At 65.4% G+C, this 333,307-nt stretch carries 340 protein-coding genes, 2 tRNA genes and 1 pseudogene (1 of these 343 running past the window's edge); 172 read left to right on the forward strand and 171 right to left on the reverse strand.

Annotated features, from left to right (window positions below; translation table 11 throughout):
• The 5 genes from C8J45_RS07840 to nadA all read left to right on the forward strand — a co-directional run.
• Positions 1-130, forward strand: partial view of a BolA/IbaG family iron-sulfur metabolism protein gene (locus C8J45_RS07840; RefSeq protein WP_107962717.1) — the 3' portion only. Its footprint begins 101 nt before the window's first position; 130 of the gene's 231 nt are visible here — the last part of the coding sequence; its start codon lies beyond the left edge, outside the window; its stop codon occupies positions 128-130.
• Between the two features lie 11 nt (positions 131-141).
• Complete coding sequence (gene grxD, locus C8J45_RS07845; protein WP_056057434.1) at positions 142-465, forward strand: Grx4 family monothiol glutaredoxin; 324 nt, start codon at positions 142-144, stop codon at positions 463-465.
• 253 nt (positions 466-718) lie between these two features.
• Positions 719-1,576 (forward strand): MBL fold metallo-hydrolase, encoded by an 858-nt coding sequence (locus tag C8J45_RS07850; RefSeq protein WP_107962718.1) that lies wholly within the window; start codon positions 719-721, stop codon positions 1,574-1,576.
• A complete protein-coding gene (locus tag C8J45_RS07855) occupies positions 1,558-2,283 on the forward strand; it encodes a DUF4230 domain-containing protein (RefSeq protein ID WP_107962719.1) in 726 nt (241 codons plus the stop codon). Before C8J45_RS07850 ends, C8J45_RS07855 begins: the two co-directional genes overlap by 19 nt.
• Before the next feature lie 15 nt (positions 2,284-2,298).
• Positions 2,299-3,282 (forward strand): quinolinate synthase NadA, encoded by a 984-nt coding sequence (gene nadA / locus C8J45_RS07860; protein WP_107962720.1) that lies wholly within the window; start codon positions 2,299-2,301, stop codon positions 3,280-3,282.
• Positions 3,283-3,319: 37 nt separating this feature from the next.
• Here nadA and C8J45_RS19145 read toward each other — a convergent pair whose 3' ends face one another.
• A complete protein-coding gene (locus C8J45_RS19145; protein ID WP_181321153.1) occupies positions 3,320-3,469 on the reverse strand; it encodes a hypothetical protein in 150 nt (49 codons plus the stop codon).
• A gap of 166 nt (positions 3,470-3,635) precedes the next feature.
• On the opposite strand from C8J45_RS19145, the gene nadC reads away from it, so the two are divergent.
• From nadC to C8J45_RS07875, 3 genes are all read left to right on the forward strand, one after another.
• Complete coding sequence (gene nadC / locus C8J45_RS07865) at positions 3,636-4,484, forward strand: carboxylating nicotinate-nucleotide diphosphorylase (RefSeq protein ID WP_107962721.1); 849 nt, start codon at positions 3,636-3,638, stop codon at positions 4,482-4,484.
• A gap of 61 nt (positions 4,485-4,545) precedes the next feature.
• Positions 4,546-5,007 (forward strand): hypothetical protein, encoded by a 462-nt coding sequence (locus C8J45_RS07870; protein ID WP_107962722.1) that lies wholly within the window; start codon positions 4,546-4,548, stop codon positions 5,005-5,007.
• Complete coding sequence (locus tag C8J45_RS07875) at positions 4,997-5,710, forward strand: ribonuclease T (RefSeq protein WP_107962723.1); 714 nt, start codon at positions 4,997-4,999, stop codon at positions 5,708-5,710. Before C8J45_RS07870 ends, C8J45_RS07875 begins: the two co-directional genes overlap by 11 nt.
• A gap of 195 nt (positions 5,711-5,905) precedes the next feature.
• On the opposite strand, the gene C8J45_RS07880 is transcribed toward C8J45_RS07875, so the two are convergent.
• Positions 5,906-6,103: a hypothetical protein gene (locus C8J45_RS07880; RefSeq protein WP_146168590.1), complete on the reverse strand. Its 198-nt coding sequence runs from the start codon at positions 6,101-6,103 to the stop codon at positions 5,906-5,908.
• Positions 6,104-6,235: 132 nt separating this feature from the next.
• Between C8J45_RS07880 and C8J45_RS07885 the strand changes: the two genes are divergently transcribed.
• The 3 genes from C8J45_RS07885 to C8J45_RS07895 all read left to right on the forward strand — a co-directional run bounded on the left by C8J45_RS07885 (position 6,236) and on the right by C8J45_RS07895 (position 13,424).
• Positions 6,236-8,230: an autotransporter assembly complex family protein gene (locus C8J45_RS07885; protein WP_181321154.1), complete on the forward strand. Its 1,995-nt coding sequence runs from the start codon at positions 6,236-6,238 to the stop codon at positions 8,228-8,230.
• A 74-nt stretch (positions 8,231-8,304) separates the two neighbouring features.
• Positions 8,305-12,384: a translocation/assembly module TamB gene (locus C8J45_RS07890; RefSeq protein ID WP_107962988.1), complete on the forward strand. Its 4,080-nt coding sequence runs from the start codon at positions 8,305-8,307 to the stop codon at positions 12,382-12,384.
• A gap of 38 nt (positions 12,385-12,422) precedes the next feature.
• Positions 12,423-13,424 (forward strand): glycoside hydrolase family 3 N-terminal domain-containing protein, encoded by a 1,002-nt coding sequence (locus C8J45_RS07895; RefSeq protein WP_107962726.1) that lies wholly within the window; start codon positions 12,423-12,425, stop codon positions 13,422-13,424.
• 343 nt (positions 13,425-13,767) lie between these two features.
• On the opposite strand, the gene map (C8J45_RS07900) is transcribed toward C8J45_RS07895, so the two are convergent.
• Both map (C8J45_RS07900) and C8J45_RS07905 read right to left on the reverse strand, forming a co-directional pair.
• Positions 13,768-14,541 (reverse strand): type I methionyl aminopeptidase, encoded by a 774-nt coding sequence (gene map / locus C8J45_RS07900; protein ID WP_107962727.1) that lies wholly within the window; start codon positions 14,539-14,541, stop codon positions 13,768-13,770.
• A gap of 1 nt (position 14,542) precedes the next feature.
• Positions 14,543-14,749, reverse strand: coding sequence for a ParD-like family protein (locus C8J45_RS07905; RefSeq protein WP_107962728.1), 207 nt, complete (start codon positions 14,747-14,749; stop codon positions 14,543-14,545).
• 106 nt (positions 14,750-14,855) lie between these two features.
• Between C8J45_RS07905 and C8J45_RS07910 the strand changes: the two genes are divergently transcribed.
• The 5 genes from C8J45_RS07910 to tatC are packed head-to-tail and all read left to right on the forward strand — an operon-like array spanning position 14,856 to position 17,853.
• The gene (locus C8J45_RS07910; protein ID WP_107962729.1) at positions 14,856-15,578 is read left to right on the forward strand and encodes a ScpA family protein; all 723 of its coding nucleotides are present in this window, start codon (positions 14,856-14,858) and stop codon (positions 15,576-15,578) included.
• Entirely contained in the window at positions 15,575-16,177 is a 603-nt protein-coding gene (gene scpB, locus C8J45_RS07915; RefSeq protein WP_107962730.1) for an SMC-Scp complex subunit ScpB, read from the forward strand. The genes C8J45_RS07910 and scpB overlap by 4 nt, the downstream gene beginning before the upstream one ends.
• 35 nt (positions 16,178-16,212) lie before the next feature.
• Positions 16,213-16,458, forward strand: a complete 246-nt coding sequence (locus C8J45_RS07920) for a Sec-independent protein translocase subunit TatA (protein WP_056055794.1) — start codon at positions 16,213-16,215, stop codon at positions 16,456-16,458.
• A 38-nt stretch (positions 16,459-16,496) separates the two neighbouring features.
• Complete coding sequence (tatB, locus tag C8J45_RS07925) at positions 16,497-17,012, forward strand: Sec-independent protein translocase protein TatB (RefSeq protein ID WP_107962731.1); 516 nt, start codon at positions 16,497-16,499, stop codon at positions 17,010-17,012.
• Between the two features lie 58 nt (positions 17,013-17,070).
• Positions 17,071-17,853: a twin-arginine translocase subunit TatC gene (gene tatC / locus C8J45_RS07930; RefSeq protein WP_107962732.1), complete on the forward strand. Its 783-nt coding sequence runs from the start codon at positions 17,071-17,073 to the stop codon at positions 17,851-17,853.
• A gap of 60 nt (positions 17,854-17,913) precedes the next feature.
• On the opposite strand, the gene C8J45_RS07935 is transcribed toward tatC, so the two are convergent.
• The 3 genes from C8J45_RS07935 to C8J45_RS19150 all read right to left on the reverse strand — a co-directional run bounded on the left by C8J45_RS07935 (position 17,914) and on the right by C8J45_RS19150 (position 20,160).
• The gene (locus C8J45_RS07935) at positions 17,914-18,048 is read right to left on the reverse strand and encodes an entericidin A/B family lipoprotein (RefSeq protein ID WP_197978278.1); all 135 of its coding nucleotides are present in this window, start codon (positions 18,046-18,048) and stop codon (positions 17,914-17,916) included.
• A gap of 355 nt (positions 18,049-18,403) precedes the next feature.
• A complete protein-coding gene (locus C8J45_RS07940; protein ID WP_107962734.1) occupies positions 18,404-19,963 on the reverse strand; it encodes a sensor histidine kinase in 1,560 nt (519 codons plus the stop codon).
• Positions 19,964-20,070: 107 nt separating this feature from the next.
• A complete protein-coding gene (locus C8J45_RS19150; RefSeq protein WP_162233433.1) occupies positions 20,071-20,160 on the reverse strand; it encodes a NepR family anti-sigma factor in 90 nt (29 codons plus the stop codon).
• A 386-nt stretch (positions 20,161-20,546) separates the two neighbouring features.
• Here C8J45_RS19150 and C8J45_RS07945 point away from each other — a divergent pair, with 386 nt between their 5' ends.
• From C8J45_RS07945 to C8J45_RS07950, 3 genes are all read left to right on the forward strand, one after another.
• Entirely contained in the window at positions 20,547-21,350 is an 804-nt protein-coding gene (locus tag C8J45_RS07945; protein WP_107962735.1) for a response regulator, read from the forward strand.
• A gap of 112 nt (positions 21,351-21,462) precedes the next feature.
• Entirely contained in the window at positions 21,463-21,600 is a 138-nt protein-coding gene (locus tag C8J45_RS19155) for a hypothetical protein (RefSeq protein ID WP_181321155.1), read from the forward strand.
• A gap of 96 nt (positions 21,601-21,696) precedes the next feature.
• The gene (locus C8J45_RS07950; protein WP_107962736.1) at positions 21,697-22,350 is read left to right on the forward strand and encodes a sigma-70 family RNA polymerase sigma factor; all 654 of its coding nucleotides are present in this window, start codon (positions 21,697-21,699) and stop codon (positions 22,348-22,350) included.
• 55 nt (positions 22,351-22,405) lie between these two features.
• Here the strand turns inward: C8J45_RS07950 and C8J45_RS07955 are convergent, their stop codons facing one another.
• Positions 22,406-22,588: a hypothetical protein gene (locus C8J45_RS07955; RefSeq protein ID WP_107962737.1), complete on the reverse strand. Its 183-nt coding sequence runs from the start codon at positions 22,586-22,588 to the stop codon at positions 22,406-22,408.
• Between the two features lie 75 nt (positions 22,589-22,663).
• On the opposite strand from C8J45_RS07955, the gene C8J45_RS07960 reads away from it, so the two are divergent.
• From C8J45_RS07960 to C8J45_RS07985, 6 genes are all read left to right on the forward strand, one after another.
• Positions 22,664-25,372, forward strand: coding sequence for a bifunctional [glutamine synthetase] adenylyltransferase/[glutamine synthetase]-adenylyl-L-tyrosine phosphorylase (locus C8J45_RS07960; RefSeq protein ID WP_258191362.1), 2,709 nt, complete (start codon positions 22,664-22,666; stop codon positions 25,370-25,372).
• Complete coding sequence (locus C8J45_RS07965) at positions 25,365-25,817, forward strand: peroxiredoxin (RefSeq protein WP_107962738.1); 453 nt, start codon at positions 25,365-25,367, stop codon at positions 25,815-25,817. The genes C8J45_RS07960 and C8J45_RS07965 overlap by 8 nt, the downstream gene beginning before the upstream one ends.
• 236 nt (positions 25,818-26,053) lie before the next feature.
• Positions 26,054-27,232, forward strand: a complete 1,179-nt coding sequence (locus C8J45_RS07970) for a M23 family metallopeptidase (protein ID WP_107962739.1) — start codon at positions 26,054-26,056, stop codon at positions 27,230-27,232.
• Between the two features lie 140 nt (positions 27,233-27,372).
• A complete protein-coding gene (gene erpA, locus C8J45_RS07975) occupies positions 27,373-27,711 on the forward strand; it encodes an iron-sulfur cluster insertion protein ErpA (protein ID WP_107962740.1) in 339 nt (112 codons plus the stop codon).
• 7 nt (positions 27,712-27,718) lie between these two features.
• On the forward strand, positions 27,719-28,489 hold the full coding sequence (gene xth / locus C8J45_RS07980) for an exodeoxyribonuclease III (protein ID WP_107962741.1): 771 nt from the start codon (positions 27,719-27,721) through the stop codon (positions 28,487-28,489).
• Positions 28,486-29,280 (forward strand): transporter, encoded by a 795-nt coding sequence (locus tag C8J45_RS07985; protein ID WP_107962742.1) that lies wholly within the window; start codon positions 28,486-28,488, stop codon positions 29,278-29,280. The genes xth and C8J45_RS07985 overlap by 4 nt, the downstream gene beginning before the upstream one ends.
• Before the next feature lie 73 nt (positions 29,281-29,353).
• Here C8J45_RS07985 and C8J45_RS07990 read toward each other — a convergent pair whose 3' ends face one another.
• Entirely contained in the window at positions 29,354-30,505 is a 1,152-nt protein-coding gene (locus C8J45_RS07990; RefSeq protein ID WP_107962743.1) for an N-acetyltransferase, read from the reverse strand.
• 177 nt (positions 30,506-30,682) lie between these two features.
• Between C8J45_RS07990 and C8J45_RS07995 the strand changes: the two genes are divergently transcribed.
• A complete protein-coding gene (locus C8J45_RS07995; protein WP_107962744.1) occupies positions 30,683-31,804 on the forward strand; it encodes a fatty acid desaturase in 1,122 nt (373 codons plus the stop codon).
• A gap of 31 nt (positions 31,805-31,835) precedes the next feature.
• Here C8J45_RS07995 and C8J45_RS08000 read toward each other — a convergent pair whose 3' ends face one another.
• The 7 genes from C8J45_RS08000 to C8J45_RS08030 all read right to left on the reverse strand — a co-directional run bounded on the left by C8J45_RS08000 (position 31,836) and on the right by C8J45_RS08030 (position 36,795).
• Positions 31,836-32,585, reverse strand: a complete 750-nt coding sequence (locus C8J45_RS08000; RefSeq protein WP_107962745.1) for a tetratricopeptide repeat protein — start codon at positions 32,583-32,585, stop codon at positions 31,836-31,838.
• Positions 32,582-33,349, reverse strand: a complete 768-nt coding sequence (locus C8J45_RS08005) for an alpha/beta hydrolase (protein WP_107962746.1) — start codon at positions 33,347-33,349, stop codon at positions 32,582-32,584. The genes C8J45_RS08000 and C8J45_RS08005 overlap by 4 nt, the downstream gene beginning before the upstream one ends.
• Positions 33,350-33,369: 20 nt before the next feature.
• A complete protein-coding gene (locus C8J45_RS08010) occupies positions 33,370-34,299 on the reverse strand; it encodes an alpha/beta fold hydrolase (protein WP_107962747.1) in 930 nt (309 codons plus the stop codon).
• Between the two features lies 1 nt (position 34,300).
• Entirely contained in the window at positions 34,301-34,504 is a 204-nt protein-coding gene (locus C8J45_RS08015) for a helix-turn-helix transcriptional regulator (protein ID WP_107962748.1), read from the reverse strand.
• On the reverse strand, positions 34,501-34,905 hold the full coding sequence (locus tag C8J45_RS08020) for a hypothetical protein (RefSeq protein ID WP_107962749.1): 405 nt from the start codon (positions 34,903-34,905) through the stop codon (positions 34,501-34,503). The genes C8J45_RS08015 and C8J45_RS08020 overlap by 4 nt, the downstream gene beginning before the upstream one ends.
• Positions 34,906-35,117: 212 nt before the next feature.
• Entirely contained in the window at positions 35,118-35,372 is a 255-nt protein-coding gene (locus C8J45_RS08025) for a DUF6356 family protein (protein WP_107962750.1), read from the reverse strand.
• 25 nt (positions 35,373-35,397) lie between these two features.
• Positions 35,398-36,795: a glutamate ligase domain-containing protein gene (locus tag C8J45_RS08030; protein ID WP_107962751.1), complete on the reverse strand. Its 1,398-nt coding sequence runs from the start codon at positions 36,793-36,795 to the stop codon at positions 35,398-35,400.
• A gap of 52 nt (positions 36,796-36,847) precedes the next feature.
• On the opposite strand from C8J45_RS08030, the gene C8J45_RS08035 reads away from it, so the two are divergent.
• The 4 genes from C8J45_RS08035 to C8J45_RS08050 all read left to right on the forward strand — a co-directional run bounded on the left by C8J45_RS08035 (position 36,848) and on the right by C8J45_RS08050 (position 43,866).
• Entirely contained in the window at positions 36,848-37,663 is an 816-nt protein-coding gene (locus C8J45_RS08035) for an LD-carboxypeptidase (protein ID WP_107962752.1), read from the forward strand.
• Positions 37,664-37,738: 75 nt separating this feature from the next.
• Positions 37,739-39,730, forward strand: a complete 1,992-nt coding sequence (gene thrS, locus C8J45_RS08040; protein ID WP_107962753.1) for a threonine--tRNA ligase — start codon at positions 37,739-37,741, stop codon at positions 39,728-39,730.
• A gap of 98 nt (positions 39,731-39,828) precedes the next feature.
• Positions 39,829-40,359, forward strand: a complete 531-nt coding sequence (infC, locus tag C8J45_RS08045) for a translation initiation factor IF-3 (protein ID WP_031396176.1) — start codon at positions 39,829-39,831, stop codon at positions 40,357-40,359.
• Between the two features lie 555 nt (positions 40,360-40,914).
• Positions 40,915-43,866 (forward strand): TonB-dependent receptor, encoded by a 2,952-nt coding sequence (locus tag C8J45_RS08050; protein ID WP_107962990.1) that lies wholly within the window; start codon positions 40,915-40,917, stop codon positions 43,864-43,866.
• A gap of 173 nt (positions 43,867-44,039) precedes the next feature.
• On the opposite strand, the gene C8J45_RS08055 is transcribed toward C8J45_RS08050, so the two are convergent.
• Complete coding sequence (locus C8J45_RS08055; protein ID WP_107962754.1) at positions 44,040-46,787, reverse strand: [protein-PII] uridylyltransferase; 2,748 nt, start codon at positions 46,785-46,787, stop codon at positions 44,040-44,042.
• Positions 46,788-46,878: 91 nt separating this feature from the next.
• Here C8J45_RS08055 and C8J45_RS08060 point away from each other — a divergent pair, with 91 nt between their 5' ends.
• Complete coding sequence (locus C8J45_RS08060) at positions 46,879-48,168, forward strand: homoserine dehydrogenase (protein ID WP_107962755.1); 1,290 nt, start codon at positions 46,879-46,881, stop codon at positions 48,166-48,168.
• A gap of 182 nt (positions 48,169-48,350) precedes the next feature.
• Here C8J45_RS08060 and C8J45_RS08065 read toward each other — a convergent pair whose 3' ends face one another.
• The 4 genes from C8J45_RS08065 to C8J45_RS08080 form a co-directional block, all read right to left on the reverse strand.
• Positions 48,351-48,779 (reverse strand): hypothetical protein, encoded by a 429-nt coding sequence (locus tag C8J45_RS08065; RefSeq protein ID WP_107962756.1) that lies wholly within the window; start codon positions 48,777-48,779, stop codon positions 48,351-48,353.
• A 10-nt stretch (positions 48,780-48,789) separates the two neighbouring features.
• Positions 48,790-49,125, reverse strand: coding sequence for a hypothetical protein (locus C8J45_RS08070; protein ID WP_107962757.1), 336 nt, complete (start codon positions 49,123-49,125; stop codon positions 48,790-48,792).
• Between the two features lie 55 nt (positions 49,126-49,180).
• Positions 49,181-49,612 carry a CoA-binding protein gene (locus tag C8J45_RS08075; RefSeq protein ID WP_107962758.1) on the reverse strand — a complete coding sequence of 144 codons (432 nt, stop codon included), beginning with the start codon at positions 49,610-49,612 and terminating at the stop codon, positions 49,181-49,183.
• 98 nt (positions 49,613-49,710) lie between these two features.
• A complete protein-coding gene (locus tag C8J45_RS08080) occupies positions 49,711-50,661 on the reverse strand; it encodes an Mrp/NBP35 family ATP-binding protein (protein WP_107962759.1) in 951 nt (316 codons plus the stop codon).
• Between the two features lie 70 nt (positions 50,662-50,731).
• On the opposite strand from C8J45_RS08080, the gene hflK reads away from it, so the two are divergent.
• The 5 genes from hflK (at position 50,732) to C8J45_RS08105 (ending at position 57,558) form a co-directional block, all read left to right on the forward strand.
• Entirely contained in the window at positions 50,732-51,865 is a 1,134-nt protein-coding gene (hflK, locus tag C8J45_RS08085) for a protease modulator HflK (RefSeq protein WP_107962760.1), read from the forward strand.
• The gene (hflC, locus tag C8J45_RS08090) at positions 51,862-52,728 is read left to right on the forward strand and encodes a protease modulator HflC (protein ID WP_258191363.1); all 867 of its coding nucleotides are present in this window, start codon (positions 51,862-51,864) and stop codon (positions 52,726-52,728) included. Before hflK ends, hflC begins: the two co-directional genes overlap by 4 nt.
• 102 nt (positions 52,729-52,830) lie before the next feature.
• Complete coding sequence (locus C8J45_RS08095) at positions 52,831-54,387, forward strand: Do family serine endopeptidase (protein ID WP_107962761.1); 1,557 nt, start codon at positions 52,831-52,833, stop codon at positions 54,385-54,387.
• 111 nt (positions 54,388-54,498) lie between these two features.
• The gene (locus C8J45_RS08100) at positions 54,499-56,142 is read left to right on the forward strand and encodes a helicase HerA-like domain-containing protein (RefSeq protein WP_107962762.1); all 1,644 of its coding nucleotides are present in this window, start codon (positions 54,499-54,501) and stop codon (positions 56,140-56,142) included.
• A gap of 171 nt (positions 56,143-56,313) precedes the next feature.
• A complete protein-coding gene (locus C8J45_RS08105; RefSeq protein WP_107962763.1) occupies positions 56,314-57,558 on the forward strand; it encodes a M20 family metallopeptidase in 1,245 nt (414 codons plus the stop codon).
• 187 nt (positions 57,559-57,745) lie between these two features.
• Here the strand turns inward: C8J45_RS08105 and C8J45_RS08110 are convergent, their stop codons facing one another.
• The 3 genes from C8J45_RS08110 to C8J45_RS08120 form a co-directional block, all read right to left on the reverse strand.
• Complete coding sequence (locus tag C8J45_RS08110; RefSeq protein ID WP_107962991.1) at positions 57,746-58,858, reverse strand: serine hydrolase; 1,113 nt, start codon at positions 58,856-58,858, stop codon at positions 57,746-57,748.
• A 118-nt stretch (positions 58,859-58,976) separates the two neighbouring features.
• Positions 58,977-60,554 (reverse strand): L-aspartate oxidase, encoded by a 1,578-nt coding sequence (gene nadB, locus C8J45_RS08115; protein WP_107962764.1) that lies wholly within the window; start codon positions 60,552-60,554, stop codon positions 58,977-58,979.
• Positions 60,551-61,489 (reverse strand): ABC transporter ATP-binding protein, encoded by a 939-nt coding sequence (locus tag C8J45_RS08120; protein ID WP_107962765.1) that lies wholly within the window; start codon positions 61,487-61,489, stop codon positions 60,551-60,553. Before C8J45_RS08120 ends, nadB begins: the two co-directional genes overlap by 4 nt.
• A gap of 277 nt (positions 61,490-61,766) precedes the next feature.
• Between C8J45_RS08120 and C8J45_RS08125 the strand changes: the two genes are divergently transcribed.
• Together C8J45_RS08125 and tldD are read left to right on the forward strand one after the other, a co-directional pair.
• Positions 61,767-62,000, forward strand: a complete 234-nt coding sequence (locus C8J45_RS08125) for a zinc-finger domain-containing protein (protein WP_056057581.1) — start codon at positions 61,767-61,769, stop codon at positions 61,998-62,000.
• An 18-nt stretch (positions 62,001-62,018) separates the two neighbouring features.
• Complete coding sequence (gene tldD, locus C8J45_RS08130) at positions 62,019-63,446, forward strand: metalloprotease TldD (RefSeq protein ID WP_107962766.1); 1,428 nt, start codon at positions 62,019-62,021, stop codon at positions 63,444-63,446.
• On the opposite strand, the gene C8J45_RS08135 is transcribed toward tldD, so the two are convergent.
• Positions 63,443-63,739, reverse strand: a complete 297-nt coding sequence (locus tag C8J45_RS08135) for a CcdB family protein (protein ID WP_107962767.1) — start codon at positions 63,737-63,739, stop codon at positions 63,443-63,445. The genes tldD and C8J45_RS08135 overlap by 4 nt on opposite strands.
• Positions 63,740-63,985, reverse strand: a complete 246-nt coding sequence (locus C8J45_RS08140; protein WP_107962768.1) for a type II toxin-antitoxin system CcdA family antitoxin — start codon at positions 63,983-63,985, stop codon at positions 63,740-63,742.
• A gap of 49 nt (positions 63,986-64,034) precedes the next feature.
• Here C8J45_RS08140 and C8J45_RS08145 point away from each other — a divergent pair, with 49 nt between their 5' ends.
• Together C8J45_RS08145 and C8J45_RS08150 are read left to right on the forward strand one after the other, a co-directional pair.
• Positions 64,035-64,595 (forward strand): pyridoxamine 5'-phosphate oxidase family protein, encoded by a 561-nt coding sequence (locus C8J45_RS08145; RefSeq protein ID WP_107962769.1) that lies wholly within the window; start codon positions 64,035-64,037, stop codon positions 64,593-64,595.
• A complete protein-coding gene (locus C8J45_RS08150; protein ID WP_107962770.1) occupies positions 64,592-64,789 on the forward strand; it encodes a DUF2007 domain-containing protein in 198 nt (65 codons plus the stop codon). The genes C8J45_RS08145 and C8J45_RS08150 overlap by 4 nt, the downstream gene beginning before the upstream one ends.
• A 203-nt stretch (positions 64,790-64,992) precedes the next feature.
• Here the strand turns inward: C8J45_RS08150 and C8J45_RS08155 are convergent, their stop codons facing one another.
• The 15 genes from C8J45_RS08155 to C8J45_RS08225 form a co-directional block, all read right to left on the reverse strand.
• Positions 64,993-66,321: a sorbosone dehydrogenase family protein gene (locus C8J45_RS08155; protein WP_107962771.1), complete on the reverse strand. Its 1,329-nt coding sequence runs from the start codon at positions 66,319-66,321 to the stop codon at positions 64,993-64,995.
• Positions 66,322-66,400: 79 nt separating this feature from the next.
• Positions 66,401-67,300: a hemolysin family protein gene (locus C8J45_RS08160; RefSeq protein ID WP_107962772.1), complete on the reverse strand. Its 900-nt coding sequence runs from the start codon at positions 67,298-67,300 to the stop codon at positions 66,401-66,403.
• Between the two features lie 8 nt (positions 67,301-67,308).
• Positions 67,309-67,818 carry an rRNA maturation RNase YbeY gene (ybeY, locus tag C8J45_RS08165; RefSeq protein WP_107962773.1) on the reverse strand — a complete coding sequence of 170 codons (510 nt, stop codon included), beginning with the start codon at positions 67,816-67,818 and terminating at the stop codon, positions 67,309-67,311.
• 9 nt (positions 67,819-67,827) lie between these two features.
• Positions 67,828-68,223, reverse strand: a complete 396-nt coding sequence (locus tag C8J45_RS08170) for a type II toxin-antitoxin system VapC family toxin (protein WP_107962774.1) — start codon at positions 68,221-68,223, stop codon at positions 67,828-67,830.
• Positions 68,220-68,477, reverse strand: coding sequence for a type II toxin-antitoxin system VapB family antitoxin (locus C8J45_RS08175; RefSeq protein ID WP_107962992.1), 258 nt, complete (start codon positions 68,475-68,477; stop codon positions 68,220-68,222). Before C8J45_RS08175 ends, C8J45_RS08170 begins: the two co-directional genes overlap by 4 nt.
• A 48-nt stretch (positions 68,478-68,525) precedes the next feature.
• Positions 68,526-69,530 carry a PhoH family protein gene (locus C8J45_RS08180; RefSeq protein ID WP_093398834.1) on the reverse strand — a complete coding sequence of 335 codons (1,005 nt, stop codon included), beginning with the start codon at positions 69,528-69,530 and terminating at the stop codon, positions 68,526-68,528.
• A 383-nt stretch (positions 69,531-69,913) separates the two neighbouring features.
• A complete protein-coding gene (gene miaB / locus C8J45_RS08185; RefSeq protein WP_107962775.1) occupies positions 69,914-71,230 on the reverse strand; it encodes a tRNA (N6-isopentenyl adenosine(37)-C2)-methylthiotransferase MiaB in 1,317 nt (438 codons plus the stop codon).
• A 297-nt stretch (positions 71,231-71,527) separates the two neighbouring features.
• Positions 71,528-72,214 carry a 1-acyl-sn-glycerol-3-phosphate acyltransferase gene (locus C8J45_RS08190; RefSeq protein ID WP_258191364.1) on the reverse strand — a complete coding sequence of 229 codons (687 nt, stop codon included), beginning with the start codon at positions 72,212-72,214 and terminating at the stop codon, positions 71,528-71,530.
• 31 nt (positions 72,215-72,245) lie between these two features.
• Complete coding sequence (locus tag C8J45_RS08195; RefSeq protein WP_056047123.1) at positions 72,246-72,668, reverse strand: Fur family transcriptional regulator; 423 nt, start codon at positions 72,666-72,668, stop codon at positions 72,246-72,248.
• Positions 72,669-72,742: 74 nt separating this feature from the next.
• Positions 72,743-73,231 carry a GNAT family N-acetyltransferase gene (locus tag C8J45_RS08200; RefSeq protein WP_056489215.1) on the reverse strand — a complete coding sequence of 163 codons (489 nt, stop codon included), beginning with the start codon at positions 73,229-73,231 and terminating at the stop codon, positions 72,743-72,745.
• The gene (gene tsaB / locus C8J45_RS08205; protein ID WP_107962776.1) at positions 73,231-73,848 is read right to left on the reverse strand and encodes a tRNA (adenosine(37)-N6)-threonylcarbamoyltransferase complex dimerization subunit type 1 TsaB; all 618 of its coding nucleotides are present in this window, start codon (positions 73,846-73,848) and stop codon (positions 73,231-73,233) included. Before tsaB ends, C8J45_RS08200 begins: the two co-directional genes overlap by 1 nt.
• Before the next feature lie 119 nt (positions 73,849-73,967).
• Complete coding sequence (locus tag C8J45_RS08210; protein WP_056057630.1) at positions 73,968-74,561, reverse strand: malonic semialdehyde reductase; 594 nt, start codon at positions 74,559-74,561, stop codon at positions 73,968-73,970.
• Positions 74,561-75,133: a NifU family protein gene (locus tag C8J45_RS08215; RefSeq protein WP_107962994.1), complete on the reverse strand. Its 573-nt coding sequence runs from the start codon at positions 75,131-75,133 to the stop codon at positions 74,561-74,563. Before C8J45_RS08215 ends, C8J45_RS08210 begins: the two co-directional genes overlap by 1 nt.
• A 152-nt stretch (positions 75,134-75,285) precedes the next feature.
• Positions 75,286-76,311 (reverse strand): patatin-like phospholipase family protein, encoded by a 1,026-nt coding sequence (locus tag C8J45_RS08220; protein WP_181321156.1) that lies wholly within the window; start codon positions 76,309-76,311, stop codon positions 75,286-75,288.
• A gap of 98 nt (positions 76,312-76,409) precedes the next feature.
• A complete protein-coding gene (locus C8J45_RS08225) occupies positions 76,410-77,285 on the reverse strand; it encodes an aspartyl/asparaginyl beta-hydroxylase domain-containing protein (RefSeq protein ID WP_258191365.1) in 876 nt (291 codons plus the stop codon).
• Positions 77,286-77,432: 147 nt separating this feature from the next.
• On the opposite strand from C8J45_RS08225, the gene C8J45_RS08230 reads away from it, so the two are divergent.
• Positions 77,433-80,345 carry a pitrilysin family protein gene (locus C8J45_RS08230; RefSeq protein WP_107962778.1) on the forward strand — a complete coding sequence of 971 codons (2,913 nt, stop codon included), beginning with the start codon at positions 77,433-77,435 and terminating at the stop codon, positions 80,343-80,345.
• Positions 80,346-80,499: 154 nt separating this feature from the next.
• On the opposite strand, the gene C8J45_RS08235 is transcribed toward C8J45_RS08230, so the two are convergent.
• From C8J45_RS08235 to C8J45_RS08245, 3 genes are all read right to left on the reverse strand, one after another.
• Positions 80,500-82,284, reverse strand: a complete 1,785-nt coding sequence (locus C8J45_RS08235; RefSeq protein WP_107962779.1) for a long-chain fatty acid--CoA ligase — start codon at positions 82,282-82,284, stop codon at positions 80,500-80,502.
• A 163-nt stretch (positions 82,285-82,447) separates the two neighbouring features.
• Positions 82,448-84,187 carry a gamma-glutamyltransferase gene (gene ggt / locus C8J45_RS08240; protein ID WP_181321157.1) on the reverse strand — a complete coding sequence of 580 codons (1,740 nt, stop codon included), beginning with the start codon at positions 84,185-84,187 and terminating at the stop codon, positions 82,448-82,450.
• Between the two features lie 186 nt (positions 84,188-84,373).
• Positions 84,374-85,435, reverse strand: coding sequence for a quinone-dependent dihydroorotate dehydrogenase (locus C8J45_RS08245; RefSeq protein WP_107962780.1), 1,062 nt, complete (start codon positions 85,433-85,435; stop codon positions 84,374-84,376).
• A 304-nt stretch (positions 85,436-85,739) separates the two neighbouring features.
• On the opposite strand from C8J45_RS08245, the gene C8J45_RS08250 reads away from it, so the two are divergent.
• From C8J45_RS08250 to mtnP, 9 genes are all read left to right on the forward strand, one after another.
• The gene (locus tag C8J45_RS08250; RefSeq protein WP_107962781.1) at positions 85,740-86,183 is read left to right on the forward strand and encodes an SUF system Fe-S cluster assembly regulator; all 444 of its coding nucleotides are present in this window, start codon (positions 85,740-85,742) and stop codon (positions 86,181-86,183) included.
• A gap of 124 nt (positions 86,184-86,307) precedes the next feature.
• Complete coding sequence (gene sufB / locus C8J45_RS08255; protein ID WP_060523826.1) at positions 86,308-87,798, forward strand: Fe-S cluster assembly protein SufB; 1,491 nt, start codon at positions 86,308-86,310, stop codon at positions 87,796-87,798.
• 99 nt (positions 87,799-87,897) lie between these two features.
• Positions 87,898-88,641: a Fe-S cluster assembly ATPase SufC gene (gene sufC, locus C8J45_RS08260; RefSeq protein ID WP_056057662.1), complete on the forward strand. Its 744-nt coding sequence runs from the start codon at positions 87,898-87,900 to the stop codon at positions 88,639-88,641.
• Positions 88,642-88,643: 2 nt separating this feature from the next.
• Positions 88,644-89,717: a SufD family Fe-S cluster assembly protein gene (locus C8J45_RS08265; protein ID WP_107962782.1), complete on the forward strand. Its 1,074-nt coding sequence runs from the start codon at positions 88,644-88,646 to the stop codon at positions 89,715-89,717.
• Positions 89,714-90,928 carry a cysteine desulfurase gene (locus tag C8J45_RS08270; protein ID WP_107962783.1) on the forward strand — a complete coding sequence of 405 codons (1,215 nt, stop codon included), beginning with the start codon at positions 89,714-89,716 and terminating at the stop codon, positions 90,926-90,928. The genes C8J45_RS08265 and C8J45_RS08270 overlap by 4 nt, the downstream gene beginning before the upstream one ends.
• Positions 90,925-91,386, forward strand: coding sequence for an SUF system Fe-S cluster assembly protein (locus C8J45_RS08275; protein WP_056057670.1), 462 nt, complete (start codon positions 90,925-90,927; stop codon positions 91,384-91,386). Before C8J45_RS08270 ends, C8J45_RS08275 begins: the two co-directional genes overlap by 4 nt.
• A 112-nt stretch (positions 91,387-91,498) precedes the next feature.
• A complete protein-coding gene (locus tag C8J45_RS08280) occupies positions 91,499-91,852 on the forward strand; it encodes an iron-sulfur cluster assembly accessory protein (protein ID WP_107962784.1) in 354 nt (117 codons plus the stop codon).
• A gap of 304 nt (positions 91,853-92,156) precedes the next feature.
• Complete coding sequence (locus tag C8J45_RS08285; RefSeq protein WP_374956435.1) at positions 92,157-93,548, forward strand: amino acid permease; 1,392 nt, start codon at positions 92,157-92,159, stop codon at positions 93,546-93,548.
• On the forward strand, positions 93,545-94,417 hold the full coding sequence (mtnP, locus tag C8J45_RS08290) for an S-methyl-5'-thioadenosine phosphorylase (protein WP_107962786.1): 873 nt from the start codon (positions 93,545-93,547) through the stop codon (positions 94,415-94,417). The genes C8J45_RS08285 and mtnP overlap by 4 nt, the downstream gene beginning before the upstream one ends.
• Before the next feature lie 558 nt (positions 94,418-94,975).
• On the opposite strand, the gene acnA is transcribed toward mtnP, so the two are convergent.
• The 3 genes from acnA to C8J45_RS19160 form a co-directional block, all read right to left on the reverse strand.
• The gene (gene acnA / locus C8J45_RS08295) at positions 94,976-97,660 is read right to left on the reverse strand and encodes an aconitate hydratase AcnA (RefSeq protein WP_056051495.1); all 2,685 of its coding nucleotides are present in this window, start codon (positions 97,658-97,660) and stop codon (positions 94,976-94,978) included.
• A gap of 244 nt (positions 97,661-97,904) precedes the next feature.
• The gene (locus tag C8J45_RS08300) at positions 97,905-98,270 is read right to left on the reverse strand and encodes a hypothetical protein (protein ID WP_107962787.1); all 366 of its coding nucleotides are present in this window, start codon (positions 98,268-98,270) and stop codon (positions 97,905-97,907) included.
• A 119-nt stretch (positions 98,271-98,389) separates the two neighbouring features.
• On the reverse strand, positions 98,390-98,662 hold the full coding sequence (locus tag C8J45_RS19160; protein WP_107962788.1) for a hypothetical protein: 273 nt from the start codon (positions 98,660-98,662) through the stop codon (positions 98,390-98,392).
• A gap of 180 nt (positions 98,663-98,842) precedes the next feature.
• Here C8J45_RS19160 and C8J45_RS08310 point away from each other — a divergent pair, with 180 nt between their 5' ends.
• The 6 genes from C8J45_RS08310 (at position 98,843) to C8J45_RS08340 (ending at position 108,035) form a co-directional block, all read left to right on the forward strand.
• The gene (locus tag C8J45_RS08310) at positions 98,843-102,367 is read left to right on the forward strand and encodes an autotransporter outer membrane beta-barrel domain-containing protein (protein WP_107962789.1); all 3,525 of its coding nucleotides are present in this window, start codon (positions 98,843-98,845) and stop codon (positions 102,365-102,367) included.
• A gap of 404 nt (positions 102,368-102,771) precedes the next feature.
• Positions 102,772-103,242 carry a MarR family winged helix-turn-helix transcriptional regulator gene (locus tag C8J45_RS08320; protein ID WP_107962790.1) on the forward strand — a complete coding sequence of 157 codons (471 nt, stop codon included), beginning with the start codon at positions 102,772-102,774 and terminating at the stop codon, positions 103,240-103,242.
• A complete protein-coding gene (locus C8J45_RS08325; protein ID WP_107962791.1) occupies positions 103,239-104,648 on the forward strand; it encodes an efflux transporter outer membrane subunit in 1,410 nt (469 codons plus the stop codon). Before C8J45_RS08320 ends, C8J45_RS08325 begins: the two co-directional genes overlap by 4 nt.
• Entirely contained in the window at positions 104,645-105,808 is a 1,164-nt protein-coding gene (locus C8J45_RS08330) for an efflux RND transporter periplasmic adaptor subunit (RefSeq protein WP_107962792.1), read from the forward strand. The genes C8J45_RS08325 and C8J45_RS08330 overlap by 4 nt, the downstream gene beginning before the upstream one ends.
• Positions 105,809-106,082: 274 nt before the next feature.
• Positions 106,083-107,627, forward strand: coding sequence for a DHA2 family efflux MFS transporter permease subunit (locus tag C8J45_RS08335; RefSeq protein ID WP_107962793.1), 1,545 nt, complete (start codon positions 106,083-106,085; stop codon positions 107,625-107,627).
• A gap of 132 nt (positions 107,628-107,759) precedes the next feature.
• The gene (locus C8J45_RS08340) at positions 107,760-108,035 is read left to right on the forward strand and encodes a hypothetical protein (protein ID WP_107962794.1); all 276 of its coding nucleotides are present in this window, start codon (positions 107,760-107,762) and stop codon (positions 108,033-108,035) included.
• Here C8J45_RS08340 and C8J45_RS08345 read toward each other — a convergent pair.
• On the reverse strand, positions 108,028-109,080 hold the full coding sequence (locus C8J45_RS08345; protein WP_107962795.1) for a lactonase family protein: 1,053 nt from the start codon (positions 109,078-109,080) through the stop codon (positions 108,028-108,030). The two genes, C8J45_RS08340 and C8J45_RS08345, sit on opposite strands and share 8 nt — an antisense overlap.
• Before the next feature lie 57 nt (positions 109,081-109,137).
• A complete protein-coding gene (locus C8J45_RS19165) occupies positions 109,138-109,284 on the reverse strand; it encodes a hypothetical protein (protein ID WP_181321158.1) in 147 nt (48 codons plus the stop codon).
• A gap of 132 nt (positions 109,285-109,416) precedes the next feature.
• Between C8J45_RS19165 and C8J45_RS08350 the strand changes: the two genes are divergently transcribed.
• Positions 109,417-109,674: a hypothetical protein gene (locus tag C8J45_RS08350; protein WP_107962997.1), complete on the forward strand. Its 258-nt coding sequence runs from the start codon at positions 109,417-109,419 to the stop codon at positions 109,672-109,674.
• Between the two features lie 22 nt (positions 109,675-109,696).
• Here C8J45_RS08350 and C8J45_RS08355 read toward each other — a convergent pair whose 3' ends face one another.
• The 7 genes from C8J45_RS08355 to C8J45_RS08385 form a co-directional block, all read right to left on the reverse strand.
• Positions 109,697-109,969: a hypothetical protein gene (locus C8J45_RS08355; RefSeq protein WP_146168591.1), complete on the reverse strand. Its 273-nt coding sequence runs from the start codon at positions 109,967-109,969 to the stop codon at positions 109,697-109,699.
• A gap of 83 nt (positions 109,970-110,052) precedes the next feature.
• Complete coding sequence (locus C8J45_RS08360; RefSeq protein ID WP_107962998.1) at positions 110,053-111,462, reverse strand: efflux transporter outer membrane subunit; 1,410 nt, start codon at positions 111,460-111,462, stop codon at positions 110,053-110,055.
• Between the two features lie 10 nt (positions 111,463-111,472).
• Positions 111,473-114,649 (reverse strand): efflux RND transporter permease subunit, encoded by a 3,177-nt coding sequence (locus C8J45_RS08365; RefSeq protein ID WP_107962797.1) that lies wholly within the window; start codon positions 114,647-114,649, stop codon positions 111,473-111,475.
• 135 nt (positions 114,650-114,784) lie between these two features.
• Complete coding sequence (locus tag C8J45_RS08370; RefSeq protein ID WP_374956436.1) at positions 114,785-116,062, reverse strand: efflux RND transporter periplasmic adaptor subunit; 1,278 nt, start codon at positions 116,060-116,062, stop codon at positions 114,785-114,787.
• Positions 116,059-116,457, reverse strand: coding sequence for a hypothetical protein (locus C8J45_RS08375; protein WP_107953860.1), 399 nt, complete (start codon positions 116,455-116,457; stop codon positions 116,059-116,061). The genes C8J45_RS08370 and C8J45_RS08375 overlap by 4 nt, the downstream gene beginning before the upstream one ends.
• A 315-nt stretch (positions 116,458-116,772) precedes the next feature.
• A complete protein-coding gene (locus tag C8J45_RS08380) occupies positions 116,773-117,387 on the reverse strand; it encodes a TetR/AcrR family transcriptional regulator (RefSeq protein WP_107962798.1) in 615 nt (204 codons plus the stop codon).
• 64 nt (positions 117,388-117,451) lie between these two features.
• Positions 117,452-118,753, reverse strand: coding sequence for a UDP-glucose/GDP-mannose dehydrogenase family protein (locus C8J45_RS08385; protein WP_107962799.1), 1,302 nt, complete (start codon positions 118,751-118,753; stop codon positions 117,452-117,454).
• A gap of 161 nt (positions 118,754-118,914) precedes the next feature.
• On the opposite strand from C8J45_RS08385, the gene C8J45_RS08390 reads away from it, so the two are divergent.
• Together C8J45_RS08390 and C8J45_RS08395 are read left to right on the forward strand one after the other, a co-directional pair.
• Complete coding sequence (locus C8J45_RS08390) at positions 118,915-119,415, forward strand: hypothetical protein (RefSeq protein ID WP_107962800.1); 501 nt, start codon at positions 118,915-118,917, stop codon at positions 119,413-119,415.
• Positions 119,416-119,488: 73 nt separating this feature from the next.
• Positions 119,489-119,935 carry a phasin family protein gene (locus tag C8J45_RS08395; RefSeq protein ID WP_258191366.1) on the forward strand — a complete coding sequence of 149 codons (447 nt, stop codon included), beginning with the start codon at positions 119,489-119,491 and terminating at the stop codon, positions 119,933-119,935.
• Positions 119,936-120,053: 118 nt separating this feature from the next.
• Here the strand turns inward: C8J45_RS08395 and C8J45_RS08400 are convergent, their stop codons facing one another.
• Positions 120,054-121,052 carry an inorganic phosphate transporter gene (locus C8J45_RS08400; protein WP_107962801.1) on the reverse strand — a complete coding sequence of 333 codons (999 nt, stop codon included), beginning with the start codon at positions 121,050-121,052 and terminating at the stop codon, positions 120,054-120,056.
• A gap of 156 nt (positions 121,053-121,208) precedes the next feature.
• The gene (locus tag C8J45_RS08405; RefSeq protein WP_107962802.1) at positions 121,209-122,327 is read right to left on the reverse strand and encodes a DUF47 family protein; all 1,119 of its coding nucleotides are present in this window, start codon (positions 122,325-122,327) and stop codon (positions 121,209-121,211) included.
• Between the two features lie 195 nt (positions 122,328-122,522).
• On the opposite strand from C8J45_RS08405, the gene C8J45_RS19170 reads away from it, so the two are divergent.
• Positions 122,523-122,687: a hypothetical protein gene (locus C8J45_RS19170; RefSeq protein WP_181321159.1), complete on the forward strand. Its 165-nt coding sequence runs from the start codon at positions 122,523-122,525 to the stop codon at positions 122,685-122,687.
• A 40-nt stretch (positions 122,688-122,727) separates the two neighbouring features.
• Here C8J45_RS19170 and C8J45_RS08410 read toward each other — a convergent pair whose 3' ends face one another.
• Positions 122,728-124,053 carry an MFS transporter gene (locus C8J45_RS08410; RefSeq protein WP_107962803.1) on the reverse strand — a complete coding sequence of 442 codons (1,326 nt, stop codon included), beginning with the start codon at positions 124,051-124,053 and terminating at the stop codon, positions 122,728-122,730.
• Between the two features lie 114 nt (positions 124,054-124,167).
• Between C8J45_RS08410 and pgsA the strand changes: the two genes are divergently transcribed.
• From pgsA to C8J45_RS08425, 3 genes are read left to right on the forward strand one after another with little or no spacing between them, the layout of a single operon-like run.
• On the forward strand, positions 124,168-124,719 hold the full coding sequence (gene pgsA, locus C8J45_RS08415; protein WP_056489286.1) for a CDP-diacylglycerol--glycerol-3-phosphate 3-phosphatidyltransferase: 552 nt from the start codon (positions 124,168-124,170) through the stop codon (positions 124,717-124,719).
• Between the two features lie 2 nt (positions 124,720-124,721).
• Positions 124,722-124,979 carry a molybdopterin converting factor subunit 1 gene (gene moaD / locus C8J45_RS08420; RefSeq protein WP_056489288.1) on the forward strand — a complete coding sequence of 86 codons (258 nt, stop codon included), beginning with the start codon at positions 124,722-124,724 and terminating at the stop codon, positions 124,977-124,979.
• On the forward strand, positions 124,976-125,425 hold the full coding sequence (locus C8J45_RS08425) for a molybdenum cofactor biosynthesis protein MoaE (RefSeq protein WP_107962804.1): 450 nt from the start codon (positions 124,976-124,978) through the stop codon (positions 125,423-125,425). The genes moaD and C8J45_RS08425 overlap by 4 nt, the downstream gene beginning before the upstream one ends.
• Positions 125,426-125,493: 68 nt before the next feature.
• Here the strand turns inward: C8J45_RS08425 and C8J45_RS08430 are convergent, their stop codons facing one another.
• The 3 genes from C8J45_RS08430 to C8J45_RS08440 form a co-directional block, all read right to left on the reverse strand.
• Positions 125,494-126,105, reverse strand: a complete 612-nt coding sequence (locus C8J45_RS08430) for a fasciclin domain-containing protein (RefSeq protein ID WP_107962805.1) — start codon at positions 126,103-126,105, stop codon at positions 125,494-125,496.
• A 135-nt stretch (positions 126,106-126,240) separates the two neighbouring features.
• Positions 126,241-126,873, reverse strand: coding sequence for a fasciclin domain-containing protein (locus C8J45_RS08435; RefSeq protein WP_107963001.1), 633 nt, complete (start codon positions 126,871-126,873; stop codon positions 126,241-126,243).
• Between the two features lie 90 nt (positions 126,874-126,963).
• Entirely contained in the window at positions 126,964-127,866 is a 903-nt protein-coding gene (locus C8J45_RS08440) for a hydrogen peroxide-inducible genes activator (RefSeq protein ID WP_056051404.1), read from the reverse strand.
• A gap of 148 nt (positions 127,867-128,014) precedes the next feature.
• Here C8J45_RS08440 and C8J45_RS08445 point away from each other — a divergent pair, with 148 nt between their 5' ends.
• Together C8J45_RS08445 and C8J45_RS08450 are read left to right on the forward strand one after the other, a co-directional pair.
• Positions 128,015-128,560 (forward strand): peroxiredoxin, encoded by a 546-nt coding sequence (locus tag C8J45_RS08445; RefSeq protein WP_055879693.1) that lies wholly within the window; start codon positions 128,015-128,017, stop codon positions 128,558-128,560.
• Positions 128,561-128,688: 128 nt separating this feature from the next.
• Positions 128,689-129,207, forward strand: coding sequence for a carboxymuconolactone decarboxylase family protein (locus C8J45_RS08450; protein ID WP_056057750.1), 519 nt, complete (start codon positions 128,689-128,691; stop codon positions 129,205-129,207).
• A 116-nt stretch (positions 129,208-129,323) separates the two neighbouring features.
• On the opposite strand, the gene C8J45_RS08455 is transcribed toward C8J45_RS08450, so the two are convergent.
• Positions 129,324-130,091, reverse strand: coding sequence for a sulfite exporter TauE/SafE family protein (locus C8J45_RS08455; RefSeq protein ID WP_056052944.1), 768 nt, complete (start codon positions 130,089-130,091; stop codon positions 129,324-129,326).
• A 161-nt stretch (positions 130,092-130,252) separates the two neighbouring features.
• On the opposite strand from C8J45_RS08455, the gene epsC reads away from it, so the two are divergent.
• Positions 130,253-130,945 (forward strand): serine O-acetyltransferase EpsC, encoded by a 693-nt coding sequence (epsC, locus tag C8J45_RS08460; RefSeq protein ID WP_056057758.1) that lies wholly within the window; start codon positions 130,253-130,255, stop codon positions 130,943-130,945.
• A gap of 13 nt (positions 130,946-130,958) precedes the next feature.
• Positions 130,959-131,297 (forward strand): DUF2794 domain-containing protein, encoded by a 339-nt coding sequence (locus C8J45_RS08465; protein WP_056051400.1) that lies wholly within the window; start codon positions 130,959-130,961, stop codon positions 131,295-131,297.
• A gap of 146 nt (positions 131,298-131,443) precedes the next feature.
• Here C8J45_RS08465 and pncB read toward each other — a convergent pair whose 3' ends face one another.
• Positions 131,444-132,748 (reverse strand): nicotinate phosphoribosyltransferase, encoded by a 1,305-nt coding sequence (gene pncB / locus C8J45_RS08470; protein WP_107962806.1) that lies wholly within the window; start codon positions 132,746-132,748, stop codon positions 131,444-131,446.
• Positions 132,749-132,829: 81 nt separating this feature from the next.
• Between pncB and C8J45_RS08475 the strand changes: the two genes are divergently transcribed.
• Positions 132,830-133,417: an isochorismatase family protein gene (locus tag C8J45_RS08475; protein WP_107962807.1), complete on the forward strand. Its 588-nt coding sequence runs from the start codon at positions 132,830-132,832 to the stop codon at positions 133,415-133,417.
• Positions 133,418-133,473: 56 nt separating this feature from the next.
• On the opposite strand, the gene C8J45_RS08480 is transcribed toward C8J45_RS08475, so the two are convergent.
• Positions 133,474-134,769, reverse strand: coding sequence for a glycoside hydrolase family 130 protein (locus C8J45_RS08480; RefSeq protein WP_107962808.1), 1,296 nt, complete (start codon positions 134,767-134,769; stop codon positions 133,474-133,476).
• A gap of 183 nt (positions 134,770-134,952) precedes the next feature.
• On the opposite strand from C8J45_RS08480, the gene C8J45_RS18895 reads away from it, so the two are divergent.
• Both C8J45_RS18895 and C8J45_RS08490 read left to right on the forward strand, forming a co-directional pair.
• Positions 134,953-135,144, forward strand: coding sequence for a hypothetical protein (locus C8J45_RS18895; protein WP_146168592.1), 192 nt, complete (start codon positions 134,953-134,955; stop codon positions 135,142-135,144).
• Positions 135,145-135,178: 34 nt separating this feature from the next.
• Complete coding sequence (locus C8J45_RS08490; RefSeq protein ID WP_146168593.1) at positions 135,179-135,694, forward strand: Spy/CpxP family protein refolding chaperone; 516 nt, start codon at positions 135,179-135,181, stop codon at positions 135,692-135,694.
• 4 nt (positions 135,695-135,698) lie between these two features.
• Here C8J45_RS08490 and C8J45_RS08495 read toward each other — a convergent pair whose 3' ends face one another.
• From C8J45_RS08495 to C8J45_RS08510, 4 genes are all read right to left on the reverse strand, one after another.
• Entirely contained in the window at positions 135,699-136,463 is a 765-nt protein-coding gene (locus C8J45_RS08495; protein WP_107962811.1) for a calcium-binding protein, read from the reverse strand.
• Positions 136,464-136,530: 67 nt separating this feature from the next.
• Positions 136,531-137,865 carry a HAMP domain-containing sensor histidine kinase gene (locus tag C8J45_RS08500; RefSeq protein WP_258191367.1) on the reverse strand — a complete coding sequence of 445 codons (1,335 nt, stop codon included), beginning with the start codon at positions 137,863-137,865 and terminating at the stop codon, positions 136,531-136,533.
• Positions 137,862-138,584 carry a response regulator gene (locus C8J45_RS08505; protein ID WP_181321160.1) on the reverse strand — a complete coding sequence of 241 codons (723 nt, stop codon included), beginning with the start codon at positions 138,582-138,584 and terminating at the stop codon, positions 137,862-137,864. Before C8J45_RS08505 ends, C8J45_RS08500 begins: the two co-directional genes overlap by 4 nt.
• Positions 138,585-138,663: 79 nt before the next feature.
• Positions 138,664-139,569, reverse strand: coding sequence for a LysR family transcriptional regulator (locus C8J45_RS08510; protein ID WP_107962813.1), 906 nt, complete (start codon positions 139,567-139,569; stop codon positions 138,664-138,666).
• Between the two features lie 94 nt (positions 139,570-139,663).
• On the opposite strand from C8J45_RS08510, the gene C8J45_RS08515 reads away from it, so the two are divergent.
• Both C8J45_RS08515 and C8J45_RS08520 read left to right on the forward strand, forming a co-directional pair.
• Positions 139,664-140,557: an aldo/keto reductase family oxidoreductase gene (locus tag C8J45_RS08515; RefSeq protein ID WP_107963003.1), complete on the forward strand. Its 894-nt coding sequence runs from the start codon at positions 139,664-139,666 to the stop codon at positions 140,555-140,557.
• 39 nt (positions 140,558-140,596) lie between these two features.
• Positions 140,597-140,854 carry a hypothetical protein gene (locus C8J45_RS08520; protein ID WP_107962814.1) on the forward strand — a complete coding sequence of 86 codons (258 nt, stop codon included), beginning with the start codon at positions 140,597-140,599 and terminating at the stop codon, positions 140,852-140,854.
• 13 nt (positions 140,855-140,867) lie between these two features.
• Here C8J45_RS08520 and C8J45_RS08525 read toward each other — a convergent pair whose 3' ends face one another.
• The 3 genes from C8J45_RS08525 to cysD are packed head-to-tail and all read right to left on the reverse strand — an operon-like array spanning position 140,868 to position 144,456.
• Entirely contained in the window at positions 140,868-141,617 is a 750-nt protein-coding gene (locus C8J45_RS08525) for a 3'(2'),5'-bisphosphate nucleotidase CysQ (RefSeq protein ID WP_107962815.1), read from the reverse strand.
• Entirely contained in the window at positions 141,614-143,551 is a 1,938-nt protein-coding gene (gene cysN / locus C8J45_RS08530; protein WP_107962816.1) for a sulfate adenylyltransferase subunit CysN, read from the reverse strand. Before cysN ends, C8J45_RS08525 begins: the two co-directional genes overlap by 4 nt.
• A complete protein-coding gene (cysD, locus tag C8J45_RS08535; protein ID WP_107962817.1) occupies positions 143,551-144,456 on the reverse strand; it encodes a sulfate adenylyltransferase subunit CysD in 906 nt (301 codons plus the stop codon). Before cysD ends, cysN begins: the two co-directional genes overlap by 1 nt.
• A 231-nt stretch (positions 144,457-144,687) precedes the next feature.
• Between cysD and C8J45_RS08540 the strand changes: the two genes are divergently transcribed.
• Positions 144,688-145,551 (forward strand): CoA ester lyase, encoded by an 864-nt coding sequence (locus C8J45_RS08540; protein ID WP_258191368.1) that lies wholly within the window; start codon positions 144,688-144,690, stop codon positions 145,549-145,551.
• A 10-nt stretch (positions 145,552-145,561) separates the two neighbouring features.
• Here the strand turns inward: C8J45_RS08540 and C8J45_RS08545 are convergent, their stop codons facing one another.
• Entirely contained in the window at positions 145,562-146,620 is a 1,059-nt protein-coding gene (locus C8J45_RS08545; RefSeq protein ID WP_107962819.1) for a CaiB/BaiF CoA-transferase family protein, read from the reverse strand.
• Positions 146,621-146,735: 115 nt separating this feature from the next.
• Positions 146,736-147,926 carry an acetyl-CoA C-acyltransferase gene (locus tag C8J45_RS08550; RefSeq protein ID WP_107962820.1) on the reverse strand — a complete coding sequence of 397 codons (1,191 nt, stop codon included), beginning with the start codon at positions 147,924-147,926 and terminating at the stop codon, positions 146,736-146,738.
• A 170-nt stretch (positions 147,927-148,096) separates the two neighbouring features.
• Between C8J45_RS08550 and C8J45_RS08555 the strand changes: the two genes are divergently transcribed.
• The 5 genes from C8J45_RS08555 to C8J45_RS08570 all read left to right on the forward strand — a co-directional run bounded on the left by C8J45_RS08555 (position 148,097) and on the right by C8J45_RS08570 (position 151,766).
• Entirely contained in the window at positions 148,097-148,738 is a 642-nt protein-coding gene (locus C8J45_RS08555) for a TetR/AcrR family transcriptional regulator (RefSeq protein WP_107962821.1), read from the forward strand.
• Positions 148,739-148,911: 173 nt separating this feature from the next.
• Positions 148,912-149,043, forward strand: a complete 132-nt coding sequence (locus C8J45_RS19575) for a hypothetical protein (protein WP_258191369.1) — start codon at positions 148,912-148,914, stop codon at positions 149,041-149,043.
• Entirely contained in the window at positions 149,040-150,239 is a 1,200-nt protein-coding gene (locus tag C8J45_RS08560) for an acyl-CoA dehydrogenase family protein (protein ID WP_107962822.1), read from the forward strand. The genes C8J45_RS19575 and C8J45_RS08560 overlap by 4 nt, the downstream gene beginning before the upstream one ends.
• Complete coding sequence (locus C8J45_RS08565; RefSeq protein ID WP_107962823.1) at positions 150,236-150,499, forward strand: hypothetical protein; 264 nt, start codon at positions 150,236-150,238, stop codon at positions 150,497-150,499. The genes C8J45_RS08560 and C8J45_RS08565 overlap by 4 nt, the downstream gene beginning before the upstream one ends.
• Positions 150,492-151,766, forward strand: coding sequence for an NAD(P)/FAD-dependent oxidoreductase (locus C8J45_RS08570; RefSeq protein ID WP_107962824.1), 1,275 nt, complete (start codon positions 150,492-150,494; stop codon positions 151,764-151,766). Before C8J45_RS08565 ends, C8J45_RS08570 begins: the two co-directional genes overlap by 8 nt.
• Here C8J45_RS08570 and C8J45_RS08575 read toward each other — a convergent pair.
• Genes C8J45_RS08575 through C8J45_RS08585 form a run of 3 tightly spaced genes read right to left on the reverse strand, consistent with a single transcriptional unit; the run spans position 151,761 to position 156,196 of the window.
• Positions 151,761-152,780, reverse strand: coding sequence for a family 43 glycosylhydrolase (locus C8J45_RS08575; RefSeq protein WP_258191370.1), 1,020 nt, complete (start codon positions 152,778-152,780; stop codon positions 151,761-151,763). The two genes, C8J45_RS08570 and C8J45_RS08575, sit on opposite strands and share 6 nt — an antisense overlap.
• Entirely contained in the window at positions 152,777-153,325 is a 549-nt protein-coding gene (locus C8J45_RS08580; protein ID WP_107962825.1) for a hypothetical protein, read from the reverse strand. The genes C8J45_RS08575 and C8J45_RS08580 overlap by 4 nt, the downstream gene beginning before the upstream one ends.
• Before the next feature lie 30 nt (positions 153,326-153,355).
• Entirely contained in the window at positions 153,356-156,196 is a 2,841-nt protein-coding gene (locus tag C8J45_RS08585; protein ID WP_107962826.1) for a TonB-dependent receptor, read from the reverse strand.
• A 333-nt stretch (positions 156,197-156,529) separates the two neighbouring features.
• Here C8J45_RS08585 and C8J45_RS08590 point away from each other — a divergent pair, with 333 nt between their 5' ends.
• On the forward strand, positions 156,530-157,696 hold the full coding sequence (locus tag C8J45_RS08590; protein ID WP_107962827.1) for a cellulase family glycosylhydrolase: 1,167 nt from the start codon (positions 156,530-156,532) through the stop codon (positions 157,694-157,696).
• Between the two features lie 48 nt (positions 157,697-157,744).
• On the opposite strand, the gene C8J45_RS08595 is transcribed toward C8J45_RS08590, so the two are convergent.
• Positions 157,745-159,547 (reverse strand): IlvD/Edd family dehydratase, encoded by a 1,803-nt coding sequence (locus C8J45_RS08595; RefSeq protein WP_308811340.1) that lies wholly within the window; start codon positions 159,545-159,547, stop codon positions 157,745-157,747.
• Positions 159,548-159,596: 49 nt separating this feature from the next.
• Entirely contained in the window at positions 159,597-160,742 is a 1,146-nt protein-coding gene (locus C8J45_RS08600; RefSeq protein WP_107962828.1) for an aldose epimerase family protein, read from the reverse strand.
• A 155-nt stretch (positions 160,743-160,897) separates the two neighbouring features.
• Between C8J45_RS08600 and C8J45_RS08605 the strand changes: the two genes are divergently transcribed.
• Entirely contained in the window at positions 160,898-162,208 is a 1,311-nt protein-coding gene (locus tag C8J45_RS08605; protein WP_107963006.1) for a sugar MFS transporter, read from the forward strand.
• A 65-nt stretch (positions 162,209-162,273) separates the two neighbouring features.
• Here the strand turns inward: C8J45_RS08605 and C8J45_RS08610 are convergent, their stop codons facing one another.
• Positions 162,274-163,059, reverse strand: coding sequence for a FadR/GntR family transcriptional regulator (locus C8J45_RS08610; RefSeq protein ID WP_107962829.1), 786 nt, complete (start codon positions 163,057-163,059; stop codon positions 162,274-162,276).
• 108 nt (positions 163,060-163,167) lie between these two features.
• Here C8J45_RS08610 and C8J45_RS08615 point away from each other — a divergent pair, with 108 nt between their 5' ends.
• From C8J45_RS08615 to C8J45_RS08655, 9 genes and pseudogenes are all read left to right on the forward strand, one after another.
• Complete coding sequence (locus tag C8J45_RS08615) at positions 163,168-164,718, forward strand: aldehyde dehydrogenase (NADP(+)) (protein WP_107962830.1); 1,551 nt, start codon at positions 163,168-163,170, stop codon at positions 164,716-164,718.
• 56 nt (positions 164,719-164,774) lie between these two features.
• A complete protein-coding gene (gene araD1 / locus C8J45_RS08620; RefSeq protein ID WP_107962831.1) occupies positions 164,775-165,767 on the forward strand; it encodes an AraD1 family protein in 993 nt (330 codons plus the stop codon).
• A gap of 2 nt (positions 165,768-165,769) precedes the next feature.
• A complete protein-coding gene (locus C8J45_RS08625; protein WP_107962832.1) occupies positions 165,770-166,696 on the forward strand; it encodes a Gfo/Idh/MocA family protein in 927 nt (308 codons plus the stop codon).
• 7 nt (positions 166,697-166,703) lie between these two features.
• On the forward strand, positions 166,704-168,290 hold the full coding sequence (locus C8J45_RS08630) for an alpha-N-arabinofuranosidase (RefSeq protein ID WP_107962833.1): 1,587 nt from the start codon (positions 166,704-166,706) through the stop codon (positions 168,288-168,290).
• A gap of 51 nt (positions 168,291-168,341) precedes the next feature.
• Positions 168,342-169,376 (forward strand): arabinan endo-1,5-alpha-L-arabinosidase, encoded by a 1,035-nt coding sequence (locus C8J45_RS08635; RefSeq protein ID WP_107962834.1) that lies wholly within the window; start codon positions 168,342-168,344, stop codon positions 169,374-169,376.
• A pseudogene (locus C8J45_RS08640) lies at positions 169,373-170,407 on the forward strand (family 43 glycosylhydrolase); the annotation flags it as partial. The gene C8J45_RS08635 and the pseudogene C8J45_RS08640, both read left to right, overlap by 4 nt.
• Before the next feature lie 2 nt (positions 170,408-170,409).
• Entirely contained in the window at positions 170,410-171,753 is a 1,344-nt protein-coding gene (locus tag C8J45_RS08645) for a glycoside hydrolase family 27 protein (protein ID WP_107962836.1), read from the forward strand.
• Between the two features lie 121 nt (positions 171,754-171,874).
• On the forward strand, positions 171,875-174,811 hold the full coding sequence (locus C8J45_RS08650; protein ID WP_374956437.1) for a TonB-dependent receptor: 2,937 nt from the start codon (positions 171,875-171,877) through the stop codon (positions 174,809-174,811).
• 37 nt (positions 174,812-174,848) lie between these two features.
• A complete protein-coding gene (locus C8J45_RS08655; RefSeq protein ID WP_258191372.1) occupies positions 174,849-176,879 on the forward strand; it encodes a discoidin domain-containing protein in 2,031 nt (676 codons plus the stop codon).
• A gap of 13 nt (positions 176,880-176,892) precedes the next feature.
• Here the strand turns inward: C8J45_RS08655 and C8J45_RS08660 are convergent, their stop codons facing one another.
• The 6 genes from C8J45_RS08660 to C8J45_RS08685 all read right to left on the reverse strand — a co-directional run bounded on the left by C8J45_RS08660 (position 176,893) and on the right by C8J45_RS08685 (position 182,380).
• Entirely contained in the window at positions 176,893-178,143 is a 1,251-nt protein-coding gene (locus C8J45_RS08660) for an arsenic transporter (RefSeq protein WP_107962838.1), read from the reverse strand.
• Between the two features lie 172 nt (positions 178,144-178,315).
• On the reverse strand, positions 178,316-179,566 hold the full coding sequence (locus C8J45_RS08665) for an MFS transporter (RefSeq protein WP_107962839.1): 1,251 nt from the start codon (positions 179,564-179,566) through the stop codon (positions 178,316-178,318).
• Between the two features lie 179 nt (positions 179,567-179,745).
• Positions 179,746-180,189: a nuclear transport factor 2 family protein gene (locus C8J45_RS08670; RefSeq protein WP_219907362.1), complete on the reverse strand. Its 444-nt coding sequence runs from the start codon at positions 180,187-180,189 to the stop codon at positions 179,746-179,748.
• Positions 180,186-180,788 carry an NADPH-dependent F420 reductase gene (locus C8J45_RS08675; protein WP_107963009.1) on the reverse strand — a complete coding sequence of 201 codons (603 nt, stop codon included), beginning with the start codon at positions 180,786-180,788 and terminating at the stop codon, positions 180,186-180,188. The genes C8J45_RS08670 and C8J45_RS08675 overlap by 4 nt, the downstream gene beginning before the upstream one ends.
• A 26-nt stretch (positions 180,789-180,814) precedes the next feature.
• Positions 180,815-181,582, reverse strand: coding sequence for an SDR family NAD(P)-dependent oxidoreductase (locus C8J45_RS08680; RefSeq protein ID WP_107962840.1), 768 nt, complete (start codon positions 181,580-181,582; stop codon positions 180,815-180,817).
• A gap of 63 nt (positions 181,583-181,645) precedes the next feature.
• Positions 181,646-182,380 (reverse strand): SDR family NAD(P)-dependent oxidoreductase, encoded by a 735-nt coding sequence (locus C8J45_RS08685; RefSeq protein ID WP_107963010.1) that lies wholly within the window; start codon positions 182,378-182,380, stop codon positions 181,646-181,648.
• Positions 182,381-182,585: 205 nt separating this feature from the next.
• Here C8J45_RS08685 and C8J45_RS08690 point away from each other — a divergent pair, with 205 nt between their 5' ends.
• Positions 182,586-183,491, forward strand: coding sequence for a LysR family transcriptional regulator (locus C8J45_RS08690; protein WP_107963011.1), 906 nt, complete (start codon positions 182,586-182,588; stop codon positions 183,489-183,491).
• A gap of 117 nt (positions 183,492-183,608) precedes the next feature.
• Here C8J45_RS08690 and C8J45_RS08695 read toward each other — a convergent pair.
• The 3 genes from C8J45_RS08695 to C8J45_RS08705 all read right to left on the reverse strand — a co-directional run bounded on the left by C8J45_RS08695 (position 183,609) and on the right by C8J45_RS08705 (position 185,901).
• Positions 183,609-183,684: transfer RNA gene (locus C8J45_RS08695), tRNA-Thr, on the reverse strand.
• Between the two features lie 32 nt (positions 183,685-183,716).
• On the reverse strand, positions 183,717-184,589 hold the full coding sequence (locus C8J45_RS08700; protein WP_107962841.1) for a hypothetical protein: 873 nt from the start codon (positions 184,587-184,589) through the stop codon (positions 183,717-183,719).
• Entirely contained in the window at positions 184,582-185,901 is a 1,320-nt protein-coding gene (locus tag C8J45_RS08705) for a replication-associated recombination protein A (RefSeq protein ID WP_107962842.1), read from the reverse strand. The genes C8J45_RS08700 and C8J45_RS08705 overlap by 8 nt, the downstream gene beginning before the upstream one ends.
• A gap of 286 nt (positions 185,902-186,187) precedes the next feature.
• On the opposite strand from C8J45_RS08705, the gene C8J45_RS08710 reads away from it, so the two are divergent.
• Both C8J45_RS08710 and C8J45_RS08715 read left to right on the forward strand, forming a co-directional pair.
• A complete protein-coding gene (locus C8J45_RS08710) occupies positions 186,188-186,772 on the forward strand; it encodes a PadR family transcriptional regulator (protein ID WP_107962843.1) in 585 nt (194 codons plus the stop codon).
• Positions 186,769-187,059, forward strand: a complete 291-nt coding sequence (locus C8J45_RS08715) for a DUF2218 domain-containing protein (RefSeq protein WP_107962844.1) — start codon at positions 186,769-186,771, stop codon at positions 187,057-187,059. Before C8J45_RS08710 ends, C8J45_RS08715 begins: the two co-directional genes overlap by 4 nt.
• A gap of 155 nt (positions 187,060-187,214) precedes the next feature.
• Here the strand turns inward: C8J45_RS08715 and C8J45_RS08720 are convergent, their stop codons facing one another.
• Positions 187,215-188,366 carry a glycosyltransferase family 1 protein gene (locus C8J45_RS08720; RefSeq protein WP_107962845.1) on the reverse strand — a complete coding sequence of 384 codons (1,152 nt, stop codon included), beginning with the start codon at positions 188,364-188,366 and terminating at the stop codon, positions 187,215-187,217.
• 103 nt (positions 188,367-188,469) lie between these two features.
• Between C8J45_RS08720 and radA the strand changes: the two genes are divergently transcribed.
• From radA to C8J45_RS08745, 5 genes are all read left to right on the forward strand, one after another.
• Positions 188,470-189,840: a DNA repair protein RadA gene (gene radA / locus C8J45_RS08725; RefSeq protein WP_093399340.1), complete on the forward strand. Its 1,371-nt coding sequence runs from the start codon at positions 188,470-188,472 to the stop codon at positions 189,838-189,840.
• A gap of 190 nt (positions 189,841-190,030) precedes the next feature.
• Positions 190,031-190,597 (forward strand): CvpA family protein, encoded by a 567-nt coding sequence (locus tag C8J45_RS08730; protein WP_107962846.1) that lies wholly within the window; start codon positions 190,031-190,033, stop codon positions 190,595-190,597.
• Positions 190,594-191,025 carry an iron-sulfur cluster assembly scaffold protein gene (locus C8J45_RS08735; protein ID WP_107962847.1) on the forward strand — a complete coding sequence of 144 codons (432 nt, stop codon included), beginning with the start codon at positions 190,594-190,596 and terminating at the stop codon, positions 191,023-191,025. Before C8J45_RS08730 ends, C8J45_RS08735 begins: the two co-directional genes overlap by 4 nt.
• On the forward strand, positions 191,025-192,788 hold the full coding sequence (locus tag C8J45_RS08740) for a cation:proton antiporter (protein ID WP_107962848.1): 1,764 nt from the start codon (positions 191,025-191,027) through the stop codon (positions 192,786-192,788). The genes C8J45_RS08735 and C8J45_RS08740 overlap by 1 nt, the downstream gene beginning before the upstream one ends.
• Entirely contained in the window at positions 192,785-193,114 is a 330-nt protein-coding gene (locus C8J45_RS08745) for a DUF423 domain-containing protein (protein WP_107962849.1), read from the forward strand. The genes C8J45_RS08740 and C8J45_RS08745 overlap by 4 nt, the downstream gene beginning before the upstream one ends.
• Before the next feature lie 55 nt (positions 193,115-193,169).
• Here C8J45_RS08745 and C8J45_RS08750 read toward each other — a convergent pair whose 3' ends face one another.
• From C8J45_RS08750 to C8J45_RS08760, 3 genes are read right to left on the reverse strand one after another with little or no spacing between them, the layout of a single operon-like run.
• On the reverse strand, positions 193,170-193,310 hold the full coding sequence (locus C8J45_RS08750; RefSeq protein WP_082444318.1) for a DUF2256 domain-containing protein: 141 nt from the start codon (positions 193,308-193,310) through the stop codon (positions 193,170-193,172).
• Positions 193,310-194,410, reverse strand: a complete 1,101-nt coding sequence (gene aroB, locus C8J45_RS08755; protein WP_107962850.1) for a 3-dehydroquinate synthase — start codon at positions 194,408-194,410, stop codon at positions 193,310-193,312. Before aroB ends, C8J45_RS08750 begins: the two co-directional genes overlap by 1 nt.
• Entirely contained in the window at positions 194,407-194,970 is a 564-nt protein-coding gene (locus C8J45_RS08760) for a shikimate kinase (RefSeq protein ID WP_056062416.1), read from the reverse strand. Before C8J45_RS08760 ends, aroB begins: the two co-directional genes overlap by 4 nt.
• Positions 194,971-195,072: 102 nt before the next feature.
• Here C8J45_RS08760 and C8J45_RS19580 point away from each other — a divergent pair, with 102 nt between their 5' ends.
• The 4 genes from C8J45_RS19580 to C8J45_RS08775 are packed head-to-tail and all read left to right on the forward strand — an operon-like array spanning position 195,073 to position 198,907.
• A complete protein-coding gene (locus tag C8J45_RS19580) occupies positions 195,073-195,207 on the forward strand; it encodes a hypothetical protein (RefSeq protein ID WP_258191373.1) in 135 nt (44 codons plus the stop codon).
• Positions 195,191-197,032 carry a hypothetical protein gene (locus tag C8J45_RS08765; RefSeq protein ID WP_107962851.1) on the forward strand — a complete coding sequence of 614 codons (1,842 nt, stop codon included), beginning with the start codon at positions 195,191-195,193 and terminating at the stop codon, positions 197,030-197,032. The genes C8J45_RS19580 and C8J45_RS08765 overlap by 17 nt, the downstream gene beginning before the upstream one ends.
• Positions 197,029-197,928, forward strand: coding sequence for a tyrosine-type recombinase/integrase (locus C8J45_RS08770; RefSeq protein WP_258191374.1), 900 nt, complete (start codon positions 197,029-197,031; stop codon positions 197,926-197,928). Before C8J45_RS08765 ends, C8J45_RS08770 begins: the two co-directional genes overlap by 4 nt.
• Positions 197,929-197,959: 31 nt before the next feature.
• The gene (locus C8J45_RS08775; protein ID WP_107962852.1) at positions 197,960-198,907 is read left to right on the forward strand and encodes an acetyl-CoA carboxylase carboxyltransferase subunit alpha; all 948 of its coding nucleotides are present in this window, start codon (positions 197,960-197,962) and stop codon (positions 198,905-198,907) included.
• A gap of 66 nt (positions 198,908-198,973) precedes the next feature.
• On the opposite strand, the gene C8J45_RS08780 is transcribed toward C8J45_RS08775, so the two are convergent.
• Both C8J45_RS08780 and C8J45_RS08785 read right to left on the reverse strand, forming a co-directional pair.
• Entirely contained in the window at positions 198,974-199,144 is a 171-nt protein-coding gene (locus tag C8J45_RS08780) for a Flp family type IVb pilin (protein WP_107963013.1), read from the reverse strand.
• Positions 199,145-199,272: 128 nt separating this feature from the next.
• Complete coding sequence (locus tag C8J45_RS08785) at positions 199,273-199,455, reverse strand: Flp family type IVb pilin (protein WP_107962853.1); 183 nt, start codon at positions 199,453-199,455, stop codon at positions 199,273-199,275.
• Between the two features lie 52 nt (positions 199,456-199,507).
• Here C8J45_RS08785 and C8J45_RS08790 point away from each other — a divergent pair, with 52 nt between their 5' ends.
• Together C8J45_RS08790 and C8J45_RS08795 are read left to right on the forward strand one after the other, a co-directional pair.
• On the forward strand, positions 199,508-199,948 hold the full coding sequence (locus C8J45_RS08790; protein ID WP_107962854.1) for a (deoxy)nucleoside triphosphate pyrophosphohydrolase: 441 nt from the start codon (positions 199,508-199,510) through the stop codon (positions 199,946-199,948).
• Positions 199,949-200,544: 596 nt separating this feature from the next.
• On the forward strand, positions 200,545-201,435 hold the full coding sequence (locus C8J45_RS08795) for an AbiJ-NTD4 domain-containing protein (protein ID WP_146168594.1): 891 nt from the start codon (positions 200,545-200,547) through the stop codon (positions 201,433-201,435).
• A 47-nt stretch (positions 201,436-201,482) separates the two neighbouring features.
• Here C8J45_RS08795 and C8J45_RS08800 read toward each other — a convergent pair whose 3' ends face one another.
• A complete protein-coding gene (locus tag C8J45_RS08800; protein WP_146168595.1) occupies positions 201,483-202,562 on the reverse strand; it encodes an STM4504/CBY_0614 family protein in 1,080 nt (359 codons plus the stop codon).
• A gap of 102 nt (positions 202,563-202,664) precedes the next feature.
• On the opposite strand from C8J45_RS08800, the gene C8J45_RS08805 reads away from it, so the two are divergent.
• The 3 genes from C8J45_RS08805 to C8J45_RS08815 all read left to right on the forward strand — a co-directional run bounded on the left by C8J45_RS08805 (position 202,665) and on the right by C8J45_RS08815 (position 204,487).
• The gene (locus tag C8J45_RS08805; RefSeq protein WP_146168596.1) at positions 202,665-203,819 is read left to right on the forward strand and encodes a DUF6236 family protein; all 1,155 of its coding nucleotides are present in this window, start codon (positions 202,665-202,667) and stop codon (positions 203,817-203,819) included.
• 175 nt (positions 203,820-203,994) lie between these two features.
• A complete protein-coding gene (locus C8J45_RS19175) occupies positions 203,995-204,171 on the forward strand; it encodes a hypothetical protein (RefSeq protein WP_181321161.1) in 177 nt (58 codons plus the stop codon).
• 85 nt (positions 204,172-204,256) lie between these two features.
• Positions 204,257-204,487, forward strand: a complete 231-nt coding sequence (locus C8J45_RS08815; RefSeq protein WP_107962859.1) for a helix-turn-helix domain-containing protein — start codon at positions 204,257-204,259, stop codon at positions 204,485-204,487.
• Here the strand turns inward: C8J45_RS08815 and C8J45_RS08820 are convergent.
• The gene (locus C8J45_RS08820; protein ID WP_107962860.1) at positions 204,465-205,061 is read right to left on the reverse strand and encodes a hypothetical protein; all 597 of its coding nucleotides are present in this window, start codon (positions 205,059-205,061) and stop codon (positions 204,465-204,467) included. The genes C8J45_RS08815 and C8J45_RS08820 overlap by 23 nt on opposite strands.
• Positions 205,058-205,312: a hypothetical protein gene (locus tag C8J45_RS08825; RefSeq protein WP_146168597.1), complete on the reverse strand. Its 255-nt coding sequence runs from the start codon at positions 205,310-205,312 to the stop codon at positions 205,058-205,060. Before C8J45_RS08825 ends, C8J45_RS08820 begins: the two co-directional genes overlap by 4 nt.
• Before the next feature lie 98 nt (positions 205,313-205,410).
• On the opposite strand from C8J45_RS08825, the gene C8J45_RS08830 reads away from it, so the two are divergent.
• Positions 205,411-206,028, forward strand: a complete 618-nt coding sequence (locus tag C8J45_RS08830; protein WP_181321162.1) for a hypothetical protein — start codon at positions 205,411-205,413, stop codon at positions 206,026-206,028.
• Positions 206,029-206,132: 104 nt separating this feature from the next.
• Here C8J45_RS08830 and C8J45_RS08835 read toward each other — a convergent pair whose 3' ends face one another.
• On the reverse strand, positions 206,133-206,465 hold the full coding sequence (locus C8J45_RS08835) for a hypothetical protein (RefSeq protein WP_107962863.1): 333 nt from the start codon (positions 206,463-206,465) through the stop codon (positions 206,133-206,135).
• Here C8J45_RS08835 and C8J45_RS08840 point away from each other — a divergent pair.
• From C8J45_RS08840 to C8J45_RS08850, 3 genes are all read left to right on the forward strand, one after another.
• The gene (locus tag C8J45_RS08840) at positions 206,464-206,685 is read left to right on the forward strand and encodes a hypothetical protein (protein ID WP_146168598.1); all 222 of its coding nucleotides are present in this window, start codon (positions 206,464-206,466) and stop codon (positions 206,683-206,685) included. The genes C8J45_RS08835 and C8J45_RS08840 overlap by 2 nt on opposite strands.
• On the forward strand, positions 206,685-207,344 hold the full coding sequence (locus C8J45_RS08845; protein ID WP_107962865.1) for an SOS response-associated peptidase family protein: 660 nt from the start codon (positions 206,685-206,687) through the stop codon (positions 207,342-207,344). The genes C8J45_RS08840 and C8J45_RS08845 overlap by 1 nt, the downstream gene beginning before the upstream one ends.
• A 183-nt stretch (positions 207,345-207,527) precedes the next feature.
• Positions 207,528-210,611, forward strand: a complete 3,084-nt coding sequence (locus tag C8J45_RS08850) for a TonB-dependent siderophore receptor (protein WP_107962866.1) — start codon at positions 207,528-207,530, stop codon at positions 210,609-210,611.
• A 17-nt stretch (positions 210,612-210,628) separates the two neighbouring features.
• Here the strand turns inward: C8J45_RS08850 and C8J45_RS08855 are convergent, their stop codons facing one another.
• From C8J45_RS08855 to C8J45_RS08865, 3 genes are read right to left on the reverse strand one after another with little or no spacing between them, the layout of a single operon-like run.
• Positions 210,629-211,897, reverse strand: coding sequence for a Y-family DNA polymerase (locus C8J45_RS08855; protein ID WP_107962867.1), 1,269 nt, complete (start codon positions 211,895-211,897; stop codon positions 210,629-210,631).
• The gene (locus tag C8J45_RS08860; protein ID WP_107962868.1) at positions 211,894-212,370 is read right to left on the reverse strand and encodes a LexA family transcriptional regulator; all 477 of its coding nucleotides are present in this window, start codon (positions 212,368-212,370) and stop codon (positions 211,894-211,896) included. Before C8J45_RS08860 ends, C8J45_RS08855 begins: the two co-directional genes overlap by 4 nt.
• A gap of 3 nt (positions 212,371-212,373) precedes the next feature.
• Entirely contained in the window at positions 212,374-212,622 is a 249-nt protein-coding gene (locus C8J45_RS08865) for a hypothetical protein (protein WP_308811342.1), read from the reverse strand.
• A gap of 90 nt (positions 212,623-212,712) precedes the next feature.
• Between C8J45_RS08865 and C8J45_RS08870 the strand changes: the two genes are divergently transcribed.
• The 3 genes from C8J45_RS08870 to C8J45_RS08880 all read left to right on the forward strand — a co-directional run bounded on the left by C8J45_RS08870 (position 212,713) and on the right by C8J45_RS08880 (position 214,562).
• Entirely contained in the window at positions 212,713-212,949 is a 237-nt protein-coding gene (locus tag C8J45_RS08870) for a YozE family protein (RefSeq protein ID WP_107962869.1), read from the forward strand.
• 136 nt (positions 212,950-213,085) lie between these two features.
• Positions 213,086-213,337: a hypothetical protein gene (locus C8J45_RS08875; RefSeq protein ID WP_146168599.1), complete on the forward strand. Its 252-nt coding sequence runs from the start codon at positions 213,086-213,088 to the stop codon at positions 213,335-213,337.
• A complete protein-coding gene (locus tag C8J45_RS08880) occupies positions 213,327-214,562 on the forward strand; it encodes a site-specific integrase (RefSeq protein WP_107962871.1) in 1,236 nt (411 codons plus the stop codon). The genes C8J45_RS08875 and C8J45_RS08880 overlap by 11 nt, the downstream gene beginning before the upstream one ends.
• 4 nt (positions 214,563-214,566) lie before the next feature.
• On the opposite strand, the gene C8J45_RS08885 is transcribed toward C8J45_RS08880, so the two are convergent.
• The 23 genes from C8J45_RS08885 to C8J45_RS08985 all read right to left on the reverse strand — a co-directional run bounded on the left by C8J45_RS08885 (position 214,567) and on the right by C8J45_RS08985 (position 224,856).
• Positions 214,567-214,640: transfer RNA gene (locus C8J45_RS08885), tRNA-Cys, on the reverse strand.
• A 76-nt stretch (positions 214,641-214,716) separates the two neighbouring features.
• Positions 214,717-215,757 carry a tyrosine-type recombinase/integrase gene (locus tag C8J45_RS08890; protein ID WP_107962872.1) on the reverse strand — a complete coding sequence of 347 codons (1,041 nt, stop codon included), beginning with the start codon at positions 215,755-215,757 and terminating at the stop codon, positions 214,717-214,719.
• Positions 215,744-216,025 (reverse strand): DNA-binding protein, encoded by a 282-nt coding sequence (locus tag C8J45_RS19180; RefSeq protein WP_181321163.1) that lies wholly within the window; start codon positions 216,023-216,025, stop codon positions 215,744-215,746. Before C8J45_RS19180 ends, C8J45_RS08890 begins: the two co-directional genes overlap by 14 nt.
• A gap of 285 nt (positions 216,026-216,310) precedes the next feature.
• A complete protein-coding gene (locus C8J45_RS19185) occupies positions 216,311-216,448 on the reverse strand; it encodes a hypothetical protein (RefSeq protein WP_181321164.1) in 138 nt (45 codons plus the stop codon).
• A complete protein-coding gene (locus C8J45_RS18900) occupies positions 216,445-216,648 on the reverse strand; it encodes a hypothetical protein (protein ID WP_146168600.1) in 204 nt (67 codons plus the stop codon). The genes C8J45_RS19185 and C8J45_RS18900 overlap by 4 nt, the downstream gene beginning before the upstream one ends.
• Positions 216,645-217,142: a hypothetical protein gene (locus tag C8J45_RS08905; protein ID WP_107962874.1), complete on the reverse strand. Its 498-nt coding sequence runs from the start codon at positions 217,140-217,142 to the stop codon at positions 216,645-216,647. Before C8J45_RS08905 ends, C8J45_RS18900 begins: the two co-directional genes overlap by 4 nt.
• 147 nt (positions 217,143-217,289) lie before the next feature.
• Positions 217,290-218,192 (reverse strand): hypothetical protein, encoded by a 903-nt coding sequence (locus C8J45_RS08910; RefSeq protein WP_107962875.1) that lies wholly within the window; start codon positions 218,190-218,192, stop codon positions 217,290-217,292.
• Positions 218,189-218,629: a hypothetical protein gene (locus C8J45_RS08915; RefSeq protein ID WP_107962876.1), complete on the reverse strand. Its 441-nt coding sequence runs from the start codon at positions 218,627-218,629 to the stop codon at positions 218,189-218,191. Before C8J45_RS08915 ends, C8J45_RS08910 begins: the two co-directional genes overlap by 4 nt.
• Entirely contained in the window at positions 218,626-219,012 is a 387-nt protein-coding gene (locus C8J45_RS08920) for a hypothetical protein (RefSeq protein ID WP_107962877.1), read from the reverse strand. The genes C8J45_RS08915 and C8J45_RS08920 overlap by 4 nt, the downstream gene beginning before the upstream one ends.
• Complete coding sequence (locus tag C8J45_RS08925) at positions 219,012-219,683, reverse strand: ERF family protein (RefSeq protein WP_107962878.1); 672 nt, start codon at positions 219,681-219,683, stop codon at positions 219,012-219,014. The genes C8J45_RS08920 and C8J45_RS08925 overlap by 1 nt, the downstream gene beginning before the upstream one ends.
• Complete coding sequence (locus C8J45_RS19190; RefSeq protein WP_181321165.1) at positions 219,680-219,820, reverse strand: hypothetical protein; 141 nt, start codon at positions 219,818-219,820, stop codon at positions 219,680-219,682. The genes C8J45_RS08925 and C8J45_RS19190 overlap by 4 nt, the downstream gene beginning before the upstream one ends.
• Positions 219,820-220,611, reverse strand: coding sequence for a hypothetical protein (locus C8J45_RS08930; RefSeq protein ID WP_107962879.1), 792 nt, complete (start codon positions 220,609-220,611; stop codon positions 219,820-219,822). The genes C8J45_RS19190 and C8J45_RS08930 overlap by 1 nt, the downstream gene beginning before the upstream one ends.
• 16 nt (positions 220,612-220,627) lie before the next feature.
• Positions 220,628-220,852 carry a hypothetical protein gene (locus tag C8J45_RS08935; protein WP_107962880.1) on the reverse strand — a complete coding sequence of 75 codons (225 nt, stop codon included), beginning with the start codon at positions 220,850-220,852 and terminating at the stop codon, positions 220,628-220,630.
• Positions 220,849-221,190, reverse strand: coding sequence for a hypothetical protein (locus C8J45_RS08940; RefSeq protein WP_107962881.1), 342 nt, complete (start codon positions 221,188-221,190; stop codon positions 220,849-220,851). Before C8J45_RS08940 ends, C8J45_RS08935 begins: the two co-directional genes overlap by 4 nt.
• The gene (locus C8J45_RS08945) at positions 221,174-221,668 is read right to left on the reverse strand and encodes an HNH endonuclease (RefSeq protein ID WP_107962882.1); all 495 of its coding nucleotides are present in this window, start codon (positions 221,666-221,668) and stop codon (positions 221,174-221,176) included. The genes C8J45_RS08940 and C8J45_RS08945 overlap by 17 nt, the downstream gene beginning before the upstream one ends.
• Positions 221,662-221,880, reverse strand: coding sequence for a hypothetical protein (locus tag C8J45_RS08950; RefSeq protein WP_107962883.1), 219 nt, complete (start codon positions 221,878-221,880; stop codon positions 221,662-221,664). Before C8J45_RS08950 ends, C8J45_RS08945 begins: the two co-directional genes overlap by 7 nt.
• Before the next feature lie 220 nt (positions 221,881-222,100).
• Entirely contained in the window at positions 222,101-222,430 is a 330-nt protein-coding gene (locus tag C8J45_RS08960) for a hypothetical protein (RefSeq protein ID WP_107962885.1), read from the reverse strand.
• Positions 222,427-222,801, reverse strand: a complete 375-nt coding sequence (locus C8J45_RS08965; protein ID WP_107962886.1) for a hypothetical protein — start codon at positions 222,799-222,801, stop codon at positions 222,427-222,429. Before C8J45_RS08965 ends, C8J45_RS08960 begins: the two co-directional genes overlap by 4 nt.
• Entirely contained in the window at positions 222,798-222,932 is a 135-nt protein-coding gene (locus C8J45_RS19585; RefSeq protein ID WP_258191375.1) for a hypothetical protein, read from the reverse strand. The genes C8J45_RS08965 and C8J45_RS19585 overlap by 4 nt, the downstream gene beginning before the upstream one ends.
• 104 nt (positions 222,933-223,036) lie before the next feature.
• A complete protein-coding gene (locus tag C8J45_RS08970; protein ID WP_146168601.1) occupies positions 223,037-223,369 on the reverse strand; it encodes a hypothetical protein in 333 nt (110 codons plus the stop codon).
• Between the two features lie 235 nt (positions 223,370-223,604).
• The gene (locus C8J45_RS19195; RefSeq protein ID WP_181321166.1) at positions 223,605-223,763 is read right to left on the reverse strand and encodes a hypothetical protein; all 159 of its coding nucleotides are present in this window, start codon (positions 223,761-223,763) and stop codon (positions 223,605-223,607) included.
• A gap of 130 nt (positions 223,764-223,893) precedes the next feature.
• Positions 223,894-224,262 carry a hypothetical protein gene (locus C8J45_RS08980; RefSeq protein WP_107962889.1) on the reverse strand — a complete coding sequence of 123 codons (369 nt, stop codon included), beginning with the start codon at positions 224,260-224,262 and terminating at the stop codon, positions 223,894-223,896.
• 141 nt (positions 224,263-224,403) lie between these two features.
• Positions 224,404-224,856 (reverse strand): helix-turn-helix domain-containing protein, encoded by a 453-nt coding sequence (locus C8J45_RS08985; RefSeq protein WP_181321167.1) that lies wholly within the window; start codon positions 224,854-224,856, stop codon positions 224,404-224,406.
• 72 nt (positions 224,857-224,928) lie between these two features.
• On the opposite strand from C8J45_RS08985, the gene C8J45_RS19200 reads away from it, so the two are divergent.
• The 14 genes from C8J45_RS19200 to C8J45_RS19210 all read left to right on the forward strand — a co-directional run bounded on the left by C8J45_RS19200 (position 224,929) and on the right by C8J45_RS19210 (position 230,104).
• Positions 224,929-225,150, forward strand: a complete 222-nt coding sequence (locus C8J45_RS19200) for a hypothetical protein (protein WP_181321168.1) — start codon at positions 224,929-224,931, stop codon at positions 225,148-225,150.
• Complete coding sequence (locus C8J45_RS08990) at positions 225,147-225,629, forward strand: GIY-YIG nuclease family protein (RefSeq protein ID WP_107962891.1); 483 nt, start codon at positions 225,147-225,149, stop codon at positions 225,627-225,629. Before C8J45_RS19200 ends, C8J45_RS08990 begins: the two co-directional genes overlap by 4 nt.
• On the forward strand, positions 225,626-225,817 hold the full coding sequence (locus tag C8J45_RS08995) for a hypothetical protein (RefSeq protein ID WP_107962892.1): 192 nt from the start codon (positions 225,626-225,628) through the stop codon (positions 225,815-225,817). Before C8J45_RS08990 ends, C8J45_RS08995 begins: the two co-directional genes overlap by 4 nt.
• A gap of 3 nt (positions 225,818-225,820) precedes the next feature.
• Positions 225,821-226,294 (forward strand): hypothetical protein, encoded by a 474-nt coding sequence (locus C8J45_RS09000; RefSeq protein ID WP_107962893.1) that lies wholly within the window; start codon positions 225,821-225,823, stop codon positions 226,292-226,294.
• On the forward strand, positions 226,291-226,557 hold the full coding sequence (locus tag C8J45_RS09005) for a DUF6378 domain-containing protein (RefSeq protein ID WP_107962894.1): 267 nt from the start codon (positions 226,291-226,293) through the stop codon (positions 226,555-226,557). The genes C8J45_RS09000 and C8J45_RS09005 overlap by 4 nt, the downstream gene beginning before the upstream one ends.
• A complete protein-coding gene (locus C8J45_RS19205; RefSeq protein ID WP_181321169.1) occupies positions 226,554-226,727 on the forward strand; it encodes a hypothetical protein in 174 nt (57 codons plus the stop codon). Before C8J45_RS09005 ends, C8J45_RS19205 begins: the two co-directional genes overlap by 4 nt.
• Positions 226,728-226,878: 151 nt before the next feature.
• Positions 226,879-227,319 carry a hypothetical protein gene (locus C8J45_RS09010; protein WP_107962895.1) on the forward strand — a complete coding sequence of 147 codons (441 nt, stop codon included), beginning with the start codon at positions 226,879-226,881 and terminating at the stop codon, positions 227,317-227,319.
• A gap of 43 nt (positions 227,320-227,362) precedes the next feature.
• Positions 227,363-227,620, forward strand: a complete 258-nt coding sequence (locus C8J45_RS09015; RefSeq protein WP_181321178.1) for a DUF2312 domain-containing protein — start codon at positions 227,363-227,365, stop codon at positions 227,618-227,620.
• A 2-nt stretch (positions 227,621-227,622) separates the two neighbouring features.
• On the forward strand, positions 227,623-227,961 hold the full coding sequence (locus tag C8J45_RS09020) for a hypothetical protein (RefSeq protein ID WP_107962897.1): 339 nt from the start codon (positions 227,623-227,625) through the stop codon (positions 227,959-227,961).
• Positions 227,958-228,365, forward strand: coding sequence for a GIY-YIG nuclease family protein (locus tag C8J45_RS09025; protein ID WP_107962898.1), 408 nt, complete (start codon positions 227,958-227,960; stop codon positions 228,363-228,365). Before C8J45_RS09020 ends, C8J45_RS09025 begins: the two co-directional genes overlap by 4 nt.
• A complete protein-coding gene (locus C8J45_RS09030) occupies positions 228,362-229,102 on the forward strand; it encodes a helix-turn-helix domain-containing protein (protein ID WP_107962899.1) in 741 nt (246 codons plus the stop codon). Before C8J45_RS09025 ends, C8J45_RS09030 begins: the two co-directional genes overlap by 4 nt.
• A complete protein-coding gene (locus C8J45_RS09035; RefSeq protein ID WP_107962900.1) occupies positions 229,099-229,683 on the forward strand; it encodes a glucosaminidase domain-containing protein in 585 nt (194 codons plus the stop codon). The genes C8J45_RS09030 and C8J45_RS09035 overlap by 4 nt, the downstream gene beginning before the upstream one ends.
• Positions 229,680-229,940, forward strand: coding sequence for a hypothetical protein (locus C8J45_RS09040; RefSeq protein WP_107962901.1), 261 nt, complete (start codon positions 229,680-229,682; stop codon positions 229,938-229,940). The genes C8J45_RS09035 and C8J45_RS09040 overlap by 4 nt, the downstream gene beginning before the upstream one ends.
• Complete coding sequence (locus C8J45_RS19210) at positions 229,937-230,104, forward strand: hypothetical protein (protein WP_181321170.1); 168 nt, start codon at positions 229,937-229,939, stop codon at positions 230,102-230,104. Before C8J45_RS09040 ends, C8J45_RS19210 begins: the two co-directional genes overlap by 4 nt.
• A 623-nt stretch (positions 230,105-230,727) precedes the next feature.
• Here the strand turns inward: C8J45_RS19210 and C8J45_RS09050 are convergent.
• The 6 genes from C8J45_RS09050 to C8J45_RS09075 all read right to left on the reverse strand — a co-directional run bounded on the left by C8J45_RS09050 (position 230,728) and on the right by C8J45_RS09075 (position 233,290).
• Entirely contained in the window at positions 230,728-231,024 is a 297-nt protein-coding gene (locus tag C8J45_RS09050; RefSeq protein ID WP_107962903.1) for a hypothetical protein, read from the reverse strand.
• Positions 231,025-231,355: 331 nt separating this feature from the next.
• Positions 231,356-231,643, reverse strand: a complete 288-nt coding sequence (locus C8J45_RS09055) for a hypothetical protein (protein ID WP_146168602.1) — start codon at positions 231,641-231,643, stop codon at positions 231,356-231,358.
• Positions 231,644-231,670: 27 nt separating this feature from the next.
• Entirely contained in the window at positions 231,671-231,880 is a 210-nt protein-coding gene (locus C8J45_RS09060) for a hypothetical protein (protein WP_107962905.1), read from the reverse strand.
• Positions 231,881-232,040: 160 nt separating this feature from the next.
• On the reverse strand, positions 232,041-232,466 hold the full coding sequence (locus C8J45_RS19735) for a Lar family restriction alleviation protein (protein ID WP_107962906.1): 426 nt from the start codon (positions 232,464-232,466) through the stop codon (positions 232,041-232,043).
• Between the two features lie 36 nt (positions 232,467-232,502).
• Positions 232,503-232,994 carry a hypothetical protein gene (locus tag C8J45_RS09070; RefSeq protein WP_107962907.1) on the reverse strand — a complete coding sequence of 164 codons (492 nt, stop codon included), beginning with the start codon at positions 232,992-232,994 and terminating at the stop codon, positions 232,503-232,505.
• Entirely contained in the window at positions 232,991-233,290 is a 300-nt protein-coding gene (locus C8J45_RS09075) for a hypothetical protein (RefSeq protein WP_107962908.1), read from the reverse strand. The genes C8J45_RS09070 and C8J45_RS09075 overlap by 4 nt, the downstream gene beginning before the upstream one ends.
• A gap of 120 nt (positions 233,291-233,410) precedes the next feature.
• Between C8J45_RS09075 and C8J45_RS09080 the strand changes: the two genes are divergently transcribed.
• The 7 genes from C8J45_RS09080 to C8J45_RS09110 all read left to right on the forward strand — a co-directional run bounded on the left by C8J45_RS09080 (position 233,411) and on the right by C8J45_RS09110 (position 242,981).
• Entirely contained in the window at positions 233,411-233,644 is a 234-nt protein-coding gene (locus C8J45_RS09080) for a hypothetical protein (protein ID WP_107962909.1), read from the forward strand.
• Positions 233,645-233,997: 353 nt separating this feature from the next.
• Complete coding sequence (locus C8J45_RS09085) at positions 233,998-235,017, forward strand: hypothetical protein (RefSeq protein ID WP_107962910.1); 1,020 nt, start codon at positions 233,998-234,000, stop codon at positions 235,015-235,017.
• Between the two features lie 241 nt (positions 235,018-235,258).
• The gene (locus C8J45_RS09090) at positions 235,259-235,972 is read left to right on the forward strand and encodes a protein-L-isoaspartate O-methyltransferase (RefSeq protein ID WP_107962911.1); all 714 of its coding nucleotides are present in this window, start codon (positions 235,259-235,261) and stop codon (positions 235,970-235,972) included.
• A gap of 8 nt (positions 235,973-235,980) precedes the next feature.
• Positions 235,981-237,516 (forward strand): TolC family outer membrane protein, encoded by a 1,536-nt coding sequence (locus tag C8J45_RS09095; protein ID WP_107962912.1) that lies wholly within the window; start codon positions 235,981-235,983, stop codon positions 237,514-237,516.
• Positions 237,517-237,551: 35 nt separating this feature from the next.
• Entirely contained in the window at positions 237,552-238,139 is a 588-nt protein-coding gene (locus tag C8J45_RS09100) for a DUF2497 domain-containing protein (protein ID WP_107963015.1), read from the forward strand.
• Between the two features lie 66 nt (positions 238,140-238,205).
• A complete protein-coding gene (locus C8J45_RS09105; protein ID WP_107962913.1) occupies positions 238,206-240,998 on the forward strand; it encodes a valine--tRNA ligase in 2,793 nt (930 codons plus the stop codon).
• A 474-nt stretch (positions 240,999-241,472) separates the two neighbouring features.
• Positions 241,473-242,981 (forward strand): MATE family efflux transporter, encoded by a 1,509-nt coding sequence (locus tag C8J45_RS09110; RefSeq protein ID WP_107962914.1) that lies wholly within the window; start codon positions 241,473-241,475, stop codon positions 242,979-242,981.
• 154 nt (positions 242,982-243,135) lie between these two features.
• Here C8J45_RS09110 and C8J45_RS09115 read toward each other — a convergent pair whose 3' ends face one another.
• The 4 genes from C8J45_RS09115 to C8J45_RS09130 all read right to left on the reverse strand — a co-directional run bounded on the left by C8J45_RS09115 (position 243,136) and on the right by C8J45_RS09130 (position 247,064).
• Positions 243,136-243,900 (reverse strand): NYN domain-containing protein, encoded by a 765-nt coding sequence (locus C8J45_RS09115; RefSeq protein ID WP_107962915.1) that lies wholly within the window; start codon positions 243,898-243,900, stop codon positions 243,136-243,138.
• Between the two features lie 10 nt (positions 243,901-243,910).
• The gene (locus C8J45_RS09120; protein WP_107962916.1) at positions 243,911-244,291 is read right to left on the reverse strand and encodes a DoxX family protein; all 381 of its coding nucleotides are present in this window, start codon (positions 244,289-244,291) and stop codon (positions 243,911-243,913) included.
• A 231-nt stretch (positions 244,292-244,522) separates the two neighbouring features.
• On the reverse strand, positions 244,523-244,999 hold the full coding sequence (gene greB / locus C8J45_RS09125) for a transcription elongation factor GreB (RefSeq protein WP_107962917.1): 477 nt from the start codon (positions 244,997-244,999) through the stop codon (positions 244,523-244,525).
• 79 nt (positions 245,000-245,078) lie between these two features.
• Positions 245,079-247,064, reverse strand: a complete 1,986-nt coding sequence (locus C8J45_RS09130) for a transglycosylase SLT domain-containing protein (RefSeq protein ID WP_374956438.1) — start codon at positions 247,062-247,064, stop codon at positions 245,079-245,081.
• Positions 247,065-247,166: 102 nt separating this feature from the next.
• Between C8J45_RS09130 and dapA the strand changes: the two genes are divergently transcribed.
• The 11 genes from dapA to C8J45_RS09185 all read left to right on the forward strand — a co-directional run bounded on the left by dapA (position 247,167) and on the right by C8J45_RS09185 (position 261,836).
• Positions 247,167-248,051, forward strand: coding sequence for a 4-hydroxy-tetrahydrodipicolinate synthase (gene dapA / locus C8J45_RS09135; RefSeq protein WP_107963016.1), 885 nt, complete (start codon positions 247,167-247,169; stop codon positions 248,049-248,051).
• 159 nt (positions 248,052-248,210) lie between these two features.
• On the forward strand, positions 248,211-248,693 hold the full coding sequence (smpB, locus tag C8J45_RS09140) for an SsrA-binding protein SmpB (protein ID WP_055879372.1): 483 nt from the start codon (positions 248,211-248,213) through the stop codon (positions 248,691-248,693).
• A 78-nt stretch (positions 248,694-248,771) separates the two neighbouring features.
• Positions 248,772-249,257: a DUF2062 domain-containing protein gene (locus tag C8J45_RS09145; RefSeq protein WP_107963017.1), complete on the forward strand. Its 486-nt coding sequence runs from the start codon at positions 248,772-248,774 to the stop codon at positions 249,255-249,257.
• Positions 249,258-249,350: 93 nt separating this feature from the next.
• On the forward strand, positions 249,351-251,417 hold the full coding sequence (locus tag C8J45_RS09150; RefSeq protein WP_107962919.1) for a M13 family metallopeptidase: 2,067 nt from the start codon (positions 249,351-249,353) through the stop codon (positions 251,415-251,417).
• A gap of 120 nt (positions 251,418-251,537) precedes the next feature.
• Positions 251,538-253,583: a M13 family metallopeptidase gene (locus C8J45_RS09155; RefSeq protein WP_107962920.1), complete on the forward strand. Its 2,046-nt coding sequence runs from the start codon at positions 251,538-251,540 to the stop codon at positions 253,581-253,583.
• A 338-nt stretch (positions 253,584-253,921) separates the two neighbouring features.
• The gene (locus C8J45_RS09160) at positions 253,922-256,303 is read left to right on the forward strand and encodes a response regulator (protein ID WP_107963018.1); all 2,382 of its coding nucleotides are present in this window, start codon (positions 253,922-253,924) and stop codon (positions 256,301-256,303) included.
• Positions 256,304-256,362: 59 nt separating this feature from the next.
• Positions 256,363-256,713 carry a response regulator gene (locus tag C8J45_RS09165; protein WP_107962921.1) on the forward strand — a complete coding sequence of 117 codons (351 nt, stop codon included), beginning with the start codon at positions 256,363-256,365 and terminating at the stop codon, positions 256,711-256,713.
• Between the two features lie 327 nt (positions 256,714-257,040).
• Positions 257,041-258,762 carry a dihydroxy-acid dehydratase gene (gene ilvD, locus C8J45_RS09170; RefSeq protein ID WP_107962922.1) on the forward strand — a complete coding sequence of 574 codons (1,722 nt, stop codon included), beginning with the start codon at positions 257,041-257,043 and terminating at the stop codon, positions 258,760-258,762.
• Positions 258,743-259,150 carry a hypothetical protein gene (locus C8J45_RS09175; protein ID WP_107962923.1) on the forward strand — a complete coding sequence of 136 codons (408 nt, stop codon included), beginning with the start codon at positions 258,743-258,745 and terminating at the stop codon, positions 259,148-259,150. The genes ilvD and C8J45_RS09175 overlap by 20 nt, the downstream gene beginning before the upstream one ends.
• Complete coding sequence (locus C8J45_RS09180) at positions 259,147-260,631, forward strand: NAD(P)H-hydrate dehydratase (protein ID WP_107962924.1); 1,485 nt, start codon at positions 259,147-259,149, stop codon at positions 260,629-260,631. The genes C8J45_RS09175 and C8J45_RS09180 overlap by 4 nt, the downstream gene beginning before the upstream one ends.
• A complete protein-coding gene (locus C8J45_RS09185; protein WP_107962925.1) occupies positions 260,628-261,836 on the forward strand; it encodes a class I SAM-dependent RNA methyltransferase in 1,209 nt (402 codons plus the stop codon). The genes C8J45_RS09180 and C8J45_RS09185 overlap by 4 nt, the downstream gene beginning before the upstream one ends.
• 72 nt (positions 261,837-261,908) lie before the next feature.
• On the opposite strand, the gene truA is transcribed toward C8J45_RS09185, so the two are convergent.
• Together truA and fmt are read right to left on the reverse strand one after the other, a co-directional pair.
• The gene (gene truA, locus C8J45_RS09190; RefSeq protein ID WP_107962926.1) at positions 261,909-262,649 is read right to left on the reverse strand and encodes a tRNA pseudouridine(38-40) synthase TruA; all 741 of its coding nucleotides are present in this window, start codon (positions 262,647-262,649) and stop codon (positions 261,909-261,911) included.
• Positions 262,646-263,572: a methionyl-tRNA formyltransferase gene (gene fmt / locus C8J45_RS09195; protein ID WP_107962927.1), complete on the reverse strand. Its 927-nt coding sequence runs from the start codon at positions 263,570-263,572 to the stop codon at positions 262,646-262,648. The genes truA and fmt overlap by 4 nt, the downstream gene beginning before the upstream one ends.
• Positions 263,573-263,624: 52 nt before the next feature.
• On the opposite strand from fmt, the gene recR reads away from it, so the two are divergent.
• The 3 genes from recR (at position 263,625) to rmuC (ending at position 266,681) form a co-directional block, all read left to right on the forward strand.
• Positions 263,625-264,221 (forward strand): recombination mediator RecR, encoded by a 597-nt coding sequence (recR, locus tag C8J45_RS09200; protein ID WP_056052820.1) that lies wholly within the window; start codon positions 263,625-263,627, stop codon positions 264,219-264,221.
• Between the two features lie 46 nt (positions 264,222-264,267).
• Positions 264,268-264,792 carry a peptide deformylase gene (gene def, locus C8J45_RS09205; RefSeq protein WP_107962928.1) on the forward strand — a complete coding sequence of 175 codons (525 nt, stop codon included), beginning with the start codon at positions 264,268-264,270 and terminating at the stop codon, positions 264,790-264,792.
• Between the two features lie 437 nt (positions 264,793-265,229).
• Positions 265,230-266,681: a DNA recombination protein RmuC gene (gene rmuC, locus C8J45_RS09210; RefSeq protein WP_107962929.1), complete on the forward strand. Its 1,452-nt coding sequence runs from the start codon at positions 265,230-265,232 to the stop codon at positions 266,679-266,681.
• 397 nt (positions 266,682-267,078) lie between these two features.
• Here the strand turns inward: rmuC and rplI are convergent, their stop codons facing one another.
• From rplI to C8J45_RS09230, 4 genes are all read right to left on the reverse strand, one after another.
• Positions 267,079-267,675: a 50S ribosomal protein L9 gene (gene rplI, locus C8J45_RS09215; protein ID WP_056050886.1), complete on the reverse strand. Its 597-nt coding sequence runs from the start codon at positions 267,673-267,675 to the stop codon at positions 267,079-267,081.
• Positions 267,676-267,686: 11 nt separating this feature from the next.
• A complete protein-coding gene (gene rpsR / locus C8J45_RS09220) occupies positions 267,687-267,911 on the reverse strand; it encodes a 30S ribosomal protein S18 (RefSeq protein ID WP_031393978.1) in 225 nt (74 codons plus the stop codon).
• A 2-nt stretch (positions 267,912-267,913) separates the two neighbouring features.
• On the reverse strand, positions 267,914-268,348 hold the full coding sequence (gene rpsF, locus C8J45_RS09225; protein WP_056050884.1) for a 30S ribosomal protein S6: 435 nt from the start codon (positions 268,346-268,348) through the stop codon (positions 267,914-267,916).
• 157 nt (positions 268,349-268,505) lie between these two features.
• Positions 268,506-268,865, reverse strand: coding sequence for an RcnB family protein (locus C8J45_RS09230; RefSeq protein ID WP_107963019.1), 360 nt, complete (start codon positions 268,863-268,865; stop codon positions 268,506-268,508).
• Positions 268,866-269,065: 200 nt separating this feature from the next.
• On the opposite strand from C8J45_RS09230, the gene fabD reads away from it, so the two are divergent.
• From fabD to mltG, 6 genes are all read left to right on the forward strand, one after another.
• Positions 269,066-270,025: an ACP S-malonyltransferase gene (fabD, locus tag C8J45_RS09235; RefSeq protein WP_107962930.1), complete on the forward strand. Its 960-nt coding sequence runs from the start codon at positions 269,066-269,068 to the stop codon at positions 270,023-270,025.
• A gap of 33 nt (positions 270,026-270,058) precedes the next feature.
• A complete protein-coding gene (locus C8J45_RS09240; protein ID WP_107962931.1) occupies positions 270,059-270,487 on the forward strand; it encodes a GxxExxY protein in 429 nt (142 codons plus the stop codon).
• Between the two features lie 3 nt (positions 270,488-270,490).
• Positions 270,491-271,228 (forward strand): 3-oxoacyl-[acyl-carrier-protein] reductase, encoded by a 738-nt coding sequence (gene fabG / locus C8J45_RS09245; RefSeq protein WP_107962932.1) that lies wholly within the window; start codon positions 270,491-270,493, stop codon positions 271,226-271,228.
• 77 nt (positions 271,229-271,305) lie between these two features.
• Complete coding sequence (locus C8J45_RS09250) at positions 271,306-271,542, forward strand: acyl carrier protein (protein WP_031393971.1); 237 nt, start codon at positions 271,306-271,308, stop codon at positions 271,540-271,542.
• 121 nt (positions 271,543-271,663) lie between these two features.
• Positions 271,664-272,926, forward strand: a complete 1,263-nt coding sequence (fabF, locus tag C8J45_RS09255; protein ID WP_107962933.1) for a beta-ketoacyl-ACP synthase II — start codon at positions 271,664-271,666, stop codon at positions 272,924-272,926.
• Between the two features lie 109 nt (positions 272,927-273,035).
• Positions 273,036-274,004 carry an endolytic transglycosylase MltG gene (gene mltG, locus C8J45_RS09260; RefSeq protein WP_107962934.1) on the forward strand — a complete coding sequence of 323 codons (969 nt, stop codon included), beginning with the start codon at positions 273,036-273,038 and terminating at the stop codon, positions 274,002-274,004.
• A gap of 159 nt (positions 274,005-274,163) precedes the next feature.
• Here the strand turns inward: mltG and eda are convergent, their stop codons facing one another.
• From eda to C8J45_RS09300, 8 genes are all read right to left on the reverse strand, one after another.
• Positions 274,164-274,772, reverse strand: coding sequence for a bifunctional 4-hydroxy-2-oxoglutarate aldolase/2-dehydro-3-deoxy-phosphogluconate aldolase (eda, locus tag C8J45_RS09265; protein WP_107962935.1), 609 nt, complete (start codon positions 274,770-274,772; stop codon positions 274,164-274,166).
• Positions 274,769-275,737 (reverse strand): glucokinase, encoded by a 969-nt coding sequence (gene glk, locus C8J45_RS09270; protein WP_056486103.1) that lies wholly within the window; start codon positions 275,735-275,737, stop codon positions 274,769-274,771. Before glk ends, eda begins: the two co-directional genes overlap by 4 nt.
• Positions 275,738-275,884: 147 nt before the next feature.
• Complete coding sequence (gene edd / locus C8J45_RS09275) at positions 275,885-277,699, reverse strand: phosphogluconate dehydratase (protein ID WP_107962936.1); 1,815 nt, start codon at positions 277,697-277,699, stop codon at positions 275,885-275,887.
• Positions 277,700-277,701: 2 nt separating this feature from the next.
• Positions 277,702-278,406 carry a 6-phosphogluconolactonase gene (gene pgl / locus C8J45_RS09280; RefSeq protein ID WP_107962937.1) on the reverse strand — a complete coding sequence of 235 codons (705 nt, stop codon included), beginning with the start codon at positions 278,404-278,406 and terminating at the stop codon, positions 277,702-277,704.
• A 171-nt stretch (positions 278,407-278,577) separates the two neighbouring features.
• Positions 278,578-280,041: a glucose-6-phosphate dehydrogenase gene (zwf, locus tag C8J45_RS09285; protein ID WP_107962938.1), complete on the reverse strand. Its 1,464-nt coding sequence runs from the start codon at positions 280,039-280,041 to the stop codon at positions 278,578-278,580.
• Positions 280,042-280,086: 45 nt separating this feature from the next.
• On the reverse strand, positions 280,087-281,010 hold the full coding sequence (gene argC, locus C8J45_RS09290; RefSeq protein WP_107962939.1) for an N-acetyl-gamma-glutamyl-phosphate reductase: 924 nt from the start codon (positions 281,008-281,010) through the stop codon (positions 280,087-280,089).
• Complete coding sequence (locus C8J45_RS09295) at positions 281,007-281,210, reverse strand: hypothetical protein (RefSeq protein ID WP_258191377.1); 204 nt, start codon at positions 281,208-281,210, stop codon at positions 281,007-281,009. The genes argC and C8J45_RS09295 overlap by 4 nt, the downstream gene beginning before the upstream one ends.
• Before the next feature lie 142 nt (positions 281,211-281,352).
• Complete coding sequence (locus tag C8J45_RS09300; RefSeq protein WP_056050858.1) at positions 281,353-281,685, reverse strand: MarR family transcriptional regulator; 333 nt, start codon at positions 281,683-281,685, stop codon at positions 281,353-281,355.
• 246 nt (positions 281,686-281,931) lie between these two features.
• Here C8J45_RS09300 and secG point away from each other — a divergent pair, with 246 nt between their 5' ends.
• The 3 genes from secG (at position 281,932) to C8J45_RS09315 (ending at position 286,823) form a co-directional block, all read left to right on the forward strand.
• The gene (secG, locus tag C8J45_RS09305; protein WP_107962940.1) at positions 281,932-282,327 is read left to right on the forward strand and encodes a preprotein translocase subunit SecG; all 396 of its coding nucleotides are present in this window, start codon (positions 281,932-281,934) and stop codon (positions 282,325-282,327) included.
• Between the two features lie 85 nt (positions 282,328-282,412).
• Positions 282,413-284,047, forward strand: a complete 1,635-nt coding sequence (locus C8J45_RS09310) for a CTP synthase (protein ID WP_107962941.1) — start codon at positions 282,413-282,415, stop codon at positions 284,045-284,047.
• 298 nt (positions 284,048-284,345) lie between these two features.
• Positions 284,346-286,823: a TonB-dependent receptor gene (locus C8J45_RS09315; protein ID WP_107962942.1), complete on the forward strand. Its 2,478-nt coding sequence runs from the start codon at positions 284,346-284,348 to the stop codon at positions 286,821-286,823.
• Between the two features lie 407 nt (positions 286,824-287,230).
• On the opposite strand, the gene C8J45_RS19220 is transcribed toward C8J45_RS09315, so the two are convergent.
• Positions 287,231-287,488: a hypothetical protein gene (locus C8J45_RS19220; RefSeq protein ID WP_181321172.1), complete on the reverse strand. Its 258-nt coding sequence runs from the start codon at positions 287,486-287,488 to the stop codon at positions 287,231-287,233.
• An 83-nt stretch (positions 287,489-287,571) separates the two neighbouring features.
• Here C8J45_RS19220 and panB point away from each other — a divergent pair, with 83 nt between their 5' ends.
• From panB to C8J45_RS09350, 6 genes are all read left to right on the forward strand, one after another.
• On the forward strand, positions 287,572-288,432 hold the full coding sequence (gene panB / locus C8J45_RS09325; protein WP_107962943.1) for a 3-methyl-2-oxobutanoate hydroxymethyltransferase: 861 nt from the start codon (positions 287,572-287,574) through the stop codon (positions 288,430-288,432).
• A gap of 72 nt (positions 288,433-288,504) precedes the next feature.
• Positions 288,505-289,245: a tetratricopeptide repeat protein gene (locus tag C8J45_RS09330; protein WP_107962944.1), complete on the forward strand. Its 741-nt coding sequence runs from the start codon at positions 288,505-288,507 to the stop codon at positions 289,243-289,245.
• Positions 289,242-290,564, forward strand: coding sequence for a PQQ-binding-like beta-propeller repeat protein (locus C8J45_RS09335; protein WP_107962945.1), 1,323 nt, complete (start codon positions 289,242-289,244; stop codon positions 290,562-290,564). The genes C8J45_RS09330 and C8J45_RS09335 overlap by 4 nt, the downstream gene beginning before the upstream one ends.
• Positions 290,565-290,757: 193 nt before the next feature.
• Positions 290,758-292,149 carry a ribosome biogenesis GTPase Der gene (gene der, locus C8J45_RS09340; protein ID WP_107962946.1) on the forward strand — a complete coding sequence of 464 codons (1,392 nt, stop codon included), beginning with the start codon at positions 290,758-290,760 and terminating at the stop codon, positions 292,147-292,149.
• A gap of 7 nt (positions 292,150-292,156) precedes the next feature.
• Complete coding sequence (locus C8J45_RS09345) at positions 292,157-292,375, forward strand: sulfurtransferase TusA family protein (RefSeq protein WP_107962947.1); 219 nt, start codon at positions 292,157-292,159, stop codon at positions 292,373-292,375.
• A gap of 82 nt (positions 292,376-292,457) precedes the next feature.
• The gene (locus C8J45_RS09350; protein ID WP_107962948.1) at positions 292,458-292,898 is read left to right on the forward strand and encodes an Hpt domain-containing protein; all 441 of its coding nucleotides are present in this window, start codon (positions 292,458-292,460) and stop codon (positions 292,896-292,898) included.
• An 85-nt stretch (positions 292,899-292,983) separates the two neighbouring features.
• On the opposite strand, the gene bfr is transcribed toward C8J45_RS09350, so the two are convergent.
• From bfr to map (C8J45_RS09380), 6 genes are all read right to left on the reverse strand, one after another.
• Positions 292,984-293,499: a bacterioferritin gene (gene bfr, locus C8J45_RS09355; protein WP_093399561.1), complete on the reverse strand. Its 516-nt coding sequence runs from the start codon at positions 293,497-293,499 to the stop codon at positions 292,984-292,986.
• A 103-nt stretch (positions 293,500-293,602) separates the two neighbouring features.
• Positions 293,603-293,773 (reverse strand): bacterioferritin-associated ferredoxin, encoded by a 171-nt coding sequence (locus C8J45_RS19590; RefSeq protein WP_082441433.1) that lies wholly within the window; start codon positions 293,771-293,773, stop codon positions 293,603-293,605.
• Between the two features lie 75 nt (positions 293,774-293,848).
• Positions 293,849-295,105: a DUF418 domain-containing protein gene (locus C8J45_RS09365; RefSeq protein WP_107962949.1), complete on the reverse strand. Its 1,257-nt coding sequence runs from the start codon at positions 295,103-295,105 to the stop codon at positions 293,849-293,851.
• A gap of 940 nt (positions 295,106-296,045) precedes the next feature.
• A complete protein-coding gene (gene purL / locus C8J45_RS09370) occupies positions 296,046-298,274 on the reverse strand; it encodes a phosphoribosylformylglycinamidine synthase subunit PurL (protein WP_107962950.1) in 2,229 nt (742 codons plus the stop codon).
• Between the two features lie 81 nt (positions 298,275-298,355).
• Positions 298,356-298,631 carry a BrnA antitoxin family protein gene (locus tag C8J45_RS09375; protein WP_107962951.1) on the reverse strand — a complete coding sequence of 92 codons (276 nt, stop codon included), beginning with the start codon at positions 298,629-298,631 and terminating at the stop codon, positions 298,356-298,358.
• 250 nt (positions 298,632-298,881) lie between these two features.
• Positions 298,882-299,709 carry a type I methionyl aminopeptidase gene (gene map, locus C8J45_RS09380; protein ID WP_107962952.1) on the reverse strand — a complete coding sequence of 276 codons (828 nt, stop codon included), beginning with the start codon at positions 299,707-299,709 and terminating at the stop codon, positions 298,882-298,884.
• Between the two features lie 51 nt (positions 299,710-299,760).
• On the opposite strand from map (C8J45_RS09380), the gene C8J45_RS09385 reads away from it, so the two are divergent.
• Complete coding sequence (locus tag C8J45_RS09385; protein WP_107962953.1) at positions 299,761-300,519, forward strand: molybdopterin-binding protein; 759 nt, start codon at positions 299,761-299,763, stop codon at positions 300,517-300,519.
• 6 nt (positions 300,520-300,525) lie between these two features.
• On the opposite strand, the gene C8J45_RS09390 is transcribed toward C8J45_RS09385, so the two are convergent.
• Both C8J45_RS09390 and C8J45_RS09395 read right to left on the reverse strand, forming a co-directional pair.
• Positions 300,526-300,939, reverse strand: coding sequence for an HIRAN domain-containing protein (locus C8J45_RS09390; protein ID WP_107962954.1), 414 nt, complete (start codon positions 300,937-300,939; stop codon positions 300,526-300,528).
• Positions 300,940-301,010: 71 nt separating this feature from the next.
• Complete coding sequence (locus C8J45_RS09395; protein ID WP_258191378.1) at positions 301,011-303,533, reverse strand: TonB-dependent receptor domain-containing protein; 2,523 nt, start codon at positions 303,531-303,533, stop codon at positions 301,011-301,013.
• Between the two features lie 390 nt (positions 303,534-303,923).
• On the opposite strand from C8J45_RS09395, the gene C8J45_RS09400 reads away from it, so the two are divergent.
• Positions 303,924-305,975, forward strand: coding sequence for a M13 family metallopeptidase (locus C8J45_RS09400; RefSeq protein ID WP_181321173.1), 2,052 nt, complete (start codon positions 303,924-303,926; stop codon positions 305,973-305,975).
• Positions 305,976-306,193: 218 nt separating this feature from the next.
• Here C8J45_RS09400 and C8J45_RS09405 read toward each other — a convergent pair whose 3' ends face one another.
• Positions 306,194-306,805, reverse strand: a complete 612-nt coding sequence (locus tag C8J45_RS09405; RefSeq protein ID WP_107962955.1) for a hypothetical protein — start codon at positions 306,803-306,805, stop codon at positions 306,194-306,196.
• 291 nt (positions 306,806-307,096) lie between these two features.
• On the opposite strand from C8J45_RS09405, the gene C8J45_RS09410 reads away from it, so the two are divergent.
• Both C8J45_RS09410 and C8J45_RS09415 read left to right on the forward strand, forming a co-directional pair.
• The gene (locus tag C8J45_RS09410) at positions 307,097-310,087 is read left to right on the forward strand and encodes a TonB-dependent receptor domain-containing protein (RefSeq protein WP_107962956.1); all 2,991 of its coding nucleotides are present in this window, start codon (positions 307,097-307,099) and stop codon (positions 310,085-310,087) included.
• Between the two features lie 437 nt (positions 310,088-310,524).
• A complete protein-coding gene (locus tag C8J45_RS09415; protein ID WP_107962957.1) occupies positions 310,525-311,778 on the forward strand; it encodes an aspartyl/asparaginyl beta-hydroxylase domain-containing protein in 1,254 nt (417 codons plus the stop codon).
• 31 nt (positions 311,779-311,809) lie between these two features.
• Here the strand turns inward: C8J45_RS09415 and C8J45_RS09420 are convergent, their stop codons facing one another.
• Complete coding sequence (locus C8J45_RS09420; protein ID WP_107962958.1) at positions 311,810-313,309, reverse strand: sulfotransferase; 1,500 nt, start codon at positions 313,307-313,309, stop codon at positions 311,810-311,812.
• Positions 313,310-313,700: 391 nt separating this feature from the next.
• On the opposite strand from C8J45_RS09420, the gene C8J45_RS09425 reads away from it, so the two are divergent.
• Positions 313,701-313,952 carry a hypothetical protein gene (locus C8J45_RS09425; RefSeq protein ID WP_107962959.1) on the forward strand — a complete coding sequence of 84 codons (252 nt, stop codon included), beginning with the start codon at positions 313,701-313,703 and terminating at the stop codon, positions 313,950-313,952.
• Between the two features lie 152 nt (positions 313,953-314,104).
• Here the strand turns inward: C8J45_RS09425 and C8J45_RS09430 are convergent, their stop codons facing one another.
• The 4 genes from C8J45_RS09430 to C8J45_RS09440 form a co-directional block, all read right to left on the reverse strand.
• Entirely contained in the window at positions 314,105-314,326 is a 222-nt protein-coding gene (locus C8J45_RS09430) for a hypothetical protein (RefSeq protein ID WP_146168603.1), read from the reverse strand.
• Positions 314,327-314,394: 68 nt separating this feature from the next.
• Positions 314,395-314,571 carry a hypothetical protein gene (locus tag C8J45_RS19225; RefSeq protein WP_181321175.1) on the reverse strand — a complete coding sequence of 59 codons (177 nt, stop codon included), beginning with the start codon at positions 314,569-314,571 and terminating at the stop codon, positions 314,395-314,397.
• Between the two features lie 118 nt (positions 314,572-314,689).
• Complete coding sequence (locus C8J45_RS09435; RefSeq protein WP_146168604.1) at positions 314,690-314,989, reverse strand: hypothetical protein; 300 nt, start codon at positions 314,987-314,989, stop codon at positions 314,690-314,692.
• Positions 314,990-315,160: 171 nt separating this feature from the next.
• Positions 315,161-316,375 carry an MFS transporter gene (locus C8J45_RS09440; protein ID WP_107962962.1) on the reverse strand — a complete coding sequence of 405 codons (1,215 nt, stop codon included), beginning with the start codon at positions 316,373-316,375 and terminating at the stop codon, positions 315,161-315,163.
• 557 nt (positions 316,376-316,932) lie between these two features.
• Between C8J45_RS09440 and C8J45_RS09445 the strand changes: the two genes are divergently transcribed.
• The 4 genes from C8J45_RS09445 to C8J45_RS09460 all read left to right on the forward strand — a co-directional run bounded on the left by C8J45_RS09445 (position 316,933) and on the right by C8J45_RS09460 (position 323,130).
• Positions 316,933-317,487, forward strand: coding sequence for an RNA polymerase sigma factor (locus C8J45_RS09445; protein WP_258191379.1), 555 nt, complete (start codon positions 316,933-316,935; stop codon positions 317,485-317,487).
• A complete protein-coding gene (locus C8J45_RS09450) occupies positions 317,471-318,415 on the forward strand; it encodes a FecR domain-containing protein (RefSeq protein WP_107962963.1) in 945 nt (314 codons plus the stop codon). Before C8J45_RS09445 ends, C8J45_RS09450 begins: the two co-directional genes overlap by 17 nt.
• A 75-nt stretch (positions 318,416-318,490) precedes the next feature.
• Entirely contained in the window at positions 318,491-321,472 is a 2,982-nt protein-coding gene (locus C8J45_RS09455) for a TonB-dependent receptor (RefSeq protein WP_107962964.1), read from the forward strand.
• 11 nt (positions 321,473-321,483) lie between these two features.
• Positions 321,484-323,130 (forward strand): FAD-dependent oxidoreductase, encoded by a 1,647-nt coding sequence (locus tag C8J45_RS09460; protein WP_181321176.1) that lies wholly within the window; start codon positions 321,484-321,486, stop codon positions 323,128-323,130.
• Between the two features lie 113 nt (positions 323,131-323,243).
• Here the strand turns inward: C8J45_RS09460 and cobA are convergent, their stop codons facing one another.
• The 7 genes from cobA to C8J45_RS09495 all read right to left on the reverse strand — a co-directional run bounded on the left by cobA (position 323,244) and on the right by C8J45_RS09495 (position 333,080).
• Positions 323,244-324,035 carry a uroporphyrinogen-III C-methyltransferase gene (gene cobA, locus C8J45_RS09465; protein WP_107962966.1) on the reverse strand — a complete coding sequence of 264 codons (792 nt, stop codon included), beginning with the start codon at positions 324,033-324,035 and terminating at the stop codon, positions 323,244-323,246.
• Positions 324,025-326,667, reverse strand: a complete 2,643-nt coding sequence (locus tag C8J45_RS09470) for a nitrate reductase (protein WP_107962967.1) — start codon at positions 326,665-326,667, stop codon at positions 324,025-324,027. Before C8J45_RS09470 ends, cobA begins: the two co-directional genes overlap by 11 nt.
• Positions 326,668-326,735: 68 nt before the next feature.
• Complete coding sequence (gene nirD / locus C8J45_RS09475) at positions 326,736-327,074, reverse strand: nitrite reductase small subunit NirD (protein ID WP_175518279.1); 339 nt, start codon at positions 327,072-327,074, stop codon at positions 326,736-326,738.
• Positions 327,071-329,572, reverse strand: a complete 2,502-nt coding sequence (gene nirB, locus C8J45_RS09480; RefSeq protein WP_107962968.1) for a nitrite reductase large subunit NirB — start codon at positions 329,570-329,572, stop codon at positions 327,071-327,073. Before nirB ends, nirD begins: the two co-directional genes overlap by 4 nt.
• A complete protein-coding gene (locus tag C8J45_RS09485) occupies positions 329,572-330,993 on the reverse strand; it encodes an MFS transporter (protein WP_107963024.1) in 1,422 nt (473 codons plus the stop codon). The genes nirB and C8J45_RS09485 overlap by 1 nt, the downstream gene beginning before the upstream one ends.
• 294 nt (positions 330,994-331,287) lie before the next feature.
• Positions 331,288-332,502: a CmpA/NrtA family ABC transporter substrate-binding protein gene (locus tag C8J45_RS09490; protein ID WP_107962969.1), complete on the reverse strand. Its 1,215-nt coding sequence runs from the start codon at positions 332,500-332,502 to the stop codon at positions 331,288-331,290.
• On the reverse strand, positions 332,502-333,080 hold the full coding sequence (locus C8J45_RS09495) for an ANTAR domain-containing response regulator (RefSeq protein WP_107962970.1): 579 nt from the start codon (positions 333,078-333,080) through the stop codon (positions 332,502-332,504). Before C8J45_RS09495 ends, C8J45_RS09490 begins: the two co-directional genes overlap by 1 nt.
• Positions 333,081-333,307 lie beyond the last annotated feature (227 nt).

Raw genomic sequence — 333,307 nt, forward strand, 5'->3', positions numbered from 1 at the left:
TGCGAAAGTCACCGCCGCGAGCTTTGTTGGCATGAGCCGCGTGAAGCAGCATCAGGCGGTCTACGCGGCACTGGGCGGCCGCATGGGCGGCGTCCTCCATGCACTTCAGCTTACCACCGCAATTTCCTGAGGACCGAAGACATGACCGACGATTCCAACGCCCGCATCGACGCTCTGGTAAAAGCCAGCCCGGTCGTCCTCTTCATGAAGGGCAGCCCGCTGTTCCCGCAGTGCGGCTTTTCCAGCCGTGCGATCGCGATCCTGAACCACCTCGAAGTCGAGTTCGAGAGCGTCGACGTGTTGCAGGACCAGGGCATCCGCCAGGGCATCAAGAGCTATTCGGATTGGCCGACCATCCCGCAGCTCTATGTCGATGGCGAATTCGTCGGCGGCTCGGACATCATGATGGAGATGTACGAGAGCGGCGAACTGGCGCAGCTGTTCGAGACGCAGAAGGCGAACTGACCCGAGAGGCACCGGGGAGGGTGGATCGACGCGAGACCGGACGGTAGCGGTCGATCCACCCTGCATGAGCGCGAAGGCGCTCGGTGACAGCGCAGACTTTGCATTGCGCGTGCCAGAACCGTCGCATCACGGCGTTGCGCGCCTCTCGATAGTTAATCGGGAGCGCCGCCCTGTCGGGATTGTAAAGAATGGCGACGGTCCCTCCAAGAATGTGAGCCTTGCCATCGCCGCACCGAGCCGCCATCTCGCGTCCATGGCTGAGCATCCGACCGGTATCCCGATCCAGCTCGAGCCGCTCGTCATCCGCGTGCTCGCGCCCAATCCGTCGCCGTACACCTACACCGGTACGCAGACGCATATCGTCGGCGCGACCGATCTTGCCGTGATCGATCCAGGCCCCGACGATCCCGCGCACATCGACGCATTGCTGCGCGCGATCGATGGCCGCCCGGTCAAGGCGATCGTCGTCACGCATCATCACCGCGATCACAGCCCTGCCACGCGTCCGCTCCAGTCGCTCATCGGCGCCCCGATCGTCGGCGCTGCGCCGTTCGACCTCGCCGACGCGGCCGCGCGAGCAGACGCGTCGTTCGATGCCACCTACGCACCCGATCGCGTTCTTGGCGAGGGCGACAGCGTGACCGGTCAAGGCTGGACGCTGGAGGTGATCGCGACGCCCGGCCACACCTCGAACCATCTCGCCTTCGCGCTGCCCGAGACGAAGGCGCTGTTCTCCGGCGATCACGTCATGGGCTGGTCGACGACGATCGTCTCGCCGCCCGACGGCAATATGACGGCGTACATGGCCAGCCTCGAAAAGCTGATGGGGCGCGACGACCGCATCTATTATCCCGGCCACGGCGGGGCGATCGACAAGCCGCAACGGCTCGTCCGCGGCATGCTCGGCCACCGCAAGCAACGCGAAGGGCAGATCCTCCGCCTGCTCCGCGAGGGCGCGCGGCCGATCCCGGCGATGGTCGAGCGCATGTATGTCGGTCTCGGCCCACAACTCGTGCCCGCCGCCGAACGATCGGTGTTGGCGCATCTGTACGATCTGCAAACCCGCGGACTGGTTATCGAGGAAGGCGAGACATGGCGAACGACAGCGTGACCGAACCCGTGCGCAAGAGCGGCGTGGCCCCGTTCCTGGCCAAGGCCGTCGGCGTTGTCTTGATTCTCGTCCTCGCAGGGCTGCTCGTGCTCTGGGGTGTGCAGCGCTACGTCAGCGACCGCCTCACGCCCGATCCGACGACGATCGCCAGCGCCAGCCTCGAAGGACTGCGCGAGCAGAACCGCCTGTCGGCGTTCGCCGCGCGCTACGTCGCGGTCGTCACTTCGAAACAGTCGCAGCTCGGCTTCACCACCGAGAAGACGCTGATCATGCCCGGCATGGTCCGGTACGAAGTCGACATGGCCAAGCTGACTCAGTCGGATGTCGCGTGGGATGGCACTTCGAAGACGCTGTCCGTGCGCCTTCCCGCCGTCGAAGTTGATGGCCCGCAGGTCGATCTCAACGCGGTCCGCGAATATGGTTCGGGCGGCGTGCTGACCACGTTCACCGATGCCGAAAAGCGCCTCGACGCCGCCAATCGCCGTGCGGGCCAGATCGAACTGATCCGCCAGGCGCGCGAACCCGCGATGATCAAGCTCGCGCGCGACGCCACCCGTCGTGCGGTCGAACGCAGTTTCGCGATGCCGCTGCGGGCTGCCGGGATCGACGCGACCGTCGCGGTCCGCTTCGCCGACGAGCCGACCGCGAATACCGAACGCTGGGACACCTCGCGCTCGCTGCAGGACGTGCTAGGGAACGCACGTTAAACTCGGGATACGACCATGGAATTGAAGCAGAACTTCGCCGGTATCGACATACGCGCCGAGATCGAGCGCCTCCGCAAGGAGAAGAACGCCGTCATCCTCGCGCATTATTATCAGAAGCCGGAGCTTCAGGATCTGGCCGATTTCGTCGGCGACAGTCTCGACCTGTCGCGCAAGGCCGCGGCCACCGATGCCGACGTGATCGCCTTCTGCGGCGTGCGGTTCATGGCCGAGACCGCCAAGATCCTGTCGCCCGACAAGATCGTCGTGCTCCCCGACATGGACGCCGGGTGCAGCCTCGAGGACAGCTGCCCGCCCGAGCAGTTCGCGGCCTTCCGCGCCGAGCACCCCGATCACATCGCGCTGACGTACATCAACTGCTCGACCGAGGTTAAGGCGCTCTCCGACATCATCGTGACGTCGTCGTCGGCGGACACGATCCTCGCGCAGATCCCGCCCGAGCAGAAGATCATCTTCGGCCCCGATCGCAATCTCGGCGGCTATCTCGCGCGGAAGACCGGCCGCGACATGCTGCTCTGGCCGGGCGTGTGCATCGTCCACGAGGCGTTCAGCGAGACCGAGCTGATGAAGCTCAAGGCGCAGCATCCCGGCGCGCCCGTTGTGGCGCATCCCGAGTGCCCGCCGATCATCCTCGACCACGCCGATTATGTCGGCTCGACACGCGGCATCCTCGATTATGCGCTGGCGATGCCCGGCGACACGCTGATCGTCGCGACCGAGCCGCACATCATCCACCAGATGGAAAAGGCGCTCCCAAACAAGCGTTTCATCGGTGCGCCCGGCGCGGACGGCAACTGCAACTGCAATATCTGTCCGTACATGGCGCTCAATACGCTCGAAAAGCTGTACGTCGCGCTACGCGATCTGTCGCCGCGGATCGAGATCGAGGAGGGGCTTCGGCTCCAGGCGAAGAAAAGTCTCGACCGCATGCTGTCGATGGCATCGAATACCGTCGGGAAGGGTGATCTCGGGCCGAAGTGACGCTGCGGGGCTGGTCTACCGCCAGCCCCCGTAGAGCTCAGGCGGCGGGAACATCCGCGCCGAGATGCGCCAGTGCCTGGTCGATGTGGATCGCAGCGATCGGCAGCTGGAGTGCATCGGCGAGGATCAGCGCCTCGTCGAGCAGGGCGTTCAGGCGTGCGGTATCGGTCATCGTCTTGGCAGGCATGGAAATTTCCTTGGGTATCGATCAGGCAACTCGCGTCGGGCGGTAAGGTTCCGACGTTTTCAAAATATTTCGATCGGCTGTCGGCATCGTAAATTCGCTGTCCCCCAGCGCCGTTTTTTGGCACCCGCCCCGGCATGACCTACCCGCGATTTCTGGGAGACTTCAGGTGAACGCAGCCTTGCCCAAATCCTTCGACATCAACGCGTTCGTAGCCGCGACGCTCGCCGAGGATCTCGGGACGATCGGCGACATCACGTCCGCCGCCGTCATCCCGGCCGATGCGCGGTTTACCGGCGTGATGGACAGTCGCGACCCGATCGTCGTCGCGGGGCTCGATCTCGCCGAGGCGTTCTTCCGCGCGCTAGATCCCGACGTGACGATCGAACGGCTCGTCAACGACGGCGATCGGGTTCCCGCGGGCACCGAACTCCTGCGGCTCGAGGGGGCCGGGCGGGCGCTGCTCACCGCCGAGCGGTCCGCGCTCAACACCGTCCAGCATCTCTCGGGTATCGCGACGATGACCCGGACCTATGTCGACGCGATCGCCGGCACCGGCGCGATCCTGCTCGACACGCGGAAAACGATTCCCGGCCTGCGCGTGCTGGAGAAATACGCGACCCGCATGGGCGGCGCGCAGAATCACCGCATGGGGCTGTGGGATGCGGCGATGATCAAGGACAATCACGTCGCGGTGGCCGGCGGCGTTGCCGAGGCCGTCCGGCGCGCCAGGGCTGCGGGGATCGCGCACATCATCGTCGAGGTCGACCGCATCGACCAGATCGAGCCCGCGCTCGCCGCCGGCGCGACGCACCTGCTGCTCGACAACATGCCGCCCGCGATCTTGCGCGAGGCGGTGACGCTCGTCGCCGGCCGCGTGCCGACCGAGGCGTCGGGCGGCGTCAATCTCGACACGATCCGCGCGATCGCCGAGACAGGCGTGACCTATGTCTCGGTCGGTCGCTTGACGCAGTCGGCACCCGCGGCGGATATAGGCCTCGACTTCGCAACCGCCTGACGACCGCGCCGATCGCGGCGTGCACCGGGGCGGGACACAGACAAGGCAGGGAACGACAAGCATGATCAGGCCGATATCCATCGTGCGCTACGAAAGGCTGTATCTCGCCTCGTTCGTGCTCGGATTGATCGGTTCCGCGATGAACTGGCCGCAGCGGGTCGCGCTGGTCGCGGCCAATCCGGTCCTCGCGCAGGTCAGCTGGATCCTGCCGACGTTCCAGGTCATCGGCATCGCGGTCACACTGCTGCTCTGGTATTTCACCGCGCGCTCGCCGAGCGTGGCCGCGAAATGGGTCGTCGTCGTGCTTGCGGTGCTGTCGATCGTCGGCGTCGGCCTGTCGTTGGCAACCGTGGCGCGCGGGGAGACGACGATCGGCACGACCTCGATCGTCTCGTTCGCGGCCGACGCGCTCTCCGTCGTCGCCGCGCTCCATCTGTCCAAGGCGGACGCCAAGCTCTGGTTCGGCGAACTGCCCGACGCCGACGAGCCGGACACTTTCGAGGATATGTCGCATGAACGCTAAGCTGATCCTCGCCGCCGCGGCGCTGGCCTTGCCGGGCGTCGTCCAGGCACAGGCCTATCAATGCTCGACCCCGTCCACGGTCGAGCGGGTCCGCCCCGATCTCCCGTCGGAGAGCCAGCCGCGGCGTGACATTCCGATCGGCAGCTACACGCTCGCGATCACCTGGGCGCCGCAATATTGCCGCTACAATGGCGACCGCGCATCGTCCGGGTTCCAGTGCGGTTCGGGCAATCGCTTCGGCTTCACGCTGCACGGTCTGTGGCCCGATGGCGTCGCCAAGGACTGGCCGCAATATTGCCGTGCGGCGGAGTTCGTGCCGCCCCCGGTGATCCGTGCGCATCTCTGCACCACGCCGTCCGCGCAGCTGCTCCAGCACGAATGGGCCAAGCACGGCACCTGCATGCCCGGCTATCGTCCCGCCAAGTATTTCAACCAGTCGGCCGGGCTGTACGGCAAGCTCCGCTATCCGGACATGAACGCACTGTCGCGCACGCCACTGACCGCAGGCCGGTTCGCGGCAGCAATGGCGGGCGCGAACCCCGGCCTGAAGCCCGACATGATGCGCGTCACCGCAACCAAGCAGGGCTGGCTCGACGAGGTCTGGATCTGCCTCGACCGACGCTTCCGCTACCGCCGCTGCCCCGTGCATCAGGGGGGGCTAAGCCCGAGCGCGCCGCTCCAGATCTGGCGTGGGAGTCGGTAATCCTCCCGGAGAATTTCGAAACTCCCCCGTTCGTGCTGAGTAGCGACCGAGTAGCTCCGCAAGGAGCGTATCGAGGGCGCGTATCGAAGCATGGGTTCCGAGCGCCAACCCATCCTTCGATACGCCGTCTCGATACGCTGCAAGAACAGCTACTCGACGGCTACTCAGGACGAACGGAAATGCGGCGCGATGCCGCTACCGCCGGTCCCTCAACCAGACCAGCACCGCCGCCAGCACGCCAATCCCGGTCCCCACCAGAAACCCCGGCGTAGCCTGCCCGATCGCAAACCCCACCCCGGCGCCGCCCAGCATGCCGAGCGCGACGAGGAACCCGCCCGCAGCGCTCGGGTCCTTGTGGGGGGGCAGGGTGTCGCGGGAAGTCGGGTCGGTCATCGCCATGTCCTGCCACGCGCCGCCGCCGGATGCCACCCACACGCCAAGCGCGATCCGGCGCCCGGACGAAACGTGGCGGAAATACGGCGTTAGATACTGTTCCGCAACGACAAGCCCGGCTAGGAGCCGGACATGGTGTTCCGCGTCGGGCGAGCCGGGCCGGCCGCCGCCTTTTTCGTTCTGACGACAGCGGGTGCCCTACCGTGCGCGGGCATACGTGCCGCAGGAGCACAAACCGCGCCTGTGCCGACGCAGGCTCCAGCCAGCCCGACCGCCGACACGCCGATGTCGCTCGACCCCAACTCACCGCTCGCTCCGTTGCCGGACATCGGCGTCGCCTGGCCCGATCTCGCGACGTCGCCGATGGACCCGGCCGCCACGGTCGCCGCGGTCGATGCCAATACCGAGAGCCGCTACGCCTGGCGGATCGATGGCATAGACGGGATCAACGACGCACTGCTCCGCCAACGCTTCGCCGCACTGTCGACGCTCGACGCGAACGATCACCAGGCTGCCAACGCCGCGCAACTCGATCGCCGCGCGCGCGAAGATGCCGACCTGCTCAACAGCCTGCTCCGCGCGCAAGGCTATTACGACTCCAACGTCGTCACGCGCGTCGAACCGGGCGCAAAGCCGATGGTCGTGCTCGCGGCCACCCCGGGCACGCTCTACACATTCAAGGGCGTGACCATCGACGGCATCGCCGCGGCAGGCGACAAGGCGCCCGGCCTCGCGACCGCGTTCGGCATCAAGCCCGAAGATCCGGTCAACTCGGATGCGATCGTCGCGGGGCAGGCGAACCTCACCACGCAGATCGGCCGCGAAGGCTTCCCGTTCGCCAAGGTCGGCGATCCGGCGATCGTCGTCGATCACGCGACCCGCACCGCGACGCTCGACCTGTCCGTCCAACCCGGCGGCGCGCGCAAGTTCGGCAAGGTCGTCGCACTCCCCGGCAACCGCGTGTTCGGCGCGGACCATGTCGCGGAGATCGCGCGCTTCTCGCCCGGCGATCTGTACGACGCGACCAAGCTCGACGATCTCCGCCGCGCGCTGATCCAGACCAGCCTCGTGTCCGCGGTGGATCTCAAGCCGGTGCAGGGGGCCACGCCCGACACCGTCGATGTCGCCGTGAAACTCGATCGCGCACCGCCGCATACCGTAGCGGGCGAACTCGGCTACGGCACCGGCGAAGGCGCGCGCGCGGAACTCAGCTGGACGCACCGCAACCTGTTCCCGCCCGAAGGCGCGCTGACGCTGCGCGGCGTGCTCGGGACGCAGGAACAGCTCGGCTCGGTCGTCTTCCGCCGCAACAATTTCAAGGCGCGAGACCGGGTGCTGACGCTCCAGGCGTCGGCCGCGCATACCAACCGCAACGCCTATGACGCGAAGACCTATTCGCTGGCCGGCACGCTGGAGCGCCAGACCAACATCTTCTTCCAGAAGACCTGGACCTGGTCGCTCGGCGCCGAACTCGTCGCATCGGACGAGCGCGACGTGATCCTCTCGACCGGCGACCCACGCCGCCGCACCTTCTTCATCGGCGCGTTGCCGACCAGCCTCAATTACGACGGCTCGGACGATCTGCTCAACCCGACCAAGGGCTTCCGTCTCGGCGGCCGCCTTAGCCCCGAAGTGTCGCTGCAAGGCTCGGTATTCGGCTACACGCGCACGCAGTTCGACGGCAGCGTGTACCAGCCGTTCGGCAGTCGGGTCGTTCTCGCCGCGCGCACCCGGCTCGGCACCATAGTAGGCGCCCCCCGCGATCAGGTCGCGCCATCACGGCGCTTCTACGCCGGCGGCGGCGCGTCGGTGCGCGGTTACGGCTATCAGTCGATCGGCCCGCGTGATCCCAACAACGATCCGATCGGCGGCCGCAGCCTCACCGAATTCTCGATCGAGGCGCGTGTCCGCGTCCTCGGCAGCTTCGGGATCGTGCCGTTTCTCGACGCAGGCAATATCTACACCTCGCCGCTGCCGAAATTCACCGGGCTGCAATACGGCACCGGGATCGGCGTGCGCTATTACTCGAACTTTGGCCCGATCCGCCTCGACGTCGGCACGCCGATCAATCCGCAGCCCGGCGACAGCCGCATCGCCGTCTACGTCTCACTGGGGCAGGCGTTTTGACCGAAGAGGTCACTCTTCCGGAACGCCGCCCAAAGCGCCCGATCGCCTGGTGGCGCTGGATCGTTAGCGCGGTCATGGCGCTGCTGGCGATCGTCGGCGCGGCGTTGCTGATCGTCGACACCGACATCGGCCACCGTTTCGTCGCGGACCGGATCGCGGCGATCAAGACCGCGAACGGCCTGCGCTTCACGGTCGGTCGGATCGACGGCTCGCTATACGGCGACACCCGCCTGACCGATCTCCGCGTGTACGATCTCGAAGGGCTGGTCTTCCAGGCGCCCAACGTCACGCTCGATTGGTCCCCGTTCGACTGGTTCTCGAACCGCCTAGAGATACGCCGCCTGATCGTCGATCGCGCGATCCTGACGCACACCCCGCGCACCCGGCCCTCGAAGACGCGCGGCCCGATCCTGCCCGACTTCGACATCCACATCGGCAAGCTTTCGGTCGGTCGCCTCACGCTGGCGAAGCGCGTACTCGGGACCCAAAGGATCGGGACGCTCGAAGGCCGCGCCGACATCCGCTCCGGCCGTGCACTCGTCGACCTCAAGGCACGGGTCGCTGGCAGCGATGACCTGAAGCTCCGGATCGATGCCGAGCCCGCCCGCGACCGCTTCGACCTCGACGTCGCCGCGAAGGGGGCCGCGGGCGGCGTGCTCGCGCGGATGGCGAAGGCGAGGGGCCCGGTCGCGCTCGCGGTCACCGGCGACGGCAGCTGGGCGAAGTGGAATGGCCGCGCGAACGGCATCGTCGGCACGACCCGCGTCGTCGATCTCGCGCTCGCGCAGGTCGCCGGGCGCTATACGCTGTCGGGCACGCTCTCGCCGTCGTCGCTGCTGAAGGGCCGGCTGCAAAAGCTGACGGCGCCGCGTATCCTCGTCAACGGCAGCGCTGGGTTCGCCAACCGCCGCCTCGACGGCCAGCTCTCGCTGCGTACGCCCGCGCTGGCGATCGACACGACCGGCATCATCGATCTCGCCGCCAACGCCTACCGCGACGTGCGGATCAAGGCACGACTGCTCCGGCCGCCCGCGCTGTTCGCCAACATGACCGGCAACATGGTCGAATTGCGCGCGATCCTCGACGGCCCGTTCGCGACCGCGGCGTTCGACTATCGTCTCGACGCCAGCCGGTTCGCATTCGACCAGACCGGGTTCGAGAACGCGCACGCCGCCGGCAAGGGGCGGCTGTCCGCTGCGCCAGTGACGGTACCGATCCGCTTCACCGCCGCGCGCGTCACCGGAGTCGGCACGGTGGCGGGCGGGATCCTGCGCAACCTGTCGGTCGACGGACTGCTCCGCGTGACGCCGACGCTGCTCACCGGCGACGCGCTCAAGCTCCGTTCCGACAAGCTCACCGGCAGCATCAATCTCGCGGTCGACCTGCGCAACGGCCAGTTCGAGGTCGGCATCAACGGCGGGCTCGGCCGCTATCTGATCCCCGGCCTCGGCATCGTCGACGTCAAGTCCACGCTGCGCGTCGTCCCCGGCCCGAACCGCAAGGGCACGCGCGTGATCGGCCAGGGCAGCGCGCAGATGGTGCGGCTCGACAACGCCTTCTTCCGCAGCCTCGCAGGCGGGTTGCCGCGGATCACCACCAACCTCGAACGCACCACCGACGGCGTGCTGCACTTCACCAACCTAGTCCTCACCGCGCCGCAGATCCGGCTGACCGGCAACGGCTATCGTCGGCGCGACGGGACCTTCCACTTCGAGGGCGGCGGGCGCCAGCAGACTTACGGCCCGGTGACGCTGAAACTCGACGGCCAGATCGAGAAGCCGACGCTCGACCTCGTCTTCGCCAGCCCTAACGCGACGCTCGGCCTGTCGAACGTCCGCGCGCATCTCGATCCGACGCCGCAGGGGTTTGCCTTCACTGCGGCGGGCGGATCGCGGCTCGGGCCGTTCACCACCAACGGTGCCATCCTGTTGCCGCCGGGCGCGGGCGCGACGATCGCGATCGCCGCGCTGAACGTCGCAGGGACGCGGGCGAGCGGGAACATCGCGGTCGTCGATGGCGGCTTCAACGGCGCGCTCGCGGTTGCCGGCGGCGGCATCTCGGGTGAACTCCTGTTCCGCCCGGTCGGCCAGATTCAGCGCGTCGAAGGGCATCTCGCCGCAAAGGCCGCGACGCTCGACGGCATCGCGCTGCGCCAGGGCAAGCTCGATTTCGTCACGTTGCTCGATCCCGCCGGCACCTCGATCGAGGCGACCGCGACCGGCCTCGGCCTGCGTCGCGGCACGTTCAGCCTCGCGCGGTTCAACGGTTCCGCGTCGCTGCGCGGTGGCGTCGGCACAATCAAGGCATCGATCGCCGGCTCCCGCGGCCGCGCGTTCGATATCCAGAGCGTCACGCAGGTGACCGCCACGAGCTACGCGATCTCCGCGCAAGGCACGCTCGACGGCCGCCCGCTTAAACTGCTCACGCCGGCGGTTTTGACCCAGGAAGACGATGGCTGGCACCTCGCGCCGACCAAGCTCAGCTTCTCGGGCGGCGAGGCCCAGGTCGGCGGCCGCTTCACTGCCGCCAGCACCGCGATCGACGCCAGCCTGACGCGCATGCCGCTCGCGATCCTCGACATCGCCTATCCCGGGCTCGGTCTGAGCGGCAGCGCCTCGGGCAGCTTCACGATCGCGACCGCCAATGGTGTAGCCCCGACCGGCAAGGCGAACGTGACGATCCGTGGCCTCAGCCGTGCCGGCCTCGTCCTCTCGTCGCGCCCGATCGACGTCGGCGTCGCGGCGGTGCTCTCCCCCGACAAGCTCGGCTTGCGCGCGGTGATCGCGTCCGCCGGCAAGACGATCGGCCGCGCCCAGGCCCAACTCGCGCCGCTGGGGCAGGGGGACCTGGCCTCGCGGATCAGCAACGCCCGCCTGTTCGGACAACTCCGCTACAGCGGTCCGGCCGACACGCTCTGGCGGCTTACCGGCGTCGAGCTGTTCGACCTGTCCGGCCCGGTCGCGATCGGCGCGGACGTCGTCGGCACGCTCGCCAACCCGACCTTGCGCGGCGTCGTCCAGGCCAACGGTGCGCGGATCGAAAGCGCGACCACCGGCACCGTCCTAACCAACGTCCAGGCGACCGGCCGGTTCGGCGGTTCGCGGCTCGTGATCGACCGGTTCGGTGCGGACGCGGGCAAGGGCGGGCGCGTCACCGGCACCGGCCAGTTCGAATTCGCCGCCGCGGCCGGGATCGGCCTCGACCTCGCGCTTCAGGCCGATAAGGCGGTGATGATCAACCGCGATGACATCGGTGCGACCGTCACCGGGCCGCTGACGTTCAAGTCGAACGGCTCGGGCGGCACGATCGCCGGCGACGTCATACTCGACAAGAGCCGCTATCGCCTCGGCCAGGCCACCGCGGCCAGCGCCGTCCCCCAGCTCAACATCCGCGAGATCAATCTGCCCGACGGCGGCGAGGAAGTCGCGACGCCGACCAAGCCCTGGACGCTGGCGATTAAGGCGCGCGCGCCGAACCAGGTGATGGTCAGCGGCCTCGGCCTCACCAGCGAATGGTCCGCCAACCTCCAGATCGCCGGCCAGCCCGAGAACCCGGCGATCACCGGCCGCGCGACGCTGATCCGCGGCGACTACGAGTTCGCCGGGCGGCAGTTCGAGTTGGCGCGCGGCGTGATCCGCTTCGACGGGCAGGTGCCGGCGAACCCGGCTTTGGATATCGAGGCGAACGCGGACTCGACGGGCCTCAGCGCATCGATCCGCGTTACCGGCTACGCGCTCAAACCCGAGATCGGCTTCACCAGCACGCCAGCCTTGCCCGAGGACGAGCTCCTCTCGCGGCTGCTGTTCGGCACCTCGATTACCAACCTATCCGCGCCCGAAGCGTTGCAGCTCGCGGCGGCAGTCGCGGCATTGCAGGGCGGAGGCAGTGGCTTGAACCCGATCAACGCGGTGCGCCGCGCGGCCGGGCTCGATCGCCTCCGCATCCTCCCCGCCGATCCGCAGACCGGGCAGGGCACCTCGATCGCCGCCGGCAAATACGTCACCCGGCGCCTGTATGCGGAGATCGTCACCGACGGTCAGGGCTATTCCGCCACGCAGGTCGAGTTCCAGGTCACCCGCTGGCTGTCGCTGCTGTCGAGCATCTCCACGCTCGGCCGCCAGAGCGCCAACGTCCGCGTGTCGAAGGATTATTGAAGGATGATCCTTCCGCGGTGCTGGGATAGAGACGAGGCATGAAGCCCGTCATCTTCGGCCTGTCCGGCCCCGTCCTCACCCCCGCCGAACACGCGTTCTTTGCCGAGTGCGAACCCGCCGGCTACATCCTGTTCAAGCGCAACATCGTCGATCGACCACAGGTCCGCGCGCTGACGGACTCTCTCCGCGCGCTGGCCGGACGCCAGGACCTGGCGATCCTGATCGACCAGGAGGGCGGACGCGTCGCCAGAATGGGGCCGCCGGAATGGCCGGCATTCCCCGCTGGCCCGGTATTCGACGCAGCCTACGAACGCGCGCCAATGACCGCGATCCAGGCGGCATGCGCCAACGCGCAGGCACTCGGCGTGATGCTCAGCGAGGTCGGGATCACCGTCGACTGCCTGCCGCTGCTCGACGTGTCGCAGCCGGACACTACGGAGGCCGTCGCCTCGCGGACGTTCGGCTCCGACCCCATGCGCGTCGCAGCCCTCGGCCGCGCGACGCTCGAAGGGCTGGCCGAAGGCGGCGTGGTCGGTGTCGTCAAGCACATGCCCGGCCACGGCCGCGCGAAGGTCGATACGCACCACCACCTCCCCACCGTCACCGCGACCGATGCAGACCTCGAGATCGACCTCGAACCCTTCCGCACGCTCAACCAGGCGCCGATGGGCATGACCTCGCATATCGTCTTCGACGCGTGGGACGCCGACCGCCCCGCGACGCTGTCGTCGATCGTGATCGACGAGATCATCCGTCGACGGATCGGCTTCGACGGCCTGCTGATGACCGACGACATCGACATGAAGGCGCTATCCGGCACCGCCGGCGACAAGGCGGCGGGCGCGATCGCCGCCGGGTGCGATCTGGTGCTCGACTGCTGGGCGCGGATGGACGAGATGGTCGAGATCGCCGGGCGGCTTGGGGAAATCTCTGATGCCTCGCGCGCGAGGCTCGATCGGGCGATGGCGTCGGTCAGCCCAGCCAAGGGTGACTTTGCTGACCTGATCGCGACGCGGGACGCGCTCTTGGCGCGCGCCTGACTCTAGCCCATCACCCCCCCCCCGGCGGAGGCCGGGGCCCAGTTGGAAAAATCGCAGTAACGGGGCGCCGTCCTCAATCATCGACGTCCCCCAACTGGGCCCCGGCCTTCGCCGGGGTGGTGGGTTCTGTGGAAAGCACACCATCCGTTCGTCCTGAGTAGCGGCTGACCTTGGCGAAGCGGCGTATCGAAGGACAGGTTGGCACGCGGAACCTGTGCTTCGATACGCGCCTTCGATACGGCTCTGACGAGCCTACTCAGTCGCTACTCAGCACGAATGGTTGAGGGGGAGCGACTGAGATCAAGGGTGAGATGCGGTCAAACTAACGTCCCCGCCCCCGCGATCACCCCAACCCCCGAGCCCGCTCATCCCCGCGCAACGTCAGAACCTCGACCCCGCCGCGCGTCACCGCCACCGTATGCTCGAACTGCGCCGAAAGCTTGCCGTCGTCGGTCACCACGGTCCACCCGTCATCCTCGGTCGACACTTTCCGCGTCCCCTGGTTGATCATCGGCTCGATCGTGAAGACCATCCCCGTACGCAACATCATGCCGGTCCCGGCACGCCCGAAGTTGAGCACCTGCGGCTCCTCGTGCATCTCGCGACCGATGCCGTGGCCGCAATAGTCGCGCACCACCGCATAGCCGTGCTTCTTTGCGTGGCGCTCGACCGCGAAGCCGATATCGCCGAGATGCGCGCCCGCCCGCACTTGCCGGATACCCTGCCACATCGCCTCCTGCGCGACCCGCACGAGGCGCTTCGCGGCGGGCGGAACGGTACCCACCCTATACGTCTTGCTCGAATCGGCGATGAAACCGTTCTTCTCCAGCGTGATGTCCAGATTGACGATGTCGCCATCGCGAATGACGTCGCGAACGTTCGGCACGCCGTGGCAGACGACGTGATTGATCGAGCTGTTGAGGACATATTCGAAGCCATATTGCCCCTTGCTCGCGGGCCGGGCGGCGAGGTCACCGGTAATGTAGCGATCGACCATGTCGTTGACCTGCAACGTCGACAGCCCCGCCAGATCCTGCTCGTCGAGCATCTCGAACACCGACGCCAGCAAAGCGCCCGATACGCGCATCAGCGCCAGTTCGGCCGGCGTCTTCACCATCTCAGGCTGCCGTTTTCTCGGTGACGCGCACCGACGCCGCGGCGAGTTGCGCGGTGACGATATCGTTGAACGACATTGTCGGGTTGGCCTCGGCGAGCATGCCGATCTTCATCCAGAACTCCGCCTGCGCATTGATCGACCGGCACAGCACCTGGCTCGCCCGCCGCGCGTCCTCGTGCAGCGCGTCGTCGATCTTCACGATACCCATTCAAACCCCACATCCGCCGTGACCATATGAAACGTGTACGGTTCATATGGTATGTCGTCAAACGTGGAGGGTGGATGCTCAGCAGCGCGCGCTGTAGCGTCCGACGATGGACGATGCGCAACTGACCCTGGATCTGGACGGATGGGAGGGGCCGCTCGATCTGCTGCTGTCACTCGCGCGCGGACAGAAGGTCGATCTGCGGAAAATCTCGATCCTCGCGCTGGTCGAGCAGTATCTGGCGTACGTCGACTCCGCCCGCGCGTTAAAGCTCGAACTGGCCGCCGATTATCTCGTGATGGCGGCGTGGCTCGCCTATCTGAAGTCGGCGTTGCTCCTGCCACGCGATCCGCTCGCCGAGCCCGATCCGGAGGAACTCGCGCTGCGGCTCCAACTGCGGCTCGAACGCCTGAGTGCGATGCGCGAGGCCGGTGCGCGGCTGATGGCGCGAGACCGGACCGGGCGCGACGTGTTCCTGCGCTGCGCCCCCGAGGGTCTGCGGACGGTGCGCAAGGCCGCGTGGCAGGCGGAAATATTCGACCTGATCGCCGCGTACGGCCGCATTTCCGCGCGGACGCGGCCGGTGATGCACGTCGTCGCCGACCGCGAGGTCATGACGCTGGAGGCGGCGCTCGAGCGCGTGTCGATGCTGGTCGGCGAGCGGATCGACTGGAGCGTGATCGAAAGCTTCCTCCCCGAAGCGGGCGAGCGTCTCCGGCGGTCGGCGCTGGCGTCGAGCTTCGTCGCAGCGCTCGAACTCGCGCGGCAGGGGAAGATCGAACTGCGCCAGGCGTCGCCCTTCGCGCCGCTGTATCTGAGAGCCAGCGCGTGACCCCGTCCGACGACTTCACGCGCGCCGTCGAGGCGGTGCTGTTCGCGGCCGAGACCCCGCTGACGATCGACGCGATCCGCGCGCATGTCGGCACCGGCGACGTTCGAGCGGCGCTCGACCAGTTGACCGCCGACTATGCCGGCCGCGGCATCGCCATCGTCCGGCGCGGCGAGCGCTGGCAGTTCCAGACCGCGCCCGACATGGCGCACATGCTCCGCCGTGACCGCGAAGAACCGCGCAAGCTTAGTCGCGCTGGGATCGAGACGCTGGCGATCATAGCGTACCACGAGCCCGTGACCCGCGCGGAAATCGAGGCGATTCGCGGGGTGCAGATCTCGAAGGGGACGCTCGACGTCCTGATGGAAGCGGGCTGGGTGAAGCCCGCTGGACGACGCGAAGTGCCGGGCCGCCCGCTGATGTTCGCGACCACGCCTGCATTCCTCGTCCATTTCGGCCTCCAGAGCCGCCGCGACCTGCCCGGAATCGACGATCTGCGCGCCGCCGGGCTGCTCGATCCGGTCGATCTCGCCTTCGATCGGCTCGAAGATGGCGAAGACGACCGGGAAGATGGCGAGGTGACTGGCAAAGCGGCAGGATGAGGCTTAGATAGGGTTCAGTTTCCAGGAGAATTGCCATGGGCGGTTTTAGCCCGATTCACTTGCTCGTTCTCGCGGTCGTCGCGATCCTCCTTCTCGGCGGCGGCCGATTCTCGAACCTGATGGGCGACGTCGCCAAGGGCGTGAAGAACTTCAAGAAGGGCATGTCCGAGAACGACGACGAGACGCCGGCCAAGCCATCGGCCCGGATCGAAGCGCAGAAGACTGCCGATCCCGCGTTCGATCGCGACGGCAATCGCGTCCGCGACGACCGTCCTGCCTGAAGCCGGCAGAGTTGACGACACTAGATAGGCGCGGCTGAATGTTCGATATCGCGCCCTCCGAGTTTCTGCTCGTGGCCTTCGTCGCGCTCGTCGTGATCGGTCCGAAGGATTTGCCGAAGGCGATGCGCGTGGTCGGCTATTGGGTCGGCAAGGCGCGCGGCGTCGCGCGGCAATTTCGCTCGGGCTTCGATTCGATGGTCCGCGAGGCCGAGCTCGAAGAGATGGAAAAGCGCTGGGCGTCGGAAAACGAACGCATCATGCGCGAGCATCCGCAGACGGCCACGGCTGCGGACACGCCTATCGATACCACGCAGGTGGTGCATTCCCCCGAGACCGACACGCACCACGACGATCATACGTCCGAGCCGATCATGGTCGAAAAGCCCGTCGTCGCGGCCGCCGACCAGCATGCGCTGCCACCCGCATCCGCATCCACACCCGAACATCCTGCGGATGAACCGAAGCAGGCGACCGATCGCGGTCCCGATCTCTTCGACACGCCTGCACCGAACGCCAACGACAAGACCGGCAAGTCCGACGTCGCGTCGTCGTGACGAGACCCGTCGTGACCATGTCCGTCGTGAACGCCTCCCAGACCGCTGAAAGCCTAGCATGAGCGAGATCGACGAAAGCCGGGCCCCGTTGCTCGACCATCTGATCGAACTGCGGCGGCGGCTGCTCTACTGCATCGCCGCGCTGGTCGTGACGTTCGCGGTGGCGATGTATTTCGCCGAGAACATCTTCGGCTTCCTGGTCCATCCGCTGCTCGCGGCCGGCCAGAACAAGGTCATCTACACCGAGATTTTCGAAGCCTTCTTCGTCCAGATCAAGGTGGCGTTCTTCGCCGCGATGATGCTGTCGTTCCCGGTGATCGCGAACCAGCTCTGGCAGTTCGTCGCGCCCGGTCTCTACAAGAAGGAGAAGCGCGCGCTCCTGCCGTTCATCCTCGCGACGCCGGTGCTGTTCCTGACCGGCGCGGCGATGGCGTATTACATCGCTATCCCGATGGCGCTGCACTTCCTGCTCGGGTTCGACGGGATGGTGGGCGGCATCCACCGCGAGGCGCTGCCGGCGATCGGTAACTACCTGTCGTTCACGATGCAGTTCCTGTTCGGCTTCGGCATCTCGTTCCTGCTGCCGGTCCTGCTGATGCTGCTGGAGCGCGCCGGGATCGTCACGCGCAAGCAGCTGATCGGTGCGCGGCGCTATGCGATCGTCGCGGCGTTCGCGATTGCGGCGGTGCTGACGCCGCCGGATATCGGCTCGCAGCTGTTGCTCGCGATCCCGCTCGTCATCCTGTACGAAATGGCGCTGATCGGCATTTGGTTCACCGAGCGCAGCCGGGCGAAGTCGAAGGCGATCGAGGGCGACTCCACCGACATCGTCAAGAGCTGAAACGAAAACGGGGCCCGGTGCATGTGCACCGGGCCCCGTTTCACGATCAAGCGCAGAGGCTTACTTGGCGCTGTTCGCGGTCTTCGCGACGGTCTTGCCTGCCGAGCTGACGTCCTTGCCGGCGCCTTCGACCGTGTTGCATGCCGAAACCATCAAAGCGCTCGCGACAATCGCCAATCCAACCAACTTACGCATAATACTTCCTCCAAGAAGGGCTTGAATGCCACGGTGGAGGGAATGTTCGGGGAGGGCATTCGTTCCGTTTGCGGAACTGAAAACCTCTCGCCTTATCAGGCGACTGCATCGGACGACCGGGCGCGCTCCGGAATAATACCGTAAAAAGATAAAGGCCCGGAAGCATCACCGGGGGGGGGAGGGTGATGCTTCCGGGCCTATGACTTGGATAGCGAGAGCGGGGGGGCATAAAGTCGCTATCCGAAGTATCCAACGGTGATCGCGAAGGTCGGTTCCCGCTTTTTTGCGCTAAAGCGATAAAAAGATTCGATCTGATGAAGACCCGGGCGGACTCGCGTCCGGAACCTTATTTCGATCAATCGCGACCGACGACCGCAAAGGCGATCTCGTAAGCCCCTGCCAGCGGATCGTGATGCAATGGCGACCGCAACTGGCGCGAGAGGCCTTCCATGACACGGCCGTAGCGCGTCACCGTCTCGCGCAGGATGTCGCTTTCCACGAGCGCGCGGGACACCACGCGAAGCACTGCACGGCCGGGTATCTCGGATGGCTTGACCACGACGCGGATCTGCGCGGCCGGATCGCACGTCATCGCCAGTTCGATCGTCTCGGTCGCAAGGAACGCGATCGCGACCGCGACGTCCTGATTGACCAGATACGGATCGATATCGAGCGTGATGCCCAGCCCATGCGAGCGATCTGCTGCCGTGGCGCGGATATTGGCGGAAAGTTCTCCGATCATCGTGCGCAGGTTCAGGCCGCGGTTTTCCTCGAGCTCCGCGAAATGATTGCGGTGGACGACCGCGAGCGCATCGACGCGGCGCTGGATCGACGAATACGCATCGGTGGCATCCGCACTACGGGCGCTGCGCGCGTGGAAGTTGATCAGGCTGGAGATGACCTGCAGATTGTTCTTCACGCGGTGATGCACTTCGCGCGTCAGCTTGGTCTGGCGGACCAGCCCCTCGGCGAGACCCGCCTCATGCAGCGCGACGGTTCGGCTGATCGCCTGGAACGTCTCGCCCAGCTCGCGGATTTCCTGCGCCGGTAGCGTGCGGACCGCACCGAAGTCGATCTCCTCGCCCGGCGTGAAGGTGGCGACCGAGCCACGCAACTGCCGCAGCGGGCGGATCAGCAACCGGTCGACCACGAACCAGGCGATACTCGCCGCGGCCAGCCACATCAGCAGCGGCAGCAGCAGCGCGATGACCAGCGACGACGTTACCGGCGCACTGCGGATGCTGGTCCGCAACGCAAGCCCCGCGACGCCCAGATCGGTCCGCATCGTCTCCATCCGGTCGAGCGGACGCTCGTCTTCGATCCGCTCGAGATACAGCGCGTCGTCGTCGAGCACGATCGCGCTGCTCAGTTCGAGCGCCCGGCTCGTCGGGCGACCGATCTTCTCGAGGAACGGTCGCGGGAAATAGGCGCGTGCCGAGGTATGACCGCCCGGGCCAGAGATCGCGAGGACCAGACCGCGCTCGGGCACGATCGCGGCAGCGATCGGCATGTCGTCCTGGTTGATCACGACGCGTTCCGGCAACGGCATGCCGCACAGGACGGTGCCGTCGCGCTCGGCGATGACGAACCGCGTTCCCGCCGACGATTGTTGCGCAAATACGCCCTGCGCCCGCGCGCAGCTGGGGGCATCGGCAGGATCGTTGCCGAGCGCATTTACCGCCACCCGCAGCGCGGTCATGTCGCCGACGAGTTCGATCGCGAGCGCGCGCGCGCTTTCGTTCGCGGTGACGCGCAACCGCGCGCGCGCTTCGGCATCGGCCAGCCGCGTCGTCTGCAAGGTCGCGAATACCGCGATCAACGCCAGCGGAAGCAAGGCGGCGCTGAGGATTAGGAACAGCTTGGCGCCCGTCGTTAAACGCCGCAACGACGAGACGATGCGTCCGTCGGGCTTCATTGGCTGGGCAGCGCCGTCGCCACCGTTCGAACCGGCGGCGGAAACGTCATGCGAGGACGCGATTGCGGCGGAGTCCGGAGCGGGGGGCATGGCCATGTGGCCCGCCGTCAGTCGAGCTTGCCGAGTAGGTCGAGCAGATCGTCGGGAATCGCCTCGTCGACGGTCTTCTGGTAAACCGATCGCAGTGCCGACCCCATCTGACGATCCCTATCGGGACCATTTGCGGGCTTCGTGGCAGGCACTGTCTTCTCCGTGTCGTGGCCCAAACTCAAAACTTCCCCCTGCACGACGCAAACTCATGTGAACGCAAACGGTCGAGCGCACCCTGATATCGGGGCGCACACACTCGCGAAAAGATGCTCGTGAAACCAAATAGCATCTCGATAGTTCCACGTCCGAGCGAATAATCCGCATCTTCGTATCACCGTGTGCACGGCCGCGTCGACCGGTCGCGTCGAAATGCGTCCATTCGGTGCATGTCGCGGTGAAACGACGGGGCGGCTTTTTCGGCCACGACCATTGCAATGACGCGAGCCACCCGACACATGAGGGGCCGCGTAGGATCAGGGAGTATTCGTTACCCATGTCTCTTGGACAGCAACTCGCACCGCACCTTCCATTCCTGCGGCGCTATGGCCGGGCCCTGACCGGCAGCCAGATGCACGGCGACAAATACGTCCGCGCCACGCTCGAGGCGATCGTCGCGGCACCGGAAGAATTTCCCCGTGACGTCGATCCGCGTCTCGGCCTGTACCGGATGTTCCAGGCGATCTGGAACTCGGCGAACTTCGACGAGGTTGCCGACGAGACTGCCGGCGACACGGAAGGTCATGAGGCCGTTGCGCGTGCCCGTCTCGCCCGGATGACGCCATTGTCGCGTCAGGCGCTCCTGCTCACCGCGATGGAAGGGTTCACGCCCGAAGATGCAGCGTATCTGATCGAAGTCGAGACGAGCGAAGTCGACGATCTCGTCGCCGAAGCACTGTCCGAAATCGAGAACCAGACCCGCGCCAAGGTCCTGATTATCGAGGACGAGCCGATCATCGCGATGGATATCGAGACGATCGTCCGCGATCTTGGCCACGACGTCACCGGCGTTGCAGTCACGCGTGACGAAGCAGTCGCTTTGGCGATGGAAACGCGCCCCGGCCTCGTGCTCGCGGACATCCAGCTTGCCGACGACAGCTCGGGCATCGATGCGGTCAAGGACATCCTGGCCGAATTCGAGGTCCCGGTGATCTTCATCACCGCGTTCCCCGAGCGCCTGCTGACCGGCGAACGCCCTGAGCCGACGTTCCTGATCACCAAGCCGTTCCAGCGTTCGACCGTGAAGGCTGCGATCAGCCAGGCGTTGTTCTTCGATCAAGCAACTGTTCCCGCCGCCTGATTGCTCGTGGAATAACAGCCAACCGCTTGATTGTGCCGCGTTCTCGCTGCATTCTGGGTCCGTGTCCGTAATGGTTGCGGACCCAAAACGGTTTTCGGGGGTTTAACATATCATGGCTGACCCGAACGAACGCATCCACATCGATACCGAAGACGCTCGGGCGGGCGCGACTCCGCACATGACACGGTACATATTGGCGATTTCACTAGTACTCGTCATCGTCATCTTCGGATTTATCATCCTCCGCTAACCTCTATCAGGCGTACTTTACTGGCAATGGCCGGTTCGGACGCTTATGTTCGTCGCACGTCGACGACAGTCTTCTATCGGGATTGATCGGATTTCCATGACCCAGCCTGCTCCGCGTACCGACGCCGAGGACGATATCGACGAAGTCGTCGAGCCGGTGGAGCATGTCTCGCTCTCGGACGTCGAGTTCAAGGTGCAGCTCGCACAGGTCATTCCGCACCTGCGCGCGTTCGGTCGTTCGCTCTCGGGCAGCCGCGATCTTGCCGACGATCTCGTTCAGGAAACGCTGCTCAAGGCATGGGCCGCGCGTCTCCGCTTCCAGGCGGGCACGAACATGCGTGCATGGACCTTCATCATCCTGCGCAACCTGTATTTGTCGCAGATGCGCCGTGCGCGCTTCAAGGGCGAGTGGGACGATCTGGTCGCCGACCGCATTCTTGCGGCACCTGCCAGCCAGGATCGGCACGTCGAGCTTGGCGACATGCAGCGTGCGCTGATGCATCTGCCGCAGCCGCAGCGCGAGGCGCTCATCTTGGTCGGCGCCGGTGGCTTCGCCTACGAAGAGGCCGCTGAGATCTGCAACGTCGCGGTCGGCACGATCAAGAGCCGTGTCGCACGTGGCCGCGTGGCCTTGGAGACGATCCTCAACGACGGTTCTCTGCCGTCACGTCGCGATCACGAGACAGACACGACGAAGACCGCACTCGATTCGATCATGGGCGACGTCGAGCAGTTGAGCCGGGGTCGCTGAGACTCCGGCCTCTCACTCAACGCACTTCGATTACGATCGATCTGCTGCACCTGAACTAGTTGAGCCGGTGCGGTATCGCATCGAGCCTGCGTAGCATCGACGCCATGTCGTCGGGCACGCCACCGCATCCGTCGAACGCGCTACGCAGCGAATGGCCAACGACATCGGTCACGCGCGGGCGGCGAACGACCAGCTGGCCGTCTTGTTCGCGTTTGATCGTGAGAAATGCGTAGGTCATGATGCGATAACGGTTGACATCGCTATTCGTTGCTTTGTCGTGTCATAGTGTGACCGGGTTCTGTAGTATCTGGTCATGCCCGTAACGATCCCATCGCTTGCCAAGCTCGACGGCTCCGACAGCCCGATCGCAGCTGCCGTGACGCGTGCGCGGTCATGGTCGCCCTTTCTCGCGATGATCCTCGATCGCGAACCGGTGCTGGCGGAATCACTGGCGACGGGACGGCTCGATCTCGCCGCATCGAGCGGCACGCCCGATATGCCGACCGCGAAACGGCTCCGGATCGAACGGCGTGCGATGGCGCTGAACGTCGCGATCGGCGATCTGGCGGGGGTGCTGGATCTCACGGCGGTGACCGGTGCGCTGTCCGGGTTCGCGGATCGCGCGCTCGACACCGCGATCCGCGCCGCGATCGAGGAGCGCACGCCGGGTGCCGAGCCGCTCGGCTTCGTCGGTATCGCGCTCGGCAAGCAGGGCAGCCGCGAGCTCAATTATTCGTCGGACATCGATCCGATCCTGCTGTTCGATCCGGCCACCCTGCCGCGCCGCCCGCGCGAGGAGCCCGAAGAGGCGGCGATCCGCATCGGCAAACGTGTCGTTGAACTCCTCCAGGCCCGCGACGGCGACGGCTATGTCCTGCGTGTCGACCTGCGGTTGCGGCCCTCGCCGGAGATCACGCCGATCGTCCTGCCGGTCGAGGCCGCGATCGGGTATTACGAGGCGCAGGCGCTGCCGTGGGAGCGCGCCGCCTTCATCCGCGCCCGCGCCGCCGCAGGCGACATCGCCCTGGGACAGCGTTTCCTCGCTGCGATCCGCCCGTTCGTCTGGCGACGCGCGCTCGATTTCGGCGCGATCGGCGAGATTCGCGGGATCTCCGCCCGCATCCGCGATCATCATTCGCAAGGGCAGGCGTTCGGCCCCGGCTACGACCTGAAGCGCGGCCGCGGCGGCATTCGCGAGGCGGAATTCTTCGCGCAGATCCACCAGTTGATCCACGGCGGTCGCGACCCTGCGTTGCGCGTCCCGGCCACCCGCGATGCACTCGCGCGGTTGGCGGAGGCAGGGTGGATCGGCGACGACGAATCGCGCGCATTGATCGACGGCTACACGCTGCTCCGAACGATCGAGCACCGCGTGCAGATGATCGACGACCGCCAGACGCACGCCTTGCCGACCGGCGACGCGCTCGACCGGGTCGCCAAATTGCACGGTCTGGAGGACGCCGGCGCGTTGCTAGCGCTACTGGCACCGCGCGTCGCGGCCACCGGGCGGATCTACGACGCGCTCGACGACAATACGCGGCCGGCCTTCTCCCACGATGCGGTAACGCTGGAGGCCGACCTCGCCGCGGCCGGCTTCGACGAGTCCGACCATGCCCGTCAGCGCATCGAGGCGTGGCGGGGCGGGGCCTATCCCGCGCTGCGCAGCCCCGCCGCGCGCGAGGCACTGGAGGCGGTGCTGCCGACGCTCGTCCCGGCACTCGCGACTGCGCCCGTTCCCCAGGCGGCGTTGCTCCGGCTCGATGCGCTGCTCGAACGGCTGCCGAGCGCGATCAACATCTTCCGCCTGCTGGAGGCGCGGCCGGGTCTTGCGACGTTGCTCGCGGCGATCCTCAGCCACGCGCCGACGCTCGCCGACGATCTCGGACGACGCCCGGACCTGCTCGACGGTCTGATCGATGCAACTGCGTTCGAGCCGGTTGGCGACATCGCGGCGCTGGAGACAGCGATGCGCGCCGGCGACGCCGGGGGCGATTACCAGGCGCGCCTCGATCACGTCCGCCGCGTCGTCGGCGAATTGCGGTTCGCACTCGGTGCGCAGGTTATCGCCGGTGCGTCCGATCCGCTCGACGTCGCGGCGGGCTATGCACGCGTCGCCGAAGCCGCGATCGGCGTGCTCGCTAGCGCGGCGATCGAAGAATTCGTCAAGACGCACGGCCGCGTACCGGACAGCGAACTCGTCATACTCGCGCTCGGCCGGATGGGTGGCGCGATGCTCACGCACGCCTCCGACCTCGACCTGATCTATCTGTTCACCGGCGATTTTGCCGCGGAGTCGGACGGCGCCAAGCCGCTCGGCGCCACGCTCTATTACAACCGCCTCGCGCAGCGCGTCACCGCTGCGCTCTCGGTCGCGACCGCGGCAGGTCCGCTCTATCAGATCGACACGCGGCTGCGACCGTCGGGCGGGCAGGGGCCGCTCGTCGTCACGCTCGACAGTTTCGCGCGCTATCAGCGCGAGGATGCGTGGACCTGGGAGCATATGGCGCTCACCCGGGCACGTCCGGTGTTCGGATCGGACGATGCACGCGGTGCGGTGGCCGGGATCGTCCGCGATGTCCTCGAGGGAGATCGGCCAGACCGCGACATCATCGCCGAGGCGCGCACGATGCGCACCGATATGGCGGCGCACAAGCCACCCAAGGGGCCGCTCGACGCCAAGCTCCTCCCGGGCGGCCTCGTCGATCTCGAATTCGCGATCCATGTCGTCCAGTTGGTGAACCGCGCTGGGTTCGCGCCCAATCTCGGCACCGCGATCGACAGCCTGATCGGTCTGAAGCTCGTTCCGCCCACCATCCGCGCCGCGTACGACGTGCTGACTCGCCTGCTCGTCACGTTGCGCCTGGTTGCACCCGATGCCATGCCGCCGGGGCATGCGACCGAGGAACTGATCGCGCGCGCGATTGGCGTCGCGGACTGGTCGGCGGTGGTTGCCACGCTCGAATCGACGTTGCAGGAGGTCCGCCGGTTCTGGATGCAGGTGACGGGAGAGCAGGATGGATGAGGGATCGAAGGTTCCGGACGTGACGGTGACGATCGACGATGCGCCCGTATCGCTCGCGAATCTGGGAACGCCGCTCGTGGTGTATTTCTACCCGAAGGACGACACCGCCGGTTGCACGACCGAGGCGAAGGATTTTACCGCGCTTGCGAACGATTTTGCCGCCGCCGGCGTCACCGTCGTAGGGGTCTCGAAGGATACGCCCGCCGCGCATGCCAAGTTCACGGCCAAGCACGCGCTTGCGGTCCAGCTCGCGAGCGATGTCGACGGCGCGGCGTGCGAAGCATTCGGCGTCTGGGTAGAGAAGGCGATGTACGGCCGCAAATATATGGGGATCGAGCGCGCGACCTTCCTGTTCGGCGCCGATGGCACGCTCGCGAAGACGTGGCGCAAGGTGCGCGTTGCGGGTCATGCGGATGCTGTGCTGGCGACTGCAAAGGCGCTCTGAAGCCGTTGGGGATTCGCAGTTTTTCGCGATCTGACGTCATCGTTCCGTCGCTCCGGCATCAACTCGCCGCACCGGTATGCCGCTCCGCCGCGTCATCGCGCTAGCGCTATTGCCCAAGTCGGCGGCGTCCGGCCTAACCACAATGTCTGGGGCGCGGAGGGGCTGCGAGTCAGGACAGAGTTTGGGAGCCGTCCGCTTTGGGAGCGAACGGCCCTGTATTTTTGTGTCGGGGACCAATGGTCGAATTTACCGCAGCAGCCGCCGTATCGGTGATAGTGACGCGTCTCAAGGCCGTGTTCGCGACGCGCGATTTTCTGTTTCATGACGGCAATTCGCTTCGTCGAATCAGCCTGGGCGCAAAGCGTCAGGCCGCGATGGCCGCGATCGGCGCAGTCACACTGGGCTTTTCCGGTTACGGCGCAGTCGCGGCGGCCGGTGCGGTCGAGCCCGCCGACACGGATGCGCAGATTGCGCAGATGCAGCATCAGATCGGCCAGATGCAGCAGCGCGTCGCGACGATCCGCGAAACCGCGCAGGCGCATGCCCAGCGCGTCGATCACCGCCAGGCACTGATCGCTGCCGCGCTGACCGGCACCGGTGACGCGAAGGCGCTGGCACTCGCGACCCCGTCGATCGATCCCGCCGCCGACAAGCTCGCTGCCGACGTGGTGAAGCCGTTCGTCAAGGTCGAAGGCCATCAGGTCCAGCTCGCCAGCGTCGCGCAGAAGCTGCTCGATCAGCGTTACGCCGACACCACCGCCACCGTACGGCAGCTCGGTCTGCGTCCGGAGCGTGTCGCAAAGCATCAGCGCGCCATGGCAATGGGCGGTCCGCTGATCGCAGCGAATAGCGAGGAGGCCACCGCCGATCTTCGCGCCGACGCGCAGTTCCGCACGCTGTTCCAGACCTGGAAGAAGCTCGACACGTTGCAGCAGGGCGTGATCGCGATCCCGTCGGTGCAGCCGGTGCATTCGCTTTCGTTCACCAGCAATTTCGGCATCCGCTCCGATCCGTTCCGCGGCACCGCGGCGATGCATGCCGGCGTCGACATTCCCGGTCCGATCGGTACGCCGATCTACGCCACCGCAGACGGCATCATCGCGCACGCCGGTCGCCAGGGCGGCTACGGCAACATGGTCGAGATCAGCCACGGCAAGGGCATTGCGACGCGCTACGGCCATCTGTCGAAGATCCTCGTTGCCGACAACGCCCGCGTCACCCGCGGCCAGCTGATCGCGCTGATGGGTTCGACCGGCCGCTCGACCGGCTCGCATCTTCACTATGAAGTCCGTATCGACGGCCACGCCGTAAACCCGGTCCCGTTCCTGACGACCGCAGACTATCTGCTCGCCGCACAGGACCGCGCCGTGAACGCCATCCCCGTCTCGACCAGCGGCCCCGCCGCACAGGACTGACACGCGGACGCAATCCACACGGTACTCAAGGCCACACCCCGTCATCCCGGCGAAAGCCGGGACCTCGACCCACGGGGACGGACTTACACTATGCCAACCCCAAGGTTGCCGCGGATAGCGCAACCTCCTATCTCAAGCGCATGGCAACGCTGGTCCAAGACATCATCCTCACCCCCTCCGCTGCGGCGCGCGTCGCGGCGATCGCCGTCAAGCAGGGGAAGCCGGCGATCCTGCGTCTCTCGGTCGATGGCGGCGGCTGTTCCGGCTTCCAATACAAGTTCGGGTTCGCCGATTCGGTCGAGGCCGACGACGTGATCGCCGAGCATGACGGTGTGAAGCTCGTCGTCGACAGCGTCAGCATCGATCTCGTCCGCGGGTGCGCGGTCGATTACGTCGAGTCGCTTGCCGGCGCCGCGTTCAAGGTCGAGAACCCCAATGCCGCATCGGGTTGCGGCTGCGGCTCCAGCTTCTCGGTCTGACCAGCCCATGAAAATCGTCACGTACAACGTCAACGGCATCAAGGCGCGGTTGCCGCGGCTGATCGAGTATCTCACCGAAGACCAGCCCGACATCGTCTGTCTCCAGGAACTCAAGTCGAGCGACGACACCTTCCCGATCGCCGACATCGAGGCCGCCGGCTACGGCGCGGTCTGGCACGGTCAGAAGGCGTGGAACGGCGTCGCGATACTGGCCAAGAGCGGCACGCCCGTCGTCCGCCAGCGCGGTCTCGACGGCGAACCCGAGGACGAGCACAGCCGCTACATCGAGGCGGAGATCGACGGCCTGATCGTCGCTGCGCTCTATCTGCCCAACGGCAACCCGCAGCCCGGCCCGAAGTTCGACTACAAGCTCCGCTGGATAGACCGCCTCGCGGCCCGCGCGCGTGTCCTGCTCGCTGAGGAAAAACCGGCCATCCTCGCCGGCGACTACAACGTCATCGCCAACGACGACGACACCTTCTCGGTCCGCGCGATGCAGGACGACGCGCTGATGCAGCCGGAAAGCCGCGAGCATTACCGCGCGCTCGTCGCACAGGGCTGGACCGACGCGCTCCGCACGCAATACCCCAAGGGCGGCGTCTGGACGTTCTGGGATTACCAGGCGGGCGCGTGGCAGCGCGACGCCGGGTTCCGGATCGACCACCTGCTGCTCAGCCCGCAGGCCGCCGACCGGATGATCGATGCCGGCGTCGACAAGGCGTATCGCGGCCGTGAAAAGGCCAGCGATCACGCGCCGACCTGGGTCCGCCTGCGATGAAGGCGCTCGCCGTCGCGCTGGTGTCGATCGCCGCGCTGTATGCGACCGGTGCCGGCGCACAGGAGCGCGAATACTGCCCCGAGCGGCCGGGGATCGACACGCCCGCCTGCACGATGGCGCCCGGCAAGATCTCGGTCGAGACCGCGATCGCCGATTGGACCCGCGACGACCAGCCGGGTTCGCGCGAGGACAATATCCTGTTCGGCGACACGCTCGTCCGCGTCGGGGTGAGCGACACGATCGAGGCGCGGTTCGGCTGGACGCCGTTCGGTCACGACCGGATGCGTGACGATACCGGCGTCGATACGGTCGACGGCATCGGCGACGTGTCGCTGGGCCTCAAGGCGAACCTGCACGATCCCGATGGCTCTGGCTTCTCGGTCGCGGTGCTGCCGTTCGTCACGCTCCCGGTCGGACGCTCGTCGATCGGCGCTGGCGACTGGGGTGCGGGGTTCCTGGTCCCGGTGACGTACGAGCTTTCCGACACGCTTTCGCTCGATCTCACGCCCGAGATCGACGCCGCGGTCGATCAGGACGGCAATGGCCGGCACCTCGCCTACAGCGCGGCAGCCGGTCTGGCGTACAAGCTCAACAAGGATTTCACGCTCACCGGCGAGATGCAGGCGCTGCGCGACGACGATCCCGAGCAGCATGCGACGCAGACGGTCGCAGCGCTATCGCTCGCGTGGTCGGCGAGCGACGATCTCCAGTTCGACGTGCTCGGCGCTGCCGGCCTCAACGATCATACGCCCGATGCGCGGGTCTATGCGGGGATATCGCGCAGGTTCTAGATGCCGGCCGGGCTGCTTCCGCTTCAGGCCGTGGCAGGCCCGCCGCTCCCTCCCGAACGCCGCAGGCGCCCGCCTACAGCACCCGCTCGTAAACCTGATACACCTTGTTCACCCGACTCTCGATCGTCTCGGCGATCGACCGCATCCCCTGGTTGTCGTCCAGGATCCAGCCGATCTCCGCGCGCTTCGCATCGTAATGCTCGACCGAGGCACGGCGGATATATTCGATCATCATGAAGGCCAGCTGGCTCGCCATCCGCGACGCCTGCAATTCCTTCACCACCCCCATCAACGGCACGCGCACCGTCCGCACCTTGGGCTTGCGCAACCACCACAACAGCTTGGCCCAGCCGAACGGCAGCAGGTTGCCGTTGAGCGGCTTGATCGCCTCGTTCATGTCGGGGAGCGTGATCATGAAGGCCGAGGGTACGCCGTCGACCTCCGCGATCCGGATCAGGTCGTTGAACACGATCGGCTTCAACTTGACGCCGACGTCCTTGATCTCGGGCGGGGTGAGCGGCACGAACCCCCAATTGTCCTTCCACGCGTCGTTGAGGATCGACAGGATGATCGCCGCTTCCTCCTCGAACTTGGTCTTGTCGACGTTGCGGATGACGATCCGCGGGTTCTTCTCGCCCGACTTGATGATGCGCTGGACGATCGGCGGGAACTGCTTGGTGACGTCGACCTCGTACGTCATCAGCTGCTTGATCGGGCGATACTGCGCCCATTCGATCCAGCCGCGATATTCGCGCTTGGCGTGGCCCATCATGATCGTCGGCGGATGATCGTAGCCGTCGATGAGCAGGCCGGGCTCCTCCCAGATCGACATGCTGATCGGCCCGAGCGCCCGCGTCATGCCCTGCTCGCGCAGCCACGCCTCGGCACGCGCCAGCAGCGCCTGGAACACGTCCTGCCGCTCCGCCTCCATCAGCCCCCACTGGCCGACACCGGGCCCGAAGCCCTGCTCGGGCGGCATCGTCAGCGCCAGCGTATCGATATGCGCGGAGATCCGCCCGACGACGCGGCCGTCCTCCTCGGCAAGGAACAACTGCGCCTTGGCATGGCTGAACCAGCCGTTCTTCTCGGGCGTAATCAGCCCAAGCGCTTCCGACTTCAGCGGCGGCACCCAGTTGGGATCGTCCGCGTACAGGCGAAACGGCAAGTCGATGAAGATCTTGCGATCCTTCTTCGTCTCGACCGGACGGATGGTAAGCTTGGCCATGTGTCGTTCCCGAAAGCGCAGTCGAGCGTATCTATCCAGCATCACGCGCAAAGGCGAGCAACACATGCGTCATCGCCGGGCTCTGTCACGGTGATCGTGTTTCCTCGGCGGGGGAGGGGCGCGTCAAACCTGTAAATGCCACGCTGCGGCCACTATCTTCGGGCAAAGGATACACCCATGGACACATCGCTCAGCCTAGCCCGCGGCACGGCCGCTCCAGCCTCTCTGGCGGCCGGTTCTCCGGTGGCCGGCTCTCCGGCGGCTGGCCTCGTGCGCGTTGCCGACGACAAGGCGATGTTGCGCGCCGCCGCCGATCTGACGCGCGATCTGGTGAAGCCGCGGCCTGCCGTCTATTGGGGCGACCTGATCGCGTCGATGGTCCTCGGCTATGGCGCGCTCTTCGTCGCTGCGACGTCGGACTCGACCGCGGTCGCGATCGTCGCGGCGATCGCGTCGGTGCTCGGTCTGTATCGTGGTCTCAGCTTCATTCACGAAGTCAGCCACATGAAGCATGCCGCCGTGCCCAACTTCCGGCTCGGCTGGAACATACTGGTCGGCGTTCCGATGCTGACGCCGTCGTTCATGTACGAGGGCGTCCACAACCTCCATCACGCCAAGACGCGCTACGGCACGGTCGAGGATCCCGAATATCTGCCGCTCGCGCTGATGAAGCCGTGGACGCTGCCGCTGTTCATCGTCGTCTCGGCGCTGGCACCGATCGCGTTGCTCGTCCGGTTCGCGATCCTGTCGCCCCTGTCACTATTGTCCCCGAAGCTGCGGACGATGGTGGTCGAGCGGTATTCGGCGCTGGCGATCAACCCGCAGTTCCGCCGTCGCGCACCCGAAGGCGAGGCAAAGGCCTATTGGGATCGTCTCGAAATCGCGGCCAGTCTCTGGGCGATCACGCTGATCGCGATCACGGTAACCGGCGTGCTGCCGCTCCGCGCTTTCCTGACGATCCTCGGCATCGCATCGGCGTTCGCGGTGCTCAACCAGGTCCGTACGCTGGTCGCGCACCTCTGGGAGAATGACGGCGAACCGATGACCGTGACGGCGCAGTATCTCGACACCGTCAACGTGCCGCCGCCGGCGTTGCTGCCGGCGCTATGGGCGCCGGTTGGGCTGCGCTATCATGCGCTGCACCACCTGTTGCCAGGCCTGCCGTACCACGCGCTGGGCGAGGCACATCGTCGGATCTCGGCGGAACTCGATGCGATGTCGCCATACCACAAGGCGAGCTATCCGGGGCTCCCGGGGCTGGTCAGCAAGATCGCCCGCAGCACGATGGTCCGTCGCTGACACGACGGTCCGGGCAACGTTGCCCGGACCATCATTTGGAAACGTCGAACTGCTTCAACGCGGCCGCGGCATTACGGCCTGCGTCGCTGGTCGGAGCCAGCCGCACAGCCGCTCCCCAGGCCGTCCGCGCACCGGGTTCGTCGCCAAGCGCCGCAGCGATATTGCCCGCCTCGAGTTGCACCGAAGCATCGTCCGCCGAGCGCTTCAACGCCTCGGCGATATCGGTCTTGGCCCGCGGCAGGTCGTTCATTCGACGGGCAAGCGTTGCCGACAACAGCCACGCCAACGGATCGTCCCCCGCGTTCTTCAGCGCCCGATCAAGATCGCCACGCGCAGCGTCCAGCTCACCCGCGGCGACCAGCGCGCGCGCGTGATCGAGTTGCGCTTCGCCGAGCGGCAATCCGGTCAGCGTTCCCGCTACCAGCGCTGAATCGAGCGCGGCGCGTGCCTTGGCCGGCTGGCCCGCCGCGAGCCATGCGTTCCCGCCCTGCGCCCAGTAATTTGCCGCGCTTGCGTCCTTGGCGACCTGCGCTTCACGCGCAGCTTCCTCGAATTCAACCGCCGCGGACGGCCAGTTCTTCTCGGCCGCAAACGCCAGCCCAGCGCATTGACGCGCGAGATAGCCGCCACCGCCGATCCGCCACCGACCTGCTTCCGCACGTGCGGCTGTGGGATCGGTCTGCGCCAGCGCGCCACAGCGTGCGGCGCGATCCGGGCGGGAAACGGCAGGCCCGGCAACGGGCGAGGCCTGCGTGGCGATCAGCAACAACGTCAGGATCATAAGGCGGCGATCACATCCTCGACCGCCCGGATGATGAGCGCGATATCGGGATCGCGCGACAGGCGGTGGTCGCCGTCCTTGACCAGCCACGTCTGCACGTCGGCTGAACGCAGCAGCTCGGCGAGGCGCGCGGTACGGTGCCACGGCACGTCCGGATCGCGCTGCCCCTGGACCAGCCGGACCGTACCATCGAACGCGATCTCGCCGAACATCAGCCGGTTCGCCTCGCCCGACGACCAAAAGGCGCGGGTATAGACCGTCGGCTCGGGACCATAGGGGTTCTTGCGCTCGATCCGCCCGTTGCTGAGCAGCGCCATCTTCTCGTCGGTGGTGAAGCCCCAGTCGGTGAAGTCGGGTGCCGGCGCGATCCCGACCAGACCCTTCACCAGATCGGGGCGCATCTTCGCCACCAGCAGCATCAGCCACCCGCCCATCGACGATCCGACGATCACCGCGGAGTCTTCCACCAGCGCATCGATCATCGCCAGCGCGTCGTCGCGCCAGTCGGCCAGCGTCTGGTCCTCGAACGCGCCTTCGCTCTGCCCGCAGCCGCCATAGTCGAACCGCAGGAACGCGCGCCCCTCGGACTTCGCCCACGCCTCCAGCGTCACCGCCTTGGTCCCCATCATGTCGGACGCATAGCCCGACAGGAACACGATCGTCGGTCCCGTCACGCCCTCGGCCGCGGGCGTGTGATGATAGGCGAGGCGAGGGCGCTCCTTGGCCGGAGGCGTCGGTGCAGGCGGCGTGGCGGTATCGTTCATGCCTGCACCTTAGCCGCGCCTCAGCGCTGGAGAAAGGCGTCGAGTGCAGCCTGGAACGCGGCAGGCTGGTCGAGCATCACGAAATGCGCCGCGTCGCCGATATCGACGAAGGTTGCGTGCGGCGCCATCGCGTAAGCCTTCCGATAGAGAGCGTCGGCCGCGGGCTTGGTTGGCCCCGCCGCGTTCCACGGATAGACCAGTGTGATCGGCGCGGCGATCGAGGCCATGTCGGGACGCAGGTCGGTCGTCAGGTCCTCGTACATCGCCTGCGCCGAGACGCGCGCATCCGCCTTTGCTGCCCAGTCGGCAACCGCCGTGCGCGACGCAGGCTTCAGCGCCATGCGTGCGGCAAGCGCCTCGTTCGCCGCCGGGTTCGTCGGCTTTCCGTACGCCGCGGCCATTCCGGAACGCATCGCCTTGGCCTGTGGTTCGAGCGCCGCAACCGTCGCACCGGGTGCGAAGATCTCGCCGATGTACGGCAGCGAATCGACGATCATCAGTTTGCCGACGTCCTCCGGATGCGCCTTGGCCAGCATCAGCGCGACCAGCCCGCCCATCGAATGCCCGACGATCGCTGGCTTGCCGAGTTTCGACTGGACGATCAGCGTGTGCAGGTCGCCGACGATGCCATCGAGGATGCCCGGCGACAGGTTCGCGCGCGGATCGTCGCCGCCGAAGCCGTTGACCTGCACCACGTACACTCGGTGCGACTTGGCGAGTGTGGGCACGACGCCCGCCCACACCGCGCGAGGCGACGACAGCCCCGGAACGAGGATCACCGGCGTACCCTTGCCGATGGTCTGCACTGAGATGTGCGGCATCTGCGTCTCGCCTGCATCGACCTTCGGCGCGGCGGCCGTCGCAGCCTGCGCGTGGCTCGCGGCGGGACTCAAGCCGATCATCAGCGTCACGGCGGTAGCTGCAAGGCGAGCTTTGAAGTGCGAAATCATGTCACGACTCCTTCGACGGGCTAGTGAAAATGTCTTCGATGCTGAGGTCGAACAGTTCGGCGATCTTGAACGCGAGCGGCAGCGACGGATCATAGCGCCCCGTCTCGATCGCATTCACGCTCTGCCGCGAGACGCCGAGACGGTCGGCCAGGTCGCCCTGGCTCCAGTCCCGCTCGGCACGCAGCACCTTGAGGCGGTTCTTCATGCTGCGCGCCGCGTCACCACGATATTGTACCCCCAGCCGACCCACATGCCCGCGAACCAGAGCACCGCGGCGTAGTAGGAAACGATGTGCGGGACGAGGCCGAACCCTTCGAGAAACCCCCAGGCCGTGACGATGCTGAGCATGAAGCCACTGGCGATCAACGACTGCCGGATCATCAACATGCGCATATATTCGTCGGTTTCTTCGATCAGGTAGCGGCCGATCGCGGCGAATATGCCGATAATCGGCAGAGCGGGCAGGATTGCCGCCACATAGGCTGGGGGACCCGTCAAAAGATGCCGGCTGAAGCTGTAGACGACCGTCATCAGGCTCGCCGCGTACAGGATCATTAACACGATAACCCGCCGACTATATTGGCGGACCGCTGCACTGTAAGCCATGGAAAGCACCCTTTCGAATCAGTAAAGGGAACTTGTCATTATGCCTAGGCAGAGTCAATCACGCTTTACATGTCCGCGCTTTCCTTCTCCGCCGGGAAGAGATGGTACGGAGGGTGACGGAGGGGGATGACGCGGGCCAGACGTGGCCGCAAACGCGTCCTGGGTGTGACTTTATCATAACCTTTGGAAACCAGCGGGCTCCCCGGCACAGGTCAGATGATGAATTCGACCGTCTTCATCTGCGTCTGATCGGCCGCCACGGCGCCGCGCTTAAGCACCATCTGGCGGTGCAGTTCGGCGACCGTGTCGCTCCCGCGGGTCTTGCACAGCGCCGGCACGAACGCGTGGACCAGCGCACCGAGGCCGCCCTTGATCATCGTCATACCGAAGCGCCCGGCGACACCGAAATGCTCGACATAGCTCTCCCCGACGGTGGCAGGGTGGTCGAGGAACAGGCGGCGGAACATGGGCAGTCTCCTGTCCTGCCCTGTATCAGGTAGCGGCCAAGGCGTCGACCATTCCCGCCGCCAGCACGCTCAGCGTGTCGTCGCGCGCGCCCATCACCACGATCCGGTCGCCCGGCCGCGCCTCCGCGACCAGCGCCGCGGCGGCCTCTGCGCGGTCGGCGATATGCCGCGCGTCACGACCACCCTCGACGATCTGCCCGACGATGTCCGCGCTGGTGACCTCCCGCGCGACCGTGCCGCCGTAATAGGCAGGGTCGGGCAGGACGAGCACGTCGTCTTCCGCCATCCGCTCGACGAACGTAGCGACCAGCTCGCGCCCCATGACCTTCAACGGCCCATAGCCATGCGGCTGGAAGAAAAGGAGCAGCCGCCCCGGAAACGCATGCAGCGTATCCAGCGTCGCCGCGATCTTGTCCGGGTTGTGCCCGAAATCGTCGATCACCGCGACGCCACCGGCCTCGCCAACGAGGTCGAAGCGACGGCGCAAGCCCGTGAACCCAGCAATCGCCTTAACCGCATCGGCCAACGATACGTCCGCTGCCATCGCCGCCCCGATTGCTGCGAGCGCGTTCGCGACGTTGTGGCGCCCAGGCGCCGCCAGCTTCACCGGCGTCCGAACGCCGCGCGAGACTATGTCGAAGCGGATCGCGAACGGCTCCGGCTTCAAATTCTCGGCCCGCAGATCGGCAGACGCATCAATCGCAAACGTCGTGACCTTTCCCCGCGGCAGCCGCGAGGCGAGTGCCGCCGCATCGGGATCGTTCGCGTTCACCACCGCCGTCTCGGCCTTGGCGATGAAGTCCCCGAACAGCACGCGCAGTTCCTCCAGCGACTTGTGGTCGAGGCTGACATTGTTGAGCACCGCGATCTTCGGCGCATACCCGGCGATCGACCCGTCGCTCTCGTCGACCTCGCTGACGAACGCCTCGCCTTCTCCGACGAGCGCGCTGGCGAACGGGGCGTCAGGCGTGGCGAAGTTCTTCATCACCGCCCCGTTCATGACCGTCGGATCGCGCCCGACGGCGTGAAGGATCCAGCCGATCATCCCGGTGACGGTCGACTTGCCGCTCGTCCCCGCCACCCCGATCGGCAGGCGGCTATCGTTGAACAACGACGCTAGCATTGCCGCACGGGTCGAGCGGGTGCAGCCGAGTGCGTCGGCCGCAATCATGTCCGGCACGGTGGCCTCGATCGCCGCCGAGGCAATGACGAGCTGGTCGGCCGAGACGATCCCGCTGCCGTCCTGCGGGAATAGCGCGACGCCCTTCGCCGCGAGGTCGTCGAACTTGGCAGGCACACGGCCCTGGTCGAGGTTGCGGTCCGAGCCGGCGACGGTCGCGCCACGGCCGGCGAGGATCATCGCGAGCGGCATCATGCCGCTGCCGCCGATGCCAACGAAGAAACAGGGTTTGCTGATATCCATCGGCCCGCGATATGGGCGGTTTGGTAACGGGGCAAGGTCGGGAACACGAACAATGCGCATCGGTGTCCTCGCCGCGTCGAGCCGGACCAATCCCGCGGCGATTGCCAAGATCACCGCCTACGCGGCGACTGCGTTCCCGGAGGTCGAACTCGTCTTCCACCCGCAATGCCTGGAGACCGACGGCCACTTCGCCGGCTCCGATTTTCGCCGCGCGGCTGCATTCCTCGAATATGCCAACGATCCCACGTTCGACGCGATCTGGTTCCTGCGCGGAGGCTACGGGTCGAACCGGATCCTGGCGATGGTCATGCCCGAACTCGGCCGCGCAGCGCGGCACAAGACGTATCTCGGCTATTCCGACGTCGGCTTCCTGCTCGGCGCGCTCTACGCCCGGCGGATCGGCATTTCGGTGCACGGCCCGATGGTCAGCGACATCAACCGCCACGACGGCGAAGCTACGGTGGCGCGATCCCTCGGCTGGATGGTGCGCGGTGACAGGGCGGGGCTGGAGCCGGGACTGAACGGGCAACCGTCGGCCGCGTTCAACCTCAGCATCCTCACCTCGCTGATCGGTACGCCTTGGCTGCCCGACCTGACCGACCACGTCCTGATCGTCGAGGAGGTGTCCGAGCCCCTGTACGCGATCGACCGCATGCTGTTCAAAGTCGCCAACGCCACGCAGTTGAAGGGCATCGCCGGACTCCGCCTCGGTGCCGTGACCGCGGTCCAGGAGAACGATCCACCCTGGGGCGAGACGCTCGACTACATGATGGTCCGCTGGTCGCGCGACATGGGCGTGCCGTATCTCGGCCGCGCGGAGGTCGGCCACACGCAGGCAAACCATGTCGTCCCGTTCGGGGTGGCGTGACGTTCGACGCCGGCTTGCCTATATAGGGTGTGCGACGGCATAAGCCGCGCCTCTTCCAACACCAGAAAGTCCTCCATGTCCGCCATGTTCCGAATCACGCTGCCCGACGGTTCCGTCCGCGAGGTTGCGCCCGGGACTACCCCCGCGGATGTCGCCGCCGCGATCGGGCCGGGCCTCGCCAAGGCCGCGCTTGCCGCGCGCATCGACGGTCAGGTGCGCGATCTCAACCGGCCGTTCGAGGGCGATACCGCACTCGCGCTGGTGACCGCACGCGACGAGGCGGATGCACTCGAGCTCGTCCGCCACGATCTCGCGCACGTCATGGCCGAAGCGGTGCAGCACCTCTTCCCCGGCACGCAGATCACGTTCGGTCCCGCCACCGACGATGGCTTCTATTACGACTTCGCGCCGAAGGACCGCCCGTTCACCGAGGAGGACCTGCCCGCGATCGAAGCCGAGATGCGCGCGATCATCGCCCGGAACGAGCCGTTCCTGCGCGAGGTCTGGTCGCGTCAACAACTGATCGACCGCTGGACGCAGCAGGGCGAGAGCTTCAAGGCCGAATGGGCCGCCGAACTCCCCGAGGGCGAGGAGCTGACGATCTACCGGCAGGGCGAGTGGCTCGACATGTGCCGCGGGCCGCACATGGCTTCGACCGGCAAGCTCGACCCCGCTGCGTTCAAGCTGACGCGCGTCAGCGGTGCGTATTGGCGCGGCGACCAGAAGAACGCGATGCTAAGCCGCATCTACGGCACCGGCTGGCTTAACAAGAAACAGCTCGACCAGCATCTCTTCCGTCTCGAGGAAGCCGCCAAGCGCGATCACCGCAAGATCGGCGCGGAGATGGACCTGTTCCACCTCCAGTCCGAAGCACAGGGCTCGGTGTTCTGGCATCCCAAGGGCTTCGTGCTCTGGCGCCAGATGGAGGCGTATATGCGCCGCCGTCTCGATGCCGCCGACTATGCCGAGGTCAAGACCCCGCAGCTGATGGACGCCAAGCAGTGGGAGCAGTCGGGCCATTGGGGCAAGTACCGGGAGAACATGTTCGTCGTGCCCGACGAGATCCCGAACGTCGAGGACGAGGGCGCCGTGTTGTCGGGCGAAGGCGACCTGATGGCGCTGAAGCCGATGAACTGCCCTGCGCACGTGCTGATCTTCAAGCAGGGGATCAAGTCGTACCGCGACCTGCCGATCCGGATGGCCGAGTTCGGCTGCTGCCACCGCAACGAGCCGCATGGCGCGCTGCACGGCATCATGCGCGTCCGCCAGTTCACGCAGGACGACGCGCATATCTTCGTCCGCGAGGACCAGCTGGTCGAGGAGGTGCGCAAGTTCTGCGAACTGCTCGACAGCGTCTACAAGGACCTCGGTTTCGACGACTACGCGGTAAAGCTCGCGCTGCGTCCCGAGAAGCGGTTCGGCGAAGATTCGATGTGGGACAAGGCGGAGGCGGAGCTGCGCGAGGCAGTGATGCAGTCTGGCCTGAGCGACACGATCAAGGCGAACTTCGAGGAACTGCCGGGTGAGGGCGCCTTCTATGCGCCGAAGCTCGAATTCCACCTGACCGACGCGATCGGCCGGACGTGGCAGGTCGGCACGATCCAGTCGGATCGCGTGCTGCCCGAAAGACTCGACGCGTCGTACGTGGGCGCGGACGGCGAGCGGCATCGCCCGGTGATGCTGCACCGCGCGATCCTCGGCACGTTCGAGCGCTTCATCGGCATCCTGATCGAGCATCATGCCGGCCGCTTCCCGCTTTGGCTCGCGCCGGTGCAGGCAGTCATCGCGACGATCGTGTCGGATGCCGACGATTATGCGCTGGAAGTTGCGGCGAAGCTGAAGGCGGCGGGCATTCGCGTCGAAACTGATCTCCGCAACGAGAAGATCAACTACAAGGTGCGCGAGCACAGCCTGGCGAAGGTGCCGAACCTGCTGGTTGTCGGCAAGCGCGAGGCCGAGGAGGGCAAGGTCGCGCTGCGCACGCTCGGCAGCCAGGCCCAGACCATCCTGACGCTCGACGAGGCGATCGCGCGTCTTGCGGACGAGGCTCGCGCACCCGATATGTGATCCAACGGGGCCGGCTTTCCGAGCGCGGGTTTCTGCGCTATACGCCGGCCCAAATATTGTCAGAAACTTCAGGAGCAAACCCCATACGTCCTCCCACGATGCGCCGGCCGATGCAGACGCCCGCAATGAACGGCCCGCGATTCAACGAATTCATCCAGAGCCAGAAGGTCCGCGTGATCGATCACGAGGGCGAGAATCTGGGCGTGATGTACACGCGCGAAGCGATCGAGCAGGCAGCCGAGCATGGCCTCGACCTGGTCGAAGTGTCGCCTAACGCCGATCCGCCCGTCGCCAAGTTCCTCGATGTCGGCAAGTTCAAGTACGAGGCGCAGAAGAAGGCGAACCTCGCACGCAAGTCGCAGAAGACGCAGGAGATCAAGGAGATCAAGATGCGTCCGAACATCGACGACCATGACTACGACACGAAGATGAAGAAGGTGAACGACTTCATCGGCGAGGGCGACAAGGTCAAGATCACGCTGCGCTTCCGCGGTCGCGAACTCAGCCACGGCCAGCTCGGCATGAACCTGTTGAAGCGCGTTCAGGACGACGTCGCGGAGATCGCCAAGATCGAGGCGTACCCCCGTATGGAAGGCCGCCAGATGCTGATGGTGCTCGCACCTAAGTAACGACGACAAGGGCTTTGCCCTCAGCGATGTGAGCCTCGAGGCTGGTCGGTCCAATGGGACTGGCCAGCCTTTTTCACGTTTTGGGTTGCTCATGGCGCTCCAGCCAAATGGCGGCTCCGTCGGCCATCCTCCTGGCAGGCAAAGGAGCGCCCTGCGTGCCACCCGGCTATGGAAGCAGCGGAGCTAGCTCGTCTGGAGGGCGACCCCGCTCAACACGATGCCCAGTTAGAGTAGACGCGAATAACTGCGGCGGCCCTCCCTTGCCGCGTCAGTGCGCTCGCCCCTGGCGTTTGCCAAACGAGCGTGCCTCTTATTCGGACGCTAAAACGCAGGGCGCCTCTTCGATAGAGAGGTGCGCTCGGCCCCACCGCTCTCCCAAACAGTTGCGATTTGAAACTAGGGTTTGGTCTATGTCGCTGTGTGGCGTTTTTGAGACACGATGTTCAAAAATCTCTTTCCGTATGCGGAAATTACTAGACGTAGGAACGGAGATATCTCTATCTAACGTCCAAACCATAAATTCGAAAAATTCGAATGTTCAGGGAGAGAATGCCGATGCGTATGACCGCATATCTGTTGTCCGCCGTTGCGACCGCGGCGATCGTCACGCCGGCATTCGCGCAGCAGGCGACTAGCACCGTCGAAGCGCAGGCTTCTCCATCGCAGGGTACCGCCAACGCGTCGGTCGCTGGCCAGACCAGCGCTGCGACCGATGCCGACACCACGCAGGCGGCTAGCGCGAGTGCCGCGGCGGATGACGGTCGGAACGCCAGCGACATCGTCATCACCGCAACGCGTCGCTCCGAGCGTCTGTCGAACGTGCCCATCGCGGTTTCCGCAGTCGGTCAGGAAGCGTTGCAGAATTCGGGCGGCAGCGACATCCGCTCGCTTAACCAGCTTGCGCCGTCTTTGCTCATCTCGTCGACGGGTAATGAATCCAACGCCTCTGCCCGTATTCGCGGAATCGGTACGGTCGGTGACAATCCCGGCCTCGAAAGCTCGGTCGCGGTGTTCATCGACGGCGTCTATCGTAGCCGTACCGGTGTCGGCCTCAACGAGCTGGGCGAGATCGACCGCGTCGAAGTGCTTCGCGGACCGCAGGGTACGTTGTTCGGTCGCAATGCATCCGCCGGCCTGATCAACATCATCACGCGCTCGCCCGAGTTCGACTGGCACGGCAACGCCGAGGCGACCTATGGCAATTACGATCAGAAGCGCCTCGCCGGCGGCATCACCGGCCCGCTGATCGCCGACAAGCTCGCCTTCCGCGTCGACGGTGTTTATGTGAACCGCGACGGTTTCTACAAGAATGTCACGGCGGCCAATGGCAGTGAGAGCCGCGTCAACGATCGCGATCGTTACTTCGTCCGCGGCCAGTTGTTGTTCAAGCCGACCGATACCTTGAGCTTCCGCCTGATCGGCGATTATTCGCACCGCAAGGAAAGCTGCTGCGGCGCGGTCTACTACAATCAGGTCGAGACGACCGATCCAACGCCGAACGCGGCGGGCGTTGCGCCGTTCTTCGGAACCGTCAACACCGATGGCGCAGTGGTCAACAACGCCACGAACCGCATCGTCGACATCCTGCGTCGTCAGGGTGCGGTATTCCCACTGGCCGGCAACACGCCTGATCCGTTCAGCCGCGACGTCGCGATCACGCCGGGCCAGACCTTCCGGAATACGACCAAGGATTACGGCGGCTCGTTGCAGGCCGACTGGGATCTCGGCGGCGCGACGTTGACGTCGATCACGTCGTATCGCCAGTACAAGTCGGGTAATGCGGGCGATGTCGACTACACCAATGTCGATCTCACGCATCGCGCGTCGGACGGCAACGCCTACCGCCAGTTCAAGACGTTCACGCAGGAAGCGCGCCTCCAGGGTTCGCTGTTTAACGACAAGCTCGACTGGCTGGTCGGCGGTTTCTACTCGAACGAGAAGCTTAAGCTCGTCGATAACGTCGTCTTCGGCGCCCAATACGGGCAGTTCGCAGCCTGCCGTCTAGTTGCAAACGTTAGCCCAGCGCTTGCCGCACTGGGACAGAATTCGCCTGGATGTTTGAACAGCACCGTTGTGCTTCCCACGGGTGCGACCTCGCGTCAGACTGTATCCGGTGCGTTTGGCGGAGCTGCCGGAGCAGGTGGTCTTATCACTGCTGCACTCGATCGTCTGACCGGTGGTCCAGGTCTCGGTGGCGGGGTCAACAATGTCGGCGATTCCGGCTCGATCTACCGGCAGAAGAGCGAGAACTACGCGTTCTTCACGCACAACATCCTGCATCTGACCGATACGTTGTCGCTGACCGGCGGTCTTCGCTACACGCATGAAACGAAGAAGTTCAACGCGAAGTTCAACAACAACAACACGGTTTGCCCGATCCAGCAGGCGGCACTCGCGCCGCTGACACAGTCGCAGAGCGGCGCCACGGCGTTTGCGCAGGGTATCGTCACGTTGACGTGCACGGGTAACTCCAGCCCCGCACTCAACGCCCTGAACTTGAACGACAGCTTCGGCGACGGCGAATTTACCGGCACGGCGGTCCTGTCGTGGAAGCCGTTCACCAAGTTGCTGACCTATGCGTCCTACGCCAAGGGCTACAAGGCGGGTGGCTACAATCTCGATCGATCGGATCTTGGCGGTGTAAACGGTGTGCTGACACCGCGCACCAACGCCGATGCACCCGGCCTGCGCTTCAACGCCGAAAAGGTGAACAATTACGAGATCGGTGCGAAGTTCAACACGCGTGGGTTCACGTTCAATGTCGCCGCGTTCCGTGAAGAGTTCACCGACTTCCAGCTCAACACGTTCAACGGCTCGATCTTCGTCGTTCAGAACATCGAGGCGTGTAAGGACAATCTCAACGGGCTCGACAGGGACAACGGCTTCAACCCCGTTACTGGGGCGCAGACCGGGACATGCCCGACGAACCGCTCGAAGAAGCCAGGCGTGATCTCGCAGGGCGTCGAACTGGAAGCGACGATGTCGCCGATCAAGCAGGTCACGTTCACCGCAGGCTACACCTATGCCGACACGCATTTCCGCAAGAACCTGATCGGCAGCTCGACCACCGGCGAGGCACTCGACCGGGCACTCTTCCTGCTGCCGGGTAGCCAGTTGTCCAACGCGCCCAAGAACGTCGTCACCACGTCGTTCGCGTGGACTCCGGATATCGGTGCTAACGGCATGTCGGGTCTGTTCTACGTCGATAGCCGCCTGTCATCCGACTATAATACGGGATCGGACCTGGCCCCTGAAAAGAAGCAGGACGGCTTCGCGGTGGTCAACGCGCGCGTCGGCTTGCGCGGCAAGGATCAGGTCTGGGCGCTCGAATTCTGGGCGCAGAACGTGTTCAACAAGAACTACATCCAGGTCGCGTTCAACACGCCGTTCCAGGGTGCGGGGTCTTCGGCCAACGTTGCAGCCTATGGCGGCACCGGCAACGCGCTCTACTCGGCGTTCCTCGCCGAGCCACGCACCTACGGCCTGACGCTGCGCTCGCGCTTCTGATCGGGTGATTGTGTGAAAAAGCCGGCCCGCAGTTCGCTGCGGGCCGGCTTTTCCGTGGCGAGAGGCATAGCTCTCACACTCCTTCGTTCTTCCGCTAATGCGGGAGTCCAGGATACCAAGCGCTGCGTTCCTTTACCCTGGGCTTCCGCTTTCGCGGGAGAACGCATTGGCGCTTACGCCGCCAGATCGATCTCTTCACCCGCCGCGGCTGCCAGCAGCCGTCGCTCCAACGTCCTCAACCGCGCGGGCTGCGTGATCCGGTCGCCAGTCAGGTCGGTGATGTAGAACGTGTCGACCGCGCGCTCGCCGTACGTCGCGACATGCGCGGAGTGGATCGTCACTTTTGACTGGAACAGCGCATTCGCGAGTTGGTTAAGCAGCGCCGGTCGGTCACGCGCGTTCACTTCGACCACCGTGAACCGGTTCGATGCCTTGTTGTCGACCAGCGCATTCGGAACGATGTCGAACGCCTCCGCCCGCGTGCGGGGCAGGGGCTTCGCCACCAGCCGATCGGCGAGCTTGCCGCGGTTGGCGAGTGCATCCTCGATCGCGGTCTTCAGCCGTGAAAGCTGGCCGGACTCGTCGAACGGCCGCCCGAACGGGTCTTGGACGAGGAAATTATCGATCGCCATGCCGTCACGCGTCGTGTGGATGCGCGCATCGATGATGTTGCCGCCAGCGACATGGATTGCACCGGCGATGCGGTAGAACAGCCCCGGGTGATCGGCCGCGTAGATCGTCACCAAGGTCGCGCCACGCCCCGGATAGACATGGGCGTCGATCGCGAGTTGCGCATCGCCCGTGGTCGCAAGGAAACGAGCATTGTGCGCCAGCACATCCTCGGGTTCGGCGATCCAATAGGCCTCTGGGAGGCGGTGCACGAGCGTCGCGAAGGTTTCCTCGCTCCAGCCGAGTTCGTCTCGAAGATGCGCCTGCTTGGCCGCGATCCGCTCGGCACGCCCCTTCTGCTTGTGACCGAGCCGCAAGACCTCCTCCGCGGACTCGTACAGGTCGCCGAGCAACTGGCGTTTCCACCCGTTCCAGACACCTGGACCGACCGCCCGGATATCGACGATCGTCAACGTGAGCAGCAGGCGCAACCGCTCCGGGCTCTGCACCACATCGCAGAAATCGAGGATCGTCTTGAAGTCGCTGAGGTCGCGCTTGAAGGCGGTCGCCGACATCAGCAGATGCCACCGCACAAGCCAGGCGACAGTTTCCGTCTCGGCGGGCGTCAGGCCAAAGCGCGGGCAAAGCCGTTGCGCCACCTCCGCACCGAGGATCGAGTGATCGCCGCCACGCCCCTTGGCGATGTCGTGCAACAGCACCGCGACATACAGCGCACGCCGCGACACGATCTGCTCGAAGATCGCGCTGGCGAGCGGATGCTCCTCCTTCAACACGCCACTCTCGATCCGCGCGAGCAGGCCGATCGCGCGGATGGTGTGCTCGTCGACGGTGTAGTGGTGGTACATGTCGAACTGCATCTGCGCGACGACACGCGCGAAATCGGGCACGAAACGGCCGAACACGCCCGCCTCGTTCATCCACCGCAGCACCAGTTCGGGATCGCGCGGCGAGGTCAGCACGTCGAGGAACAGCGCGTTCGCGGTCGGGCTGTTGCGGACGTCGTCGACCAGCTTGGCGTCCCGTGCTGCCGCGCGCATCGCCAGCGGGTGGATCTCGACGCCGTGCTTGTCGGCGAGCTGGAAGATCTCGATTAGCCGTTCGGGATCGGCCTGGAAGAAGTCGTCGCTAGGCAGCGCCAGCCGTCCGCGATCGAGCACAAAACCATTGAGCTTCCGCGGCGAACGGCGGATCGTCGGCAAGCCGAAGCGCCGGCCGCGCGCTGCGAACTTCTCGTCGAGATGCGCGAGGAAGACGCCGCTGAGCGTGCCGACGGTTTTTGCCTGCAGGAAGTAGAACTGCATGAAGCGCTCGACCTTCGACTTGCCGGGGCGGTCGGAGAACCGCATCCGGTCGGCGATCTCGCGTTGCAGGTCGAACGTCAGACGGTCCTCCGCGCGGCCGGTGATGCTGTGCAGATGGCAGCGCACCGCCTGGAAGAAATTGTCGGCGCGGTGGAACAGCCGGTATTCGGCCTTGGTGAACAGCCCGACCTCGACCAGTTCGGCGGCGCGCTGGACGTCGTAGATGTATTTGCCGATCCAAAACAAAGCGTGAAGATCGCGCAGGCCGCCCTTGCCCTCCTTGACGTTGGGTTCGACGACATAGCGCGTGTCGCCCATCTTGCGGTGGCGCGCGTCGCGCTCGGCGAGCTTGTCGGCGATGAAGGTGCGCGCAGTGTCCGCCTGAACCTCGGTCTTGAAGCGGTGCGACGCCTGCTCGTACAGTTCGGTATCGCCGCAAACATAGCGTGCTTCGAGAAGCGCGGTGCGGACGGTGACGTCGCTCTTGGCCTGGCGGACCATCTCGTCGAGCGAGCGGCTGGACTGGCCCAGCTTTAGCCCGAGATCCCACAGCGCGTACAGCATCGATTCGATCACGCGCTCGGCCCAGGGCGTCTGCTTGCCGGGGGTGAGGAAGCCGATATCGACGTCCGAATGCGGCGCCATTTCCGCGCGGCCGTAACCACCGACCGCGATCACCGTCAGGCGCTCGCCGATCGTCGGGTTGGGCAGCGGGTACAGCCGCTGCGTGGTGAAATCGAACAGGATGCGGAGCAGCGCGTCGATCAGATACGCTTGCGCCCCTGACGCTTCGAGCCCGCGGGATGGATGTTCGACGAGGCGGCGTTCGACCTCGACCCGGCCTTTATCAAGCGCGGCCTTCAGAAGCGTGGTCGCTTCGCGGCGTAGCGCGGTGGGGTCGACCCCCTCCAACGCGGCAATCGTTTCGGCGACGGCGCGGCGATCGATGATCGTGCGACGGTTGGGGAGGTGATCGAAGCGGCCGGACATAGCGCCCAGATAGGGGCGCCGCGCGCGTGCGTCATCAGGATTGCGCAAACGTCCGCCGAAACGTAACCGGACGCGCGAGTGGAGGACGAAAATGAGCGAACCATTGCGCGTAGCCCTTGCTGGGCTGGGAACCGTCGGCGGCGGTGTGATCCGATTGCTGGATGCGAACCGCGAGTTGATTGCCAAGCGGGCCGGCCGGCCGATTGAGATCGTCGCGGTTTCCGCGCGAGATCGCGGCAAGGATCGCGGCGTCGACCTGTCGCGGTTCGCGTGGGTCGACGATACGACCGCACTGGCGAAACAGCCGGGTGCGGATGTCGTGGTCGAGCTGATCGGCGGATCGGACGGCCCCGCGTTGACCTTGGCGCGCAGCACGCTGGCGGCCGGGCGTAACTTCGTCACCGCGAACAAGGCGATGATCGCGCATCACGGGCTCGAACTCGCGCAAGCGGCAGAGGGCGCCGGGGTCGCGTTGAAGTTCGAGGCAGCGGTCGCGGGCGGCATTCCGGTCATCAAGGGGCTGCGGGAAGGCGCTGCGGCTAACGAGATCGCTCGCGTGTACGGCATTCTCAACGGCACCTGCAATTTCATCCTGTCGAAGATGGAATCGGAAGGCCGCGACTTTGCCGAGGTGCTCGCCGAAGCGCAGGCGCTCGGGTTCGCCGAGTCCGATCCAAGCTTCGACATCGACGGAGTCGACGCGGCGCACAAGCTGTCGATCCTCGCGGCGGTCGCGTTCGGGACTCAGCCGGCGTTCGACGACGTTGCGATCAGCGGCATCCGGCATCTGCTGGGCGCGGACATCGCAGAAGCGGCGGCTTTGGGTTACCGCGTCCGGCTGCTTGGGCTGGCGGAGGCGGGGGCGGACGGGCTGTTCCAGCGCGTGCATCCGCATCTGGTGCCGATCGATCATCCGCTGGCGCACGTCACCGGATCGCTGAACGCGGTCGTGGCGGAAGGCAATTTCGTCGGTCGCCTGTTGTTCCAGGGTGCGGGTGCGGGCGATGGTCCGACCGCAAGCGCCGTGGTCGCAGACCTGATCGACATCGCCCGCGGCGAGTTTGGACCTCCGTTCGCGATGCCGGTGGTCTCGCTCACGGCGGCACCTAAGGCGGACAGCGGCGAGCGACGCGGCCGCGCGTATCTCCGCTTTACCGTGGCGGACCGGGTCGGCGTGCTGGCCGAGATCGCGGCGGCGATGCGCGACGCGGGCGTCTCGATCGAAAGCCTGATCCAGCGCGGCGCGATCGCTGATGGTAGCGTGCTGGTGGCGATCGTGACTCACGAGAGCCCGGAACGCTCGATCGCGCAGGCGCTGGAGAAACTGCGCGGGTCGCAGAGTCTCGTAGGGCAGCCGATGTGGATGCATATCCTAGATTAATACTACTTATCCTCCCCTCCCGTTTAGGGAGGGGAGGACGTCTCTCTATCGGCAATCCGTCGTACCGATTGCGACTTCGCCCGTGTTCTTGACCAGCGAACAGCGATCTACAGCGGCGCGACGATCGGCGTAGCGGCAGGGAGGCCCGTGAAAGGGCGAAACGGGGCTATGCAGCCTTCCGCCTAGTTCACGGTACCGACGGGACCGTCGAGATCGATCGGCACGCGGCCGCGCTTGTCGGGTTTCTTGGCGAGGGCGCTTTTGATCAACCCTACTGCGGCCTTCGCGATTGGGGCGATCGGCGGGCCGAAGCCAACCTGGCATCCCCCCTGTCGAGCCGCACACGGCGTATCCGACAGATCGAGCGCGCGGACGGCGCTGAGGTTGGGGTTGGAGGCAACCGCGTGATCGGACGGGCCGCGATCGTCGCGCATCGGCAGCCGCGGCGTCGTCGTCGCGGATTTACCGCAGACGATGATCTCGTTGCCGTCCTGCGTCTGCGTCGCGCATGGATCGACGAGGATCGAGAAGTGTTCCGGCAAGGGCGGTGCCGCCGGGGCGGCGGTGTGGGCCGACACCTGAAGCAGCGTGGACAGGACTATTGCAAACATGATCAGGTCCTTACGGCGCAGGCTTGCGGAACGACGTGCCGTCTCCGCCGCCAACCGTCATGGTGACGCCCGCCATCCCGCCACCGACTTGGAATGGACCGAGATCGGCGAGCGGAGATGTGCGATGTAGTAGACGAGTACGTTCGTCGCGGACACTCTCGTGCTTGGGGTCGCCAGCGTCATGAACCAAGAACGGCACGCGATACCGGTCGGCGGTGCGCATCCCGCAGACCGTGATATCGGTCTCGTCGGCGCTCTGGATACAGGGTTGCTCGGCGGCCATCCGCGCCTTCGCAGTCGCCATCAGCGGGTCTTCGATCACCATCGACAGCAGCATCGCGAGCATCGGCGCCTCCCGGACAGGCTCGCAGACTGGCCGCGATCGCCGGTAAGGGCAAGCGTCATTGCTCGATCTTGGCGACCCCGAGCCGAGGGATGTCGATCGCCGGACACCGGTCCATCACCACTTTCAGCCCGGCAGCTTCCGCACGCGTCGCGGCCTCCTGGTTGACGACGCCGAGCTGCATCCAGACCGCCTTCGCCCCCGCCGCGATCGCCTGATCGACCGCTTCACCGGCGGCGGTCGAGTTGCGGAATATATCGACAATGTCGATCGGATCGCCGAGTTGCGACAGGTCGCGAAAGACGAACTCGCCGTGGATGTGCTCACCGGTGATCTGCGGATTGACCGGGATCACGCGGTACCCATGCGCCTGAAGCTTTGCCATCACGCCGTAGGAGGGGCGGTCGGGACGGTCGGAGGCGCCGATCATCGCGATCGTGCGGGCGCCTTCGAGTAGGGACTTGATGTCGGCATCGGCGGTCAACGGCATCGATGCTCTCCTGTCGGGGAAACCTGGTCCGCTCGTACCGCAACTCATCACGTCGGGTACGACCGGTAATCAGACAACGTGGATCAGGCCCGTGGGTTTCACAGTTTCCCGAGCCATGCGACGACCTGAGCCGCAATCGGCATGAACACCGTATCATCGGGGTTCGAGGCGGGCGGGGTGCCCGCATCGGAGGCGGTGCGGATCGAGATCGTCAGCGGCACGCGGCCGAGGAACGGGATGCCGAGTTCGCGTGCCGCCGCCTCCGCGCCGCCGTTGCCGAACGGGTCCGACGCCTCGCCGCAATGCGGGCAGATATAGCCGGCCATGTTCTCGACCAGCCCGATGATCGGGATGCCGGCCTTCTCGAACAGGTCGATCGCGCGGCGGGCGTCGATCAGCGCGAGATCCTGCGGGGTGGAGACGATGACCGCCCCCGCCGGTCGGTATTTCTGGACCATAGTCAGCTGGACGTCGCCGGTGCCGGGGGGGAGATCGAGCACAAGCGTATCGGTCACGCCCCAATCCGCCTCGACCAACTGGCCGAGCGCACCCGCCGCCATCGGCCCGCGCCACGCGATAGCCTTGCCCGGCTCGACGAGCTGGCCCATCGATAATAGCGGCACACCGTACGGGGTGGGGACGGGGTCGAGCACCTTGTCCTTGGCGGTCGGGCGGGTGCCCTCGACGTTCATCAGGCGGGGCTGCGACGGGCCGTAGATATCGGCGTCGACCAGCCCGACGCGGCGCCCCGCACGCGACATCGCGATGGCCAAGTTGGCGGCAAGCGTCGATTTGCCGACGCCGCCCTTGCCGCTGGCCACCGCGATGAGCCTCCGCGTGGAGCGTTCGGCCGTTACGGCGATCCGTACTTCGGAGATGCCGGGCTGGGTCGCGGCCATCCGCACGGTCGCCTCCAGCGCATCGCGCGCCTGCGGGTCGAGCTCGGTCGCATCGATGATGATACCAGCCCGGGTTCCCTCGAGCCGGACGGTCGCCCGCTTGCCCGCTACTGCAGCAACCGCCGCCTTTACGCCTTCGATGTCGATCATCCGCGCCAGATAGGGCCGCGAAGGCCGCTTGGCACTGTTTTTCCGCCAGCGCACACCTATAAAGGTTGGTATGACGATCTTCTCGCGCTGGTTCCAGCGCCCCGATATCCTCGCCACCGAAACACCGAAAGGCCCCTGGGGCGGCTCGGGCGACGACGGTAACAGCGGCCCACGCAATCCCTGGGCGCAACCTCCAGGTGGCCGCAAGCCTGCTGCCAAGCCCACCGCGCTCGACGAGTTCCTGCGGAAAGCGCGCGGATCGGGCGGCGGCGGTGGCGGCACGGGCGGCTTCGGCGGCCTGCCCTCGGGCGCCAACGCCCGCGCGCTGTGGGCGATCGGCGTCGCGATTATCGCGGTCGTGTGGATCCTTTTCACCTCGGTCCATCAGATCGGCCCGCAGCAGCGCGGCGTCGTCACCTATTTCGGCAAATACGCCGGCACGCTCGATCCGGGCGTTCGCCTGACGATGCCCGCGCCGATCGCCGACGTGACGGTGGTCGATGTGCAGAAGATCCGCACGGACAATTTTCCCGTCGGTGACGGCGAGAACCTGACGCTTACTGGCGACCAGAACATAATTGACTTGGCGTATTCGGTACGCTGGGACATCGCCGATCCGCGCGATTACGTGTTCCAGCTTGCAGAGCCGAACGAGACCGTCCGCGCCGCCGCCGAGAGCGCCATGCGCGCGGTGGTCGCCACGACGACGCTCGATCAGGCGATCGGAACTGGCCGTACCGTAATCGAGCAGCGTGTCGCCGAACTCACGCAGCAGATCCTCAACGACTATAAGTCGGGCGTCCGGATTCAGGGCGTTGCGATCAAGCAGGCCGCTGCGCCCGCGCGGATCGTCGAGGATTTCAACGCGGTCACCGCCTCGCAGCAAGAGGCGATCGCCAACCTCAACCAGTCGCGCTCGTATGCGCAGCAGGTCGTGGCACGCGCGCAGGGCGAGGCCGCGTCGTTCGACAAGGTCTACGAGCAGTACAAGCTCGCGCCGGAAGTGACGCGTCGCCGCATGTATTACGAGACGATGGAGGCGGTACTCGCCAAGAGCGACAAGACGATCGTTGAGACGCCGGGCGGTGTGGTGCCGTATCTTCCGCTGTCGAACGCCAAGCGCCTGCCGAATCCCGAGGTAGTCACGCCAGCGCCCGCCGCTGCCGCAGCGGCACCCCAAGCTCAACCTGGAGCTGCCCAGTGAACGTCGTGAGTTTCCGCAATCCGATCGTCGCCGGGATCATCGCTTTGTTGCTGGTGATCCTCGCCGCATCGACGTTCGCGATCGTGCCCGAGACCAAGCAGGCGGTGATCCTTCGCTTCGGCCAGCCGATCCGTACGGTCAACGCGTGGCAGCCGAACACGCCGTTCGGTCAGACCGGCGCCGGCCTGATTGCGCGCATTCCGTTCGTCGACCGGATCGTCTGGATCGACAAGCGCGTGCAGGATCTCGAACTCGACAACACGCTGGTGCTGTCGACCGACCAGCTCCGGCTTGAGGTCGATGCGTATGCGCGCTACCGGATCGTCGATCCGCGGAAGATGCGTAATGCGGTCGGTAGCGAGGACCGGATTCCCGATCAGCTTCGTCCGATCCTGGGCTCTGCGCTGCGTAACGAGCTGGGCAAGCGGCGCTTCGTCGAACTGCTCAGCCCCGAACGGTCGGAACTGATGGACAACATCCAGAAGGGTCTCCAGCGTGTCGCCAGCCAGTACGGTGTCGAGATCGTCGACGTCCGTATCAAGCAGGCGAACCTCCCCGTCGGTCTTCCGCTCGAAAGCGCGCTCAAGCGCATGTCGAGCGCTCGTCAGCAGGAGGCGATCACGATCCGTGCCGAGGGCCAGAAGCAGGCGCAGATCGTCCGTGCGCAGGCCGACGCGGATTCGGCGAAGATCTATGCCGAGAGCTTCGGCAAGGACGCCGATTTCTACGACTTCTACCGCGCGATGCAGTCGTATCGCCACACGTTCGGCGCGGATGGTGGCCCGGCACCGGAAGGATCGACCTCGATCATTCTTTCGCCGAACAACAGTTACCTGAGGGAATTCGAGGGCCGCGGGCGTTGAGCCTGCGGAACCTTTGAACCCCCGTTCATATTCAAGCATCATTCAGGACGGTGTCCCTACGGGATACCTGTTTCGATTGATGAAACGAGAGGACAACATCTAGTGCGTTACGCCTACGCCATTACCAGTGCTCTTCTCCTCGGCGGCGCGACCGCGACGCTCGCGCTCCAGCCGAGCGGCGCGCAGGTCGCGCAGAACGAACCCGGTGCGATCCAGGCGGTCTCGCCGAAACCCGGCGCGCCGATGAGCTTCGCCGACATGGTCGCGCGGCTCCAGCCTGCGGTCGTCAACATCTCGACCAAGCAGACGATCGTCCAGAAGCAGCAGGCCAATCCGTTCGCGGGCACGCCGTTCGGCGACCTGTTCGGCGGCATGGGCGGCGGTGGCCAGGGTGGCGCGCCGGTGAAGCGCGAAGGCGCCTCGCTCGGTTCGGGCTTCCTGATCTCGCCCGACGGCTATGTCGTAACCAACAACCATGTGATCTCGCCTGGAGCGCAGGGTGCGACGGTCGACTCGATCACCGTGACGCTCAGCGACAAGAAGGAATATGTCGCCAAGGTCATCGGCAAGGATCAGGACTCGGATCTGGCGCTGCTGAAGATCGATGCGGCCAACCTGCCGTTCGTGAAGTTCGGTGATTCGAACGGCGCGCGCGTCGGCGACTGGGTCGTCGCGATCGGCGAACCGTTCGGGCTTGGCGGCACCGTCACCGCGGGTATCGTCTCGGCGATCAACCGCGTCACGGGTCAGGGCGGCGCGTATGATCGCTTCATCCAGACTGACGCATCGATCAACCAGGGCAACTCGGGTGGCCCGATGTTCGATCTGAACGGCAACGTGATCGGCGTGAACTCGCAGATCTTCAGCCAGTCGGGCGGCAACATCGGCATTGGCTTCGCGATTCCCGCAGCCGTCGCCAAGCCGATCATCGCGACCTTCATGAAGGGCGGGACGATCGAGCGCGGTTACATCGGCGTGCAATTAGGTCGTAGCGGCCCGATTGACGAGGATACGGCGGCAGCGCTTGGTATCGCCAAGAACTCAGGCGAGCTGATTAACGACGTGACTGCCGGCGGTCCTTCGGCGAAGGCTGGCGTACGTGCCGGTGACGTCGTGACCAAGGTCAACGGTACGCCGGTGACCGCCGAACAGTCGCTGTCCTACCTCGTCTCTAACGTGAAGCCTGGTCAGACCGCGCGTCTCGACATCCTGCGTAACGGCAAGCCGGTGGTTGCCAACGTGGTCGTCGTACCGCGGCCCAGCGCAGATAAGCTGGCGGCAGTGGTCGGCGGCGATGCGCAGGGCTTCGGCACCGACGACGGCGATGATGGCGACGATTCCGCCACCCCCGCCGCACCGACGGCAGGCGCAGCGCTCGGGATCGGCGTCCAGCCGCTGACCCCGGCTATCGCGCAGGCGGTGGGCGTCGAGGCAGGTACGCAGGGTGTCGTGATCGCCGTGGTCGCGCAGACCAGCGATGCGTTCGGCAAGCTGAAGCGCGGCGACGTCATCATCTCGGTCAACGGCACCCCCGTCCGCACCGCGGTCGACGTCCAGAACGCGGTCAACGTTGCCAAGGCGGCTGGTCGCCCGCAGGTCCTGTTGCAGGTCAAGCGTGGACGTACCCCGGCGCAGTTCCTGCCGGTCAAGATCAAGTAATCCACGACCGACACGATCGATTATAAAGGACCGTCGCTCCTCTGAGCGGCGGTCCTTTTTCTTTGTGGCGCGCGAGGTTAGGGTTGGCGCCGCATACAGAGGAGGAGACCCATGACCGACGGCATCTTCATCGGCGCCAGCGTGGACGGCAAGCCGCAGACGCTCGAACTGAAGCGCGCGAACCGCCACGGCCTGATCGCGGGGGCGACCGGTACCGGCAAGACGGTGACGTTGCAGGGGATCATCGAGGGCTTTTCCGCGAACGGCGTTCCGTGCTTCGTCGCCGACGTGAAGGGTGATCTTTCGGGGCTCGCGATGGCGGGGTCGCCGACCGCGAAGACGCAAGCGACCTTCGCCGAACGCGCGAAGGCGATCGGCGACGATAGCTGGGCCTATGCCGACAACCCGGTGCAGTTCTGGGACCTGTTCGGCGAGCAGGGACATCCGATCCGCACCACGATCAGCGAAATGGGGCCGCTGTTGCTGGCGCGGCTGATGGACCTGAACGAGGTGCAGGAGGGCGTGCTGACGATCGCCTTCCACGTCGCCGACAAGGAGGGGCTGCTGCTGATCGACCTCGATGATCTCCAGGCGATGCTGACCGAATGCGCCGCGCGGGCCGACGAGTTGACGGTGACGTACGGGAACGTCTCGAAGCAATCGATCGGCGCGATCCAGCGGTCGCTGCTCCAGTTGCGCACGCAGGGTGCGGAGAATTTCTTCGGTGAGCCGGCGCTCGAGATGAACGACTTCATCGGCGTCGACGACAAGGGGCGGGGGATCGTCAACATCCTCGCCGCGGACAAGCTGATGGCCTCGCCGAAACTGTATGCGACGTTCCTGCTGTGGCTGATGAGCGAGCTGTTCGAGCATCTTCCCGAGATCGGCGATCCCGACAAGCCGGTGCTGTGCTTCTTCTTCGACGAGGCGCATCTGCTGTTCGACGAGGCGCCAAAAGCGCTGCTGGAGAAGATCGAACAGGTCGTCCGCCTGATCCGCTCGAAGGGCGTGGGCGTGTATTTCATCACGCAGAACCCGATCGATATCCCCGACACGGTCGCGGGGCAGCTCGGCAACCGCGTTCAGCATGCGCTGCGCGCGTTCACGCCGCGCGACCAGGCGGCGGTGCGCTCGGCAGCGGAGACGTTCCGCGCGAATCCCGGCGTTGATGTCGCGACGATCATCACCGAATTGAAGGTCGGCGAGGCGCTGGTGTCGCTACTCCAGGCGGATGGCGCGCCGACGCCGGTCGAACGCACGCTGATCAAGCCGCCAGCGTCACGCGTCGGCCCGATCACGCCGGCCGAGCGGAAGGTGATGATCGAGACCGATGCGATCGGTGCGAAGTACAACACGCTGGTCGATCGCGAGTCGGCGGAGGAGTTGCTGGCGGCGAAGACGCAGGAGGCGAGTGCCGCGGCGGCAGAGGCTAAGGCGACGACCGAGGCGGATAAGGCCGCGGCGGCGCAGGCGAAGCTCGATGCAAAGGCTGCGAAAGAAGCGGAACGCGCTCGCATTGCGGACCAACGCGAGGTGGACCGCCAGCAGCGCGAGGCCGACCGCGAGGCGGCGAACTCGCCCTGGACCAAGATGGCATCGTCGGCGACACGCGCGGCAAGTTCGTCGATTGGGCGGCAGGTAGCGAACGAGATCGGCAAGCAAGTCTTCGGGACGAAATCGCGGCGGTCGTCGTCGAGCGGGGGCTTGGTCGGCACAGTCCTGCGCGGGGTTTTAGGCGGCCTCTTCCGGGGGTAGACTGCCCACATGATAGGGGGCCGAGCCGCCCCAAACAAATATACCACCCCGGCGAAAGCCGGGGCCCAATTGCGGAACGGAGGTAATGTCGGACGGCGCTCCGTTATATCGACCTTCCCAATTGGGCCCCGGCCTCCGCCGGGGTGGAAGCCAGTTTTCAAGGAGTCAGACATGTCCCTCGATTTCGAATCTACCACCGACTGGACCCCGACCGACTGGACTGTTGTCGGTGAAGACAGTCTCGACGATGCGATCACACTCCGGCGCGCGATCCACGCCGATCCCGAGGTCGGCCTCCACTGCCCGCGCACTTCGGACAAGGTGAAGTCCGCGCTCGCCGGGCTCCCGCTCGAGATCCGCGAAGGGACCTCGACCACCGGCTTCGTCGCGATCCTGCGCGGCGGGCGAGGTGGCACGGCCGGCGGCAACGGGCGGACGGTACTGCTCCGCGGCGACATGGACGCGTTGCCGATGCAGGAGGAAACCGGCCTGCCGTTCGCGTCGAAGATCGACGGCGCGATGCATGCCTGCGGGCATGACTCGCATACCGCGATGCTGGTCGGTGCGGCCAAGGCGTTGTGCGCGCGGCGTGACGAACTCCCCGGTACGGTCGTCTTCATGTTCCAGCCGGGCGAGGAGGGCCATCACGGCGCGCGGCACATGATCGCCGACGGCCTGCTCGACTCACCGCTCCCCGAGGCGGGCTTCGCGCTTCACATCTCGCCGAACATGCCGATGGGGCATGTCGTCAGCCGCGCGGGCACGCTGATGGCGTCGACCGACACGCTTCGTGCGACGATCACCGGTCGCGGTGGCCATGCCGCGATGCCGCACGACTGCCTCGATCCGTTGCCGATCGCCTGCGAGATCGTTACCGCGCTCCAGACCTATGTTGCGCGGCAGGTTGCCGTAACCGATCCTGCGGTGCTTTCGATCACCAAGCTTAATGCCGGCAGCGCGCACAACGTCATTCCGTCGACCGTCGAGATGCTCGGCACGATGCGCACTCTCTCGGAGCGCATGCGCGAGCAGGTCCGCACGGCGTTTATCCGCATGGTCGAGGGCATCGCCGCGGCGCACGGCGCCATCGGCACGCCGACGATCGAGGAGGGCTACCCCGTCACCGTCAACGATGAACGCGCGACCGACCTGATGAAGGCGTGCGCGACAGCAATCGGCGGCGCGGACGCGTATCAGGTGATGCCGCCGATGATGGGCGCGGAGGACTTCTCATACGTCCTCCAGAAGCTCCCCGGCGCGATGGCGTTCATCGGCGCGGCGCCCGAGGGTAGCGATCCGCGTACCAACCCGCCGCTCCACAACACGAAGATGACGATCGACGAGCGCGTGATGGCGCACGGGATCGCGATGCACTGTGCGGTTGCGGAGCGGTTCCTGGCGAACGGGTTCGACTGACCGGCGGTCGCTGCGGTCTGCGTGGAACGGCTGGACGTAGCGGTTTAGGGCGAGCCGCTTGCTGGCCATCCCGCGCAGTCCCAAAGGTTACGATAAAGTCACACCAAGACGGTGTTTGAGGCTGCGTTCGAATAGCGCGCTGGCACACGGTCTCGGCCACCCCATGCCGCACTGCAGCACGGGAGCATCAGCCTCTTGGGCGCGTGGTGCCCGCATAGTTGGCCACCGCCGCCGCGGCCGCCTGAATCAGTTTCTGGCGTTCGGGCATCGGCCGGATCGTGTCGCCGATCATCACTGCGATTCCATACCGACGGCCATCGGGGGCGGTGAGGAGGCCGACGTCGTTGAAGCCGGCGTTGCGGCGGCCGAGGTCCTGGCCGGTGCCGGTCTTGTGCGCGATCTCCCAGCCGCCCGGAAGCGCGGCGCGCAGGCGAGCGCGGCCGGTTACCGAGCGGCCCATCGTGTCGAGGAGGATCTTGGTCGAGGTCTCCGACAACAGATCGCCTTTCGCCAGCCGAGCGATCGCATCGGCGATCGCGATCGGCGCAGCGCCGTCGGGCGGATTGCGCACATACGCGTTCAGCGCAGCCTCGCGCACCGCGGGCGACAGCCGGTTGCGTGCCGTCATGAAGCCACCGTTGACCGCGTAGGACGGCTGCCAAACCAGCCCCGCCGTGCCGCTCTGCAACAACCGCTCGCCCGGCCCGAACCGGATCGCGCCAAGTCGTTTCCGCTCGATCATCGACCGTACCGCAGACGGCCCGCCGACACGCGTAAGCAACCGGTCGTTTGCGGTATTGTCGCTATGCGTCAGCGCGCGCGTCAGCAATTCGCCGACCGTCGTCCGATAGCCGTCGCCCTTCACCAGCATCGCGATCGGCTGGTGGAACAGCGTCAGGTCCTGCGGCCGCACGAGGATCGGCTCGTCGAGGCGGATCTTGCCCTGGTCGCGCAGGTCCATCACGGTCATCGCGACCCAGAGCTTGCTGACCGATTGCTGCGGCAGCAACTGGCGCCCGCCGGCCTCGACCGTCCAGCCATCGTCGACTGCGCGTATTGCGATGCCAGCCTTGCCCTGGAACCCGCTCTGCAGTTCGGAGATCGCGTTGACGAGACCAGCGGGCGCGGGTCGCGGCGTACGTGGCAGGGGCGGCGGCACCGGGATCGACACGAACCCCTCGGACTGATGCACCGGCGATACGGCGGGCGGGGTCGGCCGCGACGCCGATCCGCATCCGGCGAGCGCCGTGCCGAACAGGGCGGTTGCCAGAAGACGCTTGAACGCACTCGCCGATGTCATGATGGATTGAACGCCCTGCACTGAAGCATCGATCCTTATCCGTTGATCGGCCACGTGAAACTGCGGCGGCACGTCGCTGCGACGAAGCGCGCCGACGAAGCGCCGAGCCGCCGTCATCCTATGGAACGAGAACCGTATCGACCGCCTCCGGCAGCGTCTCGGGGTAATCGAGCGTGAAGTGCAGCCCGCGGCTTTCGTGCCGATGCAGCGCGGATCGCACGATCAGCTCGGCGGTCTGGAGCAGGTTGCGCAACTCGATCAGGTCGGGCGTAACGCGGAAATGCTGGTAATATTCCGCGACCTCGTCGTTGAGCAATTCGATGCGGTGCTTGGCGCGTTCGAGCCGCTTGGTGGTGCGGACGATGCCGACGTAATTCCACATGAAGCGCCGGATTTCGGTCCAGGTCTGCTTGATCACGACTTCTTCGTCCGAGTCCGTTACGCGGCTTTCATCCCAGGGGCGGATCGGCGGGGGCGGGGGGAGCGTGTCCCACGCAGCGGCGATGCTGTCCGCCGCCGCCTCGCCGAACACGAAGCATTCGAGCAGCGAATTTGACGCGAGCCGGTTGGCGCCATGCAGGCCGGACTCGGTGCACTCGCCTGCGGCATACAGGCCAGGGAGATCGGTCTTGCCGTGTTCGTCGATGACGATGCCGCCGCAGGTATAGTGCTGCGCGGGGACGACCGGGATCGGCTGCGTCGTCATGTCGATGCCGAGACCGAGCAGCTTTTCGTGGATATTCGGGAAGTGATGGCGAATGAACTCGGCGGGCATGTGGCTGATGTCGAGATGGACGTAGTCGAGCCCGTAGCGCTTGATCTCGGCGTCGATCGCGCGCGCGACGATATCGCGGGGGGCGAGCTCCATCCGCGCGGGGTCGTAATAGGTCATGAAACGCTTGCCGGTCGACGGGTTGATCAATCGCCCGCCTTCGCCGCGGACCGCTTCCGTGATCAGGAAATTCTTGACCTCCAGATTGTAGAGGCAGGTCGGGTGGAACTGCATCATCTCCATGTTGGAGACGCGCGCGCCCGCTCGCCACGCCATCGCGATGCCGTCGCCGGTCGCGCCGCGGGGGGCGGTCGAGAACAAATAGGTGCGGCCAGCGCCGCCGGTCGCGAGGATCGTCGCGCGCGCGGTGTAGAGGGCGACGCGTTCGGTCTTGCGGTCGACCGCGTAGACGCCCCAGACGTTGCCGGACCCCGAATAGCGTTCCTCGTGACGGCCGGTGGCGAGGTCGATCGCGATCTGGTCGGGCACGAGCGTGATGTTCGGGTGTGCTTCGGCGGCCTTCTGCAACGCCTCCTGCACCGCCCAGCCGGTCGCGTCGGCGACGTGGACGATGCGGCGATGGCTGTGGCCACCCTCGCGGGTGAGGTGGAGCGCGTTGCCTTCGGTCTCGAACGGGACGCCGAGATGCGTGAGGCGCTCGATCGCAGCGGGGGCACCTTCGACGACCATCTCAACGATCGCGCGGTCGTTGAGCCCGGCGCCGGCGACCATCGTATCCTCGACATGGTTTTCGAACGTGTCGCCGGGTTCGAGTACCGCGGCGATCCCGCCCTGCGCCCACGCGGTCGAGCCTTCGTTGAGCGCGCCCTTGGCTAACACCGTGACCTTGAAGCGGTCGGCAAGGTTGAGTGCCGCGGTTAGACCTGCGGCGCCCGAGCCGACGATCAGGATGTCGCTCGTCATGCGTTGGCGGCGCGGGTCAGGCTGAGGAAGACGTCCTCGAGATCGGGTTCCTTGGTCGAGACGTCGACGATGCCGAAGCCACCGGATTGGATCGCGGCGAGGACTTCGCCGGCGTTCACGCGGTCCTTCTTGTAGGTGATTTCGAGGGTGCGATTGCCCTTGAGCGCGATCTTCTGGAAGCAGGCGTTGGCGGGGATGTCGGTCACGTCGCGATCGACGGTGACGGCGACAATTTTCTCCTGCGCCTTGCCGACCAGCTCGCGCGTCGGTTCGTTCGCGATCAGGCGACCGTTGTTGATGATCGCGATCCGGTCGCAGAGTTCCTCGGCTTCCTCGAGATAATGCGTGGTGAGGACCACCGTCACGCCGGCTTGGTTGAGGCCGCGGACATAGGTCCAGAGCTGTTGGCGGAGCTCGATGTCGACGCCTGCGGTCGGCTCATCGAGTACGAGGACCGGGGGCGAGTGGACCATCGCTTTCGCGACCATCAGGCGACGCTTCATCCCGCCCGACAGCGTGCGGGCATAGGCGTGCGCCTTGTCCTCCAGATGCACCGCGCGGAGCAACTCCATCGTGCGGCGCTTTGCCTTGGGGACGCCGTAGAGGCCGGCCTGGATTTCCAGCGTCTCGAACGGCGAGAAAAACGGATCGAACAGGATCTCCTGGTTGACGATGCCGATCGACGCCTTGGCGTTGCGCGGGTGTTCGTCGATGTCGAACCCCCAGATCGCGGCGCTGCCGTCGGTCTTGTTGACCAGGCCGGCGAGGATGTTGATCAGCGTGGACTTGCCTGCGCCGTTGGGGCCGAGCAGCCCGAAGATCTGGCCGCGGGGGACGTCGAACGTCACGCCGTCTAGCGCGCGCTTGGGCGGGGCGGTGCCGACGGGCGCGTAGGTCTTGCAAAGGTTCGAGATTGCGATCGCAGCTTCGGTCATGGCTGCGGCATAGCGGCGGCCGCAAGGCGGGTCATCCCCTGATGCTGCAAGAAGATGTGTTCACGCTAAGGCGCAAAGGCGCGAAGGATGCGGCGCAGACGATCGGTCGGCAGACAAAACGAACTGCGCCGCCATAGGCGATTGAAAAGTCGCCGTGCGACAAGCGGAACATCTTCGCGCCTTTGCGCCTTCGCGTGAACCATCTTCTGTCGCAGGGCAACGGACGCGGGTGGAAGAACCAATTGCCCGGCCCGCGCGCGCTTGCTATCGCGCCCTCATGCATCCGCCGCTCGAAACCACCCGCGTCACCCACGCCCGCGTCGCCTGCGATGGCGCCACCGACATTCCCGGCGGCGCAGCGCTCGGCCATCCGCGCGTCTGGTTGCAGATCGACGAGACCGGTTATGTCGATTGCGGTTATTGCGACCGCCGCTTCATCCTCGTTGGCGGTGTCGCCGATGGCGCGGACCAGGCGACTTTGCGCGATCACGGGGATGGCGCAGGGCGCTAAGCCTCTTATATCTATCGGATGACGATAGCAGCAGACCCCCGTTCGTTCCTCTACCGCGATACCCTGGATCCCGAACAGGCGCAGGCGCTGACCGCCAAGGCGCTCGGCAAGGCCGATGACGGCGAGCTGTATCTCCAGTATCGCAAAGCCGAGGCGTTCGGGTTCGACGACGGCCGGCTGAAGACCGCCTCTTACGACACCAGTTCTGGCTTCGGCCTGCGCGCGGTGTCGGGCGAGATGACCGCGTTCGCGCATTCGAACGAGATGACCCCCGCCGCGATCCGTCGTGCTGCCGAGACGATGGCGCTGATCGAACCGGGCGTCTCCGCGAAGGCCGGTCCGCCGCCGGGCACCAACCAGCGCCGCTACACCGCCGCCGATCCGCTCGATCTCGTGCCGTTCGCGGACAAGGTGAATTTGTGCCAGACGATCGACGCCGCTGCGCGCGCGCGCGATCCTCGCGTCGCGCAGGTGTCGGTCAGCCTTTCCGGGACGTGGTCGGTGGTCGAGATCGTCCGCGCGGATGGCTTCGTCGCGACCGATGTGCGGCCATTGGTCCGGTTGAACGTTTCGATCGTCGCCGAGCAGAACGGGCGTCGCGAGACGGGGAGCTACGGGATCGGCGGCCGCTATCTTTACAACGACCTGTTCGAGCCGGCGACGTACAACCGCGCGATCGACGAGGCACTGTCGCAGGCCTTGGTGAACCTCGACTCGATTGCCGCTCCTGCGGGCGAGATGACCGTGCTGCTCGGCAATGGCTGGCCCGGCATCCTGCTGCACGAGGCGATCGGTCACGGGCTCGAGGGCGATTTCAACCGCAAGGGCACGTCGGCGTTCTCCGGCCGGATCGGCGAGCGCGTTGCGGCCGAGGGCGTGACGGTGGTCGACGACGGATCGCTCCAGGATCGCCGCGGCTCGCTGACCATCGACGACGAGGGCACGCCGACGCGCGAGACGGTGCTGATCGAGGACGGGATCCTCAAGGGATATATGCAGGACCGCCTCAACGCACGGCTGATGGGTGTCCAGGCGACCGGCAACGGCCGTCGCGAGAGCTACGCGCATGCACCGATGCCGCGGATGACCAACACCTTCATGAAGGCGGGCAACGACGATCCGGCCGAGCTTCTGTCGCGCGTGAAGAGGGGCATCTTCGCCAAGGCGTTCGGCGGCGGGCAGGTTGATATCGTGTCGGGCAAGTTCGTGTTCAGCTGCACCGAGGCGTATCTGATCGAGGACGGCAAGCTCGGTGCGCCGATCAAGGGCGCGACGCTGATCGGCGACGGCCCGAGTTCGCTGACCAAGGTCCGCGGCATCGGCAACGACTTCGCGCTCGACGAGGGCATCGGGATCTGCGGCAAGGGTGGACAGTCGGTGCCGGCTGGCGTCGGGCAGCCGACGTTGCTGGTCGATGGCCTTACGGTCGGTGGGACGGCCGCTTAAAGTCCGCCAACGACCATGTCGATTGCAGCCTTCAGATCATATTCGTAGTCGACAAGCGAACCGATCTTTTCACCGAGTTGCCGGCTGTCGACGGCGCGTAGAAACTGGACGGCGACGCGATATTCCGTCTGATGCACCGTCACGAGTGGATTGAGCCTCGATTGCGAAACCGACGGTTCGTCAGGCTGGCGTAATGGGGCAACTACCCGCGAGCGCAAGTCGCTCAAAAGATCGCTCTGGCAATTCACGACAAGCCCGTGACCGTCGATCGAATGGACGTCGAATTGCGCCATTTAGAGCGGCTCAAGGCCGGAAAGCGGAATTCCGTTCTCGTCGATCCATCGGTTCTGCGCTTCGATCCACTGTCGATTCTCCTCCTTCCACTGCCGTTCGCGCTCGGTCTTGATTGCGCCGCGGAGTGCGGCTTCCGTGACGCGCGACAGGTTGACGCCCGCTTCCTTGGCAGCTGCGACAATGCCGGTATCAACGGACATATTGACCGATTTGCGCTTGCCGGTAGCGATAGGATCATGTTTCATGCGCACAAAGTATGCGTGTTGACGACGCGCGTCAATTCGGAGCCGAACGATGGACTTCTTCCCCGCGCTCACCGACGATCATCGCGCGTTCGTGATGCGGCAACCGGTATTCTTCGTTGCGACAGCCGCGGAAGGCGCGCGGATCAATCTCAGTCCCAAGGGCATGGACAGTTTTCGTGTGCTCGATCCGAAGACGGTCGCGTATCTCGACGTCGGTGGGTCGGGGAACGAGACGAACGCGCATCTGGGCGCCGATGGTCGCATTACGATCATGTTCTGCGCGTTTGACCAGCCGGCGCTGATCTTCCGCATTTACGGCAGGGGCCGCGCGGTGCTGCCGCAGGACGAAGGCTGGGCCGAATTCTACGCGCAGTTCACGCCCTTGCCGGGCACGCGGCAGATCTTCGTGATCGCGGTCGACGAAGTGCAGACGAGTTGCGGGTGGGGCGTGCCGTTCATGACGCTGGACCGCGAGCGGCAGACCTTGTCGAAATATCACGTTGCGCAGGCGGGAACCGACCGGCTCGCGAAATGGGTCGGGCGGACCAAGAGCATCGACGGGTTGCCGGTGCGCGTCGCGACCGTGTTGCCGGACTGTGGTGCCGCATGAGCCTAGTCGAACTCGGGCGGTACGGCCGCAACGAGGCGCATATCATCGTCGGGCGGCTCGAGAGCGACGGGATCCCCGCGATCGCGTTCGATGGCGGAATGTCGATCATGGAGGGGAGCTGGCTGCTGATCCCGGTTCGCGTGATGGTCGACGAGGATGATCTCGACGAGGCTCGGGGGATTTTGGCGGGGTGAGCGGGCGCGTTAGGCGCTGATAGAAAGCCGACCTCAGCCCCCGGATCGTCATTCCCGCGCAGGCGGGAACCCATACTGGCAATGCTCGCGAGTCAATCGATCGCCCTTGAGCATATGGGTCCCCGCCTCCGCGGGGATGACGACAAGTTGGGATCGTACGCCTTTTGTATTGAGGGCGGGGCCTTCGATGCCCTCCGCTGAAATCAGCCTCCCGCGCTGACCCGCCAGATCGCGTTGCCGACGTCGTCCGCGACCAGCAGGCCGCCGGTCTTGTCGGTGATGACGCCGACCGGGCGACCCTGCGCGTCGCCGTCCTTGTTCAGGAACCCGCCGAGCACATCGACCGGCTTCGCGTTCGCAGCCGGGAAGCCGGTGTCGCCGAACGGCACGTAGACGACCTTGTAGCCCGAGACCGGCTTGCGGTTCCACGAGCCGTGCTCGCCGACGAACGCGCCGTTGGCGAACTTCGCGCCGAGCTTTGCATCTGCGGAGAAGGTCAGGCCGAGCGCGGCGACGTGCGGTCCGAGCGCGTAGTCGGGGCGCTTGGCGTATTGCTGCAGTGCGGGGTTCTTCGGTTCGACGCGGGTGTCGGGATAGCCGCCCCAATAATACCAGGGCCAGCCGAAGTTATCGCCGAACTCGACCTGCGTCAGATAATCCGGCGCAAGGTCCGACCCAAGCATGTCGCGTTCGTTGACGACGGTCCACAGCCCGCCCGACTTGGGATTAATCGCCATGCCGTTGGGGTTGCGCAGGCCGGCCGCGTAGATCCGCCAGTTCTTGTCCTTCGGCCAGACCTGCAGGATGTTGGCGCGGTATTTCTCGGCGTCCATGCCGTTCTCGGCGATGTTCGACGACGAACCGACGCCGACGTACAGCGTCTCGCCGTCGGCCGCAGCGATCACGTTGCGCGCCCAGTGATTGCCGCCGGGATTGAGCTTGATGACCAGCTCGGGCTTGGCGGTGATCCTCGTGGCGCCGTCGGTGTAGGGGACGCGGACCAGCGCGTCGGTGTTGCCGATGTAGAGCTGGCCGTCGAGCAGCGTCATGCCGAACGGCGAGTTGAGCCCGGTCATGAACACCGACTTCGTCTCCGCCACGCCGTCGCCGTTCGCGTCGCGCAGCAGCGTGATGCGGTTCGCCGACGGCACGCCGGCGCCGGCGCGACCCATCAGCACCTTCATCACCCAGCCGGTGATCCCGCCGCCGTCGCGCGGGGGCGAGTTGGTCTCGGCGACCAGCACGTCGCCATTGGGGAGGCGGTACATCCAGCGCGGGTGATCGAGTCCGGTCGCGAACGGCTGGACCTTAAGGCCGGCGGCAGGCGTCGGCATCGCGCCGTTCTGCCAGCCGACGACCTTGGCGACCTTGACGGTCGGGATCGTCTGGATGCGGGGATCGGTGATCTTGGGCAGCTTGCCGGCGACCTGGTCGACCGACAATTCCGCCGTGTCGGGCCAGGCGAGATAGGTGACGCCCGCGGCGATCACGAGCAGGATCAGCCCGAGGACGATGAGGATGTGTTTGCGCATAGCGGGAAGTTAGAACGGAGGCAGGGCCGGGGCAATGGATCATGGGCAAAAGGCCCGTCGATCCATTGCAGAGGCTGTATCAGTCGTCGTCCTCGACCGGCACCACCGGCGGATGCAGGCGCAGGCGATTGATGCGGCGTTCGTCGGCGTCGATGATCTCTAGCTTCCAGCCACTTGGATGATCGACGCATTCGCCGATCTGCGGGACATGCCCCGCCAGCAAGGCCGCCAGCCCGCCCAGCGTGTCGATATCGCCGTCGACCTCCGCCAGACGCGGATCGATCAGCTCTGCGGCATCCTCCAGCTCGGCACGCGCATCGGCATCCCACGCCCCGCCCTCGATCGGCGTCATCAGCACCTGCGGCGCCTCGTCGTGCTCGTCCTCGACCTCGCCGACGATCTCCTCGATCAGGTCCTCGAACGTCACGAGTCCTTCGGTGCCCGAATACTCGTCGAGCACGATCGTCAGGTGGACGTGCTTCTGCCGCATATCCGCGAGCAGATCGAGCGCACCGCGCGACATCGGCGCGTAGAGCGGCTCGCGGATCAGCCCGGCGATCGACGTCGGATGCTCAGCACCGGTCGCGAGGATGTTGAAGACGTCCTTGATGTGGACCATGCCGATGATCGTATCGAGGTTGTCGCGGTACACCGGCAGGCGGCTATGGCCGGCTTCGGCGAACAGCTTGACGAGGTCGGCGAACGGCGTCTCCTCCTCGACCGCGATGATGTCCGCGCGGGGCACGCCGACATCGCCGGCATCACGTTCGCTGAAGTGGAGCAGGTTGCGGACCATCTGGCGCTCGAGCGGGGTGAGATCGCCCTTGGCATCGGGGGCGGGATCGCCCTCGTGCCGGTCGATCGCATCCTCGAGCTGGTCGCGAAGGGATTCGTCTTGAGCACCGAAGATCAGGCCCTTAAGCCCGCGCCAGATACTGTCGCTACTATCGCCGTTACCGGCATTGGGGCCATCGGCCATCGTGGTCGTCAGTCCTCTGTTATCAGATAGGGGTCGTGGAGGCCCAAGGCGGCGAGCGCATCGCGTTCGATCTGCTCCATGCCCTCGGCCTCGTCGTCGTCGATATGGTCGTAGCCTAGCAGATGCAGCGTGCCGTGCACCATCAGATGCATCGCATGATCCTCGACCGAGATACCGCGCTCGGCCGCTTCCGCGACGCAGACGCCGTGCGCGAGGATGATGTCGCCGAGCAAGACCTCCCCGTCATCCGAATTCTGGCTGACCGTGGCGAGCAGATCGGGCTGGACCATCGGGAAGGACAGGACGTTGGTCAGCTTGTCCTTCTGGCGATACTGCTTGTTGAGTGTGTGGACCTCGTCGTCAGACGCGAGCCGGATCGAGATCTCGACCGTCGCCGCGCTGGTCAGCAGTTCGCCGTGCGGAGTCCGCTGGACCGCTGCCGTTGCTGCGCGCAGGGCGAGCGCGTCCCAATCCTGCTCAGGCCAGGGGGCATCGGAAGAGAGCGCGATTTCGAGCATGCAGGTCCTTCAGGCGAGATCGGTGAGGGCGAAATCATTACCCTTGTAGAGAAGTTCCGCGCCATGGGTTTTCGCGCAGGCATAGGCGAAACAATCGCCCATGTTCAGCTTTGCGGGGTGACGCCCCTTGCCGTAGCGTGCCGCCGCGACAATCGCCTGCTGGCCTTCGCTGTGGCCGATCAGCACGAGACGAAGTCCGGCTTCATACGCAAAGCTCGAAATCAGGTCGGCTGCCTGCTGGAGGCTGACGGTTTTTAACCGTGCGATGGCCTGCGCTGCCTCCCATGCGCCGACTGCGCAATAGTAGCGGTCGACGTGCGACTCGATCACGTCGGCGAAGTCGTCTGCTTCCGGCTCGCCGTGAACGATTGCGACGATAGCGGATGCGTCGACGAGAATGGTCAATCGTCGTCCTCATCGTTCAACGAATCGTAGAAGGCCTTGTCGGCCTCAAGTCCTGTGGACTCGCCTAATGGATGCGCCTCGCGCCATGCGCGCAATCGTTCTCGCATGCTCAGCGGAGGAGCTTCCGGTACCATTTCCGCTTTGCGCTTGCGCAGTAGATCACGGACGACCTCGGTCTTTGTCACACCCAGACGCGCTGCAAGCTCCGTCGCGAGTTCGGCGGTTTCGTTGTCTTTGATATAGAGAGACGCCATCGTCATCCTCCTGGGATATCCCGGATATACTCCGGGATATCCCGAGCATCAACCATCGGTTCCTTCGTAGGCCTCGACGACGCGGCCGACGATCGGGTGGCGGACGACGTCGCCGACCGTGAAGCGGCACATCGAGATGCTTTCGACGCCTTCGAGGCGGCGGACTGCATCCGCCAGGCCGGACGCCGCCACACCGCCGGGGATGTCGACCTGCTTCGGATCGCCGCAGATCACCATGCGGCTGTTCTGGCCGAAGCGGGTGAGGAACATTTTCATCTGTGCGGGCGTGGTGTTCTGCGCTTCGTCGAGGATGACGAAGGCGTCGGCCAGCGTACGGCCGCGCATGAAGGCGATCGGGGCGACTTCGATCTCGCCGCTGGCGATGCGGCGTTCGACCTGTTCCGCGGGGAGGCAGTCGTAGAGCGCGTCGTAGAGCGGGCGAAGGTATGGATCGACCTTTTCCTTCATATCGCCGGGGAGGAAGCCGAGGCGTTCGCCGGCTTCGACCGCGGGTCGTGACAGGATCAGCCGCTGGACGCTGCCGTTGATGAGCTGCTGCACCGCTTGGGCGACCGCGACATAGGTCTTGCCCGTACCTGCCGGCCCGAGCGCGAAGATCATGTCGTTGTTGGCGAGCTCGCGCATGTAGTGCGCCTGCGCGGGCGTGCGCGGGACGATCGTCTTCTTCCGCGTGCGGATCATGATCGGGGGCGCCGCGCCGCCACCGGCATCGGCGCGGATGATGCCTTCGAGCACGGGTTCGTCCGCCATCGCTATCGATGCGTCGACCAAGCCTGCGTCGACGTCTTCGCCGCGCTGGATGCGGGCGTAGAGATCGTGGAGGACGTCGCGCGCCTTGGCGACCTGTTCGGCGGTGCCCTCCAAACCGATCTTGTTCCCTCGTGCGGTGATGTAGACGCCGAGGCGATTTTCGAGCGCTACCAGGTTCTGGTCGTACTGGCCGAACAGCCGGACGAGCAATTGGGGCTTGTCGAACAACAGCTCGACTCGGGCGCGGTCACCGGACTGGGCGGGAACGGGTTTACGGCTCATACGGTCCTTTCAGGGTGTCAAAGGTTACGCCTGGAAGCGTCGAACCGTAACCTTTGAAAGGAAGATGAGCATCGTGGGCGACACGTTCAAGCCGCGCGGGAGCGCTGGCCGAGAGATGGTTCGAGTCGCGTGGGCGAAGCTGCATCGGGGGCGAGTGTGGCAGGCGATCCGGGTGTAGGACAGCGAAATCGCAGGGGTCGTTTCAAGGCCCGCGTGTTTACTTTGATGCCTCAGGGATGCCGTTGCAATCCTCCCCCGCAAGGGGGAAGTGTCGCCGCAGGTGACGGAGGGGGAGGACATGGATCAGGCGTCGGCGCTTGCCTCCCCCTCCGTCAGGCAAGCGCCTGCCACCTCCCCCTTGCGGGGGAGGATCAGATTGGGGCTCAGGCTGCCTCGGCGATCCGTTCGATGCCTGTCAGGGAGTTCGGGCCGGCCGCCGCCAGCGTGACTTCCACCAAGTCGCCGATCACGTGGTTGCCGATCAGGTGGACCGATTGCAGCCAGGGGGATTTGCCGATCAGCTGGCCCGGGAGTTTTCCAGTGCGTTCGAGCAAGACGGTGCAGGTGCGGCCGACGGTGGCGGCGTTGAAGGCGTGCTGGTCGCGGTTGAGCGCGGCCTGGAGGCGCTGGAGGCGTTCGTCCATGACCGATTCCGGGACCTGCTCGACGATCGACGCCGCGGGGGTGCCAGGACGCGGGCTGTATTTGAAGCTGTACGCCTGCGCGTAGCCTACGGCGTCGACGAGGCTCAGCGTGTCCGCGAACTCGGCATCCGTCTCGCCGGGGAAGCCGACGATGAAGTCGCCCGAGAGTGCGATGTCGGGGCGGACTTCGCGGACGCGATCGAGCAGGCGGAGGTAGGAGTCACGGGTGTGGCTGCGGTTCATCGCCTTCAGCACGCGGTCGCTGCCGGCCTGCACGGGGAGGTGGAGGAACGGCATCAGGCTCTCGATGTCGCGGTGTGCGTCGATCAGGCCTTGGGTCATGTCGTTGGGGTGGCTGGTGGTGTAGCGGATGCGCGCGAGGCCGGGGATGCGGTCGAGATCGCGGATCAGGTCGTGGAGGCCGCGCTCGTTCTCACTCCAGGCGTTTACGTTCTGGCCGAGCAGCGTGATTTCGCGTGCGCCGGCGTCGACCAGCGCTTTCGCCTCGTCGACGATCGCTGCGAACGGGCGGCTGATTTCTGCGCCGCGCGTGTAGGGCACGACGCAATAGGTGCAGAATTTGTCGCAGCCTTCCTGCACGGTGAGAAACGCCGAGGGGGTGACCTTCCGACGGGAGGGAAGTGCGCCGAACTTCGACAGCAGCGGCATATCGGTGTCGAGCGAGGGCGTGCCGGCGGCGGCCTTCGCGACGAGCTCGGGCAGGTTGTGATAGGCTTGCGGGCCGACCACGATGTCGACCTTGGCACGGGTGAAGATCTCCTCGCCCTCGGCCTGCGCGACGCAGCCGGCGACCGCGATCATGGGGGTCTTGCCGGACTTGCGGCGCTGGTCCTTCCGGAGGCGACCGATGTCCGAATAGACCTTTTCGGTGGCGCGTTCGCGGATGTGGCAGGTGTTCAGGACGACGACGTCAGCGTCGACCGCGTCGGCTTGCGTGAGGCCCTGGGCCGCCATCAGCTCGGCCATGCGCTCGCCGTCGTAGACGTTCATCTGGCAGCCGAAGGATTTTACGTGGAAGGTTTTGGGGGGAGACATAGCCGCGTCCTACCAAATTTCCGCGCGCGGGGGGAGGGGGCGTTGCTCCTGCTTGTCACACGAAGCCAACCCTGGAAAGTGCCACCACCCCGGCGGAGGCCGGGGCCCAGTTGGGGGACGTCGCCAACTTAGCACTGAGTGTTGTTACTGCGACCTTTCCAACTGGGCCCCGGCCTTCGCCGGGGTGGTGTTCCTCTGTTGAAGAAACTGGGAAGCGGTGGCCCCCTTGTTCTCCCGCGAAGGCGGGAGTCCAGTCTGGGTCCCCGCCTTCGCGGGGGAACATTCTTTGGTCGTGGCTTACAGCGCTTCCATGCGGCGGCGGGCTTCGGCGGCTATGGCCTTTCGGTCGCCGTACTCTGCGGGATCAAAGGCGTCGGCGAAGTGCAGCGTCGCGACGAATGTGCCCCGGCGCTTCAGGACGCGGGCGGCGTGGTGTTGGCCGGGCTCGTCGCCGACCCAGGCGAGTTCGCCGGTGGCCGCGCCGTAATCGATGCGGACCGGTTGGACCTTCACACCGGGTGGGGGCGGGGCGAGGGCTGCCAGCAACGCGGCTTTGAAGGGTAGGAGCGTGGTGCCGTCTCCCGTCGTGCCCTCGGGGAACAGGGTTACGGGCCAGTCGGCCGCCAACGTGTCGCGGATCTGGGCGATCTGGGCGGTCACCGCCATGCGGTCCGCACGCGAGACGAATATGGTGTGGTTGAGCGTGCAGAGCCAGCCAACCAGCGGGACGCCGCGAAGTTCGGATTTGGCGACGAACGCAGTGCCGGTCGCGCCGGACAGGAGGAGGATGTCGATCCAGCTCAGATGGTTCGAGACGAAGACGACGTCGTGGCGAAGCGGCGTGCCGACGACGCGGGGGCGGGCGCCGACTATACGCGAGACCAGCCCCAGGAACCGCGGCGGCCAAGGCGATTTGCGCCCGAACAGCCGCCACATACCGTGCAATGGCAGCGCCAGTACCAGCGCAACCAGCAGCGCCGCCAACCGCGCGCCAAAGCGGGTTCGGCCGATCGCGTCAGTCCTTGCGGGTGAGCGCGACGCCGTAGAGTTCCATGCGGTGATCGACCAGCCGGAAGCCCAGCTTTTCCGCGATCGCCTTCTGCAACTGCTCGAGTTCGGGATCGACGAATTCGATCACCTTGCCGCTTTCGACGTCGATCAAATGATCGTGATGTGCCTCGGGCGCGGGCTCGTAGCGCGCGCGGCCGTCGCCGAAATCGTGGCGGTCGAGGATGCCGGCTTCCTCGAACAGGCGGACCGTGCGGTACACCGTCGCGATCGAGATGCCGGGGTCGATCTGCGACGCGCGCTCATAGACCTTCTCGACGTCGGGATGGTCGTCAGCCTCGGACAGCACGCGCGCGATGACGCGGCGCTGCTCGGTAATGCGCAGGCCCTTCTCGTTGCAGAGTGCTTCCAGATCGATTTTGCGCGGCATGTGTCGTTCCCTCGTTGAGTGCCATGTAGGGCCTCCGCGCTGTTGCGAAAAGGGATAGTGACTCGCAATAAGCCTTAACTGTTGATATCTTTCGAATATGTATGTGCGTCATACGCGACGCCGGTCTTGCCGCGGTAGTAGGCGCGACGTTCGCCGACCTTGGTAAAGCCGTGCGCGTCGTACATCTTGACCGCGTCGTTGCCCGCCCGGACCTCGAGATGGAGCTTGGCGATGCTACCGACCGAGCAATCTGCAATCGCCGCGCGGATCAGCGCCGTGCCGACGCCGCGGCGACGATAGTCGGGGGCGACCGCGATCAGCAGGAGTTCGGCTTCGTCGGCGACCGACCGGGTCATCGTGAAGCCGGCGGGGAAATCGTCGACGAACGCGATTGTGAGGTGGACGCCGGTCAGCGCGAGTACGCCGAGGCACTGGCTGCGCGTCCATGCCTCGCCGTAGCGCGGGTCGAACGCCTCGGTCATCAGCGCATCGACGATCGCGAGATCGCGCGCGTCGCCGGTGCGGAGCGTGACGGTGCGCGTGGCGGCCTGGCGGGTGGCCATTATCTCGGGACCGACGGCTTGGCGTCGGGCGCGCGGCCGTAGATCGGACTTGGTGCGAGGGCAGTCAGTGCTGCGGGCAGCAGGATCGCTGAGGCTGCGTCGGGGAGCGCTTCGGTAAGGTCCAAACTGTCGTCGAGTGCGGCGAGCCAGCGGACGCCGTTGCCGACCGCGCGTCGACCCACCAGCGCGGCGAGCGCGGCGTCGGGCTTCAGCGATACCATGTCGGATCGCGGCGACAGATCGGCGGAGAACGCTTGCATGAAGACCTCGCCATGCCCGCCTTCCATGATCACCGCAATATCGTCGGTTAAGCGGTCGGCGAAACCGGCGGCGGCGATGAGCGGAAGCGAGGAAAAGCCGGCGATTTCCGCGTTCCAGCCAAGCGCAAGGCCTCGGGCGGCGGCTATCCCGACGCGGACGCCGGTGAAGCTGCCGGGGCCGCAATCGACGATGACGCGGTCGGCTCGGCCACCGTTGGGAAGCTCGGCGATCATCGGAATGAGGCGCTCGGCATGGCCTCGGCCGACGACTTCGTGCGTGCGGGCGATGACGGCGCCGTGTTCGAGGAGGGCGACGGAGCAGGCGGTGGTGGATGTTTCGATTACTAATGTGCGCACGTCTTATTCCCTCTCCCCTCAGGGGAGAGGGCAGGGTGAGGCGCGCCGCGAGCGCTGCCCTTCCCAACTGCCCCTCACCCCGACCCTCTCCCCGCAGGGGAGAGGGAGCAGGTCCCGCCTCAAGCGATGCTGTTAAACTTCGCGAAGTCGGGGCGGGGCGAGCGGGCGTAGATCGTCGCGGGATCGCCGTGGCCGAGCGTCGAGATGAAGTTGGTCCGCACCGCGGGCGTGTCGTGGAAAAACGCCGCATCGACCTTGCCCGCGTCGAAGCCCGACATCGGCCCGGTATCGAGCCCGAGCATCCGCGCGGCGATGATGAAATACGCACCCTGCAACGTCGAGTTGCGGAACGCGGATGCCTCGCGCAGTTCGGCGTTGCCGTCGAACCACGACTTCGCATCGGCGTGCGGGAACAGCTCGGGAAGGTGTTCGTGGAAATTGGTGTCCATGCCGATGATCACCGACACGGGGGCGTTGAGGATCTTCGGCTGGTTCTGCGCGCTGCAGGCGTCGGCCAGCTTCTGCTTGGCCTCGTCGCTGGTGACCCAGATCAGGCGCGCGGGAAGCTGGTTGGCCGATGTCGGACCCCACTTCATCAGGTCCCAGATCGCGTGCAGCTCGGACTCGGCGACCGGCTGATCGGTATAGCCATTGTAGCTGCGGGCATCGCGGAAGACGGCGTCGAGGACGGTGTCGTCGAGTTTCTGACGCATCAGACGGCTCTCACTTCGGTGACTTCGGGAACATAGTATTTCAGCAGCTGCTCGATGCCGTTCTTGAGCGTGGCGCTCGACGACGGGCAGCCGGCGCAGGCGCCCTGGAGCTGGAGGAACACCTTGCCCTTGTCGAAGCCGCGATAGACGATGTCGCCGCCGTCGTTGGCCACCGCGGGGCGGACGCGCGTGTCGATCAACTCGCGGATCTGCGCGACGATGTCGGCATCGGCGGGATCGTCCGACAGCGCGGGCTCGTCGGACGGCACCGAGAAGCCGGCGCGCGCGGGCTTAAACAGCGGCATCGCGGCGGAGAAGTGATCGAGCAGGATCGCGAGCACGTCGGGCTTCAGGTCCGACCAGGCGGTACCGGGCGCGGCGGTGACCGAGACGAAATCGCGGCCGAAGAACACGCCGGTGACGTCGCCGAGCCCGAAGATCGCATCGGCGAGCGAACTTACTTCCGCTTCTTCAGGCGTGGCGAAGTCGCGCGTGCCGGCGTCCATGACGGTGCGTCCCGGCAGGAACTTCAGCGTCGACGGGTTGGGAGTGGATTCCGTTTCGATGAGCATGAGGAGCATGTGGCCCGAAGGAGGCGGGGGATCAAGCGCGGAACGGGAAACGGTTTCTTTCGGGGGGTGAGGGGCATTCCGGCTAACTCGTTCGCGCAGGTACTGCGCTCTGGCTGTCCGGCAACGCGAAACGTGTAAATTGCGTAAGGGACTTACGCCGCGAGCGGCAGCGGCGGATCGGACTGCTTGGTCCGTAGCTTGTCGGCCCAGCGGGTAAGCACGGCATCGTTGGCGACGATCCAGTTCTGGGCCAGCTTGGTGAGAGCGGCGAGATACGCGACACTCGAATTGTCGAGTCCGCCATCGCCAGAGGGCAACGCGAAATCGGCGCGGTCATATGCGGCGATGTCCAGACGCTCGGCCTGATAGGAGATCGTACTGGAACTGGCCTGCATCAGGATCGACAAGATCGGCACGCCCCGGAACGGGTTCACCCAGCCCAGGAACGACCAGTTCCGCGCGGAGGGATAGGATCGATCGGACCGGCCCGTGCCCAGCGACAGGATCTCGATGTCGCCGAGATGCCAGCCGAGCTTGCGCCCCTCGATGATCGCGGCGATCGTCGGATCATTGGCGAACACGCCGCCATCGACCATCAGCAGATCCGGCTCCACCTTGGTAGGATCGTCGATCGCGGCCGGTTTGAAGAACGTCGGGGCCGCCGATGTCGCGCGGGCGGCGAGATGTAGCGGGAACACCCGCTCCGGGATGCCGGGCTTGCGGTTATAATCGGGGCCGCCGGCCATGAACACCGCCTTGCGCGCCAGCAGGTCATACGCCGGAATGACGATATTCGTCAGCGCATCGCGAGTTGTCACACGTGTGCCGATCCGCGCCGCCAGGATCCGTTCGAGCGGCCGGGCGCTATAGGGCCAGCCCGGTACGCGAAGGGGGATGCCGAAGACGTGCGGGAAAATCCGCTTGCTCTCGTTGCGGTACAGATCGACGAGGTCGCTCGCCGTGCAGGCGGCCCGTTTCGGATCCGCCTCGCTGGGTGCGGTGAGACCGGCGGCGATGATTCCACCGGTCGACGTACCGGCGATCAGATCGAAACAGTCATGCAGCGGCCGGCCGATCCGGCGCTCCAGCTCGGCGAGGATCAGCGCGGGGATCAACCCGCGCGTCCCGCCGCCATCGATCGTCAGGATGAATCTCGGTTTAGCACGATCACTGTCCACGACGCCCTCTCCCACTGCTGGCCTGAGCGTATCAGTAGACAACAAAAACAACGTCTGGAGATCGGTCCGGATCGGTGCAACCTCTTACGTGGGATCGCTCAAACGTCGAGCTGTTTCACCGCGGCGTTCCAGCTGCCGATGTTGCGGACCGCGTCCTGGACGAACGCGGAGCGGCGGACGACGCCCAGGAACAGGTCGGCGATCCACTTGCCGGGGTTGCGCAGGGGGCGTTCGAACTGGATCAGCAGCACGACGCGGGTGCCGGTCGTGTCGTTCCAGACCTCGTGCTGGTAGGTGTCGTCGAATACGAGCGTTTCGCCCTCCGCCCAGCGGACCGTGCGGTCGTGGACGCGCATCCGGACGTCGCCGTCGCGCGGGACGATCAGACCGAGATGGCAGGTGATGAGGCCCTTGGTCACGCCGCGATGCTCGGGGATGTGCGTGCCCGGCGCCAGGATCGAGAAGAATGCGCTGTTGAGACCGGGGATACGAGCGACCGCCGCTGCAGTGTGCGGGCAGCGCGCGAGGCTTTCCTCGATCGGGTAGCCATAGCCGTAGAGGAAGAACGAGCGCCACTTGTCGACCTCGGCGATCGAGCGGTGGTCAGGCGAGATCGTCGCGAGGCTGGGCGACGCTTCTCCTTGCAGCGCGACGCGGACGGCCTCGTCACGGATCGCGGCCCAGTTCTCGCGCAGGCCTGCGGTCCAGGCGAAGTCGCGGACGTCGAGTACCGGATCGTTGGCGACCAGCGAGGACGAGGCGATCATGCGGTCGAACACGCCGCGCAAATGCTTGCCGACGCGGATGATCAGCGGGCGGTTGGCTTCGGCAACCATCGGCGCGCCGGGTTTGGGTGCGCCGGATATGATTTTCAGATCGGGCACGCGGGCGCTGCGGCGTACTGCCGGCTCGCCCGAATCCCGCCACAATGAACACTGCCCCAGTTCGTGCCCCAGTTCGGCTTCGACCGTCATCTCTACCCTGCATCCAGGCGCGCGGTGGCGCCGATCCCCTTGTTCGGACACGATATACCGGCAGTGTTGGACGAAATGATGGCACCGCGCGCCCGGTACGGAGGCAGGGCACTGGCGAGCGACGCCCGCGACCGCTACAGGTGAACCATGGTGTCCTTTTCGCGCTTGTACCGCGCTCCCGTCCTCATCCCCGTCATCCTCGGCCTCGCCATTCCGGCGAGCGGCCAGATGGCGACGCAGCAGGCCGTATCCACCCCCACGAAGGAAGCGCCGACGCTTCCCGAGCTGCCGGGGATCGATACGACCGCATGGCTGTACAAGGGCAGCGATCTCACGCGGGATCCGGAGTGGAAGTTCGGCACGTTGCCCAACGGCATGAGGTTTGCGGTGCGCAAGAACGGCGTGCCACCGGGCCAGGTGTCGGTGCGCGTACGGATCGATGCGGGGTCGCTGAACGAGACCGACAGCGAACGGGGCTTCGCGCATTTCATCGAGCATCTGTCGTTCCGCGGTTCGGAATACGTGCCGGATGGCGAGGCGAAGCGCGTGTGGCAGCGGTTCGGGGCGACCTTTGGCTCGGATACGAATGCGCAGACGACGCCGACCTCGACCACGTTCAAGCTCGACCTTCCGTCCGCGACTGAATCCGGCCTCGACGAGAGCCTGAAGATCATGTCGGGGATGATGGAGAAGCCGGTCATCACCGACGCGTCCGTCACCGCCGAGCGTCCGGTCGTGCTGGCGGAACAGCGCGAGCAGCCGGGGCCGCAGGTGCGGTTCGGCGATGCGATCCGCGCGACGTTCTTTGCCGGGCAGCCGCTCGCGGATCGCTCGCCGATCGGCAACATCAAGACGCTGGAAGCCGCCACTGGTGCTACGGTGAAGGCGTTCCACGATCGCTGGTATCGGCCGGAGAACACCGTCGTCATCATCTCGGGCGACATGGACCCGGCGCTGTTCGGGCGGCTGATCGTCAAGAACTTCGCGGACTGGAAGGGCATCGGCCCGGTCGTGCCCGCGCCGGATTTCGGCAAGCCCGACCCGAAGGCACCGGTCTCCGCGACGATCGCCGAGCCGGCGATTCCGGCGGTGGTGACGCTCGGCGTGGTGCGGCCGTGGGAGTATAAGGACGACACCGCGATCATGAACCAAAAGCGGCTGGTGGACGTGCTGGCGACGCGGCTCATCAGTCGTCGTCTAGAAACGCGCGCGCGTGCGGGCGGGAGTTTCCTTCAGGCGGGCGTGTCGATCGACGACGTCTCGCGCTCGGCGAACCTGACCAGCGTCAACATCGTGCCGATCGGGACCGACTGGGAAGCGGCGTTGAAGGACGTTCGCGCGGTGATCGCCGACGCGCAGACCAACGCGCCGAGCCAGGCCGAAGTCGACCGCGAATACGCCGATTTCGACACGATCATGCGAACCAGCGTCGAGACCGCGCGGGTCGAGGCGGGGTCGAAGCAGGCGGACGACATGGTCGGCGCGCTCGACATCCGCGAGACCGTGGCCGGGCCCGAGACGTCGTACAAGATTTTGCAGGACGCCAAGGCGAAGGGCATGTTCACGCCCGCCACGCTGCTCGCGTCGAGCAAGGCGATCTTCGAGGGCACGGCTACGCGCGCCCTCGTCAATACGCAGACGCCGGATGCGGGGGCTGCGGCGAAGCTGGCGACCGCGTTGAAGGCGGACGTTTCGGGGCTGGCGGGCAAGCGCCGCGCGCAGGCTGCGGTCGACTTCTCGAAGCTGCCGTCGCTCGGCAAGCCGGGCGTAGTCGCGAGCCGCGAGAAGATCGCCGCGTTCGACATGGAGCAGGTGAACTTCGCCAACGGCACGCGCGTGCTGCTGTTCCCGAACGCGGGCGAGACCGGGCGTGTGTATGTGCGCGTGCGGTTCGGCGGCGGCTATACCGCGATCCCGTCGAACCGGCCGACGCCGGCGTGGGCGGGCGATCTTGCGCTGGTTGCGGGTGGTATCGGCAAGCTCGACCAGGGCGATCTCGACCAGCTGACCGCGGGGCGTCGGATCGGGCTCGACTTCGGGATCGACGACGATGCGTTCACGCTCAGCGCGATCACGTCGCCGGCGGATTATGCCGATCAGTTGCGGCTGATGGCGGCGAAGCTCGCGTTCCCGGCGTGGGATCCGGCACCGGTGGCGCGTGCCCGAGTGGCGGCGCTGGCGGGGTTTGCGGGGTATGATTCGTCGCCCGACGGCGTGTTGTCGCGTGACCTCGAGGGGCTGTTGCGCGCGGGCGATCCGCGTTGGGGGACGCCGTCGAAGCCGACCGTCGAGGCGCTGAATGCGAAGGACTTCCGCGCGTTCTGGGAACCGATCCTGAAGACCGGACCGATCGAGGTCTCGATCTTCGGCGACGTGAAGACCGAGGATGCGATCGCGGCGGTGGCGAAGTCGTTCGGGGCGATGAAGCCGCGGACGGCGGTGTCGACGGTCGGCGCGCCGGTCGGCTTCCCCGCGCACAACGCGACGCCGGTAATGCGGGCGCATACGGGCCCGGAGAACCAGGCGGCGGCGGTGATCGCGTGGCCGACCGGTGGCGGGATCGACAATATCGTCGAGGCGCGGCGTCTCGACGTACTGGCGCAGGTGTTCAGCGATCGACTGTTCGAGCGGCTGCGGCAGGCGGCGGGCGCGAGCTACAGCCCGAACGTGTCGAGCCAGTGGCCGGTGGGCATGACCACCGGCGGCCGGATGGTCGCGATCGGGCAGGTCGCGCCGGACAAGGTGTCGTTCTTCTTCCAGATCGCGCGGCAGATCGCGGCGGAGTTGGTGTCGACGCCGATCGCGGCGGACGAGCTGGACCGGATCAAGAAGCCGATGGGGCAGTATATTTTGCGCGCCTCGACCGGGAACCAGTTCTGGTTGCAGCAGCTTGGCGGGGCGACGTTCGATCCGCGGCGGATCGCGGCGACGCAGCGGATCGCTTCGGACTTGGTGGCGACGACGCCGGTGGAGTTGCAGGCGACGGCGGCGAAGTATCTGCGGCCGGAGAAGGATTGGACCATGGCGGTGGTGCCGGCTGCGACTCCCGCGAAGAAGTGACTGCTTAGTCCCTTTCCCCGACGGGGAGAGGGAGGGAGGAGCCGCTTGGCGACGGGAGGGTGAGGGGTTTTGGCGGAGGTGTTGCGAGCCTCACGCCCCTCACCCTCCCACACGCAAGCGCGTGCGGGCCCCTCCCTCTCCCCGGAGGGGAGGGTTATTTGTAGAGCGCGTCCAGACGTTCGCCGTAAGCCTGTTTCAGGACGTGGCGGCGGATCTTCAGGCTGGGGGTCAGCTGCTCGTTCTCGATCGTGAACGGCCCATCCGCCAGTACGAACCGCCGCACCCGCTCCGTCACCGTCAGGTCCGCGTTCACCCGCTCGACCGCATGCCCGATCGCCGTGCGGAACTCGCTGTTCTCCGCCAGACGCGCGAAGCTGCACGCGTCGCCGTTGCCCGCGCACCATTCCTGCGTCCACTCGGGATCGGGCACGATTAGCGCGACCATGTACGGCCGTTTGTCGCCGGCGATCATCGCCTGCGCGATTTCGGGCTGGAGCGTCAGCATGCCCTCGACCTTTTGCGGGGCGACGTTCTCGCCCTTGTCGTTGATGATCAGGTCTTTCTTGCGGTCGGTGATGCGAATCCGGCCGCGGTCGTCGATCTCGCCGATGTCGCCGGTGTGTAGCCAGCCGTCCTTGAGCACCTTCGCGGTCTCGGCGTCGTTGCGCCAATAGCCGTGCATGACGAGTTCGCCGCGGACCAGAATCTCGCCGTCCTCGGCGATGCGGACTTCGGTGTCGTTGAGCGCGGGGCCGACCGAGTCCATGCGGACACCGGCCTTGGGGCGGTTGCACGAGATGACCGGGGCGGCTTCGGTCTGGCCATAGCCTTGCAGGAAGGTGAGGCCGAGCGCCTCGAAGAACAGGCCGACTTCGGGATTGAGCGGGGCGCCGCCCGAGATCATCGCCTTCAAGCGCCCGCCGAATTTCTTCGAGATCTTCGGCTTGAAGAGGGTGGCGACGGCGGCCTGCATCGGGCGGTCGATCAGGCGCAGGCGACCGGCGTAGCGCTTGCCGCCGATGTCGAGCGCCTGGCGCAGCAGGTACGCGGACGCGCCGCCCTGTTTCTCGATCGTCTTCGAGATGCGCGTGCGAAGGACTTCGAACAGGCGGGGGACGACGAACATGATCGTCGGGCGCGTTTCTTCAATGTTCGCGGCGAGCTTCTCGAGGCCCTCAGCATAGTAGATCTGGCCGCCCAATGAGATCGGGAAGTGCTGGCCGCCGGTGTGTTCATAGGCGTGGCTCAAGGGCAGGAACGACAGGAAGACCTCGTCGTCCCAGCCGAAATCCTCCGAGATGACCGACGCGCAGCCGGCGCAATTGTGGAGGATCGCGCCGTGGTGCTGCATCACGCCGCGCGGCGCGCCGCCGGTTCCGCTCGTGTAGATGATGCAGGCGAGGTCTTCGCGGGTGAAATCGGCGCGGGCGGCGGCGGTTTCGGGAGCGGTCTGGTGCGCGGCGATCAGCGCGTGCCAGTTGTGGAAGTCGATCCCGGCGGGGACCTTCATGTCCTCGAACCCGATCACGGTCTGCGCCTGGTTGGAGCGGATGACGGCGGGGAGGAGGGTTTTCGCGAGCTTGGCGGTCGAGACGATGATAGCGCAGGCGCCGGCGTTCTCGATGATGTGGAGATGATCGCGTTCGGTGTTGGTGACGTAGGTCGGCACCGTGATGCACCCCGCCGCCATGATCGCGAGGTCGCTGAGGCACCATTCGGGGCGGTTTTCGGCGACCAGCATGACGCGGTCGCCGCGTTTCAGGCCGATCGCGGTCAGCGCGGTGGATAGGCTGGCTACCTGGCGCGCGGCTTCGGCCCAGCTGGTGGCGACCCAGGTGCCGCTTGTCTTGGTCCAGAGGAACGGGGCGTCGCCTTTCTCGGTGGCGCGCGCGAAGAACATCGTGACGAGGTTCGGGAAGCGTTCGAGCTGGCGGGCCATTGTCTCTCCTGAACTGCTCTGCGAGCTTGCCTTGGCGGGGTGCTCGATCTTTGGGGTGGTATAGCCCTTTGGCGTGTCACGCTCCAAGCTTGTTTCCCCGCGAAGGCGGGGACCCAGACTGGGCTCCCGCTTTCGCGGGAGAACAAGAAGAGGGGAGGGCGGCTTACTCCGGTGCGCGCTGGAGTGCGCCGACGCGCTGGATCTTGGTGACAGTACCGTCCTCTGCGATCGCAACACCCTCGCTACGGGGGTCCGCGGCGCCGACCCATTTGCCGCCCACGCGTTCGATCGCGTTGGCCTTCAGGCCGAGTGCGGCGACCTGCACGGTCTCGCCTAGCGCTTGCAACGCGGGGACCATCGCCTCGCGATCTGTGCCCTTCTCCGCTGCCGCGACGTGGCCGGGAGCATAGAGCAGACCTAACGCGATCGAGTCCTGTGCCGACAGCTTCCAGTCGACCACGCCGATGATTGCCTTGGCCACCTGCGCGATGATCGTCGAGCCGCCGGCTGCGCCGACCGCGAGGCGGACCTTCCCGTCGGGGCCGTAGACGATCGTCGGCGACATCGAGCTGCGCGGGCGCTTGCCGCCTTCGACGCGGTTGGCGACGAGGGCGCCGTCCTTGACGGGGACAATGTCGAAGTCGGTGAGCTGGTTGTTGAGGACCGTACCGTCGACGGTGATGCCGGAGCCGAAATAGCCCTCGACGGTGGTGGTCACCTCGACGACGTTGCCGCGGGCGTCGACCGTCGCGATGTCGGTCGTGCCGGGGACCTCGCTGACCGGTGCGCGGGTGCGTGCTGGGGCTCCGGGAGGCGAGCCGGCGGTGACGTTCGCCATTGTCTTCGCCGGCGAGATCAGGGCCGAGCGCGATGCGAGATACTTGGTGTCGAGCATGCCCTGCACCGGCACGCGGACGAAATCGGGATCGCCGACGTAGAGGTCGCGGTCGGCATAGGCGAGGCGCGACGATTCGGCGAACAGGTGCCAGGCTTGCGCGCTATCCTTGCCGAGCTTGGCCATGTCGAAGCGTTCGAGCTGCTTCAGGATCATCAGCACGGTGATGCCGCCGGACGAGGGCGGGCCCATCCCGCAGACGCGATAGACGCGGTATTTGACGCAGACCGGCGGGCGCGACTTGGCGTCGTAGCTGGCGAGATCGCCAAGCGTCATCTTCGACGGATTGCGTGCGGCGGTGTTCACCGCGGTGACGATCTTCTGCGCCTGCGGGCCGACGTAGAAGCTGTCGGGGCCCTGGGTGGCTATGCGCTGGAGGAGGGCGGCCTGCTGCGGGTTCTTGATGACTGCGCCGATCGCGACCGGCGAGCCGTCGGGGGCGGAGAAGAGCTTGCGCGTCTCTGGGGTGATGTGGTCGCCATAGGCGGTCATGCCGTTGACGAGGCGGGGGGAGGCCTGGAAGCCGTTCGTCGCGAGGCGGATCGCGGGGGCGAACAGTTGCGCCCAGGGGAGCTTGCCCGAGGCGCGATGCGCGAGCGCCATGCCGCGGAGTGCGCCGGGAATGCCGACGCTGCGGCCGCCGGGTACTGCGTCGCTGTGGCTGAGCGGGGTGCCGTCGGAGGCGTAGAACCAGCGTGCGTCGGCGGCGGCGGGGGCCTCTTCGCGCGCATCGATCGTGCTGAGGGCGCCGCCGGCCGCGTGGGAGATCCAGAAGCTACCGCCGCCGATGCCGGAGCTTTGTGGCTCGACGACGTTGAGCGCGAGCATGGTGGCGATGGCGGCGTCGGTGGCGCTGCCGCCGGCGCGGAGGATCTCGACGCCGGCTGCGGCTGCGCGCGGGTCGGCGGCGCTGACCATGCCCTGGTCTTTGATCGGGGCAGGCGCGGATTGGCGCGCCTCTGCGGCGGTGGGGACGAGGAGGGCGAGCGCTAGGAGAGAGGTCTTCATCGAGCGCGAGCCTAGCGCGGTTCGGGTACGAGGCAACCCGTCTCGCCAGTCGATCTCGCGATCCTCCCCCGCTAGGGAGAGGTGGCGCTGAAGGCGACGGAGGGGGAGGACACGGAACAGCGGTTACTCTTGCCGCCCCCTCCGTCTGGCGAGTGCCAGCCACCTCCCCCTGGCGGGGGAGGATTGTTAGGCGTCCACGCCCACCGCGTCGCCGACCGTGGTGAAACCGTCGCGCTTCAACAGCGCGTCAAGTTCGCGCAGGATACGGGCGGGGAGGCCGGGGCCTTCGTAGACGAGCGCGGTGTAGAGTTGGACGAGGCTCGCGCCGGCGCGGAGGCGGGCATAGGCTTCGGCGCCGCTGTCCACGCCGCCGACCGAGATCAGCGGGATCGCTGCGCCGGTCGCCTTGCGGAAGTCTGACAGGCGTTGGCGGGCTAGGGGGGCGAGCGGCGCGCCGGACAGGCCGCCGGTTTCCTTGGCGTTGGCCGAGCGCAGGCCGGGGCGGGAGATCGTCGTGTTGTTGACGATCAGCGCGTCGATGCGGTTGTCGAGCGCGGCGCGGGCGATGTCGTCTATGTCGGCGGGTTCGAGGTCGGGGGCGACCTTGAGGAAGATCGGCGTGGTACCCTTGGCGGTGGTGCACGCGGCGAGGAGGTCGCGCAGGGCTGCGCCGTGTTGGAGATCGCGGAGGCCGGGGGTGTTGGGGGAGCTGATGTTGATCGTGATGTAGTCTGCGTGGGGTGCTGCTCTGGTAACGCCGTGAACGTAGTCGGCGGTGCGATCCGACGCGTCTTTATTGGCGCCGACGTTGATGCCCAAAACTTTGTTTCCCCGCGAAGGCGGGGACCCAGCCTGGGCACCCGCCTTCGCGGGTGAACATACTCGGGACAGGGCCGCGTCTAGGCCGCCGTTGTTGAAGCCCAAACGGTTGATCACCGCGCGGTCTTCGGGAAGGCGGAAGATGCGCGGCTTCGGGTTGCCGGGTTGCGGCACCGGCGTGAGCGTGCCGATCTCAACGCTGCCGAAGCCCAACCCGAAGAAGCTGTCGATCGCACGGCCGTCCTTGTCGACCCCCGCCGCCAAGCCGACCGGGTTGGGGAAGGCGATCCCCGCCACGGTCGTTGCGAGCCGCGGCACGCTGGGGGCGAGCGGCGTGCCGGCCTTCCCCCATGCGCCGAGCGCGGCGATGGTGAGGGTATGCGCGCGCTCGGCGTCGAGACGGAACAGGATCGGGTGGTAGAAGGCCATGCGCGCTCTTAGGCATATCGGCCGGGGCGGCCAAACCCTTCTTCCGTCACCCCACATTCTCTGTCACCCCAGCCTCCGTCACCCCAGCGAAAGCTGGGGTATCCACGTTCGAGGCGCCCGACCCAAACCAGGACCCCAGCTTTCGCTGGGGTGACGGGGGAGGGGCCGTGGGGGGAAGGAAGAGCAGCGAGCGAGGGTGATCAGTTGCGAGTCGTTAGCACCCCTGGCCGGGTTGACGATGCACTGTACAAAGCCCATTTGACCAATCGGATCATATCGGTCCGATTGGACTTTCGAAGCCACCATGCGTCTTTCCAGCCTAGCCGACTATGCGGTCGTAATGATGAGCGCCGCGGCGCGTCATTGTGGCGGTGTCGCGCGGCTGAACGCGACGCTGCTCGCCGAGGAGACCGGCGTGCCGCTGCCGACCGTGCAGAAGCTGGTGAGCCGGCTGTCCGCGGCCGGGTTGATCGAGAGCACGCGTGGCACCGGCGGCGGCTTCCGCTTGTCACGACCACCGGCGATGATCTCGCTCGCCGACATCATCGAGGCGGTCGAAGGACCGATCGCGTTGACCTCGTGCGTCGATGGCGCGTCGCAGGATTGCTGCGTCGAGCAGACGTGCAAGGTGAAGCCGCACTGGAACGCCGTCAACGGCGCGGTCCGCGGTGCGCTCGCCGGCGTGTCGCTCGCCAGCCTTTCGCAAACCCCGGTTTTACACCCCCCTCTTTCACAGGTGCCCGCATGACGCGCGCAGCGCCTTACCCCTTCCTCCGCGCTCTCTGCGCCTCTGCGCGCAAAGAATCCTGTTCGCGCAGAGACGCAGAGATCGTTGAGTTTTCAGAGAGCCGCGCCGCGGCGGAGATGGAATGATGGCTACCCGGAACGCAGAGGCATACGCCGCCGCGAACAAGACGTACGAGTGGGGCTTCTCCTCGGACATCGAACAGGAATTCGCGCCGAAAGGTCTGTCGGAAGACACGGTGCGCTTCATTTCCGCCAAGAAGGGCGAGCCGCAGTGGATGCTCGACTGGCGGCTGAAGGCGTTCGCGTTGTGGCAGACGATGGAGGCGCCCGACTGGTCGAAGCTCAACGTGCCGCCGATCGATTACCAGGACGCGTATTATTACGCGGAGCCCAAGGCGAAGCCGAAGCTCGGGTCGCTCGACGAGGTCGATCCGGAGATCCTGCGCGTCTACGAGAAGCTCGGCATCCCGATCGGCGAGCAGAAGATGCTGGCCGGCGTGGTCGAGGATCCGCTGAACGAGGACGGCACGCCCAAGCGTCGCGTCGCGGTGGATGCGGTGTTCGACAGCGTCTCGGTCGCGACCACGTTCCGCAAGGAGCTGGAGGCCGCGGGCGTGATCTTCCGCTCGATCTCCGAGGCGATCAAGGAATATCCCGAGCTCGTCCGGAAGTGGCTCGGCAAGGTCGTGCCGCAGCGTGATAACTATTTTGCGACGCTGAACTCGGCGGTCTTCTCGGACGGCACGTTCGTCTACATTCCGGAGGGCGTGCGCTGCCCGATGGAGCTGTCGACGTACTTCCGGATCAACGCCGAGAATACCGGGCAGTTCGAACGCACGCTGATCGTGGCGGACAAGGGCAGTTACGTCTCGTATCTCGAAGGCTGCACCGCGCCGATGCGCGACGAGAACCAGCTTCATGCCGCCGTGGTCGAACTGGTCGTGCTCGACGATGCCGAGATCAAGTATTCGACCGTGCAGAACTGGTATCCGGGCGACGAGAACGGCGTCGGCGGGATCTACAATTTCGTCACCAAGCGTGCGCTGTGCCAGGGCAAGAACTCGAAGGTCAGCTGGACCCAGGTCGAGACCGGCAGTGCGATCACGTGGAAATACCCGTCGTGCGTGCTGCTCGGCGATGGTTCGGTCGGCGAGTTCTATTCGGTCGCGGTGACGAACAATCGCCAGCAGGCCGATACCGGCACGAAGATGATCCACCTCGGCAAGAATACGCGCTCGACGATCGTGTCGAAGGGGATTTCGGCGGGGCGTTCGGACAACACGTATCGTGGGCTGGTGCGTGTCGCGCCGACTGCGGAGGGTGTACGGAACTTCACGCAGTGCGACAGCCTGCTGCTCGGCGACCAGTGCGGCGCGCATACCGTGCCGTACATCGAGGTCCGCAATCCCTCCGCGCAGATCGAGCATGAGGCGACGACGTCGAAAATCTCCGAGGACCAGCTGTTCTACGCGATGTCGCGCGGGCTGGACCAGGAGGCGGCGGTGGCGCTGATCGTGAATGGCTTTGCGCGGGAGGTGCTGCAGCAGCTGCCGATGGAGTTCGCGGTGGAAGCGCAGAAGCTGCTGGGGATTTCGCTGGAAGGCTCCGTGGGGTGATTCTTTGCTCCAGTCATTCCCGTCTTCGCAGGAATGACGGGATGGGGTTGGGGCAGTCTGCGCCGCGCATTTTAGAGATTTGGAATTGGGCTACATTCGATGCTGAAAATTGAAAACCTCCACGCCGAAATCGACGGCAAGGAAATCCTCAAGGGCCTGTCGCTGACCGTGAACGCGGGCGAGGTGCACGCGATCATGGGGCCGAACGGGGCGGGCAAGTCAACGCTGGGCTATGTGCTCGGCGGACGGCCCGGCTATGAGGTCACCGCCGGGTCGGTGACGTTTGACGGTGTCGACCTGCTCGAGCTGGAGGCGCATGAGCGCGCTGCGGCGGGCGTGTTCCTCGGCTTCCAGTATCCGGTTGAGATCCCCGGCGTGTCGAACGTCCAGTTCCTCCGCGAGGCGCTCAACGCGCAACGCGCGACGCGCGACGAGAAGCCGCTGTCGGGGGGCGAGTTCCTCAAGCTCGCGCGCGGGCAGGCGGATCTGCTCGGCATGGATTACGACATGCTCAAGCGGCCGGTGAACGTCGGCTTTTCGGGCGGCGAGAAGAAGCGCAACGAGATGGTCCAGATGGGCATCGTCAACCCGAAGTTCGCGATCCTCGACGAGACCGATTCAGGGCTCGACATCGATGCGCTGCGCGTCGTCGGCGACGGCATCAACCGCATCATGCGCGCGCCCGACAAGGCGGTGCTGCTGATCACGCACTACCAGCGGTTGCTGGATTACGTGGAGCCGGACTTCGTCCACGTGCTGGCGGACGGCAAGATCGTCCGCTCGGGCGGTAAGGACCTCGCCAAGCAGCTCGAGAGCGAAGGCTATGTGGGGATCGCCGCGTGACGATGCTGCTCGACCTTCCCTCGACGCGCGAGGAATCGTGGCGCTGGGGTGATCCGGCGGCGATTGCGGCCGCGGCCGGACTGCCGCGCGGCGCCGCGCTGGACGCGGATGCGTGGTTTATGGACCTGCCGGGTGCGCGTGCGCTGTTCGTTGACGGCGTGCTGGATCAGGGTCGAAGCGATCTGCGCCACGTCACGATGACGGCGATCCATGGCGGCGAGCATGCGCTCGGTCGTCGTACAACGGGCAACGGTTGGTCGATCCGGGTCGAGGCGAACGCCGGCGTTGAGCTTCTCCAGATCGTCCACATTGCGCCCGGTGGCGAGAACCAGCTTCCGGCGGAGATCGTGCTGGCTGACGGCGCGAGCGCTTCGGTGGTCGAGACCTATGTCGGGGCAGGCTGGTCGAACCGGTCTACGCGAATGATGCTTGGCAAGAGCGCTAAGCTGACGCGCGCGGTGCGGTTGCTTCAGGCCGGTGGTTTCGTGTCGTTGCGCGACGAGGTCGAGATCGGTGCCGAGGCGAGCCTGATCGTTACTGTGTTGGGCGCGGGCGATGCCGGGACGCGGATCGATGGGGCGATCACGGTGACGGGTGACGATGCGTTCGCCGAATATGGCGGCGCGTTGCTGACGCGGAACGACCAGCGGCAGGAGTGTGCAGTGTCGGTCCGGCATGCGGCGCTGAACGGGCAGAGCAAGCAGATCTGGCGTGCGGTGGCTGCGGACAAGTCGACCGCAAGTCTTGCGGCGCGGGTCGAGGTCGCGCGCGATGCGCAGAAGACCGACGGCGTGCAGTCGCTCCGCGGGTTGCTGTTGCAGCGTACCGCGACGGTGAACCTGAAGCCCGAGCTGGAGATCTTCGCGGACGACGTGAAGTGCGCGCATGGCGCGACGGTCGGCGAACTCGATCAGCGCGCGCTATTCTACATGCAGAGCCGCGGGATCCCGCATGCCAAGGCGCAGGCGCTGCTCACGCGCGCGTTCGTCGGCGATGCGTTCGTGCAGATCGCGGACGAGACGGTGCGCGAGGCTTTCGTGGCGGATGCGGATGCGTGGCTGGAGCGGGCATTATGAGCGTGATCGCCGACGTTCGACCCCTGGATCGCCTGTCGGACTTCCCCGCGATCCCGGAGGGCTGGGCGTATCTCGATACCGCCGCGACTGCGCAGAAGCCGCAGGAGGTAGTTGACGCGATCACGCGCGCATATGGCGAGACCTACGCCACCGTGCACCGCGGCGTGTACCAGCGTTCTGCCGACATGACGGTCGCCTACGAAGCTGCACGGAAAGCCGTCGCGCGGTTCATAGGTGCCGGGTCGCCGGACGAGGTCGTCTTCGTCCGTGGTGCTACCGAAGCGATCAATCTGGTTGCGCAGTGCTGGGCCGGGACGCAGTTGAAGGCGGGCAATCGCATTCTGCTCTCCATGCTTGAGCATCACTCGAACATCGTGCCTTGGCAGATGGTCGCGGAAGCGCGCGGCGTCGCGATCGACGTGTTGCCGCTGACGGCCGACCACCGCATTGATCTCGACGCGATGGAGCGGATGATCACGCCGGCGCATAAGCTGGTCGCGCTCGGGCATGTCTCGAACGTGCTCGGCTCGGTGCTCGATGCCAAGCGCGCCACCGAGATCGCGCATTCGGTCGGCGCGAAGATCCTGCTCGACGGGTGCCAGTCGGTGCCGCGGATCGCGGTCGACGTGAAGGCGATCGGCTGCGATTTCTACGTGTTCTCTGGGCACAAGCTGTACGGGCCGACCGGGATCGGCGTGCTGTGGGCCAAGCCGAAACTGCTCGACGCGATGCCGCCGTACCAGGGTGGCGGGTCGATGATCGACAAGGTGTCGTTCGCGAAAACCACCTATGCGCCGCCCCCGGGGCGGTTCGAGGCGGGGACGCCGCATATCGTCGGTGCGCTTGGGCTGCATGCGGCGATCGACTATGTCGAGAGCATCGGGCTCGACGCGATCCATGCGCACGAGACTGCACTGGTGACCGCCACGCGTGAGGCGCTGTCGGGGATCAATTCGGTGCGGCTGTATGGCCCGGCGGACTCGGCGGGGATCGTGAGCTTCACGATCGAGGGGGTTCATCCGCACGACATCGGCACCATATTGGACGAGGAGCGCGTCGCGATCCGTGCCGGCCATCACTGCGCGCAGCCGTTGATGGAGGCGCTGGGCGTCGAGGCGACGGCACGCGCGAGTTTCGGCGTGTATAACGGGCCGGCGGACGTCGAGGCGCTGGTGCGCGGTATCGAGCGAGTAACGAGGATATTCGGATGAGCGATCGGTTCGAGATCGAGGAAGTGGATGCCGTCGCATCGCCGCCCAAGGCGCGCGTCGTGATGGAGACGGACTCCGACGCGGAGCGGAAGCGCGATTATCTTGCGGGTTTCCTGGCGCAGAAGCCGCAGGTGGATTCGCCCGGCGAGCCCGGTGGCGCGGTGTACGATGCGATCATCGATGCGCTGAAGGAGATCTACGATCCCGAGATCCCGGTGAACATCTATGATCTGGGGCTGATCTACGGCGTCGAGGTGACCGAGGACGGGCATGCGGTGGTGGCGATGACGCTGACGACGCCGAACTGTCCGGTCGCGGAGTCGATGCCGGCGGAGGTCGAGATGCGGGTCGGGTCGGTGCCGGGGGTCGGGTTCGCGGAAGTGAACCTGGTTTGGGATCCACCTTGGGATCCGCAGAAGATGTCGGACGAGGCGAAGCTCGAGCTGGGCATGCTGTAATCATTCCCGTCCCGCTTGCGGGAGGGGTTAGGGGAGGGGAGAGCGGAACGCTGCTGTTCAAGCCTTCCCCCGACCCCTCCCGCGGGCGGGAGGGGAGCAGAAGGAATTGGTGATGGCGACGACATTGCGAGCACGGCCGGCGGCGCTGAACCTCACGGAGACGGCGCACGCGCGGATCGCCGATCTCATGGCGCGCGCGCCGGCGGATGCGATCGGGGTTAAGCTGTCGACGCCCAAGCGCGGGTGTTCGGGGCTGGCCTATTCGGTGGATTACGTCACCGAGGCCAAGCCTTTCGACGAGCGGATCGATACGCCGGGTGGGACCTTGTTCGTCGATGGCGGGTCGATCCTGTACCTGATCGGGTCGACGATGGACTGGGTGGAGGACGATTTTACCGCAGGGTTCGTGTTTCAGAATCCGAATGCCAAGGGCGCGTGCGGGTGCGGGGAAAGCTTCACCGTTTGAGTTCCAGCGTTAGCTAGTTTGGGTCCCCGCGAAGGTGGGAACCGAGGCTGGGCTCACGCCTTCGCGGGAGAACAAGGACGAGCGTACTCACGTTCGATTTTGGCTCCTCTTCTACCACTCCGGCGAAGGCCGGGGCCCAGTTGGGAGACGCTGCTGACATAGCGATGCGCATCCACGATGACCTTGCCAACTGGACCTCGGCTTCCGCCGGGGAGTAGGTTCTCGCTGGGGCGAGTGGTTGGCTGCCGACCTTGCCCCCCGGTCCCGTCCTGTGCCACTCCCCGCCCAACAAGAGGGGATGTCCGTGGCCAGTCTGTTTCGCCGAAAAATCGTTACCGAGCAGCCGCCCGAGCATCAGCTCGCGCGGACGCTATCGTGGCCGCATCTGGTCGCCATGGGCGTCGGCGGGATCGTCGGTACCGGTATCCTGACGCTGATCGGCGTAGGAGCAGGGCTTGCCGGGCCTGCGGTGATCCTGTCCTTCATCATCGCCGGCGGGATCTGTGCCTGCGCGGCGCTCGCCTATGCCGAGATGGCGACGATGATCCCCGCCTCGGGCAGCGCGTACACCTACAGCTATGTCGTGCTCGGCGAGCTGATTGCGTGGGTGATCGGCTGGTCGCTGATCCTCGAATACTCCCTCGTGGTGTCGACCGTCGCAGTCGGCTGGTCGGGCTATGCCGCGCCGTTGCTGCGCGGCGCGTTCGGCTTCCCCGAGGCGCTGACACTCAGCCCCGAACTCGGCGGTATACTCAACGTGCCGGCGATCTTCATCATCGCGGTCGTCGCCGGCGTGCTGTCATTCGGCACGCGTGAGAGTGCGACGCTGAACGCGGTGCTCGTCGGCGTGAAGATGATCGCGCTGACCGTGTTCGTGTTCATCGCGCTGCATTATTTCAACAGCGCCAACCTGCACCCGTTCATGCCCTACGGCTTTCCCAAGGCCGTGCAGCCCGACGGGGCCGAGCGCGGCGTGATGGCGGCGGCGGCGATCATCTTCTTCGCGTTTTACGGCTTCGACGCGATTTCCACCGCGGCGGAGGAGACCAAGAACCCCGGCCGCGATCTCGCGATCGGGATCGTCGGGTCGATGGTCGCGTGCATCGCGATCTACATCCTCGTCGCGGTGGCAGCCGTCGGCGCGCTGTCCTACACGCGTTTCGCAGGGAGCGCAGAGCCACTCGCGCTGATCCTTCGCGAGATTGGCCGGCCGGGCTTCGCGACATTCCTCGGTGCTTCCGCTGTCATTGCGTTGCCGACGGTGCTGCTCGCGTTCCTGTTCGGCCAGAGCCGGATCTTCTTCACGATGGCGCGCGACGGGTTGCTCCCGCTGAGCCTCGCCAAGGTGTCGCGGCGAGGTGCCCCCGTCCGCATCACGTGGATCACCGCGGCGATCGTCGCTGTTATCGCAGGCCTGTTGCCGCTCGCCGAGATTGCCGCGCTGGCCAACGCGGGGACGCTCGCTGCCTTCGTCGCAGTCTGTGCGTGCATGCTGGTGATGCGCCGCCGCGCGCCCGACGCCTTGCGGACGTTCCGGGCACCGGCAGCGACGCTGGTCGGGGCGATCGGTATCCTTGGCTGCCTGTACCTCTTCTTCAGCCTGCCTTCGAAGACGCAGCTGTATTTCGGGCTGTGGAACCTGCTCGGGCTGGTGATCTACTTCGTCTATGCGCGGCCGAGAGCGCTGGCCGAATGAGTGGCTGGACGATCGGGATCATCGGCGGCTCGGGACTGTATGCGGTCGACGGGATCGAGGACGGGCGTTGGCAGACGGTGGAGACGCCCTGGGGCGAGCCATCCGATGCGATCTATACCGGGCGAGTCGGGCGTGTCGGAGTCGCGTTCCTGCCGCGGCATGGGCGGGGGCACCGGATCTCGCCTTCGGAGCTGAACGCGCGGGCGAATATCGATGCGTTGAAGCGCCTTGGCGTAACGGACGTGTTGGCGGTGTCGTCGGTCGGCTCGCTGGTCGAGCAGCGGCCGCCGGGGAGTTTCACCGTGGTCGACCAGTTCATCGATCGGACCAAGGGCCGTGTGTCGAGCTTCTTCGGAACGGGCCTTGTCGCGCATGTGTCGATGGCGGATCCGGTCTGCCCGCGGCTGTCGCGCTATGCCACCGAGGCCGGGCGGGAGGCGGGCGCGCAGGTCGACGACCGCGGCATGTATCTCGCGATGGAAGGTCCGCAATTCTCGACGCGCGCGGAAAGCAGGCTCTACCGGCAATGGGGGTGCGACGTGATCGGGATGACCGCGATGCCGGAGGCGAAGCTCGCACGGGAGGCGGAGCTTCCGTACGCGCTGGTCGGGATGGTGACGGATTACGATTGCTGGCGCGAGGACGAGGTGGGCGTCGATGTCGCGCAGGTCGTGGCGCAGCTTGGTGCGAATGCGGCGAAGGCTCGGGCGATGGTGATGGCGCTGCTGCGCGCGTTGCCGGTGGAGCGGGAGGCTTCGCCGATCGATACGTGCCTCGATAGCGCGATCATTACGGCGCGGGAGGCTCGCGATCCCGCGCTGGTGGCGAAGCTGGATGCCGTGGCGGGGCGGGCGCTTTCTCGGGGCTGAAGCTTGGCCTTGCCCTCACCTTTCCCACCGGCAAGAGCCGGCGGGCTCCTTCCCTCTCCCGATGGGAGAGGGGGAGACGGCGAAGGCGGCGAGGGTGAGGGCAGGGGGCGCTAGCGATGGCGCTTGGAACCCTGGGCTCCCGCTTTCGCGGGAGAACAAGGTTGGCCGCGCTTTGTGAAAAGTTCGTCATTCGCCGCGTTCGACATATTCCTGCAACATAACGCGGCGAAGGGGAGAGCGTCGCCGCTCCCTCTCCCCCTGTGGACGGCGATTTGACCGGGTCTCCCCTGTCCCGGTCTTCTCCCTGAACTACGGGGCGATCCTCGCGATCGCCCCGCCTTTTTTTCGTTCTGGGAGCGAGTGCGGGGCCTTCGTCGGCTCGCGCAGATCGTCCTTCATCATCCGCCAATACACGTCATCCCAGCGAGCGCTGGGATATTCCTCGTGGCGGGCGACGTGTGCCTCACGGGAATATCCCAGCTTTCGCTGGGATGACGGTAGTTGTTGGCGTTGAAGCGTTGGCGTCGTCCCGGACCGCTCCGGGACGACGTTGCAGCCTTACGCGGCCAGCTTTCGCAGGACGTAGTGGAGGATGCCGCCGTTGAGGAAATATTCCAGCTCGTTGACGGTATCGATCCGGCACTTGGTCTGGAACGTCTCGCTCGACCCGTCGGCGCGGGTCATCTTCACGGTAACGTCCTGGCGCGGGCGGATGCTGGCCACGTCTAGGATCGTGAACGTCTCAGACCCGTCGAGGCCGAGCGTCTTGCGATCGGTGCCCTCGGCGAACTGCAGCGGCAGCACGCCCATGCCGACCAGGTTCGAGCGGTGGATGCGCTCGAAGCTTTCGGTGATCACCGCGCGGACGCCGAGCAGGTTGGTACCCTTGGCCGCCCAGTCGCGCGACGAGCCGGTGCCGTATTCCTTGCCGGCGACGATCACCAGCGGGGTGCCGTCCTGCTTGAAGCGCATCGCGGCGTCGTAGATCGCCATGACTTCGCCGTCGTACTTCGACATGCCGCCCTCGATGCCGGGGACCATCTCGTTCTTGATGCGGATGTTGGCGAAGGTGCCGCGCATCATCACGTCATGGTTGCCGCGACGCGCGCCATAGCTGTTGAAGTCCGCCTTGCTGACCTGATGCTCCTGCAGGAAGCGACCAGCGGGGCTGTCGGCCTTGATCGAACCGGCCGGCGAGATGTGATCGGTGGTGATCGAATCGCCGAGGATCGCGAGCGGCTTGGCGTCGATGATGTCCTGCACCGGCGACGGCGTCATGCTGAGGCCCTCGAAGTACGGCGGGTTGGCGACATAGGTCGACCCTGCGCGCCATGCGTAGGTGTCCGAGCCCGTGACGTCGATCTCGCGCCACTTGGCGTCGCCCGCATAGACGTCGCCGTAGCGCGCGCCGAACATGCCGGCGTCGATGTTGGCGTCCATCGTCGTGCGGACTTCCTCGTTGGTCGGCCAGATATCGCGCAGATACACGTCCTGACCGTCCGACCCCTGACCCAGCGGGGTCTCGATCATGTCGGTCGTGACGGTGCCCTTGATCGCATAGGCGACGACGAGCGGCGGCGAGGCGAGGAAGTTGGCGCGGACGTCGGGCGAGACGCGGCCTTCGAAGTTGCGGTTGCCCGACAGCACCGATGCGGCGACGAGGTCGTTCTCGTTGATCGCGGCCGAGATCGCAGGCGCGAGCGGGCCCGAGTTGCCGATGCAGGTGGTGCAACCGTAACCGACGAGGTTGAAGCCGAGCGCGTTCAGGTCCGCGGTGAGGCCAGCCTTGTCGAGATAGTCGGTGACGACCTGCGAACCGGGGGCGAGCGAGGTCTTCACCCAAGGCTTCGACTTGAGGCCGAGTGCGTTGGCCTTGCGGGCCACGAGACCGGCGGCGACCAGCACCGACGGGTTCGACGTGTTGGTGCAGCTGGTGATTGCAGCGATGACGACGTCGCCGTCGCCGATGTCATGCTCGCGACCCTCGACCGCGACGCGCGCGGGCTGCTCCTTGTGGTACAGCTTGTGGAGGTCGCTGTTGAACACCTCGTCGACCTTGTTGAGGCTGACGCGGTCCTGCGGGCGCTTCGGGCCGGCAAGCGACGCGACGACGGTGCCCATGTCGAGTTCGAGCGTGTCGGTGAACACCGGATCCTCGGCGTTCTCGTCGCGCCAGAAGCCGTTGGCCTTGGCATAGGCCTCGACCAGTTCGACGTTCTCATCGGACCGTGCCGTGAGGCGCATATAGTCGAGCGTCTTGTCGTCGATCGGGAAGAAGCCGCAGGTCGCGCCGTATTCGGGGGCCATGTTGGCGATCGTCGCGCGATCGGCGAGCGTCATCGACGACAGGCCGGGGCCGAAGAACTCGACGAAGCGGCCAACCACGCCCTTGGCGCGCAGCATCTGCGTGACGGTGAGCACGAGATCGGTGGCGGTGATGCCCTCGTTGAGCTTGCCGAGCAGCTTGAAGCCGACGACTTCAGGGATCAGCATCGACACGGGCTGGCCGAGCATCGCGGCCTCGGCCTCGATCCCGCCGACGCCCCAGCCGAGTACGCCGAGACCGTTGATCATCGTCGTGTGGCTGTCGGTGCCGACCAGCGTATCCGGATACGCGATCATCGTGCCGTCGCCGTGGTCGCCCGAGCTGGCCGACGACCAGACGGCCTGGCCGATATATTCGAGATTCACCTGGTGGCAGATGCCGGTGCCGGGGGGGACGACCTGGAAATTGTCGAGCGCCTTGCTGCCCCACTTCAGGAACTCGTAGCGCTCGATGTTGCGCTCATATTCGAGGTCGACGTTGTCATGGAACGCCTGCGGGGTGCCGAACTCGTCGACCATCACCGAGTGATCGATGACGAGGTGGACGGGAACCTGCGGGTTGATCTTCTCGGGGTTGCCGCCGAGCTTGGTCATCGCGTCGCGCATCGCGGCGAGGTCGACCACGCAGGGAACACCGGTGAAGTCCTGCATCAGCACGCGCGCCGGGCGATACTGGATCTCGCGGTCGCTGCGACGCTCCTTCTGCCAGTCGACGATCGCCTGGATATCCTCGCGCGTGACGGTCACGCCGTCCTCGAAGCGCAGCAAATTCTCGAGCAGGACCTTCATCGAGAAGGGCAGGCGGCTGATGTCGCCGAGCTGTTCCGACGCCTTGGCGAGGCTGTAATAGTCGTACGACTTGCCGCCGGTGGAGAGGCTGGTGCGGGTCTTGAGGGTGTCCTGGCCGATGGCAGTCATAGGGGTCCTTCCCGTGGGCGTCGGGCCGCCGGGCGCCGAGGGGAAAGCAGCCGTATAGGCCACGCGGGCGCGTCGGGGACCGAGCGAAAAATGCTGTTACCGTAGGGGCCTTAGCAAGGGGGAACGCATCGGGGAAGGGCGCGGGTGCCTGTGCGACGCGGTAATCTTCGCGACCCCCTGCGGCTCGGCTCGGCTCGGCTCGGCTCGCGTGCGGCGTCGGGCTTTCGGCGGCGCGCTATTAGAGTCAGGCCGGTCCGTCGGTCTGGTGGATGCCGCTGGCGTCGCGCAGGAACGCTTCCATGCGGTCCAGCGCGGACGGTGTCAGCGTCACCGCGCCACCCTCAGGATAGGGCGCGACCTGCGCGTCGGCGACGAGGTGCGCGAGCCAGCGCTGGCCGACGCCCGGCGGCGTTCCGGTTAGCGTGATCAGTTGGGTCTCGGACAGAGTATCGCCCTTTGCCTGCGCGACGAACAGGCGCAGCATCATGTTCCAGGCATGTTCGTCGAAGATCTCGCTGGGAAACACCTCCGACCGCAAGGCGCGAACGTGGATGAGGTTCTCGGCGGTTTGTGCGGACGTTGTTTGTGCCGATTCGGTTTTGTTTGCCATGGCGGATGCTAAGCGCGGCGAAGACGGCACGCCATAGCGTAAAGGCAATTTTGTGGCTGATCCAAGTCAGTTGGCGCCGCTATAACCTGGTGTATTGCGGCCTCCCGCCGGAGCGCCGATCAGGGCGCATGGCGGTTGAGCGAGAAGATGCCGAGGCGTTGCGCGATGCGGTCGCACGAGCGCTGCTGATCGCCGACGAGCGACGGGATCACCTCGTCGGTGCGTTGCTGGCCCAGTGCCTCGATGAACTCGACCGGCCGTTGGCATGGGACGGTTGACCGGCACGCCCATATCCAGGCCGCGCGTGCACCATGGCGTTCGACGTTCTTCGCCGCGGTACGCTTCGGCTGGCGGGATCGGGTCGATGTCCCTACCCGTTCACCCGCGATCACGCTGAGGCACCTTCTCTGTCCTAAGTTGGTGGAAGTGTTGCATTTTTGGCGCATCCGTGACGGATTGTTACACCGACCTCATTGTCGACCCTTCGCTGATTGCGTTCCCAAAATGGTCTGAATAGTCTTCCGTTGTGGTGCACGTCCCGGGGAGGGCGGCACGCACGGGGGACATAATTGATGATATTCGCTTCCACGCGTTCGATGCTTGGCCATGTTCGTTCGGGCCTGCTCGCGTCCACTGCTCTATTGGCCTCGGCCGCGCTGCCGACGATCGCTGCGGCGCAGGATCGACCCACCGGCGCGGAATCGATCGGCTATGGCAGTTCGTTGAATCCGGCCGACCTCATCAATACGCCCAGCATCGTCATCTCGGCACCCGGTACGCCGACGACCGCGCAGGATATCGCCGGCGGCGTGAACGGCGTTGGCCAGATGACGATCTCGACGGGTGGCGGCGGCATCGGTCTGTGCACGGGGACGCTGATCAATCCGCGCACCGTCATCTTCGCCGCCCATTGCGTGAACGAGAACAGCGCCGGCACGGGCGCACAGAACCCCTGGGGCTACGGCGCACAGGGCGGCGGCATTCCGATCGCGTTCGGTTTCGCGCAGAACAACCGTCCGGCGCTGCTCGACTGGTTCCTGCCGACCACCGCGACCGGCGCGGCGAATACGCAGCAGTACAAGACCAACACCGCCAACTTCCTCTATAACGTCAATCAGGTCGTCTATAACGCCGACTCGCTGAAGCTTGGGCTGGCGCAGAACTTTCTTCAGGCCGACGTCGCGATCGCGACGCTCGACACGCCCGCCGCCAACGTGCCGACCTGGGCATTGTTGCTGTCGGCGTTGCCCGCGCCTGCGACGATCAGCGAGACGACCGGCACCGGCTATCACGTGACGATCACCGGCTATGGCCGCAACGGGCAGGGCGGCACGCTGACGGGCGACACCAACGGCGTCGATTACCGTCGCCGCATCGCCGAGAACACGATCGGCATCCTCGGCTCGTTCGACGACCGCGACGCATTCCTGTTCGGGTCGACCAGCGGCCTGCCGCAGAACCTGTACCAGCTCGATTTCGACGATCCTCGCCGTGGTACCGCGGCGGCGAGCCCGTTCGACTTCAACCTGTTCAAGGATAACGCGCTTCCCAAGGAAGGCACGACCGCCGGCGGAGACTCGGGTGGTCCGCTGATCCTCGATCGCACCTTTGCCAAGCAGGTCGTGATCGGCGTTCTGTCGGGTGGCAGCCGCTTCTTCGCCGCGCAGCCGTTCGGCGCGTACGGCACTGAGAGCTTCTATCAGCCGCTGTATCTGTTCTCCGACTATATCGCGGCGAACAATCCGTATCGGTATGCGCAGACCAAGGCGGGTGACGGGCAGTGGACCGATGCTGCGCACTGGGTGACCGCGCTCGATCCGAACTATCAGATCATCGTCGACGGCAAGCTGGTCAACGGCGTGCCGACCACGACCGGCGCAGGCATCGCCGGCGATGGCAACAAGTTCGGCCAGGTCTGTTTCCAGAGCGATTGCGTCGACGTGAAGACGGGCGTCGCGTCGGTCGACGGGGTTCCGGTGACGACGGGCACGGGCACGCCAGCCGTTGCGGCGGTCGTCAACACGGTTGCGGCACCCGGTGCGGCCGCCGAAGGCCTGATCCTCGAAACCGTCGCGCATTCGGGCAAGGGCAGCGCGACGCTGCTGGCGGGCGCGGACGATGTCGCGCAGGCGGCTGGCGATGCGGTGGCGCTTGCGGTGTTGTCGCCGACATTGGCGAACGGCTTGCCCGGCGCGACCAATTTCGTGCCGAACAACATCGATCCGGATCGCACGATCCAGCGTAGCGCGCGCTATTACGACGTGACGCTGTCGGCGGCCGGCACGACCACGCTCGGTTCGTCGGTGACCGTCGACAAGTTCACCGTTGCGGGCAGCACGGCGAAGCTGGCGGTGACGTCGGCGGGGTCGCTGCGGAGCCTGATGACCATCAATCAGGTCACGGGCGTCGTCCAGAACGACGGCGTCATCTCGACGCCGGGCGATTACTTCATGCTGTCGGGCATGCTGACCGGCTCGGGCCGGATCAACACGCCGTTCTTCACCAGCGTCGCCGGCATGATCGCGCCCGGCACGACGGGGACGATCGGCACGCTGACGATCGGCGGCAACGGCGTGCTCGCCTCGGGCACCAACCTGCTGATCGATCTCGGGCCGAACGGTACGTCGGACAAGCTCGCCTTCGCCGCGACGACGTTCAACGCGGCGGGCGTGGCGACCAACGGCATCGCCAATCTCGGCGGTCGCGTCGGTTTCGCGCCGGCCACCGGTCAGACGATCCGGTACAACGACCTGTACACGATCGTGACCGCGCAGGGTGGCATCACCGGCAGCTTCGCCGCTGCGACGCCGCTCAGTGCGATCCTGACGCCGAGCTATGTCTATAGCGCCAACGCGGTGCAGGTCCGGATCCTCGCGGGTCAGTACCGGAACGTCGTGGCCGCGACGCCGGTGCAGTCGGCCTATGCCGGGCTGCTCGACCAGAACCGTTCGAACTATGCGGCGCTGAGCAACGTCTATGGTTCGCTCGACCTGCAGAACGCGGCGACGATCCGCTCGACGCTGGAGGGCCTCGCACCGCGGGCGGAAACGCTGAAGTCGAGCCTCGGCGTCGCGTCGATCGACACGATGTCGCGCTTCTACCGGGATCATATCGCGCAGATCGATACGCGTGGCGGGCTCGGCGGTACGCTCGCGTTGATCGGCAAGCCGGTCCAGGTCGCCTCGCTGATGGCGAGCGACCTTCCCGGCGGGCAGGACACGATGAGCGACTCGAGCGGCACCGTGTTGCAGCAGGGTCGTCTGCCCGACGACATGAGCGGCTTCATCGCGGGTGGCTATGTCGACGGCAAGAGCCGGTCGATGCCGGGGACAAATCCGTTCGGCGGGCATGACAAGTTCGACGGCTATTTCGCGGCTGTGGGGCTTGAGAAGCAGGCTGGCGAGGGTGGCGTGATCGGCTTCTCGTTCTCGTACACCAACACCGACGGCACCACCGGCGGGATCGCGCAGCGCGCGAAGGGCGAGCTGTTCCAGGGCACGCTGTACGGCAAACTGGAGACCGCATCGGGGATCATCCTCGATACGCAGTTCAGCGCAGGCGCGTTCGTCGCCAAGACCGATCGCACCGTCGGCTTCGTCGGCACCAACTACCGCCTGCGTGGCACTGACAATGCGTTGACCGTCGTCAGCGAGGTCGGGCTCGGCAAGGCGTTCGACCTGTCGATGCTCAAGGTCGGCCCGCGCGTGTCGATGCGCGCCAGCCATATCGGCTTCGGCAAGTCGATCGAGAATGGCGGCGGACCGGCTTTGTTCGTCGATCGCGACAGCTTCGACAGCCTGCAGGGTCGCGCCGGGCTGGTGCTCGGCGGCAGTGGTTCGTTCCGGCCTTATGCCGCCGCGAACTACGTCCACGACTTCCAGTCGACGCCGGGCGTGTTCGGTGCGAACTTCGTCGGTGGGATCGGTCCGAACGCGCTGTTCGGGTTGGCCGGGCAGGACAAGAACTGGGGCGAGATCAGCGCCGGGCTGACGCTGGTCGGCGACAGCGTCGACATCTCGGTCGGTGCGGACACCACCGTCGAGCGCAAGGACGTGTCGAACCAGTCGTACAAGGGCTCGATCAAGATCCGCTTCTGATCGGGAGCAGTTCCAGATCGTTGGAATGGCGAAAGGGTCATCCGCTCATGCGGGTGGCCCTTTTTCGTATTCGCGGCCGAGCCTGCTGGAGATCCGGGGAACCGGGCGCTTCTAGGGCGTGGCCATCCCTAAGTCCGTCATCCTAACGAAAGTCAGGATCCAGAGCCACAATGGACGGTCCTCCGTTACCCTGGATCCTAACTTTCGTCAGGATGACGGAGGGGGAAGCGCGCGTGGACGACCTATCGTACCGCGTCGCTAGCGATGGCCGGGCTGCCGTCGGACCAGGTCGACTGGGTAGTGCCACATCAGGCTAACGCGCGCACCGCGAACGTCCGCCGTCCAAAACTCAACATGCAAAACGCGCAATTGACTGCCTAAGCAATGGTTGCCATGGCAACGATATGACGTTCTACACCAAATCGGAATTCGGGCCGGACTGTTCGCTCGGCTACCTCGCGCGGCGGATCCATCAGATCGGGCAGAGCCTGATCGAGCCGGTGTTCGCGGCGGAGAACATGTCGGGCACGCAATGGTCCGCGCTGATGTCGATCATGGCCGGTCGCGCGGCGACGTGTGCCGACCTCGCGCGCGATATTTCGCACGACAAGGGTGCGACGACGCGGCTGGTCGACGCGATGGAGCAGAGCGGCTGGGTCACGCGGTCGCGCGCGAGCGACGACCGGCGGGTGCTCAATCTCGAGCTGACGCCCGACGGCGAGGCGGTCGCGATCCGGTGTCGCGATAGGATCATCGAATACTGGAACACCCTGCTGACGGGCTGGGACCGCGCCGAGATCGAGAAGCTGATCGAGCTGATGCAGAAACTCCGCACGACGCTGGACGACGCTCTGACCGAAGGACGCCGCGCATGAAGATTGGCACTGCCCTGGCCCCGATCACGGTGGCGGGGCTGCTCGCGGGATGCGCGATCCCGGCGTCGAAGACCGTCGTGGAGCCGGTATCGGCCAATGCGTTGGGGCTGGCTCCGGACGCCGCGCCGGTGATCGCGTCCGACTGGTGGCGGTCGTTCGGCGATCCGCAGCTTGATCGGCTGGTGCGCGATGCGGTCGCGGGCAGCCCGTCGCTCGACGCGGCGCTGGCACGGGTCGCGCAGGCGCAGGCGGTGTTGTCGACGCGGCGTGCGGACAATGGCCCCGACGTGACGCTCGATGCGCAGGAGCAACTCGCGCGGCTAAGCGGTCGCTATACGATCCCGCCGCCCTATGCCGGGTCGACGCGGTTCGTCGGGTCGACCGCAGCGAACCTCAGCTGGAACCTCGATCTGTTCGGGCGTCAGAAGGCCGCGATCGAGGGCGCGCGGGCGTCGGTGCGCGCGGCTTCGCTCGATGTCGCAGCGGCACGGATGGCGCTGTCGGGGGCGGTCGTGCAGACCTATATCGATCTCGAACGCGCCGAGGCGCAGGCGGGTATTGCGCAGCGTACGATCGCGACGCGGCAGAATTCGCTGAAACTGGTGAACGTGCGGATCCGCAACAACCTGGCGAGCAAGCTCGACGCGCAGGCCGCGACGACTCTGCTGGCGCAGGCGCGGCAGGCGTTGCTGCGTGCGCAGGCGGCGCAGGTGCTCGCGAAGAACGCACTGGCGGCGCTGGCCGGGCGTGGTGCGGATTATCCGGCGACGATCGGTGCGACCGCGTTGCGGCTCGATGCGGCGCTGCCGTTGCCGAAGACCGTGCCGGCCGACCTGCTCGCGCGGCGTGCCGATATCGCAGCGGCGCAGGCGCGGATCGAGGCTGCGGCCGCCGGGCGTCAGGTTGCGCGGAAAGCGTTCTATCCGAACGTCAATCTGGCGGCGCTCGCGGGATTCCAGGCGGTCGGGCTCGGCAATCTGTTCTCGCTCGATGCGGGCACGGTAGGCGTCGGGCCGGCGGTCCATCTGCCGATCTTCGACAATGGCCGGTTGAAGGCGGACCTCGCGGGCGCGACCGCCGCGCTCGATCTGGCGACCGCGGATTATAACGACCGGGTGATCGGCGCGGTGCGCGAGGCGGGCGACGCGGTTGCGCGGATCGGGGCACTTGACGCCGACCGTCAGCGGCAGCGCGAGGTGGTGCGCGGCTATGCCGAGACCGGGCGGCTGAACGCGATCCGCGTGTCGAGCGGCCTCGATAGCCGGCTCGATCTGGTCGACAACGACGTCCGCACGCTGGCCGCCGAACAGGCCGATGCCGACCTCGCCGCCGATGCCGCGCAACAGCGCGTGCAGCTCGTGCTGGCGCTGGGTGGTGGTTATGATTTTCAGGGGATGATGCGATGACCGATACGCAAACGCCGGCGCCCGCCGCGGCTCCGACGGGCAATCCGCGCGCACGCAAGCGCGCGCTGACGATCCTCGGCGTGGTCGTCGTGATCGGTGCGATCGTGTGGGCGGTGTTCCACTTCCTGCTGGCGGCGCCCGAGCAGGAGACCGACGATGCCTATGTCGCGGGCGACGTGGTGGCGATCACCGCGCGCGATCCGGGACAGGTGACCGCGATCCATGCCGACAACACGCAGGTCGTGAAGGCGGGCCAGCCGCTGATCGACCTCGACGCCGCGACCTCCGATGTCGGTGTGGCATCGGCGGAGGCGGAACTCGCACGGGCGGTGCGGGCGACGCGGTCGGACTTCTCGAAGGTGAACGAGACCGGGGCCGCAGTCGTGCAGGCGGAGGCCGAACTGGCGCGCGCGCGGAACGATCTCGCGCGCCGTCGTGGTGCGGCCGCCGAGGGCGCGATCTCGGGCGAGGAGCTGAGCCATGCCGCGGACCAGGTGAAGGTCGCGAGCGCGACGCTGCAACTCGCGCGGAGCCAGCAGGCGCAGTCGCGCAACGGCGTGGTCGGCACCACGGTGTCGAACAATCCGGCAGTGCTGGCGGCGATCGCGGCCTATCGTCGCGCGGCGATAACGCGGAGCCACATGCACGTCGTCGCGCCGATCGATGGTGTGGTCGCGCAGCGTACGGTGCAGCTTGGGCAGCAGGTTTCGGCGGGGCTACCGCTGATGGCGGTGGTCCCGCTCGACCGGGTGTGGGTCGATGCGAACTTCCGCGAGACGCAGTTGCGCGATCTGCGGATCGGGCAGGCGGCGACGGTGACGGCGGACATGTACGGGGATGACCTGGTGTATCATGGCCATGTCGTCGGGTTGGGCGCGGGTAGCGGGAATGCGTTCGCGCTGCTGCCGCCGCAGAACGCGAGCGGGAACTGGATCAAGATCACGCAGCGCGTGCCGGTGCGGATCGCGCTCGACAAGGGTGAGCTGCGGCGCAATCCGTTGCGGGTCGGGCTGTCGGTGAACGCGATCGTCGATACCGCCGACAAGTCGGGGACGATGGTCGGACGGCCCGCGGTGGCGGCGTACAAGGGGCTGGCGACCGGGCAGGGGGATGCCGCGGTCGATGCGAAGATCCGCCAGATCATCGCGGCTAACCGGTGATGATTTTGCGGTGGCCATTACTCCGGTGCGGTCCTGTTCTCCTTGTTCTCCCGCGAAGGCGGGAGCCCAGTCTGGGTCCCCGCCTTCGCGGGGAAACAGGGAACGGGCCGTCTGCTTTGTTGGGGCCACCCCCCCGGCGGAGGCCGGGGCCCAGTTGGAGAGGTGGTCGTAACGGCGTGCTGCCTTCCGTTAGGCTCGTCCCCCAACTGGGCCCCGGCCTTCGCCGGGGTGGGGGCTTGGTCGAGGCTCATCGGTCCGAACGGAGTGCCACCTGATGGCAGCCCCCTCCGGCGCCGGTCCCGCCCCGCTCGTCGGCGGCTCGCTCGCGCTCACCGCATTCGCGCTCGCGCTCGGCACCTTCATGCAGGTGCTCGACACGACGATCGCCAACGTGTCGCTCCCCACCATCGCCGGCAATCTCGGCGTCTCAAGCGACAACTCCACCTGGATCGTCACCGCGTTTGCGGTCGCCAACGGGGTCGCGGTGCCGCTGACCGGCTGGCTGATGGGCCGGTTCGGCGTGGTGCGGACGTTCTGCGTGTCCGTGTTCCTGTTCACGATCGCGTCGTTCCTGTGCGGGATCGCGTGGGACCTGCCCTCGCTGATCGGCTTCCGCATTCTCCAGGGCGCGGTATCCGGACCGATGATCCCCGGCAGCCAGGCGCTGCTGATCGCGATCTTCCCCGTCCACAAGCGCTCTACCGCGCTCGGCATCTGGTCGATGACGACCTTGGTCGCGCCGATCATGGGACCGATCCTCGGCGGCTACATCTCCGACAATTATCACTGGAGCTGGATTTTCCTGATCAACGTGCCGTTCGGGATGTTCTGCGCGTTCGTGTGCTGGAACAAGCTCGGCAAGCGCGACACGCCGACGCGGAAGCTGCCGATCGATCAGGTCGGGCTGATCCTGCTGGTGATCTGGGTCGGTGCGCTGCAGATCGTGCTCGATCTCGGCAAGAACGACGACTGGTTCGCCGCGGACCGGATCGTCATCGCCGCGGTGGTCGCCGCGATCGGCTTTGTCGGCTGGATCATCTGGGAGCTGACCGACGCCAACCCGGCGGTGAACCTGTCGCTGTTCAAGAGCCGCAACTTCACGATCGGCACGATCGCCTTCTGTCTCGGCTATGCGGTGTTCTTCGCCAACACGCTGCTGCTGCCGCTGTGGTTGCAGACGCAGCTCGGCTACACCGCGACCTGGGCGGGGCTGGTCGCCGCACCATCGGGCGCGGTGGCCGTGATCCTGACGCCGTTCGTCGCGCGGCTGAGCGGCAAGATCGACGCGCGCATCCTCGCCACGGTGGCGTTCGCGTCGTTCGGCTACTCCTATTACCTCCGCTCGGGCTACACGACGGGTGCGAGCTTCTACGACCTGATGCTGCCGCTGATGGTGCAGGGGATCGCGATGAGCACGTTCTTCCTCGCGATGCTGACGATCTCGCTCGACCGTATCCCGGCGGAGCGGCTGCCGTCGGCGACGGGGATCTCGAACTTCGCGCGCATCACCTCGGGCAGCTTCGCCGCGTCGATCATCACGACCGCCTGGGATCGTCGTGAGACGCTGCATCAGAGCCGGTTGTCGGAAGCGATCGGCACCGGTTCGCCGTACCAGATGGCGCAGGGTGCGCTGACTCGGATGGGGCTGACCGACGTGCAGGCGGCGGGCGCGATCACGCGGCAGATGGTGGCGCAGGCGTATCTGCTCGCGTCGACCGACCTGTTCCGCGTCTCGGCCTGGCTGTGCCTCGCGATGGTCATCATCGTCTGGTTCACGCGACGCGCCAGTCCGCCGCAGGGACCGATCGCGGCGGATTGATCGGTCGCTTGTCGTTTTCTTACGACCGGCAGGCGGTCGTACGATTTCTCGCCATTAGAAACGTTATCGCAACCACTTGGCCCCTAACGCTGCATTTACCAGATACGAAATGCCTGTGGGGGGCCAGATACCATGATGATCAAGAACACCGCTTTGCGGATCGCTGCCGTATGCCTTTTTTCGAGCGCTGCGCCCGCCTGGGCCGGTGCGCCGGTGACCTGCATACAGTCCATCAGCAAGCCACGACTGGTGTGCGACGAGGGGGCCTGCATCCGCGTATCGGTCAGGGACCTGTGCGAGGCGGTTCGCGCATCCTATCCGGTCAAGCGACGTAACCTCAAGCCGCTGCGCACCGAGGCGAACCCGGTCCGCGACGAACTGACGCTGCTGATCGCGAGCGTCAGCTGACCAGGGCGAATGCGGCGCCGGGAACGGCGACCGCCAAGCCGGTCGGGGCGAGCGTCCCGTCCGGCAGGATATCGAGCACCGTGACGCGGTGATCGCGTTCGTGGACGACGACCATCCGGCGCTCGTCCTGCGACATCATGAAGAACCGCGGCGACAGGCCACCGCTGGCGACATGCTGGATCGGTGTCGCGTCGCCGTGCGGATCGAGCGCGAAGACGGCGATGCTCTCATGGCCGCGATTGGACACGTACAGCCGATCGCCGGCGGCATTCGCGCGGATATGCGCGACGATATTCGCACCGTGCCACGCGGGCGGAAGCGTCGACAGCGTGGCGCGTTCGCTGAGGCCGGTATCGTCGGCGTCCAGGACCACCAGGGTGTTCGTCAGTTCGCAGGCGAGATACGCCGTGCGCGGGTGACGCGGGTGGAACAGCATATGGCGCGGGCCAGACCCCGGCGGCGCGGCGAACGCGGTGTACGGCGTGCCGAAAATCCCTCGTTCCGCGTCGAACGGGAATGCCAGTACTTCATCCGTGCCCAGGTCCGTGACGTACAGCGTCCGGTTGTCCGGGCCGAAGCCGACCCAATGCGCGTGCGGCGAAAGCTGGCGTTCGGGATTAGGCCCGCTGCCGCTGTTGGCGTGCACGAAGGGCGGGGCGATCGGCAGTCCGCCGGCATCCAGCCGGTACAACGCGACGCTGCCGCTCATGTAGTTGGCAACCGCGACCCAGGATTGCGTAGCGTCGAGCGCGACGTGGCAGGGCGCCGCGCCGCCGGTCGTGACTTGCGCGAGACGACGCCACTCCCGGTCCGCGTACCGGTGTACGCCGAGGGTCCCGTCGTCGCGCTCGTCGACCAGATAGTGCAGATCGAACCGCGACGCGTACGCGCCGAACGAGGCGTTCGATGCGTCAAGATAGGCAGCGCCGATCGCCAGTCCATCGTCGTGATCCAGCAGCGGATAGAGACCGGCCCCGCCACCGCCGGTATAGGTCCCGATCCAGCGGCAGTCGTTGAAGGCAGGCGACGTCTCGGGTTCGATCATGCCGCCGTCCCTAACGCCGTTTCGCGGCACCGTCACACGCCGACCGCCCGTCGACGTTCAGACCCTCAACAGCCCGATCAACTGCTCGCGGTACAGCAGGGCCAGCTCTTCGTGCATCCGGGCGACGCCGGCGTTCGGCGCGCGGCGGGCGAGGACGGACTGGTCGTCCATACGGCGCTCGATCACGGAAGGCGGCGGAAGCATATCCATCTCCGCCCGTGTTGGACCCGTTATGTTGCGGTCGAATTTCGCGAGACGGTTAACGCCCTGCAATTCCGTACCAAAAGCGCGTTTCCCGGGCTGGCGTTGCCGTCGGCCTTGGCCTACCGCGACACCATGGGCGATCTGGATAGACTGGTTCCTTCGGGGATCATCGAGCAATGGGTCTATCACCTGCGACGGCAGCGTTCGCGGGCGACGGACGCGATATGGCTGATAGAACAGGGCTTTACCCTGCATGACGGCCAGGACGGCGTACCGCAGCACGATGCGACCGCCCGCTGGCGCGCCGAGCAGGAAACCGTCGTCGAGGAAGTGACCGCGTTGCTGGCGCTGTACGACGGCATCAACCTGGGCAAGGCGGATATCGCCTGAGCCGAGGCGTCATGCCGGTGCCTTATGTGGCGTCGCCGTAGCTCTCGCGCATCAACCAGCCGGTATGCTGCAACGACGAACTCTTCGGCGGTTCGGCGTCGGGCATGTCCGCGACCAGTTCGGCCGACGCCGCGAGTTGCAGATGGTTCTCGCTCAGCAGCAAATGCGCCGCGCGACCCGCGTCCGACTGCGAACGGCGAGCGAGCGCCTTTTCCTGCTCGGCCCGATCCTGATGATACTGGACCTGCGCACGCCACGCTTCCGCGTTCGCAGTCGGTAGAGTGTTGTCGTTCATGATGATCTCCATCGGCATGACCGGATTGATGCGTTTTAGTTTCTCGCTTGTTGCAGAAGGTGGTTAATGCGTCGGTCCGGTCGTCAAACGGGCTTGGGCGCGCCCTGCCAGCCGCCACCGAGTGCGCGGAACAGGTCGACTTGCGCGCCTGCAATACGCGCGTTGGCAGCCGCGAGGTCGGTGTCGGTATCCGCCAACGTACGCTCGGCGTCGAGGACGTCGAGGAAGTCGATCTGGCCTTCGCGCTGGCGGGCGCGGGTGATGCGGGCGGCGGTCGCGGCGTTGTCGTGCGCGGACTGGAGTTGCGTGCGGCGATCGAGTTCGCGGGCGTAGTTCGACAGCGCGGTCTCGGTTTCCTCGAGTGCGGTGAGGACGCTGCCATCGAAATTGGCGAGTGCGCCACGCGAGTCCGCCTCGGCGCCGGCGATCCTCGCGCGCGCGGCGGACTGGTTGAGCGACCAGTTCAGGAGTGGTCCTAGCAGCCAGCGGATTGGGCCGCCCGTGAAGATGTCGCCAACGCTAAGCGCGGTCGAGCCGATTGATCCACCGAGCGAGATCTGAGGATAGAGCTGCGAGGTCTGGACGCCGATCCGCGCGGTGGCGGCGGCCAGCCGACGTTCGGCGGCGTGGACGTCGGGGCGGCGTGCGAGCAGCGCCGCGCCGTCGCCGATCGGGATCGGCTGATCGAGGCGGGGCGTGGTGGTGCGCGCGCCGGCGGTTGCGGGCAGGTCCTGCGGGGTGCGGCCGGTGAGCGTGGCTAAACGGAAGAGTGCGGCTTGGCGCTCGGCCTCGATCTGCGGAATGTTGGCGGCGCGCTGGTCGCGCAGGGCTGCGATCCGGACCTGGTCGAGGCGGGCTGCACGACCGGCGTCGACGCGCTTGCCGGTCAGCGTATTCGACTTGTCGAGCAGGTCGACGATCCGCCGGGCGACCGCCAGGCGTTCGGCGGACGAGGCTGCGTCGACATAGGCGCGCGTGGTGGCGGCGACGATCGAGACGCGGACGGCGTCCGCATCGGCCTGCGCGGCGCCGACGTCACCGCGAGCGGCTTCGACGTTGCGGCGGACTCGGCCGGCGAGATCGACCTCGTAGCTGACGGCCAGGCCTACGTCGTAGGTGGCGCGCTCACGGTCGAGACCGGGCAGGTTCTGGAGTTGCGAGGTGCGGGCGTAGTTGCCGCTCGCGCCCGCGTTCACCTGGGGTTCGCGGTCGGTCTTCGCGCCGCGCAACGACGCGCGGGCGCTGTCGAGCCGCGCGACGGCGACGCGGAGATCGGTGTTCGCTGCCAATGCATCCGCGACGAGGCTGTCGAGGACCGGGTCGCGGTACATCCGCCACCAGTCATTATCTGGCGCGGTCGTGACAGTCGCAGTATTCGCGGTGACGAACGACGCCGCCGCTTTGGGTGGGGTGATCGGCGCGACATAGTCGGGGCCGGCGGCGCATGCGGCGAGCGTCAGCGCCGAGAGGCTCGCGAGGAGGGCGGACTTCATGATGCTGGTCCTATTCGGCTGGCTGAAGGGTCGCGGCTGGGGCTGGACGGCGGCGTTCGAACCGCAGCGCCAGCGCCCGTGCGACGACATAGAAGGTGGGGGTGAAGAGCAGCCCGAACCCGGTCACGCCGATCATCCCGAAGAACACCGCGGTCCCGAGCGCCTGGCGAAGTTCCGCGCCGGCACCGGTCGCGATCACCAGCGGCACCGCGCCGAGGATGAACGCGAAGCTCGTCATCAGGATCGGCCGCAACCGGTCCTTCGCCGCGCGGACTGCGGCCTCGACGGGGGTGAGGCCGTCCTGTTCCTCGGCCTGCTTGGCGAACTCCACGACCAGGATCGCGTTCTTCGCGGCGAGCGCAATCAGCACGACCAGGCCGATCTGCGTGAGGACGTTGTTGTCCATGCCCCGCAGGTTCACGCCGGTCATCGCCGCCAACAGGCACATCGGCACGATCAGGATGATCGCGAGCGGCAACGTCAGGCTCTCGTACTGCGCGGCGAGCACGAGGAAGACGAACACCACCGCCATGCCGAAGACGAGCGCGGCGGTGCTGCCGGCGGCCTTTTGCTGGTAGGCAATGCCGGTCCATTCATGCGCATAGCCCGCGGGCAACGACGCATCGGCAAGCTTCTCCATCGCGACCAGCGACTGGCCGGACGAATAGCCCTTGGCGGTGTCCCCATCGACCTCGACCGCGGGGAACAGGTTGTAGCGGACCACGCGGTACGGGCCGGTCTTGTCCTTGAACGTCGAGACCGAGCCGACCGGGACCATCTGGCCCGAGTTGGAGCGCGTCTTGAGGTTGGCGATGTCCGCGGTGGTATTGCGGAACGGTGCGTCCGCCTGCGCGGTGACGCGGTAGGTGCGACCCAACAGGTTGAAGTCGTTGACGAATGCCGAGCCGAGATAGACCTGCAACGCCTCGAACACGCGCTCCGGGGGGACGCCGAGGAGGTTGGCCTTGGCGCGGTCGACGTCGGCGAAGATGCGCGGCGTGGCGGTGTCGAAGAACGTGTATATCTGGGCGAGACCCTTGGTCTGGTTCGCCTGGCCGATCAGTGCGTAACTCGTCTTGCCGAGGTCGGCGTAACCGTGGCCGCCCTGGTCCTGCACCATCAGGCGATAGCCGCCGGCCGAGCCGATGCCCTGGATCAGTGGTGGCGGGACGATCAGTAGGCGCGCTTCGGTGATGTCGCCGGTCGCCTTCTGCGATTCCGCCATGATGCTGGCCAATGTGACGCCGAGCTTCTTGCGTTCCTCGAAGCTCTTGAGCGGGATGTACGCGGCGGCAGAGTTGGGGGCGAGCGTCTGCGACGGACCGTCGAAGCCCGCGAGCATGACCGCGCCCTTGACGCCGGCGAGCGGCAGGATGCGTTTCGCGACCTTCTGCATGACGGCATCCGTGCGCTCGACCGACGAGCCGGGCGGAAGTTGGATGACGGTCAGGAAGTAGCCCTGATCCTGCGCGGGCACGAAGCCCGATGGCGTGATCGTGAACACGCCGACCGTGACCGCGATCAGCGCGGCATAGGCGATCATCATCCGGCGCGGCGCGGTGACTAGGCGCGCGGTGAGGCGGGCATAGCTCTCGCTCATCCGCTCGAACCCGCGGTTGAAGGCGTCGCCGGCGCGTCGAACGGTACGGGTCAGGCGGTTGCCCGAGTCCGCGGGGGCAGTCGGCTTGAGCAGCATCGCGGCGAGTGCCGGCGACAGCGTCAGCGAGATCAGCAGCGAGATGATCGTCGCGGTCGAGATCGTCACCGCGAACTGGCGGTAGAACGCGCCGGAGAGGCCGGTGAGGAACACGGTCGGGATGAACACCGCGCACAGCACGAGCACGATCGCGACGAGCGCGCCCGACACTTCGTCCATCGACGTACGCGCCGCCTCCAACGGGGAGAGCCCGTGCTCGAGGTTGCGCTCGACATTCTCGACCACGACGATCGCGTCATCGACGACGATGCCGATCGCGAGGACGAGGCCGAACAGCGACAGGTTGTTGAGGCTGTACCCGGCGGCGGCGAGCACCGCGAAGGTGCCAATCAGCGAGACCGGGATCGCGACGATCGGGATGATCGCCGCGCGCCACTTCTGCAGGAAGACGAGGATGACGAGCACGACGAGGACCATCGCTTCGAAGAGCGTGTGCTTCACCGCGTCGATCGACTGCGCGATGAACTCAGTCGGGTTGTAGATGACCTTGTATTCGAGGCCCTTGGGGAAGCGCTTCGACATGCTTTCCATCTCGGCGGTGACGGCCTGCGCCGCGCCGAGCGCGTTCGAGCCGGGACGCTGGAAGACCGCGGCGATGACCGTGGGCTTGCCGCTGAGATAGGTATTCGCGCCGTAATCCTGCGCGCCGAGTTCGACACGCGCGACGTCCGAGACGCGGACCTGGCGGCCTTGCGCGTCGGTGCGGATCACGACGTCCGCGAACTGCTTCGGATCGGTCAGGCGGCCTTGGGTTTCGACGTTCAACTGGAACGCGCTGTTGCCCTTGTCATAGGGCGGCTGGCCGAGTGTACCGGCAGCGACCTGGACGTTCTGCGCACGCAGAGCGGCGACGATCTCGCCGGCGGTGAGGTCGAGTGCGGCGGCGCGGCCGGGATCGATCCAGACGCGCATGGAGTAATCGCGCGCACCGAACAGCTGCACGTCGCCGACGCCGTCGATACGGCTGAGGCGATCGCGGACCTGGGTCAGCGCGTAGTTGGAGATATAGCCGCGGTCGAGCGAGTTGTCGGGCGAGACGAGGTTCACCACCATCAGGAAGTCGGGCGACGTCTTGCGCGTCACCACGCCGAGACGCTGGACGTCTTCGGGCAGGCGCGGGACGGCGACGGCGACGCGGTTCTGGACGAGCACCTGCGCGGCGTCGAGGTTGGTGCCGATCTTGAAGGTGACGGTGATCGTCACCTTGCCGTCACCGGTCGATTGCGACGACTGGTACAGCATGTTGTCGACGCCGTTGATCTCCTGCTCGATCGGCGCGGCGACGGTTTCGGCGACCGTCTCGGCGGAGGCGCCGGGATACGTCGCGCTGACGGTGACGGTGGGGGGGACGATGTCGGGATATTGCGACACCGGCAGCGTCATGTAGGCGATCGCGCCGACGATCGTGATGATCACCGCGATCACGCCCGCGAAGATCGGCCGGGTGATGAAGAAGCGCGAGAAGCGCATGGGAATTTCCTCGGTAGAGGGAGGCGGGCACGCGCCAACACCACCCCGGCGGAGGCCGGGGCCCAGTTGGGCGAACCGCAATAATTACATCGAAACGCTATCCCACCTGGGCCCCGGCCTTCGCCGGGGTGGTGGTTACTTGGCGAGCGTGGCTTCACCCGAGATGGGCTGGACCGAGGCGGGCGCAGTCGTACCCGAGGCAACTACAATCCGGCCGACCTTCGGCGCGACGGTCGCGCCGGGCATCGCCATCTGCGTACCCTGGATGATGATCCGGTCGTTCGGCCCGATCCCCGAGCGCACGATCCGCAGGCCATCGACCACCGGTCCGAGTTCGACCGGCTTCTGGCTCACGACGTTCTTCGCATCGATCGTCAGTAGAACCTTCCGAGCCTGATCGGTCTGCACCGCGTCGTCTGGCACCAGCAGGGCCTGCCGCGTGCCCGCACTCGCGAGGCGCATGTTGCCGAACATCCCCGGCGTCAGGAAATACCCCGGGTTGGCGAGCACCGCGCGACCACGGATCGTGCCCGACCGCTGGTCGAGCCCGTTGTCGGTGAAGTCGAGCTTCCCCTTCCAGCGATGCTCGGTCTCGTCCTGCAACTGGATCTCGACCGCCGCCGGGGTCGCACCCGGCTGACGCGCGCGCTGCGTCTTGAGGTACAGCGCCTCGGAGCCATCGAACGTGAAGTAGATCGGGTCGAGCGCGTTGATCGTCGTCAAGACCGTGCCGCCGGTGCCTTCGCCGCCCGCGACCTGGTTGCCGGCATCGACACGGCGATCGGAAATGCGACCGCCGATCGGCGCGCGAACCTGCGTGAACCCGACGTCCAAGGCGCGAGCGCGTTCGCGAGCCTGTGCCGCGGCGAGTGCGGCCTGCGCTGCTTCGAGCCGACCGCGAAGGGCGTCGACTTCGCCGGCCGAGACCGCCTCGTCGGCGACCAGTCGCTGTGCGCGACCAAGATCGGTACGGGCGAGCGACAGAGCGCTGCGTGCACTCGCGACGTTGGCGTGTGCCTCGGCCAGAGCTGCGGCGGACGGGCGGGAGTCGATCGTGAAGAGCAACTGGCCCTTGCTGACGATCTCACCGTCGCGGAAGTGAATGCCGGTGACTTCGCCCGCGACGCGCGGGCGGATCTCGACGGTGCGGCTCGGTGCGAACCGGCCGACATAATCGTCCCACTCGCTGACCTGTCGGACGAGCGGCGAGGCGACCGTGACGGAGGCGGGCGGGGGTGCCGCCATTGCCGCATCCGGGTGATCGAACAGCTTCACGCCGACCGCGCCGAGCAGCGCGATCGGCACGAGCACCATTGCGCCGCGCTGCCATGCCGGCCGTCGGTGACGGTCCGCGGGCGGCGACGACACGACGTCGGCGTCGTTCGCGGCCGTGATCGTGGTAAGTTGGTTCACGCTGCGATGCTCCGCTTCTGCTGGATGCCGACGCGCATGCCGGTCACGCTCTCGACGAGCGTTTCGATCTGTGCCTCGGCAAAGCCGGCGGCGAGGAAGCCCTGGATCTCGGCCATCGGCAGCGCGAAACCGCGGCGCCAGGCGTACACGGCCATCCGCCGCAGCGCCTCGAGACGAGGGTCGGCGAGCCGCGACGCGGTGCTGAGCCCGAACAGGCTGCCCATTGCGCGCGACATGCGGCTCGGGCCGGACAGGCTACGCAAGGTGTCGCGCTTGGCGAGCGCGATGACGCTCCATTCCAGCGCGGAAAAGCCGGTCGGGGCAGGGGCGGCGACCGTCTGCGTGCGGCTGGTGACGGGCGAAGCGAACATGTTGTCGAGGTCGAGATAAGCCATGGGATTGTCCCCCTTGTAATCTTGGGCAAGCGCTGGCCTTCGTCGGTGGACGGTCCACCGACGTCAGCTGGTCGCGAGGCGTGCGCGGTCGTTGCCGGCACATCACCGTGCCGCGCTTGCCCGCTTGGAATTGTCGAAAATCAGGCCGAAGCCGTCTTAGGTTTGAACCGTGGTCATGGGTTGGTGTCCCCGGCTGCCCCATCCGAAGTAGGAGAGAGCTTCGATACCAGTCGGTATATAAACCTGACGTTCATCTAGTCAACAAGACTTTTGTACCGGCCGGTATTTTTTCCTGCGGCGCGGTAGAAACCGTGTCTATTTGGTTGGCCACATGAGCATGCTGGTCTCGACGAGCTGCTGGAGTTCGGTGCAGCTCGCGCCAGAGCCAGCCTGGATCGACAGCCCCTGCATGATGGCGAAGAGGTAGCGCATCAGCGCGTGCGACTCGAGGCGATCGGGGAACTCGCCCGCGGCCTTGGCTTCGTCGAACCGCTTCATCAGCGCGGCTTCGGACGACGCGCGGCGCTTGGCGACCTCGGCCTTGATCGGCTCGGCTTCGGCACTGCAGGCGACGCTGCTGATGACGCTCAGGCAGCCCTTGGGGTCGCACGTGCTCATCTGCATCTGAAGCGCACCCCGGAGCAGGTTTTCCGCTACGGCACGCGCGGTCGGCGCGTCGAGCGCGGACGTCATATAGGCGAGCTTCTCGCGCTCGTAGAGGTCGAGCGCCTTGTGAAACAGCGCCTCCTTGTTGCCGAACGCGGCGTACAGGCTTGGCTTGGTGATCTTCATCTCGGCGGTCAGTTCCGCCATCGATGCGCCTTCGTAACCGTTACGCCAGAACACGCGCAACGCACCCGCCAGTGCCTGGTCGAGATCGAACTCGCGGGGGCGGCCCTTGGGGGCGGTGAGCGTGCAAAGCCTATTCATACCGTTCGGTATATAGTGAGAGCGCGCAAAAGGTCCAGTGACTGGAATATGTTGCCGGGGACGCTCACCGACCGACCGCGGTGTAGGCGAACCCGGCCTGTTCGACGTCGGCGCGCTGATAGACGTTGCGCAGGTCGACCATCACCGGCCCGGCCATCACGCGCTTCAACCGCGCGAGATCGAGCGCGCGATAGGCATCCCATTCGGTCACGATCACGACCGCGTCGGCACCCTCGGCCGCGTCATAGGCGTCGGTGCAGTAGACGAGGTCGGGCATCATCGCCTTGGCGGGCGCCATGCCTTCGGGATCGTGCGTGCGGACCGTCACGCCGGCGTCCGCGAGCGCGGTCGCGATCGCGAGACTCGGGGCGTCGCGCATGTCGTCGGTGTTGGGCTTGAACGTCAGGCCGAGCAGCGCGACCGTCTTGCCGCGGGGATTGTCGCCGAGCGCGTGCAGGACTTTACGGCCCATCGCGCGCTTGCGGCTGTCGTTCACCTTCACGACGGCTTCGACGATGTGGACCGGCGTGTCGTAATCCTCGGCCGTCTTGAGCAGCGCCAGCGTATCCTTGGGGAAGCACGAGCCGCCATAGCCCGGCCCGGCGTGGAGGAATTTCTTGCCGATCCGGTTGTCGAGCCCGATCCCGCGCGACACGTCCTGCACGTCGGCACCGACCGCTTCGCACAGGTCGGCGATCTCGTTGATGAAGGTGATCTTGGTCGCGAGGAACGCGTTCGCCGCGTATTTGATCAGCTCCGACGTGCGGCGACCGACGAACAGGATCGGCGATTCGTTGAGATAGAGCGGACGATAGACGTCGCGCATGACCTGCTTGGCGCGCTCGTCCTCGGTACCGATGACGATGCGGTCGGGGCGCTTGAAGTCACCGATCGCGGCGCCTTCGCGGAGGAATTCGGGGTTCGAGACGACCGCTACGTCGACGTCCGCACGCTTCTCGCGGAAGATCGCCTCGACTCGGTCGCCGGTGCCGACGGGGACGGTCGACTTGGTCACGACCACGGTCGGTCCGGTGACCGCGGCGGCGATCTCCTCGGTTGCGGCGAACACGTAGCTGAGGTCGGCATGGCCATCGCCGCGCCGCGACGGCGTGCCGACCGCGATGAAGATCGCATCGGCACCTGCGACCGCGCTGGCGAGATCGGTGGTGAAGCTCAGCCGGCCCGCGGCGACGTTCGACGCGACGAGCTGGTCGAGGCCGGGTTCGAAGATCGGCATGCGACCGGCGAGCAGCGCGTCGATCTTCGACTGGTCCTTGTCGACGCAGATCACGTCATGGCCGAAATCCGAAAAGCAGGCGCCGGACACCAGGCCGACATAGCCAGAACCGATCATCGTGATGCGCATGGACGTTCCTCGTAAAAGCCGCGCGACCTATCGTGAGTAATGCGCGCGCGTGCAAGCTGGAGAAGACCGACCGGTGTCGTTCGCGCTGTCTGCCCTGATGCTTTCGACGGTAGGCAACCTGCCACATTGCGCGCATCATTGTTCCGATAACGGAGGCGGATATGCGGACGACGATGGCAGGCTGGGTGTTGGTGGCGACTGTGATGTTCGGTTCCGCGCATAGGGTTGCGGCACAGCAGGCGGCGGCTCCGTCGTGCCCGACTACCGTCGCAGCCGAGTTCGCAGGATGGAGCAAGCCGGCTTCGGTCGCGCCGGGCGGGGTGCTTCCGATCGGCTCGCTGGGTCGGCTGGCGCTGAAGCCGTCGGCAGGGGTTTCGTTCGAGGTCACGCCGACAAAGGCATCCGCAGCTGACACGTTTTCCGGCGTGGTCCGGTTCGACGTCGCGAAGGCGGGGACATACCGCGTGGCGCTCGGCGGACCGGCGTGGATCGATGTCGTCCAGTCGCGCAAGGTGCTGACGTCGACTGCGCACGCGCATGGACCGGTCTGCTCGCCGGTGAAGAAGATGGTCGACTTCGCGTTGCCGGCGGGGCGCTATGCCTTGCAGCTATCGGGGGCGAAGACGGCCGAACTGTCCGTGTCGATCACGGCGATCCGCTGACCGGAGCGGCTGCAACCAAAGCCCGGTATGCCGGTTGAAACCACGACCGATAGTGCAACACAGGAGAGAGATGGTGGCGGACGACTTCAAGCAGGCAGTCGATGACGGTGCGAACGCGAGCAAGGCGGCAACCGACCGCGCGGCGGATGCGGCGAAGGGGGCGGCGGACACGATGCGCGAGAATGCCGGGAAGGCGCGCGATGCGTTCTCGGAGAAGGTCGTCGATCCGGCGCGGCGCGCGGGCGAGGCGATGAAGGAATCGGGCGGCAAGGTCGCCGAGGGTGGCGCGACGATCGGCAAGGCGATGATCGATCAGGCCGAGCAGAATGCGCGCGAGGCCTTCGCGGCGATGCGCGAGGCGGCGAGCGCCAGCGACCTGACCCAGGTGATGAAGATCCAGGGCGATTACCTGCGTGAGCAGAGCCAGCGCAGCATGAGCCAGGCACGCGAGATCGGCGAGCTGATCATGAAGTTCGGCAAGGACGCGGTCGCACCATTGCAGGGCGGCGGAATCAAGTAGGCCGACCGGCCGATACGCTACTCTTCGTTTCGGGTGGAGCGGCGTACGGACGAGCAAGAACGCCGCCGCTCCGATACGATGACGGAGCGGCGGCGGACCAGCCTCAACTATTTCCGGCTTAGACGAACAGGCCGACGAGCCAGTACGTGCCAGCGCCGATCAGCCCCGCGGCGGGCAGCGTTAGCGTCCAGGCTACGACGATGTTGCTGGCGACGTTCCAGCGGACGGCGGATAACCTCCGCGCGGCGCCGACGCCGACGATCGAACCGGTGATGGTGTGCGTCGAAGATACCGGGATGCCCCAGAAGGTCGCCGCGAACAGCGTGATCGCGCCGCCGGTCTCCGCGCAGAAGCCCTGCGCAGGGGTAAGGCGCGTGATCTTCGAGCCCATCGTGTGGACGATCCGCCAGCCGCCGGACAGCGTGCCGAGCGCCATTGCCGCTTGGCAGGACAGCACGACCCAGAGCGGCACGTGGAATTCGCCGCCGAGCAGGCCCTGCGAATAGAGCAGCACGGCGATGATCCCCATCGTCTTCTGCGCGTCGTTGCCGCCGTGACCGAGCGAGTAGAGCGCGGCGGAAATCAACTGGAGTTTGCGGAAGCGCTTGTCGACGCCGAGCGGGGTGAGCTTTAGGCTGGTCCAGGCGACGATCAGCACGAGAACGAGCGCGAGCATCAGGCCGATCGCGGGCGAGGCGAAGATCGCGAGGACGGTGGCGATGACGCCTTTCCAGACGATAGCGCCGAAGCCGACCTTGGCGATGCCGGCCCCCAGGAGCCCGCCGATCAGCGCGTGGCTGCTGCTCGACGGGATGCCGAGCACCCAGGTGATGACGTTCCACGCGATCGCGCCCATCAACGCGGCGAAGATCACCTGCGCGTCGATGACGTGCGCCTGGACTATGCCGGTGCCGACGGTCTGCGCGACGTGGAGGCCGAAGACGGCGAACGCGATGAAGTTGAAGAATGCGGCCCAGAGGACGGCGTATTGGGGTTTCAGGACGCGGGTCGAGACGACGGTGGCGATCGAGTTCGCCGCGTCGTGGAGGCCGTTCAGGAAGTCGAACAGCAGCGCGATGCCGATGAGGCCGATTAGGAGGGGGAGGGAGAGGATCATGCGGTTGCCGCCCTATCCGCTACCGCTTCACCCCCCCGGCGAAGGCCGGGGTCCAATTGGAAAGGTTGCAGCAACGGAACGCCGCCCTCAGTTATTGCCGTCCCCCAACTGGGCCCCGGCCTTCGCCGGGGGGGAGCACTTGCAGGGGAGCCGACTTCAAGCATGGTCGATGACCAGCCCCTGGATCTCGTTCGCGACGTCCTCGAAGCGGTCGACGATCTTTTCCAGGCTGCTGTAGATTTCGCGGTTGATGATGAAAGTCATCGGGTCCGCACTGATCTTCGAGGCCTGGAACAGCGCGCGCAGGCCCGTATCGTGGATGTCGTCGGCATGCCCCTCGATCTGGATCAGCCGCGCGGTCAGGTCATGCAGCCGCCCCGCATTGGTGCCGAGGGATCGCAGCAGCGGGATCGCCTCCGCGGTGATCCGCGCGGCCTCGACGATAATGCCGGCCATGTCGCGCATCTCGGGCGAGAATTCGGTGACCTCGTACAGCGCGATCGCGTTGGCGGTGCCGTTCATCTGGTCGATCGCGTCGTCCATCACGCCGATCAGGTCGGTGATCGCGCTGCGGTCGAACGGCGTCACGAACACGCGGCGGACGTCCTGCAACACCTCGCGCGTGATATCGTCGGCCTCGTGCTCGCGCTTGACGATCTCGGCGATCTGACCCTCGATCGAGCCTTCGCCGTGGAGCAGCCGTGCAAGCGCATCGGCACCGGCGACCAACGTCGCGGCATGCGCGTCGAACAGTTCGAAGAACCGTCCCTGCTTCGGCATCAGCGACTGGAACCAGCCCAGCATCGGAATTCTCCTTTTCGCACTCGTGCGTACGACGGGTAAGATACGTTGCGCGAACGACGCCGGGATCGGCGGCTCGCGGAAGGCGGCGATAAGCGCCTTCAGGCCGGGCTCATTGACAGCGTCTGCGGCGCGATCAAGCGTAAACCAGCGGGTGTCGCGCTGATGACGCTCGGGCCAGTCGTCGACCTGCTCGACGAATGCTAGCGGAAACACGGTGACGATCATGTCGCGGTAACGGCCGGTGCGGCGGCGTTTTCGGTACGCGAATTGCCCGACCGGAGACGGGCAGGGGATGCCGCGGATGCCGGCTTCCTCATAGGCCTCCTGTGCGGCGGCCTCGTGGCTGGCGAGACCCACGATGGGGTTTCCCTTGGGGATCACCCAGCGACCGGTATCGCGCGACGTGATCAACATCACGCGCGCATGTCCGGCCTCGTCGATGACATAGGGAAGTGCGCCGATCTGCTCGATGGTCAGGGTCCTTGCGCCCGCAGAAACGCGGGGAAAACGACGAGCTTATACCCGGTTTTTACGCAAGGATAGCGGCGCGGCGGAGAGTTTTCGGACCGTTACCGCGGGGCCATTTCTGTCCCATTGCCGGACGCCGCCCCCTTAACCACTTTTGCCACTGGTCGAATTGGTAAACGCGGCGTTAACGTTTGCATCATGACCAGACGCCTAGTCCTCACCAACGAAGCCGCCCGCCACCCGCTGCGCCGTTCGCTGCCGCCGCCGGTGATCGCGAGCACGAAGAACGACGATCAGGACGTGAAGCTCTTCCTGTTGAGCTTTGCCGCGTTTTTCACGTGCTTCTACAGCTTCATTTTCTGAGAGCGCCCGGCGTAATCCTCCCCTTGGCGGGGTAGGAGACTTAACCTCGAAGCGTCGGCAAACACCCGATCGCGTCGTCATCGCAGGCCCGGTGCAGCTTTTGCGCGAGCCATGCCGAGACGAGGCACATCGCCGCGACGAGGAACAGCATGTCCTCGGGCGTCACACCCATCGCGGTGATGCCGATGACGAGGATCGAGCCGATCGTCATCGCGCCCGAATTGACGACGTTGTTCGCCGCCACGGTTCGCGCGGTCTGGTCCTTCTCGACGGTCGTGGTCAGGAACGCGTAGAGCGGCACGACGAACATCCCGCCGGTGATCGCGATCGCCAGCAGCGTTGCCAGCACGGGGATTGCTCCGGGCTGATGGATGAAGCCGGCCCAGTCGTAATAATGTCCTGGAGCCGCGGGCGTCCAGTTGCGCGCCAGGAACGAGAACAGTACGACAAACCCTCCCATCGCGATCACCGACGCGGGCGAGAACTTCGCCGAGATGCGTCCACGCAGCATCGAGTTGATCACGACGGAACCGATCGCCACCCCGACCGAGAACACCGCGATCACGAAGCTCGCGACTCGCTCGTCGGCGGTCAGCACGTTTTTCACCAGCGGCGGGAAGACGATGATCAGCACCGCGCCGATCGTCCAGAAGAAGCTGATCGCGACGATCGCGAGGAACAGGCGGGGGATATGCAGCGTCGCGCTGATCAGCCGCCACGAGGCGGTGAACGGGTTGTAGTCGAGCTTGAGCGGCGGGCCTTCGCGCGGTGCGGGAGGCACCTGCCGGCCGGAGAACCAGCCGATCACGGCAACGATCAACACGCTGGCAGCCGCACCCTCGATCGGGATCCAGCCTGCCGTCACCGTGCCGAGCAGGATCGCGAGATACGTCCCGGCTTCCACGAGGCCCGTGCCACCGAGCACATCACACGGTTTCAGATGCTGCGGCAGGATCGCGTATTTGATCGGCCCGAAGAACGTCGAATGCACGCCGAGACACAGCACCGCGCCGAGCATCAGCCCGATTCCCAGCGACGGATGCCCTGCGCGTGCGACCATCAGGCCAGTCGCGCCGAGCAGCATGATGCCGATCTCGACCGTCTTCACGATCCGGATGATCCGCGCCTTGTCGTGACTGTCCGCCAATTGCCCGGCGAGCGCGGACATCAGGAAGAACGGCAGGATGCCGAGTCCCGTCGCCAGCGCGTTGAAATTGGCCTCCATCTTCGGATCGTTGAAGACGGCATAGGTCGCGAACAGGACCATCGAGGTCTTGAACAGATTATCGTTGAACGCGCCGAGAAACTGCGTGGTGAACAGGGGCAGGAAGCGACGTTGCTTCAGCAACCCGAGGGCATTGAGCATGACGGGAAATAGCCCTGATCGTTGCGGTAATGTGTCGAACCCTTAGCCGAGCGTCATCCGCACGCCAACGTTAAACCGGTTTCGCCCCGCGACCGACCGGTATAGGGGTGGTGGGTGCTGAGCTTGCCTAACCTCCTGACATTGTCGCGGATCGTCGCGGTACCCCTACTGGTCTGGTTCCTGTGGTGGCCCGACTGGGAGGCGGGCTACGGCATCGCCTTCGTACTGTACTGCCTGATGGGCATCACCGATTATTTCGACGGCTATCTCGCGCGGTCGAGCGGCGCGGTGTCGCGATTGGGGATTTTTCTCGATCCGATCGCGGACAAGATCATGGTCGCCGCGGTGATCCTGATCCTGGTCGGCACGCGCGATATCGCCGGCATCCACGTCATCGCCGCGCTGGTGATCCTGCTGCGTGAGATCGCGGTGTCGGGCCTGCGCGAGTTCCTGGCGCAGGTGCAGGTTTCGGTGCCGGTATCGCAGCTCGCCAAGTGGAAGACGACGCTGCAGCTCGTGTCGCTCGGCGGGATCATCCTTGGCGGATCGGTGCCCGAGATGGTCTGGGTGCACACCGTCGGCATCGTCGCGCTGTGGGGTGCGGCCGTCCTTACGTTGCTGACCGGGTGGGATTATCTCCGTGTCGGCCTGAAGCACATGGACTGAACATGACGATACGGATGGTGTATTTCGCCTGGGTGCGCGAGCGCATCGGCACGGGTGAAGAGTCGGTCGAGCCGCCGGCAAGCGTCGTGACGGTGGCGGATCTGGTCGACTGGCTGGCGGAGACGAGCCCGGCGCATGCGGGGGCTTTCGAGAACCGTTCGCGATTGCGTGCTGCGATCGATCAGGATTTCGTGCCGCTCGATACGCCGATCGGTCGTGCGCAGGAGATCGCGATCTTCCCACCGGTGACTGGCGGATGATCCACATCTCGGTCCAGCAATCACCGATCGATATCGCCGCCGAGATGACGCGCGCGGAAGCGGCAGGGGCGGGCGCGGTGGCGACGTTCACCGGGCTGGTGCGCGCTGACGACGGTGTGGGGACGCTCGAACTCGAACATTATCCCGGCGCGACCGAGGCCACATTGCTCAAGGTTGCCGAGGGCGCGATCGAGCGTTGGTCGCTGAGTGCCGCGATCATCGTGCACCGCGTCGGGCCGATGCATCCGGGAGAGCGGATCGTGTTCGTCGCAGCGACGGCGGCACATCGTGGCGCGGCGCTGGAGGCCTGCGTCTATTTGATCGACCGGCTGAAGACTGACGCTCCGTTCTGGAAACGCGAAACGCGTGGGGTCGAGGCTAGCTGGGTCGAAGCGCGGGATAACGATCACGCCGCCGCTGCCCGCTGGGATAAGTCGGACTCTTAGCCTCCCGCATTCGCGAGTAAACGAGAAGCGGGCCGCGACCTCGCTGGAGATCGCGGCCCGCAATCGTATTAGCCGAGCTTCGGGACGCTCATGCCATTGGTGAGATGAACGACACCGTTCGTCTCCTTGATGTCCGCGGTGTCGACGAACGACTTGATCCCGGCGGTATCGGTCAGCGCGATGTTGCCGTTCGCCTCGAGCGACGCGACCAGCGGCTGGCCGGCGAGCGTGGTCAGCGTGGCCTTGCCACCGCCTGCGGTGATCTGTGCCTTCAGCTGTTCCGCCGTGATCGCGCCTGCAACGACATGATACTTGATGATCGTCGCGAGCGTCGGCGACGACTCGGGCTTGAGCAGCGTGTCGAGCGCACCGGCCGGCAGGCGCGTGAACGCTTCATCGCTCGGCGCGAACAGCGTGTACGGGCCGGGGCCCGCAAGCGTCGTCTGCAACTTAGCGGCGGTCACCAGCTTGGCGAGCGTCGCGCGGTTCGGCAGCGTCGGCAGCGCGGCGGCGATCGTCGTGGTCGCGGCGGCGGCCGGCGCGGCTGGCGCGGCGGTCGTGCCCGGCGTGGTCGGGGCTGCGGTCTGCGGGGCGGCTGGTGCGGTCGTCTGAGCGGTCGCGCCGGTGGCGAGGAGCAGGCTCGATGCGGCTGCGATCATGAGGTTGGTCTTGACAGTCATCTGCGACTCCAGAGATTATGAATGGGACTTGCGAAACTCGAGCGAAAAAATTTGGGTAGTGTGTAAGTCCGGCTCAATCATTTTGCAGACAAAGCGTAGCATCGCTGCGATGAACCGAGCCTCACGACCTGAAAACTAACTTAGTTTTGGCACGATCACGCCGTTTACGACGTGCACGACGCCGTTCGACTGGCGGACATCTGCGGTCTCGACGTAACTCTTGTTACCGTTGACGTCGGTGAGCGCGATTACTGCACCGACCAGTGTCGCGGTGATCGGATCGCCCTCGACCGTGGTCAAGGTCGCAGTGCCGCCACCAGCGGTGATCCGCTGGCGCAAATCGTCCGCGGTGATGACGCCCGGTACGACGTGATACGTCAGCACCTTGGTCAACGATGCCTTGTTCTCGGGCTTCAACAGCGTGTCGACCATGCCCGGTGCGAGGCGTCCGAAGGCGTCGTTGGTCGGCGCGAATACCGTGAACGGGCCGGGGCCAGACAGCGTCCCGACGAGGCCGGCGGCCTTCACCGCGGCGACCAGCGTCGACAGGTTCGGTGCGGCCGACGCGTTGTCGACGATCGTCCGCGTCGCCATCATCGGGACGCCGCCGACGGTCGGGTTGGCGACTGCGGGCGGGCCATTCGGCACGGCGAGCGCGGGATTGGCGGGCGTGGTCGACGCACTGGCCACGTCGTCCTTCGATTTGCCACTGCATGCAGCGAGCGCCAGTGCGCTCGTGATCAGCAGTAGCGGAAGCGTCTTCGACATCATCGGGTCTCCAGCGGGAACTCGCGAACCATACGATCGAACGCGGAGTTGGTTGCGCATCCGTGCCAATCCCGCGCCGAGCGGAGCCGATTACTGAACGTCGGCCAGCGCCTTCGCCATCAATCGGAAATCCTTTTCACGCGGGCTCGCACGGCGCCATACGAGCGCGATCTTGCGTACCGCATTGATCTCGTCGAGCGGGCGGGCGGTGATGTTGGTGTTGTCGAGGATGCCGGCCTTCAGCGCCATTTCCGGCAGCATCGTGATACCGAGCCCGTTGTCGACCATTTGCACGATCGTGTGCAGCGACGTGCCGAGCATCGTCGCCTCCGCGCGCAATTCGGGCCGGTTGCACGCGCCGAGCGCATGATCCTTCAGGCAGTGTCCGTCCTCGAGCAGAAGCAGTCGCGTCTCGTCGATCGCCGACGCCGGGATCGCGGGTAAGGCGGTCGGCTCCTCGCCCGAAGGATACGCCACGAACAAGCGATCCTCGAACAGCGTCTCGAACGTCACCTCGCCACATGCATATGGGAGCGCGAGGAGCACGCAGTCGGTGCGGCCGTTGTGCAACCCCTCGCACGCCGGGCCGCTCGGTTCCTCGCGCAGGAACAGCTTGAGGTCGGGATAGTCCTTCCGCAACCGCGGCAGGATCCTTGGCAGCATGAACGGCGCGATCGTCGGGATGACGCTCATCCGCATGTCGCCCGACAAGGGTTGGCCGGCGGCGCGCGCCATGTCGCCCAGTTCCTCCGCCTCGCGCAGCACACGCCGCGCCTTGTCGGCGATCCCGTCGCCCAGCGGCGTGAACCGCACGACTCGCCGGGTGCGCTCGACTAGGACCACGCCGATCAGTGTTTCCAGCTCGCGCAGGCCCGCCGACAGCGTAGATTGCGTCACGAAACACGCCTCCGCGGCGCGTCCGAAATGGCCGTGGTCCTTCAGCGCAACCAAATATTGCAACTGTTTCAACGTGGGTAGGTAGGTCGCAGCCATTAATCGCCTCTATCGATCATCAGATGATAAATAGAGCGTTGGATCGATTACACCAGCCCCCATATACCGCATCGCACAACGACCGAGCGGGCCAACCGCTGCCTTTGAGGATGCCTGGAGCCAAGTTTATTTCCAGGAGGCTTCCATCATGTTGACCATCGGCGACCAGTTCCCATCGATGACCATTCCCGTCCAGCAGGGCACCGCAGCGCTGCCCGCCGGCGAGACGCTCGACCTGACGACGGCATATCCCGGCAAGTGGAAGGTGCTGTTCTACTGGCCGAAGGACTTCACGTTCGTGTGCCCGACCGAGATCGTCGGCTACAGCGACATCCGCGGCGATTTCGAGGACCGCGACGCCGTGCTGATCGGCGCGTCGACCGACACCGCGCACGTCCACCTCGCGTGGCGCAAGTCGGACGCGGACCTTGCCGCCGCGGACTTCCCGTGGCTCGCGGATAACGGCGCGAAGCTCGCCGACGCGCTCGGCATCGTCGACAAGAACGAGCATGTCGCGTTCCGTGCGACGTTCATCATCGATCCGGACAACGTCATCCAGGCGGTCCAGGTCAACGGCCTGAACGTCGGCCGCAACCCCGCCGAGACGCTTCGCGTGCTCGACGCGCTGCAGACCGACGAGCTCTGCCCGTGCAACTGGAACAAGGGCGACGACGTCCTCCAGCTCGCTGCGTAACTAAAACTCCCCTCCCGTTCACGGGAGGGGTTGGGGGAGGGCGTGTCCATACGGGCCGCCCTCTCTTTTTGTCTCCAGTCCCTCCCCCGCCCCCTCCCGCAGGCCGAAGGGGAGCAGAAGGAATTATCATGTCGCTCAAGGAATTCGCCGGGACGCTGCCCGATTACGCCAAGGACATCCGCCTCAACGTCGGCTCGCTGCTGAACGAGACGCATCTGACCGACCAGCGCAAATACGGCCTGCTGCTCACCTGTGCCCACGGCTCGGGCTACAAACCGCTGGTCGAAGCCGCCGAGGCCGAATGCGCGCCGAAGCTCTCGCCCGAGGCCGCGAACGCAGCACGCGCAGCGGCCGCGGTGATGGCGATGAACAACGTCTATTACCGCTTCACGCACCTCGCCGGGAACCAGGAATACCGCAACATGCCCGCCAAGCTGCGGATGAACGTGATCGGCCAGCCCGGCATCGACAAGGTCGATTTCGAGCTCTTCAGCCTTGCAGTGTCGGCGATGAACGGCTGCGGCATGTGCATCGACAGCCATGAGCAGATTTTAAAGAAGGCCGGCGTTACGGCGGAGGCGATCCAGACATCGGTGCGGATCGGCGCGGTGATGGCGGCGGTTGCGACGGTTCACGCGACGCTTTGATCTTCTGTTCCCCTCCCGCTTGCGGGAGGGGTTAGGGGAGGGGCTGGCCTCAAGCACGACGCCGTGTTTGGCACGCCCCTCCCCCGACCCCTCCCGCAAGCGGGAGGGGAGTTCGGTCAGTGCCAGATCGCGCGGTAGAGGCCGAACAGGCTGGTGATCGTCAGGATCACGCCGACCAGCACCATCAGCGTCTTCGCCGGCACGCGCTTCGCCAGCATTGCCCCGAAAGGTGCGGCCAGCACGCCGCCAATCAGCAGCCCCACCGTGGCCTGCGTGAATGCCGCCCAGCCAAGCTGCGTGATGAACGTCGCCGAGATCGTCGCGGTCAGGAAGAACTCCGCGGTGTTGACCGTCCCGATCGTGGTGCGGGGCGATGCGCCCTGCACCAGCAGGTTCGACGTCACGACCGGCCCCCAGCCGCCCCCACCCGCCGCATCGAGAAACCCGCCGACCAGCCCGAGCGGCTCGACGATCTTCGGCTCCTTCTGTTTCGGCGGATAACGAAGCCCGCGGTAAAGCAGATACACGCCGATCGACGTCAGATACGCGAGGATGAACGGTTTCGCCGTGCTCGCGTCGATGTTCGACAGCACGTACGCACCCAGCACGCCGCCGATCACGCCCGGGATCATCAACCGCAGGAACAGCGTCCAGTTGACGTTCTTGTGCAGCACATGGCTGATCCCCGACACCGCGGTGGTGAAGGTCTCGACGGTATGCACGCCCGCCGACGCCGCGGCCGGCGGCACGCCGACCCACAGCAGCAACGTGTTCGAAATCACCCCGAACGCCATCCCCAGCGCGCCATCGACGATCTGCGCGGCGAACCCGACCAGGATGAACGGCAACAGCGTCTCGAAGCTCAAGGTCGTCAGGTCGAACATCGGCATCCCCTCAATATCGTGCGCAGAGTGCAACGCGCGGGCTTATCCCACAACAAAGATAGGCTTTACCCCGATCCCAATGGGCTGAGACGGCCATGCGCGCGGTTCTGGAAATCGGTCGTTCGATACCCTAGATACGGAAATCGCGAAGGGGACTGCGGATGTCGAGCGGATTACTGGCCTATCTGGATTCGATCCGCGCCCGCGATCCCGCACCGCATTCGCGCGCCGAAATCATGCTGTATCCCGGCGTCTGGGCGCTCGGCTATCACCGGATCGCGCATCGCCTGTACAAGGCGAAGCTCTATTTCCTCGCGCGCTGCGTCAATCACTGGTCGCGCTTCACGACGGCGATCGACATCCATCCCGGCGCGACGATCGGCCGCAATTTCTTCATCGACCACGGCTTCGTGGTGATCGGCGAGACCGCGGAGATCGGCGACGACGTGACGATCTACCAGTGCGTCACGCTCGGCGGCACCAGCCCCGACAATGGCGTGCAGGGCAAGCGCCACCCGACTATCTCCGACGGCGCGATCATCGGCTCTGGCGCTCAGGTGCTGGGCCCGATCACGCTCGGCAAGCGCTCTCGCGTCGGCGCCAATGCCGTCGTCACGCGCGACGTCCCGGCGGGCACGACGGTGGTCGGCATCCCCGCCCGCGCAACGACGATCGAGGGCGGCAACGCGCCCGAGGTGCCGCGCTTCGTGCCTTACGGGACGCCGTGCAGCGAGATGTTCGATCCCGCCACGCAGAAGATGGAGATCATGAGGTGCGAGCTGGAGACGATGCGCAAGCGGCTCGACGCGCTGCTCGCCGATGAGCATCCAGAGGACCGTCGCGACCGCGCATGATGGTGGATAACTGATGGGCGTCGTTCCTTTTCCCACACCGTCCAAGGCGACGCAGGTCGGCTTCGAACGCCTCGAACTGAACCGTATCCTCGATCTCTACGGCCGGATGGTCGCAGCGGGCCACTGGCGCGACTATGCGATCGATCTCGGCAAGGATGCCGCGGTCTTCGCCGCCTTCCGCCGCGCCGCGGAACGGCCGGAGTTCAGGATCGAGAAACGCCCGTCGCTACGTAACAAGCAGGGCATGTGGGCGCTGATCGGCGAGGCCGGCGCGGTGGTGAAGCGCGGCCATGAACTCGGGCCTGTGCTGGCGCCAGTCGAGCGGCGGTTCATGAAGCTGGTCGAGGACTAAGGCGAGAATTCCTGATCCTCCCCCGCAAGGGGGAGGTGGCAGGCGCTTGCCTGACGGAGGGGGAGGAAAGGGCAACTTCTGTTCCGTGTCCTCCCCCTCCGTCACCTTCGGCGACACCTCCCCCTGGCGGGGGAGGATCGATAGGGTCACACCAATACTGGCGCGGTCTCGCGGTCCGCTTCGCCGAACACCCGCAGATACCGTGCGATCTCCGCGGGTTCGCCGGTCGCCTTTGCCGGATTGTCGGACAGTTTTACCGCCGGGCGGCCATTCGCAGCGATCACCTTGCAGACCAGCGAGATCGGCTCCAGCGCGGCCGCCCCATCGGGATCGCATCCGCGGAAGTCGTTGGTCAGGTTGGTCCCCCAGCCGAAGCTCATCCGCACCCGCCCGTGGAAATGGCGATACGTCTGCTCGATCGTGTCGATGTCCATCCCGTCGGAGAAGATCAGCAGCTTGGTCTTGGGATCGACGCCCTGTTCCTCCCACCAGCGGATGATCTGCTCGCCGCCCGCGATCGGCGGCGCGCTATCGGGACGGAAGCCGGTCCACTCCGCCAGCCAGTGCGGCGCGTTGCGCAGGAACGCAGTTGTCCCGAACGCGTCGGGGAGGGCGATCAGCAGATTTCCGTTATAATGTTGCCGCCAATGCTCGAGCACGCGGTACGGTGCCTCGGCAAGCTCGGCGTCGTTGTTTGCCAGCGCGGCGGTCACCATCGGCAGTTCGTGCGCGTTCGTCCCGATCGCTTCGAGGTCCGCATCCATCGCGAGCAGCACGTTGGAGGTGCCGATGAACCGGTCGCCGAGCCCTTCCTTCAACGCCTCTACGCACCAGCGCTGCCACAGGAACCCGTGCCGTCGCCGCGTGCCGAAATCCGACAGCACGAGGTCGGGCAACTCGCGCAGCCGCTCGACCTTCTCCCACAGCTTGGCCTTGGCGCGCGCATAGACGATGTCGAGCGCGAACCGGCCGCGATCGCGCAGGGCGGCACGCGACTTCAGCTCGTTGATGATCGTCAGCGCGGGGATCTCCCACATCGTCGTGTGAGTCCACGGCCCCTCGAAATGCAGCTCATACTGCCCGTCGACTTTCCGCAGGTCGTAGGCAGGCAGCTGGAACTCGGCGAGCCAGGCGAGGAACTCCGGGCCGAACATCTTCTGCCTGCCGTAGAAGCTGTTGCCCGCCAGCCAGATCAGCTCCTTCTTCGCGAACCGCAGCGTCCGCGCATGATCGAGCTGCGCGCGCAGTTCGGCTTCATCGACGATCTCCGCCAGCCGCACGGTCTTGCTTCGGTTGATGAGCGCGAAGGTGGCGCTGACGTCGGGATAGACCTGCCGGATCATCTGCAACATCAACAGCTTGTAGAAATCGGTATCCAGCAGGCTGCGCACGATCGGATCGAGCCGGAAATTGTGATTGTACGTCCGGGTGGCGATATCGGTCACGGCCATGCGCGTGGGCTCCTGCGTTGTTGCGGTGCGGGTGTCCGAGAAGACGCGTTTGTGTCAAGCAGCGGGCAAAGGAGACGGGCGATGGCGCGGTTCGTGGTCGTGGTGGATACGCAATGGGATTTCATGGCGGAGGGCGGCGCGCTGAGCGTGGCGGGGGCCGATGCACTGGTCGCGCCGATGCAGGCGTGGCTGTCGGCGCTGCCCGCTGCCGACACTGCGGGTGTCCTCTTCACCTTCGATACGCATTTCCGCGAGACCTACGCTGCCTCGCCCGAGGCGGCGATGTTCCCGATCCACTGCGTGCGGGGCACGAAAGGGTGGGGCAACATGCTCGACGTCGCGCTGGTCGATCCGGCGATCCCGGCGTGGCGGATCGAAAAGGGCGTGTTCGACATGTGGGCCGAGCCAGGGCTGGCGATCGAGGACGCGCGCGATGCGAGCAAGCCGACGATCCTGCGCGAAGACTTCTTCACCGCGTTGGCCGCGGACGGCGTCACCGACGTCACGGTGATCGGCGTCGCGGCGGACTACTGCGTCCGCTGGGCGGTCGAAGGCCTGATCGCGCGGGGCTTCACGGTGACTGTCCCGGCAGGGCTGACGCGCGGGATCGAACGGCAGATCGACGTGGTTGCCGCGGAAGATTTCGCGGGCAAGGCACGCGTCGTCTGACTTGACGTATCGCTGGACGGACGATCCTCGCCTTGGCGGGGAGGATCGGCGAGCGCCTACGCCATCGCCGCGAGCAACCGCCCGACATCCACCGTCGCGAACGACGCGAAATTGTCCGCCACGCCGAACGGCAGCAGCAACGTCCGATCATGGACGATCCCGCCGCAACTATAGACGACGTTGGGCACATAGCCGTCGCGTTCCTTCGGGCTGGGCACGATCAGCGGGTGCGTCATGCGGGCGAGCAGCCTGGTCGGGTCGGCCTTGTCGAGCAGGCATGCACCGATGCAGTAGTTGCGGACGCTGCCGACGCCGTGCGTCAGCACCAGCCAGCCCTCGTCGATCTCGATCGGCGATCCGCAATTGCCCATCTGGATGAACTCCCACGGCCATTTCGGCTCGACGATCCTGCTGCCGCCGTCCCAGGTCAGCAGGTCGTCCGAGGTGATGAACCAGATGTTCTCGTTGTCCTGCCGCCCGAGCATCGCATAGCGTCCATCGATCTTGCGCGGGAACAACGCCATGCCCTTGGTCGCGGCGACCGCGCCGCGCATCGGCTGCATCTCGAACGTCTTGAAATCCTCGCCGCGCAAGAGTTCGCACCGCGCTTCCGAGCCGCTGAACGCGGTATAGGTGCCGAGATACTGCACCTCGCCGGCGTCCTCGAAGCGAACGAGACGGAGATCCTCGATCCCCTGGCGCTGGCTCGGCAGGATCGGGAAAAGCACCGTCTCGGAGAGTTCGTGACTGGCGCCGCATTGCAGCCGCGTCGGGCCGCCATCGGTCGCGCCCTGGTCGTTCGGTTCGACCCGCGGCGGCACCGCGGTCTGGCTGGCGGGGTCGACCGAGAAGCCGTCGTTTGGCGACCAGCGTCCGGTCCTGAACGTGACCGACGAGACATGGCCTTCGCCGATCCCGCGCAGCGACAGGATGAAGCGCAGCCCGCCCTCGGGTGCACCGCTCTGATCGGGATGCAGGACCATGCTCGGATTGAACAACGCGGCGGCCTCGAACGAATATTCCTCGCTGAGATAGGCACCGATCAGCAGCTGCTGGTCGCGATCGATCGAACGTGGGTCGTTCACCACGGCCATCACGACGCCGAAGCGGTGCAGCAACAGATCGTCGACGTCGCGGTGGCGTTCGTCGAGCGACACCATCACGCGCTCGCGCTCCGCGGAAAGCTCGTCCGCGGTGAGCGACAGGACGCGGTCGATCACGCGGATCGCGCGCGGATGGCCGTCGACCTTGAACGCGCCGGGATATTCGACGTTGAACGGCCGGATCACGGTACGCGACGGATCGGGGCGCAACTGGATATCGGAAAAAGAGACGAGATCGGGTTCGGCCATGATCGGCTCCAATGACGCGCGCAGGAGCGCGGTGCTTGCCCGGCAGTGAACGCCGAAACCGCTGCGATGGCTACATGAAAACGGCGTCACGGATATGCGCTGCGTCGGTGCTGCAACCTTGCCGAAACACTGCGGAAAACATCGCCTGCCAGACGATGGCCTCGATCGATCGGAGGGGGCAGCGTGCAGACGTCATCATCACCGCAACCGTTGGCGGCGGCAGCAGGCTGCGCGCTTGGCCGTCATACGCCGCGGTCACGGCACCGCGACATCAAGGGCGAGCCGATCCAGCGCTCTGCCTGTCGGTGCTGCGGCGCGGCGATCCTGAAGTCCGCGGTCAGTCGCCGATGGATCGTCTCGGGACTGCTCGGATGAGCCGGCGACCGTGTTCACGAAAGGGGAAGACCTGATGAAAAAGACGATATTGGCCGGGCCGCTGATGGCCTTGGGGGTGTTCGCTGCAACACCCGCGGCGATCGCACAGCATGGCGGGGAACGTGGCCCTCCACCGGCAGCGATCGCCAGGATGCAGGCGCAGGAGGCCGACGACATCGCGCTTCTGCTCGGGCTGCGTGCGCCGCAACGTCCGGCGCTGGCTGCGTTCCTGCAGTCGATGGCGCCCCCTCCGCGTCCCGAGCATGGTCGGTCAACGGAGCCCGGAACGGACACGGCGCCACCAGCCGACGGATTTGCGCAGCATCTCGACCGGATGACGCAGGACGCCGCGCGGCGTTCGGCGGAGGATACGCAGCGTATCGCCGCGGCACGGACGTTCTACGCGGCGCTCGATGCGGGCCAGCGCCGGTCGTTCGAAGCGTTGATGCGGTTGCGGCATGGACCAGGACGGGGACCGGGGCCGCACGGACCGATGCACGACGGCGATGGCCCGCCACCGCCGATGGGCGGCATGCCACCGCGCCCCTGACGGATCAGGGTTCGGAGCTTGGCGGCGGCGGGGCGGGCGGTTCGTCCGAACCGTTCCGCCACGTCTCGGCACCCGCGCGGGGCAACTCGCCGCGGGTCAGCGCGCCATTGTGGTTCCGGTCGAGCGCGGCGAACCGCGTGGTTGCGGCCTTCGCGAACTCCGCCGGATCGATGCCGCGGTTCAGGTTGACGTCGGTGGCGATGACCGGCTCCGGCAGGTCGAAGAATCCGAAGCGCGCCGCACCGAGCCGTTCGTGGACCGCAGCGGTGCTTTTCTTGTCGCCATCGCCGAAATGCATGCCCTGGCCGCCGGCTCCGCCCCCGCCGCTACCACCTCCGCGGTTCCCCCCGCCCGGTCCGCCGCCGCCCGGCCCGCCACGGCTGCGCCCGCGGCCTTCGGGCGACCCGCCACGTCCACCCGACGTCACGCGGATCTCCGGGACCAGCACGTTTTCGTAAAAGGCGATGTCGTCGGGATCGATCTCGTCGTCCTTGCCCCGGTCGAGCACCGCGAAGAACCGCGTCGCATCGCGCTGGAACTCGGCCAGCGTGACGCGGCCGTCGCCATCAGCGTCGGCACCCGCGAACCAGAGGTCCTGCGCCGCACCCGATCGTTGCGACGCGCGAAACGGTTCGCCCATCGGACTGATGAAGAGCTGGCCTCTGCCGTGTTCCGGGCCACCGCCACGGTGCGGTCGGTGCGATCGGGAGGTATCCGCGGCGCACCCGGCCAGCGTGGCGGCAGGGCCGATCAAAAGGACGATACGCATGCAGACTCCTCGGTTCCTCGACGGCGGTCTGACACTGCGATCGTTGCCGCTAGATTTCAGACCATTTTCACACCGGCAGCGTTACTTGCGCGATCAGGCCTCCCTCGGGCCGGTTCGCGATCGTCGCGTCGCCGCCATGGCCGCGAGCGACCGCGCGGACGCTCGCCAGGCCGAGCCCGCTGCCGCCGGTGTCGCGGTTGCGCGATTGTTCGGCGCGGAAGAACGGCTCGAACGCGCGCTCCAGATCGGCCTGCGCCATTCCCGGACCGGAATCGGAAACCTCGACGATCGCGACTCCACCTTCGCGCCGCAGCCGCACGTCGGCGTGGCCGGCGTATTTGACGGCATTGCCGACGAGGTTCGCCAGCAGCGCCTTCAGCGACGGCGCATCGCCTTCGAGCGCCAGAGCGTCGCCCGGATGCAGCACGACCGCGTCGCCGCGGTCGGCGAAATCGTCCGTGACGCTCTCCGCCAGCGAGCGAAGGTCGAGCTTCTGGCGGCGGACATGGCGGGTCATGTCGCGGACGAACGCCATCGCCGAGCCGATCCGCTGGTTCATTTCCTGGATGTCGCCTTCGCTCGACGCACGGATATCGTCGGGCGCTTTTTCGAGCCGCAGCGACAACCGCATCAATGGCGTGCGCAGGTCATGCGCGACCGCGGCGATCAGCGTCGTCCGGTCCTCGACATACCGGTTCAGCCGCTCCTGCATCAGGTTGAACGCGCTGGCGGCCTCGGCGATTTCGGGCGGACCCGCGACCGGCAGTGGATCGGTCCGCGGATCGCGACCGAGCCGTTCGGCGGCGGCGGCGAACAGCTTGATCGGCTTGGCGACTCGTCGTGCGAGCGCCCAGGCGATCGGCGCTGCAACCGCCATCGCGACCAGGAACCACAGGATGATCCGCATCCGCCAAGGGCCGATCATGTTGTGGCTCGGCTGGATCACGCGCCACCGGCCGTCCGGTGTTTCGATCGAGACGACGAAGGGGCCGAACAACGCGGTATCGAACGATGGCGGATGATGCCGCGGTCCCATGCCCATCGCCATCGGCGGGCGAAACGCGCCGGCGAACATCGGCATCGCCGAGCGCTCGGTTTCCACGGTCACCTTCGTCCGGGGGAGACCGAGGTCGCCGGCGATCGACGCGGCGATGCGGCGATCGCGTGGATTGTCAGTCTGGCGTGGTGGTCCGTTCGATATCTCGCTCTTGAGCAACCCGGTAGGATCACGCCCCGCCCGTGCGACGGCGGCGACGCGATTGGCGGTGAAGATCGCCGGCGTCGGTGGCGGCATCATCAGCAGGATCACGAAGTTGAGGATCTGCACCAGCAGCACCGTTCCGAGCATCAGCGCGAAGATGCGGAGAAACAGCGGCCATGAACGCTGAACGCTGCTCCTCACTGGCGCACCACGCGCGGAACGAAGAAATAGCCTTCGTTGCGGATCGTCCGGATGATCTCGTCCCCGCGCGACCTGAGCTTGCGGCGCAAGCGGCTGACCTGGACGTCGATCGCGCGATCGAATGCTTCGGTGTCGGGCCCGCGTGCCGCCTCCAGCAGCGCGTCGCGCGCCAGCACGCGGCGTGGTCGCTCGACAAAGGCGCGCAGCACCGCGAACTCGCCATCGGTCAGGTCGATAAGCACGCCCTCGGGATCGAACAGTTCGTGCGAGGCGAAATCGACCCGCCAGCCGAGAAAACCGAACGCACGGCTTTCGCCCGCATCCTGCATCTCGCGGGCGCGCAATGCGGCACGGACGGTCGCCAGGATTTCACGCGGACTGCACGGCTTGGACAGGTAATGGCTCGCCCCGATCTCCAGCCCGAGGATCCGATCGGGTTCGTCGCCGAGCGCGCTCAGCATCACCACGGGCGGCGCGCCCGCTCGCGCCAGTCGACGGCAGGCCGACAGGCCGTCCTCGCCCGGCATCATCACGTCGAGCAGGATCAGCGACACCGGGCACCGCGCCAGCACGCCGTCCATTTCGGCGGCATTCGTCGCGGTCTCGACCTGATAGCCGTGCATGCCGAGGCTTTGCGCCAGCAGCGTGCGGATCATGTGATCGTCGTCGACCACCAGCAGCACGGGTTTCGTCGAATCGAGCGCGGAACGTGGAGTCATCGGGCGTTCCTGGGGCATGAGTGTGTTCGGCATGTTTCAGCATCGGCGGCGGCGGTGATTTCCGAAGCAGGACAAGCCATTAGACAATCCGCCGGGCTGCGACGAAATCGATGAACGCGCGAAGTGGCGCCGGCAGATATCGCCGACCGGGATAATAGAGGAACGGGCCGGAAAAGCGCTGCCACCATGGCTCGATCACGGGTAGCAGGGCGCCGCTGTCGAGATGCGGTCGCAGCCAATCCTCGAAGAGGTGGATGATGCCGGTCCCCGCGATCGCGGCGTCGACCGCGAGATCGGTCGCTGCGCCGATCCGGACGATCAACGGGCCGGTCGTCGCGACCTTGACGACCTCACCGTCGCGCTCGAACTCCCAATCGTCCATCGCGCCGCTGGCGAACTGACCGCGAATACAGGTGTGATCGAGCAGGTCGCGGGGATGCGAAGGCGTGCCGCGGCGCGCGAGATAGCCGGGCGACGCAGCGGTCGCGAAACGCTGTTCGCGCGGTCCGATCGGCACCGCGATCATGTCCTGTTCCAGCCGTTCGTCGTACCGGATTCCCGCATCGCATCCCGCCGCGAGCATGTCGACGAAGCCGTCCTCCGCAATCACGTGCAACTCGATGTCGGGATAGGCCGCCAGGAACGGGGGCACGATGCTGGGTAGGACCAGCCGCGCGGCGCTGACCGGCACGTTCAGCCGCAGCGGTCCGGACGGTGAATCGCGATAGCCGTTGACCATGTCGAGCGCCGCCTCGACTTCGGCCAGCGCCGGCCCGAGCCGGTCGAGCAGCCGCGCACCCGCTTCGGTTGGCGCGACGCTCCGCGTGGTCCGGTTCAGCAACCGTACGCCGAACTTCGCTTCGAGCCGCCTGACCGCTTCGCTCAGTCCGGAAGCGCTCCCGCCACTGGCGCGCGCACCTTCGCGAAAACCGCCCGCGCGGGCGACCGTGACGAATGCGTTCAGATCGCCGATGTCCGCTGCCATTGTGCGTCCTTCCGAACGGCCTGTGCCGATAATGCCCTGTTATCCCAAAATAGCGTCGGGTCCATATTGCGGTCACACAATGGAGGACACGACCATGACGCAGTTCGACACAGAGATTGCCGGCGCCGGCACCGTCAGATTGGGCGATCGTAGCGTGAAGCGGATCGGCTATGGCGCGATGCAACTCGCAGGGCCGGGCGTATTCGGTCCGCCAAAGGATCACGACGCGGCACTGGCGGTGCTTCGTGCGGCGGTGGCGGGCGGCGTCAACCATATCGATACGAGCGATTTCTATGGCCCGCACGTCACCAATCGCCTGATCCGCGAGGCGCTGCACCCGTATTCCGACGACCTCGTAATCGTCACCAAGATCGGCGCGCGGCGCGGGCCGGAAGGGTCATGGGACCTTGCTACATCGGCGGCGGAGCTGACCAGCGCGGTTCATGACAATCTGCGCAACCTCGGACTGGAGACGCTCGACGTCGTCAACCTGCGGATCATGTTCGACGTGCACGGACCCGCCGAGGGCTCGATCGCCGAGCCGCTTGCGACGCTTGTCGATCTCCAGCGGCAGGGTCTGGTCCGCCATATCGGGCTCAGCAACGTTACGCCGATGCAGGTCGCGGAAGGGCGGTCGATGGCGACGATCGCCTGCGTGCAGAACCAGTATAACCTCGCGTACCGCGACGACGACGCGCTGATCGACCATCTGGCGGACGCGGGGATCGCGTACGTCCCGTTCTTCCCGCTCGGTGGGTTCTCGCCGTTGCAGTCGACCGCGTTGTCGGACGTCGCGCGGAACCTGGACGCGACGCCGATGCAGGTTGCACTAGCCTGGCTGTTGCAGCGGTCGCCGAACATCCTGCTGATCCCCGGCACGTCGTCGGTCGGTCATCTGCACGAGAATTTGGCGGCTAAGGAGATCGTGTTGCCGGCCGACGCGATCGCGACACTCGATCGGATCGGGAAGGACGCCGCCAACGAGTAAGCATTTCCGTCCGGGCGGCGGACGGCTAACGGCAGCGTCATGGCCAAGAAACGCTACCTCACCGCGACGCTGCCCGACGGCTATGTGAAGACGATCGGCCCGACCGCGACGCCGTTCACGCATTACTGGCGGATCGTCGCGGTGCTGGCCAACGGCAAGACCGAGATCTTCTGGGGCCACACCAAATCGCTCGTCGAGGCGAAGAAGAAGCGCAACGCACTGGCCGAGGCCGCGACGCAACGCGGGTGGCAGCGCTACGACTTCGAGTTCGTCGAACTGGTGGCCTCCGACGGCTGATACCGTCCGCCGTTCAGGCGGGCGGTAACGCTTTCACCAGGTCGAGCACGCGCGCCGCCAGTTCCATCCGACAGATCAGCAGGTCGGGCAGATACGGATCGGCGCAATTATAGACGAGCGGCGATCCGTCGACGCGGCTGACGTGCAGCCCGGCCGCCTGCGCGACCGCGATCGGCGCGCAGTTGTCCCACTCATATTGACCGCCGGTGTGGAGGTAGATGTCCGCCTGGCCGCGGACCACCGCCATCGCCTTTGCGCCCGCCGAGCCCATCGGCACCAGCGTCGCCCCCAACGTCTCGGCGACCGCCACCGCCTCGCGTGCAGGCCGGCTGCGGCTGACCAGCATGCGGAGCGGATCGCCCGCCGGTTCCAGCGGCTTCGGCGAACCCGAGGTCAGCGTCATCCCGAGTCCCGGCAGCGCCACGGCGCCCACGATCGCGACACCGTCGATCGCAAGTGCGACGTGTACCGCCCAGTCGGTCCGCCCTTCGCCATATTCGCGCGTGCCGTCGAGCGGATCGACGATCCACGCGCGCCGCACCGAACAGCGATCGCCGGTATCCTTCTCTTCCTCGGATAGGATCGCATCGTCGGGCCGCGCCGCGCGCAGCATCCGCATGAGGAACCTGTTGGCCTGTTCGTCGCCCGCCTTGCCGAGATCCTTGCCGGTCAGCGCACTGCTTTTCTGCAACGCGAGCAATATCTCCCCCGCCTCGGTCGCGAGTCGTTCGGCGAGACGGACGTCGCTTTCGATGACCGTCATTTAAGCGGCATGATCTGGCGGACGATGAACGCGGCGGCTTCGGCCGGCGTCATCTCGACGGTGTTGACGCGAATCTCGGCATTCCGCGGCGCCTCGTAAGGACTGTCGATCCCGGTAAAGTTCTTCAAATCGCCCGCCCGTGCTTTTTTGTAGAGACCCTTCACATCGCGACCTTCCGCCACATTGAGCGGCGTGTCGACGAAGATCTCGATGAACTCGCCCGCGGGCAGCATCGCGCGCACCATGTCCCGCTCGGCACGGAACGGCGAGATGAACGCGGTGAGCACGATCAGCCCCGCGTCCGCCATCAGCTTGGCGACCTCGCCGACGCGCCGGATATTCTCGATCCGGTCGGCCTCGGTGAAGCCCAGGTCCTTGTTCAGGCCGTGACGGATGTTGTCGCCGTCCAGCAGGAAGGTGTGGCGGTTCATCAGGTTGAGCTGTTTCTCGACCTCGTTGGCGATCGTCGACTTGCCCGCACCCGACAGCCCGGTGAACCACAGCACCGCCTGTTTCTGGTTCTTCAGCCCGGCATGCGCCTCGCGGCCGATATCGGTCGCCTGCCAATGGACGTTCTGCGAGCGGCGCAGGCTGAAGTGGACCATCCCCGCCGCGACGGTCGCGTTGGTGATCTTGTCGATCAGGATGAACCCGCCGAGCACCTTGTTCGGTGCCGCGCCGTCCTGCGCATAGGCCTCGAACACGATCGCGCGGTCCGTCGTGATCTCCGCAACGCCGATCGCGTTCAATTCGAGCGTCTTGGTCGCGAGCCGCTCCATCGTGTTGACGTTGACTTGGTATTTCGGCTCGCGCACCGTCGCCGACACCATCTGCGTGCCGAGCTTCAACCAGTAGGAGCGGCCGACGATCAGCGGCTCGTCGTCCATCCAGACGATCGTCGTCTCGAACTGATCGGCGGTCTCGGGCGGCGCATCCGACGCAGCGATGACGTTGCCGCGCGAGCAGTCGATCTCGTCGGCGAACGACAGCGTGACCGACTGCCCCGCGACGGCCTCGTCGAGATCGCCGTCTAGCGTCGTGATCCGGCTGATCGTCGAGGTCTTGCCGCCGGGCAGGACGCGGATCGCATCGCCGGGCTTGACCGTACCGGCGGCAATCTGGCCCGAGAAACCGCGGAAATCGAGGTTGGGGCGGTTGACCCATTGCACGCTCATCCGGAACGGCTTGGCCTGATCGTCGTCGACATCGACATCGACGGCTTCGAGATGCTCCATCAGCGTCGGACCGGAATACCAGGGCATGGTTTCGGACCTGAGGGAGATGTTGTCGCCCTTGAAGCCCGAGATCGGCATCGGCGTGAACGCGGTGATGCCGATGCTCTTTGCGAACTCGGTATAGTCCGCGACGATCTCGTCGTAGCGCGCCTGATCGTAGCCGATCAGGTCCATCTTGTTGACGGCGAGCACGAGGTTCCGGATGCCGATCAGGTGCGCCAGGTAGCTGTGCCGCTTGGTCTGCGTGAGCACGCCCTTGCGCGCATCGACCAGGATCACGGCCAGATCGGCGGTCGAGGCGCCGGTCACCATGTTGCGGGTATATTGCTCATGACCCGGCGTATCCGCAACGATGAACTTGCGTTTTTCGGTCGAGAAAAAGCGATAGGCGACGTCGATCGTGATGCCCTGTTCGCGCTCGGCGGCAAGTCCGTCGACCAGCAGCGCGAAGTCGATCTCGCCACCTTGCGTGCCCACGCGCTTGCTGTCCGCCTCGAGCGCCGCGAGTTGATCCTCGAAGATCATCTTCGAATCGTACAGCAGCCGACCGATCAGCGTCGACTTGCCATCGTCGACCGAGCCGCAGGTGATGAAGCGCAACATCGTCTTGTTGCGATGCTGGTCGAGATACGCGTCGATATCCTCGGCGATGAGCGCGTCGGTCTGATAGGCCGACTCCTGGGTTGCGATGTCGCTCATCAGAAATAGCCCTCCTGCTTCTTCTTCTCCATGCCTGCGCCGCCGGCATCCTTGTCGATCGCGCGGCCCTGGCGTTCGCTGGTCGTCGTCAGCAGCGTTTCCTGGATGATCTCGGACAGCGTCGAGGCCGTGCTCTCGACCGCGCCGGTCAGCGGATAGCAACCGAGCGTACGGAAGCGGATCGAGCGATCGACCGGGACCTCGCCGGGTTCGAGGCGGAAGCGGTCGTCGTCGACCATCAGGAGCATGCCGTCGCGCTCTACCGTGGGGCGCACGCCCGCGTAGTAGAGCGGCACGATCGGCACGTCGTTGAGCTGGATATATTGCCAGACGTCGAGCTCGGTCCAGTTCGAGATGGGGAACACGCGGATGCTCTCGCCCTTCGATTTTCGGGCGTTGTAGAGGTTCCACAATTCGGGGCGCTGGTTCTTCGGATCCCAGCCATGCGTCGCGGTACGGAACGAGATGATGCGTTCCTTCGCGCGCGATTTCTCCTCGTCACGCCGCGCGCCACCGAACGCCGCGTCGAACCCGTGCAGGTTGAGCGCCTGCTTCAGGCCCTCCGTCTTCCACATGTCGGTGTGGAGTGCGCCGTGATCGAACGGATTGATCCCGCGCGCGGCGGCTTCGGGGTTCTGGTAGACCAGCAACTCCATGCCGCTCTCCGCCGCCATCCGGTCGCGCAACTTGTACATTTCCTGGAATTTCCAGGTCGTGTCGACGTGCAGCAGCGGGAAGGGCGGGGGCGACGGATAGAAGGCTTTCCGCGCAAGGTGCAGCATCACGGCCGAATCCTTGCCGACCGAATATAGCATCACCGGCTTGTCGGCCTCGGCGACGACTTCGCGCAGGATGTGGATCGCCTCCGCCTCGAGCCGTTCCAGATGGGTGAGTGTCTTCGCCATGATGTGTCTCCGCGGCGCCGTTTGCCCGGCGCAGGGCGGTGTCGGCAATCAATGCATTCTTCGGTCGGGGAACGCTTCGCTATCTCATGCCGCAATGACGGCGCCGCGCACCATGCACGATTTCGCGGCGAACCCTGCGCCGCAGTTGCCCGCCAGCGATCGACGCCGTACGCAACGCGCCTGTTTCGATCCGTCTGGGACCATGCCGCCATGTCCGTTGCATCTTTGAAAATGCGTTCCTGGCTGTTCGCGCCGGGGGACAGCGAGCGCAAGATGACCAAGGCGGTCGAGGGCAGCGCCGACATCGTCCTGTTCGATCTCGAAGACGCGGTGACGACCGAAAACAAGCCACTCGCGCGCCAGACCGTCCACGACGTGCTGACCGCGAACGTCGCGCACCGCGCGCGGATGTGGGTGCGGGTCAATCCGCTCGACGGGCCGTATACGCTGCCCGATCTCGCCGCGGTCATGCCCGCGCGGCCGGGCGGGATCATGCTGCCCAAGGTCACGGGCCGGCAGGACGTCGAACGTCTCGACCATTACCTGTCGGCGTTCGAGGCGGCGAACGGCATCGCGATCGGGTCGACCCCGGTGATCGTGCTGATCACCGAGACGGCGGAAGCTATGTTCCACACGGGCGACTATAAGGGCGCGCCTCGGGTGGTCGCGCTGACCTGGGGCGCGGAGGACCTGGCGGACTCGATCGGCGCGAGCGCGAACTGCAATCCGGATGGCAGCTATCGCTTTACCTACGAACTGGCGCGGTCGATGTGCCTGCTGGGTGCCGCGGCGGCAGGGGTCACCGCGATCGAGACGATCCAGGGCGACTTCCGCGATCTGGACACGCTGAAGACGCGCGCGGAGCAGGTCCGGCGTGACGGCTACCGCGGGATGCTCGCGATCCACCCGGCGCAGGTCGACGTGATCAACGCCGCCTTCACGCCGACCGAGGCGGAGATCGCCGAGGCGCAGGCGATCGTCGATCTGTTCGCGGCGAACCCCGGCTTCGGCACGATCGGCTACAAGGGCGGCATGCTCGACCGACCATATCTGTCGCGCGCGGAGCATCTGTTGCGGCAAATCGGGCGCGCGTGATCCGGGCGTCCTAGCCGACGCCCCATTCCGCCAGCAGCGCCGTGCCATCGGAGCTGGGGGCGATCCGGCCCGGCGTGCGGGACAGGCGCGGGGTAGGGGCTGCCTGCCAGATGCCGTCGATGACCACACCGCGATCCGCCATGTGGCGGTGCGTCGGCACCTCGTCGAGTTCGAGCACGGGCGCAAAGCAGGTGTCGGTGCCTTCCAGCGCATCGCACCACTCGTCCCGCGATCTGGTCACGAACACCGCGGCAAAGCGTCGCGCGGTTTCGGGCCAGCGCTCGACGACCATCTGGTCCGCCGCTAGGTCGGCGGGGAGCCCCAGATGATCGAGCAGTTCGGCATAGAATTTCGGCTCGATCGCGCCGACCGAGACGTACCGCCCATCGGCGCAGGTGTAACAGCGGTAGAACGGCGCCGCGCCGCCGAGCAGATTGCGCTCGCGGTCCATCGACATGACGCCGGCCGGGACCATTCCCGCGAACAGCGCCATCATCGACGAGACCCCGTCGACGATCGCTGCATCGACGACTTGCCCAAGCCCCGATCGCGCGCGTTCGAGTAACGCTGCCAGGATACCGGTAACGAGATACAGCGACCCGCCGCCGAAATCGCCGATCAGGTTGAGCGGCGGCGGCGGCGGCGTTCCTGGCGTGCCGATCGCCGCGAGCGCTCCACTGAGTGCGATGTAATTGAGATCGTGGCCCGCGACCTGCGCGAGCGGCCCGGTCTGTCCCCATCCGGTCATCCGCCCGTAGACGAGCCGCGGATTGCGTTCGAGCATGACGTCCGGACCAAGCCCGAGCCGTTCCATCACGCCCGGTCGAAGCCCTTCGATCACGACGTCGGCGCGGTCCGTGATCGCCAGCGCCTGCTCTCGCCCCTCCGGCGTTCGGATATCGAGCGCGAGCCGGGCGCGGCCGCGGTCGAGCACCGGATTGCGAAAGCCCCCGCCGGGCCGTTCGATCCGCAGCACCTCCGCGCGGAGATCGGAGAGCAGCATCGCGGCATGCGGGCCGGGCCCGATGCTGGCGAACTCGACGACGCGAAGGCCGGCGAGCGCGGTCACCGGGCAGGTTCTCTAACTGCTCGGTTTTCCTGCGAAAGCAGGAGCCCAGCATCACGAGCGTTGCCGTCCGTGGTCCTAGATTCCTGCGTGCGCAGGAAAACGAAGCGTTTGCGCGTCATTCGCCGATCAGTTCGACCGCCACCGCGGTGGCTTCGCCGCCACCGATGCAGAGCGCCGCGACACCCTTTTTCAGCCCACGTAGCTTCAGTGCGGCGACCAGCGTGGCGATGATCCGCGCACCGCTGGCGCCGATCGGATGGCCGAGCGCGGTGGCGCCGCCGTTGACGTTCAGCTTCTCGCGCGGGATGCCGAGCTCGCGCATCGCGATCATGGCGACGGTCGCGAACGCCTCGTTCACCTCGAACAGGTCGACGTCCTCGACGGTCCAGCCTGCACGGTCGAGAACCTTTCGGATCGCCGAGACCGGCGCGGTCGTGAACAGCGCGGGGGCATGCGCGTGCGCCGCGGTCGCAACGATCCGCGCTTCCTGCGCCAGGCCCAGCTTCTCGGCAACGCTCGCCCGCGTCAGCACGAGGGCGGCGGCACCGTCGGAGATCGAGGCGGAGGTGGCGGCAGTGATCGTGCCGTCCTTGGCGAATGCGGGGCGCAGGCCGGGGATCTTCTCGGGCTTGGCCTTGCCCGGCTGTTCGTCCTCGCTGACGATCACGTCGCCGCCACGCGTCTTGACGGTCACCGGCACGACCTCGTCCGCGAAGCCGCCGCTGGTGATCGCGGCGCTGGCGCGCGTCAGGCTTTCGATCGCGAACGCGTCCTGATCCTCGCGCGTGAACTGGTATTCGCCTGCGGTGTCCTCGGCGAAGGCGCCCATCGGCTTGCCCTTCTCGTACGCGTCTTCGAGGCCGTCCATCATCATCGAATCCGACACGACGTCATGGCCGATCCGTGCGCCAGAGCGGTGCTTGGCCAGCAGGAACGGCGCATTGGTCATGCTCTCCATGCCGCCGGCGATCACCACGTCGACGGTGCCGGCCATCAGCGCCTCGGTCGCCATGATGGTCGCCTGCATGCCGGAGCCGCACATCTTGTTGACGGTGGTCGCCTCGACCGAATTGGGCAAGCCGGCACCCAGTGCAGCCTGCCGCGCGGGGGCCTGGCCGAGCCCGGCGGGCAGCACGCAGCCCATGTAGATGCGGTCGATGATCGCCGGATCGACCTTCGAGCGCTCGACCGCCGCACGAACCGCAGTCGCGCCGAGTTCGACCGCCGTTACGCCGGACAACGCCCCCTGGAAGCCTCCCATCGGCGTGCGGGCATAGCTGGCGATGATGATCGGATCTTCGGACATGGTCTTCCCTCGTGGACTCGGCGTGAACTCGACGCGCTCGTACGACAGTGTCGGCGTACGACCCTCTCGACGGTGATATCGGTCTGCGTGCGCGAAATTGCCATACGACCGGGTATCCACCCTACTGGCGAGTAGTTGCGCGCGGCGCCGGCTATGTGTCAAGAACGGGTATGCCCGGCCAACCTGCATTGAGAACGCCGTCGCCGTCGCCGTTTCAAAGCTTGGCGGCGCGCGAGGCGCTGCGTCTCGAAAAGCGCGATGCGTTGCTGCGGGCGGCAGTGATGATGTTCAACGAGCGCGGGTTTCACGCGACGTCGCTTGACGATGTCGCGGCAAGCCTGGGCGTCACCAAGCCGGTGATCTACCATCATCTCGGCAACAAGGATCAGGTGCTGTTCGCGTGCGTTCGCATCGGTCTGGAGCAATTGCGTCTCGCCGCCGAACAGTCGCAGCGGATCGAGGGCGATGGACTGGAACGGCTAAAGGCGTTTCTCCGCCGCTATGCCGAAGTGACGATGGACGATTTCGGTCGCTGCGTCATCCGCACGCCCGACGAAGTCTTGTCGCCGGACGCGCGGAAGGAGTTTCGCGCTTTGAAGGCGGAGATCGACGCGACGATGCGGGCGATGATCGAAGCGGCAGTGGCGGATCGGTCGGCGACGGTGCTCGACGTGCGACTGACGGCGTTCACGCTCGCGGGTGCGCTCAACTGGCCGGCGCGCTGGTTTCGCGCGGACGGGCCGATGTCCGCGCAGGAGGTCGCGCGCGATATCGTCGAAATGCTGTGCGCCGGCTTGCGTCCGGCCCGTTGAGCGTTTGGACGATAGGGCAGCGCGATGCGTACGAAGTCGTCGGATCCGCACGGCGCTACCGGAGAAGATGGGATGCCCGTGGTTAGCACAGGTGTCGTCATCGTCGCGCAAGCCGGTGCGAATGCCGTGATTCTACGACGCGGGCGAAGCATGGTTCGTCCCCGGCGCGTCGGTTGCAGGCGTGGCCGTGCTGCAAATTATTCGAAGAGGATTCGCTCGACACCATGCTGATCTATCTCCTGTCCGACGCAAGCGCGGGTATCACCGGTTCGGACTTCACGATCGACGACGGACAGTCGTTGTGACCGCCCTTACGTCCCGCGCGCTGGCGATCGGCGAACAGGTCGAACGATTCGTCCGCGATGTCGTCGTGCCGTTCGAACGCGATCCGCGCCGCGGCAGCCACGGGCCGTCCGACGAGCTCGTCCAGGAGATGCGAGGGCTCGCCCGCGACGCCGGCGTCCTGACGCCGCATATCCTCGATGACGGCGATCACCTGACTCAGGCGGAGACCGCGCACGTCCTGATCCGCTCGGGCCTGTCGCCGCTCGGGCCGCTCGCGTGCAACACGATGGCCCCCGATGAGGGCAACATGTACCTGATCGGCAAGGCGGGGTCGGCGGCGCAGAAGGAGCGTTTCCTCGCGCCGATGGTCGCCGGCGACGCGCGCTCGGCGTTCTTCATGACCGAACCCGCGTCGGAGGGCGGCGCGGGCTCGGACCCGTCGATGATGCAGACCACCGCGCGGCTCGACGGCAACCACTGGGTGATCGATGGGCGGAAAGCGTTCATCACCGGCGCGGACGGCGCGAAGATCGGCATCGTCATGGCGCGGACCGATCCCGGCGACGGCAAGCTCGCGGCGACGATGTTCCTCGTCGACCTGCCCGATCCAGCGATCCGCATCGAACGCGTGCTCGACACGATCGACAGTTCGATGCCCGGCGGTCATGCGGTGATCGCGATCGATGGCTTGCGCGTGTCCGCCGACGCGATCCTCGGCGCGCCGCACGAGGGGTTTCGCTATGCGCAGGTGCGACTGTCGCCGGCGCGGCTGTCGCACTGCATGCGCTGGCTCGGCGCGTGCATCCGCGCGAACGAGATCGCCACCGACTATGCCTGTCGGCGCCATGCGTTCGGCAAGCCGTTGGTCGATCACGAGGGCGTCGGCTTCATGCTCGCCGAGAATTTGATCGACCTGCGTCAGGCCGAACTGATGATCGACTGGTGCGCAGGCGTGCTCGACGGGGGCTCGCTCGGCACCGCGGAGAGCTCGATGGCGAAGGTCGCGGTCTCCGAGGCATTGATGCGGATCGCCGATCGCTGCGTCCAGGTGATGGGCGGCACCGGCGTGACCGGCGACACGATCGTCGAGCAGGTGTTTCGCGAGATCCGCGCGTTCCGGATCTATGACGGCCCGACCGAGGTTCACAAATGGAGCCTGGCCAAGAAGATCAAGCGCGACTGGAAAGCGGCGCAGGCGTCCGAGACCACGGCATGAGCGAGCCGGCGTTCGCGGTAGGCGGACCTGCGCGTGACGCGCACCGGTTCGACGAGACGCGGTTGGCCGAACGGATGGCTGCGGACGTCGACGAATTTGCGGGTTCGCTCGTCATCGAACTGTCCAAGGGCAACTGGTCTGACCGGATCTTACCGCGTGATCACGCCTTGCGGCTGGTCGCCGACCTGCGGTGTATCGCTGACCTTGGTTGGCAACAGGCGGTGCGTGCGGGGACTTCGCGAAGGATGGGCAATGTCTGAACTGGAGTATTACGACGTATTGATCGTCGGCGCGGGCCATGCCGGGGCGCAGGCGGCGATCAGTCTGCGCCAGCGCAATCATGGCGGTACGATCGCGCTGCTCGGGGACGAGCCCTCGCTGCCGTACGAGCGACCGCCCTTGTCGAAGGAGTATCTCTCGGGGGACAAGCCGTTCGAGCGTATCCTCCTGCGCCCCGAAACGTTCTGGGGCGACCGCGGGATCACGTTGCGGCCTGGGCTGACCGTCGCGAGCGTCGATGTCGAGGCGCACCGAGTGACGACCGCGACCGGCGGCGTCATCGGGTATGGCACGTTGATCTGGGCCACGGGAGGCGCGCCGCGGCGGCTCACCTGCGCCGGCCATGACCTCATGGGAGTCCATAGCGTCAGGACACGCGCCGATGTCGACCGGATGATCGCCGAACTGCCCTCGGTCCAGCGCGTCGTCGTGATCGGTGGCGGCTATATCGGGCTCGAGGCAGCCGCGGTGCTCACCAAGCTCGGCAAGCATGTCACCCTGGTCGAGGCGCAGGACCGCGTACTGGCGCGTGTCGCGGGCGAGCCGTTGTCGCGGTTCTACGAAGCCGAGCACCGCGCGCACGGCGTCGACCTGCGGACGGGCGTCGCGGTGTCGTGCATCGAGGGGGCGGACTGCGCAGCATCCGCCGTCCGCCTCGCCGATGGCGAGCTGCTCGAATGCCAGATGGTGATCGTCGGGATCGGGATCGTGCCCGCCGTCGCGCCGTTGCTTGCGGCCGGGGCCGCGGGGGATAACGGCGTGTTGGTCGATGGCCATTGCCGCACGACGTTGCCCGACGTCTTTGCGATCGGCGACTGCGCGGCCCATGCAAACGCGTTCGCGAATGGCGCGACGATCCGCCTGGAGTCGGTGCAGAACGCGAACGACCAGGCGACGACCGTGGCCAAGATGCTGACCGGCGCGCCCGAGCGTTATCATGCGGTGCCGTGGTTCTGGTCGAACCAGTACGACCTCAAGCTCCAGACGGTCGGATTGTCGACGGGCTACGACGAAGCGGTTTTGCGCGGCGATCCCGCGGAGCGCAGCTTTTCGGTGATCTACCTGAAAGCCGGACGGGTGATCGCGCTCGACTGCGTCAACCGCGTGCGGGATTATGTGCAGGGCCGCGCACTGGTCGTCGGGTCGGTGCACGCCGACCCGACAGTGCTGGCTGACTCCATGATCGACCTGAAGACGATCCGCGCTGAGGACGAGGTGATTCTCGATTTCAAGCAACCTCGCTCATAAGGCAGGATGAGGACTCGAGTGGTTGTTGAGGGGCAAGGTCGGCGCTTCTTCGCCATCGGTCATCGCGATCGGCAGGATCGTGCCATCGGCGCCGTAGCGGACGCGGTCGATCGCCACCTGACGTTCACCCTTTAATTGTCCGGGACCCGGTCGCTGATCCCAGCGATGATACACGATCAACCACTCGCCCTGAGGTGTGCGGATGAAGCTGTGGTGGCCCGGCCCTTGATGCCGCGCATCGCTCGTCAGGATCGCGCCGCGGTATCGCCATGGTCCGACTGGGGAGCGGGCGGTGGCGTAATGGACCGAATAATCCGGGCGATCCCAATGGCCGTGGCTGTATGACAGGTAATATACGCCGTTCCGCTCATGCAGGAACGCGCCTTCGGTGAAATTGGCGGGCTGGTCGACCGCAACTTCGCGGGCGAGACTGACCATGTCGCGACCGAGTTCCCAGACGCGCAGCTTCGCGCCGGTGCTGCCGCCTGCATAGAGGTAGGCCTTGCCCGAACGCGGATCGACGAACGCCATCGGATCGATCGCCTCGAACTCGCCGTTCGCGCTTCGTCCGCCGGTGACGAATGGACGTCCGCTGTCGCGATACGGTCCCTGCGGCGCATCGGCGACCGCGACGCCGATCCGGCTCGGTGTCGGATTCTGCGGCCCGACCGAATAATAGATATACCATTTGCCGCCGCGCGCCGCGACGCCGGGTGCCCAGAGGAAATGCGCCTTCGCACCATCGTCGCCGATCCAGCGGATCTGATCGCGGCGGAGGATTTCACCGTGGCTGGTCCAGGTCTTTAAATCGCGCGACGAGAAGGCCCCGAACCGGTCCGCCGCCCAGCTTCCGCCGGGGCCGCCGGTCGGGAAGATCCACATCTCGCCATCGATCATCATCGCGTGTGGATCGGCACCCTGGAACACCGGGTTGCGGGCGATCGCCGCGGTTGCAATGACGAGCGCGACACCGACCGCGCTGACAATCCAGCGCATTCCGGACCGGCGCATCATTGCGCGGGCTGTCCATAGTCGAGCACGAACACCGGCCCGAGATCGAGCACCTGCTTGGCGGAGTCCAGGTGCAGCGCCGCGTTCAATTGGCGGGGGCCGTAGTCCTGGTCCGCGATGCCCTTCAACTGGTACATCTTCCAGTCCCGGCTAACCTCGAACGGCTGCTCGAAGATTGCCCTGACGACCGGCGTCGCCTCCAGCTGAACGCGCCCGATCCTGCCGGGTGCGCCATTCTCGGTCTCTTCCGCACGCGCCCAGAAGGCGATGACGATCTGGTCGCCCTTCCTGACCGGCTTCAGTACCGGGGTGGTCACGCCAACTCGCCAGAAGTCTGTATGCCCCTTCAACGGCACACGAAGCGCCTTGCCGAACTGGACGGACTTGTCGGCGCGGACCGTAGGAGTAAGCCGCAACCCGTACGGATTGAGTGCATCCACCCGCGGATCGTTGACGAGCCGGTCCGCCATGCTCGGGGTATCTGCCGCCACGATCGGCGACGCCAAAAACGCGGTCAGCCCCAGCGCGGCGAGGACAGTCATTCGCATGATCGTAACTCCTGTGCTCGCTGTGTCAGGTCAGAACCGAAACCGTACGCCGAGCGAATAGGTGCGCTCGAGGTAGAAGATCTGACGCGCGAACTGATCGCCCGCGTCATCGAACTGTCGATAACGACGGATCGGATTACCCAGTACGTTGACGATATCGAACGCGAGCGTGACGTTGGGGATCGGCGTTACCGTCGTCGACAGATCGAGCTGGCCACGACCCTTTTCGATCACACCGCCAGTACGTTGCGCGCCGTTGGCATCGACGTCGAGCGGCTCCTGGCTGTAATATTGAACGAAGTCGGAGCGGAAATTATATGCGACGCGTGCGGAGAAGAACGGCCGTTCGTACAACCCGACCAGATTATAGGTCCATTTCGACACGCCGTTGAACCGTTGCTGCTGGCCCGCGACGTTGGGCGAGAGCGCGAGCGTCGACGCCAAATCGCCCTTGGAATCGACATAGGTGCCGTTTGCCTGCAGCCCGAAACCCTTGGCCCAATCGGGCAGGCCGTCGATATCGAGGAAGCTGGTGAATCCGACCTCCACGCCCTGGAAACGCGTGGCACCGGTATTCTCGGGCTGTGTGAAACGCACCCGACCATAGGTCGGATCGTTGGTGAAGACGGTGGTGTTCGAGATGAAGCCTTGCGCATCACGGCGGAAGATCGCGCCGGTCAGCGACCCCGTGCGCGAGAAATACCATTCGAGGCTCGCGTCGTAGTTGTTCGAGGTCAGCGGCGACAGGTTCGGGTTGCCGGCGTTGATGGTGCGCACGTTGCTGTTGGGGTCGTTGGGGTTGGGCGGATTGTTGGGATCGATCGTTGGCGGCGATCCCACCGTCAGCGCCGGGTTGAGATCGAAAAAGTTCGGTCGCGTGCGCGTCTGCGTATAGGCGAGCCGCAACTGGAGTTCGTCCGTCGCGGCGATGCGGGCGCTGACGTTCGGCAGGTAATCGGTATATTCGTTCTTTGCGGTGACCGGCGTGATGACGAAGACGCCGGGACTTGTTTCGTCGCGCAGGAAGCCGCTGGTCGTGTTCTTGGTACGAACCGCGCGCAGCCCGACCACGCCATCGACGACGACGCTGCCGATGTCGAAGCCGTATTTGACTTGCGCATACCCGGCCAACGCCTTCTCGTTCGCGCGGAAATTCTCCGACGGATTGAAGTCCGGCCGTCCTGCGGGGGCACCGTAGAATGTTCGCAAGGCGGCTAGGTTGTTGCGAATGCTGTTCGACGGGATCGCGGTGAAGGTATGGATCGGGAAGGTGTTGTTGTACCCGAACCCGGCCAGCGTGCTTTCCGTCGTCACCGGCAGCGCAGAAATCGGCAGCTGTGCGGGCAGGTTGAAGATATAGGGTGCACCGCGATCGCGATTGGCGTCGCGATCATTGTAGCGGACGCCAAACTGGAGACGCCTCAACAGGCCGTCGCCCATGTCGTACTGAACGTCGGCGCGCGACTGGATGTCCTTGCCGCCGACTTTCAGATGTTCCTGGAAGAAGCCACGGCTGAGATAGTTTGCGGGGTCGGTAAGATTGAAATTGCCCAGGTTGAAGGTCGGGCCGCCGTCCGTGCCGGGGGATTCGAACACGACGTTGCGTACCGGCGAACTGCGGAACGTATAGTCGATGTTGATCAGATCGAACGTGTAGGTGCTGTCCGTGTACGCGATGTCGCCCGAGATCTGGAGGTTGTCGTGCTTCCAGATGGCGCCGCCGCCGGCCTGATAGGTGTTGGTCGTGCCATTCGCCGAGCCGTAATAGCCGTCCGGTGCATTCGCGCCGGTGACGGTCGCGCTCTGGGCCACGTTCGGGTTGCCGGTGCGCGTAGTGAGGTTGGTCAACTGGAAGTCGGGGCCACCGAAGATCGGAACGAACATGAACCGGTTCGAGTCTCGTCCGCGATAACCCTGGTAGAGCCCATCCACATAGATTTCGAGTTCGGGCGTGGGCTTCCACTGGAACGCAGCGTTCGCGGAGGGCCGCCAGCGTTTGCCGTAGCCGAGGAAAAGCGACTGTGCGTCCGGATAGCGAACGCCACCAGCGGTTCCTGGCGCGTTCGCCGCGTTGGTCGTGCCGATCACCAACGATTGCTCTCGGAGCGAATCCAGGAAGTTGATGCCCACATAGGACGCGTTGACGAGCAGGCCCATCTCGCCGATCCCGGTGTTCCAGCGGTCGCTGACGAGGAGATTGCCGTTCCACGACATCTTTCCCGATTGCTGCCAGTTCACGCCGTTCAACGACCCCGACAATTCGAAGCCGTCAAAGTCGAACGGCCGCCGGCCGCGGACGTTGACCTGGCCGCCGATGCCGCCCTCGATCAGGTTTGCGGTGCCAGATTTGTAGACTTCGAGCGCAGCCACGGTGCCGGCGGGGAAATCCTGGATCTGGACGAAGCGACCTTCGGCGGTGAAGATTTCCCGGCCGTTATAGGTAGTGCTGAGATCGGGCAGGCCGCGGACCGTAACGCCGGCCGACTCGCCGCCGCCACGCGAGACCTGCACGCCGGACACGCGGGCCAGTGCCGACGAGGCAAAGGTGTCGGGCAGCTTGCCGATGTCCTCGGCAACGATGGCGTCGACGATGCCGTCCGAGTTGCGCTTGATCGCCTGTGCCGATTGGAGGCTGCGACGAAGCCCGGTGACTACGATCTCGCCGTTGTCCTCCTTGGGGCTCTCCTGCAGCGAGGGCTGCGGCGCCGCGGGGTTCGCGTTCTGATCGGAGGCGGTGGTCGGCTTGGGGAGATCCTGGCCGCCCGCCCTGGTTTTTGCTGTCGATTTGTCGGAGGTCTGTGCAGTGGCGGACGCTGTGGTAACCAGCGCCATGGCGGCCACGGACGCGCACAGAAGTGCCTTAGCTTTCATGTCTCTCTCTCCCCTTTAGTGTCGATGGTTTTCCATGCGACTTGGCTTCACGCTAAAATGATCCGGCGGGACTGGCAACTGTTTGTCGGACAAGACTGAACGATTCTTCACTCGGTTGTTGGCGATCCGGAACGTGGCTCGCTAGGATGGCGAAAGGCGCGGCGAACAGCGCTGGGGTGATGCGGCGTATCGTCGAGCGAACGAATGAAACGACCGCGCAACGGGAGAGGAAAGCCAATGAACCAACGCATTTCGGAGCAGATGCGCGATCGATCGGGAGGAGCATCTTGCTCCAGTAAGCAGCATCACGGAATTGCTGCGGGCGGGAATGCCATGCAGATAAAGGCGCTGTATCCAGCCCTTCTTGCCGCGGTCGTCCTCATAGCCAGTCCCGCCGAAGCACGCGGTCGCTGGACCGAGGGGCAGGCCAAGGGTTGGTATGCCGCACAACCATGGCTGATCGGCGCGAATTACGCGCCCGCGACGGCGATCAACCAGCTCGAAATGTGGCAGGCGACAACCTGGGATCCCAAGCGGATCGATTACGAGCTAGGCCTTGCGCAGGGTATTGGCATGAACACGATGCGCGTGTTTCTCCACGATCAGCTCTGGCAGCAGGACCCGGAGGGCTTCAAGCAACGGATCGACGCGTTCCTGACGATTGCTCGGGCGCACGGGATCAAGCCGCTGTTTGTTTTGTTCGACAGCTGCTGGGATCCCGATCCGAAGCTCGGGCCGCAGCATCCGCCGATCCCCGGCGTGCATAATTCGGGGTGGGTGCAGGGGCCGGGAATGCCGGGCTTGCGCGATCGGGCGCGGTATCCCGGCTACAAGGCCTATGTGCAGGGCGTGATCGGCGCGTTTGCGAAGGACGACCGGATACTGGGCTGGGACGTGTGGAACGAGCCGGACAATGGCGCCGACCAGTATAAGGGGCAGGAGGGCAAGGAGCCGCTGGTCCGGGCGATGCTGGCGCAGGTGTTCGATTGGGCGCGCGAGGCCGATCCGGCGCAGCCGCTGACGTCGGGAGTGTGGACCGGCGACGATTGGGCACCGGGCGGCAAGACGTCGCCAATGGAAGAGCTTCAGCTCGCGCAGTCGGACGTCGTGACCTTCCACGATTATAGCTGGCCGGAGACGTTCGAGCGACGGATCAAACAGTTGCTCGCCTATAACCGCCCGGTGATCTGCACCGAATACATGGCGCGCGGCAACGGATCGACGTTCGATGGCTCGCTGCCGATCGGCAAGCGTTACGATGTCGGCATGATCAACTGGGGTTTCGTCGATGGGAAGACGCAGACGCGACTACCGTGGGACAGCTGGCAGAAGCCGTATGTGCTGGTCGAGCCGACGATCTGGTTTCACGAAGTATTCCAGAACGACGGCACGCCGTATCGTCAGGCGGAGACCGATTTGATCCGACGGTTGAGCGCGGCACCGAAGGGCATCGTACCGACGGCGCCGTCCGATGGTTCCGCGGTACGTCGCCGGCGGTAAACGGTGTGCAGCATCGCCATCCCGCGGGAGGGCGATGCTGCATGCGTCTCAGTGATTGTCGCGGGGTAGGCCCATGGTCTGCGCGATCCGCTGGTACTTTTCCGCACCTTCGAGGATTGCGCCCGTTTCCATCTGGCCCACGGTAGCCCGCTGGATTTCCTGCCAGGGCGTCTGCGAACGCGGATAGGCATAGCCACCTGCTTCGGTCAGCGCGCGGCGGCGCTCGGCGAGGTCCTCGTCCGAGATCAGGACGTTGGCGCTGCCCTTGGCAAGGTCGATGCGAACACGGTCGCCGGTACGGATCAACGCGAGGCCGCCCATCGCCGCGGCTTCAGGCGAGGCGTTCAGGATCGAGGGCGAGCCTGAGGTCCCCGACTGGCGACCGTCGCCGATGCAGGGGAGGGCATGGACGCCCTCGCGGATCAGGTACGCGGGCGGCCGCATGTTGACGACCTCGGCGGCACCCGGATAGCCGATCGGCCCTGCGCCACGCATGAACAGCAAGGTGTCGGTGGTGATCCCGAGCGAGGGGTCATCGATCCGGTGATGATAATCCTCCGGTCCGTCGAACACAACCGCGGGGCCCTCGAACGCTTCGAGATCGTCCGGGTTGGACAGATAGCGTTCGCGGAACTCGGGGCTGATCACGCTGGTCTTCATGATCGCCGAGTCGAACAGGTTGCCGCGCAGCACGATGAAGCCGGCGTCCTCCAGCAGAGGCGTCGCGAACGGGCGGATGACGCGCTCGTCCTCGATCGTCGCGGTCCGGCAATTGTCGCCGATCGACTTACCGTTCGCGGTCATCGCGTCTTCGTGGATGAGGCCCTGCTTCATCAGTTCGGCAACCACTGCGGGTACGCCGCCGGCATGATAATAATCCTCGCCCAGATACTCGCCGGCGGGCTGGAGGTTGACCATCAGCGGCACCTTGTGGCCGTGCGTCTGCCAGTCGTCGATCGGCAGGTCGACGCCGATATGGCGCGCGATCGCGGCGAGGTGGATCGGTGCGTTGGTCGAACCGCCGATCGCCGAATTGACGACGATCGCGTTGTGGAACGCTTCCTTGGTGAGAATGTCCGACGGCTTCAGATCTTCCGAAACCATGTCGACGATCCGCTTGCCGGTCTTGTACGCGACCTCCTGGCGGTCACGGTACGGCGCGGGGATCGCAGCCGAGCCGGGCAACTGCATGCCGAGCGCTTCGGCAAGGCTGTTCATCGTCGTCGCGGTGCCCATCGTGTTGCAATAGCCGGTCGACGGCGCCGACGATGCGACGAGCTTGATAAAGCCCTCGTCGTCGATCGCGCCGGTCGCGAGCAGCTCGCGCGCCTTCCACACGATCGTCCCCGAACCGGTCCGCTCGCCCTTGTGCCAGCCGTTGAGCATCGGCCCGACCGAGAGCGCTATCGCGGGGATGTTGACGGTTGCCGCCGCCATGAGGCAGGCGGGCGTCGTCTTGTCGCAGCCGATCGTCAGCACGACGCCATCGAGCGGATAGCCGTAGAGCACCTCGACCAGCGCGAGATAGGCGAGGTTGCGGTCGAGCCCGGCGGTCGGGCGCTTGCCGGTTTCCTGGATCGGATGGACCGGGAATTCGAGCGCGATGCCGCCTGCCTCACGGATGCCTTCGCGCAGGCGTTCGGCGAGCACGAGGTGGTGACGGTTGCACGGGCTCAAGTCGCTGCCGGTCTGCGCGATGCCGATGATCGGCTTGCCCGAACGCAGTTCCTCCAGGCTGAGCCCGAAGTTCAGATAGCGCTCCAGATAGAGCGCGGTCATGTCGATGTTCTCGGGGTTGTCGAACCACGCGCGGCTTCTGAGCGACTGGGGAAGCTTGGGCATTTCGGTCATGAGGAGCTTTCTGGAGATCGGGCTAGAGTTCGATGTCGGCGGGCCGGTATCAGCGGGCGACGGAAACGCGGTAGACCATGCGGTGATGATAGGGTTTGCCGGGATCGACGCGCGCCGAACCGAATGCAGGCTGGTTGGGGGTATTAGGGAATTTCTGCGGTTCGAGCGCGAGGCCGTCGCCCATCCGGTACACATGACCAGACTTGCCGACCAGCGACCCGTCGAGGAAGTTGCCCGAGTAAAATTGTACCCCAGGCTCGGTGGTCAATACTTCGAGCACGCGACCCGATGCCGGGTCCTCGACGCGCGCGGCGAGCCCTGGCTCGGGCGTTGCGCCCTTGTCGAGCACGAAGTTGTGATCCCAGCCGCGACCGATGACGATCTGCGGATCGCGTCCGTCGCGGATGCCGTCGGACAACGCGCGTCCCTTGGTGAAGTCGAACACGGTGCCCGCGACCGGCTTTAGTTCGCCGGTCGGGATCAGCGTCGCGTTGACGGGCGTATAGCGCCGCGCCGGGATCGTCAGCCGCTGGCCGTAGATCCCTGTCGCGGAGCCTTCACCCGCCAGATCGAACAGCGCGTGGTTGGTCAGGTTGACGATCGTCGGTGCATCGCTGGTCGCGTCGAAATCGATCGTCAGCGCACCCTTGTCGTCGAGCGCATAGGTGACCTTGACCGACAGCGTGCCGGGATAGCCCTGGTCACCCGCCGGGCTGGTCAGCGTCATCACGACCTTCGCCTGCGCGCCATTGGTGACGGAGACAATCTTCCACACCAGCTTGTCGAACCCGACCGTGCCGCCGTGCAGCGTGTTGGTCTTGTCGTTGAGCGTGATCTGATAGGGCTTGCCGTCGAGCGTGAAGCGACCGCCGGCGATCCGGTTGGCATACCTGCCGATCGTCTGTCCCCAGAAGTTCGGCGCGGTGACGTAGCTTGCGGCATCGTCATAGCCGAGCGTGATGTCGGACGTCTTGCCGTTGCGGTCGGGTGCGTTGAACGACTGGAGCGTTGCGCCGAGGGTCATGATTCGCGCGCTGACGCCATTGGTGCCGGTCAGCGTGACGGCTTCGATCGCGGTGCCGTTGGGCAATTTGCCGAACGCTTCGCGCTTGGCCGATGCGGCGTTCGCGGCGTGTGACGACACTATCGTCAACGCGGTGGCCGCGATGATCCCCGACTTTGTGATTGCGCGCATTCCGGTTCCCGTCCTTAATCGCTCGACGCCGTTGACGCGCCTTGTGGGGCTATATAGTCGGACAATATATTTCTGAGCAAGCCATGCGGGAAAAGACTGTCGTGCAGTCGCCGACATGGCACGGAGGGTGAGCGATTATGGCGATGCCGATACAGATGCAACGACCCGTCGAGGGCGCAGCGATACAGGATCCGCCGGGGGCTAGCCCAAGCTACCGCTCCGCACTGACTCTGCTCGCCAGCCTGTTCTTCATGTGGGGCTTCATCACGGTCATCAACAACACGCTGCTGCCGCACCTGCGCAGCGTGTTCGACCTCAGCTACACGCAGACCACGCTGATCGAGAGCGTCTGGTTCATCGCCTATTTCTTCGCATCGATCCCGTCGGCCAAGTTGATCGAGCGGGTCGGCTATCAGCGCGCGATGGTGTTCGGGCTGGGCCTGATGGCGGTCGGCGCGCTGATGATGGTGCCCGCCGCGCGATTGCCGTCCTACGGCGTCACGCTGTTTGCGCTGTTCGTGATCGCAAGCGGGATCACGCTGCTCCAGGTCGCGGCCAACCCGTATGTCGCGGTCGTCGGTCCATCCGAGACCGCGTCGTCGCGGCTCAACCTCGTGCAGGCGTTCAACTCGGCGGGGGCCACGCTCGCGCCGCTGTTCGGTGGGTATCTGATCCTCGGCCGCTCCACCTCGGGTACTGCGGTGGCCGGGTCGACCGCGGTGCTGACCCCGGCCGAGCGGCTTGCCGACGCACAGTCGGTGGTGTTGCCGTATCTGATCGTCGCGGGCGTGCTGGTCGTGCTCGCGATCGTGATCGCGCGCTTCCCGCTGCCGGCAATGGGCGCGTCGACGCAGCGCTCGGCGAAGGCGGATCGCAAGGGCCTGTCGCTCTGGTCGCACCGCAACCTCGTGCTCGGCATCCCGGCGATCTTCATTTATCTGATCGCCGAGATCGGCGTCGCCAATCTGTTCATCAACTTCGTCAGCCAGCCGCAGATCGGCAATCTGACGCACGAGCAGGCCTCGCATTACCTGTTCATCCTGTGGGGCGGGATGATGGTCGGCCGCCTGATCGGCAGCGTCGTGATGCGGACGATCCCCGCCGAGCGCGTGCTGGCGGTGGCAAGCATAGGCGCGTTCGTCGTCATGCTGATCGCGACCTTCACCACCGGCCATGTCGCGATGTGGGCGCTGATCTCGGTCGGGCTGTTCCACTCGATCATGTTCCCGACGATCTTCACGCTCGGCATCCGCGGGCTTGGACCACTGACCGAGGAAGGGTCCGGCCTGCTGATCATGGCGATCGCCGGCGGTGCGCTGGTGATCGTCCAGGGCTGGCTTGCCGATACCTACGGGTTGCAGATCTCGTTCCTGCTGACCGCGGTGTGCGAACTGTACATCCTGTTCTACGCAGTCTGGGGCTCGCGCGTGACCGAAGCGCTGCCCGATCCCGTCGCCGTTCCCTGAAGTGGCGCGCCCCTTGACCGGGGCGCCGACTTAGCAGGCGACGACGAAGCGGCGGTGGCGTGCGATCAGCGCGCCATCGCCAGTTTCGTATCCTCCAGCGCCAGATCGACCAGCGTCCGCATCGCTGCGCTGGCACCGTTGGCATCGCCGGCGGCGATCGCGTCGTAGACCAGCACGTGATCGGGGATCGGATTGCGGGGCAGGGCGCGGGCGCGCTGTTTGAACTGCGTCGTCCAGTTGACGGCGGCACCGATGCTCGCGCTCAGCACGATCAGCGCATCGTTACGGGTCGCCGTCAGCACCGCGTCGTGAAACTCGCGATCCGCCGCGCGCCCGGCTTCGGTGGCCAGCGTATGCCGACGCATGGCCGCCAGCGCGTCCTTCATGATCTTCAGGTCGGTCCGCTCGCGCCGTTCCGCGGCCAACGCTGCCGCCGCAGGCTCGACGATCGCGCGCAGTTCGAACAGTCCGCGAACGAAGGCGATGTCGGGCTCGCCGGCAAACGCCCAGGCGAGCACGTCGGGATCGAGCAGGTTCCACCGGCTGCGGGGCAAGACGCGCGTACCGATCTTCGGACGGCTCTCGACCAGTCCCTTGGCGGTCAGGACCTGGACGGCCTCGCGGTAGGCGCTGCGCGACACGTCGAGCGTTTTCGAGAACTCGACTTCGCCTGACAGGGTGTCGCCGGGTGCATACTCCCCCGACAATATCGCGGTGCCGAGCTTGTGCGCGACCGCACCGTGAAGACGTCGACCCGTGCCGCGCGGAACGCGAACGACCGGCTTTTCGTCTCCACTGCCGGCCTCTACGGGCTCCTCGATACGATCCCCAATATGATCGACGTCCGTCATAACGCTTGCTCCCTGGACACGGCGTAACAGCCCCTGCACGATCAAGGAACGACAAAGATTGCCAAAACCTAGCGTCGCTTATATGTCGGAGTATAGGGAGTGGATACTATGTCAGACACAAGCACGAGCCAGACCGAGCGTTCTGCGTTTCGATCCATCGATGCCGCCACCGGTGCTGCAGTGGGTAATCCGATCGCGGTGCATGGCCCGGCCGATGTCGAGGCAGCATGCGCCGCCGCCGAGGCGGCATTCGACGCCTATCGCGCGACCGGCAATGACGCACGCGCCGACTTTCTCGAACGGATCGGCGAGGAGATCGTCGCGCTCGGCGACGACCTGATCGTCACCGCGATGCGCGAAAGCGGCCTGCCGCGCGCACGACTGGAAGGCGAGCGCGGCCGCACCGTCGGCCAGTTGAAGCTGTTCGCCGGCGTCGTCCGTCGTGGCGGCTGGATGGGGTTGCGGATCGATCCGGCACTGCCCGATCGCGCGCCCTTGCCGCGCCCCGATCTTCGGCTGCGAATGATCCCGCTCGGCCCGGTCGCGGTGTTTGGCGCAAGCAATTTCCCGCTCGCCTTCTCGACCGCTGGTGGCGACACCGCGTCGGCGCTGGCCGCAGGCTGCCCGGTCGTCGTCAAGGGGCACCCTGCGCATCCAGCCACCGGCGCGCTGGTCGCCGGTGCGATCGAGGCCGCGGTCGCTGCGTGCGGATTGCCGGCGGGCGTGTTCTCGCATCTGGTCGGTCCCGGCAACGAGCTCGGCAGCGCGCTGGTGCAGGATCCCCGGATCGCCGCAGTCGGTTTCACCGGTTCGCGGGCAGGGGGGCTTGCACTCGTCAAGCTGGCGCAGACCTGTGAAGTTCCGATCCCGGTCTATGCCGAGATGTCGAGCATCAACCCGGTCGTGCTGCTGCCCGAAGCCCTGAAGGCGCGCGGCGCGGCGCTAGGAACGGCGTTCGTCGGGTCGCTGACGATGGGGGCGGGGCAGTTCTGCACCAACCCCGGTCTCGTGCTCGCGATCGAAGGCGAGGGGCTCGACGCTTTCGTGTCCGCTGCCGCAACGGCATTGCCCGAGGCTCCTGCCGCAACGATGCTCACCAGCGGCATCCATGCCGCCTACGAGCAGGGCATCGCCGCACTCGCCAGCAACGACGCGGTGAACGAGGTCGCACGTGGCAAGGTCGGCGAAGGCGTCGCGCAAGGCCAGGCGGCATTCTTCGAGACGACCGCCGCGCAGTTCCTGAGCGACAAGGCGCTGGGCCATGAAGTGTTCGGGGCGTCGTCGTTGTTGGTGCGCTGCACGAGCGAGGACGAGCTTCACGCCGTACTGCGCGCCGCCGAAGGGCAGCTCACTGCAACGATCCAGATGGACAACGGCGATGCCGACATGGCGTCGCGGCTGATCCCGCTGCTCGAACGCAAGGCCGGACGGATCCTCGCGAACGGCTGGCCTACCGGTGTCGAGGTCGCCCATGCGATGGTGCATGGCGGTCCGTTCCCGGCGACCTCGGATGGCCGCGCGACTTCGGTCGGCAGCCTTGCGATCGATCGGTTCCTGCGGCCGGTGTCGTACCAGAACCTGCTGCCCGAACTGCTGCCGGAGGTGTTGCGTGACGGCACGACCGCGCCGCGGCTGATCGACGGTGTTCCCGCCAACTGACCTGAAAATATCGGGGGCGAACCGTAATAGCGGCGTCCCGACTAGGAGAGAAATTGATGACTTTGCGTCTGTTGCAGCATGTTGGCGTCGATGGCACGCGATCGGTGATCGCGGCTACTAACGAGGGGGCGGCGTTCGTCACTGGGGTCGACAGCGTTCGCGCGCTGGCCGAGCGTGCGATTGCCGCCGGTAGCGATCTCGCCGGCGCGGTCGCGGCCTGTGGAACGGGCGCGAGCGTCGACATCGCCGCCGAACTCGCCGCGGGCCGCCTGACCTCGCCGATCGATCATGTCGATCCGGCGCATCTGATCATGACCGGCACCGGTTTGACGCATCTCGGTTCGGCCGAGGGGCGCGACAAGATGCACCGCGCGGCCGCGGACGCCGAGAAGCAGACCGATTCGATGCGGATGTTCCTCGAAGGCGTCGAGGGCGGCAAGCCGGCAGCGGGGACGCGTGGCCAGCAGCCCGAATGGTTCTACAAGGGCGATGGCTCGGGGCTGGTTGCACCGGGTGCGGCATTCGCGATGCCCGATTTCGCCGAGGATGGCGGCGAGGAGCCGGAGCTTGCCGGTATCTACCTGATCGGTCCGGACGGCACGCCGTTCCGCCTCGGCCTGTGCCTGGCCAACGAATTCAGCGATCACGTCACCGAGCGCCACAACTATCTCTGGCTCGCGCATTCGAAGCTGCGCCAGGCGTCGCTTGGGCCAGAACTGCTGGTCGGTACACCGCCCGAGCATATCGAGGGTGCGAGCCGCATCCACCGCGACGGCGCGCTGCTTTGGGAAAAGCCGTTCCTGTCGGGCGAGGCGAACATGTCGCACAGCATCGCCAACCTCGAGGCGCATCACTTCAAATACGACTTGTTCCGCCGGCCAGGCGACGTCCACGTCCACTTCTTCGGCACCGCGACGCTGTCGTTCGCCGACGGCGTGACGACGCGCGAAGGCGACGTGTTCGAGATCGAGGCCGCGCCATTCACCCTGCCGTTGCGCAACACGCTGACCAAGGCTGCGCCGCAGCCCGTTACCGTGAAGGCGCTCTAAGCATGGCCGCTATCAAGATCGCGGTCATCGGTATGGGCAAGATTGCCCGCGACCAGCATCTTCCATCGATCGCGGGCAACCCTGAGTTCGAGTTCGTGGCCAGCGTCAGCCCGCGTGATCCGGGCGTCGAGGGTATCGCCAACTTCAGGTCGCTGGAAGCGCTGCTCGCCGACGGTCCGGCGATCGACGCGATCGCGCTCTGCACGCCGCCACAGGTACGCTACGAGCTCGCCTCGATGGCGCTCGCCAAGCGCGTGCACGTCTTCCTCGAAAAGCCGCCCGGCGCGACGCTCGCCGAGGTCGATGCGCTCGAAGCGCAGGCTGCCGAAACGGGAACGACGCTGTTCGCCGGCTGGCATTCGCGGTTCGCGGCGGGTGTCGCGCCGGCCAAGGGCTGGCTCGCCGAGCGTAAGATCGAGCGTGTGTCGATCGTCTGGCGCGAGGACGTTCGCGTCTGGCATCCGGGGCAGGCGTGGATCTGGGAGCCGGGTGGGCTCGGCGTCTTCGATCCCGGCATCAACGCGCTGTCGATCGCGACCGAGATCCTGCCGCAGCCGTTCTTCCTGACGGCCGCGACGCTGTCGACGCCCGCCAACCGCGCCGCGCCGATCGCCGCCGACCTGGCCTTCCGCAGCGCCTCGGGTACGCCGATCAGCATGGATCTCGACTGGCGCCAGACCGGCCCGCAGAGCTGGGATATCACCGTCGAGACCGACGCCGGCACGCTCAGCCTCGCCAAGGGCGGCGCGGTGCTCACCTTGCCGAACGGCACGATGCATAACGACGATGAGGAATATCCCGGCCTCTACACGCGCTTCGCCTCGCTGATCCGCGGTGGCCGTAGCGAAGTCGACACGACCCCGTTCACCCTCGTCGCCGACGCGTTCCTGCGCGGCACCCGCAATTCCGTGGAGGCTTTCGATGATTGAGGCTAAAATGACCTGCACGCTGAAGGGCTTAGCCGCCGCGCTCCTGCTGTCGACCGCCGGCATCGGCGCCGCACAGACCGCCGCGCAGACCGACGCACCCGCCACCACGCCCAGTTCGACCGGGGCAACCGTTACGGTCCACGCCGACGCGCCCGGCCCGACCTATGATCGCCGCATCTTCACGCAGTTTGCGGAGCATCTCGGCACCGGCATCTACGGGGGGCTGTGGGTCGGCGAGAAGTCGAAGATCCCCAACGTCCGCGGCTTCCGTACCGATGTCGTCACCGCGCTGCGCGGGATCGGCGTGCCGGTCGTGCGCTGGCCGGGCGGCTGCTTCGCCGACGAATATCACTGGCGCGAGGGCATCGGTCCGAAGGCCAAGCGCCCGGTCAAGATCAACACCCATTGGGGCGGCGTGACCGAGCCCAACACGGTCGGCACGCACGAGTTCATGGACCTCGCCGGACAGCTCGGCGCCGAGCCCTATATCGCCGGCAACGTCGGCAACGGTACGCCGCAGGAAATGGCGGAGTGGGTCGAATACATGACCTCGCCCGCCGGCACGCTGGCCGACGAACGCGCGAAGAACGGCCACAAGGCGCCGTGGGCGGTGCCGTATTTTGGCGTCGGCAACGAGCTGTGGGGCTGTGGCGGCAACATGCGCGCGGAATATGCCGCCGACGTCACGCGGCGCTATGCCACCTTCATCAAGGCGCCCAAGGATACGCGCGTGATGAAGATCGCGAGCGGCGCCAACGTCGACGACTATCACTGGACCGAGACGATGGCGCGCGAGCTGGTCGGCAAGGTCGATGCGTTGTCGCTGCATTACTATACCGTCCCCGGTGGATGGCCGCCGCGTGCGTCCGCGACCGTGTTCGACGAGCGCGGCTGGGCCGAGACGCTGTCCGAGACGCTCAAGATGGACGAGCTGATCACCAAGCATTCGGCGATCATGGACAAGGTCGATCCGAAGAAGACGATGTGGCTCGCGGTCGACGAATGGGGCACCTGGTACGCCGGCGATCCGGGCACCAACCCCGGTTTCCTGCGCCAGCAGAACACGCTGCGTGACGCACTGGTCACCGCGATCAACCTCAATATCTTCGCCAAGCACGCCGACCGCGTGAAGATGACCGCAATCGCGCAGATGGTGAACGTGCTGCAGGCGATGATCCTGACCGACGGCAGCAAGATGGTGCTGACGCCGACCTATCACGTGTTCGCGATGTACAAGCCGTACATGGACGGCACCGTCCTGCCGATCGACATCAAGTCGCCCTGGTACAACAAGGACCAGTGGACGATGCCGTCGGTCAGCGCATCGGCGGTACGCGGCAAGGACGGCGTGGTACGGATCGCGCTGTCGAACCTCGATCCGAACAAGCCGACCAGTGTCTCCGCGGCGCTGCCGGGCGTGGCGGCGCAGACCGTCACCGGGCAGGTGCTGACCGCGCCGACGATGACTGCGCTCAACACCTTCGAGGCGCCCAACGCGGTCGCACCGAAGGCATTCAACGGCGCTAGCCTGAGCGGTGGAACGCTGTCGGTGACGTTGCCGCCGATGTCGGTGGTGATGCTCGAACTGAAGTGATCGTGACGCCCGCCGGAGCAACCGGCGGGCGCACCTACCGGGAGAGAGACGATGGCCGCACCGAAATGGGCGACCGGACTGATCGCGCTGACGCTCGCGAGTAGCGTGCTGGCGCAAACCGCCGATGCACCGCCTGCATTGAACGCCCGCCTGACCGGCGACATCGCCCCGGTCCACGACCCGGTAATGATCCGCGCGGGCGATACCTATTACGTCTACGGCACCGGGCTCGACGGCCAGATGCTGAGCGCGCGCACCTCGTCCGATCTGATCCACTGGACGGCGGGCACGCCGCCGCTGTCGCGCCTGCCCGACTGGGCGACCAAGGCGGTGCCGGGCACCAAGGGCATGTGGGCGCCCGACATTTCGCGCAGCGCAGACGGGCGGTACCGGCTCTATTACTCGGTCTCGACGTTCGGCTCGAACCGCTCCGCGATCGGCCTGGCGACCAGCCCGACGCTCGACCCCAAGGCGCCCGGCTATGGCTGGCGCGACGAGGGGCTGGTGGTGATGTCGACGCCCAAGGACGATTTCAACGCGATCGATCCCAACCATGTCGTCGATGCGCAGGGCCGCGAGTGGCTGTCGCTCGGCAGCTTCTGGACCGGCATCAAGCTGTTCGCGCTGAACCCCAAGACCGGCAAGCTGCTCGACCCCGCGGCAAAGCCCTACGCGATCGCGCGCCGTCCCGCACCCGCTGGCGGACCAGCGCCGGTCGAGGCGCCGTTCATCATCGGTCATGGCGGCTATTACTGGCTGCTGGCCAGCTACGACTATTGCTGCAAGGGCGTGAACAGCACCTATTACACCGTCGTCGGCCGATCGAAGGCGATCACCGGGCCGTATCTGGGCAAGGACGGCAGCGCGATGATGCAGGGCGGGGGGACGATCTTCCTGCGCGCCGACCTGCAGGAAAAGCAGCGCTATCGCGGCCCCGGCCACCCAGGCGTGATGCACGACACCGACGGCAAGGATTATGTCGTCTACCACGCCTATGATTCCCAGATCAAAGGCACCCCGACGTTGCGCATCGCACCGATCGGCTGGGGTGCGGATGGCTGGCCAGTTGCGGAGAATCGACCATGACGATGGATTTCACACGACGGCTGTTCCTGGCCGGTGCTGGTGCTGCGACCGCTAGCGGTGCGCTCGCACGGGTCGCGGCCAAGGCGCCGGTGCCGGTCAACCCACTGGTCCGCCAGCGTGCCGATGCGCAGGTCTTCCTGCACACCGACGGCTATTATTACATGACCGGATCGGTGCCCGAATATGACCGGCTGGTGCTGCGCCGCTCGCGCACGCTGGCAGGGCTGTCGACCGCCAACGAGCGCGTCTTGTGGCGGCACGAGAAGACCGGGCCGATGTCCGGATTCCTCTGGGCACCCGAACTGCACCTGATCGACGGCCGCTGGATCATGTATTTCGCGGCAGGCCCCAGCGGCGGCGGCGAGGATGTGTTTCGTATCCGCACTTTCGCGGTGGTCTGCGACGGACCCGACGCGATGACCGGAACCTGGACCGTGTTGGGGCAATTGACGACGCCGTGGGACAGCTTCACGCTCGATTCCACCAGCTTCGTCCACCGCGGCACGCGCTATCTCGCCTGGGCCCAGCGCGAGCCGGGGATCGAGACCAACAGCAACCTCTATCTCGCGCCGCTCGCGACCCCGCTGACGCTGGCGGCAAAGCCCGCGCGGCTGGCGGTACCGACGCTCGATTGGGAGATCCGCGGCTTCAAGGTCGCCGAGGCGCCTGCGCTGCTGGCGCGCAACGGCAAGCTGTTCATGACCTATTCCGCGAGTGCGACCGACGCGCGATACTGCATGGGCATGCTGACCGCGCGTGACGATGCCGACATCATGGATCCGGCAGCCTGGACGAAATCGCCGCAGCCGGTGTTCAAGTCGTCGCCCGCGCACAAGGTCTTCGGGCCCGGCCACAACAGCTTCACCGTCGACGAGCGCGGCCGCGACATCCTGGTCTATCACGCGCGCGACTATGAGGCGATCAAGGGCGACCCGCTGTTCGATCCCAACCGCCACACCCGCGTTCAACGGTTCACGTACAAGCCCGACGGCACACCCGATTTCGGCGAACCGGTTGCCAACGGCCCATTGCGGTGAGCGGCCTCGATCGCCGGACGTTCCTCGCCGCGGGAGCCGCAGCCGTACCCGCGGCCGCGATAGGCGCTGGCGCGAGTGCTGGCTCGAAGCCCTTGGCGCCGACGCCGCCGATGGGCTGGAACAGCTGGAACAGTTTCGCGACGACGATCACCGAGGGGCAGGCGATCGAGACCGCGACGATCATGGCCGAGAAGCTGCTGCCGTCGGGCTATGATATCTTCACCGTCGATATCCAGTGGTACGAGCCGGGTGCGCAGAGTTACACCTACGCGACCAAGCCGACACCGGCGATGGACGGCTACGGCCGACTGCTCCCTGCGCCGAACCGGTTCCCGTCGAGCGTCGGCGGCAAAGGCTTCCGCCCGCTCGCCGACCGCGTCCACGCGCTCGGCCTTCGGTTCGGCATCCACCTGATGCGCGGTATTCCGCGGCTGGCGGTGGAGCGAAACCTGCCGGTGTTCGGGACGAAATACCGCGCGCGCGACATCGCCGACACCGCCAGCATCTGTGCCTGGAACCCGGACATGTACGGCGTCGACATGCGCAAGCCCGGCGCGCAGGCCTATTACGACAGCGTGTTCGCGCTCTACGCATCCTGGGGCGTCGATCTGGTCAAGATGGACGACATGAGTCGCCCGTATGACGCGCACGCCCCCGAGATCGAGGCCGCACACGCCGCGATCGTCGCGACCGACCGGCCGATCATCCTCAGCCTATCGCCCGGCGAAACGCCGGTATCCCGCGCCGATCACGTCCGCCGCTTTGCGCAGATGTGGCGAATCAGCGACGATTTCTGGGACGAATGGCCGCTGCTCGAAGCGCAGTTCACCCGGCTGGAGAACTGGAACGCACACCGCGTACCCGGCGGCTGGCCCGATGCGGACATGCTCCCGCTCGGGCGTCTCGCGCTGGGCGCGCGCGACACCAAGTTCACGCCCGACGAACAGCGCACGCTGATGACCCTGTGGTCGATCGCGCGCTCGCCACTGATCATGGGCGGTGATCTCCGCCATCTCGACCGCCCGACGCTCGACCTTCTCACCAACCCCGAAGTCATCGCGGTCAACCAGGCGAGCTACGCCAACCAGCCACATTTTATTGAGGACGGTATACGAGTCTGGTCGGCACGCGTGCCGGGATCGCAGGATCGCTATCTCGCGCTGTTTAACACAGACAAAACCGAGCGATCCGTACAGCTTCGTCTCGACACGATCGCGCTGAACGGGCCGGTCGGCGTTCGTGATCTCTGGGCACGGCGCGATCTGGAAAGGGCGTCCGGTACGCTGGTCACACGTGTGCCATCGCACGGCGCTGCGTTGTACCGCCTGACGCCTCGCTGACCTGTCCGGCTAGGTGGCTGGGTAAAATTAACGCTTGCATCAACGTCCGCCCGATCATACCGAATGTCCGAGTAATACCGACTGCCGATAAGGTCGGATGGGCATGCCAGGGAGAGGCTAGATGGCGATGAAGTCGTTAATTCTGTGTTCCGCATCGATTGCAGCGCTGATGCTGGGAGCGCCGGCACAGGCGCAGGCCGTACCGACCACGCCGCAGGATCGGAACGGCCTGCCAGCGACCGGTACGCCCGCGGGCGTCGATGCAAACACCGTCCAGACGCCACCCTCGGCTGAGCAGCCCGCGACCAGCCAGACTGCCGGCGACCAGACCGCAGGCGACCAGACCGACGCGGACATCGTCGTCACCGGCGTCCGTGCCTCGATCGTCGGCGCACTGAACGTTCGCAAAAATTCGATCCAGATCGTCGATTCGATCGTCTCGGAAGACGTCGGCAAGCTGCCTGACAACAACGTCGTCGAGGCGCTTCAGCGCGTGACTGGCATTCAGGTCACCGACCGTGCCGGCGGCGAAGCGGCGACGATCACGATCCGAGGTCTGACCGATCCGTTGACGACGTTGAACGGGCGCAACATCTTCACCGCGGCCGGCACGTCCTTCAACCTGCAGGATATCTCGGCGAACCTCGTCAAGCAGGTCGACGTCTACAAGACCCGCTCGGCCGACCAGCTGGAAACGGGGCTGGCCGGGCAGATCGACGTGCAGACCCGGCGCCCGCTCGATTTCGACGGCTTCGCGATATCGGGCCTCGTACGCGGGCTCTATTCGGAACTCGCCGACAAGGTGAACCCAAATGCCGCGCTGCTGATCAGTGACCGTTGGAAAACCGGCATCGGCGATATCGGCCTGCTGGTGAACGGCAGCTACACGCGCGCCGAATTCCGCAACCAGAATTTGCAGGCCGGCGCGATGGTGCCGTTCGCGACGGAAAACCCGCCGGCGGGTTCGGGTCTTACCCCGTTGCAGCGGATCTTCCCGGGTGACAGGAACCAGAACTGGACGCCGGGCCTGGATGCAGGTCTCCCGACCGCGCCGGGCTCCACGCTCAACATCAACGGCGTCAATACGCCGTATTATCTGTCGCGAGACGCGGTCATCGCGTCCGATGTCTACGGCAAGCGCGAACGCCGCGCGCTCAACGCAGCGCTGCAATGGGCGCCCAACGATCGTTCGGTCTACACGGCGGAAGTCTTCTACACCGGCTTCAAGGGCAAGACGTTCAACAGCCTGAACTTCAGCTTCGTCGATTGGTGGGGCGACCTGCCGGCCAATCCCGGGACGAGCTTCGAGCTGTTCGACGGGACGAACATCATCAAGTCGCGGCAGGTCGGTTCGGTCGCGGGGTTCAATAGCGGCGACACGGCCACCAGCAAGACCGACAGCTATGTGTATGCGTTGAACGCCAAGTGGGACGTGGGCGACCGCGGCAAGATCTCGGCCGACATCGCGTATCAGGACAGCAAGAACGAGACCTCGTTCTTCGCCATCCGCACGGATCGCGGGCCGCTCGACATCGACGTCGACTTCAACGCGGGCGGTGGGCTGCCGTCCTACAGCTTCGGCAATCAGGCCGTGCTGACCGACGCGACGGCTTGGACGATCGGCAACCTGTTCGACAGCGGCACCAAGAATACCGGCAGCGCGCTGACGATGATGCTCGATGGCGAATATGGCTGGGACGAAGGATTCCTGCGGCGCATCAAGGGCGGCTTCCGCTTCGACGACCGCAAGGCTGACAATTATGTGCGCGACCAGGGCGCGGGGGGGCTGGGCACCACGCTGGCGGCGTTCGGCGAGGGCAAGCCCTTCACCAACAGCGGCTTCTTCGACGGTCAGGCGGACATTCCGACGAGCTGGGTGCTGGCCGATCCGCGCAGCATGGACCGCGACGCCGTCCGCACGCTGTATCGCGCCGTCGCGCCCGGCCTGTTACTATCCGATCAGCTGAGCTTCGGCCAGGTGTTCGGCATCTCGGAAAAGAACGTCGCCGCCTATGGGCTTGCCGATGGCGAAGTCAGCATCTTCGGGCGTCCGCTGCAGCTTCAGGCCGGCGTGCGGTATGTGGCGATCGACACCGATTATGACTATTTTGATCGCGGTGCCAACTTTGCCCGAACAAGCGTGTCCACGAGTTCGGAGAAGTGGCTGCCCTCGTTCACCGCGCGCTATGCGATCACGAATAATCTGCGCGTCCGCTTCAACTATGGCGAAACGCTCCGGCGTCCCAGCTTCGGCGATCTGAACCCCAATCCCGTGCTGACGGGCGACTTGTCGCGCATCGGCTTCGGTTCGGGCACGTCGGGAACGGCAAACCTCACCCCGACGCATTCGAAGAACATCGATCTGGCGGTCGAATGGTATTTCGAACGCAACAGCGCGATCTACGTGACCGCCTTCCGTCGCGAGATCGACGGGTTGGTCGTGCCGCTCACGGTGCGTGAATCGATCCCGAACAACTATCTGCCGCGCAATGAGACCTATACCGAGACGTTCAACATCACGCGTCCCGTCAACGCATCGGACGGCGTGCTGAAGGGCGTCGAACTGGGCCTGACCTATTTCCCGACCTACCTGCCCGGTCCTCTGAACGGGCTCGGTGTCACCGGCAGTGCTACGATCCTCGATTCAGAACAGACCATCCCGCTCACCAACGCGGCCGGCGAGATCACCGGATCGACGAAGTCGGCGTTCTTCGGCGTATCGAAACTGTCGTACAATGCGACGCTGGCCTACGATAACGGGCCGATCGGCGCGCGTCTGTCGTACGTCTGGCGCAAGGGCTTCCTGCAGAGCAACGAAGCCCGGGCGTTCGCCAATCCGATCGGCTTCTGGCGCGCCCCGGAAAAGAGCCTGGACTTCCAGCTGACCTTGAACGTGAACAAGGATATCGGCCTGACGTTCGACGCGGTGAACCTGACCAAGGCCAAGCAGCAGAACTATTACAAGTTCGGCGACGTCGGTAACCGCGAGGAGTTCAACTCCAGCACGCTGCTCATCGACCGCACCTTCGCGATCGGTGCGCGCTACACGTTCAAGTAATCAGGCCGGTACATACGGTCAAAGGGGGAGGGGCGGAATGATCGGACGCGGTATGAAGCCGATCCTCCGCCGCTCCTTACTGCTCGGGGCCGTGCTGCTCGGGGCGGCCGTCCCGGTTATCGCAGCGCCGTCGCTCGACACGCACCGCATCGCCCGCGACCGGTTCGGCAACGACGCGCCTTGGTATGAGAACCGGATTCCGTTCTTCGAATCCGCCGATCCGAAGCTCGATGCGGTCTATTATTATCGCTGGTCGCTGTACCGCGCGCATCAGCGCGACCTCGGCGCGGAGGGGTATATCTCGACCGAGTTCCTCGACGACGTCGGCTGGCAGCTCGAACCCTATGCCAGCCTGAACGACGCTACCGGCTTTCACCTGGCGGAGGGGCGCTGGCTGCGCGATCGGCGCTCTGCCGACGATTATATCGATTTCATGTATCGGCGCGGCAACGACCGGCACTTTACCGATTACATGGCGGATTCGGTCTATGCCCGGTTCCTCGTCGACGGGGACCGTGCCGCAGCGACCCGGCATCTCGCAGCGATGCGGCGGCTGTACGATGCATGGAACGATCACTTCGACTCCAGCAAGGGGCTGTACTGGGTCGAGCCTCTGCTCGATGCGACCGAATACACGATCTCCTCGATCGACGCGTCGGGTGGCAAGGACGGCTTCCGCGGCGGGGATTCGTTTCGGCCGTCGATCAACGCGTACATGTACGCCAACGCCCGTGCGATCGGCCGACTGTCGACGATGGTCGGCGACCATGAGGGTGCGGAAGACTTTTCGACGCGCGCACAGGCGATCAAGGTGCGGGTGCAACGAGACTTGTGGAGCCCGGCGCTCGGCCACTTCATCGATCGCTACAAGGTCGATAATACGTTCGTGAAATACTGGGCGCCGATCCGGGGGCGCGAGCTGGTCGGATACCTGCCCTGGACGTTCGATCTCGCGGACGACGACGACAGGCTCGCGGGTGCGTGGACGCATCTGCTCGACCGGGGCGGGCTTAGTGGGGCGGCGGGCATGCGTACCGTCGAGCCGAGCTACCCATATTACATGCGACAATATCGCTATGAGCTGGGTGCGCCTGAGTGCCAGTGGAATGGCCCGAACTGGCCGTTTCAGACCACGCAGGTCCTGACGGGCATGGTGAACCTGCTCGATCATTATCGCCAGTCGAAGGTGACGCGCGGCGATTACATGCGGCTGCTCCGGCAATATGCGGCGCTGCATTACCAGGGCGACAAGCTTGATATCGAGGAGGATTACCACCCCGAAACCGGCAAGCCGATCGTCGGGCTGGCGCGCAGCCACCATTATTTCCACTCCGGATACGCGGACCTGATCCTGACGGGCCTGGTCGGGATCCGCCCGCGCGCGGACGACGTGCTGGAGGTCAATCCGCTGCTGCCGGACGCCGAGGATCCGCAGGCGCTGCGCTGGTTCCGGATGCAGGACGTGCCCTATCATGGCCACAGCGTCGCGGTGACCTGGGACGTCGATGGCCGGCATTATGGCGGTCGTCCCGGATTGACGATCGAAATAGACCGCAAACGTGTCGCCCACCGCGCGACCCTGGGGCGGATGATCGTGCCGATCACGCGGCTTGCGACGCCGCCAATCGAGCGTCCGATCGACCGAGCGGTACAGCTTGTGCGCGGTCAGTTTCCCAAGGCCAGCGCGTCGAGCGGTACGGATCCGGAGAATTTGCACGACGGGATCGACGGCCGAATATGGTTCTTCTCGGAGTTGGCCAATGGATGGTCCTCCGCGCCGTCGCCGGACGCGCAGTGGTACCAGGTCGACTTTGGTACCGACGTCGACGTGTCGCGGGCCGAACTCGCCTTCTTTGACGATCGCCAGGATTTTGCGGTGCCGAAATCGCTGAGGTTCGAGGTTTGGGATGGCCGGCGCTGGACGGCTTTGCGAGCCAGGGGCGGCGATCCCATTGCGAACGGCATCACGCACGCCCGGTGGCCGCGGGTCTCGGTTCGAAAGATCCGCGTCTCGTTCGCCCAGCCTTTGGCCAAGCGCACCCGGCTGGTCGAGTTCAAGCTGTACTAGGTATGACCTGACATCAGCCGAGCACGATCCGCGTGCCGAGCGCCGCGATCAACGCGAGCGGCATCGCCACCGCACCGAGCTTCAGGAACCGCCAGAACCCGATATCCTCGCCCTCGCGCCGGATCGCCTGCAACCAGAGGATCGTCGCGAGGCTACCGGTGATGGACAGGTTGGGGCCCAGGTCGACGCCGATCAGCAGCGCGTCGACGACCAGCCTTGGCGGTTGGGCCTGAAGGACGGCGGTGCTGGCGAGGAGGCCCGCGGGCAGATTGTTCATCAGGTTCGATCCGATCGCCAGGATCGTTCCGGATACCAGCGATGCCTGGACCGGGTCGGCGGACGCGGTGCGGATCGCTTGCGCCACCCAGGCAATCACGCCGGTAAGGTCCAGCGCCTCGACGAGCACGAACAGCCCGGCGACGAGCGGCAGCACGCTCCACGAGACACCCCGCAGCAGCGCGACCGGCGACGACCGCGCGATCGCGCAGACCGCCAGTGTCGTGACGATGCCTGCGATCGCGGTAGGCAAGCCGAGTTCGATATCGAGCGCGGAGACGACCAGCAGCACGATCGCAGTGACGACGATCCCGACGAACGCAGCCTTGCCGCCTGTGGTCAGCGGCGTGCGCTCGACGTCGCTGCAGCAACTGCCCGCCAGCCTCTTGCGTTCGACCCAGCGCAGCACGAGGAAGGTGACGACGATCGATGCCAGCGAGGGCAGCGCGAACGAGGCGAACCACTGGCCGAGAGGCGGCATCCTGCCACCGTAGAGCACGAGGTTCGCCGGATTGGAGATCGGCAGGACGAAGCTCGCCGCGTTGGCGATCAACGCGCACGCGAACAGCAGCGGCAGCGGATCGGCCTTCGCCTTCTTCGCCGCGGCGTAGACCGCCGGGGTCAGGACCACCGCGGTCGCGTCGTTCGACAGGAACGTCGTCGTGACGATGCCGGTGACGTAGACGAGCGCAAACAGTCGCGCGGTCGATTCCCTGGCATGGATCGCGGCGGTGGCGGCGATCCAGTCGAACAATCCTTCCGCGCGGGCGACTTCGCTGAGCAGCATCATGCCGATCAGGAACAGATAGACGTCCATCCCCTTTGCGACCGCGCCGACGGCGGCGGGGAAGGGCATCAGGCCGAACAGCAGCAGCGCCGCCGCGCCCGTGACCGCCCAGATCGCTTCCGGCCAGCGGAACGGCCGCGCGATGACGGCCGCCGTGGAGGCGGCGCAGATACCCCAGGTTGCGCCCGTCGCGAGGATCATCGCCGCCTTCCGTTATGGTCGGGACCGGACCGTCGCAAAACTGGGGACCGCGAGCGCCGGGCGTCACTTCGTAGGCCATGCGGAGCGGAACCAGCGGCTGGGTGAGGCCTCCGCAATGCGCGCAGGCCGCTCGTTGAACGGACATACGACCATGTCGGAGACGGCAGGCCGGTCACTTGTGCGTCTCCGGCATGGCGGTGAGGTACAGCACGAACCCGGCCGCGGCGATTCCAGCAAGCGTCAGGAAGCTGGCGCTGTATCCGGCCCAGACGATGATCGATCCGGCCAGCGTTGCCGACAAGGCGGCGCCCAGGCCGAAGACGCTCGATACGACGCCCTGGCTGACGTTGAACCGGCCGGAACCCTTGGTCAGGTCGGCGACGATCACCGGGAACAGCGCGCCGAAGATCCCCGCGCCGATCCCGTCGAGCGCCTGCACGCCGACCAGCCACCACGGATCGTTCGACACGGTGTAGAGCGCGCCGCGCGCGGCGAGGAAGCCGAACGCGACCAGGAAGATCGGCTTGGTGCCCCACCGCTCGGTGTTGCGCCCGACGACGATCGCGACGGGGACCATCACCAGCTGCGCGGCGACGATGCAGGCCGCGGTCAGCGAGGTCGCCTTGTCGGTGCCGACGGTGCGACCGAGCAATTGGCTGACCGATGTCAGCATCGCCGCATTCGCCAGATGGAAGGTGAACGCGGCCGCGGCGAAGATCATCAACGGGCGGTTTTCGATCAGCGTCTTCCAGCCGCTCGGCTCCTCGCAGCCTTCCTCGGGCTCGCAGTCGAGGCCACGCGCGACTGCGTTGTCGATGTCGTCGTTCTTGAGCCTCGCCGCCACGATGACGCTGGCGACGGTCAGTCCGGCCATCAGCCAGAAGACGACCACGGGGCCGAACGACCAGGCAAGCACGCCGGCTAGCGCTGCCGATGTGGCATTGCCGGCATGGTTGAACGCTTCGTTCCGACCGACCCGTTTGGCGAACAGCTTCGGCCCGACCAGTCCCAAGGTGATTGCCGAGATCGCCGGCGCAAAGATCGCGCCCGCCGCCGCCGCGATCGACTGGGTGATCGTCACCATCGTGAAGCCGGAAACGATCGGCAGCGACAGGCTGCTGAGCGTCACCAGCAAAGCGGCACCGATGACGATACGGGGCTTGTTCTTCGTCCGGTCGATCAACCCGCCCGCCGGTGTCTGCGACAACAGGCCGACGATTCCGGCGATGGTAAGCACCAGCCCGACGGTCGCCTCGTTCCAGCCATGCGACGGACCGCGAACGACCAGCAGATAGATGGCGAGATAGGGGCCCAATCCGTCGCGGACATCGGCCAGGAAGAAGTTGAGCGCGTCCAGCCTGCCGGTAGGCGTGCTGCGCTGCGACGGGTCCTTCGTCTCGGGCAGGGCTGCCGCAGATGCCATCGGGTGTCTCCAGTGTTCGCGCGTAGGCTTCTACGCCGTCGGTAGAGCGCTCCGACGGCAGCAGCCTGAACGACTTTGTTCAGGTTCGGTTTACAACGACTGGATGCGAGAGTGAGCCCAGCGGAGAGCAGGACAAGGAACGAGTTCGTACCGGCGCGGGTGCTCGAACACGCGGGGTATTATCGCAGCGCGGACGAATCCGACTGCGCCGCCTGCGCCAGCGCCTGCGTATCGACATACTCCCGGATGCTGGTCAGCCTGCCGTCCCGGACCGTGATGGCGAAGATCCAGTCGTCCTCGAACGTCTTGTTCGTGGCCTTGATCCTCCCACTCGCGAAACCGACCACCAGGACCCGGTCGCCCTGCGCCACGAACTCCCGCGGTTCCGTGGACGTCTCGATCGATCTGGCTGCGGTCTCGAGCAGATCCGCCAATTCCGCATGTCCCCGGAAGGTGCCGGCCAGCGGCCAGTCCTTGCCCGGGATGATCCACTCGATATCCTCGGCGACCAGTGCCAGCAGGCTCTTCTTGTCGCCGCGGCCGATCGCGGCGAAGAAGTCCTTCACGGTCTGGACGTTCTTCTCGGTGCCCAAGGTATTTTCGCCTCTCTCGCCGGTGTTCATCGGTCGAACCTGACCAGATCCTTGAAGATCAGGCGGCCCCAGTTCTTGTCGTGCGCCTGAACGAGCAGCCCCCCTTCCGAAAGCCCGCCGAGCTGGATCGGCGCGAAGCCGAGATCTTCCGCCAGCGCGCCGACCTGTGCTGCCGCATCGTCGTCGTCGCTCGACAGGAACACGACGCGCCTGCCACCCTGTACGGCCGGATCCTGGTCCAGCACGGCGGCGACCAGATGGTTGAAGCCCTTGACCACCCTGCCGCCAGCGAACGCGTCCGCGACGATTTTGGCCGAGGGGCGTCCGCCCATGTCCTTCGCGGAAACACCGTACGCATTGGTCACATCGACGATGATCTTGCCCTGCCAGTCCGGCAGCACCTTCGCGACATCGGGGTGCGATTGGAAACGGACGGCCAGGAAGACGACGTCCGCCTCGACCGCCTCCGCGAGCGTCGTGGGCGTGATGCCGGGACCGATCGCTACCGCGGTCGATGCGAAGCTTTCCGGATCGCGCGTGGTGGCGACGGAAACCGCGATCCCCTTGCGGGCGAACGTCTTGGCAAGGGTCTGGCCGATCTCGCCGAACCCGATGATTGCGTAGGTCATGATAATCTCCTTGGGGTTTCGGGCGTTCACAGCTTGTAGCCGCCGCTTGCTTCGATCGTCTGGCCGGTCACCCAGTGGCCATCGTCGGATGCCAGGAACGCCACGACGGCGGCGATTTCCGAAGGCTCGCCAAAGCGCCCGAGCGCGATGTCGGCCTCGACCGCCTTCACCAGTTCTGGGTTCTCCCGGAAGGCCGCGTTCGCGTCGGTCCGCGTAAAGCCTGGCGCGACGGCGTTCGCAGTGATCCCGCGCGGCCCCAGTTCGGACGCGAGCGCATGCGTCAGCGTGTTGATCGCCGCCTTGGCCATCGAGTAGATCGGCGCTGTCGTCACCGGCTTCGTCGCGGCGGCCGACGAGATGTTGATGATCCGCCCGCCATCGGCGAGGCGATCCATCGCGGCCTGGACGATGAAGAACGGCGCGCGCAGGTAGACCGCCATCAGCGTGTCCCAACTGGCAGGCGTCGCGTCCTTGAAGCCGATCCAGCCGGCATTGCCAGCGTTGTTGACCAGGATGTCGAGTGTTTTGCTGCCGTTCCGCTTGGTGAACTCGTGGTCGAGCGTGTCGAACAGGACCGGCACGGTGGCCGGATCCACCAGGTCCGCATGAATCGCGAACGCAGTACCTCCGGCGTTTTCGATGGCCGCGACCGCTTCGTCGACGCCCGATTTGCTGGCGTTGTAGGTCAGTGCGACCGTCGCACCGTCGCGTGCGAGACGTTCGGCGATCGCGCGGCCGATGCCACGCGATGCCCCGGTAACGAGCGCGGTCTTTCCCTTGAGAGGATGGTCCACAGGATTTTCCTTCGTGCTTGGGTGCAGGTGCCGATCACGCGAGCGATCGGCGGGTGGGACGCGTCAGAGCTGCGCGAGGCCACCGTCGACGGCGAGTTCGCTGGCGGTCATGAAGCTGCTGTCCGACGATGCGAGAAAGGCCGCGGCTGCCGCGATCTCGGCCGGGTCGGCCATGCGCAGCAGCGGGGTCATCGCGCCGTAGGCCTTCTGGCCCTCCTCGCCGAGCGCGGCCTTGGCGAGTTCGGTCGCCGTCGCGCCGGGGGACAGGACGTTCACGCGGATGCCGGTACCCTTGAGGTCCTCCGCCCAGCTCCGCGCGAGGTTGCGCACGGCCGCCTTGCTGGCGCTGTAGGCGGTGAACCCCGGGGCGCCCGTGGTGCCCGCGCTCGATCCGGTCAGGATGATCGAACCGCCCTCGCGCATCAGCGGCAGCGCCTTCTGGATGGTGAAGATCGTCCCCTTCACGTTGGTGTCGAAGGTCTCGTCAATGTGTTCCGCGGTGATCTGGCCGAGTGGGAGCGGACTTCCCGCGCCTGCATTGGCAAAGACGATGTCGAGCGTTCCGCGCTCGGCCTTCACCGCGGCGTAGAGTCGGTCGAGGTCGGACTCGTCGGAGACCGAGCCCTTCACCGCGCGGGCATGCGACCCGAGGTCTGCCACCGCGGCATCGAGCGCGTCCTGTCGCCGCCCATAGATGAAGACGAAGGCGCCTTCCTCGATGAACCGCTTTGCCGAGGCGAGGCCGATACCGGTCGCGCCGCCGGTGATCACGGCGGTCTTTCCGTCTAATCTGGTCATGTCGTGCATCCTTGTTCGCCGACCGGGTGTCCGGCCGTCCGGGGATGTTCCCCCCGCGAGCCTCAACATGGGCTCGGCAAAGTCAGTCAGGGATTGTGGAATTCCGCACATCGGTGGTGCGAGAACGATCCTCGGGATGCGTCGTGGGTCTATCTTGAACGTACGTGCTATGCTGGGTTTGCAGCTTGCGGCGCGGGAATGCACCATGATCGACTGGGACGACGTTCGCTACTTTCTGGCCGCCGCGCGCGAGGGGTCGGTGCGCGCTGCCGCCAAGCGTCTCGCGGTGAACCACGCGACCGTGCTGCGACGTATCGCGCATCTCGAACAGCGGCTCGGCGCGCAGATGTTCGAAAAGCTGCCCTCGGGCTACCGCCTGACGACGGCGGGCGAGGAGGTTCTCGAATTCGCGCTGCAAATGGAATCCTCGTCGCACCAACTGGAGGCGAGGGTCTTCGGACGCGACCAGAGCGTGCGCGGGCTTCTGCGGGTCACGCTGACCCCGATCGTCGCAACGCACCTTCTGCTGCCGGATTTCGCCGATTTCGCGCGCCAGCATCCGGACATCGAAATGGAGGTCCAGTCCTCCGGCGACCTCGCGAATTTGACCAATCGGGAGGCCGACGTCGCGATCCGTGTCGTCTACGATCGCAAGACCCTGCCGCTCAATCTGCACGGTTTGAAGGGACCTGAGCTGTTCGGCGGCGTCTACGTCGCCCGTGATCGGCTGGCTGCATGGCGCACGGGCGCGTCCGATACCAAGGATCCCCTCCGCTGGATCGTCATCAGCACGCACGGCATTCCGGATTGGGCCAGCGAAGGCGATGTCCGTACCACCGCGGTTCCCTTCAGGGTCACCGACGCGGGCGCGGAGATCGCCGCCGTCCGGCAAGGGCTCGGCATCACGACGCTGCCATGCTTCGTCGGCGATGCGGACCCGCTGCTGGAAAGAGTGCCGGGCACCGACCTGCACCTGTACGGAACGCTGTGGGTCCTGACGCAGGGGGACACGCGCAAGACGAAGCGCGTCCGGCTGTTCACAGAGCACGTTTCCGGCAGACTTGCCGCCTACGCCCCGCTTCTCGCCGGGCTGTCCGGATCGAGTGATTGACCGCGGAAGGCTGCGCGCAGCACTTGCCGGCCCGCTTTGAGGCTGTTCGATAGGATCCTGACCGCCAGGCAGTATTCGAACACCGATCTGCGGACCGATTCGACAGGCGATGGGTCGTGGTGCCGGTTGCAGGAATCGAACCCGCGACATCCAGTTTACAAAACTGGCGCTCTACCAACTGAGCTAAACCGGCCCGGTGCGCGTCAGGCGTAATCGCCCCATGCTTCAAGATACGCCGAAGGTCCAGCCCTCGGTTTGCGCGATATGCGATGTCATCGCCGCCGGGCGCCAGAGTTCGCGGCGATCGGCGTTGGTGCGGAGCCACGCGGCGGTGAGGATCGCGTCGGTGGCGTGGTCGTCGTAGCGGGCGAGCGGTCGGTGCGGCTGGCTGCCGAGGTTGGCGAGCGCCGCATCCAGCGAGTCGGCATCGCGCATCTTGCTGAGACCCTTGCGGATACCGGCGGCGCGCGCGGCGATGGTGGTGTAGATCTCGACGATCACCGGGCCTTCGGGGGGGAGCGGGTCGAACGGCCAGATCGGTACGCGGCCGGCGAGGCGGTGGAGCACGCGCATGCCGGTAAGGCTCGACTTGCCGACCTGCGCCGCGCCGACGAGGTTGAAGCAGCTCGTCGGGGACAGCCCCATCGTGCGTTGCCCGTGTTCGCAAACGCGCATCCGCCCTGCGCCTCCGGGGAACAGGTCGCCGCAATCGCGGTGCTGGCGGAAGTGGCGGCGGATTTCGGGGTCGGTGAGCAGGCTTAGGACCGCGAGATGCGGATCGGCTGCGGATGCGTCGTCGACCATCTTCCATAGGGCGCGGGCGTCGGACGGACTGTCGGGCGCGCCGGGGAAATACCCACCTTCGTCCACGAACGGGAAGGCGGGGGAGAGGTCGAGCCCGATCAGCGTCGGCACATCCTGCTCGAGCAACCAGTCGAGGACGTCGTCGCGCGACCATGCACTGGCGCTTGGTGGGACAACCAGCGCCGGCGCGGCATCGCCCGTCTCGCAGACCGCGACCGCGATGCCCTTGTGCCGATGCCCTTGCGCGCCGGACCAGTCGATCGCCGCAAACCGCGTGAAGCGTGGTTCAGCCATTCTTCTCGGCGCGCAAGGCATCCCAATAGGCGAGCCGTTCCGACAGCCGCTTCTCGAACCCGCGTTCGGTCGGCGTATAGAAAGTCTGCGCGCTCATCTCGTCGGGCCAGTAATCGGAGCCGGAGAACGCATCCTCCGCATCGTGATCGTACGCATAGCCCTTGCCATAGCCGATATCGCGCATGAGCTTGGTCGGCGCGTTGCGGATCGACGCGGGCGGCATCAGCGAGCCGGTCTCGCGCGCCGATTTCCAGGCTGCCTTCTGCGCCTTGTAGACCGCGTTCGATTTGGGCGCGGTCGCGAGATAGACGCACGCCTGCGCGATCGCCAGTTCGCCCTCGGGGCTGCCGAGGAAGTCGTACGTGTCCTTGGCGGCGATGCACTGGACCAGCGCCTGAGGGTCGGCGAGGCCGATATCCTCGACCGCGGCGCGTGTCAGGCGACGGAGCAGGAACAGCGGTTCCTCGCCCGCGGTCAGCATCCGCGCGAGATAATAGAGCGCGGCTTGCGGATCGCTCCCGCGGATCGATTTGTGGAGCGCGGAGATGAGGTTGTAATGCCCCTCGCGATCCTTGTCGTACACCGCAACGCGGCGTTGCAGGAAGTTCGAGAGGCCGGCGGGATCGAGCGGCTCGGGCAGGTTCACCGAGAACAGCGTCTCCGCCTGGTTGAGCAGGAAGCGGCCGTCGCCATCGGCGCTCGCGATCAGCGCGTCCTTGGCGGGCGGGGTGAGGGGGAGGGGGCGCTCCATCTCCGCTTCGGCGCGGTCGAGCAACTGTTCGAGCGCGCCACGGCCGAGCCGTTCCAGGATCAGCACTTGTGCGCGGCTGAGCAAGGCGGCGTTGAGTTCGAACGACGGGTTCTCGGTGGTCGCGCCGACCAACGTTACCGTGCCGTCCTCGACGTACGGCAGGAAACCGTCCTGCTGCGCGCGGTTGAAGCGGTGGATTTCGTCCACGAACAACAAGGTGCGCTTGCCGATCTTGGCATGCTCGCGTGCCTCGGCGAACGACTTCTTGAGGTCCGCGACGCCGGAGAACACCGCCGAGATCGCGACGAACCGCAGGTCGACCGCGTCGGCGAGCAACCGCGCGATCGTCGTCTTGCCGGTGCCGGGCGGGCCCCACAGGATGATCGAGGACAGGCGGCCGGCCGACACCATCCGCCCGATCGCGCCTTCGGGGCCGGTGATGTGATCCTGCCCGACTACCTCGCTCAACGTGCGCGGACGCAGGCGGTCGGCGAGCGGCGCGTTTTCGGGATGCGTTTCGGTGGGGGCGGCGGGTTCGAAGCCCGCGAATAGATCGGCCATGGGGGGAAGATAGGGGCGGGGGGGCGGTTTGCCCATCCGTCGGCCATCCGAGCGTAATCGTCCTCCTCCCCCGTATCGTCACCGTTACACGCGTCGTCATCCCCGCGAAGGCGGGGATCCATACTGGCTGACGGCATGCATGCTCGCTCGGTTCGAGGGTCTGGGTCCCCGCCTCCGCGGGGATGATGGAGGAGGGAAACATAAAATTGCCGCGGCCCCCCTTGAACAAGAAACAGTCTGCGATATATCGCAACTCATGAATGAAGATATATCGGAGAACACTCAAATGCGTTTTGGTATGGGATATGGAGCTTGGACCGGCGGTCCTCGTGGTGACGGCGAAGGCCGCGGTCGCCCCGGCCATGAAGGTCATGGTCGCCACAGCCATCGCGGCGGCCCCGGTGGTCGGCGGCGCCTGTTCGATGGCGGCGAGCTGAAGCTCGTGATGCTGAAGCTGATCGCCGACGCACCGCGCCACGGCTACGACCTGATCCGCGAGATCGAGGGGCTGACCGGGGGTGGCTATGCGCCGAGCCCGGGCGTCGTCTATCCGACGCTCAGCATGCTCGACGAGATGGGGCTGATCGAGGAGCAGCTGTCGGAAGGTGCGAAAAAGCGCTTTGCGACGAGCGATGAAGGGCGCGCGCATCTGGCCGAGAATGCGGCCGTGGTGGACGGTCTGTTCGCGCGGCTGGCGGCGGTCGGGGCGGAGTCCGAGCGGACCGATGGCGCGCCGATCCGGCGGGCGATGGGCAATCTTCGGCAGGTGCTCCAGCACCGGCTGATGCGCGAGGACGTCAACGAGGACACGCTGCACGAAGTCGCGGCGTTGCTCGACGAAGCCGCGCAGAAGATCGAGCGGCTCAAGTGAGCGTCTCGGTCGCGAGGGTGCCGACGCATTCGGCCAGCAAGTATCTCCAGCAGCTCGCCAAGCACTGGAGCCACAAGATGGAGGTCACCTTCTCGGAAGAAGAGGGGCGCATCGCCTTCCCGAACGGGGCGGTTCTGGAGATGCGTGCGGACAGCGAAACGCTCGACGTCGCGCTGACCGTGCCGGAGGCAGAGGACGTCGAGCGGATGCGTGGGGTGGTGTCGAGCCACCTCGACCGGTTCGCTTTCCGCGAGGCGCCGCTGACGTTCGACTGGACAACGCCTTGAATTAATCCTCCCCCGCCAGGGGGAGGTGGCAGGCGGCAGCCTGACGGAGGGGGAGGCAAGCGAAACCTTTGTTCCGTGTCCTCCCCCTCCGTCACCTTCGGCGACACCTCCCCCTGGCGGGGGAGGATCGCCCGGGCGGTAACCTGAATCCCGGTCTAAGCCCCCCGCCGCGCCATCACCTCGAGATACGTATCCAGTACCGACTGGTTGATCGTATCCCAAAGATACCCGGCAGCCTTGTCGTGCCCGGCCCAGCCCATCGTCTCGCGCAGCCCCGGCTCCGAGACGATCCGGCCGATCGCATCCGCATAGCCGGCGATATCGGTCGGCGGCACGAGAAACCCGGTCACGCCGTCATCGACCAGTCCGACCGCACCCGACGCGCGGGCGGCGACGACGGGCACGCCCGCCGCCATCGCCTCAAGCGTCACGTTGCCGAACGTCTCGGTCACGCTCGGATTGAAGAACACGTCCATCGACGCGACCGCGCGACCCAGATCGTCGCCCGATTGGAACCCTGCGAACACCGCACCCGGCACGCGGGCGGCGAACCAGTCGCGCGCGGGTCCTTCGCCGATCACCAGCACCTTGTGCGGCACGCCGCGCTGTTCCAGTTCGCGGATTACGTCGGCGAAGACGTCGAGACCCTTCTCCTTCACCAGCCGCCCGAGAAACCCGACCGCAACCTCGCCGTCGGCAATTCCGCGCGCACGGCGCCACTCGAGATCGCGGCGCGTCGGCGTGAAGCGGTCGTGGTTCACCCCGCGCGACCAGATCGCGGTCGGCGTCGTCACGCCCCAGTCGCGGACGATTTCCGCCATGCCGCGCCCGGGCACCAGCACTTCGTCGACACGGTTGTAGAAGCGCGTGAGAATCTTCACCATGATCGGCTCGAAGAACGCCATCTTGTAATAGCGGAAATACGTCTCGAACCGCGTGTGCAGCGACGCCACCGTCGCGATGCCATTGCGATGGCCATAGCTGATCGCGCGGTGGCCAAGGAAATCGGGCGCCGACACATGGACGATGTTCGGCGCGAACGCATCCAGATCGCGCCGGATCGCCGCCGGCAGCCCGCGCGCCATCTTGTATTCGCCACGCCCCGCCGGCAGCGGCAGCGATGGCACCGCGACCAGATCGCCGGTCGGCGGGAAGGCGGGCTTGGCGTTGGTCGGCGAGTAGACACGCACTGTCGCGCCCTTCGCCAGCAGATGGCCGACGAGCAGATTGAGCGCCTGGTTTGCGCCATCGCGAACGTAATTATAGTTGCCGCTGAACAGGGCGATGCGCAGGTCGGTGGCTTGCATCGTCGCGCGGATAACGCCGGGTTTCCCGAAGCGCCACTAAATCCGCAACTTGTCGCGCGCGCGCCCCATTGATGTTCCCGTATCGTTCTCGTACATCGGCGGCATGGCGAAACCCCAGAAGCGTTACGTGTGTCAGGCCTGCGGATCGGTGTCGCACCGCTGGGCGGGGCAATGCGCCGATTGCAGCGAGTGGAACACGCTGGTCGAGGAGGCGAACACCGCCGCTACGCCGTTCCATTCGAAGCATAATCTTCAGACCGGCGGGCGGGCGATCCAGCTCGTCGGGCTCGATGCCGAGATCAAGCTGCCGGACCGGATGGCGACCGGGATCGCCGAACTCGATCGTGCGCTGGGCGGCGGGTTCGTCGAGGGTTCGGCGACGCTGATCGGCGGCGATCCCGGCATCGGCAAGTCGACGCTGTTGTTGCAGGCGGCTGCAAAGATGGCGCTGGCGGGGCAATCGGTCGCGTATGTTTCGGGCGAGGAGGCCGCGGACCAGGTCCGCCTGCGCGCGCGGCGGCTCGGGCTTGGCAATGCGCCGGTTCAGCTCGCGGCGGCGACGTCGACGCGTGATATTCTGACAACTTTGCAGACGCGGCCGCCCGCCATGCTGGTGATCGATTCGATCCAGACGATGCACTCCGACCTGATCGAAGGCGCACCGGGTACGGTCAGCCAGGTACGGGCGTCGGCGCAGGAGTTGATCCGGTTTGCCAAGGAACGCGGCACCGCGGTCGTGCTGGTCGGGCACGTGACGAAGGACGGCTCGATCGCCGGCCCTCGCGTGCTGGAGCATATGGTCGACACGGTGCTGTCGTTCGAGGGTGAGCGCAGCCACCAATACCGCATCCTGCGCGCGATCAAGAACCGCTTCGGCGGGACCGACGAGATCGGTGTGTTCTCGATGCAGACGGAAGGGTTGGCGGAGGTCGGTAATCCGTCTTCGCTGTTTCTCACGCACCGCGATGACGCGATGACCGGGGCGACGGTGTTTCCGGCGCTGGAGGGGACGCGGCCGGTGCTGGTCGAGATCCAGGCGCTGACGGTCCGGCTGGCGTCTGGCGCAACGCCGAGACGTGCGGTGGTCGGCTGGGATTCGGGTCGTCTTGCGATGATCCTGGCGGTGCTGGAGGCGCGGTGCGGGCTGAGTTTCTCGAACGCGGAAGTGTATCTCAACATCGCCGGCGGGTACCGCGTGCAGGACCCGGCAGCGGACCTCGCAGTGGCGGCGGCGTTGATCTCGGCGATGTCGGAGCGTCCCGTGCCGGTCGATGCGGTGGCGTTCGGCGAAGTCGCGCTGTCGGGCGAGATCCGCCCGGTCGCACATGGCCCGCTGCGCTTGAAGGAAGCGAGCAAGCTCGGTTTCGAACGCGCATTGGTGCCGGCGTCGATGACGGGTGAGAAGAGCGGCATGAAGCTGTCGGGCTTCAAGACGCTCGCGTCGTTCGTCGATCACATGATGGGACGGGGGTAAGTTTATCGCAGGGGGCAGCGGCGCGTCGTTCCGCTGCGAAAGCGGGGATGCATAACCTTGAGGGGGGGAGGCATGGATTGCCTCGTTCGCGATTATGGGTTCTCGCCTCCGCGGGAATGACGGGAGTAGGCAGCGCCGGCGAGAACGCTCGCACTAGCGGTTCGCGCCCCGCGTCCCTATTCCAGACAGCATGAACCTCACTGCCCTAGACATCGTCGTCCTGATCGCCGTCGCCGGGTCCGCGGTGCTGGGGCTGCTGCGCGGGTTCGTCACCGAAGTGCTGTCGATGTTCGCCTGGGTGGCGATGGTGGCGATGTTGAAGCTGTTCCACATCCCGCTCGCCGCCGCGCTGTCGCCGATGGTCGGCACGGTTGGCGGTGCCGCGGTGCTCGCGTTCGCGATCATCACCGGCGTCACCTATATCGGCGGGCGGCTGGTCGCCAACGCGATCGGGGCGCGGACGCGGACGTCGATCCTCGGGCCGGTCGATCGTGCGCTCGGCTTCGGGTTCGGCGCGCTCAAAGGGCTTATCCTCGCCAGCCTCGTCTTCCTGCTCGCGACGCTCGTCATGGACACGATGAGTGGCGGACCGTCGCGCCGGCCCGGCTGGATGACGACGTCGCGGACCTATCCGCTGCTCAACGCGACGAGCGCGGGAATCGCCGATTTCGTCGACCGCCGCCGCCGCGGCAAACCTGTTTTCGGCGCAACCACGCCGCCTTCCCGATCCGATAACGCAAGCGAGCCGAAGCCATGAGCGCGCCCCTCTACAATGCCGAGATCCTGCGCCTTGCCGCGACGATCCCGCACCATGAACGCCTGCTTGAGCCGATGGCAACCGCGGAGAAGCGTTCGCCGATCTGCGGCAGCCGCGTGACGATCGACGTTGCGGTCGACGACGACGGCAAAGTCAGCGAGGTCGGCCTGCTGGTCCGCGCCTGTGCGCTCGGCCAGGCATCGTCGTCGCTGCTGGCGTCGAACATTCTCGGTCGCACCCCCGCCGAACTTGCCGCGACGCGCGACGCGCTGACGGCGTGGCTTGCACGCGAGGGCGATGCGCCCGATTGGCCGGGGATGGACATCTTCACTCCCGCGCTCGACTACACTGCGCGCCACCCCTCGATCCGGCTCGCGTTCGAAGCCGCGGCCGAGGCTGCCGATACCGCTGCAAAGGCGAAGGTCTGATGGCGGAGGGCACGGCCCCGTCGCTGCTGCGCGACGGCGTCGTACTGCTCGGGTTCGGGCTGATGTTCGTGTTGCTGTTCCGCCGGCTCGGGCTCGGCGCGACGCTGGGGTATCTGGTCGCGGGTGCGGTCGTCGGGCCGCATGTCCTCGGTTTGGTCGGTGATGCTGAATCGAAGCTCGGGTTCGCCGAACTCGGCATCACGCTCCTGCTGTTCATCGTCGGGCTCGAACTGAATCCGTCGCGGCTGTGGAAGATGAAGGAGGAGATCTTCGGATTGGGCCTTCTCCAGGTCGCGATCTGCGGGCTCGCGATTACTGCGATCGTCTGGGTCGGCGCGAAGTTCTCGCTCCCCGCCGCGCTCGCGCTCGGCCTACCGCTGGCGCTGTCGTCAACCGCGCAGGTGCTGCCGATGCTGCGCTCGTCGGGGCGGATGCGGACGCCGTTCGGCGAGCGCGCGTTCTCGATCCTGCTGTTCCAGGACCTCTCGATCGTTCCGCTGATCACGATCGTCGCAGCGATGAGCCGCAACCCTGCGGACGCTAACGCGCCTCCGGGCTGGCTGCTGGCGATCTATACTGTGTTGGCGGTCGTCGGATTGGTCGTCGCAGGGCGTTTCCTGTTGCGCCCGTTCTTCCGGCTGATCGGCAATCTGGGCGAGCGCGAGATGTTCGTGTTCGCCGGCCTGTTCACAGTCATCGCCAGCGCCGCGATCATGGAATGGCTCGGGCTGTCGACCGCGCTCGGGGCGTTCATCGCCGGCGTTATGCTCGCGGACAGCCCGTATCGGCATGAGCTCGAAGCCGATGTCGAGCCGTTCCGCTCAATCCTGCTCGGGTTGTTTTTCCTCGCGGTCGGCATGGTGCTCGACTTGGGCGCGATCGCCGAACGCCCGTTCTTCGTGATGGCGATGGCCGCCGCGCTGATCGCGACCAAGACCAGCGTCATCATGCTGATCGGCTTGGCGTTCAAGATGACGTGGCGGCAGGCATTCGCGCTTGGGTTGCTGCTGAGCCAAGGCGGCGAGTTCGGCTTCGTGCTGTTCGCGCAGGCGCAGGCCGGGTTGCTGATTGAACCGCAGGCGGCCAGCCTTTTCGGCGCGATCATCACGCTGTCGATGGCGACGACGCCGTTCCTGATGGGAATCACGCGGCGTTTCCGGACCGAGCCGATCGCCGAGGGGCAGGAGCGCGACGGCCCCAAGGTCGACGGCGCGAATGCGATCATCGTCGGCTATGGGCGGTTCGGCCAGACAGTCGGCCAGATGCTGCTCGCACAGGATATCCCGGTGACGCTGATCGACACCGATATCGAGATGATCGACATCGCCGGCGAGTTCGGCGCGAAAGTCTATTACGGCGACGGCACGCGGCTCGACCTGTTGCGGCAGGCGGGCGCGGCGGAGGCGGAGATCATCTGCTTCTGCATGGACGGCGACCAGCTCGATCCCGACACGATCGAAGGCGTGCATGAGGCATTCCCGGACGCTGCGATCTACGTCCGCGCATTCGATCGCCGTGCACTGGTGAAGTTGAAGAACACGTCGGCGACCGCGGTTGTGCGCGAAGTGATGGAGTCCGCGGTGAAGATGGCGCGGCTCGCGCTGCGCGGGCTGGACGTGTCGCCGGCGGATATCGACCGTGCGGAAGAGCAATACCGGTCGCGCGACAAGGAGCGGTTGCAGCTCCAGATCGACTCCGGCGACATGCGCGCGGCACGGGCCGAGACCGCCAAACGCTTTCCCTGGGGGAATGATACGCAATGATCATCGCCATTCTTGCGGCCTTGTCGGGCGCGATCGCGGTCGCGGCGGGGGCCATGGGGTCGCATTGGGCGGGTGATGCCGCGCGTGAGTTGTTGAAGACCGGCAGCCATTATCAACTGGTCCACGCGGTCGCGGCGCTGGTTGCCCTCAAGATGGATGCACGTGGCCCGGCTTGGCTCTTCGTTGTCGGTGGTTTGCTCTTCGCTGGATCGCTTTACGGCCTGGCTGCCGGTGGTGGGCGATGGCTCGGTCCAATCACGCCGATCGGTGGCGCATTGTTGATCGGCGGATGGTTGTGGCTGGCTTGGAGCGCGGCCCGCACCTGACCTCGTTGTTCACCCGCCTTCGCGGGTGAACAAGCTTCTTGCTGGTCTTCGGACGCTACCGCTTCTTCCGGCAGGCGTCGGAGCAGTAGATCACGCTGTCCCAGTCGCGCGCCCATTTCTTTCGCCACGTGAACGGCCGCTCGCACGCGGGGCACACCTTCGTCGGCAGGTTCTGCTTGGCGACACCGTTGGGCATCAGCGGGGCTGCGCGTCGAGGAAGGTCTCGACGTCGGCGAGGTCGACCGTCTTGTCGAGATACGTCTGGCCGATCCCGCGCGCGAGCAGGAAGGGCAGGGTGCCCGCCGCCATTTTCTTGTCGTACCGCATGTGATCGACCAGCCGCCCACCGCTCGCGCCAACCTTCGCAATTGCCAGACCGTCGGGTAGCCCAACGCCGCGCCAATGCGCCGCTACACGCTCGGCATCCTGACCCGAGCAGATGCCCTGCGAGGCCGAGAACCCGAACGCCAGCGAACAGCCCGCCGCGACACCCTCGCCGTGAATCAACGCCTGGGAGAACCCGGTCTCAGCCTCGAGCGCATGGCCAAAGGTATGCCCGAGATTAAGCAAAGCGCGCGTCCCGTTGGTCTCATGCTCATCCGCCGCGACGATCCGCGCCTTGGCCGAAACGCTGTGCGCTATCGCATATTCACGCAGGCCGATGTCGCCCGCCAACAACGCCGCGCCATTCGCCTCGCACCATTCGAAGAACGCGAAGTCGTCGATCAGTCCGTATTTCACGACCTCGGCATAGCCAGCGCGCAGCTCGCGGATCGGCAGCGTGTCGAGCACCTGCGGGTCGATCAGCACCATCACCGGCTGGTGAAACGCGCCGATCAGGTTTTTCCCCGCCTTCGTGTTGATCGCGGTCTTGCCGCCGACCGAGCTGTCGACCTGCGCGAGCAGGCTCGTCGGGATCTGCACGAAGTTGCACCCACGCTTCAGGATCGAGCAGGCGAACCCGACCAGGTCCCCCATCACACCGCCACCCAGCGCAACGACGTGATCGCCGCGCTCGACACCGAGTTCGAGCAGCCGGTCGCACAGCATCTCCAGCGTCGCCCAGCTCTTGCTGCCCTCGCCCGGCGCAAGGACAATCGCCTCCGACGCGATCCCCGCCGCAGTCAGCGAAGCCTGCAGCGTCGCCAGATGCACCGACAAATTCTCGTCGGTGACGATTGTCACGCGCCGGCCCTTCGCAAGCGGGGCAAGGAGCTCACCCGCCCGCGCGAGCAATCCAGCCTCGATATGGATCGGATAGGTCCGCGCACCCAGTTCGACGGTAACGGTCTTCATCGGCCAAGCGCTCTCAGGATAGCGGCGACGGTCGCTTCGTGCGGCGTCTTGTTGCTGACAATGTGGATGTGCGCCTGCGCGTAGATCGGGTTGCGCACGCGCGCCAGTTCGGCGAGCACTTTCCCCGCATCGCGGTTGCGGAGCAGCGGGCGGGTGTCGCGCCGGCCGACGCGCTCGACAAGGATGTCGGGATGCGCGCTGAGCCACACCGACACCGCGTCGCGCAGGATCAACGCCCGCGTGTCGTCGTTGATGAACGCGCCGCCGCCGGTCGCGATGATCTTGGGCGTACCGTCGATCAGCCGCGCGATCACGCGGCGTTCGCCGTCACGGAAATACTCTTCGCCGTATTTGGCGAAGATCTCGGCGACGGTCATCCCCGACGCGGCCTCGATCTCGTGATCGGCATCGACGAACGGCAGGTTCATGCGCAGCGCGAGGCGGCGGCCGACGGTGGTCTTGCCGACGCCCATCAGCCCGACGAGCACGATCGGGCGATCGATCGGGGCAGGGCGGCGACCGCCCGAAGGTCCGCCTGAAGGGTTGTGGCTTTGCAACATCGTAGCCCGCGCTATACAGCGGCTCCGCGCGAGGGCAAAAGCTCTTGGCGCGCGATATTTCGCCGATCGTCCATTGCCCCGTTCACTACAAGGTTACGTCGTATGTCCCGTTTCATCGTCTCGGTCGTCGTCGTTCTTGTGGTCGTGGTCGGCGGCCTGTTCCTGTTGGCAGGCCGCGCGACCGAGCGTCCGCAGAGCCACGTCGAAAAGGCCGTGACGCTTGCGAACCTCTCTTAAGGCATCCCTAGCGGCAGCGGTTGCCGTCGGAGCCTTGGTCGCGCTGGGACCGGCGATCGGGCAGGATCGGCCCGAATCGATCCTGCCGCCGGGGTTCGGCGAACCGACGCCTGCGCCCGCACCGCGACCGACGCCGCCTGCCGGTACGCAGCCGCCCCGTCCGACGGGGCCGACGCAGCCGAGCGCGCCGCAGCCGGCTCCGTCCCCCGCACAGCCGGGCGCGATGATCCAGCCGCTGCCGGCGACGACGCCGGGCGACGCGCCGTTGGTGCCCCCTGTCGCGACGCCTGCGCCGGTCGATCCGGCGGTGCTCGCGCAGTACGAGATGCCGGCGTCCGCGCGTCGCTCGCTCGCGACGGTAGGGCCAGTCACGGCTAGCGAAGGCGGTCTCGATACCGATGCGTTCGGTGACGCGGACGGCCAATATGTCGAGACGCTGATGCGCCGCCTCAGTGCGCCGCTGCCGTCGCGCTGGATGTCGATCCTGTTGCGGCGCGCGTTGGTGTCGCATGTCGATACGCCCAGCCGCACCAATGGCGCGGACTTCGCCGCCGAGCGCGCGTGGCTGTTGCTGCGAATGGGCGAATCGGTCGCCGCCCGTGCGGTTGCGCAGAACGTCGATACCGACAACTACACGCCGAAGCTTTATCAGGTCGCGATGAACACCGCGCTGGCGACGGGCGATCCGGCGGGCCTGTGTCCGTTGGTGACGGGCGCGATGCGCTACGCCCCGGCGCGCGGCTGGACGATGGCGCAGGCGATGTGCGCCGGGCTGTCGGGCAATCCCGCGCAGGCAAGCCCGCTGATCGCGACCGCCAAGCGCCGCAACGTCGCCAGCGGTGTCGACCTGCTGCTCGCGCAGAAAGTCGTCGGTGCGGGCGCGCAGGGGCGTCAGGCCGTGACGATCGAATGGGACGGCGTCGACCGGCTGACCGCGTGGCGGTTCGGGCTCGCGATGGCGACCGGCGTCACCGTGCCGGACGAGTTGTACGGTACGGCAGGTCCGCAGGTGAAATACTGGCAGGCGCTGTCGCCCTCCGTCGCGCTCGGCGATCGGCTGGCCCCGGCGGAGGCTGCCGCGGGGCAGGGGGTGCTCTCCAGTGCCGCGCTCGTCGATCTCTACGCTGCGGCTGCGACCGACGACGATACGCAGAGTGGCGCGACCGCGACCGCCAACGATCTCCAGACCGCCTATGCCGATCGCAACCCTGATTCGCGGCTCACCGCGCTGCGTCAGCTATGGGGCGGCGCGAACGCGCGTCCGAGCTATGCGCGGCTCGTGCTGACCGCGCGCGCGGCGGCACGGATGAACCCGGCGCTGGCGAAGGCCGAAGCCGATCATCTGGTCGCATCGATGCTGTCTGCCGGACTCGATCGCACCGCAGCGCGCTGGCTGGGCTCGGTACCCGCCGGCAGCGACGCCTGGGCGATGATAATGCTCAGCGATCCAGACGCGTATCGCCGCCTGAGCTATTCCGACCTCGCGTCCTATACCGGTGGCGAAGGTGATTCGGCGTTGAAGCAGCGCATGCTGTTCGCAGGGTTGGCAGGCCTCGGTCGCCTCAACCAGGGCGATATCGAACGCGCGGCACAGTCGCTCGGCGTTCGCATCGGCGCGGACAATGCCTGGACCCGCGCGCTAGATAGCGCTGCCCGTGACGGCCAGGCCGGGACGGTCGTACTGCTCGCAGCCGTCGGCATGCAGGCGGGGAGCTGGAAAGACATCCCCCCGGAGGCGCTGTACCGCATCGTCGGCGCGCTGCGCGGCGTCGGTCTCGACGGCGAGGCGCGGATGATCGCGGCCGAGGCGATCGCGCGCGCGTGAGCCACGGTAGCGATCGCGCGCTGATCGATCGGTTCCTGGAAATGATGACTGCGGAGGTCGGTGCCGCGGCCAACACCGTCGCCGCCTATCGAAGCGACCTGACGCTTGCCTCGCAGGCGCTGGAAGGTGGACTGGTCGACGCGGATGCGGACGCGCTGGCCAGGCTCGCGAGCGGGTGGTCAGCCTTGTCCCGCTCGACCGTGGGCCGGAAGTCCGCCTCGCTCCGCCGCTTCTTCGCGTTCCTCGCGGACGAAGGCCACCGTGCCGACGATCCCGGCAAGGCGCTGCCCCGACCCGGCACCGCACGCACCTTGCCGAAGATTCTCAGCCATGCCGACGTCGACCGCCTGTTCGCTGCGATCGCCGAGCGCGCCGCCCGCGATCCGCTCGACCCCAACGACCTGCGTCTTTCCGCATTGTTCGAGCTTCTCTACGGCTCCGGCCTGCGCGCGACCGAACTCGTCAGCCTGCCGCGCAACGCGGTCCACCCCGATCGCCCGTTCCTGATCCTGCGCGGCAAGGGCGGGCGCGAGCGGCTCGTCCCCATCTCCGACCGAGCGCGCGCCGCCGTCGCGATCTGGCGCACCCACGTCGCGACCGATCGTCTCTGGCTGTTCCCCTCGGGCAAGGGCCATCTCTCGCGCATCCGCCTGTATCAACTCGTGAAGGCGATCGCCGCCGAGGCAGGCATCCCCCCCGACCGCGTCAGCCCGCACGTCCTGCGCCACGCCTTCGCAACGCATCTGCTCGCCGGCGGCGCGGACCTGCGTGCGCTGCAATCGATGCTCGGCCACGCCGATATTGCCACCACGGAGATCTACACGCACGTCGATTCGAGCCGCCTCGTCGAGCTGGTCAACACGCGCCACCCTTTGGCGGATATGCCGCCGCGTTGACGCGGGCGGCGCCGCACCGTAACCGCCGCTGATGCCAAGCTTCCTCGACTTCGAGAAACCGATCGCCGAACTCCAGGGCCGGATCGACGAACTCCGCGACACCGCCGCCGAAGGCAGCGTCGACCTCGCCACCGACATCGCCCGCTTGCAGGCGAAGTCCGACAAGCTGCTGAAGGACACGTTCGCGCGCCTGACCCCGTGGCAGAAGACGCAGGTCGCGCGTCATCCCGAGCGTCCGCACTTCAAGGATTACGTCGCCGCACTGTTCGACGAATTCGTGCCGCTCGCCGGCGACCGCGCCTTCGGCGACGATCAGGCGATCATCGGCGGCTTCGCGACTTTCCGCGGGCGTAAGATCATGGTGCTCGGCCATGAAAAGGGCGACGACACCGCAAGCCGCCTCCGCCACAATTTCGGCATGGGCAAGCCCGAGGGGTACCGCAAGGCAATCCGTCTGGTCGAACTCGCCAACCGATTCGGCCTGCCGATCATCACTTTGGTCGACACGTCCGGCGCATTCCCCGGGATCCAGGCGGAAGAGCGCGGCCAGGCCGAGGCGATCGCCCGCTCGACCGAAGCGTGTCTCAACGCCGGCGTGCCGATCGTCTCGGCGATCGTCGGCGAAGGCGGCTCGGGCGGCGCGGTCGCGCTCGCTGCGGGCAACCGCGTGCTGATGTTCGAACACGCGGTCTATTCGGTGATCAGCCCCGAGGGCTGCGCGTCGATCCTGTGGCGCACCGCCGACAAGGCACCGGAGGCCGCAGAAGCGATGCGGATCACCGCGCAGGACCTGAAGTCGTTCGGCGTGATCGACGATATCGTGCCGGAGCCGTTGGGTGGCGCGCACCGCGACTGGGCGACGGCGATCGATGCTCTGGGGAATGCGCTGTCCCGCGCGCTAGGCGATCTCGATGCACTGGGTCCCGCCGACCTGCGACGCGATCGACAGGCGAAGTTCCTGAAGATGGGACGGCTCTGACGACGCCATGAAAAGGGCGGCGAAACCGGAGTTTCGCCGCCCAAATCTCGTTCTCAGGACCGTCGATCAGCCGGTCTTGGCAAGGCCGTTCGAGACGTTGTTGAACGTCTTGTTCAGGTTGGAACCGAGCGTCGTCATCGTGGCGATGGCGGCAACGGCGATCAGCGCGGCGATCAGGCCGTACTCGATAGCGGTCGCGCCCTTGCTGTCCTTGAAAAACTTGCGAATCGTCTTCATTCCGGTCTCCATCGTTGGATTGCTTCAGTGTCACCCGGCTGCACCGGACGGACCGGATCAGCAGTTCGAGAAATACAAGTGGTGGGTTGAGAAAGGTTTAAGGCGGACGCGGATTCTTTTTCCTGGCGTCAGCGCACTTTCGTCACCTTGCTGCTCACATTGTTCCACATGCCAGTGGTCGAACCGGCAAGCGCCGTCAGGCCCGCGAACATGGCAACGACCACGAGAGCGACGATCAACCCGTATTCGATGGCCGTCGCCGCTCGCGGCTCGCGCAACGCGCGCACGATCGTTCGGGTGACTTCGCTCATTGCGTTACGTATCGGGCTCATGGCTGCTATTTATTCACGGGGGAATTAAGGAATGACCAACGATCCACCGGGTCGCAGCCGGCCGTCTTCGAACGACCTGATCTTGCCGGTCGTCGCTGCGGCGCTCGTTGATATCGAGGGGCGCGTCCTGCTCCAGCAGCGGCCCGAGGGCAAATCGCTCGCGGGCCTGTGGGAGTTTCCTGGCGGCAAGGTCGAGCCCGGCGAGACGCCGGAGGCAGCGCTGATTCGCGAGCTGGAGGAGGAACTGGCGATTGCCGTGCCGCACGCCTGCCTTGCGCCTGCCGCCTTCGCCAGCGCTCCGCTCGGCAATCGTCACCTGCTGCTGTTGCTCTATATAACGCGCAAATGGAGTGGGGTGCCTCGCGCGATCGAGGCGACCGCGCTGCGGTGGGTCAGGCCGACGGACATGCATGCCCTGCCCATGCCGCCCGCCGATCGGCCGCTGATCGGCCTGCTCGACGCGCTGATCTGAGGACCAGGCGGGCACAGGCGCGCCTTGCATGCATCCGAACAGGGGGCCTGATGGTTGATGCAAGGGTATGTCGGCGCGCCGCTCAACCTTTGGCTCGTCACCATGGCGGGTCGGCATACTCCCTGTTCAAATTTCGACTTGATCGGAGCGTCGAGCACGCGCATGGTCGGCGGTGCCGGCTACGTCCCCAAGACCGTATCCGGCTAGCCAGACTACGGCTCGCACGCGTTATTCCCTTTTCTCGCGCGAGCCGTTTCCGTTGTCACGAGGTGACAGGCAACGGCGTTTAAATTTTTCTCGAACTTTAAGGGGCTTAGCCGGCGATGGGTGAAAGGCCGTTAGTGGCCGACGCCGCCAAACCCTCACGCTGCAGGCGTTTTCTTACGCCACCTCGGACAAAGAGGATGGAGGCCCGACCGGGCCTTGAATAATCGTTTCTTAACAGCAGGTTGCACTGGCTAACAAAGTGCTGCCGATCAACGGTATTCTGCGGTGTCCCATGTGTAATGGCTAACCCATTAAAGGAGCGGCGACCCATCGAGAGAATGTTGGGCGGTAAGTTTTGCGGGATGACAACCTTGTCGTACGGTCGCGCGATGCAGCATGATCCCCATTCCGTCGTCGACCCCAAGGGCGACCTTGATCGGCGCTCGATAAGTTTTTCGCAAGCCGAGGGGGCGGTTGCACTGCCGTCGCAGCTTGCTCTTCGGGAAGTCTCTAACGAACTTATCGCCCGCTTGTGGGACGTCATACAGAGTTCGCTCAGATCGACTCAACGCACAACGGGGCTCTCATACGCGGAGCTTGGCGGGGTTTGGCCTGATATCCTCCGTAAATGGCATATTGAGTTTGAACATGGGTTCGCAGACGAATATTCTAAGAGGGTCCAAAGTTGGGAACCTAGAATCAAAGCGATATTCGCATCGCGAGACTATTTAAAGATATTTGACTTTATTCAGTTTGTTGCACGGCGCATCGGAACTGATGGGTCTCTATACAAAGCTCTACAAACGGCGCTGACGGTATCGAGATCCGCCTATCTACTGCACGACGGGACGTTATTTCCCAAAGTTAGTGAAGAGGAAGGGGCGGCCTTAACGCTCGCGCTTAACCTCCTTGGGAAAAACCGCCTTACCGGTGCACGGAAGCATCTGTTTCAGGCCGGTTTGTCACTGTCATCCGGTGATTACCCTGGCAGCGTGCGCGAGAGTATAAGCGCGGTTGAAAGCGTTGTTCTCGTGCTTGACCCTAGTACCGATAAGATCGGCGCTGCGTTGTCCAATCTGGAGCGCGCCGGCAAAATCCATCGAGGCTTAAAAACTGCCTTCGGGGCGCTGTACGGTTATACCTCTGACTCCGAAGGCATTCGACACGCGCTGGTGTTCGAGAATGCCGCCACTGTTGACGAAACCGATGCCATTTTCATGCTCGGGGCTTGCGCTAGCTTCGTTACCTTTGTCATCCGAAAGGGAGCTTTGACGGAATGAACGAGGCGCAGCGGAGCCTCGCTACGGGATCGCTGGGAGTCAACACTCTATTGCGGTAGCGAATTGTGTTGCTCAACTAAGAAAACGATTGCCGCTGCGGTCTGGTGTAACTGATAGGCGGCAAGGTGTTTATCTACTGCACGGGCTTTAGGTCCTGCTCCGTGAGCACCCATGCGGTTCCTAATCGTAGCGACGCCGCTTTCGAGCATGGACCTCAGCGCCGTGAACTGTGACTGCATATATTGGGGGACGAAGTCATGCGCGAATGCTGCGCCCACCAATTTACTTGCGGTATCGTTTGAGCCGATCGCCCAGCCCCTTGCTTCGCCTATGACTTTGAGAACGCTCTCAAATGCCTTTGCGCAATCAACTAACGAGCTCTCGTAGTCACCCGCGCGAAAAGCCGCATGAGCGTCTAGGTACTCCTTGTCCGCCGAGCTAAATTCTGGGCTAGATAAAAGAACCAGCGCAGGCACTACTACCGACGTGTGTACAACGAGATTGTCGATACGAATGAGTTGGTTAGAGGCAAATTCGTAGCCCACCGCGGCTTCTTGGAGCCGAGCGTTTATCTCCGCAACCTTGTCCGCGCCATTAGACTTTTGGCCGCGCCGAAAAGCCAAGAGGTACTGAATGGCACTTTCAATACCATCTAATAAGACATCGATATCTTGCTCTTTTAGAAGCCAATTACAAAATTCAAGGTCAAGCTGTTCATAGCCATCAGTGAGGTGAAAGACTCCCTTATCTTTGCGAAGTTCAACGACAATTGCGTTCCACCAACTCGCATTAGTGTTATAGTCACCGTATTCGCCGAAGCCTTCCATCAATATCTGAACGATCTGAACGCGAACTTTGTTCGAGAAAGCGTCGTAAATATAGACATCGCGTGGTCCCGCAGCGGCTTCGCGTTTCCGGCGAGAGAACGTTCTTGGTAAAGCCATCGTGACCTCAGAGGATTTGCGCGGGCGCGTCGAAGGGTTTGTTCGACTGAGGCTCTCATAAGGAGATTGGGAGGTCAAGAATTTGGGAGGTGCGCCTTCAAGTGGCGCTACCCCTGGCGTCTGCAGTGCGATTGCTCCCAATGCTGCACTTTCGAGCCGTTCACGAGGGAAGAGCGCAGGCAAACCGCTGTAGTCAGCGGTCGCTATGGGCGGTTTGCGATACCAGCGCGATACCAGACCGTTTGAGGGATTGCCCCGACAGACCCGCTGGCATTAGCTTGCGATATGACGAAGAACACCCCACCAAAAATTACCACGTATGCCGTGCCTGCAGACCGTAGCATGAAGTCCAGGCTTCAAAGCAAAGACGAACAGGCGAGCAAGGGGAGCCTTCCTCGCGGAACGCGGTTCGCATTCCGATCCGACGGTTCATGCTACCCCGTCATTCCATCCCCGTTCTCCGGCGTAGGAATCGGCGGTTCGTTCGGGGATGACGATGACGGAGAAGCCACGCTTTGGGGACTTGGTGCGACAAATATTCCCCCTGTTTTTGCCCGCAAATCGAAAGCGATAAACTTAGATCCGGAGCCGCTGAAAACAGGGGAGCGGGGTTTAGTATTGATGCCGCCGATGCGGTTTGATGGCGATCAAGTAAAAATGAAGAGTCGGATCGACCGCCAAGAGTTGCGCCTCGGCCTTTTGTTATGGGACCGGATCGATTCCCCGACGAGTAACATTATCCTCACCAACATTGGTACGGACGGGCAATTTCTTCTTGCCGAAGGTTTTGTCCAACGATCGCATATAGAATATTCTCCCGGCCCCGATGGCATCGCCGACGCACTCGATGCTCCTCTTACCGCGTTCAGATCACTCGACGCTCGCGAACCGGGTCAGTGGAGCCTCGCTCGAGGAGACCGCTCTCTCTCGTTTGCTAAGCCTGAAGCGATGCCGGAAAGGGGACTGTTACTTTCTCTATACCAGGCAATCCCGGTGCCAGACGGCGACACTCCCTTGGACGATGTGCTAGATTTCAAGGCGAAGCGTCGTTCCGAACTCATTGCTCTCCGCACTCATCTTGAAGATGTTTATAGGGATATCATATCATCCCCGGACCGTGATTTAGCGATGTCGAGTGAGCTAACTAAACTGGATGAGAGTATCGCTAATCTCGCCAAAGCATCGAAGGAAGCTTCTTTCAGTGTTCGTCTTTCGGATATCAAGGCGAAGATCGATTGGCCGACATGGCTCGCAGGTTCTAGCGCTTTCGTGAAAAGTTCGGAAACTGGGCTTGGCCTTACTGCCTCGGTATTTGCTGGAGTAGCGGCGGCCGCGACGGCGTCACTGCGTCTGGACGTTGGAATGAGGTCAAAGGCCGCTTCGTCCAATCCGTTTGAGTATGTCGCGCATTTTAGCGATGAACTTGTATGGGCGAAGTGACGCTTTAGCCGTGGAGCCGTAAAGTCGTTTGATATCAACGCCTGTTGCCCGAAGGTATGCGGTTTCAACCGTAAAGGATATCAGAGGGTTGTACGGCCGGGGGCATCGCGGATACCTTAGGTGGATGGACCAAGCACCCAACCTCAACGACGCTTCGTCGCCGACTTCCCGTCGAGTGACTGACCGCGAAGTGATGATGAAGGCAGCCAATATCCTTGCCGAGCATGGTGCCCTGACGTCGGACTATATCATTGAGCAGCTGGGCGACGTTCTAGGCGATCACGTGGCGGTCGAGGACTGGCGCCGGATAGCGGCAGCGGTCGACGCGATCAGCGACGCGACACCTCAATAGGCTAACCGCCATAGCGAACCGGACTCGCGTTCTTCGTTCCGCCCTTCTATGGAACGCAACGAGAACATAGTTTTATGGATTCGTTATGATCAGCCCCGCACCATCCGCGTCCCGGATCGAGCGCTATGCCGCGGAAGTAGCTGCAGCCCATGATGTCGAACCCGATGACGTCATGGGATCGGCTCGAACCGTCGCGATCGTCCATGCTAGGTGGGCCATGTGGAAGCGCCTCTTTGACGAAGGCTTCAGCACTAGCTCGATCGCGCGCGCCGTTGGACGCCATCATACTACGGTCATGCATGCGCTGAAGAAGTGACGTTAAGGCCCGTCATCAGGGCCGTGTTCAACGTCCAGTCTCGCGTGTTGCCATCGAGCAGGCCTTCGATCTTCGGCGCGGCGAACTCGCACACCGCACCGTCGCTTGGTCTGATGCGCAGCATCGGACCGATCGGAAGCTGCAAAAGACCCTGCGCATTCGCCGTGCCGTCAGCGGCCGCGAAGTGCAGATAGCGACGACCGCCGTGCAGGATCGAGAAGAACTGCCCCATCCGTACGACGTAGCCAGGCTGGAACCCCCGCAGGACGAGGATGCTTCCGGCCTGCCCGGTACCGTTGACCGCCGGTGCGCCGGGGTTGCCGACGATCAGGCCCGGCTGGGGCCAGGAGAGCACGGCACCCTGTCGCTGGGCGAGCATCAGCATCGCGGTCCAGATCCGACCATCGGCCTCGGTGGTGAGCGGCGGAAGGTTCACGTCGATCGCGAACCTGTCCCCCAGGCGCAGCAGTTTCTGCAGCACACCGCCGAAGATCGGGCGGAGCACGCCGCCCCAGTCCAGATAGGAGGGCACGGCATCGGAGGGCGCGGGCGAGTTGGGGAGGATTACGCTCACCGACCGGGCAACCGTCGGCGCGCCATCTTGGCCGATTTCGCCTGCGCCATCTGACTGCCGCCCGCCGCTGCCCGCACGCCCATCGTCTGGATCGATGGCTGGGCAGCATCGGCTGCGCGAGCATCGAACCATGGCGACGGCTCGATGACCCACCGCCCGCCTGCGCCGGCATCGTTGCCGGGCTTCCGGATATCGACCATCTCGCCACGGCTCACCCGCATTGAGACGACATTGCGATCAATTCCGGACATGCCACCCACCTTGAAGGAACCACCGTTCGCGAACGCGGGCAGGTTGGATGTATCCATCGCGCTGATCGGACCGCCGCCCCAAGGGCGTGTACGAAGGCGTGAAGGGCTGGCTGGTCGACAAGTTCGGCGGGCTGCTGACGTGGATCAGCAACGCGGCGAAGTTCATCGGCGACAAGTACAAGGCGCTGAAGAACACGCTCGGCTTTGGTGGCGGACCGGAGGCCGCGAACGACAACCCGGCGCCGCCAAAGCTTGCGCCCACCCCGGACGTTCCGCGCCCGAAGCGCACGGTCGACCTGGAGAAACCGGGCAAGGAGAAGAAGGCCCACGAAAAGAAGGGTCGCGATACCAAGTACGATGCTGAGAACCGCGAGCAGCTGCGCGCGCAGATCGATCTGGAGGCCGCTCGGCTGCGCGGTGACCGCGAGACGGAGCAGGTTCTGCAGGACAAGCTCGACCTGTCGAAGCAGATCGAGGCCTATCAGCGCACCGGCCTGACGCTCGATCAGGCGCGGGCAGCTGCAAGCCGTGACATGAAGGATCTGGCGGCAGCGCGCGCGGTCCAGTCGGGCATGCGCAGGCCGTCCGTGCCCAGCGTCAGGCCCATCGGTGCGAGCAGACGGCGCCATGATATCTCCCGCCCTCCGCGCGCCAGCTGCACGATCGCCAGCCCGACCATTCGTCGAGGGCTGTCAATCGTACGCATCGACCCTTGAAACGAAGACCGAAGAGGAAGTCGAGGAGCCTTCGGAGGAAGAAACCTGACCAAATGCCAACACGCGGCCGACGTCACACGCATGATGCAAGTGGCGTAGGTCAACTATTGCCCTGTCTCGTCCGACGCGACCGCACCCATCGTCATCGCCAGCAGCGACGCGCCGCGTTGCTCTTGATCGAGCTTCAACAGCCGAACCCAGTGGGCGATGTGCGCGCCTGCCGCCTCAACGCCTTTGCGCTGCAACTGCGGGGTTGTCAGGTTTGTGTCGTTCTGGATTACCGACGCGATCGACAGCGCGAAGAAGTCGATGATGTCGTCGGCGATCAGTTCCTGATTGGCTGAGTTTGCCGCCAGATACTGCATCACGATGGGCATGATCTCCTGGAACAGGTCGATCTTGGCTTGGTCATCTACCTTCATGATGTCCGCGGGCATGCTGGCCTCCTCCGTTCGTGACATGTATTGCTCGGCGCCGGGAAGCGAAAGGCGTGGTCGACTGGACCTCGTCATCCTCGGAGCCATTATGAACCACCCGCGCGATTGGTTTCAGCCCAAAGTCGTGGGCATCGGCTGGACACCGCGAACCTGGGAAGGCTGGGCGATCATCGTTTCTGTGATCGTGGTCGGCGCGCTTGTCGGTCGGGTGAACCTATAATGTGTAATCGTGCGCGGTTCGACGGCGAGCCCGAAACCATCACCGAACGGTTCGGTGCGGAATGGCTTGCCGACAAGCCGATGGACAACCGGTTCGACCCGAAGGAGCTGCGCCCGTTCGGTCGGGCGTATGTCGTGCGGAACGAAGCCGACCGCCGCGGGCTCGACGTGATGGAATGGGACGTCCTGGCGGGGCAGGCGAAGCAGGCCGGCCGCAAGGTTGCACAGACCAACGTGCGCACGCTGCATCTGCCGCAATGGCGGTCGCTCGTCACCGATCCAGCCAACCGCTGCCTGATCCCGCTGACGGAGTTCTGCGAATGGGCTCGCGAGCCCACCGACCTCGGCGACGGCAAGAAGCCGATCAAGGGGGAGATGTGGTTCGGGGTGAAAGACCAACCCGTGTTCGCGATCGCGGGTTTCTGGCGGCAGGTCGGCGAACAGCGCTACTTCGCGATGGTGACGTGCGACGCGAACGAACTGGTGGCGCCGATACACCCGAAAGCGATGATCACGATCCTGCGGTCGGACGATCACGATCGGTGGCTGACTGGTAGTTATGACGACGTTTTGTCATTGCAGCGGCCATATCCGGCGGGTCAGATGACGGTTCGCGGGCCGGTGTTTCCGACACGCACGCCGACGCCTCGGTTGATCTAAACACGGTCGGCCTGGTCCGATGCGACGGCTTCGATAATCATCCTTTTAGCGATGCCGTGCGGTCAAACTGTGGTTGTGCTGCAACACCTTGTCGAAAATTAGTCAGGGATATTGCCGCTTTGTTACAGGAAGGTAAGCTTGTGTGATCGAACGAAATATCGTTCACTCACAGGGGCGACAATCATGACCACATCTCTGCGTGTTCAGGTGCTACTGGGCGCCAGCGTACTTTCTCTGGCGTGCAGCGTGGCACCCGCAAGGGCCCAGGTCACCGTGGAATCGCCTCCTCAAGTTGGGGGCCAGGCGGGAACGCAGAGCGCGACCACGACGCCGGAATCATCGTCCGCGAGCGCTACCCAGTCTACAGCACCCACGGCTAATGATGAGATCGTCGTCACCGGATCGCGTATCGCTAGGCCCGAGTTTGATACACTGCAGCCAACCCAAGTGATCGGCGCCGCACAGATTCAGAACCGAGGCTATACCAACGTCGGCCAAGCGCTGACGGAAATTCCCGCGTTCGGCACGCCTGGTAATAGCAATGTTGGCGCGCAGTCGTCGTTCGGCGCATCGCAGACTTTCGTCGACTTCTTCGGCCTAGGCTCGCAGCGCACGCTGGTCCTTGTAAACGGCCGCCGCTTTGTATCATCGAACACCGCCAGCATCTTCGGACCGGTTGCAGCTGGTACGCAGGTCGATCTCAATAACATTCCGACAACGCTGGTGGACCGCGTTGAGACGGTCGCGATCGGCGGCGCACCAATTTACGGTTCCGACGCGATTGCGGGCACCGTCAATATCATCCTCAAGCGCAACTATGAGGGACTCAGTGTTGAGGGCCAAACTGGCCTATCGGAGCGCGGAGACGGCTCAGACAACCGGTTGAGTTTTCTCGCTGGCAAAAACTTTGCTCAAGGGCGTGGCAACATCGTCGTTTCGGGCGAATACAACCGCGTCACCGGCCTAACCGCAAGCGATCGCGACATAACGGCTGCCGGTAATTTCTTCGGCTCTCCGCCGGCATCCGCAAATTCGGCCTTCCAGCGCTTGCTCTACCCGGCTCAACGCTACAGTGCTTTCACGACCGGCGGTGTGCCGTTCAGTTCGGACGACTTTTCTGTCCAGCGGGCGGGCATCCGCAATGCCGCAGGCCAGATCGTTCAATTCGGTCCAAACGGAACTTTGGTGCCACTCGACCTCGGGACCGTCTTGCGACAAGGCTATATCAGTAGCGGTGGCAACGGTTTCGACCTTCCGGCGCAGTCTAATTTGCTGACCAGCTCAGAGCGATATTTAGGCAATGCACAGCTTAGCTATCAGCTTACCGATAACGTTCGCTTCTTCGGAGAGGCTTGGTACGCACATAGCAAAGGCGTGAACTTAATCGATCAGCCCAACTATAATACAGGGCTGTTTGACGATGCTGGAACACCAGATGGCAACATTATTATCGGCCTCGACAACCCATATCTTAGTACTGCTGACCGCGCCACGATCGCGGCGAACTTGGCACCGGGCGAGAACCAGTTCTACCTTGGGCGAGCCAATTCAGATCTGACAACCGGCCGCTCACAAGCAACAGTTGAGACCTATCGGTTCGTTGGTGGCCTTGATGGAGACTTTGGCATCGGCAGCCATCGCTTCAAGTGGGAAGCATCAGCGGTTTATGGCCGCTCCACTACCAACGGTCGCAACCGCGAGTTGATCCAGCAGAATTTTGTCAATGCGCTCGACTCGGTACGCGATGCGAGTGGCAACATTGTCTGCCGCCCTGGGTATACCAGCGCCACGATCGCCGCCATCAGCTCGACCTGCGCGCCGTTGAACGTACTCGGCTCGAACCAGGCTAGTCAGGCGGCTCGCGATTACATATTTGCGATTGCGACGCCGAAGTCGGTGAACGAGCAGCTTGTATTCAACGCGAACGTCACAGGCCCGATCTTTTCGCTGTTCGGCAATGATGTAAGCGTCTCGGCTGGTTATGAGCACCGGCAGGAGAAAACATCGTTTGATCCCGGCGCTTATTATTACGGTGAGCCACAAGCCGATGGGACGCGCCAACAATACGGCAGGACGATCCCAATCGATCCCATCAGCGGAAAGTTCCACACCAACGAGGTATTCGGGGAACTTGTCATTCCATTTGTATCGTCAAAGAATGATCTGCGTTGGCTCAAGACGCTGGAGTTCGACGGTGCGGCTCGCTACGTCGACAATTCGTTGTCCGGCGGGGATCTCACCTGGACGGCAGGTGGCCGGCTTGGCTTTATTCAGGATCTGACCTTCCGCGGTAATTTCACGAGGTCGATTCGTTCTCCTGCTATCACCGAGATCTTCAATCCTACATCGCGAATTTTCGACGTCGGCACCGATCCCTGTGATCAGCGCAGCTATCAGAGCGGCCCCAACCCCGCGGTGCGTGAAGCCAATTGCCGCGCAGCCGGCATTAACCCGGCTACATTCGATTCGAACTTCAGCAACTTCACCATTCCCGCAACAGTCGCGGGTAATCCCAATCTTGGTAACGAGAAGGCGAACAGCTGGACGGCGGGTGCAATCATTCAACCGCGCTTCGCTCGCAGCTTCACGCTGGCGGTCGATTGGATCGACATCAAGCTCAAGAACGCCATCACCTCGCTGTCCGGCACAGACATCCTGAATGCCTGTTATGATTCACCGGGCTACCCGAACCAGTTCTGCAGTACATTCGATCGCGATGCGACGGGTCAGCTGACCACGATCCGCGAAGGCTACTTCAACGCTGCCAGTTACCAGACGTCGGGGTTGCAGGTAACGACTGCGTACAAGCTTGCGCTGGACCGAGTCGGTCTGGCAAACGCCGGCGCGGTCGGTCTGTCCGTCAATTACTTCTACCGCCACAAACTGGAAACGCAGGTCGGAACCGGCGACATCAATCATGACGCCGGCGAAGTCGGCTATCCGCGCCACTCTGGGACTGCGAACCTCACCTACGAGAGCGACGGCTTCAACTTCCTGTTCCAAGGCCGGTACGTGGGCAAGGGTGCCTTCGATCTGGACGAGGCGGCCAATGCCCGCAACATAACCGGCGTTGGCGACTGGTGGGTGTTCAACAGCACCGTCGGCGTCAACGTGAACAAGCAGTTTGCGCTGAAGCTGATCGTCGACAACCTGTTTGAGCGTAAGCCACCCTATCCGGCGCCTACGGGCAATGCTAACGGAACGCAGACATATTTCTCGGGCATCTTGGGCCGCTTTTTCCGCGTATCTGCCACCGCCAGGTTCTGAGGCTAGTAGGGCGTGAACTAAGCCCGAACTGTCGGCACCTCGGAGATGTTGGTCGTCCACGCCGGCGACCGCATCTCCGACCGCATCTTCCACTCGCGCTTGAACCCCTGCGACGCGGTCACCGCCGTCCACGTGCCGAACTTGCCGTTGATCGCGTCGAGTGCGCCCATCAGCTGGTCACGCTTCGATGTGTCCTCCTCGAACAGCGTCCGTGGGCGATCTTCCTCTGGCAGCAGGTCGTCAAGCATGATGCCGGCCTTCGTGTAGGCGTAGCCATCTCGCCACGCCTTCTCTGCGCCGCGTCTGGCCGCCGCGATCAGCTCGAGGCTGTCGATCGTCATCGGATGCAGCGTAACCATGCGCGATGCGCCGTACTGAGGCCGGTCGGGCTTGTGTTTGTTCGTGTGGAAGAACGCGGTCAGTCGGGCTGCGACGAGCCCATGCGATCGCAACTTCTCGCCAGCACGCAGCGCATATTGCGACAGCGCGCCCATCATCCGCTCAAAGTCACAGATCGGCGTGCCGAAAGATCGGGTAACCGCCATACCCTTCCGCCGCGGCTCGACCGACTCAACTGCGTTAGACGGGACCCCGCGCAGTTCGGCCACCAGCCGCTCGAGAACGACCGTGCCTACGGCGCGGGCCTGCTTCATCGGCATGTCTCGCAGGGCGCCAGCTGTGTCGATGCCGAGATCAGTGAGCTTGCGCGCAGTCGCACTGCCGACGCCCCAGATGTCGCCGACGGAGAAGGCGTCCATCACATAGCGCCGCACGTCGTCGTCACGAAGATCGGCCACCCCGTCGAACTGCGGGTTCTTCTTGGCCGCAGCGTTCGCCAGTTTCGCCAGGGTCTTCGTCTCCGCGATGCCGACGCAGGTGGGGATCGTCGTCCATAGCTGGACCTGCGCACGCATCGCGTTGGCGTGGGCGATAAGATCACGGCTCTCGAACCCCGCCAGATCCAGAAACGTCTCGTCGATCGAGTAGATCTCGAAGTCACGGGCAAAGGGCTCGCAGGCGGCGATCACCCGACGCTGCATGTCACCGTAGAGCGCATAGTTCGACGACCGGACCTGGATGCCGTGTTGTCGCACCTTGTCGCGCAGGTGGTGGATCGGATCACCCATCTTGATCCCCAGCGCTTTCGCCTCGGCCGATCGCGCAATGGCGCACCCGTCGTTGTTTGACAGCACAATGACCGGCACGCCGACCAGGCTGGCGTCGAAGGCGCGCTCGCAGGAGACATAGTAGTTATTGCAGTCGATCAGGGCGATCGGCGTGCTCATGCCATCTTGCGCGCGACGCCGACGACCGTGCCCCATATCTCGACATGCTCGTCGACGAGGATGTCCGCGAACCCTTCGGCCTCCGGGACAAGCCAATGTCGTCCGTTGACGAAGCATAGGCGCTTGAGCGTCCGCTCTCCGTGCACCAGCGCAACCACGATGGCACCCGTCCTCGGCGCCTTGGCGCGATTCACGACGAGCAGATCGCCATCATTGATCCCCGCGCCGGACATGGACCGTCCTTCGACGCGCATGATGTAGCTGGCTGCCGGATGCTCGACGAGCCACGCGCCCAAGTCGATGGGTTCCTGCATGTCGTCCTGTGCCGGGGACGGGAAACCGGCCGGCGTGTGGACGAGGAAGAACGGCACCTCGCACGGCACCAGTTCGAAGGGGACATCGTGAAGCCGCAGGGCGTCGTCACGGCGCTTCAATGGCACGACGACCGGGCGATATTGGTTGGTCGAGGACATGACCTAGAGGATCGCGGCGAAGAGAAGTTGCTCATGCTGCGCGGTCAAAACCGATCGAGCATCCTGCGCGGCGCCGACGGCTTGCCGATATTCAGCGGTCCCGAACCGTTCGGCCTCGTCGAAGCTGAAAGGGCCAGGGTACGCAGCCGGATAGACGTTGTCGTATATCGCGCGGGCAGCCGCTCTCAGCCGCAGATCGTGCTGCATTTCGTTGCTCCATCCATGTCGAGTCGCCGCGAGCGGCATGGCCATAGCTAGGCGCGAACCGGATTGATTCGCAAGAACATTGCAAGAACATCAATCTGATGCGATTGGCGGCCGAACAATTCAAGGGGCGCAAGAATGACCGAGCACGACGACGACCAGCAGGAGCTTAAGCCGGCGTTTGGCCAGTGGCTGATCACGCAGAAAGACCGGAGCGATCTCGTCGGTCAGCTTGCGATCGGAGCCGTCGCGGATCGCCGCTTCCCGCGAAACGGGGATCCGGAAGCCGTGCGGAAGCACCTCAGCGCCATGCAGGCCGAGGGCGACATGTTCGCCGCGGTGGACGACGCCGAGTCCGATTGGTTGTCCGCCTGATGCAGGACGCGTGGGAGCAGGCCTTCGCGCTCATGGCTGACCACGGGCAGTTGGGTGCGTGTACGAGGCGGCTCATTCGGAATGGATGCAGGCAGAAGTTATACCGCTCAGGGCGGGCCGGAACGAACTGACAGAGTTGAGGCGCTGGCGCCGGCGTGGCGGTTTCACCAGCGCGCACGAACACGAGTTGGCCGGTATCCTTGTGAAGATCCGCGAATTGAGGCGCAGCGGCGGCCCGAAGCCCGTCTTACCGCCGGCTGAGCTGGCCCGTTGGGAGGAGCAGCGCGAGCATAAAATGAAGGTAGAGAAGGCGTGGGAAATTACCACGGGCTACCAAGCGCCGTTCTATGGAGACGACGCTCAAAACGAGATAGCCGATGGCGATTAAGTTCTCGCGCCTCAGTCGTCCGGCGATTCGCGCACTGGCGATCGGCGGCAAACTGGCGGAACACGGTATCACGGCAGAGCGCCAGGCGAACGGGGATGTCCGCTATACCGTCAACATCATGGTCGATAGCCAGCGGATTCACCGCGTCGTCGGGCGGGAGAGCGAGGGCGTCACGCGCGAGCAGGCAGAGCGCGCGATCGAGACGTTCCGGACCAAGGCGAGGGAGGGGCGGCTAGACCTGCCAACAGGCCGCAAGGCGCACCAGCTCTTTAGCGAGGCCGCCGACGAATATATAAAGCGGCTGGAGGAGAGCGGCGGCAAAAACGTCAAGATCAAAACACGCCAGTTCCGAATGTACCTCAAGCCTGAGCTGGGGAGGGAGCGTCTCGACAAGCTGTCCGAGTTCGGCCTGAAGAAATACCGCAAGAAACGGACAGGTGACGGCGCCAGTGAGGCCACCGTGAACCGCGAGTTGGCGACTCTTTCGCACTTCCTGCGATCGGCGGCGGATTGGAAGTGGATCAAGCGCGACGACGTGCCGGTAATCCCGAAGGCCGCCGAACGACGCAAGACGATTACGATCCTTACCGACGAACAGAGCGAGGCGTTGATGCAGGGCGCGATCGGGGATCAGGACGGCCGGGTATGGCTGTTCGTGGCGTTCGGCTTGAACGCTGCGATGCGCCACCGTGAGATCCTATCAGTCCGATACGACCAGATCGACTTCACGAATCGTCGCATCTTCATCCCCGAGGCGAAGGCCGGCGAGCGCGAGCAACCTATCACGGCGGCGCTCGCGGACGCTCTAATGAGGCAACGGACGATGGAGGCCGATCCGGATGGCTGGGTATTCCCGACGCTAAACGCCAAGCAGGCAAAGGGCGGCCATCGCACGAACATGGCGCGGCCGTTCCTCCGCTCGGTGATTCGCGCGCAGCTCGATCCGGACAAGGTGACGCCGCATACGATGCGCCACACGGCGATAACGCGACTGGTGAAGGCTGGCGTCGACCTGCCGACGATTCAGCGTATCAGCGGGCATAAGACGCTGGCGATGGTCTTGCGCTACACGCACGTCCACGGGACGCATATCGATGCGGCGATCGACGCACTCAGCCGGCCTATTCCGAACGCAGTTACTCAGAAACTACACACGCCCCTTGAGGGAAAGGCGGGTAAGGGGGATAAGATTGTCGAACTAAAGCGCCGTAAATCAGCAGCTTAAACACTGGAGGCCCGACCGGGAATCGAACCCGGGTGCGAGGATTTGCAGTCCTCTACGTCACCACTCCGCCATCGGGCCTCAACGGCTGATTTCCGCGCTTTTCTGAGGTTTGGAACTGCTAGTTCGCAGTTCCGATCCCCAAGTTCGCACTCGATCATGCTTCGTTCCGTTGGCGCCTAGCGGCTGCTGACTTACTGCGCAAGCGTTGCGTGGCATATTTCATCGCCATTGCGTACGCACTGTGCCCTAGCACCGCCTGGATTTCATCGAGCGTGCAACCAGCCTCCGCCATCGCCGAACCGGCTGCATATCGCAGGCCATGGATTGACCGTTCCTTGGGCATATCCGGGTTGCTCGCGACCGCCTTACCCATCGCCGTCGATAGCGCATTCGAGTTGTACGCCGCTTTGTTCGCGCTGATCAGTAGTGGGGCTTTTATCGACGTGTCGGCAGTGCGACGGCGCAGCGCGTTGATATGCCGGCGCAAGCGGTAGTGGCACTCGATGTCCAGCGGTGCGCCGGTCTTGGCCTGGCGGACACGGATTACCGTCGCGTCGCCCTGCACGTCGCCCCACGTCATTGCCGCGATGTCCTTGGCGCGCTGCCCGGTGTAGAGGGCTAGCAGCACGGCGACACGCATCGGACGACTTGCGCCGCGCAGGAACGTCTCGAACTCAGGGTCGGACCAGACGACATACTCGCGCGCGCCGCCCTTCCGCTTGATTTGCTTGATGGGTTTCGCCGGATTGAAGCCTTCCTTGACCAGCCCTTCGTCAGCCGCCCAGGTATAGAGCGATGATGCCATCTGCTTGATCTTGTGTGCCTTGCGAGCCTTGTCGGCATAGCTATCGCGGACTGCTTTGATCATCGTCGTTGTCGTGATGCGATAGTTTTCCTCGCCAAGCTCCGCGTCCAGCAAGGCCAGCGTGCGCGTGTAGTCGCGCTGCGTCTCGTCTGACTTGGATCGGAACTCAGCGCTGCGGGAATAGGCGGCAATCAACCAGCGCCACGACGACTTCGGAGGCTCGACGCGCTTCTGGCGTTGCTCGACGATCGCGCACAGCTCAGCATAGCGAGCATGGAACGCGGCGTCGGTCGGTTGCCCGGGGAGCTTCGTATCGCCGGTAAGCGGGTGTCGGAAACGCCAATATTGCCCCTTCGCAAGATACGTGTACCGTAGATCAGTGCGAACCACGGCGCGCCCGCTTCTCTAGGAACCGGCGTTCGGCTTCCACGGATTCCTGTACCTCTTCGGTTTCCGTCAATGGCTGGTCGCCAAGGCTATCCGCCCACCGGTCCAGATCCCGGCGATCGTACAGCACGCGCTTGCCCTGCCGCTTTGGTGAGGGGCCATGCTCGCGCAACGTCGTGCTGCCGAGGGAGAGATACGCGGACGCCTGATCGACCGTCATAAGCCGCGGCCAGTCGGGCAGGATGCGCCGTAATGCCTCGACGCTACCCACGCTCCTTCCCCCCAACAACCCCCGCCGTCGCCCCCTGCTCAAGGTGCTGGCGGACTGCGATTCCGAGCGGGGTGAGGACGACTGCACCGTCGCCTCCTTCTAAGCGAGACCTGATGCAGACCAGGTCACTCGACAGCGTTTCGAAATCTACACCACAAATACAGTCGTATGGGCCATTTGGCTTCGCGCATTCGCCGTACAGCAACGCGTTCCGCTGCGCCTCCGTCAGCTTTGCCGCCACGTCTGCAACAGCCCCCGCCTCGGTGTTGGTGGTCGGGTTCTGGGTCATGGCTCCATTTCCTCATCCGCGACATCAACGCAGCTTTCGCACAAGCCTGCCGTCGCCATTTTCTCAGGCGGGAACATGTCGCCACACCACTGGCAGCAGATCTTGCCGCCGTTGTCATCTTCGGTCTCGGTCATGATGAAGCCCCTTCGTGTTGCGAGCGTGAGGTGGCGAGACGAGCGGTCAAGCGGTCGGCCTCGGCTTGGTCGATCAGGCCAGCAGACAGCAGGCCCGCGATCTTCTCCGCTGGCGTGGGCCATTTAAACCCGTCGATGTTGGTCGAGATTGAGGTCTTCCCATCGCGTGAACGATAGACCTCGCGGTGTGGCCCGCTCATGCCTTCCCCCCTCCCTGCGACAAGAGGCGGATGGCGGCGGGAAGGTTCGGAGCGGTCAACTCCGCGCTAGGACTCATCCACCGCTCAGCCACTTTCGCAGCGGCCTCGACCCCACGAGCAAACGCTTCGTCATTCGCTGCCGCAACGGTGGCGAGGGCTTCACGTGCGCGGTCAATCACGGAGGCGATGCCCGGCATATTCTTCGCTGCGACGTAGGCGAAGGACAGGTCACGCATGAGGGTGTCGTTGCCGCGTGTTGCTTCGATCGCCTCGCCAGCCGTCATACCGGCAAACTCGTGCACCTCCCCCGGCGCTGGCAGTGTCTGCGGGGAGAGGGCTGCGAAGCGATTGAGCGCCGGAAGCATTTCGGACGACCATATGTCGGCGCATGATCCCGCCTCAATTGCCTTGACGACAACTCGGGCGATATCGTTCAGCGCTGCCACTCGCAACTCGGGGCTCGGGTTGGGATTGGGGGTCATGCGGTCAATCATCGTCCGCGTCCTCATTCAAATCGTGAGCAACAACACCCGACCCGTCGCAACGCGGACAGTCCAACCCGTCGTCGTCGGGATCGCCGTTGCAGCCAGGTGAGTGGATACGACCGGCCCCGTCACAGAACGGGCATTCGATATCGATAATCATGCCCCACCTCGGGCGTTGAGTTGCGCAGCCGTAATTTCAGCGTACTGGTCAACGGCATCGGCTTCCGGGATGGCGATCTCGTCAGGATTGCCTTTGTTGAGCTGCCAACCCCCGTCGCGCGTGCCAGCAATCGCCAGCGCCTCGGCTCGATTGTAGCGGCCCGCATTCGCGATGATCTTGGTGTAGCCGCACCGATCCTTGCCCCACCACGCCTTATGCTCGTTCGACCAGACAAGATAAGCCACCAACTCCGCTTCTCGCGTCTGGGTGGCATCTAACCGGGGATACACACTGGCATCAGGCGCGGATACCGGACGGTTGGCAGGATCGGCCGCATATTCGCGCATGGCATTGGCCGTCTTCATGCCCTGTAAGCTATGCTCAGGATCGCCACCCGCGTTTAGCCGGCGTGCTGCCCATGCGCGCACGATCTGCCACGCATCAGGATCACGGCCCAACAGAATGAACATCGGCTCACCGGGACGCCGTTTGGCTAGGCAATCGTGGTTACCCTTGTCCTCCCCCGCGCCTTCGCCCGACTTGCAAGGAAGGGAGGCGGGCGCGAGTTCGGCGGCAAGGTCGCGATACCAACCAACGTCCGGCTCCATGTAGAACGCCGAGCATAAGGCGTGCACCGTGTCATCGGCCTCAATCGTGCGACCGTCATCGCATGTCTGCGAGAGACCTTCCCCCGCCAGCGTGTCGAGGAGATAAAATGCGGTTGCGAGCGCAGACTCCTGTTCCTGCGCAACCGGCACCGCTTGCTGTTCTGATGTCGTCACGATATTCTCCCGATTGTCAGTGGTTTGGGGCGCATCGGCTGCGCCGACCGGGCCATCGCGCTTCGCGTCGAGCCCTGCGGTCTCGCCCCTTCGGGCTTCTGTCCCTTGCGTGGTCATGCCGCCTGAGCCTCGCCTTCGCGCCTCAGATCGGTCACGTCGCAGCCGAGCCACTTGCTCAGCGTCGCCAGCGCCCAGTCGACGAAAGCCTTTCGCTCGTCTTCGGTCATCTTGGCGAATGAAGTGCTTTCGTAATCGCGGAACACGTCGCCGCTCGGCAGGGTCACGAGGCGAACTAAGCCTCGGCGATCCTTGAGTATCTTATGGAGCATTTCGGGATCCAGGGCGTCACCTTCGATCCGTTCCGACAGCATCGGCGCGGCAACGGCGAGGCACGACCAGTACAAAGCGTTCCTCTTTACGTTGCCCGCAGTACGCGTGATGCGAACCCGGACCGGGCCATCGTCGATCGCAGCGAGCGCGGCTTCGGCAATGGCGCCGACCGGGCGCAACCCGCCAAGCACGCGACGGAAAATCAGTGGTGCAGCATCGCTCACAGCAGTTCTCCCAAGAGATAATCGTCACGGTTCGCGACCGCGATGGCGACCAGATCGACGCCGGTCTTTGCGAGGAATGCGGCCTCCGAGCCCAACAGGTGCACGCTGTTCGTCCCCATGTTGTGGCAACCGGGGCAGACCTTCACGACAAGCATGTGATCTCGCCGCGAGCCCTTCCCCGGCGCGTTGGCGAGGATGTGGTGAACCACCGTCCCGCCGTGCCGGCCGCAGCCCATGCAAACGTCGCCAAGAGTGTCCCAGTACGCCTGTTCGTCGGCGTTCGGCTTGATCCCGCGCGAAACAGCCTTGCGGGCTACCTTGCGGACCGGTGCCGTGCGGCGCATCGGCGTCTTGGCGCGCAAGGGGGTGTGCCGCGCAAGCATCAGAAAGCCTCGCCAGCGCTCAACACGGTCCGGCGATCGGTGAACGCCTTCTGCACTGCCTTGAAGATGAACGGATCCACTTTGTTGACGCCGTTGATCAGCCGCTTGTTGCGGTCGCGCAGATCGTCCAGGCTGTCGTTGTCGACGGCCAATCCGGCTTCTTCAATCAGCTCGCGCGCCCAATCGCCCCATCCGGTCGCGGGCTCTTCAATATGGACCTTGACCTTGTGCGTCTCTTCGTCGGCATCGGGCGTGCCCTCGACCGGGATATTGAACAGCATGAACGCGGCGCTCTTGTACGCTGCCGACATGGCCTTGGCCGTGGACTTGTCCCCGCTGTCGAGCGCTTCGCCATAGGACGATGCTGTGTGCTGCGAACCGTCCTTAACCGAGACGAAATCAAACTCGCCCTTGACGGTCGTGTAGAACAGATTGCCGCCCGACTTCGATACGCGCTCAACTTGGGCCCGCTCGACGATGCGGGGGATTACGACCAGCCCCTTAGCTGGCAACAGCGGCCCGAGCGTTTCGTAAACGTCGTCGATACCGCGGAACATGTAGCCGCTGCCCTGCGAGTTCTTGCGGGTCTTCGCGATGCCGACCTTGGCAATCTCGGCCTGAACCTCGGCAATCGCTGCGTAGACTTGCGGCGCGGTCTGTGATGCCGTCATGGTCGAAGTCCCTTGGTAATCCGGCGAGCCGTAGCCACCGTGGTTTCGTATTTCTCCGCAATCTCGCGGAGCGTTTCGCCGATCCTGCGGCGCCGGCGCATTTCGGCGCGGTCGCCGTCATCGAGTGCCGCTGCCATCAGACGGCCTGCTTCGTTTCGGCGATGCGAAAGCCGGGGATTGAGCCGGGAGGCTTCGGGCCCACGCGGATGATGTCGCTGGCCTGCCCGAGCATCCATTCCTTCAACTCGGCAGGGCGCATCTGGCGGAAGTAGGCGAGCGCTGCGGCCGGGTCCTCAAGCGTCGGCGTCCAGACGGACTTCATGCCGATTGCCCGACCGCCGCCCGTTGCGTGAACCTGAGCCTTTGCCTTCTCCGCATGGTTGGCGGTCTTGGCGATGGCCTTGGCTTCGTCCTGCAGCCGTTCAGCTTCTTCACGTTGAGCGAGGTTTGCCGAGTGCGCTGCAGCTTGCGACGCTTCCCGGGCGACCCGTTCGGCTTCAACCTGCTTTGCACGCAATGCCGCGGCTTCCGCGCGCTGCTGGCGGTCCAGTTCGGCAAGGTAGGGCGCGAGCGCAGTGTTCAGCGCCGACAAGGCCAGCGCTGTCTTGCCCTTGTCCTTGTGGATCAGGGGATTGTAGGCGTCCTGAACCTTCTTCTTCGCCTCGTCGAATGGCTTGGCTTCCGCCACGCGCCGCTCTTCACCGGCCTTCGCTGCCGCCTGGATGCGCTTACGCAGCTCGCCAACCTCGGAAGCCTGCCCTGCGGTCGCGATCGGTTCGCCGTCGAGCCACAACTTTGCTTCCTCGTACAGGTCGTTGACCTCTTTCGCGGTCAGCTCGAACGGCGTCGGCTCGGGCGGCTGGTTGTCGCCGATTACCGCGCGCGGGTTCGGCATGCGGTCCAGTAGGTCGCCCACCGTCGTCGCCATCGTTCCGCTTCCTAGATCAACGGGCATCGACGTTCTCCACACGAGGAACGGGAGTGGCGGGGGTCACGCCGGTTGCACGGGCAGCGATCAGGCAAAGCGCGGCGACGAACATGCCGGCAGTCGCAACCCGAACCCGCATCAGCGACGACGAGCGCTCCCCAACCTGCGACGGCTTGCAGTTCGTGCAGCGGCAGAAGTGGTCGCAGATCGGCGCGGCGTGGTTGACCTGGGGGACGGTCATGCGTCACCTGCGCGGGCGAGCGTGGCGGCGCGACGGAGGGCGGCGACTACCTCGGGCTGGGTGCGCTCGGGTTTGTCATTCCATGGGCCGACCCCGGTGCGAAAGTTTGCCGATCGACCCAGCGACTTAAACGCATCCCAAACGATCGTATCGTCGGCGCCAACATCTGCGGCACGCCAGATTGCTCCAGCAACACAGAAGCACACTGCGCTGTGAATGACTTCCCTGTCCGGAATACGATTGCCATCGGCGTCATACCCCAGCTCACCCTTTACCCAGGCACCATCCGGCTCGATCAAATCAGCCGCGCGCTCCAGGACATCAGCCACAGTGAGCATTGGAAGACTCCTTCTTGTTTTTGCTGGCGTGGTATTGCCGGTTCTGTATTGCGCATTTGCAGATGCGACAGTTTCGGCGCGGCTTGCCCCGGTAGTGGGACATGATGACGGTATTGTCGGGCGTGTATTCGTGGCCACGCACACAGTGAGTCTTGCGCATATTGCGAATTCGCTTGCGGTTTGACGCATCCTGCATGTTGTCGAACTGCGTCCCCCAGCGCAGATGCTTCGGGTTCACACAACGAGGATTGTCACAGGAGTGCAGAGCCATCTTGTCGGCTGGCAATTCACCAGTCGCGAGGAAGAGGCTGTAGCGATGCGCAAGTATCCGCTCGCCCTTTGTGCAGAACAAGCCATATCCACGCGGCGCCTTCGCTGCATTCCACAACCAGCAGTCATCAGCGCCGGCCACAGTGGCCCGGTTCCAGAAGACAGACGCCACACCGTCAGCAACACAGAGTGGTGTATCGGTCAGCATGGGGTGGGCTCCTGGGTGAAGGAGACGCCGCAGAACGGACAGAAGGTGGCGAACATGCCAACGGCCTTCTTCTTGCCGCGGCCGGTTTCAATCTGGTCGGTGACGATCATCGGGCGCGCGGTCTGGTCAGCACCCAGCATGATCGGAAGCATGATCCGGGTGTTGCGTTCGGCCAGCTTGGCGTCGACTTCGGCTATGCAGTTGCAGGCCATCAGCTTGCCTCCCTCTCAAATGCAGTAAGCTCAGCCCACTCAGCGGGCGTCAGGTCGCGGGGCATGGCGAGAAGCTCAGCCAACCGAGCGTCAGGCTCGACACAGCGGGCCACGACAGGGGCCACGTCGCGCATCCGATCAAACTGCGGATACCGCTCACGCCACGCCGCAATCTGCGCGCCCGTATCGACCATGTCGGCGGGGTTTAGGAACGGGGTGATCATAGCGACACCGGCGTGCGCACCGGCATTGGCAGAGCGCATTCAAAACCCTGCCGAGCCAGAGCCAGCGGCGGAGTAATGAAGTCCATCCACGCGACGACGACCCCGGTCCCAGCATCCATGCCGTTACGCGCTTCGATCGCAGCGATGTCGTCGGGCACGTAGCCTTGGCGACCCTCGTAGACCGTAGCAGCGACGCCGATGCCGAGACGGTGCCAGTTCATGTTGGAATGCCACTGCTTGCCGACGACTGCGACAATCTGTCGGCCGCGACGTGCATCGGCGTCAGGAACAGTGAACTGCCACTCGGTTGCAAGAGGCGCGCTCACGACACGCGCCCCAGAACCCGGCCGATAACCAAATCCACCGGCTCGGCAGCGTAAGCCACGAACGGCGCATAAGCCTCGTCGATCGCCGCCTGTGGAGCATCCGGCCCGAACGTCATGTACGCCGCGTGGCAAAGCTGCATCAGCTCGTCGCCGAACCGTGCGTAGATAGCCCGCAGAGCATCGACCCGACCGCCGACATACTCGGACCATTCGTCGCGGGTGATGGCGTAGGTGGCGAACCGGGGTTCAGCGAGCGGCGGGCGGGCCTTGATGCTGGCGAGCAGGGCCTGAGCCTTGGGCGCGTCGTACCAGCGCACGATCGCCGTCACGTCCTGCGCGGACTGAGGCGTGAGCTTCTGGTGCGCGGTCATGACTGCACCACGCGGTAGGCAACGATGTCGTTAGCCCGCAGCGGGCTTTCAGGCGTGCGACCATGATCCCACCGGTGATATCCAGCCTTTGCGGGGCCGCTCGACAGCCAACCATTGCGCAGACGCGTCATGATCATCGTGTCGGTGGGAACTGGGCAAATGCCACCTGTCCAATTGACCCAAGGGCTCGCCGTCACGTCCTGCGCGTTGGCGGTGGGGGAGGGGGTGTGACGGGTCATGCTGCGGCCTTTCCACGAAGGCGACGGGCGCGGCGCTTGGACAGCGGCTTCGGCGTGTCGATGAAAGCGATCTCACGGCGAGCGCGCTGATGCGGGTGGCGAAACCCCATGCTGTCACGCGGGCGATCGTCGCCCATGATAAAGGCGAGCGTGTCGAGGCTGTCGTCCATGTAGTCGAGATCGAAGCCGCGGCCACGTGGTGCGATACCGCCGCCAATGCCAGCGCACGCCATTGCGAGAATAACTGAGGTGAGCGAGTGCCGCGGCAATGCGCGATCGGGGTTAGCCGTCACGTCCTGCGCGTTGTCGGTGGGGGAGGGGGTGATCATGCTGGGAACCTCCGGAGAGTGTCAGCGATTGCCTCGCTCTGAACGATCTGGTCAAAGCGGGCGCGGTCAGATGCGGGGCGAAGTCCGGCTTGCTCGGCAATGCGAACACATCGGGCGATGAAGCCCATGAAGGTCCAGCTGCCGTGCTGGCGCATACAAGCCTGAGTGCCGGCTAGTGTGGCGGGGAAGCCGTAAGACTGCCCCCACCATGCGGCGCGATGGTTCACGACCTCGTTCATGCCGCAACCGCGTCGGCCATGAGGGACTTGAAACCCGAGGGGTAGCGGAAGCCGATCTTCTTGATCGGGCGAGCGGACCAGGCGTTGTAAGCGATTACGCGCTTGTCGCTGGGGTTCGCTGCGATGAACTTTTCGAGCTTGCTGACCTGAGCCATCGTGACCTCCGAGGCTAGCGGCCAATCCGCTGTGCCTTCTGGAGTGATAATGCAGAATGCATCACCATAGCGCAAGTGCAAAATGCATCACGGCGCATTATTTTTTACGTAGCTGGTAGGTTACGGGGTTTTAGAGATCGGCGGGCGCGTCCCACTTAGGCCAAGGCCAGAGTTTCTTCTCGTCGGCCTTGTGGCCCCGCTCAACGTAGCCCGCATAATGATACCAAATAAAACCAGCGGCGACGAAAATTAAGATATTTACAATCCAAGTCGATTCGGGGGTAACATATGTTATCCAAAGCTTATTAAGGCTCCACAGCGCGATTATGAATGCTAACATGCTGGTACCTCTAACAATTCCCCAGGTTGCGTTAAGCTGGAGGTTGTTATTGTGCTCCAACGCGTTTTCTAGCTGCTCATGATACGCGCGTAGCTGCCACTCCATGTCCGACACTCGGACTTCTAAAGCACGGATCACCTCAGCCTCATCGGTGGGCATAGGAATTTTCCTATCTTGCGTTGTAGGATTTATGAGAACACAACAGGAACATGGAACGTCGAGTCGCACCAATGACGCTACGCGAGCCAGCTTGCGAGGTAGCGTGCAGTAACTGCTTAATGTCGTGTGCCATTCTCCCCGCTAGACTGGCTTGGTGGCAGAGGGAGATTGAGCGCCTTTATCGGGAGAGGTCTTTGAGGAAGGTTTCCCCGGAGGCGCGCGGTCAACTCGAAACCGCCCTAGCTGCTCATGAAGCGCTGGCCCAAAAATACGCGGCAAGTCCGCGATCTTCGTATCGAGCTTCAGTTCGGCTTCAATGATCTCGCGAATCATCTGCTCTATGTCTTCGGCAGTTGGTTCAATTGACGGTTGCGGACCTTCGCCCTTCCCGGTGATGAGCCAATCAAGCGAGACGCCTAAACGCTGCGCATAGTGAGCTGCGGCATCGCGTGGAATCTTTCCTTTCCCGCGCGTATCGTTCTCGTGCTGATTATAGGTGGCCTCATTGACGCCAAGCCACGCTGCAGCTTCTCGCTGAGTGTCGAGCCCTTTGTTTATGCGGGCCTGCTTGAGTCTCTGATTGGCGGTAAGCATCCGCGGGGCGTAGCGCGACGAATGATGCGAAAGGCACTTGCTTTCCGATAGTGCATAATGCATCATTGGGAAATGAGGACGCACACAGAAATCGTCAACGCTGCTGGAGCCGACCGCCTCGCGACGCTTCGCCGTGTTTCCCTGCACACCGCTCGCTCGTGGGCCCAGCGCGATAGTATCCCCGCTGAGCATTGGTCGGACATCGTCAAGGCCGACATCGCCAGCTGGGAAGAGTTGGGGAACGCAGCAGCTGCCAAGCCCCGGAAGCCCGCCGACCAGCAGGTGGCAGCGTGATCTACTTCATCACCGCCCGCGACGTCGGCCGTGTCAAGATCGGCTTCTCGGATAATCCGTGGTCGCGCTTCGGCAAGATGCAGTCCGACAGCCCGGTTCGCCTCAAGCTGGAGCGAATGATCGAAGGCGACGTGACGCTCGAGAAAGGCTTCCACGCTCGGTTCGCAGACCATCGCGCCTTCGGCGAGTGGTTCGCTCTCGCCGCACCGATCGAAGAGTTCATGGTGACGCTGCCCAAGCCGATCCGCGCGCCTCGCGAGACGCCGGTAAAGGATCTCGTCGAAGCCGTTGGTATCAGCCCATCCTACGCAAGCATGATCTTGTCGGGGAAGCAAAAGCCGTCCCGTCCGCTGGCAATTCACATTTTCCGGGTGATGGGTTGGCGTCACGATTCCATCGCCAATCTGACCGAAGAGCACATGGAGTTGCTTGAGCGCGTTGAGCCGTATTCGCCACGCACCCCGGCGCCGGCCGCATGACCGACATGCTTCTGCCCCTCGCCGCAATCGCGGGCCCTGCACTCCTGATGCTCGCTGTCCACGATATCCGGCGCGCCAACCGCAGCCTGCCGCTGTTCCGGCCAAGCCTGCGCCATCGCGACGAGCAGGGCTCGGGCGACGTGCGGGGCGAAGGGCTGTTCCTTACAATTCATAATCGAGGGGATTAATTCATGATACCCGCCAACGTCTTACCCCGTCGGTCGCGACCGACGACAAAATCCTACCGCACCGCAGTAAAGACCATCATCACGGGCATCCAGGGCCATCACGGCCTGAACGATCCGGAGTTGGCTGAGCGTCTCGGCTGCTCGGCTGGCACGATCAAGAACGCGCGCAACGAAGCGGGCAACCTCGACGGCGTCACGCTGATGAACGTCGAGTATGAGTTCGGCCCGTCTGCGCTGGATCCGGTTTTGGCGCTGGGCGGCTCGCGGTCTGTGCCGCTGAACGTCGCTGCTGACGACACGGTTAGCGCCACGATCGAGCTTTCCGAGGTGCTGCACCTCCTGATCGCCGCGCAGTCACCCGCAAGCGAGGGTGGCGTTGCTGTCACCCCGACCGAGCTGACGCGCATCCTCCCGCAGCTTCGTGATGCTCGCCAAGCGCTTGATGTGCTGATCGACCGGGCGAGGTTTGCGGCATGAGCGTCGAGACAACCCTAGCCGACCGCGGCACCTCGTACGGTGAGTACACAGACGGCGCCAAGATCGCGATGGACCTGTTCGGCATCGTCCAGGCCACCCCGTCTTACGGCAGCATGTCGGAAGACAAGCAGTACGCGATGTTCATGTTCTGCGCGAAGATGGCGCGGCTTCTGAACGGCGACGCGAACCATAAGGACTCGTGGCACGACATCGCAGGCTACGCGACCCTTGCGCATGATCGTTGCGTCGAGGTGCCGGCATGAAGATCTGGCCCTTCACCACCGCCAGCGCCGCCCCGACGCCTGCTGACGCCGCCCGCACCCTTGGCGCTATCGCTCGCAAGAACGCAGCCGATCGCCGCACCGCCATGCTCACCACCCTTCGCGGCTGTGTTGCTCGCGGTGATGTCGCGAAGCTCGGGTGGAAGGCATGATACCCGAGATCGCGGCTGTGCTGTCCGGTCCCCGCAAGCTTACGCTCCTGCGCGACGGCAGCAGCACATTCGTTGAGATTGAGCCGCTACGGTTCTTCCCGATCACCACGCGCGATCGACGCCGGCCGATCCGCGTTGCGAGGAAGCCGCGGTGAGCAGCCAGTCAACGCTCGCCATCGCTGCCCGTCGCCGTCTGGTGTGGCTGCTGCTCGAAACGTTCGGCGTGAACGACGTGCACGCGATGCTGCACCGGTCGCTTTCCGGCTCTGACATGACGCTGGAGCAGGTCCGGTCGATCCGCCGTACGATGCGCCGCAAGGGCTTTGACAAGAAGCCTAAGCCCTCGCTCGGCCACCTGCACACTACGCCTATCATCGTCGGTGACGCCGAACAGCCCAAGCGCGAGCCAGGCCCGCAGCCCGAGCCAAAGCCCATCGCGCCCACCGTAGGGCGCGCTCAGTGCCCCGTTCCCGAGTCATTCGAAAGCCAGATGGCACGCCTTCGCGCGGGTGCCCGCCTCGTTTGCACCCCGGATTTTCGCACCCCTCCGCCTGCCTTCACCCTTGGCGGTGTCGGTAGCGCCTCACTCTGAACAGGACACCAGCATGACCGAACAAACCACACGACAGCACGGCATGGGCGGCGGGCAGGTTGCGGCCGACGAGCTGCGCTTGCTGATCGAGCGCGCCGAACGTCTCGAGGAAGAGAAGAAGGGCATCAGCGACGACATCAAGGACGTGATGGCTGAGGCCAAGGGCAGGGGGTACGATCCCAAGGCCATCCGTAAGATCCTTTCGATCCGGAAGAAGCGCGCCGAGGAGGTCCAGGAAGAGAACGCTATCCTGCAGATCTACATGGAAGCGCTCGGCATGCAGTCGACGTTCGGCTTCTGATCGTGACGATCGATCTGCCTTTCCCGCCGTCGAGCTTGTCGGGCCATGTCAAAGGGCATTGGCGCTCGAAGGCCGCTGTCACCGCCAAGCATCGCGCCTGGGCGAAGGCGGCCACGTTGGCGGAAGGTGCCTGCGAGATTGCGGGGACCGGCGACATCCGCATCATCGTGACGTTCTACCCGGCCTCGCGCCGCGGCGACCGCGTCAACTTCCCCAACCGCATGAAGCCCTATTTTGATGGGATCGCGGACGCCCTGCGCGTCAACGATAGTCGCTTCCTGCCGTCCTACCTGTTCGCCGAGCCAGTCAAGGGCGGGCGCGTCACGGTGGTGCTGCCATGACCGGCGTCGTCTATTTCATCGGCAACCTTGAGCATAAGATCGTCAAGATCGGGTTCACGGCTGGTTCGGTTCTGGGGCGCCTCAAGGGCATTCAGACTGGTAGCCCCGTCAGGTTGAGCATCCTCGCGTACATAGAGGGTACTCGCGAAGACGAAGCGCGCTTGCATCGGACGTTCAGCCCTATTGGCCTGTTCGGGGAATGGTTCAGCATCGAAGGCAAGCTGGACTCGTTCCTCTGCTACCTGACGGGATACGCGGAAGAGTCGGGCTTGCTGGTGAGCGACGAACAGTTCGCCGCGGCAATCCACGACAACGTCATCAACGATCATCCCCCGCATCCCTCCATCAACGCCGACCTCTACGCGACCAGCGCAGACGCATCGGAATGGGGACACCTCGCATGAGCAACGACTGGTTCCGGTCGTGGCACGGCGCGCCCACGGACAATAAATGGCTTCTGATAGCCAAGCGCGCCAACGTCAAACCTATCCACGTGTCCGGCACATGGTGGGCACTTCTCGACCACGCTTCCCAACACTCCGATCGTGGCTTCGTCGATGATTTCGACCAAGAGACCTTCGCACTGTTCGCCGGCCTGGACGAAGAGCACGTGTCACGCATTGTCACAGCGCTGCGCGACAAGGGCATGATTGTCGACGGCTTCATAGGCCAATGGGGCAAGCGACAGCCGAAGCGTGAAGACGCGACGGCGAACGAACGTCAGCAGCGCAGCCGCGCCAACAAGCCGAAAAACGGCGGAAACCCGCCATCTGGCGGCAAGGGTATCGATAATAACGAGACCCTTGGTGGCGATGGTCACGCACTGTCACGCAATGTCACGACAGATAAAGAAGAGATAAGAGAAGATATATCCATTGCTAACGCAATGGGCACGGTCGTGCCGATCAGCGCAGGCGCATTCTGCAAAGCAGTCTTCGACAGCGCCATTCCCCTGATCATGGCGACCGGACGCACCGAGCGCGACGCTCGCGACCTGCATGGCGTGATCGATGGGATGCGTCGCGAGGCATTGCAGGCGGGGATCAGCACGCAACGTGCGGTGGCGGAAAGCTTACCTGCCGGGTTCGTGCCGCCAGCGACGCAGGAAGCTCTAAATCGGATGAAGGAGACGCCGGCATGACGACACTAAAGCAGATCCAGGCAAAGCTTGGCCTGACCGCGGACGGGATTCTCGGACCCAACACGCTCAACGCGATCGGTAAGGCACTCGGCATCACGTCGATCGCGCCGAACGCACGCATCGCTCCTGACCTGATCCTAGGCGCGATCGAGGCGCAGCGGATGTATGGCGTCCCTGCGTCCGTGTCGCTGGCTCAGTGGGCCCTCGAAAGCGGCTGGGGCAAGTCGATGCCAGCCGGATCGAACAACCCGTTCGGTATGAAGGCGCGCGCGAACGAGACCGGCCCGATCGTCACGGCGCGCACTCGCGAGGTCTACACCGCTGGCCCGAAGAAGGGGCAGGAGTATTACATCACGACGGCCTTCCGTAAGTTCGCCGATATGGCGGAAGCGTTCGGCGAGCATGCCAAGCTGGTCGGGACCGCGCCCGTCTATGCCAAGGCGCGTGCCAAGCTTCCCGATGTCGATGCGTATGTCGACGCGCTGGGGCCGATCTACGCGACTGATCCCAACTACGCCAAGCTCATCAAGTCGATCATGAAGTCGAACGACCTGTACCAGTATAACGAGGTGGCGGCATGACAGCCGAACAATCCCGCCTCGAGATCGGTGTCTATGCCCTGATAGCGATCGTAGCCGGCGTCCTGGCAGGCCTGTCGATCCACAGCGGCGACGCGAATGGCGCGGCCGCATGGTCGGCGCTGCTCATGGCGATCGTCAACGCGATCAAGGAAGCCCGCCAGTCCCGCACGATCGACCGGATGGGCGCGCAGCTCGCAACGTCTGCACCGACGCCGGAAAGCGTAACCGCCACCACCGTTGAAGGAACCACCCCATGAAGATTCCCGGCCTAGGCAAGATCGCCACGTTCGCGCTGAAGATCGGCGTCAAGTTCGCATCGAAGGCGCTGGCGGACGGGAAGAACCCGTTGACCAAGGAAGCGCTGGCGGATGCTGTGAAGGCTGAGGCGCAGCGGCAGGTGTTCAAGCGGTTAGGAGTGTAAGCAGTAGCTGCGGCAACAGGCCCTTTGGCTTACCGCATCGAAATGCAGAAACTGCGCCGCAGCATCTAAATTATTAGACGCGACTCGCCGGAAATGCTAGTGTTTCTGTGCGCCGGGGCTCGTCCTGTACGGCGCCCCGAGGTACAGTGTCGCTCCCGAGGCCAAGGGTAGATTCGAGCGTCCGGACCGATTTGGCGAATGCTGGTGCGCTGGATTGGATGGTGACGTAACTGGTGAGTAGTCATGGCCGTGCGGACACCAGACCGACAGACCACGACCAAAGCCAGCCTGACAGTCGGGAAAGACCGGCGCCTAACCCTTCCGCAACGCATGCATCACAGTCGTATGATGCCGCCCGACAGCCAACCCGATCGCGTACATGCTGAACCCGTCGTCGTGTAACCGCCGCCAGACCTGACAGCGGGCGCGTACGAAGGAAACGGTGCGAGCGGTGCCCATCACGTCGTCAGGGTGCACGTCGTTGGCTGCTGCGGCTTCTGCGGCGTATTGGGCGACTCGGGAGGGTGACGGGGAACGCGACATGCCTGCCTGATAGAACGAGACGGGAACGGATTGCTAGCCCCGCATCGTCGCTGATCGCGCTTCGATTGCAACCCGATTCGTCAGAGAGCGGGGTATGCCCATTCGGCGGACGGGTTCGGCATTATGATCGGCGTGGGTCGAAGCGCCGCCAGCTCGACCAGCGGTCTGTAGATGGCCTGAGACATGCGCGAGCACCATTGCCGCAGTTCGGCGTATTCGGTCATATATCGTTGTTCGCCATCCGCATCCTGGTCCGCCTTGCAGCGGTCAGCGTACTGTATCAAACGCTCCATGCGCTCGCGATTGTCAGCCCATAGCCGCTCGACTTGCTCGTCAAGCATCGCCTTTAAACTGGCTTCAGTCGGTTCCTCGAACATGCGACTATCCTACTCCTTGGGTGGATGGGTTCAAGCCCTCGATTGCAACCCGATTCGCGCGGTGGTATCCTCCGCACGTCACAGGCGATAGGACCGGGCGCATCCGGACACCGTCATACGCCATGCGAGCGCGGGGAAAGATCGGGAAAATCCGAACCGACTACCTGAGAGGGTCCGCGTACCGGTTGCGACACTGTCGGCGGGGTTGGTGTTCGTAGAGCGCCGCCCCGCTGGCTACGAACACTTCCAAATGTGGTAACCGTAAAGCATGAGGGCGAGGCCTACGGGTATTAGGCAAACCCCTATTCCGATCAGGAAGCCAGTCAGCATCTCACTCCTCCTTCTCGTTGAGCGCCGCTTGGATCATCGCACCGAAAGCCCGGTCGACGGCTTCCTTCGTAGCGCCAAGCAATCCGCCATCGCTGTCGAAATCTAGCTGATCAGTACCGGCTAGCAGCATCGCTTCAGTCGGTTCCCTTAGCATTCCTAGGGTCGATCGTACCGTTTGAATATGATGCTCCCCGAACTCTTCCCAGTGCAGGTCGAAGATAAAGGTACCCTCTTTCCCGCTTTCTGCGACGGCTAACGCCCGCGCCATGTTCTCGATCATCGTTCGCATACGGAAGCTCCAGCGCTAGTATCAAACTTAAAACCGTTTCCAGCAAACACCGTAGTTGCGGCGCTTCGCCAAAGCCTTCTCGATTGCCGCCACCGCGATCAAATCCTGACCGGTAACTGTGCCAAGCCGGATGCGTTTAGCCATACCGTTCATAGCGGCGTTGTCGTATGCCTCGGCCAAGAGCAGCAGTGCCTTGCCGCCCTCGCTCGGGTCAAGGTGGTAGTTCTGTTCAGTCATGCGTCTGTTCCTTTAGGTGGAAGTATCATCTTTGAGAGCTCGTCACGTTCTGCCGCAAGGATCATCCACGGCGCGCTGCTGGCCTCGTGGTGGTAGCTACCGACGCGGGCTTGGCTCTCCAACGTCATGACATAAGCTAGCTGCTCCTGCGCTTCCTCACTCATACCACAGCTCCTTCATCCTGGCGGGCGTTCGAGGCGGGGTGGGTGCGTATGTTCCAAGCCGTGCCGACGCGTGGTGAGGGCTCTGCTGGGCCTGATGCGTAACAGTCATCGCATACAACGAACCGCGTTCCGCCAGCACCGGGGCTCCCGTGCGGATAGCCGCTGCTCGACATCATCGATGCCGATCCTCCGCAGAACGGACAGGGCAGCAACGTCACCCCGCTCATACCCCCACCCCGCCAAGCTGGTCGGTCTCGGAGGTGGGGGTGGCCTTCGGAGTGTATGCGATCCGATCCCAGTCCGCGGTCGGGTTCCAGCAGTTCGTGCCATGCCCCAGCCATAGCCGCGCATGTGATACATCGCGCCGTCGCGACAGAGATACGGACCACCATCCCAGTCCGCCGGCGCTTCCTCGCCGCCATGCCAAGCCTTCATCCCTTGCGGAATCGTGATCATGCTCATGCTGCTTGCTCCAATTGGGTGAGGGGGGAGTTTGGCGTGGGTGCAATTTCCCAAGCCTGACGGTTCACCACTTCCTGCCAACGTCGAAGCGTCTGGCGGCAGTCCCCGCACCACAGGCACTCGCGCGTATTTCCGTCGACAGCCCATCGCGTCTCGTCGCCGATGAAGCCCCGAGTATGGTCTTGGTCGACCGCACAACGACCCACGGCACCGTAGTGAGCCCAGAAATCCGGCTGCTCGATTACGCCTTCGGGAACGGCAGGATGAGCGTAAACCTCAGCCTTACGCCCATCAACCATTACGCACATGAGGCGGGTTCCATAGAACCATCCGTCATCGTCCACCCAACCGATCCAGTAGGTTGCGTCGGCAGCGATCCAAACGCGGGCAGTACCCCATGGGCTCCCGTCGTTCTTCGCCAACCACTTCTGCAGGTTAGGGCTGTATTTCTCGCCGACCCATTGCTTCGGCTGGAATGCGTCGGTCATGCCACCTTCTCGAGTTGAGTGAGGCGAAGGCGAGCGTGCACAGTGGCAGTAATCTCGGAAGCGATGAGGTCGCCGGTACGATCAGCGCGAACCACCGAACGGCCGCGTTCGCATGGCGTCGGGAAATAGTCAGTCGTGCTGCAAGCAAATGCCGCGGTTACGATGCGCGCGTCGTCGTCGAGAACGGAGCGCATGCTATCTTCGACAGATTTGCCTGCAAGAAAGTGTGGAAGCGCGCGCTGTAGGAACACCAGAGTGTCGCCCCTTAAACCGTTTTCCGCCGCATGCATGTTCATCACTTGCCTCCGTAATCTACCTGACGTAGAATATTCGCAACGTAGATAATTGCAACAGGAAAAATCAACGTGACGTTGAACGGTTGTCAGATTGAGGTTGCAGCGTCTATCGCGCCCCGCATGCAGGGAGAGCCATGGCAAATTCGGGCGAAGGGGGCGAAGCTGACGCAGCGATCGTTGGCGCGCCTGACGGGGAAACCCGAGAACACCATCAGCCGGCAGCTTCGCGGCGAGTTCGGCGAGGTGCCGGGGTATCTTATCGCCATCATCATCGCGTGGGAAGGCATGGAAGCCGACGAACGCGAGGACTGGATTGCAGCCGTCGAGCGCGAGCTAGAGCGGCGCGGGAAGTAGGGAGAAAGTTCGCAGTCGCTTCCGAAACCCACGGAATCCGGTGGGTGGAACAAAGCCGGTAGACTGCGAACTATTGGCGGATAACCGTGGGTGTCGGAGGATTTGCAGTCCTCTACGTCACCACTCCGCCATCGGGCCCCGATTGCGTGAAGGCGGCGCAAATGCTTCGTTTTTGGCACGCGGTCAACCGGCAGTTGCGATCGGATGTGGAATAATCTTGTCGAGCGATCCGCGCGGTTCGTGAGCGGCCATCCTGCACGTCGGGATCGGAGGTATCGAGACTCGCACCGGAATGGTTCTTTGCCTACAGTGCAGCGAAACAGCATAACGGCTTGGGGGCGGGGCGTTTGACGATGGACAGGCTAGCGGGCGGCACGAATACGGCCGGTGTCGACGATGCGGTGTTCGATATGCCGGATGGCATGGCGATCCGGTATGACCGCCCGGCCGCGGCGCTCGCGGATTACATCACCGGCTATCACGTCTACCGATCGATCGACGCGAGTGCGGCAGGGCAGGTCGACTGGTTCCTGCCTGCGACCGCGAACGTGCGGATCGCGATCGATGCGGGGCCGATCGCCGTGACGATCGGGCGACGGACCTATGATCCCCTACCGGCAGCCAGCCTGTTCGGTCCGACCAGCCAGGCGCTGAAGGCGACAACGCACGGCGGCACGATGATCGGTTTCGGGATCAGCGCACTCGGCTGGGCGCGACTGTTCAACCGTCCGGCGGGAGACTATCGCAACCGGATCGTGCCGTTGCAGGACGTGCTGGGCCATGGTTTCACCCGCCGCCTCGTCGCTGCGTTGCAGGAGGCGCCGAGCGACGCCGAGATCGCGCCCATCCTCGATACGCTGCTGATCGCGCGACTCGGCACGCCACATGCCGACGCGCCGCAGATCCGGCAGTTGATGGAGATCCTGGCGACCGACGGGCCCACCGACATCGTGTCGGCCGCGTATCAGCTCGATATCCCGACGCACGGCCTGCGGCGATTGTCGGTCCGGCATTTCGGGTTCCCACCCAAGATGCTGTTAATGCGTGCGCGGTTCCTGCGCTCGTTCGTGCGGTACATGGCGGCTGGTGCCGATGCCGACTACACCCGGATCGACGGCAGCTATTTCGACGCATCGCATTTCCTGCGCGATTCGGGCACGTTTCTGGGCATGACGCCGCGCCGTTTCATGGCCCTGACCAAGCCCTTCCTCGACGCGAGCCTGCGCGCCCGCGATGCCGTGCTGGGATCGCCGACCCAGGTGCTGCACGACATCGAGACGGCACCAGCCCGCAACGCGCCGTCCCGCGAATCGGTGAGGACGTCCGCGTCGCGACCGGTCATTTCCGGCGACGGTCCCGCATTAGGGTGCTAGGGCCATGGGCAGAGGTGTTGCCGGGGATTTCCACGTGCACCCTCGGCGCCCCGTTCGCGGCATTTCGGTGTCACACGGGCGGGCGGGGCGTCTTCCCCGCGCTGGCACGCGCGACCACAGCTATCGAAACCGACCAACCGGCGCTTGGCGTTGCGGCAACCCCGCGATATCACGCCGCGCGATCGGTCGACGCGAAACTAGTGTATTGCGTGGCTAAAACAGTTGTGCGACAGGATAGGCCATGACGACGACAATTCTCGATACTCCCGCTCTCGAAACCGGCACCCTGCGCACCGACGGCGGCGCATCGGCCTCGTTCGAGACGATGCGTCACGCGATGGTGGCGAGCCAGTTGCGGACCAACGCGGTCAGCGATCAGCGCGTCGTCGCGGCGATGGCACGCGTGCCTCGCGAAGAGTTCCTGCCCGCCGACGTTCGTGCGCTCGCCTACCGCGACACCGCCATTCCGCTCGGTGGCGGTCGTTACGCCAATCTGCCGATGGCGACCGGCCGGCTTCTGACCGAAGCGTATCTGACCGCGACCGACCGCGTCCTGCTGATCGGCGCGGCGACCGGCTATACCGCCGCGGTGCTCGCCGAGATCGTCGGATCGGTGGTCGCGGTCGAGAGCGATCCGGCCTTGCTCGCAGTGGCGCATGCAGCGCTTGCCGGGATCGGCAATGTCGATCTCGTCGAAGCACCGATGCACGACGGCCATGCCGCCAGCGCGCCCTATGACGTGCTGATCGTCGACGGTGCGATCGAGACCGTGCCCGACGCGCTGATCGCGCAGGTCCGCTCGGGCGGCCGTGTCGTCACGGGGATCGCGGAGCGCGGGCTGACCCGGCTGGCGTCGGGCCGCAAGACCGACGGCGGCTTTGCGCTGGCGGCGTTCGTCGATGTCGAATGCGTCGGCCTGCCGGGCTTCGACGCGCCCAAACCCTTCAAGTTCTGAGCCACATCATGCCGCGCACCACTCGCTTCCGTCCTTTGCTTTTGAGTGTTGCGCTGGTGTATATCGGTGCACCAGCGCAGGCGGAGACGCTCCGCGAGGCGCTGGCCAAGGCCTATAACACGAACCCGACGCTGACCGGCCAGCGCGCGACGCTGCGGGCGACGGACGAGAACGTCCCGATCGCCCGCGCGGCCGGTCTGCCATCGGCCAATGTGACGGGCGACTATACCGAGTTCGTCGTCAACGCGGCGAACAACTTCCTGGCGCCGCAGCGGCAGGGCGTGGCGCGGGCGAACGTATCCGTGCCGCTGTACCTTGGCGGCCAGGTGCGGAATTCGGTGGCCGCGGCCAAGACCCGCGTCGAGGGTGGGCGTGCGACGCTGCGCAGCACCGAGGCCGACGTGTTCACCAACGTCGTCGCCGCGTACATGGACGTCATCCGCGACGAGGCGATCGTCGGCCTCAACACGCAGAATGTCCGAGTGCTCGACATCAATCTTCAGGCAAGCCGCGACCGGTTCCAGGTCGGCGACCTGACGCGGACCGATGTCGCACAGTCCGATGCGCGTCTGGCGCTCGCCCGCGCGCAGCTCCAGTCGGCGCAGGCGCAGCTGATCACCAGCCGCGAGAGCTACATCCAGCTGGTCGGAAGCCCTCCAGGCGTTCTCGAGGCGCCGCCGACATTGCCGCATCTGCCCGACAGCCCTGCGTCGGCCGTAACCGTTGCGATCGAGAATAATCCCGTGCTGATCGCGGCGGCGAAGGAGCGCGACGCGACGCGCTATGATGTTGGCGTTGCCCGCGCGAGCCGCCTGCCGCAGATCAGCGCAGTCGGCGGCGCCGGTTATACCAATTATCTGAATTCGATTCCGCAGAGCGGTGGCGGCATCGGCGCGGGCAGCACGCCCAACGCGAACAAGGCGGTGCAGGCCGGATTGTCGCTGACGTTGCCGCTGTTCCAGGGCGGGCGCCCCGCGGCACAGGTTCGCCAGGCCGAAGCGTTCCAGGCGCGCGCGATCGAGAACGTCACCGCGACCGAGCGCAACGTCATCGCGCAGGCGCGCTCCGCCTTTGCCGTCTGGCGCTCGTCTGAGCAGGTGATCCAGTCGTCGGAAACCGCGGTCAACGCCAACAAGCTGAGCCTCGAAGGCGTGCGTGCCGAGAACAGCGTCGGCACGCGCACGATCCTCGACATCCTCAACGCCGAGCAGGAATTGCTCAACAGCCAGGTGACGCTCGTCACCGCGCGGCGCGATGCGTACGTTGCCGGGTTCGCGCTGCTGGCCGCGATGGGGCAGGCCGAGGCGCGCGACCTTGGGCTCGATGGCGGCGTGCTGTACGATCCGGTCGCGAATTATCAGCGCGTCCATCACAAGACCTGGGATTTCGGCGGCGATGGCGAGCCCCTCCCGGTCGGTACCCGCACCGCGCAGTCGCCTGCGCAGGACGCCAGCGTCGCGCCGCAACGCGACCCGTTGCTCGATACGCCGGTTGACAGGAACCCCACCTTAACCAAAGGTATGGACGCGCCGAGCCGTCAATAGGGACGCGTGCGGCTACGGGGTTTGGGATGGTCCGGATGGGGGACGTGAACGGCGAGCCGTCGATGGAGGAAATCCTCTCGTCGATCAAACGCATCATCGCCGAGGAAGGCGACGTGCCGGGTCGGTCGCGCCGCCCGTCGCGCGCCATGCAGTCGGCGGTCGATCGCGAACCCGCCTATCTGGATCCGCATGATCTGGACGGCGAGATGGACGAAGACGAGATCCTCGAATTGAGCGACCCGATGCCGATGGCCGATCGTACCCCCCGCACGCCGAAATCGCCCGTGCTGTCCTCCGTCGATGCCGCACCCGAGCCTCGCCAGGCCGCACCTCAGCCGCAACGGGCACAGCCGACCCCGCAGCCGGCTGCCGAAGCGCCAGCCGAGCGTCCGATCGTGTCTCGTGAAACGGCCGCTGCAACGCGCGCGCCGCTCGAAGCGTTGACGCGCATGATGGTAAAACCCGAAGCAACCCCCGATGCGACCAGCGACGGTACGCTCGAAGGGCTGGTCCGCGAGATGCTCCGCCCGATCCTGCGCGAGTGGGTCGATGCGAACCTTCCCAACATGGTCGAGGACATGGTCTCGCGTGAGATCGCCAAGATCATGAACCAGCAGCCCTAGGCTCTGAAGTGACGGGCACGGACGCGAGGCTGGTTTCCTCGCGCCGCGCTCGCTAAGGCTCGGCGCATGAGCGAGCTTCCCAAAACCTTCGACCCGGCCTCCATCGAATCGCGCTGGTATGCGCATTGGGAGGTGAGCGGCCAGTTCCGTCCCGACCGTCCGAACGCCGAACCGTGGACGATCGTCAACCCGCCGCCCAACGTCACGGGTTCGCTGCACATCGGCCACGCGCTCGACAACACGCTGCAGGACATCCTCACGCGTCACGCGCGGCTGAAGGGCAAGGATGCATTGTGGGTGGTCGGCACCGATCACGCGGGCATCGCGACGCAGATGGTGGTCGAGCGCCAGATGGGCGCGCTAAGCCCGCCGCAGAAGCGTACGGACATGACGCGCGAGGAGTTCGTCGCGAAGGTCTGGACGTGGAAGGAAGAGAGCGGCGGCGAGATCACGCAGCAGCTCCGTCGGCTCGGCTGCTCGATGGACTGGGCGAACGAGCGCTTCACGATGGACGAGGGCTTTTCGAAGGCCGTCCTGAAAGTGTTCGTCGACCTGCACAAGCAGGGCCTGCTGTACCGCGACAAGCGCCTGGTGAACTGGGATCCGGGCCTCGGCACCGCGATCAGCGACCTCGAGGTTGAGACGCGCGAGATCAAGGGCAGCTTCTGGCATCTGCGCTATCCGCTCGAAGACGGATCGGGCTTCATCGAAGTCGCGACCACGCGGCCCGAAACGATGCTCGCCGACATGGCGGTGGCGGTGAACGCGTCGGACGAGCGCTACACCGCGCTGATCGGCAAGCAGGTCAAGCTGCCGATCACCGGCCGGCTGATCCCGATCATCGCCGACGACCATGCCGATCCGGAACTCGGTTCTGGCGCGGTGAAGATCACGCCGGGCCACGACTTCAACGATTTCGAGGTCGGCAAGCGCGCGGGGATGGCCGCTGGGTCGATGCTCAACATGCTCGATGCGAAGGCGCGCGTCGTCCAGGTGTCCGACGGGCTGATCCCCGAAGAGCTGCTCGGTCTCACGACCGCCGAGGCACGCAAGGCCGTCGTCGCGCGGCTGAAGGACGAAGGCTTCCTGATCGCGCATGTCGACAAGGACGGCGAAGAACACGACGCCGAGCCGCGCACGATTCAGACCCCGTATGGCGACCGCTCGGGCGTGGTGATTGAGCCGTGGCTGACCGACCAATGGTATGTCGACGCGAAGACGCTCGCCCAGCCGGCGATCGAGGCGGTGCAAACGGGGGCGATCGATATCGTTCCGAAGACGTGGGAGAAGACGTTCTTTAACTGGATGGAGAACATCCAGCCCTGGTGCGTGTCGCGGCAGCTGTGGTGGGGGCACCAGATTCCGGCGTGGTTCGGGCCGGATGGTACGCCGTACGTGGCTGAGACCGAGGCGGAAGCGCAGGCCTTAGCAGGCGAGGGCGTGAGCCTTACGCGCGATCCCGACGTGCTCGACACCTGGTTCTCCTCCGCTCTCTGGCCCTTCGCCACGCTCGGTTGGCCTGAGGAAGGTGCCGTTCCCTCTCCCCTCCGGGGAGAGGGCCAGGGTGAGGGGCAGCCAAGCAGCGCGGCGCCCGGTACAACCCCTCACCCCGACCCTCTCCCCGCAGGGGAGAGGGAGCAGAAGCAGTTAGGCGGGCGCTACCCGAACGACGTCCTCATCTCCGGCTTCGACATCCTGTTCTTCTGGAACGCGCGGATGATGATGCAGGGGCTGCACTTCATGAAGGACGTGCCGTTCCGCACGCTCTACCTCCACGGCCTCGTCCGCGCGGCGGACGGCGCGAAGATGTCGAAGTCGAAGGGCAACGTCGTCAACCCGCTCGGGCTGATCGACACCTACGGCGCCGACGCGCTGCGCTTCTTCATGGCGGCGATGGAGAGCCAGGGGCGCGACATCAAGATGGATGAGAAGCGCGTCGAGGGCTATCGCAACTTCGCCACCAAGCTGTGGAACGCAGCCCGATTCGCACAAGCCAACGGCATCGTCGCCAGCACCACCCTTGAGGCACCGCGCGCGGAACTGGCCGTCAACAAGTGGATCATCGCCGAGACGATCGCGACCGTCCAGACAGTCGACCTCGCGCTCGCCGACTACCGCTTCGACGGCGCCGCCAACGCGATCTACCAGTTCGCGTGGAGCCGCTTCTGCGACTGGTATCTCGAACTGATCAAGCCGCAGATGGTCGGCGACGAGCGCGGCGTCATCGACAACGAATCGAAGCTTGTTGCGGGCTGGGTGCTCGACCAGATTCTGGTCCTGCTGCACCCGTTCATGCCGTTCATCACCGAGGAACTCTGGCACGCCATGGGCCCGCGCGATCACGACCTGATCGTCGCGAAATGGCCAATGGCGGACGCGCGCGCGCTCGATCCCGAGGCGAGCAAGGAAGTCGACTGGCTGATCCGCTTGGTGCAGGAAATCCGTACCGCGCGGAATGAACTGAACGTTCCGCCAGGCGCGCGCCTGCCGCTCCACGTCCGCGATGCGAATGAGACGACGCTCGCGCGGCTCGAACGCCAGGCGCCCGCGCTCGCACGTCTGGCCCGCGTCAAGCATGCCGACGGCGAAGCCACCGGCGGCGCGGCACAGGTCGTGGTCGACGAAGCAACGTTCGTCCTGCCTTTGGAAGGCGTCATCGACCTCGACTCCGAACGCGCCCGCCTGACCAAGGCGATCGCGGCGGCGGAAAAGGAGCGCGACGCACTGTCGGCCCGCTTGGGCAACGCCAGCTTCGTCGAACGCGCCAAGCCCGAAGCGGTCGAGAAGGCCAAGGCCGACCACGCTGACAAGGCTGCCGAAGCTACGCGGTTGCAGGCAGCACTCGGACGCCTGGGTTAACCTGCTCCCCTCCCGCTTGCGGGAGGGGCTGGGGGAGGGGCGTGCTCCAAGAGGCCGGACGCCGGTACGTACGTCGCGCCCTCCCCTGACCCCTCCCGCAAGCGGGAGGGGAATGTGCGCCGTACCGCCGTCTGACTCAAACCAAACGCCCGTCACCCCAGCGAAAGCTGGGGTATGCCAGTAAGTAACCACACCGGCCACCCAACAACGGGGATACCCCAGCTTTTGCTGAGGTGACGGTTCGGGGCGGGGTGGCTCTGCCGTGCAGAGTATCCGACCGCCATCTTGTTCTCCCGCGAAGGCAGGAGCCCAGTCTGGGTCCCCGCCTTCGCGGGGAAACAAGGCGCTGGGTGCGCGCACGGGACCTACCGGCTTGTTCCGGAGTTCACTCCGCGGTTAGGCCATCGACATGATAGGGCGCCTGCCCGTTCGCCGGTGCATGCCGGGCGAAGTTCGGCCTGACGGAGAGACTGTGTGAGCGACCTTTCATCTGACGTCGAGACGACCACCGTTTCCCGCGAACCTAGCCCTAGTCCCGACCGCCCCCGCGGCAAACCCGGCCAACGCGATCTCACCGCCGGACACATCGGCCGCACGCTCCTAGCGTTCGCGCTCCCAACGCTCGGCTCGAACATCCTCCAGTCGCTCAACGGCTCGATCAACGCGATCTGGGTCGGCCGCTACCTCGGCGAGGGCGCACTCGCCGCGACGTCGAACGCCAACATCATCATGTTCCTCACCTTCGGCGCGGTATTCGGGTTCGGCATGGCGGCGACGATCCTCGTCGGCCAGAGCTTCGGCCGCCACGACCTCGAAGGCGCGCGCCGCGCGTTCGGCTCCGCGGTCGGTCTCGTGCTCGGCGGTGCGATCCTCATCGCCGCGCTCGGCTGGGTGTTCGCGCCCGAGATCCTTCACCTACTCGCCACCCCCGGCGACGCGATGCCACTCGCGCTCGCCTATCTGCGCGTGATCTTTCTCGGATTGCCTGCGTCGATGTTGATGATCCTGCTGATGATGGGTCTGCGCGGGACCGGCGACTCGATGACGCCGCTCTGGTTCATGCTGCTCAGCGCGGTGCTCGACAGCGCGCTCAACCCGCTGTTCATCGCTGGGATCGGCCCGTTCCCGCGGATGGGGATCGCGGGCTCGGCCACCGCATCGCTGATCGCCGGTCATATCGCGCTGTTCGGTCTGGTCGCCTATATCTACCGCCGTGACCTGCCGATCCGTCTTCTGGGGAGTGAGTTCCGCTACCTGATCCCGGAGCGTGCGCTGACCGGTATCATCGTGCGCAAAGGCCTGCCGATGGGCGCGCAGATGCTCGTCATGTCGACCGCTGGCCTCGCGATGGTCGGGTTGGTCAACCGGCTCGGAGTCGATACCGCGGCGGCCTATGCCGTGTCGCAGCAACTCTGGACCTATATCCAGATGCCCGCGCTGGCGATCGGCGCGGCGGTCAGTTCGATGGCGGCGCAGAATATCGGTGCGGGGCGCTGGGACCGGGTCGGCGACATCACAAAGTACGGCCTACTCTTCAACGTCGCGCTGACCGGGGCGATGGTCGGGGTCGTCATTCTGTTCGACCGCCCGGTGATGACGTTGTTCATCGGCAGCGACAGTCCGGCGATACCGATCGCGCGGCATATCCAGCTGATCGCGAGCTGGAACTTCATCCTGTTCGGGATGACAATGGTGCTGTTCTCGACCGTCCGCGCGAACGGCGCGGTGATCGCGCCGCTTATCGCGTTGATCGTCGCGCTGTATCCGGTGCGGATCGGATTTGCATTGCTAGCGAAACCGTGGCTCGGCGCGGATGCGCTGTGGTGGAGTTTTCCGCTCGGGTCGCTTGCAACGCTGGCGATTGCCGCGTGGTATTATCGCTATGGGAACTGGCGCAAGGGCGCGCTGGTAGTGCCCGACGACAGCGAGGAACAAGCGCACGGCATGAGCGAGCCAGGCGGGCGGTTGCAGCCGACCGGTTAAGGCGGTCGACCTAAACTACCACCCCGGCGAAGGCCGGGGGCCAATTGGGGAACGACGGTGACAGAGGCCAGCGCTTCGTTACTACGACCTTTCCAATCGGGCCCCGGCCTTCGCCGCGGTGGTGCACGCACGCAATGGTAGTTGTCGACGGGGCCTACCGCAGCCGCTTCACGAATGACCGGCCACCTTCCCGGCGCTCATGCTGGAAGTTCGGGATCGTCTCGATCAGGTCCGATAGCCGGTTGAACCCATAGTTCCGCGCGTCGAAGCTCGACCGGTTACCCGCAAGCTGGCCGAGTTCGGCGACGCTCGCATACCCCTTCTCGTCGCGCTTCACCGCATTGTACGCGTCGATCAGCAGCTTGATCACCTGCTCGTCGATCGGCTGCGCGGTCTTCGGCCGCGCGACCGGCGCGGGCGCGGCCGGCTTCTCGCCAGCCACCGGAGCAGGAGTGGGCACCTGCATTGGCTGCGACGTCTCGTTCAGCGCGCCGACGTCGATGAACCGCGTGCAAGCCTGACGGAATCCCTCCGGCGTGCGGCTAGTGCCGAAGCCATACACCGGTATCCCGTCCTGGCGGATGCGCGTTGCGAGCGGCATGAAGTCGCTATCCGACGACATGATCCCGAAGCCGTCGATGCGACCGCGAAACAGAAGGTCCATCGCGTCGATCGTCATCTTCATGTCGGTCGCGTTCTTGCCCTTGGTCAGGTCGAACTGCTGCTGCGGCTCGATGCCGTGCTTGATCGACATGTCGCTCCACGCCTTCAGCGCGGGCTTCGACCAGTTGCCATAGACCCGTCGGACGTTGACCGTGCCGAGCTCGGCAAGGACGGTCAGCACCGGGTCGAGGGTCGCCGCGGACGCATTGTCCGCGTCGATCAGGAGGGCGACGTTGCGCGTTGTGGTATCGATCATGCGCGCAAGGTTAGCCCCGCGCGCGCGCCGCGTCCACGCTCCACACACCGCCACCGGCGGCGGCGAGGTACAGGAACACGAAGCAGTAGAGCACCGCCGCCTCGCCGCCATTGGCGATCGGGAAGGGGCCCTTCGGCATGTGCGCCATGAAATACGCGACCGCGGACATACCCGACAGCACGAACGCCACCGGTCGCGTGAACAGGCCGATGATCAGCAGGCCGCCGCCAACGACTTCGAGCGCGCCCGCGACCGTCAGCAGCGGGTTCATCGGCATCGGGAAGGGGGGCAGGCCGAAGAATTTCGAGATGCCGTGGCTGAAGAACACCAGCGCGACGACGATGCGCATGACGCTGAGCAGGCGGCTGGACCAGGTGGCGGGTATCGGCATGGAGGTTCCTCGAGTGTCGTTGCGTGGGCGAAACGTCACACGGGCGCGGGGCGAGGTCAATTCGTGTAAATCGAAACGGATCGTTCGCAGGCAACTCACGATCCTCCCCCGCCAGGGGGAGGTGGCACCGCAGGCGACGGAGGGGGAGGACACGGAACAGCGGTTTTCCCTTACCTCCCCGTCCGTCTGGCAAGCGCCAGCCACCTCCCCCTGGCAGGGGAGGATCGTAAATTACGGATACTCGATCGACGTTACCTCATATTCGCGCTCGCCTGCCGGCAGGTCCACGCGGCGCACATCGCCGATCGCGGCACCGCGCAAGGCGCGTGCGAACGGTGAGTTCCAGCCGATCCGCCCATTGCTCGCGTCGGTCTCGTCGTCGCCGACCAAGGTCAGGACCCGCTCGACGTCATTCTCGTCGGCAACCGTCACGCACGCACCGAACCACACGCGCGAGCGGTCTTCCTGCGCCGCCGGATCGACCACCTTCGCTGCCTTCATCCGCTTCGACAGCCAGCCGAGCCGCCGGTCGATCTCGCGCAGCCGTTTGCGGCCGTAGATATAGTCGCCGTTCTCGGACCGGTCGCCGTTGCCCGCCGCCCAAGAGATGACTTCGACCAAGGCGGGGCGCTCGGTCGACAGGAGTTGCTCGTATTCGGTGCGGAGTACGGCGTAGCCGGTAGGGGTTATGTAGTTCGGGCGATCCATGCGCGTCCCTACCATGTTCTCCCGCGAAGGCGGAGCCCAGTCTGGACTCCCGCCTTCGCGGGAGAACAATCTCAGGTAATTAACCCGGCCGGTTCTTCCCCAGATACCACGACAACCGCGCCGCCCCCCGGCTCTTCGCCCGCGCGGGGTTCATCAAATCGTACACCACCGCATTTTCCAGCACGCGCTGCACATAGTTACGCGTCTCCTGGTACGGGATCGCCTCGACCCAATCGACCATGTCCACGGCCCCGGTCCGCGGATCGCCGTTCGCGCGGAGCCATTTGTTCACGTTGCCGCCGCCCGCATTATACGCTGCCACCGCCAGCGGATAACTGCCGTAATTGGCGTAGACCCGCTGGAAATAGCTCGACCCCAGCATGATCGACATGTTCGGATCGGTCGTCAGCGCCGCCTGGTTATACGCGAGGCCGATCTTGCCCGACTGCTCGCGCGCGGTCGCCGGCATCAGCTGCATCAGCCCGCGCGCGCCGGCGTGGCTCACCGCGGCACGATCGAACTGGCTCTCCTGCCGCGAGATCGCGTGAATGATCGTCCAGTTATCCTCGTACCCCGCCGGCACCGCGACCATCGGAAAGCCGACCGCGGAATAATCGCTGAGGCCGTTCGCCAGCGCACTCCGCCCGACCATCACGCCGAGGTCCGGCCGGTTGATGCTCTTCGAAAGCTCGGCGGCGAGCAAATGATCGGTGTCGGTCGAAGCGTCCGCCGCGATCTGGCGGACGAACGCGGTCTGGTCCTGCCAGTCGCCGATCTGACCGAGGAACTTGACCGCCCGCACCGTCTCGCGCCGATCGAACGCCGCGCGCACTGATGGATCCACGACGATCGAGGCGACCGACGGCGGCGCGACCAACGCGCGCCCGGTGCGCTCGTTCGCCAGCTGCCCGTAATATTGATCGCGGTAGCCCGCCGCCTGGCCGTAGAACGCCGCCGCCTGAGGTGCCAACCCGGCCGCCTCCGCCGCACGGCCCGCCCAATAATAGCCCTTCGACCGCACCTGAGGCGAGCGCGAACCGCGCGCGTACCGGTCGAACAGCGTCATCGCGTCCGCCGGCCGCCCGAGCTGCTTCATCGCCACGCGTCCGCCGAGCCAGGCGAGGTTGGTATATTCGTCGCGCTCGGCATAGGATTTCGCTGCGATGTCCGCGCCAAACGGATACGCATCGTCGATCTGCCGCGCGATGTCGTAGGCGACTTGGTACTGCCCGTCGTTCGCCGCGCCGTTCGCGTTGGTGACGAGCACCTCGTACCACTCGGCGGCATTACCCGGCCGCGTCACCAGCGACCGAGGCCGCGCCAGCCACGCGCGCGCCGACGGGCTCGCCCCCGAATTGCGCAACCATTGCGCCCGGTCCGCCACATAGCCCGCGTCGTTCGCATACAGCGTCTGCGTCGAGGCCGAGATATCCGACGCGTTCGGCGCATTCGTCCGGAACGCGAGCCGCGCCGCGAAGATCGGCCGCCGCGCCGGGCTCGTCCACACCAGTTGCCGCTGCGCCGGGCCGGTCTGGCCCGCCCACAACAGCGCATCCATCCGCGCATCCTGATCGTCCGGCGTCAGCGCACCGGGGAAGCCCGACAGCACCATCGCCTCGTCGGTCGGCGTCAAGCCGCTGCTCCGCCACGCCGTCCGCACCGCCGCATAAGCCTGATCGCGCGCGCCGGTCGCCTGCAAAGCCCGTGCATAGGCAACACCGCCCGACGCGGACTGCGGCGGGTAACGACGGAAAAACGCGACGACGCTCGTCGGCGAGCCCATGGAAGCCTTGCGCTCCGCCGCACGCCGGTTGGCCGTCTCGTTAGGCCAGCCCGGATGCGCCATCAGGAAGCCCGCATAGCTGTCGAACGGCAGCGCATCGGTCTGCTGCAACGCCCGCCACTGCGCGATGGTCGAGGCAATCGCGCCATCCGCCGCCATCGGCTGCGCATTGGGGCCCATGTTGGCCAGCTGCGTGCTGTAGCGATTTAGCGTCTGCTGCCCGCCCCCCGACGCGGCGACCGTCCCCGCCACGACTGCAAGGAGAAGGCTCGTTTTAAACATCGATGCTACCATGTGGACAGCATACGCTCCGAACCCGTATCTGTCCTGAACGAAATCCGGATTTTGCAAGACATCCGGCGCAACAGGACCGCAGGCCACCGCATGTTTTCAGGATCTATTCCGGCGCTCGTCACGCCGTTTGCCGCCGACGGCAGCTTCGACGAACCCGCCTATCGCGATTTCATCGAATGGCAGATCGTCGAGGGCTCGTCGGGGCTTGTCGCGTGCGGGACGACCGGCGAAGCGGCGACCCTGTCGTACGACGAGCATTTCCACGTCGTCCGCGTCTGCGTAGACCAGGCGAAGGGCCGCGTCCCCGTGATCGCGGGTGCAGGCTCGAACGATACGCGCGTCGCCTCCGCCAATCTGTGTGCCGCGAAGGACGCCGGTGCGGACGCCGCGCTGATGGTGCCGCCCTATTACAACCGGCCGGGGCAGGAGGGTATCTTCCGCCATTTCGAGGCACTCGCGACGTCGACCCCGCTGCCGATCATCCTCTACAACGTCCCCGCGCGCACGGTGACCGATATCCAGCCGGCGACGCTCGCGCGGATCGTCGCGGCGTTCCCGGACGTGTTCGTCGGCGTGAAGGATGCCAGCGGCGTGCTCGCCCGCGTCTCACAGCATCGCGCGTCGTGCGGTCCGGATTTTTGCCAATTGTCGGGCAACGACGATATGGCGCTGGCGTTCAACGTCATGGGCGGCACCGGCTGCATTTCGGTAAGCGCCAACGTCGCGCCGAAGCTGTGCGCGGAGTTCCAGGCGGCGTGCCAGGCCGGCGATTTCGTCAAGGCGCTGGCGTATCAGGATCGGCTCTATCCGTTGCACGAAGCGCTGTTCACCGATGCTTCGCCGGGTCCGGTGAAGTACGCGATGACGAAGGTGCGGGCTGGCTTCCCGGAGACGCTCCGTTTGCCGATGACCCCTGCGGGCGATGCGTCGCGCGCTGCGGTCGACGCTGCCTTGGCGCACGCCGGTCTGGCCTGAACCCCCTGCGTGTTCTCCTGCGAAAGCAGGAGCCCAGGATCGCGAAGACCGCCGCGTGTAACCCTGGGCTCCTGCGTTCGCAGGAGAACGGCGTTTGTTTGCGCGAATAGCACCCCACCGCTTCCCCTAAGCCCTTCGACCTCCTACATCGCGCGTCCCATGGCACGTCCCAAACCCCCGACCTTCGAGAAGACCAAGATCGTCGCCGAGAACCGGCGCGCGCGGTACGACTATTACATCGAGCAGGTGTTCGAGGCGGGCATCGCGCTCACCGGCACTGAGGTGAAGGCGCTGCGCGGCGGCGAAGGCTCGATCGCTGAGGCCTATGCCGAGGTGAAGGGCAAGAACGTCGTTCTGGTAAATTCGAACATCCCCGAATTCAGCCACGGCAACCGCTTCAACCACGAGCCCAAGCGCCCGCGCAAACTGCTGCTCCACGAGCGCGAGATCAACAAGATGTTCGGTGCGGTCGCGCGCCAGGGCATGACTCTCGTGCCGCTGATGATCTACTTCAATTCGAAGGGCCGCGCGAAGATCGAACTGGCGCTCGCCAAGGGCAAGCAGAACCACGACAAGCGCGATTCGGTGAAGGAACAGGACTGGAAGCGCGAGCAGGGCCGGATCATGCGGGATCGCGGATAGCTTGTGTCGAAGGCGCCGGGCAGTATCTTCGGGCGCCTCGCGGCGTGGTCGCATCGCAACTTGCCGACCCGCGAATCGATGGAGCGCAACCGTCTCCTCCGTCCGGTCGCGCACCGCGTCCTCGCGCCCGAGCTCTGGCGCTTCACCCGTCGCTCGGTCCCGCGCGGCGTCGCGCTGGGGATGGTCGCGGGCATCCTGATCCCGGTCGCGCAGACGCCGGTCGCCGCGATCTTCGCATTGCCGTTCCGCGCCAACGTGCCGACCGCGGCGCTGACCACCTTCATCACCAACCCGCTGACCACGCCGCCGCTGTGGATCGCGGCCTATTGGATCGGCTCGTCGCTGCTCCGGCTCGACGCGCACGTCCCCGGCCAGCCCGTCGCGGACGCCGCGGCACGCACTGAATGGATCCCCTGGCTGATGCAGGCGGGACCCGCCACGGCGCTCGGCCTGCTGGTCATTACCGTTGTCTGTTCGGTCGGCGGCTATGCACTCAGTGCGCTCGGCTGGCGATTGTGGATCGCGCGCAAGTGGCGCAATCGCCATGACAATCGCGGATCGTAACAATCGTCACTAATATTGACCTACCCGAATTGACGGACCGTCCTATCGGCGTAGAACACACCGCATTCTGAAGATCTTTCTCCGAGGTTCTTGATGCGTAAGTCGATTGTTACCGTGATCCTGCTCGCGTCCGCCGCATCGGCTTTCGCCCAAACCAGTGCCCCGTCACCGACCCTCGCCAAGGCGGCCAAGGGCCCCGTCGCCGCCAAGGACGCAAACAAGCCGCAGATCGGCGATTTCGGCTTCGACATGGCGGGCCGTGATACCAGCGTGACGCCGGGCACCGACTTCTTCGATTACGCGAACGGTGGCTGGGTGAAGACCACGCCGATCCCCGCCGATCGCTCGTCCTACGGCATGTTCCACGTCCTCCAGGACCTGTCGCTCGAACGCACCCGCACGATCCTCGACGTCTCCGCCAAGACACCCGGCGACAAGGTCGGCGATTTCTATTCCAGCTTCATGGACGAGGCCGCGGTCAACGCGAAGGGCGCGACGCCGGTCAAGCCGATGCTCGCCGCGCTCAAGGCGACCAAGGACAAGACCGCGCTCGCTACCGAGATCGCCAAGCTCCAGCGCATGGGCGTCGGTGGCCTCGTCGGCGTCGGCGTGCAGCAGGACGACAAGGACCCGACCACCTACGTCGTCAGCCTCGGTCAGAGCGGCATCGGCCTCCCCGATCGCGACTATTACCTCAAGGACGACGCCAAGCTCGCGACGATCCGCACCGCGTATCAGGCGTATCTCACGCGCATGCTGACGCTCGCAGGCGAGCCCAACGCCGCCACCCGCGCCGCTGCCGTCTTCAATATGGAGAAGGGCCTCGCCACCGCGCACTGGACCCGGATCGAGAGCCGCGACGCCGACAAGACCTATAACAAATGGACCGCCGCCGACTTCGCCGCGAAGGCGCCAGGCTTCCCCTGGGCGCAGTACATGACCGCGATGGGCGTCACCGGCCGTCCGTTCTACCTCGTCGCGCAGCCGAGCGCGGTGACGGGTGAAGCGAAAGTGTTCGCCGACACGCCCGCCAACGTCCTGCAGGACTATGCGATGCTGAAGGTGCTGCGGTCGTATGCGCCGTACCTGTCGAGCGATTTCGACAAGACCAACTTCGCCTTCTACGGCACCACGCTGTCCGGCACGCCCGAGCAGCAGGTCCGCTGGAAGCGCGGCGTCTCGACCGTGTCGGGCGCGATGGGCGAGGCGATCGGCCAGCAGTACGTGGCAAAGTATTTCCCGCCCGCGTCGAAGGCCGCGGCGGACGACCTCGTCAAGAACGTCATCGCGGCAATGGGCGAGCGTTTGCGTAACCTCGAATGGATGGCGCCGGAAACCAAGACCAAGGCGCTCGCCAAGCTCGCCGCCTTCACCCCAAAGATCGGCTATCCGGACAAGTGGCGCGATTATTCGGCGCTTCAGGTCCAGCGCGGCGATCTCATCGGTAACGTGTCGCGCGCCAACGCGTTCGAATATGATCGTGACCTGAAGAAGCTCGGCCAGCCGATCGATCGGGCTGAGTGGTTCATGACGCCGATGACGATCAACGCCTACGCCAACCCGACGATGAACGAGGTCGTCTTCCCGGCTGCGATCCTCCAGCCGCCGTTCTTCGATCCGAAGGCGGACCCGGCGGTCAATTACGGCGGCATCGGCGCGGTGATCGGTCACGAGATCAGCCATCACTTCGACGACCAGGGTCGCAAATACGACCTCAACGGCAAGCTCACCGACTGGTGGACGCCGCAGGACGTCGCGCGCTTCAAGGTGTTCACCGACGCGCTCGTGAAGCAGTACGACGCGTACGAACCGCTCCCCGGCCAGCACATCCAGGGCGGCCTGACGCTCGGCGAGAACATCGCCGATCTCGCCGGCCTGACGGTGGCCTACGACGCGTACCACAAGTCGCTCGGCGGCAAGCAGGCGCCGATCATCGACGGCTCCACCGGCGACCAGCGCTTCTACTATGGCTGGGCCGGCGTCTGGCGCAGCAAGTTCCGCGACGCCGCGCTCCAGCAGACGTTGCTGTCGGATCCGCATTCGCCGGGCCACCAGCGCGTCCTGACGGTCCGCAACCTCAACCCCTGGTACGCCGCGTTCGGCGCTAAGCCGGACGAGAAGAGCTACCTCGCCCCCGCCAACCGCGTCCGCATCTGGTAACTGACCCCGTTCCATAGAGCCCCGTCATCCTGGGCTCGACCCAGGATCCAGAGCCACGCAGGTAACGCCGCCGGCTCTGGATCCTGACTTTCGTCAGGATGACGAAGTTTGGAGAGAAACATGAAGTCCTTCATCGTCGCCGGCCTACTCGCCGCAACCGCCATCACCGGCGTCACCGCCGCTATCTCGCAAACCTCTGAACCCAAGCCCACTCCCGCCGCCCCGACCGGCGCTCAATACGGAACGTTCGGCTTCGACGAGAAGGGCATGCACAAGTCCGTCCAGCCCGGCGACGATTTCTACACCTTCGCCAACGGCAACTGGTCCAAGAACACCCCGATCCCCGCCGACAAGTCGAACTACGGCTCGTTCAACCTCCTTTCCGACCTGTCCGAGACGCGCACCCGCGGCATCCTCGACACCGCCGCCAAGGACCCGAATTCGAAGATCGGCCGCGCCTACGCGACGTTCCTCGACACCGGCACGATCGAAGGCAAGGGCCTCGCGCCGATCAAGCCTTGGCTCTCCAAGATCGCCGCGCTGAACGACCGCGCGGGCTATCCGGCCCTTCTCGCCGAAGCCGACCGCGCCGGGATCGGCGGCCCGTTCGGCGGCGGCGTCGGCCAGGACGACAAGCTGCCCGAGCAATACGCGCTCTCGCTAGGCCAGTCCGGCCTCGGCCTGCCCGACCGCGATTATTACCTCAGCACCGACGCGAAGCTCGTCGAGGCGCGCAATGCCTACCGCGCGCACATCGTCAAGATGCTGACCCTCGCCGGCGAACCCAATGCCGAGGCCCGCGCCACCGCGTTGCTCGCGTTCGAGACCGAGATCGCCAAGGTCAGCTGGACCCGCGTCGACAGCCGCGACGCCACCAAGACCTACAACAAGATGACCGTCGCCGATCTCGCCAAGCGCGCACCCGGCTTCGACTTCGCCGCATACTTCAAGGGAATCGGCACGCCCGTCCCGACCGTCATCGTCGCGCAGCCCTCCGCGATCACCGGCATCGCCAAACTCGTCTCGACCGCGCCGATCGGCGTGCTCAAGGACCAGCTGATCCTCCGCTCGCTCGACGGCTATGCGGACGTCCTGCCCAAGGCGTTCGACGCCGAGCAGTTCGCGTTCTACGGCACCGTCCTCGGCGGCACCCCCGAGCAGGAAGCCCGCTGGAAACGCGGCGTCCAGTTCACCTCCGGCGCGCTCGATGACGAGGTCAGCAAGCTCTACGTCGCGCAATATTTCCCGCCCGAGACCAAGGCCGCAGCCGACAAGCTGGTCAAGAACGTGCTCGCCGCGATGGGCCGCCGGGTCGACAAGCTTGAATGGATGGCGCCCGAGACCAAGGTCAAGGCGCACGCCAAGCTCGCCGCGTTCACCCCCAAGATCGGCTATCCGAGCCAGTGGAAGGATTTCTCCGGTCTGACGATCACGTCGGGCGATGCGTTCGGCAACGAATGGCGCGCGAACGAATGGCAGCACCAGGACAATATCTCCAAGCTCGGCAAGCCGTTGCAGCGCTGGGAATGGGGCATGACGCCGATGACGGTGAACGCCTACGCCAATTTCGGCATGGTCGAGATCGTCTTCCCCGCCGCGATCCTGCAACCGCCGTTCTTCGATCCGAAGGCCGACGACGCGGTCAATTACGGCGGCATCGGTGCGGTGATCGGCCATGAGCTGAGCCATCATTTCGACGACCAGGGCTCGAAGTATGACGCCAAGGGCCAGCTCACCGACTGGTGGACACCCAAGGACATCGCCGGCTTCAAGGCGCTCACCGGCAAGCTCGGCGCGCAGTATGACGCTTACGAACCGCTGCCCGGCATGCACGTGAAGGGCCAGCTCACGATGGGCGAGAACATCGCCGATCTCGCTGGTCTCACCGTCGCCTACGACGCGTACCACACCGCGCTTGGCAGCAAGACCGCGCCCGTCCTTGACGGCTTCACCGGCGACCAGCGCTTCTATCTCGGCTGGGCGCAAGTGTGGCGCCGCAACTACCGCGAAGCCAACCTTCGCAACCGCTTGCTGACCGATCCTCACTCGCCGTCGCAGCAGCGCGCGTGGGTCGTCCGCAACCTCGACCCTTGGTACGCGGCGTACAAGCCGACGCCCGGACAGAAGCTGTACCTGACGCCGGAGCAGCGCGTTCGGATCTGGTAAAGGACGGATCGCACACTTCTGGTTCCCCCGCGGAGGCGGGGGGCCCAGGAATCACAAACACCAACACCCGTAACCCTGGACCCCCGCCTCCGCGGGGGAACGGCAGGGGCGATGTGATTGTGACCGAGCTATTATAGCGGCCACCCCGGCGAAGGCCGGGGCCCAATTGGGGGACGGTTCTGACGATGGACGGCGCTTCGTTAGGACCACCTTTCCAAATGGGCCCCGGCCTCCGCCGGGGTGGTGCCGTTTCTAGAAGCGGCGGGATCAGAGTTAGCGCCACCCCCATCACACGCATCGCTTGACGCCCAACCCCGCTTGAGCGGATGACGTCGCCGATGGCATCGCTCGCTCTACCCACCCCCGCCCGCAACGCGGCATTCGTCGCCATAGCCTCGGGCGTCGCCGCCGCGGCGATCGTGCTCCTGCTCGTCGGCAGCTGGATCGCCGCCGCCGGTTTCTTCGCCGCCGCCATCATCGTCATCGGCGCGCTGACCGCCTGGCGCCTGCTCAATCCCGTCGCCAAGGATGCGCCGCGCCCGGTAGACTGGGACCTCACGCGCACCGTCGCCCAAGCCGGCACCGACGCGCTCGCGATCACCGACCGAGCCGGGCGGCTAGTCTGCGCGAACGACGCCTACGAAGCGCTGTTCGAAGGCTTCCCGACGCCCCCCGGCCTCCCGCTCGACGAAGCCGGCAACACTGCACTCGCCGACGCCGGCCGTTCCGCGTGGCGCGACGGCACCGCGCAGGTCGACCGCCTCAATGCTCGCAACGTCTGCCTGTCCGCGCAGATCGCGCGCGCCGGCGACGACGCCGACATGCTCGTCTGGCGCTTCGTCACCGCGCAAGAGCACGACCTCGCCGAGACGCTCGCCGCGCTGCTGACGGGCCCGACCGGAGACCGGCTCGGCGGCAGCGGCATCATGGCCGCGTTGCTCTCCCCCGACGGCCGCGTCCGCACCGCCAACCGTGTCCTCCGCGCGCGGGCGTGCGGCGACGAATACGACTCGATCGAAGGCCGCGATTTCGCCCGCTTCCTCATTACCGACAGCCGCGGTCTCGTCCGGTTCGAACGCGAAGGCCTCGAAGGCACGCCGCTCCGCGTCCTCCAGATCCCGTTCCTCGACGGCGACGACGCGCCCGTGCTGGTCGCCTTGCTCGACGATGAGGAGAACGCCCCCGCGCTCGGCGCAAGCGCCTCCGCGCACGTCCGCAGCCTAGTGAGCATGATGCCGTTCGGCATGGCACTCGTCGATCGCGACGGTCGCTTCCTGCAGATGAACGACTCGTTCCTGCGCGCCGCCGGCGTCAATTCGGTCGTACCGCCGCTCTATCCGGGCGATCTCGTCGTCCGCGAGGACAAGGCCGCGGTCGCCGACGCGATCCGCAAGTTCGCGAACGGCGCGACGCACTCCGCCGACATGGCCGTCCGCCTCAAGGATCACCCGGACGAGCCGGTCGCGCTGACGATCGCCGGCGCGCGCGGGCTCGGCGACGCCGCCGTGCTGCTCAGCCTCAAGGACAATAGCGAGGAAAGCCGCCTCAAGCGCGAGGTCGCGCAGGCCACCAAGATGCAGGCGGTCGGCCAGCTCGCCGGCGGCGTCGCGCATGATTTCAACAACATCCTGACCGCGATCATCGGCCACTGCGACCTGATGCTGATGCGCCATTCGCCCGGCGACAGCGATTACGACGACATCCAGCAGGTCCGCACCAACTCGAACCGCGCCGCCAGCCTGACCCGCCAGCTGCTCGCCTTCTCGCGCCAGCAGACGCTCCGCCCGCAGATCCTCCAGCTCCCCGACGTCGTGTCGGAGGTGTCCAACCTGCTGAAGCGGCTGATGGGCGAGAACGTCCGCCTCGACATGACGCACGGCCGCAATCTCGGCCCCGTCCGCGCCGATCCGGGTCAGCTCGAGCAAGTCGTCGTCAATCTCGCGGTCAACGCGCGCGACGCGATCGTCTCGGCGAACGCACGCGGCGGCGGCGTGCTGACGATCACGACGCGTGCCGTTCCCGCATCCGAAGTGCGCGAGATGGCGTCCGACATCCTGCCCGTCGCCGACTACACCGCGCTGATCGTCCAGGACACGGGCACCGGTATCCCGCCCGACGTGCTCCCCAAGATCTTCGAGCCGTTCTTCACCACCAAGGAATTCGGCAAGGGCACCGGGCTCGGCCTCTCGACCGTCTACGGCATCGTCAAGCAGTCCGGCGGCTACATCTTTGCCGACAGCAAGCCGGGGCAGGGCGCGACCTTCTCGATGTATCTGCCCGTCCATTCGGCGCCCGCCGCGACTCGCCCCGTGGTGATCAAGCCGGCGCCGAAGCCGGTCGACCTGTGGGGCACCGGCACGATCCTGCTGGTCGAGGACGAGGACATGGTCCGCGCCGTCGCCGAGCGCGCGCTCACGCGGCAGGGCTACACGGTATTGACCGCGGAAAACGGCGAGATCGCGCTGGAAGTGCTGGAGAAACACGGCCGCCCAGACCTACTGATCAGCGACGTCGTCATGCCGCAGATGGATGGCCCGACGATGGTGCGGCATGCGCGCGAGAAATTCCCCGACCTGCCGATCCTGTTCATGTCGGGCTATGCCGAGGAGCAGCTGCGCAAGTCGATCGATCTCGACAACGTCGCGTTCCTGCCGAAACCCTTCTCGGTCCAGGAACTCGCCGAAGCGGCTCGAGACGTGCTGGCGACGCGCCGAGCCTAAACCGGGCTGACCCGAACAAGATGTTGGCAAGTCGTAACAATCCCGACTATGCGCATGACATGACCGCTCCCCAGCAGATTCTGATCGTCGAAGACGAACCGTTGATCGCCATGATGCTCGAGGATTTTCTCGAAGTGCTGGACAAGGGTGTGGCGGGCTCCGTCGACACCGTCGCCGACGCATTGAAGCGGATCGAAGAGGGCGGCGTCGATGGCGCGATCCTCGACGTGAACCTGCGTGGCGGCGAGAAGAGCACCGCGGTCGCCGAGGCGCTGGCAGCCAGGGGCGTCCCGTTCGTCTTCGCCACCGGCGGCGGCGATGACGGCGTAGCGCCAGAATTCCGCGACCGTCCGCGGTTGCAGAAGCCCTTCACGATGGATGGCGTCGCGAAGGCCCTCGAAGGCCTCTAATTTCCTCTTTCACCAGGAGAGGGAAGGGTCCCGCCGCAAAGCGGTGGAAAGGGTGAGGCCCAAGCTGCGTAAATATACGTGCGGCAGTCTGACACAGACATTTCGCGCATAAGACGCCCCCCCACCCGGCGAAGGCCGGGGTCCAATTGGGGGACGGCAGTAACGATGGTCGGTCGTCAGTTACCATGGCCTTTCCAATTGGACTCCGGCCTTCGCCAGGGAGGTGACTGGTTTCGGTCTCATCCGAAACACTGCGCCGCGTCCAGGCGCAAAAATCGACGCAACTCTCTTGCGCAAATACCCCCTCCCGCGACATAGGCGTTCGCCATGACCCGCACATTCGATAAATCGCGCCTGCCGAGCCGCCACGTCTCCGTCGGCCCAGAACGCGCCCCGCACCGCAGCTATTACTACGCGATGGGCCTCGACGAGGAGCAGATTGCGCGCCCGTTCGTCGCGCTCGCGTCCGCCGGCAACAATTCCGCGCCCTGCAACACCACGCTCGACGCGCAGGCTGATGCCGCGCAGGCCGGCGTTATCCAGGGCGGCGGCATGCCGCGCCGCTTCAACACGATCACCGTCACCGACGGCATCGCGATGGGCCATCAGGGCATGAAGGCCTCGCTGGTGAGCCGCGAAGTCATCGCCGACTCGGTCGAACTCTCGGTCCGCGGCCATTGCTACGACGCGCTGGTCGGGTTCGCCGGCTGCGACAAGTCGTTGCCCGGCATGATGATGGCGATGCTCCGCCTCAACATCCCCTCCGTCTTCGTCTATGGCGGCTCGATCCTGCCCGGTCGCTATCAGGACCGCGACGTCACCGTCGTCGACGTGTTCGAGATCGTCGGCAAATACGCGGCCGGCGCGTGCCCGCTCTCCGAAGTCCATGCGATCGAGAAGGTCGCCTGTCCCGGCCACGGCGCATGCGGCGGCCAGTACACCGCGAACACGATGGCATGCGTCGCGGAAGCGATCGGTTTGTCGATCCCGAACAGCAACATGGTGCCCGCACCTTACACCACGCGCGAACAGATCGCCGTGGCGGCCGGCGCGCAGGTCATGGACTGTCTCGCCGACAACATCCGCCCGCGCGACATCTGCACGCGCGAGGCGTTCATCAACGCCGCCCGCGTCGTCGCCGCGACCGGCGGCTCGACCAACGCCGCGCTGCATCTCCCTGCAATGGCGTCCGAAGCCGGTATCGAATTCGACCTTTTCGACGTCGCCGAGATCTTCAAGACAACGCCGTACATCGCGGACCTCAAACCCGGTGGTAAGTACGTCGCCAAGGACATGTACGAGGCCGGCGGCGTCTACATGCTGATGAAGACGATGCTCGCAGGCGGATTCCTCAACGGCGATTGCCTGACGGTGACGGGCAAGTCTCTCGGCGAGAATATCGACCAGGTGACGTGGAACCCCGACCAGAAGGTCATCTACGACATCAAGACCCCGCTGACCCCCACCGGCGGCGTCGTGGGCTTACGCGGCAGTCTCGCCCCCGACGGCGCGATCGTGAAGGTCGCGGGCATGCACCGCCTCCAGTTCTCAGGGCCGGCGCGCGTGTTCGATTGCGAGGAGGACACCTTCGCCGCGGTCGAAAACCGCGAGATCAACGAAGGCGAAGTCATCGTCATCCGCTACGAAGGCCCCAAGGGCGGCCCCGGCATGCGCGAGATGCTGTCGACCACCGCCGCGCTCTACGGCCTCGGCATGGGCGAGAGCGTCGCGCTGATCACCGACGGGCGCTTCTCGGGCGGCACGCGTGGCTTCTGCATCGGCCATGTCGGCCCCGAAGCAGCGGACGGCGGCCCGATCGCACTGGTCGAAAACGGCGACATCATCCACATCGACGCCGAAGCCGGCACGATCGACCTCGACGTTCCCGAGGCCGTGATGGCGGAGCGCCGCGCCGCGTGGGTGCCGCGCACCAACGATTACGGCTCGGGCGCACTCTGGCGCTATGCGAAGACCGTCGGCCCCGCGTACAAGGGTGCCGTCACGCATCCTGGAGCGGCAGCCGAAACCCATGTCTACGCGGATATCTAAGCAAATACTGGCGGTTGCCGCGCTTCTCTCGCTCCCGCTCGCAGCGTGCGGGCGGGGGCAGCCGAGCAGCGAACAGGTCGCGGCAAAGCAGCGCACCGAAACCGCTGGGGACAGCCGTATCGCCTGCGCGCAGGGTGGAGCCGCGTTCGCGTCGACCTGCACGATCGAGCAGACACAGGGCAAGGATGGCCTGATCCTGACGATCCGCCATCCCGACGGAGCCTTTCGCCGGTTGCTGGTAACGCAAGACGGTCGTGGCGTAATTGCCGCAGACGGTGCCGAGGTCGCGAAGGTAACGATCTTGGGTGGGGACGGCATTGAGGTCGTGCTGGGCGACAACCGCTACCGCCTCCCGGCCACCGTCAAGGGTACGACGAAGCCGTCATGATCGGCATCGAAGGCCAGCCGGTCCTCACCGCCGCCGAAATGCGCGCGGCGGAGGACGCGGTCATCGCCACCGGCGTCTCGGTCGAAACACTGATGGACCGCGCCGGCACCGCGATCGCGGAGGTAGTCCGCCGGCTCGCGGGGACGAACGACGTCCTGATCCTATGCGGCCCCGGCAACAATGGCGGCGACGGCTACGTCGCGGCCCGCGTGCTGGCGGAAATGGGCGTTGCGGTTAGGGTCGCGGCGCTGTCGGAGCCCAAGACCGACGCGGCGAAGTCGGCGAGGGCAGGGTGGCTAGGCCCGGTCGAAACGCTGGCGGAGGCGAAACCCGCACCAATCCTCGTAGACGCGCTGTTCGGCACCGGCCTGACACGGCCGCTCGACGCCAGTACAACACCGACCCCCAACCGTTCCCCCGCGGACGCGGGGGCCCAGCTAAATCCCGAGGGCTCACCTAGCGGCCTATCCTGGGCCCCCGCGTCCGCGGGGGAACGGTTGGGGTTCGAGTGTCTCCATTTCCTCGCAAACGCCGCGCAGCTAAGCATCGCGGTCGACCTGCCCAGTGGCCTTGGCACGGACACAGGCGAAGAGCTCAGCACGCCGCCCGCCTTCAACCTCACCCTTGCACTCGGCGCAGTAAAACCAGCGCACCTCCTCCAACCCGCCGCGCGCTATTGCGGCGAGCTTCGCCTGCTCGACATCGGCGTTCCCACTGCCAGCCAAGCCGAAGTCCTTAAAACCCCAATCCTCCCGACCCCGGGCCCAGACTCGCACAAATATACCAGAGGCATGGTCGCGATCATCGCGGGCACCATGTCCGGCGCTTCCGATCTCGCAGCCCTGGCCGCGATGCGCGCCGGCGCTGGCTACGTGACCCTGCTCGGGGGCAGCCAAGGCCCCCCGCACGCGCTCGTCCGCACGCCATTCTCCGATCACGCGCTTGCCAACGATCGCATCGGCGCACTCGTAATCGGTCCCGGCCTCGGCCGCGACGATACGGCCAAGGCTCGTCTCGAAGCGGCGCTGACCTCGGGCCACCCGCTGATCATCGATGGCGACGCCCTCCGCTTGCTCGACCCCGGCCGGATCAAGGCGCTGAAGGTCCCCGTTATCCTCACCCCGCACGCCGGCGAGTTCGACGCGCTCTTCGGCAAATCCGACACCAACAAGATTACCCGAGCCCGCGACGCCGCCACGCGCGCCAACGCCATCATCGTCTTCAAAGGCGCCGACACCGTCATCGCCGCGCCCGACGGCCGCGTCCGCATCGCGCAAGGGGCCAGCGACTGGCTCTCCACCGCCGGCACCGGTGACGTCCTCGCCGGCGCGATCGGCGCGATGCTCGCCGCCAGGCTCGATCCGCTCGACGCGGCCTGCGCCGGAGTGTGGCTCCACGGTGACGCTGCCCGCCGATTGGGCGCGGCTTTCATCGCCGACGACTTGGCGGAAGCGCTCCGGTCGGCCAGAGCGTCGCTATGACCTCTGAAACGACCTCTGAATCGAATATCGACACGATCGTCCGCGTCGCGGCGCGCGGCGACGGGATGACCGCCGACGGTCGCCACGCCGCCTTCTCGGCACCCGGCGACACGCTCGCGCCCGACGGCACCGTGATACCCGGCCCGCACCACCAGACTCCCCCCTGCGTCCATTTCCCGACCTGCGGCGGCTGCCAGCTCCAGCATCTCGACGACCAGGCCTATGCCGAGTTCGTCACCGACCGCATCGCCTCCGCGCTCGACGGCCAGGACCTGTCCGCGCCGATCCGCACGCCGCACATCTCCCCCGAACGCAGCCGCCGCCGCGCCACGCTCCACGCCGAGGCCAAGGGCGGCAAGATCACGCTCGGCTTCACCGCGGAGAAGGCGCACACGATCGTCGACATCAAGGAGTGCTGGATCCTCGATCCGCGCCTCTTCGCGCTCGTCCAGCCGCTTCGCCAGTTGCTCAAGCGCCTCAATTTCCGCCGCCGCGCTGACATTCACCTGACTCTAGCCGATCAGGGCGCGGACATCCTGATCACCGGCTTCGCCCCCGAAGGCCTCCCCGCCGCCGAAGCGCTCACCAAATTCTGTGAAGACTACAAGATCGCCCGTGTAGCCTTCGACGACGGCCTAGGCCCCGAGACGCGATGGGAACCCGACGCGGTCACGATCACCCTCGGTGGCGTCCCCGTACCGCTCCCGCCCGCGTCGTTCCTCCAGGCCACACCTGATGGCGAGGCCGCACTCACCGCCGCCGTCCTGGAAGCGATCGGCAAGCCAGCGACGGTCGCCGACCTGTTCGCCGGCCTCGGCACCTTCGCACTGGCAATCCCCGCCAAGGTCTACGCGGCCGAAGGCGCACGCGACGCGCTCGGCTCGCTAAAGGCCGCCGCGCACCGCACCCAACGTCCGGTTTACCCGGAGCACCGCGACCTATATCGCCGCCCGCTGACGGTCGCCGAACTCGACCGCTTCGACGCGGTGGTGATCGATCCGCCCCGCTCCGGCGCGCGCGAACAGGCTACTGCGCTAGCTGAGTGCAAGACGCCGGTGATCGCCTATGTCTCGTGCAATCCGGCGAGCTTCGCGCGGGATGCGAAGGAGCTTTGCGACGCGGGTTGGCGGATCGACTGGGTCCAGCCGGTCGGCCAGTTCCGCTGGTCGACGCATGTGGAGCTAGCCGCGAAGTTCGTCCGCTAGCCGAAGAAGCTTGTTCCCCCGCGAAGGCGGGGGCCCAGACTGGACCCCCGCCTTCGCGGGGGAACAAGCTTGTCAGGGATAAACCGCACTCACGAAGAACAACCCGTCAGGCGGCGCGTTCAGCCCCAGCATCGCCCGATCCTTCGCCGCGAGCGCGTCCGCAACATCGCCAACCGCCCAACGCCCCATACCCACCAACGCCAGACACCCAACCATAGACCGCACCTGATGGTGCAGGAACGACCGCGCCGCCGCATAAACGAACAGCCGCTCCCCCTCCCGCACAACCTCAAGCCGGTCCAAAGTCCGCACCGGACTGTCCGCCTGGCAATGCGCCGACCGAAACGTCGTGAAGTCATGCCGCCCGACCAGCGCCCCCGCAGCCTCCGCCATCGCGCCCGCATCCAGCAACTGCGGCACCTGCCAGGCGAGCCCCGCCTCGAACGTCAACGGCGAGCGCCGGTTGACGATCCGGTACTCGTACGACCGCCCGACACACGAAAACCGCGCATGCCAATCGTCGTCGACCACCTCGCACGCCAGCACCGACACCGGCGCCGGCTTCACCAGCGCATTCAGCCCCTCCATCAACCGAAACGCCGCGACCGGCTTCGCGATATCGACATGCGCGCGCATCGCCATCCCGTGCACCCCCGCATCGGTCCGCCCCGCGGCCTGCACCGCCGCAGTCTCGCCAGTCATCTTCAGCACCGCCGCCTCCAGCGCCGCCTGCACGCTCGGCCCATGCTTCTGCCGCTGCCAGCCCATGAACGGCCGCCCGTCGAACTCCACCGTCAACGCGAACCGCGTCAAAGCTGCGTCCCCGACCGGATCGGAAACCCGCGCAGCATTTCCTCCGCCGAGGTCACGCCGCGCCCCGCGCGCTGTACCAGGGTCGGCCGGATCGCCCCGTCGCCGCACCCAATCGTCAGCTCGGCATTGACCGTCAGCCCCTCGCACCCAAGAAACGAGAACGGCAACACGTCCGCCGCCAGCACCTTCACCCGCTCACCGGCATGCTCGAACCAAGCCCCCGGCGCCGGGTTCATCGCCCGCACCAGCCGCTCGACCTCGACCGCCGACCGCTCGAAATTGATCCGCGCCTCCGCCTTCTCGATCTTGGCGGCGTAGGTAACGCCCTCCTCGGGCTGCGGCCGGGCAGGGTAGGCGTCGAGATCGCCCAGCACTTCGACCATCAACCGCGCCCCCATCGCCGACAGCTCGGACGTCAGATCCCCCGCGGTCTTGCCGACGATCGGCGTCCGTCCCTCGAGCCGAACCGGCCCGGTATCCAGACCCGCCTCCATCTGCATGATCCCGACACCCGTCTCGGCATCGCCAGCAAGGATGGCCCGCTGCACCGGCGCCGCCCCGCGCCACCGCGGCAACAGCGACCCATGCACGTTGAGACACCCGAACCGCGGCGCCTCCAGCACCGCGCGCGGCAGAATAAGACCATAGGCCGCAACGACCGCCACATCCGCGTTCAAGGCCGCAAACGCCTCGCGCGCCTCAAGCCCGTCCGGCAGAGATGCCTTGAACGACACCGGCGTCCGCACTTCGATCCCCAGCGCTTCCGCCCGGACCTGCACCGGCGAAGGCACCAGTTCGCGCCCACGCCGCCCGCCCGGTCGCGCCGGCTGGCAATACGCCGCCACCACGTCATGCCCCGCCGCGACGAGAGCCTCCAGCACCGGCACTGCGAAGTCCGGCGTTCCCATGAAGATGATCCGCATGGCTCTCTCGAACACGCTGGCGGGGAGCCGCGCAACCCCCTATCTGTTCCCTATGGCATCCCCCGAGATCGAGGCGCTGACGCAGGCGCTGGCCCGGCTCCCCGGCCTAGGCCCCCGGTCCGCACGTCGCGCCGTGCTGCATCTGCTCAAGAAGCGCGACGCGGCGCTGGGTCCCTTGCGTGAGGCCCTCACCGCGGTCGACGAGCGGCTGGAGAATTGCTCGACCTGCGGCAACGTCGACACCACCAACCCCTGCGCGATCTGCGCCGACCCGCGCCGCGACCAGCGTTCGCTGTGCGTCGTCGAGGAAGTCGCCGATCTCTGGGCATTGGATAGGTCCCGCCTGTTCCCCGGCCGCTTCCACGTCCTAGGCGGGCGGCTGTCCGCACTCGAAGGCATCCGTCCGGAGGATCTCAGCATCGACAGCCTCGTCCGCCGCATCGAAGCCGGCGGCATCGACGAAGTCGTCCTCGCGATGAACGCCACGCTTGAGGGCCAGACCACCGCGCACTACATCGCGGAGCGCATCGAACGCTTCCCCGTCCGCGTCACGCAGCTCGCACATGGCCTGCCGGTCGGCGGCGAACTCGACTATCTCGACGAGGGCACGCTGGCGCAGGCACTTAGGGCAAGGCGGCCAATGGCTTGAGCCAAGTCCTTGACGCACCCGGCACGCGTACCTTAGCGGACGCACTATGACCGTCATGACCGTTCTCGAAGTCCCCGATCCCCGCCTGCGCCTCGTCGCCGAGCCGGTGGAGACGGTCGACGACTCCACCCGCACGCTCGTCGCCGACATGATCGAGACGATGTACGACTTCAACGGCATCGGCCTCGCCGCGACTCAGGTCGGTGTACAGCAGCGCGTCCTCGTCATCGATCTCCAGGAGGAGAAGGACGAGGACGACAAGCCGATCAAGAACCCCAAGGCGTACATCAACGCCGAGATCCTGTCGGTCAGCGACGAGGTCTCCACCTACAACGAGGGCTGCCTCTCGATCCCGGAGCAATATGCCGAGGTCGCGCGCCCGGCGCGGTGCCGTGTGAAATGGCTCGACGAGACCGGTGCTGCGCATGAGGAGGATTTCGACGGGTTGCTGTCGACCTGCATGCAGCATGAGATCGACCATCTCGATGGCGTGCTGTTCATCGACCACATCAGCCGCCTCAAGCGCGACATGGTGCTGAAGAAGCTGGCGAAGCAGCGCAAGCTGGGGTGAGGGGCGGGGGGTGTCGGTGCTGTCCGTTCTGAGAGCGCGCGGCTCATTCACCCAGCACGCTACCACCCCGGCGAAGGCCGGGGCCCAGTTGGAAAGGTCGCAGTAACGACACGCTGCCCTAAGTTGGCAACGCCCCCAACTGGGCCCCGGCCTCCGCCGGGGTGGTGCTGGTGGAAAAGGTGCCGACCCGCCCCCTAGTTCCCCCGCGAATGCGGGGGCCCAAGACCACAAGCACCACCACCCGTGAACTCTGGACTCCCGCCTCCGCGGCAGAACAATATTCCGATTGTCCTACGTCAACCGTTCGACGTATGTTCCAAGCATGACGTCCCCATTCGCTTCCCAAACCCGCCCGCTAACGCCCCCATCTCCTCCCAAGGAAATGCTGCGCCAGCGTCTGCACTTCCTATACTTCACTCCAGTTTCGGCTGCGCAAAATGGCTGAGTTCGCCATCATCGCCGTCCTCGCGCTAGCCGCCGGCATCCTCTTAGGCTGGCTCCTGGCCTCCCGCCGAGCCGCCACCCTGGCCAGCGAACTCGCCGTCGCCCAAACTAAGGTCGCCGACGCCGACCTCATCCGCACCGCGCGCGATGCGGTCGAACGCGAACGCAACGCCGCGATGCAGGACCTCGCAACCCTCCGCGCGCAAAACGCCGAGCGCGCCACCGATACCGATCGCCTTCGCCTCGACCTCGCAACGATCCGCGCCGACCGCGACGCCGCCCGCACCGAAATCGCCACGCTCAAGGCGCAAGGCGAAGCGTTCGAAGCCCGTCTGCTCGAACTCCGCGAGGCGAAGGACGTCATGGCCGCGCAGTTCGGCGACGTCGCCAACAAGCTGCTGAGCGACGCGCAGAAGACCTTCCTCGAACGCGCCGACGCCCGCTTCCGCCAGTCCGAGGAATCCGCCGGCTTGAACCTCAAGTCGATGCTCCAGCCGGTAAGCGACCGCCTGCAACGCTACGAAGAGGGCGTCGCCAAGGTCGAGGCCGAACGCCGCGACGCGTTCGGCGACCTCAAGGGCCAGATCGAGCAGATGCGCCTCGGCCAGGAAAAGGTCTCCACCGAAGCCGCCAAGCTCGTCAATTCCCTCCGCAACGCCCCCAAGTCGCGCGGCCGTTGGGGCGAGCAGCAGCTGAAGAACGTTCTCGAAACCTGCGGCCTCAGCGAACACACCGATTTCCAGACCGAGGTCTCGGTCGCGGTAGGCGATGACGGCGCTCGCCTCCGCCCCGACGCGATCATCCGCGTCCCCGGCGGCCGCGCGCTGGTGATCGACGCGAAGGTCTCGCTCAACGCGTACCAGGACGCATTCGGCGCGGTCGACGATGCCGAACGCCTGATCGGTCTCGCCGCCCACGCGGCGTCGATGCGCGCGCACGTCAACGGTCTCGGCAACAAGGCGTATTGGAGCCAGTTCGCCGATACGCCCGACTACGTCATCATGTTCGTGCCCGGCGAACACTTCCTCTCCGCCGCGCTCGAACACGACCCGACGCTCTGGGACTTCGCCTTCGAAAAGCGCGTGCTGCTGGCTACCCCCACGAACCTGATCGCGATCGCCCGAACTGTCGCGGCGGTCTGGCGCCAGGAAAAACTCGCCAACGAAGCACGGAAGATCGGCGAACTCGGCAAGGAAATGCACGATCGCCTCGCCAAGGTCGCGGACGACCTGCGCAAGGTCGGCGTCGGTCTCAACAGCGCGGTGAAGAACTTCAACGGCTTCACCAACTCGTTCAACGGCCGCCTGATGGTAACCGGCCGCAAGTTCCGCGATCTGAACATCGAGACGGGCGCGCGGGATTTGGAGGACGTGTCCTCGGTTGACGCACTCGCGCTAGGCGAGGGGCCCGCGTTGATCGAGAAGCCAGAGAACGTCGAAAGCTGACCTTCCACTACCACCACCCCGGCGAAGGCCGGGGCCCAATTGGAGGACGCGAATGATGGACGCTGCGATCCGTTATTCCAGCTTTTCCAATTGGGCCCCGGCCTCCGCCGGGGTGGTAAGGAAATAAAGCTCTTTGCACCGAAAACCGATCGGTACAAAATTCGTTCACCTCTCGGCAACCTTTTCCGACGCGGCGCATTAACCGGATAACACCCCCAAGAGTCACCCGGTCATGAAACACCTAGTCCCCATCCTCTGCGCCCTCATCCCCTTCGCCGCAATGATCGGCGCCTGCGTAACCTGCCCCTAACCTCTACCGCAAAAGCACAAAAGAAAAGGCCCGCCCGGATCACTCCGGGCGGGCCTTTCTGTATCGGCTAGAAGGGAAGCGAAGGGATCAACCCTGCGCCTCTTCCTCCTGGTCGCGCGGTGCTTCGGCGGTCGCGCCAGGCTCTGCGTTCGGATCGTAATCCTCGACGAAGCCAGCCTCGTCGCGCTCGAACATCGACGACATCACGTCGACGCCCGAAGCCTGCATCTCGGCCTCTTCAGGCGAGCGGGCGACGTTGACCTTGACGGCCACCGACACCTCGGGGTGCAGCGATACCTTGACGGTATACACACCGATCGCTTTGATCGGCTTGTCGAGCACGATCGCCGACTTGCCGACCTTGTGACCATCGGCCACCAGCGCATCGACCAGATCGCGAACCGCGACCGAACCGTAGAGCTGACCGGTGTTCGACGCCTGACGGATCAGGGTCACGGTCGCGTCGTTGAAGGTCTTCGCTTCGGTCTCTGCATCGCTGCGACGCGACGCGTTGTCCGATTCGATCTTCGCACGGTTCGACTCGAACACCTTGCGGTTGGCTTCGTTCGAACGAAGCGCCTTCTTGTTGGGAAGCAGGAAGTTACGCGCGTAACCGTCCTTGACCTTCACCACGTCGCCGATAGCACCAAGCTTTTCGACGCGCTCAAGCAGAATGACGTCCATGTGGGCGCTCCTTACTTAACGATGTAGGGCAGCAAGCCCAGATGACGCGCACGCTTGATGGCTTGAGCCAGTTCGCGCTGCTTCTTTGCGGCCACCGAAGTGATACGCGACGGGACGATCTTGCCACGCTCGGACACGAAGCCCTGCAGCAACCGGACGTCCTTATAGTCGATCCGGGGAGCGTCTTTGGCGGAGAACGGGCAGCTCTTGCGGCGGCGGAAGAATGGACGTGCCATGTTTATTCAGCTCCCTCTTCGCGGTCACGACGGGGACCACGGTCCGGACGATCGCCACGATCGGGGCGGCCCTCACGGCCACCTTCACGGTCGCCACGACGCTCGCGGTCACGATCCTGCTTGCGCATCATCACGGTCGGGCCCTCTTCGAGGGTGTCGACCTTGACCGTCATGTAACGGATGATGTCTTCGTTGATCTGGGTCTGGCGCTCCAGCTCTGCGATCACGCTGCCCGGGGCATCGATCTCGAGCATGACATAGTGCGCCTTGCGGTTCTTGGCGATCTTGTACGCCAGCGAACGCAGGCCCCAGTTCTCGGTCTTTACGACCCGACCTTCGTTGTCGTTCACGATCTTGGTGGCGATTTCCGCCAGTGCGTCCACCTGCGCTTGTGCCAGATCCTGGCGCGCAAGGAACACGTGCTCGTAAAGAGCCATGTCTTGTCCTTCGTCTTGGCCGATCGCTGATACACGCCCCATGCGTGCACCCCTCCGGCTGTCGTCTAGAATGCAAACAGGGGCGAGAGACGCGAATCTCTCACCCCGGTTGCAGAGGGCCTTACCCGTTTATCGGGGAAAGGCAAGGTGTTCAGGTTTACCGGAACGCGCCGCCACGAACCTGGACCACGTTGCCGCGACCGTTGATCAGCAGTGCGTCGTTGCCCGAGCGGACCCACTGGCTGCCACGCGGCGGGGCGGCGAGGCGATAGTTGCGATACGTCGTGATCACCCGGTAGTTCTGAGCCTGGCGACGATCGAAGCGCTGGCCGGCCCGCCAGTTGCGATACTGCGGCGTGCGGACGACGGTGCGCTTGGTGACGACGGTGCGGCCGTTGTTATCGTTGTGGCGCACGGTGGTGACTTCGCGACGCTGCTGCGCTTCAGCAGGCGCTGCGGCGAGCAGCGGGCTGGCGACGAGGGTGGCGGCAAGCGCGCTGAGGATGAACGTCTTCATGATAATCTCCCGTTTGAAACACGGCGCCGTTGCTGCGGCGTCCTCCATAATCTGGGAGCCGATTGTCGCAGGCGATTGTCGCAAGGTCGGCGAAATGGTCGCATATTGTCGCAAGGCCGCGTGGTTCGTTCAGGTTGCAACTCGACGCGCACCTTTATAGGCCCCGCGCTGAAACGAAGACCCAACACAGAGGATAGGCCATGCGCGCGTTCATCTTCCCCGGCCAGGGGAGCCAGTCTGTCGGCATGGGCAAGGCGCTCGCCGACGCCAGTGCCACCGCCCGCGAGGTCTTCGCCGAAGTCGACGAGGCGCTCGGCCAGCACCTGTTCCGCCTGATGAGCGAAGGGCCCGCGGACGACCTGCTCCTCACCGAGAACGCGCAGCCCGCGATCATGGCGAACGCGATCGCCACCCTGCGCGTCGCCGAGAAGGAAGGCGGCATCCGCCTCGCCGACAAGGCGGATTACGTCGCCGGCCACAGCCTCGGCGAATACACCGCCTTGTGCGCCGCCGGAGCGCTCGACCTGTCGACCACCGCCCGCCTCCTGAAACTCCGCGGCCGCGCGATGCAGGCGGCAGTACCGGTAGGCGAGGGCGCGATGGCCGCGCTGCTCGGCACGGACCTCAAAAAGGCGCAGCTGATCGCCGGCGCCGCGGTCGACGCGATCCTCGCGGAGGGTGGTCCCGAACTGATCTGCACCGTCGCCAACGACAATGACCCCTCGCAGGTCGTCATCTCCGGCCACCGCCTCGCCATCGAAAAGGCGATCACGCTAGCCAAGGACCTAGGCGCCAAGCGCGCGGTATTGTTGCCCGTCTCCGCTCCCTTCCACTGCCCCCTGATGCAGCCCGCCGCCGAAGCCATGGAAGCCGCGCTCCTCGACGCTGACCTTCGCGCGCCTTTGGTCCCGGTTTTCGCCAACGTAGACGCAACCGCCGTCGCCGACCCCGGCGCGATCCGTCACCTTCTGGTCCAGCAGGTCACCGGCATGGTCCGCTGGCGCGAATCGGTGTTGGCGATGCATGCGGCGGGGGTCGACCACTTCGTCGAATTCGGCGGCAAGGTGCTCAGCCCGATGGTCAAGCGCATTACCCCCGACGTCGAAACGACGAGCGTCATCACGATGGACGACATCGAGGAACTCGTGAAGAAGATGTAATCACGCGGAGACGCGGAGCCGCGGAGAGAAGATTTGAGAGAAATCGATCAGATCAGTGGCGATGTGCTCGATCTCTCACTTCGCATTCACCGCGAGCTGGGTCCGGGGCTTCTCGAAAGCGTCTACGAGATGGTCTTGGCGGGTAAGCTTGCCGGTCTGGGTTACCACGTGGCGCGGCAGCGACCGGTAGACATCGAGTTTGACGGCATGCGCTTCGAAGCGGCCTTCAGAATCGATCTACTCGTCGACGAACGCCTTCTGGTCGAAATCAAATCGGTAGAGCAACTGAACGCCGCGCACCGCAAACAACTGCTGACCTACCTACGCCTAACCCACCAGCCCGTAGGGCTGCTGATCAACTTCGGTGGCGCAACGCTGAAAGAGGGAGTGCGACGGATCGTAAACGACCATCGCCCCTCCGCGGCTCCGCGTCTCCGCGTGAACAATCTTCTTGGAGACTGACCAATGTTCGACCTCACAGGCATGACCGCCCTCGTCACCGGAGCATCCGGCGGGATCGGGTCCGAGATCGCCAAGGCCCTAGCCGCCCAAGGCGCCCGCCTGGCCGTATCCGGCTCCAACGCCGACAAGCTCGAAGCCTTCCGTGCCACCCTCGGCGGCGACCACGTCGCGCTTCCCTGCAACCTCTCCGACGCCGCTGCCGTCGACGCGCTCGTCCCTCAGGCGGTGGAGAAGCTCGGCAAGCTAGACATCCTCGTCAACAACGCCGGCGTCACCCGCGACAATCTCGCGATGCGGATGAAGGACGATGAGTGGGACAGCGTTATCCGCGTCAATCTCGAAGCCGCGTTCCGCCTCATGCGCGCCGCCGCCAAGCCGATGATGAAGGCACGCTTCGGCCGGATGATCTCGGTCACCTCGATCGTCGGCGTCACCGGCAACCCCGGCCAGGCGAACTACGCCGCATCGAAGGCCGGCCTGATCGGCATGTCGAAATCGATGGCGCAGGAACTCGCCAGCCGCGGCATCACCGTCAATTGCGTCGCGCCCGGTTTCATCACCTCGCCGATGACCGACGCGCTGCCCGACGCGCAGAAGACTGCGCTCACCGCGAAGATTCCCGCCGGCCGTCTCGGCGAGGGCGCAGACATCGGCGCGGCGATCGTGTACCTTGCTAGCCGTGAAGCCGGGTACGTCACGGGACAAACCGTGCACGTGAACGGCGGGATGGCGATGATCTGAACTTGCGCGCTGAACTACCGCGTTCTAGGTGCGTTCAGGAAATACCTAAAACCCCCAGATTTGAAGAGGGAACTACCATGAGCGAGACCGCTGACCGCGTGAAGAAAATCGTCGTCGAGCATCTCGGCGTCGAAGCCGACAAGGTGACCGAGGACGCGAGCTTCATCGACGACCTGGGCGCAGACAGCCTCGACATCGTCGAACTCGTCATGGCGTTCGAGGAAGAGTTCGGTGTCGAGATCCCCGATGATGCCGCCGAGAAGATTGCGACCGTCAAGGACGCCATCACCTACATCGACGAGCACAAGGCCTGATCAGGGTCTAGGGTTCAAAACTTTGGACCTGCCCTGAAGGGTGTGATTTGAGCGGCTCCCCGTCCTTGGGCAAAGAGGGCGGGGAGCCGTTTCGTTTTGAGAGCAGACGGAGTTTGAAGCCATGCGGCGTGTCGTCGTAACCGGGCTAGGCCTGGTCACCCCCTTGGGGGCGGATGTTGAAACGGCCTGGGCGAATATCCTCGCCGGCAAGTCGGGCGCGGGCCCGATCACGCGCTTCGACGCGTCGGATCAGGCGTGCCGCATCGCCTGCGAGGTTAAGCCGGCCGACCACGAATATGGCTTCGACCCCGGCAAGCGAGTCGACCACAAGGTCCAGCGCCAGGTCGATCCGTTCATCATCTACGGCATCGACGCCGCGGGCCAGGCTCTGGAAGACGCCGGTCTGCTCGACATGACGCTCGAGGAAAGCTGGCGCGCCGGCGTCTCGATCGGTTCGGGTATCGGTGGCCTGCCGGGTATCGAGAGCGAGGCGATCGTGCTCCATACCAAGGGCCCGCGTCGCGTTTCGCCACACTTCGTCCACGGCCGCCTGATCAATCTGATCTCGGGCCAGGTCTCGATCAAATACGGTCTGCGCGGTCCGAATCATGCGGTCGTTACCGCCTGCTCGACCGGCGCGCACGCGATCGGCGACGCCGCGCGGATGATCGCGATGGACGACGCCGACGTGATGCTCGCGGGCGGCGCGGAGGGCACGGTCTGCCCGCTCGGCATCGCCGGGTTCGCACAGGCCCGCGCGCTGTCGACCAACTTCAACGATTCGCCCGAAAAGGCCTCGCGCCCTTACGACAAGGACCGCGACGGCTTCGTCATGGGCGAGGGCGCCGGCGTGCTGGTGCTCGAGGAGTACGAACATGCTAAGGCGCGCGGCGCGAAGATGTATGCCGAAGTGATCGGCTACGGTCTGTCGGGCGACGCGTACCACGTGACCGCGCCGCATCCGGAAGGCGATGGCGCGTTCCGCTCGATGCAGATGGCGATCAAGAAGTCGGGCCTTAAGCTCGAGGACATCGATTACATCAACGCGCACGGCACCTCGACGCCGCTCGGCGACGAACTCGAACTCGGCGCGGTCCGTCGCCTGTTCGGCGATGCGATCTCGGGTCTGTCGATGTCCTCGACCAAGTCGGCGATCGGCCATCTGCTCGGCGGCGCCGGCGCGGTCGAGAGCATCTTCTGCATCCTCGCGCTGCGCGACCAGATCGTCCCGCCGACGCTGAACCTCGACAATCCGAGCGACAGCTGCGTGGGGGTCGATCTCGTCCCACACGTGGCCAAGAAGCGTGAAGTCCGCGCGGTGCTAAACAATTCGTTCGGCTTCGGCGGCACGAATGCCTCCTTGGTGATGACCAAGGTTCGTTAAGAAGGTTTGTTTCCCCGCGAAGGGTCACCCATCAAAGCAATACTTTGATGGGGCCCAAGGCGGGGGCCCAGACTGGGCTCCCGCCTTCGCGGGAGAACAAGAGGTAGTGATGCGCAAGGTCGGCTGTTTCGGACTCGTCTTAGGCTTGGCGGCAATCGTTGCGCTGTTCCTGGTCGTGCAGGGCTGGGGCGGCGCAGGCCCGGCCCCGCGCACGCTGACCGTGCAGATCGGCGAAGGCAGCACGCTGGCCGGCGCTGCCACCGAACTCGAAAAGGCCGGCGCGATCCCCTCGGCCCGACGCTTCAGCCTGTACGCCCGCGTGTTCGGCTCGGGCGACCCGATCAAGGCCGGCGAATACCGCATCGCGCCACACACCAGCCAGTCCGACATCCTCAAGCTGATGCAAGGCGGCAAGGTCGTCCAGCGCCTCGTCGTCGTCCCCGAAGGCTATCCCTCGGTCCTCGTCCACGACGCGTTGATGAAGGCCGACGGCCTGATCGGCACCGTGCCGGTCCCCGCGGAAGGCTCGATCCTCCCCGACAGCTACGCCTTCCAGGCCGGCGACACCCGCGCATCGGTCGTGGTGCGGATGCAGGCGGCGATGAAGAGCTACCTCGCCACCGCCTGGGCCGCGCGAAAGCCCGGCATCGCCGTGACGACGCCCGAACAGGCAGTCATCCTCGCCTCGATCGTCGAGAAGGAAACCGGCAAGCCCTCCGAACGCCGCACCGTCGCCGCGGTCTACGGCAATCGCCTGCGGGGCGGCATGCCGCTCCAGGCCGACCCCACGGTGATTTACCCGATCACCAAGGGCCGCCCGCTGGGCCGCCGTATCTTGCGGTCGGAACTGCACGCGAAGAACGGCTACAACACCTATGCCGAAGCCGGCCTGCCGGTCGGTCCGATCGCCAACCCCGGCCGCGCCTCGATCGACGCGGTGCTCGATCCGGCGCAGACCCAGGCGCTCTATTTCGTAGCGGACGGCACCGGCGGCCACGTGTTCGCGAACACGCTGGCCGAACACAACGCCAACGTGAAGAAATGGTACGCCATCCGCAAAGCCCGCGGCGAAATGTAATCCTCCCCGGAACGGGGAGGGGGACCATCCGCAGGATGGTGGAGGGGGCTCACCGCGAGCGTACCAGCAGTCGCGACTAGGCCAGGCGGTACACTCGTGGCGCTCCCCCTCCACCCCGCCGCTGCGCGTCGCGGTCCCCCTCCCCGTGCCGGGGAGGAATTACCCCCGCAGCGCGTTAGCCGCGCGCGCCTTGATCTCGATCTCCGCCATCGTCCCGCCGGTCACCCAGCTTCCGCCCACACACAACACTGGCTTGAACGCCAGCCACTCGGGCGCACTCGCTTCGGTGATTCCGCCGGTCGGGCAGAAGCTGCACTGGTAGAACGGCGCGGCGAGAGCCTTGAGCGCCTTCAACCCGCCATTCGCCTCGGCCGGGAAGAACTTGAAGTGCGTCAGCCCCAGGTCGAGTCCGGTCATGATATCCGCCGCATTGGCGATCCCCGGCAGGAACGGAATGCCGCTCTCGATGATCGGCATAGCGAGGCGTTCGGTCAGCCCCGGCGACACGATGAACTCCGCCCCCGCATCGCGGACCTGCGCGAACTGCTGCGTGTTGACGACGGTGCCTGCGCCAACGATCGCGCCCGGCACCTTCTTCATCTCGGCGATCGCCTCCAGTGCGGCGCCGGTGCGCAACGTCACTTCCAGCACGCGCAAGCCGCCGGCGACGAGCGCCTCGGCGAGCGGACGAGCGAGCGCCGCGTCCTCGATCACCAGCACCGGGATGACGGCGCTGGTCTGCATGATGTCTGCGATAGTTGCGTTCATTGGGTATGTTCCTGTGCGAAGGCGGCCGCGGCGCCGAACAGGCCGGGCTGGGGATGGGTGATCAGCTTGACGGGCATTGCCGCCATCATGCCCTGGAAGCGACCCTTGGCGACGAAGCGCTGGTCGAAGCCCGAGCGAATGAGCCGATCCTTGATCCGGAAGCCGAGCCCGCCTGCGATCACGACTGCCTTGGCGCCCTGTGCCAGCGCAAGATCGCCCGCGACCGCGCCGAGTGCTAGACAGAACCGGTCGAGCGCGGCGAGCGCGATCGAATCGGTACCGTCGATCGCTTCGGTCCAGATCGTCTTGTCGTCATGGCTTGGCACAGCGCGGCCCTCCAGTGCGGCAAGCGTCTCGTAGATCGCGACGATGCCGGGTCCAGCAACGACGCGCTCGGCCGAGACGCGCGTGAAGGTTTTCCGCAGCCGTTTGAGCAACGCATCCTCGATCCCATCGAGCGGCGCGAAGTCCATATGCCCGCCCTCGGTCTCAAGGACCTGATAGCCGTCTTTGCGCCGCAACAACTGCGCGACGCCGAGCCCGGTGCCAGGGCCGCAGATCGTCGTGATGCCCTCGGACGGCAGCGGCGTATCGGGGCCGCAGAGATGGATGAAATCGCTGCTCGGCACCTGCGCGACGGCATGGCCGACCGCGCCGAAATCGTTGACGACCACCCATTGGTCGGCCTTCAGTCGCTCGGTGATCAGCGACTTGCGGATGATCCACGGGTTGTTGGTCAGCCGGATGACATCGTTCGCGACCGGCGACGCGACCGCGATCGCCAGCGCGCGGGGCAGGGGGCGACCGAGGCCTGCCTCGAACGCCTGGTACGCGGTCTGGAGCGACGCGTGGTCTGCGGTCTTCAGCGTCGCCGGCTCGCCAAGCGACACGACGCGCCCGTTCTCGACCTCGGCGATCGCGAAGCGGGCGTGCGTTCCGCCGATATCTGCCGCTACGATTTCCATGTCGTCCTCCGTCTATTATTATTGTCCCCCGTCATCCCAGCGAAAGCTGGGATCTCAAGCCGCACACTCCGTCCCCGTGGAGCGAGGTCCCGGCTTTCGCCGGGATGACGGAGGTGTGGCCGCGGCAACGGCGGTTCGTGTGACGTTCTAAAGCCCAGCGCCCGCCAGCATCGCCGACGCACCCTTCTCGGCCTCGTCGGCAAGCCCTCGGAACATCCCGAACAGCTCGCGACCCATGCCGCTGACTGGCGGCGGTATCGCGACCATCTCGCGCGTCGCCCACACATCCGCGTCGACCAACGCCTCGAGTGTGCCATTCACCGCGTCCACCCGGATCATGTCGCCATCGCGAATCAACCCGATCGCACCATCGAGCAGCGCCTCCGGCGAGCAGTGGATCGCGCACGGCACTTTCCCGCTCGCGCCCGACATCCGGCCATCGGTGACCAGCGCCACCTTGAACCCGCGATTCTGCAACACTCCCAGCGGCGGCGTCAGCTTGTGCAACTCGGGCATGCCGTTGGCGCGCGGCCCCTGGAAGCGGACGACGACGACGACGTCCTTCTCCAGTTCGCCGCGCTTGAACGCCTCGATCACGTCAAGCTGGTCGTCGAACACCATTGCAGGCGCCTCGACGATCCAGCGCTCGCGCTCGACCGCGGACACCTTGATGCACGCCCGGCCGATATTGCCCGCGAGAATCCGCATGCCGCCATCCGGCGAGAACGGCGCGGTCGCAGGACGGAGGATCGTCTCGTCGCCGCTGTCCGGCGTATCGCGCCAGCCGAGCGTATCGCCCTCGACGACCGCGGTCTTCGCATAGGCCGAAAGATCCTCGCCGCCGATCGTCATGATGTCGCCGTGCAGCAGGCCTTCGCCAAGCAGCTCGCGGATCACATAGGGCATGCCGCCGGCTGCCTCGAACGCATTCACGTCGGCCGAGCCGTTGGGATACACGCGCGCGATCAGCGGGACCACGCAGGAAAGGCGATCGAAATCCTCCCAGTCGATGATGATCCCCGCGGCGCGCGCGATCGCCGGAACGTGGAGCAGATGATTGGTCGAGCCGCCGGTCGCGAGCAGGCCGACCGCGGCATTCACGATCGCCTTCTCGTCGACGCAATGCCCGAGCGGCCGATACGAATCGCCGCGCGCGCCGATCTTCGCCAGCCGGTGCACCGCCGCCCGCGTCAGTTCCTGGCGCAGCTTGGTACCCGGATTGACGAACGCCGCGCCCGGCATGTGGAGACCCATGACCTCCATCATCATCTGGTTGGTGTTCGCCGTGCCGTAGAAGGTGCACGTGCCCTTCGAATGATACGCGCCGATCTCGGCTTCGAGCAGTTCGTCGCGCCCGACGAGCCCTTCCGCGAATTTCTCGCGGACAGCTGCCTTGGCCTTGTTGGGCAAGCCGGTCGGCATCGGCCCGCCGGGGATCAGCACCATCGGCAGATGCCCAAAGCGCAGCGCGCCCATCAGCAGACCCGGCACGATCTTGTCGCAGATGCCGAGCAGCGCCGCGCCTTCGAACGTTCCGTGCGACAAGGCAATCGCGGTGCTCAGCGCGATCGTATCGCGGCTGAACAGCGACAGCTCCATGCCCGGATACCCTTGCGTCACGCCGTCGCACATCGCTGGCACGCCGCCCGCGACCTGTGCGGTCGCACCCGCTTCGCGCGCCCAGATCTTCATCAGTTCCGGGTAGCGATAATAGACGGCGTGTGCCGACAGCATGTCGTTATACGCGGTAACGATACCGATGTTCATGCCGGCATCGGCCTTCATCGCGTCGCGGTCTTCCTCGGTCCCGGCATAGGCGTGCGCGAGGTTCGCGCAGCCCAGACCTGGACGTCGGACCTGCGCCGCCGCCTCGCGCTCGATCAGCGCGAGGTAGGCGGCACGGCTTTCGCGCGAGCGCTCGATGATCCGGTCGGTCACCGCGGAGACGACGGCGTTGAGCATCGTCACGGCGCCCAGTGCACGTCGACCGGCAGCTCGACCTCGGCCAGCACGCGGCCGATCGGGTAGGACGACGACGGCCCCTGTTCGATCGCCTGCTCGAGCACCTTCTTCTTCGCGTCGCCGGTGATCATGATCATCAGCGCCTTCGACGAAGCGATCGCCGCAGCCGACAACGTCACGCGCGCCAGCGGAGCCTCGGGTGGCAACGGATCGGGCATCACGCCGAGCGCACGGCGCTCCTTGGGACCGCTCAGCGCCTCGTCGTAATCGGGGCCTGGGAAGATCGATGCGGTATGCCCGTCGCCGCCCATGCCGAGCAGGCAGAAGTCGAGCGGCCAGTGCAGGTCCTGCATCAGCGCATCCGCAGAACGCCCGGCAGCCTTGTAGTCCGGCATCGCCTCGGGAACGATCGGCTTCACGCGCGCGCCCTTGGGAAGGAAGATCTTCGCCAGCGCCGTCACGTTGGACAGCGGATCGCCAAGCTTCACGATCCGCTCGTCGCCGGGGATGATCGTGACCTTCTTCCAGTCGAGCTTCGCCTGGGCGAGCTTCTCATACGCGGCGAACGGCGTCTTGCCGCCCGCCAGCGCGATCACCGCCGAGCCGCGCGCGTCGAGTGCGCTCTCGATGACGAACTGGATATCGCCCGCGACCGCGTTGGCGAGCTCACCCGCATCGTCATATTCCCACCATTCGATTTCGGTCATAAACTTGAACTCACTCAGAAAATTGCTGTCAAAAATGCCGTTCGTGCCGAGCAGGGATCGAGCGAAGTCGAGATCCCGTATCGAGGTACAATGCCACAAACGGGCCGATCCCTCGATACGCCTTCTCGACTTCGCTCGAAGGCTACTCGGGACGAACGGAAGAAACCAAACTCAGTCGTCCTGCCAAGTCACGCCGTCGCGTTCGGTCAGCGCGATCGCCGCGGATGGACCCCAGCTACCCGAGGCATAGCTCTTGGGCTTCATCGCGTTGGCCTTCCAGCCCTCGCGGATCGCGTCGATCCAGGTCCATTGCGCCTCGACCTCGTCACGGCGCACGAACAAGGTCTGGTCGCCCTCGATCAGGTCGAGCAGCAGACGTTCATACGCGATCCGCCGACGCGAACCCGCGAACTCGGCATCCAGGCTCAGGTTCAGCGGCACTTCGCGCAGGCGGACGCCCTCGCGATCGAGCCCCGGCTCCTTCGCCATCACCAGCAGCTGGACATACTCCTCCGGCTGGAGGCGGATGATCAGCATGTTGGGCTGCAACAGCCCGCCACGACCCGCGAACATCGAATGCGGCACCGCCTTGAACTGGATCGCGATCTCGCTCTGGCGCGTCGCCATGCGCTTGCCGGTGCGCAGGTAGAACGGCACGCCCTGCCAGCGCCAGTTGTCGACATGCGCCTTGATCGCGACAAACGTCTCGGTGGTTGATGGCTTGCCCAGTTCGTCGGAGTAGCTCTTGACGATCTTCCCCTTTACCGCGCCGTCGCCGTACTGGCCGGTGACGGTAACGTGCGGCACTTCCTCGGGCTTGATCAGCCGCAACGATCGGAAAACCTTCGACTTCTCGTCGCGGACGTCGGTGCCCTCGAACCGCGCCGGTGGCTCCATTGCGATCAGCGCGAGCAGCTGGAGCATGTGGTTCGCGACCATGTCGCGCAGCGCGCCCGCGGTCTCGTAATAGCCGGCGCGCTCTTCGAGCCCGACTGTCTCGGAGATCGTGATCTGGACGTTGTCGATGCCTTGCGCGTTCCACACCGGCTCGAAGAACGAGTTGCCGAAGCGCAGCGCGAGGATGTTCTGGACAGTTTCCTTGCCGAGATAATGATCGATCCGGTAGGTCCGCTCCTCGGGGAAAGCCTTCGCCACCGCATCGTTGATCTCGCGGCTCGTCTCCAGGTCGTAGCCGAGTGGCTTCTCCAGCCCGACGCGCACGGTCTCGCCAGCAAGCCCAACCTTGTGCAGCCCCTCGATCGCGGCTTCGAACAACGAGGGAGCGGTCGACAGATAGATCGCCAGACCGCCCGAGATATCGCCGATCTTGTCCGCTAGCGGCTGGAAGCTCGCCGGATCCGACAGGTCGGTCGGCTGATAGAAGATCCGGTCGAGGAACGTCCCGATCGCGCTTTCGTCCTTGCGGTCCTCGGGCAGGAACTCGTCGAGCGCCTTCTTGGCGAACTTGCGGTAATCCTCGTCGTCATGCTCGTGACGCGCGGCGCCGGTGATCGTCAGTTCCTCGGGCAGCAACCCGTCGGCGTGCAGGCCATAGAGCGACGGCAGCAGCATGCGCTGTGCGAGATCGCCGGTCGCGCCGAACAGGAGCAGCTTGGCTACGGGATTACGGTGCATGAAAGCTCCTGGATTTGCCGATGGGCCGGGCGAAGAACGCCGGTCCTAGAAAACGAGGCCGGCTACGGGATCGACCCCGGCCATGATGTTGAGGTTCTGGACCGCGGCACCGCCGGCACCCTTGCCGAGATTGTCGAGCGTCGCGACCAGCCGCGCATGGCCGACCGCGTCGTTGCCGCAGACCCGCAGCGTCAGCCGATCGGTCCCTGCGTTCTCCTCGATATCGACCGAGCCGATATCGCCGGGCGCGACCGAGACGAGCTTCGAGCCATCGAATGCGGCGCGCAGTACGTCTTCGATCGCCGCGAGCGTGGGGCGGCCAGGCAGGGCGTGGAGGTGCAACGGCACTTCGACGACCATGCCGCGGTAGGTGTTCGCCACGGCGGGCGCGAAGATCGGCGCATGGGTAAGGCCAGCGTGCTGCGTCATCTCGGCGATATGCTTGTGCGCGAGGCCTAGCGCGTAGGCGCGGAAGGCCGTCGCCGGCTCGCCATTCTCGAACGCCGCGATCATCGCCTTGCCACCGCCCGAGTAACCAGAGGTCGCATTGACGCTCAGCGGGAGATCGGCGGGGATAAGACCGGCAGCTACGAGAGGCGCGACGAGCGCGAGGAAACCAGTGGGATAGCAGCCGGGGTTCGAAACGCGCATCGCGGTCGCGACCTTCTCGGCCTGGCCCGGCAACTCGGGGAAGCCGTAGGTCCAGCCGGCAGCGACGCGGTGTGCGCTCGATGCGTCGATCACACGCGTGCGCGCATTGTCGATCAGCGTGACTGCTTCGCGCGACGCCTCGTCCGGCAGACAGAGGATGACGAAATCGGCATCGTTCAGCGCCTCGCGCCGTGCCGCCGGATCCTTGCGCCGGTCCTCGGCCAGCAACGCCAGCGTGATGTCGGTCCGTCCGGCAAGCCGGTCGCGGATTTCGAGCCCGGTGGTGCCGATTGCGCCATCGATGAAGACCGTAGTCATGCCGCGTCCGTCGTCGAAAGGTCGAGCGCAGCGGCCTCGACATAGCCGACCAACCCGCTTGGACGCGCAACGCCCCATGCGGAAACGCCGGCAATCTCCAGCACTTCGAAACTGTCGCCAGGGTTGAGGTCGACCATCGTATCGCTCGCTTCGTCTCGTCCGCTGCGCAACAAAACTGTGCGCGCGACGGGCCGTATCATCGGCACGGCATAGTGTGGAGCGAATACGTATTCGGCGAGGCGAATATCGGCGATATCGCGGCGAACCGCGTGGGTACGCGGGTCGAGTTCGACGGAGCGGCCCGTCAGCGAAAAGCTCGTACGGGCCTGGTCGTCGAATGGCTCAAGCGTGAGCGGCTGCGCGCCCGTTGGAACCAGCAGGGGCGGGGCCGTCGCCGATGAATTGCCCGAACTCTTCAAGAAAATCTGCCCCTTCGGTCGTGCGCGCGACGAAGATGTTGCGCTTGTCGCTATCGTCGCGTTGCCGGCGCAGATAGCCGAGGGCACCCAGTCTGTTCAAGGCGCGCGTGACGACCGGCTTCGATACGTTCAGCGCACGGGCTAGGCCGCGCACCGTATGCGGTCCCGGTTTGAGATAAACGAGCAGAAGAAGAGCCATCTGACGATTGGTCAGATCGGGTTCGCCCGAGCGGACATAGTCCACCAGAGCGGTCATCCAGGTCGATAAGGTATTGGCTGCCATTGATGCCACAGCGTTGATCCGCCATCCGAATTTATATGCACGATACCCACTGATGAGCGTCATTACGGGTTCACAACGCCGCCCGGACGTCATGTTTCCGTAGCTTTGCGATTGGTTTGCGATATGCGGAGCCAGCGCCGCGGTCGATCGCCCGGTTGATCGAAACCGCGACGTCGCCTATGTGCGCGCCTTCGCAAAAGTTCCGGGGTTTTCCGCGCAATGTTCGCCTTTCTGCTCGTCATCCACGCGATCATCGCGGCCGCCCTCGTCACGGTGATCCTTATGCAGCGCTCGGAAGGCGGCGGTCTGGGTATGGGCGGCAGTCCGTCGGGCCTGATGTCGGCGCGCGGCGCGGCCGATTTCCTGACCCGCGCGACCGGCGTTCTCGCGACGATGTTCGTGCTGTTCTCGATCCTGCTCGCAGTCCTTGCGGCGAATCACCGGACGACCACGATCGATACGTCGCTAGCGCGCACCCCGGCGGCGGCAACGGCCGTTCCGACCGCGCAGCCGAAGGGTGACGCGGCACCGTTCGCCGGTGGCGCCGAGAATGCCGGTGTACCAGCCGGCACGACCAAGCCGGCCGACAACGGCGTGGTCCCGCTAGCCAACTAAATACTCCATTCGCCGATAAAAGGCCCCTGCGTGATCCGCGGGGCTCTTGTCGTTCGTCCCCAACACACGCTACGAGACTCTTCCCATGGCTCGGTACATTTTCATCACCGGGGGCGTGGTTTCGTCGCTCGGTAAAGGTCTCATGGCGGCATCGCTTGCCGCTCTCCTTCAGGCACGCGGGTACACCGTCAGGATTCGGAAGTTCGATCCGTATCTTAACGTCGATCCCGGCACGATGTCGCCGTATCAGCACGGCGAGGTCTACGTCACCGACGACGGCGCCGAGACCGATCTCGACCTCGGCCATTACGAGCGCTTCACCGGCGTTCCCTCGCGCCAGTCGGACAATGTGACGAGCGGTCGCATCTATCAGCAGATCATCACGCGTGAACGTCGCGGCGATTACCTTGGCGCGACCGTGCAGGTCATCCCGCACGTCACCGACGCGATCAAGGCGTTCGCGCGTGCCGAGACCGACGATATCGACTTCGTCCTCTGCGAGATCGGCGGCACCGTCGGCGATATCGAATCACTCCCGTTCATCGAGGCGATTCGCCAGCTCAAGAACGAGGAAGGTCGCGGCAACGCGATCAGCATCCACGTGACCTTGGTGCCGTACATCGCCGCCGCCGGCGAGCTGAAGACCAAGCCGACTCAGCATTCGGTCCGCGAACTCGCCGCACTCGGCGTGCAGCCTGACGTGCTGGTGTGCCGCTGCGAACATCCGCTGCCGCCGTCGGAGCGCGCCAAGATCGCGCTGTTCTGCAACGTTCCCGCCAGCGCGGTCATTCCCGCGCTCGACGCGAAGAGCATCTACGCGGTGCCGCTCCAGTATCACGGCGAAGGCCTCGACATCGAAGTGCTCCGCGCGTTCGGGATCGAGCCCGCCGACGCGCCCGATCTGTCGCGCTGGACCGAGATCATGGACCGCCTGACCAATCCGCAAGGCGAAGTCACGATCGGCGTGGTCGGCAAATATGTCGGGCTTCAGGACGCGTACAAGTCGCTCAACGAGGCGCTGGTCCACGGCGGCATCGCGAATCGCGTGAAGGTCAACGTCCGCTGGATCGACGCGGAGCTGTTCGAGAACGCCGAGAGCGACATCGCCGGCCAGCTCGAGCCGTGCGACGCGATCCTCGTCCCCGGCGCGTTCGGCGAGCGTGGCGCGGAGGGCAAGATCGCCTCCGTCAAATTCGCGCGTGAGCGGAAAATTCCGTATTTCGGGATCTGCTTCGGGATGCAGATGGCCTGCGTCGAGGGCGCGCGCGATCTCGCCGGCATCCCCAATGCGTCGTCGACCGAGTTCGGCCCGACCGACGAACCGGTGGTCGGCATGATCACCGAATGGATGGGCCGCGAAGGGCTCGAAACGCGTGCGGCCGAAGGCGACATGGGCGGCACGATGCGGCTCGGCGCGTATGACGCGAAGCTCGACGGCAACAGCGTCGTGGCGTCGATCTACGGCGGGACCGAGATTTCGGAGCGTCATCGTCATCGCTACGAGGTCAACACCGGCTACAAGGAGGCCTTGGAACAAGGCGGCCTCGTCTTCTCTGGCATGTCCCCGGACGGCACGCTGCCAGAGATCGTCGAACGCCCCGACCACCCCTGGTTCGTCGGCGTCCAGTTCCACCCCGAACTGAAGTCGAAGCCGTTCGACCCGCATCCGCTGTTCGCAAGCTTCATCGAAGCCGCGGTCAAGCAGAGTCGCTTGGTCTAATTACCTCGCAATCCTCCCCCTGGCGGGGGAGGATCAGATCGAGCGCCAGAGTAGCTGGCAATTCGCCCGAGCCGGGCTCGTTCCTGCGTCCACGACCCCGCACAACCGAAAGCCGTGAGTTCGCGGAACCGTGGACCCCGGAACCAGTCCGGGGTGAAGGATCACTCTTGGCATCGTCCAGCCAAAACCTGAACCGCGAGCGCCGCGAAGCCCGGCTTTCTTCCCCCCAAGACAAGCCCGCATTGAACATCCCCCGAATTACTAGACTTTACGCGCAAAGGTTCAGGGGAAAAGATTCATGTCGCTTACGCTTGCGCTGCTGCTGGCCGGTCAGGTCGCCACCGTTTCAACACCGTCCGACCAGTCGACCGTTCCGCAGGCGCCCGCTGACGACCAGGCGAGCGGACAGGCCAGTGGCCGCCTCGGCAACCAGCAGCAGGGCGGAGGCGGCGATATCGTCGTTACCGCACGCCGCCGCGCCGAGACGATCCAGACCGTCCCCATCGCGATGTCGGTAATCGGCGGCACCGCGCTCGCCGAGACCGGCGCGTACAACGTCAGCCGCCTGACGCAACTTCAGCCGACGCTGCAATTCTATTCGACCAACCCGCGCAACTCCGCCGCGAACATCCGCGGGCTGGGCGCGCCGTTCGGCCTGACCAACGATGGGATCGAGCAGGGCGTCGGCATCTATGTCGACCAGGTTTATTACAGCCGGATCGCCTCGGCGACGTTCGACTTCACCGATACCGAGCGGATCGAAGTCCTCCGCGGACCGCAGGGCACGCTCTACGGCAAGAACACCACGGCCGGCGCGATCAACATCACGACCCGCAAGCCCAGCTTCACGCCCGAGGCACGGATCGAACTGACCACGGGCAACTATCAGTTCATCCAGGCCAAGGCCTCGGTGTCCGGCCCATTGATACCCGACAAGCTGGCGATCCGGCTGTCGGCTGCAATTACAGAGCGCGACGGCACGATCCACAACGTCGCGACCGGCAAGGATCTCAACGCGCAGGACAATAAGAGCATCCGCGGTCAGCTCTACTGGAAGCCGACCGATACGCTCGATCTCGCCTTGTCGGGCGACTACGGCCAGCAGAACCCGAATTGCTGCGTGCAATATTACGCGCGCACCGGCGCGACACAGCGGCCGCTTACCCGGCAATATGCCGCACTCGCCGCCGCGCAGGGCTATGTCGTGCCGTCGACCAACGCGTTCGACCGGGTGACCGACGTCGATACGCCGTTGCGCGCGAAGCAGGAACTGGGCGGCGTGTCGCTGCTCGGCAATCTGGATTTGGGCGCGTCGACGATCACCTCGGTCAGCGCATGGCGGTTCTGGAACTGGGATCCGTCGAACGATCGCGATTTCATCGGCCTGCCGATCACTACCGTCTCCGCCAATCCGTCGCAGCAGACCCAGTATAGCCAGGAGCTGCGGATCGCGTCGAACGGCAAGCACACGCTAGATTATGTGCTCGGCGCGTTCTATTTCTACCAGACGATCGATACGCAGGGCCTTCAGGTGCAGGGACCGGCGGCGAGCCGCTTCCTGCTCAATCCTGGCGCCAGCGTAGCGCCTGGTGCCAGCGGCTGCGCAACCGCCACGACGGCAGCCTGCAACCCGGCAGCGTTGAACGGGCTGACCTCGCGCAACACGATCGGCTTCACCAACACCAGTGCGGCGCTGTTCGGCAAGTTGACTTGGAACGTCAGCGACCGGTTCCAGATCTCGCCCGGCCTGCGTTTGAACTACGACAAGAAGAAGGGCGACTATGTCTCGGTCGTCACCAACGGCACAGGCACCGCGCTGACCGCGGATCAGCGCGGGGTGCTTGCGCCGCAGAGTTACCAGCCCGATTTCAACAATTGGAACCTGTCGGGGGATATCACGGCCGCCTACACCGTGACGTCCGACATCCACGCCTATGCGACCTATGCGCGCAGCTACAAGTCGGGCGGCATCAACCTGTCGGGCCTGCCACTCGATGGCAGCAACAATCCGATCCTGTCGGCCGCCACGGTGAAGCCCGAAAAGGTGAACCACTTCGAATTGGGGCTGAAGACCCAGTTCCTAAACCGCCGGGTCACCCTGAATCTGGCCGGCTTCTGGACCGAGATCAGCGATTACCAGGCGACCGTCACCAACGGCCAGCTCGGCGTGTTGCGCGGCTATCTCGCCAATGCCGGCAAGGTTCGGACTCGCGGTCTCGAATTCGACTCGGCGTTCCGTCCCACCGATCGGTTCAGTTTCTACGCGAACGGCGCGTATACCGACGCGAAATACGTCAAGTTCGTCGATGCGCCGTGCCCGCCCGAACTGTCCGGCGGCACCACCGCGACCGCCGGCCAGACGCCGAGCGCAGCCGGTACGGCCGGCGGGATCAGCCCGCAGAATTGCGATATCTCCGGCCAGCGCCTGCCCGGCGTGTCGAAATGGGCGTTCTCCTACGGTGCGGAATACGACCTGCCGGCGACGATCGGCGGGCTCGATGGCCAAGTCTATCTCGGCTATGATGGCAGCTATCGGTCGACCTTCTCGTCCAATCCGTCGCGCTCGGCCTATACCGATATCAACGGCTACGCGCTCAGCAACTTCCGCCTCGGGTTCAAGGCAAAGGACAGCTGGAACGTGTTCGGCTGGCTCCGCAACGCGTTCGACGAGAAGTATTACGAGGTGCTTGCGCTCCAGTCGGGCAGCACGGGCCTCGTCGTCGGTCAGCCCGGTGATCCGCGCACCTATGGCCTGACCGTCTCGCGGTCGTTCTAAGCATTACTTGCGGGGCGTCACCCTCCTTGGTCGTCACGGGGCGTTCAGGTTTAACGTCCTATACGACGGAATACGATCCGGAGAGACATCGCAGTCGGAAGCTCCCGATGTCTCTCCGGTTCGGAGCGATCGACGGCCCTAAGCTGTATCGACGCGCGTCCGGCGCCATCCCCTTGCACGCAGCCCCCTCGAAGCGCAGTCTGTTGATCTAAAGCAATCGACCCAGGCCAATCTGGCTCGACCAACAAGGGTGGCGGCATGTTCTTCGTACGACAGGGGCCCTTGTGGTTCCGGCTGACCACGGGCGCCCTTGTCGCCTGGGCGCTCATCGGTTGTTTCATGTGCCTGCAACAGGTGCGGCTCGGTGCCGACGCCATGGGGAGGGCGAGTGCCTATGACCGGGCGCTCTACGCGGCATTGCCCAGCTGGTACGATCCGCTGTTCGCCGTCGCGGTACTGGCCGGGCTGGTTGGCGCTGTGCTGCTGTTCATGCGCCGTGCCAGCGCCCGTCCGTTCCTGATCGCATCGCTGGGTGCCACGATCGTGCAGTTCGGCTGGCTGCTCGCGTCGACCGACATCGTCGCGCGCAAGGGTGCCAGCGAGACGCTCGGTTTCCCCTTGGTCATCGTCCGATCGCTGTATTCACGCTGTGGCTCGTCGGCCATGCCCGGCACAAGGGCTGGGCGGTTTGAACCGGGCAAGGCTGCGAAGACTGGGCGAGCCGGGGGTCGCGCGCTAGAACACGCGCATGTCCACGACCTATACCCTCGACACCGCGACGAGTCGCGCCAACCCGACGCCCGCGCCGCTCAAGCGCCTGACGATCCCCGCGATCCGCCGCCAGAAGGGCAAGACGCCGCTCGTCATGCTCACCGCCTACACCGTGAGGGCGGCGCAACTGCTCGATCCGCACTGCGACATGCTGCTGGTCGGCGACAGCCTCGGGCAGGTGATCTACGGCCTGCCATCGACCGTACCCGTCACGCTGGAAATGATGGCAGCGCACGGCGCCGCGGTGGTGCGGGGCAGCTATCACGCCGTCGTCGTGATCGACATGCCGTTCGGCAGCTACGAAGCCTCGCCCGAAAAGGCGTTCGAGAGTGCGGCGTTCCTGCTCAAGCAGACCGGCGCAGCGGCGGTGAAGCTCGAGGGCGGCACCGCGATGGCGTCGACCGTCAAGTTCCTGACAGAGCGCGGCATTCCGGTGATGGGCCATGTCGGCCTGACTCCACAGGCGGTCAATGTCCTCGGCGGCTACGGCGCTCGCGGTCGAACGCCAGAGGAGGCGGCCAAGATCGTCGCCGACGCGCAGAGCATCGCTGAGGCTGGCGCGTTCTCACTGGTGATCGAAGGCGTGATCGAGCCAATCGCGATCGAGATCACCAACTCGATCGCCTGCCCGACAATCGGCATCGGTGCATCGGCGCAGTGCGACGGACAGGTGCTGGTGACCGAGGACATGCTAGGGATGTTCGACCGGACCGCGAAGTTCGTGAAGCGGTTCGCCGACATCGCCGACACGATTGCCTCCGCGACGCAGACCTATGCGGACGACGTCCGATCGCGCGCGTTTCCCGGCGCGGAGCAGGTCTACGCGCCCAAGGATTGATCCGCTTCCGTTTCGGTTCCGGCGCGGCTAAGGTCCGCGCCGCCCACCCCCTCACTATTCCCGGAGCATTCCTTGGCCCTCCCGCCGAAAACCGATCAAGCATTCCTGCGTGAGGTCGACGAAGAACTGCGACGCGATCAGCTCGCCGGGTTCTGGACGAACTGGGGCATCTGGGTCGGGGGCGCCATCGTCGCGGCACTCGCCGCACTCGCCGGTTTCCTCTACTGGCAACATCACAATGGCGAGGCCGCAGGTGTCGAGGGCGAGCAGCTCCAGGCCGCCTACGACTCGCTCGGCGCGAATAACGCCGCAGCCGCTGCAAAGCCGCTCGCCGAACTCGCCAAGTCGAACCGCGACGGCTACCGCGCGCTCGCGCTGTTCACGCAGGCCGACGTCCTTCTCCAGAAGGACGACCTCAAGGGCGCCGCGGCCAAGCTCGGCGCCATTGCGGCGGATACGTCGCTGGCAAAGCCGTTCCGTGATCTCGCGCTGGTTCGCCAGACGTCGGCCGAGTTCGATACGCTGAAGCCGCAAGTCGTCGTCGAGCGGCTTCGTCCGCTGGCAGTGCCCGGTGGTCCGTGGCTCGGTAGCGCGGGCGAGATGGTCGCGATCTCCTATCTCCGCATGAACCAGCGCCAGCAGGCGGGAACGCTGTTCGGCCAGATTGCGCGCGATACCGGCGTGCCCGAGACGATCCGTCAACGCGCGGTTCAGATGGCCGGCGTACTGGGTGTGGACGCTGTTGCCAGCACGGGCGCTACTGCCAGGGTGATCACTCCGGCTGCATCAAACGAGGATACCAAGGCGCAATGATGAAGACATATCGGGTGACGGTGGCCGTTGCCGCGCTCATGGCGCTGAGCGGTTGCGGGATCTTCAAGGGCAGTGTGAAGAAGACGCCCACCGTCGGTGACCGTGTGTCGATCCTCGTTTCCGAAAACGAGGTCGAGACGGACAAGACGATCGCCGACGTCCAGGTCCTGCTGCCGGCCCCCGCGGTCAACGACGCCTGGGCCCAACCCGGCGGCAACCCCGCCAAGTCGATGGGCCAGCTCGCGCTTGGCGAACAGCCAAAGCGCGCGTGGCAGGCTTCGATCAACGGTGGGTCGAACCGCGAGCGGCTCGGCGCCGCGCCGGTCGTCGCCGACAACAAGCTGTTCGTGACCGACGTCACCGCGACGATCCACGCATTCACCGCCGACACCGGCGCACCGTTGTGGACCGCGGGTATCACCGAGGGCAAGCTTAACAAGGCTGCGCGGTTTGGCGGCGGCGTCAGCTATGACGACGGCAAGCTCTACGCCACCGATGGCGTCGGCGATGTCGTCGCGATGAACGCCGCCGACGGCGCGATCCTGTGGCGCGCCAAGCCGGGTGCACCGCTCCGCGGTTCGCCGACTGTGGCCAACGGCGCTGTCTATGTCCTGACGCAGGACAACCAGGTCTTTTCGCTCAACCAGGCCGACGGCAAGGTGCAGTGGGTCCAGTCGGGTACGCTCGAAACGCAGGGCGTGTTCGGCGTCGCGGCCCCCGCCGTGAGCCAGGGCACCGTGGTCGCGGGCTTCTCGAGCGGCGAACTCAGCGCGTATCGTTACGAGAACGGTCGTATCCTGTGGCAGGACGCGCTCTCGCGCACCTCGGTCACCACGTCTGTGTCGAGCCTATCGGATATCGATGCGGCTCCGGTCATCGACGGCGGTCGCGTTTATGCGGTCGGGCAGGGTGGTCGCATGGTCGCGCTCGAATTGTCGACCGGTCAGCGGCTGTGGGAGCAGAACTTCGCGGGCATCTCGACGCCGTGGATCGCGGGCGAGTGGCTGTTCGTGGTGACCGACGATGCCAAGCTCGTCTGCTTGTCGCGTTCGAATGGCAAGGCCCGCTGGATCGCTCAGCTGCCGCGCTTCCAGAACGAGAAGAAGCGCAGCAACGCGATTACGTGGTTCGGCCCGATCCTGGCCGGCAACCGTCTCGTCCTGACGAACTCGCGCGGCGAGATCAATTTCGTCTCGCCGACGGACGGTACGGTGAGTTCGACCATCGAGACCAAGGCGCCGTTCTCGCTGCCGCCGATCGTGGCGAACTCGACGCTCTACACGCTCGACCAGAAGGGCAAGGTCACCGCGTACCGGTGATCCAATACCCTCTCCCCATCGGGGATAGGGAAGGGACCCGCCGCTTGCGGTGGGAAGGGTGAGGGGGAGTGAGGCTCGGATCGCTCGCGCCAACTGCCCATCACCCTTCCGTCGCCCAAGGCTCCTCCCTCCCTCTCCCCGAAGGGGCGAGGGACTAGGTGACCTTTGGCGCGACACGCGCTAAGGCCCCCTCATGTCCAAACTCCCCGTGGTCGCGATCGTCGGCCGCCCAAATGTCGGCAAGTCGACTCTTTTCAACCGCCTCGTCGGCAAGAAGCTCGCGCTGGTCGACGACCGGCCCGGCGTCACGCGCGATCGCCGTGAAGGCGACGCATCGTTGATCGGGCTCGAATTCCGCATCATCGACACCGCCGGTTACGAAGACCACGACGCGCAGACGTTGCCCGGCCGCATGCGCCAGCAGACCGAAGCCGCGGTCGAACAAGCCGACGTCGCGTTGTTCCTTTTCGACGCGCGCGCCGGCATCGTGCCACTCGACGAAGAGATCGCGCGCTGGCTCCGCACCGCCGACGTCCCCGTCATCCTCGTCGCCAACAAGGCCGAGGGCCGTGCGGGCGAAGACGGCATCCTCGAATCCTTGGCGCTCGGGTTCGGCGATCCGGTCCAGCTGTCGGCCGAGCACGGCGAAGGCCTGGGCGACCTGTTCGAAGGCCTGCTCCCACTGCTCGAAGGCAAGGAAGAGCCGCCCGAGGAACAGCCGGACAACGAATATGAAGGGCCGCTGAAGCTCGCGATCGTCGGCCGCCCGAACGCCGGCAAGTCGACGCTCGTCAACCGCATCCTTGGCGAAGACCGCATGATCACCGGCCCCGAAGCCGGCATCACCCGCGATTCGATCAGCGTCGATTACGACTGGCACCCGACCGGCGGCGAAGCGCGCAAAGTCCGCCTGATCGACACGGCAGGCATGCGCAAGCGTGCCAAGGTGCAGGACAAGCTCGAGAAGATGTCCGTCGAGGACGCGCTCCATGCGGTCGACTTCGCCGAGGTCGTCGTGCTGCTGCTTGACGCGACGCTGGGATTGGAAGCGCAGGATCTCCGCATCGCCGACAAGGTGCTGCAGGAGGGCCGCGCGCTCGTCATCGCGCTCAACAAATGGGACATCGCCGAGAGTGCGTCGTCGCTGTTCAACGGCGTCAAGCGGGCGCTTGAAGACGGCCTGAGTCAGGTCAAGGGCGTCACCGTGATGACCGTGTCGGGCGCGACCGGCAAGGGCATCGACCAGTTGCTGCAAGCGTGTTTCGACACGCGCGATGCCTGGTCGAAGCGCGTCGGCACCGGCGAACTCAACCGCTGGTTCGAGCGTGCGATCGAGGCGACCCCGCCGCCAGCGCCCGGCGGCAAGCGCATCAAGATGCGCTACGTCACGCAGGTCAAGACGCGTCCGCCCAGCTTCGTCATCTTCGGCACGCGCGTCGATCAGTTACCGGCGAGCTACGAGCGCTATCTGGTCAATTCGATGCGAAAGGACCTGGGCTTCGGCGCGGTCCCGGTGCGCCTGATGTTCCGCGCACCGAAGAATCCGTATGACGACAACGGCAGGGGCGGCGGCGGCGGCAACTAAGGCGGTGATGCCAAGCGTGGTCCGCATCGATGCCAGGGGCATGCGCTGTCCCTGGCCCGCGGTGCGGCTCGCGCGGGCCTTGCGCGACGGTGCCACGACGATCGAGGTATTCGCCGACGATCCGCGTGCGCAGGCGGAATTGACCGTGGTCGCGACCGAGGCCGATGCGGAAATAGAGATCGTTTTGGATGCGATTTACCCTGCCTTCCGGATTACCCGCCGGTAGAACCGCAACGTTGTATTTACTCTAGCTGTATAAATGCAGCCCTGACCTTCATGGCGCGGTTGCCGAACGGGAGAAGGCGACTGTGTCGTTCGAGGGAAGCACCCTGATCAATTGGCCCGCGTTCCTGCAGGCGCGTAGCGAACTGGGCGCAGGGTTCGGCCGCATCCTCGGATATTTTCGCGAGGACGGCGTGAAGTCGGTTGCTGCGATCGAGGCGGCGATGCGCGCGCTCAATGCGGCGGCGATGGTTATCCCGGCGCATACGCTGAAGGGTGAAGCACGGCAGTTCGGGGCGGAGCCGCTCGCCGATCTGGCCGAGGCCATCGAGGTCATCGCGCGCGACTGTGTCGAGATGCAGGATACCCCGGACGAGGCACTGGAGCATATCGTACGGTTGCGGCCGCTGTTCGTCGAGACGCTGACGCTGCTCGAGCGTGAAGCCAATCCGATCGTGGCGCGCAAGCCCGTCGCGGGGGGCGGGTTTGGTCGCCGCGCCGTCCCCACCGGGTTCGGCGAGGAATAAAACCGTCGCCGGACCGGCGGAAAAATAGCGAATAACGCTGATTTCCCTGTCACCCCGCCTTTCAGCTAGATGACAGGGGGATAGGTCAGCCCTTCAGATACGGAGCCGCGCCAGCCTTGGGCGAGTCATGCTCCGAGATCGAGTTGAGCTGGATGTAGTTGTGGATACCCATCCGCGCGATCATCTCGAACTGGCGCTCGAGCGTGTCGACATGCTCTTCCTCGCTGGCGAGGATGCGGGCGAACAGGTCGCGGCTGATGTAATCCTTGACCTCTTCGCAATACGCGATCGCGCCCTTGAGCTGGACGGTGGCCTCGACTTCGAGCGCCAGATCCGACTTCAAGACCTCCTCGACGGTCTCGCCGATGCGGAGGCGGCCGAGCAGCTGGAAGTTCGGCAGGCCGTCGAGGAAAAGGATGCGCTCCGACAGCCAGTCGGCGTGCTTCATCTCGTCGATCGATTCCATCCGCTCGTACTGGGCGAGCTTGTAGACGCCCCAATGCTCGAGCATCCGGTAATGGAGCCAATATTGGTTGACCGCGGTCAGCTCATTCTTGAGCGCCTCGTTCAGGAATTCGATTACTTGGGGGTCGCCGCGCATGGCCATATCTCCGTCACCTCTGACGGTCATGTAGCGGCCTGACACAGATTAGCGCAACCCCCAAAAATGGCGGTTTTCCGGGCTTTTTTAGCTGTTGCGACGCTTATGCAGCGGCGCGTTCCTCGTCGATAATCGCTCGCGCTATCGATGTGCACTGCCCGCATTTGGGTTTTCGGCCCATCGAACGGAAGGCCTGGCACGGTGTCGTGCAACCGCCGCGTGCGCAGTTGCGAACGTCGGATTCTCGTATGGCATTGCAAACGCAGACGACCATGGGACCTCCCTAGCTGTAAGCACGGGATACGGATAATGCGAACCACTCGCAAGCTGTTTTGCGTCTTATTCGCAACTAGTTCGATCGGTTCGTCGTGAACGCCGAACCGCGAATCGGCTGCCACGCGAATCGCGACAGGCTGCGCCACAGCCATTCGAGCGGACCATAGCGGAAGCGATCGAGCCACGGTTTCGACCATAGGAGCATCAGCAGGCAGATCGGCACGACCACGAGATAGAGCTGGGCTCGCGACAGTGCGCCGTACAGCCCGAAGCCGTACCCGTAGAACAGGGTGGTGCAGAGGATTGTCGTGCCGAGATAGTTGGAGAATGCCATTCGGCCTGCTGCCGCGACGCGAGTCGTCAGCCAGCCGCAGGGCCGTGCGAGCAGAATGATCGCTGCGGCGTAGCCCATGATCGTGAGTGGCCGAAGCGGGGTTGCGAGCGCGAGCCACGACAGCGCGACATAGCGCGCGTCGAACCCATGGCCGATGTCGAACGCCGCGATGGCCGCATAGCCGATCCAGCCGACCCCGATCCCAACGACCGCAATCACGGTGTAGCGTCGCCGCGACCATTCCCCCGTCAGGAACCCCGATCGCAGCCCCGCCATGCCGAACAGCATGAAGCCTAGCGTCTCCGGACCAGTGGCGGTGAGGGACGTGATCGATCCAGCTGCGTGCGTCCAACGCCACGCGACCAGATCGCGCCATCCGCCACGTCCGATGGCGAGTTCGCGGGTGACGGAGGCGGGGGAGGGCTGGCCGAATTGATCCGCCAACAGCTGCCAGTTCGTGATTACGCGCGCCGTTGCGTCGGGCCGGTGCGCGGCGCCGTGGAGGTCGAACGTGTAGGCGACGAGCGTCGTCAGCTCGACCGTCTGGAACGCGATGCAGGCGAGCCCGACGCCGATCAGCCAGCGCACCGGCAACCGCGCGAACATGTACGCGATCGCGCCGACCAGCGCGTAGTGCGCGAGGATGTCGCCCCACCACAGCAGGTACAGATGCGCGACGCCGAACACGAACAGCCACGCCATGCGGCGCAGGTGGACGGTCGCGGGGTCATCACCGCTCGCCTCCGCGCGGTCGAGCACCAGCAGCATCGACGCGCCGAACAGGAACGAGAACAACCCGCGCATCTTGCCGTCGATGACGATGAAGGTGGTGGTCCAGGCGATGAGGTTGGGCGTGCTTGGCCAGCCCATCGAGGCGGGGGTCATGTAGGCGAATTCGGGGAAGCCGAACGCAGCGATGTTTGAGGCGAGGATGCCCATGACGGCAACGCCCCGGATGAGGTCGAGCGTCGCGATTCTGGTGGGGGCGGGGGTCATGCGGGGAGAGCGAAGTATAGGAAGTGCAGTCGCTCGCGCGGCGTTTCGTGGGAGCGTCGCATCGCTTGGAATGAGTCGAATTCGACGGCGAGCATGCTGCTGACGGCGACGCCGCGGACGAGGTCGAGCGTGGCGGTTCTGGCGGGGGCAGAGGGCTTGCGGGAAAAGTGAAGTATAGGAAGTGCAGACGCTCGCGCAGCATTTCGGTGAGACCGTCGTACATGCTGGAAGACGGCATGATTGAGCTCGGCGCTGCTGCGGTAGTGGCGGCCTCGGCGGAGGCTGGCCGACACAGGTGGCGCTCGATCTACGCTCGGATCCGGTCGACGCGTCTTGATAGCGCTGTAGGCTTGGAATGCTTCGGTCATGGTTCGACGCTGGCATATCGAGGTGATGTAGGACAGGCCACTTTGAGGGGCATCTAGGCGTCAGATGCCTTGCGGCTTGGTGTGTGGGCCAGCCGGCAGGTCATCTGTTTGACCTGCCATCCCTGCGCAATACTCTGCCGTACCTCGCCTGTTGTCCTTCTCGGCTGTCGCACCCGAAGCCGATCCGCCCCCGTCACCCCAGCGAACGCTGGGGTATCTCTGTTGGCGAGCGCTGCGGCCCGGTGCGGGAGATCTCAGCTTTCGCTGGGATGACGGAGAGGGGGGAGGTCGCCGTGTCCTACTTGAGCTTGATCGCACGACAACTCTCCGCTCCTTGTTCTCCCGCGAAGGCGGGAGCCCAGACTGGGTCCCCGCCTTCGCGGGGAAACATGGTTCGTATTCTTGCCTCACCCAGAAGGGCGACCACCCCGGCGGAGGCCGGGGCCCAATTGGGGGACGATCATGGCTGCGGGCATCGCTTCGTTACTGCGGCTATCCCAATTGGGCCCCGGCCTTCGCCGGGGTGGTTTCTTTCAGGACGGAGCGCTTCGAATTACTCGCTACCGAATCCATCACGCCAGCGCGGCGTCAACCCCCATCAGCTTCGGGAAGAACCCCTCGTGCGCGGTCCGCAGTGTGTCGAGCGCGATGACGTCGTCGCGGTCGGGGCGTTCGAAGATCAGGCGCTTGCCGCCGGTGCGACCCAAGGGTTCGGCCTCGACGTCGGCGGCATGCGCGGCGCCGAGGAAGTCGAGCAGCGAATGGTCGTCGACCGTCACGATATAGAGCCCCTGGTCCTCGGCGAAGAACGAGCGCGCGCAGTCGAACGGCTGCTTCCGGTCGATCATCGCGCCGATCCCGCCGGCGAGCGCCATCTCGGCGAGCGTCACGGCGATGCCGCCGTCGGAGACGTCATGTACCGCGGTCAGCTGGCCCAGCGCGATCGCTTCGCGGATCAGGTCGCCGACGCGGCGTTCGGCGGCGAGATCGACCGGTGGCGGCGGGCCGGCGTCGAGCTGTTCGCGGCCGTGGCATTCGCGTAGCCAGAGCGACTGGCCGAGATGGCCGCCGCGCGTGCCGACCGCGAGGATGATGTCGCCCGAGCCCTTGAACGCGATCGTCGCATTCTTCTGCCAATCCGCCAGCAACCCGATCGCGCCGATCGCCGGCGTCGGCAGGATCGCCGAGCCACCGCCGGTCGCCTTCGATTCATTGTAGAGCGAGACGTTGCCCGAGACGATCGGGAAGTCGAGCGCGATGCAGGCGTCGCTCATGCCTTCGAGGCAGCCTACGATTTGCCCCATGATCTCGGGGCGCTGCGGGTTGGCGAAGTTAAGGCAGTTGGTCACGGCCAAGGGCAGTGCGCCGACTGCGGTCAGGTTGCGCCACGCTTCGGCGACCGCCTGCTTGCCGCCCTCGACCGGGTCGGCGAAACAGTAACGCGGGGTGCAGTCGGTGGTCATCGCCAGCGCCTTCTGCGTGCCGTGGACGCGGACGACCGCGGCGTCGCCACCGGGGCGCTGCACCGTGTCGGCGCCGACCATGTGGTCGTACTGCTCCCAGATCCAGCGGCGCGAGGCGATGTCGGGGGAGCCCATCAACGTAAGCAGGTCGGCGGCGATGTCGCTGCTGTGTGGCGCGTTTGCGAGCGGTGCGGGCTTTGGCGTCGGGACGTGCGGGCGATCGTAGAGCGGCGCTTCGTCGGCGAGCGGCCCGAGCGGGATGTCGCAGACGGTCTCGCCCTTGAAATTCAGCACCATCCGGCCGGTGTCGGTGACGCGGCCGATCACCGCGAAATCGAGTTCCCACTTCTTGAAGATCGCCTCGGCCTCGGCTTCGCGGCCGGGCTTCAGGACCATCAGCATGCGCTCCTGCGATTCCGAGAGCATCATCTCGTACGGCGTCATGCCGGTCTCGCGCTGCGGCACGTCGTCCATCGTCAGCTCGATGCCGACGCCGCCCTTCGACGCCATTTCCACGGCCGAAGACGTCAGGCCCGCGGCGCCCATGTCCTGGATCGCAACGATGACGTCGGTCGCCATGAGTTCGAGGCAGGCCTCGATCAGCAGCTTCTCGGTGAACGGATCGCCGACCTGGACGGTCGGGCGCTTGGCGTCCGAATCCTCGCCGAAATCGGCCGAGGCCATCGTCGCGCCGTGGATGCCGTCGCGGCCGGTCTTGCTGCCGACATAGACGATCGGATTGCCGATGCCGCTGGCGGCCGAGTAGAAGATTTTGTCCTGGTCGGCGATCCCGACGGTCATCGCGTTGACCAGGATGTTGCCGTCATACGCCGAGTGGAAGTTCACTTCGCCGCCGACGGTCGGCACGCCGACGCAATTGCCGTAGCCGCCGATGCCGTGGACGACGCCCGAGATCAGATGGCGCATCTTGGGATGATCGGGGCGGCCGAAGCGGAGCGCGTTGAGGTTGGCGATCGGCCGCGCGCCCATCGTGAAGACGTCGCGCAGGATGCCGCCGACGCCGGTCGCCGCACCCTGGTACGGCTCGATGTAGGACGGGTGGTTGTGACTCTCCATCTTGAAGATCGCCGCCTGGTTGTCGCCGATATCGACGACGCCGGCATTCTCGCCCGGGCCGCAGATGACGCGGGGGCCCTTGGTGGGGAGCTTCATCAGGTGGATCTTGCTGGATTTGTAGCTGCAATGCTCGGACCACATGACCGAGAAGATGCCGAGCTCGACCATGTTCGGCTCGCGGCCGATGGCGCGCAGGACGCGCTCATATTCTTCAGGGGACAGGCCGTGGTCGGCGACGATCTGCGGTGTGATCTCGGTCATGGGGCGGGCTTTAGCGGGGTGGGGGGCGTCCGTCACCTGTGCGAACCACGACAATGTGGTTTGGGACCGTAATTATCCCGCTTATGGCTTGGCGGCGCGCAACGTTTCGTTGATCCGCGACTGCCAGCCGGGTCCGCTCGCGCGAAACCTTTCGAGCACGTCGTTGTCTAGCCGGAGGGATACGAGCGACTTGCCAGAGGTTACGGGGCCCTTTGGCCGGCCGCGCGACTTACTGCCGTTCGGAAAGGCCGCTGCCAATTCCGGGAATTCTGCGATCGGCCGTGCCCGCGCAAAATCGGCTTCGGTCCATTCGGGATTGTCATCGTCGAATACGACCTCGGGGGTATCACCAGCCATAACGGCGCAACTCCTTCGCATGGGCGCGGCGCAGGTGGGTTTAAACGAAAGCGTCGTTCGTTGCCATGTGCCGGGCCGGCCCCTCCAGATCCCGTCATCCTGACGAAAGTCAGGATCCAGGGTAACCGAGTGCGGAGCCTTGTGGCTCTGGGTCCTGACTTTCGTCAGGATGACGGTGGGGGGAGAGTGCCGCGGTGAATGATCGGCCATAGGGCAGAGCCGCGGTTTGCGACGCCCGCTGATCGCCGTATCAACCGTAAGGCGGCTGCGTGTAGCCCTTGGGGCTTAGCGTGAAGATGTCACATCCCGTTTCGGTAATGCCGATCGAATGCTCGAACTGCGCGGACAGCGAACGGTCGCGCGTGACCGCGGTCCAGCCGTCGTCGAGCAGCTTCACGTCCGGGCGACCGATGTTGATCATCGGCTCGATCGTGAAGATCATGCCGGGGCGAAGCTCGGGACCGGTGCCGGGCTTGCCGACATGGACGACTTCGGGGGCGTCGTGGAACAGGCGGCCGACGCCGTGGCCGCAGAAATCGCGGACCACGCCGTAGCGGTGCTTTTCGGCGTGACGCTGGATCGCGTTGGCGACGTCACCCATGCGGTTGCCGGGCTTGGCGTGCTCGATGCCGATCATCAGGCATTCGTAGGTGACTTCGACGAGGCGGCGCGCCTTGATCGGCACGTCGCCGATCAGGTACATCCGGCTCGTGTCGCCGTGCCAGCCGTCGAGCAGAGGCGTGACGTCGACGTTGACGATATCGCCTGATTTGAGCGTCTTCTCGCTCGGGATGCCGTGGCAAACGACGTGGTTGATCGAGATACAGACGCTGTGCGTGTAACCGCGGTAGCCGAGCGTCGCAGGCACGCCGCCGCCGGCGACAATGAAGTCGTAGATCAGCCGGTCGATCTCGGCTGTGGTCACGCCCGGCACCATGTGGGGCACGATCATGTCGAGCGTCTCGGCAGCAAGGCGACCCGCCTTCATCATGCCTTCGAAGGCGGCGGGGCCGTGCAGCTTGATGGCGCCGGTGCGTGCGTCGGGCTGGTCCGAGGTGACGGTTACATATTCGGTCATGACGCGCGATATAGCGTGGCGGGCGCGGTTTTGCGAGGCTATGCGAGGGGCATGGTAGAGGAACGCATCTGGACGGCCGCGCTGACGATCATCGGCGACGAGATCCTGTCGGGCCGCACGCAGGACAAGAACGTCGCGCAGATCGCGGCCTGGCTGAACGTGCAGGGCATCCGCCTCGCCGAAGTGCGCGTGGTCGCCGACAAGACCGAGGCGATCGTCGAGGCGGTCAACATCCTGCGCGCGCGCAACGATTACCTGTTCACGACCGGCGGGATCGGGCCGACTCACGACGACATCACGGTGGATGCGATCGCCGAGGCGCTGGGCGTCGCGGTCGAGCATCATCCGCGCGCGATGGCGGTGCTCGAGGCCTATTACGCGACGCGCGGCGGGCTCACCGAGGCGCGCGCAAGGATGGCGCGGGTGCCGGTCGGCGCGGACCTGATCGACAACAAGGTGTCGGGCGCGCCGGGGATCCGGATCGGCAACATCTTCATCATGGCGGGCGTGCCGCACATCACCGCGGGGATGCTCGACGCGCTCACGGGCACGCTGGAGGGCGGGCGCCCGGTGGTATCGAAGACGATCGGGTGCTGGGTCGCGGAGAGCGAGGTCGCGGATATCCTGCGCGATGCCGAGAAGACGCATGAGGGCGTTGCGATCGGCAGCTATCCGTTCTTTCGCGATGGCAGGACGGGCGTGAATTTCGTCGTGCGGAGTTCGGACGAGGCGCTGGTCGACCGCTGTCTCGCGGACCTGACGCGCGATCTTGAGGCCACCGGTCGGGTCGTTACCGCACAGGGTATCTGACGCGGCTCAGGCGCCCCATTCGGGACCGTCGGGATCGGGATAGAACAGGTCGGGATCGTATGGCGCGGAGCGTGAGGGCGGCGGGGACTCGCCCGGTTCCGGCAGGGTAGGCGCGCCGCCGCCGAAGCGGATACGGACATAGCCCATGCTGCCGGTCAGCGCCTGGAACACCGCGACATGCTCCTCCTGCTGCATGCGCCGCCCGATCAGCGGCGCGCGTTCGGCCGACAGATATCCCATCTGCACGCCGCGCAGGCTGAAGACGGCTACGGCGTTGGCGTCGTGTGGGTTCTTGGGTTCGCGCCGCAGGTCGACCGGTTCGCCGGGCTGACAGAGCAACAGCTCCATCCGCCGGTTGCTCTTGCTCTTGTCCGCGTTCGGAAAGTCGATGCCGACCACGCTGAGCGTCAATTCGTCCATGCCGTACACTAGGCCGGCACCACGCGGATCGAAAGTCTCGAAATGCGTGGGCCGGCTTGGTGGTGGTCGGTTCAGAAGTCGAAGCGTGCCGACGCTGAGATCGTGCGACCGTTGATCGAACGCGCGCGGACGATGCCGTTCGCGGGGATCGCGGCGTCTTCCGCCTCGGTGATGCCCTTCACGTTGAACAGATTGTTGGCGTTCACGTTGAGCGTCACGCCGTCGGTCGGGCGCACCGACAGGAAGCCGTTGACCTGCGTATAGCCGGGCATCTTCAGCTGGTTGACCGGCTGCGTGTAGCTCGACGTGGTGCCGATCACGTTGGCACCGATCGTGAAGCGGCCCAGATCGATCTGCGGCGTCGCCTGATAGACGAACTTCGCCTGCCGCTGGGGACGGTTGCCGTCGATCGTCGCATCGGTCGCGTCGCGCGTGATCTTGGCATCGGTATAGGTGCCACCCGCCGCCAGCGAGAAGATCCCGCGCCGCACACGGCCCTCCAGCTCGACGCCGGTCGCCTTGTAGTCGCGGCTGGTGAACTGCTGCTGCGACAGGAGGTAGTTGGTTTCCTGCGTCTTGGCGTGGAAGACGGTGGCGTAGAACGCGGCGGCACCGACGTTGATCTTCACGCCGCCCTCGGCCTGACGGACGAAGTCGTATGGCTTGGCGCCGTCGACCAGATCTCCGGTGGTGGTATTGACGAGCGGACCGAACAGCAGGCGATCGGCGTTGGCGCGACCGCCGCGGCTGTACCGTGCGAACAGCGCCATCGTCTGCGACAGGCGATAATTGGCGCCGAACGAGTAGGACAGATAGCCATAGTCGTACTTGATCCGTGCGGTCGTGTTCGCCGGGATGAAGGCGACCGAGCGCTCGGGTGCGCTGATGACGCCGTTGCCGTCCAGGTCGAGCGTTTCGAGCCCGCTGACCCCCGTCACTTCCGCACCCGAGATGCTGCCATGCGCGCGCCCGAAGTCATAGCGGACGCTGCCATCGACGTTGAACTTGCCGATCTCGTAGCCGAGCTGCGCGAACGGGGCGTAGGTGTCGTACTGCATGTCGTACGACCGGCGGCAGCAATTGCCGAAGAAGGTCGCCGAATAGCCGGGCGAGCCGTTCTGCGTGACCGGAACGCCGGCGGCGGTGCGGACGTCGACGAGCACCGAATCGCCATTGCCCTGCACCGACTGGAAGAACGAGTTCCACAGCCAGTCGGTCTTCACGTCCTGTCGCGAGGCATAGAAGCCGCCGGTGACGCTGACCTTGCCGCCGCCGAGCGCGAAATCGCCGTTGAGACGCAGATCGTTGGTGATGTTGTTCAGGCTTTTCAGGTCGACGTCGAACAGCACGACGCTGGCGAGCAGGCCGTTGCCGCCCAGCGTCGACGGCGTCGTGATCCGCTGTCCCGCCAGCGGGCCGCTGCCGTAGAACAGCTGCGCACCGGCGCCGGCGAGCCCATTGGCGGTCGTCTGTGCATCGCCGACGCTGGCAGGGAAGGGCGACGTGAAGTCGCCCGAGATATCCGAATACCGGAACCGATCGGTCAGGTTCCAGCCGTCGGCGATCTCAACCTGGCCCTCGAACCCGACCGACTTCACGACCGGGTGCATGCCCTGGGAAAGGTCGCGACGGGTAGGCTGGTTGTCGCCATCGAGCGTCAGGACGTTCTGGATATAGCGACTGTGGAGCGTATCCTCGTTGATCGAGAAGTTCGGCAGGTTGGTATAGGTCGGATCGCTGTTCGTGCCCGTCACGCGGACCGGGTTGGGCAGGTATGCGATACCGCGGTCGTCGAGATACTTGCCGTACAGGCGGACATAGCCGCCGTTGAATTCCTTGGTGATGTTCGCCTTGATCTGCCCGCCGCGCATCGCGTCGTAGCCGACGTTGCGCGGGCCGTCGCCCAGCCGGTAGAACCCGCTGAGCTCATAGCGGGTCGACGGATCGATATGGCCACCATAGGCGAAATCGGTGCGGAATTCGCGGTAGTCGATCCCGCTCGAGATCTGGAAGGCGCCGCCATCCTCCTCGCCGGTCTTCGAGATGAAGTTGATGATGCCGCCCGGCGAATTGGACGAGAAGGTCGACGCCGAACCGCCGCGCACCGACTCGATCCGCGAAAGCGACAGGTCGGTCCGCAGGAAGATGTCGGCGTTGCCAAAGACGATATCGCCGAATTCGAGGATCGGCAGGCCGTCTTCCTGAAGCTGGAGGAACTTCGAACCGCCTGACGCGACCGGCAGGCCGCGCACCGAGATGTTGGCATTGCCTTCGCCACCCGACGCCTCGACCCGGATGCCGGGGAGGTTGCGCAGGATGTCGGCGGTGCTGCGCGGTGCGAGCTTGGTCGTGAGGTCACCGCTGATCGAGCTGACCGATACCGACGTGTCCAGCCGGTTCGTGCCGCGCGCGACGCCGGTCACGACGATGTCGGTGTTATTGTCCGTGGTGGCCGACTGGTCGCTGGGTTGCGCTGCAGTCTGGCTGGTCGCCTGGTCCGTGGTCCCCGCCTGAACGGCTGGGGCCGTCTGTGCCGCGCCCGCCTGAGCAACCAGCATCAGCGCCGTACCCGTGAGCAAATTCGTGATCCGCATTATGCCTCTCCCTTTGGAATCGTCGCGTGCCACGCGATCTGCAAGGCCTCCATATTTCTACTGCAACCGATTGCAACACATTTTCTGCAATCGGTTGTATTTTGGCGTCGTGATGCGGTTTTTAGCACGTCGGTTTGCTCGTACGAGTCTGGCAACAGGCACAAACGCTTACATATGATCATGAAAATAAGGGAGGCGTATCGTTCCCGGCCAGAGGGCCGTCATCGCTCGTTCGGGAGCCTTTGCAGTTTGCTCTGGATCTTTCGTATCCGACCTGTTCCAACTGGCCGATCGCAACGCTTGCTCGTCTCATCGACGCGCGAACCGTGCATCGATCTGCCCTGTTTTCGGCAAACCCGCTTTCTCTCTTTCGGTCCTCAAGGAGTTTTAATGGCGATCACCTCTATCTCGCGGTTGTTGCTGAGCGTTGCCACGCTGACGCTATCGGTGCCGGCGTTCGCACAGGCTGCCCCGCCCGCGCCGGCCGGCACGCGTTACGGCAGTTTCGGGATCGATCTCACCGCCGCCGACACGTCGGTGAAGCCGGGCGACGATTTCTGGACCTATGCCAACGGAAGCTGGAACAAGCGGACCGAGATCGCGGCGGATCGCACATCGGCCGGCGGCAGCGTCATCCTGGCCGACCAAGCCGAGCAGCAGGTCCGCACGATCCTCGACGATGCGGCGCGTGATCCGGCGGCGGTCGGCCCCGGCGCCAAGCAGTTCGGCGATCTCTATGCGAGCTTCATGGACGAGGCGGCGATCGAGCGCGCCGGTGCGGCACCGCTGAAGCCCTATTTCGCGAAGATCGACGCGGCGACCGACAAGCAGAAGCTTCAGGTGCTGTTCTCCACGGTCGGCTATGCCGCGCCGGTCGAGGTCGGCCAGCTGCCCGATCCCGCAGATCCGAAGCGGTATGCGGTTGCCGCGGGGCAGGGCTCGCTCGGCATGGGCGGGCGCGACTATTATCTGGAACAGGGTCCGAAGTACGACACTTTCCGCACCGCGTACCGCGCGTATGTCGAGAAGATTCTGACGTTGTCGGGCATACCGGACGCGTCGGCGAGGGCGGACCGGATCGTCGCGCTCGAAACCGCGATGGCTAAGGTTCAATGGTCGCCGGTCCAGTCGCGCGATCTGAAGGCTATGCTCAAGCCGATGGACGCCGCCGGTCGCAAGGCGCTCGCGCCGGACTTCGATTGGCCGCTGCTGATGTCGACCGCGGGCTATGGCGATTTCCCGATCGTCTACATGACCAATTCGACCGCGCTGACCGAACTCGGCAAGCTGTTCGCCGGCACGCCCGTATCGACGTGGCAGGACTGGATGAAGTTCCGCCTCGCGTCGTCCAGCGCGAACGTGCTGCCCAAGGCATTCGACCAGGCGAGCTTCGAGTTCTTCGGCAAGACGCTCGCCGACCAGCCGCAGCAGCGTGCTCGGTGGAAGCGCGGCATCGCGATGGTCAACGGCACGATGGGCGAGGCCGTCGGCGAGGTCTATGTGAAGCGCCATTACCCGCCCGAGAGCGAAGCGAAGATGGGCGAGCTGATCGCCAATCTTCGCGCCGCGTACAAGGAGCGGATCGGCGCGAACGGCTGGATGGATCCGGCGACCAAGACGCAGGCGCTGGCGAAACTCGCCGCGTTCGATCCGCGGATCGGTCATCCGGTCAAGTATATCGACTATGCATCGCTGAAGGTCGTGCGCGGCGATCCGCTCGGCAATGCGATCCGCTCGGGCGAGTTCCAGCATCAGCTCGAACTGTCGCGGCTCGGCAAGCCGGTCGACCGTACGCTCTGGGGCATGACGCCGCAGACGGTGAACGCCTATTATGATCCGCTCAACAACCAGATCACCTTCCCGGCGGCGATCCTGCAACCGCCCTATTTCGATCCGAAGGCCGATGCCGCGGTGAACTACGGCGCGATCGGCGCGATCATCGGTCACGAGATGGGCCACGGCTTCGACGATCAGGGAAGCCAGTTCAGCGCGTCCGGCAAGTTCGAGAACTGGTGGACGCCCGAGGCTCGGGCCGCGTTCACGCAGCGTACGGCGGCGCTTTCGAAGCAGTATGACGCGTATGAGCCGATTCCCGGCGTGCACGTAAAGGGTGCGCTGACGCTCGGCGAGAATATCGGCGATCTCGGCGGCGTGGAGACGGCCTATGCCGCGTATCAGAAATACCAGGCGGTGCACGGCAAGGCACCGGTGATCGACGGGCTGACCGGCGACCAGCGGTTCTTCCTGTCCTATGCACAGGCGTGGCAGGCGAAGCTGCGTGAGGGCGCGGCACGGGCACGGCTGCTGACCGATCCGCACTCGCCGCCATTCTACCGCGTCAACGGCATCGTCCGGAACGTCGACGCCTGGTACACCGCGTTCAACGTGAAGCCCGGCGCGGCGCTGTATCTGGCACCAGCGCAGCGCGTGCATATCTGGTGACGCGCGGCGGCGTTGGCGCCGCCTGATCGAAACCCGATGGTTCGTCCGGAGCTGCTTTTTTGAAGCGGTTCCGGACGAACGGACGGGGAGTCATGTAGCGTCCGGGCTGTTTCGACATTCGGTGGTGGAGCGGCCCGATCTGCACCGCGTCCTGTTCGCGAAATCTCGATGTGCCCACCGTTGAGCCGTCGGCGAGGCGGCCGGCGACGTTCGCCGTATCAGCGAATGCGGCGAACGCGAGCGGAGCGCCGTCCCGGTGCGGTCGCGACATAGCTGCCCAGCGCGCCGGCCTTGATCGTCACCGTGTCGCCGCGGCGTGGCGGCAGCATCACCTGCTCAACGGTTTCCCAAAGGCTCGTATTGCCGCCGTCCTTCGCAGTGCCTTCGCCCGTCGAGACATCGCCGAGTTCGAACCTGATAAGGCCGCCCTGCAACACGGTCGAGCTGTGCATCGTTCCGACGAGCTGCTTCAACTGCTCGTCGTCCTTGCCGCCGCCAAACAGCTTGATCGATGGCAGCGAAAATCCGAACAGCGAGGTCTTGGCCTTGCGGACCTCGGTGCGATCGAGGATCACGATATCCTTCTTGCGCCGCGCATCCACAACCGCAGCGACGGTACGATCGAAGCAGGCGAGGCGGTCCGCGTCGACGGTCTGCGCACGGCAATCGGTCAATTGATCGATCAGCATCGTCGACGCCGATCCGCCAGCCTTGACCGATTCCGTACCGCGGGAGGCGGCGTGCGCCGATCCGGTCAGCCCCATCGCTGCCAATGGCAGCATGAACGCCGATGCGAGCAAGGTCGGCATCCGGATCGGTCGGTCGGTCATTCGTCAATTCCTATCGGGGTTCGATCGACCCGCTGCGCAACCGATCGGCATCGCGACGGGCGCGATCAACATCGGCTGCTTCGACCGGATCTTGCTGGCGCGCAAGAGCGATACAGCAGCACGGCGTCGTGCTGTGTCCCATTCGCAACAATGTGTCGTAAAGCGTTGCAGCTCAGTAAACGCCCGTTGCGGACCAAATGGTTCCCAGCTTACACACGGGGCAGAACCGGGCGCACGTACGTCCGGGCTACATGCGGCTGCCGATCAGGGGCAGCACTAAGGGGTTTTATCATGACGCTACGCTTTCGTTCTCATTTGCTGAACACGACGCTGTTCGCCGGTGCCGCGCTGGCCGCCACGCCAGCACTCGCGCAGGTCACTCCGGCGACGCAGGAAACCCAGCAGGTTTCAAACAACGCAAACACGCCGGCGCCTGCTGAAGAAGGCCAGGACATCGTCGTCACCGGCACGCTCATCAGCAATCCCAACCTCGTTTCGTCGAGCCCGGTCAACGTGGTCTCCGAGAACGAGCTGACGCTGCGCAACATCAACAATGTCGAGCAGGTCATCCGCGAGCTTCCGGGTGCGGTCGCCGGCATCGGGTCGGCCACCAACAACGGCAATGGCGGCTTCGCATCGATCAACCTGCGCAACCTCGGTACGCAGCGTAACCTCGTCCTTCTCGACGGCGATCGTCTCGTCCCGGCAGCCGCCAGCGGCACCGTCGATCTGAACAACATCCCAGTCGCGCTGCTCCAGCGTGTCGACGTCCTGACCGGCGGTGCATCGACCACCTATGGTGCCGATGCCGTCTCGGGTGTCGCCAATTTCATCACCAAGAAGAACTTCGCGGGCATGGAGGCTTCGGCCAGCCAGCAGATCAGCGAGCAGGGTGATACGAACTACCTCCGTGCGGATCTCACGGTCGGCGCGAACTTCGACGATGGCCGCGGTAACGCCGTACTGAGCCTGGGCTACCAGGAAGCCGATCCCCTGTATCAGGGCGCACGCGACGTCTCGGTATTCGGCATCAACTCGGCAACCGGTGTCGCGGCAGGCTCGTCGTTCACCTCGGTGCCGACCACGATCTCGTTCCCGACCGCCGATCTCCAGGTCAATCCGGGCGGCACCGCGCTGGTCCCGCAGTACCAGGGGTTCAACTTCAACCCGTACAACATTTTCCAGACGCCGTTTAAGCGTTACAACATCTTCGCGCAGGCGAACTACGAGATCAACGACAATCTCGAAGTCTACACGCGTGGCCTGTTCTCGAAGAACACGGTCAGCACGATCATCGCACCGTCGGGTATTTTCGGTGAAGAGCTGACCATCCCCGGCAACAATCCGTATCTGCCTGCTGGCATCCGCGATCAGCTTTGCACCAACAACGGCATCGCGTTGGGTGCGGCATGCAACACCAACCCTGCGATCCTGCTGCCTGCAGTGTATCGCCGTTCGGTCGAGCTCGGACCGCGCGTTTCGGACTACACGACGACCATCTTCGATTATAAGGCTGGCCTGCGTCTCCGTTTCTCCGATCACGTCAAGCTCGACGTTTCGGGCGCATATGGCGAAAGCGAACTGAACCAGACCCAGTCGGGCTATGTTCTCACGTCGCGCGTCCAGCAGGCGCTGAACGCGACCAACACGACGACCTGCAACGTCATCACCAATGGCTGCGTACCGTTGAACCTGTTCGGTGCAGCCGGTTCGATTTCGTCTGGTCAGGCCGCGTTCCTGAACGCGCGCAGCACGATCCAGATCAAGACCGCATTGTCGCAGGCAAAGGCCGTTCTGAACGGTGACTTCGGCACGACCTCGCCGTTCGCCAACGAGCCGATCGCGTTCGCTGGTGGTGCGGAGTATCGCAAGTACAGCTACGATCGTATCCCCGACGCCTATGCCCTTTCGCCAGGCGAGCTGGGTGGTGCCGGTGGTGCAGTCCTGCCGTTCTCGGGAAGCTACGACGTTCGCGAACTGTTCGGCGAAATCATCGCGCCGCTCGTCGCCGATCGTCCGTTCTTCCATTCGCTGACGCTCGAAGCCGGCGTCCGCTACTCGGACTACAAGGTCCAGGCTGCGAACAACCCGAGCTTCAACGCCACCACCTACAAGTTCGGTGGTAGCTTCGAACCCGTCAAGGAAGTGAAGTTCCGCGGCAACTACCAGCGTGCGGTACGTGCGCCGAACATCGAGGAGCTGTTCTCGCCCGTCTCGACCGGCCTGGACAACCTGGCACCTGGTCTCGACCCCTGCGTCGGTGCGCGTCCGCTCGGCAATGCCAACCTGACCGCAGCCTGCATCGGCCAGGGTGCCGGGGCTGGTTCGATCGGCCTGATCCAGGAGCCGTCGTCGGGCCAGGTCAACGTCACCGGTGGTGGCAACCCGAACATTCTGCCGGAGAAGGCCGACACCTACACGTTCGGTGTCCTCATCCAGCCGCGTGGTCTCGTTCCGGGCCTGAGCATCGGGGTCGACTACTTCAACATCAAGGTGAAGAACGCGATCACTTCGGCTGTGCCGAGCGACATCCTGGGCGAGTGCTTCGGGACGAACCCGACGGCGATCACCGCGGCACAGGCTGCGTCGGCAGCATGTACCTCGATCCGTCGTGGTGGAAACGGTCGTCTGAGCGGATCCAGCGCAACGATCCCCGGCCTGCCTCAGCCGCTCACCAACCGTGGGCGCCTGTCGACCGACGGCATCGATCTGACTGCGAACTACGCGCATGAGTTCGGTGATTTCGGTCTGAACATCGGCTTCCAGGGCACCTGGACCGCGCATCGCAAGTTCCAGGCGTCGCCGACCGGCTACAACCGCGATTGCGTAGGCTATTTCAGCACCAACTGCGCATCGATCCAGCCGGAATATCAGTGGAACCAGCGTACCAGCCTGTCGTTCGGGCCTGGCACGGTGTCGCTGCTCTGGCGCCATCTGGGTGCGGTACAGTATGAGGGCCAGGCGGACGATTTCGCCGCACGTGGCTTCTCGGCTACGTCGCGCAACCTGTTCAACGGCACGGTCACCGGACCTTCGCCGCTCGCAGGCCAGTCGTACAACTTCAACAAGATCAAGGCTTACAACTACCTCGATCTGTCGGTTCAGTTCGAAGTGAACGACAACTTCACGATGACGACGGGCGTCCGCAACCTGACTGGCAAGGACGCGCCGCTGGTTGGTTCGTCGGCTGGTTCGACCGCGTACAACGGTGGCAACACCTACCCGGCAACCTACGACGCGATCGGTCGTCTGTTCACCGTGTCGGGCAAGCTCCGCTTCTAATCGCGGCTTGATTTAAACTATCGGAAAGGGGGTGGCTTCACGGCCGCCCCCTTTTTCGTTGGGTCGTCGTCCAGGCTACTTCCGAGCAAAACGAACGCTGCAAATCACTTTGCCGTGCTCGACGAAAGGCACTGCATCCGCGATATCCTGTGCTGTAAGGATGAGGCCCCGACGGAAACGGTAACGCTGCGTCCAGAGGCTGCGGGCGATTCCGGCGCGGCGTGAAGGCAGGGCGGACCGATGAATTTTGCCGGTCCTTTTCGGCCGCAAGAGGCTCCGGGATAGCGAACGCTGATCCTGGTACTCGACGCCACACGCTCGTCGGCATGATGTGCGCCAGAAGCGGCTCGACCGACGATCGGCCCGATGCGCATCGCCCCCGTGCAACGATCCGCACTCCTGCTTGCACCGCCCCGACGTTGGCGATAGCGCGAAGCATGGCCTCGCTTCCCCCCCGCGCGCACTCGCTCATCGGAGCGGCGATGACCGCGCGTCAGCAGGGAAGGACCGCGGACGAACACCGCCTGCTCGACGAGGCGCTTCAGGCTGCGCCAGACCATCCCCAAATCCTCAACGCACGCGGCATGCGCGCCCTTGCGGATGACGATCTCGACTTTGCCTTGCGTTGTTTTGCCGGTGCGGCCGCCGCCGATCCCGGCCAGCCCGTGCTGTGGATCAATCAGGCCACAGTGCACCGCGCGCGGGGCGCGGACGATGCCGAGCATGACAGCCTCGCGCGTGCGCTGTCGATCGATCGTCTCAACTTCACGGCGCATCTGCGGATGACCGAACTTCATCAGCGCCGGGGCGATATGATCGCGGCAGCGACGGGTTGGTCTGGCGTCGTCCAGATGGCCGCGGCGATGCCCGATCGCCCGCCGGCGATCGAGGACGCGCTGGCCCGCGGACGTGCGTTCCTGGCCGAACACACCGCTGCTCTCGGCCGCCAGATCGACACCGCGCTGGCCGGCTCCGCATCGCGAAGGATGGCCGCCTGCGTCGATCACATGCTCGGTCGCCGCGCGATCTATACGAACCAGTGCACCGGGTTGCATTTCCCCTTCCTGCCTGCCGACGAGTTCTTCGACCGCGCGCTGTTTCCGTGGTTCGGCGATCTCGAAGCACGCGTTCCGGCAATCCGCGCCGAGGCACTCGCGCTCGTTGCCGACGGCATTCCCGCGATCCGCCCATATGTCCGCATGGACAGTGGTACGCCGCACAACCGCTGGACCGCGCTCGACAACAATCTCGATTGGAGTGCGTGTTTCCTTTGGGAATACGGGGTTCGCAATGACGAGGTCTGCGAACGCTGCCCCGAGACCGCCGCTGCGCTCGCCTCGGTTCCGCAGACCGACATCCCCGGCAAGGCGCCTACCGCGTTTTTCTCGATCCTGCGCCCGCATGCCCACATCCCCGCGCACACCGGCGTCACCAACACGCGGACCATCGTCCACCTGCCGCTGGTCGTCCCTGAGGATTGCCGCTTTCGCGTCGGCGGCGAGACGCGTGCATGGCGCGAAGGCGAGGCATTCGGGTTCGACGACACGATCGAGCACGAAGCCTGGAACGACAGCGATCATGCACGCATCGTGCTGATCTTCGATGTCTGGAACCCGCATCTCACCGTTGCGGAGCAGGCCATGCTGAAGGACGTATTTCGCATCACGGGGCAGGGGGGCGTCGCCCCCTAAGGTCGGCCAAACAGGGTGCCGCGATGGCGATCTAGTCGTCGAGACCCGCTGCAAATATTCCCAGCTCGGGCCGAAGCGCTCTCAACTCGCCTGCGTAGTTCCGCCATCGCCCCGACGATCGCTGGTGGAGCGGCTGGCGGACCTGCCACACGCTCGCGGTGCGCACCGTCGCCCGCGATTGGCTTGGCGACAGCACCCCGTCTTCCCATGGCAATCCGCAGAATTCGAGCAATGCGGCGATCGTCGGCTGTGGCGCACGGACGACGTCGTCATACGACACGTCGTGGATATCGCCTGGATACAAGGCCTGCCAGTGCGCCATCAGCCGCCGATACTGGCCATACCAATGCGCGATGTCGCCGAGCTGATGGCCATACGTAATGCTGTCGTCGAAATAGAGGAAATAGACAGACAGCATCGTATCGAGCGGTGCGCGGGTGGTGTGGACGATCCGCGCATTGGGGAACATCTGCTTGATCAGGCCGATGTGCAGAAAATTGTCGGGTCGCTTGTCGGTCAGCATGGCCGCGTCCGGATGTAGCGCGCGCGTTTCGGCCACATACTGCGCCGCAAGCATGCCGAACGCATCGTCGTCCATCGTCGTAAGCGCTCCCGGATATCCGCCGATTGCCACCGCCATTGCTGGAATGACATCCAGCTCGCCACCCGCTGTCACTTGGCTGTGCCGCGCCAGGATCTGCTCGACCAGAGTCGACCCCGATCGGAACATCCCGCATATGAACACCGGTGCTTCACCGCGTGTCTTGCTGGAACTTGGTGGCAGGGCGATCAACGCATCGACCAACCGTTCATGCGCCGCACGGTCATAGCGCAGCGAGGGATGCGCGCCCGCCGCCGCCGCCCGATTGGCCTCCGCATATGCTGCGAACGCATCCGGATACGCGCCCCCGGCGTCGAGCGCGCCACCCAGCGCAAACCCGATCTCCGCCCGTGCATCGACCGGTAACCGTGCATCTGCGAGCGCTGTGCGCAACCGCGCCGGAACCAGCGCCGCGCGCCCCTCGAAGACGTCGATGGCCGCCTGTCGTGCGAGCGCTCGACCGTTGCGCGGATCGATCGTCAACGCGTCGCCGTACACCGCGCGCGCGGCGCCGGCCTCGCCACTGTCCTCGAGCAAATTGCCCAGGTTCAATCGCGCTGCCACGAACCGCGGCGCGATCGCGATCGCGTTGCGCAGTTCCGCCTCTGCCTCATCGGTTCGCTCGAGAAATTCCGAGAGGATCATCGCGCGGTTCAGTCGCACCTCTTCGGGGCGCGCGATCCCGTGCTCGAGCGCGGTGGCATACGCCGCTACGGCCTCCTCGAACCGGCGTGCACATCGCAATAGATACCCGAGATTATACCAGGAATCCGCGTCGCCGGGCGCCACCGCGAGCAGTGCGCCGTACGCGGCAATGCCGTCGTCAACTTGCCCGGCCCGCAGCGCCCGCACGGCCCGTGCCTTCAGTTCGGTTGTCGTCGTCACGGGTATGCGCGCACGCGCAGCGGGGTCGGCCGATCGATCATCCATGCGTTTCTGGCCCAATATCTGGTGAATGGAAAGTAGTGCGAGATGTCGGATATGCGGTCTACGGCGCCACGCCAATTCCGGGCAAGGTCGCCCGTAAGCGTTAAGACGGGAGGATCGTTGAGATCCGCTTGCGATCCTGAAAAAATGGCTTCCAGATATCTGCTGCAGCGGAAAACAAAGCAGCGTCTTCGAAGTGGGGTATTCTCTGATTTGATGGATAAGTTCGTCGGTGTACTGCAGCACCGATGATTATCATCAAGTTCCACGTAGCTTCGTGTAAATGCTCGATATAATCGGGAGGATGTCCAAGGTTCACAAAATCTATTACGCGGTGCGCTGGACTCTATGGGTATGCCGTGCAACATTTCGACCATGCCGAAAGGGGAGCGAAATGCAGAGAACGATCCGGATTATAGTGGCGTTCGCCTTCGCTAGCGTTTCGGGCGTCGCGATGGCAAATCCCGGGCTGGTCGCCGTTCCACCTCGCGTTGCGACCGCACCGGACACGGTCGCCTCGGACACCACCGCTCGCCCGGCCCGCGGGGTGCCGGGAGGGGGCTATATTGCTGGCGGTATCCTGGCGGGGGTCGCCGGTGTTGCGGTGCTGCTTTTCAGTCAAGACGACGACGCCGATAGCAATTGATCTCGCGTCGCCGGCGTCGTCGTTCTCGACTGTTTGAGCGCGGCCTGCCGCTCGACGCTCGTCGCATCGTATCGCGCTGCCGATAGTTGCGCCCCGCCGATGGCCGCGGTTTCGACTGCTGGAATGCGCGCATACCCAGCCGGTCTGCATTGTCAGCCGGGTATGCCCCAATTGGCTTCGTCATCCGCCGCCTTTGCCGTGCGCACGAGGTGCTCGACATAGTTGCGGAAGATCGGGACCGTAAAGGTGACCAGCGTCGGTTCGCCCGCGGGTTCCTTGAACGTCAGCACGACGAAGCGGCCGCCGTCTTCGTCGAGAACCAGGCCGGCTTCCATTGCGCCTGGGCCGGTCGGGGTGATGATCGTTGCTGCCATGTGTACCTCGATGTCGCTGTCCACCCTGCATAGCTCAGCGGGGCGAGCGCACCAGTGGCAACGTCGCGTTAAGCGGCGCTTGCCACGGTTCGGTTCGATCCACGATCGTTCGCCGGCTGGATCGGTTGCGCAGCACCGGTAGCGAGCGTCAGAGCGCGGGCGGCCTGCAGACGGCGATAGTCGAAGTAGAGGGCGATCAGGGAAAACATTGAAACCTCGGGAGAAACATTGCTGCGTCGCAGCATCAATCCTCCACGTGGTCGTCCACCCGGCGGGGTGCAACTGCATTGTGTTCAACAGCGATTGCGCCAGACGGAGGTATCCGAGCGTTCGTACGAGCGTGGCTCGATCTGGCGGCGCGGCTCAAGCCGCCTTCGTCGTGACGCGGTCCCGCCGCAGGTCTCGAATTTCCTGTGCCGTAATCGGTCGATCGCGGCCTGCGCATTTGATGACGATCGCGTCGACATCGGTGCCGTCTTGCGCGTCGAAGGCTCCGATCATCTGTTCGAGCGATCCCGACGCAAGTTGCTCGTCGCCGCATGCTGTTCCGTCGTCCGAGGTGCTCGTCCGCAACAACGCGGCGGGCATGTTCCACATGGTTTTCAACACAATCACTGTCTCCGGCCCCCCGGTAGGCGACCGTGCTGGCGTGTCCGCGATCAAGCGTCCAGACTATGCCGGGCGCGGATGCGCTCGCTGCACTGGAGCGCGCGATGAATTGCGTTCGGGCGCTTCGTTCCGGAAAGCATGTGCGTTCCCGCACCCGGCGGTGGGAGAAGCGCCATCGGTACGGGTGCGGTGGATCGTTCGTTCTCTACTGCCAACTTTGTCGCTTCAAGCCTGCGCAGGGCGATCATGCCGAGCGACGGCGAGGGCTGCGATCGCGGCTATGGCCAGCAATGCGGCGCTACTGAGAAACTCGGGCCCTGCGCCGATCGTGTCGTACACCACGCCGCCGACCGTGGCGCCGAGCGTGATCGCCAACTGGACCACCGCGACCATCAGGCCACCGCCCGCTTCGGCATCGTCGGGCAGGGTTCGGGCGAGCCACGTCCACCAGCCGACCGGCGCCGCGGTTCCGGCAAAGCCCCACACCGCGAGCAGCGCTGCGGTCGCGGCTGTCGATGCCCCCGCCAGCGCGAGTCCAACCGCGGCAAATGCCATCGCCGCGGGCAGCAGCCAAAGCGTGAGGAAGAGGCGCTGGACGACGAACCGATCGATCACGACCGTGCCGACGAAGCCGGATGCGCCGACGATCAGCAGCATGACCGACAGCATCGTGACGCCGACGTGCGTGACCTGTTCGAGGAATGGCCGGAGATAGGTGAACAGGGCGAACTGCCCGACGAACAGCATGGCGACGGCGAACAGCCCGAGCAGGACCGCGCGGTTCCGCAGCAACCCGAGCATCGCGCGCGCCGATTGACGTTCGGCGACGGGCAGCTTCGGCAGCACGATCGCCTGCCAGACGAGTGCTGCGACGGCGACCGGTACCACGCAGAAGAATGCGCCACGCCAGCCGATCATGGTGCCGAGGAAACTGCCGAGCGGGGCGGCGAGCGCAGTCGCGAGCGCGGTGCCGCCGCTCATGATCGCCAGTGCCTTGCCCACCGCCTCCGCGGGCACAAGCCGGATCGCGATCGCCGCAGACATCGACCAGAACCCGCCGATCGCGGTGCCGAGCAACGCGCGACCCGTCATGAACACGAGGTAACTCGGGGCAAACGCGACCATCGCCCCCGACACGATCAGCACCGCGATCAGCGCCAGCACGACGCGGCGCCGGTCGATGCGCCCGAGCACCACGGAGAGACCGAGACTCGTGACCACCGCGAACACGCCCGAAATGGCGATCGCCTGTCCGGCCTGGCCCGCGGTCAGGCGCAGCGTCTCCGCGATCGGACTGAGCAGGCTGACGGGCAGGAATTCGGAGGCGACCAGCACGAAGCTGCACAGCGCCATCGCGTAGACGGCACCCCAATGCGCCGGGCGGGCGCCATCGGATGAGGTGTCGGATGTGGTCGCCGGGGCAGCAACGAGGGTGGCCATGCGGCAGTCCTTGTTCGATCTGGAATGTAGCCGAAGGATAATCATCGGCGGCCCGCGTTTTCGCCGGGTACTGACGGCCCCGTGTCGAGGCCGATACGTCGCAAGTAGGCGAGTTCGACGAGCCGGACAATTTGCCGTGAAGTTGATGCGATGATGAGTCGTACTCATCATTCAATCGGCGTTGTTCGCGGTCGTCGAACCATCCGGATGCGGTTTTGACGTCAGCTGGTCGTGTAAGGATCGACACGATGGTCTGGTCATCCGACCTTCTTGACGCCGTATCGGTGCAGAGCGCCGACAGCGTCTTCATGATAGTCGCGCCCCGTCGCGTGCCGCTGTTTTCACGCATCAGCCGGCGATTGATCATGAGTTGGCATGACCGGTAGTGATCAATCGAGACAGAGCGTTCGCTGGTTTGGGGGCGCAGTGTTCAACAAGTAGATTCGACTTACCTCGTATTCGAGGACCATGGTCGGGCGTGAGATCAGGGAGTTTGACGGAAACGGCGTCGTCGAAGCTCATGGTATAGGGAGAGGAGACGGGCGACGAAACGCGAGGTGCTGGCCGAATGGGTGGGACGCGAGATACTGCCGCATGAACGCGACCTTCGCGTTTGGCTGCGCCGTCGGCTGGTCGTTTCGGAGGACATGGAGGACATCGTGCAGGAATGTTACTGCCGGCTCGCGCAGCTTTCCGATGTATCGCACATCACCTCGCCCCGCGCCTATGTCTTCGTGATGGCGCGCAACCTGCTCAACACGCAACGTAAACGGACGCGCGTCGTCCGGATCGAATCGATGTCCGATGCACTGGCGGAAACGCTCGAAAGCGATCTGCCGTCGCCCGAGCGCGCGGTCGCGGCCCGGCACGAACTCGCGCGCGTTCGAGCCGCGCTGGCGAAGCTGTCGGAGCGCGCGCAACGTATATTCGTGATGCGCCGGGTCGACGGTCTCAGCCAGAAGCATATCGCCCACACGCTCGGCATCTCGGAGACCATCGTCGAGAATGAGGCCAGCCGGAGCCTGCGCGCGATCCTGAAGACGCTGACAGACCCGCCCGCGGAGAATGATTTCCTCCTGCCCAACGGAGAGACGCGTGTCGGATCGCGCTGAACAGACCGCAGCGGCATGGGCGCTGCGCCATCCGCTGGACCCCGGTCGGCAGCACGAGCTCGAGGCGTGGCTGGCCAGCGACCCCCGTCATGCGGGGATGCTTTTGCGGGCGATGGCCGCGCTGAGCGCGCTCGATACTGCGCTGGCGCCTGCGCCGGACGATATCGCCGATGCGTTCGAAGCGCGCCCGGCTCGGCGTCGGATGCTCATCGGCATAGGCGGCGCGATCGCGGCGGCCGCGGTCGGACTGATCGGCTGGTCGAGCGTCACGAGCGAGCATGTCGCGACCGGACGCGGCGAGATCCGACGTCTGCCACTGGTCGATGGGTCGGTGGCGACGATCAACACCGACAGCGATCTGCGCGTCGCGTTCGTGAGCGACAGCCGCCGGGTCGTGCTCGGTCGCGGACAGGCCTGGTTCCAGGTCGCCAAGGATCGCAAGCGTCCCTTTATCGTCGATGCCGGCATCGCGCAGGTGCGTGCGGTCGGCACCGCCTTTTCGGTCGATCGCAGCGAAAGCGGCGTGCAGGTAACGGTGACGGAGGGCGTCGTCGCTGTCTGGCCAAGCGGGGAGAGCGGCGCGCTGACGATCCTGCAGGCAGGGCAATATGCCAGTTTCCATGCCGGCGGCGTATCGCCCGAAGTGGGGACCGCGCCGGTGCAGATCACGCGCGCGCTGGCGTGGCGGAACGGCGAAATATCGCTCGAGAACGATACGCTGGGTCATGCGGTCGAGCAGTTCAACCGCTATAATCGCCAGCAACTGGTGGTCGTCGATCCGGCACTTGCCCACGAACGGCTGATCGGGCTGTTCCAGATCGACAAGCCGGAGGATTTTGCGGCGACGCTGGCCGCCTCGCTCGGCGTCTCGGTGACCGTTTCGCCCGACGAAATTCGGATCGAGCGGACCAAACTGCCGACGCACTGACGGAAACCGCCGGTGGCAGGCTCTTATGGTGGAGAGCGCCGGAAACAGGCGCCTCCATATTAGGGGGATGCCGGGATGAGAATCGTACGGTCGTGGCTGTTCGGCGCAAGCGCCGCAGCAATTTGTTGCTCTGCCACCAGTGTCGAGGCAAGCGCGCAGACGCGCCGCTTCGACGTCCCGGCGCAACCCGCAAGCTCGGGCATCCTGTTGTTCGCGCATCAGGCGGGCATCCAGATCCTCGTTTCCACGCCGGTCGCTGCCGGTGTCACGACCAATCGCGTGCAGGGCGCGATGGACGTGTCCGCCGCGTTGAAGATGCTTCTCGCCGGTACGAACCTGGTTCCGGTAAAGACCGGCGGGGCGATCACGCTCAAGCGACGCCAACCTGTCGCGTCCCGGATCGCCCTCATGCCCGTCGTGGCGCAGCAGATCGCAGCGCCTGTGAATGAGATCGCCGCGCCGCCGCAGCAGGAGCCCGCGGTCGTCTCTCCCGCCACGGAGCAGGACATCGTCGTCACCGGCATCCGCGCCTCGTTGCAGGAGTCGATCAACGTCAAGCGCGCGGCGAGCAATATCGTCGACGTCATCACCGCACAGGACATCGGCAAGCTGCCCGACCAGAACGTCGCGGAATCGATGAGCCGCATCAGCGGCGTGCAGATCACGCGGCGCGAGGGCGACGGATCGACCTTCACCGTGCGCGGCATTTCGCAGAACCGGCTGGAGATCAACGGTCGTACGCTGCTGGGGCCGGGCGCGGGCGGCAACGCGTCGCTCGAATCGATCAGTCCGGAGATCATATCGAGTATCGTCGTCTCGAAGTCGCCGACCGCCGACATGCCGGAAGGCGCGCTGGGCGCGACGGTCAATCTCAAGACCAAGCGACCGCTCGATCTCGCCGATCTGGTCGTGAGCGGTCGGTTGCAGGGGGCCTATACCGATCAGGCGGATCATCTGGGCTATCGCGGCTCCGCGCTGGTCTCGAAGAATTTCAGCGATACGCTGGGGGTGCTCGCGAGTGCGGCCTATTCGAACACGCACACGCGCGGCTATTCGTTCGACTCCGGCGGCTGGTCGCGAACCAACAATATCGACGGCAATGGCGACGGGGTGAACGATCCCGGCCTGTTCCGGCCGAACCGCTTCATGGCGCGGATCTTCGACCGCGCGGAGCAGCGGCTGACGCTCAACAGTTCGATCCAGTATCGTCCCGCCGACAAATGGGAGATCGTTCTCGACGGCACCTATTCACGGCTGAAGCGCGAGCGGCAGAGCGCAAACTATCAGGTCCTGCTCAACGACAACGATGTCGGCGCGGTCGCGGACAAGGATGGCACGATCGTCAGCGGGACGTTCAACAACGTCATCGTCCGGCCGCTCGTCTACGACGAACCGACCGAATTCCGATCGACCAATCTCGGCGCCTCGACGAAGTACGACGGCGACATCGTCAAGGTCAGCGCGGATGCGTCCTACAGCAAGGGACGCGGCACCGATGGCGGGCCGGGGGCATCGTTCACCTATGTCGTCGTGCCGCGCGCGGGACGGGTCGCCAGCGCCGCGATCGATTTCAGCAAGGGGAATGCGGTCCCGAACCTCGCATTGACGTCCAACTTCGACGTCAACGATCCTGCGCAATATCAGCTCGCGTCGGTCTTCGACGGCGACAACGTCACCAACAACACCGGGTACGACGGACGCGTCGATTTCACGATCCTGTCCAGTTGGGGGCCGTTGCAATCGATCCAGGTCGGCAGTCGCTACGAGAAGATTCAATTCTATTCGGAGACCCCGCAAAGCCTGCCTTCCGCCGCGAGCCTGATCGGGAAACACGACCGCAATGGCGACGGGATCATCACCGTCGATGAACTCCCGGGGCTCGACTATAACGACAGGCAGGGCAGCTTCTTCCCCGGGGCGGGCGGAGATTTTCCGCGCGATATCCTGGGGGGCACGGTCGACAAGAATGTCGCACGCGACGCCTTCGGGCTGCCGGTGCCGCGCGCCGATGCCATCCCGTTCGGGCGGGTATCGATCAAGGACGTCGAACAGGACACGCTCGCCTTCTACGCACGCGCCAATGTCGCCGGGACGATCGGTGGCCTGCCGCTCGCCGGCAATGCGGGCGTGCGCTACATCACGTTCGAACGGATATCGTCCGGGTACCTTTCGGACACGCAGCCGACGTTGGCGAAATCGCGGTTCGACTATTGGTTGCCGAGCGCCAACGCCTCGCTCGACCTGCGCAACAATCTGACCTTTCGGTTGGCAGCCGCCAAGGTGGTGGCGCGGCCCAATCTGAACGATGTCGGGGTCAGCTTCGTACCCTTGCTGGTCTCGCGTACCGGGTCGCGCGGCAATCCGACGCTGCGTCCGTTCGAGGCGACGCAATATGACGCGACGCTCGAATGGTATTTCGCGCCGTCCAGCGCGCTGACGGTTGCCGGCTTCTACAAGAACGTCGATTCCTTCACGATCAACGTCACGCAGAGCGAATTCATCGGCGGACTCTCCGACCAGATCGAGCCGAGCACCGGGCAACCTTACGGACTGTTCCAGATCACCCAGCCGATTAACGGGTCGTCGGGCAAGATCAAGGGGTTCGAGGTCGCGTTTCAACAGTCGCTGCGGTTTCTCCCGGCTCCGTTCGACAATCTCGGTGTCCAGGCCAATTATACCTATGTCGACAGCAAGACGCCGCTGATCGACGAGGCGACGAAGACCGCGCTGCCACTGCCCGGGCTTTCGAAGAACAGCTACAATCTGATCGGGTTCTACGAGGACAAGACGTTCATGCTGCGCGTCGCCTATATCCGGCGCAGCAAGTATCTGATCGGCCAGGGTGGCGCGAACTCGGGGGGCAGCCCCTACGCCGCGGCACGGGGGCAGCTCGACATGTCCGGGCAGGTCAATTTGACCAAGACCGTCCGGCTGACGATCGAAGGGATCAACCTGACTCGCGAGGTCGATCGGCAATATCTGCAGACGCCGCAACGCCTGTTCTACTCGGCGCGCGAGGACCGCCGCGTGTTCTTCGGCGTCGCGGCAACGTTTTGAGGATGAGCCCCATGCGTATCCGCTTCCTCGCAACGATCGCTGTCCTGCTCGGCACGGCGCTTCCGGCCCAGTCAGCACCTGTCCAGTCCGCTGGGCCCGTCGCTGCCAAACCAGTCGATATCATCATCTACGGCTGCACCGCGGGCGGGGTGATCGCCGCGATCGAGGCACGCCGGCTGGGACGGTCGGTCACTCTGGTCTGTCGCGACGGTCACCTCGGCGGGATGACGACCAACGGTCTGAGCTGGTCGGACACCGGCAACCACCGCGCGATCGGCGGACTGGCGCTCGAATTCTACCGCCGGGTGAAGCATCATTACGACGATCCCGCAGCATGGGTACAGGCGCCGCGCCCGGCACGCGGCGAGAACTTCGTCGATAACGAGGCGATGTGGCAGTTCGAACCGAAGGTCGCCGAACGCATCCTGGAGGACTGGGTTCGCAGCGAAGGGGTGACCGTCGTTCGCAACCGGCCGCTCGATCGGACCGGCGGCGTGGACTTGCGCGACGGGCGGATCGTCGCGTTTCGCACGATCGGCGGGCAGCGCTTCGCCGGGCACGTGTTCATCGACGCCAGCTACGAAGGCGACCTGATGGCCGGCGCCGGCGTCTCGTTCACGACCGGGCGGGAGGCGAATGCGACGTACGGCGAAACGCTCAACGGCGTGCAGGCGAAGAATGCGGAGAGCCATCAGTTCATGCTCGATATCGATCCCTACCGCGTGGCGGGCGATCCGAAGAGCGGGCTGTTGCCGAGGATCAGTGCCGCAAAAACCGCGCCCGACGGCAGCGCGGATGCGAAGATCCAGGCGTACACCTATCGGCTGTGCCTGACCGACGTACCGGGCAATCGCATCACTTTGCCGAAGCCGACGGGCTATGATCCGGGCCAGTATGCTCTTCTCAAGCGCTACATGGATGCGGGGTATCGCGATTTCTTCGGGAAGTTCGACCGCATTCCAAACGGCAAGGCCGACGTGAACAATTTCGGTGCGTTCTCGATGGACGATATCGGCATGAATTACGGCTATCCCGAGGGCAATGACGCCGAACGCGCCGCGATCGCGCAGGAGCACACGCGCTACCAGCAGGGCTTGCTCTGGTTCATGGCGAACGATCCAGGCGTTCCCGAAGACACGCGCACGACGATGTCCAGTTGGGGACTATGCAGGGACGAGTTCGTCGCCAATGGCGGCTGGCCGCGCGAGATGTACGTCCGCGAAGCGCGGCGGATGGTGTCGGACTTCGTGATGGCCGAACCGCACGTGCGCGGCATCAAGTCCACGCCTCGACCGATCGGCATGGGATCGTACCAGATGGACTCGCATAACGTGCAGCGCATCGTCGACGCCCGCGGTTTCGCGCGCAACGAGGGCAATATCGAGGTGCCGGTCAAGCAGGCCTACCCGATCGGCTACGACGCGATCGTACCCAGGCGCGGGCAGGCGACGAACCTGCTCGTACCGGTCGCGCTTTCCGCCTCGCACATCGCCTATGGCACGATCCGCATGGAGCCCGTGTTCATGATCCTCGGCCAGTCCGCCGCCGCCGCCGCAGACCTCGCCATCCGGGGCAAGATCGCGGTGCAGGACGTCTCCTATCCCGCGCTGCGCGCCCGCCTGGACGGCGAGGGGCAGGTGCTGACCTTGAACGACTGACGCCAGTAGCGGCACGGCTGCGCGAATGCAGTTGGCATGGCATTGCCGGGTAGCTGCGCCCGGATCCGTTCGAGCTTCGACGCATGCTAAGTCCGTTGATACCCGTATGGGCGTTATGCCACCCCGGCCTCGAAGTCCCGCGTGTGCACTACAGTGTCCGCAGCCGTGATCGACGATACCGCGATCGCCTCGCCGATCAGCAGCAGCGCGGGGTCATGGTCGCTGATCGTCTCGACAAGGAACGCGAGCGCCGATAGCCGGCCGCGCAGGATGCGCTCGGTGGGGAGCGAGACGTTGACCGCGACCATGACCGGCGTATCGGGCGCGCGCCCGGCCGCGATCAGGTTGCGCGCGACTTCGCCGGCGGCGGCGCGGCCCATATAGACGGCGAGCGTAGCATCGGGCGCGGCGAGTGCGGTCCAGTCGAGATCGAGCGCTTCGCCGGCGCGGGCGTGCGCGGTGACGAACGTCAGCTTCCGCGCGAGGCCGCGTAACGTCAGCGACGCGCCACCCGAGGCCGCCGCGGCGCTGGCGGCGGTGATGCCGGGGCAGATCCGTACCAAGATGCCTTGCGCGGCGAGATGATCGAGTTCTTCGGTCGAGCGGCCGAAGATCGACGGATCGCCGCCCTTGAGCCGGACGACGCGCTTGCCGGCGAGCGCCGCGTTGGCGAGCAGGACGTTGATCGAGACCTGATCCTTCGAATGGCGGCCCGATCGCTTGCCGACGCTTACCCGCTCGATGCCGTCAGGAATGAGTGCAACGACGCCCGGGCCGACCAGTGCATCGTAGAACACGATGTCGGCGGCAACGATCAGCCGCTCGGCTTTCCGCGTGAGGAGGTCGGGATCGCCCGGCCCGGCACCGACCAGCCAGACCGAACCGGGCGGGAAATCATGCGACATGGGCTGATCCTTGCGTGACGAGGAGTTTGGCGAGGGCAGGGCGGCACGATCCGCAATTCGTGCCGGCCTTCAGCGCAGCCCCGATCGCAGGGACGTCGGCGAGCTGCTGGTCGGCGATCGCGGCGAGAATGGTCTTCAGCCCGACGTCGAAGCAGGCGCAGACGATCGGGCCACGGTCGACCTGAACGCCGGGCGCGCGGCCGGCGAGCAGGGTGGGCGCGGCGACGGCGTCTCTTAGTTGCGCGACGAGCCAGTCGCGGGGCGGAAGCGCACCGTCCCGGGTCACGAACAGCACGGCGGCGAGCCTGCCGCCCTCCAATATCGCGATCCGGCGCGAGCCCCGAGCCGCATCGACCGCCTCGATCCGCTGGCCCTTCGGCAGCAGCGCGTCGAGTGCGGCGGCGTCGCCGTTGCCCGCCATGTCCCACGCCGTTCCACCCGGTACCGCGACGCGCGTCGCCCACAGGCAATCGGGGCGCGTCGCCAGTTCGCCGCGGACCACGACGAAGCCGCGCCATTCGGTCGCGACGGGCTCGATCCGCACCGGCGTGGATTTGAAACCCGGCTGACCCGAGACAGGGTCGGCGAGCGGGCGGGGGAGAAGCCCGGCGCGGCCGCCGGTCGCGGTGCGGTCGGTCCAGTGGATCGGCACGAACAGCTCGCCGATCCGCTGCGTCGCGACGACGGTCGCGCGGAAGACGCTGTCGCCCTGCGGCGTGATGACGCGCGCCAAGCCGCCATCAACGATCCCCAGCCGTACCGCGTCGTCGGGGTTAATCTCGACCAGCGGTTCCTCGCGATGGCGCGCGAGCTTGGGCGACAGGCCGGTGCGCGTCATTGTATGCCACTGGTCGCGGTAGCGCCCGGTGTTGAGTGTCATCGGCCATTGCGTAAGCGGGGCGGCAACCGGCTTTTGCGCCACTGGCACGAGGCGGGCACGGCCATCGGGAGTCGAGAACCGGCCGTCCGCGAAGGGTGCGCCGCCCCAACGGAACGGCGTCATCGTGTCATACTCGGCGTTGCCCTTTGCGGCATGGCCAGAAAGCGCGAACAGCCGCGTGCCGCCGTTCTCATAGGCCGACAATCGGCAATGTTCGCGCCAGATCTCGGCCGGGCGATCATAGGAAAACGCGGTCTTCCAGCCCATTCGCCGCCCGACTTCGGCGATGATCCACCAGTCCGGTTTCGCGTCGTCGGGCGCGGCGATGAACGCGCGCTGGCGGCTGATCGTGCGGTCCGAATTGGTCACGGTGCCGTCCTTCTCGCCCCACGCCGCGGCGGGCAGGCGGACATGCGCGTGGACCGAAGTGTCGGTCGTCTCGATCACGTCGGAGACCACGACGAACGGGCAGGCGGCCAGCGCCTCGCGCACGCGGCCCGCGTCTGGCATCGACACCGCGGGGTTGGTCGCCATCACCCACAGCGCCTTAATCCGGCCGTTGCCGAGTTCGCGGAACAGGTCGACCGCCTTCAGCCCGGGCTTGGTCGCCATGTTCGGCGCAGCCCAGAACCGGCCGACACGGGCGACGTTCTCGGGCGCGAAATCCATGTGCGCGGCGAGGCTCGACGCGAGCCCGCCAACCTCGCGACCGCCCATCGCATTGGGCTGGCCGGTGATCGAGAAGGGGGCCGCACCCGGCTTGCCGATGCGGCCGGTCGCGAGGTGCAGGTTGGTGATCGCGTTGACCTGATCGGTGCCCGACAGCGACTGGTTCACGCCCTGGCTGAACATCGTCACGGTCTTCGGCGTCGCCGCGAATAGTTCGAAGAAGCGCCGGAGGTCCTGCGGCGGAACGTCGCAGATGCGTGCCACCGACCACAGGTCGCTGCCTTCGTCGAACTGGTCCCAGAACGCATCGGGCGTCGCGACGTGTGCGGCGAGATAGTCGTAGTCGACCACGCCCGCGTCACGGCACCACGCGAGCAAGCCGTTCATCAGCGCGACGTCGGTGCCGGGGCGGATCGCGAGATGCAGGTCGGACTCGTCCGCGGTCTCGGTCCGGCGCGGGTCGATCACGACGAGCTTGGCGCCGGCGTCGCAGCGCGCGCGGATGCGTTGATAGACGATCGGATGGCACCAGGCGGTGTTCGATCCGACCAGCACGATCAGGTCGGCGGCGTCGAGATCGTCGTAGCTCGCGGGGACGATATCCTCGCCGAACGCGCGCATGTGCCCGGCGACTGCGCTCGCCATGCACAGCCGCGAATTGGTGTCGATGTTGGCCGAGCCGATGAAGCCCTTCATCAGCTTGTTGGCGACGTAATAGTCCTCGGTGAGCAGTTGTCCGGAGACATAGAAGGCGACGCTGTTGGGGCCGTGCTGTGCGATCGTGTCGCGGAAGCGTTTCGCGACGAGGTCGAGCGCCTTGTCCCAGGAGGCGCGCCGCTGGCCGATTATTGGGGTGAGCAGGCGGCCTTCGAGCCCGATCGTCTCGCCGAGATGCGTGCCCTTCGAGCAGAGCTTGCCGGTGTTGGCGGGGTGGTCGGGGTCGCCCTTGATCGCGACGGTTCGATTTCCGGTCGGAGTTGCGAGGATACCGCAACCGACCCCGCAATACGCGCAGGTCGTGCGGATATCCTCCCCGGCACGGGGAGGGGGACCATCCGAAGGATGGTGGAGGGGGGCTTCCACAGGCGTCCCCCTTCGTGGAGGCCCCCCTCCACCGCCTGCGGCGGTCCCCCTCCCCGTGCCGGGGAGGATCACGCGGCTGCCTTCATGGTCGAGGTGCGGCAGAGCAACACCCGGCCACCGCTCACCTTCACCGGGATCACCGGCGTACACCCCTTGTCCTCGCCCAGCGCCTCGCCCGTATCCAGCGCGATCCGCCAGTTGTGCAGCGGGCACGCCACCGCGCCGCCATGCACGATGCCCTGCGACAGCCGGCCGCCCTTGTGCGGGCACCGATCGGCGAGTGCGAAGACCTTGCCGTCGCCGGTGCGGAAGACCGCGATGTCGTCGCCACCGGTGACCTGCACCGTACGGCTGCCGCGGACCGGGATCTCGTCGACCCAGCCGATATCGAGCCATTCGCCGATCATGCCATTTCCCTCGATGCGTCCAGAGGTGTGAAGCGCGCCATCGGGGCGTGCTGTTCGCGGTGCTCGCCCGCCGCACGGGCCGCCCACGGATCGTCCTGCGTGAACTGCTGCGAGAACAGGAACCGTGCCGCCAGCGCATCGCGGCCCTCGGGATCGTCGGCGATCCGTTCGCGGATATACTCGACGCCGATCCGCTCGATCCACGGCGCGGTCCGCTCCAGATAGCGCGCTTCCTCGCGGTACAATTGGATGAACGCGGCGCAGTAATGCATCGCCTCTTCCTCGGTCGCGACCTTGCACAGGAAGTCGGTCGCGCGGACCTTGATCCCGCCATTGCCGCCGACCGACAACTCGTAGCCGCTGTCGACGCACACCACGCCGAAATCCTTGATCGTCGCCTCGGCGCAGTTGCGCGGGCAGCCGCTGACCGCGATCTTGAACTTGTGCGGCATCCAACTGCCCCAGGTCATCCGCTCGACCTTCACGCCGAGCCCGGTCGAATCCTGCGTCCCGAACCGGCACCAGTCGGAGCCGACGCACGTCTTCACGGTGCGCAGCGACTTGCCGTACGCATGCCCGCTGACCATCCCGGCTGCGTTGAGATCGGCCCAGACCGCGGGCAGATCCTCCTTCTTGATCCCGAAGATGTCGAGCCGCTGGCCGCCTGTCACCTTGACCATCGGCGCATCGTATTTCTCGACGACATCGGCGATCGCGCGCAACTCGCGCGGGTTGGTGAGCCCACCCCACATCCGCGGCACGACCGAATAGGTGCCGTCCTTCTGGATGTTCGCGTGCACGCGCTCGTTGACGTAGCGGCTCTGCTGGTCGTCCTTGTAGTCGCCCGGCAACGCGCAGAGCAGGTAGTAATTGAGCGCAGGCCGGCACGACGAACACCCGTCCGGCGTCGACCAGCTCATCTTCTGCATGACTTCGGGGATTGAGCGCATGCCCTGTGCGACGATCTCGCGGCGGACGTCGTCGTGGCCGAAGCTGGTGCATTTGCACATCGTCTTGACCGAACGTTCGCCCGAATACTCGTCGCCCAGCGTGACCGCGAGCAGCGTCTCGACCAGCCCGGTACACGATCCGCACGACGCCGACGCCTTGCAGGTTGCGCGGACCGCGTCGAGCGTCGCGTTGCCGGCGCCGATGCACGCCACGACCTTGCCCTTGGTGACGCCGTTGCAGCCGCAGATCTCCGCATCGTCGGAGAGCGCCGCAACGGCCGCCTTAGGGTCCGCGGTGCCTCCTCCCGAGGCGAACGACTGGCCGAAGATCAGCATGTCGCGGATCGGCGCGATGTCTTCCGCCCGCTTGAGCAGGTCGAAATACCAGCCGCCATCGGTCGTGTCGCCGTACAGCACCGCGCCGACGATCCGGTCGTCCTTGACCACGACGCGCTTGTAGATGCCGCGCGACGCATCGCGCAGGACGATGTCCTCCGCGCCTGCACCGCCCGAGAAATCGCCCGCCGAGAACACATCGAGCCCGGCAACCTTCAATTTGGTCGAGGTTACCGATCCGCGATAGCCGCTGTGACTGTCGGTCAGTCCGTCGGCGAGCGCGCGGCACATATCCCACAGCGGCGCGACGAGTCCGTAGACGTTGCCGTCATGCTCGACGCATTCGCCGACCGCCAGGATCGACGGGTCGCTGGTGACCATGTGATCGTCGACCTTGATCCCGCGGCCGATCTCCAGCCCGGCTTCGCGCGCGAGGGCGACGGAGGGACGGATGCCGACCGCCATGACGACGAGGCTGGCCGGGATCAGCGTGCCGTCCTTGAGCAGCACGCCCTCGACGCGGGTATCGCCGACGATCTCGGCGGTATTCGCTTCGGTGAGGATGACCTGGCCGCGCGATTCCAGCGCCGATTTGAGCAACCAGCCTGCTGCCTCGTCGAGCTGGCGCTCCATCAGCGTCGGCATCAGGTGGATCACCGTGACCTTCATCCCGCGCAACGTGAGCCCGTGTGCCGCCTCCAGCCCGAGCAGCCCGCCACCGATAACGACCGCGGCGCCACCCTTTCCGGCGGCCTCCAGCATGTGATCGACGTCCGCCATGTCGCGGAACGAGATCACGCCGGGTAGGTCCTTGCCAGGGACGGGGATGATGAACGGATCGGAGCCGGTCGCGATCAGCAGCCGGTCGTACGACACCGTCAGCCCCGATCGTGCGGTGACGGTCTTTGCGGCGCGGTCGATCGCCTGCACCGGGTCGCTCGTCACCAGCTCTATGGTGTTTGTCGCGTACCAGGCGTGGTCGTTGATGACGATCTGCTCGAACGTCTTCTCGCCCGCCAGCACCGGCGACAGCATGATGCGGTTGTAGTTCACGTGCGGCTCGGCACCGAAGATCGTCACGCGGTACCGGGTCGGATCGCGCGCGATCAGTTCCTCGACCGCGCGACAGCCGGCCATGCCGTTGCCGATCACGACGAGGTGCTCGCGCCGCTTGGAAAAGGGGGTGTCGGGGAAGGGGGTTTGGTGTTCCATCAGATCATCCAGTCGGGTTGGAGCCGGGGAAGGGGGGGGCATGCGGGGAGCGCGCCGTTGACCGAGCGGTCGCTGGTGCGGCGTGCGTCGAGCGCCGCGTCGAGCAGCGCGCGCTCGTCCGATTTGTGCGTGGCGGAAAAGCGGACCGCGAGCGCGCAGACCGCGGTGCCTGCGACGACGTAGCCGAGGATGATCAGGCATTGCTGCGGGGTGGCCGACGCCTTGTTGAGGAACCCCGCCGCGACCGCGCCGATGTTGCCGCCTGCGCCGATCAGCCCGGCGACACCGCCGAGTGCCTTGCGGTCGATGAACGGCACCAGCGCATAGGTCGCGCCGCATGCCATGTGCGTGAACAGCCCGAACATCGTCATCGCCAGGATCGCGAGCGTGACGCTGCCGGCATGACCGAACAGCACCAGCCCGACGCCTTCGCCGAGCATCAGCGCGAACAACAGCAGCGCGCGGCCATCGAGGCCTTTGCTGAGCGCGATCCGGTCGCTCGCGATCCCGCCGAGCGCACGGGCAAAGAGCGCAAGCCCGCCGAAGATCCCTGCTGCCAGCCCCGCATTGGTCAGCGAAAGCCCGAACCGATCGACGTAGTAACTCGCCGCGATGTTGTGGATGAAGATCTCTACCCCGAAGCACGCGCCATAGGTCGCGGCGAGCATCCAGGTGCGGTAATTGGCGGCGGCGCGGCGGAAGATCGCCATGCCGGTCGCCTTGCCGCCGTCGAGTTCGATCCCCGCTGCGCGGAGGTCGACGATGTCGCCCTGCGGCGTATCCTGCGTGTAGCGTGCATAAACGAACGCCATCGCGACCATCGCCACTCCCGGCACGAACATCGCCGCGCGCCAGCCGAACGCGTGCTCGACGCCGAGCCCGACCAGCGCCGCGACGACAAGCGGCATCAGGCTCTGCGCCGCGCCGCCGCCGGCATTGCCCCAGCCACCGACGGTCGCGTTGGCGGTGCCGACGACGTTGGGCGCGAACATCACGCTCGTGTGATATTGCGTGATGACGAACGACGCGCCGATCGCGCCGATCGCGAGGCGGAAGAACAGGAACGTCTCGTAGGTCTGCGCGAACGCCAGCCCGAACACTGGGATCGCGCCGAGTAGCAGCAGCCACGTGTAGGTACGCCGCGGCCCGAACCGGTCGCAGAGCGGCCCGACCACCAGCCGCACCAGGATCGTCACCGCGACCGCGGCGATGTTAATGTTGGCGATCTGGTCTTTGCTCAGCCCGAACTCGGCCTTGATCAGCGGCATCAACGGCGCGGCGGCGAACCACGCGAAGAAGCACACGAAGAACGCCAGCCACGTGACGTGGAACGCGCGCATCTGCGGCGTGGCGGCGCTGAACAGGTCGATCCGCGTGGCTTTCGGCGCGGCGGTGTCGATACCCGGTGATGCGAACAGCATGATTTCCCCCATCTGCGACGGACAAAGAAAAAGCCGCCCCGACGGCGACCTTGCGGACGCATCGGAGCGGCTTCGTTGCCTATGGACGATCGGTGGATCGTCCTACGCGGTCAGGTCCCGTCGTTGGAACCGGTCTCGCGATGATTTCGTGTCCGACTCCCTTGCCGAACGATGCGAAGATGACCGAAGTGGCCGTATCGCGCAAGCGTCATTTCGCGGGTGCAGCAGATTTGGGTTTGACGGGGCGATTGACCGCTAAAACACTCCTCCCTGGAAGGGAGGGGACAAGAGAGTTCAGGGCAAGCCGGCCAGATACCCATCGATATCATGCGGATCGAACGCCCGCCGATCGAAAAACGCATCGCGCCCTAGGATCAACCGCCCCTGCGTCGATCCCGCGCCGATGCTGTCCGCGCCGATAGCCCCCTCGAGCTTCGAACTCGCATTCGGCAAAGGCGCGCCCGACCCGGCCAGCGCCGCGCGGTAAATGTCAGGACGGAACACCCCTTGCGCGACGTCCGCCTCCTCGGCCGAGAACGGCGTGCCGTCCCAGCGTACCATCTGCGAATACAGCCACGCCGCCTGACTGCGCCACGGGAAGTTCGCCGCCTCGCGGTACTGGAACATGAAGTCGGGCACGTGGATCGGCACCGCGTCCTTCACCAGCCGCACCCGGTCGCCGATCGCCCGCGACACCGCATCGACCGGGGCATCGAGATACTCAGGGCGAGACAGGATCGCCGCATTCTCCTCAAGCGTGTCCGGATCGATGAACTGCGCAGCCGCAGCGTGCAGCGCACGGATCAGCCGGTGGACGACGTCGCCACGCTCAGCCAGCGTCGCTGCGCGCATTGCCAGCACCTTCTCGACACCACGCTGCCAGACCTGCGCCGTCACCAGCGCGATCCGCCCGACGCCGCGATCGACCGCAACGCCATTCCACGGCTCGCCGACGCAGATGCCATCGACTTCGCCCGCCGCCAGCGCATCGGCGGCGAAGGTCGGGCTGGTCGTGACGATCTCGACGTCGGTATCCGGGCCGATGCCGACCGCCGCGAGCCAGTAGCGCAGCATGTAATTGTGGCTCGAATAGCGATGCACCACGCCGAACCGCAGCCGCCGCCCCGCCGCAGCACGCTCGGTCGCGACCGCCTTCAGTCGCGCACCCAGCACCACCGGATCGCCGAGCGCATCGCCGTCCATCACCTGCGCCGCGAGCGGCAGCGACAGCGTGATCGCATTGCCGTTGAGCCCCAGCACGAACGGCACCGCCATCGGCACCGCTGGCCGCCCACGCCCCAATGCTGTCGCGATCGCTAGCGGCGCGACCATGTGCGCGGCGTCGGTATGTCCGTACAGCAGCCGATCGCGCACCGTCGCCCAGGTCATGTCGCGGACGAGCTCGATCTCCAGTCCCTCGGCCTCGGCGAACCCACGTTCGCGCGCGAGGATCGGCAGCGCCGCATCGACGAGCGGGAGGAAACCGATGCGGACCCGGTCGAGCGCCATCACAAATCTCCCATGAGCGCGTCGCTGGTGATGATCGCATCGGCGATCTCGGCGATCCGGCGGTTGGATCGCATCGCCTGCGCGCGGAGCAGGCCGTAGGCGGTCGGCTCGTCGATCCCGCGGCGTTTCATCAGGATCGCTTTGGCGCGGTCGACCGTATTGCGATCGGCGAGCGCGCTGCGGGCTTCGTGCAACTCGGCCTGTAATCGCGCGAACGCCTGGAACCGACGGATTGCGAGATCGATGACCGGCTTGATCCGCTGCTTGGCCAGCCCGTCGACGATATAAGCGGAGACGCCAGCATCGACCGCGGCGGCGGTGGACTCCGCATCGCTCTGGTCGACGAACATCGCGATCGGCCGCGCCAGCGCGCGCGACACCGCGAAGAACTCCTCGAGCACATCGCGGCTCGGATTTTCGAGATTGATCAGCACCACCTCGGGCGCCGCCTTCTCGAGCGCCGCGACCATCCCCAACGTCCCGTCGATCACAACGATATCGTCAAGCCCCGCCTCGCGCAGGCCGTCCGAGATGATCGCCGCCCGCGTCGTGCTCGTGTCGATGATCGCGATCCGCATCGGGCGGTCTTATGCTGCACCGATCCTGATGGCGAGGCCACATCGGTCAAGGTTGCGCAGAAGGCGAATAGAGCTGGTGCGACGCTCGCCTCGAGGCAGACCGTGCACGGGAACTCGGTGTCTGACTTCGCCGGTGGGTTCAACGGGTGGCTGCAACACGCTCGGCGAACATTTCAGCCGGTGTCTGATACATCAAGGTCTTTCTGGGGCGCTCGTTGAGCTGGCGA

Origin of the sequence: Sphingomonas sp. PP-CE-3G-477 (assembly GCF_003050745.1) — a bacterium.
Taxonomy (GTDB): Bacteria; Pseudomonadota; Alphaproteobacteria; order Sphingomonadales; family Sphingomonadaceae; genus Sphingomonas.

Bases quoted from the DNA above. Each gene is read 5' to 3' on its own strand.
- grxD (WP_056057434.1), top strand. From the start codon at position 142: ATGACCGACGATTCCAACGCCCGCATCGACGCTCTGGTAAAAGCCAGC.
- C8J45_RS07850 (WP_107962718.1), top strand. From the start codon at position 719: ATGGCTGAGCATCCGACCGGTATCCCGATCCAGCTCGAGCCGCTCGTC.
- C8J45_RS07855 (WP_107962719.1), top strand. From the start codon at position 1,558: ATGGCGAACGACAGCGTGACCGAACCCGTGCGCAAGAGCGGCGTGGCC.
- nadA (WP_107962720.1), top strand. From the start codon at position 2,299: ATGGAATTGAAGCAGAACTTCGCCGGTATCGACATACGCGCCGAGATC.
- C8J45_RS19145 (WP_181321153.1), bottom strand. From the start codon at position 3,469: ATGCCTGCCAAGACGATGACCGATACCGCACGCCTGAACGCCCTGCTC.
- C8J45_RS07870 (WP_107962722.1), top strand. From the start codon at position 4,546: ATGATCAGGCCGATATCCATCGTGCGCTACGAAAGGCTGTATCTCGCC.
- C8J45_RS07875 (WP_107962723.1), top strand. From the start codon at position 4,997: ATGAACGCTAAGCTGATCCTCGCCGCCGCGGCGCTGGCCTTGCCGGGC.
- C8J45_RS07880 (WP_146168590.1), bottom strand. From the start codon at position 6,103: ATGACCGACCCGACTTCCCGCGACACCCTGCCCCCCCACAAGGACCCG.
- C8J45_RS07885 (WP_181321154.1), top strand. From the start codon at position 6,236: ATGGTGTTCCGCGTCGGGCGAGCCGGGCCGGCCGCCGCCTTTTTCGTT.
- C8J45_RS07890 (WP_107962988.1), top strand. From the start codon at position 8,305: ATGGCGCTGCTGGCGATCGTCGGCGCGGCGTTGCTGATCGTCGACACC.
- C8J45_RS07895 (WP_107962726.1), top strand. From the start codon at position 12,423: ATGAAGCCCGTCATCTTCGGCCTGTCCGGCCCCGTCCTCACCCCCGCC.
- map (WP_107962727.1), bottom strand. From the start codon at position 14,541: ATGGTGAAGACGCCGGCCGAACTGGCGCTGATGCGCGTATCGGGCGCT.
- C8J45_RS07905 (WP_107962728.1), bottom strand. From the start codon at position 14,749: ATGGGTATCGTGAAGATCGACGACGCGCTGCACGAGGACGCGCGGCGG.
- C8J45_RS07910 (WP_107962729.1), top strand. From the start codon at position 14,856: ATGGACGATGCGCAACTGACCCTGGATCTGGACGGATGGGAGGGGCCG.
- C8J45_RS07920 (WP_056055794.1), top strand. From the start codon at position 16,213: ATGGGCGGTTTTAGCCCGATTCACTTGCTCGTTCTCGCGGTCGTCGCG.
- tatB (WP_107962731.1), top strand. From the start codon at position 16,497: ATGTTCGATATCGCGCCCTCCGAGTTTCTGCTCGTGGCCTTCGTCGCG.
- tatC (WP_107962732.1), top strand. From the start codon at position 17,071: ATGAGCGAGATCGACGAAAGCCGGGCCCCGTTGCTCGACCATCTGATC.
- C8J45_RS07935 (WP_197978278.1), bottom strand. From the start codon at position 18,048: ATGCGTAAGTTGGTTGGATTGGCGATTGTCGCGAGCGCTTTGATGGTT.
- C8J45_RS07940 (WP_107962734.1), bottom strand. From the start codon at position 19,963: ATGAAGCCCGACGGACGCATCGTCTCGTCGTTGCGGCGTTTAACGACG.
- C8J45_RS19150 (WP_162233433.1), bottom strand. From the start codon at position 20,160: ATGGGGTCGGCACTGCGATCGGTTTACCAGAAGACCGTCGACGAGGCG.
- C8J45_RS07945 (WP_107962735.1), top strand. From the start codon at position 20,547: ATGTCTCTTGGACAGCAACTCGCACCGCACCTTCCATTCCTGCGGCGC.
- C8J45_RS19155 (WP_181321155.1), top strand. From the start codon at position 21,463: ATGGCTGACCCGAACGAACGCATCCACATCGATACCGAAGACGCTCGG.
- C8J45_RS07950 (WP_107962736.1), top strand. From the start codon at position 21,697: ATGACCCAGCCTGCTCCGCGTACCGACGCCGAGGACGATATCGACGAA.
- C8J45_RS07955 (WP_107962737.1), bottom strand. From the start codon at position 22,588: ATGACCTACGCATTTCTCACGATCAAACGCGAACAAGACGGCCAGCTG.
- C8J45_RS07960 (WP_258191362.1), top strand. From the start codon at position 22,664: ATGCCCGTAACGATCCCATCGCTTGCCAAGCTCGACGGCTCCGACAGC.
- C8J45_RS07965 (WP_107962738.1), top strand. From the start codon at position 25,365: ATGGATGAGGGATCGAAGGTTCCGGACGTGACGGTGACGATCGACGAT.
- C8J45_RS07970 (WP_107962739.1), top strand. From the start codon at position 26,054: ATGGTCGAATTTACCGCAGCAGCCGCCGTATCGGTGATAGTGACGCGT.
- erpA (WP_107962740.1), top strand. From the start codon at position 27,373: ATGGCAACGCTGGTCCAAGACATCATCCTCACCCCCTCCGCTGCGGCG.
- xth (WP_107962741.1), top strand. From the start codon at position 27,719: ATGAAAATCGTCACGTACAACGTCAACGGCATCAAGGCGCGGTTGCCG.
- C8J45_RS07985 (WP_107962742.1), top strand. From the start codon at position 28,486: ATGAAGGCGCTCGCCGTCGCGCTGGTGTCGATCGCCGCGCTGTATGCG.
- C8J45_RS07990 (WP_107962743.1), bottom strand. From the start codon at position 30,505: ATGGCCAAGCTTACCATCCGTCCGGTCGAGACGAAGAAGGATCGCAAG.
- C8J45_RS07995 (WP_107962744.1), top strand. From the start codon at position 30,683: ATGGACACATCGCTCAGCCTAGCCCGCGGCACGGCCGCTCCAGCCTCT.
- C8J45_RS08000 (WP_107962745.1), bottom strand. From the start codon at position 32,585: ATGATCCTGACGTTGTTGCTGATCGCCACGCAGGCCTCGCCCGTTGCC.
- C8J45_RS08005 (WP_107962746.1), bottom strand. From the start codon at position 33,349: ATGAACGATACCGCCACGCCGCCTGCACCGACGCCTCCGGCCAAGGAG.
- C8J45_RS08010 (WP_107962747.1), bottom strand. From the start codon at position 34,299: ATGATTTCGCACTTCAAAGCTCGCCTTGCAGCTACCGCCGTGACGCTG.
- C8J45_RS08015 (WP_107962748.1), bottom strand. From the start codon at position 34,504: ATGAAGAACCGCCTCAAGGTGCTGCGTGCCGAGCGGGACTGGAGCCAG.
- C8J45_RS08020 (WP_107962749.1), bottom strand. From the start codon at position 34,905: ATGGCTTACAGTGCAGCGGTCCGCCAATATAGTCGGCGGGTTATCGTG.
- C8J45_RS08025 (WP_107962750.1), bottom strand. From the start codon at position 35,372: ATGTTCCGCCGCCTGTTCCTCGACCACCCTGCCACCGTCGGGGAGAGC.
- C8J45_RS08030 (WP_107962751.1), bottom strand. From the start codon at position 36,795: ATGGATATCAGCAAACCCTGTTTCTTCGTTGGCATCGGCGGCAGCGGC.
- C8J45_RS08035 (WP_107962752.1), top strand. From the start codon at position 36,848: ATGCGCATCGGTGTCCTCGCCGCGTCGAGCCGGACCAATCCCGCGGCG.
- thrS (WP_107962753.1), top strand. From the start codon at position 37,739: ATGTCCGCCATGTTCCGAATCACGCTGCCCGACGGTTCCGTCCGCGAG.
- infC (WP_031396176.1), top strand. From the start codon at position 39,829: ATGCGCCGGCCGATGCAGACGCCCGCAATGAACGGCCCGCGATTCAAC.
- C8J45_RS08050 (WP_107962990.1), top strand. From the start codon at position 40,915: ATGCGTATGACCGCATATCTGTTGTCCGCCGTTGCGACCGCGGCGATC.
- C8J45_RS08055 (WP_107962754.1), bottom strand. From the start codon at position 46,787: ATGTCCGGCCGCTTCGATCACCTCCCCAACCGTCGCACGATCATCGAT.
- C8J45_RS08060 (WP_107962755.1), top strand. From the start codon at position 46,879: ATGAGCGAACCATTGCGCGTAGCCCTTGCTGGGCTGGGAACCGTCGGC.
- C8J45_RS08065 (WP_107962756.1), bottom strand. From the start codon at position 48,779: ATGTTTGCAATAGTCCTGTCCACGCTGCTTCAGGTGTCGGCCCACACC.
- C8J45_RS08070 (WP_107962757.1), bottom strand. From the start codon at position 49,125: ATGCTCGCGATGCTGCTGTCGATGGTGATCGAAGACCCGCTGATGGCG.
- C8J45_RS08075 (WP_107962758.1), bottom strand. From the start codon at position 49,612: ATGCCGTTGACCGCCGATGCCGACATCAAGTCCCTACTCGAAGGCGCC.
- C8J45_RS08080 (WP_107962759.1), bottom strand. From the start codon at position 50,661: ATGATCGACATCGAAGGCGTAAAGGCGGCGGTTGCTGCAGTAGCGGGC.
- hflK (WP_107962760.1), top strand. From the start codon at position 50,732: ATGACGATCTTCTCGCGCTGGTTCCAGCGCCCCGATATCCTCGCCACC.
- C8J45_RS08100 (WP_107962762.1), top strand. From the start codon at position 54,499: ATGACCGACGGCATCTTCATCGGCGCCAGCGTGGACGGCAAGCCGCAG.
- C8J45_RS08105 (WP_107962763.1), top strand. From the start codon at position 56,314: ATGTCCCTCGATTTCGAATCTACCACCGACTGGACCCCGACCGACTGG.
- C8J45_RS08110 (WP_107962991.1), bottom strand. From the start codon at position 58,858: ATGACATCGGCGAGTGCGTTCAAGCGTCTTCTGGCAACCGCCCTGTTC.
- nadB (WP_107962764.1), bottom strand. From the start codon at position 60,554: ATGACGAGCGACATCCTGATCGTCGGCTCGGGCGCCGCAGGTCTAACC.
- C8J45_RS08120 (WP_107962765.1), bottom strand. From the start codon at position 61,489: ATGACCGAAGCTGCGATCGCAATCTCGAACCTTTGCAAGACCTACGCG.
- C8J45_RS08125 (WP_056057581.1), top strand. From the start codon at position 61,767: ATGCATCCGCCGCTCGAAACCACCCGCGTCACCCACGCCCGCGTCGCC.
- tldD (WP_107962766.1), top strand. From the start codon at position 62,019: ATGACGATAGCAGCAGACCCCCGTTCGTTCCTCTACCGCGATACCCTG.
- C8J45_RS08135 (WP_107962767.1), bottom strand. From the start codon at position 63,739: ATGGCGCAATTCGACGTCCATTCGATCGACGGTCACGGGCTTGTCGTG.
- C8J45_RS08140 (WP_107962768.1), bottom strand. From the start codon at position 63,985: ATGAAACATGATCCTATCGCTACCGGCAAGCGCAAATCGGTCAATATG.
- C8J45_RS08145 (WP_107962769.1), top strand. From the start codon at position 64,035: ATGGACTTCTTCCCCGCGCTCACCGACGATCATCGCGCGTTCGTGATG.
- C8J45_RS08150 (WP_107962770.1), top strand. From the start codon at position 64,592: ATGAGCCTAGTCGAACTCGGGCGGTACGGCCGCAACGAGGCGCATATC.
- C8J45_RS08155 (WP_107962771.1), bottom strand. From the start codon at position 66,321: ATGCGCAAACACATCCTCATCGTCCTCGGGCTGATCCTGCTCGTGATC.
- C8J45_RS08160 (WP_107962772.1), bottom strand. From the start codon at position 67,300: ATGGCCGATGGCCCCAATGCCGGTAACGGCGATAGTAGCGACAGTATC.
- ybeY (WP_107962773.1), bottom strand. From the start codon at position 67,818: ATGCTCGAAATCGCGCTCTCTTCCGATGCCCCCTGGCCTGAGCAGGAT.
- C8J45_RS08175 (WP_107962992.1), bottom strand. From the start codon at position 68,477: ATGGCGTCTCTCTATATCAAAGACAACGAAACCGCCGAACTCGCGACG.
- C8J45_RS08180 (WP_093398834.1), bottom strand. From the start codon at position 69,530: ATGAGCCGTAAACCCGTTCCCGCCCAGTCCGGTGACCGCGCCCGAGTC.
- miaB (WP_107962775.1), bottom strand. From the start codon at position 71,230: ATGTCTCCCCCCAAAACCTTCCACGTAAAATCCTTCGGCTGCCAGATG.
- C8J45_RS08195 (WP_056047123.1), bottom strand. From the start codon at position 72,668: ATGCCGCGCAAAATCGATCTGGAAGCACTCTGCAACGAGAAGGGCCTG.
- C8J45_RS08200 (WP_056489215.1), bottom strand. From the start codon at position 73,231: ATGGCCACCCGCCAGGCCGCCACGCGCACCGTCACGCTCCGCACCGGC.
- C8J45_RS08210 (WP_056057630.1), bottom strand. From the start codon at position 74,561: ATGCGTCAGAAACTCGACGACACCGTCCTCGACGCCGTCTTCCGCGAT.
- C8J45_RS08215 (WP_107962994.1), bottom strand. From the start codon at position 75,133: ATGCTCATCGAAACGGAATCCACTCCCAACCCGTCGACGCTGAAGTTC.
- C8J45_RS08225 (WP_258191365.1), bottom strand. From the start codon at position 77,285: ATGACGGTCGAAGCCGAACTGGGGCACGAACTGGGGCAGTGTTCATTG.
- C8J45_RS08230 (WP_107962778.1), top strand. From the start codon at position 77,433: ATGGTGTCCTTTTCGCGCTTGTACCGCGCTCCCGTCCTCATCCCCGTC.
- C8J45_RS08235 (WP_107962779.1), bottom strand. From the start codon at position 82,284: ATGGCCCGCCAGCTCGAACGCTTCCCGAACCTCGTCACGATGTTCTTC.
- ggt (WP_181321157.1), bottom strand. From the start codon at position 84,187: ATGAAGACCTCTCTCCTAGCGCTCGCCCTCCTCGTCCCCACCGCCGCA.
- C8J45_RS08245 (WP_107962780.1), bottom strand. From the start codon at position 85,435: ATGGCCTTCTACCACCCGATCCTGTTCCGTCTCGACGCCGAGCGCGCG.
- C8J45_RS08250 (WP_107962781.1), top strand. From the start codon at position 85,740: ATGCGTCTTTCCAGCCTAGCCGACTATGCGGTCGTAATGATGAGCGCC.
- sufB (WP_060523826.1), top strand. From the start codon at position 86,308: ATGGCTACCCGGAACGCAGAGGCATACGCCGCCGCGAACAAGACGTAC.
- sufC (WP_056057662.1), top strand. From the start codon at position 87,898: ATGCTGAAAATTGAAAACCTCCACGCCGAAATCGACGGCAAGGAAATC.
- C8J45_RS08265 (WP_107962782.1), top strand. From the start codon at position 88,644: ATGCTGCTCGACCTTCCCTCGACGCGCGAGGAATCGTGGCGCTGGGGT.
- C8J45_RS08270 (WP_107962783.1), top strand. From the start codon at position 89,714: ATGAGCGTGATCGCCGACGTTCGACCCCTGGATCGCCTGTCGGACTTC.
- C8J45_RS08275 (WP_056057670.1), top strand. From the start codon at position 90,925: ATGAGCGATCGGTTCGAGATCGAGGAAGTGGATGCCGTCGCATCGCCG.
- C8J45_RS08280 (WP_107962784.1), top strand. From the start codon at position 91,499: ATGGCGACGACATTGCGAGCACGGCCGGCGGCGCTGAACCTCACGGAG.
- mtnP (WP_107962786.1), top strand. From the start codon at position 93,545: ATGAGTGGCTGGACGATCGGGATCATCGGCGGCTCGGGACTGTATGCG.
- acnA (WP_056051495.1), bottom strand. From the start codon at position 97,660: ATGACTGCCATCGGCCAGGACACCCTCAAGACCCGCACCAGCCTCTCC.
- C8J45_RS08300 (WP_107962787.1), bottom strand. From the start codon at position 98,270: ATGGCAAACAAAACCGAATCGGCACAAACAACGTCCGCACAAACCGCC.
- C8J45_RS08310 (WP_107962789.1), top strand. From the start codon at position 98,843: ATGATATTCGCTTCCACGCGTTCGATGCTTGGCCATGTTCGTTCGGGC.
- C8J45_RS08320 (WP_107962790.1), top strand. From the start codon at position 102,772: ATGACGTTCTACACCAAATCGGAATTCGGGCCGGACTGTTCGCTCGGC.
- C8J45_RS08325 (WP_107962791.1), top strand. From the start codon at position 103,239: ATGAAGATTGGCACTGCCCTGGCCCCGATCACGGTGGCGGGGCTGCTC.
- C8J45_RS08330 (WP_107962792.1), top strand. From the start codon at position 104,645: ATGACCGATACGCAAACGCCGGCGCCCGCCGCGGCTCCGACGGGCAAT.
- C8J45_RS08335 (WP_107962793.1), top strand. From the start codon at position 106,083: ATGGCAGCCCCCTCCGGCGCCGGTCCCGCCCCGCTCGTCGGCGGCTCG.
- C8J45_RS08340 (WP_107962794.1), top strand. From the start codon at position 107,760: ATGATGATCAAGAACACCGCTTTGCGGATCGCTGCCGTATGCCTTTTT.
- C8J45_RS08345 (WP_107962795.1), bottom strand. From the start codon at position 109,080: ATGATCGAACCCGAGACGTCGCCTGCCTTCAACGACTGCCGCTGGATC.
- C8J45_RS19165 (WP_181321158.1), bottom strand. From the start codon at position 109,284: ATGCTTCCGCCGCCTTCCGTGATCGAGCGCCGTATGGACGACCAGTCC.
- C8J45_RS08350 (WP_107962997.1), top strand. From the start codon at position 109,417: ATGGGCGATCTGGATAGACTGGTTCCTTCGGGGATCATCGAGCAATGG.
- C8J45_RS08355 (WP_146168591.1), bottom strand. From the start codon at position 109,969: ATGAACGACAACACTCTACCGACTGCGAACGCGGAAGCGTGGCGTGCG.
- C8J45_RS08360 (WP_107962998.1), bottom strand. From the start codon at position 111,462: ATGAAGTCCGCCCTCCTCGCGAGCCTCTCGGCGCTGACGCTCGCCGCA.
- C8J45_RS08365 (WP_107962797.1), bottom strand. From the start codon at position 114,649: ATGCGCTTCTCGCGCTTCTTCATCACCCGGCCGATCTTCGCGGGCGTG.
- C8J45_RS08375 (WP_107953860.1), bottom strand. From the start codon at position 116,457: ATGGCTTATCTCGACCTCGACAACATGTTCGCTTCGCCCGTCACCAGC.
- C8J45_RS08380 (WP_107962798.1), bottom strand. From the start codon at position 117,387: ATGAATAGGCTTTGCACGCTCACCGCCCCCAAGGGCCGCCCCCGCGAG.
- C8J45_RS08385 (WP_107962799.1), bottom strand. From the start codon at position 118,753: ATGCGCATCACGATGATCGGTTCTGGCTATGTCGGCCTGGTGTCCGGC.
- C8J45_RS08390 (WP_107962800.1), top strand. From the start codon at position 118,915: ATGCGGACGACGATGGCAGGCTGGGTGTTGGTGGCGACTGTGATGTTC.
- C8J45_RS08400 (WP_107962801.1), bottom strand. From the start codon at position 121,052: ATGATCCTCTCCCTCCCCCTCCTAATCGGCCTCATCGGCATCGCGCTG.
- C8J45_RS19170 (WP_181321159.1), top strand. From the start codon at position 122,523: ATGACCAGACGCCTAGTCCTCACCAACGAAGCCGCCCGCCACCCGCTG.
- C8J45_RS08410 (WP_107962803.1), bottom strand. From the start codon at position 124,053: ATGCTCAATGCCCTCGGGTTGCTGAAGCAACGTCGCTTCCTGCCCCTG.
- moaD (WP_056489288.1), top strand. From the start codon at position 124,722: ATGACGATACGGATGGTGTATTTCGCCTGGGTGCGCGAGCGCATCGGC.
- C8J45_RS08425 (WP_107962804.1), top strand. From the start codon at position 124,976: ATGATCCACATCTCGGTCCAGCAATCACCGATCGATATCGCCGCCGAG.
- C8J45_RS08430 (WP_107962805.1), bottom strand. From the start codon at position 126,105: ATGACTGTCAAGACCAACCTCATGATCGCAGCCGCATCGAGCCTGCTC.
- C8J45_RS08435 (WP_107963001.1), bottom strand. From the start codon at position 126,873: ATGTCGAAGACGCTTCCGCTACTGCTGATCACGAGCGCACTGGCGCTC.
- C8J45_RS08440 (WP_056051404.1), bottom strand. From the start codon at position 127,866: ATGGCTGCGACCTACCTACCCACGTTGAAACAGTTGCAATATTTGGTT.
- C8J45_RS08445 (WP_055879693.1), top strand. From the start codon at position 128,015: ATGTTGACCATCGGCGACCAGTTCCCATCGATGACCATTCCCGTCCAG.
- C8J45_RS08450 (WP_056057750.1), top strand. From the start codon at position 128,689: ATGTCGCTCAAGGAATTCGCCGGGACGCTGCCCGATTACGCCAAGGAC.
- C8J45_RS08455 (WP_056052944.1), bottom strand. From the start codon at position 130,091: ATGTTCGACCTGACGACCTTGAGCTTCGAGACGCTGTTGCCGTTCATC.
- epsC (WP_056057758.1), top strand. From the start codon at position 130,253: ATGTCGAGCGGATTACTGGCCTATCTGGATTCGATCCGCGCCCGCGAT.
- C8J45_RS08465 (WP_056051400.1), top strand. From the start codon at position 130,959: ATGGGCGTCGTTCCTTTTCCCACACCGTCCAAGGCGACGCAGGTCGGC.
- pncB (WP_107962806.1), bottom strand. From the start codon at position 132,748: ATGGCCGTGACCGATATCGCCACCCGGACGTACAATCACAATTTCCGG.
- C8J45_RS08475 (WP_107962807.1), top strand. From the start codon at position 132,830: ATGGCGCGGTTCGTGGTCGTGGTGGATACGCAATGGGATTTCATGGCG.
- C8J45_RS08480 (WP_107962808.1), bottom strand. From the start codon at position 134,769: ATGGCCGAACCCGATCTCGTCTCTTTTTCCGATATCCAGTTGCGCCCC.
- C8J45_RS08490 (WP_146168593.1), top strand. From the start codon at position 135,179: ATGAAAAAGACGATATTGGCCGGGCCGCTGATGGCCTTGGGGGTGTTC.
- C8J45_RS08495 (WP_107962811.1), bottom strand. From the start codon at position 136,463: ATGCGTATCGTCCTTTTGATCGGCCCTGCCGCCACGCTGGCCGGGTGC.
- C8J45_RS08505 (WP_181321160.1), bottom strand. From the start codon at position 138,584: ATGACTCCACGTTCCGCGCTCGATTCGACGAAACCCGTGCTGCTGGTG.
- C8J45_RS08510 (WP_107962813.1), bottom strand. From the start codon at position 139,569: ATGGCAGCGGACATCGGCGATCTGAACGCATTCGTCACGGTCGCCCGC.
- C8J45_RS08515 (WP_107963003.1), top strand. From the start codon at position 139,664: ATGACGCAGTTCGACACAGAGATTGCCGGCGCCGGCACCGTCAGATTG.
- C8J45_RS08520 (WP_107962814.1), top strand. From the start codon at position 140,597: ATGGCCAAGAAACGCTACCTCACCGCGACGCTGCCCGACGGCTATGTG.
- C8J45_RS08525 (WP_107962815.1), bottom strand. From the start codon at position 141,617: ATGACGGTCATCGAAAGCGACGTCCGTCTCGCCGAACGACTCGCGACC.
- cysN (WP_107962816.1), bottom strand. From the start codon at position 143,551: ATGAGCGACATCGCAACCCAGGAGTCGGCCTATCAGACCGACGCGCTC.
- cysD (WP_107962817.1), bottom strand. From the start codon at position 144,456: ATGGCGAAGACACTCACCCATCTGGAACGGCTCGAGGCGGAGGCGATC.
- C8J45_RS08540 (WP_258191368.1), top strand. From the start codon at position 144,688: ATGCGTTCCTGGCTGTTCGCGCCGGGGGACAGCGAGCGCAAGATGACC.
- C8J45_RS08550 (WP_107962820.1), bottom strand. From the start codon at position 147,926: ATGTCCGAAGATCCGATCATCATCGCCAGCTATGCCCGCACGCCGATG.
- C8J45_RS08555 (WP_107962821.1), top strand. From the start codon at position 148,097: ATGCCCGGCCAACCTGCATTGAGAACGCCGTCGCCGTCGCCGTTTCAA.
- C8J45_RS08565 (WP_107962823.1), top strand. From the start codon at position 150,236: ATGAGCGAGCCGGCGTTCGCGGTAGGCGGACCTGCGCGTGACGCGCAC.
- C8J45_RS08570 (WP_107962824.1), top strand. From the start codon at position 150,492: ATGTCTGAACTGGAGTATTACGACGTATTGATCGTCGGCGCGGGCCAT.
- C8J45_RS08575 (WP_258191370.1), bottom strand. From the start codon at position 152,780: ATGATGCGCCGGTCCGGAATGCGCTGGATTGTCAGCGCGGTCGGTGTC.
- C8J45_RS08580 (WP_107962825.1), bottom strand. From the start codon at position 153,325: ATGCGAATGACTGTCCTCGCCGCGCTGGGGCTGACCGCGTTTTTGGCG.
- C8J45_RS08585 (WP_107962826.1), bottom strand. From the start codon at position 156,196: ATGAAAGCTAAGGCACTTCTGTGCGCGTCCGTGGCCGCCATGGCGCTG.
- C8J45_RS08590 (WP_107962827.1), top strand. From the start codon at position 156,530: ATGCAGATAAAGGCGCTGTATCCAGCCCTTCTTGCCGCGGTCGTCCTC.
- C8J45_RS08595 (WP_308811340.1), bottom strand. From the start codon at position 159,547: ATGACCGAAATGCCCAAGCTTCCCCAGTCGCTCAGAAGCCGCGCGTGG.
- C8J45_RS08600 (WP_107962828.1), bottom strand. From the start codon at position 160,742: ATGCGCGCAATCACAAAGTCGGGGATCATCGCGGCCACCGCGTTGACG.
- C8J45_RS08605 (WP_107963006.1), top strand. From the start codon at position 160,898: ATGCAACGACCCGTCGAGGGCGCAGCGATACAGGATCCGCCGGGGGCT.
- C8J45_RS08610 (WP_107962829.1), bottom strand. From the start codon at position 163,059: ATGACGGACGTCGATCATATTGGGGATCGTATCGAGGAGCCCGTAGAG.
- C8J45_RS08615 (WP_107962830.1), top strand. From the start codon at position 163,168: ATGTCAGACACAAGCACGAGCCAGACCGAGCGTTCTGCGTTTCGATCC.
- araD1 (WP_107962831.1), top strand. From the start codon at position 164,775: ATGACTTTGCGTCTGTTGCAGCATGTTGGCGTCGATGGCACGCGATCG.
- C8J45_RS08625 (WP_107962832.1), top strand. From the start codon at position 165,770: ATGGCCGCTATCAAGATCGCGGTCATCGGTATGGGCAAGATTGCCCGC.
- C8J45_RS08630 (WP_107962833.1), top strand. From the start codon at position 166,704: ATGACCTGCACGCTGAAGGGCTTAGCCGCCGCGCTCCTGCTGTCGACC.
- C8J45_RS08635 (WP_107962834.1), top strand. From the start codon at position 168,342: ATGGCCGCACCGAAATGGGCGACCGGACTGATCGCGCTGACGCTCGCG.
- C8J45_RS08650 (WP_374956437.1), top strand. From the start codon at position 171,875: ATGGCGATGAAGTCGTTAATTCTGTGTTCCGCATCGATTGCAGCGCTG.
- C8J45_RS08655 (WP_258191372.1), top strand. From the start codon at position 174,849: ATGATCGGACGCGGTATGAAGCCGATCCTCCGCCGCTCCTTACTGCTC.
- C8J45_RS08660 (WP_107962838.1), bottom strand. From the start codon at position 178,143: ATGATCCTCGCGACGGGCGCAACCTGGGGTATCTGCGCCGCCTCCACG.
- C8J45_RS08665 (WP_107962839.1), bottom strand. From the start codon at position 179,566: ATGGCATCTGCGGCAGCCCTGCCCGAGACGAAGGACCCGTCGCAGCGC.
- C8J45_RS08670 (WP_219907362.1), bottom strand. From the start codon at position 180,189: ATGAACACCGGCGAGAGAGGCGAAAATACCTTGGGCACCGAGAAGAAC.
- C8J45_RS08675 (WP_107963009.1), bottom strand. From the start codon at position 180,788: ATGACCTACGCAATCATCGGGTTCGGCGAGATCGGCCAGACCCTTGCC.
- C8J45_RS08685 (WP_107963010.1), bottom strand. From the start codon at position 182,380: ATGACCAGATTAGACGGAAAGACCGCCGTGATCACCGGCGGCGCGACC.
- C8J45_RS08690 (WP_107963011.1), top strand. From the start codon at position 182,586: ATGATCGACTGGGACGACGTTCGCTACTTTCTGGCCGCCGCGCGCGAG.
- C8J45_RS08700 (WP_107962841.1), bottom strand. From the start codon at position 184,589: ATGGCTGAACCACGCTTCACGCGGTTTGCGGCGATCGACTGGTCCGGC.
- C8J45_RS08705 (WP_107962842.1), bottom strand. From the start codon at position 185,901: ATGGCCGATCTATTCGCGGGCTTCGAACCCGCCGCCCCCACCGAAACG.
- C8J45_RS08710 (WP_107962843.1), top strand. From the start codon at position 186,188: ATGCGTTTTGGTATGGGATATGGAGCTTGGACCGGCGGTCCTCGTGGT.
- C8J45_RS08720 (WP_107962845.1), bottom strand. From the start codon at position 188,366: ATGCAAGCCACCGACCTGCGCATCGCCCTGTTCAGCGGCAACTATAAT.
- radA (WP_093399340.1), top strand. From the start codon at position 188,470: ATGGCGAAACCCCAGAAGCGTTACGTGTGTCAGGCCTGCGGATCGGTG.
- C8J45_RS08730 (WP_107962846.1), top strand. From the start codon at position 190,031: ATGAACCTCACTGCCCTAGACATCGTCGTCCTGATCGCCGTCGCCGGG.
- C8J45_RS08735 (WP_107962847.1), top strand. From the start codon at position 190,594: ATGAGCGCGCCCCTCTACAATGCCGAGATCCTGCGCCTTGCCGCGACG.
- C8J45_RS08740 (WP_107962848.1), top strand. From the start codon at position 191,025: ATGGCGGAGGGCACGGCCCCGTCGCTGCTGCGCGACGGCGTCGTACTG.
- C8J45_RS08745 (WP_107962849.1), top strand. From the start codon at position 192,785: ATGATCATCGCCATTCTTGCGGCCTTGTCGGGCGCGATCGCGGTCGCG.
- C8J45_RS08750 (WP_082444318.1), bottom strand. From the start codon at position 193,310: ATGCCCAACGGTGTCGCCAAGCAGAACCTGCCGACGAAGGTGTGCCCC.
- aroB (WP_107962850.1), bottom strand. From the start codon at position 194,410: ATGAAGACCGTTACCGTCGAACTGGGTGCGCGGACCTATCCGATCCAT.
- C8J45_RS08760 (WP_056062416.1), bottom strand. From the start codon at position 194,970: ATGTTGCAAAGCCACAACCCTTCAGGCGGACCTTCGGGCGGTCGCCGC.
- C8J45_RS19580 (WP_258191373.1), top strand. From the start codon at position 195,073: ATGTCCCGTTTCATCGTCTCGGTCGTCGTCGTTCTTGTGGTCGTGGTC.
- C8J45_RS08775 (WP_107962852.1), top strand. From the start codon at position 197,960: ATGCCAAGCTTCCTCGACTTCGAGAAACCGATCGCCGAACTCCAGGGC.
- C8J45_RS08780 (WP_107963013.1), bottom strand. From the start codon at position 199,144: ATGAAGACGATTCGCAAGTTTTTCAAGGACAGCAAGGGCGCGACCGCT.
- C8J45_RS08785 (WP_107962853.1), bottom strand. From the start codon at position 199,455: ATGAGCGAAGTCACCCGAACGATCGTGCGCGCGTTGCGCGAGCCGCGA.
- C8J45_RS08790 (WP_107962854.1), top strand. From the start codon at position 199,508: ATGACCAACGATCCACCGGGTCGCAGCCGGCCGTCTTCGAACGACCTG.
- C8J45_RS08795 (WP_146168594.1), top strand. From the start codon at position 200,545: ATGCAGCATGATCCCCATTCCGTCGTCGACCCCAAGGGCGACCTTGAT.
- C8J45_RS08805 (WP_146168596.1), top strand. From the start codon at position 202,665: ATGACGAAGAACACCCCACCAAAAATTACCACGTATGCCGTGCCTGCA.
- C8J45_RS08815 (WP_107962859.1), top strand. From the start codon at position 204,257: ATGATCAGCCCCGCACCATCCGCGTCCCGGATCGAGCGCTATGCCGCG.
- C8J45_RS08825 (WP_146168597.1), bottom strand. From the start codon at position 205,312: ATGTCCGGAATTGATCGCAATGTCGTCTCAATGCGGGTGAGCCGTGGC.
- C8J45_RS08840 (WP_146168598.1), top strand. From the start codon at position 206,464: ATGCTGGCCTCCTCCGTTCGTGACATGTATTGCTCGGCGCCGGGAAGC.
- C8J45_RS08835 (WP_107962863.1), bottom strand. From the start codon at position 206,465: ATGCCCGCGGACATCATGAAGGTAGATGACCAAGCCAAGATCGACCTG.
- C8J45_RS08845 (WP_107962865.1), top strand. From the start codon at position 206,685: ATGTGTAATCGTGCGCGGTTCGACGGCGAGCCCGAAACCATCACCGAA.
- C8J45_RS08850 (WP_107962866.1), top strand. From the start codon at position 207,528: ATGACCACATCTCTGCGTGTTCAGGTGCTACTGGGCGCCAGCGTACTT.
- C8J45_RS08855 (WP_107962867.1), bottom strand. From the start codon at position 211,897: ATGAGCACGCCGATCGCCCTGATCGACTGCAATAACTACTATGTCTCC.
- C8J45_RS08860 (WP_107962868.1), bottom strand. From the start codon at position 212,370: ATGTCCTCGACCAACCAATATCGCCCGGTCGTCGTGCCATTGAAGCGC.
- C8J45_RS08865 (WP_308811342.1), bottom strand. From the start codon at position 212,622: ATGGCCATGCCGCTCGCGGCGACTCGACATGGATGGAGCAACGAAATG.
- C8J45_RS08870 (WP_107962869.1), top strand. From the start codon at position 212,713: ATGACCGAGCACGACGACGACCAGCAGGAGCTTAAGCCGGCGTTTGGC.
- C8J45_RS08880 (WP_107962871.1), top strand. From the start codon at position 213,327: ATGGCGATTAAGTTCTCGCGCCTCAGTCGTCCGGCGATTCGCGCACTG.
- C8J45_RS19185 (WP_181321164.1), bottom strand. From the start codon at position 216,448: ATGACCGAGACCGAAGATGACAACGGCGGCAAGATCTGCTGCCAGTGG.
- C8J45_RS18900 (WP_146168600.1), bottom strand. From the start codon at position 216,648: ATGAGCGGGCCACACCGCGAGGTCTATCGTTCACGCGATGGGAAGACC.
- C8J45_RS08905 (WP_107962874.1), bottom strand. From the start codon at position 217,142: ATGATTGACCGCATGACCCCCAATCCCAACCCGAGCCCCGAGTTGCGA.
- C8J45_RS08910 (WP_107962875.1), bottom strand. From the start codon at position 218,192: ATGACCACGCAAGGGACAGAAGCCCGAAGGGGCGAGACCGCAGGGCTC.
- C8J45_RS08920 (WP_107962877.1), bottom strand. From the start codon at position 219,012: ATGCTTGCGCGGCACACCCCCTTGCGCGCCAAGACGCCGATGCGCCGC.
- C8J45_RS08925 (WP_107962878.1), bottom strand. From the start codon at position 219,683: ATGACGGCATCACAGACCGCGCCGCAAGTCTACGCAGCGATTGCCGAG.
- C8J45_RS19190 (WP_181321165.1), bottom strand. From the start codon at position 219,820: ATGGCAGCGGCACTCGATGACGGCGACCGCGCCGAAATGCGCCGGCGC.
- C8J45_RS08930 (WP_107962879.1), bottom strand. From the start codon at position 220,611: ATGGCGACGACGGTGGGCGACCTACTGGACCGCATGCCGAACCCGCGC.
- C8J45_RS08935 (WP_107962880.1), bottom strand. From the start codon at position 220,852: ATGACCGTCCCCCAGGTCAACCACGCCGCGCCGATCTGCGACCACTTC.
- C8J45_RS08940 (WP_107962881.1), bottom strand. From the start codon at position 221,190: ATGCTCACTGTGGCTGATGTCCTGGAGCGCGCGGCTGATTTGATCGAG.
- C8J45_RS08945 (WP_107962882.1), bottom strand. From the start codon at position 221,668: ATGCTGACCGATACACCACTCTGTGTTGCTGACGGTGTGGCGTCTGTC.
- C8J45_RS08950 (WP_107962883.1), bottom strand. From the start codon at position 221,880: ATGGCCTGCAACTGCATAGCCGAAGTCGACGCCAAGCTGGCCGAACGC.
- C8J45_RS08965 (WP_107962886.1), bottom strand. From the start codon at position 222,801: ATGACCGCGCACCAGAAGCTCACGCCTCAGTCCGCGCAGGACGTGACG.
- C8J45_RS19585 (WP_258191375.1), bottom strand. From the start codon at position 222,932: ATGACGCGTCTGCGCAATGGTTGGCTGTCGAGCGGCCCCGCAAAGGCT.
- C8J45_RS08970 (WP_146168601.1), bottom strand. From the start codon at position 223,369: ATGATCACCCCCTCCCCCACCGACAACGCGCAGGACGTGACGGCTAAC.
- C8J45_RS19195 (WP_181321166.1), bottom strand. From the start codon at position 223,763: ATGGCTCAGGTCAGCAAGCTCGAAAAGTTCATCGCAGCGAACCCCAGC.
- C8J45_RS08980 (WP_107962889.1), bottom strand. From the start codon at position 224,262: ATGCCCACCGATGAGGCTGAGGTGATCCGTGCTTTAGAAGTCCGAGTG.
- C8J45_RS08985 (WP_181321167.1), bottom strand. From the start codon at position 224,856: ATGCTTACCGCCAATCAGAGACTCAAGCAGGCCCGCATAAACAAAGGG.
- C8J45_RS19200 (WP_181321168.1), top strand. From the start codon at position 224,929: ATGAGGACGCACACAGAAATCGTCAACGCTGCTGGAGCCGACCGCCTC.
- C8J45_RS08995 (WP_107962892.1), top strand. From the start codon at position 225,626: ATGACCGACATGCTTCTGCCCCTCGCCGCAATCGCGGGCCCTGCACTC.
- C8J45_RS09000 (WP_107962893.1), top strand. From the start codon at position 225,821: ATGATACCCGCCAACGTCTTACCCCGTCGGTCGCGACCGACGACAAAA.
- C8J45_RS09005 (WP_107962894.1), top strand. From the start codon at position 226,291: ATGAGCGTCGAGACAACCCTAGCCGACCGCGGCACCTCGTACGGTGAG.
- C8J45_RS19205 (WP_181321169.1), top strand. From the start codon at position 226,554: ATGAAGATCTGGCCCTTCACCACCGCCAGCGCCGCCCCGACGCCTGCT.
- C8J45_RS09015 (WP_181321178.1), top strand. From the start codon at position 227,363: ATGGGCGGCGGGCAGGTTGCGGCCGACGAGCTGCGCTTGCTGATCGAG.
- C8J45_RS09025 (WP_107962898.1), top strand. From the start codon at position 227,958: ATGACCGGCGTCGTCTATTTCATCGGCAACCTTGAGCATAAGATCGTC.
- C8J45_RS09030 (WP_107962899.1), top strand. From the start codon at position 228,362: ATGAGCAACGACTGGTTCCGGTCGTGGCACGGCGCGCCCACGGACAAT.
- C8J45_RS09035 (WP_107962900.1), top strand. From the start codon at position 229,099: ATGACGACACTAAAGCAGATCCAGGCAAAGCTTGGCCTGACCGCGGAC.
- C8J45_RS09040 (WP_107962901.1), top strand. From the start codon at position 229,680: ATGACAGCCGAACAATCCCGCCTCGAGATCGGTGTCTATGCCCTGATA.
- C8J45_RS19210 (WP_181321170.1), top strand. From the start codon at position 229,937: ATGAAGATTCCCGGCCTAGGCAAGATCGCCACGTTCGCGCTGAAGATC.
- C8J45_RS09050 (WP_107962903.1), bottom strand. From the start codon at position 231,024: ATGTTCGAGGAACCGACTGAAGCCAGTTTAAAGGCGATGCTTGACGAG.
- C8J45_RS09055 (WP_146168602.1), bottom strand. From the start codon at position 231,643: ATGCGAACGATGATCGAGAACATGGCGCGGGCGTTAGCCGTCGCAGAA.
- C8J45_RS09060 (WP_107962905.1), bottom strand. From the start codon at position 231,880: ATGACTGAACAGAACTACCACCTTGACCCGAGCGAGGGCGGCAAGGCA.
- C8J45_RS19735 (WP_107962906.1), bottom strand. From the start codon at position 232,466: ATGGCGGCGAGGAAGCGCCGGCGGACTGGGATGGTGGTCCGTATCTCT.
- C8J45_RS09070 (WP_107962907.1), bottom strand. From the start codon at position 232,994: ATGACCGACGCATTCCAGCCGAAGCAATGGGTCGGCGAGAAATACAGC.
- C8J45_RS09075 (WP_107962908.1), bottom strand. From the start codon at position 233,290: ATGAACATGCATGCGGCGGAAAACGGTTTAAGGGGCGACACTCTGGTG.
- C8J45_RS09080 (WP_107962909.1), top strand. From the start codon at position 233,411: ATGCAGGGAGAGCCATGGCAAATTCGGGCGAAGGGGGCGAAGCTGACG.
- C8J45_RS09085 (WP_107962910.1), top strand. From the start codon at position 233,998: ATGGACAGGCTAGCGGGCGGCACGAATACGGCCGGTGTCGACGATGCG.
- C8J45_RS09090 (WP_107962911.1), top strand. From the start codon at position 235,259: ATGACGACGACAATTCTCGATACTCCCGCTCTCGAAACCGGCACCCTG.
- C8J45_RS09095 (WP_107962912.1), top strand. From the start codon at position 235,981: ATGCCGCGCACCACTCGCTTCCGTCCTTTGCTTTTGAGTGTTGCGCTG.
- C8J45_RS09100 (WP_107963015.1), top strand. From the start codon at position 237,552: ATGGGGGACGTGAACGGCGAGCCGTCGATGGAGGAAATCCTCTCGTCG.
- C8J45_RS09105 (WP_107962913.1), top strand. From the start codon at position 238,206: ATGAGCGAGCTTCCCAAAACCTTCGACCCGGCCTCCATCGAATCGCGC.
- C8J45_RS09115 (WP_107962915.1), bottom strand. From the start codon at position 243,900: ATGATCGATACCACAACGCGCAACGTCGCCCTCCTGATCGACGCGGAC.
- C8J45_RS09120 (WP_107962916.1), bottom strand. From the start codon at position 244,291: ATGCCGATACCCGCCACCTGGTCCAGCCGCCTGCTCAGCGTCATGCGC.
- greB (WP_107962917.1), bottom strand. From the start codon at position 244,999: ATGGATCGCCCGAACTACATAACCCCTACCGGCTACGCCGTACTCCGC.
- C8J45_RS09130 (WP_374956438.1), bottom strand. From the start codon at position 247,064: ATGTTTAAAACGAGCCTTCTCCTTGCAGTCGTGGCGGGGACGGTCGCC.
- dapA (WP_107963016.1), top strand. From the start codon at position 247,167: ATGTTTTCAGGATCTATTCCGGCGCTCGTCACGCCGTTTGCCGCCGAC.
- smpB (WP_055879372.1), top strand. From the start codon at position 248,211: ATGGCACGTCCCAAACCCCCGACCTTCGAGAAGACCAAGATCGTCGCC.
- C8J45_RS09145 (WP_107963017.1), top strand. From the start codon at position 248,772: ATGGAGCGCAACCGTCTCCTCCGTCCGGTCGCGCACCGCGTCCTCGCG.
- C8J45_RS09150 (WP_107962919.1), top strand. From the start codon at position 249,351: ATGCGTAAGTCGATTGTTACCGTGATCCTGCTCGCGTCCGCCGCATCG.
- C8J45_RS09155 (WP_107962920.1), top strand. From the start codon at position 251,538: ATGAAGTCCTTCATCGTCGCCGGCCTACTCGCCGCAACCGCCATCACC.
- C8J45_RS09160 (WP_107963018.1), top strand. From the start codon at position 253,922: ATGGCATCGCTCGCTCTACCCACCCCCGCCCGCAACGCGGCATTCGTC.
- C8J45_RS09165 (WP_107962921.1), top strand. From the start codon at position 256,363: ATGACCGCTCCCCAGCAGATTCTGATCGTCGAAGACGAACCGTTGATC.
- ilvD (WP_107962922.1), top strand. From the start codon at position 257,041: ATGACCCGCACATTCGATAAATCGCGCCTGCCGAGCCGCCACGTCTCC.
- C8J45_RS09175 (WP_107962923.1), top strand. From the start codon at position 258,743: ATGTCTACGCGGATATCTAAGCAAATACTGGCGGTTGCCGCGCTTCTC.
- C8J45_RS09180 (WP_107962924.1), top strand. From the start codon at position 259,147: ATGATCGGCATCGAAGGCCAGCCGGTCCTCACCGCCGCCGAAATGCGC.
- C8J45_RS09185 (WP_107962925.1), top strand. From the start codon at position 260,628: ATGACCTCTGAAACGACCTCTGAATCGAATATCGACACGATCGTCCGC.
- fmt (WP_107962927.1), bottom strand. From the start codon at position 263,572: ATGCGGATCATCTTCATGGGAACGCCGGACTTCGCAGTGCCGGTGCTG.
- recR (WP_056052820.1), top strand. From the start codon at position 263,625: ATGGCATCCCCCGAGATCGAGGCGCTGACGCAGGCGCTGGCCCGGCTC.
- def (WP_107962928.1), top strand. From the start codon at position 264,268: ATGACCGTCATGACCGTTCTCGAAGTCCCCGATCCCCGCCTGCGCCTC.
- rmuC (WP_107962929.1), top strand. From the start codon at position 265,230: ATGGCTGAGTTCGCCATCATCGCCGTCCTCGCGCTAGCCGCCGGCATC.
- rplI (WP_056050886.1), bottom strand. From the start codon at position 267,675: ATGGACGTCATTCTGCTTGAGCGCGTCGAAAAGCTTGGTGCTATCGGC.
- rpsR (WP_031393978.1), bottom strand. From the start codon at position 267,911: ATGGCACGTCCATTCTTCCGCCGCCGCAAGAGCTGCCCGTTCTCCGCC.
- rpsF (WP_056050884.1), bottom strand. From the start codon at position 268,348: ATGGCTCTTTACGAGCACGTGTTCCTTGCGCGCCAGGATCTGGCACAA.
- C8J45_RS09230 (WP_107963019.1), bottom strand. From the start codon at position 268,865: ATGAAGACGTTCATCCTCAGCGCGCTTGCCGCCACCCTCGTCGCCAGC.
- fabD (WP_107962930.1), top strand. From the start codon at position 269,066: ATGCGCGCGTTCATCTTCCCCGGCCAGGGGAGCCAGTCTGTCGGCATG.
- fabG (WP_107962932.1), top strand. From the start codon at position 270,491: ATGTTCGACCTCACAGGCATGACCGCCCTCGTCACCGGAGCATCCGGC.
- C8J45_RS09250 (WP_031393971.1), top strand. From the start codon at position 271,306: ATGAGCGAGACCGCTGACCGCGTGAAGAAAATCGTCGTCGAGCATCTC.
- fabF (WP_107962933.1), top strand. From the start codon at position 271,664: ATGCGGCGTGTCGTCGTAACCGGGCTAGGCCTGGTCACCCCCTTGGGG.
- mltG (WP_107962934.1), top strand. From the start codon at position 273,036: ATGCGCAAGGTCGGCTGTTTCGGACTCGTCTTAGGCTTGGCGGCAATC.
- eda (WP_107962935.1), bottom strand. From the start codon at position 274,772: ATGAACGCAACTATCGCAGACATCATGCAGACCAGCGCCGTCATCCCG.
- glk (WP_056486103.1), bottom strand. From the start codon at position 275,737: ATGGAAATCGTAGCGGCAGATATCGGCGGAACGCACGCCCGCTTCGCG.
- edd (WP_107962936.1), bottom strand. From the start codon at position 277,699: ATGCTCAACGCCGTCGTCTCCGCGGTGACCGACCGGATCATCGAGCGC.
- pgl (WP_107962937.1), bottom strand. From the start codon at position 278,406: ATGACCGAAATCGAATGGTGGGAATATGACGATGCGGGTGAGCTCGCC.
- zwf (WP_107962938.1), bottom strand. From the start codon at position 280,041: ATGCACCGTAATCCCGTAGCCAAGCTGCTCCTGTTCGGCGCGACCGGC.
- argC (WP_107962939.1), bottom strand. From the start codon at position 281,010: ATGACTACGGTCTTCATCGATGGCGCAATCGGCACCACCGGGCTCGAA.
- C8J45_RS09295 (WP_258191377.1), bottom strand. From the start codon at position 281,210: ATGATACGGCCCGTCGCGCGCACAGTTTTGTTGCGCAGCGGACGAGAC.
- C8J45_RS09300 (WP_056050858.1), bottom strand. From the start codon at position 281,685: ATGACCGCTCTGGTGGACTATGTCCGCTCGGGCGAACCCGATCTGACC.
- secG (WP_107962940.1), top strand. From the start codon at position 281,932: ATGTTCGCCTTTCTGCTCGTCATCCACGCGATCATCGCGGCCGCCCTC.
- C8J45_RS09310 (WP_107962941.1), top strand. From the start codon at position 282,413: ATGGCTCGGTACATTTTCATCACCGGGGGCGTGGTTTCGTCGCTCGGT.
- C8J45_RS09315 (WP_107962942.1), top strand. From the start codon at position 284,346: ATGTCGCTTACGCTTGCGCTGCTGCTGGCCGGTCAGGTCGCCACCGTT.
- C8J45_RS19220 (WP_181321172.1), bottom strand. From the start codon at position 287,488: ATGGCCGACGAGCCACAGCGTGAATACAGCGATCGGACGATGACCAAG.
- panB (WP_107962943.1), top strand. From the start codon at position 287,572: ATGTCCACGACCTATACCCTCGACACCGCGACGAGTCGCGCCAACCCG.
- C8J45_RS09335 (WP_107962945.1), top strand. From the start codon at position 289,242: ATGATGAAGACATATCGGGTGACGGTGGCCGTTGCCGCGCTCATGGCG.
- der (WP_107962946.1), top strand. From the start codon at position 290,758: ATGTCCAAACTCCCCGTGGTCGCGATCGTCGGCCGCCCAAATGTCGGC.
- C8J45_RS09345 (WP_107962947.1), top strand. From the start codon at position 292,157: ATGCCAAGCGTGGTCCGCATCGATGCCAGGGGCATGCGCTGTCCCTGG.
- bfr (WP_093399561.1), bottom strand. From the start codon at position 293,499: ATGCGCGGCGACCCCCAAGTAATCGAATTCCTGAACGAGGCGCTCAAG.
- C8J45_RS19590 (WP_082441433.1), bottom strand. From the start codon at position 293,773: ATGGTCGTCTGCGTTTGCAATGCCATACGAGAATCCGACGTTCGCAAC.
- C8J45_RS09365 (WP_107962949.1), bottom strand. From the start codon at position 295,105: ATGACCCCCGCCCCCACCAGAATCGCGACGCTCGACCTCATCCGGGGC.
- purL (WP_107962950.1), bottom strand. From the start codon at position 298,274: ATGACCGAGATCACACCGCAGATCGTCGCCGACCACGGCCTGTCCCCT.
- C8J45_RS09375 (WP_107962951.1), bottom strand. From the start codon at position 298,631: ATGGCTGGTGATACCCCCGAGGTCGTATTCGACGATGACAATCCCGAA.
- map (WP_107962952.1), bottom strand. From the start codon at position 299,709: ATGACCGAATATGTAACCGTCACCTCGGACCAGCCCGACGCACGCACC.
- C8J45_RS09385 (WP_107962953.1), top strand. From the start codon at position 299,761: ATGGTAGAGGAACGCATCTGGACGGCCGCGCTGACGATCATCGGCGAC.
- C8J45_RS09390 (WP_107962954.1), bottom strand. From the start codon at position 300,939: ATGGACGAATTGACGCTCAGCGTGGTCGGCATCGACTTTCCGAACGCG.
- C8J45_RS09395 (WP_258191378.1), bottom strand. From the start codon at position 303,533: ATGCGGATCACGAATTTGCTCACGGGTACGGCGCTGATGCTGGTTGCT.
- C8J45_RS09400 (WP_181321173.1), top strand. From the start codon at position 303,924: ATGGCGATCACCTCTATCTCGCGGTTGTTGCTGAGCGTTGCCACGCTG.
- C8J45_RS09405 (WP_107962955.1), bottom strand. From the start codon at position 306,805: ATGACCGACCGACCGATCCGGATGCCGACCTTGCTCGCATCGGCGTTC.
- C8J45_RS09410 (WP_107962956.1), top strand. From the start codon at position 307,097: ATGACGCTACGCTTTCGTTCTCATTTGCTGAACACGACGCTGTTCGCC.
- C8J45_RS09415 (WP_107962957.1), top strand. From the start codon at position 310,525: ATGGCCTCGCTTCCCCCCCGCGCGCACTCGCTCATCGGAGCGGCGATG.
- C8J45_RS09420 (WP_107962958.1), bottom strand. From the start codon at position 313,309: ATGGATGATCGATCGGCCGACCCCGCTGCGCGTGCGCGCATACCCGTG.
- C8J45_RS09425 (WP_107962959.1), top strand. From the start codon at position 313,701: ATGCAGAGAACGATCCGGATTATAGTGGCGTTCGCCTTCGCTAGCGTT.
- C8J45_RS09430 (WP_146168603.1), bottom strand. From the start codon at position 314,326: ATGGCAGCAACGATCATCACCCCGACCGGCCCAGGCGCAATGGAAGCC.
- C8J45_RS19225 (WP_181321175.1), bottom strand. From the start codon at position 314,571: ATGCTGCGACGCAGCAATGTTTCTCCCGAGGTTTCAATGTTTTCCCTG.
- C8J45_RS09440 (WP_107962962.1), bottom strand. From the start codon at position 316,375: ATGGCCACCCTCGTTGCTGCCCCGGCGACCACATCCGACACCTCATCC.
- C8J45_RS09455 (WP_107962964.1), top strand. From the start codon at position 318,491: ATGAGAATCGTACGGTCGTGGCTGTTCGGCGCAAGCGCCGCAGCAATT.
- C8J45_RS09460 (WP_181321176.1), top strand. From the start codon at position 321,484: ATGCGTATCCGCTTCCTCGCAACGATCGCTGTCCTGCTCGGCACGGCG.
- cobA (WP_107962966.1), bottom strand. From the start codon at position 324,035: ATGTCGCATGATTTCCCGCCCGGTTCGGTCTGGCTGGTCGGTGCCGGG.
- nirD (WP_175518279.1), bottom strand. From the start codon at position 327,074: ATGATCGGCGAATGGCTCGATATCGGCTGGGTCGACGAGATCCCGGTC.
- nirB (WP_107962968.1), bottom strand. From the start codon at position 329,572: ATGGAACACCAAACCCCCTTCCCCGACACCCCCTTTTCCAAGCGGCGC.
- C8J45_RS09485 (WP_107963024.1), bottom strand. From the start codon at position 330,993: ATGCTGTTCGCATCACCGGGTATCGACACCGCCGCGCCGAAAGCCACG.
- C8J45_RS09490 (WP_107962969.1), bottom strand. From the start codon at position 332,502: ATGGCGCTCGACCGGGTCCGCATCGGTTTCCTCCCGCTCGTCGATGCG.
- C8J45_RS09495 (WP_107962970.1), bottom strand. From the start codon at position 333,080: ATGCGGATCGCGATCATCGACACGAGCACGACGCGGGCGGCGATCATC.